The sequence below is a fragment of the Paraburkholderia sp. D15 genome (assembly GCF_029910215.1).
Lineage (GTDB): Bacteria > Pseudomonadota > Gammaproteobacteria > Burkholderiales > Burkholderiaceae > Paraburkholderia.
On the sequence record NZ_CP110397.1, the window covers coordinates 115343 to 501257 of the forward strand.

Here is a 385915-nt window from a genome sequence, read left to right on the forward strand (position 1 = left end):
GCGTTTCTCTCGCTCGCCCGGGAAGGCATCAAAAAACGTGGAGCTTGATCGTCGCGGGAGCTTGCGGTATCCCATTCAACGAAACGGCGGCACCGAGTTCAACCGGATATCCTCAACGGACCGGGACAGGCTTTCGCGACTGCAACCGCGAAGGCGCCGTTTCCTTCAGGTTGATGACGACCACGAAGCCGATGGCAAGGGCGACGAAGCCGAGATACATGATGTACTGGATGCCGAAGTGCTTGGCCACGTAACCGGCAATGGCCGGTGCCAGACCACCGCCGAATACCTCGCCGATACCGACCACCAGCCCCGACGCGGTCGACATAAGCTTCGCCGGTACGGATTCCGCGCTTAAGGGGCCGACCGTGAGCGTGATCATGCTGAACACGAAGAGCAGCGTCAGCATGAGATACGTGAACAACAAGGTCGGACTCGGCCCGGTGCGGCTTAGCAGAACAAGGAATACGGCCGCGCCGATCACCGACAGAATCATGACGGGTTTACGCCCAAGGCGGTCGGACAGTGTCGGCATGAGTACTGTACCCACTGTGCCGCCAAAGCCGATTGCGGAGAGCACATAACCCATCTGCTGCATGCTCAGATGCAGATAGTCGATCAGGTAGCTCGGAAAGAGCGCACTCAGCACGACCAGGCAGGTGAGCCAGCAGAGCATCCCAACGATGTTCAGTCTGATGTTGCGGTAGCGAAACACGTCCGTCCATTTGTGCGCGGCGCTGTCGTGCGTCGCCGTGTGCGCCGCGGCGACGGAAGCCCTGGTGTTGCGCAGCACTTTCCACAGCAGAAATGCGACGACGAGCCCGGGAATCGAGACGACAGCAAAGATCGAATGCCACGGCAGGAACTTCAACAACTGCGTCACCAGAATGGGTGCGAGGCCGAGTCCAAAGAGCGGGAGTGCCATCTGCTGGATTCCGATGTTGCGGCCATGACGGGTGGGCCTGGACGCCTCCAGCGTAGCAACGATGCTGGCAGGGGTATAGGCGCCTTCCGCGAAGCCCATCACGGCACGAATCAGGAGCAGCGTTCCGACACCTGTCGCGAGGCCACTCAGGCCGGCGAGCAGCGAAAATACGACGATCGCCGGGATGATGACCTTGCGATGACCGATGCGGTCGGAGAGGTTACCCATGAACATCGCCGATACCCCCCACGCAACCGACAGGGCGCCGGTAATGTGGCCGAGGTCCTGATAGTCCAGATGCAGGTCCGCCATCATCACCGGGAAAAGCGGCATGATCATGAAGCGGTCTATACCGACAAGACCAAATCCAAGCGCAAGCAACAGCACAGCCTTCCACTCGTATGTCGTGTCCCAACAGGAATTGGCTTGATTTGCCATGTTGTGTCTCCGTAAAGGGTGATTGTTTTTGTTGGTCGGGAGGAGATAAGACATCAGAAGATCGTCTGCAGGCCGAGTCGGGCAATGAACTGATGGTCGGAACGCGACTGGCCCGCGCCATTTATCCACGCGTTGTGGCTGCCCTCGACATCGCCGCCGGTCCATTGAAATACGCCTTCCGTGTAAACGGTCGTGCGTTTGGACAGGGAATACTGAAGGGCGGAAGTGATCTGCTGGGCGCGGTTATGGCTCAGCGCGGCGTTGCCTTTCATGTACTGGTAGTTCGCGCCTAGTCGCCAGAATGGATTAAAGGCATAGAGGCCGCCGGCCTGAACCACCTGAACCATTCCGCCGGTCAGCGTGTTCTTGGTGTTCGTGTACAACGCGCTCAGGTAGAGGTCGCCGATCGCCTGGCTGATACCGCCGCCAAAATTGCGGATACCGTCGTGGCCATTGTCGAGCGCCTGATATTGGGTCTCGTTGTAAGCGGCACCGATGCCGAAGCTGCCGATTGCATAGTCCACGCCGAAGCCGACCGTGTTGTTCGAGGAGAACGATCCCGCCGTATTGCCGAAGCCGTACAGCGCGCCGAGCCGCAGGCCGCTAAACGTGGCCGAGACGAACTTTGCCGAGTTCGATACGCGCGACGTGCCGGCCATCTGGTCAAAGTCGAACGACCCTGTCGGATTCTGCGGAATGCCTAGCGCGCTGAACGGCCCCTGACGCATGTTGTACAGCCCGCCGTACATGAATGAAGCGTCGAGCTTCGCGGGCGGAAAGAAGAGGAAATCAGCCATCAGGTTGTATTGCTGGCCGAACGTAAGGCGCCCCATGCCGTCTTTTTCGATCCCGACAAAAGCCTGCCGGTTGAAGTCGGCGTTCGGCCCCGGGATGCCGGCGCCCGTGTTGATCGCGAATTGCGATTCGAGGTCGAACAGGGTTTTGTAGCCTCCGCCGAGGTCCTCGACGCCGCGGATGCCCCACAAGCTCGGGGTCCAGATGGAGTCGTCTGCTTTGAGGCTGTGTCCGCCCTGCTCGTTCGATACGTAACTGACACCAACGTCTAGCAGTCCGAATAAAGTCACGCTGCTCTGGGCGTGTGCGCCGGACGCGATTGAAAATGGAATTACCCAACCTAACATCGCCTTTTTCATTGGTGTTCCTAAGTTTTAAGGATGCCTTTAGTTATGTCGGCCGACTGTCTCCGCTGCTCCGGCCGCGAGCGGGAAGCGGCATGGCGCCGCCTCCAATGCTCCGGGTACTACGCCGCTTTCACCGGCGCGATATGCCTGTCGTCGGCGGGTGAGTCGATGAGCGAAAGCCCGGCGGCGAGTTCGCCGACGAGGGCCGGCAATTCCGCCAGTTGCGCTACCGCGCCGAACACGTAATAGTCGGGCCTGACGATGATCGCGCGAGCGCCGTGCTCCACGAAGAACTGCGCATACTTGCCGCTCACGTCGAACAGAATGCGACCCGCAACGGTTTTTTCCTTATCCGCGGTAACGCCGATCACGCTGCCACCTAGCCGTGCCAGCGCCGTCTTCGAAGCCGCGTCGAGGAACTGCTCCGGGTCGGCATCGAGGGCGATGACGTGAAAGCCGTTCTGCATGGCGTCGTCGTACCGCAGCGGCTCACCGTCGTTTATCACCTGTCCGTGCACACTCAGCAGGCCGGCTGCCGCGTCGCAGGCCAGTTCCTTTCTTGCGCTGACAAGACCGCCGGTGAGGCCGGGAAAGGGCGGCAGCGGCGGGACCTGGCCGGATAGATAGGCCTGGTCGCGGCGGGCGGCCTGTTCGGGGTCCGAGATACAGACGACCTGACCCATTGCAATGGAAGCGTCGATGACGGCATGCACCTGCGGGCGTCGCTCCGCCGTGTACCCGTCGAGCAGTTCGTCCGACGCGATGCCCTTCAGAATCAAATCGAATCGCCACGCGAGATTCCACGCGTCGCGGATGCCGGAACACATGCCTTGGCCCATGAACGGGGGCATCTGGTGAGCGGCATCGCCCGCGAGAACGGCGCGGCCGCTATGCCAGTTTTCCGCGATCAATGAGCGAAACTTGTAGACGGCATGGCGAATCAACGTCGCGTTCGCGGGTGTGACCCATGGCGCGAGCAATTCCCAGACTTTCTCCGGCTTCTGCAGATCCTCGATGGATTCGTTGGGCAGGCGCATGAATTCCCAGCGGCGGTAACCCGGACCGCCTGGCACCATCGTCGTCGGACGCGCGGGGTTGCACCATTGACCGATATCCGGCACGTCGAGCACGACGCCTTCGTTGGGTTCGAGATCGATGACCAGCCAGTCCTCCTGAAACCCGAGGTCTTCGAACGGAACGCCCAGCGATTTACGGACGAAACTGTTCGCGCCATCGGCGCCGACCACGTAGCGCGCGCGTATCGTCTGTGTCTCGCCGGTGGGTACCCAGGCGCCTCTGTCCATGGTTCCTTTGCGAAGCGTTACTTCGCAGCAGTCCGGTAGTTGCCGGAAGTCGATCGCTTCCCAGCCCTGCTGGACCGACACGCCCGGCAGCGACCTGGCTTTCGCGTCGAGTAGCGCTTCGAGCGCCGGTTGATTGAAGAGATAACCGACCGGACCGTCGCTGATGGATTCCGCCGACCAGTCGATTTCAACCAGCGTCTCCCACGCAGCGTTGAACCATTGATAGGTGGCGGAGGGCTGGGAGATGTTCTCCACCTCTTTACCGATACCCATGGCGTGAAACACGCGGCGGATCTCGTGATCGTGAAATACCGCACGGGGCAGCGGATACAGTGCGGGCCAGCGGTCGAATGCCGCGACGTTGTAACCGCGCTCGCCCAGCAGAATGGATAGAGTCTGCCCAACCGGGCCGTAACCCACGATCGCGACATCAAGAATGTTCTGGTCAGCCATTTGATTTCACCTGCAAAAAAGCGAGTTGCACCCTGGCGCCAGATGAACTGGCTGCCATCGAATCGTTACCGGGTGAAGCGGGGCGTTAGTCTTCGGGAGTGAGGCCGGCGGCGTCGGCGGGCGCTTCGGTGTTGTGAATGAAGTTGCCGGGGACCGCGGGCCCCCAGAGATACAGCGAATCTTCCGGCGGAAAATCGCCGGCTGGCCATTCATGCCCGGCCGATACGAAGTCGATGTCGGCCGAGTACTCGCAGAACGAACCCCATGGGTCCTCCACGTAGTGGAAGTAGTTCGACCCAAGCACATGGCGGCCGGTACCCCAGCCCTTCACGTAGCCCGCATTCGCCATCTGCGACGCGCCCTGGCCAACCTGGTTGACGTTTTCCACATCCCACGCGGCGTGATGCCAGCCTCGCGCGCTGCTCTTCGCGAAGGCGACGAGGTGGTGGTCGCTGCCATGCGGCGCGTGCGTGAACGCGATGATGTCGACCGATTTGTCGGAGAGTCTCAGCCCAAGCGCTGCCTTGTAGAACTCGACGGCGCGCTGCACGTCCGGTGTGAACAGCAGGACATGGGACAGGCGCCGGGGCTTCACGGCCTGCGCTTGCGAACGCGTGTGGGAGCCGCGTTCATCGGCGGCACTCCCCGAGACGACGCAGGGTGTCTTCGCGGAAGGGCTGGTTTTCGGGCCGGCCTTGACCTCAATCAGATTGCCGTCCGGATCGTGGAACCAGAAGGCAACGCCATCGGCGGAAGGCTTGATGGCGCTTCCCGCCATCTCGACCTGCTTGCGGATGGCGTCAAGGTCGCGCTCGAAACAGTTGAAGCTCAGATAGGCCAGCGACTTGCTTGCCGCCGGAACAATGCGCGCCCAGCGATGATCGTCGGCCGCGCGCAGCTCCAGCTCCTGACGCTCGCTTCCGGCCCGCGTGACCCGTAAGCCGAAGGCCGTGAAAAAGCGTTCGGCTTCGTCGACGGACGGCACATTGAGAGTGAAATGGTCTATCGAATGGACGCTTGCGCAAGTGTGGCTGGCTGCTGCGGGAACCATGAGGGTGTCTCCATCTATCGGGTCGTGGCGGCTCTCTGGCCGGCCTTTAGGCAAGGATAGGTCGCATCTATCCGGCCACTTCTTCGTCGGCAATGACGTTGCGAAGCGTGCCGATTTTCTCGACCGTCACTTCGCATACGTCGCCCGCTTTCATCAGTAGCCTGGGCGTGCGCGCCCAGCCGATGCCCGACGGTGTGCCGGACACGATGACATCACCAGCCTCGAGCGTGATGGCTTCACTGATGATGCTGATGAGGCTCGCGACGTCGAAGACCATTTCATCGGTGCTGGCGGACTGGACGACTTTGCCGTTCAGACGCGTTTCGAGCAGCAGGCCTTTCACGCCGGGCGGCAGTTCGTCGGCGGTGACGAGGTCGGGGCCGAAGGCGCCGGTGCCGTCGAAATTCTTGCCGACGGTCCATTGCGGTGTTTTGAACTGGTATTCGCGCACGGAACCGTCGTTGAAGACCGAGTAGCCGGCCACGTGCGACAGCGCGTCGTTTTTCGCGATGTGGCGGCCGCCCTTGCCGAGCACGACCGCAATCTCGCCCTCGAAATCGAGGCCTTCGGAATCGGCGACGGCGGGGCGGATCATGGGTTGCTCGTGCGCGATGAGACTCGTGTGGACGCGGAAGAACAGCGTCGGATAGTCCGGCTGCTCGTACTTGCTCTCCGAGGTGTGGTCCGCAAAGTTCAGGCCGACGCAGATGATCTTGGGAGGACGTTGCAGCGGCGGCAGCAATTTGAGGTCGGCGGCGGAGAGCAACTCATCGCTCGCGTTTGCCTGTGCATGCTGAAGCAGGTCGACGCCGCGCGCGAGCAGTGCCTCGAGCGTTTCGCCGCCGATCACACGGACCTGCTCGCCTTCCCGAATGCCCAACACCGGCTTGCCCTGTCGTTCGAAACTGACCAATCGCATCTCTGTCTCCTGTAAATTTCAAGGACCGCCAGCAGGGGGCCTCAAAGCCTGAACTTATTGAATTGACACATTTGTCAATTTGCATTCTAGTCGATTTGATAAAATCGTCAACTAGATTGCGTCCAGGACAAACCCGCACGCGAACTGTTCGACTAACTAGACGGATCAACGAGAAGAGAATGGGCGACCTCGAGGCATCAGAGAATTACCAGACCCGCGTGGGCGCGCTGCGGCGCGAAAAAACGCGCAATCGCCTCATCGAGAGCGCGCTGATTGTTTTTGCACAAAAGGGGCCCGACGCCCCCATTATCGATGATTTCATCGCTGCGGCCGGCGTTGCGCGCGGCACGTTCTACAACTACTTCCGCACGACCGGCGAGTTGCTGTCGGCCGTTGCGGGCGAGAGTAGCGACGAAGTACTCGGCGTGATCGATCCGTTGGTCCGACAGATAGACGACCCCGCCCAACGGGTCGTAGTCGGTTCGCGGTTGTACATGCAGATGGCAACGCGCTACCCGCTGTGGGGCGCATTCATCACCCGTGTTGGAACAAAGCGCGGCTCGCGCGGACGACTGCTCGATGAATACCTGACCCGCGATCTGCAACTGGCCATCGACGGTGAACGGTTCAGCGACGTCGACGTATTGGTGGCGCGGGATATCGCGTTGGGCGCGATACGGTACGGCATCGAAACGCTGCTTTCCACATCGGCCCCGTTGGACTACATGGAACAGTCGATGTACGCGATGCTCCGCGCTTTCGGCGTCGATCCGGTGGAGGCGAAAACGCTCGCCTATGCGCCGATCGCCGAGTGCCCGAGCCCACACGGTCCGATATTCGACCGGGTCGGGCTACCGTCCGCTCCCGCTGACGAAGTTTGAGGTTCAGCCAGGGCGCTGTGCAGGGAGGTGACGAAGCGGCGCCTCCGCACGGCTTGGCAACAGGGCGGGGCGTCAGTCCTGACGCAGCGTCTGCGCGACCAACGCGCGAAACCAGCGGTGCCCGGAATCGTTGTGATAACGGGCATGCCAGAACTGCTGCACGATCAGATCCGGCAGCCTGATGGGTAGCGGGAACACGTCGACGTCCGACAGGCGCGAGAACAGTTCCGCAAGCTCGTCGGGCACCGCCGCGATAAAGTCCGAATTCGCGACGAGACTCGGCACCGCCAGCAGATAAGGCACCTCGACGCCGACCTTCAAACGCGCGCCATGCACGCGCATTTCCTTCTCGAGCAACTGATTGGTCAGTGCCAGCGTGCCGGCCACCACGTGCTTTTTCGCGAGGAAGGTCTCGAGCGTCAACCTCACTTTCCTGCGCGTGGTGCCGCCCTTGATGATGCCGACCAGCGAACGGCGGAACAGCCGTTGCTGATGAAGGTTGTCGCCCAGTTTGCCCAGGTAGCCGATGGCGAGATCGACCGCGCCATCCTGCAGCGCGCTCGCGAGTTCCAGCGACGGCACCTGAATCGGCTTGAGTGTGGCGAACGGAGCGCGCTCGCGCACCGCGGCCAGCAGGCGCGGCAGAAGGACGATCACACCCATGTCGCTCAGACAGACGGAGAAGGTGCGCGTGGTGGTCGCCGCATCGAATGACTTGGCACTCCAGATTTCCTGCTGAACCAGAGCCAGCACCTTCCCGACACCCTCGATCAGGCGCTCGCCGACCGGCGTGGGCGCCATCAAAGGTCCGGCCCGTACGAACAGATCGTCCTGAAACAGCGTCCGGAGTTTCCCTAATGCGTGGCTGACCGCGGGCTGGGTGAGACCGAGGCGTTCGGCCGCGCGCGACACGCTGCGCTCCTCGCCCAGCGCCTGAAGGACATACAAGAAGTTCAGATCCGGCATGGGCATGTATGCACCAGATTCATTATCGGTATGAAATTCATTGTATAGATTTATACGCCTGTCGCCTTTAACTTCGCATCCACGGTCAATAAGAAGGTTCAGGAGACAGCAGTGGATTGCGACGTCATCATCGTGGGCGGTGGCCCGGTAGGTCTTTTTCTCGCGGCGGAGCTCGGCCAGCGTGGCGTTAGCGTCGAACTGTTCGATGCGAAGGCCAGCACTTGCACGCATCCTGCCTCGAATGCCAATAGCGCACGCACCATGGAGCATTTCCGCCGCATCGGTATTGCCACTTCCGTGCGTGCGTTGGGTCTGCCGCGCGACTACGCGCCGGATGTCGCGTACTTCACGTCGATCGGCGGCCACGAGTTGGCGCGACTCGCGCAACCGGCTTCACAGGACGCCGAGGCTTGGGCCCAAGCCCATTCGTTCACCTGGGCGACGCCCGAGCCGCCGCACCGTTGCTCGCAGTTGTATGTCGAGCCGGTTTTGCTTGCGGCGGCGCGCCGTCATACGCATTGCAACGTTCATTTCAACGCACGGGTGACCGGTTTCACCCAGAGCGGCGAGGGCGTCAGCGCGACCGTCGAAACGGACGCGACCGCCGGGCGCGACGCGCCGATACGGACCGTCACGGCGCGTTACCTGGTTGGTTGCGACGGACCGCGGAGTCTGGTGCGCAAAACACTTGGTATCGGCTACGAAGGGGTCGCCGGTGAAAAACGCGAGTTCATGGGCGGCCAGATGGATGCCGTTTATTTCTATGCGCCCGATCTTTACCGTGTGAGCCCGCATGCTCCCGCGTGGCAATACTGGACCTTCAGCCCAACGCAGCGCGCGCTGCTGATTGCGGTTGACGGTAAGGGGCATTTCATCATGAACGTGCAGGCGCGCAACGGCGAATCCGCCGCCACGGACGATGTCAGGCTGCGCATTGCCGAAGCGATCGGCGCGGACATTCCGTTCGTCGTCAGGAGCCGTTCGCGATGGACGGCGGGCTTCGCGCTGGTGGCGGAAAAGTTCTCGGAACAACGGGTGTTCCTTGCCGGCGATGCCGCGCATCTCTTCACACCGACCGGCGGCCTTGGCTACAACACCGGCATCGACGACGCGGCCAATCTCGCCTGGAAGCTCGAGGCCATGGTCAAGGGCGCGGCGGGCGCGGCGCTCGGCGCGAGTTACGAAGCGGAACGTCGCCCCGCGGCGTTGCGCAACACCGCGTTCGCGCGCGGCTTCGCGGACAGCATCGGTCACGTGCAGGTGCCTGCCGCAGCTTATGAGCCAGGCGGTGCCGGCGACGCCGCGCGTGCCGCGGTCGGCGACTACCTGAAGTTCCACGCGACCGCCGAGTTTGTGATTCCAGGCGTGCATCTCGGCACCCGTTACGAAGCGTCGCCGCTACTTCGCGCGGAGCCCGGTGCCGCGGCGCCGGATACCGCGAATCTCTACGTGCCCTGTGCACGGCCGGGGCATCGCGCGCCGCATGCGTGGCTTGCCGGCGGCGCTTCGCTGTACGACGCGTTCGGCGCCGGATTCACGCTGCTGTGCATCGGCGAAGCCGGCGTCGACGTGGAACGCGACGACGCCTATCGGCGGGCCGCGGCGACGCTGCCGCACCTGAGCGCCGTGCGAACCAACGAAGCGGCGGTGGCGGCGCTTTACAAGGCGGCCTTCGTGCTGATCCGTCCCGACCAGCATGTCGCGTGGCGGGGCAACGTTCTGAACGACGAATTCGATGCCGCCGTGCTGTGCACGCTCGGGCGTCAGCCTCAGGAAGCGGGCCAGTCGACGTGGCGGGCGTGTCCGTCGGTTGCCTGAACGTACCCGGCTCATCGTCACGACGCGCTGTCGGGCAACAGCGTCCCGGGCTTATCCGGCGACCTGCGATCACAACTAGTTTCGCACGCAAGCGAACCATCCTTTGGAGACAGGCAATGCAGGTTCAGACAATGACGCCGGATCGCGTCGAGGGCGGCAAGAACACCTCCGCGCTGCAGGTCCTTACCTTGTTCCTTTGTTTTCTGGTCGTCGGCGCCGATGGCTTCGACGTGGCGTCGGTGGGTTACGTGGCCCCGTTACTGAAGCAGTCGTGGGCGCTGAGTCCGGCGCAACTCGGGCCGATCTTCGGCGCGGGCCTGTTCGGGCTCACGGTCGGCAGCTTTCTGTTCGGGCCGCTCGCCGACCGCATCGGACGCAAGCGCGTCATCACGATTTCGCTGGTGCTGTTCGGCATCGGCAGCCTGGCGTGCGCGTATGCCCCGTCGCCGCTCTGGCTGGTCGCGCTGCGCTTCGCCACCGGCGCGGGTCTGGGCGGCGCCATGCCGAATGCGATCACGTTGGCGTCCGAATTCAGCCCGGCGCGCAGTCGCGCTCTGAGAGTCACACTGATGTTCTGCGGCTTCACCCTCGGCCTCGCGTTCGGCGGCGCCGTGGCCGCGTTGCTGATTCCGCGCTTCGGCTGGAAAGGCGTCTTCTTGTTCGGTGGGCTGTTCCCGCTGGTGCTGACGCCCATCGTCTGGATCTGGATGCCGGAATCGCTGCGTTTCATGGCGCGTAAGCCGCGCTATCAGGCGGAAGTGCGGCGTGTGATGAAGCGCCTGACGGGCGACGCGAATACGCCGGTCGAGCAGATCGCGCCTGAAGACGCGCAGGCGGGCGTGGTCCGCGAGACGGCGATCGGCACGCTGTTCAGCCAACGCTACCGCGCGGGCACGCTGCTGCTGTGGCTCGCGTTCTTCTGCACGCTGTGGGTGTACTACCAGGTCAGCAGCTGGCTGCCGTCGGTGATTGCCGGCGCGGGTATCGACGCGTCTCATGCGGCCCGGGTGGGCGCGATGATGCCGCTCGGCGGCACGCTCGGTTCGCTGCTTAACGCGCGGCTGATGGATCGCGCGAATCCGTTCTTCGTGCTGGCCGGCTCCTATGCGATCGCGGCTGTCTCGACGGCATTGATCGGCTTCTCGATTCACGAGCCGATGTGGGTGTACGTGTCGGTGTTCATGGCCGGATTCGGCCTGTCGGGTGCACAGACCGCCGCGAACGTACTGGTAGCCGGTTTCTACATGACGGCGGCGCGAGCCACGGGCGTGAGCTGGGCGCTCGGCGTGGGTCGCATCGGCTCGATCATCGGTTCGATGACGGGAGGCGTTCTGCTGGTCGCGTTTCACCGCGTCGAGACCACCTTCGCTTTCTTTGCCGCGCCGGTGGTGATTGCCTGCATCGCCATGCTCGTGACCGGCCGGCTGTATCGCAACGGCAGTCCCGCCGACGCATGACGACTCGCGCCTGAGCGGGCAGCCGTGAAACAGGTATCACGAAGATCGCCGGCGCCTCTGCCGCGCCGTCGACCCAAAACACAAAACGACATATGGGTGGAGACATGAAACATAAAACCATTGCGGCGGCCGCCGCGCTTGTCCTGAGCGGTTCAGCATTCGCACAAAGCAGCGTGACGCTGTACGGGATTCTCGATACCGGTATCGAACTTGTCACGCATGCCGATGCGGCCGGCGACAAGCTCGTGCGGATGCCGGGCATCACCGGTTCGATGCCGTCGCGTTGGGGGCTGCGCGGCCAGGAGGATCTGGGCGGGGGCCTCGCCGCGGTGTTCACGCTGGAGGATGGTTTCAATGTGCGCGGCGGCGACACAAACCAGGGCGGCCGGCTGTTCGGACGGCAGGCATGGGTGGGCTTGTCGAGCCCCTACGGCACGTTGACGTTCGGGCGCCAGTACACCATGTCGTTCTGGGCGATTGCCGACGCGGATGCGCTCGGTCCGGACATTTACGGTGGAGTCGGCTCGCTCGATGCCTACATTCCCAACGCACGCAGCGACAACACGATCGCGTACAAGGGCAGCTTGGGTGGCGTGACAGCGGGCGCGACCTATTCGTTCGGACGAGACTCGGCGGGCACGGGCAATTCGCCGGGGCAGGGCACGTGTGCGGGTTCGATTCCGGGTAACGCGCAGGCGTGTCGCCAATGGTCGGCGATGCTGCGCTATGACGCCAGTGTGTTCGGCGTCGCGGCGTCGTACGACGAACAGCACGGCGGCCCCGGCGCGGCCGCCAGTTTTTTCAACGGAGCCGCGCCGATCGCGTTGGCCAGCAGCGGCGACAAGGACGCCCACACGCAACTGAACGGCTACTTCAACGTGGGGCAGTTAAAAGTCGGCGGCGGCTGGCTGGGCCGTTGGGTGGAGACCGCGTCGCCCGCGCTACCGAACGTGCGCAGCAATATCTACTATCTGACCGCCACGTACTTCGTGACGCCGGCGTTGATCGTCGATGGAGGCGTGTATCGCACGATCGATCGACAGCAGGACACGCGCGCCACGCTGGCAGCGTTGCGCGGGACGTATCTGCTGTCGAAGCGTACAGCCGTCTATCTGCAGAGCGGCTATCTGTGCAACAGCGCGAAGGCGCACTACACGCTCAGCCAGGGCGGTCCTGGTTCGACGCCCGCTGCCGGTATCGGCCAGCTAGGCGTGATGGCCGGCATTCGCCATTCATTCTGACGCACGTTTTGATGCGCTCGTGCGCGCTATCGCATCGCCATGAGGCCCATCGCCACCGCAAGACGAATCGTTCTTCGGTTATTGCCTGCCTCTTCTCCGCTCCATATTCCGCCATGCAGCGCAGGAGGAATAAGAGTTGCTCGCTGTATGCAGATGCCTTTTCCTTCGACGACGTTCCCGCTGGAGAAATCAGATGACGCAACTCATTCCGCAGGGTCAACCTGGCGAGCACACGCTACCCGACGACCTGAATCAGTCACATGCCGGCGCGGCAATAGCCGCGAAGCCGGTCGGAGGCGGTGTCGCTCGTCGTGGCTTTCTTCAGCGAACCGGCACCGGCGCCGCAGCACTGCTGCTGGCCGGCGTCACTGGCAAAGTGCTCGCAGCAGCGCCAACGCCTGGCGACCCGAATAGAGTAAAGCTGTCCCTGATTCAGGACCCGCAGACCGAACAGGCCGAGAGCACACCTGATCCGGCCGCTGCCCCGGATCAGCGCGTCGGATACGCCATCGTCGGGTTGGGCCGGCTGTCGCTCAACCAGATCCTCCCGGCTATGTCGCAATGCAAGTATTCGAAGGTCGTCGCGCTGGTAAGCGGCGATTCGGATAAGGCCCGCAAGGTCGGGCGTCAGTACGGGGTGCGGGAGGATGCCATCTATGACTACCACACGTACGAGCGTATGGCTGATAACCGCGAGGTGCAGGTGATGTACGTAGTGTTGCCAAATGGAATGCATGCTGAGTACACGGTGCGCGCTGCAGCGATCGGCAAGCACGTGCTGTGCGAAAAGCCTATGGCTGTGAGCAGCGTCGAATGTCAGCGGATGATTGATGCCTGCAGAAAAGCGCAGCGCTTCTTGATGATTGCCTATCGTAGTCAGTATGAGGCGATGGATCGGATGATTGCCAGACGGGTAAAGGAAAAGCAACTTGGGCCGCTGCGCGAGTTCATTGCCGGCAATTCGCAGAACGTGGGAGACCCGGCGCAGTGGCGGCTGAATCTCGCTCTGGCTGGCGGCGGCCCGCTGCCGGATGTGGGCATCTATTGCCTGAACGCCGCACGCTTTCTGAGCGGGGAAGAACCCCACGAGGTGATCGCCTCAGTCTTCCGTCCTGCCGATGATCCGCGTTTTCGGGAGGTCGAGCAGTCTGTGCATTTCGTTTTACGTTTCCCGAGCGGGTGGTCGGCGACGTGCATGGCCAGCTATGCGAGCCATGAATCGCGGTTTTTCCGGCTGCAGGGTGCGCAGGGATGGGCGGAAATGAATCCGGCGTTTGGCTATAACGGCTTGCAGATGCGCAAGGGGACGCTGGTCGAGGGAAAGAACGCGACGATCGACATAACGATTGATCCTGAAAACCAGTTTGCTCGTGAGATTGACCACATGTCGTTATGCGTGGCACGCAATCAGACACCCCATACTCCGGGAGAGGAAGGATTGCAGGATCAGCGCATCGTAGAGGCCATCTACGAGTCCGCGCGCTCGGGACGCGCCGTGAGGATCGCGCAACCGCCCGGACCGACGCGCGGGCCCGATCCCGACGAGGAGACATTCTGATGCTCCCGCAAAACACGCTTCCTATTGGTCTGCTCACCGCCGCTCGCGGCAGCAAGTACGCATCGATCCCTTGAAGCAAGGGCGGAAAATTGCGGAGAAGCGTTGACTTACTGGATTGGCGCCGTGGCCCCTATCTTCTGCGCCAGGAGCCGTTCGTACGTGCCGAAGCTAAGGTCCACCTCATCTTGGGACACGACCTTCACTGTCAGCGTGAGCTGGTCGGATGTGAGACCGAGAACCGTCGCGAGGGCCGCTTCAACCGGTCCGGCACACGCCCGGTCCTCGTTCATTGTGGTCCCCACGGATATCTCATACGCGCTATCCGGATCGCGGAACACCACCTCGACCAGTCGCGCACGCGCGCTCATGTTGCTCTCGATTGCCACCCGCGCGACCTCCGCAACCACCCGCAGGCGCTCGGCCGGGAAACCACAGGTCGCATGAAAGCGCACACGGTGCTTTCCGAGCGTAACCCAGTCAGTGTCGAACTCCATTTATTCCTCCATCAGTAAAATCACCGCGCGCTTTAAATAGAGGTCAACGCCCGGGTTTCAACATAACTGACTCTTTATAACCGGAGTCGCTCAATATTCGCTTCGGCAATGTTGAAACTTCATCTTCAGAGCCTATTTCTGCCTCGCAATAGCCTGCTAGTGCGCAGTTGTGGTCCCGCAGCAGCGGGCGAGAGCTTCTGATCACTTCGCATCATCGGAGACCTGAATCATGAGTGACTTCTACTTTAGCAACGGCCTGTTTGGAGAACTTGATCGTCTGCAACGGCAGATGTCGACGCTTTTCGGCAACCTTCCGTCCAGCATCCGGTCAAGCCGTACCGACGCATTTCCGCCCCTGAACATCGGCAGCACGGATGATTCCATCGACGTCGTCGCGTTCGCACCGGGCATTGACCCGGCCGCGCTTGAAGTGACCGTGGACAAGGGCACACTGACCATCGCGGGCGAACGGAAGGCGCCTGAACTGGCCTCGGGTAACGAAACCCGGTCCTACGCAAGCGAACGGTTTTTCGGAACGTTTCGACGCGTGATCGAGCTTCCGCAGAATGCCGATCCCGACAAGGTTGAGGCGGCCTACTCGAACGGCTGCCTGACCGTGCGCATCGGCAAGCGCGAAGCGTCAAAGCCGCGTGCTATTACCGTCCAGTAAAACGAGGAGGATGCCATGAACGACACCACCCAGATCGCAAACCCGAACAAGGGCGAAGTGGAACGCCGCACCCCGGAAAGCGCTCGCCGTGTCTCAATCACGCCCGCAGTGGATATTGTTGAGGACAGCCATGGCATTACGCTGTGGGCTGACCTGCCCGGTGTCCCGCGCGACAGGCTCGATGTCAAGGTCCACGATGGACGGTTATATATCGAGGCGGAAGCCGTTGTACCGACGCCGGGGGATCTGCGACTGCATCACGCAGAGATACGCGCGCCGTTCTTCGCGCGGGCCTTTACCCTCAGCGAAGACTTCGACACGTCAAAGGTCGATGCCAATCTGCAGGGCGGTGTGCTGAAACTCAGCATTCCCCGGCGCGAGGAAGCGCGGCCACGTCGCATCGAAGTGCGGGCTGGGTAACACGGCAGGTTCGTCGGCTGGTCTCAACCACGCTCGCTTACCCCAGGTAGCGGTAGCGAGCGTGGTTCAATGCCGTCGTGCGGCTAGGCGCCCTTGCACTGCGCGAGTGTCGATGTCTTTTCGCGATCAGCTGGCGCGCCGGCTTGTTTTCTTCGGCGGAGAGAGTTCGATCCACGTGGGCGCGTGATCGCTCGCAATGGGCAAGTCCCTGACCCACGCGTCGACACCTGCGTCCCGAAGGCGCGGCACAACAACGTCGCTCAGCAGCAGATGGTCAATGCGCAGGCCAAATCCCGTTCCCCGGCGGCGCCGGAGATAGTCCCAATAAGTGTAGATCCGCTGGTCAGGATAGACGTGGCGGATAGCATCCGTCCATCCCTGCCCCAAAAGTTCGCTGAAGCATTCACGGCTTTGTGGTTGCAGCAGCGCGTTGTCGGCCCATGAGCGCGGGTTGTAGATATCCCCATCCGTCGGGACAACGTTATAGTCACCGGCGAGAATGACCGGGTGCCCGCTGTCAGCAAGCAGCTGCGCATATTCAATCAGCCGCGCGAACCACGCCAGCTTGTAATCAAACTTCGGGCCCGGTTGTGGATTGCCATTTGGTAGATAGAGGCAACCGACCAGCAAACCGGAGACGGCCGCCTCGAGGTAGCGGCTTTGCCTGTCGGACTGATCTCCCGGCAGACCGCGGCGACCTTCTATGGGCTCAGCGTCTCTTGCAAGGATGGCCACGCCATTCCATCCGCTTTGGCCGTGCCAGATGGCTCCGTATCCGGCGTCGTTGATCGCCGCGACCGGAAAAGCTGAATCGGTGGCTTTGAGTTCCTGCAGGCAGACGATGTCTGGCGACACTTCCCGTAGCCAGGTGAGCAGTGTGGGCAGCCGGGAACGGATCCCGTTGATGTTAAAAGTCGCTATCTTGAGATTTAGCACATTGGCGTTTCATTATCCGGGCCGGTACTGCAGGCGCCGTCAGTATCCCGACGGTGGCCTTCCAGCATTGCCGGGCCCGAGATGTGGCTCCGATACCTTATCCAGAGTTTCTCCGAACCACGGCACCTGTTGCCTGCGTTCAGCCACATAGGCATCCCAACCGCTCTGGTTGCCGCTGAACAGGTCGTGCTGCACAAGGTTGGCCAGAAGACGCCGGTTAAGGTGCTCGTCCAGAAGCGCCTTTGGCCACAAAAAGAATGCGCTGGCAGCACTCCTTGCGAATTCCAACGGCGTCATTTCAGCGTCGACTGTGCGCAGAATCGGGAACGCCGTCAGGGTATCTTCCTGAGCGACCGCCTCTCCTACCGTGTTGGACCTGTCTGCGCACCTCATCACGCATGCGATCGCCTCGAACACGTCGCCAAGGCGTAGAAGAAGTGCACGTCGTTAGAGGCTATCGTTCATGTGCAATCCTCCGTCCAATCGGGCTTCTCACTCGCGGCAAAGGGCTCGATCAAAGCGATCCAGTCTTGTCACCTACCGATCTGCTCCCCACCGCATCCAGCCTCGCCTGCAACTCTGCCTTGCGTTTCGCGATCTTTTCCCCCAAGGCGCGCAGATCGCAGTTTGACTTGCGCAACTCCGGGAAAAGCTCCTGCTCTTCCTCTTCGACATGGTGTCCAACCATCTCGCTCATCACCTTGAAAGTCGCATCAAATCCCTTGTCGCCTGCCTTGAGCGTCTCAAACTTCGCGATCAGGGTCTTGACTAGAAAGTGCTCGACGTATGCTTCATCGACGTCGACCTTGTCGCTGTCAGGCAGCGCTTTCTCGGCCGCTGGGTATAGCAACTCTTCTTCGAGAATCGTATGGATCGACAGTTCTTCACAGGCCCGCTGTGCGAGCGCCGCCTTCCGTTCGAGGTCGTGGTCCGAGGACTTTCTGAACGCGGCGAACAGCTTCTCTACTGCGCGATGCTCCGCCTCAAGGAATGCTAACGCGTCGCGGGAGGTGGATCCCGACTTTGTCTCGCTCGTTGTGGTTTCCATGAAAATTTGCTCCGGAAGATAGTTGACTTATCTGCGCGATACTCGGTGTCGACAGTTCAGATTCAAAGGAACCGCACCGCTCAGCGCCGCCTTTCTAAAAACGTCGCGCCGGACATCGACTACGGCGGTCGTGCCGCCGACAATGTTGCGCAAACATCGTGCCGCCCGGTACAACGATGGTCCGACGGTTGCCCGGCTTCGATCGTCTCCCTAGCGTCACCCCGCGAGCGGTGAATCATCGAAGCAGGCCAAGAGCGCACCCGAGCCCGGATACACAGCAGCGCATCCTCCGGCCGACCAACATCCCAATTCCCGCGATTTCAAAATAGTTATCAAGCTCGTCCCTTCTGGCGGACGATGCCACCGCCACCCTGAGGCCGGCATCGGGCACCCGCTGTAGCAATTCTGGCACTGCGGCAAACGGACGCGCCATAGGCAGGTATCTCGATTTGAACCGCTCGCCGCGCCATTGCTCCAGCGCACCGCCGTAATCGCGCTGCTGATGAGCGCTGAGAAACATTGGCACTAGCTTGTCTCCACCTTTTCCTATCAGGCTTCTCGCCTCCTGGAACGTGACGTCGTGACCAAACCTCGCGAACTTCCTGCTTAGCGGTCGTATGCAGGTCGACAGGATCGACCAGAGTTCCGTCGATATCAAAAATGGCGGCCCTGATCATGGCAAGTCTCCTTTGAAATAAGCAGGCGCGCGCAGCCCGTCGGTGACGGTCTCTCATGGACTTACGCTCTCTGTGGCGGCGGTGTCACGACGACTTCCTGCGTCGTAGGCGCGGCCGCGAGTCGCTGACCTGCAGCGCGCAATGCCGCGCCGAAACCCGCCGGCGCCCGTGAGTCCAGACGTGCGCTCGTGACGACCCGCACCTTGGCGCTCCATGCAATGGTCGCGTCGGCGGCCATGAGCGCGTCGACCAGTGCGACGTCCTCGTCCGATGCAAGCGCTCCGAAACCGCCCACCGCCCGGTAAGCCGAGGCGGACACGCCCAGGTTCGCCCCGTGAATATGTCGGTGACCATCTCGATCCCGATAGGTCGCGATGAAGTCCGTTTGGACCGCAGTGCTATGGCCGGTCCAGTTTTCAACGCTGACGACCCCGCACACCGCGTCTGCGCTACAGTGAAGCTGCTGCACGAGCCAGTCGGCCGGGACGGTTGTATCGGCGTCTGTGAACGCGAGCCACCGGGCGCCTTGATCGAGAGCCCGCTGTGCCCCGGCCGCGCGGGCCGATCCGACGTTCCGCAGCTCGACGGTCAGCACCGCCGCACCTAGCGAGGCTGCGATCTGCGCGGTTCCGTCGGCGCAGGTATCCGCGACCACGAAAATCGCGACCTCCTCCGCCCCGAGCGCTGGATGTCTGCTCGCTGCAACAACCGAGCGCACGCAGCGGCCGATCAGGTGAGCCTCGTTGTGAGCGGGAATGATGACGGCAAGCATGGTGTCTCCTGTTCTCCAGACCCGATCGGTCCAATCAGTTGAGGGTTTATCCACCACGGCTGGCAGATCGCCGTGCCGTGGTTGTACTGGACGCGCGGCGTGCATAGCGGCGGCCATCCTTCGAAAAAGAACCTCGAAACTTTTGACGAACTCCACGACGCTGCTTGGCATCCACGACGGTGTATCGGTGGTTTTCGAGCGATTCGTCGTAGCTCTTTCGGGCAGGCGCTGCTCGCTCGTGTTCATCAGGCGGACCATCGGACAGTGGCCTTGCCGTCGCTGATCGGGAGCCACTCATGGACTGTCTTGCGGCACACGAACACCCGCGATAAGCGCGCCAGCCTGCTGTCGCGAAGCGCTGTGGGGAATGCCCTGCGGCCTTCAGTGCCGGCGATATTCTTCCCGGTACGACGCGACTTGGACACAACCACCGTCGACAGCAGTTTAGGTTTCTCGGGTTTGTTTGCGGCTACGCATGAAGTGGGCCTGCGGCCGTCGCTCGCGGGACCGGCCGAACTACGAGGGTAAATAGGTAATCCGGGCGGAGGAACGGAAAATGCTGTCGTTTGATGCGGTTTTGCCCGCCCCGGCACCTGTCTAGCCGGGTCGATACATTGAGGCAGTAGCATCGACAAAGGTAATGGAGACTGACAATGAGCCACATCAAGGAGCACGCGGGCTATCCGCTGGAAGCGGATAGCCCCATATTGTTTACCCATCAGCACGATGGTGCGGTTTCATGGGGAGCAGTCTTCGCAGGGGGTGTCAGTGCCGCCGCATTCGCCCTCATTTTGCTCACGCTTGGAACAGGCTTGGGCCTCACCGCGCTCTCGCCCTGGTCCTCGAGTAGTTCCAACGCGAAAGCTTTCGGCTTTGCCGCAGTATTGTGGGTCTGCGTCACCTCGATCCTCACGTCTGGACTAGGCGGATATCTAGCCGGACGTTTGCGTCGACGGTGGGTAGCGATCAGCGCCGACGAGTTGCATTTCCGTGACACCGCGCATGGTTTTCTGAGCTGGGCCGTAGCGACGCTACTGACCGCCGCCATCCTTACTTCAGCCGTTTCTGATGCGCTGCGTGCGGGTACTCAGGCCGTGGCATCTGGAGGTGAGAGCAATTACGGCGCGATGACGACGATGATGCGTGGCAATGCGGACGCGGCGCTTAAGACCTGGCCCCTCGGTTACCTTATCGATTCTCTGTTCCGCTCGCCAGCGGGCTCACCGCCTGCGGCGAACGCGCCGGTCGATAATACTGGGTCGGCACGCCAGGAAGCGGCACGCATCTTTCTGAATAGCGCGGCAACCGGCGCTCAACTATCGCCAGAGGATTCCGCCTATCTGGGCCGCATGGTAGCGCAACGCACAGGACTTTCGCCGGAGGCCGCACAGGCTCGGGTAAAGGCCGCATACTCAAATCTTTTGCAGAAGCTCGCCGCGCTCGAGGACGCCACGAAGGCCGCCGCTGACAAGGCACGCAAAGTGACAATCGGCGCGTCGCTGTGGCTATTTGTGTCTCTTCTGATGGGCGCATTTTCCGCGAGCCTGTTTGCGACTCATGGCGGTCGGGTACGCCAAATATAAGTGGAACCCCAGTCCAATAACCACGGAGGTAATCATGCGTTCGATTCTTCTTTACATGCTCGGAGTACCCATCCCTATCATCATCCTGATCGCGCTTTTCTGGCACTAGGACATCGCGACCGCCGGATAACGGGGAAACACCGGCGGCGGCCGCTTCGGCAAAAGACTTATAGCGGCCGGGTCCCTTTTACTGCAAATCCAGAGCGAGGCTCAGTCCTCGCCGCGCGCGATTCCCGGGATCGGTGAAAGCCCCGCGTATTGGCACGAAAAGCCCGATAAACGTCTCTACGGTAATCTCCTCTACGCGACGCCAGTACACATGGACTTTCTGGCTTGTCGTCTGGAGATGGAGGGACTGAATTCCGATGGCGTCAGCCACAGAAGGGGCAGTAATCATCGCGCCCAACAGAGAATGCTGTTCGCGCAGCGCGGTTATTATGGCCTGCAAGTTCAACGCAGTCATTTTCTCGAATGCAGAAAAAATTTCAACGGCACACGCGAGCGTGGCATCGGTGGGAACGTCGGTCTCAGGAAGGGTATTTCGGAACATTGGTTTTAGGTGGATGGTTGGGGGTTAAGCTCAGTTCGCACTGCGCGGGGGCCGCCAAGGCAGGCCGCCGGTCTTGCGATCGGCGACCTGCTGGCCCCTTACTTCTGCGATGCGGCTTCCTGCCCAGCGCCAAGGTCGGCCCCAGTGACCGGATCCGACTCGGCCGCGGATGCAGTTCTCGATGCCATGGCGCTGAGCAGTTCGACATCCTGTTCAGATACCTGAACCGTAGCGAGACCATCGCCGCCGTCAACCGCCGGTTCCGGATTCTCCACGTACTCCCAATTTGGCCCGTCGTTCCAGGGGCCGCGCGGAGCGTCGTCTCCGCTCGACATGTTGTAATAAACGTTGGTGTACTGCGGGACCCCTGGCAATTTTCCCTGCGGGAAGTTCGGCTGGATCGAATGCAACGCTTTCTCGAACGATTTCTGATGTGCGATTTCGCGGGTCATCAGGAATCCAAGCGCCTCCGAGATGCCGGGATCGTCGGTTACGTTCATCAGTCGCTCGTAGACGATCTTCGCTCGAGCCTCAGCCGCGATATTCGAGCGAAGATCCGCAGTTGGCTCACCGATGGTGTCGATGTACGCGGCTGTCCATGGCACCCCGGCAGAATTGGTCAAGGAAGGACCGCCACCGTACAGGAGTGACGTGATATGCGAATCGTTGCCGCCTGCCGTGAGCGAACGGTAAAGCTCCGCTTCGGACTCTACTCCCTCAGCGAGTTGACCCTTTGCGCCCTTGTTAAGCATCGCGACGATCGAGCCGATGATTTCAAGGTGGCTGAGTTCTTCGGTCGCAATGTCAAACAGCATATCGCGTCGTCCCGGGTCATCCTCGCTTACCGCCTGAGTGAAATACCTGCACGCTGCCGCCAGTTCACCTTGCGGTCCTCCAAACTGCTCAAGTAGCAGATTGGCCAGTCCGGGGTTGGGCGCCGCTACGCGGACGGTGTATTGCAGTCGCTTGTTGTGCACAAACATCGCATTTCTCCAAAAAAATGTAGTCGGGTCCGTAGCGGCATGCTCTCGTGAATGAAGCATTACGCAACGGACGACGGTTTGTCAGAAAAGCCGGCTGGTGGGCGATGACGATCGCATGTGCGGGATGACGCCGACCCGGTCTCAGGGCGAACGCCCTGGCGTGGTGTGCGCGCAGTGACGCAACGGAGGACCTGCGACAGCGTCATCGCATGCGCTGTGCCCGGAGCTTCTACCCGGAGCGGGTCGTGTCTTCAGAGATAAATCCAACATCTGGCATGCGTGTTGCGCAGCGCCAAGCGAAGCTCGAAAATAAGCCATCGATGAGTAAAGTTATGAAATACGCTCTGAACAGATCCACTATGATTACTGTCGTCCTTGCAAGCGCCTGCGTGATTTCTATCGATGCAATTGCACAAACACAGGCGGCATCGACGACCGCTGCCAATGCGTTACCCCATGTGGACAGCGAGTTTGTGCAGTCCGCCTCCATGGCGTCGTCGACGGAGATCGACGCGTCCAAGCTCGCAACCTCGAACTCGACAGACAAAGACGTGAAGTCCTTCGCGCATCACATGATTCTCGACCATACGAAGCTGACGTTGCAGCTAAAGATGGCGGCCCCGCGTGGCGTTGCGGTACCAAAAGACAATTCAGATACGACATTGCTGGACTCGCTGAAGCCGCTGAAAGGACCCGCCTTCGACAAAGCGTATATCTCAAAGGTCGGGCTGGAGGGCCACAAGGAGGCAATCGCGGCGTTCGAGAAAGAAATCTCCGACGGTCAGAATGCCGACCTGAAGAAGGCCGCGCAAAAAGCGCTGCCGACCATCAAGGAGCATTATCAGATGGCACAGCAATTGGCCAACAAGAAGGGCATTACGGAGTAGCCAGCGCAAGATAAATTTCGACTGAGACAGCGCCTACTACGGTCGGCAATCGACGCGCTGCTGCGTTCCCATGGCCCGGCGCTGCTCGAGGTGGGAGTGCACCCTGCGGAGACTGTGACGAGGCAGAACCAGGTCGGTCGACGACGGTCGTCGCGGGCCGTCGGAGACCGCGGGTATGTCGGTTGCGACGCATCCCGAAGGGACATATGCCGGTGATTTGCCGTGAAGAGTAATGCGATAAAATGCGTACGGAGCGAAGGTAAAAATTTAATTTTTCCATTGGCTTGTACAGACACATTGCCGCTTTTTGGAAAGGATAACGAACCCAGCGGCAGTCAGTCCGCCGGGATGCCGACGCGCGAAAAAAACCCATTTGATGCGGGATGAGGGCGATATGATCGTCACAGAGGGAATATTCGATCATGGTCACTATCACTGACATTCAATCACACGCGCGGATGCTGGGCATTCTTCCAGTGCTGCTCGCGCTGGGCGGTTGGTATCTGGTCCGCGGAGGCCGGCGACAGCCCGGGTTGCGTAGCGGCCCGGGCGGTAGGCGCGAACTCATCATGCCTTCTGCCGCCGTCATCGACTTTAACGAAGAGCGGGCGCGGCGCCGGTCGTTTCAGGGCCCCCGATGGGGAGTGTCATGAAACCGATGACACTGTGCGTGTGCCGCGCGAGGCCGCACCTGGCCCTGGGATTTAACGACATGCGCGAATTCCACCGGCATCGCTCCAGATCTGACAATGGTCGACGGACTGGATTCAACGAACCGGGGTCAACGATATACGTCCACTGGCAGATTCCTTACCTGATTTACGTGAGCGACAGCTTTTTCCGGCAGTTCCGGAAATGGCGGCCATACCTTAAATCGTGAAGTCCGGCTTTTCCTCGGCGACATTTTTCCGACCGGCTGGCAGGCTGCGGTGCAATGCGATATCGAGCCTACCGATACGGTCGCGATCTGGGGCGCCGGCCCGGTCGGGCAAATGGCGATTCGCAGCGCCGTACTGCTCGGCGCAAAGCAGGTGATTGCGATCGACCGCGTACCCGAGCGCCTTTCGATGGCGCGCGCGGGCGGCGCCGTCACGATCGATTTCAAGGAAGAGAGCGTCCTCGAACGGTTGAAGGAACTGACGGGCGGCAAGGGGCCGGAAAAATGTATCGACGCCGTTGGCATGGAATCGCACGCAACACGTTCGGTCGACTCCATGTACGACCGCGCAAAGCAGGCCGTGATGCTCGAAACCGACCGGCCGCACGTGCTGCGCGAGATGATCTACGTTTGCCGTCCTGCGGGAACGTTGTCGGTGCCGGGCGTCTACGGCGGTCTGGTAGACAAGATTCCGTTCGGTGCGTCGATGAACAAGGGCCTGACATGGCGCATGGGACAGACGCACGTCAACCGCTGGACCGACGATCTGTTGCGGCGAATCCAGGAAGGGCAGATCGACCCGTCGTTCGTTATCACGCACACGGTTTCGCTCGATGAAGGCCCGCGCATGTACAAGACGTTCCGCGACAAGGAAGACGGCTGCATCAAGGTCGTGCTCAAACCTTGACGCGTCGGGCAGTAATCGTCGCGGCACAGGCGCTGTTTGTTATTTCATGTGAGCTGCGCTGACGTGGCTCCCCAGAATGAAGGTGATGTAAATGGATTCCCGTACTGAACCGAAGCAAGAGAGCGCTCGCGCTCTGAAGGAACGACTGCCGCAACCGGATTCGATCGCGCGCGGCCTTGGGTGGTACAGCATTGCGCTCGGCCTTGCAGAACTGGTCGCGCCGCGCATGATGGCTCGCGTGGCAGGCGTCGAGACAGGACCCGGCACCATGCGCTTTTACGGTTTGCGCGAACTTGCGTGCGGCGTCGGCATACTGGCGTCGCGCGATCCGCGGCCGTTCCTGTGGGCACGCGTAGGCGGCGATGCACTCGACCTTGGCACGCTCGCGGTGTCGTCGAACAAGTGGAACGCACGCGACCGGCAACGGGCGGCAGCCGCGGCCGTGAACGTGGTCTGCGTCACGGCGCTCGACGTGTATGCCGCCAGTTGTGCGGAGAGTGCGCCGCGTTTGCCGTCGGCGGACTATAGCGACCGCACCGGTTTTTCCAGCTCGCCCGAGCAGATGCGCGGTGCCGCGCTCGCGGACTTTGAAACGCCACGCGACATGCGCACGCCGGATGCGCTTGCGCCCTATACGCGCGGCGATCAGTCGTCGACGACGGGTCAGCGCCTGCGTGCGGGGAGCGCGACGAGCGCCGCATAAGCCTTCGCATCGGTGCAGAAAGCGTACCCTCCGGACGGCGGGTACGCTTCATTTAGCGTTGAGTTTGCGCGCTATATCGGCTTGTCTTGCACGGTGTCTTTGCAAACCGTCTCGTAAGGCGAGCAACGCGCGCACAACGTCACGCCGACAAATCACCCTTGCTGGTTGGATGGCCTTCGGCGCCACCCGGTTCGAGATCGGGGTCCACGTGATCGTGCTCAGGGGTGTACGGCCCTTCAGACGGGTGTTCTTTTCCCTTCGGAACCAGAGTCGGGTCGATGCTTCCATGCTCCCGCTCTTCCACTGTGCCGTCGGATTTGATCTTGACGTCTCCATCACCCAGCTTCTCGCGCCGCTGGTCCGCGCGTTCCACGGGATCGGACGGTTCCTGGTTCATGCTTTTCTCCTCTCTGGTTGATTGTCGCTTCGTCACGCACATCGAAATCGAGCAAAAGCGATACCCGCTTCGCTGCCGACGCTTCACACGAAGCGTTGCACGCGGATTGCTGTGCCGTAACAAGGCCCGCGGAATCGACGCGGGCTGTCGATGCAGGCAGCCATAAGCCGCGACGCTGCCAGACCTGAGAGAAGGAGAGTGCAGATGAAAGCAGTGGTATTTCACGGCATAGGGGACATCCGTCTCGACAATGTTCCCGATCCCAAACTCGAGCAACCGACCGGCGCGCTCGTACGTCTCACGTCCAGCGCGATTTGCGGCACCGATCTGCATATGGTGCGTGGCACGTTGGGCGGCATGGTGCCGGGCACGATTCTCGGTCATGAGGGAATCGGCATCGTCGAGGAAGTGGGCCGCAGTGTGCGCAATTTGCGCCAAGGCGATCGCGTGCTGATTCCGTCGACTATCTCGTGCGGATATTGCTCGTATTGCCGCTCGGGCTACACGGCCCAATGCGACAACGCAAATCCGAATGGCGCAAGCGCCGGCACTGCATTCTTCGGCGGCCCGAAAACGACCGGCCCGTTCCAGGGTCTGCAGGCGCAATACGCGCGCACGCCGCTGGCGTACGCGAGCCTGATCCGCTTGCCCGACGAAATCGACGACGATCGCGCGATCCTGCTCTCCGATATCTTTCCCACCGGCTATTTTGGCGCCCAGCTGGCGGGCGTTCGCACCGGCGATACGGTCGCGGTGTTCGGAGCGGGTCCGGTGGGCCAATTTGCCATTGCGAGCGCGAAGCTGATGGGCGCGGGCCGTGTGATTGCGGTGGATCGCATAGCGTCGCGGCTGGACATGGCTCGCACGCAAGGCGCAGAAGTGATCAATTTCGACGAGGAAGATCCGGTCGACATGATCTTGCAACTGACCGGCGGCATCGGGGTGGATCGCGTGATCGATGCAGTGGGCGTGGACGCGGTGCGTGCCGAGCACGGCCCGGCTGCGCAGAAAGAGCGCGACCAGCAACAGGCTTTCGACAAGGAAGTGAAGGAGGTTGCGCCCGATACGAACCCCGATGGCGATAACTGGCGTCCGGGCAGCGGACCGTCGCAAGTATTGACGTGGTCTGTGAGAGCGGTGGCCAAAGCGGGCACCGTGTCGATCATCGGCGTGTATCCGCCGAACGACCGCGTTTTCCCGATCGGCGAAGCAATGAATCGCAATCTCGTCGTGCGCATGGGCAACTGCAATCACCGCGCGATTACGCCGCATCTCGTTGAGATCGTGCGTAACGGCTCGTTCGATCCGCTTGCCGTGCTGACGCAGCGCGAGCCGATTACCGACGCGATCGAGGCCTATCGCGCGTTCGACAATCGCGAGCCGGGCTGGATCAAGGTCAAGCTGCAGCTGTGAGCGGCGGGTCACGCCGCTACGCGCGGGAATTCGTCTTTCACATCGTCTTTCACACTCATCTCACTACAACCGCGGGCGAAAACGCCCGCAAGGACGCTTGTTTCCAACTATGACAGTCGACCAACGGCTTCGCAGCATGCGCAAGACCATGCGTGACATGTTCGGTATCGTGCGCTTGCGCGCCGGTCAGGAGGACATTATCCGCAGCGTATTGCAACACAAGGACACGCTTGCCACGATGCCAACGGGCGCGGGCAAGTCGCTTTGCTATCAGTTGCCGGCGCTGCATCTCGAGGGCACCACGCTCGTCGTGTCGCCGCTGATCGCGCTCATGAAAGACCAGGCCGACAAACTGCTGGCCGCTAAAATCGACTGCACGCTCGTGAACAGCACGCTGCGTAGTCGCGCCGAGCGCGAAGCACTGGAGCGGATTGCGACAGGCGAGAGCGGCATTGTGTTCGTGACGCCGGAGCGCCTGGCGCAACCGGCCTTCGTCGAAACGTTGCGCGCGCGCCCCGAAAACCGCGTTGGACTAGTGGTGGTCGACGAGGCGCATTGCGTATCGCAATGGGGACACGACTTTCGCCCCGCGTTCCTGCAGATCGCGGCTGCGGTGAAGTCGCTCGGGCAGCCGCCGGTGCTTGCGTTGACTGCTACGGCCACGCCGCGCGTGCTCGACGACATCGTGCACTCGCTGGCATTGCGCGAACCGCGTGTGGTTCGCACTGGCACGTATCGCGAGAATCTGCGCTACCGCGTCGTGCAGGTCAGCACGGCGGGAGGCAAAGACGGCGCAGCGCGCGCCGTGACCGCCAAGCGCGAGCAATTGTCGAAGCTGATTGCATCGCTCAGCGGGACCGGCATCGTCTACGCGGCGACTGTGCGCGACGTCGATCGCATTTACCGCTGGCTCACGGAGGCAGGCGAGTCGGTCTCGCGCTATCACGGTCGAATGGCGGCTGACGCTCGCGAAGAGGCGCAGGAGCAGTTCATGTCTGGCGCCACCCGTTTGATGATCGCAACCAACGCGTTCGGCATGGGCATCGACAAGGCGGACATACGCTTCGTGATCCATTACCAGATTCCCGGCAGCCTCGACGCTTACTATCAGGAAACGGGACGCGCGGGTCGCGACGGTGAGCCCGCCGATTGCGTGCTGCTATTCGATCTGAACGACCGGCGCATCCAGCAATTCTTCCTTGCGGGACGCTATCCGAGTGTCGAACTCGCGCAGCGTGTCTATGACACGCTTGTCGCGCGTATTGCCGACGAACCTAAGGGCGTCACGCTGGCCGCGCTCAAGCAGGCATTGCCGGATGTCGGTGCGGGCAAGCTGGAAACCGCGTTGAACATGCTGGTCGACGCCCGCGTGGCCGGCCGCGACCGGCAGCGTCGCTATCGTCTGCGAAGCCGCGAGGGCGCGAAGGAATCCGCGCGCGACGCGGTTGCCAATGCCGCGGCGCAATTCGAGCAGATGAGCGCGCACGACAGGGAAACGCTGCAGCAGATGATCGACTACGCGCAAACGGGTCAATGCCGGTGGCGCGCGATTCTCGACTATTACGGCGACTCGCCTGCCGCGGAGCGCTGCGGCGTCTGCGATAACTGCGTGAATCCGCCGCAGATCGACATGGCGTCCGACGCTATCGTTGCACCGGAGACGCACGCGAATGAAGTTGCACAACGCAAGCGTGAGGAGTCGCGCAAACCGCGCGTCTGGACTCCGGGCGATGCCGTGCGCGTGCCGCGCTATGGCGCCGGTGAGGTCGCGCTGGCGAGCGGCGAGCAGGTGGCCGTGCAGTTCCCCGACGGCAGCACCCGCACGTTTCTGGCGAGTTACGTGAGGGCGGGGCGCTGATCCGCATGCGCTCCAATCGAGGCAACGTCGGCAGTCGCTTCCGACGATGCCTCGATCCGCGCGCGGAAGTAGCGCGCGGTCTGTTTAAGTCCGTCGTCGAGTGAGGTTTTTGGCTGCCAGCCGAGCAGCTCGCGCGCGCGTGAAATGTCCGGCTGACGATGCCACGGATCGTCGGTCGGCAGCGGATGCAATTCAAGCGGCGAACTGGAGCCCGTAATCGCCACAATCCGTTGCGCGATTTCGCGCATGCTCACTTCGTGCGGATTGCCGAGATTGACCGGGCCGCCGGGATCTTCGGCGGTGTTCATCAAACGGATGAACGCGTCGATCATGTCCTCCACGTAGCAGAACGAACGCGTCTGGGAGCCGTCGCCATAGAGCGTGATCGGCTCGCCGCGCAGCGCCTGCATCATGAAGTTCGACACCACGCGGCCATCGGCGGGATGCATGCGCGGTCCATACGTGTTGAAGATCCGCGCAATGCGAATAGAAAGCCCATGTTGACGGCGGTAGTCCATGAAGAGCGTTTCCGCGCACCGCTTGCCTTCGTCGTAGCAGGAGCGCGGTCCGATCGGATTCACGTGGCCCCAGTAGTCTTCTTTCTGCGGATGCACGAGCGCATCGCCATACACTTCGCTCGTCGATGCCTGGAAGATTCTTGCTTTCACGCGCTTGGCGAGTCCGAGCATGTTGATCGCACCGTGCACGCTCGTCTTGGTGGTTTGTACCGGATCATGCTGATAGTGAATCGGCGACGCAGGGCAGGCGAGGTTATAAATTTCGTCGACTTCCACATAGAGCGGAAATGTCACGTCGTGACGCATCAGCTCGAAGTTCGGGCAATCGAGAAGATGCGCGATGTTGTCCTTCGTGCCCGTATAGAAGTTGTCGACGCACAGCACGTCGTGGCCTTGCGTCACGAGCCGCTCGCACAGGTGTGAGCCGAGAAAGCCGGCGCCGCCTGTGACCAGAATCCGCTTGCGAGTAAGTTCTTTCATGTTGCGTGGTCCTAGTCGTCTTACGTTTGTTCGGCGCAAGCCGCGCCGACCTGTGGCCTAAGCGGTCACTTGCAGCAGCGCGTCGTGCCAGTCCTGCGCGAAACGGTCGATGTGGAACCGCTCCTGCGCCGTGCGTCGCGCGCCCTCGCCGAGGCGCCTGGCTTCCGCAGGATCGCGCAGCAGTTCGTGCATTGCGTCGACAAGCGCATTCACGTCTGTATGCACGAAACCGTTTTCGCCATTGCGGATCACCGTCGCCAGTTCGGTAGTCGCGAGGCCCACGATCGGCATGCCGATCGTCATCGCCTCTACGATGGCGAGGCCGAGACTGGTCCAGCGAATCGGATTGAAGAAGAAGCGATAGCGCGCGGTGAACGCGGCGAGATCCAGATTGCCGACTTCACCAATGCCGTCGAGCCGCTCGGCGTCCATGCCGACCAGGTCGAGCGGCACGCGCGTGCGCACGTCGGCGAATACGTCGGCACCGAGGCGCCGGCCGCGCTGAGCGAGATGATTCACAACGACAATGCCGCGCTCCAGTTCACCGGTATAGTGCACGCCTTCCGGCACCACCACGCCATGTTCGATTACGCGCGTCGGCGTCACGCCGCAATCCCACATCAACTGATTGAAGTGCGCGACGTGAACCAGCAGCGTGTCCGGGTCGTCGACCCAATGCCATTGCTGGAACGGGTTTTCCTGCGGCGGATCGTGTTCGATATACACGCGCGGCAAGCGGCGCTGCGCGTCGCTCAACACATGCTCGCGGTCGTATTCCCAATGCGTCTTGTGCTGATACAGGATCACGTCGAACTCCTGATCCGGCACGTCGTCCGCATTGATTTCGTGGACGTTGTCGCCCCACGGCAACACGCCGACTTTGCCCGCATAGCCAGGCGGATGACCCGGCTTCGTCACCAGATAAAAATCGTGCGGCGCCTGTGTGAGGTAGTACAGGTAGTTGCCGTGCACGTGCCATGTCAGCACACGGAGACGGCGGCAGTTACGCAGCATGGTGCAACTCCTCGAAGGATCCGGTTTCGGCATGCGTATGCAATGCGCAGGCACTGGCCGGATGCGCGCCGCGAACTTCGGCCAGTTGCGCGCGCGCCGTCTCGACGACGCGGTCCACGCCGATGTTCAGAGCACAAGGGTGGCCGTAAGGACACTCGCGGAACATGCACGGGCGGCACGGCGGATAGTCGGCAAGCACGCGGTGCCGCTCGTGATCGAGCGGCGCCCATCGGCGCGTGTCGCTGCCCGACGCGACGACGACGGACGCGGTCGCCATGGCCGCGGCGATATGCGAAATGCCCGTGTCGTTGCAGACGACGAGTCGCGCGTGCGCGACGAGCGCAGCCAGTCCGCCAAGCGATGTCGAACCGGCGAGGTGCAACGCGGGCGCGGTCATCGCGCCGAGCACTGCGCCGGTCAGCGACGCTTCCGCCGCCGTGCCGGTGATGGCGATCTGCCAGCCGTCGGCGGCGAGGCGGTCGGCGACTTCCGCGAAACGCTCGACCGGCCAGCGGCGCGAGGGCAATTGCGCACCTGGATGAACCAGCACGAGGCGCTCTGCTTCGATGCCATGCGCGGCCACTAACGACGCGTACTCGTCGCCATCCCGCTCGCAAAGAGGGAACGACAATTGCCGCTCGGTGGTTTCGGCGCCGAGCGCGCTCATCAATGCAAGGTAGCGCTCGGGTTCGGGCAGGTCGTCTGGCCAGTCGATAAACACGCCTTCACGCGGCCGCTCGTCAGGTTGTACGAAGCCCGCGTAAGCGTTGGCACCGAACTCAAGCAGCAGATCGTTCGCAATGCCGCCGCTGCCATGCAGCTGGATTGCGAGATCGAAGCGTTGGGCGCGCATCCATTCACGGAATGCGGGCAGCCCTTCGTCCGTCTCGGGTTGCTCGGGAAAGCCTGCGGCTCCAGGAAAGACGATCAGTTCGTCGACGAGATCGGCGTAGCGCTCGACAAACGACTGCGCCCACGGCAAGCCGATCAGCGCGATATGCGCTTGCGGCGCGGCCGCGCGCAGCGCTCGCAGCGCGGGCACCGAGCAGAGCATGTCGCCCAGTTGCAACGCACGGAAGATCGCTATGCGGCGCGGCGCGGCGGAGGCGATGAACGAGTCTGCATTCATAAGAAGAACACCTTGTAACGTACAGCGCCGTAGAGCCGCCAGAAGATCGACAGGAAGGGAATCGGGATGGACGTCCACGCCATTTCGGCAACGTGGCGCAAGCTGCGGTCTTTCCCGCGCAAACGCATTGCGCAGAAATAAGCCGTCAATGCGAACCACGCGAACAGCGCGAGCATCACGCTATTGCCATCGCCCACGAAAACGCCGATCAGCGCGGCCAATGCGGCGCAGAGAATGAGGTAGTACAGCAACGGAGGCGACGAGCGAATCCGCGTTTTGAACAGTTCGGGATGCTTCTTGTAGAGCAGCGCGTCGAACTGACTCTTTTTCTGCTGCGAGATGCTGACGCCCCAGCGCGCGGGGCGCACCGGGTGCACGACCACCGCATCGCTTGCGCGCACGATCTTGCCGCCCGCTTGCAGCAGCGTGAACTGCAAATCGGAGTCTTCGCGCCACGCCGAGGTGAAACGCTCGTCGAAGCCCCCTGTCATCGTCAGAAAGCTGCGCGCTACGAATACGTTTGCGGTCGCGAATTCCGCACGCTCGAGGCCGCTCGCATCCGCCTCGTAGTCGGTCGGCGACGAGGGCAGCGGCACGACGATCCGGCCCGCGGCGGCGGCCGCCCCCTGGCGAATCGCCGCAAGCCCTTCTTGCAGCCATTGCGGATCGGGCAGCGTGTCGTCGTCGGTAAAGGCGATCACCGGCGAGCGCGCGTGTTGCCAACCGGCATTGCGCGCGCCCGCGGGGCCCTGCGTGCGAGTCACCGGCACGTAGCGCACGGCGAGGCCGCGCTCTGCCTGCTCGCCGGCAATGCGCGCGACGCATGCGCGGGTCGCTTCGTCGGGACCGTCGTCGCAGACCACGATCTCGTAGCGATCTGCTGGAAAGTCCTGTTCCGTCAATGCGCGAAGACACGACGCGAGCATGTCGGGCCGCCGATAAGTCGGCACGACCACCGACACGTCGAGGTGCGCCAGCAGCACGCCCGGATACCCGGCCGCAATCGGCTCGGCTTCGCTATGCGGATTGCCGAAGCTGCCTCCTACGTCGATCGGTCGCGTAGCGGATGGGCTCATGCGCCGCCCCCCGCTTTCTCGACGACGAAGGGGCCGATCACGAGCGCATCGAGCGGCGAAGTCCAGAACGACTCCACCGCATCGCGGGGCGAATTGACCATCGGCTCGCCGCGCGTATTGAATGACGTGTTGACGAGAATCGGCACCCCGGTGCGCTCGTTGAACGCGGACAGGAGATCGTAGTAGAGCGGATGCTGCGAACGGTTCACAGTCTGCACGCGTGCGGTGCCGTCCACGTGACGCACTGCCGGAATGCGCTCGGCCTTGTCGGCGCGCACGTCGAACACGAACAGCATGAACGGCGCGACCTGGCCGTTCACGAACCATTCGCTCGCATGTTCTTCCATGACGACCGGCGCGACCGGGCGGAAGTCCTCGCGATCCTTGATCTCGTTGAGCTTCGCCTGCATGTGCGGATCGACCGGCGAAGCGAGGATCGAACGCGCCCCGAGTGCCCGCGGACCGAACTCGGTGCGGCCCTGATACCAGCCGATCACCTTGCCGCTCGCGAGCAGGTCGGCGGTCTCGCCGGCAATGTCGCTGAGCCGCCGGTACGGCACCTTCGACCATTGCAGGAACTGTTCGATTTCCTGTTCCGGATATTCGGGACCGAGGTACGCGTGGTCCATTACCCAATGACGCTTGCGATCGCCGCGCTCGCCGCGTTCGCGCGAATCGATCCACAACGCTGCGCCAAGCGCGGTGCCCGCGTCGCCCGCTGCGGGCTGAACCCACACTTCGTCGAATGGACCTGCGTCGCGCAGCTTCGAATTCATCACGCAGTTCAATGCGACGCCGCCTGCCATGCTGAGCTTGCTCAAGCGGGTTTTCTCATGCAGCCAGCCCGCAAGTTGCAGTACCGTTTCTTCGAGCACGCGCTGCAACGAATGAGCGATATCGAAGTGGCGCTGTTCGAGCGGGCCGCCGCGTTCGCGTGCCGGGCCGAAGCGTTGGACGAGGCGCGGGGCGTCGACCGTATAGCTGCCGTCGCCGCGATAACGCACGATATCGCGGAACACGTCGAGGTATTCCGGCTTGCCGTACGACGCCAGCGCCATCACCTTGTACTCGTCGGACGAATGCAGGAAGCCGAGCCAGTCCGTTACCGCTTCATAAAGCAGTCCGAGCGAGTGCGGCAGTTCGACCTGCTTGAGCCGCGTGTATTTCCCGTCGACGAACTGGCCCATGCTGGTCGTCACGCCTTCGCCGCGGCCGTCCATGGTGAGCACCGCCGTATTCTCGAAAGGAGCGGCGAGAAACGCGCTGGCCTCGTGCGCGAGGTGATGGTCGACGAAATGCCACTTGAAGCCGTTGTCGCGGTCCACACCCTGAAAGCGCTTGCGCAAATGATGCGGCGCGCCGTCGAGCAACTGGCCCTTGGCGTTCGCGATATAGCTGAGAAAGAGCGGGTCCCACGGCGATGCAGACGGGTCGGACAGACGCGTGTTCGCGGGATCGAAGGGCAACTCGATAGTCGCGCCGGGACGCTTCGGCATGCCGCTAAAGCGGCTCGGATCGTATGAATAGGCCACATGATCGACGTCGGCGAGCGTGATGCCGGCGGCTTTCAGGCAGTAGTCGATCGCGTCGAACGGCAGTTGCCAGGTCGAGAAGGGCACGGGGCGCTTCGCATGCTTGACGTGCGTGAAGCGTTCGTCTTCGGCGGCGGCGAGCACCACACCGTCGCGCAGCAGGGCTGCGGCGCTGTCGTGATAGACGGCATTGATTCCGAGTGTGTACATGGGCGTTCGCAGTAGGAGTGCGTTTCAGGGAGCCACGGGTTCATCGGCGAGCGGCGGCGCCGCGTCGCTGTGGTGGGCGTTGAATTCGATAGCGTTCGAGCGGTGAGCGTCGGAGTCGACGGAGGCTGCGCGAGTTCGTGCTTCGGCACGCAACTCGAGCGCCGCTTTCACGACCTCGCCGGGCGTGACGCCCAGCAGGCACGCATGATGGTGCTGAGGACACACGCTGCGGTAGCACCAGCGGCATTCGACATCGCGAAACAGCACGCGATTCGGCGTCTGCCACGGCGTGTGCTGCGGATTGGTTAACGCATACAGATCGACGACCGGCGTGCCGAGCGCGGACGCGAGATGCACGGGCCCGCTGTTGTTCGACACCAGCACGCTCGCTTGTTCGATCAGCGCTGCCAGTTCGCCGAGCGTGAGCGCGCCGCTCATATCGTGCAGTTGTGAGCGAACTCGGGGCGCGGCGGCGGCGATCACCGCGTCGACGAGAGGACGCTCGCTCGCACTGCCGGTGATCAGAAGCGGGGCTCCGGTTTCGGTGGCAAGGCGCGTCGCGATCTGACCGAAGCGCTCGGGCGGATAGCGTCGCGATGCGGCGGTTGCACCGGGGTGCAACACGATGCACGGCGTGCCGGTTGTTGCGCCGCCGTGCACGCCTCTCGCGGTCAACTGCTTTGCAAGCGTTCGCCGGTCCGACTCATGAACCGTGAAGCGCATACGCGTGTCGGGGGCTTCTGCGCCGACCTGGCGCACGAGGTCCAGTTGCCGTTCCACCTCATGACGGGTGCGCTGCTGCGGCTCTGGTTCACGCAGCCAGTCTGTCAGCAACTCATACGGGTTCTCACGGCAATGCGCGAGCCGCCGCGGAATGCCCGCCAGATGGCACAGCATCGCCGCGGGCAACGGGCTCTGGCTATAGACCGTGAAGATCACGGCGGCATCGAAGCCGCCGCGCCGCAATCGTTCCTGCATGCGCTGATCGTCGGCGAGCGAACGCGCGCTCGTCGGCGGATTCGCAACCCACGGCGCTTCGTATTCGATCACGTCATCCACATCGTCGAGAAACGGCGCGAGTGCAGCGCCGCTGCGCGACGCAAGCAGCGTGATGTGGCGGCCGGGTGAGGACTCGCGCAGTGCGTGCAGCGCGGGCGTGGTCATCAGCACGTCGCCGAGATTGTCGAGCCGCACGCACAGAATGCGCTTGATCTCCTCGCCCCAATGCTCAAGCTGCGGGCTGTCGGGCACGCGAGCGTGAGCGAGTGTCGGCTGGGTGATCAGCAGCGGCGCATTCATTGAGCGGTTTCCTCGCCGGCGGGCGCGGGCGGCGCCGCTGCTTCCAGAGCGTTTGCGATGATCCGGGCAGCCTCGTGCAGATCCGCGGCGCGCGCGGTAGGAACGCGCTGAGGTCCTTCTATCCACTCGGTCTCATGGCCGTTGTCGAGCAGAATCGTGCGGCATCCGGCGCGATTGCCCGCTTCGACATCGTCGAGAATGTCGCCGATGAACCAGCTGCGCGCGAGGTCCAGCCGATGCTCGCGGGCTGCGCGCAGCAATAGGCCTGGCGCCGGCTTGCGGCAATCGCAGGCGGTCGAATAAGGCGCAACGGTGCCGTCCGGATGATGCGGGCACCAGTACGCGCCGGAGAACATCGCGCCGGATTCGGCGAACATGTGCGTGAGTTCGGCTTCCACGTTCTTTAACGCCGCTCGCGGGAATTTCCCGAGTGCGACGCCTGACTGATTGCTGATCACGAACAGCTCGAACGGCTGGGTCGCGAGCAGCGTCAACGCTTCGCGCGCGCCCGGTGCGAGGCGCATCAGCGAAGGGTCTACGTTGTAGGGCACGTCCTCGAGCAACGTGCCGTCTTTGTCGAGAAATACAGCGGGTCGCAGCATGACGAAGGCGGTGTAGAAAAATGTGGGCGGAATCGCCGCAAGCGGACCATGCGTCCGCACCGGCTCGGCACAACTGGCTGCGCTAGCAGCGCTGCAATGCTGCGCGGCGCCTAACGGAACGATGCGCCGGCCGCTGCTCGCAGCGGAACTTCCACGCGGTCTTCCGTGGCTTTGGCGGGCACGAGCCGCGCGGTGCGCATATAGATCTGCGCGAGCGATTCGCCCACACCGCGCCATGTGAACTCCTTGCGCGCGCGTTCGACGCCTGCTTCGCCCATCCTCCGAGCGAGCGCGGGGTCGCGCCGCAACTGGTTCAGGCGCGCGGCGAGCGCGGCCGGATCGCGCGGCGGCACGAGAAAGCCGGTGATGCCGTCTGCAACCGAATAGCGGATGCCGCCGACATCGGCGCCGATCACCGGCGTGCCGCAAGCCATGGCCTCGACCGGTGTGATACCGAACGGCTCGTACCAGGGCGTCGTCACGAACACGTCTGCCGCGCTGTAGTAGTAGCGCAATTGCGCGCGCCCGCGCCGTCCCACGAAAATGGTTTGTTCAGCTACGCCGCATTCGCGCGCGATGCCGCGAAGGCGCGCGATTTCCGGCGTGGCCTTTTCATTCGGCGCGTCGGAATTGCCGCCCACCACGTAGAGTTGCGCAGAGGTCCGGAAGGCTTTCTTCAGTACACCCACGCCGCGAACCACGTTGTCGATACCCTTACGCTGCACGAGCCGCCCGAGCTGAAGCACGGTGAACTGGTTTTGCTGCCAGCCGAGTGCGTCGCGAGCGGCTGCACGGTCCATCGGGTGAAACTCGTCGGCGTCGAAACCGCACGGCACGATCTCGATGCGCGCGGGGTCGGCGTGGTAAAGCTCAATCAGGTCTGCTTCATCCTGCGGGCATTCCGCGACCACCACGTCGGACTGCGCGACAAGGTCGTCTTCGATTGCGAAGCGCTCGTCAGGAAAGCCGTCGCTCGCGCCCTGGTGTATCCGCCGAACGCGGCCGAGCGCATGAAACGTCGTGACGAGCGGCACGCCGAGCGCCGCCTTGACCTTCAATGCCGCGAGCCCCGACATGAAGAAGTTCGCGTGCATCACGTCGTACGGCGTTTTCTCGCGGCGGAAGAACTCAATCAGGAACGCGGCGAACTCATCCATGAAGGGCAGCAGCAGTTCTTTCGGCAACTGCATAGGCGGCCCTGCGGGGACGTGGATCACGCGGACGCCCTCCATGTCGGATATGAGCGGTAGCAACGCGCGGTCGCGCCGCGTGAACACGTCCACCTGATGGCCCATCTCTGTCAGTTCACGCGCAACATTCGCGACATAGATGTTTTGTCCTCCGCTGTCGACGCCTCCGGCGACGGCAAGGGGCGAGGCGTGTTCACTGATGAGGGCGATCTTCATTGAGATTCCTTCGCGGAGATTGGCATTAGCGGGGGCGTCCATGGCGCGTTTTGCTGAGCACTCTTATGCAATTTCACGCAATACAACGCTGTTATCCGGCATCAGCATGCGCTGTGCCTAGCGCTGCGAGTGACGCGCGAAGCGCAATGCGGCGTTGGGTGCGGAGAAGCGCTGTAGCGTTCCCTTTTTTCGCGCAAGGAAACGGTGTGGCGTTCCCTTTTTCTACAAGCGGCCATGTAAGTTCGATCACCGTCATCAACGTAGACGAAAATATTTTCTTCAACGTGCTGCTTTCATCGCGTGCCGCTAATGTGTCGTCTATGCTAAGTTTTGTCCGGCGGCGGGCGCAGGGTTTGCTGCGAGGTGTGCTCCGCTGTGTGGGCATTACTGCCTCAGGCGCACGTGCCCGACATGCACGCTACTCGTCGCGCCGCCGCTTTGCGAATCCGCTTCGTGGAATCTAATGCCGGGCTGCAGTTCACGCGCTGCCGCGGCCTTCTCAGGACACCATGCCGAACTCCGCAACGCTGCCCCGTTCCCAGTTGACCCGCCGCATTGCCGCCGACCTGATGCGCGCAGTCTGGCGTTATCGCAACCAGACCGTCGCTGCCTTGCTGCTGATGGTTGCCGCGAAGCTCTCCACTGTTCTGATCCCGCTCGTGCTCAAGCATGTGGTGGACGAACTGGGGCACCCGGTCGCGCAGGCGCTGTTCCCGGTGTTCCTCGTGTTGGCTTATGCATTACTGCGTTTTCTCGGCGATGCATTGAACGAAGCGCGCGACGTGGTGTTCAGCATCGTCACGCAGCGCACCGTCGCAGCATTTACCGAGCGGACTTTCGCGCATCTGCATCGCATGAGTGCGCGCTTTCACACGAAACGCGAGACCGGCGCAATAGTTCGCGATGTGCAAAAGGGCGCCGACGGCATCGGCTTTCTGCTCGGCGTCGCGCTATTTACGATCGTGCCGACCGCGTTCGAGATTGCGACCATCGTCGCGATCATGGTCCACAATTACGCGCGCGAATTCATGATCGCGATTGCGGCAACCTTCGTTTGCTATGCGGCGTATACATTCGTGTTCACCCGGCGGCGCGTTGCGTTCCAGCGCGCGGTGAATGCTCTGGAGGCGCAATCGGATGGCCGGCTCGTCGACAGTCTGCTTAACTACGACACGGTCAAATACTTCGCCACCGAAGACACGGAAACGAAGCGGTTGTCGGTCGTGCTCGACAAGTGGGTGCACGCCAGAACGGCGAATCAGCGCGCGCTGACGGCGCTGCACGTAGGGCAGAGCGCGGTGATCGCGTTCGGCATTGGCGCAATCATGCTGCTCGCGGCGCAGCACGTGGTGGCCGGAAGCATGACTGTCGGCGATCTGATTCTGGTGAATGCGTACATCATCCAGATCTGCATGCCGTTGAATACGCTCGGCTTCGTATTTCGTGAGACGAACGACGCAATGGTCAATGTCGAGCGCATGTTCGAAATCTTGGCCGCGCGTGGGCGCGTTGGCGAGGATATCGACGAACCGGCCGCGAAACCGCTAGTGGTGAGCGCAGGGCACATCTCATTCGAGCACGTGGACTTCGGCTACGACCCGGCTCGGCAGATTCTGCGCGACGTGGACTTTCATGCGTATCCTGGCAAGACTCTGGCGATTGTCGGCGGCAGCGGGTCGGGCAAGTCGACACTCGTGAAGCTGCTCTTTCGTCTTTATCAGCCAAACAGCGGCAGGATTCTTATAGACGGACAGGACATCGGTCACGTTACGCAAAAGAGCCTGCGCGAAGCAATCGGCATCGTGCCGCAAGACACGGTGCTGTTTAACGAAACCATTGCCTATAACATCGCGTACGGCAGGCCTTCGGCAACGCGCGCGGACGTGGTGCGGGCGGCGCGCGCGGCGCAACTCGACGAATTTATTGAACGTCTGCCCGATCATTACGACACCCGCGTCGGCGAGCGCGGTGTGCGGCTCTCGGGCGGCGAGCGCCAGCGCATTGCCATTGCACGCGCCATTCTGAAGGACCCGCGCATCATCGTATTTGACGAGGCAACCTCCGCGCTCGACACGCGTTCGGAACGCGCGATCCAGACCGAGTTGACGCGGCTCGCGCAAGGCCGCACGTCGATCGTGATCGCGCACCGGTTATCGACCGTGGTCGACGCCAACTGGATTCTGGTGATGGAGCATGGCCGCGTGGTCGAGCAGGGCACGCACCGCGAGTTGCTCACGCGTGAAGGCGTGTACGCGAAGATGTGGTCCCTGCAATGGCAGCAGGGCGAACTCGAGCACGCGCAACGCAAGCTCACCGCGCAGTCTGTCAGCCTCGCGGCGCTGATGGCCGGCGTGATCGACGCGTTGCACGACGAAATTGCCGCGCAACGGGTGACGCTGTATCCGCAAATCAGCGACAACGATCTGCGTGTGACCGGCGACCCGAGCGTGCTGCAACCGCTGATCGCCGAGCTGTGCCGCAACGAGATCGTGCACGCGAGGCCGGGGCAGCGCATCGAGCTTCGCGTCGAGCGGCATAACAATCAGGTGTGGGTCACGGTACTCGGCATGGGCGAAAAGCCCGCTGAACTGTCGCAAGCGGCTGCTCGTTATATGGAGGAAGCGCTGGCTGCGGCGGGCGGCAGCTTCACGCTAATGACGCTCAACGGGCGGCTCGCCTATGTCGCCATGCTGCCTTTGCGTCCGGTGGCCGACGCTGATTCACGTGCCGGTTCGGCGGCAATGCCGTTGACCTCGGAAGTGGACGGCGCGGCGCCGCTAGAAGGTCTCTTTGTCATGGCTATCGACGACCAGGAAGACGCGCTCGACGCATTAGAAGCGGTGCTTGTGTCGAGTGGCGCGCGCGTGCGAACTGCGTCGTCGGGCAAGGAGGCCCTGGAGTGGTTCGCTGCCACACCGACCACACAATGGCCGCACGCGTTGCTATGCGACATCGTGCTCGCGGACGAAGACGGTTATGACGTACTGCGCCGTTTGCGACGTCTGGAAGCCGATCGGCAACTGACGTTGCAGGACCGCGTGCCGGCGATCGCGATCACCGGCTACGCGGAGGGGGAAGACCGTATGAAAGCGGAGATGGCCGGTTTCCAGGCGCATCTTTCGAAGCCGGTTGCACCGGAGAAGCTGATAGGCGAAATTCGCAATCTAGCGATGGCGTCCGCACGCACGGGCGTATAAAGCGGGAGGCGGTGCGCGTTCGCCGCGCGCATGTGCGCCTCTCCACGTCCTGCGGCTCAGGTACGCGCGTCGACTTTGCTTACCGTTGGTTTTGCGCGAGCAGTGGCTGGCACCGGCGCCGCCATTTGACGCTCGCCCGTGCGCACTCGTTCGAGCATGCTTAGCACCTGAGCCGGCACTGGCTTGCGGTGTCTCAATGCCCATGCGAGCCCGCGCAACAGCGGAACCGCGTCGCGCGCGAGGGTGCCTTCACGTGAGAACGTCGCAAGCGCATGCATGGTCGCGCGGCTCGCTTCGGGCCAGGGCAGGCGCAGGCACGCGATCCACGCGGCATTACGCGCAAGTGTGCGGCGCCGCATGCCGCTATCGCGTGACGGCGACGGATGATGGTGCACGGTCAATTGATCGCAATAGACAATCGCGTGTCCGGCTGCCAGCACGTCCAGCGCGACGAGTTCTTCTTCGCCGCCGATAAAAAGGCGCGGGTCGTAGCCGCCCAGTTGGCGAAACAGCGACGTGCGAAAAACGCATGCGCCTGCCATATAGCCGATCAACGCGGGGCCCGGCAGCCCTTCGCTGCCAAGCGGACTTGCACGCATGACCGAGCAGGTCGGGTCCGTGAGGTTGTCCTCGCCGACCACCACGCGCGCGCTCAGTACGCCCGCATTCGGCCACGCATCGAGCAATTGCACCGCACGATCGAGGGAGCCTGGCTCCCACCACGTGTCGTCGTCGCAGAAGGCCACGTAGTCTGTACCGACGTACGCGGCGGCGCGATTACGTCCGGCCGCGCCGAGATTCGCCCCGCATTCGACGATGCATACAGTGGGAAACAGCGCCTTCACGAGCGCGACGGTGTTATCGCTGGAGCCGTTGTCCGCGACAAAAATGGGTGGGTTTTCGGGAAGGGCGAGTAGGCGCTCGAGGGTGGCCACAAGCTCGTCGGCGCGGTTGTACGTCAGAACGACGACCGAAATGCGCCGGGAAAGCGATTTTTTTTCCATGCGGTTCGTTATTCTTGACGAGGCGATGCCCCGTTCAAGCAAACGCTGTGCCGTCCGCTTTCAATTAGCTTGAGGCTCTTTGCAGCCGCCAATACTTTTCGGTCGAATAAAGCGAGCTTTGCCCCTGTGGGCCGAACGCGCGCAACTGGCTCGCGTATGCGGCAATAGCTTCTCGTTTGGTCTGCTCATGCGCGCTGAATGCATTGACCGGTGCCCTCACGTCGGTAGTGGGGGACAGCGCGTAGCCGCGTTTGGTCAGTTCTTCAATGCGCTCCGATACCGCTTCTTGCCTCTGCCTATATGGCACGTCTTCGTAGGCGTGAAATGCGGTGTCAGGCATAACGTCGATCAGCGCGAGACATGCGTCCGACACTAAAGTGTGGTCGGAATGGAAGATGCCCAGCGGGAAGAACACGTTCTCTGGACTGTGCTCGTTGAGCGTGCGGCGAAGCGTTCCGGTCAGATCATCGGGGCTCGGTGTCAACAGGTATTGCGCATCGCAGAAGGACAGATGTACCGGTTGTGCGCCCAGCTTTTGCAACGCCCGAATGTCCTCCTGCTTGCGCGTCTGCATTGCCTCAAACGCATCCGTGAAACCGGATTGTCGGTCCCAGTCAGTGGACATGTTCTCCGGCGGCGGCGCGGTGAACACCGTGCAAACAATGGCCGATGGATTAGCTGCGAGCAACAACCCGCAACTCAGAACGGCGTCGTCGAGATGTGGAGAAACGACGAGGAGACGGGCGCGCGATTGCATCATTTTGTGATGGACTTGCTTAAAGACGACAGGAACAGCTGGCTTGCAAATAGCGGGCCTGGTTCTGAAACATGATCTGAAAGCTAACAGGAATGACCTTTGCAAACCGGTGGGAGTATTGTTTCCGATGAGCCGAAAGGATCAGCATGACAGACAACGACAAAACCGCCACCGAGCGGCGCAGGCTCGGCGGCTGGCTGCCATCGAACGAAGAGCATCTCGCGCGATATCGCACCGACCTCGCGGAAAAAGCCCGCGCTCGCGCGCATGCGCCGCGAACGTCGGCGGTAGAAGATCTGGCCGCGCTTCTGAACGGCGACCCAGTTCTTCGCATGGATATGACGCGTGCAATCGATCAGGCCCGCGACGCGGGTTATGTGCTCGGCTATTCGTCAATAGACGAGTTGATGGTGATCATCGATTACGTAATGACTTATGCGCCGCCGTTCAGCGAGACCAGTCTGATTCACTGCCCATTGAATGCGGTGCTGGACTGGCCGATGTGCATGCCGTCCGGCTACGCATTGTTCCGCGACCCGGCATTGAACCAGCGGCTTAAACGCGTGCTCAATTGCTGGTGCGGGTTCCTGAGTGGGCCGCATTCGCGGGAACACCTGAATACGTCGGCGCCGAATGGATGGTTTTCGCCCGAGGCCGATGAGCGGATCGGCATGTCGCAGTTCGTCTGCGATACCGACAAGCCGTATTGGGGCTTTTCGTCATGGAACGACTTCTTCACGCGCCGGTTCCGCGAGGGCGTACGGCCAGTCGATCAGCCGGATAACGACAAGATCATTGTCAGTGCCTGCGAGGCGGCTCCGTATAACATCCAGACAGGCGTCAAGCTGACCGATACTTTCTGGATCAAGGCACAGCCTTATTCGCTACTGGATATGTTTTCTGCTAGCCAGCGCGAAATTGCACAGCGCTTTGTCGGCGGCTCGATCTATCAGTCCTTTCTCAGTGCATTCAATTACCACCGGTGGCATGCGCCGATAAGTGGCGTCATCAAGAAAGCGTACGCGCTGGACGGCACCTATTATTCCGACGCCGATTCGGAAGGCCGCGACGCCGGCGGTCTGAACGATTCGCAGGGCTACATTACCGCGGTGGCGGCGCGCGCCGTGATCGTTATCGAAAGCGACGATCCTGCGATCGGTCAGGTCGGCTGTCTTTTCGTCGGCATGGCCGATGTGTCATCGTGCATGATAGAGGCGTTGCCTGGCCAGCGCGTCGCCAAGGGCGATGAAATAGGTTTTTTCCAGTACGGCGGCTCGACCTGCTGTCTCGTCTTCGAGCCGGGTGTCATCAGCAGTTTCGTGCCGCAACCACCTTTCGACCACCCGCCGCCAGTCAAGGTGAATACGCACATCGCGACCGCGAGGTAATCCTCGCTGCGGTCAACTCTGATCTTCAACTAGCGTGGAACTGATGTTCGAATGCCGCGAAGCGCAATGCGCTTCGCGGCATTTTTTCTTCTTGATCGCGGGGCAGCCCGCCGTGGATAAACGCTTAGCCCGGCTGCTTACCCGAGCCAAGATCGGCGCCCGTCATCGGATCCGATTCCGTATCAGATGCGGTCCTCTCGGCCAGCGCGCCTAGCACTTCGACATCAGCTTGCGTCACGTTGACCGATGGCAGACCGTCGCCACCATCCACTGCCGGCTGCGGCGCCTCGACGAATTCCCACTCCGGGCCCTCGTTCCACGGACCGCGTGCGTCGCCTTCGCCAGCCGACATGTTGTAGTACACGTTTGTAAATTCCGGAACACCCGGCAGCTTGCCTTGCGGGAAGTTCGGCTGAATCGAGTGCAGCGCTTTCTCGAACGACTTCTGGTGAGCGATCTCGCGCGTCATCAGGAAACCAAGCGCTTCCTTGATGCCCGGGTCGTCCGTGACATTCAGCAGGCGCTCATAGACGATCTTCGCGCGCGCTTCGGCAGCGATATTCGAGCGCAGGTCGGCGGTCGGTTCGCCGATCGTGTCGATGTACGCAGCCGTCCACGGTACGCCCGCGGAGTTCGTGAGCGCAGGCCCGCCGCCATACAGCAGCGCGGTGGTATGCGAGTCGTTGCCGCCGCCTGTCAGTGAGCGATACAGCTCTGCTTCCTGCTCGACCCCTTCGGCCAGTTGGCCTTTCGCGCCCTTGTTCAACATAGCGACGATGGAGCCGATTACTTCAAGGTGACTCAGTTCTTCAGTAGCGATGTCGAACAGCAAATCCTTGCGGCCCGGGTCGTCTTCTGCGACCGCCTGAGTAAAGTACCGGCACGCGGCCGCTAACTCGCCTTGAGGTCCGCCGAATTGCTCAAGCATCAGATTGGCGAGGCCCGGATTTGGGGCGGCGACACGCACGGTATATTGAAGTCGTTTGTTGTGGACGAACATTGGTTTCTCCGCTAAGTATGGTTGGGAAACTTTCGACTGCACGCTTCCTTGCGCATCCCGCATACCTGAGCCATTAAATCGTCACAACGCGCCTGCCGATGTTCTGGCACACGCGTTGCGGATTGCAGGGCTCCTAACCACTACCTTGGGAGTTGCACATGACACAGCGAAAGGCCATCGACGATCTGTTCGTTCACATGCTGTCGGATATCTATAGCGCCGAGAAGCAGTTGACCAAGGCATTGGCGAAACTCTCGCGTGCTGCGTCCGATCCGCAATTGAGCGAGGCGCTCAAAATGCACCTGGAGGAAACGCAAGGACAGGTGGAAAGAATCGATAAGGTTGTAGAAACGAGTGGCGTGAAGTTGAAAAGAATGAAGTGCGTCGCGATGGAAGGCTTGATCGAGGAAGGGCAGGAGCTGATCGACGAAATGGAGAAAGGCGCAGTGCTCGATGCCGGCCTGGTCGCTGCCGCGCAAAAGGTGGAACACTACGAAATCGCCGCATACGGCAGCCTGTGCGCGATCGGAAAGCAGTTGGGTTTCACCGATGCCGTCAATCTGCTGAAGGAAACGCTGGAAGAAGAGAAGGCGACGGATTTGAAGCTGACCGAATTCGCGGAGCGAGCCGGCAACGAAAAGGCGAAGCAGCAGAAGTAAGTGGGGAAGTCCCGCCGGCTGAAAAGCGACGCGGGACTGAGAGAGCGGTTTTGATCGTGTGCTCCGGCCCATTCAAGGGCCGGTTTTTTTGCGAGCCACGCGCGCCGCATGACCCGCGACAACTTCGCGCGTCAGGTCTTGTCGCCGACCGCACGGCTGCCGACTGCGTCGAGCTTGCCCTGCAGTTCCATCTTGCGCTGCGCGATTTTCTGACCCAGTCCCTTCACATTGAGATTGGCCTTTCGCAATTCCGGAAACAGTTCGTTCTCTTCTTCCTCCACGTGATGTTGCACCATTTCGCTCATCACTTTGAACGTCGCGTCGAAGCCTTTATCGCCCGCCTTGAGCGTTTCGAATTTGCTGATCAGTGTTTTCACGAGAAAGTGCTCGACGTACGCTTCCTCCACGTCGACCACATCGCCTGACGGCAGCGCTTGAGCCGCAGCGGGGTAGAGCAGTTCTTCTTCGATGATGGTGTGAATGGTGAGCTCTTCGCACGCGCGCTGCGCCAGCGTGGCTTTCGCTTCCAGATCGTCTTCTTTAGCTTCTTTGAACGCAGTGAATAGTCGCTCGACGGCGCGATGATCCGCGATCAGCAGTTCGAGTGCATCGTCTGTATTGGGGTTCGGTTGTTTTTCGGGCATGTCGCTCTCCGTGTTGAAACGCCGCCTGGCGGCAGGTTTGAACGGGGTAACGCAAGCACTGTGCCCATGCGCCGCAGTTTAGTTTTTGCTCTTGCGCGGTGCTGCAGCGTTCAGCAGCGGATTGAACGCTGCTGTTCTCTTCGGCTGCCGCGTGGGCGAGTCGGAGTTTCTCTCTTTGTTTTTGGCGGTGTCTTTCGCTTTGTCTTTCACGTTCGCGGCACGGCCGCGCCGCGGAGCGCGAGCACTCCCGGACAATTGCTGCGCCAGTTCTGCGCTGTCGTCGTCCTGATCCGCGGATTCTTCTTCGTGCTCGTCTACGTCCTCCGCCGCGCTCGCAGGATTTTTAGTTCGCGATACGCCGGCTATGTGCTCGATTACCGACAGGAAGGATTTGCTCGCCGAACGTAACGATTCGCCTGGCAACATGGTGAGAACGACCACTTCGTGAAGCGAGCGTCCGTCGACGGTGCGTTGAGACGGTCTCGTGTCCCAGTCCGTGTTCTCTTGTGCGAAAACGGCCAATAGCCGTTCGAGGACAGCGGGCGATAGCACGCCGCCGTCGTACAGGCTGATGATTGCGCGCTCGGCAAGAGCGAACGGCGAAGCGGAAGTTTTAGGCATCGTTTTGTGCTCTTCGCCGGGCGCGCTGTTTCGACGATTGTCGCCGGTCAGACGGTTTGCCTTGCTTCACTGTCCTTCAGCTCACCGTGCCGATGCGCATGCGTGGCCGCATATTTGAGCTCGAAGTGTGCGCCTTTGCCGCTGCGCGTAGGCGGAAAATGTTCTCCCTTTACGCACGTTACTTCGAAGGTGTCTTTGCCGTCGTCGTGAACGACTGAATAGATGCCGGCGGTCTTGACGATTTCGCCGGGCTTGAACGAGTTATCTCCTGCCATTGTGAAACTCCGTGGGTAAGTAAGCGACAACCTTCGTCATGCAACGCTCGTGCCACGCTTCCCGGTGCGCTCAGAACGCCCGCAATGGACTCGACCTCCGAGCGGGCCCCATGGGACTGCTCTCTTCCAGAAGTATCTGAACGATGCCGCGAGTCGACACGCTGACCCATGCCGAACGAACGTCTTTCACGCTGACCCAGCGGCATCGGCTGATTTCATTGCTCGGTATCGGCTCGACGTTGTCGGGAATACGCGCGGCAAATACATAGTGTCGAGTGCGGGCGCCCCAGAACTCGAAAATGTACTGGAGCGGGATGCCGCTCATTTGAGTCTCTTCAAGAAGCTCGCGAGCGGCTGCGTCGAACGCGGGCTCACCGATCTTGCATCGACCGCCGGGCAGCGCCCATCGTCCGTTGGATCTTGCGACCAGCAGGATGTGAATAGCGCGCAGGCAAAGGATGGTGGCTCGATGCTTCATGACATTTCGGGGTAATCAGTGCGACTTTGGCGCACGTTGCATGTTGCATGCCTTGCCGATGAGTCCACCGGGAACTGTAAATGCTACTTGCACAAACGGCGCTTTCGGCCAAACGGTCGGTTTTTCTCGTGTAATCCAATTCGAATCATTGTCCGTAGAGGTGGTGAATATGTCGAAGCCACATCGGTTTCCTCCCGCACTTGCCGTCCCCGCTGTCGTCTTTATCATCATTGGCCTGGCGCTAGCTGGGGGCGGAGTCCCGCTCGTCGCGCTGGGTGGTTCGTGGTATTACGTGGTGACTGGGATCGCGATTGCGCTGACCGGCGTGCTGCTCAGCATTCGCCGACGTTCGGCGCTATGGTTATTCGCGCTGATTCTGTTCGGTTCGACGATCTGGGCCGTGGTGGAAGCGCGCTTCGACTTCTGGCAATTGTTGCCGCGTTTGTGGGTGTGGCTTGTACTCGCTCTGTGGCTTTTGCTGCCGCCCGTCACACGCAAACTGGTGTTCGGGCCACCGGCCGCGCATCGCGAGGGCGTCGTGCCGTTGACTGCCGCCGTGATCCTGACCGTACTCCTCGGCCTCGTCACAGCGTTCAATCATCCGTATGATCGCGCGGGCACCCTGGCTTCCACTGCCGCTCCGCCCACTACACCGATTGCCGGTGACGCGAACCGGCAGGCGGCCGACTGGACCGACTACGGCGGCTCGCCGCTCGGTCAGCGCTATTCGCCGCTTACGCAAATCACACCGGAAAATGCGGGGCAACTGAAAGTGGCCTGGCAGTTCGAAACAGGCGACAAGCCGGGCCCGGGCGACCCCACCGAAACTACCGATGAGAACACGCCGATCAAGGTCGGCAACAAGCTCTTCCTTTGCACGCCGCACAGTATCGTGATCGCGCTCGATCCGGCGTCGGGCAAGGAACTCTGGCGATATGATCCGCATATTCAGAGTCCCGTCGGCTTCAAGCACTGGGAGCATATGACTTGCCGCGGCGTGTCATATCACGACGACGCGATGTATCCGGCAAACGCCGCGGTAGCAGCGGCCGATAATGCGGCGGCATCAGCGCCTACTGAAGGCGCGGCTGCAGGCGCGCCTGCAAGCACTGATGCGAGCGCTGCCGCTTCGAATCCCCAAGCATCGGCTTCGGCGCCTGCGGCGGATGGCGCATCAGCGACCACTGACGCGGCCAACGGTGCTTCCACAGCGGCGGGAGCAGAGCAATCGGCATCCGCAGCCACGGCCGCCAGCGATACGTCGGCTGCGACCCAACAGACGGCCGCCGCTGCCGTGAGCGCCGAATGTCCGCGCCGCATTTTCCTGCCGACCGCCGATGCACGATTGATTGCGCTCAATGCCGACACGGGCCAGCCATGCACGCATTTTGGTAATAACGGTCAAATCGACCTGCGCACGAATATCGGTCCCTTTACGCCGGGCGGTTATTACTCGACGTCGCCGCCCGCGGTAACTCGCGATCTGGTCATCATCAGCGGCCACGTCACGGATAACGAGTCGACCAACGAGCCCTCGGGGGTCACCCGCGCGTTCGACGTGCACGACGGTCATCTCGTGTGGAACTGGGATGCGGGTAATCCAGACGAGACCCAGCCGATTACAGGCAATCAGACGTACGTTCGCAATTCGCCGAACATGTGGTCGGTCTTCAGCGTGGATGAAAAACTCGGCATGGTGTATTTGCCGCTCGGCAATCAGACACCCGACCAGTGGGGCGGCCTGCGCACGCCGGCCTCGGAGAAGGTGGCGGCGGGCGTCGTTGCACTGGATCTCGCAACCGGCAAGATGCGCTGGAATTACCAGTTCACTCACCACGATCTATGGGACATGGACGTAGGCGGCCAACCTTCGCTGATCGACCTGCAGACACCCAGTGGCGTGCAACCTGCGCTGATTGCATCGACGAAACAAGGCAGTTTGTACGTGCTGAACCGCGAGACCGGCAAGCCGATCGTGCCGATCACGGAAGAACCCGTACCGCAGGGCGCAGGAACCGGCGATCACACTTCGCCTACTCAACCGTTCTCCGCACTGAACTTCAAACCGCCGAAAGTACGCGAGCGCGACATGTGGGGCACCAATCCTTTCGATCAGCTGTGGTGCCGCGTCAAGTTCAAATCGCTGCGATATGACGGCATGTTCACGCCGCCGTCCGAGCAGGGATCGCTCGTATTTCCAGGCAATTTCGGAGTGTTCGATTGGGGCGGCATTGCGGTGGACCCGGTTCGCCAGATACTGATCGCGAACCCGAGTTACATGGCTTTCACTTCAAAGCTGGTGCCGCGCTCGCAGATTCCGTCCGATAACGGAGAGAAGAAGGGCAGTGAAACAAGCGGCATCAAGCTCGCTCGCGGCACGCCTTACGGTTTCGAGCTCAATGCGTTCCTTTCGCCGCTCGGCATTCCATGCCAGGCGCCGCCGTGGGGATATGTCGCGGGCGTCGATCTGCGCACGAAGCACATTGTGTGGGAACACAAGAACGGTACGATCCGCGATAGCGCGCCGCTGCCCATTCCCATGCCGCTCGGCGTGCCGAGTCTGGGTGGCATGATCACGACTGCTGGCGGTGTGGCATTCCTCTCCGGTACGCTTGATTACTATCTGCGCGCTTACGATGTACGTACTGGCGACCGGCTGTGGCAAGCCCGCTTGCCCGCAGGCGGGCAGGCAACGCCAATGACCTACGCCGACAGCAACGGCAAGCAGTATGTGCTGGTCACCGCGGGCGGGCACGGCTCGCTCGGCACGAAGCAAGGTGATTACGTGATCGCGTACACGCTGCCCTGAAAGAGCGTTTGAGGATCGCGCGCGAGCGGGCGCCGCAGGAGCGTCGCGGTTAAGGCCCGCCGCGCGCTTGTGATAGGCGCGCGAGTTTCTGCGTCAAGTAAGCGAATGCACTCCAATGTGCATCCGGTTGAAAACGTTACGCGTCGGCGCGCAAACATTCCAGCCGCCGTGACGCATGCAGAACGTTCGAAGATCGCTTAATGCGTAGCGACGTGTAATACAGCTTTCAATATGCCTGCCACAAGCGCGACGGTTGCAACGCCCAGCAACCACAGGCCGACAAACCATGCGAATCGTCGCCACATGTTAGTGATATCCCTCACCGGGACGCATTTTGCCTTTGAAAACCGAATAGGCATACACCGTATAGCCGAGAATCATCGGAACGGTAATCGCTGCGCCCACCAGCAGAAATAAGAGGCTTGCGTGGGGCGCGGCGGCATCGCGGAAGGAAATGGCAGGTGGCACGAGATACGGATACAGACTGATCAGAAGACCTGCATAGCAAAGAATGAAAATGCCATAGGCGAAGAGTAGAGGCAGCGCCTGGCGCCGCGCCGAAAGGCTGCGCCAGAAGCCGGCCGCGAGAAGAATCAGCAGTACCGGCACGGCGGCGGTGAATGCAATGTCCGGCCAGCGGAACCAGCGTGCAGCGAGCGAGCCTTGCAACATTGGCGTCCACAGCGTAACCACGACGATCAGCGCAAGCACCGCCACTGCCATGGTGCGCGCATAACGCCGGCAGCGCTCGTGCAGCGGTCCTTCGGTGCGCCAGATCAGCCAGCACGATCCAAGCAATGTATAGCCGACGACCACGGCGAGGCCGCACAGCACGGTGAAGCCGGTAAGCCAGTCCCACCAGCCGCCGGAATACGACACTCCCTTCACGTGGATGCCCTGAAGCAGTCCGCCCAGCACGAGTCCCTGGCACAAAGCGGCCATGGTGGAACCCGAAAAGAAAGCGACGTCCCACCACGCGCGGCCAGAACCCGTTGCGCGAAAACGGAATTCAAAGGCCACGCCGCGAAACACGAGTGCGAGCAGCATGGCGATGATCGGCGGATAGAGCGCTGGAAGGATGATCGAATAGGCGAGGGGAAACACGGCGAAAAGTCCGCCGCCGCCGAGCACGAGCCATGTTTCATTGCCGTCCCATACGGGCGCGATGGTGTTCACCATCAGGTCGCGATCGTCCCGGCTGCGTTCGACGGCGAACAGGATGCCCACGCCGAGATCGAATCCGTCGAGCAGCACGTAGGCAAGCACGGCAAACGCTAGGATGGCCGCCCAGACGAGCGGCAGATCAATCGTGGCGGTCATGGCGATCGTCCCGTGCAGAAGTGTTGCCAGTGGTGGTCGATGCGGGCTGCCGTTGCGCCGGTCCGGGCGTGATGCCCGCGCTGCGATGCGGCTTATCCTTGGCGGGCCCTTCTGTCGCGAGCGATGGCGGCCTCGCCATGAGACGCAGTACAAATACCATCGCCGCGCCGAAGACGACCAGATAGACGACGCCGAAAGCCGCAAGCGATGTCGCGACGCCGGGCGCGGCGATGGGCGACACGCTGTCGGCGGTGCGCAAATGGCCATATACGGTGTAAGGCTGACGGCCCACTTCGGTCACGGTCCAGCCGCATAACAGGGCAATGAGGCCGGACGGTCCCATTGCGACCATCAGCCGGTGCAGCCAGCGCGCGCGATAAAGCGAATGACGCGCCCGAAGTGCCAGACTCGCGAAACCGGTCAGCGCCATCAGCACGCCAAGGCCGACCATGACGCGAAAAGCCCAAAAAATAAGCGGCGAAAAGGGGCGGTCTTCTCGCGCGAATTCCTTGAGTCCTCTAATAGAGCCGTTCCATGTATGTGTGAGGATCAGCGCGCCCAGATGCGGGATCTCGACGGCGTAGTCGGTAGTCTCGGTCTTCATGTTTGGCATGCCGAACAAAATCAGCGGTTGGCCCGGTTTGGACTCCCAGTCGCCTTCGAGTGCGGCGATCTTTGCGGGCTGATGCTTGAGCGTGTTCACACCGTGCGCGTCGCCGGCGAGAATCTGGATGGGCGCGACGATGCACGCCATCCATAGCGCCATGGAAGCCATGAGCCGCGCAGGCTCGTTACCGGGATCGCGCAGCAAGTGCCACGCACCCACCGCGCCGACGATGAACGCCACGCTCAGATAGGCCGCGAGCACCATATGCACGAGCCGGTAAGGGAACGAAGGGTTGAAGATGATGCTGAGCCAGTCGGTGGGCACAAAGCGGCCGTCGACCATCTCGAATCCTTGCGGCGTTTGCATCCATGAATTTGCAGCGAGAATCCAGAAGGCGCTTAGCAAAGTGCCGATAGCGACGAGCACTGTGGCAAGAAAATGCAGCTTGGGGCCGACACGGGTCATGCCAAACAGCATCACACCAAGAAAGCCCGATTCGAGGGAAGAACGCGGTTAGTACTTCGTAACCCATAAGCGGGCCGACAACAGGTCCCGCCCGATAGGCAAAGCCCGCCCAATTGGTGCCGAACTCATACGACATGACAAGGCCAGACACCACGCCGACGCCGAATACCACTGCGAAAATCGTCAGCCAGTAGCGGAATACGGCCAGGTACACCGGCTTGCCGGTGAAAAGCCATGCGCCCTCGAGCACTGCAAGGTAGCTGGCGAGCCCGATGGACATTGCCGGGAAAATAATGTGAAAGGCGATGGTGAAACCGAACTGCGTTCGGGCAAGAAACAGTGCGTCGACCGAGGGTGGCATTACGGTACCTCGAATAAGGACGTGGCTGACCTGATGGACGGATTCGCAATTTGCGCCGCAGCGCATGCTTCTGAATATAAGCAATGTAAATGCAAATGCGTGGCCTGACGGTGTCTGCCGGCATAGCGCGGGCACCCGTGCAAGACCATGCGAAAGGCGTGTAAACCTATTGTCAGGAGCATGCGCTCTTTTCGCCAACAGGTACACACTTTGCTCTCGTTCTGTACTGACGTTCGCGCGGAGACCGTGATGAAAGAAAAGGACACGACACGAGATTACCCCTACGCATCGGGCGGATGGGGATCGCTGAAGGCAGTCACCACAATCCTCGCGCAGGAGCATGTCGGCCTGAAAGACAGTGCCGTGCTCGCGAAGCAGAACAAGCCGGACGGCTTTATGTGCGTGAGCTGTTCGTGGGCCAAGCCGGCCGACCCGCACGTATTCGAGTTCTGTGAGAGCGGCGCGAAGGCTACTGCCTGGGACCTGACGTCCAAGCGAATGACGCCAGAGTTCTTTCAGCTGCATACCGTGACCGAACTGCTGTCATGGCACGACCATGACCTGGAAGAAGCGGGGCGGCTCACCGATACGACGATCTACTCGCTGGACGATCGCTTTCGCGGCGTGAAGGGTAACCGCATGATTGTGCTGATGAATGAAGACGATATGGCGGCGAGCGGTCTGACCGAAGGCGACAAGATCGGCTTGCAGACCATTTCCGACGACGGCTTCGACCGGCGCGTAAGCGGACTCACCGTCAAGGCTTACGACATTCCGCGTGGCTGCATTGCCGGCTACTACCCGGAATGCAATCCGCTGCTGCCGCTCTGGCATTACGCCGAAGAAAGTAAAGTGCCTGGCGCCAAGTCCATTCCGGTGCGGATTGTCGAAAAGCCGGTTGCTACATCTGGTGCATGACAGACCCGCCGGGCTACGATTGCCCGGCGGCGGATTCCGGAGCCGCTTTCTGCGCGGTCAATCGGCGTAGCGCGATCTGCGCGACTTCGGCAAGCATTGCGTCGCGCCAATCACGAGCAGAGATCCGAGCAGGAAAGTCGCAATCGGGAATGTACCTGCGGTATTCACTGCAATTTCCCGTGGACGCTCACCAAGAAGCTGCATTCTACGGCGCGTCATTTTCGAGCCGAGCGAACGCAGCTCGCCTTTCAGTGCCCGCTCGGCCGCAGGCAGCAGTACGGTTTCTTCGTCGGCCACGTGATGCATGACCTCGCGCATCAGTTGCTGAAAAAGACCGTCGTATGCGGCATCCTCGGGTCCGCTTGCACGTAGCTTTGCGATGGTGGCGCGCATTTCGTCGTGTTCGGGCTGGCTCTTTTCGAGCGTTTTATCCTCGCTCATTACACCGGCCAATGCCGGATAAAAGATTTCTTCTTCCAGTTGTGCGTGAATTTCGAGTGCGGCACAAACGGAATTAACGATTGCGCGCTTGCGCCACCACGGCGTGTCTGTGTGATAACGATGAAACGCGGCAAGTACATGCATATGATCGAGCCGGATCATCGCGGTAATGGTGGGAGACATCGACGAATTGTTATCGGGCATGGCAGTTCTCCAGAATGACGCGGCGCCGCGCGTCGGTTTGTGGGGATTGTCTGCACGCGAAGTCGACATGCACATGAGCACGCGAATCCGGCATGCGGGCGCTCGCGGATGCGCCACACACCGCATTCGCCATACCTGCAACGTCCCGCTAAGCGGGAATCCTTTCGATGTCTCGCAGCCAGACCGTTGCCTCGCTGTCGCTCGGTGCACGCCAGTCGCCGCGCGGCGACAAGGAGCCGCCCGATCCAACCTTGGGTGCATTCGGAATGCAGGAGCGCTTGAACTGGCTGGTGTGAAAAAAGCGCTCGGCGAAGATCGCCAGATTGTGCTTGATGTCGCCAAGCGTGTATTCGTTGCGCGCCACATGTGGACCTGCAGGCCAGACGCCGCGCTCGCGGTCGGCCCATGCGCAATGCGCGAGGAACGCGACCTTCGACGGTGAAAAGCCGAAGCGCAACAGGTAATAGGGATTGAAGTCCTGCAACTCATACGGACCGATAATGCTTTCGGTCTTCTGGTCGATGACTTTGTCGACCTTGCCGGGCACCAGTTCCGGGCTGATCTCGGTCGCCAGGATCTGCTCCAGCACATGCGAGCCCGCGTCGCCGACTTGGCCCGACTCGGCGACCCAGCGCACCAGATGCGTGATCAGCGTCTTCGGCACGCTCGCATTGACGCTGTAATGCGACATGTGATCGCCCACGCCATAGGTGCACCACCCGAGCGCCAGTTCGCTCAGGTCGCCTGTGCCGATCACAATTGCCTGATGGAAATTGGCGAGCCTGAAAAGGTGGCTGGTGCGCTCGCCCGCCTGAACGTTTTCGAACGTGACATCGTATTGTTTTTCGCCCGACGCAAACGGATGGTGCAAGTCGTGAAGCATTTGCATGCAGCTCGGGCGTATGTCGATTTCCTCCATCGAACAGCCCACGGCTTGCATCAGATCTTTCGCCTGTTGGAGTGTGCGGCTGCTGGTCGCAAAGCCCGGCATCGTGTAACCGAGAATATTCGAGCGCGGCAGCTTCAACCGGTCCATGGCTTTTGCGCATACGAGCAGCGCCTGCGTGGAATCGAGGCCGCCCGAGACACCGATAACCACTTTCGAGATTCCGGCCGCGCCGAGTCTTTGCAGCAGCCCCTGCACCTGAATGTTGTAGACCTCGGCGCAGCGTTCATCGCGTGTCGCGGGATTTGACGGCACATACGGGAAACGGTTGATTGAACGCATGAGCGGCAAATGCTCCGCATCGGGAAGCGAAGCCGGCACGCTGATCACCTGGAATTTGCAGACCTCGTTTGCATGGCGGCGCGTGGACTGGCCGAAAGTGGTTTGCCTCATCCGTTCGCGCGACAGCCGTTCGAGGTCGATGTCGCCGTAAATCACATGGGACGTGTCGACGAAACGCTCCGATTCGGCGAGCAGTTCGCCGTTTTCGTAGATCAGCGCCTGGCCGTCCCATGCGAGGTCGGTTGTAGATTCGCCGCGGCCCGCAGACGAATATAGATACGCGGACAGGCATCGCGCGGATTGCTGCCCGACCAGTTGGTGCCGATAACCGGACTTGCCGATCACGATGTTGGATGCCGAAAGATTGACGAGCACCGTTGCACCCGCGAGCGCCGCAAACGACGACGGCGGCACGGGAACCCATACGTCCTCGCATATTTCTACGTGGAAGCGAAAGAGCGGCGCGTGCGGGACGTCGAACAGCAATGACGCGCCGAAGGGCGCATGCTGTCCGCATAACGTCACTTCGGAGCTAGACGCGTTCTCCGCCGCACTGAACTGGCGGGCTTCGTAAAACTCGCCGTAGTTGGGCAGGTAGCTTTTGGGCACCACACCGCACAGCTTGCCGTTCGAAATCACCAATGCGCAATTGAATAGCTTATGCTCGATCTTCAGTGGCGCGCCGATGACCAGTACCGCGGGAATACTCGTAGAGGCCGCAACGATCTCGCCGATAGCCGATTCGCACGCGTCGAGCAGTGCTCGCTGATGGAAGAGGTCGTCGCACGTATAGGCCGATATGCCGAGTTCGGGAAACACTACAAGCAGTGCGCCCTTCTGTGCGGCCTCGCGGGCCAGTTGCAGCGTCTGCTGCGCGTTGAATTGCGGATCGGCCACGTGGCACACCGGCACCGCAACCGCGACACGTGCAAACTCGTGACTGTACAAATTGAAGAATGATTGCGTCATGATGTGCGGCGCCTATGAATAGCCGGTCGGAAGCGGAAGCTTATCCGCTCCAACCAGTGTTGAACACAGCCCGATGCGGCGTTCGCGACGCGTTCAGGCGGAGTGCGGCGAACCGGGTCGAGCGTATCGTACGTTCGGCAACTGATTGAAGTAATACTCGACTCGCGAAAGCGCGTAAAGCGCTGCGTTTCGCCGGATGGTGGTGCGATCTCCGTCGAACGCTCGCGTTTCGGCAAACATGAATTCACCGTCCCGGCGCTTGTAACGCCACGCAAAGCATTGTGTGCCTGCCGGCAGATCCGTGCCTTTCGGCGGCGGACCCGCGATTCCCGTATTCGAGACTGCGATATTGGCCGAGCACCCTTCGAGGGCGAGTACACCTGTGGCCATCTCCCGGGCGACTGCCTCGCTCGTCAGGCCATGTTCTTCGATCGTCTGCGACCGCACGTTCAGTACACCGCATTTACCCGTCGGCGAGTAAACGACAAGGCCCACGTCGAGACATGCGCCGCTGTCCGGCACGTCTGCCAGCAGAGATGCAATGAGACCGCCGGTACACGATTCGGCGGTGGCGATCACAAGACCGCGCGACGAGAGAAACCCGACCACGCTGCGGGGAATGTTCATTTTGCGTCCTCGTTTATCCGGGCTTGTTTGTTCACGATAAGCCAGTCAGTTGTCAGCGAGCAAGTGCAATACCCGTTGCGCATTCGTCTTCATCGAGCGGCACGGCGATTGCTCGATAAACGTGTCCCTTCACCGGGACGCCATGGTTGTTTGTTCGGTTAGGCTCGCCACACGGAGAGCCTCTTTTTTTTCGCCCCATGTTCAGCGTTTGCGCGCTGCTTTACCGTCGGTACAGCGCTTGCTCTTTTTGCTTCGCATGCGACGGCAAAGGAGGCGACGTACATGATGTTTCCAACAATCGTTATCAATCGCGAGGATCCGTCCTCGACCGACGCGCAGACGCTACTCGACGAACTGAGCGCGACGCTGGCCGTGTTTACCGGCGACGGCGGACAGAGCCGCTTTTCGATTCACGACGTCGCGCTTGAGCGCTCGCGCTTTCTCGTTGCGAGGACCGGTTTTTCGACGCCGCTTGGCTGTGGCGCGTTTCGTCCGTTAGGCGAGCACATCGCCGAGATCAAGCGCCTCTATGCGCGGCCCGGCGCGGAGGGTGCAGGCAGTGCGATTCTCGCGCGACTCGAGAAAGAAGCAGCAGAACTAGGCTATCAGGCGTTATGGCTCGGCATGCACGTGAACAATCGTCGCGCGATCAAGTTCTACGAGCGACACGGTTTCCATCGCATCGAACCGTATGGACCGTATGTGGGCAAAGACGATTCGTGCTGCTTCGAAAAGCGCCTCGACGGACAGGCGCCTGACAACCAGCGCAAAGCCACCACGCGCGGGGCGTAATGCAATCGGATCGCGCGGGCTGCGAGCCGCGCTACTTGTGGATTTTCTCGCGCAACGACTGAATGTCGTTGGCCGTTACAGGTCGCGCGTCATTGCCCCATGAGGTGCGGATCCATGAAAGCACATTCGCCATTTGCGCATTGGTGAGCGTTTGAGCGAAGCCCGGCATTGCTTGACGCGGCGGTCCACTGATAGTCGCGGGACTGTTGCCGCCTTCCACCATTAAGCGAATCAGCGAAGTCGTATCTTCGGTGATCACTGACGGGTTGCCTGCTAGCCGCGGAAATACATTGGGCACGCCCGCCCCTTGCACACCGTGGCAGCGCGCGCAGAACGAGATATAGACCCGCGCGCCGACCGATTGAGGCGCATCGACCCGATTGCCGTTGCGCGTCGGCAAGTCGGGCTGCGCATGCGGCTCATAGCTCCCGGACGGCTTTTGCGCCGGCAGTGACTTGAGATAGTGCGCCATGGCGAGCGCATCTTCGTCGGTCAGATATTGAGTGCTGTCTTCCACTTGCTCGACCATAGAACCGAATGCGACGAGACCCGCACCGTGTCCCGTCTTCAGAAATGCGGCAAGATCTTTTTCGCCGATACGTCCGAGTCCCGAGCCCGGATCGCCGGTCAGATTCGGCCCGAACCAGTTGTCATTGACTCCACCCGTCAAATACATGGGCGACGACTCGTCGTAGCCGCGTTCCTGAAAGCCTGGCCCGCGAGGTGTGTGACATGCGCCGCAATGCCCCGGACCTTGCACGAGAAATGCCCCGCGATTCCACTGCGCGTCACGTCCGGCCTTCGGCCGATAGGGTTCTGTTGGTGCGAACGCGAGTTGCCAGAAATAGAGCACCCAGCGCTGATTGAAGGGGAACGCCAGCTTGGTGGGCGGAGCCGGTTCGGGCGCCGGTTTTACTCCGTGCATGAAATACGCGTAAAGCGCGCGCATGTCGTCGTCGGACATTTTTGAAAAGGACGCATACGGCATCGCCGGATAAAGCCGCTTGTTATCCGGCGACACGCCCTCCCGCACAGAGCGTGCAAAATCTTCGTAACTGTAGGCGCCAATGCCGTATCGGCGGTCCGGCGTGATGTTGCTGCTCATGATCGTGCCGAATGGCGATGTGAGTCCCAAGCCGCCGCCATAAGCCTGTCCGCCGACGGCCGTGTGGCAACCCGCGCAGTCCGACGCTTTGGCGAGATATTCTCCACGCGCTACGAGGGCCGCGAGCGCCGGGTCCGATGCGCCGGCAGCCTCGGCTGTGACGCGCGGAGCCGTGAACACGCCGAGCATCGCCGTGCCGGCCAGCACGATCAGTTTGAAGCGCCGCATCATGAGGTGGTATCCCGACGCGCGGCCAGCGTGTTGGGTATGAGCGTGACTGGCGCGCGATGCATCAGCCAGCGCGCGCCAGTCAGAAGCGCTGCGATCAGATACGCCAGGCCGCCAGGCACCCACATCACGAGGCCGCCGAGTTGTTGATCCTGCAACGGATCGAAGCCGAGCGCCGAGGTTGACTCGATGTACGCCGGGTACCAGAGCCCCGGCGCAAGCGTCAGCAATGCGCCCAGCGCGCCGGTGTGGACCATCGTCGTGAAGAGCGACAACATCGCATAGCCGCTTTGATCGCGCCGCGCGCCTTCGCCGAAAACGACCCACCAGAACAGGAGCGCGCTTAGCAGGAAGCTCGCGTGCTGAAGCGTATGAATAGCGGGCGACGCGAGCGCCGCTTCGAAAAAACGCGGCATATGCCAGGCCCACAACGCAGCGGCGTGCAGCAGCCATGCGACGGTCGGCGCACACAGCGCGCGCCACAGTCCGTACAGCATCGGCGTGCGGACGGCGGCGGCTATCGCGTGCCGTGCCGCCGGAGGAAAGGCCCACAGCCATACCGCGAGCGGTCGGCCGAGCACGAGCAGCGGAGCGGCCACGATCATCATCAGTTCATGTTGAACCATATGCGCGGAGAAGAGCGCCGCGCTCAATGCGTCGAGTGGCGAGTTGAGCGCGGCGACGAGCGCGAGCCATCCGGCTACGAATGCGCATAGCTGACGCGTGCGAATGCCGCGCCCGCGTCGGCTGCGCGCGCGCAGGCGCCGGTAGCCGGCTGCATAGAGGCCGAGGCTCACGACCAGCAGTGCGACGACCCATGGTTCGAAAGTCCAGCGCAGCACGGGCGGCGCGCTTCTCTCCGCGGCAGTCAACACATGTGCGTGTACGCCTGGCGGAATACACAACGCGGCGAGCGCGAGTGCGCGGCGCATTGAGTTGTTCATTGCACGCAGGGGGAAATAAGCCATTGCGGTATCCACATTGCGACGAGTGCGAGCGTCGAAAGCATGCCGACCCACGTGGCCGCGCACGCAAGCATTGCGGGGCGCGCGGGAAGCGCGGTCGCAGTCGCGGGGGCGATCATGCCGGCCTCGCGCCAGCGGCGCCACGCCAGCAGCGTCGCGATCATTGAAAACAGCAGCGCAGTGCCGGTCACACTGCCCAGAGGCAGGACCGTTCGCCACGCACAGGAGGGCGTAACGAGCGCATAGTCAGCGCTCAACGCGGCCAGTACCGCGGAAGGCGCGCCGAGGAGCGCGAGCCAGGTTCGCATGGCAAACCTCCATCACAAGCGGGGAGCGAGGTAGATCACCGCATAGATCGGCAACCAGCTGAGTACGACGAAGTACCAGTACAGCGCGTTCTCGCTTACGTCGACGAAACGTTTCCCTTCGAACGGACCGGTGAACAGCAGCACGGCGAGCACCGCGGTGTCCAGTGTGTCCGTAATGAGGTGCGTCGTGTGCAGGCCGAGAAGCAGCCACACGACCGAGCCGTAGGCGTTCGTGTACCAGCTCACGTTCAGTGCGGCGAACTCTACGGCGCGCACCACCAGAAAGCCCACAGAGAAAACCAGGCATACGCAGAGCCACAGACGCGCGCGGGCCCGCTGCTGGCGGTCCGCAGCGCGCTTTGCAAGCTGGTTTGGCCACATGCTCACGAGCAGAATCGCGGTGTTTGCGGTGCCCCACAGAAGGTCGGGCGGCGCCGCGTTGAGCGGCCACTTTGCAGTGAGCCCGCGCAGATAGAAGTACGTCATTGCCGCGATGGCGAAAACGGTCCCCTCGATCAGCATCAGGCAGATGGTGCTCCACCACATCAGGCTGCGATGCCCGAAGCCGAAGCTCGGCAGATGGCGCACGTCCAGCATCAGCACGGGAGTGGCGCTCGCATCGTTTTGCATCGCGTCTACCGGCGCTTTGCGCAGTTCCGTCATGGCCGCTGCTCCAGTTGGACCGCTTGCTGGTTCTGGCCGCGATTTGGCCAGAACCAGCCGATCAACGCGATCGTGACAGGCACCGAGCCCCACACGACAGCCCACGGCGAAAAGATCGAGCCGATAAACAGCACGGTGGTCGTCACCGCACTGATAAACGGCCAGATGGAAGGCGCCGGAAACAGCAGACGCAAATCGGGCAACGCGTCGAGCGCAGTAGTAGACAACACTTCACGCGCTTCGGCAGCAAGGCCGCTGACATAGGCAGGCTGCGCGGACGGCTCCCACAACGGGTCGCGTCCGTGAACCACGGGCAGCGCGTCGAAGTTGTGCGGCGGCGGCGGACTCGTGGTGCTCCACTCGAGCGTGCCCGCGCCCCACGGATCGGCGCCTGCCACTTCGCCATGCCGGTAGCTGTGCATCGCGTTGGTAATGAACAGCAACACGCTGACGCCTATCGTTAGCGCGCCTACCGTGGCAGCCAGGTTCATGCCGTGCCAGCCCATGCCGTGCGGATAGGTCCACACGCGGCGCGGCATGCCGTGCAGACCGAGCACGTGCATCGGAAAGAACGCGACGTTAAAGCCGATAAAGAACAGCCAGAATTGCAGGCGCCCCAGCGTCTCGTTCATTAGCCGGCCAGTTGCTTTTGGATACCAGTAGTAGAACGCGCCGAATAGCGGAAATACCGCGCCGCCGAGCAAGACGTAATGCAAATGCGCGACCACGAAATAGGTGTCGTGTACCTGCAAGTCGAGCGCCACCGATCCGAGCATCACACCGGTCATGCCGCCCAGCACGAGAATGAAGAAGAAGCCGAGGGCAAACCATAGCGGCGTCTTCAGATTGAGGCGTCCGGTCCACAGCGTCGCGATCCAGCAGAAGATCTGTACGCCTGACGGGATGGCGATCATCAGGCTGGCAGCTGTAAAAAAGCTCTTGCCGAGCGCCGGAATGCTCGTTGCGAACATGTGATGCACCCAGAGACCGAACGCGAGAAAGGCCGTCATGATCAGCGCGAGCACCATGACCGGGTAGCCGAAAATCGGGCGGCGCGCGAAGGTTGGAATGATCGAAGAAAGAAAGCCGAGCGGAGGAATGAAGATCAAGTACACCTCGGGATGCCCGAAGAACCAGAATAGGTGCTGCCACAACAATACGTCGCCGCCGCGCGCCGCGTTGTAAAAATGCGTACCGACCAGACGGTCGAGAATCAGCGCGGTGCTGCCGAGCATCACCGCCGGCATCGCGAACAGCACCATGAATTGCGTGATCAGCGTGGCCCACACGAACAAGGGCATGCGGTTGAGCGACATGCCGGGCGCGCGCATCTTGAAGATCGTCGTAATGAGCACGACCGCTTCGAGCAGCGAGGCGAGTTCGGTGAAGGTGATCATCTGCGCCCATATGTCGACGCCCTTGCCCGTCGAGTAATCAGGCCCGGCGAGCGGCACGTAACTGAACCAGCCTGCATCCGGACCGGCGCCGAGCACGAACGCCACGTAGAGCGTCACGCCGCCAAACAGGAAGACCCAGTAGGCGTAGGCATTCATCCGCGGGAAGGCGACGCTGCGCGCGCCGATCATCAGCGGCACGAGCCAGGTGGCGACGGCCTGCATGACCGGCACGGCGAACAGGAACATCATCGTCGTGCCGTGAATCGTGAAAAGCTGGTTGTATAGCTCGGGACCGACGAGACGATTGCCGGGCCGCGCGAGCTGCAGTCGCATGGCTAGCGCGAGGAGGCCGCCCAACAGGAAGAAAACGAACGTGGTGATCACGAAGCGCCGCGCCACGGTCTTGTGGTTGACAGCGGAGAGCCGGCCCAGCCAGCCCGGGGAATCGCTCCATGTGCGCGCAAGCGCTTCGGCGACCTGCTGGCCGGCAGCGGGGCCGTCCACCAGATGTGCGGCCGGCCGCGCGGGCGAAGATTGACGTTCGCTCATTGGAGAGTTCTGATCCATGCGATAAGGGCATTCAGATCCTGCGCCGACAGCTGGCTTGCCGGCATCGTGGTGCCGGGCTTCATGCTGCCGGGCGCCTTGATCCAGGACTCTAGGTTGGCGGGCGTGTTTTCGAATGTTTCGGCGGCCAGCATCGGACGGCTCATCACGTGGGTGAGGTCCGGGCCGATCACCCCGTTTGCGGAGGTGCCCCGCACGGTATGGCAGCCGGCGCAGTTGCCGGTCGTGAAGAGCCGCTCGCCTTGCGCCTGTAGCGCGTCGATCGGCTGCGGCGCAGGCGTCCGCTGGCGCGCGACCCACGCGTCGTACTGGGCGGGCGGCTCGGCAACCACCGTGAATGCCATTAGCGCGTGTTCGAGACCGCAGAATTCGGCACATTGCCCGCGATACGTGCCGGCGCGGTCGGCACGGAATTCGATCGTGGATTCGCGGCCCGGAATCATGTCCTTCTTGCCGTGCAGATTCGGCACCCAGAACGTATGAATCACATCGTCGGCTTTGAGCGAAATGACGACGGGCCGCCCGACTGGCACGTGCAGTTCGTTCGCGACGGCGAATCCGCTGCCGGGCGTGTCGTCCGTGTAGCGCGCTTCCCACCACCATTGATGCCCGGTCACCTCCAGATGAACCGCGTCGGCGACGGGCAGTCGGGAGAGCGCGCGATCGGTCATGATATCGGCGAGCAGCAGCCCGAACAGCAACACTACGGACGCAATCGACGCCCCGCTCACCACGCGGCCCACGCGTCTCTCCGGGCGCTCGAGCGAGCCCAGATCCGGGCTCGCATCGCGGCTGACACGCGGCGCCCGCGCCACGGCGAAGAGCAGCGCAATCAGCACCGCCGCGAACACGAGCGAGCAAACGGTCAGCGTAACGGTCCAGAGTGAGAAGATGTGTGCGGCCTGCACGCCTGCTGGGCGCAGCGCATCATGAGCCGGAGCGGCCTGTGCTTCGAACGCAAGGCCGCCGGATAGAGCAGCTGCCGGAGCGACTGCGAAAGCGGCTGCGGCCCTGAGCGCAATCGCGCCGCGCGGCGGCCTGCCTGCAACGCTCTGCAGATCGGTTCGGGGTGCTTGGCCGGTTTTCATGCTTGGGCGCATTGGCTCGTGGGGCGTTTGTGAGTGGCTTAGCAATCCCTGTACCGGGCCGGATCAGGCGTTGGGGCGTACCATGAGCGGCTCAGGCCGCTTACACTCGCTTACGCCCGTCGTGGCGGTCTTACGGAAACACTCTTCATATCGCAGGCGTTCGCTAATAAAATGTCAGATGCGCATAAAGCCGCAAAAGGACCGGCTTGCCTGGGGCTTTACGTGCAAAACAACAGAGAACAGTAGAAAACAACATGCGGTGCGCCGTCAGCGGCGCGCCAGAAGCAGATTAGGTCCACAGCCTATTCTCGATGGAGCAGGTTAATGGCGCATGCATACGAGCCCGATGACATCGTTCAGAACTGGGCCAACATCTGGGTTCAATCCCTGCGCGACTACGCGGTGATCGGTTTGTCCGAAGACGGCCGGATCCGCTCGTGGAATGCGGGCGGTGAAGCCATTCACGGTTTCCGCGAGGACGAGGTCGTCGGCAAGCCGCTAGATATCTTCTACACGGCTGAAGAGCGCGCGAAGGGCTCGCCGCAAAGGGCGCTCGACACGGCGCGTAGCGAAGGGCGCTTCGAGAGCGAAGGGTGGCGCCTGCGCAAGGACGGTAAAGCATTCTGGGCGAGCGTCGTGCTCACGGCGCTGCGCTCGCAGGACGGCACGCTTCTCGGCTATGGCGAGATCGTGCGCGACATGACCGACAAAAAGACGGTGCACGACGCGGTGCTCGAAAGCGAGCGCCGTTTCCGCCTGCTGGTGGACGGCGTGACCGATTACGCGATTTTCATGCTGTCGCCGGAAGGCATGGTGACCAACTGGAATTCGGGCGCGCGCCGTATCAAGGGCTATACGGCCAGTGAAATCATCGGCTCGCATTTTTCGCGCTTCTATACGCCTGAAGACGCCGGCAGCGGACTGCCGCAGCGCGGGCTCGCCGCCGCTGCACGCGACGGCCGTTTCGAAGCAGAAGGCTGGCGCGTGCGCAAGGACGGCTCGCGTTTCTGGGCACACGTCGTGATCGACGCGATCCGCGACGGCGGCGCGCTGGTCGGCTTTGCGAAGATCACGCGCGATATCACCGAGCGCATGGAAGCGAATCGTCTGCTGGAAGAGACGCGCATCGCGCTCGTGCAGTCGCAGAAAATGGAAGCCATCGGCAAGCTGACGGGCGGCGTCGCGCACGATTTCAACAACGTCATGCAGATTTTGCGCGGCAACCTCGAATTGCTGGAAAGCCGGCACAAACGCGACGGCTGGACACGCGAACGCCTCGACAAGGCGATCGACGCGGTGGAGCGCGGCGCGAAGCTCGCGTCGCAATTGCTCGCGTTCGGGCGCCAGCAGCCGTTGCGGCCTATCGTCATCAATCTTGCGGCCGCGATTCGGGGTATGGACGACCTGCTGCGCCGTGCGCTCGGCGAAACGGTCGAGATCGAGACCGTCGTGTCGGGTGGATTGTGGAATACCCTCGTCGACGTACACCAGATGGAGAACGTGATCCTCAATCTCGCGATCAATGCACGCGACGCGATGAAGGAGGGCGGCAAGCTCACGATGGAAGTGTCGAACGCCATGCTCGACGATCAGTACGTCGCGGGCTTCCCGGACGTGCCCTCCGGCCAGTACGTGATGCTCGCCGTAACCGACACCGGCACGGGCATGGCGCCGGATATCGTGCAGCGGGCGTTCGATCCGTTTTTCACGACCAAGCCCGAAGGCGAGGGCACCGGCCTCGGCCTGAGCACGGCGTATGGCTTCGTCAAACAGAGCGGCGGCCACATCAGGATCTACAGCGAAGTCGGACACGGCACGACCGTGAAGATCTATCTGCCGCGCTCGATGGAAGAAGCGGTCGAGGCGCCGACCTCGCCGCCGGTCACGCTGACGCTGCTCGGCGGGACGGAAACGATCCTGGTGGTGGAAGACGACCAGGAGGTGCAATCGACGGTGGTCGACACGCTGTCGGGTCTCGGCTATAGCGTGCTGAAGGCCAACGACGCCGAGCAGGCGCTCGCGGTGGTGCGCAGCGGCGTGCACATCGACCTTCTCTTTACAGACGTGGTGATGCCCGGCCCGCTGCGCAGCCCCGCGATGGTCGCCCAGGCGGTGCAGTTGTTGCCGCGCATGAAGGTGCTGTTCACGTCCGGCTATACGCAGAACGCGATCGTGCATGGCGGTCGGCTCGATCCCGGCGTTGAATTGCTGAGCAAACCATACAGCCGCGAACAATTGGCGTACAAGATCCGGCAGATACTCGGCGTCGCTCCGCTCGCGCGTAACGATGACACCGGCGAAAATCAGGGGGGAGCGGCTGACAAGGGCATGCGCTTGCTGCTGGTCGACGACGATCTCGATACGTCCGAGGCCATCGGCGAGCTGCTGAAGCTGCTGGGCCTCGACCCCGCTGTCACCGGCTCGCCGCAAGAAGCGCTGCAGCTCCTCGCAGAACACCGTTCGACGTGTTGATCACCGATCTGTCCATGCCGGTCATGTCCGGTCTCGAACTCGCGCAGCGGGCTACGCAGATTCGGCCCACGTTACGTGTGATTTTTGCTTCGGGTCACGAGATGCCGTCGGTGGACAAGCTGCCGTTTCGCTGGGGAGCGCTGCGCAAGCCCTATAGCATGGACGAATTGGGTGCGATGCTGCGTGGTTTCGACAAGTAGTCGGGGTAGGCTCCCCGCGCGTCAGCGCCCGGCGCAATTGCAGACGAACTTGAATTGAGCGACCGCAAGCGCGGCTTCCCTCTTGCCGCGTTGTCGCAATTCTTCTGCGAGGAGCTTCTGGAACAGGGGCAGCTTCGCTTCGCCGTACAGGTCGCAAAACTCGCCGACCGTCTCGACGGTTGCGCGCCTTTCGGTTTCCGGACTTAATGTACTGCTGATGTGCGAGGCACCCCGCGCGAGTTCAACCGCGTAAGTAACACGGGCAGTCGCGGTGGCGGCGGCTGAAGGTCCCTTCGGCATAGGGGTTCTCTCGTATTTTTATTTGATGTCCGGAGAGCGTTGCTCGCCAGTGTCGCGTGGCAAAAGGCTTTCATTAAATTTATCGCGCAATTCTGAAGGAAATCTTAAGGCAGGGCTTTTGCGGTCAACATGCTCAGCTTTTGCTGCGCAGAGCGTCAACGGTGTCGGAAAACTCCAACGTGCCCAAGGTGTCTTGCGCCGCTGTCTGTGCGCAAAGGCGCGCGCTGTCCTGCTCAATCCGCCCGATAGGCGCCAGTCCACTGATCTTCTCGGCCAGCATCCGTTCGTATACGCCGAAGTGCAAGTCCACCTCTTCCTGCGTGACGACTGTCACGAAGATCCGCACTTGCGAGGGCATCAAACCGAGAACCGTGGCAATTGCCGCTTCGAGTTGCGGGGCGCAAAGCCGGTCTTCGGCGAAGGTCGTTCCGACCGATACGTCGTACGATTTTTCCTCTCGCACCGTGACATCCACGAGCCTAGCGCGCGCACTCATATTGTTTTCTATCGCAATGCGTATGACGTCCACGGCGGTTCGCATTGTTTCCGTTGGAAAGCCTCCTGGCGAGCGCAGGTAGACCCGATGCCGTCCAAGAGTTAGCCAGTCCGAATCGAATTCCATGCCTGTTTCTCCGACACTTTGATCTCGCACGACTATGTGGTTTCCGTTGTATTTTTCAAGGCCAAAAATTTGCGCAAAAGGGTCTTGAAATCGTCGTAGCCGAATCTATTTTAGATTCCGCTCAGGCAGACGCGCCGTCCCGGCGGCGCGCTGCGTGTTTCGATTTGTCTGTCAGCGGGTGCGGGCAGGCGGACTGGAGCGCGTAGGCCCGTCCGTCTCCTTGCCCCGGTACTACCGAGGAGGAAACGATCATGAGTGACCTTTACTTCGCGACCGACCTGTTCAGCCAGCTCGACCGTTTGCAGCAGCAGATGTCGGCGGTGTTCGGCGGTTTCCCTTCGAGCATCCGCTCTGGCCGTCTGTCGGCCTTTCCGCAAATCAATATCGGCACCACCGACGACTCGATCGAGATCGTCGCGTTTGCGCCCGGTATCGATGCGTCGCAACTCGACGTATCCATCGACAAAGGCTTGCTGACGGTGGCCGGCGAGCGCAAGCGCGTCGCGCCGGAGGCGGACGAGTCCACGCGCCAATATGCTCAGGAGCGTTTTACAGGCTCTTTCCGCCGCGTGATCGAACTGCCGCAGCAGGCCGACCCCGACAAGGTCGAGGCGCGCTACACGAACGGCTGTCTGTCGATTAGCGTCGGCAAGCGCGAGTCGTCCAAACCGCGTGCAATCACCATTCAATGACCTCACGATGATGGAGCGAATCATGAGCGATACGACCGAAGTTGTTCAAAAGGAGCAGCAACCCGTGGCGCGCGGCGAGCGCGAGCCGGCTGAGCAGCGCGCGACGCTGACGCCGCCCGTCGATGTGATCGAAAACGCGCACGGCGTCACGCTGTGGGCCGACCTGCCGGGTGTGTCGAAAGAGAAGCTGGAGGTGCGCGTGCACGACGGCAATCTGCACATCGAGGCCGAAGCGAGCGTGCCGACGCGCGCCGGCTTGCGTCTGCAAAACGCGGAAATCCGCGCGCCGCATTTCTCGCGTTCGTTCACGCTGGGTGCGGAATTCGACACGTCGAAAATCGAGGCGAACCTTCAGGATGGCGTGCTGAAGCTCGTCATTCCGCGACGCGAAGAAGCGCGGCCACGCCGCATTGAAGTCAACGTCGGCTAATGCTGTTTGCCACGGCCCGCCGCGGGCCGTGGCTGATTGATTCGGCCCGGCGGATTGCTAGCCGAAAAGTCGTGCGCCCGCGCCGGTGTCGGATGCCGGCACCGGTGCGGGTGTTCCCGCGAGAAGATTTTCATACACGCGCAGATAGTCGCCCGCCATGCGTGCAGCCGTGAAGCGCTGCTCGAACGAACGGCGGCATTTTGCGCGATCTATTTCGCCGATGCGCGCGACCGCGCTGACAGCCTGTTCGACGTTATCGACGATGAACCCGTTCACGCCATGCGTCAGCACTTCGGGCACCGCGCCGCGTCCAAATGCAACGACCGGCGTGCCGCATGCCATTGCCTCGATCATCACCATCCAGAACGGCTCCGCCCATTCCACTGGAAACAGCAGCGCTCGCGCATTCGCGATGAGTTGCCTGCGTAGGTCACCGCCGACTTCGCCGAGATAGTCGGTGAAGTCGCGCGAATCTTCCAGCAGCGGTTCGATTTGCTGTGCGAAGTACTCCCGCTCGCCGGGATGGATTTTGCCGGCCATTTTCAACGGCAGTCCGGCGCGCCTTGCGATTTCAACGGCGAGGTCGGGCCGCTTGCCGGGCATCAAGCGGCCGAGAAAGAGCAGATACGACGCAGGCTCCGGCTGAAACTCGAATTCGTCGAGCGGCAGACCGTGATAGATCGTTGCTTGCCAGTTGGCGGAGGGCACCGGCTTGCGCTGATCGTTGGAAATCGACACGAGCGGCGCTGACGCGAATTCGCGAAAAAGCGGCCCGTGATCCACAGGCAGCAATTGCCCATGAAGCGTGGTGAGCGACTTGCACGGTAACGCTCTTGCTAACGGGAAGTGCAGCGGATCGCCATGAAAATGCACGACGTCGAACTCGTTCGCGAGATCCGCAACACGGGCCAGCTGCCTCACGTGGTGCGTGAGCGTGTCCCACACGGTCGTATCGCGCCATAGTCCGCGTTCGCAGATCGGCACAAGACGTGCAGCCGTGGTGGAGTCGGCGGTAGCGAACAGCGTGACATCGTGGCCACGCCGAACGAGTTCTTCGGTGAGGTAGGACACGACGCGCTCGGTGGCGCCGTAAGCGAAGGGGGGGACGCATTCGTAGAGAGGGGCGACTTGAGCGATTCTCACGGGGCAGTCGTGTCTTGAGGTTGGGTTGCAGCCGCGTCCGCGCGACGTGCGAACGCGTCCATCGTTGCAGGCTTCAGGAGTTGTCTTTCTTCACTTCCGACAGATCGTCCTCTTTTACTTCCGCTTGCCGGACTGTGGTGCCCTCGTCGTCGGTTTCGGAGACATCGGTTTCAAATGTTCCTTCTCCAGATTGATCGTTACCCGTGCTTTGCTCGGTGTCGTCCTGGTCATTCGGTTTCGTCGCCATTTCATTCTCCCGTGGGTTGGTTGGAAGGCAACGGGAGTCGAGCAAGGGGCGCTCCCGGCTAGCATCCCAGGACGTCTTCAAACGGCGCCGATTCTCGTCAAGCATGCTTGTAATCGTTGCGATAAAACCGCGCAATTTCTGCTTGGGGCATGCTGCGATCACGAACACGGGTCGGGCCAAAATCAACGTAATGCGCATCACGGCCGCAGGGGCGGCATGGCGGTTGCTGCGTCTCTCGTGTCGCAACGAACATTGCGCCGCTTTGAGCTACCCGTTAGAAAATCAGTGAGGAAACGCATGAAAAAGATGACAGTAATTGCAGTAGCGTGCGGTTGTTTCAGCCTGCTTCCGGTCGCCGCGAATGCACAGACACAAGCCGCTTCCACTACCGCCGCCAATCCGCTCGCACAGGTGGACAAAGACTTTGTTCAGGCAGCTTCAATGTCTTCGTCGACGGAGATCGACGCGGCAAAACTCGCGACTAGCAATTCCAGTGATAAAGACGTGAAATCGTTTGCCCATCACATGATGCTCGATCACACGAAGCTGACCGTCCAGCTGAAAATGGCCGCGCCGCATGGCGTGGAAGTACCGAAGGACAATTCGGACCCGAGTGTGCTCGACGCATTGAAGCCGCTGAAGGGCAAGGAATTCGATCATGCGTATATCCAGAAGGTCGGTCTTGAAGGCCACAAGCAAGCGATTGCCGCCTTCGAAAAGGAAATTGCAGAAGGACAGAACGCCGACCTGAAGAAGGCCGCGCAAAAGGCGTTGCCGACAATCAAGGAGCATTACCAGCGGGCTCAACAACTTGCGGCGAAGAAGGGCGTGACCCAGTAGAACTGTTGTTATCTGCGATTCGGGCTCGACGTCAATGCTCGAATCGCACACGAAATGGCATGCGCGTGGCGGGTGGCGCGCCTCGTGGCACGCGGCCTGCTGCGCTCTTCGGCGGGTGGCGGGCATTGCGTTGATTCGGGCTCGCGAGTCTGTACCGCAACATCGTATTGGAGAGCGATATGCACACTGAGGACGCCCCGCGCTCGGCAGCCGGCAAGACGGCGCAGACCGGTGGGTGCGCATGCGGAGCCGTGCGGTTCGAGGTGAGTGCAGCGCCGAGGCGCGTCTCTCTGTGCCATTGCATGACCTGCCGTCGCGTGCATGGCAGTGCATTCGGCGCATATGCGATGTTCGCGCGCGACGCCGTCCAGTTGTCCGGGCCGGTCCAGATGTGGCAAAGCTCGGCGGAAGGAAGGCGATATTTCTGCCAGACCTGCGGATCGGTTGCGTTCATGGAGTACGTGGACAGCGATGAACTCGACTTACCGCTAGGCGCGTTCGATAGCGCCGGGCTTTACGAGCCGACTTACGAATTATGGTGCTGCCATAAAGAGCCCTGGCTGCCGCAGGGCGTTCGTACCGAATACGAGGAAGAAAGTCCCCATTAGTCTTGCGAGCAGTGCGCAGTACTTCGACGAACTACTTCGTAAATGAAGGAGCTGAAAATGAGCGAATCCGAAGCAATCCAATACGCAACCGGGTAATCCGAAGAATGCGGGCAAGCAGAGCGGGCAGCAACAGCAGAATCAGCAGAAGACGCCGCAGCACCAGGGCGGTCAACGTCAGCCCTGATCGGCCGCTGAACGTTTCACCGGCGCCGTAAATCCGGCGCTGATGTCCCGTTCCGCGGGAGAGGGCGCGGCGCGCATTCGATGTGCGCCGCGCCTGCGTTTGGCGCATCGATGCGCGTATTTCCTGACCCCTGAAACAGTCGACTCGCAATTGCAGGAATCGAGATGGTGAGAAGGAAGTTGCACTTTCATAATAGTTCGCTGCGGCATCCGGCATCGCCCGACGGTATAACCATTACCGCCAGCGATTACAGAATCTACCCGACGTATCGGCGTACTGTGACCGGCACGTTTACCGGCGACCTGAAGGTCGTACGCACAACAGACGACCGGCTGATATTTCCGTACGACGGCGCGCCGATGATAGGTCCGTTCGAAACCGCGCTTGAAGCACGTGAGGCCGCAGCGCGCAAAGGCGCCGAAGTTGTCGCGGCGGACCTGCTGAACCCGGAGTACTGATCCGCCCGATCGGCGGGGAGCCATCGCATTGCGCTAATAACAATGGAGACGTCAATGAAGTCACTGGACATCGATCGTTTGCGCCCCACGCAAGTCACGCACGGATTGCGCGAGGTAGAGGAAAAAACGCGCTTCTATCAGTCGCTGTCCGGTCATGACCTTGACATGGCCATTGCGGAGAAACCCGTCCCGATCGTCCTTGGACCCCAGGAAGAACCGTACGTGATCGACCATCACCACGTGGCCGCGGCTCTTTGGCAGGCCGATATAACGTCGGTACCTGTCGTGCTGATCCGGGATCTGTCCACGTCTTCGCCGGCCGAATTCTGGCTCACGCTCGAAAACAATCGTTGGACATTTCCATACGATCAGCGTGGCCAGCGGGTGTCCTTTGCCGATATGCCGCTCCACGTCTGGGAAATGATAGACGACGAATTCCGCAGCCTCGCCGCTTCGGTGCGCGATGCCGGTGGTTATCAGAGAACGAGTGTGCCTTTGGCGGAATTCCGCTGGGCGGATTTCTTTCGCCACAGGCTCCCGCTTCCCGCAGACTCATCGGAATACGCTGCACTGGTGCAACGAGCGGTTGAACTGGCGAAAAGCCAGGCTGCGCTTGGCCTGCCTGGCTATGTCGAGTCCGACGCTGGCGTACAAGGCGCCTCGGCCGATTCGGGCGATGCACAGAATTAAGCGCGTTCGTGCTCCTTGCCCTTTCCGGCGCCGGTTTTTTCCACGCAAGCATCCACGTCGACAGTGTGCTTGCCTTGCGTGCCTACCTTGCTCGCCAACCGCAAATACGCTTCTGCCAGACGGCGAAGATCGTCTTCGGATGCGTCTTCAATACCGATTAACTGATTGTTCGCCGCGCGATGCGAAGCCAGCAATTCATTGAGCTTCAGATGCATCGCAACACTGTCCTTGTTCTGACTTTGCTGGATCATGAAGACCATCAGAAAAGTGATGATCGTCGTGCCGGTATTAATGACGAGTTGCCACGCGTCGGAATAGTGGAAGAATGGTCCCGTGACGGCCCAAACGATAACCGTGATGACGGCGATACCAAACGCGATCGGTGATCCGGCAAGCCGCGTTACCGAACTCGCGAAGTTGTCGAACGCGCGCGTGACGGGGTTGCGCGCTGCGTAGGCAGGGCTGGACGTCTGCGGAACGGTGTCGATGCTATCCGCGCTTGAGCGGGATTCTCCTGGTCGCATTTCTTTCTCCGGGATGTTGGCTCATGACCGGGAGATAGCACATTGCGTGCCGACATCTCAGCAGCAGGAGCATCCACCAAAATGCCGCATCCCATAGCCTCCGGTTTTCTTCGCGCGCGTCGGGCGAGCCGCCACCGAGCGAAGGCGCGCCGATTACCACCCGTGCAGCGGTGGCCCCACACTGAGGGCACGCCACTGGCTCGTCACGCTCCGCAATGCGGCGCGCCGTTTCGAAAGCGCCGCATTCGGCGCACTCATAGTCATAAACTGGCATGGCGTGTGACTCTGTTAGATCAGTAGCCACTCGAGTCTACTGACCGCGGGTTAAGTAAACAGTCTAGTCTGCATCGGTACGCAATTGTTCGAGCTTTGCGCGCACGCGGTCGGCGAGTACTTCGGGAGCAAAGGGTTTGCGGATGACTTCCATGTCGGAGAGCGCATCGCCTGGCGCATAGCCGGTGACCAGAATGACCGGCATCGCCGGATACCGTTGTCTCACGGGCTCGGCGACCTGCCGGCCGTTGATCGTGCCGGGCAAAGCGACGTCGCTGATCAGCAGATCGAAACGCGCGCCTGCATGCAGCAGCCGCAATGCCGCCGCGCCGCTGTCCGCTTCCAGTACGCGGTAGCCCTGTTCCCTCAATTGCTCCGCGGTGACTTCCCGCACGATTTCTTCGTCCTCGACAAGGACGATCGTTTTTGCCGGATCCTTGTGCTCGTCCTGCATATCTTCCTTTTGCACGGAGGCGGGCAAGCATAGGCGTACGGTCGTTCCTTTGCCGAGGGCGGTTTCCATCTGCACAATTCCGCCGGATTGCCTGACAAAGCCATAGATCTGGCTGAGGCCAAGACCGACGCCCTGGCCCGACGGCTTTGTCGTGAAGAACGGCTCGAACGCGTGTTCCATGATTTTCGGCGACATGCCTGTGCCCGTGTCCGACACAGCAATGCAGCAGTAACGTCCAGGTTGGGCGTCGTCGAATCCGGCGACTTCTGCGTCGGTCAATATCACTTCGCTCGTGCTGATGGTGAGCCACCCGCCGTCCGGCATCGCGTCGCGAGCATTCACGCACAGATTGACGAGTGCGCTTTCCATCTGATTCGGGTCGCACAAAACCAGCCACGTCCCGTCACCGAGTTTGAGTTCCAGGTTGATGCCCGAACCGACGACGCGGCGAATCATGTCTTCCATGTCGTGCGCAATCGCATCCAGGCTCACGAGACGCGGCTCGAGCGTTTGTTGGCGTCCGAACGCGAGCAGCCGGTGTGTCAATGTCGCCGCACGGCTTGCGCCTTTTTCCGCCCGCTCGACCAGCGTGACGACGTCGGTTGGCCGGCCCTGCTGCATGCGCACCCGGATCAGACTCAGGCAACTCATGATGGCCTGCAGCATGTTGTTGAAGTCGTGGGCGATGCGCCGGTGAGCTGGCCAATGGCCTTGAGTTTCTCGCTGTGGCGCAAACGTTCTTCGGCGCGCGAGCGTTCGCGGCTTTCACAATGAAGCGTATCCACCGCCCGCTGCAATTCCGCGGTGCGCTCGGATACACGTCTTTCGAGTTCCTCGCTGCCGCGTTCGAGCGCTTCGCGTGCGCGAACCTGATCTTCGATATCGGTCGATGTGCCGAGCCACGCCGCGACGCCGCCTTCTGCACGCAACGGCTTCGCGCGGGTCTGGAACCAGCGGTACGTGCCGTCGGACGCGCGGCGAATGCGGTGCTCGACCGCATATTCTCCTTTCACACCGCACACGCTCCACGCCGCCATGGTTGCCTCGCGATCGCCGGGATGCACTGCATCCAGCCATCCGATGCCGAGACTATCCTGCTCCGAAATGCCGCTGTATTCGATCCACTGAGGACTGCCCCACGTGCGCTCGCCGCTAATGAGGCAGGTGAACACCAGTTGCGGTATCTGCGTCGCAAGCATGCGGTAGCGCTCTTCGCTCTCGTGCAGCGAGACGGCATGTTTGCGCGTCTCGGCCGCAATCCGAAGCCGTTCGACCGCGGCGGCGAGCAGGTTCGCATACGAGCGCAAGAATTCAGTGTCGAGGTCGTTGAAGTCGCGCGGCGTGCGACTGTCGACTTGCAACACGCCGTATGCAGGCCGTTCTTTTCCGCCGAGAATCACGACGTTGATCAGCGCCTTCACGCCCGCATCGACGATGAACTGCGAATAGCGAAAGCGCTTTTCAGCAGCGATGTCGGGCGAAATTGCGGGCTTGCCCGTTTGCAGCGCATAACCTCGTCGGAGCGAAGCTCAAGCTCGCCGAATTCCGCCAGAATCGCTTGCTGGTTGAAGAGAATGGCTTCGCGGTCCGCTGTGCTCACGGCAAGATCCCCTGCTTGCAATAGTGAAGAAAGTGAGCCATCCCAACTAAAGGAGGCTCTTTGAATGAAACTGTCGAGCCAGATTCATTCCTGCTATGCCGAGACACAAGCTACGTTGTGCATTGCGGCGGCAGAACACGCGTAAAGGACCGGGCGCCCGCGAGGAACGCGCGATGCTGAATTAGCGGGACCGCATGCAAACCAAGGAGAGGCACATGGCGACGTCTAATTCAAGTTCGAACGGCGGTCCCATCCGCAAATTCATCGATGTCCAGAAGGCGCTGAAGGGCGCTTCGTATCCCGCCGACAAAGCAAGCCTGCTGGACACCGCAAAGGGCAATGGCGCCGACGACGAGGTGCTCGATGCACTGGAACGCTTGCCGGATCAGGAGTACGGCAGCCCCGCCGAGGTATCGAAAGGAGTGGGGGACGAATAGCACCCGGTAGACCAACCCGGGCGCGCGACGCGCGGAGGCCGCTGTCTCCGCTGTCAAATGTGCAAGCGTCCGGGAAGTAAATACACGTGGCTCGCGCGTCCTTGTTAAGGCATTGCCATGGAATCTCGGCGGGCGTTCCAGGCGTGTGGTGATCACCGTTGCTCTGGCTCGTCGAGCATCACCGACAGCGTGCCCGAATCGTTCTGGATCCCTGCATCCAGATTGATCGCGCCTGGCGTTTCTTTTTCGATTGCGCGCAGCAGGCGCGGGGTAAACGATGCGCCGAAGCGTCCAATCATCGCCTCGCGCGCCATATCGTCTGCGTAGGCGAGGTTGCGTAGTTCATCGAGCGGCAATCCGACGAAGAGGTTCAACGGATACGGCGGCGCTTCTGGGTCCTCCGATGCCGCGTCCGACGCTGGGGCACGGATGCGCAGTCCCGGTTGCAGATGCGTCTCGAATTCGGCGGTGACTTCATAATTCGGTGCGAAGTTGAGCGACGTCTTCGCCTCGCTCTCGAGAAACGGCGCGACGCCGTCAAGGCGTGCAAGTTCTTCGTCGTTAAGCAGCATGATCCGGTTCTCCTTAGGTTTGACGGAGTGCAGTGTGCGATATGTGGTCCACGTAACGGGAGTTGCAGCAAACCGCTTGCCGCCTTGCGCGGAATGATTTATTAGTTTCACCAGGCACAGTCGATGCTGCGCCGTTCTCCTATCGAGGAGTCATGCCGCGCTTCGCGCAACGACGAATCGAAACCGAACGGGTGCCACCATGCATTGCAATCCGAAGAGCGCGTTACTCGCCATATTCATTGCGGCGCTGGCCGTAGGTGCGTCTGGCTGCAAAAAAGAGGACAACACCAGCAAGGACACGATGAGTTCCGCAAGCAGCGGCGTGATGAGCAATTCGGCGGGCGCCAACGGAACCAGTGGCCAAAGCGACGCCGCGAAGCGTGCGAGCGAGAGCGCGGCCGCGGGCGGCACGAGTCAACCCAGCAGCGCGGCGCCTGCTTCGTCCGCCAGCCAATAGTATGCGCGCGGCTGAGTGGATGCGCGGTTCGATCCGCGGTCATTCAAGTTGCGTTTGCTGAGCCTGCAAGGGGATGTCATGAGCGAATCTTTGCATCGACCGTCATTCGGCGCGGCGCTCTATTACAAAGATCCGTTGGCCGCTCTTGAGTGGCTCGAACGGGCTTTTGGCTTCACCCGTCAACTCGTGATTACCGACGACGCCGGGCAACTCGCACGCTCCGAAATGCGTTACGGCGACAGCTACGTGATGATCAGCCGTGAATGGTCGGCAGACTCCGTGAGCCCGGTTACTGTGAGCGGGAAAAATACACAGTCAGTGCATGTGCAACTGAGCGACGGTATCGACCAACATTGCGCTCGCGCGCGTGCGGCGGGCGCGGTCATTACCCGCGAGCCCGCGGATCAGTTTTACGGCGACCGTGTTTATGCGGCGCGGGACCCGGAGGGACATATCTGGAGCTTCGGGCAAACCGTCCGCGCTGTATCGCGGGAAGAGGCTGAACGCGCGAGCGGGCTGAATATCGAAGGCTGGATCTAGCGTTAAATGCGGGGGAGCAAACGCGGGGCGGCAGCCCCGCGCGATTCGCGCAAAGGAGCGCACAGAAAGTAAGCTGAAAGCACTTACTCAATGAATGCGCGAGCGGCTGTTGACGAGTCGCCACAATGCGCTTGCGATCAGCGATCCGACGCCGAGCGCGACGCCTAGCAGCACGATGGAACTCATGTGATCGCGTACGAGCGGCACATTGCCGAACAGATAGCCGGCCGCGACGAGAGAGCCGATCCACAGTGCCGCGCCCGCGGTCACGAACGACACGAATCGCGCAAACGTCATGCGCGAAACGCCGGCCGCGAACGGCGCGAAAGTACGCACTACGGCAATGAATGGCGATAACAGAAAGGTTAATCCGCCGCGAGCTTCGTAAAAGGCATGCGCGCGGCGCAGCGCATTCTTGTCGAGCCAGCGGTAATCGGCCGTATAAACCTTTTCACCGATCGCGCGCCCAATTGCATAGTCGACGATGCTTCCCGCCACAGTGGCCGCGAATAGCACTGACATCACGAGCCAGACGTTCAACGCGCCGGTGGCTGACAGCCCGCCGCAAATGAAAATGAGCGGATCGCCCGGCAGGAAAAATAACGGCAGAAAGCCGATTTCAACGAACACGATAATAAACAGCATCGCGTACACGGCTGTACCGTATTGGACGATCAGGCTGCTCAGGTGCTGATCGAAGTGCAGAGCGATCTGCAGCATTTGCATGAGTTGCATGCTGGCCCCAAGTTGTCGGATGTTCAGCATTGCGCTTCCGCGTGCGTGCGAGTGCGGCCATCATTCCATAGACCTGGCCAAGATAGGTGACCTGCGTGCCGCGTTCCACTTCCTCGGCCGTTAGCGCCGACACTGGAGAGAATACGGTCGCCATCGCGACGTTGACCCAGACCCGGATGGGGCCGAGCCGTCGTTCCACGGCGTCCGCGGCAGCATTGACCTGATCTGCGCTCGCGACGTCGGTAACGAACGCGACCGTGCGTACGCCGTAGCGTCCGGTGATGGCCTGCGCCGCCCGTTCCAGCCGATCGGCATCGCGAGCGAGCAACGCGACGTCATAACCGTGGCGCGCGAATTCTTCGGCGGCTGCACGGCCAACGCCCGCGCTCGCTCCGGAGATAACAGCGATATTCGGCATGATGGATTCCTGGCGGCCCAATCTTTGCCAAATCTCCTTCGCAAGGTGCATGCCACACCCGCATTTTTCAGCGAGGTAAGCGTTTTTAGTCCCTTCTGCCGAGACTTGTAGCCGTCCAGAGCGCTTGATCGAAGTTTTGACGAGGATTGGCTGGTGGGGTGCTGCATACGCAGGCGCAAGGGGGTGGCAACAACGTTCTGCGCACTCGCCAGATGGCGGCGCAATTCCAAAACTTTCGCGGCACGAAGTCGGCACGGCATGTCGGAGATGACTGTGTGGACGCTTACGTGGCGTCCCGCTTTGTAAAGTCCACGGGAAGCCAATTTGGCGTCCCCGGCTGTCGCAACATTACGGATTGAAAAACACCGGAACGCGGGTTGCTACGGATGAAATCACGGATAACCATTAGCGACTTTCGGAGGCTCCATGGCACAAACCGTCGGCGACTTTATCATCGAGCGGCTGCATGCGTGGGGCGTACGTCGCATTTACGGCTATCCCGGCGACGGCATCAATGGCGTGTTCGGCGCGCTGAACCGCGCGCAGAACGCAGCCGTGAAGGCGAAGGGCGAAAAGGCGAGAAACCGCGCAGGCGAGCCGATCGAATTCATTCAGGTGCGTCACGAAGAAATGGCTGCGTTCATGGCTTCCGCCCATGCAAAGTTCACCGGCGAACTGGGCGTGTGTATAGCCACCTCAGGACCCGGGGCGTCGCATCTGGTCACGGGACTATACGACGCTCGCCTTGATCACATGCCCGTGCTCGCAATCACGGGTCAGCAGGCCCGTGCCGCACTCGGCGGCCACTATCAGCAGGAAGTCGACCTTGTCTCGCTGTTCAAGGATGTGGCGGGCGCCTTTGTCGAACAGGCCGTAGTGCCACAGCAGATCCGACATCTGATTGACCGTGCGATCCGCACGTCGCTCGCGGAACGGAAGGTTGCCGCGCTGGTGTTACCGAACGATCTGCAGGACCTGCCGTATGAGCCGCCCGCGCGCAAGCACGGCACGATCCACTCAGGTGTTGGCTACCAGGCGCCGCGGCTGGTGCCGCACGATGACCAGTTGCGCCAGGCCGCCGATGTGCTGAACGCGGGCAGGAAAGTTGCGATCCTTGTTGGCGCTGGTGCGCTTCACGCGACTGACGAAGTGATCGCGGTCGCTGAAAAGCTCGGCGCGGGGGTGGCCAAAGCGCTGCTCGGCAAAGCCGTGCTGCCCGACGATCTGCCGTACGTGACCGGGTCTATTGGCCTACTCGGCACCAAACCGAGCTACGACTTGATGACCCGTTGCGATACGCTGTTGATGATCGGCTCTGGCTTCCCGTACGCGGAGTTCTTGCCAAAGGAAGGCGACGCGCGCGGCGTGCAGATCGACCTGAAAGCCGACATGCTGAGTCTACGCTATCCGATGGAAGTGAATCTCGTCGGCGACAGCGCGGAAACGCTGCGCGCGCTGCTACCGCTGCTCGAAGAGAAGACGGACCGCGCGTGGCGCGAGCAGATCACCGACTGGACCTCCGAGTGGTGGAAAACGCTCGACGAGCGCGCGCACCAGGCCGGTCAGGATGCGGTGAATCCCCAGCGCACGGTGTGGGAACTGTCGAAGCGGATTCCGGCAAACGCAATCGTCACAAGCGATTCTGGCTCGATCGCGAACTGGTACGCGCGTGATCTGCGAGTGCAGCGCGGGATGATGTGCTCGCTTTCGGGCGGCCTGGCATCGATGGGCGCGGCGGTGCCCTATGCAATCGCGGGCAAGTTTGCCTATCCCGAACGGCCAGTGATCGCGCTGGTTGGCGACGGCGCGATGCAGATGAATAACTTGGCTGAGCTGATCACCGTGTCCAAATATTGGAAACGATGGGCCGACCCGCGCTGGATCTGCATGGTGCTGAATAATCAGGATCTCAATCAGGTCACGTGGGAACAGCGCGTCATGGAGGGCGATCCAAAGTTCGAAGCGTCGCAGGACATTCCCTCAGTACCTTATCACAGGTTTGCGGAGCTGATCGGGCTGAGAGGCATCTACGTTGACGACGCCGAGAAAATGGGAGCGGCCTGGGATGAAGCACTGACCGCGGACCGACCAGTCGTGATCGAAGTGAAGGCTGACCCGAACATCGCGCCGCTACCGCCGCATATCACGCTCGCGCAGGCGAAGGCGTTCGCGTCGACGCTGATGCAGGGTGATCCCGACGAAGGCAACGTGATCATCGATACTGCTAAACAGGTGCTCAGCGCGGTGATGCCGGGTCATCGCGACAAATAAGTCAAGGCCTCGCGCGACCATGGCTAACCATTCGACACTGCGCCCGCAGACGCCCGTCACGGCATTGTGCGCGAGCGCCTACCGTATCCCCACCGACGCGCCGGAAGCCGACGGTACCCTTGCATGGGACGCGACTACGCTGGTTCTCGTCGAGGTGATTGCTGGCGGGGCGACAGGCATCGGCTACACGTATAGCGATGCGAGCAACGTCGCGCTGATCCAGCACACGCTCGCTGCATGCGTCCTCGGCCACGATGTCTTCGAGATTCGGGCGCACTGGCAGCGCATGCAACGTCAAGTGCGTAATCTGGGGCGCAGCGGCCTCGCCGCAACGGCAGTTTCGGCCATCGACTGCGCCCTTTGGGATCTCAAGGCCAGGCTGCTCGACATGCCGCTGGTTGCGCTACTTGGCGCCGCGCGCGAATGTGTACCGCTCTATGGCAGTGGGGGCTTCACCTCCTACACGGACGCGCGCCTGCAGGAGCAGTTAGCGAGCTGGATTGAGCGTGATGGTTGCCGCTGGGTCAAGATGAAAGTCGGTAGCGAACCGCTGCGCGATCCGCAACGGGTAGAAGCGGCCCGCAAAGCGATCGGCGAGGACGCTGGTCTGTTTGTCGACGCTAATGGCGCCTTGTCGGCGCGTGAGGCCATCAAGTGTGCGCACCGCTTCGCCGAGCAGAATGTACAGTGGTTTGAAGAGCCTGTCTCTTCCGACGACACCAACGGCCTCGCCTTTGTGCGCGAACACGCGCCTCCCTGCATGGACGTCGCCGCTGGCGAATACGGCTACACGCTCGACGATTTCCTCTATCTGCTTGCAGCGCCGTCGGTCGATGTGCTGCAGGCGGACGCGAGTCGCTGCGGGGGCATTACCGGCTTCCTGCAGGCAGCCGCGCTATGTGACGCTCGACATGTGCCGCTGTCCGCGCATTGCGCGCCAGCATTGCATCTGCATGCGGCCTGCGCGGCGCCGCGCCTGCGTCATCAGGAATGGTTTCACGATCACGTCCGTATCGAAGCGATGTTGTTTGACGGGGCGCCGCAAGCGCGGGATGGCGCGATCTCGCCAGATCTGTCGCGCCCCGGTTGCGGCCTCGAATTCAAGCACTCTGACGCAGCCCGATATCTCGTCGCGCAAACCGCCGAGCCAGGGAAATCGAACCAATGAACGTGCGACCCGTACTCGGCATCCTGGCAGCGGCGGCCGGCGCGGCCGCCTTGACTGCGATGAGCACTAGTGGCAGTGCAAAGGCCGCACGCTATTCCACGCGCGGCGTCGTCGCATCCGCTACCCAGGCTCACGTGGAAGCCGCCCGCAGCTTCAACCGGAGTTCGGCGCTGCTGGCGCTCTCGGTGCTGACCGACAGTGCGTTGGAGCATTACCGCGGCTCGTTCGACAATCCGGCGATGTGGGCGCCGCTCGCGGTCGCGAGTCTGTCGCTCGCTGCCGGGCTGCACGGCGGCAGCGACCGCGAGAAACGCGCACATCGCGTGCGTCACGCGGTCTATTACGGCGCGGCGGCCACTGGCCTCGCGGGCACCGGATTTCACCTGTACAACGTGACGAAGCGGCCGGGTAGCTTGAGCTGGAACAACCTTTTTCATGCGGCACCGGTCGGCGCACCTATGGCCCTGCTGCTCTCGGGCGCGCTTGGGGCGGTCGCAGAACGCCTTCGCGACGAGCCAGCGCATGAGCCGCGACTGTTCGGTATGCCGGCTGGACGGGCATTGGGGCTGCTGGTTGCGGCCGGTCTGATCGGCACCGTTGGGGAGGCCGCGCTACTGCACTTTCGCGGCTCGTTCCAGCATCGCGCGATGTATGCGCCAGTATCCGTACCCCCGGTCGCTGCCGCGCTACTCACGCTAGCGGCATTGGCGCAGCCGCGCGAGCGCTGGTACATACGGCTGTGGCTGCGCGCGACCGCGCTGCTTGGTGTTGCCGGCACGGGCTTTCACGCGCGCGGCATCGCGCGGCGTCAGGGCGGCTGGCGCAACTGGAGCCAGAACCTGTTCGCCGGGCCGCCATTGCCCGCCCCGCCAAGCTTCTCGGCGCTCGCGCTCGCGGGGCTTGCCGCGCTGAAACTGCGGGAGACAGAAACATGATACGACGAGAAACCCGCTATCCTGGCTATGACGTGCTCGACAAACGCGATACGCCGTCGTGGGACGAGCCAACCCGCGCAGTCATTGCAGCGCGCCTTGCGCCGCCGCAGGAGCCGCGGTTCTTCAATGCGGTCGAATGGCTCGCAGTGGATGCCTTGTGCGCGTGCATTGTGCCGCAGGCGAATGCGCAACCGGCCGTGCCACTTGCCGCGCTGCTCGATGCACGTCTGCATGGGGGCCGGGGCGACGGCTATCGCGACGCACGTCTGCCGCCTCTGCGCGATGCCTGGCGCGTCGGTCTCGCCGCGCTCGATGCCGAAAGCCGCGCGCGTCATGAACTGCCCTTCGCAAGCCTTACACGCGACCAGAAAAACGAGCTTCTCGAACAGATGCAGCGCGGTGAAGTGAAAGGCGATGCGTGGCATGGGATGCCCGCCCGGCTCTTCTTCGAGGAACGGGTGCTGCATGACATCTGCGGGCAGTATTACGCGCATCCGCACGCATGGAGCGAGATCGGTTTCGGCGGTCCTGCCAACCCGCGGGGTTACGTGCGCATGTATTTTGGTCGACGTGATCCATGGGAGCCGGTCGAAGCGCATGCCGACGATCGCGCGCAGGTGCAAAAGAAGAATCGCCATGTTCGATGACGCGCTGCACGAGATTCGCGGCACCGCCGGCCGGGCGCCAGACGTATTCACGCGCGGCGGCTGGGTGCCGATGCGTGAATATCCGAACGACGAGGAAGTGGACTTCGCGATCGTTGGCACCGGCGCGGGCGGAGGCACGCTCGCTTGCCGCCTCGCAGAAATGGGCTTCAGGGTAATTGCCTTTGACGCAGGAGCATGGTGGCGTCCACTCGAAGAATTCGCGTCGGACGAGGCGCATCAGGAAAAACTTTACTGGACTGACGAGCGAATCTGCGACGGGGATAACCCGTTGAGGCTCGGCAACAACAATAGCGGCAAGGCGGTCGGCGGCAGCACCGTTCATTTCGCGATGGTGTCGTTGCGTTTTCGCCCCGAGTGGTTCAAATCGCGCAGCCTGCTGGGCTACGGCGCGGACTGGCCGCTCGACTGGCGGGAAATGTGGCGTTACTACGCGGAGGTCGAAGACGCGTTGAAGATCTCCGGACCGGTCAACTATCCGTGGGGACCGAAACGGCCGCGCTATCCGTATCGCGCGCACGAACTGAATGCGGCCGCAATGGTCCTCGCGCGCGGCGCCGAGGCGCTTGGCGTCTGCTGGAGTGCGACGCCGCTCGCGACGCTCTCTGCGCCGCGCGGCCAGGCGCATCCATGCGTGTATCGCGGCTTCTGCGTGTCCGGCTGTGCGACCAACGCGAAGCAGAGCGCGCTCGTCACGTGGATTCCGCGCGCGCTTCTAGCGGGCGCCGAAGTGCGCGACCTCGCGATGGTCGGCCGGGTCGTGACCAACGAAGCCGGGCTCGCGACCGGCGTCGAATATCTGCGCGAAGGGCGCTGGCAGTTCCAGCGCGCGAAGAACGTGGTGGTCGCCGGCTACGCGATCGAAACGCCGCGCCTGCTGCTGATGTCGGCCAACAGCCGCTTTCCGGACGGGCTTGCGAATAGCTCCGGTCTGGTCGGCAAGAACCTGATGGCGCAATCGAATCAGGCCGTCTACGGCACCTTCGACGAAGAGATCCGCTGGTATAAGGGGCCGCCGTCGCTCGCCATCACCGAACACTGGAACTACACAGACAAGGACAAGGACTTCTTCGGCGGCTATGCGTACATGAGCCAGGGGCCGCTGCCCAACGCCTGGGCTGCGTCGCAGAACGGTCGCGGCCTGTGGGGTGACTCGCTCGCCAGGGAGATGCAGGCCTACAACCATCAGGCGGGGCTGAAGATAGTGGGCGAGATGTTGCCGCAGGAGAGGAACCGCGTGACGCTTGCCGACGAGAAAGACCAGTATGGCCTGCCGGTCGCCCGTGTCACCTACTCGTGGTGCGACAACGACCGGCGCCTGATCGATCACTCGCTCGACTTCATGGAACGCGCGCTCGCCGCCGCAGGCGGCAAGGACATCTGGCGCGAAACCGACGACACGTGCCATCTGAACGGCACCGCTCGCATGGGTGACGATCCGGCCACAAGCGTCGTCAACGCCGACTGCCGCAGCTGGGACGTCCGCAACCTGTGGATCTGCGACGGTTCGGTGTTTCCGACCGTCGGCGGCGTGAATCCTTCGCTGACGATCCAGGCGATCGCGCTGCGCACCGCCGACCGGATCAAGGCGCTCGCGGCTCGCGGCGAGCTGTGAACCCGGCGAGTGCCATGTGAGCCTACAGTCCACTCCTCTCGCATACATCCTGTACAGCGCAGGTCCCGCGTCCCGGCCCGTGCTCATCCTCGGCTGGGCGCTGACCGCGTTGTGCGTCGGCGTGTGCCTGGCGATCGCGGCGCTGCTGCTGATCGCAGTGTTCCGCCGCCGCGCGTCGACAGTAGAGATCGCTGCGGAACGCGAAGCGATCACCGAGCATGGCGGCGGTCGCGCGGTGCTGATCGGCACATTAACTTCTACTGCGCTTCTGCTCGCCGCGCTGGTCTACATGCTGTGGGTGCTTGCGGCGGTCGCTTCGCCTTCGCGCCAACCGGCGCTAACGATCACCGTGACCGCATACGACTGGTGGTGGAAGGTCGAATACGACGAGAACGGTCCGCAGCACTTCAAGACCGCGAACGAGATTCACATCCCGGTCGGCGAGCCAGTGCAGGTCAATCTGAAAAGCGCGGACGTGATTCACGCGTTCTGGGTGCCGGCACTCGCCGGCAAGACGCAGACCATCCCCGGCCAGGTCAACCGGCAATGGATTCAGGCGGATCGGCCCGGCGTCTATCGCGGCCAGTGCACGCAGTACTGTGGCGCGCAACACGCACATATGGCATTTGAAGTGATCGCGGAAAGCCAGCAGGACTACCAGAAATGGTTCGACGCGCAAGCCCGCGTGGCGGCTGCGCCCACGAGCGCCGATGCGGTGCTCGGCCAGCGCGTGTTCATGGACCGCTGCGCTGGGTGTCACACGGTGCGCGGCAGCGACGCGGCCGGCGTGCAGGCGCCTGTCCTCACGCATCTGCTGAGCCGCCGTCTGATCGCCGCTGGCGCGCTGCCGAACACCCCGCGCAACGTGATGGACTGGATCACGCATCCACAGGAAATCAAACCGCAGGCGCTGATGCCCGACATCGCGCTGAGTCCGGCCGACGGTCGCGATCTGGCCGCTTACCTTGCGACACTCAACTGATGGAACCCACCATGTCCACCACAGGAAGCGAGGACCTCACCGCACTCAGACAGGTAGCTTTTCGCCGCGAGCCGGAAATCGGCGAAGTGACCCCGGGCTCAGAGGAAGAACGCCGTCTGCACGATCTATGGGAGACCGAACCCGGATGGCACGGCTGGCTTTCGACAGTCGATCACAAGCAGATTGGCTTGCGCTACATCGTCACCGCGTTCGTGTTCCTGCTGCTTGGCGGCATCGAGGCGCTGGTCATGCGCCTGCAGCTCGCGCGGCCCAACGAGACCCTACTCACGCCGGACCAGTACAACCAGCTGTTCACGATGCACGGTGTGACGATGATTTTCCTGTATGCGCTGCCGGTGCTGAGCGGATTTTCGAACTATCTGTGGCCACTGATGCTCGGCTCGCGTGACATGGCGTTTCCTCGTCTTAACGCGCTGTCGTACTGGGTCTTCCTGTTCGCCGGTCTGTTCCTGTACGCGAGCTTCCCGCTCGGGGAGGCGCCGAACGCCGGGTGGTTCAACTACGTACCGCTGGCGTCGCTCGATTACAACCGCGGACCGAACATCGATGTCTACGCGCTCGGCATGGTACTGCTTGGCATCTCGACGACCGTCGGCGCGGCGAACTTCGTCGTCACGCTGTTCAGGATGCGGGCGGACGGCATGTCGATCAACCGTTTGCCGATCATCGTGTGGGGCACACTAACCGCATCATTCGCGAACCTCTTTGCCGTGCCGGCTGTGAGCCTCGCATTTTTCCTGCTGTGGATGGACCGCAACATCGGCACCCATTTCTTTGACGTCGCCAGCGACGGCAGGCCGCTCCTTTGGCAACATCTGTTCTGGATGTTCGCCCATCCGTGGGTCTACGTGGTGGTGCTGCCGGCGATGGGCATTGTGTCGGACGCGCTGCCCACCTTCTGCCGCAGACCGCTGGTCGCGTACGCGGCGGTCGCCGTGTCGACCGTTGCGACGATGCTGATCGGCTTTGAGGTGTGGATTCATCACATGTTCGCGACAGGGTTGCCGCCGCTCGCGCTGGCGATCTTTGGCGCGGCAAGTATGCTGATTTCCGTGCCGAGCGCTGTCGCCGTGTTCGCGTGGATCGCGACGATCTGGCTCGGGCGACCCGTGTTCAAAACGCCGTTCCTCTACTTCGCGGGCTTCGTGCTGATGTTCGTGATAGGAGGTGTGTCGGGGGTCATGACCGCCGCGGTGCCGCTCGACTGGCAGCTCAACGATACCTACTTCGTAGTCGCGCACCTGCATTACGTATTGCTCGGCATCAACGTGTTTCCAGTATTGGGCGGCATCACTTACTGGTTTCCGAAGTTCACCGGCCGGCTAATGAATGAACGTTTTGGCAAGTTGACTTTCTGGATCGTGCTGGTCGGCTTCAATCTCGGCTTCTTTCCGATGCACATCTCCGGACTGCTCGGCATGCCCCGGCGCGTCTACACCTATCCAGACGGGATGGGCTGGGACCTCAGCAATATGCTGACCACCATCGGCTCGTTCGTGTTCGGGATCGGCGTGCTGATGTTCATCACCAACGCGCTGGTCTCTGCCAAACGCGGCGTGTGCGCCGGCGCGAACCCGTGGGACGCTTCCAGTCTCGAATGGTCTGTCCCGTCCCCGCCGCCGCCGTACAACTTTGCGGTGTTGCCGATGATCGCCTCACGCCATCCGTTGTGGGAAGACCGCATGGCACTCGACGAGAGCGCCGTGCGCTCGAGCCTCAAGCGCGGCTATCTGCTGCATTGCGGCCGCGAAACACTCGGCATCTCGCCACTAGGCGGCAACGCGGACGTTATCCTGAAGATGCCGGGGGACAGCTACGCACCGTTCCTGCTCGGTGTGTTCGGCGCCCTGTTCTTCGTCGCGCTTCTGCTGCACAGCCCGGGTTTCGCCGTGGTCACGAGCATCGCTTGCGCGGCGGCGATGCTCGCGTGGTTGTGGCCACGACGTGCGCTCGCCCAGCGCGAACCGCCGCCACCGGGAGCGCGGGTCGAACTCGCCACGCAGGACCTTGACGCGACGTTGCCGGTCGGTAGCGCGGGGGAGCACTCGGGCGGCTGGTGGGGTGTACTGACTTTGGTCGCGACCGAAGCCTGTCTGTTCGGCTACCTGATCTTCACGTACCTGTATTCCGAGTCACAGACGAAGCTCGTATGGCCACCCGAAGGCATGCCCAAGGTCGGCATCGGCGCGCTCAATACAGGGTTCCTGCTGTCTAGTAGCGTGTTCGTGTGGCTCGCGGAGCGCGTGCTAAGGAAAGGCCGGAAGCGCGGTTCGATCGCCTTGATGCTAACGGCGATCGCGCTCGGCGTCGTGTTCCTGCTGATCCAGACGAAGGAATGGAAAGACCATGCGTACGGGATGACCGCACACCTGTACGGCTCGCTGTACTTCACGATCACCGGTTTTCATATGGCGCACGTGGTGGTGGGACTGATCGTGCTCGCAGTAATGACGCTGTGGATTGTGCTCGGCTATCTTGCCCCCGAACGCACCGCGCCGATCACGATCGGCGGCCTGTACTGGCATTTCGTCGACGTTGTGTGGCTATTCATTTTTTCGACTTTATATCTGTCTCCGTTCATCCTGAGGGGGCGCTAGCCATGCCCGCAGCGGGTCTCTCCACTACGCATCCAGTTTCGCCACGCCGCAAACGGCTGGTGGCCTGTGCAATCGCCGGACTCTTCGGGACCCCGGGGGTGTGGCTGTTGCAGGTAATCGTCTCCGAAGTACTGTCAGCAACCGCCTGTTACGGCGTCACCGCGCCGCGCGCGGCGCCGCTGTGGAGCGGCTTCGACACGTGGATCTTCGTGATCTCAATCGTCGCTCTGGTACTGGCCGCACCGTGCGCGGGTTTAGCTTGGTATGGTCTGATGTTGACGGGGCGCCTCGCGCGCGAACCCGACGCACACACGCATGCGCACCGCCATGAGGCACTGCGCACGCCGAAGCAGTTGCGGGGCGACGACTTGAGCCGGCTGCGCTTCATCGCGCTGTGCAGTGCGCTGGTCGGCACGGGCTTCCTGGTCGGCGTGATCTTCGTGTGGGTCGCACCCTGGCTGGTCGGGCCGTGCGGCAAATGGTACTGACGCGATGAAAAGAATTGGGCTGCCGTTCGCGCTTCCGTTGCTTCTCATGCTGTGCACGCTCGCACTGCTGTCCGCTTGCCAGAAAAAGACCAGTACGGAAGATCTGGCCGGCGTCCACGCCGATTCGGCGCTCGCGAGCGACCCCGCGCAAATCGCACGCGGCGAGTATCTGGCCAAAGCGGGCGATTGCGCCGCGTGCCACGATGCTGCGGACCACACGCCTTATGCGGGCGGCATGCCGGTCAATTCGCCGTTCGGTCCAATTTACGCGAGCAATATCACGCCTGATTCGACCTTCGGCATAGGCCGTTATTCGCTGCGCCAGTTCGCCTATGTTCTGCGCTCGGGCGAGAGGCCGGACGGCAAGCGGCTCTATCCGGCGATGCCGTATCCGTCATTTGCGAAACTGAATGACGAGGACGTGACCGCCCTCTACGCGTACTTCATGCATGGCGTGAAACCGTCGACGAACCGCGCGCCCGAGACCAGGTTGCCGTTTCCGTTCAACCAGCGCTGGGCGATGTTTTTCTGGAGTCGTCTTTTTGGCAATCACGAACAGTACGTGCCCGATGCACGCCGCAGCGCCGAATGGAATCGCGGCGCGTACCTTGTCGAAGGGCTTGGACATTGCGGTGCCTGCCATACACCGCGCGGGCCCGCATACAACGAGTTAGGTTACGACTTTAAAAGCGATCGCTATCTGACCGGTGCTGATAATGACAACTGGTTTGCTCCGAACCTGACCGGCGATGGCGGCAGCGGCTTGGGCCGTTGGTCGCGTGAACAGATCGCAGCGTTCCTGCGCAATGGACACGGTGCTGGCGCAACGGCCTTCGGTGCGATGGCGCCCGTCGTCGCCGACAGCACCGAGCATTTAAGTTCTACCGACCTGCGCGCGATCGCTGTGTTCCTGAAATCGCTGCCCGCGCAAAATAGGAGTGGCACGTTCGACAACAATCTGCATTCACGCGTCCTGACCGCGCGCGCGATGGAGAGTGGCGAGCTGGAGCGTCCCGGCGCCGGAATTTATTTATCGTATTGCGCGCGCTGTCATCGGGCCGATGGGCTGGGTCAGTCTGAAAAAGCACCGGCGCTGGCAGGCAATCCGCTCGTAATGGCGAGCGATGCGACTTCGGCAATACGCATTGTGATCGAAGGCAGCGAGAGTCCGAAGATAGACGGTGAGCCGAAACCACAGCAGATGCCGGGGTTCAATGATCAGTTGACTACGACGGAGATGGCCGAAGTCGTAAGCTTCATTCGAAACACTTGGGGCAATCATGCGGCGCCGGTGTCGGATCGGGATGTCCGGACGCTGAGGCTGGCGATACACAAGTGAGGAATCGGGAGAAGGGGGCCGCTATCGAGGCTAGTTGCTTGTGGCAGCGAAGGCGGCTGGATCAGGTTTCGAGGTCAGCCAGGACGCGATGACGTGTTGACGTTGGCGATACGAAATCATCGGGTGAAATTGAAGTGGTCTTGGTGCGCCCCTCGCTGCGAGGACCAAATTTGCGAGCCATGCGTGATTCGCGATACCGATTCAATAAAAATTTCAATGGTTTGATCGGCCGTCGAAGCGTTTGAGTAGTCGCAGCCCAAACTTTATGCGTGGGAGGATTCTGAACGGAAAAAATCAGCGCCCATGATGATGCGCAGAGGTGGTTCACCCGGGCCATCTGGTAGTCTCTGCTGCGTTACAGTTTTTGATGCTGACCGCCCGTCATGTTCCACGGTGCGCAATCTGATTGAGCGGAAGTTTGGCAAGCAGCTTCTACATCAGGCAATTCGCGAACGATCCCGGCGTGCATGAGCGGATGCGACGGTTTGCACATCCGATGCGCCGGCAGTCTACAGTCCTGGACGACGAATCGCTCCTCCGCAAACGAAAGATCCTGTGATTTGCCTGGCCCGGTGCTGGATCTGGCGTCCGCGCTGAGCCGCTCGCCTATCTCGTCGTGTCGTAACTGGTTGTCCGTGGTTGGACAGGTGAATCGCTGCGCACCGGTCATCTTGCTGATACGCGCGGACCGCTTGGACGCCAGCGGTGCATCGGGGGCATGGCTGGCACGCGCCGAAACAGGTAGGAAGTCGGTCTCAGTCGCGCGAGGCTTCCGCGAGCGCCAGTGCTCTGCGGTTTGGCCTCACTTGCGGGACTGTTCATCGACAATTTGCGCCTCGATTATCGGCGCGCGACCGTTCGTTGGCTCCATGACCTGTGCGAGGGCTCGCCCGCCAGCGGCGGGAGCATTGCCGGGTTCCTGCGGTTGCGGGAAAATATTCGACTCGCTCCGGTGCAGACGGCCTTGCTGCGTCGCTATCAGTGTCCGGGCTCAGGCTATGCGATTAATCCGTCGAGCAGCTGCAGGAGCCGGTCTAAAGGCTGCGCTTTCTGGCAGTAGCCATCGAATCCCGCCGCAATGGCATTGTCAAGTATTGCGATTTCATCAAACGCGGTGAAAGCGATAACGACAACGTCTTTTGTGAGCGGACCTCGCCGTAAATTCCGCGCGACTTCGAATCCGTCCATGCCAGGCATATCAATGTCGACGAGTGCGATCTCGGGGATGTCCGTCTCGACCGCTACCTCAACCTCGCTCCCGTTTAGTATGTAACTAGCGCTATAACCGGACATCGAAAGGAAGGTGGCGATAGCGGCGGCCAGCGATCGACACCACGTCACACGCACTATCCAGAGGAGCTTGGGGCGCATCGGCAAAGCTCGATGGTGTCCAGCGAAGCGCCTCCTGAACGAATGCCTGGGCGTTCAATGCTGCAGACTCCGAAGGAACCTCTTTTATCTGATCGGCGGGTAGATGGGCCGATCCAAAACGGACTAGCACCCGAAATGTTGTGCCCCTGCCGGTTTCACTGACTACGGAAATTTCGCCGCGGTGAAGGTCGACCAGCTCACGCACCAGCGACAGCCCTATGCCGGTTCCTTCCTGGGTGCGACTCACAGCATTTTCAATACGATGAAAACGCTCGAAGATGCGCGGCAACTCATGGTCAGGTATGCCCGCTCCCGTGTCCGCCACCTCGAGCAGGACGTGCCCGGCCTGTCCCCGCAGCCTGACCGTGATGTTCCCCCGCAAGGTATATTTGAAGGCGTTGGACAAAAGGTTGAGGACGATCTTCTCCCACATTTGCCGGTTTACATAGACCGGCTCGGCAAGCGTTGCGCATTCAACACTGTAGGTCAGCCCCCCGGTTTCGATGGCCGACTGGAAAGCGCTCGCAAGATCGCGCGTCAATTCGGCAAGATCGGTCGGCTCGTAAGCAGCCCGTGCACGGCCAGCTTCTATCTGCGAAAAATCAAGGAGCGTGTTGACAAGCCTGAGCAGCCGAAGTGCATTGCGATGAGCAAGGTCTAACTGGACGTGGATGGCGTCCGGCGTAGCGGGCTCCGCGAGAACCGCCTCCAAGGGCCCTAGCATGAGGGTCAAAGGAGTGCGGAACTCGTGGCTGACATTGGAGAAAAACGCCGTCTTTGCGTGGTCGATCGCCGCAAGTGACTCCGCCCGCTTGCGCTCTTCCTCAAGCGCCCGCGCGTCGCGGATCGCGGTGACAATCTGAGAAGTCACCAATTCGAAGAAGCTGCGATAGCCTGCGTCCATGAAGCGATTCGGGCTGAGACCACAGATGAGCGCGCCAAATGCGCGGGTTTGATCAGCATAGGCAAGCGGTAGAACGATGGCGGACCGTATGCCGTCGCCCCAAGGGCTTTGAGGGCACATCCCCCCAGACGGGCAAAACTCGTCCACACGCCGGATATGGCGATTGAGAATCACGTCCCTCCGACACCATTGATCCTCCGTATGGTCAGCCGCCAGCGCGATGGCGGCCGGACCGGTAACTTCAAGTAATTGCGCGCTCACGCCCGTGCTGGCTACGCGTCGGGCCTGGGTGCCGTCTTCGTCAATCAAATAAAAGAGTGCAAACGGCGCATCGCACAGGTTTTCACCCAGGACGGCAGCAGCATTGACGCATACCTGCCGGGCGGTTTTCATATCTGCCGAACTAAGTGCTCCCAGCTTGCGTAGCGTTCCCATTTGTCGCTCGCTGAAAATCTGCTCTGAAATCTCGGTGACGGTAGCCAGCACTCCACCAATCCCTGCCTCTACCGACTCGTCCGGCACCGGGCTGTAAGCCAGGCGGAAATGCGTTTCCTCGCGCGGGACCTTGCGTTCAATCAGTACCGTGACATCGTCGCTGACCGAGGCCGGGCCGCCGCGAAATGGCTGTTCAGCCATCGGCCCCAGAATGTGAAAGACTTCGCGCCAGCAGTCGCTAAATTTCTGCCCCATAGCTCGTGGATGTTTGTCGCCGAGTACGGGTCGATACGCGTCGTTGTAGATCTGAACGAACTCAGCGCCCCACCAGAGCAACATGGGCGAGTGATTGTGCAGGACAAGCGAAGCGGTCGAGCGCAATGCCTGCGACCAGCCCTCGACTGGCCCCAGCGAAGTTCGTTTCCAGTCGAGTGATCGGGCGAGTGCGCAAGCTTCACCGGGGCCCGAAAGACATCCCAGCGCGGACTCAGATTTGGGTTCTATTTGATACGCGCCGACGGAGCGATTTTCGGTTGAACTCATTTGCGCCACCAGAACCAAAATATGCTTGATTTGTTGCCTGCTTACCTACGACAGGCAGCAGGCTAGCGGATTCTTATCATAACAATTGGCAAATGCTCAGGTGATAGCGCGTAACGGCTGGCCAAATGGCGCAGTCAATGCCGCAAATAGGATTCGGCATCTTCCTGAGCGGCTCGGCAGCGGTGAACAGCATGCAGACGAAGCTACTCGCGAGGATTCACCAAAAACTAAACACCTTCACCCTTCGCTCGTCGGAGCCGATCGAATGCGCGCAGAGAGACCCCTACCGCTCGCTGCAGGATCTTGTGCATCTGCAGCACATGCGAAAGTCCACGAGGCTAACGTCCGGGTACACCCGTTTTTAAACCCAGTTCCAAGCGTGACGTAACCGCATCCAACCATCGCCCTTGACATCTTTAATGCGCGATTTGTAAGGGTTTGATTTGACGCACGTTTGTGCGTCATCGAACCGGGAGTTTCGCAAGTTGACAACCTTATAGTCGCAACGTTGACATGTTTAATGCGTTCTACGACGAGCGCAGGCTGACGCCATCACTGGGCTATATCTTCAACGACCGATGGCTCGATCCCTGTGAATCGCTCGTCTCGATTCTATGGAAATTCGAGAGGGTGAACGCGCTGCCGGGCCATGTCATTGCCCGACTGATGGGGCCCAACATTGACCCGTACGAAGGTGTCGTGCCGCAGCCCGATACGATCGATATCGGCAGGCTGCACGCCACGCTCGGGGTACGGACCGCGGTGCTTCACATGGCCCTCCAGCAGCCGAGTCAGCGTCGGCGCTATAGCCCGATATTCCGGCACTGCCGACGTTGCATGACGCGCGGCTATCACTCCGTTCTTCATCAGATGGAGTGCGTCCGGACCTGTCCCGCCCATCATCGCCAGTTGGAAATCGCCTGTCTACGCTGCGGCTATGAGGCCCCGTGTGTCGTCAACGTGCGACTGCTTGAATCGCCTTATCGCTGTGCGGAATGTGGCAAGAGTTATGGCGGCGGCGGATGGTCGCCCGACGCGCCGCGCCCGATGAAAGCCGAGTTCCGCAAGGCATTCACGCGACGATATTTCGAGCGCCATCTTGGTTGATCAGTTTTTTCTGTCGTCGTGGCAACTTGCTGGACGACTCTCGCTGCGTCTGGAGGCAACCGCACGTTGCGAGACCGAAAACGGGGTTATCGATGTTTCGCTTGCAGTGCAAATAATTCGACTAACGCTTGCACTGCCTGTCAACTCCACCACGGGGAACTTTTAGCGCGTCGGGTGACAACACCTCCTGTTTCGCTTTCGAGGACCGATGATGATTGTCTATCATGCAGGCGTGCCGATTCAGCCGTCTGTTACACAGTACGGGTTTGCGTACGTCGCGCGCGCAAGCGTTATCGAGGAAGACGGTGAAGCGACGTCGTTTGGCATGCTCGGGGTTTTCGCCAGCGAGGACGCCGCGCTGACGTTTGCGATCCGAAGTGCAAGCGCGTTCGTCGATGGAGAGTCCCTGCCCAAACCGCCCTATGAGCCGTTACCGCCGAAATCGGTATCTGAAGTGGACAACACGGCGGCCGGCCAGAGGAGAGGGTAACGCAATTTTTTCTTCTCGTAGGCTTTGCAGCTATGAACTGGACGCGGCCTATATATGGATCGCCATAAGCGTTTGGCTGCCTGAACGGCTCGACACCGTCGCAATCCAGAAGCGGGCTCGTAAAGGGTCCGGATCAACGCGGGTGTTGGCGTCGATTGACCGGGCGTCCATTGACCGCCTTGTACGGTAAAGTGAGCCGCCGCATCAACAATCAATCCTGTTCTTCATCAGGGCGGCTCATCCGCGCCAATCCGCGATCGGCACGCTCGTACTCTAGACCTTACGCGCCTCGAATGCCCGATTGAACTGCCGCGCTCGCTGCGCCTCGTCACCATGCAGATAGGTCGACGTCGTCGAAATCGACGAATGACGGAGATTGTCCCGCACCATTATCAGTTCGGCGCCGCGCGCGAGCGCATGTGACGCGTGCGTGTGGCGCATCCAATGCGGGCTTGCGCGCCTCAGCTTCGTGGCGGTCGCCGGTCGTTCGTCCTGAATCGCATCGGCCGCTAGCACGAAGAAGCGGCGCAGCACACGCCAGAGCCGTGTGCTTTCGATGCGCGCTTCGTCTTCCTCGAGACTCGCGACAAGCGGCGTCGCCGGATTCCAGCGTTCCGGCGTGACCGGCAGGCCGCGCTGCATGAGGTACTGATCCAGCGAGGTTCGGGCCAGTGACGGCAGCGCGACCTTGCCGAGCTTGCCGCCTTTTCCGAGTACATGCAACCAGTGATCGCCGTATTCGTCGCGACGGATATCGCCGAGCTTCGCGCCAACCAGCTCGCTCGCGCGCAGGCCGGTCGCGTAGCCAAAGTCCAGCAAAAATTGCAGGCGCTGCGCGGCAGCTTCGCTCCAGCCGTACGACCATTCGAGGCCATCAGCGAGCGTGCGGATCAGCGGCCATTCGCCCTCGGAGAAGCCGCGGGATACGTCCAGTCCCGCACGCTGTGCGTGGCTCTTGATCTTGACGCCAGCGAACGGATTCGCGAGCACGTAGCGTTGCTCGACCAGCCAGCGAAACATCCCCGAGAGAACGTTCAGCGCGTACGCCGCTGAGCGGGGTGACAGCGCGCCGTTGAAGGGCCGCCATTCGACACTGTGCCGCGGCCGCGATGGCCCGATCCAGCGTTCACGCGGGGTCGGCCGCCGCAGGAAACTCCGGTACGCGATCGCGTCGTCGGTGGTGAGAGACGACAGTGCGCAGTCGCGCTCGACGATCGCCCACAGGATCAGGCGTTCGGCTTCTTTCCGGTAAGCGCGCTGCGTGGCCGCCGATTCGTGCAGCGACAGCCAGGACTGAACCGCCTGATAGTCATTCGAAGCCTTGAGCAGGCAGGCGTCCACCGGGGCGCGGTACTGTCCGCGCGAGCCGTCGATCTCGCGTGGCACACGCAACTGCTCCCATGGCACGATGTTGCCGACCGGTGTGACGACGATCAATGCTCGCGCCCGTTCGGTCAGCGCCGGATTCGCGGCGAAGAACGCCTCAATGCGACGCGCACCCGTAACACCGAGTCCGGCGATGGCCAGCCACCAGCGGCGGCGCCGTGAATCCGCACGGTCAGGTCGGCCAGCGTCCGGATGCCGTGGGCATGTAGAGCCCCTGCGATGCGTGCGGGAAGCCACAGGTCCGCCTGATCGGCGATCATCGGCACGGACTCCGGCAGATTGCGCAGCGTCTCGATTGTGCTGGCTATCCGATCCGCCGATGCTTTCGTTGGGCGATTGACGAAGACGGCCGCCAGATCTCCGCGATGGCGTGCCTGCGCGAAGGCGACGAGCCGCCGACGAATCCGGCCAAGCACGCCGCGCGAGGACGTTCCGGCTGCTCTTCGGTCGCCCAGATAGCGGGCCACGGCGGCCCGCGCGTCAAGGCCCGCATACCAGCTGCGCACTGCGGCGAGCTCCGCATCGTCGGGGAAACCGGAATCGGTCTTATCGACGGGCAAGGTGTCACGCGTTTTCATGACCGCCAGTTTAGATCAATTTTAATGACGGACTGATAATATTATTTATCAGTCTAGCCTCAACTGCGCGTGTTGATTTCTTTGCCGTCACGCTTGCTGCGCAGTTCCCTCGTCAAGGCGGACGGTACGCACAGTTCCAGATAACGCCGGTTTGCCGCCGCACCCTCCTCGGGCGGGCGGATAACCGACTTACGCCAGCGCTCGGAAGGAAAAGGCTGAGATCGACCTCGACGCTGTGCCATTCGCGATGAAGCGATTCGTTCCTGAAAACGACCCCATTGCCTCGGACTGGTGGTCGAGCTCCACGCCAGTGCATGCGCTAGACGATCGATATGCCTTTAGATGCCTTCAGTAAGTCATTTCTTTGTCGGTACCGGAATCACGTCTTGCAAAGGCATCATCACCCGCGCATCGGCACTTGTTTTATATCGCTGAGCAAACTTCGTTTTCTCAGGTGCGCCGCTCGCAGGACTTATATGTAAAAGTGTACGAACACAATCGCTGACTAGGCTTCCATTCGGGACCGTAAGAGTTCACTTTGCGGGACACATACAACTGCCTCCAAGAACCAACCTTTGCCTTGCTGCGTTCTGAATTGCCTGATCTTTTTCGCTGCCAATTGATATTGCTTTTGTCTGGGACGGACATGATGATTGCACGCAAGAGACGCATTCCGATTTATTCCGGACTTAGCGGTGCATTTAGCAAAATTTAACAGTCTTCAACCTACAGATCTCGATTCGCAATCCGTTGTACGGGTTATGCGGCCAATCCGCGCGTTTTCTGGTCGCGAACACTTCTCAATGAACATTCAACGGATTCCTATGAAGATTTCAATTGCCACTGTCCGCGGGAAGCTTACCTTGGCGTTTGGCGGGCTGACCCTGCTTGTTCTGTTGGTTTCCGCATTTGCGCTCGGCTCGATCAAGTCAGCGAATGCCAGATTCGGGAGTTTTGTCGGTGGCGTCAACGTCCGCGCTCAGTTCGCCGAACAGATTCGAACGGCCGTCGACAGGCGCGCGATCGCTGCGCGGGATATCCTGTTCGTGCATTCCACCGCGGAGACCGCCGATGAGCGAGCCGAGGCTTTGAATGCGGATGCAGAGGTCCGCGCAAAGATCAAGCAGCTTCTGGATATGCTCGCGAGTACGACTGACACGAGCGAAGAAGAAAAGGAGCTCGCTTCAAGGATCGCGAGCGTAGAGCGGAGGTACGCGCCGGTGGCAGCAGCCATTGTTCAGGCGGGAGTCGGCAACCGCCACGACGATGCCGTCGAAATGATCGACGAGCAATGTCGGCCGCTGCTCGCTGAGCTGATCAACGCGACCAATGCATACAGGGACTACACTCAGAACCGGGCCGCGGCAATGATCCAGCAGTCCGCCAGCGACTATTCTTTCCAGCGCATGCTGCTCATCAGCATCTCTGTTGCTTCGATGCTCACGGCGATCGTCGCCGGCACGTTCATTACGCGGGGGCTGACCCGGGCGCTAGGGGCAGAACCGGCAAGACTGCGCGAAATAACCGAGCGCGTCGCAAGCGGCGACCTGCGCAGCGTCGACAGCGCCGCGAACGCGCCAGCGGGCAGCATACTTTCATCGATTGGGGAAATGCAAGGCAGCCTCGTCAGGCTTATCGCCCAAGTGCGTGGAGCGGTGGAAGCCATTGCTAACGGCTCAAGCGAGATGGCGACTGGAAATGCCGAGTTGTCCTCGCGCACCGAGCAACAGACGAGTGCCCTCCAGGAGACGGCATCCAGCATGGAGGAATTAACCTCGACCGTAAAACTGAATGCGGAGAACGCCCAGCAGGCGAGTGTGCTCGCTACGACCGCGTCCGAGATGGCCAACCGCGGTAACGCTGTGGTCACAAAGGTCGTCGATACCATGTCGCGAATCAACGCGGACTCAACCAAGGTGGCAGAAATCATCGCTATCATCGAATCCATCGCATTTCAGACCAATATCCTCGCCTTGAACGCCGCGGTGGAAGCAGCTCGTGCTGGCGAGCAAGGCAGAGGGTTTGCGGTTGTAGCAAGCGAAGTGCGTGGCTTGGCGCAACGCTCGTCCGGCGCCGCCAAGGAAATAAAAGGTCTGATCAGCGCATCAGTTGCACAGATTCGGAATGGTGCAAACCTCGTTACGCAGGCGGGCAGCACAATGTCAGAAGTCACCCTGGCAGTGGCTCAAGTGACCGATCTCATGGGCGCGATTGCGGCGGCTTCGCAGGAACAAAGCCGCCGCATCGCACAGGTTGGCAGTGCGATAACACAAATGGATTCGGTAACGCAGCAGAACGCGACGTTGGTAGAAGAAGCGGCTGCTGCATCGAAAGCGCTTGAGGAACAGGGCGATCAGCTTTTCTCGGCCATCGGTTCGTTTCTTCTGGACGATTCGTCCACGCCACATGGCTGCGGGGCCCCGGCCTCCTACCGCATGGCGTGACATCTCGAATGGTTTCCCCGTTATCCATATGTTTAGGGCATGCAAGGCACTGCTTTCCATTGCGGGGCAAAATGGGTTAACTAGTCGCTGACGTAGCGGCATCTGCTATCGAGCAAAATGGGGGCATGATTTCACAATGGGACTAAGCACGATCATCTGTGGATTTTTCTTCACGAGAACTATCTGCGGGGATATAGCGGACGTCTTGCAGACGCCAGAGCGTTGGGGCGCTTCTCGGCGATCACGATATGTCGACTGCGCAAACGCGCAATCAGGCTCCGTACCGTCGTCCAACAAATCATTGGGATGATCTTAACTTTGTCGCGCGATGTGCTTTGCGGGGATACGGGTGACGTACTCACCCGCGAGATTACGTATCGTAATGTCCGCACTCACGGCGCACGCTCAATACGGTCTGCTTCAGACCTTTGAACCGGCTTAAGGCCTCGCAATTTTTAGCTACGGTGACCATGCCAAACGACCTCCATTTTAGGCCCCACACGTCAAAGCCAAGCGAGGCCACATATCGGCTGATGCTTGAGAGCATTACTGAATGCGCCATATATATGATGGATATGGACGGAACAGTGCTCAGTTGGAACGCCGGAAGCGAACGGATCAAAGGCTACAGCGCTAGGGAAGTGTTGGGACAGAGTTTCGCTCGCTTCTACACCGGGCACGATCGACGGATCGATACGCCCAATGACAATCTCAAGACCGCGAAATGCACCGGCAGATGCAAGTGCGAAGGTTGGAGAATCCGACGCGACGGTACCAAGTTCTGGGCGCATGTTGTCATCGACGCGCTAAGCGATGAAAGCGGGAACGCCTTCGCATTTATCGCAACAACGAGGGACTGTACTGCTCAGCGCAAAGCGGGGCATTCGTCCCATGAGGAGGAACACCGATTCCGTTTTCTTGTACAAAGCGTTACCGACTATGCAATCTATATGCTCGATCGAACGGGAAACGTGTCGAATTGGAACGAGGGGGCGCGGCGGTTTAAAGGTTACCAGACGGAGGAGATCGTTGGCAGGCATTTCAGCTGTTTTTACGGATCGGAGGAGCGTATGCGTCGGGTTCCGGAAACAGCCCTCGCTACGGCACTTTCTGAAGGAAAGTTCGAAACCGAGGGCTGGCGGCTCCGCAAAGACGGCTCACGGTTTTGGGCCCACGTTGTGATCCATCCGGTGTTTGACGATGACGGGGTACATGTCGGCTTTGCAAAGGTAACACAAGACTGCACGGAAAAACGGAGAGCAGCGCTGGCGCTTCAGGCCACCACCCAGAATCTCGATCTGGCATTGAGTAATATGCAGCAGGGACTATGTCTTTTTGATCGCTTCGCGCGGCTTGTGTTGTTCAACGATCAGCTTGCGAGCAAGTTGGATATTGACACTGCATTCTTCATGAAAGGCCAGCGGATTCCTGATCTGCTGCGAAAGCTGTGTACTGCTTTATTTCCGCATATAGCGAATCCGGCAGAGGCGGCGAAGAAATTCCGGCGATCGCTGAACGTCGGTAAGATGCAGGACGACTGCTACTCCACGGAGTTTAATCTCGGCTCGCGCCGGATGGCATTGATAAGCCGCCGACTGTCTCAAGGGGGGTGGGTTTCCACCTTGGACGACGTAACGGACCGCTTTGCGCTGCAGCAGCGCACCGAGTTTCTTGCACATAACGATATTCTGACCGGATTGCCAAACCGTGTGGTATTCCACAGGGAGCTAAGGAATGTTCTGGCTGACTCTTCAAGAGCCGGATCGAGCGCACTTCTTTACCTGGACCTGGACGGTTTCAAGACGGTCAATGACACACACGGTCATCGGATCGGTGACCAGTTGCTAGCAGCTGCCGGGGCGCGGCTAAGAACTAATCTGCGCGGAGAAAATCTGGTGGCCCGGCTCGGGGGAGACGAATTTGCAATTATCGCGAGTAATTGCCGTAACCTTTCAGACGCTGAAAACCTCGCCGCACGCTGTATCAAATTATTGACGCAGCCGTTTCACCTGCATGGGATGGACATGTGCATCGGAGCAAGCATTGGCGTTGCGTTCCAGCTCTCGGCCGGGGCGGATACGGACGAGGTGCTGCAACGCGCCGATTTTGCCATGTATCAAGCCAAGCGCGAAGGCAGAAACCGTTACGTCGTCTATCGTCACGGCATGCGTGACCCGTTAAATGCTACCGCGCAACTGGAACTTGACCTACGCCGCGCCTTGAATGAAGGACAGTTTGAGCTTCACTATCAGCCGGTTGTCGGGGCAGACACGGGCTTTGTGAAAGCCAAGGAGGCATTGCTTCGGTGGGCTCACCCAGACCGTGGAAGCATCGCTCCCGACTCGTTTATCGCAATCGCCGAACGGGCAGGGCTGATGAAAGAAATCGGCGCATGGGTTTTACACAGAGCGTGCATGGATGCCCGAAACTGGCCAGAGCACATCCGGGTGTGTGTGAATGTTTCGCCCGCACAACTTAATTCAGTCGAGTTTATAGAAGTCATCGACCATGCGCTTTGGGATTCAGGTATTCCGCCCCGGCGGCTTGAGATAGAAATTACGGAAACCGCACTCTTCGAATCACAAGAACACGCGCACAAGTTACTTGAGGCAGTCCGTAATCGAGGTATCGGGATCGCACTCGATGACTTCGGAACGGGATTTTCGTCGTTAAGGCTGCTTCAAGACTTTCCGTTCACCCGCATCAAGATCGATCGAAGTTTCGTGAGCAGGCTGGGCAGCCATGCGAAGTCTCTCGCCATTGTAAGATCGATAATCGGCCTGTGCAACAGCCTTGAAATACCGGTTACCGCTGAGGGAGTCGAGTCGGCCGATCAGCGCGACTATCTCCACACGCTTGGCTGCGAGGAATTGCAGGGGTTTTTCTTTGGAGCTGCGGTGCCGGCTAGGCCGGTCGATGGTGGCGATCCCGCGCCCGACGAGTCTATCTGGCGGATATAGCTATAAATAGGCACAGCCACGCATCCATCATGTTTCGGTGGAACCTCTTACGTGACGGAACAACATTGCAACGGGACATCTCTTGAATTTCAATTTGTTTGGGCTTCCGAAGTTTCTCGCCTACAGTATTTTTCTGGGAATCTCTTCGTGCTGATCAGACAAAAGCCAGAAATCCGGCTGCGATACTGGCTCGTCGGTTGGCTCTTGGTGCTAGTGCACGCCGGCATCTTTATGCTTCAGTCACTGATTCTCGTACTGCTGGAAGAGCGGGTGAGCCAGGCTAACCATCTTGCTGCCCATGATGAGCTGACAGGTCTTCCCAACCGCCGCCTGTATGCAGAACGCTTTGAAGAGGTGCTGTCCCGGGCTTCCCGTGACGGCTGCGGATTCGGCTTTCTGGTGATTGACCTCGATCGCTTCAAGCTGGTAAACGACACGTTCGGTCATTAGGCCGGCGTTGTTGTGCTAAAAGGAGGTCAGCGAGCGGTTTCGTAGCACTTTGCGCGGCATGACATGCTCGCACGCACTGGTGGCTATGAGTTCTCTTTAATTCTTAACGGTGTCAGGAACCTGCGCGACTCCCAGGGGGTCGGTGAAGCGCTGCGCAAGTCACATGAAAAACCGATCATCCTTATAGCGGGACCTTACTATGCCAGCCCAAGCATTGGTGCGGCCCTCTATCCAGGTGACGGTCTGACTCAGTTTCAATTACATTCCGTTGCAGACGAACGCATGTACATGGATAGGGAGCAACGTCGCATCGCCGCGACGCACTGCGGGCGAGCGACTGACCAATTGCGCGCAGCGTGAGCTGGGTGGATAGCAAGTCGGCCCTGATAACCCGGAAGGCTTTATGCGACGAAGTTTCGCGGGCTAATGGATGTGTAATACAATTATGAGCGTTGGAACCGGCAATGCCGGGTGCACGTGCCCGACTCGACGGGGCATGGACTATTCGATCACTTTAGTGATAGTAAATGCGATTTTGTTTTCTTACGTGTTGCTGTAGGTGTCTCGCCAAAACAAATGCGGTAGCTCCGGCTAAAATGCGCGTCACTGCTAAACCCCCAGCGTAAGGCAATTTCCCCGATTGCGATGTGGTTCATTGCAGGATCGGAGAGGTCCGCACGGCATTGCTCCAATCGTTGTGTCCAGATGTAACGAGTAACCGTAATGCCTTCCTTTTCGAAAACACGAGCTAGATGTCTGGGCGAGATACCGATGGCGTGGCTAACTGAATGCCAACTGAGGCTTTCCTCGGCAAGATGCCCTTCGATATAGGTTTTAGCGCGGCAGAGCGCCTTTATCGTTGATTTCGCCGCCACAAGATCGTTGCTGCTGACGTTCATGATTGATCGAAGCAGATCTAGTACGCGCACCGAAATTTGTGCTTTCATGCGTGCGTCACGTGAAACCGCTGGCGTCGTGAGCACCTCATGTATTTGTTGAAAAACCCAGTTGGTTATGCCGCCGAGGCGATCGGCCTTGATAAAACCGCGCCACGGAACCACGCTGGCCTCAAATATCTCGCGCGGTATGCTCAGTGCGGTCATTGCCATGTCACCATGAAAACCGTGGCCAAAAGGCCTTCCGACGTCATAAATCACTATATCGCCTGGCGCATGTGCAACGCAGTCAGTTCCTTGGAATGTATAGCCGGTTCCCTTTGTGATTAAGCACGCCACTATAGAATCACGATTATCCTGACGAATAGCGTGAGGCGTGCGCAGTGTCCAATGGGCGTTCGTTTCAATGTGGGAGGCACTGAATAACGAATAATCCACCTGACGCAGATTCGCATCAAAGTCCGGGACCGGCTTACCACTCCCCCCCTCGAGACTTACAAGACGCCGGGCGATCGTTTCGAGCCAAAAGTCGATCCGGTCTTGAGAGTCCACCAGGCGTGCAGAAACGGTACGCTCGTCGTCATTTTGGGACATTGAATCTCTCCGTAATCCATGTCAATCCAGATGCTGTATTGTGTAAGTGATTAATCCGCGCCGGCTCGTGAACGCGGTTCGGCTTACCTACTCATTTATTGTAGGTAAAGAAGGTGAGTGTGGTGCAAATTCGGCGCGTCGTCTGTTATCTTTCATCTTTTGATAATCACGAGCTGGTCAGCAAGCTGAAAAATCTCGCGTGGTTGTTCAACGGGCGTCATTTCGACCGCGAAGTCATCGTCCCTTGCGTGGTTTTGAATCTTGCTATGAGCTCAGTCTGCACGATCCTGTTGGGATGGTGGCTGAACGCGGTCTGTTCCTCGCCCACAATACGATCTTGCGTTGGTTGTAGCGCTAAACGCCGAAGTTCGTCAAACGCTGGATCGGTTGGCTATGACAGCCGGTCAGTCGTGGTGGGTCGACGAGACCGACGTGAAGATTCGCGGCACTGGGCCTGTCTCTACCGCGCGGTTGGCCGGGCGGGAAAGACGATCATTTTCCCTCGGCGGCAGACGCGACGTGGCTTCAGCAAGCCCTTATGCGCGAAGCCAATCAGGACCCAAAGATGCACTCCTGAATCGATCACGCAGGACGGCTACGCGGCATGTCGTCGGGAGATCTACAAGATTAAGAGCGACGGGTCGCTACCTAGGCGAACGAATTTGCAACTCTCTAAGTACCTGAGTAATCTGATGAGGGTCACCGCGACATCATATCACGCGTGAATGTGATGCTCAGGTTCAAGCGGTTCCGCCGCGCAGACGTTATCCTCTGCGGCATCGAACTGATCCATATTCGAAATGACCAGTTCGATCTCACCATGATGCACTTCAAAGACATCACTTTACCTCCGGTTTGGATGGCGGTTCTCTCAGCTCGCTGAGGTATCCGGATCAGGAGAGATCTCTCGCCAGCCTAACGATTTTGCACGACAACCCTCAACGTGGCCTCATCGCCAATAAAGCATCTATCTCTGTCTGGAGCTCGGGCTTGGCTTTCGCGGCTGCGACGAGCTCATCAACCAGTGCACACGCCTCGTTCTCTCCTGAGGCCAGTAGTTCTCGAAAGTTTTTCATCCGCGACATGGCCCATAGTATAAGGGAGGCGATCGTTACGGGCATGCGCGCAAGAGACTTGGCTGAACTGTGCATTTCGTAGCCGAGGCTACTGATAATCTGGAAACCGGCGCGCATACCGAGCGCCATGGTTCGCGCTTCGCGCCAGGTCGCACCACCGCCACGACGCTCACCGGCAACACAGACGCTCTCGATGGCGATGGTCATGGGCGCGTGCCAGCGCAGCCAACCCGTCATGTCATCTTCAAATGCCGATGGCAGCCCGGCGCCGTTGAACAGATCCACCCAGCGATGGTCGCTGTGCAGCGTCTTTTGACGCGAAGTAATTCTCGTCGTCATACGGCCGTGGTCGTCAAGCCACGCTTGGATAAAAGGCATGCCAAATGAACATTTCCGGTTCTTCAGTGCACTGCGAATGCGATCGGGATTGAAGTTGGCGAACAGGAAATGGAGTTCAGCGGCCCGGCTGCGCGCCAATGTCGGTAAGAGAGCATCGACCTGAAATGCTTTTGTGGTCACAATCACCAGGTCATAAGCGAATTCTTCGTCAAGCGAGTCTGCAATGCCGACGCTTACATGCCTACCATCTTGAAATGCAATCCCACCTGCAGCCTGAAGTTGGTGAAATCGTCGAGATTCAGGTCTCGCAACAACCGTCACATAATGCCCTGCCTGTGCGAGCTGGCTGGCAAATGCGCTGCCGATCTGGCCGGCACCGATGACGGCAATTGACATGGGTAAAAGAAGGCTTGCCGTGTTTGGCATGGCGGGCGCACCAGAGTAAGGGATTGAATGAGTTTCTAGGCACCCCACGCTCATGGGGACGAGCTGTGATGGAGTGCGTCGAATTCTTGAGAAAAGTAAGCACTACGGTGCAGGTCTAAAAGCAGCCCTATCTACTTCGGCTGCCCTTTCGTGAAATTACACGTAAGGACGCTTGATTGCGGCATGTCGATGCCCGCAAACCCTGCAAACCAATCGGAATGACTCCCCTTCCGCGCCTCCGCCGGAAGGCCAGGACCACGACGGATTTCCTCGGCGATGATGCGGAATGGAATCCCTCCTTCCGGAGAGCGTGGTAGACAAGCTGGGTCGTTCCTTCCTCCGGGATCGCATCAAGAGTCGGGCTTCGTCATCGTGGTGTACACCTGACCAACGGTTTTGCCCATCGCCCAGATATACCGATACCTCGGTGTTTCGCGCAAGATCGACCAGAAAACATAAATCCGTAAGCGCCAGGACCGTGGGCGAGCCCAATCTGGAAGGTGGCCGCGCGCACCGCGCGGGCAGCTCATTCCCGCTCTGCAAGCTCCGAGCGACGCGGCAGGGGGAATTCGGGACCGGGAACATCCGCAATCGGGCCACCCCCGCAGTTACGAGGATAGGCTTAGAGGCGCCCAGGAGAACGATGCCCAACGCCGCAAGGGCGTCGTAGTATTTATGGCATTTATTAACCGATCGACTGAAATCGTAATCGAAGGCGGTGTAGAAAACTCTAACGCTTCCGCCCGCCGCAGATTGGAGAACGGCAACGTCGTCGAAGCCGCCGACCAGTACTTTCACCCCCGTTTGTTCGACCCGCCCCATCTTTTCCAGAGACCGTATCAGCGCAGTGATCGTGTGATCTGCATTGAGAAAATCGGTAATAATTTTCAAACTGAGGAAGCCGGCCGCACCTGTAAGAAATATTTGCGTGTGCACCCTGTTTTTGAGAACTTGATGCTACATGATGACGACTTTAATATAGAACTAAAGTATGGACGTTATCGTACTATAAGTACTGACAGGAAAATGATCGTGACGGATAGCAAAGCACTGGGCCTATATTTGAGAAGCCGTCGATTGCGGTTGGACGCCGCGGCATTGGGCTTCATTGACAAGCGACGGCGCACTGCCGGTCTTCGACGAGAAGAGGTAGCGCAGCGGGCAAACATTAGCAACACATGGTACATCTGCCTCGAACAGGGTCGGGGTGGTCCACCGTCTGGAAAGGTGCTGGATCGCATTTGCCGGGCGCTCGTGCTTAGTGCGGCCGAACGTGAGCACGCGTTTATGCTTGGGCTTGGCCGGCTGCCGGAGGCGAGCTACAAGGCACCCGAAGGCATCGCGCATCGCCTGCAACAAATCCTGGATGCGCTTGATGTGTGTCCGGCACTGATTCGCACCGCTACTTGGGACATCGTCGCCTGGAATCGCGCGGCAGCGCTCGTCCTCGCAGACTACGGCTCTTTGGAGCCGAGAGAACGCAATGCCTTGCGTCTAATGTTTCTCAGTCGCGAAGCGCGGGACAATCAGGTGGACTGGGAGACTCTCGCGCGCTTTGTCGTAGCAGCGTTCCGGGCAGATGCGGCGCGGAGCGGTGCTGCAACTGTCATCGAACCCCTGGTCGCGGAACTATCGCAAGCCAGTCCCGAGTTTGCGGCAATGTGGCAGGAGAACGATGTGCGTGGTTTCAGCGAAGGAGTGAAAACCCTTCGCCATCCAACGCTGGGTGAACTGAGGTTGGAATATTCGTCGTTCGCTATCGACGGCCGAACAGATTTGACCATGTTAGTTTACACAACCTCTAGCGAAGATGCGTTTCGGATTCGCGAAGCCTTAATCCATAACGCAAAAGAGCAACGAAAGCGCGGCGTAGCTGGTTGACCGACTGTCACGGCACATTTAATTTTTCGACTCAAAGCACTGTTTTAAATGAATAATAAATCGCACTTATTCCACCTGATATTCCACCGCGCTGACCCACGAAGGCTGGACAAATGTCTTCGCGCTCAAGTGACACCTGCTATGCGCCTCAAACAGGTTGCCGCAAGCTTTGACGCCTCGCACCGCTTCACTGAAACCGGCTAAGATTCGGCCGGTTTCTGAGCAAGCTTATGTCCCCACCGTGATTATGTCGTGAACAACATAGCGTGACCGCGCCTTGATAACCGGGAAATGCGTTTAGTGAAAGCATTTCCAGATGTAAAAAATGGCAAAGGCTGATTGTCTTAATAGACGGGCTAGTCGCTGGGAATGCAGCGTTTGGCAAGATGCGCGATGGGATCCGAAGCGACCATGATTAACTCGTCTGCCGAGTACAGGTCGGTTATTTTCGCCTGGACCTTCGCACCCAGCGCGGACTGATACAGGAGCCATGCTTTATTATCGGAGCGAGTCGTAACCAGAACAGCTTTGACGCGCGCATGGCGAGCTCGAAGTGCTTCGTTGACGTCAAGGAGGGAACGCACCAAAGCGCGTCCGATGCTTTGCCCACGGAATTCAGGCAATACCGCGATTTGCTCAAGCTCCAGCACGACCTCAGTTCGGAATCCGCTTTTCTCTGCCCATACGACATATCCGACAATGTCGTTGCCGCATTCGGCAACGAAGTAACGCGTGCGTGGATAACCATTAGCTGTGGCCGTTATCCATTCGAGTGAATGGCTTTGGCGAACGAAGCTTTCCTGATGTACGGCCGCTATTTTCTTTAGATCTGCCGCAATAGCCGGGCGGACGGCAATGACGGATTCCTTGTCGATGATTGCCATCTGGGCCGCTCCTTCAAAGATGTGCATGACTCGTTAACGTGAACTTCAATATGGCCCGAGTCAAGGTTGCGTCGGAAGGGCCGACCGCAGAACTTAATCAAAGCCGTTTAATTTCACGTCGACGTCAGTCTGCTGATAATCTCGGCCATCCTCCGGCTACCTTGGGAGTGTCGGGAGCAATGCCGCACCTGCCGCGCCTGCCGTGTCTCCAAGTAGCGATTGGACGATCTTCGAATTGATTGTAAATCCTGCGGATCGTTTGAGCGATTCCTCTACACCTGCCTGATAAAGCGGGTAAAGACTAGCTGCACTACCGCTAAGTATAGTTACGTCTGGCCCGTACAGCGTGAGCAAGGTATTCAATCCACGTCCAACATATCGTCCATATCTGTCGAACACACCCTGAACTCTTGGATCCTGTTTACACTGTTTGCGGAAGAAGGGCAGGTCCCGGTGTTCGTACGCCACATTTGGCAGGAGCGTTTGCAACTCGCGCTGCAGGCAGGTGCGCGATGCGAGACATTCCCAGCAGCCCCGCAGACCGCAATAGCACTGAATGGAATCGCCTGACACGGGGATATGTCCCGCTTCAGGATGTGAGCCGTCGGCGGCTCTGAGTGGGCGCCCGGCCATCAGCAATGCAACTCCGATGCCCGTCCCCAATGTAACCATAAGCAAGCGCTCACTTCCGACGCCAGCGCCCAGATAGTATTCTCCAAGCGCTGCCGTAACCGCATCGTTGTCGATGGAGGCCTTCAGATTCAGCGCGTTAGACAATTCATCCACAAGTGGAAAGTAAGAGAACGCCGGTAGTGTGTCGTCGTTTTCGATGACGCCTGTGCGCACGTTCACGGGACCGCTTGCACCTATGCCAAGCGAGAGAAGTCTTTTTCCGCTCGGGATCAGATCCCGAAGGCTTCCGACAAGGTGGGCCACACGTTCGGATTTGCTTAACGGACCGAACGATGCGGTCGGTACAGTAAGACTGGCCAGCTCACGACCTTCACTCAAAATGACAATGCGAACACCCGTGCCTCCAAGGTCGATTCCTGCACGTACGCCTTCGTCGCGATCACTACTCATATCGTCACCGTAACCTTCCTGCCGTAAATAAACTCGCCAGGCACCAGTCCTTTCGCACGCGCAATCAAAATGGTGAAGTGCTGGACGTAAAGCATTCCGGCGATCAATCGGACGATCTCTGGCGAATCGGAAGTCTGCAATTGCTTGCTGCCCACATATGCCTTGGGTCCAATCGTCACAACTTCCGTCCCGTTTGCCGTTAGCTCTTCAGAAAGCGCCTGGAGCGTGGCATCGGTTCCGTCGCCAATGAGTAACGTGATCATCCCCGGGCCTGAAGTCTCCATCGGGCCATGGCGGAACTCCCCGCTCAGATAACCCTCGGCCATCACTTTGCAGGCCTCTTTAAGAATAAGAGCGCCGGTCATCGTGGTTGCACCATCCGCACCCATACCAACCAGCGCGACACGGGGCTCTACGTCTCCCAAGAAGGCTTCATTGACAATCGACTGGACGGCACTTCTGTCATCAATCAGGCGAGCGAACTCAGCCGTTGCTGCCCGAACCGCGGCGATAAGAGGCGCCTCATCCTCGCGACGGAGTGCCAGCGCCGTCCGGTATGCTGCGATCAAAGTGTTCACGTAGCTTTTTGAACTCACAGTTGCTTCCGAACCGCTCTTAAGCGCCACCAAAATATCAGATCGACGTGCGAGCGTGCTCTGCTCATCGTTGGTCACACCGATGATAGTCGCGGGTCGCGTGGCGCCTTCGAGCTTGTTCAGTAGAGCAACGATTTCTCCACTCATTCCTGACTGTGACGTCGCCCAAAGTAAGGTCTTGCCCGTGATGAGCTCAGGAAAGTCGAGTAGGCTGCCTGTGTCGATACGCCAAACCGGGAGGCCGCGCGCAGCAAGTCCCCGTTCAATCGGAATTGTTGCGTAATGCGAAGAGCCCATGCCGGTTAAGACGATACGGTCAAAACGGGACACGTCCAGCCGGCGCAGCGATGGCGGCAGTTCGTAGGCGAGCTGATCGGCGATTGCTGTCAGTTGATCGCTAATGTCCCGCTCGTAGGGGCTGATGTGGTTTTGCATGCGCACGCTTGGACTCCCCGGAATTGATGAGTCGATATTATATGCACGATAGCGTGCAGTCAATGCACAGTTTGTCGCCCGCGCGCACGTCGCTCGCTGTGTCATGGTGCATCCGCCTTGCAAACGGTTGCGGTAGCCAAGCGATCTTGCGGAAACGAGGCGATGACGCGTACTTTGGACGCTGAGTGATGTCATCGCGGAAAAATTTTACTGCTGGCATGCGAACAAGGTAGCGCGCTCATACCACTACAAAGTCGGTTCCCATCCCGGTAAGATGCACGAAGACGAGCAGCCATTGCACGTAACGTCCGACGGCGCGGCACGGGAGCGCGGTGAACATTGCGTCAGGATTGCTCAAATCCGCCTTCCAACCAGACTTTGACAACCCATTCGATCATTAATGACCGCTACCGAGCGACGTGACCAGATAGTTGAACTCCTAAGGGCGCGCGGCTATGTTAACGCTGGCGAACTGTCCGAACTGTTTTGTGTCGACGGCTCGACAATCCGCCGGGACTTGTCGTTTCTGGAAAAGACGGGACGAGTGATGAGAACCCACGGTGGGTTGCTCCCGGCGCAAGATGCGTCTGAAGGGGACACGCCGTACAGCGTCCGCCGCAACCTGAATATACAGGAGAAGGCGGCTATAGCGCTTGCCGCGCTTAGTGAGGTCAAAGACGGGCAGTCGATGATTCTAGACAATGGTTCGACTGTGTTCCAGCTCGCCCTCGCCCTGAAATCGAGGAAAAACATCACGGTCGTTACGAACGACCTGATGACGGCGATGCAACTCTCGCAGCACCCCAGCATCACATTGCACGTGGCAGGTGGAGTGATGCTTCACAACGTGTACACCCTGGTGGGCTCGGACACAACGCGGAAGTTCGAGCACATACATGTCGACTGGGCTTTCTTAGGTGCGGAGGGCGTGCATTTCGAAAGCGGGATCACAAACATAAACACCATCGAAATTCCGGTAAAACAAGCGATGATTGCGGCGGCAGAACGGACAGTGGTTTTGGCCGACAGCTCAAAGATAGGATACCGGGCGCTGTCGCATGTCTGCTTGCTCGATACCATCGATCATGTGATCACCGATGACCGGCGTCCTGTAAAAAACCTGAATAAATACGGCGAAAAGCTTCGGGTGGTTCAAGCATAAGACCGTCAGCGAAGCTGCCCGGGCATCCGGAGGTCCCCGGTCGGGCGGCTTACAAATGTTTTCCGCAACAGCGAAAACGGTCTTGTAACCGGCACTAGGGAAAGTCCTAGGCGCCGTCCGCCTGAGCATTATCGGCGGACTTTCTTAAATATATCCTTCATAGGTGCGACTCCCCGCGCGCCCCGCCACTAGTGGCATGCAGACCACCCTAGGACGCAAACATGCGCCCCCCGAACGCTCGAGACACGAGCGCTTCGAGGCCGTCTTTAGTGTTTTGAGATCAACGCATCGCGGCCTGCACGTTATCGTGACTTGACTGCACGTTTTCGTGCGCTAATAATAAATTTACACCGGGGACGTGGCGGATGCATCGCAGCCTCGCCTAACCACTGATTAAGGAGATTTCCGATGATCAATAACGACGATTCGATTGCGGGGCGCGGCCTTTCGCGCAACTCAGTCGGGCTGCCAACCGTACTGATGCAGAGCATTGCGCAGATTGCGCCGGCAGTCGGCGTCCTTACGACGATCGCTTTTAATACTCAGCAGGCCGGTCTGGGTGCTCCCTCGACGTACATCGCGGCATTTATTGTCGGCCTGGTCGTCGCAATCTCTCTTGCGCAGCTCGGGAAGCACCTGCCTTCGGCTGGCGGCTTTTACACTTACGTCAGCGCGACAGTTGGTCCGCGTTCCGGATTTATGGTTGGATGGCTTTACTCATGGGTCGTGGCGCTGATTCCGGGTGGGCTTGCTTCTTATACGGGATTTGTTTTACAGACCGAGTTGCAGCAGAACTACGGTGTAGACATCCCGTGGCAACTGATCACCTGTGCCATTCTCCTGGTGGTGGGATACACGGGATATAAAGGCATTCTTGCTTCCGGCAAGATGCTCACCGTGCTCTCTATCGTTGAGATGTTGATCGTAGCTGGACTGAGTATCTCGGGATTGGTGTCGCCCGGGCCTGGGGGAATAACGTTCTCCGGTTTCAACCCGGCTAGCAGCACTTCGCCGCACGGCTTTTTCCTCGCAGTCGTGCTTTCAATTTTCGCGTTCACCGGATGGGAGGGCGCTGCCGCTGTGGCAGAAGAGGCCCGCAATCCTCGCAAGGTCATTCCGCAGGCGATCATTGGTTCAATGATCCTGCTCGGCATTTACTATGTCTTCTGTGCTTGGGGAATTCAGATCGGATGGGGCACGGCACATCTGGATGGTCTCGCGAACTCGAAGGAAAACCCAGCGTTCGTCGTTGCGCATCGGCTCTGGGGGCATGGCTGGTTGCTCGTGCTGCTTGCGTTGCTGAATTCGGGTATCGCAGTCTGTATCGCCTGCACGGTTGACTCGACTCGCAACTGGTATGCAATGGCGCGTGCCGAAGCGATGCCGCAATGGCTGAACCGCATTCATCCGGTTCATCGGACACCATACACGGCCGTAATCGCACAAACAGTTCTGGCACTTATCGTCGGCGTAGTGGGCGGAGGATTCCTCGCGCCAGACCAGTCGTTCTTCATGCTTGGCACGCTTGCGACCATCATCTACGTTTTTGTTTATCTGATGGGTAACATCGGTGTTGCGCGGTTCTTCCTGACGACAGCGCGCGGCGAGTTAAATGTGCTGATTCATATCATCTTTCCGATTGTTTCCACTGTTGCGCTGTGCTTCGTGCTGTACTACTCCTTGGTACCGTTGCCCGATCCACCGGTGAGCTACGCACCGGTTGCGTTCGGCATTTTGTTGGTTGCAGGGCTGCTCATGCTGTGGCGTCTCCAGAGAAGCGGCCGGACAAACTGGATGACGCTCTCCAGGTATGTCGTTGACAGTGAAGTTAGCGCGCCGCCGCAAGATCCTGATGTTGACGTACAGGTGGGCAAGTTTGGAGTGTGAGCCGGGCACGGAGGCGACGCGGTCGCAAAGCCTAATGAAAACCTTTTGAAAAATCCGATTGTTCCGCCGTGGCAGGGTCGCTGGCGGGCGTCGGCATAGCAGCAATCTTGCATTGGATCAAGTCATGAGCAGCAACGTTCGAGAATTTGACTACGTCATAGTTGGCGCGGGCTCGGCAGGATGTGTTCTTGCCAATCGACTGACGGAAGATCCGGCGGTCGAGGTCTGCCTTATCGAAGCTGGTCCGAGCGATAAGAGCATATTCATTCAGATGCCGGCGGCGCTTACTTTTCCCATCGAGAGTGATGTTTTCAACTGGAAATTCGAAAGCGAACCGGAGCCCGAACTGCACGGTCGAGTCATCGGTCAGGCACGTGGGCGCTGTCTGGGTGGGAGCTCTTCGATCAACGGCATGGTCTACGTGCGAGGCGGCAAGGAAGACTATGACAGCTGGCGCGATCTTGGCGTTAAGGGTTGGGATTTCGAGGACTGCCTGCCTTATTTTCGGCGAATGGAAACGTTTGAAGAAGGACGCGATCCTAAACGCGGTGGATCGGGCCCAATCACGGTCGTGCGCAGCAAGGCGGATCATCCGCTCTATCGGTCGTTCTTGCAGGCAGGTCAGGAGTTCGGTCTGCGCGATGCAGGGGACTACAATAGTGGTGATCAGGAAGGAGTGCATATAACCCAAGCCAACATCCGCAACGGTGTGCGATGCAGCACGAGCCTGGCTTATCTTGAGCCCGCGTTGAAGCGCAAAAACTTGACGGTGATGACCGGCTGCCTTGTGGAGCGAATCAACTTTGACGGCAATATCGCGACAGGCGTGACACTGAAACAAAAGGGCGAGGAACTGCAAGTGCGTGCGACAAGAGAAGTGATTCTGTCCGCAGGCACCATCGGTTCACCGCATCTGTTGATGCTGTCGGGCGTCGGCGACCGAGCCAAGCTTCAACAGCATGGGATTGAAACGCGTGCTCATCTGCCTGGAGTCGGTGCCGACCTGCAGGACCACGTTGTGGCGCCACTGCGATTCCGTACCTCTGACGGCGTCTCAATCTGCCGACAACTCAATACGTTCGGCCGGTTGAAACTCGGCATTGAATGGTCGCTGTTCAAAACGGGGCTTGGCTCCACAAATTTCTTCGAGGTAGGTGCATTTTTCAAGAGCAGCGACGACATCAGCTACTTCAACATGCAGCATGAGTTTTTGCCGTTCCTCGCAGACTTTCAGTCCGGGAAGGTCAACATCTCGGATGGATTTCAGTATTTCGTTAGTCAGATGCGGCCGTTTAGTCGCGGCTGCGTGACCCTGAGGTCCGCTGATCCGACGCAAAAACCTGCTATCCGGTTCAACTATCTGACTGACGATCGCGACATCGCAGAAATGGTCAACGGCATCCGGCGCACTGTCGAGATGGCGAACCAGAACGCATGGTCGAGGTATCGCGGCAAGGCTATTGATACTCCGAGCCTGAGCGACTCCGATGCCGATATCGCGGCGTGGTTGCGGACGGTCGCCAATACCGAACACCACCCGACAAGCACTTGTCGTATGGGGACCGACGAAAACGCTGTGACCGATGAGGTTGGCCACGTACACCAGTTGAACAGGCTTCGTGTTGTTGATGGATCGATCCTACCGAAGGTTCCGTCCGCCAACATCAATGCGCCCATCATCATGGTGGCAGAGAAAATCGCGGCATCAATGACACTGTAGCGGCTTAGAGGCCAGTTCAAAAACCCCTGAGGGGGCTGTTTACTTTCTCGGCAAGCTGTTAACGTTGGATGTCTGGACAACGGAACCCAAGGGATGGAAGCGCCGACCATTGATGACGAATTGTGGGCACTGATCGAACCGTTACTGCCGCCGCCCAAGCCGCGGCGCAAAAAGCATGCTGGCTGCCCACGCGTATCGGATCGGGCCGCGTCGAATGGCATCCTGTTCGTGCTGAGGACGGGGCTACGATGGAACCACCTGCCGACCATATTGGGCCTTGGCTCGGGCGCCACCTGCTGGCGACGAGTGCACGCCTGGCAGAAGGCTGGTGTGTGAGACCGGCTGCACGAACTGCTGCTCGACAAGCTGCGCGAGGCTGGCCAGATCGACCTCTCACACGCTGCGGTCGATTCCTCGTCGGTACGAGCCGTTGGGGCGGGCGAAAAACTGGCCCGAACCCTACGGCTCGCGCGCGACCCGGTTCCAAACACCACATCCTCGTCGTCGCAAACGGCGTTCCCATCAGCGCGATCCTGACCGGGGCGAACCGCAACGACGTTACCCAACTGCTGGCGCTTGTTGACGCGATCCCGCCGATTCGTGGCGTGCGCGGCCGGCCGCTTCAGAAGCCCAAGGTCGTCTATGCCGATCGTGGCTACGATTCCGACCCGCATCGTCAGCGACTTCGCGAGCGCGACATCAAGCCGGTGATCGCGAAGCGTCGCACGGAACATGGCGGCGGTCAGGGGAAATTCCGCTGGGTAATTGAACGCACTCACTTGTGGCTCCACAACTTCCGTGGTCTTCGTATTCGCTTCGATCGTCGAGCGGACATTCACGAACCATTCTTCAAACTCGGTTGCGCCCTTGTCTGCTGAAACATCTTCAGGCGTACGGAGCAACCTTTTTGAACTGTCCTCTTAGGAGAGAGTCCCTGCGAAAACATCATTCGCTTGGCCGTCAACATCCAGGCAGTTGATATACAGCGGCGCGCAGGTCGAATGTGAACCGCCCCGGATTCCCGGGGAGGTTCACAAATGTTTCTTGTCATTCATGGCTGCCTGCAACAGTGATAGACGTAGTTGTCATGTTGCGCGATCCTTATCCAGACAGGCCAAATGGTCCGCCAGGTAGACTCCCCGCGGTTCGTCTCATCTGTTGCGGTCATCAGGGCCTCCGCAATCACTCAGCATGAGGGGCGTTGTAACACCGCCATTTCATCGTCCGCATGCGGCTTTCATTGGCTGTTCGTCAGTTACTATTTGAATTCGTTCTAAAGCCTGGCGGGTTACATCGCCCTGCGAAATCTTTTATATTTCTGCGATGAACGCGCTGGCGTTCCTTCTTTTACGGACATCCATGAGTACGACGCCCCCCTCCAAAACCACCGGCGCATTCGGCGCCATGCATCTGCTGGCCGAATATGGCGAGGCGGAGAGCCTACTGCGCAGCGTGCGCCTTGAGGCGGCCACCGATACCCGCGGCGTCGTGCTGATCGATCGCGATCTACGCAAGCCCGGTGTCCAACGCGAAACCCGGCACGAGATCACGCCGGCTGAGCTGATTGCACTGATCCGCTCCCACTGCACCGAGCTTCCGGGAGAAAATCATGTTCGTTCTGGTGACGTGCGCTGATCAAAAGCAGCGAAGGGAAGAAGCCGGCGCCAGGTGACGATCAGGCGTGTTTACGCCGACCGGAAATTGAGCCACTTGTAGGGCTCAAAATTCCGTCGGCGCGGACAAGTCTGTGCGTCCGGGAATGGCACCTGATAGTCCAGCACGATCGCGAATTCGGCCGATCTAACGTTGCGCCGCCTATGCAATGGTATGCGCCACGCGCCTCTGGGCCTGCCTTTTCAACGAGACGATCAGGCGAATCAAGCGTCACACTATCCGAAGCGCTGGACATCACGCGTTGGGCGAACTTAACTTTCGAGCGGACCCGAGCGTCTGAGCTTCCTGAACGAGTCGGGCTCCCATGAGCGGGCGGCAAGCAGAACTGCAATCCCTCGCTTCTCTTGCGGCGACGCCGATGACGACGCTTCGTGCAGCGCAGCCAATCTGCTTCTCAACTTGCGCAATTCGGCATGCAACTGGGTGGACGCTGCTTCCGTGAGAACGCCGTACGCGAAGTCCAACGATTCGTCGTGGCCATCGAACTGACTGTTCAAAAACTCCGGCAGGCCCACTTTCAGAAAAGACCGGCGGATTGGTCCGTTAGGGATCCAGTCGAAATCTCTTGCGGCCAGCAACCGAATTCTGTTATTCGCGTGGACCTGAATAATGCCCATGCTGTCGAGTACCAGCAGTTGCTTGATGCATTCCGATTCCGATAGACGATACGCCGCGACTATGTCCTTCATCGTCCAATGGTTCAGTACGCACACGCTGACCAGCATCAGTTTCTGATCCGCGACGAGGCGCGCTTCCTGTTCCGGTGAGAGCAGACGCAGTCGCGGCCGCGACGATTCCGACTCCTGAAGTAACTCAACCATTGTCAGGCCAAGCAGTTCGCTGATCTGTTCAAGCCGATCAATTGTGAAGCGCTCGCTTGCAAACAGCCGTTTGACACTCGCTTCGGAAAGTTCGAGCGCTTGCGCCACAGTTTTGTATGTCATTTGGCGGCTCTTGAGCAGCCGTTTGATCGTTGCCATAAGTTGTGCGGCGCCGGCCATAGGTATTGGAATTCGTTACCAGAGGTAGCATTTTACGCATGTTTTTATAAACAGGATGCGAATTTTGTTACTACGCGGCATTCTCTATCACACGCGCCTCGCCGGGGCTAAACGGCGCCGGGCGATGCGCAAAAAAGAATTCAACGAGACAGTATTGCTGGAGCGGCAGATGATAAAGATTTTCACCACGGGCAATCCGTTTGCGCCCGGAATTCCAGACCTGTCGGCGCTTAAGCGCCAGGGTGCCGAATGGGACGCGTCAGAAGCGATCGACGAGGTACTGATCGGGTATTCGGCGCTCTGGCCGCAGAACTTCGCGACTTCAACAGCCCTCGCAAGCGTCACAAACAAGCTGAAACTGATCGTTGCACATCGACCCGGCGTGATGCATCCCACGGCGGCCGCTCGGACCTTTGGAACGATGGATTTTTTGTCCGGCGGCGGCCGTCTCGCGATCAATCTCGTTAGTGGATCGTCCGACAAGGATCTTCATCGTGAAGGCGATTATCTCGCCAAGGTCGAGCGCTATGATCGCGCGACTGAGTATGTTGAATGCATGAAGCGTTGCTGGAGCGAGCCGAAGTCATTCGACCACCAGGGTAAATACTACCAGGCAGAAGCGGTACGGCAATTGATGCGCCCGATGAGTGGCCACATTCCGATTTACATGGGTGGCGAAAGCGACGAGGCGGTCGAGTTCGGCGCACGTCATGCGGACGTCTACATGCTATGGGGCGAGCCGCTGAGCGGCACGAGGGAGCGCATTGAAAGAGTGAAGGCCAGTGCTGCGAGGCATGGACGGGAACCACAATTTTCGTTGAGTCTGCGCATCTTTCTCGGCGCTACGGACGAAGCAGCGTGGGAGAAAGCGCGCGCAGTCGAGAGAACGATCCTGGATGCGGAAGGAACAAACCGTTTTCTGCGCTCAGCCGTTACGGACAAGTCCGTAGGACGCGACCGGCAGCTTTCTTTCGCGAATGAAGCGGTTCACGACGACTGTTTCTGGGCGGGTCTCGTCAAGCTGCTGGGCGGATTCGCCAATTCAGCCGGTCTTGTCGGAACACCGGATCGTGTCATGGCTGCACTTCGGAGGTATCGCGAGCTTGGCGTCGACGCGTTCCTGATTACGACGGGTCTGGATGGCTTCTGGGACCCGTCGCTCGAAGACTTCGTGGTTCAGATGAAGAAAGAGCTTTGACCTGAAAAGAATCACGACGGATTGCTTTCAGGCAGGGTGGATGCCAATTGATACGGCTTTGCATTGAACAATGGAGACAAGGATGACCGCTGTTCGACTTCGGGATGTTTCGCCGAGACTTGCATTCCAGGCACACTCCGTTACAACGCAACAAAAGGTTGAACTGGTTGAACGCCTGATCGCAGCGGGGCTTCGCGCAATCGAGGTGTCCTCGTTCGTCCATCCGAAACTTGTCCCGGGTCTTGCTGACGCCGGGCAGGTATTCGCGCAGGTGAGCCGGCCCGCGGGGGTCTCACTTGAGTGTTGCGTGGGCAACATGACCGGACTGAAGCGGGCGATTGACGCCGGCGCACATGCTGCGTGGTTCCTGCTTGCAGCCGACGAGGAGTTTTCGAAGGCAAACATTGGGCGCACGATAGCCGAATCGATTGATGAGTTGGCGCGCATGCGGGAAGTCGCTGAAGGCAGTGGTACGCATCTGGGTACATATCTGATTGCCGCTTTTGGCGGACCCGTCGGTCTGGGTCGCGGTCCTGATGACGTGCGGGCTGTCGCGAACAGACTGATCGAGCTCGACGTACACGACTGGATTCTCGCAGACTCATGCGGCTACGCTGCACCCCCGCAGATTCGGGACATGGTCCGCTTTGCGGCTGGCCTGACCGATATCAAGCGGCTCACCGTGCAGATTCACGACAGCCGTGGGATGGGTCTGGCAAACGTGGCGGAGCTAGTTGCGCAAGGTGTGACAAACATTGACACATCGCTCGCCGGCTCAGGGGGGCATCCTGCGGCGCCGGGCGCCAATGTCGGCGGGACATGCTCGGAAGACGTAGTACAGATGCTCAATCTTATGGACATCGATACCGGCATCGACCTCACGGCGCTGATCGATGCCGCTAACTGGCTCAATGAAGTGCTGGGTGGCAGCGAAAAGGGCTACACACGGCTTGTTGGCGGCATTCCGTCCACTGCGGAAGAGCTGGCAGCATTTCGCAAGTCGCGCGGCCCGTTTCAGTGGCAGAAGGCGTAGGCAGAGAGCGGGTGCGGCATGAGGGATACTGTCTGATCAAGGCGTCACGGAGGTTGCCGGCAGCCGCTAAAATTGCGCGTTCGTCCGGGGCCCGAAACTCGACGGATCCAGGCAGCGTGCGCCAGCACAACGAAAAGACAGAAAACAGGAGACAGGAGCATGCCAGTGCATGACTTGCAGGATATCGGAGGCGGGACCGCCAGTGCCATGCTGGCATCGCGAGCAAAGGCGGCGCCGGATAACGTCGCGCTCGTATTCGAAGGGCAGAACTTCAGCTACCGTGAACTTGACGAGCAGGCGAGTGCCGCCGGCTCGGGCCTGATGGCGCTCGGCCTCAAAAAGGGAGATGCGGTCGGCTTCTTCATGACCAATCGGCCCGAGTACCTGTTCGGATGCTATGGAAGCGGTCGTGCGGGTCTGGTTCAGGTTTCCATCAATACCGCTTACAAGGCCACGTTTCTTCACTACACGCTTGAACATTCCGAAGCAAAAGTTCTCGTCACCGAAGCGCGACTTGCCGAGGCATTAATGACGCTGGGAACCCTGCCGACGGGGTTGCGCACGATCGTCTATCTTGACGGGATGCCAAAGAACATTCCGGCAGGAGATGTCGACGTCATCTCCTGGGAGGAGATGCTCGCCAAGCGAAGCCATAATCCGGAATTTCCCACCGTCCACCCGCATGACGCATCGGCTATCAGTTTCACATCAGGCACAACTGGGCGGAGTAAAGGGGTAGTCTCGCCCGCGCTGCAAGGCGTCGTAATGGCTCGGGAAGCGGCACACGCATTCGGCATTACGCCGCGGGACCGGATGTACACGTGTATGCCGCTTTTTCATGGCATGGCGCAAGTCACGACATGTCTTGCAGCTATTTATGCCGGAGCGACGATCGTTCTTTCCCGGCGCTTCAGTGTCACGCAGTTCTGGGAGGAGATCCGGGAGTCGGGCGCAACCCAGGCAAGCGCGCTCGGCTCGATGCTGCATATGCTTCTTTCTCCACCGCCATCCCCGCGCGATCTGGACCACAAAGTTGTCCGCATGTTTTCGGCGCCGGCCCCAGCCGATGTTCTCTACCGATTTGAAAGACGGTACGGAGTCCACGTGATCGAGGGCTATGGCTCCACGGAAATCAAGAATGTTCTCTACAACCCCATCCACGGGCGCAAGGTAGGCTCAATGGGTCTGCCGACGGCGACTTCGATCATGGAAATCCATGACGAAGACGGCAACACGTTGCCGCCTGGTGAGGTGGGCGAAATCGTGTACCGGCCGCGAATCGCCAACATCATGCTGAAGCACTATCACAAGGAGCCGGAGAAGACCCTCGAGAACATGCGGGACATGTGGTGGCATACCGGCGACATGGGATCGATGGACAGCGACGGCTTCTTTTATTTTTTCGACCGGAAATCGGACGCCTTGCGCAGGCGCGGTGAAAATATCTCGTCGCAGGAGGTAGAGATGGTGCTGACAGCGTACCCCGGTATTCGCGATGCGGCAGCTGTCGCCGCCCATTCCGAGGTCGGCGAAGATGACGTGCTGGTTGTGCTCGAAGTCGCAAATGCTGGTGGATTCGATTTCAACAATCTGTTCAGGCACTGCGTCGAAGCGCTGCCCAGGTTCATGGTGCCGCGATACTACCGGTTGATCGAGACACTGCCGCGTACACCCACGGGAAAGATTCAGAAAGCAGTACTGCGGCAGGAAGGATTGACGGTCGACACATGGGACCATGTTTCCGCTGGCCTTGAGGTTCCCCGTTAAATCGGTTCGCGAGCCGAGAGAGTCCGTTGCGCAGAGACGTCCGGGCTCTCTTCGTGAGGCTTGCGGATGAGTTCAGACTTACGCTCTGGGATTTCTCGTCTTTCAAGCACGACTTAAAGGACTACTTATGTATTATTACCATGCAAACTTGTCTTATCAGCTTGCCATGGACGGCGGATTGGCAACATGACCACTTCGACTTCAACTTTTGAGCAACGTCAGCTTCGCGATGTGCTTGGCACGTTCGTAACGGGTGTAACCGTCGTGACGACTCTCGATGAGCACGGTGTTGCACACGGTGTTACCGCGAACTCGTTCAGTTCCGTCTCGCTCGATCCGCCACTCGTGCTGTGGAGCCAGGCATTGACGTCGAAGAGCTATCCGGCTTTCCGCGACAGTAACCATTTCGCGGTCAACATTCTTGCCCACGATCAGATCGCGATCTCGAACCACTTCGCTCGCTCGAGCGAAGACAAATTCAACGGCATCGTTCACGACAGCGGTATAGGTGGGGTCCCGGTGCTCGACGGCGCTGCGGGTCATCTCGAATGTGTCAAGGTTGCCGCGTATCCAAGCGGCGATCATGTCGTGTACATTGGACGGGTCGAGCGGATCGGTCATTCGGGCCGCCGGGGACTTGCGTTCGGTAGCGGCAAGTACATGCTGGCCTATTCTCACGACCTCGAAGCTTCCAGCTTCCAGCGGGGGGGGGCGCGTCCTGTTCCGCTCGACAGTCTTGGTGCAGTTCGAGAGCTGATGCCGGCAATCGCGGCGCGGCTCGGTGACCACACGTTGTGTCTTGCTGTCTGGGGCAATCACGGTCCGACGGCGATTCACTGGGAACCGTCGCGTCATCCTGTTAGCGACCAGTTGCTTACCGGACTCGTAATGCCCGTGACGCAGTCTGCGAGCGGGAAAGCATTTGCGGCCTTCCTTAGCGCTGATATCACCGGTCCATTTATCGACGAAGACTTGCGGCTTTTCCCGGTTTCGGGTGAAAGCCTCGCCGCGCGCCGCGTTCAGTTCGACGAGGAGCTTGCGGGCATTCGGCAAAAAGGCGTGGCGAGCACGATCGGTACCGATCCGTCGCCTCTGCATGGCGTGCCCGTAAATTCATTCAGCGTGCCGGTTCGCGATACAGACTCAGAAATGGTCATGGCACTGACGCTGACGTCCGTTGCAGAGCGACTGCGGGCGGACCCGGATGGCGAGGTGCCGCAGGGGCTCATCAGCGCGGCGAAGGAGATATCGGAGCGCCTAAAGGCGCACTCCATATCGGAGCAGTCATGTTGACGAACCAGACTCAGGCTGCGCTGGCTGCAGTCAAGGCGGCCTTACCTGTCGTGGTGGTTGCCGATCTCACGATCCATGATCAGATCGCCCATCTGAGACGGACCGACGTGTCGGCCAGCGACGATGGGAAGGTGATGGGAAGGTAGCGCTCGTGCGAAACAGAGGGGCAAAAAGCCGCGTTGCCATTCAGTAAAGATTCCATCGTGCGTAGCGTCGGGAGGCTCATCGCGGGAATTTCTCGCGGTCGTCAGAAGCGTTATCAGAGGTCGCACTAAAAAAGATTCTAATTAGCGCCGTCTGGGATAGCAGTAGATCGCGGTACTGAATAAAGTTTAAAAAACTGGAGACGACGTGAAGCGTATATATCTTGCTGGGGCATGTCTTGCGTTTGGAACGGGTTGCGTTTTCGCGCAGTCAAGCGTCACTCTTTACGGCGTGACCGACTTAAGCGTTCAATACTTGACACACGCAAACCGTACTGGCGATTCGCTGGTGCGAATGACGACCGGCGGTCTATCGCAAAGTCTACTCGGGCTACGTGGCTTCGAAGACCTTGGAGGCGGATACAAGGCAGTCTTCCGGATGGAGAGCCTGTTCGACGCTAACACGGGCCAGCAGGATTCTCCGAACAACTTCTGGACCGTCTCCTATCTGGGCGTCACGTCGCCGACATATGGCACCGTCACGTTGGGGCGCCAGGTCAGCGCGATCGCCGACATCGTCACGCGAACCTATGCGTCGAATTCGTGGGCACCGTACGTGTACGTGTTCAGGCCGGAAGTCACATTCTTTGCGGGGACCTGGTCCAGCAACATGGCGAAATACCAGCTCAGGGCAGGCAACATACTTGGTGAAGCAACGTACGCGTTTGGTAATTCCGTTGGCAGTACATCGTATGGTTCACAGCTCACTGCGGGAATCGCGTACCTCGGGGGAGCGTTTGGCGCAGGCGCCGCCTACTCGGACGCGCGGGATTCGACTAATGGCTCCCATTCCAAAGCATGGACCGCCGGCGCTTCATACACCTGGCAGAGCACTCAGGTGCATCTGGGTTACTTTGAAAACCGGCTTGATCCCAACTTCCATACTTTTCTTAACGGCTACTTCACCCCGCAGATTCTCGCCGCCCTGAAGTTCACTGATATGAGTTCGCGCACAATGTTCAGCGCCGGGATCACGCAGTACGTCGGTGCGTCAACTCATCTGGCCTTTAACTACTGGCGAACGCTGCAGACAGGTAAGACCAGGGCACTGAATGGCACTGCGTCGCAGTTCCAGCTAGTGGCAGACTACAATTTGTCCAAGCGTACGGACGTGTACGTCGAGACCAATTATGCTTTATATAGGGGAGATCTGATAGGCGCGCAACTTCAAGGGGTCAACGCGTTGAGCAGCGCGCAGAAAGGTACGCAACTTGGCTTAATGGCGGGCATCCGGCATCAGTTTTAATTGCACGCCGCGGCATGGCGACTTCGTGTGGGAAACCCCGGGCTGCAAAGAACTTTGGATGGAAATGATGGGAATCGATATGAGAACGGCCAACCTATTCAAGGCGTTGTGCGCTGCATTTTGCATGGCCATGCTATCGGCGAGCTACGCTCAACCGGGCGATGCAACAGAACCCGCAAGCGCAACCGCAAGCGCGGCTGCGCCGTCCCTGGTTGACCGAAAACTCGCCCGCAAGCAGGACCGGAAACTCAGCGTTGACGTACGTCGCGCGCTGGCGGTGTCAAAAGACATCGACGTGACAAATATTTTTGTGCGTGCTCGCGGCGGAGCGATCACGCTGACGGGCTCGGTGAGGGAGGCGGGACAGATTCAAAAAGCCGAGGACATCGCAAGCCACGTGAAGGGAGTTACATCTTTAACTAACAAGCTCACGCTACAACCGCAGTACGGGCATTAAATGAACAAGTCGGAGGGCAGCGATGTTCCTATAAACCTGGTTAAAGCGAAGTAAGTCGCTGCCCAGGTTCAAGGGAGTCTGGCCTTGAATGCATTACGAAAGACACTTGTGGGAGTCGTCAAGTGGAGACAAACTGCAGTACGGAGGAAGGGCGCATGATCGAGGCACGGATCAATCGGCTTCCGATGACGCGACACCTATGGTCTCTCGTATTTCTTCTGGGCCTGGGCGCCTTTTTTGAGGCCTACGATCTGTCTTTGACCTCTGTGATCACGCCTGGTCTGGTGCGGTCCGGTATCTTCCAGGCACGCGGTGGTCTGATTGGGTTGCCTGATCAGGCGGCCTTCGGCATGGCGACCTTTCTCGGCCTGTTTGCGGGTGCGCTGCTTTTTGGGCGCTACGTCGACAGGTTCGGGCGCAAGTCGGCATTCAACGGTGCGCTGTTACTTTATACCGGCGCGACGGTTGCAATGGCCTTGCAGCACAGCGCGGTGTGGATTGACGTATGGCGCTTCATGTCGGCGGTCGGCCTCGGCGTTGAACTGGTTGCTATTGACGTCTATATCGCGGAGATCGTACCGATCCGGTATCGCGGGCGGGCATTCGCCTTCGCGTTCTTCGTACAGTTCCTCGCCGTTCCGGTTGCAGGTGCGCTGGGCGTCGCGCTGGTCCCGCGTAGTCCCCTCGGCTTCGACGGCTGGCGATGGGTCGCCGTGCTCGGTAGCGTAGGTGCTGCTCTGGTGTGGATCGTGCGGACACGCTTGCCGGAGTCGCCCGCGTGGCTGGCGCAGCACGGTAGGTATGCGGATGCGGTCCAGATCGTTGCCGGGTTGGAGAAGCGATGCTTCGGTGAAGTTGCCGCGTCGCGCTTGCCGCCTCTGGAACTCGCACTGCGCAGCAGCGGCGAGGCAGCGCCGCCATCCAGAGTCGGCCTCGGCGCGGTACTGCGCGCGCCCTGGCTGCGTCTGGTGACGATGCTGACGGTGATCAACGTCTTCATGCTCGTAGGTTTTTACGGCTTTGGTAACTGGGTCCCGACTTTGCTTGCGGCGCAAGGGCATTCCGTTGTAACGAGCCTCACGTACGCCGCGTACATCAGTCTCATCTATCCTCTGAGTCCGCTTCTGTTTCTCTTCTTCGCGGACCGCTTCGAGCGCAAGTATCAGATCGCAGCAGCGGCGCTTGGCGCAGGTATCTGCGGACTGCTGTTCGGTCACCAAAGCAGTCCGGTCTTACTGATCGCATTCGGTGCCGGGACGACCGTCTTCAACGTGCTCAACGGCTATGCAACCTTCACCTACCAGGCGGAACTTTTTCCGCCGGCCATCCGAGCCCAGGCGATCGGCTTTGCCTACTCGTGGGGCCGGCTTGCAACCGCATTTTCTAGTCTTATCATCGGCTTTTTATTGCAGCGCGGGGGTTCGGGGGGCGTGTTCGTCTTTCTCGCGATGTGCCAGATCATCGTCGCCGCCGTGGTGTTGACGATGGGACCGCGCACACTCGATCTTCGGAGAAAGCGAAAGGACGGTCACCTGTCGCTGCAAAGGCAAGACTTCACTGACATCACATCCTGACATCTGGAGACAGCAATGATTCTTTCCGTTCCCGAAGCTCGCCGGCTGGCCGAAGCCAGCATGATTACGGCCGGACACACTCGGGCCGAAGCTGCCATCATCGCCGATCATCTGGTCGACTGCGAGTTGCGTGGTCTGTCGTTCGGCGGTTTGCCGCGCGCATTGTCCATTGCTGAGCGCATCCGCGAAGCCAGGACGCCTCGCCGGCCGATCAACGTCATACGCGATACCCCTGTATCGGCCACGCTTGATGGCGGCGATCAGGTCGGCTATCTCGTGGCGCGCCGCGCCACTGAGATTGCGATCAAGAAGGCGCGCACAAGCGGAGTCGCCGTCGTCGGGGCTTACGAGACGTGGTACACGGGCATGTTCTCGTATTATCTCGAGATTTTGGTCAAAGAGGGTTTCGTGGGCATGATCGCGGGCAGCGGCGGTCATATCGTAGCGCCGGAGGGGGGCACGGAGCGGCGCTTCGGAACCAATCCGATCGCGTTCGGTTTTCCGTCCGATGACGTGCCGGTTATCTGGGACATTGGAACTGCCAGTGTGATGCTTGGTGAAGTGCTGATGAAGATGCGGCTGGGAGAACCGCTATCCGAAGGCATCGCATACGACAACGCGGGCAACCCGACGCAGGATCCGATCGCCGCGTTGCAAGGAGCGTTCAAAGTGTGGGGCGGCCACAAGGGTTCTGGTCTGGCGATGGTAGTTCAACTGCTCGGCATGATGTGCGGTGCTTCCGCTGCACCCGACGGTCTGCGCGATTGCGGTTTTTTCCTGCTGGCGATCGATCCGTCGATACTCACTTCAGCAGACGAATTCCGGCAACGTGTCAGCGCATACGTCGATAGCATTCGCGCAACCCGGCCCGTCGACGAGAGTCGTCCCGTGAGGGTGCCATTCGAGCGCTCGGTGGCGGAGCGCGCCAGGCGATTTTCCGAGAACCGGATCGAAGTGGCCGACGCCGTGTACGACGCGTTGGTCAAGATGTCTGGCTATGTGCCGGCACACTGAACTAATCTTCTGTCCGACAGTGCGATATAGACTAGCGGGAACGGACAGTTTTTATGAAGCACTACTGGAGCTAAGGTATGAAGATCGGAATTATTGGCGCAGGGTTTATCGGGCGTGCAGTGGCGCGTCTCGCGGTTCAGCACGGTCACGAGGTGATGATCAGCAACTCGCGTCATCCGCGCACACTTGCAAGTACGATGGTAGCAGTTCGCTGCCAGGTCGGCACAGCGCAAATGGCCGCTGAATTCGGCGATGTCGTGCTGGTTGCTGTGCCGTTTTTTGCAGCCCGAGATCTCGCGCCCCAGCCGCTCGCGGGCAAGATCGTGATGGACGCCAACAACTATTACCCGCAGCGAGATGGTAATGAGGAAGCGCTCGATAATCACACGACGACGACCAGCGAAATACTCGCAAACCACCTGAGGGGCGCCAGAATCGTCAAGGCCTTTAATGCGATTCTCGAGCGTGACATCGAAAAAGATTCACGTCCCCACGGGGCTGCCGATCGTCGGGCTCTGCCGATCGCGGGCGACGACAAAGAGGCGAAGCGGGTAGTCAGCGAGTTGCTGGACGATCTAGGTTACGACGTTGTGGATGCCGGTGCGCTGGCCGAGGGCTGGCGCTTTGAGCGCGCTCGCCCGGCGTATTGCGTGCCTCTGGATGTCGCAGGGCTCAAGCAGGCGCTGGAGAACGCAGGATCGAGCGTTGCAGAGGGCTCTTGGCGCGAATAGAGGTTCAGCCGCGCGATCGCTCTGATGCGCACCGCGAGCCTTTTTATGTCAGCGCCGGCGGTTCCGGTGTTGTCTTCTCACGCTTCGCAAGGCTCTGCCTGCCGCTTGACGCGCCGTTGACGCCGACTCCTGAGCGGGTCGAAGCGGCTAGTTGGACTTAAACCGAAAGGTGGCTTAAACGAGGAGGCAGTGAGCGATCGGCTTGCTCACCTGCACTTTTATTCCATGTTATTCAGCTGCATTCGCATAGGAGTTTATGGACTGCACCGAATCCGTTGATGACATAGGACTTCCCGGCGCTTGTTTTTTCCTTTTTTCGCCCGTTCGGGCAACGCGCTGCCGAGAGCTCACTACGACCACAGTGCACGTTATTTTCAAGTGTTGAAGTGGACTTTGAAAATCGCGACTGCAGCTCGCAGACTCTGCGCTTGATTTGCCATGGCCTGAGCTGCCGCCGTTGCTTGCTCGACCAGCGCTGCGTTTTGCTGCGTCATTTCGTCCATTTGACTGACAGCTAGGTTGACCTGCTCGATTCCGGTGCTCTGCTCGGCCGAGGCCGACGCAATATCGCCTATGATGTCTGTCACACGCTTAACTGAGCGCACGATCTCGCCCATCGTCTGGCCGGCGTCTTGCACGAGCGTCGAACCTTCGGTGACCTGCTGTACCGACGTGGTGATCAGCTCCTTGATTTCCCTCGCGGCGGTGGCGCTGCGTTGAGCAAGCGTTCTTACTTCGGCTGCAACCACGGCGAACCCTCTACCTTGCTCGCCTGCGCGTGCTGCTTCAACGGCCGCGTTTAGTGCGAGGATGTTGGTCTGAAACGAAATACCCTCAATAACGTTGATGATTTCTGCAACTTTCGACGAACTCCTGGAGATGCCTTCCATCGTGTTTACGACGCGCACGACGACCGCGCCACCCGCTGCAGCCGTTTCCGATGCCGAGTCCGCGAGGGCGCTGCCGTGCCGTGCGTTTTCCGTGTTTTGACGCACCGTCGAGGTGAGCTCCTCCATGCTTGCCGCTGTTTCTTCGAGGGACGCGGCTTGCTCTTCTGTGCGCTGAGACAGATCGACGTTCCCTTGAGCGATCTCGTCCGCGGCCGCTGAAACCGATTCGGCCGAAGCCTTGATATCCGCGACAACAATGCTTAGTTTATTTCGCATCGCGTCGAGAAAGGCCATGAGGCTGCTGCTGTCTCCGGGGCGAAGCGTTATCCGGCTCGTCAGGTCACCGGCCGAGATTCTGCGCGCCAAGTCTTGAGCTAGTGCCGGTTCGCCTCCGAGTTGGGTGAGAATGCCGCGTGTGATCAAGCTCGCCGACCCAATGCCGAGGAGAAGGGCAAACGCAGCTACGGTAAGCATCGTCCACCGGACGGTTCTGTAAGTCATTTCCGCATCGCGGGCAGTCTGGTCGTTACGCTCGTTCTCGACAGCGACGAGCTCATTTAGTCGAGAACGCAAGGCGAATGCCTTTTCTGTTACCTCCTCGGTCAGAACCCTGGTTGCGCCGGCCCTGTCGTTCGAGACCCTAAGCTTAATGGCTTTGTCCCAAAAAGGGCGGGTCGCTGCTTCATCAGCTTGAAGTTGTGCGTAGAGCTCCCGCCGTTTGTTAGAGCCACCGCCTTCGGCAGAAAACAAATGACCGAGTTGCCGATATGTTTCGTCGATCGCAGCGTCTAGGGTCCTGACCCGATCTATCTGGGCGTTCACCGCTTTAGCGTCGTCCAGTAGAACGATGGTTCGCAAAAGAAAAGAACGGTCCACTACCTGTTCTCGTATTTCGTAGGACAACCGGGTCTCTGCATTTGCGACATGAGCAATGTTGTCGAGGCGGCCATAAATTGCAGAAAGGGCGTAATTACCAAGCACCGCGATCAGGAAAAGCAAAAAGAGCAGACCACCAAAGCCAACTCTGAGTCGCGTAGAGATCTTGAGATTCTTCACCATTGGAAACCAATCCGTGGTCCGTGTAGCTTTCTTATCGTCCGCATCACTAATGCTTAACGTCTCTTTTCGGCTCATTTCAATTCTGGATAAATATGTTTTGTCAAGGGCGGGCACGAGTACGACGCAGGACTCGTGATCCGCCTTGAATCATGAGCTGTGGCATGGCTTGTTGAGCAGGACGTCGCAATACGCGGACGCGCGACGACATAATGACGAATCAACTCTTTCGGCCGGGGGAGCCGCGGCTCCCCTTCAGTGCTTCACACCTGCGATACTTTGGCGCTAGCTGTCAGTTCACGAGTGCGTTGCTGGCGCGGAACACAGAGGAGCACACACGTCGCGGCGACAAACATCAGCGCCGAGATTGCAAAGAGTCCGTTGGCGAGGCTGCCGGTTGCCGACTTAACCAGACCAAGAAGGAAAGGACTTAACATGCCCGAGAGATTGGACAGACTCGAAATGACTGCGATGCCAGCAACGCTCGATCGTGTGGAAAGCAGACCGGTCGTCATTGCCCAGAAAACCGGAAGCGACGAGACGATTGCGGCGCGCGCGACAGCGAACAATGAGATCGAAAGTCCAAGACTGTGCGCGGTGAGAGAGGTGGCACTAAGTGCGACTGCGGCGATCACGGCGGCAGTGATAAAGTGCCAGCGGCGCTCGAAGTGCTTGTCCGAATGACGGCTGTAGAGAATGGTCGACATCGCCGCTACCGCCTCGGGAATCATCGCATACAGACCAACATGCTGAAGGTTCCGTACGCCCAGTTCCCGGATCACGGTTGGCAGCCAGAAGCTCAGCGCATACGAGCCGCAAAGCATGCAGAACAGGACGAAACTCAACAGGTAGACCTTCGGATCCGCGAAGGGAGAGCGGGCGCTGGTCGCGGAGGGAGATGTCGCCGCGGCCGCGGCCAGGTCTTCAATCACGAGTGCCTTTTGCGCATCGGTGAGCCAGGCAGCTTTGCCGGGACTATCCACGAGATACAGATAAGAGACGATGCCTAGCAGACTGGCCGGCAGTCCCTCGATCATAAACATCCACTGCCACCCCTGCATGCCATGCACGCCATTCATGTTCTGCAGGATCCAGCCTGAGGTCGGTCCGCCAACGAGCCCGGCCGCCGCAGTGGCGAGCATGAATAACGCAACCACGCGCGCACGGCGTGCCGGCGGATACCAATAAGTCAGATAGAGCACGATGCCTGGAAAAAGCCCGGCCTCGAACACACCAAGGAAGAAACGCACGACGTAGAACTGCGTCGGTGTGGAAACGAACATTGTCCCCGCCGATAGCAGGCCCCAACCAACCATGATGCGCAGGAGCGTTTTGCGCGCCCCGATTCTGTGCAGAAGGAGATTGCTCGGAACCTCGAAGATGAAGTAACCGGCGAAAAAAATGCTGGCGCCGAGGCCGTAGATGGCGTCCGAGAAATCGAGCGCATGCTTCATCTGCAACTGTGCATAGCCGATATTGACGCGGTCCATGTAGTTCAGCATGTAGCAGATGAACAACAGCGGCACGATGCGCAGCGTGATTTTCCGGTAAGCACTGTCGCTCGCGGATCGCGAGGAAATGCCTGAAGCGGGAGTTGACATCGTGTCTCCTTGAGTATTTGTTTTACTGCCCGAACGATGCTACGCAGACCGCATATACTTAGACTCCTGCAGCGACCGCCTTCAGCGCCTCATAAATCTGGTCCGCGACTTCGATCGCGTCGCCCGCCCGGCGCTTTTCCCGCTCGACAGCCGACCGCTCGAACGGCACACGAACCGGTTTCGCCGGATCGAGTGGGCGGGTATCGCGCAGGCTGTTGGCGAATGCGCTTACGCGCCGCGCGTAGTCCTCGCGGTCCGTGAGCAGGTCAGGATCAACGACGAGCATGAAGAAGCCGCAGTCGCGCAGTTTGGGCGGCGCCGCCGATGCACCGCTCATCATCCCGAGCAACTGCACGACGAGCGCGAGTCCCGATCCTTTGTGGCCTCCCCAGACCGCGAATGCGCCAGCTAGGGCCGCAGTGGGATCGCGCGTGGGTTCGCCGTCTGGCGCGAAAGCCAAGCCTTCCGGCAGGAGCTCGCCCATGCGCTCGGCGAGTACGACTTCACCGAGCATGATTGCGGCTGTGCCGATGTCCCAGATGACAGGTGTGCCGGCGCTGGGGAAGCCAAACGCGATCGGGTTCGTCGAAAAACGCCCCTCGGTACCGCCGTGCGGCGCGACTCTGCGCCCGCCGCTGCCGGCCACAAAACCCATAAAGCCAGCGGCCGTAATCTTCTCAAGATAGTACGAGAACATCCCGGTGTACCACGTCTGGTTGGCAGTGACGACCGCGATGCCGGTCGTGCGAGCCTTCTCGAGGGCGATTTCGGTGGCCCGATGGGCAACGAGGTATCCGACCTGGTCGCCGCCGTCAAGCGCGGCCGACACGGGCGACTCCTTGATGATCTCAATGGGCTTGCGAGGCGTGGGCGCCGCATGAATGCGTTCGATGACGGACAGCGCGCGCGGTAATCCGCCAAACGACAGGCCGCGCAGCTCGCAGTCAATCAGATGATCACTGATGATGTCAGCCTCGGTCGGGGTGTGGCCAGAGGCGGTCATGCACGCCCGAATCAGCTCGCGTGCGTCGTGGATGCTCAGAAGCATGATTGTCTCCGATAACGGTTGTTGGGGGGGGGCGCCTATCCGGCGCTAATGACCGATGGCGCGGACGCGGTCTTATGCGCGCTGTCCCAGGCTCCTGGCGCCGGGACCGTTTGCTGCAGCGTGTGGCGCTCGATCTTCGCCGAGCCGGTCTTGGGCAATGATTCGCGAAACTCGATGTAACGCGGCACCATGAATTTCGGCAGGCGGCTCATAAGCCATTCATGCAGCTGGGTCGCCGTGAGCGACCCGGTATCGCTCGGCACGCCCACGAGGTACACCTCGTCCTCGTTGTCACCTGCGGGAACGCCCAACACCGCACATTCGACCAGATCAGGATGCTGGATAGCGATGGCCTCGACTTCGTACGCGGAAATGTTTTCACCGCGCCGGCGAATGCGTTCCTTCTTTCGGCCGGAAAAGTACAGATAACCTTGCTCGTCGGCGCGCATCATGTCACCTGTGTGGAACCACAGATTGCGCCATGCACCGACTGTTGCGTCGGGCTTGTTCAGGTAGCCTTCCATCACGATACCGGGCTGTTTAGGACGCAGCACGAGTTCGCCGACTGCTCCTGCAGTAACAGGGCGGTCGTTCTCGTCAACGATCGCGGCTTGCCAGTCGTCGCCCGCCCGGCCCGAAGCGCCGAATTTTCGTTCAGGATAGGGAGTGAATACGGTCATGCCTGTTTCGGTCATCGCGTGAGCCTCGACAAGACGCACATTGAAACGTTCCTCGAACTCGAGATCGTGATGTGCGTTGAACATGACACGTACATTGTGCGCGCGGTCGTCGGTTGAAGGGGGTTTGTGCTTGAGAATCGGTGGGATGGTGAAAATGGTCGTGCTGATCGTCGCTTGCGCGCGGCGCACGTCCTGCCAGAAAGTAGTCGCACTGAAGCGCGGCGCGATATGGACGTGGGCGCCGAGCAGCAGCGCCGGCATAGTCGCCATCGTCCGCGACATACCGTGAAAGAGCGGCAGTGGCGTGAACACCGTATCGTCAGCTGTCATGCCCACCGCACTGATGAAGCTCAGCGCGGTCTGGAACGTCAGCGACTGAGGCAGAAGAACTCCCTTCGACGGACCCGTCGTGCCGGAGGTGTAGCAGATGAACGCAGTGTCGGCGGGTGTCGAGGGAACGCACACCGGATCGCCCGCATCAATGATCAAATCGGTCCACTCAAGCGTTTGCATGCCGCTCACGCTGTCATGGGCGCCGCAGATCACCATCGTCTCAAGCGCACCCCGCTGGGACGGCGCAAGGTTCGCGAAGGCGGTCGCATGGTTTGCGCTGGTAATAACAATGCGCGATGTTACATCGCACGTGACGTAGGCGAGCATGTCGCCCGCATAGGCTGTATTGATCGGCACACACACGGCGTTAAGCAGGCTGAGCGCAAACCATGAAAAAACAAATTCAGCCGAGTTGTCGAGCATCACCATCACTGGCTCGTGTGGCTTTACGCCGATCAAGCGCAATCCGCGTGCGACCGCCTGGCTGATCGCGTGAGTTTCGCTGAACGAATACGTTCTTCCGTCGACGCTCAGAAAAGGCTTGTCGCGGTGACGCGCGGCGGACTGTGCGAGCAGCTTGCCGAGGACGCGTTCTTCGTAGGGGATCTCGAGGATCATAGTTCCTGACTCGGTTTCATGGCCCGAGGCCATGTGGTGGCGACGGCGCTCATGCGTGGGTAATCGCTAGTTTCGTTAGAACTGTAAGAGCCGTTCAACGTGCCGGCTAGGAGCGCACTCTTATCGCCGCCATGCACGCGCGGCATGGCGGAGGAGTGCAGGCGCTGGCAGCAGGAAAACTTCGGGTAAGTCCCGATTCCATGGGAATTTCAGGCGATGCGATGCGCCTTGCGCAACGTGGTATTCCCGTTAACCGCAGCAGCAGGTATGTCATGGTGACATTTCCGCCATGACAGGTCCCTGCTACTGCGGGTTGGTCGTTCTGCCTATAGTGACCGCAAGACGTCCACTGGCGCCGCATGCGCCTGCTCATCGAGGAGACACCCCATGCCCTATTTACCCGACGCGATGCCAGCACCACAACCATCGCGCGACGACGCGCCGTTCTGGAACGCCTGCAATGAAGGCCGGCTGGTCATTCGCCATTGCACGGATTGCGAGCGTTTTTCCCATCCGCCGATGCCGAGCTGCCCGCATTGCGCTTCCACGCGTATGGGCTGGAAGGAAGTCAGCGGCAACGGGACCGTGTACACCTACACGATCAGCCATCACGCGACGCACCCGGCCCTAAAGGGTCAAGCTCCTTACAACGTCGCGGTGGTACTGCTTGACGATGCGGGTGACGCGCGGCTCGTGAGCAACGTCGTCGACGTAGCGCCCGAGGAGATGAAGATCGGATTGCCGGTCAGCGTGTATTGGGAAGCTGTCGGAGGCGGTTTCCAGTTGCCGCGCTTCAGGAAGCGCATCGAATCAGATCAAAGCAAGGGAGAAGAACAATGAGCTTTCCGACCGCAGACGCGCCCAAGCGCCTTCAGCCGTGCATCGTCGGTGTGGGCGAAACCGCCTACGCCAAACGCGGCGGCCACAATGACCAGTCCGAGTTCGAGCTTTGTCTGCAAGCGATCCGAAATGCAGCCGCTGATGCCGGCATCGCCGCGAGCAGCATCGACGGCTATGCGTCGTTCGGGTTCGAACGGCACGAGCCGGTCATGGTGCAGGCCGCGCTAGCCGCGCCGCTCCTGCGCTTTTCGTCGCTCGTGTGGGGCGGCGGCGGCGGTGGCTGTTCGGCCTCCGTGATGCTGGCAGCCACGGCGGTGGCGACTGGGCAATGCCAGTATGCGGTCGCGTATCGTTCAATTTGCCAGGGGCAGTATGAACGCTATGGCGAATACCGCGCGCGGCCAATGTGGGGCTCCTACGTCGCGCCGTTCGGTCTGATGTCACCGGCCATGATGATGGCGCTCGTTTATCGACGCTATCTGGAAGAGTCGGGCATGAACGCCGACCATCTCGCGGAACTCGCCGTCACGATTCGCAGCAACGCGCAGAAAAATCCGCGAGCGGTGATGCATGACCGGCCAATGACACACGACGACTACGTCGCCGCGCGGATGGTCGCCGACCCGTTCCGTTTGTACGACTGTTGCCTAGAAACCGACGGCGCGTGCGCCGTGCTCATTACGTCGGCCGAGCTGGCAGAGAAGCTGCAGCGGCCTGCCGTACCGATTCTCGCAGCAGCACAGGCGAGCGGCCCGCGCTGGACGCTCGGGCCGATGGGTTCGCACAATATGCCGCTCGACACTTACGCCACCATCAATTCCAGGGATGTCGCCGCAGCGCTGTACCAGCAAAGCGGCTTGACACCGGCAGATATCGATGTCGCCCAGTTCTACGACGCGTTCACCGGTTTGATTCCGATGGCACTGGAGGACTATGGCTTCTGCGAGCGCGGCAACACCGGTGCGTTCATCGAGGCGGGGGGAATTCGTGCGGGCGGGCGGCTACCGATCAATACATCGGGCGGTCTGTTATCGGAAGCGTACCTTCACGGTCTGAATCTCGTGATCGAAGGCGTGCGGCAGATGCGCGGCGAATCGACGGCGCAGGTCGATGGTGCCCGCCACTGCCTCATCACGAGCGGCGGCGGAGGAGGCCACAAGAGCGGACTGATTCTCGGCCGTCGATAACCCCCCACACTCCCACGAAATGGCAATGACTGACATGACGAATGGAATTCACGCGGAGCTTGCGTTTCGCTGCGACACGAAGCTTGGGGAGGGCCCCTTATGGAGTCCCCACGATGGCGTGCTCTACTGGATCGACCTGATCGGTAAGCGCCTGTACCGGGGTAATGTGCAAACCGGCGACGTCGCCTCAAAGTCGCTGCCCTATCGGTGCGCGCGCGTGACGCTTTGTATCGATGGCCGTTTGCTCTTTTCGTTCACGCGTGGGCTGGCGCTTGGAAGCTACGAGAGCGACGACTACACACCGTTCGCGGCGAGTGACCTGATCTCGCCACAGGAGAGGTATAACGACGCTGCCTGCGATTCGCGCGGTCGCTTCTGGACTGGCACCTATGACGTGGATCTTGAATCGCCGATCGGCGGGATCTATCGTTTCGACGGAGATCGCGCGTCGCGTGAAGCGGGCGGCGTCCGTTTGGCCAATGGACTGCGGTGGAGTCCCGATGAGCGCTTGATGTACTTTGCGGATTCACGTCCGGGGCAACTATGGGTGTACGACTTCGACTTGAACGATGGGCATGTCGGCGAGCGCAGACTGCTCGTCGACTACACGGACACAGGCGTCAAGCCCGATGGTCTCGCCACCGACACCGACGGCTGCGTGTGGATTGCCGAGGTACACCGTTCACGCGTGGCGCGTTACACGCCGGAGGGTGCGCTCGATTGCATTGTCCATGTACCCACCCGCCGGCCGACGTCAGTTTCGTTCGGCGGCGCCGACCGTAAGACACTCTACATCACGACGCGAAACGACGGCATGTCCGAAGCCGATTTCGCCACCGAGCCGTACGCGGGATGTGTGTTCGCGGCACCCTCTCCAGTCCCGGGCCTGAGCGAGCACCCGTTCCGGATCTAACCGGGACCGAAGGACACTGCCCATGGCTATTCTCGAATAGCCATGGGCGTGCCCTGCCACATGCCGCCCTGGACGAGCCGTCGGATCTCGCGCTGAATCAGTTCGCCGACAAAGCGGACTGTCTTCAGACGACGGTGCTCGCGCGTGGTGGCAAGTGTCAGGCAGATCGACATGCCCGGCTGGTCGATCGCGCGGGCCGCCAGTTGTCCGGCAGACACTTCGGGGGCGATCGTGCCGTAGGTCAGCAGCGTATAGCCAAGCCCTTGCGCAGCGAGCGACTTCAGAAGAGCAGTGCTGTTGGTTTCGTAGATTGGATCGAGCGATGCGCCCATCTCGGCGAACGCCTCGTCGACGAGCAGTCGTAGCGCCTGGCCACGTGTAGGAAGGATCAATGGCGCGCCGACGAGATCGGCCATGGTGGGGCGTTCGATATCGAGCAGTTTGGAGTTGGGTTTGCCGGCGAGATAGAGCCGTTCCATCAACAAGGGCACCGCGACCACACGGGAATCCGTCGGCGGATCGAACACGACGGCGATTGACAGTTCGTCGTTCAACAACTGTGCGCACAGCGCGCGACTGACGTCCTGAACGAGGCTCACGTGCAGCTTCGGCCAGTGCGATGCGATCGTGGAGACCACGTGCGCCGCGAGATACGAGCTTGCTGTGTGCGTCATGCCGATCGCAATCGACCCCGAGACATCTTCCGCCGAATGCATCACCTCTTCGCGCAATTGCGCGAGTTGCGCCAGGATGCCGCCTGCCTTTGCGGAAAGGAGCTTGCCAGAACGGGTGAGCTGACAGCCCCGATTGGTGCGTACGAACAGTTCCACGCCGAGTTCCTCTTCGAGCCGCTTCATCTTGCGAGTGACGACCGGTTGTGCGAGGTCAAGCTGCACCGCCGCGCGCGAAAAGTTCTCCAGTTCGGCAACCTTGCAGAAGATCTTCAGCAGATCACAGTCCATGGACTGTTCGCCAATCGGTGCGGTGCTGGTGGTCATGTCGCAAATGTATTTCGGAATAAGCTGCCATCATAACGATTCATCGTCAGGACGTACATCACGACCGGTCCCGCCAGCGCGTTCTGATGCGCATCGACGCTAGTGAATACCCTGAATCAGGTCTTTTTAAACTTGGCACGACACCATGTTAAGGAGGCGTGACCGTCTTCCCGCTCTTCTGACTCGTGCCTGGCGCAATGCATTTGATATGCATGATTGTTATGGCCGGCATGTCATCTTGCTCCTACTGCCGACGAGGCCCACTCCTTATAGTCCTCCTTACCGCGGGCGGGTTTGCACTGCGGGACAACGGGTCAACCCGATAAAAGAACACGGTTCAGGAGACAGCGACAATGAAAAAAGCGGTTTGGGTCCTGGCGGCCCTCGGCGCGGTATCGGGCATCGCCAATGCGCAGAGCAGTGTCACGCTCTACGGCATCATCGACGAAGGATTGATCTTCAACAGCAACGCCAGTGGCTCGCGGCAGTACTATCTCGCCTCGGGCGTGCTGAGCGGCAGCCGCTTCGGCTTTCGAGGCGCGGAGGATCTGGGCGGCGGCCTGCGCGCCATCTTCACGCTTGAGAACGGCTTCGACGTGAACAGCGGCAAGCTGGGCCAAGGCGGCCTGATGTTCGGCCGGCAGGCCTATGTCGGTCTTTCGAGCGACCGCCTCGGCACGGTCACCCTCGGCCGCCAGTTCGACTCGACAGTCGACTATGTCGGTCCGTTCGGCTTTGCTGGGACCAATGGCGGCTATATCACGGCGAGTCCGGGCGACATGGACAATTTCGCGATCGGCAATCGCGTGAATAACGTCGTCAAGTATGCGAGCCCGAGCATTGGGGGGCTGACGTTCGGCGGCATGTATTCGCTGGGCGGCGTGGCCGGCGACTTCTCGCGTAACCAGGTCTGGGGCGCCGGCGCGGGCTATGCGTATGGCCCGTTCAAGCTCGGCGCATCGTACATGAACATCCGCAACCCGAACGTGTCGTTCTACGGTACCAGTGTGTCGGGGGCGACCGCCGAGACAAACAACATGTCGTCCGTCGCAACGCGCGGCTTCGCTTCCGCGCAGACGCAACAGGTTGCGGCGGCCGGTACGTCTTACACGATCGGCCAGTTTACGTTGTCGGGCACGTATTCGAACGTTCAGTTCAAGGACTTGAGCGGCGCCGTCGGCGTACTCAATCCGGGCGGCGTTCGCGGGACCGTGACGTTCAACAACTACGCGGCCGCGCTCAAATATCAGTGGACCCCGGCGTTTTTCACCGCGGCACAATTCGAGCGCACGACCGGCAGTTCAATCAACGGCAAGAGTGGAGCGGCCTACAACCAGCTCGACTTTTCGGCGGACTACTTCCTGTCGGCGCGCACCGACATCTATTTCACAGCGGCCTATCAGCGCGCATCGGGAACACAGTCTACCGGCGCGTCGGCAGTCGCGGCGATTAATGTGATCACGCCATCGTCGACCAACCATCAGGCCGCCGTCCGCATCGCGATCCGTCACAAGTTCTGAGAACGTCATAACAGGGCCGCGGCCATGAATCATCGAGAACCAGAGCTCGGGAGCCAGTAGGGTGGCCGTGGCGCAAGTCCCAAACTCTATCTTTCAGAAATCAGCGAAGGGCGAACATCGATGAAAGACTTGTTGCACGATCACCCGCTCCTGCGTCACGACGCATTCATCGACGGCGAATGGCAGGGCGCCGACGGTGCAACCTTCGAAGTCGTCGATCCGTCGAACGGCGCGTCGCTCGGCACCGTGCCGCACATGGGCGCGACGGAGACGCACCGCGCGATCGATGCCGTCAACGCCGCATGGCCGGCGTGGCGCAAGATGACGGCGAAGCAACGCGCCGCGATCATGCGCCGCTTCGGGTGCACCTCCGTGGATCTGAGCTTCGGAAGCCATGCCCCTGCTCGAACGTCGCAGCATATCCGGTTATCCGCCACCTTCCAGGGGACGCGGTCGATGGCAACAGGAAATCTAATTCGCGTGACAAAACAGCTTAATTCTTGTTATGAGCAGTAGGTCCCGGCGAGTCGATGAAATACGACGTCGTGATCATCGGTGCCGGCCCCGCTGGGCTGTCGGCGGCCATCCCGCTCAAGCAGCTCACACAGGAGACAGGCGTTGAATTCGACGTGTGCGTGCTTGAGAAAAGCTCCGACGTCGGTGCGCATATTCTCTCGGGCGCCGTGATGGACCCGCGTGCGTTGAACGAACTGCTGCCCGACTGCAAGCAAAATGGCGCGCCGCTGGACGTCGAAGTGACCGAAGACCGTTTCCTCTTTTTGACGCAGGACAGCGCGAGACAGGTCCCCAACTGGCTTTTGCCCGACAAGTTCAAAAAATCACGGCAATTGTGTCGTGAGCCTCGCCAACGTCACCCGTTGGATCGGGACAACGGCCGAAACGCTGGGCGTCGGAATTTTTCCGGGTTTTCCCTCGCCCGAAGTGCTTTATAACGACAACGGCTCGGTGCGCGGGGTCGTCGCGGGCAACGCGGGCGTCGGCCCTGACGGCCCACCTCAGTCTCGCTACCGGCGAAAGCATGCATACCTCAACTACCTGATCCGACGCGGTGAGGCGTTTACGACTCTTACAGACGACCGCGTCGCGTGGTGCCCGGCCGCGTGAGGCCAGCCGCCTTCGGTTGAGGAAGAACCACGTTATCGGCCAGATACGGTATTCGTCACTTCGCTTGATGAAACGGTGCGAAAACGCCGTGAGGCAATGCCGTTTCAGCATGGCAACGATACCTGAGAGCCGCTACCGAACTAACTCGAGAAGCGGCAATAATGGGTCGTAGATCCTGACCGGCAGTCGGCAAGGCCGGTCCGACAATTATAGGAAGACACACCCGCATAGGACTCACCTTATGTCCGACTCAAATGTTCCACTGGCTGATTGGGTCTCAACGCAGGAAGTGACTAGGGAGGTGGTGACGGCTTTTCCGCTGTCCGCCCTCGCCGCAACGCTCGATCGTACGGAGGCACGCGACTGCGTGCCGCCTTTGTGGCATTGGCTCTACTTTCTGCCGGTCGCCCCACAGGCGGAAGTCGACTCTGACGGCCATCCCAAACGCGGTGGCTTCTTGCCACCTGTGCGGCTTCCGCGGCGCATGTGGGCCGGCGGACGGCTCACGTTCCATACTGCCCTGCAAGTCGGCGAGCAAATGACTCGCACGTCTACGATCTTGCGCGTGGAGGACAAGATCGGGCGATCTGGGCGGCTTGTGTTCGTTACCGTTCGACACGCCATCGAAGCAGAAGGCAAGCTGAAAATTGAGGAAGAACAGGACATCGTCTATCGAGATGCGCCCGGCACCGACGCTGTTGCACCACCGCCTGAGCGCGCCCCGGTTGATGAAGTCTGGCGACGCGTAGTGGATACCGGACCGGTCATGCTGTTTCGCTATTCGGCACTGACCTTCAACGGACATCGAATTCACTATGATCGGCCGTACGCGACGGGGGTCGAAGGATATCCCGATCTGGTGGTGCACGGCCCTCTTGTCGCGACACTGTTGATCGACTTGGTCGCTCGCGAATCGCCCGAAGCGACGATACGCCGTTTCACGTTTAAGGCCGTGCGTCCTGCTTTCGCGAATCGGCCATTGACGCTTTGCGGAAGGCTTTCCAACGACGGTAACACAGTTGAGTTGTGGGCGATGGACCACGAAGGCTACTTGACAATGCGCGCGAGCGCTGAGCTCGCCTGAGCGTCCATACGAGCGATGTTGAGGTGAAGTTTTTCTTATCTTTGCGCGCCACCCATTTTTGATCAGGCTGACATGACCACAGATAGCGCAGTTCAATTGGACGAAACGGATATCCCGGCCTCGCGCTCGTATCTGTTCGTGCCGGGAAACCGTCCAGAACGATTCGAGAAGGCCCGTGCGGCCGGTGCCGACCAGGCGATCTTTGATCTCGAAGACGCCGTGCAAGCAGACGCGAAAGCTGAAGCCCGCGCTGCGGTGCTAGCTGGCGTAGACACTCTTCGGCCAGCCCTTGTGCGCATTAATGGCTTCGAAACACCATGGTTCGAAGATGATTTGGCGGCGCTTGCGTCGTGTCGCGGTGTTGCCGGTATTCTGCTGCCAAAAGCGGAAAGACGAGAACAGTTAAGCGCGGTACTGAAAAGGGCGCATCGCGATCTCGTGCTTTTCCCGATGATCGAAACCGCTAGAGGTATCGCGAATCTTTCGGCACTTTGCGCGGCCCCGCGGGTCGAACGGCTGGTTTTCGGAACGCTCGATTTTCAGATTGACTTGGGCATTGAAGGCGATGCAGACGAACTGAATTTATTTCGCTCGCAAATCGTGCTGGCCTCGCGGCTTGCGGAAATAGGCACGCCGGTGGACGGCATATCCACGGTGATCGCGGATTCTTCCGTCATCGAAGCTGAGGCGCGGCGTGGTAGGCGCTTCGGCTTCGGCGGCAAGCTATGCATTCATCCGGCTCAGATCGATGCCGTTCATCGTGCCTTCGCATGGAGTGATGCGCAGACGGATTGGGCGCGTCGGGTACTCCTCGCCATCGAAGCGAGTAACGGCGCAGCCGTGGCGGTCGACGGAAAAATGGTCGATCTCCCGGTGATTCTGAAAGCGCGCCGGATTGCCGCTCAGGTCACAACAAATCGCGTGGCTCGATGATTTGAGGTTGCGGCGCTTACGCTTGCCAGGCAGCGCCGATTGCGCGTCACGCGTCGAAGGAAAACCGGGGACGCGCACACTATGGTTGCGGCCAGCGGTTCCACATCAGGGGAGGGCGCTTACCAGTTCCGGCACGAGATCGAAAAGGTCGCCGACGAGGCCGTAATCGGCGACACTGAAGATTGGAGCTTCCGCGTCCTTGTTGATCGCGACGATGACTTTGCTGTCCTTCATCCCTGCCAAGTGCTGGATTGCGCCCGAGATGCCGACGGCCACATACAACTGCGGCGCGACGATCTTGCCGGTTTGGCCGACCTGGTAGTCGTTGGGAACGAAGCCCGCATCGACCGCCGCACGCGATGCGCCGAGCGCCGCACCAAGCGTGTCCGCCAACGGGTCCAGCACCTTCGTGTAGTTCTCGCCGCTACCGAGACCACGGCCACCCGACACGATAATCGACGCCGACGTCAGTTCTGGCCGATTCAGCTCAGTTATTTCGCGGCTTACGAACTGCGAAATGCCTGCGTCGTTTGCCGCATCGATCCTCTCGACCGATGCGCTGCCGCCCGTGCGCGCGACCGGATCGAAGCCGGTCGCGCGCACGGTGATGACCTTGATCGGATCGCTCGATTGCACAGTCGCGATGGCGTTGCCGGCATAGATTGGACGCTCGAAAGTGTCCGGTGCGTCGACCGCGGTGATATCGCTGATCTGTGCTACATCCAGAAGCGCCGCAATGCGCGGTGCGATGTTCTTGCCGTGGGCCGTTGCGGGCGCAAGGATGTGCGAATAATCCTTTGCCGGATTTCGCACGATCGTCAGTACTGTGCCTTCGACGTTCTCAGCCAGTCCTTCGGCGAGTTGCGGCGCATCGGCAAGCAGCACCTTGGAAACGCCTGCTATCTTTGACGCAGCATCCGCTGCGCGTTGCGCGTTCGAACCCGCCACAAGCACGTGAACATCGCCGCCGATCTTCGAAGCCGCCGCCACAGTATTTAGCGTCGCTGCCTTGATTGATGCGTTGTCGTGTTCTGCAATTACCAAAATCGTCATTTCTGTCCGGCTCCGCGTTGTAATTAAAGCACTTTCGCTTCGGTCTTGAGCTTCTCGACCAGCGTCTTAACGTCCGGCACCAACACTCCGGCGCAGCGCTTGTGCGGCTCGGCGACTTTGAGCGTCTTCAGGCGCGGTGCGACATCGACGACAAGGTCCGCTGGCGTCAGCGTTTCCAACGGCTTCTTCTTGGCCTTCATGATGTTGGGCAACGTCACATAGCGCGGCTCGTTCAGGCGCAGGTCGGTGGTGACGACGGCGGGCAGTTTCAATGACAGCGTTTCCGCACCGCCATCGACTTCGCGCCAGACCGTGGCGCTGCCGTCGGCCACGAGGACTTTCGATGCAAATGTCGCTTGCGGCAGGCCAGCCAGCGCGGCGAGCATCTGACCGGTTTGGTTGGAATCGTCGTCGATGGCTTGCTTGCCGAGGAGCACCAGTTGAGGCCGTTCCTTATCAACCAGCGCCTTGAGAATCTTCGCGACGGCGAGCGGCTGCAATTCATTAGCCGATTCGACCAGAATTCCGCGATCAGCGCCGATCGCCATCGCCGCGCGCAGCGTCTCCTGACATTTCGTCACGCCGCAGGAGACCGCAATGACCTCTGTCGCCAACCCCGCCTCGCGCAAGCGCACCGCTTCCTCCACGGCAATCTCGTCAAACGGATTCATCGACATCTTCACGTTCGCGATATCGACTCCCGTACCGTCCGATTTCACGCGTACCTTCACGTTGTAGTCAACGACGCGTTTCACTGAGACGAGTATCTTCACTATCCTGCTCCCTTGCGTTGAAAGGCCGCATGCGCGCCGTGAGGCACTCACGCCGCGGCGACCGGATCAACGATAAGGCATCGCGCGTATTCGCGGCAGTTCTCCCGTCACATGACCGTCATGACGAACCGATATGTCAGCAACGCCGTTAGCGACGCAATCGGCGAGCCATCGCACGCGCTTGATTAGCGCCGCCACGACCCGTGCGGCAGTTCGATGTCGCGTTCTGCCATTGCGAGCTTCGTCTTCAGGGTTTCCCTATCGAGCGGAATGCAGTAAGCGGGTTTTGCGCGTTCGAAGCGCCAGCTATCGGCAAGCGCGCCCGTATCGAGCGGGTCGTAGCCGCACTCGTGGAGCCATGCGGCGACCACGCTCTTCGAGTCGGTATCATCGCCCGCGATCGGCAATGCGCGTCGATTCGGAGTACCGGCCGCCTTGCCTGCCGTCTCGATATCCTTGGCCAGAATTGCATTGAAGGCCTTGACGACACGCGCTGCCGGGAAGTGCGCCGCGACGATTTGCGACGTCGTCGTCTCGTGGCGGTCGAGCGCGTCGATCCTGCCGTCGCGTGCGGGATAATAGTTGCAGGTGTCAATGAGTACTTTGCCGGCGAATGGCCCTGGAGACATATCGCCAATCTTACCGAATGGAACGGCCAACACGACGATGTCGCCGAAGGCCGCCGCCTGTTCAGCTGTGCCGGCTTTACAGCCGATAGCAGACATGGTGCTGCCAAGCGTCGCCGGTCCGCGCGAGTTGCTTACCATCACGTCGTGCCCCTGGCGCATGCCAAGGGTAGCCAGGGACCGGCCAATATACCCCGCTCCGATAATGCCGATCTTCATTGCAGTGACTCCTTCCGTCAGTGGGTTGGATGCAACGCGTCGAATGGCGCTGTCCTGTTAACACTATGATCTGAACCTCGTGTGTGATAAAGCCGGGTTCAGTGAAGGCTGACGAAACGGAGAGTTTGCAATGATGGATCGCTTGACCAGCATGGCGGTGTTCGTGAAGACCGCCGACACCGGCTCGTTCGCTGCGGCCGCGCAAGCATTCGACATCTCCGCGCGGATGGCAGGGCGGCATGTGGCCGAGCTCGAAGCGCGTGTCGGCGGCCAGCTACTCAACCGAACCACGCGTCGTCAGAACCTGACCGAGATCGGGTCCGAATTCTATAGGCGCTGCAAGCAGCTACTCGCGGACGCCGAAGAGGCGGAGGCCGTCGCGAGCAATCTTTCGACTACGCCGCGCGGGCGGCTGCGGCTCACTGCGCCGGTCACTTTCGGGCTTTTCGCTCTCGCGCCGCTCGTCGCGCCATACCTGCTGCATCGTCCGGAAGTCGAGATCGATCTCACACTGACGGACCGCTATGTCGATCTGATCGGCGAAGGTTTCGATGCCGCGATCCGGCTGGGGCCGCTCGTCGATTCGTCGCTGGTAGCTCGGCCACTCGTGCCGTATCGGCTGGTTGCGTGCGCCGCGCCCGCTTACCTCAGCCGAATGGCACGCCATCCGATCCTTCCGACCTTGCGCGTCACGAGTGTCTCAGCTTCGCTTACAGCGCATCCCCACCGGCGTCGGAATGGCACTTTGTGCACGGCACTCGATCCTGCGCAGCACCGATTCGATCCCGGTTTCGAACCAACGACACCCGGGCCCTCATTACCGCGGCGAAAGACGGACTTGGTATCGTGATGGCCCCGGAAATCGCGGTCCTGGACGATCTGGCAAGCGGCGCCCTCGTGCGCGTGCTAAAAGCATTTGCCGTGCAGGCCCGTCCGATGCACATCGTGTTTCCATCGGGGCGTATGACACTCAAGCTGCGCCAGTTTGTCGATCAGGTGTTGGCGGACTACGGCGCCTAAGCACCGCCAACTCTCGGGCGCACCGTCGCTACGCACGACAGTGCACGAGGCACGCTCGTCCCACGTTCCTAGGCCATTTTCCCAGCCATACCGTCATCACATGCCGGCCATGCGCGGCTGCCGCTACCGGCGCCCACGCTGCTTGCCTATCCTGCATGTAACAAGTCGGGCACGACACCAGCCATGGTTTAAGGCGCAGCCGCCCGATCCAGCCAGTCCGGCCTACCTTCCGACACCCAAAAATGCTCTATCAATCTGTTCCAGAAAGTTTTTCTGCCGCTATTACTGTGCTGAGTCGTGTTCGCTGGTTGCTCGACGAGGCGGTGCTGGCAGTCGTCCGTTCATGCGTGATCGATGGCAGGCTCGATGCAGCACGGCTAGACGAATTTCAGTTCGCCAGTTATGAAATCGCACTGGCGAGTGCTGAACTGCTTGCTGCCGAAACGGCCTGCGACCGCACCGACCCGGAGGACTGCGCCACCGACCTCGACATGGGCCTCTCGCTCGCCTTTGCCACTGATGCCATGACGAGCGTCCTGCAACGTCTCGACGCGTTATATGTCGACCTTGCCATTCCTGCCGCGGGGCTGCATGAGGTCATGCAAAGCGCGGAGTTTGCGCGCTTGCGCCAAGCGACATGCAGCAGCGAAGTGCTCGCGCACCTTGGTGAGGCGCTCGCCTCGGCCGGGTCGATTGCCGACACGAAGCATCCGGATGACGTCGCGATGGCGCAAGACGCGTTCCGGCGCTTCGCAAAGGAGGTCGTCGCGCCGCTTGCCGAACGCATACATCGTCACGATCTGACGGTACCTTCCGAAATCCTCGATGGCATGCGCGAGATGGGGGCCTTCGGACTCTCGATACCGGAGTCGCTCGGCGGCAGCGCATCGGAGACCGGTAACGACGCGCTGATGATGGTGGCCGTCACCGAAGCGCTGTCCGAGGCGTCACTTGCCGCGGCGGGCAGTCTCATCACGCGTCCAGAGATTCTCTCTCGCGCGCTGCTCACGGGCGGTACGGATGCTCAAAAGCAGCACTGGCTGCCGGCGATCGCATCGGGCGAAGCGCTCTGCGGCATTGCAATCACTGAGCCAGACTTTGGTTCCGATGTTGCGAGCCTGAGCCTTAAAGGCACACGTGCGGACGGCGGTTGGCTGCTTGACGGTGCGAAGACATGGTGCACCTTTGCCGGCATGGCGAACTTGTTGATGGTGGTTACCCGTACGGACCCCGACCGCTCGGCCGGACACCTCGGGTTGTCGATCATGCTTGTCGAGAAGCCGTCGAGCGACGCGCACGAATTTGATTTCGCGCAACCTGGCGGCGGGCGTCTTACCGGGCGGGCGATTCCGACCATCGGCTATCGCGGCATGCACTCGTTCGACCTGCATTTCGAGCGCTTCTTCGTTCCGGACACCCACGTCCTCGGCGGCGAAGCAGGTCTCGGCAAGGGCTTCTATTACACGATGCAAGGCATGACGGGTGGACGCATGCAGACCGCCGCGCGGGCCTCCGGCGTCATGCGCGCCGCGCTCGATGCGGCGATTCGCTATGCCGGCGACCGAAAGGTGTTCGGCAGAGCGCTGTCAAGCTACCCCCTCACGCGGGTGAAGATCGCGCGCATGGCCGCGCGCTACGCTGCATGCCGCAAGCTGACCTATGCAATTGCGCGTCAGCTCGAAAACGACGGCGCGCAAATGGAAGCAAGCCTCGTCAAGCTGCTGGCGTGCCGTTCGGCCGAGATCGTCACGCGTGAAGCGTTGCAGATCCACGGCGGCATGGGCTACGCGGAAGAGAGCGCCGTGAGCCGATATTTCGTCGATGCCCGCGTACTGTCGATCTTCGAAGGCGCTGAGGAGACACTTGCGCTCAAGGTCGTCGCGCGCGCGCTCTACGACCGCGCGTTGACGCGCCTTGCAGCAAGAAAAAGCGAGGCGCCCCATGCTGCCTGATGCGATTCTGAAAGGCATGCGGATTGTTGAGGCGTCGGCGTTCGTCGCGGCGCCGCTCGGCGGCATGACGCTCGCGCAATTGGGCGCCGAAGTGATCCGCATCGACCCGCTCGCGGGCGGCCTCGATTATCGGCGCTGGCCGGTCACGGCGGACAACACAAGCCTCTTCTGGTGCGGGCTCAACAAGTCGAAGAAGTCCGTCACGCTCGACCTCGCGAGTGAGGAGGGGCGCGAACTTGCTGCCGCGCTCGTTACTGCGCCCGGTCCGGATGCGGGCATCCTGCTCACCAACTTTCCGCCGCGCGCCTTTCTCGACTATGACGCCTTGAAGGCACGTCGTGCCGACCTGATCCAGTTGACCATCACCGGTGACCGGCATGGCCGTTCGGCCGTCGATTACACGGTCAATCCGAGGATCGGCATTCCTTACCTCACCGGCAGTGGCACCCCCGACGAAGTGTGCAATCACGTGCTGCCGGCCTGGGACCTCGTTACAGGCAACCTCGCCGCACTTGGCATTCTCGCGGCCGAGCGCAGCCGCCGGCAAACCGGTGCGGGCCAGCACGTGAAACTTGCGCTTGAGGACGCGGCGCTTGCCGTGATGGGCCATCTCGGCTTTCTCGCCGAAGCGCAACTCGGCAACCAACGCGAGCGTGCGGGCAACGATCTGTTCGGCGCGTTCGGCCGTGACTTTCTCACCGCCGACGGCCAGCGCGTCATGATCGTCGGGCTTACCGCGAAGCAATGGAGATCACTCTGCGCGGCCACAGGCCTCGCCGACAATATCGATGGGCTCGGCAAGTCACTCAATCTCGATCTGCAGCAAGAGGGTGACCGTTTTATCGCACGTGCTCATCTTGCCGCGCTTTTTGCGCCGTGGTTCGAAGCACGAACGCTGGCTGATGTCGCCTCGGCGTTTGATGCCCATGCAGTCTGCTGGAGCCGATATCAGACCGTGCGCGAACTGGTGGCGACCGATCCGGAATGTTCGCTGGCGAATCCCCTGTTCTCAGCGGTCGTTCAGCCGGGAGTGGGCGAGCTGCTTGCGCCAGGGAGTCCGCTTGCATTCTCCGCATTCCCACGCGCGGCGGTCCAGCCCGCGCCGCGTCTTGGTGAACACACAGAACAGGTGCTCACAGACGTGCTGGGCCTGTCGAGCGCGCAACTGGGCGGATTGATCGATCGCAAAATCGCGGGCCACTCGCCGGCTTAAAGCGAACCCTACCTCCATTTTCGTACACGCGCCTCGCGGATGCAAACCGCGGCGCAAGGAGTCTTCTTGCTTACCGATTCATTGCCCGACCTCACGCCCTACCTGCGCGGAGGCGATACCGTCATGTGGGGACAGGCGACTGCCGAACCGCTGACCCTCACGCGCGCGCTAGTCGCACAGCGGGCGCATTTCGGGTGCCTTGACCTCTTTCTTGGAATTGACCTGAGCGGCACAATCCGAACGGAACACACCGACCATTTCCGCTTCATGAGCTATTGTGGCGCGGGGGGCAATCGGGCGCTCGCCAAGGCGGGGCTGCTCGACATCATCCCGGCGCCTTATTCGCTGCTGCTGCGCGAGCTTGCACGCGCGGGCATGGGTATCGACGTCGTTCTTGTGCAGGTCGCCGAGGCCGATGAAGACGGCATGCACAGCCTCGGTCTGGCAAACGATTTGCTGATCGCGGCCATCGAGCAGGCGCGAGTGGTAATCGCCGAGGTGAACCCGAATGTGCCGCGCACCTACGGCGAGCGTCGGTTACGCCCGGACGAGATTGACGCGTTCGTTCCTGCCGCCTTTGCGCCGCTCGAAACAGCGTCTAGCGTTCCGTCGCCTCAAGAAGAACGCATAGCGGAGCACGTTGCTTCACTTGTCGAAGATGGCGCAACGCTGCAGGTCGGGCTTGGGGGCGTCGCAGAAGCGACCCTCAGGCGATTGACCGACCGTAAGGATTTGGGCATTCACTCGGGCATTGTTGGCGATGCGCTGGTCGATCTGGCGGAGTCCGGTGCGCTCACGAACGCGCGCAAAGGGCGCAATACCGGCAGAAGCGTCGCGGGTATCCTGATGGGGACGAAGCGGCTCTATGCCTACGCCAACCGCAACCCCGATATCCAGCTGCGTGGCACCGACGAAACGCACGGTGCAGAAGCGTTGAGTTCGATCGAGCGCTTTGTCGCGATCAATTCCGCGATCGAAGTCGACCTGACGGGCCAGGCGAACTCTGAAGTCGCAAACGGCGACTATATTGGGGCGGTGGGGGGCGCGCCCGATTTTCTGCGCGCGGCGCATCGGAGCCGCGGGGGCATCCCGGTGATCGCGCTGCGTTCGACGGCGGGCGAACGATCACGTATTGTCGCATCGTTGTCCGGGCCCGCAAGCACGGCGCGCTGCGACGCCGGTGTGATCGTGACCGAGAACGGTATTGCGGACCTGCGTGGCTGCTCACTGACGGAACGCATGCGGCGCATGATCGCGATAGCGGCACCGCAACATCGCGAGCAGCTTGAATGCCGGTCGCAGTTAATGGGCAACAGCCCATGAGCGGATAGCGCCTATTTCTTGACGCAGAGCGCGATGGGCTGCGTGCCTAGGGCCGGTGCGCCTTCACTCGCGATTCAATTTGGCAACACCACGGCAGAAATTCTGTTACGCCCTTCAACAGTTGACAACTTTATTTCGCTGTCCACAAGCGATTGTTTCCACTGTGCTTTTCGTTAAGGAGCCGCACTGGCTGCTGCGGTTGACAGTTTTATTGGCGAAGTTGTGACATCTTTATTGCGGTCTACGCTATCCGCCACACTACGACCGCGCCGCAAACGCACGTCGCGTGGAAGCTTTGCGAAACGCGCTCGCTGCTCGTCGCAAGCCGTAACTATCTGGAACAGCGCGGCACGCCCGAGCATCCTGACGCGCTCGTCGATCACGACTGCCTGTGCTATCTGCGCGGCAGCGAGCCGACCGCATGGAGCTTCGAATCGTATGACCGGCGTCGCGCACGCGTGAGCGTGCCGGTGCGCGGCTGTTTCGCGGCGAACAATAGTGAAGCAATGCGGGAGGCGGCACTAGGCGGGCTCGGCATCGCGCTGCTGCCCGACTTCAGTGCCCAACGCGACATCGACGCGGGCCGCCTCGTTCCACTGCTCAGTGGATGGCGACCGTCGGGCGCATTCGGTCACTCGATCTTCGCGATTCGGCCCTACAGCCCGATCGTGCCGAGCGCGGTACGCGCGCTCGTGCAGTTTCTGAGGCAGGCGCTGAGCTGCGGATTTTCGTCAGCATCACCGGCCATCCGTTAGACCAAGTGTCGTTTCTACGACGTCAAAATATAGCGGGGATGCTTACTGCAGAGCTTAGCAAGCATTGCAGGGCCAGTCAGTGCGTGAGAGCCTCAGCCGGTGCTCGCCCGCGCCGGTAGAACAACAACGCCAGACCAGCTGAGCCACTTACGGCGCGTACGGCCGGCGCATCGCAGCGGCGGATATATTCCAGCCATGGCGGTGCGTGGGGTCTGGTCTTCGGCCAACATCGGTTCATCTATCCGGACTTCCAGTTCAATCGCTTGGGCGCCCTCCAAAAAAATGTCGCTGAACTTCTCGCCGCCCTACCGACGGCCGACGACGATCTCGGAGGATGGCGACGTGCTTTCCGGCTCTACTCTCCCCATGCATTGCTCGACGGGCAGACGCCGGCAGACGTATTTGCGAATGACCCCGTTCGCGTGATCCGCATCGCAAGGGCGGAATTTCTGAGCGATCCAGGGACGGCCTGGGGAACCTGCAACCAGAGGAGAGCGACGCTGGCCCCGGTTCGAACGGGGCATCCCCTATGACCCGGGACGACCGGCAGGCTCTGCAGCGAGGCCTGCGTGTGGTGCAAGACGCTGGCGAGCCATACGCTGTGCGGATCGCCGACGTGCCCCGGCGCTTGCAGGGCGTACTTGGGGAGTGGTGGCGCATGTTGCGCCCGCCATCGTTGGGCCCGGATGGGGCCACGACTGAATTTACGTCTGGGACCGGTCCGACTGGCTCTACGGGCGGGTGCCGGATCTCTCCTATAACGCGACCGCGGCAGGACATTACATTGGCAGCACCTGTCCCGAAGGCAAGCCATGAGCATGCATAGCATCGAAAGCGACAAGCGGTACTGCCACGCGCTCGAAGCCGTATCGATGCAGAGTGAGCTTTGTCGGGCGCGCGGCTGTTCAACTGATCAAGCGGTTCGGGCCAAGATTCATGCAGAACCTCGTCCCCTCAAAATGACTCGTTGACGCGGGACGACGAAATCAGGAAGGCAGAGAATGAGCACCTTAGTCGCTAGGAAGTGGTCAAGACGATCGAGAACGCACTCGAATCCCGGTCGACGCCTGCTGCGTTCACTATCCCGAGCCTCGGTTGCCATCTGCAGGATAGTTTTGCTTCGCAGCGGTAGCCCCAACGTGCATCTACCGCATGGGATCCATTCCGCTTGATCGTGCCGACGCGAATCTCGCCAGTTACCGCTCGAACACTGGCTGTGTTTGTTAGGCGCCAATTGTTGCGAGTTCGGCACCGTGCCTGCTTGCGGCCACTGACAGAATCGAGGGTTTGAGCGCACTGGGTTGCTGGAAGGGTGACGCGCACATTTCCGCAAAATGGAATTATGATGGCGTTCAATCGAGAATGAAGAACAGCACGGAGAGACCGCGTGGATCGATGGAGAGAGGTTGAGGTATTCGTTCAGACTGCGGAGCTTGGGAGCCTTTCAAAAGCGGCCGAAGCGTTGGGTATGTCGAACGCGGCGGCCAGTCGGCATCTTTCGGCTCTTGAGGAACGGCTTGGCGCCCGCTTGATCCATCGAAGTACCCGACGGCTGACGCTTTCCGAAGTAGGCGAGAGTTATTACCGTAACTGTAAGACCGTCCTGGTTGACATGCGTGACGCCGACACCGCGGTTAGCGCCACGAGCCTGAATCCTACCGGGGTCCTTCGAATATCGGCATCGCTGTTTTTCTCAGTTCATATCGCGCCGCTTCTCGATCAATACACGGCGCGGTATCCGAACGTCACTGTTCATGTCGAGGTGGCGAACCGCTACTACGATCTGGTGGACAACAATATCGACGTGGCGATCCGAGCGCGGGAGTACGAGAACGATTCCGCCATTACAATCCGCCGGCTGGCCCAAACCCGCCGAGTCCTTACCGTTTCACCCGATTATCGGAACAAGCACGGGGTGCCGGATTCGGTCGAAGCGCTCTCAAGCCGACCGATGCTCATCTACACCTATGACAACACTCCAAATGATCTCGTCTTTCGCCGCGGCGAAGAAACGGCGCAGGTGCGAGTGAAAGGTTTGCTTGAGTCCAATGACGGCCATGTGCTGCGAGCCGCCGCCCTCAAAGGCATGGGTATCCTAGTGCAGCCGAAATGCTTAGTCTACGACGATTTGACTGCAGGACGCTTGATTTCTGTTCTCGACGAATGGGACCTACCACGTTTGCAGATCAACTTAGCCTTCCAAAGTCGCCGGCACATGTCAGCGAAGGTCCGAACCTTCATTGATTTCCTGGTAGAGCACTTCCGCCAGATGGACTACGAAGGAAAATGGACGAGCTTCGATCAAAAGCCGTCTAGGGCCTCGAAATAGGTCAGCCAACACGTTGGTCGGTGGAAACGTCTGACGCACATATCCTCAACCCTGTCTTTTGACTAGTTCGGGTTGCACCGCGCTCCAAGTCACCGCTGCTTTTTCCGCGTAGCGCAAATGACATTTTACACTATCGGCTTTATCCGGACGCAATGTCCAAAGTAAAGTACGGACATGCCAATTGACATCTAGGCTCATCCCCAATTGGTATGTAGTGCACTACTGCGTTTAGCGGCTGGTAAAAAGGCCCACCGTGGTCATTGAAATTGGAGAAAACCATGACGGAAAGGGATATCGAGGACCTGAAGGTTCGCCTCCAGGCTCTCGAGGATCGCAACGCGATAGTCGATACGCTAAACCAGTATGGCCAGGCGCTCGACTACGGCGACTTCGATCGTTTGGTCGACGTCTTCACTAAGGACGCGATCCGCGAGACGAAGCGGCTCGATGGTTCCGTCAATCGCTGGGAGGGCGAAGCCGGGACGATCGATTTTGCGAGGCGCCATTCGCATGCACCGGATCTATACCACAAGCATTTGGCCTTTAATCCGCAGGTCGCGATTGACGGTAATACCGCTAAAGTGGTGAGCTATATGTTCCGCTTCGACCCCCGAGAAGGCGAGCCATCGTTTATCTGGGGGATGGGCCGGTATCTCGACAAGATGCGCCGTGAGCCGGACGGCAAGTGGCGCATCTCGCATCGCGTGTCGGAAATTGAAGATCAATGGCCGGGTCGCTTCGCCTTGATCGGCGGTCCGGGTTCCAAACCGGCGGACTAGTGGAGCTTAGAGAATGCGACACGTGGCGCTTCATTCCGGCTTTGAGCAACTGATCGATCTAGACAGCGCTCCTCGGCAAATCGGAACTGGCTACATCTGGGTCGAGGGGCCGGTGTGGCATCCAACCGATCATTATCTTCTTTTCTCGGATATTCCTGGCGACGTGCGTCGCCGCTGGGATAAGAACGGGGTCGTTGAAGTGAAGCGGCCAAGCCGAAATGGCAACGGTATGACCTACGATCGCGCTTTGAATCTTTTGGTGTGCGAGCAAGCCGACTTCGCTGTCACGCGCTATTCGCCGGATGGAACGCGCGTCAAGCTGGCGACTCATTTCGAGGGGCGCGCACTGAACAGCCCGAATGACATTGTAGTTCACCTCGATGGATCGATTTACTTCACCGACCCGCTCTACGGCCGTATGCCTGAATTCGGTGGCCTGCCCATTCCGGCCGAGCTTGATTTCCAAGGTGTTTACCGAATTGAACCGGGCGGCGGTGAGCCGCAGCTTCTCGTAGATCGAGAAACCTTTGATCAGCCCAACGGACTCTGTTTCTCGCCCGACGAAAAGCTACTCTATGTCAACGACACTGAGCAGACGAATATCCGTGTCTACGATGTCCGGCCAGACGGTTCTCTGGCCAATGGTCGCATTTTCGCGGAGAGCATCGTGCAAGAAGATGTCCCCGGCTTACCGGACGGTATGAAATGCGATGAGGCGGGCAATGTCTGGGTGACCGCACCTGGCGGCCTTTGGGTTTATTCAGCAATGGGCCGATTGATTGGAAAGATCCAAATACCTGAGCGCGTTGGCAACATCCATTGGGGCGGACCGGACTGGCGGACGCTGTTCGTCGCCGCGTCTTCGTCTATCTACATGCTCGAGACAAAGATCCGACCGCGGAGAGAGCCTTTCATGCTTGAGTCCGTGACTTGAAGAAGACGCACAGGTGACGCCAATCGTGGCCACAAGTGGTCTACAAGATCGAAGCGAAGTCTGCTTCCTTCTTGACCAGTCGTGGCGCAGTCATCCAGAAGGGTAATTGGAGTTGCGCTGTCTGAGTTGTCTGCCGGGTCTGCTGCGGCGTCCGGTAACCCGAAGGTGAGACACAGTATCAGTTAGGACAACGGATGACAAATGCGAAGTTTTCGATTTATGTCGGCTTAGCCCAGCCGAAAAATAGTGCCACCAAGGTGATTCGTGGCCTGCAAAAAGATGCAACGAGCTTATTACGGCAATGGAGCGGCGCATCAATAAAGCTTCGCCTGTACATAATGCATATATACATACCAGGAGACACATGAGAAACGTGAGAAAAATCAGCGCTGCCGCAGATGCGGCTATGGTGCCGGAGCACGCGCGCTACTCGAATCCGGATTATCGAGAGGTCAGGCGTGTCATCATCTCCGGTTATCTTGGATGTGCGATCGAGTTCTACGACTTCCTCCTGTACACCACCGCTGCAGCGCTGGTATTCGGGCCCGTTTTTTTCGGCAACCTCCCGCCGCTAATGGGCACGATTGCCGCATACACGACCTTTGCTGCCGGGTATGTAGCGCGCCCCTTGGGCGGAGTGGTTTTCGGCCACTTCGGGGATCGACTAGGGCGCAAGCACATGCTGGTCATCACAATGACGGTGATGGGTGTCGCTTCGACGTTGATCGGACTGCTGCCGACGCCCCAGACTGTTGGCTGGATGGCTCCGGCGCTATTGCTGTTCCTGCGTGTGGTGCAAGGCATCGCAGCGGGCGGTGAGTACGGCGGAGCATTGATGATGGCCATCGAACACTGTGACCAGAAGCGCCGGGGGCTCTTCGCATCGCTCATCGCGATCGGCGCGCCGTCGGGGACTGTGCTCGCCTCGCTTGCGTTCGGTCTTTTCAGACTGTTGCCGGACAGTCAGTTTCTGCAATGGGGATGGCGTGTCCCCTTCCTGTTCAGCGCTCTCCTGCTTGTCATCGGCCTCTATATTCTTAGTAGGGTCAGCGAGTCACCGCTCTTTCTCCAGGCGTTGAAGCGGGAAGGAGAGATGAGTCGGTTTCCTCTTGCCGATCTGCTACGCCATGAATGGAAGGCGGTCATTCTCGCCGTAGTCACGTCAGCAGGGCCGCTTGCCGTCTATATTGTCGGCGTTACTTTCACCCAGACCTATATCCGGCATCTTGGCTTCGACTCGAGCATTGCGCTTTTCGCACTCGCGATCGCAAACGGCGTCAATCTCGTCTGGTTCCCCGTCTGCGCCCATCTTAGCGACAAGTACGGACGTAGGCCGATGCTACTGATCGGCTTTCTGCTGTCCATTCTGCTGATTGGCCCCAACTTCCTGCTCGTTTCGAAGGGCAGTCCGTTGTTGACGACGCTCGCCTTCTGGCTCCTCGGTTCGTTCGCCGCAGGGCCGATCTACGGGCCACTGGGTGCGTTCCTGAGCGAGAAATTCAGTACGAGGACCCGCTACACGGGCGCTTCCATTGGTTATCAGTTGGGCTCTACGCTGGGCGCGGGCCTCACGCCGCTGATCGTGACATCAATTTTTGCTTCTACGGGCGGAACCAGCGTCATCGGAGTCTGTGTGTTTCTAGCCATCTTCTGCAGCGTCTCGATGCTCTGCGTCGTGCTGTCGCGAGAGACACGCCGGGCCGACATAGCGTATTGACACTTGGGGAGTCTAGCGCCGCGATCACGGCTCACATCAAACGCTCGACTTCAAATAACGCGATCGCATTGCGAGCCCGACGCACATCCCGAAGATATCGCGCGAAACGGATCAAACGGTTTTGTAGATTCCGGTGAGCAATTGAACGAAGCAGGGCTTCGGCGCATTACGTCAGCGTCGACTTCAAATTGCTATAACTGGCAACCACGTGGTAAATAGGCCCCGAAGTAAATACGGATTGTTCGTATGCTTGAGATTACAAAAAAACGAATTAAAGGAGACAGGTGATGGATGGACGTTTTGCATTAAAAGGCGTTGTGATAGGAGTGGGTGGTGTGGTTGCAATGTCTGCGGTTGCTCAATCCAATGTGACGCTATACGGAAGCGTAGATACAGGGCTCGCGTATTCGAGTAGTCAGACGTCTTTAGGTTCGACGAGTGGAGGGAAGTCCGCGGTCCGGATGTCTCAGGGCGTTTGGAATGCAAGCAAGTTTGGTCTTCTCGGCACAGAGGATCTAGGTCACGGCATCAAGACAATTTTTCGCCTTGAAAGCGGATTTAACAGCGCTAACGGAGGGCAACAATACGCCAATGCCATGTTCGGACGCGCAGCATACGTGGGTTTGATTCATCCCGTGTACGGTACGCTCACGGCCGGCCGCACATATGCTGCCTACTATCAGGCACTATCTCGTTATAGTCCCACAAACGTTCTGTCCGGATATTTCGGAGCTCACCCCGGAGATCTAGATGGCCTCGATACGGGATATCGTGCGGACAACACGATTGCGTATCAGTCGCTGACCTTTCGAGGGGTAACGGTCTATGGTTCATATTCGCTTGGGGGCGTGCCAGGAAGCCTCAATACTGGTTCGACCTTGGCTGGCGCGCTCCAATACGAATTGGGACCGATTGGCGCAGCTGCGGCATTCCAGAGAACCAACAACTCGACCCCGAACGGCGGCCCATGGGGGTCAAACTCGACCATGTCGAATAATGGGGCGCAGCAGGGCGTATCTGCGGTGACCAATGGTTATCAGACAGCACAAGCGCAGCAACGCTTTGCTGTCGACGGTATGTACAAGTTCAACAACAACCTAGATGTATCGCTGGTCTATTCGAACGTCCAGTATATTCCCGGCATACGGTCGGCTTTTACCGATACCGCTATATTCAACACGGGTGGCATCGTGCTCCACTGGAAGCCGGCTGTAGCGTTCGATCTAGGGTTTGGATATAGCTACACGCGTGCGACGCGAGCTAACGGCATCGCAAGCTCGGCCCGTTACCAGCAGTTCAACTTGGCTCAATACTATGGTCTTTCAAAGCGCACCGGACTTTACGCGCTGGAGGCGTATCAGCGCGCAGGCGGACAGACTTTAGGCACAGGCGGAAAAGCACAAATTATCAATGCTACGGCGACTATCGGGGACGGGTTCAACGGCACACCATCGTCGTCGAAAAGCCAGTTTGCGGCGGGCTTGGGGATTGTTCATCGATTTTGAAAGACCTTTGGTCCGGATCGACATCGCGGCCGGTTTCGGGGCGGTACGTTCCGAGAGAGTTTTTAGGAATGAGCGAGGTGGTACTGATGCATAGAAATAAGAGTTAGAACTCAACTAGTACGTTTCTAGGTTTGGAGAAGCTGAGAAAGTGGCATTCCTCGTTTTCACAGAATCTCTACTCAATTGTCCGCTGATGTACACCGTATCCCACCGAGAGAAATTGTGGACCCGGTTGCAAGGCTTGTTCGTTAGCCGCTGGTGGCCTTTTACTTGTACCACAGCTTCCCGCATTGGAGACGTTATGCAGAATGTTGACGAGGACACGATTACGCAAATCGTGCTGGCCCGCCACGCGGACGCCGAAAATCCCCGCCTTAAGCAGATAATTACGAGCGTAGTGGAACACCTGCACGGGTTCGCACGCGACATCCAGCTATCTGAAGAGGAATGGTTCGACGGTATTCAGTTCCTGACTGAAGTGGGACACATTACTGACGACAAGCGACAGGAATTCATCCTTCTTTCGGACACGCTCGGGCTGTCCATGCTTGTCACTGCGCTGAACAACCGGAAGCCACGTGGTTGTACTGAGTCCACGGTATTCGGCCCGTTTTTCGTCGAAGGCGCACCGGTTTATGAAAACGGTGCTGATGTGGGTAACGGCGCCAAAGGCGAGCCGTGCTTCGTGACTGGAAGGGTGATGGGGCTCGGTGGCGAGCCAGTGCCCGATGCTCGCGTCGACGTATGGCAAGCCGATTCTGACGGCTTCTACGATGTTCAGTATAAGGACACTGAACAGGCTCACGGCCGCGGTACTTTGAGAACGCTCCCCGATGGCACTTTCCATTTCCGTTCGATTACCGCAGAGTCGTATCCGATACCGCACGATGGACCGGTTGGTCGCATGCTGACCGCGTTAGGCCGTCATCCATGGCGGCCTGCACATCTGCATTTCATGATTGATGCGCCTCGCTACGAACGGCTCATTACACACGTCTTCAGGTCTGGCGATGAATACCTTGATTCTGATTCCGTTTTCGGGGTGCGCTCATCACTTATCGCAAATTGGGAGCGGCACAACGCGGGGAGTGCTCCCGATGGCACTATTCTGGACGGCCCTTTCGGCACGCTCGATTTCACGTTCGTCCTGAACCGCATTGACTCTGTCAGCGGACGAACCAAATAAACCAGTCGGGCGGGGCGCATTCGACCTTCATCACGCGTGTTCGCTGCTTACATATGTACAAGGTGTGAGGAGTCCGATGATTAAGCAGCAGATCGTATTGTGGAATCTCAAAGGCGAATCCCAAGAGGATAGTGCGAGTGCCGTCGTTGGCCTCAGAGCAGCTTTCGAGCGCATGGTTGCGAAGGTCCCGGGCCTGTTGAATATGGAGATCGGTAATAACGTCAGTGGGATCGATTACGCATGCGACGTCGTCATAAATTAAAAAATCGGCTTACACCAATCGCTCGCGGCGTATGCGCAGCACGGAAAACATCGCAGGGTGGAATAGGAACTGGGCGACTTAGGAATCGAGATGCATCACGTTAACTACACCGTTACACCCGCGTAGCAATTCGAGCAGTAGCATGAAATAGATGTGCGCAATATTAGAGGAGACGCTGGATGCAGCGAAAACTAATCAAGGGCGGTCATGTAATCTCCATGGACCCTCGTATCGGAACCGGTGGACTTGATGTGCTCGTCAACGGAACCCGGATTGAAGAGATTGGAGCAGGGTTGAGCGCAGACGATGCGGAGATTGTCGATGCATCGGACTGCATAGTCATTCCCGGGCTGGTTAACGCTCACATGCATACCTGGCTAACCGCGCTGCGTGGGCTTGCATCAAACTGGACGTTGCCGCAGTACTTCCGCAGCGTGCACGCCGGTTTGGCGACCCTTTTCACCCCGGACGATATCTATATCGGTACGTTGGTCGGTGCCTTGAATCAACTCAATAGCGGGACCACCACTCTGGGAGACTGGTGCCACAACAATCCCACGCCGGCTCACACTGACCGCGCCGTTGACGGTCTTCTTGAATCCGGTATTCGCAGCGTCTTCTTCCATGGTTCTCCGAAGCCGGACCCGAAGCCCGGTCAAAAAAATTTCAGCGAAATACCGCATTCACACTCGGAAGTGGAGCGACTTCTGAAGGAGCGGTTCGGTAGGCGCGACGGGCTCGTAACCCTGGGTATGGCGATCCTCGGGCCTCACTACTCGACCTATGAGGTGTCGGCTCACGATTTCAAGCTTGCTCGGGAACTGGGCCTCGTCGCCAGTATGCATTGCGCTGGGCTGGATGCGAAAACGCCTGATGGATGGGAGCGTCTTGCGCAGGCCGGATTGTTGGACTCGCGAACGAATGTTGTCCACGGAAACAACCTGAGCGACACGCAATTGCAGATGATGCTCGGATGCGGCGTGACGTTCTCGCTGGCTCCCGAAACGGAAATGCAGCAAGGTCATGGTCACCCTATCACGGGGCGGCTGCGCGATGCTGGCTATGGACCTTCGCTCGGCGCTGACCTTGAATCCTGCATTGCGGGCGATATGTTCACTGTCGCCCGCGTGGCACTCGCATCGCAAAGGGCGCTTGACAACGCGGATTCGAAGGCGTGGCAGGGGAGCTTGCCCGCAACTTCGACCTTATCGTGCGACGACGCCCTTGCTTGGGTCACCCTGCGCGGCGCTGAGGCTCTCGGTCTGGCCGAAGAGATTGGTTCGCTGACTCCGGGAAAACAGGCCGACATAGTTTTGGTTCGCGCTGACGCCATGAACATGCGCCCATTACACGACCCTGCGGCTGCACTCATCATGCAGGCAAACACGTCGAACATCGACACGGTGCTAGTTGCGGGCGAGTACCGCAAGCGTGCCGGCGAGTTGAATTACGGTGTGCTCGCGAGGCGCCTTCACGAACTCGAAGCGTCCGGTGCGCGTATCGGGAGTGGTCTGAATCGATTGCTGGCTCCTCAATGAAAGACTTCCAATACCCACTGCCTGTCCATGAGCACGTCATGAGTCAAACAAGCTGACGCCCCGCATCGCATTCATCGGCATTGGCAGCATGGGATTGCCCACGTGTACGAACCTGCTGAAGCGGGATCTCGTGTCCTTCCTCGCAGCGTATTCCAGTGAGGATGAACTGCGGGATTCGCAGTGTGAAGTCGACTGTCACGTGCGCGATGATTGGCGCTCGGCTCGAGGAAGCCCCTGTCCCGCAGTAGCTCGGAAGGCGTGGTGCTGACCTTGACCGGGCTCACGCATCAGATATTTGCGGGCGCTTTGCGCGTGGCGTTGATGCATGCGGCGTGACATTTGTTATTCCATGGTGGGGAGCGACAGCACGATGCGTCCCGAAGTTAGCTCGAAAAATTACTGCGGAAAGTCATTTCATTTTCACAACAAAAAGTCTCGAAAACCGATCGTCACATGGGAAAACTATGGAAAAGGCTTTGAAGGCAATCGCACTCGACGTGGTCTTTCGCTCAGCCAGAACTCAGAACGGCTGGCTTGACAAGGCCGTCAGCGATGCGCAACTGAAGGAACTGTACGAACTGTTGAAACACGGTCCGACGAGTATGAATACGTGCCCGGCACGGTTCGTCTTTTTGCGTACTGCGGAGGCTAAAGCTCGCTTGTTGCCTGCGTTGTTGCCGGGCAATGTCGACAAGACGGCGGCGGCACCGGTTTGCGTCATCGTCGGCTATGACCGGCGCTTCCATGACAAATTGCCGATACTTTTCCCGCACCGGCCGGAGGCTCGCGCCATCTTTGAAGGCAAGCAGGAACTCATCGAGAGTACTGCTTTTCGCAATGGCAGCTTGCAGGGCGCCTACCTGATTATTGCCGCTCGGGCCTTGGGCCTCGACTGTGGGCCGATGTCCGGATTCGATACCGCGAAGGTCAACGCCGAGTTTTTTCCAGAGGGTGACGTTGCTGTCAATTTTCTTTGCAACCTCGGTTACGGAGATCCGAGCAAGGTTCTCGACCGCCTGCCGCGGCCGTCGTTTGAAGAGGCGTGCACGCTTCTTTAACCGAATCAACCTGAAGTTTTTACTCGCGGTGGTATGCCGATGCTCGACCCATTCATTTACCAGGGACTACCTGCCCGTGTCCTTTTTGGACGCGGAACCATCACCAAACTCTCCGATGAGGTAGATCGCCTCGGCCTAACGCGCATTTTAGTGCTCTCGACGCCTGAGCAGGTTGCGCTCGCTGAGCGCGCGTGCGAACTGCTCGGGGCGCGGGCGGTGGGCACGTTTCCCGGAGCAACCATGCATACCCCCATTGAGGTCACCGTGCGTGCCTTGGCGGCTGCAAAGGCGTGCATGGCTGACGGCGTGGTCGCCCTTGGTGGTGGTTCCACAATCGGGCTCGGGAAGGCGATAGCATTGCGGACCGATTTGCCGCAAATTGTCATCCCGACAACGTACGCCGGGTCGGAGATGACGCCAATTCTTGGCGAAACGCAGGATGACCGGAAGACGACCCAGCGCGGACCCAAAATTCAGCCCGAGGTAGTCATCTACGACGTGGACCTCACTATGACGCTGCCACCGGTTATGTCAGCACTGTCGGGATTCAATGCTATGGCTCACGCAGCTGAAGCACTGTACGCATCCGACCGGAATCCGGTAGTTTCGCTAATGGCGGAGGAAGGGGTGCGCGCCATCTACGAAGCGCTTCCTGAAGTGCTGTTGAATCCGGCCGACCCCAATGCGCGGACAACGTTGCTCTATGGCGCCTGGCTGAGCGCATGCTGTCTCGGCTCAACTTCGATGGGATTGCATCACAAGCTCTGTCATACGCTTGGAGGCCTCTTTGACCTTCCTCATGCGCAGACTCACGCGATTTTGCTCCCGTACGCGCTGACCTACAATGCGCCCGCGATTCCAGAAGCCTTGACAAGGCTGGGCCGCGCGATGGATGCGCAGTGCGCAATAGGAGCTCTCATACATCTGGAGGGGGCTTGCGGAATCCCGCTAGCGTTACGCGATATCGGAATGCCTGAAGAAGGGGTCGAGCGTGCGGTCGAGGAAGCCCTTGCAAACCCGTATAACAACCCGAGACCCATTGAGCCCGCGCCTCTTCGCGAGATTCTGGCTCGCGCGTGGGCCGGGTCTGGAGTGTGATAAATGATATCTTCAATCAAGGCGGCGACATCTGCGCCGATACGAACCGCTGAAGGCGATGGTCAAGCCGACTTTGTTGTTGTCGGCGCAGGCACCGCGGGAGCTGTGTTGGCCGCGCGTCTCTCGGAAGACGCCCGGCATCGCGTGGTGCTCATCGAGGCGGGCATTGATACACCTCCCGGAGCGGTCCCTGCCGATATCCGGGACACATTCCCCAGTTCCACGCTCAACCCCGCCTATTTTTGGCCAGGGCTTGAGGCTACGATTGTCAAGGGCGGAGCCTCAAGGCCTTTCCCGCAGGCAAAGGTGATGGGCGGCGGTTCCAGCATCATGGGCATGTTCGCGCTTCGCGGTGTACCCTCGGATTTCTCACGGTGGGCAGCTTGCGGCGCGGAGGGATGGTCTTGGGAGGAGGCGGTACGGTTATATCGCAAAGTTGAAAGTGACCCCGCACGCCCAGGAAGCGTTTCTGGCAGCAGTCCGATACGCCGCATGGATTCCACCGAATGGCCACCATTCGTTTCCGCGATGAAAACCGCCGCGGAAGGGTTGGGATTGGCTCATATTGACGACATAAACGAAGGTCCGCAGGACGGTTTCTTTGCGATGCCGGTTAGCCGTGACGCAAACACGCGGTCGACGAGCGCCGGATGCTATCTCACTACCGCTGTGAGAAGTCGAAAGAATTTGACCATTCTGACAGGAGCGCGTGCGACCCGGTTACTGTTCAATGGGCGCAAAGCGGTAGGGGTTGAGGTGGAGCAGGGCGGGGCGGTCAGAAACCTCTCTGCCCGTCGCGTTATTGTATCGGCCGGCGCCATACATTCACCCACTCTACTGATGCGCTCGGGCGTTGGCGCAGCTAAAGAACTGGGCGCACTTGGAATAAAGCCGGTCGTTGACTTGCCGGGTGTCGGCAAGAATCTTCAGAATCACTCTTATCTCTTCTTCGCGCTGACCTTGCCGCGCGGTAAGCGTCTCGCCCAGCATTTACGCAGATTTGTCATCACCGGCGTGCGGGCGTCATCGGGAATGCCCGACTGTCCACAAAGTGACCTCCTTCTTTTCACCTTAGGCCGGGTAAGCCCTCGAAGCTTTGGCACGACGGTAGCGATGGCAGGGTCCGCGCTGTATTCGCCGTTCTCAAAGGGCTCGATATCGCTTAACTCCACCAATCTTGACGCAAATCCGAAAATTGACTTCAGGATGCTTGACGACCCCCGCGATGCTCCTCGTGTAGTGAAGGGCGCCCGGTTGCTTGAGACATTATTGCGCGAACCCAGCGTAATGGATTGCTACTGCGAAGCGTTCTTGCTACCTGCAGCGATGGCCGTCAATCAGTTTAACAAAGGAGGGCTTGCGGGGGCGGCCATGGCGATCGGTGCGCAGTTTGTGCTGAACTCGCCCGGCCCCGTTCGGCGAATGGCAGTCAGAAAAGCCTTGAACGTGCGGGAACCTCTGTCGAAACGAAGCGGCGCAACGCGAATCAGTGACGAAGAAATCCTGGCTTCAATTGCGCCGATGGGCCACCCGGTCGGTACCTGTGCAATGGGCGCGCAGGAAGACCCGCGAACAGTCGTGGACAGCGGTTATCGCGTTGTGGGGCTAGAGAATGTGTATGTGGTAGATGCATCCGTTATGCCGGTCATCCCAAGCGCGAACACTAATCTCCCGACCTTGATGGTCGCGGAGCATGCTGCGGAAAAGCTACTGTTAACGACGCTGGACGGTACAGCTCGATAAGCCATCGTTTGAGCGTGTCGCTCAGCTAATTCGAGCGTCAGCGCAGACGCGAGGAAGGCCAAAACCGGCGCCGCTGCCGGTGACGGCCGGTCCGCCGATTGACGAGAAACGGTGACTGTAACGGTCAGAGCTCGCGGGGCGTGAGCGTGGCGCCGAGCACGAAGCTATCGGCTGGCGGACCTGCCGCGCCAACGCAGCCGGAATCAACATGATTCCCCCATCCATAAGGGCAGCGGCGGCCACGCGGTCGGCGTCGGCCGTCAACGGCCTCGGAACGACATTGACCATAACCGGACGGGCATTCCCATGAAATCGCCAGACCGGTGCTATCGAACTGGTGGTCAGCGTTGTATGCGACTGCGCATCACGGGGATACGTCGGGCGCCCATTCATCTTGAGGTAGCGCGGCGTTGCGCATAGCACCGTAAGCGCTGCACGAGCGCCGTCTTGACAGGCGCGCGGGATCGTCATGCGTTTGCGCGAAGCTGGTCCGCAACGACCCACGGCATGAGTTCGTCAAGGCGGTTGATCGCGTGGTCTGTGCGACGACTAAAGCGGCTGAACCATGGCCGACCAGCTACGATCGTGCGGTATTCCATCGTGACGCCCGTTGCTGCAGTGCGGGGCGTATCGCCCACGGCCTGAGCGGCGAAATGACGGCAAGGTTGCTGTATCGAACTGGATCCAGCATTGGTGCCCCGACGGATTCGAGTTTCGTTGCGACAACAACGAGCCGCTGCGCTGGAATGCTGCGACCGGGGGGGGGCGCCTATGTGATTCGTCAAGCATTAGGGGCGGATTTAGGTTGATATAGGGTGCCGTCCCGCAGCATGGCGAACAGCACGTCACAGCGTCGTCGGGCCAGAGCGATGAGCGCCTGATTGTGGCGCTTACCCTGCTGGACCTTGCGCGAGTAATAGTCTCTTGAGATTGGATCGCGCAGGGCTGCGAAGGCGGAGAGGAAGAGCGCTCTCTTGAGCACCTTGTTGCCCCGCCGGGATGGATGTTCGCCCCGGATCGACGAGCCCGAGCGCCGGGTGACCGGGGCGAGGCCGGCGTACGCGGCCAGATGCGCGGCTGAGGCAAACGCCTTGTGAGCGACTTCAGTGAGGAATCTGGCGGCAGTCCTGACGCCGACTCCCGGCATGCTGGTCAGCACCGGCCAAAGAGGGTGTGCTTGTACCAGACGCTCGACTTCGCTGGCAACCTCATCGCGCTGCTTGCGCAAGGACGCGAGTTGCTGGGCAAGACGCGGCATGACGATGGTTGCTGCCTGAGTACCGGGCACGATCACAGCCTGTTCGCGGAGCGCCTGAACGATTTCGGCCGCGAGGCTCTTGCCCATGCGAGGCGCGAGTTTGGTGAGGCGGTTGGCAAGCGTTTTCTCGCTAGCCGAGGCAAGCTCGGCAGGTGACGGGTATCGCTCAAGCAGATCAAGCACGGCCGGATGGTCGAGGCGCGGCCCCAGAACGCGTTCCAGCGCTGGATGGATCTGGGTAAGCAAACCTCGAATGCGGTTGCTGGTCTGGGTGATCTGGGCCGCGAGATCGTCGTCGAAGCCGCACAGCATGGTGAGTTCGGCGAGCGGTTCGTCAACCAGTCGAAGTGAGCGCAGCGCATGTGGCATCGAGCGCGCGGCTTCAGCAATGATGGCGGCATCGCGAGCATCGGCCTTGGCTTCCCCTGCGTCCAGTTCAGCGATGCGGCGCATAGCCAGACCCGGTAGATACGCGACCAGGACTCCTTCGTCACGGGCGACTGCCAAGGGCAACGCGCCGACGGTGGCGGGCTGATCGACGACGAACAGGAGCTGGCCGTGCGTCTTGAGTTCGGTGATGAGGGCGCGCAGCTTGGCCTCATCGTTGGGCAGCGCCTTGTTGTAAAGGCGCTTTCCGGTCCGATCGAGGGCGACGGCGTGATGGTGGCCTTTGCCGACATCGACGCCGACGAATACATCGACAGAGCTATGTTGTTGGTTTTCTTGCATCGAAGGCTTTGCAGGTTGAACGGTTTGGCCTGCAACATCGGTGGCAAGTCTCGGCATCCACGTTACGGACGGCCTCAAGATATCCTGGCCGAGCCCCTATTAGCGATCACCAGCCACCCACCAGGCCCGGTGACAACACCCCCCGGATCATGACTGCGACTGGGGGCGAGAATCATGCCGGGCCTATCTGGCCAAATCCTCAATTATCGAGGAGTGAAGATAGTAACGGGGCGACGAGCTGGGTGGCTACGACAGGCGGCCGTAGCGGCGGCGTGGTGCGTGATGTCATGCTTTCAGCCGTCGAGAATCGCTTTGGAAATGCCTTGGAGCCGCCGGCTAACATCGATTCTCGGACAGCCAACGGCTTGGGTCGGGAGATCGAGAATACTCGAAGGTCTGCTTGATGCTCCTCGCGGCGTCGATACCCATGTATCTGGCTCAACGACGTGCGGAAGTGTCAGCGGCTGCCATTGAGTGTGTGTGGGCTGCGGGAAGATCATGTAGTCGCTTTCCATATGCGGGACCAGCGCGAAGCGTTCCATTGCTTACGGTCACTATCTATAAATTAAGGCGACATCGTGAGCGGCAACAAGCAACTTCCGAAGTTGAAGCGAGGCGAGGCCTAAGAACCGTAATCGCACCACGAACGACATTGCATGATGCAAGCGCTCTCACCACGACGCACATGGCGTGACGCTTAGCCCCAGTGTCATCGTGGGCGAGCCGACGTAATCGCTGTGCGGGTGCCAAGGGCGCGTCCTCCCGTATCCCATGAGCGCCGGGTTTTTGCTACGCTCCGGCGTTTTTTACAACGCCGCGCTGATGCGCGCGCCACACGAGTAAAACAACGCTAAGCGCCACCGCGGTCGCCGCTATACTGGCCACCAGCGACAGAAGATACGCAGAAATATCGCCCACGGTAGTGCCCCACCAGCGAACCGACACTAAGGCCGTCCAATAGCTTGCGACACCGGTAGCGCCGACGCGCGAGTGGACTGCCAACACTGCGAGCACGACGAGCGTCGCCATCGCCGCGGAAACTGGCACGCCGGTCTGAACCGGCCCAAATGCGTGGCCTAGGCCGTCCGCTATGACCGTACCAAGCGTGCCTGCTGCGAGCATTGTAAACCAGTAGAGGGCGCCGGTAGATGGTAGCGAGCCGCTCTGCGATCGTGGTTCCGAGTCGCGATCGAGTGCCACCGCCGCGACCAGGATCAGCGCCAATATCACTGTCGTGCAGGTATAGGTGAGATGTGCAACACCCACCGCGATATCGGCCATGTTAGTTGCAGTGGCGCGGACGATCAGTACCGCTGCCCAGTAGAACAGTTCGAGGCCCGCGGACATCGCGCGTTCCGCGACGAGCAGCAAGACAAACAGCACCGCCAGTATTGCCAAGCTCGCACCTGCCTCCAGCCTCAGAACATCCATGAAGATGTCGCCAAGATTTGCACCGCACATGCTTGCTATGGCCATGGCCAGCCAATATCGCGGCCCGACAAAAGGAATTGCTTTGAACAGCACTGGAGCCTCCAATCAATGAGAAAATCAAGCGGCCCGAGAAAAAAGCGCTTTAATCTACGCAGCGCATTCCCCGCAGTTCGAGATGTAGCTGGACCAGCCACGCCAGTCGGCAGTCGCCGGCAATTTGGACGGCATGTTCAGGCGAACGTCGGCGCTCGAGCTTGCCGGCGCGGAACGCGCGGCGGAACGCCGTATGCGCGAGCGCTCTTATCAGCATCATCACGACCATAGCGGTGGCACACGTTACTGCCTGCCACGGCCACTGCGATCCGGTGTCCGCAAGCGCGCCGGATGCTTCGGAAATTGCCAAGCAGGGAACCGACACGATGCAAATCGAGACGGAAAGAAGCACAACATGCGCGCGGACGGCAATCAGGGTGGAGGCATTCATGTTTTTGTCGCTGCGGAAGCAATTGGCGGGTGCCGGCAGTGCCGCCTCCCCGCCCGGCTCGGGAAGGCAGACGTCGAACAGAGAAAATGATGAGACGGGAGGGCTTGCCCGGCACTTACCGCGACGCCATAATGGCGCTGGTCAAAAACGCAACATGAACGAGGTGCCGGAGGCCAGCGAACTGACTGTAAGGTGCCACTCGTGCGCGACCGCGATTTCCTTGCAGATGGCGAGTCCGAGACCGGCGCCGTCATGCTTCGCATCCGGCGCGCGCCAGAAGCGTTTGAATAGGAACGGAAGGTATTCTTTCTTGATTCCGGGCCCCTCGTCGCGCACGTCGATAGATACGCTGTCGACCAGCACGGACACGGTGCTGTGTGCAGGCGTGACGTTGATCGCGTTTTCCATGATGTTCTTTAACAGCACGAAAAGCGCGCTGCGGTCTGCCCAGATCGGCGGGACGGCGTTCCCCGAGTAGAGTCGCAACCTGACCTGCCGCGCATCCGCTTTGCGTGAAAGATAATCGATCACATCCTGCGCAACATCCACTGTGTTCACCTCGCCGAAGGTGAAGTTCTGCGATTCGCTCACTTCGGCGAGGTGCAGAAGCTGTCGAACCTGACGCGCCATCTGGTCAATGTCACGCAACAGCCGGTCTTTTGCCAGGATGTCGGGCTGCATTTCGATTTCGCCGCGAATCAGCGTCAGGGGTGTCTGCAATTCATGCGCTGCCGAAGCGAGGAATTGCTGCTGGACGGCGAAGCCGTTTTCGAGCCGCTCCAATGCCGCGTTGAAGGCGTCAATCAGAGGTGCAATTTCGCTTGGAATGCCATCGATCGACAAGCGGGTTTTCAGATTGCGCGGCGAAATCAACGCGGCCGCACGCGAAGCTTCTCGCAGTGGCCTCATCACGCGGTACACGGTGACCGTTAGGGTCAGCGCGAAGGTCACCATCGCGATGAAGATTGTGATCTTGACGATAGCTGGTATTGGTTTGATTTTGTCGCCGATGATGGCGGCAATAAAACGCGCGCTCGTCGCGGTCTGCACGTAATAGTTCTGCGAGCCGTGGGAAACCTGCAGCGTCATCACGTCGAACGGCTCCCCGCCAAGCACGACTCGTTGAGCCCTGCCGGAACACTTCGGCATATCGAGGTCGCCCCACGCAACGTCTTGCTGGCCGTTCTGCGACCAGAGCAGCGGCGTGCCGGCGCTGTCCAGAACGCGATAGCGTAATTCGGAAGTTACGACGTGGAAAAGCCACGCGGTCTCGCCCGTCAGGCGTACGGATTCGGGTCTTCCTGCCGCGTCGAAGATCAGACCGTTCGCGACTTCCGAAATGTGCTCCATCTGCTCATGGCGTCCGAGCAGCGCTTCGGGATAGTCATTGAATGCAACCATCGCGACCGTTGCCACCAGGCTCAGCGTGACGGCCAGCGCGGCGACGGCGGTAATCCATAAACGAGCGGACATACTACGAACAATGTGATTGAACATAGGTCAAACGCCTAGTCGAAGCACGGGGGACATGGACCGGACAGCTGATTGTGACGGCAACGTGCGTTGGGCCATCACGTCCCTGTCCGAATTAAGCAGTGCCGTTTCCCGAAGGGAAGAAGGCGTAACCTTCCGAACGGATGGTTCGAATCATTTTTGGCTGCGCGGCGTCGACCTCCATGCGGCGGCGGAGCCGATGCACCCAGAGGTCCCCACGGAGGTAGGGGAGAGCGGCCTGTCGGGACGTATGCGTTGTGCAATGAATTCGCGCGACATAACGCGCTCCGAAGCGCTCGCGAACAGGTTCAGCATCGCGTATTCGGCTTCAAGAAGTGAAACCTGCTGGCCCGAAAAGGTAAGGCTGCGGGATACAAAACACAGTTCGAACCTGCCGAAGTGAAACGGCGGGCGGTTCCCGGGATTCTGCAGCGGATCAGGATAGGCCCGCGCAATCACCCGGCGTATCTTCACTAGCAGCTCCAACGGGTTGTGGGGAAATGAAACGATGTCGTCGGCACCTGATGCGAGCGCGCGCACACGTTGGGGCCCGTCGTCTTGACCGCCGAGCATGACCACCGGGACGTCATAGTTCGCCTCGCGCAGTGCTCTGAGCGCGGCGAGTTCACCGCCGACGAAATCCCCCGCCTTCATTACGATTGTTGCGGGAAGCTCAACGCCAAGCCGCTCCAGAAGCTTCGACGGTCCGTAAAGAACCGCGACATCGAAACCGTTCGGTTGCAGGCAGGCTCGCAATGCGTCACGGCAATCTGGGTCATCATGCACAACCAAGATATGAGGTTTCATCGCTCGCCTTCGTTTATCGCTGTCGTGTCGTTCTGAAGGTTGAAACCCATGCCGCGGATATTAACGATTCGCGTTCGTGCGCCGGCGGCGGCGAGTTTCTTGCGCAGACGATGCACGGTGACCTCTAGCGCATTGGGTGTGACCGCTTCCCCGAGTCCCCATGCCGCATGTTCGAGCGCCGCGTGGCGGACGGTGTTGCCGTTGGACCGAACCAGCGTCAGGACGATCTGGAACTCTGCAGGCGCCAGCTGCAACGATCGCTCGCCGCACCGAAGCATGCGATGCTGTGGATCAACGGTGATGTCGCCGAAGGATGCGCTCAGGTCGGTCAGCGCGCGAGGGCGCCGCATAAGTGTTCGCACGCGTGCAACCAGCTCGCTCATCGCGAACGGCTTGGTCACGTAGTCGTCGGCGCCGCTCTCGAGACCGTCTACCCGGTCGTGCAGCGCGTCGCGCGCTGTCAACATAAGACAAGGCGTGGTTTGCCCGGCCGCGCGCAGATTGCGCAGAAAGGTCAGTCCGTCGCCGTCGGGCAAGCCGCGATCGACGACCAGCACCGAATACTCGGCCCGACCGACACCGTACCATGCTCCAGAAATGTTGTTGAATACGTCGGTTGCGATTCCTGACGACGACAACGCCTGCCGGATCATCTCCGCCAGACGTCCGTTATCTTCTATAAGTGCGACCCGCGACATAACGTGATTACCGGAATTGGTACAAGTAGCCGACCTTTACTTGCGGAACATAGCGTTTCCCGACTAGCGGACTGTCGGTCGTGCCGGTGCCCAGATGGGAAACACCAATGTCAAATAGCAAGCCTTGATGAGCGGTCAAACGGTAGTCGACGCGCGCGCCCATCGATTCGTTCCAGGTAGACTTTCCATTGTAAGCGGGACGCCCAGCGCGTACCTCGGAGGGTCGCACGCCATAATAGTAATCGACGTACTTGCTGCTGAGCCATTGGATCCCGGCATGAGGCGCGAACGTGAATTCGCCGTATTCGAATTCCTTGAAGAAGCCAATTTCGGCCTGCTGCCCTTTATTCCCGCCTGCAAGGAAGTCGCTCGATAAGGTGCCGTACGCCGTGTGCCACGACAGCGACGGGCCATACCAGAACGCTCCGTTGCGGTCCTGCATCCCGTTCAAAATCGGGGCATCGGAGCCCTTATAGCCGTCGCCCACCGCGTAGCTCGCGCGCAGCGCTACATTAACGCCAGCCCATTTGCCGACTTTTAGATCCAGCGCGGTGCCGAAGGCGTGCACCCATTTGTTGTCAAAGTAGAAGAGGGGAATCGGGGTGAATTTGGTTCCATAGTTCTTGTAAGGCGCGGCTTCAAATCCGGCTCCGGCGCCGAGCCCCCAGTGCGTGACGTTAGTCGCGTTATTGAGGATTGTCACTCCCGAATCGTCCGCATCAGGCAGCTCCGGACGATCTACACCGGCCCACACCGTTCCCGAGTACAGAACGGCCGACGCGACGGTCAGGAGGAACGGATGCTTGCACAGGGTTCTCGTGTTCACTTTTGGTCCCAAAAATAGAGAGTTGAAGCGGACTCGACTTTAGGGCTGACAGACTTACCGCGTACTTACCGCAAACAGTCATGCAGACTGCGCGGCGCAGTTTCTCCTGCTACATGATGCGCGCCAGTTAAACCAGATGCCTTGATGCGGAACGCTCGACATGGGGGTACACGACGGAAACGACAAAGAGACCTCACGAGGCACAGGTTAGCGATTGTTGGTTCACGGCAAAAGCGGTGGGTCGGCGTAAGCTTGCGTCGGCGGCGAAGCAGGGCGGCACCGGCCGCAGGCGCAGTAGTGGCCACGGTCGTCATCACGATTCCACATGGATCGCACAGCGCCTGCAGAAAAGCGCCATTCCCGAATTCCGCCGGAGTGGGATCGACCAGATCAACTTTGCCAATCTTCGCGTATTCGTGTCATTCCTCAACGAAGCCGCCATTCCGATCACGCGATGCCGTGTCGCGATCAGTCCGGCAACGAGCGCCGGCCCGATCAAACCGGTTGCGCACGTCGCAAAGACAAATATCGTGATTGCGGCCGTCCTTCTGACGGTGCTCGCGGGCATCTTTCGTAATGTTCACGGCGCTCACGCGCGTGCCGGCACCTTCCTTGAAAGGCGTCGAAGCGGTCGACCTCATTGCGTTGCTGAGGCACGCGCACCGCGCCCGGTCTGCCGTAATTATCGATGTGGGAAGCGGGTGGGGCGGTGGTCGTTGCGGTCGCACGCGCATTTCGCCAAGCGACGGTAAAATCGATCGAGATATCGCTCTCTCGGAATCCGTTTTACCATCTGCGGAAGTCTGGACTGCGGAACATGTTGATCCTATGGGACAACTCCCATTGCGGTAAACTTCGCAGCGCCTATGCGATCGTTTGCTATCCGATGCCGTCGGGCTCGGCGGGGTTTGCGATGGCTCGACTGGGACTTGAAGCCGAGCGCTGCCGTCGTCTCCCGATACATCGCTGTTTCAGGAACGGGACGCGCGGCGGTGTTTGTCGGAAGCAGGTCCCGTTTGTTTCGCGCCGTACTTCTAGCCCGCCTACCATTGGGTGGTCGGCAAGTATGAGTGTCTGGCGGCGCATCACCGCGGCACCGACGCCTTTATCCGCTTAGGCGGGCCATCCGCTTTTCTGTGCATGACGAAGCGAGCGTCGCACGACCATGCGGTGGAACGGCCCGATCAACGCGATAGAAGCGCGACCGAGCAGGCGATTGTAGAAAACGAGCGTTTACGATCACCAGGTGAGGGCGTCCATCTGATGGTGGCTGTACGAGCACTGACACGCGGAAATTCAGATGCGTATCGTCCTCCCCTAGCACAATTTCATTCGGATATCGCCCAAATACCCGGAAAATGTTTATCCTGTCGTCGCCTTCGGCCCTGAGATCCGCGGCGCGCTTCAGACCAAACGGCCGTACCAGGAAATCACGTAATACCAGTAGTGCCGCAATCCATTCGGGCTGATGGTCGAAGATGTGTCGCGCGATAAACTCCGCGTCGTGGGACGCGGCCTCTTGCAGATCGACCGAAAATGCGTCGGCAAATTCGGCTCGGCCGTAAGACGGCATCAGTTGTGAGGCCGGAGGCAAGCCAGCCTGTTCGATCTTCGCGTCTGTGTGCATATTCAATCACCGAGATGACATTCCGCCAACTCACTGCGGTTTGGTCAGGGAGATTTCGCCATGGCCTGTTCGCCAAGCAACCAATATCTCCCCTGACGCTCTTTTACACCCAATGATGCACGAGTGTAGACTCTGCCGGAAGCCCGTTGGGCGGGCGAACGACACTTGCGTCACCGGGCATCCTCAGCCGAATCGTCATTGCGGTAGACGCACACTGTTAGATGACCTATCTCTGCTGTGTTGGCCTTTAGGCGTGGCGCAGTGGCGGCAGCACCGTGCCGATAAAAAGCACCGCCGTGATTGCCATGATCACCGAGATGACCGTGTCGACGGCGGTTTGAAAGTTGAAGCGGGACTGTCGGCCACGGGCTGCCTGAATGAAAATGCAAAGCAACTCGACGGCGGCTCCGATCAGCGATAAGCAAGTTGTGCCGCCCACGAGCGGCGACGACGGTCGATCCGGACGCGCATAGCCGAGCATCCACGATGCAGTCTACAGGTAGATGCCGATCGAGACTGCGAACCTGGTCGGTTTCAATGCGACTGATTCTCCCTGTAGCAGTCGATGGTCTTGCAGGCTCCAAGCAACGCCCAACTGCACTAGGGCAAGTAAAAAGAGCCCGGCCGTCATCCAAGGTCGGTTGGTTAAGCGGCCCAACTGTCAGGATCCACAGTGTCACCACGATCTTGCGCACAGACACGGCTATCGCCTGTGCGGTGAAGGCGTCGCCTATCGCGTCGAGCCCGTGGCCGGTTAAGCGTGCTGGTCGTGCTACGGTGTATCGCCCTTCGGCAAGCGCGCAAGGCAAGCAGTCAGCTTGGTGACCTGACGATGCCATTGAGATTGGCGAGAATATCGGTTTTGGGAGGAAATATGCTGTATGAACTGGCAACCCTATCCTGCTCACTTTTGGAGCAGGACGTCGTTTCCGCTGCTGCACATCGCTGGTCGTCTGATCCTGACGCGGAGGGCCAAATCCTCGGGGCGTGGCGCACTGAGATCGGTGAACTTGCAAAAATTGTGGTGTTGCGCGGCTTGAGGGGCGGCCGGGATTCGTAAAAAATCCGCCACATCTCGATCTAAGCTGCTGATTTAAATGCGAAATCAATGGTTGGATCGAGTGGCGGAACGGATCGCTGGAGATCCAGCAGATAGTCGCCGAGCCGATTGATGTGCTCCCGCCGGTACGGCGACAGCACTTTGAGCACCTCGGCGTCGATCGGATGCCCCTTCTGCTGCAACTCCTTCAGTTTGCGCGACATCCACTGCACGTTGTACAGGATCACCATGTTCGCGACGAGGTGGTTGTACTTGATCACTTTGCGCTGCTCGTGCCGGACGTTTTCGGCGATGACGCCTTCGCCGCCGAACATCAACCACTGCGCGAAGTCATTGAACTGCTCGCTCTTGTTGGTCGCCGCGTGAATCGTGCGGCGCAACTCCGGGTCATTGAGATATTTCAGCAGGAACAGTGTCCGGATCACACGCCCGAGTTCCCGAAACGCAAAGTACAGCTTGTTCTTCGTGCTCTCCGAGCCGAGGCGACGCAGTATTGTCGACGGCGTCATCTTGCCCGCCTTGATCGATACCGCGACGCGCATCATGTCAGGATAGTGTCGCTCGATCAGCGTCCAGTCGATGGTCTGGCGACAAAGGCTGTCGATGTGCTCATACTTGCGACGCTTGTCGGCCTTGTACAGCACGAGGTCCTTGATGTTGCGCATGCGCGGCATCAGGTTGATGCCCGTCACGTAGGACAGGCCGAACACCGGACCGCTCTGCGCCTGCGTATCGCCGTGGATCGTGTCGGGCTTGATGTCGGCACCGTTCTGGATCAGTCCGTCAAGGATATAGACGGCTTCGTGAACGCCACACGGGATGAAGTGGCTGAACAGCGCGATGTACATGTCGGACACGTGGTAGTAGCCGATCCCGCCGTATCCGCCATAGCGGACGTGATACTCGGACAGCAGGTTCTGCTCGTACAGGCTCCATTTGGTGCCGTCCGCCGGCGCACGCTTGCCACTGCCCCAGTATTTCGGCAACGCGAACTGGTTGTACGCGTTGATCACTTTCACGTTCGCCTTGTCGAGCCGCTCCTCGGTGACATGTTTCAGGTTCAGCCAGGCGACCTGCTTGCGGCTGAGCCCTTTCACCGAGCGCGCCGTCTGGCTTGGGCCGAGATTGCAGCCGTAGCAGAACAGCGTGGTGATGAAGCGCTTGCGCGGATCGTCGACCTTCGCGTCGAACCCGGACAGCGGGCCGAACAGTTTATGCAGGTCCAGCCACTGCTCGGTTTCGGTGAGGAGATCCAGGATGCTGATCTGCGGCATCGATGCCGTGATCGCCTGATCGATCAGCGTCCGGTTCGGTGGTTCGGGCTCCTTGTCCGGTTTGTGAATGACGAGTTCCTGATCGACGAACTCGATGCTGTCGTTCGCCGGGAAGTTCGCATCGGTCTCGTCGAGCGCCGCGTTCAGACGGTCCCGCAGATCCTTCGTGAAGCTCTTGCCGTTCGTGGGCAGCCCCACGATCTCGCAATAGCGCGGCAGCTCACGCCTGAATTCCTCGTCGGAGACCTGGTGCATGCGGTAGTCGTCGAAGCGATCGCTGCCCTCGACGTAGAGATCGCCGGAATTCAGCTCGCGCATGATCTGGCTGAAGACGCCCAGTTCAAAGAACCGACGATGCAGCATACGGCTGTCCCGACCGTGCGGGAATACCGCACGCATCCACTTATCCGGTAGCCAGTCCAGCGGCAGGTTTGCGAGGTCGTTCTCCGTGAGCAGCAGGTATTCGCGGTGGGCGTTCCGGGAGCCCTGCAGCCAGGCGAGTGCGACCAGTACCGCGCGGTCCTGCGAACTCGATCGCAACGGCAGCACGTCCAGGCACTGGAACAGCAGTGAGCGCTGGTTCCGGTACGGCACGAGCATGAACGGCAGGTCGAACTGGCCGGCATAGGCGATGTGCTCGTTGCATTGTGCAAGCGCTGCGGATGGGTCGCCGAGCGCCTCGCGGATTTTCGGCAACCGTTGGCGTTCTGATACCCCTTCATCCTGAAGGATCTGCAGGACGTCCCGGAACTGTCCGACCAGTCCCTCCAGCACGCCGGTGTGTTCGAGTTGATATTTTTGAAGCCGGACCTTCGCGTAGGTCTCGAACTTGCGCATGACCTTGATGAAGATCTCGGCGACATCGTCAAGTGCCTTCTGCAACTGCGCCTGGATGAAGAGTACCGCGAGCGCATGACGCTTCGCTACCTTGAGCGAACGCAGTTCCGCGACATTGAGCGCCCGTGCTTCAGTGACTAGCTGTGCCCGCTTGCTGACGGACAGGATCGCGGGCGGTGCCGGCAAGCCTTCCGCCAGTTTCCTGATCCCGTTGATATGTTTGAGGAAGCTCGCGATCGCCCGCGCAGCTGGCCTCTTCGGCTCCTGCTTCAGATCGTCCCAGCACGACTTGCCGGCCTTGATGACGAGGACCCCATCGATCCTTTCGATCATGGCCGCGTCCAGTGCACCGGAGATCGTCGTCCAGATCGTTTCATTGAGGTCGTTGCGCGCCTGCGTGGCGATGCGCTGAAGCGTCGACAGTGGCGGTAGTTCGTAACGGCGGCGGACCAGTTCCTCGACCAGCACGTTGATGATGTCGGGCAGCTCGACTTTGGTCCTTGCCTCCCCCGACGCGAGATCGGCGAGCCACACCGTCTCGTCCGCGTCGAACGGCTGGATGTCGAGCCAGGCGCGCAGCAGCTTCTGGTGCCGGATGCGAGTTCCGGATATGTCGTACCGCGCGATCGCCGTCCGGGGCAACGCCCGGGCTCGCATCGCGGTCCGGATGTGATCGATGATGACCGGCGGCACGTCCGAGAGCATCGGGAAGTAGCCGAGACGCTGCAGCAGTTTCAACTGGACCATGATCAGCATGGCGGTAGCTTCCTGCCGGGATTGCCGGCGCACAAAGCGGATTTCCGCGGTGCTCGGCGTGAACGCAGCTTTCAGCTCCGCCGCGCCCGGCTCGGCAGGCAGCACCGGATAGATGGTCTCGTGGACGGTGCTCATGCCGGCGGCCGTCGCGCAAAAATCCGCTCGATCTGCCGGGTCCGCTGGACTTCGTCGTCGTCCAGGTAGATCGAGGTGGTCGTGATTGACGCGTGACGCAGGTTATCGCGCACGGTGGTAAGCGTCGCGCCGTTGGCAAGTGCGTGTGTCGCGTGCGTATGGCGCATCCAGTGCGGGGTCGCGCGCCGCAGCTTGCCGGCGAGCGCCGGGTGGTCCGCCTCGATGGCGTCGGCGGCGGCATGGAAGAACCGGCGCAGCACCTCCCTCAGGCGCGGCGTGGTGATGCCGCCGGGCGCATCGAGATGGCCAAGCAGCGACGTGTCCGGCTGCCAGCGGGCTGAGGTTACCGGTAGTCCACGCTGAACGAGATATTGGTCCAGCGCGTGCGTTGCCAGCGGCGGCAACACCACCTTGCCGGCCTTCGCGCCCTTGCCGGTGAGATGCAGCCAACGCTCGCCGCGCGCGCCGGTTTCGATGCCGCCGAGCGTGACGCCGACCAGCTCGCCCGCGCGCAGGCCGGTCGCGTATCCAAAGTCGAGCACGAAGCGCAGACGCTGCGCGGCCGGTACCGTCCAGCCGTGCGACCATTCGAGCCCGTCGGCAATGGTCCGGATCAGTTCCCACTCGCCCGCCGTAAAGGCCCGCGAGATGTCCAGTTCACCGTTGCGCTGCGCCCCGCGCACCTTGAGACCCGCGAACGAATTCGCCAGGACGTAGCGCTGCTCGATCAGCCAGCGGAACATCGCACCGAGCACAGACAGTGCGTAGGCGATTGAATCTGGCGACAGCGCGCCCGTGAACGGACGCCACTCGGGCGATGATCGCGGCCGCGCCGGCGCGACCCAGCGGGCACGCGGCGTTGGATGGCGTAGGAAGGCGCGATAGGCGGTCGCATCCTCGCTCGTGAGCGAGGACAACGCCTTGCCGCGCTCGACGATGGCCCAGAGCATCAGGCGCTCGGCCTCCCTGCGATAGGCGCGTCGTGTTTCAGCGGCTTCGTGCCGTTCGAGCCAGGCGCTGATCGCCTGATAGTCATTATCGGCCTCGAGCGCGCACATTCGCTTCGGCGCGCGGAAAGTGCCGCGCGACCCATCGACTTCATGTGGTACGTGAATGCTTTCCCACGGCACCACGGGGTCTGGCGTCGCCACCACGACCAGTGCGCGAGCCCGCTCGGTGAGCGCCGGATGAGCGGCAAAGAAGCCTTCGATCCGGCGAGCGCTTCGTTCACCGAGTCCGGGAATCGCAAGCCACCACTGCCGGCGACGGGGAATGCGCATGGTCAGATCGGCCAGCGTCCGGATGCCGTGCCGATGCAGCACCGGGACAACGCGAGGCGGCAGCCAGGCATCGACTGGATCGCTCACCTGCGGGTGCGGGACCGGCAGCGACGGCAGCATGTCCAACGCCCGGGTCGCCGCCTTGCGGTTACGGCTCCGTTCGCCGGCCGCACACTGGAACGGCCGGGCCAGATCGGCGCGGTGACGGTTGAGGGCGAAATCGGCGATCTGCCGGCGAATGCAGCCAATCACGCCACGCGCCGAATGGCCCCCTTCGAGCGCCTGCGGGCAATAGCGCTCGACTGCCTCGCGCGAGTCGACGCCCGCGTACCACGCGCGCAGCGCGGACAGGGACGGGGTGTCGGGAAGGGAGGGTGGTGGCGGAACGTTCGGCATCGAAAGATTATAGGCAGCGGGATGAAGGTAGCGTGACGACTGGGTGAGACGCGTTTCGTAAAACACCAGTTTTGTCGAAAAATACAACCCTATCGATAATAGGGGTTAGCGATAGGGCCACATCTTTCTCACGTACCACCCCCTAGTACTTCGCGGATTGGCTTATGATCGCGCCGTCAATCTCCGTATGCGTGAGGCCGTACCTTTCCATGCGGGCACGGTGGTCGGCTGAACCGAGATACTCGATAAGTCGCTTGTTCACAGCCTTAATAAGGTCGTGATTGGACTTATTGAACGAGAATGCGCCGATAGGAACACGTCCGTCTCCGCCGTTGTTGTGCGCGACCGCTTCCAAGGCTGCGTTATCCGCACTTTCTGCAAGGACACGATTGCCGACAGCGGTGCTGGCGTATGCATCGATCATTCCAGCGCGAAGGGCGCTTATTGCATCCGGCTGGTCTTTGAACAGGACGATCTGGCGATCGAGCACGCCCGCCGACTTCGCGGATTCAAACTGCACTTGCCCCGCAATGATTCCAAGCCGCGCATCGCTCCGCGCCGCTACTGCCTCGTAACTCGTAAGCACTTTCGGATTACCGCAATGCAGCAGGAATCCATCGCCTATCGACCAGACCGGTACACTGAACGCAACACGTTGTGCACGTTCAGGGGTCACGAACAAGGGCACGTTCATGTCCCAGCGGCCTTCCTGTATACCGGGCAAAAGTTCGTCGAACGAGGTCAGGTGATGATGTATGGTGGATACACCGATAGCCCGAAGCACTACGTCAGCTAATTCGATGTCCGCACCCATCGCAGCTTGATCTCGGCCGGTCCAGCCGAAAGGTGGTTCCTCGATGTATGCGATTGTGATTTTCATCGTTGCGCCCAAGGTTTTGGGGCGGCCATCTCGGCCACCCGCTTGAAAGTTAACTAGATGCATCTTCCAGCGATCGCCCTTTCGTCGACGGCCCGACGATCGCGACGACCATTGCTGCGATCAGCAGGACCACATCGCTGATCACGAACACGAACAGCTTGCCTTTCAGTACAGCGAACACGCCAAAGACGAGCAGCAGGATAATGGCGCCCGCTCGCCCCCATGCCGAGGCGAGCCCCATTCCGGTTGCGCGGATCTCGGTCGGATAGAGCTCTGGCGTATAGCTGTAGATCGCGGTGGAACCTAACGCCAGACAGAAAGCCATTAGCCCGCCAAAGGTCATCAACGCGGTCGAGGTTGTTGAGAGTCCGAACAGCGTTCCAAAGATCGCGGTGCCGATGAACGCGATTACCGCCGTCGGCTTGCGGTCGAGCCAATCGACGATATAGCCGCCCAGCACGTAGCCGGGAATGACTGACGCGTAAATCGCGATCGAAAACTGGAAAGATTTGACGATAGTGAAGCCTTCCATCGCAAGCAGCGTCGGCACAAACGTCATGAACGTATAGAGCACGCCATATTCCGCGAACCACGCGAGCCACATTATCAAGGTCAGCTTCAGGTAACGCGGGCCCAGCAGATCGCGAGCCGTGTAGGTGCGGGCTGGCGTAGCCTGCGCGGCCGGCTTCGCGGCCGCAACGTTCGTCGTGCCGGCGTTCAGCTTTCGCCCGACGCGCTGCTCGATCGACGCAAGCGCCGCTTCGGCTTCGGGCGCACGTCCGTTGCGAAGCAGCCAGCGCGGCGATTCCGGCAAGCCGGAACGCATCAAACCGACGACAATCGCAAAAGGCAGCGTCAAAAACAATGCGGCGCGCCATCCCAAGCTCGGAATGATGTTAAGCGCCCAAATGGGGGAGAACGCGATGCCGAGCGCAAAAAAGCCCATCATCAAGCCGCCAAGCTTGCCGCGCACGCGCGTCGGCCACAGTTCCGCCAGATAAGGCGGAACGATCGAGCTTTCCGCGCCGACGAACAGCCAGGTGAAGAAGTTCAGCGCAGCGAAATTCCATATGTTGTCGACCAAACCGCGCGATGCGGAGAACAGCGAATACAGCACGAGTGTCAGTATGATCATGCGCTTGCGGCCGTATCGGTCCGCCGCGAATCCAGCCACTGCCGAGCCGACCAGGTACCCGGCCAGCCCGATTGCGGAGACGACACCGATCGTCGCGGCGCTGAAGCCCCACAACGGACGCAAAGTTGCGAGCACGAAGCCCGTGATCACCGTGTCGAGCGTATCGAAGAACAGCGACAACGCCGCGACGATCAGCACGGTGAAGTGGAATCGCGATACAGGCAACTGGTCAAGACGGGCCGCGATCTGCTGCTGCGTGAGCAGCGACGGATGCTTCACCGCCGTATCGGTGGCAAACGTTGCGGCGGGTGACGGCTGCGTCGGCTGGGCCGACGAAGAAGGTGTGGTCATCATGCTGGCCTCTCGAGCGCCGGCTTCGCGCCTGCGCATAGGACTGTTTATCGGTTCACTGCGCTCAGGCGGCACCAATGCCAGGATGGAATTGCCCATATCCAGGCTTGCCGACGATCTCGCCGTGGTCCATCACCGTGCTGCCGCGCACGATGGTGTAGACCGGCATGCCTTTGGTTGTCACGCCTTCCCACGCGGTATAGCCCGCTCGGGTGTGCATATCGGCGGCCCGGAAGGTGTTTTCCGCTTTCATATCGACGATGGTGAAGTCGGCGTCCGCCCCCACCTGAATGCGTCCTTTCTTCGGGTACTGCCCGAAGCGTTTCGCAGGCGCTTCGGCACAGAGCTTCGCCACGTCCCGCAGATCCAGCTTTCCTTGATTGACGGCGTTGAGCACGAGCGGAATGAATTCCTGCGCGCCCGTCACGCCGAGCGGAACGGAAAAGGCGTCTTGCCATCCCGGTGTGATTTCTTCGAGCGTATGAGGCGCGTGCTCGCCGACCAGCATGTCCGCCGTGCCGTCGCGCACGGCCTGCCAGTTTTCTTCGGGCGCATAGGCCCATGCATAGGTGCCGGGCCCGACTTTCTCGGCCTGCTCGCGTGTCATGAACAGCGTCGCGGATTCCATCTCGCCCGAGATATCGACGCCCTGGCTTTTCGCAAAGCGCACGAGATCGTTCGCGGCCGGCGGCATCACTCCCATGTGCAGTACATGCAGGCGCACGCCTGTCAGGCGTGCGTAGTACGTCGAGGCCGCGAGTCCGGCCGCCATGCCGTGGCCATACATGTAGCCGCGCTCGTAGGCTTCCATGTAGTCGCGATTGCTCGTTTTGCCTGCGTTGATGTAGTCGCGAAACGTCAGGCGTTTGCACCATTCGCTGTCGTCGTGATGCACCGCGCAAAGCAGGCCGGTATCGGCAACGGCTTCATAAAGCTCGTGCAGGATGCCGTGATCGACCACGCCCAGCTCCGAGATGTACGGGTACACCTCCTTCACGTGGCGCGTATTGAACACCTTGATTCCGATCGCGCCGGCCTTCGCGAGCGCGTCTATCGTCTTCGGATACAGGCCCCCGCCGTACAACGCGTAGTCCACCAGCGCTTTCGGCGCGATCGTCGAGCGCTTCAGCTCGAATGATTCGAGCGTCGTCGGATGCGGATCGTTATTCGTCATGTCGATGCAGAACGTGATTCCACCGGCCGCCGCCGCTGTGGTGCCTGATCTGAAGTCTTCCTTGTATGTGTGTCCGGGCTCGCGGAAATGGCAGTGGACATGCCAGAGCCCCGGCAGCACATCGAGCCCCTTCGCATCGATCACCTTCGCGGTATCGGGCGGGCTGCCCGCAACGGTTAGCCCCACTATCTTTCCGTTCGCCACGCACACGTTCTGCTGTGTGCTGCCTTCCGGCGTATGCACCGTCCCATTTGCGATCACCAGATCGACCTGTTGACTCATTCCGCTCTCCGCATTAAAAATACACAATAAATACACATAGGATTTTTGGTGTATAAAATGTTTGTGTCAAGCGGGGGCTTTCGCTAAACTCATGGGCAGACAGTCATGGTCTTTCACTGATGAACAGAAAGAAGTCGCCTGCCGTCGAGCAGGCCAAAGCAGTCAAGGGATCGGGCGCGAGCAAGGCGTATCACCTGCTGCGCAGTCGTATCGTGTCTCTGGAGATGCCGCCTGGTGAGGACATCGACGAGCAGGCGCTGGTGGAGGAATTCGGGATTTCCCGCACCCCGCTCAGGGAGGCAATGATCCGGCTCGCGGCCGAGGGGCTGATCTCGCTGCTGCCCAATCGCGGCGCACGGGTCGCGTCTATGGACATCCCGCAGTTGCGGGAACACCTGGAGGCGTTCGAACTGGCGCAGCGCGCCACGACGCGTCTCGCCGCGCTAAGGCGTTCCACGGCTGATCTAAAGCGTATCGAGGATCTAGTCGCGGCGTTCGAGGAGGCCCACGCGAACAACGATGTGAACGGCATGATCGACGGAAACTGGGAGCTGCATCTCGCAATCGGCAATGCGTGCGGCAATCGCGTCCTCGCCAAGATCTACGCGAATTTGCTGACAGAAAATCTTCGCGTCGCCCGTCTCGCGATGAGCTACGAGACTTTCCCGACCGCCGAAGCCAGGCGTTCGCATCTGGACAACATACTGAGAGAACACCGGGACATTCTCGACGCGATCAGAAATCAGGATGCGGATCGTGCCGAAGACCTTGCGTGCTCGCATACCGGCCTTGCACGCAAACGGGTGACCGAATACATCTCGCAGAGCGCGGTGGGCGGCCTCTCAATCAGTCCTCGTTCAACGCACGCTCTCAACGGAACGCTCAACGATGTGTGAAGTGTGTGCAGTTTTTGGAGTCGGCCAGCACTGGGCCGACTCGGCTGACCCGATGGGTTTGCACAACGTAGCGGCTGGCATTCTTGAAAACCGCGCTGAACGCGCGAAGCGATTGCAACTGATCAACCGCATCCTGCGGCCGGCCGGCCTCGCCGCGAGCGACTGGGATGGCGAGTCTTTCAGCGTTGAAGACACACAAGGGCGCCGCCAGATCGCACCCGATCTCTCTGCGCTCTGGCGCGTCGCTGAAAAGCTCGGCAAGGTTCACATCGACCCTCTTGACGCGGGCTTCTTGCCTGCCACTTCACCATGGTCAGACTCGTACCGCGCCTAGAACTGAATGTCGTGACCGGCTTCCTCGGCAGCGGCAAGACGACACTGCTGAAGCGCTATCTGCAGCAGCAGGCTGTCGGTTCAACGCTCGTCATCATCAACGAATTCGGCCGCGAATCCATTGACGACCGCATCACGCTTCATCTGAAGTCCGAGATCGAAACAATCGCCGACGGGTGTCTATGCTGCACGGTGCTCGGTCAGTTGCAGCAGACGCTGCTGCACATCCTGACGCGGCGCGCGCGCGGGGAGCTGCCTGAACTGCAGCGGATCATCGTCGAGACCAGCGGACTGGCCGATCCTACGCCTATCCTGGGCACGGTTCTGTCGGACGAGAATCTCCACGAGTACATCAAGGTCGGCCCGTGCGTGACAGCATTCGACGCGCTCGAAGGCCTCCAGACGCTCAAAGAGTTCGCCGAAGCCGCTCCGCAACTCGCTGCCGCAGATCGAGTGATCGTGACCAAGACCGACCTTGCAGATAGCGCGGACATCGAAACAGTGATAACGGCGATCCGCGACGTCAATCCAGCATGCGATGTCACGCTGAACGACGTGCCGGACACAATCTTCGCACCCATCGAAAGTGTCGAAATCGTCAACAGCCCGCTTCGTGCGGCGAACACATCCGTGCATTTGCACACTGGCTCGGTGCGCAGCTTTTCCACCGTGCTCGACCGATCAGTCGATTGGGCGACGTTTTCCGTGTGGCTCACCGCGCTGCTCAATCGACACGGTGACCATATCCTGCGATTCAAGTCTGTACTGGCCGTGCGTTCCGCAGGTAAGCTGGTGGTTCAGGGCGTGCGGCATCGTGTGTATCCGCCGTCCCACTTGCCTGCCGAAGACAATGAAGACAACGTTTCGCGGCTCGTCTTCATTTCCAACGGCATCAACGACCAAATAATTCTCGACTCCCTCAAGCGCTTTACTGCAGCAACGTCCACGTTCAACGGGCTTTCCTGGCCAGCTTTGTAGCCGTATCAACGGCCACATCTTAGTAAGCTAATCATTCGGACCAAAAGGTCCAATTTGATAATTAAATCATTAGGTTAGGTCGAGATGTGGCGGATTTTTTGCGAATCCCGGCCGCCCCTCCAGACGGCTCTGGCGCGTGCTGCGACGGTTCTTCGTGCTGGTGGCCGATGCAATCCAGGATGATCGGCCGGCGATCGCCGAAAAGCTGCGCCGCGCGAGCCCGCACTGGATGCGCCACACGCATGCGTCGCACGCGCTGGCCCGAGGCGCCGAATTGATCATGGTGCGCGATAATCTGCGCCATTCGTCGATCTCGACAACGTCGACCTATCTGCATAGCGACGAAGTACAGCGAGCACGGCAGTTCGATCAGGCATTCGGGGTGCGTAAGACCTGAAGCATAAGCGCACCGACCGTGAACCGGCCAAATGAGACAGGCTTGGGAACGAACGAAAAATGGGCTACGCGATTCGAACGTTTCTGATCACGCCGGACGACGGCATCCGAAAGATCGGAGTGACGCGTTACTGGAACATGCTCGGTGCTCCGGACAGTCATCGCCTGCCGGAGTTTGCAGATCAGCGTGTACACCTCGCAAACCTGACCATTGAACTGGTGGACCGCAAGCCTGTGCAAGTAATCAATCGAGATTTTGTGATTGTCACTTTTGATGCGCAGGGCCGTCTCAATGTCGATCAGATCAAGCAGCGCGGTAGCTCGCTGTTTGAAGTCTTCATGGCCTCCAACCTGGGCCGTAACGACAAGGAGGGCACTGCGAAGGTTGTCGATGCGACGGCCCGCTGTACCGTACAAGGCAGTCGATGGACGCCAACACCCGCCTTGATCCAGGCCCTTGACGAGGCAGCACTGGGATTGCGACGGTGTCCTGGCATTTAGGCGGCCAGGCAATTATGGCGATCTAAATATAAGCCGAGCGCATTTCATAACTTCAAGGCTTATGATAGAAAATTGCGCTTACCTTGTTCATCCCCCGATACGACCGGTTTGTCCGTGCTGCCTGCGTTGTCGGTGGAAGCTGCGGAGTCCGCTGGGTGGCAACCGGCCGTCAGCGCCATGCAGGCGGCGACCAGCGCGAGGCCGGCGAGGCTTTTGGGTCGTATAGGGGAAGCGTTAATTTGCATGGGTATCGTTCGGGGTCCGGGCGGCGATGAAGGCATCGTGGATCACGCTGCCGAGCAACGCCTGCATGGCGACATGTTGCTCGGCAAGCGACTCGCGTAGCGTGGCAATGTCGATCTGTCTGGATAGCGCGGCAGTCTGCGCGTCCGTGTAGGCGGTAAGTGTGATGTCGTGTTCAGCGTAGGCTTGGGCGGCGTGCGTGGCGGCGGCATCCGTATCGGGCAAAGTCGCCTCGGTTTGTTTCAGTTGACGCGCGAGGATTGCGCTGTCGGCGCGCAGGCGCGCTACGTCCGCATAGGCCTGATTGAGCCGCATCTGATATTCGTCGCGTAAGCGCTGCCGCGTCGCTTTTTCGATTGCGACGTTGCCCTGGTTACGGTTGAAAATCGGCAAACTCAGATTGATCTGGAAGCCGCTGGTGTAGATATTGGATGTGTCGCGCGCGCGCACGAAACCGACCGAAAGACTGGGAAACTGGCTCAGAATCGCCGCGCGATATTTCTGCTCCTGTGCCTCATAGCCAGCCTGCAAGGCGATCAGGTCGGGACGCCGGTGCGCAAGCCCGCTCAAGGCCGCATCGATCGCCGCATCGGTTGCCTCGGGAAGAGCATCGCTGTCGCCGGGTTGCATCTGAAGCTGGACTTCTACCTCCTGCGCCAGACCGAGAAGTGCGTTCAGGTCATGATGGGTCTGCCCGGCCGCGCGCTGAGCATCGAACAACTGCCTGCGCGCGTCGATGTAAGCAAGCTGCGCGGCGCCAAGCGTATCGTCACCCAGATTGCCGTCGCGGCGAGCCTCGGTCATTCGCTCGTAGCGCGTTCGCGTGAGTTCGAGTTGCTGCTGTAACAGCGGCAATGTGTGCTGCTGAAAGCGTGTCTTGATGAATAGTTGCCGAGCCTGCGCGACAGTTTGCCACTCCTGCCACAACAGACCTAAATCGGTTTTGGCGGCCGTTGCGTCGGCGGATTGCTTGTTCGCGCTGCGCAGGACGATCGCCATTACATCGATGCTCAAACCGTAATTGAACGCGCGTGTAGTACCGGCGGCGCCGGGATAGTCGCTCGATATGCTCACCTGCGGGTCGGGCAACAGACCCGCGGAATAGGCCTGCGCGCGCGCAATGCCGAGGTCGTCGCGAATCAGTTTGAGATCGGGATTGTTGGCGACGGCAAGCATCGCGACTTCGTCGATGTCGAGTCCATCACGTGGATCGAAACGGTGCGAGGCCAGCTCGGGTAGCGGCATCGCCGATGAATCTATACAGATGCGCCCAAGCGAGCGGGTAGAGGTCGACGTATCGGCCGGTGTGAGTGGATCACGGTGATACCAGCTGCAGCCGGTCATCAGCATCGCGACTACTATTGCCAGGACACGCAGGCGAAAAACCGTCGCGGTCAGTGAAACAGGAAAAGAAACTAACAAAGTCCGGCTCCCCAGCGGAAAGGCGCGATAGCCATCGGTAACTGCAAAAATAGCGACCGATTCTGCTGCGGGGATGCTTAGCTAACGCTTAACCTGCGCCGGGTGCCGTATTGAACGTTTGCAGGAGTCTTCTCGGAGTCGCATAAGGAATCGTTAAGCTAACGAACAGGAGAATGCGCGTCTAAAGGGTTGCCGCGCAACAGGAAGGAGGAGCCGTGCGTCTGCTAGTTGTCGAAGACGAACCGAAAACAGCGGCTTATTTGAAAAAAGGGCTGGAGGAATCCGGCTATTCGGTCGACGTCGCCAACGATGGGCTACAAGGCCTGGTCCTCGCTCAGGAAAAAGAGTATGACGTCATCGTACTCGACGTCATGTTGCCGGGACTGGACGGCTGGTCCGTCGTCAAGGCGCTTCGCCGTACGCGCGCAACGCCGGTCCTGTTCCTGACTGCGCGCGACGACGTAGACGACCGTGTTCGAGGGCTGGAATCAGGCGCGGACGATTATCTGGTCAAACCGTTTGCATTCGTCGAGATGCTGGCGCGAGTGAGAACGCTCGCACGGCGCGGGCCGCCTCGCGAAAGTGAACTGATCAAAATCGGCGATCTGGAAATGGACGTCAATCGCCGGCGAGTCAAGCGCGGAGGAGCCCGCGTCGACCTCACACCGCGCGAGTTTTCTCTGCTTCAGCTATTGGCGCGCCGTCACGGCGAAGTGCTAAGCCGCACGCAGATCGCTTCCTACGTCTGGGACATGAATTTCGATAGCGACACGAATGTTGTCGAGGTCGCGATTCGCCGGCTGCGCACCAAGATAGACGACGAATACTCCAGCAAGCTGATTCATACGGTACGGGGTGTCGGCTACGTGCTTGAATTGAAGGAAACGGTTTGATGCAACGCCGTTCGCTCGCTGTAACCCTCGCCATCGCGTTCGGTTTTACGACATTGACAGTTTTCGTCCTCGTCGGCACTTATCTTTATCTGGCGCTCGACCGGCAGATAAAACTGCAGGATAACCTCGATATCGTACTTGCCGCACGGCATGCGCGGCGGCTCGGCGAAGAGCTGGACGCGGCGAGAAATATTCCTGAACATCGCGACCGGCTCGACAGCACCGTGCTTGGCAACGATGTGATGTCGTTGCAGGTGTTTGGCCCCGACGGAATGCGGTTATTCGAGCACAACGCAACGGGAACATTGTCTGCACAGACGGGTAATTCCGTTGCGACGCTTCCGCCGCTGCCTCACGTAGCGGCCGCGGCGCGTATCGACGAATCTGATATCGGAGAGTGGAAGGGGCGCGGTGGCGCCCCAGTCCGCGGGGTACTGACGGATTTCCGGTTGCGGAATGGGGAGGTCGCCACCGTGCTGGTCGCGCGAAACATGAACGACCGCGAGGTGTTGTTCGATAGCTATCGTGACAAGCTGCAAGTGGCCGGCATGGCCGGGGTTTTACTCGCGATTCTTTTGAGTTACCTGCTGATTCGGGCGGCGTTGCGGCCACTGCGCGACATCGCGGCGAGCGCGAGCCTCGTAACGGTTAACCGGCTGAATACGCGGATTGTGACCAATCGCGTACCGAGCGAGCTGGAGGCGCTGGTGTTGGCATTGAATGCCATGTTCGACCGCGTCGAACTGGGTTTCCAACGACTGTCACGCTTTAGCGCCGACCTTGCGCACGATATGCGCACACCACTGAGCAACATGCGTGGTGCAGCCGAAGTTGCGCTCGCTAGGGCGCGCTCGGTCGAGGAATATGAAACTGTGCTCGCCTCGAATCTGGAAGAATGCGACCGGTTGTCGAACATGATCGAAAACGTGTTGTTCCTCGCGCGTGCCGAGCATCCTCAGTTCATTAAACATATGCGCGAGTTCGACGCTGGGCAGGAATTGAGCCGCATCGCCGACTATTTCGAAGGCGTCGCCGGAGAGGCTGATGTTGCAATACGTGTGAACGGCAACGCGTGCCTCATGGCCGATCGCGAATTATTCCAGCGAGCCGTCAGCAATCTACTGGTCAATGCAATCCGCTACACCCCTCGAGGTGGAGAGATTGCGCTGGAAGTCGTGGAAACCGGCGCCGAAGTGCAGGTCATCGTGTCGAATGAGGGAACGCCTATCAGCAGTGAACATCTCGAACGGATTTTCGACCGGTTTTATCGTGTCGATCCGTCACGAAGCGCGCTCCCATCAATGGGATTGATGGCCGGATCGACGGGGGCGACTGGGCTAGGTCTCGCCATTGTGAAGACGATCATGGAATTGCATGGCGGGTCCGTGTGCGCCGAAAGCGACGCACACGCCACGCGTTTTACGTTGGCGTTCCAGCCGGTTTGCCGTTCGGTCCGGTAGTGGTTCGCGATCCGCGCTGTTCGCAATCAATTTGACGCGGAATCCGGATGCGAGGCCGGCGAGCCTTTCACCTGTGCGAATCGCACATCGTCCGTACCGTGCTGGATCGCATAGATCTCGCGATTGCGGGCGATAGCCGATGCGGTTGGCGGATAGTCGCCCTTTGGCGTCGGTAAATAGCCTGAAGCTTCGGCCTGAACAAGTTGCGCGCGAACTTCGGCGCGTGTTGTTCCGGCATATCTGGACTGCGCAAATGCATTTGCGCCAAACGACAGACTCAGTACAGCGATGGAAAAGGCTGTGAGCAGTTTCATGACTTCTCTCCGATTGATTGACAACAGGTGGTTCGAACAATTCGAACTACAGCGTCTATTGTCGACATCCGAACTGTCGAGTCACTGACCTGCTGATTACCGTTTTGTTATCTGGTCCAATAGGAAAAAATAATCTGGATCAGCAACATTCTTCTTCAGCTTCTCCTAAGCCGGCTGCGTTCAATATCACCTGCTGCACGGCAACGTGCTCAAGACAAGCGCCATAGGCTGACGCACGAGGGTGGTCGACTTCGCTGACCTTTCGGCGTACAGCATTATTCGATCCGGAACGAGTCACTAAAAATGAATCAATGCAATCCACAAGCGCAATCCGATATCTGGTCGGATTGGCTGCTGCATACCCGGCATGCCGACGATCCGCTGCAGGAGCAGAATCTGCGGGCAAGACTCCAGCAATACGCTGACCGTGTGCTGGACGGCGCGGAGCTTTTCACGGGTATGACGCTCGCCGACATCGGCACAGGAGATGGATTGATCGGCTTCAGAGCCATCGAGCGTTTCGGTCCGTTTCTGCGCGTACTGATGACCGACATTTCCGCGCCTTTGCTTGGACACACCGAAGCAGTTGCCAGGCTTAACGGGATTGTGGAGCAGTGCACATTTCTTCAACGTTCCGCCGAATCGCTGGACGGTGTCGAAGGTGCCTCTGTCGACGCAGTCGCAACGCGCGCGGTACTCGCCTACGTCGCCGACAAGGCGGCTGCACTGCGGGAATTTCATCGCATTCTCAAGCCGGGGGGACGGTTGTCGATCGCTGAACCGATAATGCGCGACGATGCAATCGAAGCGTGTTCGCTGAGGAAAATGGTGGAAGGAATGCCCGACAAGGCTGGCGACAATTTCTTCCATCTTCTGCATCGCTGGAAGGCCGCACAGTTTCCCGACACGGAGGAGAAGATGTCGACAAACCCGATTGCCAACTACGGAGAACGCGATCTGGTTCGTTTCGCTCTGGAGGCGGGTTTCACCGATGTCCATATGGAATTTCACATCGACGTGCGGCCGACGGAGTTCAATTCATGGCCGGTACTGCTCGACACGTCACCTCATCCGCTGGCCCCGACCCTTGGCGAGATACTCGCGGAAAAATTCACTGAAGACGAACGACGTTTCTTCGAGAGTGTCTATCGCCCGCAAGTCGAGAGTCGTCTGTTGCTGACTGCCGAGCGTACTGCCTATCTCACGGCAGTGAAGGCGCGCCGCTGAAGGAACGCCGCGGCCGGCCGCGTCGGCGTTCAATGGTGCGTGGATACCTCCGCGAAGAGAAAGTCAGTATTGCACGGAAGCATGGCAATCCCTTGGCCAAAGCATGATCCAATCAGTGACGAGGACGAGGACGAGGACGAGGACGAGGGAGAGTGATGATGAACCGAAAACTGATGTTGGCATCAATCGCCGTAGCGGCATTATGGGCCACGAGCGGGGAGGCTGCGCAGCCCGCCTACGCCTACACGACAACGGTGCGACTCGCCGACGGCAAGACACTGAGTTGTGCCGTCAACGAGTCGCACGAGGGTACGCACACCGTGGGTGCGCGGCTCACCCGCCGGCAGGAGGTCGAGGCCGACGTGCTGGCGACGCAGCGGCTACGGCTTCTGAGTGGGCCGACATCAGACTATCCGTCACCGTACACCGCACCTGAGATAACGTGTTCGGACGTAGGTTGACGCACGGCGAAAGGCATCGGATTGCACGCGTTCCTGCTCGCGGCACCGCTACTATCAAACAGGGATGACTAGAAGCGGGTGCGGATACCTGTGGTGAGCTCAAGCTGGGTATTCGCGCCGAAGGTCGTTGCTTCCGTGTACCCGCCATGCAGTTTCATGAAGTCACCGGCCAGATAGACTTCGGTTCGTTTCGACAGATGATAGAACGTCGACCAGTACAGCGTCTCCTTATAGCCGTTTCCGACACCGTTTGTCATGCTGAAATCGCCTATGTTCGCGTTCGGCGTAAAACCATCGCTATTGTTGGCAGCATTGTGAATCCGCATCTGCTGATAGCCGATCTCGTAGTCGAGCGCTCCCTTGGGCGCCAGCTTTAGCGACACCGTCCAGGCATTGTCCTGACGCTGGCCTAGCGCTCCCTGATTGCCCAGGTAGCGGAAATAGCCGGCATTGGCGCGCACGATGCCGAACGTGTAGTTGCCGCCCACGGAAAAAGACTGATTCGTAAAACCGTCGCGGTTGGCGTGGCTATAGAATCCCGAGACATTGAACGGACCGCCGTTGTACCCGAGTGCCGCCTGGTAGTTTGAATCGGTACCAAAACTGGTGGTGTTGCCGAACGCGTAGCCTGCACTGGCAAAGATGCCATTGTTAAACAGTTTTTTCCACGCGACGCTGTTGTTGTAACGTGTGCCGGTTGCACTGCCGGCATAAAAGATCAGTTGTTTAAAGTTGTTGGCGTTGGTCCAGCCGCCTTCCTCTGTCGTGAGCTGCGCGCTGCCATACGGATCGCCGTAAATGGTGGACGCATCGCGCGCGATCGTGTTCTGGAAACCGACCGTGAGTTTGCCGAACGTGTCGTTGACGATTCCCACCCAGGCATCGCGGTCGAAAATCTGGCCCGGATCTTCCATTTGCCCATCGCTCATCCGATATTCGCTTTCGAGGCGGAAGATGATCTTCGAACCTGCTCCGATATCTTCCGCGCCTTTCAGGCCCCACCGGCTACCGCTGAACCACGGTTCGCCACCCACGCCCATGCCCACCACGTGGGCGCCGTTCGGACCGGCGTGCGAGACATAAGTCGGGGCGCTGAGGTCGATAAGACCATATAACTGCACGCTCGATTGCGAATGCGCGTTGGCCGCGGCGAGCGCGCTGGCTGCAACAGCCAGGGCCTGATATTTCTTCTTCAAGGTCGTCTCCTGAACTTGCTACGTTGAGTTTCCGTTTTTATGCGCCCGGTACCTCTGCTTCGGCACTTCATTCGCTGCGGTACCGGGCGTCTGGATGTCATCGTAGTAGCCTCAATCCTTCAAGCATCTTTCCTCGTCATTTGGTATTGCTAAGGAATATCCCTTATTTAATAGCCGGTTGAGGCATGCCGAAGTGTTTGGATTGAGCGGCTACTGCGTGTTGCTCCGCAGGATGTAGCCCAGTCCTCGTAAAGTCATGATCCTCGCGCTGGAGTTTGCAAGATGCTTACGCAGACGGTGTATGTAGATATCGATGGCGTCCGCGCTTGGCTCTTCGTCGAGACTGAACATGCTTGCCATCAACGAATTTTTGGAAACAGTCTTGCCCTGATGAAGTATCAACATTTCAAGAATCATGTGTTCGCGGCGACGCAGCGCCAATGGCGCATCCTGGTGGCGGAACTCGCGCGTATCGGTCAGATATTGCAGATCGCCGCAGGTCAATTGGGTCGATTTTTCTCCCACCTGACGCCGGATCAATGCCTTGATGCGAGCAACCAGTTCACGTGCGTCAAACGGCTTGACGACGTAGTCGTCCGCGCCCGCGCTAAAACAGTCCACCTTATCCTCGATCGAACCATGCGCTGTCAGCATGAGCACCGGTACGTTGCCGCCCCGGCGGCGTAGCCGGGACAGCACATCCTTACCGCTCATGCGCGGCAGGCGCATATCCAGCAGGACCACGTCGTAATGTTGCGTGGTCAGTACCGTGTCCGCGCCTTCGCCGTCTGCGACGCAATCGACAACGAAGTTCTGCGCGCGCAGCAGGTTGGCTACCCAGGTAGTCAATTCGACGTTGTCTTCCACAAGCAGCAGCTTCATGCGTTTCCCTCAGGTCTGGTTGGCCACTTGCATGCGGACTGTGACGACCAGTCCAACCCGGTTCTCGCCTGGGCTAATGGTGACGGTTCCACCATGGAGATGAGCGATTTCGCGCACAATGGACAGACCGAGTCCCGTGCCTTCGACTTCAGTGGAGCCGCGATAGAAGCGCTCGAATACATGCGCACGTAGCTCCGCCGGAATGCCCGGTCCATTGTCCGCGATCCGGAGTTCCATGCCGTCGCCGTCCCTGCGGCAGATTGCGGTGACGCGGCCACCGTCGTGGGAGTAGCGCACCGCGTTGTCGAGCAGATTCATGACCATTGCGCTCAGCAGGTTCGCGCTGCCCATCACCGGCACGCTATCGTCCAGTTCAGCGCCGAGGTCGATGCCGCGCTGTTCCGCCGCCACGATCAGTTCCTCCAACGCCGACAGCACGACTGCGGTCATGTCGATCCTGGCCTGCGTACACGGCGGCGATGCGGATTCGGCTTGAGCCAGCAGCAGCAACTGGTTTGTCATCTCCGTCATTTTTCTGCTGCTACGGCGAATCGCCACGAGCGCTTCTTCCAGTGAGGCGTCGCCATGGTCTCGCCCGCACGCATACTGAATCTGCGTATCGAGCAGCGTGAGCGGTGTGCGCAACTGATGGGCGGCGTCGGCAATGAATTGGCGCTGGGTGGTCGCGTGCAGCTTGAGTCGTGCAATGCACTGATTGATCGCGTCGACGATAGGGCGCAGTTCGAACGGCAAGTGGTCGGCGCCGATCGGTTCGAGCTGCATCGGCTCGCGGTCGGCCACGTCGTCCTTGAGTTTCATCAGCGGCCGTAGCTCAATGGTGAGACCCAACGGCACCAAAGCCGCAACGAGCGCCAGCATCAGGCACTGCCGAATCAGTTGCGGGTGCCACAGTTGACTGATCATAGCCTCACGCGAGCCCTGGGTCTTCGCGACCACGACGATCACTCGGTCGACCTTGCCGGCGTCGTACAGCAGCCGCGGGAACGCCACCGCGCGAACGGTTTGACCGTCGAGCCCGGTGTCGTAGAACACCGGTGATGAATCGAGGCGAGAGGGCACCGGTAGTTGAGGATTGCCCACCAGCAGACGGGTGTCGTTCGCGATGACCTTGTAGAACACCTGGTCCCGATACGGCGACTCGAAGATTTCCAGCGCGGCCGGAGGAATGACGGCGCTCAGACCGCTATTGTCCCAGTCGACATCTTCGACTATGGTTCGGGCTGACGAAAGCAGCGCGCTGTCCTGCACGAGATTGGCTGTCTGGCGCGCCGCGTCGTATGAGATCGCGCCCGTGATCACCACAAACGCAGCGAGCGGCAATAACAGCCACCCAAGTAATCGAGCGCGCAAGCTTGGGGCCATACGGTCTCCGTGACCGGGTTGCAGTTCCGTGCACGAACGGTACCCGTACATGCCTCTCATGCCGCGCATGCCGGTGGATAAATGTCGCGTCCTGGCGCCATGGCGCAACGTCACACATTCAGAATGCGGCGGGTCTCCACTTCAGAAGACGCTTTTCCAGCGCGCTCAACAGGTAGTCCGCGCTGAGCGCCACCACAGCGAGCACGATCATGGCCGCGAATACGCCGCTGGCATTGAATGCGCCTTGTGCCGTGGAAATCAACAGACCGATGCCTTGCTTCGAACCGAGAAATTCACCCACGACGGCACCGACAAGTGCAAATCCGAAGCTCACGTGCAAGCTCGCCAGAATCCAGCTGAGCGCCGAGGGAATGACCACCGAGGTCGTTAGCTGACGCCGCGAGGCCCCGAGGATCTGCGCGTTGGCAATCATGTAGCGGTCGGCTTCCCGCACACCCTGGAACGCATTGCCGAACACGACGAAGAACACCATCACGACCGCCAGCGCGACCTTGGATGCCATCCCGAGCCCGAGTGCGATGACGAAGATTGAGCCGAGCACGACACGCGGAATTGAATTTGCGATCTGGATATAGAGACTGAAAACGTCCGACAGTAATTTGTTGCGCCCTAAAATGACCCCGCAGACGACGCCGGCCACCGAGCCGATCAGGAAGCCCAGAAACGTTTCTTCCAGCGTGACCCATACCTGAAGCAGCAACGGACCTTGCGAGGTGCCGTTCGCGAGCCAGTCGACGATCTGTGCGTAGATCAGCGAGGGCATGGAGAAAAAGAATGGATCGATCCAATTGAGACGGCCTGCGAGTTCCCACCCGCCAAGAATGACGACCAGCACGAGCACACGCATGCCGATGATCGTTGCACGCCGCCGGTGTAGCCGGCGCCGCGCGGCGGCTTCGACCTGTGCAAGCGACGTCCCGGTGTCGCCTGCCGGCGGCAAGTATTTGGAGGGAAGGGTAGCCATGTCCGTCTTTGCTCCGTCGTTTTTTTTCATACGATCTGCACTTCCTCGCGCAGGTCGTGCCAGATGTCACGCGAGATTTCGATAAAGCGCGGATCGTAGCGAATCTCCGAGGTGATGCGCGGCCGCGGCAGATCGATCTCGTAGACTTTCTTGAGGGTGGCGGGTCGTGCGGTGAGGACGAACACACGATCGGCCAGTGCAATCGCTTCTTCGAGATCGTGGGTGACGAACACGACCGAGCCGGCGTTGGCGGACCATAGCTGCAGCAGTTCGTCCTGCATCAGCGTGCGGGTCTGCATGTCGAGCGCTGAGAATGGTTCGTCCATCAGCAGGATTTCGGGTTTGTTGATGAATGTCTGCGCCAGCGCGACTCGCTTTCTCATGCCGCCGGACAGCTGGTGCGGATAGTGACGGGCGAATTTTTCGAGGCCGACCCGGCGCAACCAATCGTGCGCTTCATCGTGTGCGACAGCTTTCGAGCGACCGCGATACAAGGGGCCGGCAGCGACATTGTCCAGCACGGAACGCCATGGGAACACGGCATCCGCCTGAAACACGAAGCCGATTCGCGGATCGATGCCTGTCACCGGTTTTCCCATGATCCGCACTTCGCCGGAGGTCGGCCGGAGCAATCCGGTGATCATGCTGAGCGTCGTCGACTTGCCGCAGCCTGTCGGCCCGACAAGAGCAACGAATTCACCCCTGGCGACGGCCATGCTGAAGTCGCGCAATGCGGGCGTAGCCTTGCCGTCGGGACTGATGAAACGGCACGACACCGAGCGAAACTCGATAACCGGAACATCGAGGGTAGCCGTTTGATTCATGAGGTCGATCCGGGGAAGAGGCGGCAGTCGGCTCATTTGGACGAAACGAATTCGTTGGTGAACGTCCGGGCGAGGTCGATGTGCCTGCCCTTGACCGATGGGTTGAACGCGGACAGCACTTTGAGCACGGTCTGCGGACCATCTGCCGGCATCCTGCCGTCGGCGGTGTACATCGGTAGGGATGCCTTGAGCGCGCTCACATACATCCCCTTGTCTTTCTGATAGTCGTCGGGCATTTTCGCGGCGATTTCTTCCGCGCTGTGGGTATGAATGAATTGCAGGGTTCGTGCAAAGGCATGCGCGAGTTTTGCGGCGTCTGCCTTGTGAGAGGCGACCCATGTGGCTTGCGCATAAAGACTCGAGGCGGGGTAGGTGCCGCCCAGAGCCGCCCGGGTACCCTCAACCGTACGCATGTCGACCAGCACTCTTGCGTCGCCGGACTTTTCCAGCGCCGACACAGTCGGTTCGGTCGTCATGCCCGCGTCGATCCGGTTCTGCCGGATCGCGGCAATGAAGCTTGCGTCCGCACCGACAGGCAGCATGGTGTAGTTGCTCGACTGAACGCCGTGCTGGCCGGCAAGATACTGCGTCAGGAAGCTGGTGGATGAGCCGAGTCCAGTCACGCCGAGCGTCTTGCCTTTCACGTCGGCCATCGACTTGATGGTGCCGGCTGCCTTGCTCGACACCATTTCGACCTCGCCCGGTACCTGACCGAATACGACGATCGCCTTGACGTCCTTGCCCTTGGTTTGCAGATCGATCGTGTGGTCGTAGAAACCCACGACGCCCTGTACCGCGCCGGCCAGCAACTCATTTTCCGCGTCCACGCCGGCAGGCTGGGACAGCAGTTCGACGTCGAGGCCTTCGTCCTTGAAGTAACCGAGCTGCTCGGTCAGTCGCGCCGGCAGATAGATCAGCTTCGTAATACCGCCCACCATGATGGTGATCTTGCCGTCATCGGCGACCGCATGCTGCGAAGCAAGACTGAACAACAGGCTGGACGCAATGGCAATCTGGCGGGTCGCGCGATAGGTCGGTTGCATCGATTGTCTCCGTTATTTTTGCTGTCGGCTGAACGCAGCGTGTATGGATCTAATGCCGCAATTCTAGAAGAGGAATTCCTTCTCTCAGCTTTCACGGCGAGCCATTCTCTGTACGGGATTTCCATGACTTTCATGATCTATCTGGCTGGCTCAAGCGCATGCATAAAAACCTTATGGAAAGCTTAAGGATTGCACTCTGTTACGAAAACTTTTACTGATGATCGGCAGTGGTATCGACTTGCTGATGAGAAATAGGGAGGTCATCCGAACGACTTAATTTCAATGCACATTAAGACTCCGTTACCCAGTCTTTCTTGGCCTAACCAAAGGAGCAGATATGAAGATCGTCAGGAAATGGATGCGGATGTCGAATAACATCGGCGCGGGTGCACTCCTGCTCGCGGCATTGCATGCACAGGGTGCCGTGGCTGAGGACAACCACGACGACCACCGCCGGCACGAGACAGTGAAACACGTGTTGCTGATCAGCTTCGACGGGTTGCACGAGCAGGACGTCGCACGGTGTATCGGCGCGAATACCTGTCCGAATCTCGCACTGCTGGCGAAGTCGGGGATGACATATACGAATGCTCACACACCGGGCTTGTCGGATTCGTTTCCTGGGCTGGCGGCTCTGGTGACGGGAGGATCACCCAGATCCGCGGGCCTCTTTTACGACGTATCCTACGATCGCACGCTTTACGCGCCTTCCGATCCGACCTGCTCGGGCAAGCAGGGATGGAACGTCGTATTCGATGAAACCACCGGCATCGACGCGGAGAATGGCGGCCCATTGATCCATCTCAACGGCGGCGGTGCATTCAATCCGCAGGCGATACCGCATGCGTTGATCGACGGTCGCTGCCAGTCTGTCTATCCGCACAATTATCTGAAAACCAATACGGTCTTCGAAGTGATCAAGCAGAACGTAAAAGGCAGCCGCACGGCATGGGCAGACAAACATGCGTGGGGATACGACTGGTTGAATGGACCCTCCGGTGCCGGCGTCGACGATCTGTCGCGCACGGAGATCAATTCGATCGATCCGGCAACCGGCACGAACTACCTTGATACTTACACCCATACCGAGCAGTTCGACGATCTGCACGTACAGTCGATGATCAACGAGATCGACGGCAGAGATTCGACGGGGCAATCCGGCGCGGATGTACCGACCGTCTTCGGCGGAAACTTTCAGACATTGAGCGTGGCGCAAAAAGCAACTGTCGCGTCCGGCGGCGGCTATCTCGACGCGAGTTTTACGCCCGGACCGCAAGTGGCCGGCGCGATCGCCTATCTGGATGGCGCGTTAGGCCGCCTCGTCGCCGAACTCAAGCAGCGCAATCTCTATCGCTCCACCGCGATCATCGTGACGGCGAAACACGGACAGTCGCCGACGGATCACTCGAAGCTGGTCAAGAACGGCGATACCCTCACCAAACTGCTCGAGGCTAACAACTATCTCGATCCCAACGGTAATTTCGGTCAGGCCAATACGAAGAGCGGCAACCTTAACGACGGGACGGGCCTTGTCGACACCGGCTTTGTACAAACCGACGATGTCGGCCTGATCTGGCTGCGCGACCCGCATCAGGTCTCCGCGGTGGTGAAGACACTGAAAGACAATCTGAGTTGTAACGCGCCCGGCATCTGCGCGGACGGCGCGCAAGCCTACATTCTCCACGGACCGCAACTGATCGGGAAGTTCGGTGATCCCGCCGACGGACGCACGCCTGATATCGTCGTGCAACCCAATCCCGGCGTGATCTATACATCGAGCACGGCCAAGGACGAAGAACACGGCGGCAATGCGCCGGACGACAGCCACCTCGGACTCGTCGTCTATGTACCGCATTCGCATCGGGCCGGCGCGAGCATCGACGATCCTGTGATCACCACGCAGGTCGCACCGACGATTCTGCACATGCTCGACGTCAACCCAGAACTGCTGCGTTCGGTCGCGATCGAAAGAACGCGTGTGTTGCCGGGCTTCGACCGCGAAGATAGATAGGCGACCGTGCGCGCATACCGCCATCGCATTTTTTGATCATCGGGGCCGTTTGCCTGCTTTTCCCGGTGAACGATAAGAAGGACCGTCGCCGATTCGCGCGACGGTCCTTTCGCGGGTTGTCCCGTTGCTCCGGAAGAGGCCTTCGACGCTTTCCCGTGTCGCGCGGCATGCGCCTGCGCATGACGTTGACGCGGCGGACGGCCGGGCCTGCCGCGCGCAGCCGGATGTGATGCAGCGCGCGGGGATATGCCGATACGCTTTCCTGCGGATTTCCTCGCGGCCATCGTGATACCTCCTCCAGAAAGAACTTATAGAAACCGAAAACAAACGGGCCGGCTGCACAAAGTGATACTTGCGACCGGCCGTCGCAACGACGCGGCTCCGGAACTACAGCTTCAGTCCGCCCGCTTCAGGCGCGTTCGACGAGCCCGCCGGAACGTCGTCGACTCCTAGATCGTCGCGCGTGTCATATTCCCCGCGTCCCCAGTACGGCTCGCTGCCGTAATACTGGTGCACGGAGGTCGCCCAAATCTGATCGGCCATGGATGGCCAGTGATCCTTGTCGAAGCCCGGCGCGTTCTTCACGCGTTCCGCGGTCATGTTCAGCAGGAAGCATTTCTGCTGCGTGTCGAGCGTGAGCGCGTGCCACGGAATCGCGAGCAGCTTCTCTCCGATGCCGAGAAAACCGTCGCTCGACAACACAGAAACCGAGAAGAACCAGCGCGCGGTTGCGGAGGTGTCCGAGCCGGCTACGGTTATTACCCGTCTGCATCGCTTCGTTGATCTGCGCATCAAACCACGATGCCAGACTTTCTAATTGCACGATCTGCAGCGGCTTTGCGCGTTTCTCGGTCGCGGGATGTAACGCCGCGATGCCCTTGAGCACCTTGCGGACATGCGGTGTTTTCGTCGGGTATGCGAAGCCTTGCGTCTGGTGCCACTGCGCGAGCGCGGCGAGTCGCGCTCGCAGTGTGTTAAGCGACAGCGATTCCGCATGGTCGGCAAGGTATCGCGCGACCTCGTCGACGCTCGCCGGCAGGAAGCCGCCCCATTCGACCTCGAAATGGCGAATCGCGGACTGATAGCTGCGTCGCGTGTTCTCGCGTGTCGCAGCTTCAACGTATCGGTCGATGGCACGGGAAGACATGAACTAGCGAGGACGATTAGGTCAGGCACATGATAGCGGATGAGACGTGAGCCTTCCCGGGACCGCCCTCCAGGCTCATCCGGGGGTATCGTCCTTTTCACGCCTGACGCCATGCTCCAGTTCCCCTCAATTAATCAGAGACTTGGCGGATATGGCGTGGTGTAACCGAGGTGTGGACAGGAAACCTTGCTGGACAAAGCTCAGCGAAACGCGACTGCCAGGCACAAAAAGGACGATCCTCCATCGAGGGCGCATCAGTCCAGCAGTAACCGGGGGCGGCCGGGTGCCCACGCTTGGACTCGTGTCTATAACTGTACGCGCAGTGGCCCAGCGCCGGTGATCGATCTGGCCGCGCAACTTGATCGGGGCAGCGAAGTCAGCGTCTGCGGGAAGAGGGAGGGCGCGCAATGGGATCAATGGAGCCAGTAGAGCGAGGAATGTGCGTGAAAAACATGAAAATTGACTGTCCGTCCTGTGACGGCGAGATCGACGCGCGTCACACCGAAGGGCTGTCGCCGACGCTGCGTCGGATGTACTTCGTTTGCGAAGACTGCGGCTATCGCACGCCGGCGGGATTTGAAATCCTGTTCTCACTGTCGGCATCGTCACGGCCGCGCGAAGATATTGCGCTCGAAGTGCGTCCGGCGCCGATGCTGCGCGGCGCGGTGAACGCACGCACGACATTGAACCGGGAGAGCCGATCGTGAGATTCACTATTGCGTGTCCGCATTGTGGCGCGCGCGGGATCGCGCGGGCGATGGAGAAGAGATCGGAAACGGATTGGGAGATCGACTTCCAGTGCGATGACGTGACGTGCGGCCATACCTATCGCACGAGGCTGGAGATGCGGCCGCCCGTCCTGCCAATACCGCGGCGTCCGCGACGGATTACCGCCGAACTGCTTTTCGACCTTTGACACGCTCCGGGGGGAGTCATGTATATCAGGAAATCCGGGCCACTCGGCATTGCCTCGCCGTGCCTGGCGTTCGCAGCTACTGCGACCGCCGCATCGCTGTCGGTCCTTGCCGGCTGGCAGCGCGGCGGGTTGCTCGCAGAGCGCGTGCTTCTGACGTGCATCGGCGTCGTGCTGGTTGTCGCAGCGCACCTGCTTCCTGCCTTGTGCCGTCCGCACGCCTGGCGAATTCGGGCACTCGGCGTAGCGCTGTGGATCGGCTGTATGGGGGCAACCTGCTACGGCCACGCGGTGTTTTTCGTTATGGCCCAGCAGCATGCAGGCGAAGCCCGCGCAGCGGTTGTCCCGAGTGTCGCAGCGTCCGGTCGCAACCGGGCAGAGATCGCCGCTGATCGCGCCCTCGTCATAGCGCGACTGGCTCGCGTGGCCGAGCGTAAATGTGGTTACCATTGTGCAGAGGTTCGAATTCAACGCGCGACGTTGACGGCCCGGCTCGATGCGCTCGACGCCGAATCAGCCGAGGCCATGCGTCGCCAGTTAGGACTGGACCGGGAAGAAGCCAAGCGCATGGCGGCGAAAGCTGGTCCCCTTGCCGGGTTGTTGACGACGTTCGGCATAGCCAGTGGCCGCGTCGATCTGGTCATCGGCGTGGCGTTCGCTATGGTGCTTGAAGGTGTCGCCTGTTTCTGCTGGCTACTCGCGATGCGGCCCGCAGAGGCGTCCACCAGGGCAGTCGCGGCCGGGCAGGAAGTCAGTCATGTACGACCAGTCACGGCAGTAATGTCCTCCAGTAAGGTAACGGCGCCCGTTGGTACTTGATGTTACCGAAAGGCAGGAAACGGTTCAGTTACAGTCTCGTGTGCGGGCGGATGACCTGACCCGCGTGCTGACGGCGATCCGTGAAGGAACATTACGCGGGACGGTCACCGAGATACGGAAGCACCTTCGATGCTCGCAGGCCAAGGCGGCAGCCCTGCGCAAGCAGTTCGCGGAACACGTGCAATCCAGTCCCGCGACGAATGAGCAAATACTTTGATCGGTAGCCCTTGTTGGTGATGCGTTGGCACGAACCGCTGGAACTTCTTGACTGATAAGTGGCCCAGCTTGGCCCGGTTCTGCCGCGCTGTCTCACGAGCCGCAGTACCAGCGTGCCAATCCCGCATTTCAGCCGTGGCGTCGGGTGGTTCCTAATCTAAACGTTTTTTTGGGAGCAGTTAGGACCCGTGAAACGCTGCTATGGCGCAGAAAAAAATAATTGTAAGCATCCACACCAACATCGACGTGAATATACCGGTGGCGATTCCGGCCGTCGTTCCCGCCGTTTGAAGCATTTTTATCGAAGCCTGCCGAACGGAAAGAGAAAATTTTGCAAGTAAATGGGCGACAATGATAAAAATAAACGAAAGTTGACTTGTTACTGCCGTATAAAACAATATTGGCTCGGGTATAAAATAAGTCGCAATCCATCCTTTTGAGGTCACGTGAATAACCGTCGGAGCATTGAAAAGATTTAAGAGCACATTGAAGCCCTCAAATGGTTTGTATGGCATCACCGGGATAGGATCTTGCGGCACTAGCTCGGTGTACATCCGAACCATATCTAATACGCGGAGAAAAAATAATCCAAAGGTGAAGGCAAAAAATGACGCGCTGATTGTCAGGAAAAACAAAAATAAAAATCTAAACGACAGATACCCCTTGACCTTCCCCGCACGAATTGCTATCCGCGTTAGTGAGATAGAGAAGATATCAACAGCCAGCGCAACGAAGATCGCCTCGTGAAAATAGTCGTGCAGGGACTGTTTCATAAGCGGTGAAAACGGTTTAAAATTAGCGTTTATATCTCCATGAATGTTGTGCAAGATCCAGACGGCTATATAGACGCACGACACCGTTAGGGTATAGATAGGGATTGTAATAATTTGCTTGATGGATAGGAGGCGATCACCAAAATAGCGTTCAAAGATCATAACCCATGTTTTTGCCATCTGTTCAAGCGTGGCGGCGCCAAACGTGCGACCTTTCATCTCCTTTATTATGGATTCCCTAAGTTTCTTTGTGGTCATTGCAACGCTAACAAAAACACCACACCCGAAAGATAAAATTGTAAAAATGCTTCCTAATGTTCCTAATATATCGGTGGTAGACATGTGTTTTTCTCGTTCAATATTTTAAATTAATCGGTGCCGCGTGATCCGAACAAACCATGCAGCCTCGTGTGGTTAACGGTATAGGAAAGCAGAAGTTGATATCGTCTCGCATCGGACGCGTTGTTGTCACGAGCTGACGTCCGTGCATCGCCGCATCGCAGACGCTCATCTGATAGGGGGAGCGTCTTGGATCAAAATGCGGGCACAACTCCGCGCGCAGCGTCCCTGATTCTGCCCGGGCGTCGCCAGTCAAATGAAAGCTGGCTGGCGAAGTGCGTGTTACGTCGAGTGACCGAATGCGCGGGCGCCGCCGCGCAGCCAATCGCGCGAATAACTAGTCGCTCGCATCAAAGTGCATCACTCGGCCAGTGCTGAAATCGTCACGAACCCCGCGCAAACCGGCAACGCGCCGGTCGGCGGCCTACTGCATCAAAACCCGCCCTGTAGTGGTCCAATACTCCTGGACACCTCTAAAGGGGATAATTCTCCAACTGAGGTGAGAGATGAGCAGACGGAACCTGACGGAAGAATTCAAGGCTGAGGCGGTGCAACTGGTGGTTGCACAGGGCTATTCGATCACGAAGGCCTGCGAGGCAATGGGTGTGGGCGATACGGCGTTGCGACGCTGGGTGGCGCAGTGGCGTGCGCAGCAGGCCGAGCCGCCGCGCACCGAGATACAGGTCATGGCCGACCAGCGCCGCATCCGGGAGCTGGAAGCCCGCGTGATGGAGCTCGAACGGGAGCGCGAGATACTAAAAAAGTCTACGGCCTTCTTCGTCAAGGAAATGGATCGCTCCTCGAAGTGATCCGTTCGCTGAAGAAGGCCTGGCCGGTGAGTCTGATGTGCCGTCTGCTGGACGTGCCGCGAAGCAGCTATTACGCGTTTGCCAGCCGACCCGCCAAAGCGGGCGTATCGCCCGCGCTGCTCAAGGACATGCGCCAGATCCATATCGAAAGCCGGCGCAGTTACGGCAGTCGCAGGATGTCGCGGGCCCTGCAGTTGCAAGGTCATGCGATCGGACGGCATCGGGCCCGCTCGCTGATGCGTGAGGCGCAACTGGCGGTCGCGCGTCGCCGCACGCATCGATACCGCAAGGCTGAAGGTGATGCGCTGATTGCGCCGAACCTGCTCGAGCGCCGGTTCGAACCCGGCGCCGTCAACCGGGTGTGGGCCGGTGACATCACGTACGTCAGGACGCGGCAGGGCTGGTCGTATCTGGCCATCGTGATGGATCTGCACTCGCGCCGGATCGTCGGCTGGGCGTTTGCCATGCAGGCAGACACCGAGCTGGTCATCCAGGCGCTGGAGCAGGCCCGACGCAGCCGCCGCCCCGGCAAAGGACTGATGTTCCATTCGGATCAGGGATGTCAGTACACCAGCGAGCGATTCGTGAACGATCTGAAGGCCAACGGGATCGTTCAGAGCATGAGCAGAAAGGGAAATTGCTGGGACAACGCGGTGGTCGAGCGCTTCTTCAGGAGCCTGAAAAGTGAATGGATCGGTGAGCAGGAGTGCGGCAGCCACGATAGCGCCAGACGCGACATCACGGACTACATCCCTGACTTTTACAACTACAGGCGCATACATTCGGCGGCAGATGGCTTGCCGCCAGTGAGGTATGAAACTTCGATTTATTGAAAAGCCCCTTTGGGGGTGTCCAAAGAGGCTTGACCACTACAATAGCGGCTCCTTTTGATAGCGAAAGCCGCCCATGCTACATTCCGCCCACAATTCTGAGGGAATGTATGCATCATGGGTTTTGCATTTATTCGTGAGGGCGACACGACGACTCATGGCGGTCACGTGCTGGCCTGTAATGCAGCTAACCTTCTGCATGGCAAGCCAATCGCGCTTGTTGGCGACATGGTGTCCTGTCCGAAATGCGGCGGGGTCTATCCGATCGTCGATGTTAAAAACAGTCTGGGGGTTCGGTTCGACGATCGTGCAGTGGCGTCCGAAGGCGACAAAACCGCATGCGGCGCGACCCTTCTGGCTTCACAACACTTCGCCACGGCCTCGCCGACCTCCGGCGCCGGCGCGCCAGTCGGCGGAGGCAAAAGCGTAGTCGCGGAACAGCAGGGCGGGGACGACGCGAAATACCGTGGCCGCTTCCAGCTCGTTGACGACGCGACGCGCACGCCAATCCCGAATCATCGCTATACGGTTAAGTCTCCGGACGGCCAGATAATCCGTGGCACCACCGATGCAACCGGGCATACCGACTGGTTGAACACCCGTCATGCGGCGTCCCTGTCATTCAATCAGGCGGGCACGGCAGACCCGAGCGATGTATGAGCGGCGGCTACTCCGGGGGCTCGTCGGTCGGCGCGTCGGCGGCTGGCGAAGGTCAAACGACCGTTGTAGGGTCCAGGCAAGGTCTGTCGCCTGAGGAGAAGCAGAAGCTCTGCGATCTTATGTGTAAATGCGGGCGCATCGGCGTGATTTATCCCACGAAAACCGGAAGTCGGGTTTTAAGGCAAAAGTGTGTCGCGCAACGGTTGGACGCTGACAACAGTGTTTCAAAAGCAATGACAGGCAAGCCGACTGAATACATGCCGGAGGTCGCCTATGATATGAGTCCGAAACCTCCGGAACCCCCTGTGCCGATCATGTCCGACCATGACCCTCTCACGCGGCATAGTTCGATGATCGACTGGATTCGCAGTCAATGGCCCGGCGGAATGGGTGGGTACGTCAAGGGAAAAAAAGCTGGGCTCGATCAGATTCGACGTCCCGATGTGGTGATCGTCAACGATCCAAACCAGCCGCCGGTCCAGTCCAACATCAAGGCGGTCGTTGAAATGAAATTCGACGACGAATTTGGCTACGGCCAGGAAATGTCGTATCGCCGGATTGCCGGCGATAAGAGCAAATACGTCGCGTTGAAACGGGCGGATTGTGGATGCGGCGACGACGACCCGCAGAAAACGACGGCCCGTTCTGCAAAAACGCAAACAGATATGGATGAACTTTTCGGTAACAAGGCAGGTGGGCTTAACGCGAGCGGCCCATTCGGCCTGCCATCGATACCGCCGGTTAGCCCCGGCGCTGCTTTCCCCTGAAGATCATGACAAAAGACGAACTCACGGCATGGGCGCACGACCCTCGACGGCAAGACACGCTGCCATTTGGCTTGTATGAAGAACCCTACCAAAAGGCGATTGTCGGTGCAGCTCTCGTTATACGCGGCGTAATTTATTTCGCGGGTGGGCACACAAAACCCGTTCGCGAAACTCTCGTTCAGTGCTACGAGCGATATATGAAGGCAATTGAACAGTATGCCGAAGTATTTGCCGAGGCAGCAGAAGCCCCCGCCTTGAAGACAAGCCCTATGCGCTGGTTTTACGAGGAAGGAAAAAAACCGGTTGAATTTTCCAAAGCGCGAAAATTTCCCGTCCTCGCGCGTAGCCAGCCGGGCAGCGCGCTACTCGTATCTAAAACGACCAGCGCCCAACACAAGTTCGCATCCGGCTTCTTTGCATTCGGCGTGTTCTGTTTCGAAGACTGGCAGGCGGACTATGGCCTCGACACGATCGAATTCAGTGTGCCGCGCAGGTTCCTGCAATTATGCCCAGGTGTGTTCGAAGAGCTATTCGCTGCATTCGTTGAGTCTCTTCCGACCAGATGGGGGCACGCCGGTCTTGGCGTCAATCTACCTCCTACGGAGCGGGAACCCAACGAAGCGAGTGAATATTTCTGGGCAAGACTGTACGGGCCAGGCATCGACGTGGGTGATCCGATGGGCCAGGAAACAGTGACAATGCACGGTCGGATCAAGTCCGTTGACTGGCTCACCGCAATTGACGCAGATTTTGTTCGTCGCGTCGGTGGTGCTGACAGGCTCATGCTGCCGCCGGACTGGTTTCGGAAAACAACGTTGCGTAGTGGTGGCCTGATTATCCAGGCTGGCCCTGAGCCGGCTGCGGGCGTACTGAAGGGTAACGGCGTTCCTCCCGGCCCTCCCGCCGCGTACGTTCTGTTGAATCAGGCGTTACGGCCAATCGTGGCGGACACTGCGGACATTCTGCAAAGCGGTACAGTGAACAGTACGGCTCCCGTACTCAACACGCGTGTGGCGACTGAAGCGTGGCTGAGGCGATTCGACGTTCCCGCTGACAGCATCAACCGCTATTGGATCGAATTGCACAGAACACCAAAATTGTCATCAAACTGATAGAAAATTATCGCTCAGGCTGCGTCGTGCCTGCACGCACAGGACGACGTAACGCAATGGACGCTGCCATCGGAACGGCTTGCGCACGCTCGATGTGGAAACGCCGCTGCTTCAGAGACGGTTTAATTGCTTACTTCGCGCAGAAGAAGCAGAAGCCTGTCCAGGGACTGAGCTTTCTGGCAGTAAGCATCGAAGCCTGCCGATATTGCGGGTTTGACGATCGTTCCCTCGTCCTGAGCGGTGAACGCGATGATGACCGCGTCCCTTGTTTGTGGTGTCTGACGCAGCAGCCGGGCAACGGCAAAACCGTCCATTCCCGGCATATTGATGTCCAGGAGCGCAATCTGTGGCGCTTCGAGTGCAACCGCAGTAGCTACTTCCGCACCGCTGACGACGAACTGCGTGCCGTAGCCCGAAAGCGAGAGGAACGTGGCAATCGCCTCCGCGCCGTCGCGATAGTCATCGACGACCAGTATGTGAACCGGCAAAAGGACCGGTGGCCTCACCGAGCGTCCAGTCCAGCGTGTGATACGGGAAAATAGAGGCATGTGTGGTTAGAATATTTAGCGGTCTCACAGCGGGACTATAGCGCGCAACGCCCGTACCAGGCGCCATTCTGACGACAGACTGCGCACGAACGCTCGCGCCGCACCCTGTCTGCCTTCGCAACGAGGATTCGATGACCCTGTCAGACTTTATCGACTCGCATCTTGAGGCACTAATTGATGACTGGACCGCTTACGCGCGGGCACTCAGTCCCGCAGAAAGCCAGCTTACAGACGAACAGCTCCGCAATTCGGCGCGCAACCTGTTGACGGGCATCGCGGCAGATATGCGCGAACTTCAGACCGCCCGGCAGGCGGTTGAAAAGTCGCATGGCGACCGGCCGTCCCCCAATTCAGCGTTTAATTACGTTGGACGCCAGCACGCAGACGACCGTCTGGCCCACGGCTTTGATGTCAATGACGTTGTGGCTGAGTTTCGGGCGCTACGGGCCAGCGTCCTACGGAGATGGCAGGCGGAATGCCTCATCGACGCCGCAAGCTTTCACGAGATGATCCGTTTCAACGAAGCGGTCGATCAGATGGTTGCGGAGTCGGTGCGACGGCACTCGCAGCGCTCCGAACGCATCCGGGATCTGTTTGCCGGCGTGCTTGCTCATGATCTGCGCTCTCCGGTCGGCGCGATACTGAACTCGATACAGGCGGTTCAGCTCGACAAGAAACTCTCGTCTACGAGTCTTCGGGCGATCACCATTGCGCTAGCCAGCGCCATCAGGGCGAAACGGCTGGTTGATGACCTCTTTATCTTTGCGCGCGCGCGCCTCGGCTCCGCGCTTCCCGTGGAGCTGACGCAGCAGGATATGGGACGCATCTGTGAAGGGGCGCTCGAAGAGGTGCGCGCCTCGCATCCAGACGCAAGTATCCGGCTGCAACTCAAAGGCGAACTCAGCGGCGTGTGGGATGGTGCAAGGATAGGGCAGCTATTCGTCAACCTGCTGACCAATGCCGTCCAGCACGGTTCGGCGGACGTGATTCTGCATGCAGATGGCAGCGTCACCGATAAGGTGACTGTTGCCGTTTGGAATGGCGGCGACCCGATACCGGAGCAGGCGCTTCCGACCATTTTCAATCCCTTAACCCGTGTGAGTCTGGAGCGCGAGCAAGGGAGCAAACCGTCTGGCCTTGGGCTCGGTCTTTTCATTTGTCGCTGCATTGCCGAGGCTCATGCAGGAACAATCACTGCGGAATCGAACACGGACGGAACCGTCTTCAAGGTCCAGATCCCCTGTTTTCCAGCCGATCGCGCTGACTGACTATCTGGGTCAGCGCGTCGGTCAAGGGCGGTGGTGGTAGGCCGGTGGTCCGGCGGACGCGACCAGCGCGCCCGCGCGCCACATTCGGGGCAGCTCGACGACAAGCGCACGCCAGCGCGCCAGAACGTCCGGGAATTTACCTTCGCGTTTTGACCGGCGTATCTTGTCGACGACGTTCCAGCCGCGCACGTACAGCGCGAAACTCCGCTGGCTGGAAAGATAGTGCGAGGCGTGCACACCGACCCAGGCGAGCAGTTCAGCGGGCAAGACATCAGGCGCTGCGGGGTCGGGCTCGATGTTGGCGATGACGGATCAATCGTCTGCTGCGGCCGGATGCGCGGGAGTAGCCTGAGATTGAGCTTGGGGTGACGTGGCCTCGCGTGCCAGCAGCCGAAGCAGTTCAATGCGGTGCCAGGGGATCGGCGAGCGGCCGGCGATGTAGTTGCGGATGGTTCGCGAGCAGCAGCGCAGTTTTCGGGCGACTTCGGCGATGGAAAGACCGCCAGTCAACGCCAGAAACTCATGCAGGCCGCCATGTCGTTGCTTTGCGAACACCTGGGAACCCCGTGAAGTCTGAAGGGCGCGCAATCTAACGTAAACATTACAAATCTGCAAAATGCGATACGAATTGTAAGAAACGTAGAACCGAGGGTAGCGAGATCATTTGACATAATGGTTTTTATCGTATTTTTAATTGTTAGTCCAAAGTTCAGATGTCGTGTTTCCGCTAAATTGAAATGTCGTGTTTGCGGGTTCAGGCTGGTGGCCAGCTTTGCTTGAGGGGCGCTGGCCATGAACGCAACTGGGACGATCACCATGTCGATGACCGAGCTGGACCGGTTGAAGGTGGTACAGGCCGTTTGCGAGCGGCGTCTGAAGCCCGGCCAGGCGGCGGACCGGCTGGCGTTGAGCGTGCGTCAGGTCGAGCGGCTGGTGCAGCGCTACCAGGCCGCAGGTGTGGCCGGACTGGTGTCTGGCAGACGTGGGCGCCCGGGCAACCATCAGTTATCCGATGGCGTGGCGCGACGCGCGCTGGCCATCATTCGCGAGCGCTACGCGGATTTCGGGCCGACACTTGCGTGTGAGAAGCTGCGGGAATGTCACGGCATCGGTCTGTCGGTCGAGACGGTGCGCGCGCTGATGATTGCTGCTGGTCTGTGGATTCCCCGCAGGGACCGGCCGCCCAAGGTGTACCAGCCGCGCAACCGCCGCGCGTGCCAGGGTGAACTGATCCAGATCGATGGCAGCGACCACCGCTGGTTCGAGGACCGGGCGCCGGCCTGCACGCTGCTGGTGTTCATCGACGATGCAACGGGTCGGCTGATGACCCTGCACTTCACGGCGACCGAGTCGACCTTCAGCTATTTCGAGGCATTGCATAAGTATCTGGGTACACACGGCAAGCCGGTCGCGTTCTACAGCGACAAGGCCAGCGTCTTTTATGTGAAGGGTCGCTCGGAGACCGCGGGCAAAGGCGTCACGCAGTTCGGCCGCGCACTGTACGAGCTCAACATCGAGACTTTCTGTGCGAACACGAGCCAGGCCAAGGGGCGTGTCGAGCGGGCCAACCTGACGCTGCAGGACCGTCTGGTAAAAGAGTTGAGGCTGCGCGGCATCAGTTCGCGGGAGCTGGCCAATGCGTATGTGCCCTCCTTCATCGCGGACTTCAACCGGCGATTCGGCAAGCCCCCGAAGAGCGACCATAACGCGCATCGGCCGGTGCGTGATGACGAGGACCTGAGGCAGATCCTCGCCTATCGCGTGGCGCGCAAGGTCACGCATTCGCTCACCGTGCAGTACGACCGCGTGATGTACCTGCTGGAGGACACGCTGGCCAATCGTCGCCTGATCCATGAATACGTGGAAGTCGTCGAGTATCCGGATGGCAGCATCGAGGTGCAGGCCGATGGGCGTGTCCTGCCGTATCGCGAGTATGACCGGATCACAAACATTGACCAGGGGGCGGAAGTCGATAACAAGCGGCTCGCGAGTGTGCTGGAGGTAGCCCGTTGCGTGCAGGCGATGCGTGACGATCGGCGTGCAGCCGGTTCACCCTCACGCACGCACATTGGTGAAGCGGTGCGGGCGAAGAAAGCGCTCATCGGGCTGAAGAAGCAGCGGGCCATTGAGCTTGCCGACATCAATGAAGCTGTCTGTCAGGTCGGTACAAAAACAAGGCGGCAACGGGGGGCGGCTGCGCCGCCCCACCCCAAAAACACAAGAATAGGTACAGCAAAACACGACATTTCAATTTAGCGCAGACCACGACATTTGAACTTGGCGGAGACATTAATGAGGGTGCGATGCTATAATCAAGACGACTCTGGCCTAGGCCGCGCTTGTCGACTGCCGGCTCTCCCGGGATAATTTCCTTTCGGGCGCGACAGCCGGTGCCTGCCAACGAAACGCACGACCATAGATCTGGGCACGCCCGCGTGGGCTGAAGACTATCGTCAATGGTTCGCCGGGCTCAAGCAGCGGGTCGAGCGCGCGCGGCAGCGCGCCATGGCCAGCGCAAACCGTGAGCCGGTCGCGCTGTACTGGCAGATTGGTTGCGACATTCTCGACCGGCAACAGAAACAAGGGTGGGGTGCGGGCGTCGTCGACCAGCTCGCGCGCGATCTCAATGCAGCATTTCCCGACATGCGCGGGTTTTCGCCGCGCAACCTCAAGTACATGCGCGCCCTCGCGCAAGCGTTTCCGCAGCCGGAATTTGTGCAACAACCCGTTGCACAATTACCGTGGTCGCATATTGTGACGCTGCTCGACAAGCTTGACGACACCTCGCAGCGGCTCTGGTACGCGGAAAAGTCGCTCGAGCACGGCTGGTCGCGCAGCGTGCTGACCATGCAGATCGAGACAGCCGCCCATGCGCGTGGCGGCAACGCTGTGACGAATTTCGCCGACCGGTTGCCGCCACCGCAGTCCGATCTCGCTCGCGACGCCCTCAAGGACCCTTATATCTTCGATTTCCTCGGCCTGACCGAGAATGCCCAGGAGCGCGACGTCGAGCGCGCGCTCACCCAGCACATCACCCGCTTCCTGCTCGAACTGGGCGCCGGCTTTGCGTTCGTGGGGCGTCAGTACCGGCTGGACGTCGGCGGCGAGGAGTTTTTCGTCAACCTGCTCTTTTACCATCTGAAGCTACGCTGCTATGTCGTCGTCGAACTGAAAACGACGCCGTTCAAGCCCGAATACGCGGGGCAACTGAACTTCTACCTGTCCGCAATCGATGCCCAGGTCAAGTCGGCCGAAGACCAGCCGACCATCGGCCTGCTGCTGTGCAAGGAAAAGAACCGGCTCGTGGCGGAATATGCGCTGCGCGGCGTGACCAACCCGATGGGCGTAGCCGAATATCAGCTTTTGCGCGATGTGCCTGAATCGCTGGAAAGCGGTCTGCCATCAATCGATCAGATCGAGGCGGAACTCCGGCCCGATCTGCCCGATGCACAGGAGTAGTGATCAGCCCGGATGACTCAGGACGTGCATCCATCGTTCTGATCCGTGCCTATGTACCTGCGCTGCCTGTCCCGCCAGACTGCTGCTTCGCTTCAGCCACCAATTCCTTGCGCGCCTCAATGCCAGCAGCCGTGAACGCGGTTACGGAAACCAACTGCTCAGCGGGGACGTCCAGATGGGGATTCCGTGCAAATCAACAGAGCAACCCTACAACGAGGTCTATCAGTTCCTAACTGCGTTGCTGTATAAATTTACAACTGCGCGCGACATACCTTGACGCTCCCCCTGCCCCATGCTGGCATAAAATCAGCGCAGCCCGCAGAAACGCCGGCGCATTTGCGCAATGTTTGGATATCAACAATCGTGCCGTCGATCACGGGTGCGGAGTCACCGTTTGGCACAATACCTTCCAACGCACTTCCAACGCCCAGAAACGGAGGACCGGCAGATGAGCGATAGACAAGCCAACGATAAAACACCATGGTTCCCACCTTCATCGAAGCCTGTGCGCAAGGGGCTCTACGAGAGCCACTGGTTGATTGGATCGCAGACCAGATTGCGGTTTTGGGATGGGGTTTTCTGGCAAGTGGACGGGCAGGTATGTAGCGAACAGGACCTCACATGGCGAGGCCGCGCTTGTCCCGATAGAGACTATGTTGTAGACGACGTTTCAGTCCATTTCACAGAGAGCCCGTCAATTCCGCAGAATATAAGGAACGCGGTTGCGGGTGGCATAACGCCGGCGAAAGCATGGCGCCAGCATCTTGGACTGAAGCAGGCTGAAGTTGCCGCCCGCATAGGCATCAGTAGGCCAGGCTACGCATTTCTCGAGCGAAAAAAGCGGCTAAGTGAGCGCACGCGAGCAAGCGTCGCTGCCGCGTTCGGTATTGCAGCGGAACAATTAGATTTGTGAATGGAATTACTTTTGATCGCAAGTGATTCCTGCCGCGTGAGGATCCGAGCAAATGGCGGCGATCGTATAGTTGGTTCTTGATGTTGAGGGGCGGCCAAGGGCGCGTAATCCGGATTGTGCGCCAATCCCCAACGTGAGCGGCACCGCCTTGCGGTTAATGGTCACCGCATCAATCAAAGGCCTTGCGATTTGCAAAGATCATATATCAAAGCAACTTTGCATCGCCCTTAAGCCGACACCTTCGGTATATCGATACGATATCCTACCTTGGGCACCGTCTCTATGAGGCAGGAACGTCGAGCTTCGCGCAATACCTCCCGTATTTTGTAGACGTGAACATCTACTAAGCGCGGTGAAACCGTGCCATCTTCCCCCCAGACGCTCTTCAGGATAGTCTCGCGCGACAATACCTGACCGGCATGTTTTATCAGCAGCCGAAATAATTTGAATCCGGTCGGGCACATATATAGGTCCACGCGCTCGCCAGCATCCATCACAAAAAGAGTGCGCGTATTGGGGTCCAGCGTAAGCCCATCGAATACAACAATCGTCTCGGGCGGCGAGACGAGACGCGGACGCAAAATTGCTTTGACGCGTGCGTAGAGTTCGATGGGAGAAAATGGAGTTGTGACATAGTCGTCGGCACCAGCCGCGAGTGTGTCGATACAGTGATCTTCGTCGGCCGCTGGAGCAATGACGATCACCGGAAGATGCCGCGTACGCACCGATGATCGAAGCGCTTTCAGAAACGACTTATGTCCGAGGGCCGTCTTGCTGCTTGCCATTATCAACGCAGCGGGCAAGGGGTCATACGCCAACATTGTGACTACAGCATCCAGGCTGACCGCAAGCTCCGGATGAAATCCGTAGCGAACCGCATTGGTCCAAAGAACTTCCGCAGATTCAAGGTGCTTTTCAAAAAGCACAATACGCCCACTCATTCTGTTTTTTCCTGCTGAGGTGACGTTCGCTTCGTCGCATCGTGCTCACCGGGCAACGTGCGTCGTTGTCGCGAACACACATATCTTACAAGCCTGGACGTACACGTCGAGCCGCCCCTCGGCTATCTTGCATACAAACTGACCTTGCGTGTCAGCAAGATGCGCTCTGTGAGGGAAGAATTCGAAGCATTGGCCTGCAACCGTCACAATAGCAGCACACAATACCGCACTCATTCCTTTTGAATTTTCATCAGATGAACAAACCAATGGCTGCCGCAGTACTTGTCGCACTTTGTTCCGTCGCACACGCGAGTTGGGCATCCGATGCGAACAATGGCTTTCTCACCGGCAAGTTCTTCAAAGGAGGAAGTCCATCGCTGCGTACCGCATACGTAATCGGCGTGCTCGATGGCTTCTCCTATGCGCCAGCCTTTGGCGCACCGGATGCAAAAATCAGCAAACTGCAGCGCTGCATCGGAGCTATGCATGCGGATGCAAGTCAAGTCGGCACCATCGTCGATAGATATCTGGACGCTCACCCGGAATCATTGAACGATAAGATGCAGCCGATAGTCCTGCGCGCCATGCGACAGGCTTGCGCTGGCAATGGAACTTCGATTGAGTAAACGATCGAGGGGGCGTACTCCCCCTCTTTGTTGTACCGATGCTCGTTAATTACTTTGGCGCGGTCTCGTAGCCGTCATTCAGTGTCTTCACGAAGGCAATGATGTCATCAATGTCCTGATCCGTCATGGCGGGTTTATCGCCAAATTTTCGATCAAACGGAGCGTCCGCGACATCGATATTTGCATGATACTTTTCAGGCAAGTCGTCATATACAAGAACCTTGCCCGATGCGTCGTGCGGATAAATTTTTCCCGGGCTAGTGTTGCGCAGATTGTAGAAGTCCATAACCTGCTTAAGATTGTGATAGACGCCGTTGTGGAAGAATGTCCCGCGCGTTGCCGAGTTACGCAACGTCGGCGTCAAAAACATGCCGCAATATTGCGTGTCCTTCGGCATGTCGGTCCGGAAGGGGCCACATACGCCCATATCGTAGAACTTCGGATCTTTGTTTTGCGCGAGTTCATGATTGCGTGGAACGCCGAGAGCTTCGTACTGCGTATCCGTAAACACTGGGGGTAGCCCGTCCGAGCTAGGCCGGCTCAGATGACAACCCGCGCAATTCGCTTTGTCCTTGTCGTTGAATAAACGCAAGCCATGCAGTTCAGCCTGCGTAAGACGCGCATGCCCTTCAAGCCAAGCGTCGTACTTACTCGTGAACGGATGAAACGCCGGATCTTCGAACTGGTATCGACCAATTGCAAACATAGCTTCTGATACGAGCAGGTTCGGGTCGCTGATCACGCGCGGCCCGAAGAGTTGCTTCATCGTGCCAATATACTTCGAGTGCAGTAGTTTTTCTGCAACGGCCTGCACATTCGGATTTGCCATTTCAACCGGATTCGTCAACGGTCCGATGGCCTGGTCCTGAAGAGTGCTCGCGCGGCCATCCCAGAAAAAGCCACCTTGCGGCACCATCGCAGGCGCGGCAGGCGCAACGCCAGCAGTCTTCTGCGCACGTTGCACGCCCTGTGCGGCGGAAGCCAGTACGTCGAGACTGACCGGTGCAGCATCGGTATCACCTTGATCCGGGCCGATACTGAACGGCGCTTGGCGGTAAAGATATGCGAGCGACGGCGACGGCCGATAGCCGGCGTCTTTCATTTGCGGGCCACCTAACTGCACTGAGAGGTCGTTCGGCGGTCCGAACGAATGCTCAGCGCTATGGCACGACGCACACGACTGCTTACCCGACGCCGACAACGACGGGTCGTTGAACATGTCTCTGCCTAGTATTGCAGCTGCACTCAGCGGCGCAACCGGGGGGCGCAAGAGTGTGATCGGGTGCGCATTAGCGCCTGTCAGGTCCTCGATCTTGTCACCGATCACCGCGGGCATACGCTCGGGGTAGATCAGCGCATAGCCAACGACGACGATGCATGCCAACGCAATAGCCACTAATACCCACAAAATCCGGCTTCGCAGCGAATGCGAGGTAGCGTCAGGCGACGGACCGCTTCCACTCGGAAATTGAGAGGGCAAAGTGGCATTCGAAGGAGTGTTCATGGCAATAGCTTTAGTGAATCTGAACTACATATAAGGAAGTCGAGCCACCGCACCGGCTGGCTCGACGCCTTTACTAACTATCGTTCTTCGACACCCTTTTCACTAGATGGCGCGCCGCACGAATAACTAACACCCCTGCGGTACGGCATTAGCCAAACTGGATGTCGGCTGCGAACTCAGTTCGTAGCTGGAGCGGACGACAGCTTGGTGCCCGCATTCGTATCCAGGAAGACTACCGGCGTGCTGCCGCCATTCGTAAAATCAAACAGCGCATTGAGGCTACCCGTCGTCGCGTCATGCGAGCCGCCACCCAAGCGGGTACCACCGAGCCAGTTGTCCTCGATGAACTTGACTACGGATGCTTGGGTGATCAGCGTATGGTCGACATAATTGCTACGTGCGTACGGCGAGATCACGATAAGCGGAACGCGCGTGCCCGGACCGCAACGGCCGTTCACAGCGGCCGCCGTCACGCCGACACCCTGCGTAGCGCCGGTTGCGTTACACGTACCTGCGCCGTTCAGTTGGTCGGCGGTTGCGTCGAACGACGAAGTCGTCGGCGTCGCATACGCATGGTCGTACCAACCATCCGAATCGTCGTACGTGATGATAACGGCAGTGTTCTTCCAGTCAGGCTGTTGCTGAAGGAAGTTGACGACCTTGGTGTAAAACGCCTGTTCGTCAATCGGATCCGAATTGCCCGGATGACCGTCACCAACTGCGGGCGCCTTCAGATAGCTAACCGACGGGAAGTTGCCCGAGGAAACAGCAGCGAAGAAATCGTTCACGTCGTACTGATGGTGAACCGGCGTAGCAGTCGAATCGAGCGGATCGGTTTGGCCGATAAGCGCGGTAGAAGTCGGGCGCGTGTGCGCGAGATTAGCGGTCGTCGGGTAGTACTGGAACCAGTTGTGATGCGGCACATAGTCCGTTTTCGTTGCGCCGAGGACCGGTGAATACGTGCTTCGCTTACAACCTGTGGTGCCGTTCGGATTCGTGGCAACGAGGCTAAAGCCGCCCATGAAGCCGCCCCACGTAATGTTCTTCGCGTTGAGCAGGTCACCGATGTTCTTGTTGGCCGCCGACATTTGCACGTTGTCGTTAGTGGCTGTCGAAGAGCACAGATCGCCCGTAGGGTCCGAGTCGCCATTAACCGTGAAGCCACCGGCACCGTCGGCAATAACGTTGTCGCCCTGCGCTGCACCGTTCGCGGGAACACCACCGTTCGTTTGACCCGAAATCACTTCAAGTGCGCCTGGCGTCGACGGACCATACGTGTCCGTGTACATGTTGTCGCTCATTGCAAAATTCTGAGCGTAGTTCCAGAGCGCTGTAACCGTATTGCCGTCGAAGTAACCCATCACGAGGCCCGGCGTGCCGAACGTCGAACCGCTACTCGCACCGTTGTTACCGGTGTACTTGGGAAACAGGTCAGCCGCGCCATTGTCATAGGCAAGCTGTTCGTTGCGATAATCGTGCGACTGTCCGTTCGTGTTTGCCTGACTGCGATCGAGGCGGAACGGGTTGATACCGCTACCTGCAGCAAACGCATTGTTCGCCGTGTTCAGGAAGTTCGGGTTGCTCGTCAGAAGCGACTTCTGATTCAGATTGTTAATCTGAGTCGGCGTATTTGCAGACGCCGTAAATGCCGGCTCACCAACCGGATTCTGCGCGTTCGGATAGGTACCAAAGTAGTGGTCGAACGAACGATTCTCACCGAAGATCACCACCAAGTGCTTGATCGGGGTCGCCGTCGCCAGCGAGTCCTGTGCGGATACTGCCGCTGCCGGCGCAGAGGCAGCAGGGGCCGCAGAGGCCGGACTGTCATTGTTATTTCCGCATGCGCTCAGCACGAACAGCGCCGCTGCAAACGGAATGGGTAAGAGGGTTCTACGAAACATTAGGGGGCTCCACATTCGCTAACCAGGCCGTCCATCGATGTGCGGAAGGTGCTGGCGATTGTTGTTAGAAACGCGACTGCCAAACTATTGATGAAGCTGGCGAATTGGACCACTAAAGAATGAAAGTTTTCGGGCAACATTCTGACCAAAGCCTTTCAATTGCGCAGACGTCTGTCTTTTTGTGCTGTATTTCGAGTGAAAAGCGCTACATCTCCAAACGCAAAGTCGAATCCTTGTTCGCGGAGCTTCTAGTCCAGCAGCGCTTACTATTCCGCACCCCGAGTTGCTTGCGGGAAGGGCTCATGGATAGATAAACCCGATGTTCGTCAGGCTTACGTTTCGTCTGATAAGAGGAAATTCATTGGCTTCTGCGTCAGGTGAGATCGCGGCCCATGCCGGCCCAGTCCAAGTTAAAAAAGACCTGCCGGCTGCGCGGCCTCGTCCCAGCTGAAAATTATCACTTCCTTACGAATTGCTTCCTTGCCACCGCCACCGACGGTGTATTTGATATCGACAGTCGCGATGTGAAAACCTACAAACGCACTACGGATCGCAGGATGGTCGTTCAGGCTGACAATCGCCTTCCCTTAATCGTCCGCAACCGGCGCGCCATTTGTTCATATTCACTAACGCAGATGGCACTGAACCGCCCCGGATTTTGTGGAGGCTTCAACTCCTGAGAGAAATGGTATGGACGCCTCCCTCCCGCATCGCGAGGCACTGGCCTTCGACGTGAGCGCGCTCATAGCGCAAGATCACATGAATCTTCACGGCGAAGCGGAGGCTAGCGATGAATCTGACACCGGTTGGGATCGACATTGCAAAGACTGTTTTCCAGGTGCATTACATAAATCAGGACACGGGCGAGGTCGTGAACAAGCCAATCAGACGCGCTGCGTTTCTCGAGCATTTCGCGAACCGGGCTCCTTGCCTTATCGGAATGGAAGCGTGCGGCGGAGCGCATTACTGGGCACGCAAGCTGATGGAGATGGGGCATCAGGTAAAGCTGATGCCAGGGGAATTCGTGAAGGCGTTCAACGTTGGAAACAAGAACGACGCAGCGGATGGCCAACAAGATGGCCCGCACGATCTGGGCTGTGCTAGCGCATGAGCGCAAGTTCGACAAAGGGTACGTCAGCGCCAAGGCGGCATGACCGTAGGTGTAGCGTATAAGATCAACTTTTATAGGATAGATCGTCGAAGGTTGCGCGGGCGTTTTGCGTGTGATGACAGATCAGGTAGGACCGTGACTTGCCAAACCTGCGTAGTTTGCGGAGCTCAAGGCTCGTTGAGGCAAGTAGGCGCAAGTCAGCGGATTTCATCGGGGCCTGCAGCAGAAAACCAGCTGCAACAAGGCCGGATATACAGCTGCAACCCATCCTGTCCGTCTACGCACAAGAGAGCTTGCTCAGACGGGAGACGTTCATATACAAACTACTATCGGCAACTTGAAACAGCTGCCGCTGAACCCGCATTAACTTAAACCAACCAGCCGCCACGATTCCCGGGGCGGTTCACTGGTTCGAATCACATACGGCTTACTCAAAAGATTTATGGGCCTACATGCGAATGCACGTAAGCCCGAGTAGCAGCGAACAGCCGGTCTGTGCCTTCAATTGCCAACTCATAATTCTCGGTGTACTGGCTTTCGCGCACGTTGCGCCGACGACATAACACGGAGTGCACGCCCGAACTTAATTGTCAGGCGGCCGTTTCGACGCTGCGTTCGAGGGGCTACTTCTGGCTGAGTTGAAAGCGGAAATACCAGCGAACCGAACAAGCAATCACGGCAGCGGCGTAACGATGCCGGTGGTACGGGGATCTGGACTGGCGCATCCCGACAATCTAACCGTTGCCCTCAGATCGCACTATCGAACCAGCTCGGCCAATGTGACAATGTCCAACGTATTTATCGTCGCGTTGAAGCGCGCGATGCTCAACGTCCCCACCGCAACACGAGCGGATCGAGCCTGCGCGCAACCTTGAACAAACCCTCACGCGTTGCCGGGTGCAACGGCGCAAGCGGATGGCGCACGGCATCCGAACGGATCACGCCGCCCTCTTTCATCAACGCCTTGCACGCGCTCAGGCCGCACTGCCGGTTCTCGTAGATGATGAGCGGCATCCACTGCTGATACAGCGCGGCAGCATGTTCATGGTCGCCCGCAAAATACGCATCGACGATCTTGCGGATACCGTCGGGATAGCCCCCGCCCGTCATCGCACCCGTTGCGCCTGCATCCAGATCGGGAATGAGCGTGATGGCCTCTTCACCGTCCCACGGACCCAGCACCGCGTCGCCGCCCAGTTCAATCAGCTCGCGCAGTTTCGACGCCGCTTGCGCGGTCTCGATCTTGAAGTACGACACATTGGCGATTTCTCTCGCCATCGTCGCCAGAAACGATGCGGATAATGGTGTGCCTGCTACCGGCGCGTCCTGAATCAGGATCGGAATGTCGATCGCGTCCGACACGGCGCTGAAAAACGCGTGAATGCCGCGCTCGCCGACGCGAATGGTCGCGCCGTGATACGGCGGCATCACCATCACCATCGCGGCGCCTGTATCCTGCGCGGCGCGGCTCCGTTCAGCGCAGACCTGCGTGCTGAAATGCGTGGTCGTGACGATCACTGGCACGCGGCCCGCTACGTGATCGAGCACCGCGGACTGCACGGCGCTACGTTCGTCGTCGGTCAAGGCAAATTGCTCCGAAAAATTCGCGAGTATGCACAGACCGTTCGAGCCCGCATCGATCATGAAATCGACCGCGCGTTTCTGGCCGTCCAGATCAAGGCGGCCCGCGTCATCGAAAATGGTGGGGACAACCGGAAAAACGCCGCGATAAGGGGTGTGGGTCATGAGGATCGCTTCCTGCTTGTCGTGTGAGTCGGGTGTGAATGTGCGAAGCGGCGTGTTTCCCCACCGTTTCAATGCGAGTGGCGCGGAACGTCGGCGCCGCGGCAGCCGACCAGAAAATCGAAATCGCAGCCTTGGTCCGCTTGCAGAACGTGATCGACATACAGCTTGCGGTAGCCGCTCGTAAAGCCATCAACGTCCATGCTTTCCCGCGACCAGCGTGCCAGCCGCGCGCTCAGCTCCGCGTCGCTGATGTCGAGATGCAGGCGCCCTGCAAAGCTGTCCAGTTCGATCCAGTCCCCTTCCTCCACGACAGCAAGCGGTCCACCTGCGCGCGCTTCCGGTGCGACGTGCAGCACCACCGTGCCATAAGCGGTGCCGCTCATGCGTGCGTCGGAAATGCGGACCATGTCCGTCACGCCCTGTTCCAGCAGTTTTGGCGGCAGACCCATGTTGCCGACTTCGGCCATGCCCGGATAACCTTTCGGGCCGCAGTTTTTCATCACGAGCACAGAGTTGGCCGTGACATCCAGTTCAGGGTTCCCGATGCGCGCCTTGTAGTCGTCGAAATTCTCGAACACCACCGCGCGGCCGCGATGCTTGAGCAGATTGGGACTCGCCGCCGACGGCTTCAAGACCGCGCCATTCGGCGCGAGATTGCCGCGCAGAATGCACAAAGCACCGTCAGCTACGAGCGGATTCTCGATTGGGCGTATCACCTCGTCGTCATAAATCGGCGCGTCTTTCGTGTTGTCCCACAGTGACTGGCCGTTCGCCGTCAGCGCGTCGGGATGGGGCAGCAGGCCCGCTTCGCCCAGACGCCGTATTACGCCAGGCAGGCCCCCCGCGTAATAGAACTCCTCCATGAGAAAGCGCCCGGACGGCTGCAGATCGACAAGCGTGGGCGTGCCTCGTCCAATGCGCGTCCAGTCGTCCAGTTCGAGATCGACGCCAATGCGGCCCGCAATCGCCTTCAGGTGAATCGTCGCATTGGTCGAGCCGCCTATCGCCGCGTTCACGCGAATCGCGTTTCCGAACGCTTCGGGCGTGAGCAGTTTCGACAAACGCAGGTCCTGCAACGCCATCTCGACAATGCGCATGCCGGACATATGCGCGAGCACATAACGCCGCGCGTCGACTGCGGGAATCGCTGCGTTGTGCGGCAGCGTGACGCCGAGCGCTTCGGCCATGCACGCCATGGTCGAAGCCGTGCCCATCGTGTTGCATGTTCCCGCCGAGCGCGACATGCCCGCTTCCGCCGACATGAAATCATGCAGCGTAATCTTGCCCGCCTTCACCTGCTCGCTCAGTTGCCAGACCACGGTGCCCGAACCGATGTCGCGTCCCTGATGCTTGCCATTGAGCATCGGTCCGCCGCTCACGACAATCGCGGGTACGTCGCAACTCGCCGCGCCCATCAGCAGCGCGGGCGTGGTCTTGTCGCAACCCACCAGCAGCACGACAGCGTCCACGGGATTACCGCGAATCGACTCCTCCACGTCCATGCTTGCGAGATTGCGTGTGAGCATCGCCGTGGGTCGCAAGTTGGATTCGCCGTTAGAAAACACCGGAAACTCCACGGGAAACCCACCCGCTTCGAATACACCGCGTTTGACGTGCTCCGCGAGCTTTCTGAAGTGCGCATTGCATGGCGTCAATTCCGACCACGTATTGCAGATGCCGATAATCGGTTTGCCCTGGAACTCGTGATCGGGAATGCCCTGATTTTTCATCCAGCTTCGATACATGAAGCCGTTCTTATCCTGCGTTCCGAACCATTGTGCGGATCGGAGCGGGCGCTTTTCGTTGGGCATAACGTATTCCCGTTGATAGTCGTTGAATTCAGGTTCTCGGAACCATGGAAAGCGGTTCGGGCTCGCCGTTCGATTCAGGCGACAAAGGCGCGTGCGGCGTAGCCGTTTTTAGTCCTTTACCCAGCGTCGTCCCATTCGATTTGCGCCGCGCAGCGTGCCGTTCGATCACGCGTTGCAGCAGACAGAACGCGCACAGCAGCGCGCCGATCACGATGCGCGTCCACCATGAACTGAGCGTGCCGTCGAAAGTAATCAGCGTCTGGATGGTGCCAAGAATGCCGACGCCGAACACCGAGCCGATCACATAACCCACGCCGCCCGTCAGCAACGTGCCGCCGATCACCGTTGCGGCAATCGCGTCGAGTTCCATGCCCTGCCCCTGCAACCCATATCCCGACAGCACGTACAACGTGAACACCACGCCCCCGAGTGCGGAGCACAAGCCGCTCAATGCATAGACGCCGACCTTCGTGCGTGAAACGGGCAGCCCCATCAGCAGCGCCGAGCGCTCATTGCCGCCGACCGCATACACGTTGCGGCCAAAGCGCGTAAAGTGCGCGACGAAGATCGCGATGAGCAGCGTCGCAACGGCGATCAGCGCGCCCGTGGTGAGCGGCGCGCCGCCCACGTCGATATGAAACGCCGACAGCGCATGAAATGTAGGATCGTCGATCGTGATGGATTGCGTGGTAATCAGAAAGCACGCGCCACGCGCGAGAAACATGCCCGCCAGTGTGACGATGAACGGCTGCAAACGGAAAAAGTGGATCAAGGCACCCATCGCCGCGCCATACGCCGCACCGAAAGCGAGCACGAGCGGCAGAATCACCCAGGCGGGCCAGTGCAAACGCTCGGTGAATACGGCGCACAGGATGGTGGTCAACGCAACGACTGAGCCGACAGAAAGATCAATACCGCCCGACACGATCACAAACGTCATGCCGATAGCGACGATCAGCAGAAACGCGTTGTCGGTGAGCAGACCCATCAACACTTGCAGCGAGAAGAAACCCGTGTACATCACCGAGCCGAAGCCGAACAGCACGGCAAACAGAACGACGGTAACAACGATCGGCAGGATGCGCGGATCGGTCACGCGATCAAAAAGATGACTCATCGTGACGTCTCCGCGAAGCGTTGCTTCGACATGAATGGCAGAACGCGCCTGCATTGCCGCATTAAAACCGCGCGCGCCGTCGACGATTGGATCACGCTGACCGCCAGCACCACCGCCGCCTTGACCACGAGCGTCGCTTCGGGCGGCACGCCTATCGAATACGTCGTATATGTCAGCGTCTGGATGATGAGCGCGCCCAACACCGTGCCCGCAAGACTGAAACGTCCGCCGAGCAGCGACGTGCCGCCTAACGTCACCGCGAGAATCGCGTCGAGTTCAAGCAGCAGGCCGGCGTTGTTGCCGTCCGCGCTGCGCACGTTCGAACTCGCCAGAATGCCTGCCAACGCCGCCGTCAAACCCGAAAACGCATAGACGCCGAACACGATCATGCTCGCGCGCAAACCCACGAGCCGGGTCGCCACCGGATTCACGCCGATCGCACGAATGAAAAGCCCGAGTGCCGTACGATTGACGAGCAATGCGGTCATGACGAGCGCACTCGCCGCTACCCACACCGAACACGGCACACTCGCCAGATATCCGCCGCCCACGCGCAAATAGCCGGGCGCGCCGATTGGAATAATCTGGCCACCTGTCAGCAGTTGCGCGACGCCGCGTCCCGCGACCATCAGAATGAGTGTCGCGATGATTGGCTGCATGCCGATAAAGGCGACGAGGAGCCCGTTCCACGCGCCCGCAAGCAAACCGACTGCCAAGGCCGCGAGCAAAGCGAGCGGCACGTTCGCGGGATTGTCGGCAAGTATCGTGGCCGCCGTGGCGCCCGCGATGGCGACGATCGCGCCGACCGAAATGTCGATGCCACGCGTGGCAATCACGAGCGTCATGCCAAGCGAGACCAGCACGAGCGGCTCCGCGCGATTGAGAATGTCGATAGGCGCGCCGAACAGATGACCGTCCATCAGCGTGATGGAAAGGAAATGCGCATTGTGCGTGAGATCGAGTAGACACAACGCGACAAGCGTGACGAACGGCCACAGCAACGGATGCTGAACGAGCGTTTCAATCCGGCTCCATGGCTTCATTCCGATCCTCCGGCAATCAGGCGATACACGTCATCTTCGGAAGCGGTGTGGCCCGCGACTTCGGCAACTTTGCGGCGATCGCGCAAGACCGCGATGCGATGACTCACGCGCACCACTTCACTTACTTCGGACGATATGAACAGAATGCCCAATCCGTTCGCACACAGCGCCAGCACGCGGTCCATGATCTCGAACTTCGCGGCAACGTCGATCCCGCGCGTCGGTTCGTCGAGAATCAGCATTTTCGGTTCTGTCGCGAGCCAGCGAGCGAGCAAGACCTTTTGCTGATTGCCGCCGGAGAGCAGACCGACAGGCTGCTCCGCATCGCGCGCGCGAATCCCGAGTTGTTCGATATAACGGTCGGCAAGCTCGCGTTGTTTCGACTTGCCGATGCAACGCCACACACCGCGACGCGCCTGCACCGCGAGAATGATGTTCTCCCGTATAGAAAGATCGGCGACGATGCCTTCCTTCTTGCGATCTTCCGGGGAATAGCCAATACCCTGGCGCACGGCGTCGCGCGGTGAATGCAGTTTCACCGGCTTGCCATTCACGATGGTTGCGCCCGTATCCGAATGCTCCGCGCCGAATAGCAGACGCGCGGTCTCCGTTCGCCCCGAGCCGAGCAGCCCCGCGAGACCGAGTATCTGGCCACGCTGCATTTCAATGTCGACCGGATTCATCAGGCCACGCCTGCCGACGCCGCGCATTTCCACAAACGGTTCCGTAGCACTTGCTTGTGCCGGCAGATCGGTGGCGGCACGCTCGAGGCGCTCCGTCACGCGTTCATGCCCAACCATCTTCGACACCAGTTGCGACACAGCCAGATCTTTCGCGAGATACTCGCCTTCGCGCTCGCCGTTGCGCATCACCGTAATGCGGTCGGATATCGCATACATCTGCTCAAGAAAATGCGTGACGAACAGAATCGCAAGACCTGCGTCGCGCAAGTTGCGCAAGACGTCGAAGAGCCGCGTGACTTCGCCGTCGTCGAGGCTGGAAGTAGGTTCGTCGAGAATCAGCACCTGCGCGTCGACCGACAGCGCGCGCGCAATTGCCACCATCTGTTGCACCGCAATGGGGTACGTGTCGAGCGATTTGCTCACATCGACCCAAACATTCAGTTCCGCAAGTGAGCGCTCAGCTTTACGGTGGATGCTTTTCCAGTCGATCATGCCGTACCGTTTGGTTTGACGGCCCGCGAACACATTTTCGGCTACCGAGAGATTCGGGCACAGATTGACTTCCTGATACAGCGTGCGAATGCCGGCCGCTTCCGCTTCAAGCGGCGAAGCCAAATTCACGGCAGTACCGCCGAGTCGGATATCGCCCGCGTCGGGTTCGTGCACGCCGGTCAGTACATTGATGAGCGTAGACTTACCCGCGCCGTTCTGCCCCATCAACGCATGAATTTCTCCTCTATACAGACGGAAATCGACTTCATGCAGCGCGCGCACGCCGGGAAAGCTTTTGCACAACCCTATCGTTTCAAGCACGGGAGTGTCGGTCATGGATCTCGCCGTAAGAAGAGGACGGTGATCCATCGCGTGAGCGCGATGAACTCCATACGTAACTGCATGCAAACGCATGCAGTTACACGCCATGTCCGACGCGTCAGTACTTACGTTGCGGCAGTGTCTGCGCGGCCACGCTCATCGGGAAGATGGTCTCCTCCGTCACGATCCGCTTCGGCAACTGCTTGCCCGCCACCACGTCCTGCACGGCGGTCATCAATTGCGGTCCGAGTAGCGGACTGCATTCCACGTCCACGTTGATCTTGCCCGCAACCATCGCTTCGAATCCGCCTTTGGTCGCATCGAACGAAACGACCGTCACGTCCTTGCCCGGTTTGATGCCCGCCTCTTCCATCGCCTGGATTGCGCCGAGCGCCATGTCGTCGTTATGCGCGTAGACCACGTTGATCTGCTTACCGTAGGTCTTCACGAATGCTTCCATCACCTGCTTGCCGCCCGCGAGCGTGAAGTCGCCGCTTTGCGATGCGATCACCTTGAACTTCGGGTCGTTCTTGATGACTTCCAGCAGACCCGCGCGACGATCGTTCGCCGGCGCGGAACCTACCGTACCTTGCAATTCGACAATATTGACCGGCCCTTTATCGTTCCTGTAATGCTCTTCGAGCCACTTGCCGCCGCGTCTTCCTTCTTCTAGGAAGTCCGAGCCGATCATCGTCACGTAAAGCGACTTGTCTTTCACATCGATATTGCGATCCGTCAGAATGACGGGAATCTTCGCGGCTTTCGCTTCAGTCAGAATCGGTTCCCAACCGGTTTCGACCACGGGCGAAAACGCGATCACGTCCACCTTTTGCGCAATATATGAGCGAATTGCCTTGATCTGGTTCTCCTGCTTCTGTTGGGCGTCGGAGAACTTCAGGTTGATACCCGCCTCTTTCGCGGCCGACTTCACCGACACCGTATTCGCCGTACGCCAGGCGCTTTCAGCGCCGACCTGCGCGAAGCCGAGCGTGATCTTTTTGTCTTCGGCGTGTGCGTTGACACTCGCAACGAGTACCAGCGCCGAACCAAGCATTGCACCGAGCACCGTGCGTCGGATGTGTTTCATGGCTGTCTCCTGATGGATCGCGTCTGCCGCGGCTCGAAGTCCGAGGTCACGAGCTCGTTCGAGCCCTGCGCAAGAGTAGTCTCACGATCTCATGTTGGTCCAATCAGTAATTCGGCGATGTCGATATCAATGTTGGTATATCGTGCTCGGCGTCACGCGTCGATCGTGTCTGTCAACGTCCCGTAGACTTCCGCGGCCGCGCTCTCCAATGCGCGCAGCACCACGTTCGCCGCCGGCGACAACGCCTGATCCTGGCGCGTGATGATGCCGAACGTGTCCATCCGGCAAGACAATTCGATTGCAAGCCGCTTTAACGTGCCGAAGCTCTCGTACTGACGCGCTACTTCGTCGGGCACCACGGCGAGCATGTCGCTTTGCAGCAGCAAGCTCGAAATGGCGAGGAAGTTGTTGGTATTTACCACGTTCTGCGGCGGATTCAGCCCGAGCTCTGCAAACGCAAGATCTATCCGATGACGCAGCACGCTACCGGGCGCGTGCAGCACCCATTGTGCGTTCACAATATCGCGCAGCGTCAGACCGGCAGCCTGTTCGTACGGGTGGCCAGGCCGCGCGACGACGCACAGCGGTTCGTCGGCAATCGGCGTGAACTGCACAGCGTCTTTCAATTGACCATGCTGCGGCAGCACGCGCCCGATCATCACGTCGATCTGGCCTTGCATCAGAAGCGGCAGCATCACGTCGGAGGTCTCGACGTTCAGCCAAATCTGCAATTGCGGGTACTGCTCTTTCACGCGCCCAACGGCAAGCGGCACCATGCGCGCGGCCGCGGCAGCAATCACGCCGACCCGCACTTCGCCCATCAGGCCGACCCGCAACGCGGCAATCTCGTCCTGTGCCTTATTGAGGTTCGATAACACCATGCGCGCATGACGGATCATCACTTCGCCATACAGCGTCGCCTGCATGCCGTGCTGAGTGCGATCGAAAAGCCGCACGTCGAGCGCATCTTCGAGTTCTTTCAGCAATCGCGACGCGGCGGGCTGCGTCATGCCGAGCACGTCCGCCGCGCGACGCACGTTGCCCTCTTCCTCCATGGCTGCGAGCAATAACAGTTGACGCGTCTTCAGGCGCGCGCGCACGAACCAGTTCGAGTATCCCTGTGCCAATGCCGGCTCCCACGTTTTGGGTACAACCCAGTTTCAATGAATAGCGACCAGAACGCCATACCTGCTTTGGTATCGATGCTGGCGAAAAAGTGATTGGAAAGGAATCAGGGGCTTCCTTGGAATCCGACCGTCGAACTATGAGTCGCCTCGCCCCGAGATGAAACGCGAATCGCATCTTCCTCTGGTATTCAAGCACTACCTGAACGGCAGTTGGACGACGAGCGCGACCACGGGCATGTCACTGAATCCGTCCGATCTCGATGAACCCATAGGTGAATACGCTCGCTCCGACGCACGGATGGTGGACGCGGCGATCGATTCGGCGAGCGCCGCGCGCCGCGAGTGGGCGCGCGTCGGCTCGGCACGGCGCGCGGAATCGCTCGATGCAATAGGCACTGAAATACTCGCACGCCGCATCGAACTGGCACGCCTGCTGGCACGCGAACAAGGCAAGACGCTGCCGGAAGCCATGGAAGAAACGATCCGGGCGGGACAGGTATTTCGCTTCTTCGCAGTCGAAGCCGTGCACCGGACCAGCGACTGTCTTCGCGCTCATCGCGGCGCTGCAGCAATGGACGTTGACGTCAGCTCCGAACCGCTCGGCGTGGTGGCGGTCATCACGCCGTGGAGTTTTCCGCTCGCCATTCCCGCCGCGAAAATCGCCGCCGCGCTCAGCGCAGGCAATTGCGTCGTGTTCAAGCCCGCCGAACTGGTTGCGGGTTGCGCGTGGGCACTCGCCGATATCATCAGCCGTTCGGGTTTGCCCGCAGGCGTATTCAATCTTTTGCTCGGCAGCGGCCGGGTCGCTGGTGCGCGGCTCGTCGCGAACGCCGGCGTTCAAGGCGTGAGTTTCACCGGATCGACGCTGACCGCGCGAAGCGTGCTGCAGGCGGGCGCCGCGCGCCGGATCGGCGTGCAATTGGAAACGGGCGGCAACAGCGCACTGATCGTGCTGAACGACGCGAATCTGGACAAGGCGGTCGATGTCGCCGTTGCGAGTGCATATGGGATGAACGGTCAACGTTATGCCGCGGCGTCAAAACTGATTGTCGAGCACGGTGTGCGCGCCGCTTTCACCCACGCGCTGCATTCCCGGCTCGAACGGCTCACCGTCGATCACGCGTTAAAGCGTGGCGCGGACGTGGGTCCCCTATTTGACGAAGGGCGCGTGCAATGCAATCTGGACACCGTGGCAAGAGCCGAAGAACGCGGCGCGCAGCGGATTCACGGCGGCCGCGTGCTGGAGCGTGGGACGCGCGGTTATTTCTTTGAACCCGCGTTGCTGCTTGGAAAAGCAGGCGTGCCGGTGGCGCGCGACGAAGTGTTCGGGCCGATCGCCGTCGTGCTGGACGCCGACGACTACGCGCACGCATTGCACCTCGCGAACGAAACGCCTGACGGCACGTCATCGCCGTGTAGCGGACTGTGCACCGCGTCGCTCGACATTGCGCAGCATTTTCGCCGTCACAGTCACAGCCGTGCAGTCACGGTCAATTTGCCGACCACAGTCGCGGCCGATCCGCCATCCGTCGATTTCGCCCGCGACAACTTTTTTACTCAGCCCCGAATCGTCTATCTTGCAGCCTGAATTGGCGCGCTGTTTACCGTGCCGTCCGCGGTATGCGTGGAATGGCGCCGCAGTCCCACGTCGTGCCCCAACTACAACTCGATCTACCAGGAGACAACATGAAATCGCTCAAACTAGTCGCGGCCGCGCTCGCGCTCAGCTTCTGCGCAGCGGCGCCCTACGCTCATGCCGACGACAACGGCATGGTGGGCATTTCCATGCCCACCAAGTCGTCGTCGCGCTGGATTTCCGACGGCCAGAGCATGGTCGACGCATTCAAGGCCAAAGGGTATCAGCCCGATTTGCAGTACGCGGAAGACGAAGTGCCGAACCAGATTGCGCAGATTGAGAACATGATTACGAAGGGCGTAAAAATTCTGGTGATCGCGCCGATCGACGGCACCACCCTATCCAATACGCTCAGCAAGGCGCAAGCGCGCGGTATCAAGGTGATTGCTTATGACCGCCTGATTCGCGGCACCAGGGACGTGGACTACTACGCGACATTCGACAATTTCGGTGTAGGCGCGATGATGGCCGACTCCGTCGTCAAATCGCTCGATCTGAACAATCGCAAGACCCCCGCCAACATCGAGATCTTTGCCGGCTCGGCGGACGACAACAACGCACACGTCGTCTACGACGGCATGCTCTCCGTCATGAAGCCGTATATGGACAGCGGCAAGGCCGTGGTGCGCAGCAAGCAGGTTGCATTCGACAAGGTCGCCACATTCCGCTGGGACGGCGCGACGGCTCAGGCACGCATGGACAACCTGTTGAGCGCGTATTATGGCAATTCACATGTGGACGCAGTACTTTCGCCGTATGACGGCATCAGCATCGGCATCATTTCCGCGTTGAAGGGCGTGGGTTACGGCACCGCGCAACAGCCGATGCCCGTGATTACCGGCCAGGACGCGGAGATTCCGAGCATCAAGGCGATCATTCGCGGCGATCAGAAAACCACTGTTTTCAAGGACACGCGTGAACTGGCGAAGGCCGCCGTCGACATGGCGGACGCCGCGCTGAACAACAAACCGGTTCCCGTCAACGATACGAAAACCTATAACAACGGCGTGAAAGTCGTGCCGACATCTCTGCTGAAACCGGTTCTGGTGGACAGCGGCAACTGGAAGACCGTGCTCGTTTCGAATGGCTATTACAAGGAATCGCAACTCAAGTAAGTCCGCGTTTGCACCTTGCGAGAATCCACGGCAACAGGCACGAGTTCATGAATACGATTCTTGAAATGCGCGGTATCCAGAAGAGCTTTGGCGGCGTCAAGGCGCTGAACAATGTGAATCTGACTGTCCGCGAAGGCGAAATTCACGCGATATGCGGCGAGAACGGCGCCGGCAAATCGACGTTGATGAAAATCTTGAGCGGCGTATATCCGCACGGCAGTTATGCCGGAGAAGTGGTGTATCGCGGAGAAGAACGCAGGTTTTCGGGAATCCGCGACAGCGAACACGCGGGCATCATCATCATTCATCAGGAACTGGCGCTCGTGCCCATGCTGTCCATTACCGAGAACATTTTTCTCGGTAACGAACAGGCGACGAGCGGCGTGATCGACTGGGATGCGTCGTATGCGAAGACGCGGCAACTTCTGACGAAGGTCGGCCTCAGCGAGTCGCCGGATGTGCCCGTGGTCACGCTCGGTATCGGCAAACAGCAACTGGTTGAGATTGCGAAAGCGTTGTCGAAAGAAGTCAAACTTCTGATCCTTGACGAACCCACCGCCAGTCTGAATGAAAAAGACAGTGACACGCTACTCAAGCTGCTGATCGAATTGCGCGAGCGCGGCGTCACTGCCATTCTCATTTCTCACAAGCTGAATGAAATCTCGCGCGTGGCGGATGTCATTACCGTGGTTCGTGACGGCTCGACCGTCGACATGCTCGACTGCAAGGCCGAAGCCATCAGCGAGGATCGCATCATCAAGGCGATGGTGGGACGCGAGATGAACGACCGCTATCCGCCGCGCACGCCACATACGCCTGAAAAGCCGCGTATCGGCGAAACGATGTTCGAGGTGAACGACTGGAAAGTGCACCATCCCGGTCAGACGGAGCGGCTGGTCATCAAGGGTGTGAGTTTTCAGGCGAAGCGCGGCGAAGTGGTCGGCATTGCCGGACTGATGGGCTCAGGTCGCACGGAACTCGCGATGAGCGTGTTCGGCCGTTCTTACGGCAAGAACATTTCCGGCACGGTGAAGATCAAAGGCAAGGAAGTGGACGTATCCACGGTGCCGAAAGCCATCCGCCACGGCCTCGCCTACGTGACGGAAGATCGAAAAGGCGCGGGCCTGCTGCTCGACGACACCATCAAGCGCAACATCTCGCTCGCCAATCTCGACTCGGTATCGCGTTTCTCTGTGGTGGACGAATACGCGGAAAGCGTTATTGCGCTGGATTACCGCGCGAAGCTGCGGATTCGCTGTCACGACATAAGCCAGAAAGTGGGCAATCTGTCGGGCGGCAATCAGCAGAAGGTGGTGCTGAGCAAATGGCTGCACTCGGCACCCGAAGTACTCATTCTCGACGAACCCACGCGCGGTATCGATGTGGGTGCAAAGTACGAGATCTACACCATCATCAACCAGGCAGCGAGTGACGGGAGATGCGTCGTCATGATCTCTTCCGAAATGTCGGAACTGCTGGGCATGTGCGATCGCATCTATGTAATGAACGAAGGACGCATTGTCGACGAAATCTCCGGCGCGAACGCCAGCCAGGAAGACATCATGCGTGCCATCATGAGAAATGGAGCTCACTGAAATGCGCGAGTCTGTTCAGACGCCGGTCGCGTCCACGTCGTCCGACGTGCAAGCCTCTCACGCCGACATCCGCCGCTCGGTCAAGCGCGGCCTGCGCGAATACGGCCTGGTTGTGTCGCTCGTGATCATCATGGGCTTCTTTCAGTTGTCGACCAACGGCACCTTGATGCAACCGCTGAATCTGACGAATCTGATTCTTCAGAACAGCTATATCGTCATCATGGCGCTCGGCATGCTCATGGTGATCGTGGCCGGTCAGATCTATCTCTCTGTCGGATCGATTTCCGGATTCATCGGTGCGCTAGCCGCGTTGCTGATGGTGCAAGGGAACGTGAACCCGGTGCTCGGCACACTGGCTTGCGTGGTGGCAGGTGCGGTGATCGGCGCCGCGCAGGGGTATTTCGTCGCGTTCTGGCGCATGCCGTCATTTATCGTGACGCTCGCCGGCATGCTCGTCTTTCGTGGATTAACCATCACCCTGCTGCAAGGCCAGTCTATCGGACCTTTTCCCGATGTATTCGCGATTGTCAGTTCCGGCTTCATTCCAGATTTCTTCCACGGGCAGGAGATTCGCATTACGTCGCTGTTGCTCGGTCTTCTGGTCGGTCTCGCTTTTTTCTATATCGAGTTCCGTCAGCGAAACCAATCCGCGAAGCACGGCGTGGGCAATCGCTCTTTCAGCATGTTCATTGTCAGAAACGTGGTGCTCACGGCGTTCATTGTCGGATTCAGCTATATGCTTGCATCGTATCGCGGCATGCCGACCGTGCTCATCATCATGGCAGCACTCATTAGCGCCTATACGTTTCTGATGAATCGCACCACGATAGGACGGCGCATTTACGCGGTGGGCGGCAATGTAAAAGCCGCGAAGCTCTCGGGCGTCAACACCGAACGCGTCACGTTCTATGCATTCGTCAATATGGGTGTCCTCGCGGCGCTCGCAGGGCTTATTTTCGCGGCCCGGTTGAATAGCGCCACGCCGAAAGCCGGCGCTGGCTTCGAACTGGACGTGATCGCCGCATGTTTCATCGGTGGCGCGTCGGCATCAGGCGGTGTCGGTAAGGTGATGGGTGCCGTAATCGGCGCATTCATCATGGGTGTGATGAACAATGGCATGTCGATCATGGGAATCGGCATCGACTATCAGCAGGTCATCAAGGGACTCGTCCTACTCGCCGCCGTGTTTATCGACGTGTACAACAAGAACAAGATTGCTTAATTTTCGCTGCTACGGGTCTGATTGTTGCCCTGATGCGTTTGCCCAACTTCCGACACAGCTGGACCGCTCGACTGCGGTCTCTGCACGAGTACACGGACCTTCGCATTTTGAACCGGCCGAGGAACCCTTCGCAGGCCGCGTTATCAAAGGCGCATGCTTTGCGTGACAACGGTCGAAAAAGCCCGGCTGATCACGTTGGCCGTCTCTACCTGCGGGTGCGGGACCGGCAGCGATGGTGGCATGTCTAGCCGCGCAACTCGCCGCCTTGCGGTGACGGCGGAGCGTTAAATCGGCGATCTGCCGGCGAATCCGGCCAACCACGCCACGCGCCGACGGGCCCCGTGGAGCGACTGCGGCAATAGCAATAGCGCTCGACCGCGTCGCGGACGCGCACAGCGAGGACAGGGGCGTGGTGTCGTCCGGACTACGCATACTCCTCCGTTTGCATCGCAAGATAACGAATTGGCGTGCCAATATTACGATCCATCAATGGACAGAAAATCAGGGATAGACGCCGTAACGTAATTATGGCCGAAGCTTTGCCGACGCTAATTCGAACGCGCCGCCCTTCCTTAATCGAGGCCGGATCGGGTCATTATTTTTCGCCTCCCGGCACACCGCGTGCTCGGCACACCGCCGCCTCTTAATCCCTATCAGCGCGAACGGACGCGAGGTGTGGAAAATATCTGTGGCGGACAGCATCACCGATTCGTTGACGAGTAGCTCAAACAGTCATCGAAGGTGAGCAGGGAAACGGCCATAGATCTACGACCGTAACAGTGCAAAAACAACAGCGAAAACGACAACGTAACCAAAAGCGGCTGGAAACGGAGGCCGCCGGAGCTACCGGTCAGCGCCAGCGCGTATTGTGCGGCAGCCGCTCCTCCACGCCTATCCCGTCACTGCCCCTTCGTATCGCTGCTTGCATCCGCGCCGGGGGTGTTGGTGGTGTCGGTCATCGGCTTCTTCGTTTTCGTTTTCGACTTGGTGGTGTGATGCATTTTCATCGAGCCGGAACTGGAACTCATCGCCGCGCCCGACGAAGGTTGATTGCCGTCGGTCGGCGCCGCCGTCGCCGCGCCATGCGCGTTGCCCGAGCCGCCGCCGCCGCCGCCGCCGTTTCCGCCGTTGCCGTTACCGCCGCCCGACGACTGCGCGAATGCCGCGCCCGACACCACGATCAGCGCCGATGCCAGCAATGCCTTCGCCATGCTTCCCTTTGCGCTTCCCTTGAAGTGGTTCATCGAAATCTCCCTGGTGAATGTGGATAGAGAACGCGCGCCGCCTCGCCGGCAAGCCGGCAAGGAGCGGCGTGCGCTGTCGTGCAACAGCGCCGCAAGGGCCATGCCTCGCACGCATCCGCACCCCGCACCGGAAACAGAACCGTGGGAACGCCCGTTGCTGACTCCCCGTTACATCAACCTGTAGGGAGGCACATCATGATCAACCAGTTTCCAGCCAGCGGAGTTTCGCGCCGTACGTGCGCGGCTGGAACGCCGTCGACAAGATACGGCGGGCAAAAAGCGAAGGTACATTCCCGGACGTTCTGGTGCGCTGGTCGCATCCGCCGGACCACCGGCCTACCACCACCGCCCTTGACCGACGCGCTGACCCAGATAGTCAGTCAGCGCGATCGGCTGGAAAACGGGGGACCTGGACCTTGAAGACGGTTCCGTCCGTATTCGATTCCACAGTGATTGTTCCTGCATGAGCCTCGGCAATGCAGCGACAAATGAAAAGACCGAGCCCAAGGCCAGACGGTTTGCTCCCTTGCTCGCGCTCCAGACTCACACGGGTTAAGGGATTGAAAATGGTCGGAAGCGCCTGCTCCGGTATCGGGTCGCCGCCATTCCAAACGGCAACAGTCACCTTATCGGTGACGCTGCCATCTGCATGCAGAATCACGTCCGCCGAACCGTGCTGGACGGCATTGGTCAGCAGGTTGACGAATAGCTGCCCTATCCTTGCACCATCCCACACGCCGCTGAGTTCGCCTTTGAGTTGCAGCCGGATACTTGCGTCTGGATGCGAGGCGCGCACCTCTTCGAGCGCCCCTTCACAGATGCGTCCCATATCCTGCTGCGTCAGCTCCACGGGAAGCGCGGAGCCGAGGCGCGCGCGCGCAAAGATAAAGAGGTCATCAACCAGCCGTTTCGCCCTGATGGCGCTGGCTAGCGCAATGGTGATCGCCCGAAGACTCGTGGACGAGAGTTTCTTGTCGAGCTGAACCGCCTGTATCGAGTTCAGTATCGCGCCGACCGGAGAGCGCAGATCATGAGCAAGCACGCCGGCAAACAGATCCCGGATGCGTTCGGAGCGCTGCGAGTGCCGTCGCACCGACTCCGCAACCATCTGATCGACCGCTTCGTTGAAACGGATCATCTCGTGAAAGCTTGCGGCGTCGATGAGGCATTCCGCTTGCCATCGTCGCAGGACACTGGCTCTTAAAGCACGGAATTCGGCCACAACGTCATTGACATCAAAGCCGTGGGCCAGACGGTCGTCTGCGTGCTGGCGTCCAACGTAATTAACCGCTGAATTGGGGGACGGCCGGTCGCCATGCGACTTTTCAACCGCCTGCCGGGCGGTCTGAAGTTCGCGCATATCTGCCGCGATGCCCGTCAACAGGTTGCGCGCCGAATTGCGGAGCTGTTCGTCTGTAAGCTGGCTTTCTGCGGGACTGAGTGCCCGCGCGTAAGCGGTCCAGTCATCAATTAGTGCCTCAAGATGCGAGTCGATAAAGTCTGACAGGGTCATCGAATCCTCGTTGCGAAGGCAGACAGGGTGCGGCGCGAGCGTTCGTGCGCAGTCTGTCGTCAGAATGGCGCCTGGTACGGGCGTTGCGCGCTATAGTCCCGCTGTGAGACCGCTAAATATTCTAACCACACATGCCTCTATTTTCCCGTATCACACGCTGGACTGGACGCTCGGTGAGGCCACCGGTCCTTTTGCCGGTTCACATACTGGTCGTCGATGACTATCGCGACGGCGCGGAGGCGATTGCCACGTTCCTCTCGCTTTCGGGCTACGGCACGCAGTTCGTCGTCAGCGGTGCGGAAGTAGCTACTGCGGTTGCACTCGAAACGCCGCAGATTGCGCTCCTGGACATCAATATGCCGGGAATGGACGGTTTTGCCGTTGCCCGGCTGCTGCGTCAGACACCACAAACAAGGGACGCGGTCATCATCGCGTTCACCGCGCAGGACGAGGGGACGATCGTCAAACCCGCGATCTCGGCAGGCTTCGATGCTTACTGCCAGAAAGCTCAGTCCCTGCACAGGCTCCTGCTTCTTTTGAACGAAGTAAGCAACTAAACCGTCTCTGAAGCAGTGGCGTTTACACATCGATCGTGCGCAAGCCGTTCCGATGGCAGCGTCCATTGCGTTACGTCGTCCTGTGCGTCCAGACACAACGCAGCCCGAATGTCAATTTTCTATCAGTTTGCTGGCGATTTTGGTGCGCTGTGCAATTCCATCCGATAGCCGTTGACGCTATCGGCGGGACGTAAAGTTGCCTTCGCCGCGCTTCGGCCGCCACCTGCGTTTTGAGGAAGGGCGCTGGACTGTTCATTGTGCCGCTTCGCAAATGGTCCGCAGCTTCCTCCGCGATGACCGCAGAGCCCGATTCAGCATCACATATGCGGAGGGAAGGACGGGCGACACGCCGCTGACCTTCGGCACGCCCGCAGCTGCCTCGGGGCCGGCCTGAATAATGAGGTCGCCATTACGCACATCCGCGAACGTCGTTTCGCGGGCGTTTCCGCTCAGTCCGGACTTTGACGCGTCGAAAATGGACGCCAGCGCGAACGACGGCGTGCTGCAACTGTCGATACTGCGGCGCGACGAAGCCCGGCCGCGGCGCGGACTGAGCAGATGACAGGTGTCGGTAGGATTCGTTTGGTGAGCGTCTGGTCCACCTTTCAGTAAGGAGACTTCTGCGTAACCGTCCGGCCCTGCGCGGCGACAATCATTTTGGCCGGTATAGCGACAGAGGTTTTGGCCGTTGGGAAGAGGTCGGAGGCGGCGTAGCCTTGGATGCGCAATCGGCTATAAGAAAGCCAGAACGAAAGAGAATTTTGACTCGGCACGGAACAGCTCCCGCATGGGACAACCGTCGTAACCGATTCCGGTCGTGCGTCCAAACAGGTGTGCACAATGTAATGGCGATTAGTCCGAAAGCCGCGCGGCCTACGTCTGGAATTGAAGGATTAATTGCGATGCGAACGACAAGTGTGGGCTCATCCGACCATCATGCCGCGCCACCATGACTCACTGCAAGTTTGCGCAGCAGTGACACCAGCACCGCGGCGCTAACAGGCTTTGCAAGGTGGCCCGTGAAGCCTGCTGCAAGCGCGCGGTCGATGTCGCTGGAACGCGCCAGCGCCGTCACTGCAAAGGCGGGTTTGCTGAATCCCGATGTCCGCAATTTTGAAATAAACGAATAGCCATCTTCATCGGGCATGCAGATATCGGAAAAAAGGCAGTCGACGCTGTGGTTGCAAAGTATTTCATCGGCTTTGGCGGCGGAAGTCGCGGAATGAACGACGACGCCGGAAGAAAGAAGAATCTCCGACAGAGCTTCGAGGGAATCAGCATCATCTTCGACCAGTAGCACCCGAATTCCGTCTAGACGCGGTTGCGGCGCGTCGACGACGGCGGGCCCAGGGACGATCGAGCCATGAGCCAAGCCCAATTGTTCCGCACGGTGCGGCAATGTGATCACGAACGTAGCGCCCTTCCCGGGTCCGTCACTCAGCGCGAATATTTTGCCTCCGTGCAGCTCGACCAGTTTGCGGGAGATTGCAAGTCCAAGACCGAGGCCCCCGTGCTTGCGCGTCGTGGACCCATCGACCTGGGCGAACGAAGCAAAGATCGTTTCAAGAAACTCCCTTGGTATTCCCTCTCCGTTGTCCTTGACCATAATACGGGCACTAGCACCGTCGTCAGCCAGCGTCACCCGGATTCTCCCTCCTGAGGCCGTGTGCTTCAGCGCGTTAGTCAGGATATTTGAAAAAACCTGCCGTAAGCGTGCCGCGTCTCCAGCGACCGGAGCAACCGATGCAAACGAGCGTTCCAATGCCACCCGCTTGCGCAGAGCGAGCGGTTCGATAGCGAGTATTTCAGCCTCTAATGCTTCCGCCAAATCAATGGCGCCAGACTCCATGTGCAACTTACCGGCGGCGACCCTCGACGAGTCAAGCAGATCATCAACAAGGCGGATCTGGGCCATTGCGTTACGCCTGATAACCTCGGCGCCGCGACGGACAAACCCTTCGTCCTCCGGTTTTCGCTGGAGGAGTTCCACCCAACCCAGAATCGCCGTGAGGGGCGTGCGCAGCTCGTGAGACGCAGTTGCTATGAAGGTATCCTTCATCTGACTGTCCTGCTCGGCCTCAATACGCTGAAGGCGTTCGTTTTGCAGCAGGTGCGCGCGATCATGCTCTAGCCGCTTCTGCTTGGAAACGTCGATGGTTATACCGTCGAAACGCACAGGCGTTCCGCAATCGTCGCGACGCACGCCGCCTTTCGCCCGTATCCACCTCACTTCGCCGGCCTCTGAGAGGGACCGGTATTCAATGTCGTAGTTCTGCCCGCTCCCGACTGCGGCTTCGACTGCAGCACGCGTCCTTGCGCGATCGTCCGGATGTAGCCGGGAATAGAAAAGATCAAAGTCGATCACGAGGTCGGACGGTTTCATCCAGAAATGTTCGGCACATTTTGCGTTCCAGTAAATCAACCCCATAGGCAATGGAACGTAAAAAGTGCCAATCTCAGCTGCCTCGACCGCTGACTTCAATCGACTCAAGGTTTCAAGCAGAAAACGATGCGCCGTAGCCCCGGCTTTCCGACCGTACCAAGGCGAATTTAGTGTCCGGTTTAGCGCGGCCGCACCTTGGGGAATATCCACTGCCTCGATCAAGGGTTCCGCTTGGCACACCAGGATTCGGGAGCCGTTGCCATCCCGCCGAGGAAGAACCGTCAGATAAGGCGAATCGGCGGAAGCTTCCCGGCAGGCAAAAAGTCTCGGAATTCCGCTGGAAAGCACATGCTGAAGCATCTCCTGAAAGGCCAGCGATCCAGGCAGCCAGTCCGGGAATCCGAGCATTTGAGGAACGTCGAGGACATGCGTATTGGGCGGCAAGTCAACCCCGCAGGCCACAGTGGGCGCCGCAACCCGCAAATTTTCGTCAAAGACAATTACCGGCGCAGTTCGAGACAAGCCGGATACCTCTCCGCCTTCTGTTGGAATTTTACCCATGGGTTTCAGTGTATTAGTCTTTCGAAGACCGTTCCGGGCTGCATGCCATAGCTGACGTTTTTGGAAGATGTCCACCGATCGTCCTCCGTGTCAGGCTGCGAGCCGACATTGACTGGCGATCACGATTCGATGCCTAGCGCGAGGCGCCTCCATTCCGTAAGGCGCACGCCTCTTGAAAATGTTTTCGATTGGGCTCGTGGACCCCAAAGTAGATAAATATCGGGTACACGGCCGGCACGAATACTATTGCTACGGAAAATGAGACTTGCGGCTGCGCACCTGCTCAGAGACGGTTGGCCGAGCGTTCTCACTTTAAGCCACCCTGCTTCTGTAACGCAATGTCATTCATGACGCTCCGTTCGCCCCGCTGCAGCGCGCAGCGCTATCAAGGATCTGACGGATTTGCGCGAGGGAGTGCTCAGCGAGCGCCGTCATCGGCGCGAACACGGGCGTGCGCTGCCAGTTGGGTGTCACGGTCAAACAGGTAAGGTCGGTGGGAATCAGTGGAGGCCAACGCGTTAAGCAGATGCCACCGCCACGGTAATCTTCGCCTCTGAACTTTCCTATTAAGAAGAGTCACAGATACAAGTCCAAGATGAAGCAAACTTATTCTATCAGTTCAAAGAGCAGGCGCTGTAGAAGGATCTGCAAGGCGGCAGTCGAACAGCCGGAGCCGTGGCTGCCGGGCTGATCGCGATCGTACTGACATTAAGGAATTGGATGGGAGGAACCACCGCCGCGAACCGGTGTTCGAGTTCTGAACCTGCAAGAGTGGTCGCTGGAAGAAAATTTGACTACCTTGCAGCAGATCCACGGCTTGGTGGACGAAGCTTTGAAAGGCTGATGTTGGGAGCACGGCCTTTTTGCGCAACATCTAGTGCAATCGTGTGCGGATTTTTGCGCTGGCGGCACAGCGTCTTGCCGACGTGAGAACGCGCGGGAACTACGGCACCTCAGGCAGGCAAGGGCTTATTAACGGCCGGCGCGAGGCCAGCAGTTATTTCGGTAGTTTCCCACGCAAGATAACATTCGCCTCGTTGACATACCCCGATGGGCTGTTTCTGCAACCGGCGGATGGGTCGCACGTTCAGACCACCGTATCAAAGCCGATTATAACGCGACCCGAGTTCGTTTCCGACCATACGCTAAACAGCGATATGGACGAGGGTTTCTGGGCCTCTGAGCCAGACGCTTGATCCGACGCGGAGAAAAGTCTGGCCGGCGAGAACTCAACAATGAACCGGCGCCCCCGCTCACTATCGCCATCGGGGCGCGCCCGGCTGGTCTCTGCCGCAAGCGATGCCGAGCTCGGGAGTGACTCGACAGCGGCGATTCTCGACAATCGCCTCAGTCTGCGGCCCTTTGGCTGTAGGCGGTCGGCGACAATCCTGTGACGCGGCTGAATGCGGTACTGAAGGCGCTGACCGATCCGTAACCCGCAATCTCGGCTATTTCGATCATAGGCCGCTTGCCCGACACCAAGGCGGCTTTGGCCAGCGACATGCGCCAATCCGACAGATAGCCGATGGGCGGCATGCCGACAATCTCGGCAAAGCGGGCCGCGAACCCCGCACGCGACATGCCAGCTTCGCGCGCGAGATGGGCAACCGTCCAGGCGCGCGACGGCTCCATGTGTAGCACCCGCAGTGCCCTGCTAGTGCGCGGATCGGCCAGGCCCGCCAGAAGTCCAGGCCGCATCCCTTCGACTTGGGTAGCTCGGTGGCGCAACGACTCCACAAGGATCACCTCCAGGAGGCGATCCAGCGCCAACGAACGACCCGGCCGGTCCGCCGTTGCTTCATCGTCCAACAGATTCAGTAGTCGGCCCAATCGCTGTGCGGCCACGTCGACCGCGCGCACATGCACGATCGGCGAAAGCAGGCTCCTAATATGATTGGCGTTCGGCTCGGCGAACAGGAAATGGCCCGCCAGGAATCGGGCGGCGGGCGCTGCGGGATCGCACCTCTGAAGCGCCGTCGGATCGGCAAACAGCGTCTTCATGCCGATCGGCTCGATCTCCGGGCCCGATTGCATGATCCACTGCGGCGGGCAAGCCATCATCATGAAATCGCCGGGCCCTAACGGCAGCCGAACCTCGCCTCGTTCGAGCGTACATGTCCCCTCAATCATCTGCCCGAACACCACCGCATCCACGGCGGGAAACTGAATGGCCCAAGGCTCGTGCACCACAATCATGCGCCAGCTCAACTCGCGTGGCCGCAACAGGCCGATAACTTGCGACAAAGGATCCAACTGGACGCTCGATAATCAGAATTGGATTTCGGATCATATCGCGTCTCGACCATCGTCGTTACCATAGCCGCTGTTCATTGGGAGATCGCAATGCGGGTATTTGTCACCGGAGCGAGCGGCTTCATCGGGCAGGCCGTTGTAAAAGAGTTGATTGGCGCTGGCCACCAGGTCACCGGCCTCGCGCGTTCGGATAACGCCGCCCGGAAGCTGGCCAAACTTGGCGCGAAAGCTCATGCAGGCTCCCTGCATGAGCCAGACGCTCTGCGTGCCGGCGCGGTGTCGGCCGACGGCGTCATTCACCTAGCCTTCATCCACGGTCCTGCCGACATTCCGCTCGGGCGACGACTTGGCCTCATCCTCGGCGGCTCGCCGCTCAGCATTATCGGGCGATTCGGCGCGGAGATCACCGCCGCCGACCGTCGCGCGATCGATGCCCTGGCCGGCTCGTTGGAAGGATCGGGCCGGCCCCTCGTGACGGTGTTCGGCACCATGGGCATGGCTCCAGGGCAGACGGCGACGGAAGACGAGGAGCCTGACCCGCGCTCACCCGGTTGGATGCGCTCACAGACCGAAGGGGCCGTGAAGGCTTGGGCCAAGCGTGGCGTGCGAGCGACCATGGTCCGCCTCGCACCCTCCGTGCACGGCGATGACGATCGTGGTCTCGTCCCAAGATTCATCGCCGCTGCTCGCAGGCACAAGAGCTCGGGCTATGTCGGCGACGGGGAGAACCGGTGGAGTGCCGTCCATTGCCTCGATGCGGCCGTGCTGCTCCGACTGGCGCTAGAAGAAGGTCGCGCCGGCGCGCGATATCACGGGGTGGCCGAAGAGGGCATTCCTTTCCGTCAAATCTCCGAGGTCATCGGTCGGCGGTTGAACCTGCCCGCCGTAAGGATCACGCCTGGAGAGGCGGCCCGGCGTTTGAGCTGGCTTGCCCCCTTCGCCGCATACGATAACCCGGCCTCCAGCCAGCGAACCCGGGAACAGCTAGGATGGCGTCCGACCCATAGTGACCTGCTTACCGATTTGGACCGCGAGGCCTACTTCCCCGCGTAATTGCTGCCAAATATCAAGAGGCGTACACGATTGACACCTGATCGAATCACACTGAAGCATTGCCGCTTAAGGTCAACGCAAGGTGCGCGATCATGCACGCGCGTTAGACCTACAAACCCGTTACTCCGGTCGATCTCAGCGCATTGGCGACCACGATTCAGACAGGCATATCGTTGAGGTTGCCTTCACGATCTGCTGGGGACCGCCCGTAGGCGGCCAAAGACCCTCGGCGTAGTGATGTGCTCGCAGCGCCATACGCTCCTCCAGACTCGAAAATCCCCAGACGTGGGTGATGCGCGGGGGACCGTCAAGTGCGTACATGTTTGCGATCAAGTGTGAGGTGTAGGATTTTGCCGGCCCCATTGCCTGTTTCCAGGCTGCAATGGTTGGCGCGATTCCACCCGGTTTCAACACGTAGCGGCGAAACTCAAAGAATTTGTGCGATGCCACTGGTTCGACTTCAGGCAGAAAAGGGAACAACGTATAGCTTTCAAAATCCAGCTGAATCTGCGCGTTTTCGATGTGAAACGGCTTGATGTTCATATAGGCGCGTTCACGTTCATGCTGCAGTTCCTGCATAGTCTCGAACTTCCGTAAAACCTTGATCTGCGCAAGTTCGCCAATTTCCGTTCGCCATGATCCGAGGAGGACGCCGGTGGAATCGGAATCCGACACCCAGCGGCGTGCGCCGTCGGAGGTAGCATCCTGCTCGAGCAGAGAGCACGAAAGGGTTGTCAGTTCGTAGAACATATCAATGGTCCATCCTCGGTTCTGGTAGGGGAGCCGGTCGCTTCCATGACTTTAAGGTTCGGCTTCGACGCCGGTTACACTTAGATGACAGTCCGGCCTTCGTTAGCCGCCTACATCCTATGGATTATCACGCGGCTCAGCCCTATGCCAACTGCCGCGCGTCATGCGCCGGTCTGATGGAGAGCGGCATTTGTTTGTATGTTGCTCATCATTATCGGCAAAGCCGCGGCGATGAGCTTGTGGAGTGTCACCGTAGGCCGGCCGATCAGTCGGGCCAACGCTCTGCTATCGTCGAACAATGCGCCACGAGCGGCGGCAGCATCGGCGTCGGCCAGAATTGCGGCAAGGTCGGCGGGCAGGCCGATGTCTTTCAGCACGGCTGCGTACGCATCTTGTGCAAGATCGTTATACACGATGGTTTTGCCCGATTGCCGTGAGACCTCGGCAGCGAGTTCTTTGAGCGTGAACGCATGGTCTGCGGCCAGCTCGTATGTTTTGCCCGCGTGGCCTTCAGTTGAGAGCACCACGGCCGCTGCTGCCGCATAGTCGCTCCTCGCCGCAGACGAAAAGCGGCCGTCCTTCGCAGCGCCGATAAAAGCGCCGTGCTCAATTGCCGCAGGGAGCGCCGTTAGATGGTTTTCGGCGTACCAGCCATTACGGAGGATGACGGCAGGAACGCCGGCGGCCTTGATGACCTCCTCCGTCTGCCGATGCTCGATCGCTAGCCCGGCAGGCGAGGTGTCGGCGCGCAACATGCTGGTATAAGCGAGCAGCGAAACGCCAGCGCGTTGCGCCGCTTCGACCGCCGCGCGATGCAACGGCAGCCGTCCTGCCACTTCGGTAGATGAGATGAGAAGCACTTTGTCGACGCCGGCAAATGCGGTCGCGAGCGTTTCAGGCCGCGAGTAATTGGCCTCTCGCACCACCACGCCACGCTCTGCAAGGTCATGCGCTCTGACAGGGCTGCGCACCGCCGCGACGATTTGATCGGGGGGAACAGTTTCCAGCAACGCGTCGATTACCAAACGGCCAAGCTGTCCCGTTGCACCCGTTATCGCATACATGTTGTGTCCTCCTTTTGCGTCGATTGAAGAGATTCAAGTCTACGGATGAACGTTTCTCTTGGAAACCATATACCCATCGGGTACCATTATTTTCAGGTTACTAGCCGGAATGTAGGTAACCAACTGGAAACGTCCATGGAGATACGACGTGAGCCTGAAGACGCGTAAGAAAGTGGCCCCGCCGCCTGGCGGCTGCCCCATGTCGAAATGCATGGCCTTGCTCAGCGGCCTCTGGACGCCTGAACTCGTCTGGTGTCTGAGTAATGGTCCGCGCCGGTTTTCGGAATTACGGCGCGACAACCCGACGATCACTGCGAAGGTATTAACCGGCTGACTGCGTGATCTGGAAGCGCGAGGCGTGCTCGAGCGCGATGTGCTGGCTACTTCGCCGCCTTCCGTGGAGTACGAGTTGACGTCCCTGGGGCGAGAATTGCTACCTGCGATTTCCTCCATCGTGGAAGTCGGCTCCCGCCTGCTGCTTCGCGAGACGTCTGGTAAGACGTCGGAGGGTGTTCAAGCTGAGCAGGCCAACATGCGGGCCGCACGGAAGCGCGCGTCTCAGCAGAGCAGCGATCTTGACCTCCAGATGGAATAGTCGAGCGTTTCCGCGAAGCCTCGCTTTTTGCGTGACGCGAGCGCATGATCGCCGCGCATTACGACGACGAGGGAATCGTGCCGGTAGTGCGTGATCTGCAGGTCTTGCTTGTCGGCGTCGGCGGAACAGATGCCCAGATCGGCGAGGCTGTCGTCCACGCCCTCCGCCACGCCGCCCCTTGGCCGCTCTTTGAGGTCGAGCTTCACGCGCTCGTTCCACAGCTGCAAGCCGTGCAGATCTCCGGGCAGAAACTCCACGATCGCGGACAGATTCGCCATCATCCGCAGATAGCCGTGTACACCGCTCGCGTGGTCCGCGAGTTCAATGCCGACGTTCGCTATGTCGCGCATCACGCGCCGCGCATGATGCAGAAGCGTTTCGCCTGCGGGGGTGAGCGTCATGCCACGCGCGTTGCGCTGAAAGAGCGTATCGTTCACCACCTGTTCGCGCTCGAGCAGACGTTTGCTCGCGCCGAACATCGCGATCGCTTCGCGCTCGGCGGCACGCGTGGGCGTGTATTTCGCGTAGATGTACTGGATAACTTTTTCGCGTCGCTGGTGCTCGAATTCGACGTCGATATCCGGGGGCTCGCCGCGCTCGCTGCTAATGAACCGCTCGAAAAGCATGCTGCTTCGTGCGGGATCGACCTCGGTCACGCCAAGTCAGTAGCAGACCACTGAGTTGGCTGCCGAACCTCGCCCCTGGCACAGCATTCCGGTATTGCGGGCGAATCGGTCGATGTCATAGACGGTCAGGAAATAGGGCTCATATTTCAGGTCCGCGATCAGCTTGAGTTCATGCTCGACCTGTTCCCGCACGCTGTGCCGAATGCCGGCAGGAGAGCGCCCGCTGCGCGCCGATGTATGTCTCCTGCCGCAGATACGCAGTGGGCGTCGTGCCGTGCGGCACCAAGCGTGTCGAGCACCGGTCCTAGCCGATGCGGATAAACCTCGATGCCGACGATCATGGGAAAGTGCTGCGTGACCGGGTCATAATCCAGTTTCATGGAGACCACGCGCCCGAAGTTGATTCCCGAGAACACCGCCGGAGCGCCCATAGTGAGGCCGCGCAGCGACTGGGCGAAGCGCAGTCCGATGTATGGGGCTCGACCGTCTGGCGGTGCCGTCGCAGTCGCTTCGTCTTTCGCCAGAATGAACCGGCTAGCGCCCGTGCCAGCGGCCGCATTACCGACGGGCGTGGCGAGCGCGATTCCGCCCTCGACGATTCCCGAAGCGCTCACTGGTCAACCGAAAGATCGGCGAGCAGCGCGCTGCCGTCTATTCGTTATCCAAAAACGTCTATGAGCTAATGCTACCGCACGAATTTTCATGTGCACGTTGATCGACATGTGCATCTTACGCCACGGGGTTTTCGTCGCCGTTTTACCGTATTTCTGGTCGTGCCGCTCACTGGTCCGGCTTCCCGCGCTACGTTGCGAAGATTGGCAGGATGCACGTCCGCGCAAGAATTCACCAACAACGTCCTCTTCTAGAGGCGGGCGTCACGCTAATGTGTCTCAGCCGGCATAGCGTGTTCGTCTTGTCAACATGGAAGCCTCCTTGTTTGTGGAAGGGAAGATCGATTGCCGACTATGTAGGCTGTACGATCGAGTATCTCTTGTTGGTCTCACCGCGCCGTTCACGAACCAAAGGCCATGAACGGCTCGGCGCGAGTGACGCGAGTAAACAGCAATTCTCAGATATGCGCGAGCGGCGCGGACAAAGTTGCGTCTCAAGCCAGTCTCCCGGTTCAGTCAAGCCTTAAGCCTATTGCAACGTTCTCATTCGTCCGGTTAAGGCTGAAGACTTCCTGAGCCCCTGTGCGATGATCTCTGACAGGCGATACGAACCTAAGACGAAGGACAACTACAAACAACTCTCACTCTCGATAACAGTCGAATCCAGGGTTATCGGCGGCGTGGCGCGAAACGGACGCTATCCTTCTGGATCTGATAACGGAAGGCTCCCCATGGCATCAAAGCAAGAATTGAAGCGCTACCGGTCGAATCTCGCGGACGAGTTGCATGGCGCAGCAATCTACGAAACACTCGCGCGCGTTGAAACGGATCCCGCAAGAAAGCAAACATTTGGCGAATTAGCGGCGTCAGAGCAGGAACATGCGAAGGTTTGGTCCGACAAACTTCGGGCCAATCATCAGCGTTTCAACTCAAGACCAGCTTTGAAAACCATGCTGATGATAGGTCTTGTTCATACGTTCGGTCCGCGATTTGTCCTCCCGTCGCTTGCTGCAGCCGAATTTGCGGATCGAAACAAATACGCTCGCAGTCCGGAGACTGCACAGATGTCAGAGGACGAACGTCACCATGCGAGTGTGGTCCAGCGCCTGGTGAACGATGGCAAGTCGGAAGCGACAAAAGGAGCCGAAATCGCAGACGCCGAGTCGTGGCATAACGGCGTTTCGTCCGGCAACGACCTGCGAGCGGCGGTGCTCGGCGCTAACGACGGTCTGGTCTCGAATTTTTGCCTGATCATGGGGGTTGCTGGTGCCGGGACTCCGAACAAGGCAATCCTGCTGACAGCGCTTGCGGGAATCGTTGCGGGTTCCTGCTCGATGGCGCTTGGCGAGTGGTTGTCAGTAACGAACGCCCGGGAACTCGCGAGGACACAGATCGCGAAGGAGGCAGACGAGCTGGAACATACACCCGAGGCGGAAGAGCACGAACTTCGTCTGATATATCGGGCGAAAGGCCTGGACAATGAGGAAGCCCGTCGAGTCGCCGCCCAGATCATGAAAGACAAGGACAAGGCTCTTGACGCGCTTACGCGCGAAGAACTTGGGCTCGATCCGGCAGAGCTCGGGGGGAATCCGTGGTCGGCCGCAGCGGTTTCATTCTGCCTGTTTTCGGCCGGCGCAATATTTCCCGCGATGCCGTTCCTATGGCCGTCGGGCCAGTCGGCAATTGCTCAGTGCATTGCTTTCAGCGTGTTCGCGCTTGCGGCTATCGGAATCTTCACCTCGCTATTTAACGGTAGAAGCGCACTGTTTTCTGCGGGTCGTCAGGTCGTCATCGGCCTAGTCGCAGCTGCGTTCACTTTTGGAATCGGGCACCTCTTGGGCGTCTCCGTTTCATGACGAAGAGGATTAGGTCAGGTCTTCGTTATCTGTTCTTTTTTTGGCTAGCTGCCAAAGTGCAGCGGTTGCCCTCGCTTTGCGGGATGGCGGCTCGCTGCTTGTCACCGGATGTTCGCCGACAGGCTGCGGAGGGCCGATCTCCGCCGGATCGGGGAAGTGTCGCCGGTTATGGGCTCGCCCCAAAGCGGTCGTCGATCATGGGCCTATGAGAGCACGGTCATAGGAAATGGACGGCGACCTTGAGCCGCCGTTCTTGGCCGGACAGGGACCAATGGTTGGCCGCTGTCCGGAAAGACTCTCCGTTCAAACCTCAGTTTGCTCCGCCATCTCAAGCGCATCGTCGACCTCGATGACGAGGTGACCGCACTGTGCTCTCAAGTTTGGTATGTCCGAGTAGCAGGTGCAAGGCGCGAAGGTTCTTTGCGCGGCGATATATCAGCGATGCCTTCGTCCGGCGCATCGTGTAGGCGTTTAGGTCGCCGTCGACGCACGGCACCATCTCATTGTTACCCACGAAGTCACGAATGTCGGCAACGATCGGACGCAGTTGGGCCCCATGGCTAAAGCGGCGCGTGACGCGATGGGCAAGGAAAATTAAGGCACTGGCAGACCGTGGATATTCCAGCGCACCAGAAATCAAGGCATGCGACGACGCAGGCATTGCGGCACTGGTCCCCAAATCACAAACCTCCGGTGCAAAGGCCGACGGCCGGTTCGATCGGGCCGACTTCATTTACATCGCCAAAGACGATCAGTACCTGTATCCGGCAGCGCAACGCGCGGTCTTCCGGTACACGTCGTTTTAGAGCACCAATCTACTGAAACTGCGGATCTACTGGAGCAGTGCGTGCCCACGTTACCCGCTCAGAAAGCAGTGCACGCCGGCGCCGTATCGACGCATTCGTCGATGGGTACACGAAGCGGTACTCGACAGGATGCAACGCAGACTGGATCGTCAGCTTGATGCCATGACGATACGACGTCGAACGGTTGAACACGTGTTCGGCACCCTGAAGCACCTGGATGGGCTCTACCCACTTCCAGATGCGCAGGCTTGGGAACGTCTCGACTGAAATGAGCTTGCATGTGCTGGCGTACAACTTCAAACGCGTTATGAAGATCCTTGGATTTGCAAAGACACTGCAAGCAATGAAGCAGGCGGGCGTGTAATCTCACGCCTGCCTCCGCTCGCTCGCGCGGCGCAATCAGTTCAGTCGTAGACAACGGGGAGCTGCGAACGCGTGGTATCACAAATCGCTCGACAGAGTTCCGGCTCGCGCGTTTTTACACGGCCTCGGCCGATCGCTGTCTCATCCATGCAGCATGGAATCGCGCGAATCTGAAACTGCTGCGATCGACAGCACGCGACCCACAGGGGACGCTCAGAAAGAAACGGCGCCAGTGACCTCTCTGCAAAACGAAGCGACCTTTCAGAAGGGCCTCGCCTTCACAAAGTAAATACTAGGACGCGCGCAGATGGTGAAGATTGCCAGCACAATCGTCACTGTGAGCATTCTCCTTTCTGTCGACTTTGCGCGATCTGAGCGAAGCAGCAGCAACTCGGTTTCCGTCTGACGCATCTGCGCGATCAGCAAGCGAATCCGGTCCATGCGTTCCTGTCCGACATTGCTGAGAACCATACGCCGAGCGGCTCCGGTTTCCTCCTGATCCTGAACCACGATCGTATTCCCCAGTTCGTCCCGCTTGTCTTTCAACGCTCGATCCAGCGTATCCACCCGCGCAAGATGCACTGGGCTGTCACGGACCAATTGGCGCAATTGAAGCGATAACGAACCCAACTGCTCAACTGCTCTGGCATACGGCGCGAGATATCGCTTGTCGCTCGTGAAAAGGTAGCCTCTTTGGCCGGTCTCGGCATCGGTCATTCGCTGAAGGATCGACCCCAGCGTCGACATCACTCGACAGGTATGCTCCATCCAATCGCGCTGAGCGAGCAGCATGCGGTGATAGCCGAAGGAGGTCGCCGAGGCGAAGAAGACCCACGCCATGAGCAGCACGACGCGCCAATCGAGCGAGAGTGAGCGTTGGCATCATCCGGTGCGGCTGTTCACGATTCAAATCTCAGAAGCGCATGACAAGCGCGACGCCCGCCACCATCAGCACAGTGCCGAGCACGCGCATCCAGCCCAGCGGATGCTCGGCCACACCGATTAAACCGAAATGGTCGATTGCAACCGATGCGACTAGGTTGGCGCAAACGGTCAATCCATTGAGCGTACCGACACCTACTTTCTGCACGAGCGTCAGACCGGCAAACACCGCGACGGCCCCGACGATTCCGCCAAGCGGAGCCCACCGTTTCATGCTGCGCAGGTCATCGAGTGTCGGCAACGGTGTGGGCTGAATCCAGAACATGGCGATGGCAAGGAACGTGACGAGCAGAAACGACACGCTGGACGCAAGCCACGGATTGACGAGCGTGCCTTTGAGTTCGCCGTTAATCGGAGCGCCCGCTGCCTGAAGAATGCCGCCCAGGATGATGAAGGGATAAATCCACGCGCTGCTCATTGTTCCTGTCTCCGTATGTGAACCTTCAATGTCCGGTCAGGAGTCGGCTGCCGAGCGACAGGACGAGCGCGGGAAGCATGACGACGACGCCGACCTTCAGGAACTGCATGAAGCTCACATCCTCGCCTTCCCGTCGAGTCGACGAGAGCCAGAGGATCGTCGCGAGCGAGCCGGTGATCGAAAGATTCGGGCCGAGGTCCACGCCGATCAGCAGTGCGTCGACGACGCGCTCAGGACTGTGCGACTGCAAAGCGGTTGCGCTTGCGATCAGTCCGGCAGGCAGGTTGTTGATCGCATTGCTTCCGAACGCGATGGCGAGACCGGATACGGCTGCTGTCATCGGCTGATTCTGTTGGCTTGCTTGCCACAGAAACGCCGAGAGCTCTCGGATGACGCCGGTATGATCGAGCACTTCGACCAGCACGAAAAGGCCCGCGACGAGCGGCAACACGCCCCAGGATATTTCGCTGACCAACTCCACGGGTGACTGGCGCTCCTTGATCAGTACGACCAGCGCCGTGAGAATGCCGAGAATCGCAGTGGGCAGACCGAGTTGCAGATCGAACGCCGAGACGACCAGCAGTGCGATCGCCGTCACGCCCATGCTTGCCAGCGTCAGTTTGCCGTTTGTGCTGAGTGGTTCGACCAGCAGGTCGCGCGCGCAGGTATCGCCGAGATTGGTACGCTGGGTCCAGCGCAACATCACGAAAGTGGCGACGATCGACAGCACCGAAGGCAACGCGAAGCGCGCGACCCAACGACCGAGCGCCGGCGTGTGGTTGGCATAGAGCACGAGGTTCGCAGGGTTCGATATCGGCAGGACGAAGCTCGCCGCGTTCGCAATGAACGCGCAGACGTAGAGCAAGGGAAGCGGCTTCGTTTGCGCTTTTTTGGCGGCAGCAAACACTGCGGGCGTGAGGACCACCGCAGCTGCATCGTTCGACAGAAAGGTCGTCACGACGACGCCCACGATATAGATCAGCAGAAAGAGCCTGCGAGGCGATCCCTTCGCAAAATTGACGGCATGCACCGCCACCCAGTCGAACAGGCCTTCACGACGTCCCAGTTCCGAAAGCAGCATCATGCCGATAAGGAACAGATAAACGTCCGTGCCCTTGCCGACCGCCTGCCACGCAAGATGGGCTGGAAGGAGCCCGAGCGCGACGAGCATCAGCGCGCCGGTCACGGCCCAGATCGCTTCGGGCCAGCGAAACGGCCGCAAGATGACGCCGGCAGTCGCGGCGAGCGCAATGCCCCATGAGAGAAAAATTGGATTCATGTCGCCAGAGGGGAATCGTTGTTAATGCCGTGGTTGATGCCGCAAGCTTTTTTTAGCGTGGTGCCGAAGAGCAGCCACAGCGCCAGTGATCCGGTCGTTACAGCGCCCAGCACGAGAAAAGCAGTCGCGTAACCAAAGTGCTGGGCGAGCACGCCGCCGAGCGCAGGACTCAATGCGGCGCCGATTCCCTGCACGGTCATGACCACGCCCTGCCCAACATTCACCCGTCCCGTGCCTTGCAACAGACGCACCACCAGCGCAGGCACCGCGACGCTCTGCAAGCCCGCGCCGATGCCGTCGAGCGCCTGCACCGGCCACACGCCCCACGCGGTGATGAACATCGCGGCGGTCATGCCACGCAGCGGTAGCGCGAGGAAGGTGATCAGAATCACACCCCAGTAACCGATGCGCTGAATCAGGCGGTTCGCAAAGCAGGCCACGACGACCATCACGAGTTGCGCGACCACGATGGTCTGCGCGGTAAAGGCGCTCGGATCGCCCTGATGCGCGGCGACGGCCGCAAGGCCATAGAGCGGCAGCATCGCCGCATTGCCCAGATGGAACATCGCGAGCGATGCGGCGAGCAGCAGCAAGGGCCGGCAGGTCAGCAATATGCGAAAGCCGCTCGCATGCTCATGCTCGGGGTTCGACGCGCCCGGCGCCGATTCTTCGAGACCGCGTGCGCTGTCGTGATCGATCGCGTCTCGCCGGATCAGCAGCGTCGAGATGACCGTGAGGATGCCGAACACGCCGGCTAGCACGAACACCGCGCCGAATCCGTAGCGCCATCCGAGCCAGCCCGACAGCGCCGCGCCGACCACATTGCCCGCGTGATTGGCCACCTGATTGCGGCCGAACTGCCGGTCGAACCCCTTCGCACGCACGATTCCAAGCGTCACGCCGGCCACGGCGGGACCCAGCGCGGCCCCCGTCACGGCGGTGAGGATCTGCGACGCTGCCACCATCCAGTAACTATGCGATACCCACAGCACGAGCGATGCAAGCGTCGTCACCCCCCCCGCGATGACAATAATGCCGCGCTTGTGATGCGTGGCATCGACAAGAGCGCCTGCCGGAGATGTCGCGAGCATGCCGGCGATACCGCCCAAGGTCATCACCGTGCCGATCGCCTCGGGATGCCAGCCATGTGCCTGAAGAAAGACGCCAAGGAACGGCCCGATGCCCGCCTGCACATCGGCCATGAAGAAGTTTAGTCCTTCGAGTGCGTACTGAGGGTTCATGGTTCACCCCTCTCACCAATGGCGTCCGTTCTTGTTAGGCCCGAGCTGCGAGCCGACGATGCCGTGCTCCGGCCACGCTTCGACCGCATGCGCATCGGTGCCGAGCGCCGCGCGATGCTTGAGGTGCCTGTCCGCGTGGCCCGCTGCCGAGAGTGCGGTGGAATCTTCGCCGCTTCGCCCGTCAGCGGTGCGGGCAGTCACCGTCAACGGCAGCCGAGAATTCGCGGTGGTAACAGGCAAAGGCGCTTGCCATATTCCGGCTTCGTCCGCGCTCCGGGCAAACGTGATCGGAATGCCGTCGAGACTGCCGGTAACCGATACAACCTCGTCATCGGACACCAGCACGCGCACACATTTCTCGTCCGACGGCCTCGGCACCGATCGACTGCGATGCAGCCGCCAGTCGGCCGGACGCGTGATCATGACGAACGGCCACGCGGCGTCGAACGGATGAAATTTCCAGCTCACGGCCCCGCCGTCCACCGCTACCACGGAGAAGCCGGGCCGACCGTTGTCTTCTTCGATCTGTCCGGTCGAACGGGTCGCTGCGTAGACCACCCAGCCGTCGTTGAGCAACTCGTTGTAGTGCGTGTGGCCGGTGTCGACCATAGCGACGTGGGCGCGGGCAAATGCGTACGCCAGCGCGTGCCCATCGGCAATGTCGCCCGGATAGGTGTGCATGAACACGACGGGCGGCTCACGATCCCGCAAGGACGACGTGAGTTCCGATTCGAGCCACTGATGGTCCGCGTCCGACAGCCTGAAGTCCGGACCGCCGCGCCCCGCCGATACGACATCCAGAAAGAAGCATCGGTGGCCGTTGATGAGGCGCGACATCGGCAACTGAGCTTTCGCAAAGGCGTAGAACGCGTCGAGGTTGTGCGACTCGTAGTCGTGGTCACCGGGAATCGTATGGAGCGGCAGCTTCAACGCCGACACTGCATCGACGATCCGACGAAACTGCTCGGGCGTTCCGTTGTTCGCGTTGTCGCCCGGCAGGAAAGCGAAATCGACACGATCCGACAGATGGCGATTGACCAGCCCGATCATCGACTTCAGATGGTCAAGGCTTTCATAGCCGTCGTCGTTCGACGCATGCAGGTCGCCGAAGTGTACCCATCTCAACATGACACTTGCTCCATAGTGAGATGCAGGCTCGTCAGGCCGCCTGCGATGCATCGACGAGTTCGGCTATTTCGTCGACCTCAATTGTGCGACCGTGGCGGTTCCTGACGCCGTGACCCCAGGCGTGAACGTGTGCGCCGGGCGCCAGGTAGTCGGCCAGTTCGGCGGCAGCGTGAGGCGGCATGCGCAACGATGTGCCATCGTCCAGCAGCGCCCCGCGCAGTTCGCCTTTCGGGCCGAACAGCGAAAGCACCACTTCCCCGGATGCATCCATTGGCTTGCGTTCGACATCCGGCTTGTGGTGCTTTTCGCCGTTGAGATGCGGACCTTCGTCGAGCACCACGACACCGCTCCGGGTTGTCAGCGACACGGCGGCAATCATGTCGGCATCGCGAGGCTTGACGCCGCGCACGCGAACGATATCGCCGGGTGCGACGTGACGCGCGAGTTGCTTCGACAGATGCGGAGGAAAGTGAACCTGACGCGTGCCGATGACGAGGCCGTCGATTTCACCGTGTGGGTTCAGTAGAAAGCATGTGACTTTGCCGCGTGTTTCCGGCAGGCTTGTTGGGTCGATCCAATGCATGTTCTTTGTCCTTTATGAAGGTGCCGACTTAAGGCATCGGCGTGTTTCGCTCGTAGAGCGGAGTGAGGTTGCCCGGCGAGCCGAAAGCCGTCGCCTGGAGCGCGGTGCCGTATTGATTTCGTGCGCCATAGCCTTGCGCCGATACAGTCGCGCCCTTGCGCACGAGCGTCGCAAACTGTTGAGCCACGGGCGGCGTGAGTTTGATGACCGTGCCGTCGGAGAGGATCACGCCATCGGGTTCGCCGCGCGGCGCGGTCGTGACGTGCGCCACCTGTCCTTGCGCGCTCAGAAGCGAGAGTCCTGCTCCGCCCGCGCCGCGCGGCATCGGTGGTGTGCCGGGCATCGACGGTTCGTCGATCACTTGCCGGCCAGTTTGCGTATCGGTGATGCGCTGCGCCGCGAAGCTGCCGCCTTCATCACGCCTGCCGCTCACTTGAACGAGATCGCCGCGACGAACTGCCGACGTCAGTTGCGCGCTCATATGCGGCGGAAAATGCACGAGGGTGCCGTCGTCGGTCATGAATCCATCGACGTCGCCATCCGGATTGGTGAGAAAGCGCGCGACCTTGCCTTGTGCGGTCGCGACCGGAGCCGCGTCGACAGGCGGGGGCGGAGCGACGCCCGGAGACGGAGGCACTCCGGCGACGGGAGGCGGCGGTACCGGTGTTGCAGCGGGCTGAGGTTGAGTTTGTGCCGCACAGCCGGCGCTCGCGGTGAGCACCGCAGCGAGCACGGCGATTCGCAAGCTGGGGTATCGGGTCGATTGCATGATTCACTCCTTTTGCGTAGCGAGGAATCATTTGCAAGAGCTATGCCATTCGAGAAACGCCGGTGGCTCAACGCGTTATCAGATCAAGCCGTGTGGAAGTGTCAAGGAACCCGACAGCATATGTCCGGTTCCTTGACGGTATCCGCTTTACGTCGGAGCCTCGGACATACCCAGTGCCGACATGCGCGTGTAAAGGGATTGGCGGCTGATGCCAAGCCGCCGCGCCGCCTCGGCACGATTGCCACCCGATGCTGACAGCGCATGAACGATCAGCGCGCGCTCCAGTTGTGCCACCGCTTGTGGCAGGGGAAGGTCGAGCAGCGCCGGAGGAATCGCATCATCCGCGCTATCTCGGGTCGTGGTCAGAAACGCGAAGTCATCGCGCGTCAGTACCTGAGCGGGAGCGAGCGCGCTTGCCCGCTCGATCGCATTGGCCAGCTCGCGAACATTGCCCGGCCAGGTGAAGGTCGCTAGCAGGCGCTGTGCATCGGCTGAAAGATATTTGCGCGCGATCCCGGCCGGTGCACCCGCAAGGAAGTGCTCGGCGAGCGGCAGGATATCGGTCACGCGCTCGCGCAACGGCGGCAGATGCAGCGGAATCACATTCAGGCGAAACAGCAGGTCCTGCCGGAACGTGCCCGCCTCGACCATCGCAGCGAGATCGCGATGCGTGGCGGCCGCCACGCGCACATCGACCGTAACGATCCGGTTCGTGCCCAGCGGCGTGATTTGCCGCTCCTGGAGCACGCGCAGGAGCTTGGCTTGCATGGGAAGCGGCATGTCGCCTACTTCATCGAGAAAGAGCGTGCCACCATGCGCTTCTTCGATGCGCCCTCGCCTGTCGCCCTGTGCGCCTGTGAATGCGCCTTTGCCGTGCCCAAAGAGTTCGCTTTCGAATAGATCGTCGGGAATGGCCGCGCAGTTCACCGCGACAAACGGACCGCTCGCGCGCGCCGACGCACGGTGTAGTACGCGCGCCGCGATTTCCTTGCCGGTTCCCGTTTCGCCGGTAATCAGCACCGTCGAATTTCCGACAGCGGCGCGGCCGAGGCGCTTCTGCACCTCACGCATGGCCTCGCTCACCCCGAACAGTTGCGGCTCATCGGATCGAGCCTCGTCGACGAACACGCGCGTAGCGGGCATGTCGACCCGAGCCGACAGAATGCGCTTGAGCAGCGCAGCAATCTCGTCTCGTCCGACCGGCTTGGTGAGGTGCTCGAAAGCGCCGAGCCGCATCGCGCCGATGGTATTGTCACTCGTCGCGTGCGCGGTGAGCATCACGACCGGCACGGTCTGTAGCCCCGGCGTTTTGCGCAGCGTTTCCAACACGACGAGGCCATCCGCGCCTGGCAAGCGGAAGTCGAGAAAGATGCAGTCGGGTGCAGGACGCTCCCGTAACTGCTCAAACGCATCATCGCCTGAGCGGGCTTCGGACGGCGAATAGCCGAGGTCCTGCACAGTTTCCGCGAGGCCTTCGCGGAACGCGTCGTCATCGTCGATGATCAGGATGGTCGCCATGGCAAGTCGATCACAAAGCGTGTCAAGTTCGAATCTTCCGCAAGGTAAGCACGGCCTGCGTGCGCCGACGCAATTTCACGCACGACGGCAAGACCGAGACCCGATCCGTCGGGGCGGCCCGTCACGAACGGCTCGAAGATCCGCTCGCGTTCGACGGGGCTCACGCCGGGCCCGTTATCGATGACTTCCAGTCTGAGGCGCTCACCCTCTTTAGCGGCCGTGCCATACGCGCGAACCGTCACTTTTCCGCCTGACGGCGTGTGCCTGAGCGCGTTCACGAGCAGGTTGTCGAGCGCCCGCGCCATCTGCGCGGGATCGAAAGCCGGCTGCGTCGGGCTCGGTGCGACTTCCGCGCCGAGCGTGACACGCCTGCTTTCGGCGCGCGATTCATGCGTATGAACTATCTTGTCCAGCCACGCGCGCAGATCGACCTCGCGCGCCTGGACCGTCACGGATTGCGTCAGTGCAAGCAGGCTCGTCACCTGCAACTCGATGCGTCCAACCTGCTCGATGATTGCCCTCAAGGCGGCCTCGCGGCGTGCGCCGTCACCTGCCAGCGCATTCTCCGCCTTGAGTCGCATCGCGCCCACCGGATTGCGAATCTCATGCGCGATTTGCGCCGCCATCTTCCCCAATGTGCTGAACCGCTCGGCCTGCGCGAGTTGACGGTTCAGCGCGTCGGTATCGTGCTTGAGTCGCTCGGTCCGGTCGCCATAGCGGTTGAGCGCGTCGACGATCAGGTCGAGATCGCGCTCGCCGAAGCGCTCGAGCCGCTTGCCCTGCTCGAATCCGCCGTCCGGAGCGAGCGCATGTTCCAGCCGTGTGAGGTTCTGACGCCATCGCTTGAGCGTCAGCGCCAGAAATAGCGCAAGCACGACGATGACGGCGAGCACGCCCGCCAGAATCGCCGTGGCGCGCTCGCCGTAGGGTCCAAGCGGCGGGCGGGCGCGCGTGAGGGTCCATGCGAGCAGGTCAGCGTGACGCGGCACCGGACAGGCGACCGCGAGCACGGCGTCCGTTCCGCTTGACACGATCTCGGCCCGCAACTGTCGGGCGCTCACTGCGCTCTTCAGCGCGCGAAGAATGAGTGGTGTCTCGGCTTCCGGAATATCGCGTTTGACGCCGCTGCCTCCGTAGGTAGGAAATGCGTAAGCAATGAAGCCATTGGGCGCCTTCGAAGGCGGGTCGCTGGTCCAGAAGCCGCCTTCGACGCCATCGGTTTGAATCAGAACGAGATCGAGCACCGCGTGCATCAGATCGATGTTGGTTTCGCCCGAGCGCTGCATCGACAGATCATAGCGCGATGCTACCGCGGTGCAAGCGGCCGCCGCCTGCTGCTTTGCGGTCATGACGCGCTCGCTCAGCGCCGACGACAACATGAGCCATACCGCGACGCTCAACAGACCGCACAGCACGGCGATGAGCATCCAGAGCGTGAGAAGCTGAGTGGAAAACGACGGTCTCGGCATAACTGAACCATGTGCGAGCGCAGGTGGCGAATTGTGTAGCAAGTCCTTTGCCAAGCGCACGGGGCATCGAAGTAGAGGAGTATGTTATGGCCGCTTGCCGGGATGAAGCCGACGTCCTGACGCCGGACAATGAAGCGCACGAAAGGCTGCATATGGCTGGCTACCGTTTGATGCGTTTCCCACTTGCCAAGGTCGCATCGAATTGTAGCGACCGGCTGAGGGCGACCCTTTCCGGTACTGAACCCTGCCCCACCTCTATGGCTCATTTGATGTATTTAACGGCCATCAATACTTCGGAGTCGACTGGCAAATCGTTACCGTGACTGACTTTCGAGGTTTCGGGAAGTACTGTCTCGAACGGACTTCTGCCGGCTGGCGGCCAACCGAACTCAAAGTGCTAATCTCGATGTGCTGAATCCCAAAGCCGTTAGCGCGAAACTACCAGCCCCGAATGCGTTTCCTTGTATCCTGAATTCTGGGCTGGCGCAGATTAGCGACTCATCAGCGGGCTCACCCGCTGTCACCTCATGGCGCTGTGCATACAGCAATCCCGGATCACCCGGCGCCCCGCTTTTGAGCGAGGTAGCGGTTACCGCGCGCCGTGACACCGCCCTCACATCCGGGGTGGCCGAGCTGTCGCTGCTGAGCCGTGCTGGTTCATCCGCCATCAGGTCCGGCGCCGCCAACGCTGCGCCGCTGCTAACGGTCATAATGACCAACACTGATCTAAACAAGCTCTTCCAGTTGGATTTCGCGCCGGTCGTATAGGCCATGTCCTAACTGCTCCGTGAGTAGCACAATGCCTGCGGGTACCGATGCCAGGCCACCACGAGCATAACTGATTCTGGTGCGCGACAAAGGCCGATTTCTGCGCTATTCAGGCTTTCCAAAGATTTCATGAAATGGACGCCGTTTCGCTACCGCCAGCACGCTCTAGAATCGCTCTGAAAAGCGAGGCATCCCGAAGGTATCCGCGTGTCGCCGTCGCGATTGCCATGCCCTGCGGCGACCTGCAACGCCTGGTCGTAAGGCATGCGATTCAGCCCTTCATTCAAGGACAAGGAAATCGAATGAGTTCACGCAAAGGTAAAGCACATAAAGCACCGAGCAAGGAGGATCTGGAAGAGATGTCCGAGTTCCGGTACAGGCTACGGCGCTTCCTTCGGTTTTCCGAAGACGTAACTCATGCTGCCGGGGTCACGCCATTGCAGTATCAACTTATGCTGCAGATTAGAGGTTTCCCAGGCCGGTCGTGGGCCACGGTCGGCGAACTAGCCGAGCGACTGCAGGCGGCGCCGAACGGCACCGCCGCACTGGTGTCGCGCTGTGAATCGGTCGGACTGGTGATGCGCAAGCCCGGCGAAGCAGACCGCCGCCAGGTGCAGGTCCACCTCACGGCAAAAGGCGAACATTGCTTGCTGAAACTGGCGGCACTGCACAAACCTGAGATCGAGTCATTTGGCTGGGTATTCGGCAAGGTGAGTTAGCGACCCTGAATTACATGTTTGCGCTGCCACGCCTGTTGCCGTGGTTTTCCGCCGCACGTCCAAATATGGCACACTGTGCCATATTGACCATACTTAAGTGTTTTCAGCGGGCGCGGCATGCATATTCGGAACCTTATCGACAGACGTGCGTTACTGCGCGGCCGACGGCTATGGCTACACTATGGGGTGTTCTGGCTGGGTGCCATCGCGACCGGGCTCGTTGCCGTCGCCTATGCGAAGCTGATCGACCTCGGCTACGCCTCCTTCCTGCACTACGCGACGCGGTACTGGTGGCTCCCGCTTCCCCTGACATCGGCAATCGGCGCTCTGGGTGTATGGCTGACCCGCCGCTACTTTCCCGGCTCCGAAGGCAGCGGCATTCCTCAGGTTATTGCCACGCTCCATGAGAATGGCAATCTTGCTCTACGCCTGCTTAGCATCAGGATACTGATCGGCAAGATAGCCCTGTCGTTCCTCTCGATACTCGGCGGATTCACGATCGGCCGCGAAGGTCCGACGATCCACGTCGGCGCCGCGCTCATGTTCAACCTGCGGCGCTTCTACCCTAAGCGGTTCCGCGCTATCCGCGGCGCTGAACTCGAACGGCGGCTGGCGCTCGCTGGGGCGGCGGCAGGCCTGTCGGCAGCGTTCAATGCACCGCTCGCAGGGGTCGTGTTCGCAATCGAGGAGTTGACCCGCAGCTTCGAGCAACGCACGAGCGGCGTGCTGATTACAGCGATCATTTTTGCCGGTATCGTTTCGCTTGGGCTGCAGGGCAACTATACGTATTTCGGAACGATCGACGTCGGGCCCCGCTTTCCGGATCTGCTGGTCGTAGCGGTGGTGTTGATTGGCGCCATATCAGGCGTTGCCGGCGGCATCTTCTGCTGGATACTTCTTAACACGCACCGCTGGATGCCCTCATCGGTGCTAGCCTTGCGCAGTGACCGGCCCGTGGCGTTCGGTGCTGCCTGTGGGCTCATCATCGCCGTGATTGGGATGGCGTCGGGCGGCCACACGTTCGGTAGCGGTTATGCCGAAGCGCGCGCGATGCTGGAAGGACGCGCGCAACTGGGTGCGGCGTACCCGGTGCTCAAGATGGCCTCGATGGTCGGATCGTACCTGCCCGGCGCGCCGGGCGGACTGTTTGCACCGTCCCTCGCGATCGGCGCCGGCATCGGCAACGCGTTGCACCTGCTCTTTGGCCAGATGCAGTTGCCCATGCTCATCGCCCTTGGAATGGTGGGCTATCTTGCGGCGGTGACGCAAAGCCCTATCACCGCCTTTGTGATCGTGATCGAGATGATCAACGGCCACGCGCTTGTTATTTCGCTGATGGCCACCGCATTGATAGCCAGCCAGGTATCGAAACTGTTCGCGCCTGCCCTGTACGAGGCACTGTCAGAGCGTTACGGCAGACCCGTCGTGACATCCGATGTCGTGCCGCCCACCCCGACTGCCGAGAGTCCCCCCGTCAGGCCGCCCGGACAGTATTGACAGGCCCGTTTGAAGCTCTTGTCTTTTTGAGGCTGCCCCTACTCTGCGCTTTAGTGCTGTTTGCACGGGCAACCCGGGAGGCTTGATATGAGCGACCGGACTATCCATGATCTCCTGAAACAGGTTCAAGCGGCGGAGATCGAAATCAGGCGATGTAATGTGACGATCCGCGAGTTATAGACCGAGCTTTTACGACTTGCGCGCCTCGGGACCGCCGCTTCGACGGCGTATTAAAACCTGAAGCGGGTGGAGAGCGAGCGGGAGCGCTGGAGATCGTTGCGGGAACGGCTTGGCGCGACACCCGCCGGCACAGGCAGATAACGTACGCATCCGCCAACCAGATCGATCAGGCGGCCGCGCCCGCACGTGATACAGCTCAACTAGCAGATGGGTGCATCTCGGTTAAAGGGCCTCAAGTAACCCTTGCGCGATCGGCCGGTACCCGTATTAGAGGAGACTGATATGTCTGAAGGACAAGAACAGCTTGACGAGTACCAAGGCTACACCATTCGTGTCCTTGTTGTTCCTGAGTACTCGCCGCACCCGCCAAATATTCCGTTTGGCTATGTCGGCTACGTTGTGCATCCCGGGGGCGACATTCGCGATGCGTCATCGCAGTTGGTGAACTTTGCCCATCCGATTGCCGATCTGCGCACTGCAGAAGCCGCAGAACAGGCCGGATTCGCTGAGGGACGATCGATCGTGGAGCACAGCACTCTGCTCATGCCGGTCTTTATCGGTCTCCGCGCCCATCGCGACAGACCCGAATCTGGGGAAAAATGGAAAAGGATCTGTCGGTCGGCAACCTACCCCCGGCTTCCGCGCCGATCCGGTCCGTGAGATTCACTGCGTGCCGTTTCCCATTTCGCGTGCGAGAAACGGCGCCGTGCGGCTATTTGACGCCTGCGCGACCCGATGCGGAGGACCGGCGGCCACCACGCCCCCACCGGCGTCGCCGGCGCCGGGTCCCACATCAATAACCCAGTCCGCCTGTGCCACCGCACGCATGTCGTGCTCGATCATCACGACGGTATTTCCCGCATCGACCAGACGCTGCAACTGGACCATCAGCCGATCGACATCCGACGCATGTAGTCCGGTCGTCGGCTCGTCGAGCACGTACAGATTGCGGCCGCGCTGGCTGCGTTGCAGCTCGGTCGCCAGCTTGATGCGCTGCGCCTCGCCGCCGGAGAGTTCGGTGGCGGGTTGCCCCAGGCGCAGATAACCCAGTCCGATCTCACGCAACAATTGAAGCGGGCGTGCCACCGCATCCTCTCCGGTAAAGAAGTCGCAAGCCTCGTTCACGGTCATTTGCAGTACCTCGGCAATGTGCCGTCCGTTCCATCGCACCGTCAGCGTCGCTTCGTTGTAGCGCGCGCCATGGCACGTCGGACAGGGCGCGTACACGCTGGGCATGAACAGCAGCTCGACGCTGACGAAGCCCTCGCCTTCACACGTTTCACAGCGCCCCTTGGGCACGTTGAAGGAAAATCGTCCGGCGTCGAAACGTCGGCGTCGCGCATCGGGTGTTGCGGCGAATAACTTGCGCACATGATCGAACAGGCCGGTATAGGTGGCCAGGTTGGATCGCGGCGTGCGGCCGATCGGCTTCTGATCGACCTGCACGAGGCGCTGCACGGCATCGACATCGCCACACAGGTGGCCCCCGGTTACTTCGATAACTGCCGGCCCTTCGCTGGTAGCTTCGATGGAATCGTCCTCAGGTTCGTGGCCCAGATGCAGCAGCAACAGTTCGGGCAGCGCCTGCGCCATCAGGCTGGATTTGCCGGAGCCGGAAATGCCGGTCACGGCGGTCAGCACGCCCAGAGGAACACGCGCATCGACCCCACGCAGATTGTGCCGATGAATTTTCTGCAACTCGAGCCAGCCGGAAGGCTCACGCCGGCGACTGGCCGGCGCGGGCGTCTCGTCGAACAGGTAGCGTGCGGTGCGGGATTCGGCGATTTCGCGAAGTCCCGCGGGTTCGCCGCTATAGAGCACGCGGCCGCCCTGCTCTCCGGCATCGGGCCCCACGTCCACCAGCCATTGTGCGCGGCGCATCAGCTCGAGATCGTGCTCAACCACAAAGACGGAATTGCCCGCGTCGCGCAGCGCGTCGAGCGCATCGTAAAGTGCCTGGCTGTCCGACGGATGCAGACCAGCGGAAGGTTCGTCCAGCACATACACCACGCCGAAGAGCATGGAACTCAGTTGCGTGGCCAGCCGTAGCCGTTGCAGCTCGCCGGCTGAAAGCGTCGGCGTGGCGCGGTCGAGCGTCAGGTAGCCGAGGCCCAGCCTGCGCAACTGATGCAACCGCCCTAGCACGCCGTTTGCCAGGCGTTGCGCGGCAAGGCGCTTTTCCCCCGACAGCGCGGACGTGCGACGCACGTCCGGTGCGATCGAATGGGTGGCGCGGCCCGACGCGGCGCGCTCGGACCGGTCACGTCGCGTCGCGGCCCCGCCGATGCCCGATCCGGCGGTATGCGCGCAGAAATCGCAGCGGACGATGGGCTCGAGCAGGTGCGCCAGGTGGTCAAGCGACATCTGCATGAATTCGCCGATGTCCACGCCGCAGAAAGTCACGGCAAGCGCCTCCGGCTTCAGTCGCTTGCCGTGGCAGGCGGGGCAAAGCTTGCCTTCCATGAAACGGGACACGCGCTTTCTCATCAGCGCGCTCTGTGTATTCGCGAAAGTATGGAGCACGTAACGTCGCGCGCCGGTGAATGTCCCCATGTAGCTCGGGTCCTGCCTGCGTTTCAATGCGGCGCGGGTTTCAGCGGGCGTGAAGCCCGCATAGACCGGCACCGTCGGGGTTTCTTCAGTGAACAGAATCCAGTCCCGGTCTTTCTTCGGCAGGTTCTTCCACGGCCGGTCAACGTCGTAGCCGAGCGTGACCAGAATGTCGCGCAGGTTCTGTCCATGCCAGGCCGGCGGCCAGGCAGCGACCGCCCGTTCGCGGATGCTCAGCGACGGGTCCGGCACCATGGTGGCTTCGGTGACCTCGTACACGCGGCCGAGACCATGACATGTAGCGCACGCCCCTTGCGGGGTGTTAGGCGAAAAGTCCTCCGCATACAGCATCGGCTGTTTAGCCGGATAAGCGCCGGCGCGCGAATACATCATTCGCACAAGGCTGGAGAAGGTCGTCACGCTCCCTACGGAAGAACGTGCATTGGTCGCACCGCGTTGCTGCTGTAACGCCACGGCCGGCGGCAGGCCGGAGATTGCGTCCACATCCGGCACGCCCACCTGGTCGATCAGCCGTCGCGCGTACGGCGCCACCGACTCGAAGTAGCGCCGCTGCGCCTCGGCGAAGATGGTGCCGAAGGCGAGCGACGACTTGCCGGAACCGGAGACCCCCGAGAACACGACCAGCGAATTGCGCGGGATAGCGACATCCACGTCCTTGAGGTTATGCTCGCGCGCGCCCTGCACTTCCACGAAGCCACCGATTGCCGCCGCGCGGGACGATCTGTCGAAAGAATGATCTGGCATGGTGTCCTTTGAAATTCCGCAACTCATCCCGTCCGGGATTCACGTCTGCCGTCGTTGGGTGCGAGGCACGCCTGGAAGTTCGAATGATGTCCGGGAGCGGCCCTTGCTCGTTCCTGAATACCTCGCATCTGACAAAGGAGACGTCATGGCCACCACACCCAACGAAGGCGAAAATCCGATTCACCCGGATCAATCCGATGTCGCGCAAACCGACCTTCCGGACCTTGGTCCGGCGTCCGATCCGGACGCGTCGCCGCCCGATCCGGACGAAGATCCTGACGTGGAGGACAAAGAGCCTTGATTCTTAGCCTACGCCCTGCCCTGTGCTGTCCGGCAGGGCCGCGGCCGGCTTCCCACCACTCGCGCCGGCCGCAAGTTATCAAACAGATAATTGCTTCGGCATCGTCACCGGCTCAGTCGGGTCCACACGTACTTCCAGCAGCGCCGGACCTGGCGAACGCAGCAGCGCGTCGATGGCCGGCCGCAATTCGGCCGGGTTAGCGCATCTGAAGCCCCGCGTGCCGCAGGCCATCGCGATCTGCGCGTAATCGATCGCGCCAAGTTCGCATCCATAAGGCGGGTTCCCGAGCTCTTTCTGTTCGAACACGACCTCCGCAAGCAGATCATTGCACAGCACGACGATCTTGACTGGCAAGTCGTTCTTGACGGCCGTCGACATTTCAGCCATCAGCATCGCGAATCCGCCGTCGCCGACGATCGCGACCACCTGGCGCTCTGGCCTCGCCAACTGAGCGGCAATCGCAAACGGCAGACCGGGTGCCATGGTCGCCAGCATGCCGGTCGCGATGAGTTGTTGGCCGCTTCGCAGTTGAAGAAACCGCGCTGAAAAATGTGTATTCGCGCCGCAATCGAGGCATACGATCGCGTCTGGCGCCAACGCATCGCTAACGGCCCGCACGACGCTTTGCGGACGCAACGGCGTGCGCTCGGTGGCGGCCACCCGAACCAACAGGTCATTCCATTGGACAACGCGCGCCTGAATCTCGCGCAGGAATGCATCGTCTTTCTGGCGCAGCATCGGCAGTAAGGCTCGCAACGTTTCCTTCGTATCGCCCACCAGCCCAACCTCTACCGGAAAACGCAAGCCGACCCGCCCTGCATCGATATCGATCTGTACGCCGCGCGCGGCCCCCGGTTTCGGATACGAATCGATCCAAGGCATCGTCGTGCCAATGATCAGCACGGTGTCGCAGCGTTGCATCGCTTCCTCAGACGGCACTGTGCCCAGATGACCGATGCCGCCCGTCGAGAATGGCGAATCGTCGGGCAGGACGGTTCGTCCGAGCAAGGCCTTGGCGACCGGTGCGCTCAGTCGGCGAGCGACTTGCTCCAGTTCCGTGCCCGCGCCGAGCGCACCTTGTCCCACCATGATGGCGACACGGGGGCCAGCGTTGATGAGATCGGCGGCGGCTTGCAGATCCATCAGCGAGGGCGTCGGTGCCGGCCGGCTCCACGCACTGGACGTGCGGCCACCGTGATTTTCCGCGGACGCCTTGTCGTCGGACAGGCGCATGCCCTGTACGTCCTTGGACACGGTCAGATGGGCGACGCCGCGCAAGCCGAGCGCTCGACGGCAGGCGAGGTCCGTCACGGTCAGCGCGTGACGCGGACCGGTGACGACCGTGTTGTACAGGGCGACGTCCTGCATCAGCGCCGTGGTGTCCACGCTTTGCTGGAAGCGCGTGCCGCCCAGGTCGTGAAACGTCAGTCCTGTGATCGCGAGAACCGGTGCGCCGTCGAAATGCGCATCGTATAGACCGTTCATCAGATGTACGGCGCCCGGGCCGGTGGTCGCGACGCATACGCCGAGACGGCCGGTCGTTTTCGCCCAGCCGCTCGCCATGAATGCGGCCGCTTCCTCGTGACGCACCCCGATAAAGCGAATCCTGTCCCGGTGGCGACGAAGCGATTCGATGATCGGATTGATGCCGTCTCCGACCATCCCGAAGACGTGGTCGACGTCCCACGCAAGCAGCGTCTCGACGATTACGTCGGCGGTGGTCGCATCGGCGGGCGGGGTAAACGGCGGCTGGGGGGCGGCAGTTACAGATTGACCGTGAGGCGGTGGCACGTTCGACTGCAGGTGCGACTGTGCGGCAACGGTACGCATGGCAACCAGGCCCGCGCTGCCGGCCGCAGCCGCGCGCAGTACCCTGCGACGCGAGGCGGACTGGGGCATGTCGCTCGACTGCGCCGCCACATCCGGTGAATTGGCGTGATCTAGGTGCTGAGCCATGTGGATCTCCGAATAGCCGTCCAGCCCTGCGCGCAGAACGGGACGCCTCTCTCTCTGTCCCGGGTCGTGCACGGGATATGTGCGGAAGGTCAAGCATCGCTCGTACCCGAACCTTCGGGCGTAGCCGGATGCGCGCGATCCGAACGCGAGCTGCGTCGGCGGGATAATTTAGCCAGATTCAAATCTTCATTCGTTGCGTGGAAGCTGATCGGCAACCGGGGGCGCGGCGCTGGAAGTTGCGATGTCCATGACGGAGCGGATCACGATGACGATGCATGAAATGGACAGCTTCAGGGGCGTTCAGGATGTCGCCGACGGCACTCAAGCTGGCGTGCCGACGAGCGTGACGGACAGCATGCGCTTACCGGTTCTCGCTCATCTCCGGCGCGATCGCCGCATGATTGAGAAGCGCAACGAGCGAGGTGCCGCCTATCACATTGCCGGCAAAAGTTGGCAACAGGAATCTGAAGAAGTAGTCATCGGGCGACGCGATGCCCGCAAGCCATGCATAAGCTGCTTCCGTCGAACCGGCAATGATGTGCGACAGATGCGATACCCCCACCATGTACGTGATCAGAAGTACGGTTAGCAGGCGGCCGGAGCGCGCGCTGGGTAGCAGCCAGACCATCAATGCTATCAGCCAGCCGGCCAGGATCGCATGGACGACCGTGGGTATCGGCTTAAGCGACGTTATTGCGTCCACTGAAATACTGCACAGCGCGTTATCTACGTCGGTGGTGAAGATGCCAGGAATGCGCAGCATGGCCGCGAAAATCCATGTGCCGACCAGATTGAACAGCAGCACGACGGCCCACAGCCGAGACGCTCTCAGCGCTGTGGTCGCGTCGCGGCGTGTGAGTACCGGCAGCACGACGGTCAACGTGCTTTCAGTGAATAATTGCTGACGTCCCATGATAACCAGCACGAATCCCACGGTGTATCCGAAACTGGAGACGAGAGGGCGCCATAGGGCTTCCGGAAGGCGGGCGTCGAGCACGGCGGGGATGAGAAACGAGAATCCCATCGACATCCCCGCCGCGAGCGACGACCACGCGAGCGCGCCGATGGTTCGGCTCAGCGCGGCCTCGCCTTCCTCCCGAACAATCTCGTGAAGCACCAACGCGTGAGGCGCCGAGTGTCCGGCGGCCTGATCCTGTTGCCCCTCATCGAGGTGCGGCGATCCCGCGCCGGCCTCCTGCGGATCGGACGACCATGAACTCTCATCCGCGGCGCCACGATTGTCGCGCTCGGGCCGTTCAGCGTGGTGTTCTGGATGATCGGATTTCTGCATTGCCGTGATCTCCTTTCGGGCCGTGCATCGCTTTCCTTCGGTGCGGCAGACTCCGCGGACTGATTCCGCTCCTTCAAAGTGCTAAGTGGGAGCCGGATCAGGCGCAAGCGTTATGCCAGGCGACGAGGCGAGCAGAAAACCGGATGAACCCTCGATCGTGGCGTTTTCGCCAGCGATGAGGTAGACCTACTATTGGCACGGTTTAGCCTTCGGGGCAAAACATCGAGAGGGAGGGCAAAGGCAATGTCACAGGAAACACTCGAAAACCGGATTCGACGGAGGGCTTACGAATTGTGGCTGGCCGACGGCAGTATGGAGGGGTGTGCGGACGAATACTGGCGAAGGGCAAGGCTGGAGGTCGAGGCCGAAGTCGCGGAGGAAGCGCGGCAGGCACCACCACGCGCGGCGGGCTCCGGTCCAGCGATTCAGAATTTCCCCCACGACACACCGGATAATCTGTCCGAATCTGATCAATTAAAATGATAAAGCCGTCCGTAAGGGACGGCCAGAAAGGTTCCGACCATTTCGATAGCCGTGACTGTGTGGGAACCTATCGCCTGAATGCGCAGATTTTTCCAATTGAGTCAAAATGCCCGCTCAATCGGTTCCGACCAGGTAGCCGCATTCGGAATATTGCCTGTTGCGGAAGGTCACCACACCAGGCGACACGTTCACCACGCCCTCTCCCGTGACCAGCCAGCATCGTGCGTCATGGTCCGAGTATGCCACCCAAATGCCTAGCTTCCCCGCAGCGCGCTGCGACACGCGGCATATAGGTCGCGGATAACTGGCGATCGATTGTCAAGACGCCAGCTATGAGTGAATAGCTGAGTGAGCCAATCCGGATCACCGAAGCGTGGCTCATAGACGAATCCAAGTGCCACGGTTTCCGACAGCGTGCCAATTCGCACGCGCTCCTGCCAGTTCGCGTCGACGTCGTTGTTTAACAACCAGATCCGCGCGGACTCCACGAGATGATCGGTTCGAAGCCAACCGCCCGTGCGGGCGCGTCCGACGAGCTGCGCGACGACGAGATAAGTCAAAAGCTCGGCGCGCGCCTCGTCATCAATGCATTCCGGCCGGGACAAGTCGCCATTTACCATTTGGCTTCCCTAACCGCTTCGAGGCGGAAATTTGATTGCGGGCTGCAACCGACGTACCAGCTGCTGCGTATAAGTGTGATCAACGCCAGCCGGCCAACGGCACACGTTCGACGTCCGGCGTGTTCGGGAATAATCTCTATGTCATACGTCTCAAACAGCCATGCCCGCGTGGACTGCCTTTGCTTTCTCGTCATCGGCCAGCTCGTGGCCAGGGTGAAATTGGGAGCGTGGCTCCAGCCGGATCGGATAGCTGAATTGCTTGTCATCTGGAATGCCGGACGGCGGGAAAGCGAGTACATCGATTCCTCTGCATTGTCGGGGCTTTCGGAGGCTATAGCTGCGGACCTCTTTCAGATTCCGGATTTGCGAGATCTGGGTGCACTAGCCAAGCTTATCTCCGGCAAAGGAACGCTCGACTATCACGCTCCCGGCGTCCAGGCGATTTTCCGGATTTGTATGGCGCGGCTGGCGTCGTCGTAAGTTCCAATGTCGGCAGAATTGATTCACTTATGCTTACGATGGCGCAATCATGCGAAGCCGCCGTCGGTTAGCGTGCTGCCCCGACCAACAAATGAAGGTAGACTGCGGTCGCCCGAATTTGCTCGCCTCGCTAACGCGAAGCGAGTGGCGAATTATCAAAGCAGGCCAGCATGGCGCCCGGTCCCGGATAGATCGCGCTGCAGCCGCTTGCCCGGAGACTTGCTTCGCTGAAACCGCCACAGAGCACCCCGATGGTTCGCATACCCATCTTTCCGGCCGCCTGTGCGTCGTAAGGGCTATCGCCTATCGCTATCGCGTAGTTTGCGGGGATTCCAAGTTTCTCAAGCGCAGCCCCGAAAATGTCGGGCGCGGGTTTCGACAGTTTTGCATCCGACGAAGACGTACGCTGGTCGACCAGCTGTGCTATTCCCGCGATTTCGAGATAGATCTCAAGTTCGTCTTCTTTCGCTGATGACGCCACCGCCACCTGAAGACCGGCGTCGCGTACCCGTTGCAAGAGTTGCGGCACAGCGGAGAAAGGGCGAACCATTTGCAGGTACTTCGACTTGAAGCGCTCACCGCGCCATTTTTCCAATGCGGCCCCGTGTTCACTCTGCTGCCCGGCACTAAGAAAAACGGGTAATAGCTGGTCACCACCTTTGCCAATCTGACTACGTACCTTCTCGAAGGTAACGTCATACCCGAACTCCGCGAACGCCTCCTGCCAGGCGAGTGCATGCAGATCAACAGAGTCGATCAACGTTCCGTCGATATCGAAAACAGCGGCTTGGGGCATGGAAAGCCTTCCTTCAAGTTTGACATGCGCATGTTGCGCGCGACAGACCGGGCTGATTACACTGCGCGCGGCGGGGGCGCCAAAAGGGCGTCTGGTGATACGTACGCAATCGCGGGTCGCTCGCCTGCAGCACGCAAAGTCGCCCCAAATCCCGCAGGCGCCCATGCTTTCAGACGTGCGCCGGTGATCACTGTGACACTGCCACTCCCAGCCAATGGTCGCCCCAGCGGCAACGGGCGCGTCGACCAGCGCCACCTCCCCATTTGGAGGACAACGGTCTGAAACCTCTGAAACCTCCCACTTTTTCGGCGACCGCGGCGGAGCCCCCCCCGTTCGCGCCGTGAATGCCGTTGGCCGTCACGATCCCGGTAGGTCGCGATGATCTCCTGTCGGACCGCCGCAGCGCGGCAGTCCGGTGCTCGGGGAAGACCGGGGGACAGGACTTACAACTTCGCATGAAACGGGCCTGCGTCAGCGGCTGGTGTAAAGAAGGCGACGGCCACCCGTAAAAATGCCTCTCTCTATAGGAACGGAAAATGCTTCTGCGGGGTGCGGATTGTTTAGACACAGCACTAGTCGGTACATCGCAGTAACAATTTCGACAAAAGCAATGGAGATTGACGATGATCCACATCAAGGACCCTGCGGGATATCCGATGCAAACGGACGACCCGACGCTTTTCGCCCATCAGCACGACGGCGTGGTTTCATGGGGCGCGGTATTTGCGGGCGGCGTCGGGGCGGCTGCGTTTGCCCTCATCCTTCTCACCCTCGGAACGGGGCTGGGTCTGACGGCGCTTTCCCCGTGGTCATCAGGCGCCTCCAATGCGAAAGCCTTCGGCTTTTCCGCCGTGGTGTGGGTATGCGTCACAGCGATCCTTGCGTCGGGTCTTGGCGGCTATCTAGCCGGACGGCTTCGCCGGCGCTGGCTGACCATCACCGCCGACGAGCTCCATTTCCGGGATACGGCGCACGGCTTTTTGAGCTGGGCTGTGGCGACGCTTCTGACGGCGGTAATTCTCACGTCGGCGGCTTCTGGGGCTATACATGCAGGCACTCAGGCGGCCGCCACAACCGCGGGTGAGCGAGGTTTCAGCACGATGCGAGGCGACGCAGACGCAGCGCTTAATACCTGGCCACTCGGCTACCTCGTCGATTCCCTGTTCCGGCGCCCTCCTTCCTCCCAGCCGGCGCCAGCGGCGACCAACGAGTCGCCCCGTCGGGAGGCGACTCGCATCTTTCTGAACAGTGCTGCGACAGGCGCCCAGCTATCTCCGGATGACGCGAGTTACCTGGGGCAATTGGTGGCGCAACGCACCGGCCTTCCGCCGGCTGCTGCGCAGGCTCGCGTAACCACCACCTATACGAATTTTGTACAGAAACTCGCTGCGCTGGATGACGCAGCAAAGGCTGCCGCCGACAGAGCACGCAAGATAACGATTGGCGCTTCGCTGTGGCTGTTTGTTTCGCTTCTCATGGGCGCGTTCTCAGCGAGCCTTCTCGCTATTTATGGCGGTCGGGTAAGACAGCTCTAATCTGAATCAAAATCCCTAACCACGGAGGTAGTGATGCGCTCAATTCTTCTTTATATGCTCGGTGTGCCGATCCCCATCATCATTCTGATCGCGCTTTTCTGGCATTGACGTAGCGCGGTCATCCTGTCCGGATGACCGCGGGACCGACTCGTCAATCGATGGCGATGCATCTCGGCTTTTAGTTGTCGTCTTCATCGTTCGTGGACGGCGATGGCTGCGCGATCGCTAGTCTTTTGGCGCACCGGGGAAGAAATCTCAGATCTACGCCGCCGCCTCGCGGCGGCGTTGGCAATGAAAGATGTTGAGTGATGTTTTCGATACAACACAAGGATTTGCCGACCCGAAGGCCGGCTTACAGACTGGCGGCTTCCTTATTTCTCCACTACCGCCTCCTGCCCTGCGCCTAAATCCGCACCCGTGACCGGGTCCGTCGTTGTCGCAGATGCGGTTCGCGACGCCATCGCATTGAGCGCTTCAACATCCTGCTCGGAAACCTGCACGGTGGCCAGACCATCGCCACCGTCGACCGCCGGCTCCGGATTTTCAACGACATCCCAGTTTGGCCCTTCGTTCCACGGGCCTCGAGGGGCATCGTCCCCGGACGACATCTTGTAATAGACGCTGGCGTATTCCGCAACACCCGGCAGCTTCCCTTGCGGAAAATTCGGCTGGATCGAATGCAAGGCCTTTTCGAAAGACTTCTGATGCGCGATTTCGCGAGTCATGAGGAATCCGAGCGTTTCAGCGATGCCGACATCCTCGGTCACGTTCATCAAGCGCTCATAGACAATCTTGGCGCGCGCCTCTGCAGCGATGTTAGATCGGAGATCCGCCGTAGGCTCACCAATGGTGTCAACATATGCCGCGGTCCAGGGGACGCCTGCCGAGTTGGTCAAGGCGGGGCCACCGCCGTACAGAAGGGACGTGACATGTGAATCGTTGCCGCCGCCGGTGAGCGAACGGTAGAGTTCCGCTTCGGACTCCACAGCTTCGGCCAATCGGCCTTTCGCACCTTTGTTAAGCATCGCGACTATCGAACCAATAATTTCCAGATGACTGAGTTCTTCTGTCGCAATGTCAAACAACATGTCGCGTCGCCCGGGGTCGTCCTCGCTTATCGCCTGAGTGAAATACCGGCAAGCTGCCCCCAGCTCACCCTGAGGCCCTCCAAACTGCTCGAGAAGGAGATTGGCCAGACCGGGGTTCGGTGCCGCCACGCGAACCGTGTATTGCAGTCGCTTGTTGTGCACAAACATCGCATTTCTCCAAGAAAAAGTCGGATTCACAGCGGCCTTTGCAGATAGAAAGGTCCGCACATGAAGACGTTTGTAGAAAAAGCCGATTGGTGGGCGATGCCGAACGCATTTGCGGGATGACGCCGACCCGGTCTCAGGGCGAGTGCCCTGGCGTGATGTGCGCGCAGTAACGCAACGGGTAACACTGCAGACTTTGATGCCGCATGCGCTGTGCCCGGGGCCGGTTATTCCTGCGGTCTACCGGCAGAGCACCGCAGATGCGAGTAGCGATCGCGATGGAACAAACCGAAATAGCTGAATCCCTCCGCCGACCATGGCGAGCGGTTAGCGCTATCGCCTCGGAGGAGCGCTCTGCGCGTTAAATGGCGCACGATCTTCGCGGCTGGGTGCCGGCGGCATGTCGCCCGGGCACTTGCGAAGCGGCCGACGCCAGCCGGACAAACGTGGCCGCGCCATCAGCCCAATTTTTTCTTGGCGTCATTTCTGGGCGTCAATTAGCGGCAGCAGGGATCTGGGATGTCATGAAACGGGCCTCCAGTGCTTCGGAGGCCGGTACGGTGCACGCGTACGGTAGCGGCAATCAGTGAATCGGCGGAACTACACCGAGCTTTTCGGCCAGCATCCGCTCATAAACGCCGAAGTGCAGATCTACCTCTTCCTGCGTAACCGCCGTCACGAGAATATTGATCTGTGTCGACTGTAAGCCGAGGACGGTTGCAATCGCCGCCTCCAACTGTGGCACGCACAGACGGTCTTCGGCAAAGGTGGTGCCGACAGCAATCTCATAGGCAGACTCCTGCCGGAGAACCACTTCCACAACTCTCGCACGCGCGCTCATGTTGTTGTCGATTGCAAGCCGGATAACGTCAACGGTCTGGCGCATGGTCTCGGTGGGAAACCCCTTGCTGGAGCGCAACCGGATTCGGTGTCGGCCAAGAGTCAGCCAGTCATATTCGAATTCCATATGTCCTCGGATGATCTGTCAAAGGTGTCGCCTAGATAGGATTTGCACAGCAGGATTCAAGCGCAAATGATCCAGCGCCCCCTTGAAATTTTCGTTCTATTTCCTATCTTGAATTCCGCTCAGGCAGTGGCGCCCTTAGCACGGCGCGCTGCGTGTTTCGATTTGTGTGCCTGTGCTGGCGGACGGACTGGAGCGCGTAAGCCGGTTCGTCTTCCTGCTCGTTTATATGAGGAAAATGATCATGAGCGATCCCTACTTTGGAGCCGATCTTCTAAGCGAGTTTGAAAGCCTGCAACGTCAGATGTCCAGCCTGTTTGGCGGTTTCCCGTCCAGCATACGTTCCGAGCGTCTTGCCGCGTTCCCGCAGATCAATATCGGGTCGACGGACAACTCGATCGAGATCGTCGCTTTCGCACCGGGTGTCAATCCGGGAAGCCTCGAAGTTTCGATTGATAAGGGCCTGCTGAGCATCAGCGGCGAGCGGGCTGCCGCGCAGCCGGAAACCGGCGACGCTTCCCGAAGGTATGCACAGGAGCGTTTTACCGGTGCTTTCCGGCGCGTTATCGAACTGCCTCAGTACGCGGACCCGGATAACGTCACGGCCAGATACGTCAACGGCTGCTTAAGCGTAAGCATTGGAAAGCGGGAAGCGTCACAGCCGCGTGCTATCACCGTTCAGTGAGACCTTTTTCGGATAGAGGATGACATCATGAAAAACACAACGGAACTTGCCAGGAAAGACGAAACGGCGGCGGACCGGTGCGAAGAAAATGTGTCACAACGGCGCGTCACGATAACCCCGCCCGTGGACATTTTCGAGGATAGCCACGGCATCACTCTATGGGCGGATCTGCCCGGGGTGACAAAAGACCGGCTCGAGGTCAAGGTGCACGATGGCAATCTTTTCGTTGATGGTGAAGCAGTGGTATCCACGCCGGCTGGACTGCGCGTGCGCCATGCTGAAGTCCGTCAGCCCCGCTTCGCGCGAGCATTCTCTCTTGGACCTGACTTCGACGCGTCGAAAATCGATGCGAATTTGAAGGATGGGGTGCTGAAGCTGACGATACCACGGCGCGACGAAGCACGACCGCGTCGGATCGACGTACGTACGGACTGAGCGGCATCAAGGCAATCGTTCGCTCGAAGTAGGTAGGCAAAGCGGGGTGGCAGGCACTTGGCTGCCACCCCTTGTCAGGAGGTGCGTGGTCAGCCTGTAGTGGGTTGCGCTGCGATGGACACGGACGAAATGGCGATCGGATGGATTAGAGGAGGTCACGATGAGCGCCAATCTGAAGAAGCGGAATCCCTTCAAATTCCTGCGTGGAGCAGCTGACAAGCCGGGTGCAGATGGCGCGGACGATCCGCCGTACTGCGGACCCGGGCGTGCTTCCCGACCCGACGTTTCGCGGTTGTTCTCTGCCGAGGCGTGGCGCGCAGTAGAGGAGTTTTTGCATGACCCGTTTGCGAGCCGAAGTGCACTCGAACGATGGTTTGGCGATTTCAGCGCATCGCGCTTTCACCGCGCATCGACGTCGTGGACGAGGGACCGGTGCTGCGGATAACGGTGGAACGACCGGGGATAGAGCGCGAGGACGTGAAGCTGAGGGTCGAGGACGGCGCCATAGTTTTGCGCGGTGAAAAAAGCAGGACTTCCGCAGCGAAGAGAATGGCTGCTACCGCGTGGAGCGCGCCCACGGACGTTTCATGCGTACGATACCGATGCCTGAGTACGCCGACCCCGCTCGCGCGCTAGCCAAGTTCGACAATGGAGTGCTCACGCTGACAGTGCCCAAAATGGAGCCTGAGCCATCCGCCAGTCGTTACATCGATATCGGTTAAGCTACGAACGTGGAGATGCTCGACGATTGTCGAAATATAAACTGAGCCGTCAGCTTAGCTGGTGGAGGCGCGGATTTTTATCCGTTGGGCGCTGATTCGAAATTTAGTACAGCGCAACATGCCAGCGTTCGTAGCAAGAACATGGAGACTTACCGGAAGTCCTGGCGCTTTTTTCTGGCCCGTCGTATTCGATAACGAATGAAGACGGATATTTGCTAGAGATGTACCTGAACGGAGCCGATATGCAGCCGAAAGAACTCGTCATTGTTCCGTATGGCGACGACTTGTGCTTCACGCATTTCTATCAAGGCAAGCCACATCTCGTCAAGGTCACAGCAGAGGCGCTTGCCGGCATTCGCGTCGCCAAAGCGCAATCAACTTCACGCGTCGAGACCCTGCGAAAAAACCTGAAAAGCATAATCATTATTGCGGAGAGAAAGGTCGACAATGGCGAAATTCCCGTCGTTTATTTACGGGATGTTACCGCCGAGGGCTGATGTGCAAATGATGAGGAGCGGCTGACACTCATGGGTCAGCGATTACCGCATCGCGCTAGGGTGCGCCGCGCCCACGTTGGGACCAATCTGCCCGACGCGGACTGCGACTTCATAGCATCAGGAGACGCTGCCGGTTACCAGCCGCGGGTATGTCGTTTGCTCCCGCTAGGCGCGGTTAGACCGGGATTTCCCCGGCGAGCCCGAACGTAAGGAATACCCCATGGCCGGTAAATCCAGTGCAGACACGAGTACACGCAAGCCCGCGAGCAAAGCCGCTTCCGCGAGCAACGCCAAATCGAAAGACCTCGAACAGTTTCGCGCGCATGCGCAAGGCGAGGCGCTGCGTACCAATCAGGGCGTCAAGATCGCCGACAACCAAAACACGTTGCGTGCGGGTCCGCGCGGTCCGTCGTTGCTGGAAGATTTCATCATGCGTGAAAAGATCACGCACTTCGATCACGAGCGTATTCCCGAGCGCATCGTGCATGCGCGCGGCTCGGCGGCGCACGGCGTGTTTCAGGTGTACGAGTCGCAGGGCGAATACACGAAAGCGGCGTTCCTTCAGGACCCGTCCGTGCAAACGCCGGTTTATGTGCGTTTCTCGACGGTGCAGGGGCCGCGTGGTTCGGCCGACACCGTGCGCGACGTGCGCGGCTTCGCGGTCAAGTTCTATACGCAGGAAGGCAATTACGATCTGGTCGGCAACAACATGCCGGTGTTCTTCATTCAGGACGCGGTCAAGTTTCCCGATTTCGTGCATGCGGTGAAGCCCGAGGCGCCGAACGAAATGCCGACCGGCGGTTCCGCGCACGACACCTTCTGGGATTTCGTGTCGCTCGTGCCGGAGTCCGCGCACATGGTGCTGTGGACCATGTCGGACCGCGCGATTCCGCGCAGCCTGCGCACCATGGAAGGCTTCGGCGTACACACGTTCCGCTTCGTCAATGCGCAGGGCAAGGCGCGCTTTGTGAAGTTTCACTGGCGGCCGGTGCTGGGTTCATATTCGCTGTTGTGGGACGAAGCGCAGAAACTCGCGGGCAAGGATCCGGATTTTCATCGGCGCGATTTGTGGGAAGCGATCGAGCGCGGCGATTATCCCGAGTTCGAACTGGGCGTGCAGATCGTCGAGGAAAAAGACGAGCACAAGTTCGATTTCGATCTGCTCGATCCGACCAAGCTGATTCCCGAGGAACTGGTGCCGGTGAAGATCGTCGGCAAGATGACGCTCAACCGCAATCCGGACAACTTCTTCGCCGAGACGGAGCAGGTCGCGTTTCATCCGGGCCATCTCGTGCCGGGAATCGATTTCTCGAACGATCCGCTTCTGCAAGGGCGTCTGTTCTCGTACACCGATACGCAGATCAGCCGGCTCGGCGGCCCCAACTTCCACGAGATTCCGATCAATCGTCCTGTTTGCCCGTTCCACAACAATCAGCGCGACGCGATGCACCGGCAGACGATCAACGTCGGGCAGGCGTCGTATGAGCCGAATTCCGTGAGCGGCGGCTGGCCGAAGGAAACCGATCCGGCGCCGTCGGACGGCGGCTTCGAGAGCTATCAGGAGCGCGTGGAGGGCACGAAGATCCGCGTGCGCAGCGAATCGTTCGCCGATCATTTCTCGCAGGCGGCACTGTTCTACAACAGCATGTCCGAACCGGAGAAGGACCATATCGCCGCGGCGTATCAGTTCGAACTCGGCAAGGTGACGAAGCCGGAGATTCGCGCGCGCGTGGTCAACGAAATTCTCGCCAGTTTCGATGCGCGTCTCGCGGCGAAGGTCGCCGAAGGGCTCGGTCTGCCCGCGCCGAAAAAAGGCACGGCGAAGCTGTCGGGTCCGAAGGCGTCGCCCGCGCTGAGTCTGCTCAATCGCGTGCAACCGGGCATCAAGACCTGCAAGATCGCGCTGCTTGCCGCGCCGGGCTCGGACGGCGCGGCGATCCGCAAGCTGCAGCAGGCGTTGCTCGATGAAGGCGCGACGCCGATGCTGATCGCGCCGACGCTCGCGCCCATCGACGGTATCGCGCCGGACGCGACGATCGCCGGCTTGCCGTCGATCATGTTCGACGCGGTGATCGTGACCGGTGGCGCGGCCGGCGCGAAGCTGCTCGCGCAATCGGGCGATGCCCGGCACTTCGTGCTCGAGGCGTTCAAGCATCTGAAGGCGATCGCGGCGCTGGGCGCGGGGCGCGACGTGCTGGCCGCCGCGCATCTACCGGATAACGCGGACGGCGTGGCGACCGGCGACGACAAGCATCTCGCGGGCGTGCTGAAGGCATTTGTAGAAGCGGCGGGGCAGCATCGCGTGTGGTCGCGGGCGGCGCAGGCGGAGACGGTGCCGGCTTAAGCGAGCGGGAGGTGCATGCTGTCGATGCCGGCGATTGACCGTCGGCATCGATCACAGGCGTCAATCCAAATTCATCAAGTGCTATTTGCCGACCGTCGTCAGGAAGCTGAAGAACTCACGAATCACTAAGGGCTTGGCAAAATACTGGTTGAAACCGGCCGCCGATGCATTGTTCTGGTAATCTGCGCCCGAGTATCCGCTCAGCGCGACCAATGTCAATGACGCATTTGCACAACCCTTCCGCAGCGCTATGGCCACATCGAAACCCGGCATATCTGGCAGACCGAGATCGATAATGCCGACGGTCGGCACAAAGGAGGCGGCAGCTTGTAACGCAGCCGTACCGTCGTAGGCCACTGCGCACAAATACCCGTGCATTTCGAGCAACGCCGCTAGTGCGTCGGCGGAGTCCCTGTTGTCGTCGACGACAAGCACTCTGTGCGCACCTGCGCGATTAACCGGACAGATCACGGTCGTAGTTTCCGTTGCAGGTGGGTCCACCACTGGCAAAGTGATGACGATCCGTGTGCCAGTGCCCACGCCATCGCTGAAGGCCTCGACCGAGCCGCCATGGTCGCGTACGAGTCGCTGCACCACGGTCAAGCCGATACCGAGGCCGGCATCCTGACGGCCGATCGCCGTCGGTGCCTGCGTGAATAAATCGAAGATCCGCGGCAGCATGTCCGGCTCTATGCCCACGCCACGGTCAATTACCTCTACCCTCACCTCTCTGTCGGCACGTACTACCCGAATCTGAATCGTGTCAGGCTGCAACGTGTACCGTGCGGCATTGTGGATGATGTTGTTAAAAACCTGCTTGAGCCGAGCGGTGTCCACGCGCACGAAGACTGGCTCATCCGGGCACTCAACGACGACTTCGTGCCCGCGCCGGTTTAACTCCGGCATTGACATTTCGACGCCGCCGTCAACCAACTCGGCGATGCCGACAACTTCGGTTTGCAAATCGACCTTGCCTCGCGTGATACGTGACACGTCGAGGAGATCGTTGACCATGCGTGACAACAATGCCGTCTGTCGGCCAATGACTGCAATGGAGCGTTCAAGGTGGCCTCGGTCGCCATGTTCTGCCAGTTCAAGAGATAGAGAAATAGCAGCGAGCGGATTGCGTAATTCGTGCGCCAGCATCGCGAGGAACTCGTTTTTGCGCCTGTCCGCGTCCTCGAGGTCAGCTTTTTTCTGCCGCAACTCCTCGAGCGTTAGCATCATTTCACGATTCTGCTGCTCCAGCTCCTCGACCGGCGTCTGCGGCTTGCGCCGGGTCAATTGATCGACCCGCTCGCTCAGTTGACGACCGGATAAACGCGCCGTGCCGCGCGGAAGAAACATCTCCAGCGTTACCGTCGTTCCCTTGCCCGGTTCGGAATGGATGAAGAAACCGTCGGCCATGCGCCGGCTGCCAGGAATGCCAACGCCGCCTGCGCTGGCCTCCTGACGCCTGCCGGACTCGCGCAGCAATTCCTCGACATTGGAGATGCCCGGTCCCCTGTCGCTGATCTCGGCGACGACGCATTGTGAGTCGTCGGCAACTGTCGCGTCGCCGACCAGAAAGGTCAAGGTGCCGCCGCCCGCGAACTGGATCGCATTGCGCGCGATTTCCGATACCGCAGTAACAAAACGGGTGCGCTGCACGTTGTCAAGCCCGAACAGCTCACCTATCTGGCGCGAGCGGTCGCGAATCGCGACAAGGCTCAGGTTCGAACTGATGGCGGTCGAGAGGATTCGATGGCGCATATCAGGCTGCCTTGACAACGATGATCGTGGCATCGTCGGCGTCGCGAGCGAAATCCCGGTGCAAAACGCTGGCGATCAGGCTCGGATGCCGTTGCACGAGACCCGGATGACGGGACAGATTCCAGCGCGTGGACAGGCCGTCGGTCGTTGCGATGAACACGCCGCCCTTGGTCCAGGGCGCCTCGCGCTGGCGCACAGTGCGCATGTTGTAACCGACGGTGCCGTCGGTAGAGATCAGATGTTGAGCGTCGTCACCCGCCGTCACAATGGCGACGATATTGCCGACCCCGGCAAACGACAACGTGCGGTTCACCGCATCAAACATCGCGATGGCCATTACTGCGCCGCGCGTGGCCCTGATGCCCTGATGCGCGCGGCGCAATACGTCGGCCGGCTGATCGCGCGGGTCGGCCTCGTGAAACACGTCGACCGCGCGATTCGATGCCTCGGCCGCCATCGGCCCATGCCCGAGACCGTCGAGCAGCGTCACCCACAGACTGTCACCCACTCGGCGCACGCTCCACGTGTCGCCACATACGTCCTGGCCAAATTTCGGGGTCGACCTGGCGCCGATCTGGAAGCGCTCGATGCTTACATTCGCCACTCCCGGTGCATTGGCAATATGTGCGAGCAAGGCGGTGCCGCTACCCGCAATCGAATAGATGTCAAACAGAGTGGAATGCCGCTTGATGGTGCCGAGCCCCGCGCCGAGACTGCCCCCGGTCGAAAAGCCGTCGATCATCGCGGACGTCAGATTGGCGATACCGGGCCCGCGATCCAGCGCGATCATTTCGAGCGCCTGGGTGCCGCCTTCGTCGTAACTTCTGAGCGTGATCTCGCCCTGCCCCGCGTATTTGAGAATATTGGTCGCCGCTTCCGTGACGATCAGGGCCGCATCGGCCTGGCGTTTCTCCGACAGGCCGGCCACGTGCGCCATATGAATTGCCCGCCGACGTACTTCCGCCACGCCACTCTTGTCCGTCAGGCTTAGCGTCGCTTCCATTGAATAATACTCACTCGGGTGCCCTGTCCAACCGTGGACGTAATTTCAAACTCGCTAACAAGCCGACGCGCTCCGCCCAGTCCGAGACCCATGCTTTTGGCGGTACTGAAGCCGTCCTCCAGCGCGCGCTCGATGTCCGGTATGCCCGGGCCCGCATCCTCGAAAACCAGTTTTATCCCGGTCCGGCCAGCCTGGCTGACCTCCGAAATTGTCAACGTCCCCCCCTTGCCGTGAACCAGCGTGTTTCGGGCGAGTTCGCTCGCGGCCGTTACGAATTTCGTCCGTTCGAGCGTGCCAAACGTGAGGCGAGCGGCCCAATCCTGTACGGTCTTGCGAGCGAGGTTGACCTGGTCGCCCGAACGGATTTCCATTACGACTTCGGCTAAGTTAGCGATGGCGGCTCCCCTGCGTCGTCCAGCGATGCGCGGAGTAGAGCCATGCCCTTGTCGATGTCGAGCGCGGTGCGGATGCCGTGAAGCGACATGCCCAATTCCACTAGCGTAATCGCCACAGCAGGCCGCATGCCTACCAGGACGGTGGCGGCGTCCATCACGCGCGCCATGGCCGCGATATGGCCCAACGTGCGTCCAATGAAGGAATCGACGATTTCCAGTGCGGAAATATCGATCAGAACGCCCTTCGCACGCGTGCGCTCGATACGCGACGTAAGATCGTCCTGCAGACTCAGGACCAATTCGTCATGGAGCTCGACCTGAATCGACACCAGCAGAAAATCGCCAAGCTTCAGGACTGGAATCTGTTCCATGTCAAATGTCCCGGCTCACCGGCGCAACCTTACCGACCGCCAATCCGACGCGTCGCAGTGCGACCTTCAGCGCTTCGGCCAAGGTAGCCTTTGTGACCACGTCGCCGAGGTCGACGCCGAGATGGACGATGGTTTGGGCAATCTGCGGGCGGATGCCGCTGATGATGCACTCGGCGCCCATTAACCGTGCAGCTGCAACAGTCTTCAGCAGATGCTGCGCGACCAGCGTATCGACGGTCGGCACGCCGGTAATGTCGATGATTGCGATTGCGGCCTCGCTCTCGACGATCGCGCCGAGCAGGCTTTCCATCACGACCTGGGTGCGCTCGCTGTCGAGCGTTCCGATCAGGGGCAATGCGACGATCGATTCCCACAGACGGACAACCGGCGTGGTCAGATCGAGCAATTCCTGCTGCTGGCGCTCGATGATTTCCTGACGCGTCCGTTGATAGGCCTCGACCGTCAGCAGGCCGAGCTTGTCGAGCGTTAAGGTCAGCTTCCAGACTTCGTCGGCAAGACGGGCGGTGTCTTTTGGAATTTCCTTGCGCAGCGCATCAAACAGCGGTTTTTTCAGCGAGAAGATGAAGGTGGCTGTTTCGGCCGGCGAGAAACCCTGAATGACGCGTTCCCGCGACAGCGCGATCAGATGGACCTTGATAGGTTGCCATGCATCGCCGGAGAGATCCTCGTCGTAGTCGCTTCTGATCGCGCGCGCGAAGAGAGCGACAGGAACACGCGCGACGCCTCGGTCAGCTCACCTTCCGAGATGACACCCTGGCGGGCATTGCTGGTCAGTTGCTCCTGGACCCAAGCCGTCAGGATGGCGACTTCGTTCTTTTCCAGAATCGCAGCCAGATTTGTCTGATCACTCAATGTTCGCTCCCAATTAGATAGGCCTGTGGGTATCTCCGCGGATACTTCTACCCACACTACAGGTGCCACATCATACAGTGCGGTGAGTTGACGTTATGACTTTCTTGTGTATCGGAGGCGTCGTTACGCACTTTGGAGCCTCGATGGCGCGTACAGATGCTGCAGGGTCGCTCAAACAAGGGCGCGAGGCTGAACATCAGCGCGGCACGCACATGAACAGGTCGGACCTTCATGCCGATCGCGAAGCCGCCGAGGATCGCGAGGAACGACAACGCTGTCTTGCCGATCAGGATGCGCAGCGTGAGGAGCCGCAGGCCGAATTTTCGCTTCTCGTAGCGTCGCGATGACCTGAGGAATGCCACTGCCTTCCGATCCAGCAAACCAGCTGGCGCGTGACCCACACGCTGAACGCAGCGATCGCCCGCGTGATCAGTAGCAGCGACCACCACCTTTGTGGCGGTCATCCGCAAGAAGATCCCATAGCGGAAATCGATGAGCCGCGCGTACATGACCGCGACGAGCCCGGTCGCGACTGCGCCGAGCTAGAACACGCCGAAATAGAGCCAACGCCGCCGTCCGCGCTGATGAGAAATATTGGAAACTGACATCGGGTGTGCATCTGCTCGTGGCCGGAGCGCTCGCCACGTGGGTCCCGGCGAGCGGATGGCATCATCTTTCCTCGTCGGTCATCCCGCGCTCGCGATGGGATGGGGGGCGCTCCTCGGACCGCTCGTCGCAGTAGCGTCACTCACCTGCTCGTTCGGCAAAATACCTCTAGCAGGCATGCTGTGAAACGGCGATATCAGGTTTGGTGGCGTCGCGTCATTCATTAACTACACTCGGTGCTGAATATTGTCTTTGGCGCACTCTTTGTGACTTTCGCCATCGTGTTTTTCAGGACTGGCGGCCCCGACATGCTGTGGATGATGAACGGCAAGACTACCGCACGCGACCATAAACTTACGAGCTGCCAGAGTCGAACTCGCGCTGACATCTGAATGGAATGATTTGTGAACCACAATTGGCATCCGGCGCAGGCGCAAGTAAGATAGCTATGCCCTATTGACTGGTTGTGGATATTGCTCAACTAGGAGACGCGATGGCATCCCCTTTACCAGCCAAAGACGTGACGTCGGTACTGATTGCCGCGATTGGCATCCTATTCCACCCCCGTCCCGATCGCGAGGTATTGAAGGCGACCTGGGAACTCATCCTTGGTGCCATAGCTATCGACAGCGTACAGAACGACGACACGAAAGTCGTCGGACGCGAAGCTGGCGCTCGCGCAAATGCTACTGGATATACTGAACAGTGATTCGCCTGCATCAAAGCCGTCCTCGCCCTAAACACGTGCGCAACCGCTGAGGAAGGGTTATGAGCCGATCTCCTGGCACCTCATCATCTGCCATAAGAAGACGCCATGCCGCTCGACTACTCGCCAACGGACACAGCGTCCAAAGTGTGGCCGACGCAGTAGGCATTTCCGTCGATACGGCCCGACGATTCAAAGCGATTGTTGATTCCGGGGGTATCAAGGCGATCGATGAGATCAGCGTGGGCGGCAAGGGAGCATCCCTGGATGACGCGGCGCGCACATGGATTGTCCAAACTGTTCGGGGATCGCCGCGCCTTCACGGCTTCGAGGTCGATCAATGGACATGCCCAAAGCTTGTGACAGTCATCGAGCGTCAGTTAGGGATGCGCTACTCGACCGTCTACGTTCGGCAACTGACGATTGATCTTGGCGTCCATGATCGGATGCGAACAAGCAAGCAGCCCTACAATCGCCCGCCTCGCGTCCTTGACGACAAGGCGCTCTCCTGGATAGCCGCAACGGTGCGGCATTCGCCGCGAGTGCACGATTTCGATTTTGGCTTCTGGACCACCCCTCGGCTGATCGCGCTCATCGAGCGGAAGTTTGGCGTACGATATTCCCGCCGGTACGTGTGGCAGATCGTCGTCGAATTAGGTCTTGGTCACCTGCTCACCCGGCTGCGCAAATAGGCGCCGGGAGCGTTGCCCGAGTGTTGCGAGGTCTGGCGCGCTTTAGCGTCCTATGAGTCTTGATGCCATGTTTTCGTCCGCGTACGCTAATGCCGCACCGCGCCCACACGGAACTCGCACTCTGGCGATCCGGAACTTGCAACGCGCGACGGGGAGGATGGGATGAAACTGTCTCACAGGCTGGCAGATCCGGACAATGCCGGACCGGCGTGGGGTCTTGCCCTCGACGTCTTCATGGCTGTCGTCGGAGCGGGACTATGGTTTTACGCGACGGCTTCAGAGCCCCTCGATCATCGCGATGAATCCGTCGCCGCAACGGCGCTTCTCGTCGGATTATTTCTCGCCGACTACTCAGCTCGCGAACTTCATCATCAACGCCGTCGACGGTAAGTTAACTCGACCTCCGCATACTCTCAATGCCCTACGAAGACAGAAGCCTTGATGACGTAGCCCGCGCCGAGTTGCTGTGTTACCTCGTAGTCACGCAGCTCGTCGCTCGGGCTCGAGTCGGAGAATGGCTGCGAACGGATCATCTCGTCGAATCGACACGCATCTGGTTGACGGATAAAAAACGGCATTCCGACTGGAATGAGCGGGTCGATCTCGCCCAGCAATCAGGGGACGTTGCGAAACTGATCGTAACGCTCCCAAGCCTGCAAAACGAACGCGTCCTTGCCAGGCTATTTCTGGACGGTTGGCGACTCAACTATGGATCACCCGTCGTCCAGGGCATCCTCGATGTGTGTAACGGTCGGCTTATGCGAAACCGGCATGAAATTGCCCGAAGGAATGCAACCGGATGGCCCCCACAAAATCGTTCTGGCAACCGTGAGGCGATGGCTTTGGAACTGGCCGTGCGCGCTACACGACGTGCCCAGGGAAAGCGAAACCCGGAGGACGTTCCGGTCGACTCCCCGGAGTGGAATGAAATCCTTGACGATTTTCTGCTGGACCTTTATCGGGCCAAAGGTGGGTGACGTACCACGTCATCCTTCATCCCCCTTGAATGTTCAGACCGTTGAGTTAATACTGGTCCTGTCGCCGGTTTTCCGGCCGGCGATGCCTCTTAAGCCCGAGGGCCGTTTCAACGCGGCCCTCTTTTTTTGTGCTTGGAGATTCGAGCTTGCTGCATCAAATTCTGGAGAGCATACTTTGCACGTCGCACCTCCCTGCGACACTTTCTCGTAGTGAGCTCAGCCCGCGTCCAGCGGGCTTTTTTTATCTATGCGTCATTGCTGATCGCAACCGTGAGAAACGCAATACAGTGCCCAAAGCCGAACCGTTTGATGGACCGTCTACTGGCTTGCCTCGCTTGCCGGCGTGCTCACGACGGGCGCTTCGCTGGCCGCCACGTCGGGCATACTGGCTGCCGCGCCAGCGGCGTCGTTCGCGCGCTTGGCTGCGTCGCTGATGCCGGCCGTTCCACTCAGACCGGCGGATTTGCTCATCACACCACTGCTGCCAGCATTCAAGGCGGCCGGATTGCCGTTGTCGGCCCGTTTGCAGCCACCGGTCATTGCCGCGACGACAATCGCGAAGACCGCGAGGTCGCCGACACTTTGCTTTCTCATCGCCTGATTCATGAGGGGGATCCTCAATGCGTGCCTGCCGCCGGCGAACGGGGATCGCCTGCCTGGGTGCCTTGCCACGGTTGTGGTTTTAGCATCGACCGTACCCGATCTGCGGTGCCCGCGTACGGGTCCTGATATATGGTTTCCAAGTGCGCAAGGTATGGCAGTTGCTGGGTAGTGGTCCAATACTCCTGGACACCTCTAAAGGGGATAATCCTCCAACTGCGGTGAGAGATGAGCAGACGGAACCTGACGGAAGAATTCAAGGCTGAGGCGGTGCAACTGGTCGTTGCACAGGGCTATTCGATCACGAAGGCCTGCGAGGCCATGGGTGTAGGCGATACGGCGTTGCGACGCTGGGTGGCGCAGTGGCGTGCGCAGCAGGCTGAGCCGCCGCGTACCGAGATACAGGTCATGGCCGACCAGCGCCGCATTCGGGAGCTGGAAGCCCGCGTGATGGAGCTCGAACGGGAGCGCGAGATACTAAAAAAGTCTACGGCCTTCTTCGTCAAGGAAATGGATCGCTCCTCGAAGTGATCCGTTCGCTGAAGAAGGCCTGGCCGGTGAGTCTGATGTGCCGCCTGCTGAACGTGCCGCGAAGCAGCTATTACGCGTTTGCCAGCCGGCCCGCCAAAGCGGGCGTATCGCCCGCGCTGCTCAAGGACATGCGCCAGATCCATATCGAAAGCCGGCGCAGTTACGGCAGTCGCAGGATGTCGCGGGCCCAGCAGTTGCAAGGTCATGCGATCGGACGGCATCGGGCCCGCTCGCTGATGCGTGAGGCGCAACTGGCGGTCGCGCGTCGCCGCACGCATCAATACCGCAAGGCTGAAGGTGATGCGCTGATTGCGCCGAACCTGCTCGAGCGCCGGTTCGAACCCGGCGCCGTCAACCGGGTGTGGGCCGGTGACATCACGTACATCAGGACGCGCCAGGGCTGGTCATATCTGGCCATCGTGATGGATCTGCACTCACGACGGATCGTCGGCTGGGCGTTTGCCATGCAGGCAGACACCGAGCTGGTCATCCAGGCGCTGGAGCAGGCCCGACGCAGCCGTCGTCCTGGCAAAGGGCTGATGTTCCATTCGGATCAGGGATGTCAGTACACCAGCGAGCGATTCGTGAACGATCTGAAGGCCAACGGGATCGTTCAGAGCATGAGCAGAAAGGGAAATTGCTGGGACAACGCGGTGGTCGAGCGCTTCTTCAGGAGCCTGAAGAGCGAATGGATCGGCGAGCAGGAGTACGGCAGCCACGATAGCGCCCGACGCGACATCACGGACTTCATCGCTGACTTTTACAACTACAGGCGCATACATTCGGCGGCAGATGGCTTGCCGCCAGTGAGGTACGAAACTTCGATTTATTGAAAAGCCCCTTTGGGGGTGTCCAAAGAGGCTTGACCACTACACTGCCGACGGTGTGGATGCGCAACGGGGATAAATCGCCGCCGGAGGCACAAATGAACGAAGCAGAGCTGAGCCAGCGCCTTGAGGAAATCGAACTGGCGCTGGCTGCCATTGTCGATTCGCCGAAAGCGCCCTTCGTCAGCAGCTCTGACGGAGGTGACCGCGTGTTCCTGCAATTGTCGTGGGTGGTCGACTCGCATCGCGACACGTCGCTCGACGCCCGGTGCGTTGTCACGCTCGCGTTGCGGCGCGATCAGCTTGACCGCTATGCGTCGCTAGATACCGCGAAGCGGCGTGCGTTTCAGGAAAAGCTGGGCGCGTGGGTCCGGGAACGCTTCGACGAACGGCAGAATCCGCCAGCGCTTCAGGGCGATTGCGCGGTGGAACTGGATGTGCCGGACGGCTTCGTGTGATTAGATAGCCGCTGGTGTTCAACTGCGGCCGATAGCAATTCGCGGCGATCGGCGGCCTCTACTTTCTGCAAACGACGGTCCAAAACTACAAAGGCCGGTACGCGAGGCGTAACGGCCTTCTGGCGTACCTTCACTTACTTTTGCCGCCGCCGTCGATTCCCGCGCCAGTGCGCCAGACCTTGCGTCCCTCTTCGGAAAGGGTGCCGCTGCTGTGCGTACTGTCGGACTCCGTACCTTTTTCGGCCATGCGTCCGCCCGGTTGCTCCTGCGCTTTCTGCCTCGTATGTTTTTCGGCCGCGACCTTCTCGTCGTGGGACTTTCCCGCATGATCGTTTGGTTGGTTGCCCGCGTTATCGTTCATAACACGCTCCGCTGGTGAAATTGACTATTTCTCGTCGCATTCGCCATGCCCAGGCGATAGCGCGCCGGTGATGCGCCACGCTCCGCCAGTTGTTGAGAAACGACCCGAAGAAGTCGCCGATCAGGCGCGGTTTCGCGAAACAAAGGCATTGCATCACCGTTGCTGAAACGCAAGCCGACGATGGCAGCGTTATGGTCGAGAAGGCAAAGGAGGAAACTGGCGGCAGGCTACCGGGTCACCGCGCAAAATGGCTAGGTCGCGCTACGGGAATAGCTGTTGCGGGTGCAACAGGAACAGGCAAACCCTACCGTGCAAATAGCCAGCCAAGGAGCAACCCATGCCTAGCCCCCACGACCAGTTCTCGATGCAGGATCCAACAAAGCAGTACCCGCGGCCGCCGTTCGAACGCCAACCACAGCCCGCGCCGGGCCTCGCGCAACAAATGATTCCGAAGCCTGATCATGGCGAGGACAGTTACAAGGGCTTCGGCAGACTGGCCGGCCGGCGCGCGCTGATCACCGGAGCGGACAGCGGTATCGGCCGCGCGGTCGCTATCGCATTTGCTCGCGAAGGCGCGGACATCGCGCTGAACTATCTGCCTAGCGAGGAAGCGGATGGGCGCGAGGTCGCGAAGCTCGTCGAAGCGGTAGGCCGCAAGGCGATCGTGTTTCCGGGTGACGTCGCCGACGAAGCATTCTGCAAGCAACTCGTAGAGCGCTCGGTTGCACAGCTCGGCGGCCTCGACATTCTTGTGAATGTCGCGGGCAAGCAGGTCTACGTCGAGGATATTGCGGATTTGCCAACGGAACAATTCGAGGCCACGTTCCGCACTAACGTGTTCGCAATGTTCTGGCTGTGCAAGGCGGCGCTGCCGCATCTGCCGCCCGGCGCGACCATCATCAATACGACTTCGATACAGAGTTATCAACCGAGCCCGGGGCTGCTGGATTACGCGTCGACCAAGGCGGCCATCACGGCGTTCACGCATGCCCTGGCGAAGCAGGTGATCGGCAAGGGCGTCCGCGTGAACGCCGTCGCGCCGGGTCCGGTCTGGACACCGTTGCAACCAAGCGGTGGACAGCCGCAGGATAAGGTCGAGCAGTTCGGCTCTGAAGTCCCGATGAAGCGTCCGGGACAACCGGCGGAACTCGCGCCCGTGTATGTACTGCTGGCGTCGCAGGAGTCGAGCTTTGTGACGGGGGAGATATACGGCGTGACCGGTGGCAATCATCTGCCGTAGCCGACGAGAAATGTTCAATGGGAAGAACGACGCGCACGGCATCGCTCTATTACCGGCGAACTGGTGCGCGCATTCACCTTGGCTGGTAGCGCCTTCGTCGAATTGGACGGATGCGCGACGAACTCGCGAGTCACGTCCCGCTCAAAAATCACACTGTATGGATGAAGTCGGCATCCAGGCCTATCTCAATTTTTCTGTTTGAGCAAGCACGTAAGTGATGCATAAAGAGATCTGATTCTGAGGCCGCTATCGCGGCTGTGCTTGCTATCGACTGTTAGAATATCGTGCGGTTAGTGCTCCGGAGGCAATCGCGATTTCCAGCAGGCGTGGCTGCGAGGCGATGTGTCGCGTTCCCCACCATCGGACTTCAAGCGTTTCCTCATAACCCGCAGGCTCTGTTCGGACTGACGCGGAGACCGCTACGGCGCTGCAGCCAGCGAGTCTTAACGCTTCGAGGAGTCGGTCGCGCAAAAGGTCACTGTCGTACTCGACCGTCAGAAAGGTCGTTTGATGCCGGGGGATGCGCTCTTCGACGCTTTTCAGAAACCATAATGTCACCACGCCCAGAACAGAAGTCGTCATCCCTAGAGCAAGCTGCCCACCGCCAAAACAAAGGCCAACTACTGTCACGATCCACAACGTAGCCGCAGTGGTAACGCCTCTGACAAAACCGTCTTTTCGCAGGATTACGCCTCCGCCGATAAATCCAACGCCGGAAAGAATCCCCAAAGGCAGACGCATCAGATCCAGTACGGCGAATGAGTCGGAATGCTTGCCCGCCTGTGCGAGCAGGGCATTGACCTGAAGCATTGCGGTACATGCGGCAATACAAACCAGAAGCGTCGTCCGAAGACCAGCGACCTTTCCTGATTCACCTCGATTAATTCCGAACAACGCGCCCGCTATAGTAGCGAGTGCCAGTCTAACGGCAATGTCGAGCCACGATAATGTCAAAGGCATTAAAGCCACAACAACCTCCGCTCATTTTAGCTACGTGACTGAATATGTGCAGATTGTTCACTCGGATATTCAATCGCGAGCAAGTTTCAATCCGCTAACTGCTCCTGCAGGCGTGCGTCCGTGTAGGAGGTGAAGCCCCCGCTGCCGTAGAGCGGTACACATTCGCGCGCGGCGCCAAGTAGCGCAACCAGTGGCATGTCGAGCTTGCTTGGCTTTGAGATCAACGGCCTTCGGTGCGATGGCGCCCGTCGTCGGCGACAGCACCGAGCATTTACGTTCTACCGACCTGCGCGCGATCGCTGTGTCCACCCTGAAACTGTGCCGCCGGGCTTGACTGCGCCGTGATCTTTGTTTTAACGCGACCGACGCAGCGTCGCATCGCTTGCGTAGGGTAGAATCGGCACGGGGTGAGGGGAAGACAACAATGAAAATGATCGGACACAAACCTCAATTGCGCCACCTGTCACAGATTACTTCTAACTGTGAAACTTGGGTTTGCCATCGTTGTTCGCAATACTCTTCTTTCCAGATAGGTCTGCCCTGCTTTTTGCCATAGTTGGCTGCTCAATCGACGGATCGAATTAGACGCTCTCGCTGTGGTCACCGATTCAAACTTCTCAGCCGCACAGGTATCGATTTCGAGGCCGGCACGAGACTGTCTTTCGCATGATGCCATAGCGGGATCAACCGGTTACATTCGGGGTAGTAGCCCATAACGCAACCAGCCGGAATGTCGAAAGCGTGCACATGCATGCCGTGCACCTCGCGCGTCACGTCATCGGTAGAGGCGGTCGCGACGCTTACTTCGTCACCCTCGGCAAGATTGAGCCTCGCCATGTCGTCGCGGTGCATCAGCAGGACGTCACGCGTGCCCACAACCCCGCGAAAGCGGTCGTCCAGCGCATACACAGTGGTGTTGAACTGACTGTCGCCACGCGTCGTCATCAGCTGTAGCACATCCGGACTGCTGGACGTCATGTCGGCGTCTTCGTCAAGCGTGTCCGGCACAACAAAATTCGCCCTGCCGTTCGGTGTCTTCCATTCGCGAGAAGCGGCCGGTATCGGTCGATGAAATCCGCCTAGCTCGCGAAAACGCTTATTGAAATCGGCAAACTGATCGGGATAAGTGTGTTCGATCGCGTCGCGGATCGTCGCATAGTCGGCGACCCATGCGTCCCAGTCCACATTCGGGTTGGACGGAAGCAACGCCTTGGCGATGCCGGCGACGATAGCCGGTTCCGAGAGCAGCATGTCGCCGGCCGGCGCCGCGTAGCCGTGCGAACCGTGCACGCAGGCAGTGCTGTCCTCGACACTCACCCACTGCTCGCCGCTTGCTTGCCGGTCGATTTCGATACGTCCCAGGCAGGGCAGCAGATAGGCGACTTCGCCGTGCAGCAGATGGCTGCGATTAAGCTTCGTCGCAATCTGTACCGTTAGTCTGAGCGAGCGCCATGCGGCGTCCATCACCTGGTGATCTGGAATCGCGACCTGGAAATTTCCGCCAAGCCCGATAAAAGCTTTCACCTTGCCATCGAGTACCCCTTGGCAAGCCTCCACGGTGCTCGTACCTTTCTTGCGCGGGGGCTCGAATCCATAGAGTTGCTTCAGCTTGTCGAGCGGCGCGAGTTCGGGCTTCTCGGTGATGCCGACCGTGCGTTGTCCCTGTACGTTGGAATGGCCGCGAATCGGACAGATGCCGGCGCCGGGCCGGCCGATATTGCCCCTCAGCAGGAGCAGATTGGACAGCATCTGCACGTTCTGCACGCCGCTCCGATGCTGGGTAATGCCCATGCCATACAGCACCATCACGGCCTTCGCCCGCGCGTATTCGGCGGCTGCAGCCGTGAGCGCATCGCGCGTCAGTTGCGAGCGTGCCTCGATCTCTTTCCAGGTCGTCGCACGCATCGCGGCGGCAAACTCTTCAAAACCTTCCGTGTGTTCGGCGATGAACGGCGCGTCGAGCACGCGCGGCTTGCCCTCGAGTTGCGCCGCGTCGTCCCACTCGATGAGCAGCTTGCACAGACCGGCGATCGCCGACGCGTCACCGGCGATGCGTACCTGGTGATACTGGGTGCTGATCTGTGTCTCGGCCGGCGTCAGCATCTCCAGCGGCGACTGCGGATTGGCGAAAGTGACCAGCCCACGCTCCCGTATCGGATTGAACGTAATGATCTGTGCGCCGCGTTTGCGCGCGTCCTGCAACTGATGCAGCATGCGGGGCGCGTTCGTGCCGGTGTTATGGCCGAAAAAAAACATGCAGTCCGTATGCTCGAAGTCGTCGAGCGTAACAGTGCCGACCGGCGAACCTATTGTCTTCGGCAGTGCCACCGAGGTACTTTCGTGACACATGTTTGAACTGTCGGGCAGGTTGTTCGTGCCGTACATGCGCGCGAGCAACTGATAAAGATAGGAAGTCTCCAGTGATGCTCTCCCGGATGCATAGAAGACGGCTTCGTCGGGATCGAGCGCCCGCAACTCCTTTGCTATATCCACGAACGCGTACTCCCACGTCGTCGCCACGTAGCGGTCGGTGGCAGCATCCCAACGCATCGGCATGGTGAGACGCCCGGACGATTCAAGTTCCAGGCCACTCCACGACTCGAGTTCGGACAGCGTGTGGTGGGCAAAAAAATCAGGCGCAATGTGCTTGCTGGTGATCTCCCATGCGGTCGCTTTCGCGCCGTTCTCACAAAATTCGAACAGGTGCGGATCAGCGGGCTTCGCCCATGAACAACTCACACATGCAAATCCGTCCGGCTTGTTCTGATGAGACAGAATCGCACTGCCGTGGAGGGCGACATGTTCCTGAATCAGGATCGTTGCGACCGCCTTGACGGAGCCCCACCCACCTGCCGCATGCTTGTACGGTTTAATCGCGGTATCAGTGCTCATGCCGTTCGCTCCTTGTGTCTTCGGTCGTTTGAACAGTTCGCTGCCTGCTTGCACGGCTGTGCGTCCGCCGACCTGCAGCATGCCGACCTTGCTACTCCTTCACCGGGCAGCCATTGAAATGTCCCCTGAACGTGGAGGACATTTCGTAGGCCGACCTGCGCGAGCGCATGATGCCGCCAAGCGGTCGATGTGCGGCCAGGCCGTGCCACGGGCTGAATGACATGCCGTCGTCAATGGCCGCCGAGCGCGCGTCTGTCCAAGCAGCTTGAGGCGCCACGCGGATGCGCGCGACCGCAAGGTAAGGACTTTCCTCTTCTGGCCATTGCATAGATGCGTCTTCCACCGGCATTTTTTTGATGTCGGTGGCAAGCTGAACGCGTACCTCCCACTCCCCGCCCTGCGTGACGAAAAATTCGTTTACCGCGTCGCGTAACGCATCAGGGTGACCATCCACATCAAGTGGCGCATCGGTCAATGCAGTCAGGTCTGCAGAAACGGGCACCACGCTGAGCTTGGCGAAATATGGCCCATAGAGAACCGGCACGACTGTGTAAAACGTCTCGCCGAGAATGTGCGTTTCCGGGTGCCCGCCCAGACTCTTGAGCGTGCCGCTCTCGCCGCCCACTGCCTCAACCACCTTTTCCGCGCCACGTAGCACGGCCGACAGGATTTTCTTGCCGGTCGGCGCGCGGTCGGTTGTTTTGGCAAGGAGCCTCAGGTTCGTGAGAAACGCCTTGGGCGTTGCTGCCGTAAAGGCGGGCGCGTTGACTATGACGAAATCCTGACTTGTCCCGGTTTCGCTGCCCGGCAAACGCGCACCGTCGACGTCGAGAATCTTCAGTGCGAGACCGCGCGGTGTCGAGACGCTGTCGTCGAGCAGGTCCCCGGGATTGGTTGACAACCGCATCACGACCTTGTGGGTCCCGGGTTTCGCAAACACTCCTTGAGCAAGTTCGGGCGGCAGCCCGGCAAGCACCGTCATTTCACCGTCGAGCAGGCCGTGACTTTTGGCATGTACGCTGCGAACGCCGTGTTGGTAGTGCTGGGAAGTCGGTTCCAGAATCCCGTGCATGACTTCAACCAGTTGTCTGGTGGTTTCGGCTTCATCTTCGGGAATCTGTTCGATCGTCGTATTGAACAGCAGCGGGTGGACGGTGAGAGGGGTGGTCATAGAAACTCCGCGTCGATATTCGGCTCCCCATATTTCGCGCAACAGCCGTGCCTGTTCTTCGAATCCCGTTTTGCCCTCGCCTCGCGAAAAAATAGGCGTCGCTCCTGCCCGACTGAAGAGTAACTGACGCGTAACTAACACGCGTAATCCGACAGCGTTGCGGGCACACTGTCAAGCGTCTGCAAGGAACGGCCCTTGCGCGCACGGCAGGCAATCGCCGATCGAGACAATGCGTCGGAGCGCCGCTCTCACGCGGGCGGCGATTCTGCCTCGGAGCATCCCGATGACGAACTCCTATCCTCCCGTCAAAAATCCCACCGACGTTCGCCCCACCGACGACGATTCCACGCATCCCACGCCCTCCCCCGACGGCTCTCCATCCCATCCGCGCCGCGGCTTTCTGCAGCGCACCGGCACCGGCGTCGCCGCGTTGCTGATGGCCGGCGCGAGTGGCAAGACGTTGGCCGCCGCTGCGACGCCGGGCTCGCCGAATACCGTCAAGCTGTCGCTGATCCAGGACCCGCACACCGAGCAGGCGGAGAACACCCCCGACCCGAACGCCGAACCGGACCGTCGCGTCGGCTATGCAATCGTCGGACTGGGACGACTGTCGCTGAATCAGATCCTGCCCGCGCTGTCCGCATCGAAGTACTCGAAAGTCGTGGCGCTTGTCAGCGGCGACCCCGACAAGGCCAGAAAAATCGCCCGTCAGTACGGCGTTCGCGAAAGCGCTCTTTATGACTACACGACCTACGAAAGGCTGGCGGACAACCCCGAGGTCCAGGTGGTCTACGTCGTCTTGCCGAACGGCATGCATGCGGAGTACACGGTACGCGCGGCGGCGATCGGCAAACATGTGCTCTGCGAAAAACCGATGGCCAACAGCAGCGCCGAATGCCGTCAGATGATCGAAGCATGCAGGAAAGCGAATCGTCTGCTGATGATCGCGTATCGCAGCCAGTACGAACCGATGGACCGCATGGTCGCGCGTTGGGTCAGGGAAAAGCGGCTTGGGCCGTTGAGCGAATTCATCGCCGGCAACTCGCAGAATGTCGGCGATCCAGCGCAATGGCGACTGAAGCGCGCGCTCGCGGGCGGCGGCCCGCTGCCGGACGTTGGCATCTACTGCGTGAATGCCGCGCGTTTTCTGAGTAATGAAGAGCCGTATGAAGTGATCGCCACGACGTATCAGCCGGCCGACGACCCGCGCTTCAGGGAAGTCGAGCAGTCTGTGCATTTCGTGCTGCGTTTTCCCAGCGGACTCACGGCCACCTGCATGGCGAGCTACGCGAATCACGATTCGCGGTTCTTCCGCCTGCAGGGCGCGCAGGCGTGGGCCGAACTGAATCCCGCGTTCGGCTACAACGGGCTACAACTGCGACGTGGAGAACTGGTAGAGGGCAAGAACGCGGCAACGCAGATCGTTGTCGACCCGGTCGATCAATTCGCTCGCGAAATCGACCACATGTCGCTTTGCGTGGTGCGCGGGCAAACGCCGCACACGCCGGGCGAGGAAGGCTTACAGGATCAACGCATCGTCGAGGCGATTTACGAATCGGCGCGCAGCGGACGGGCAATCAAGATCGCCGCGCCGGACGGGCCCACTCGGGGACCGGCCCCTGACGAAGAAAACTTCTGAGCGCAGCACTCTGCCCACGCCGTTCTTAATCGGTCGCAGCGTCCATCGCTACAGACCCGAATCTGGGGAAAAACGGATGCGGAACCTGTCGGTTTAGCAACTATCCATGTCGCTGGGCGCGGAGCCGGTCACGTTCGCCCTCTCGCCGGCGGCGCTGTGGCTCGGCGGGTTCGGACTGGTTTTATCTTCGACAACGATCTGGTCCGCGAGATTCAATGCGTGCCGTTTCCTATATCGCGCGCGAGAAAGGCCGCTGTTCGGCTACTTGACGTCTACGCGACCCGATTTGGGGAACCGGCGGCCAGCACGCGCCCACCCGGATCGCCAGCGCGTGGCCCCACGTCAAGGGCCCAGTCCGTCTGTCCCCCGCATGCATGTTCCGCTCGATGATCACCTCGGTGCTTCCCGCATTGGCGAAACGCTGCAACCAGACCATCGATGAGCTGCGTCCGACGCGTTCGGCCTGTAGAGATTTCGGGAGGTCGCTTGATCCTGGCCTATCGCTCGGGGCAACTGGGGCATGGGCTCCGCTGTCCACTCAACGCAGCGAGTTTAACGTCTCGCCCAGTCGTTTCGAACGCGTGAGCCTGCGGCCATAACGGTTTATCGCACGACACACGTTTTTCCGATGCCTTCATCAGACCGCGGCCATGGCGACAAGCGTATCGCCAAACCCCCCGCGAGCCCGCGCAGCAGTACGGGCGCTCGTGATGACACGAGGCGCAGCGCTCCAGGCGATATGTGCACCGATCGCAATCAGGCGGTCGACCAGCGCAACGTCCTCGCTACACGTCAGGGGCGGAAATCCCCCGGCGCGCAGATATGCGTGCGCCGATACACCGAGGTTGGCGCCGTGAATGTGCCGGTGACCGTCGGCATCCGTATACGTCTTCTGAAAATGCTCGCGTACGCTTTCCGGATGCTCGCTCCAGTCGTCAACCGCAATTGAACCGCACACGGCATCCGCATTGAGCGCGAGCTGCGAAGTCAGCCAGCGGGCCGAGACACGGCTGTCTGCGTCGGTAAATGCGAGCCAGCGCGCGCCGTGGGCGAGCAGCCAGTCGGCACCCGTCGCGCGTGCGATGCCGACATTGCGTGCGTCCAGACTCAATGTTTCAACACCGTATGCGCGGGCGATCGCCCCGCTGAAATCATCACACGCATCCAGAACGACCATAATGCGTACGGGTTCTGCTGCCAGATCCTCATGCCGGGACGCAGTGATCAGGGCCGCGAGGCACGGCGCAAGCAACGCCTCTTCATTGTGCGCTGGGACAATTACGCCGAGCATACAAGCCCCTCTCGTTGGGCCACGGAGCGCGCATCGCGCGACCAGACGTCGATCCGTATGTCGTCGTCGACATGACGTGTCAGCCGGGCCAATCCGCAGCATGCATCGAAAAGCGCGTGCGCCGTGTCCGCAGACGCGCGCGCCTCCATAAACGGCCTGCGCCAGTGGCAGGCAAGTAGTGTCCCGTCGGGCGTAAGCGATGTGCTGATGCACGCGGCCAGCGCGCGTAGCTCCGTTGCGTCGAGATAGTAGGCGAATTCGCTGATGACGATCAGATTGAACAGCCCCGCCTCTTGCGGCCAGTCACGCGGCACTGTACGTTGTTCGACGCGTACGTGCGCCACGCCAGCTACTCGCTCACGCGTCAGCTGAACGGCGCGTTCGTGCAAGTCGACAGACAGCAGCGCGCCGCAACGCGACGCAAGCTCGACGGTAAGTTCGCCATTCGCGCAGCCAGGCTCGAAGGCGTTGCGATAATGCTGATGAGGCAGCAACGCGAGAGTCAGGGCGCGCTTGCGCTTCTCGTACCAGCCCTTGCGTAAGTTCCACGGGTCGTCGCTTTCGCGATAAAGGTCGTCAAAGTAATTGGCTGCTCCGCCCGGTCCACCAAATTCCGTGGTGACGTGTCTCGACTTCGCAGGACGCCCGAAGGGGTCGAGGTGACTTCTGGTCAACGGCCGCGCGGATCTTCTGATCATTGTTTCTCCTATCCTCGCCGAAAGGCTTCCTCTTTCAAGTGCTCGGGAATGAAACGTCACGCACCGTCCGCAAATGGTGTACCAGGTACATCCGATGGACCATTAGGTGACAGGAATTGAACGCGCCGTGCTTGACGAGGCCTGCGACGCGAAGCTTGTCTAAAATCGCGCCGGTAGTGCAAAAGACAGCAGGGCCGCTCGTGAATCGGCTATGACGAATCTCGCAACACGGTGGCGGCTATTTCGACGCGGAAGATTTGAAGCTGCTCTTCAGTCTCGCGGATTTTCATGGGCACAGCAAAGCACGCTGCACGGATGAAGGAGTGGCCAAGAGTCGGACCAGCCGGGTGGCGGCCGCTGGGGCGGCAGCCGCGCCCACCCATACGACGATGCTCTGGCGAAACTTTACGCGGGGCGCGAGGCGTGCGAGCCTGATGAGACGGACGTCCGCACTTCTATCTTGGTACGGCAGTTGCGCTACTGATTTGGTCAGCCATCTTGCCGTGTCCCCTCGATGTCAACCATATTGCTTGTCGACGATGATGAGGAAAATCTGCGGGCACTGCAGTTGGCTCTGGAAAGTAACGGCTATCACGTAGCGCTTGCTGGCAATGGCCGTGAAGCGCTGCAAATGGCAGTGAGATATCTACCGCAACTGATTATCACTGATCAGCAGATGCCCGAGATGGGGGCGCAGAGCTGGCGCAACAACTGAAATATTATCCGGCTCTTTCCGGCATTCCTGTCATCTTGATTTCGGATGACCCGGAGCCGGTCGCCACTCCTCGATTCTGGGCTGCCTTTTTGCGCAAGCCGGCTCCGCTCGACCTCCTGACGCGCTTGGCCGGCACCTTCCCGGCGGCGCGGCGAATAGAAACCCGGCCTGCCTAAACCCTGAATTAGCAATGCCCTCGCGTTGGCGTCCTCTGAATACGCGTTGTTGACCCTAAAGTGTACCGTCCGCCCCCTATTCAAGCGTGACCACATTGTAGTTCGTTCAGCAACGCCTGGCGCATTCAGCCCGGTCTTTGAAAACCATACCGTGATCTGGCGTTGACGCTCTTCCGTGTCTGGGCGCGTGTCAGACTTCGCTCGTGCTGCAGAAGCACGCTGGTGGACAAGCGCAAAAAATCTGGTGGGCGGCCCGCACGACGGCCGGCGTGGGAACACCGGTTGCGGGTGAGTCGCCGGTCCGTCCGTTGCGACGGTTTTTTGGCGGCGGCAATCTACCGATGACGACCGCCGCCTGTTTCATACACCGGAGTTTCATATGATTTCCAGCAGTTTCCAAGAGTCCGCTATCCCCGGCCACGCGGCATGGGTAGCCAGCGCCCAGTGCAATGCCGAACTGATGTTGAGCGCGAGACGTTTCGTTGAGCTCAACGCACAGACCGCAGAGACTTCATTCGCGGAACACTATGCAATCGCGGAAACGACGCTTGGCTCCCGATCCTTTGCAGAGATCGTGGATCTTCATTCGCGTTACTTCCCTACCCTGATTACAAAGACATTTGCTTATCTCCGGCACGCCGACGAGATCGTCGTGCAGGCGCAGGTAGGCGTTCTGGGCGCGATGCGGCAGTATTTTGAGACGATGACGTCGCTGCCCTCCGGCTCGGCACGCCTTGAAACGGTCGACGCGACCCCTGATCGGTCACAAGCCGACTCCCTACTGACCTCTCCCGGGCGCGACCTATCTCATCAAGTCCAAGCTCGGATCGTGGACGCTGCCGGTCAAATCATTCCGTCGCCTCACGAGTCGGACTCAGCGATAGACGACAGCCCTAACGCCAACAATAAACATTGACGAAGGGAGCTACAGGTGGACGCTCAGCTACTCGTCCCGCTGTTGGCGCTAACCGCGCTTGAGCTCGCGGGCACATCGCCGCGACATTGAAAACGCGGCCTTCGACGCAGCATGTCGTAAGCCTGCGAATCAATGCAAGCTGCCCCGCTGATACGAAAATTAACGGCTGCCGGATGTTCGGCGACCTTGGCGCTAGCGGCATACCAGCGTGCATTGCAATTAAGGGTCGGCTGATGAACCCGGCGCTGGGCTTCCTGACCGAGAAATGCGCTCCGCTTATCTGGTCCGAATGGTGGCTGTTTGCCGCTGAAGGCGGAGCGTGCTCCACTCCACTATAGCAACGGACATGTCGCGTCGGTCCGGGAACAGGCGTTGCGGTACTGGCGGGCACGACTCGCTCGGCGGAACGCTGCCGGCCGCCGCCCGTCAAATTTGTGCACAGCGGAGCCAACATGAAAAACCCGTGGATGAAAAAGAACCCGTTCCTCAGCATGTGGTTGAGCAGGGCAAACGCGATAGCGGGCTCTGCCAGATGCGATGCAACGGCCGCGGCGAAACGAGGCGCGGCCGCAGCCGTGACCGCGGCGCTCACCCCGTCTAAACCCGCCAAAAGGAAAACCCGTAAATCGCGGCGCTGATCTGCGAAACGGCGAGCCCGGGACGGTAACGATTGACAAAAGCGGAGCCAACCTGGCGGCGCTTGAGGACATCAATGCCGCGCGGGAGCAACCCATCAAGGTTCGTCAGGTGAAGTACCTGAACAACATCGTGGAGCAGGATCATCGTGCGATCAAACGCCGAACGCGACCGATGATGGGCTTCAAGAGTTTTCGTTGCGCCCGCATCCTCCTTGGTGGAATCGAACTGGCGCACATGATTGCCAAAGGGCAGATGAAAGGCAACGGCACCCGGCAAACTCCAGCCGATTAGTTTTACTCGTTGGCTACATAAGTAGTCCTATCATATCTAACCTTGATTGTCCTGCAATCGTTACTGCGACAAAACCACTGCGACCGCTGCGACGAAAGCGCTGGCGACGCCCGCCAGGATTAGCGGTCTCGTGTTGTCGAAGAGCGTCGACAGTAGCGACGCGCGAATGGAAGGACTGACGCCGTTGTGCTGACGCGCGGGCGTATCGAGTATCCGGTTAATCATGAGCTACTCCCGTACCGTGCCGCGCACCAGCATGACTGTCATCGGTCGCTGCGGCTGCGCCAAGCTGTTCGTGCTGCGCGGCGATAAGCGCCAGGATCCCGGCTGTCGTCGTGGGTTGCCCCGTCAGGTAGCCCTGCACGACATCGCAATCGGCAGCAACGAGCCATTCCAGCTGCGATGGGTTTTCTACGCCCTCGGCCACCACGGTCAGTCCGAAGCTGTGCGCCATCGAGATGATCGCCGTCACGATCGGCTGGCCCGACGCTGGCAGCGCGCACACAAAACTTCGATCGATCTTCAGTTCATTGATCGGAAAATGTTGAAGGTAAGACAGCGAGGAATAGCCGGTGCCGAAATCGTCGATCGACAGCCGCACGCCCGCAGCGCGGAATTTGCGCATCACCTCGGTCGCGAGATCGACGTTGGCCATCAGCAGGCTCTCGGTCAATTCGAGCACGAGCAGCTTTGGATGCAGACCCGTCTCGCCTAGGGTCTGAAAGACGCTCTCTCCGAAGTCCAGCTGACGCAATTGCCGCGCCGATACATTCACTGACAGACTGACGGACGCGCCCGCAGCCCGGTTCCATTCGAGTGCGTCGCGACACGCGCGTCGCATCACCCACATGCCCAGCGTCACGATCAGATCGCTGCTTTCCGCGATCGGGACGAACTCCGCCGGCGAGATAGGTCCTTCGACGGGATGCAACCAGCGAACCAGTGCTTCGGCGCCGATCAGATTGCCCGTGATACAGTCAAACTGCGGCTGATAGGCGATGCCGAGTTCGTCGTTTTCGATCGCGACGCGCAGATCGCGTTCGAGGTTCGCCCGACGCTGTGTCTCTGCGATCATCGCTGGCCGGAACGCGACAGCTGTATTTTTTCCACTGCTTTTTGCTGCGTACAACGCGACGTCTGCGCTACTGACCAGGCCTGCGGCATCGCCAGCATCGCCGGGGTAGCGGCTAAAGCCAACGCTCACCGTCACCCGGACGCTGCGTCCGTGGAGTTCGAGCGGGCGCGCAAGTGCCCGGATAATGTTCTCGGCCGTCGAATGATACTGATGCTTTTGTGCAGGGTCGTAGACGAGCACAGCAAACTCGTCGCCGCCGATACGGCTCACGATATCTGTGCTGCGCACCGCGCCGCGCAAGGTCGCGGCCACCGATTGCAGCAGTTCGTCGCCGGCTACGTGTCCAAGCGTATCGTTGACGGTCTTGAAGTCGTCCACGTCGATGAGAACCAACGTCAGGCCCGATCTCGTGCGAGGCGATAGCCGGACGCGACAGTCCAGTTCCTCGAAAAAGGCGCGCCGGTTCGACAAGCCGGTGAGTGGATCGGTGAGCGCCAGATATTCGAGTCTTCTCTCTGCATCGTTCAGTCGCAGTTTCATGCGGGTCATGATGAATCGGGAGATCAGCAGCGCAGAAGCGGAAGCGCCGAGCAGGAACACCGCGTAACGCGCGAAGTCCGTCTTGAGCTGGGCGGTCGTCGCGACGAGCACGACGGTGCCGAGACGTTGGCGGTTCAGTTCGATGGGCGCCGAAACAAAAACATCGCTGAACGAAAGACGCTTCGAGTGCTGCGCGGCTTCAGGGGTTCCTTCATTCTGCTCTAACTCCGAGATGCCTTCATGCGCGTAGAGTACGAAGCGTGCGCCCTTTTTGTCGAAGACGGCTGCGCTCTCGACATAAGGCAGGCTGCGTAGATGACGGAGCACATCGGCCGCAGCCTGCCTGTCGCCGAACATGAGCGCCGCCGACAGGTTCTCGGACACCATCGCCGCCTGCAGCCGCGCAACGTCGGTCAGCGACGCGCGCAGCGATATGGCTTCATAGATCAGAAGGACCGCACTTGATACGATCAACGCAATGGCCACGCCGACGATATTGACTCTGCTCAACGAGCGCGTCAGTTTTGGAGTCACTGTTTCATAGCGCTTCATAAGACGTTCCTCGCGAGGCTCAGTAGCCTCGAGCTCAGGGAAAGGTGCCGCCGGGCTGCCGCGGTCCTGTCGATATCGAACCGGATATGACTGTCCTCTGTGAAGAGGCGTACGACCCAAGGGCGACTGCCCATGTCGAAAGTGCTGATTACGAGCGCCGGCCGATCAGAAGCAAGATTGTCAGCGAGTGCTTTCGAAAAGGACGTGTCTTTCTCGAGCACGATGACATTGCACTTCCCGGGATTGTCGGTCGCCTCCAACGGCGCGACCGCCCACGGATGCCCGCCCGCGCTCTTGCCTGCGAGCTTTCCGAGTTCGATGCCGAGGCTGCTTTGCCCGTTGACGCAGGCCAGCAGTTGCGAATTGGCAAGCGCACCGGTCGGCCAGGTGGTGAACTGAGTGATGTTGTAGATATAGGCTGCCGCCAGCACAGATTCGTCGACCTGCGCGTGCGAAAGCGATGTGCACAGCCCCAGCGAAATCAAGGCCGTAATTGTCCAGTAGCGAACGGCGCGACTGACCCGCATGCTAGAACCCGTACACGAGCTTAAGCAGAAAAGACCTGCTCTGCTGGGCAATGACGTCCTGCGTATAGCCGGGACCCGCTGGATCGAAATAGCGGGTATTGGTGACGTTGTAGATCGAGAACGAAATGTCCGAATGGGAGATCAGGCGCGAAGAGCCGATCGACAGATTGCCGACACAATAACCGGCGGCGTGCCCCTGTTGAGCGAGCCGGCTCGATACACAGCGGATCTCTGTACCGATGCGTGCGCGATTCGACAACAAGGGCACCACCGCGTTGACTTTTGCCATATGGCGCGGCGAGTTCTGCATGATCGTGCCCGTCGCGCCGTCGCGTGCGAGTTGCCAGGAGTAGCTGGTCCTCAACCTCGCGCCTTTGGCGAAATGCTGCTCGTAGCTGAGTTCCGCGCCGTTCGCCCTCGAGCGATCGACGTTTTCAAAGATGTAGAGACCAGACGGATCGACGGTCTCCGAAATCAGGTTGCGAATGTCGTAATGAAACAATGAAAGCGTTGCGCGTCCCGCAGACCCGATCGCCCGCTCGTAGATGAATTCAGTCGTTGTGATGTGCTCGGCCTTGAGCGCCGGATTGGGCAACTGGCCGCCCGTGCCGGGCACGGAATAGTAGAGCTCGTATGCATTCGGCGCGCGATATGCCGTGCCATAGACAAGTTTCAGCGTGTCGGCCGGCGTCGCCTTGTACGAGAGCGCTAGCCGAGGACTGATGTTGCTGCCTGAAACCGTCTCGTCGTCGTAGCGCAATCCGAGATTCAGCATGAAATTCGCCGGCAGCGTGATTTCGTCTTCGACGTAGACGCCTGCGTGATCGCTGCTGCGTCGGTCATCGAGCAGCAGCGCATAGGGATCGACGTTGAAGTTATACTGGTCGCGATGTGCGTCGCGCGTGTAATCGGCGCCCACGACGAACTTGTTGTCGCGGATCGACGTATTCGTCGCGTTGATGTCCGCGCCATACCACAGCGCATGATCGCCATCGACATTGACTACCGGTCCCGGCGTGACGCTCGGGCTGCGATAGTCGTAGCGTCCCCAGTACATCTGCGACGCTATCGCGAGCTCCGGTGTGATGGTGTGGTGAAACGTGGCGTTGATGAACGCGTGCGTATCGGTTGTGCTGTAGGGCGTGTCGAAGATGGCGCCATACGGCGCGCCCGGTACACCCTTGGTCCGGTTCGAATATCCCGCACTCAGACCGAAATCGCCGTACGCAACTTTGCCAAGAAAGCTCTGGTTACGGTCGTAATCCAGCCCTTTCGCGACGCCGTTGTTCTGGTCCGGCGTATCGAATTCAGGGTAGTAGAGATCCTGCCCGTTGCGAACATATGAACTCGCGGAAAGCAGGATATCAGCGCCGTTCTCGCCATGCCAGCCATAGCTCGCGCGTGCTTTCTTTTCGCCGAAGCTGCCGGCATCGACAGCCACTTGCGCGCCCCGGATGTTTTTCCCGCTTTTGGTCACGACGTTGACGATGCCGAATAGCGCATTCGATCCGTACACGGCCGAGCCTGGACCCGGCACATATTCGATGCGCTCCACGAGATCCATGTCGACGGGAAAGTCGGTTCCGATCGGCGCCTGATCGTACACGGCGTCGTTGAGCCGCACGCCATCGACGAGCAGCAGGAAGCGGCTGTTGTAGTCGCCCGGGCGCTGGAATCCGCGTGCGCCGAGGTACGCGTAATTTCTGTCGTAGGTCGTATAGAGACCGGGCAACGAGGCCAACGCATCGGCGAGTGTTTTCCAGCCATAGTCGCGGATGTCGGCAGCCGTCAGCACGACGACAGCGGCGGGTGCATCGGAAATGGGTTGTGCCAGCCGCGTCACGCTGGTGACTGTCACCTGCATCAACTGTTCGAGTGGGAACGCCGAAAAGTCAGTGGTGTTTCCGTCAGGCACGGCATTGACGTGAGTCTCCCGAACCGGCTCACCAGCGACCGCAGCCGACAATCCACATAAGGCGATAACGGGAGTAAAGCGCAGGACGCGCTGGACTCGTCGCGCGAAACTACGCGAATTACTCATCGGCAATATTTACTCGCTTCAATTCACAAATACAGTCCCTTGCTCAATAACGGCGGATATTGTGTAAGCTTTAGGCATCTTTATTTAGGGCCGGTGCCATGCAGCGTTGCGCAGCGGAATTGCTTAGGAAAATTCTTTTAGAATAACAATCACTGTTATTTGGATGGCAACTTGGCGACAATGAATTCGGCTCGGATTGATCTAATGATCATCAGGTGGCAAAAAATCGCGGTTTATTTTTGCGTCGTCCGTCACGCCTCATTCCATCTTCGCGTTCACGCCGATCTTGGCGAGCTTGATTCATTACAACGCGCCGCCGTGCCGCGGTCCACGATGTTCCTGGTGAGGTCGCATTTGAGATCAGTTGCGCGTTGCGAACGCACATTTTCCAGGTACAAAGGAGTTCTTATAACAACCGTATCCACGCCAGAGGACGGATCACTCGTGCCGATCGTCGCTGACTGGTCGATGGGCAGCACCAAGCCGCACGCCTACTTTCCCCTCGGCCGCGCGACGGGAGCAGCGACACGCGTCTTCATCAATTTCTTGTGTAGCAGCGCCTAGCGCAACTTGAACTTTGTCGAACGCTGATACAGAGTGACGGTTTGTCAGCGTTGTTCGGACATTCCGAAGAACCAGCTGAAAGGCAGTAGTGGGTCGGCAGGAGGCATTGAAACGGCTCGTTGAAAGGCAACAGCTCGGGAATTTTAAAGCAACAGCCCCTTGGCACAGCCTTGCTGGATGAGCCTTTGAACGGCAACACACCGCGAGGTGCCTACTTGAACTTGATTTCGTACGACCAGTCGCCCCCAGCAGGCGGTCGCGCAGCCAGCGTGGCGAGCTGCGGCGCGATGAGGACCGGGATTTCTCCCGGTCGCGCCGGTAACGACGATACTGCCTGTCGACGCGACGACTTTGCACCTGCCAAGCGCCCCGCCATCGCGTTACCGCCCGCCGTTGCCGACTGGAGCCGACCATGTCCGCCGGGACAATTCGGGCCGAACGCTGAACGCCGGTTCCGCAATCCAGCTCGCGAAATCGTCCTGCCAGCGCTTCCACTCGTAATCGCCGAGAACGAACGTTTCACCGACACGGCCAGAACCGTCGTCGAAAAGGAACGCGTAGACCACCTCTGATCCGTTCCAGAAGGCCACGGCGTAGTCGGTCAGGTCTGCTGTCGTACCAGCCGGCAGGTCACGCAACATGGCTGCGAGTTGCGTCCCGAACTGTTCGAGAGCAAGACGGCTCACACGGGCTCTCCTGACCGTCGTGTCGCATCGGCTTGCTGGACTGTGCCTTGACCCGGTTCGGCGAAAGGATCGGGAAGGCAGGACTCAAGCCCTTCACCGAACCACGGGACCGTCTGCCGCATTTCATCGTAAGCGATCAATAAACGGCGCCCGTCAGACAGATACCCGCAGGATTGGAAAGAGTCGTCCGGGAATAACGGATGATTCTTTCTCGCCGATTTTTTCCGCGCCGAGCGCCAGATAGAACGGCGCGGCATTGGGATCAGCTTCGATCACGAAGCTCTTGATTCCCCTTGCCGCCGCCTCATTTCGGAGTTCGGACCATAGTGCACGTGCGACGCCTCGACCCATATGATCAGGGTGAACGAATAACCACCCGCGAGTAGGCTCATCGGAATCAACCGAGGCCCTGACCCAGAACCCGATTATCTGTTCTTCGGTTTCGGCGACGTAGGCAATTGAGCCTTCGATCATCCCGGGTGTGACTGTAAGATCGGCTTGCCACAGATCCAGCCATTCTTTAGGGTAGCCCCAGTGCGCCTTCGAAAGAAACGCGAGCTTCGTGAGTTGATCCGCATCCGAAGGGCGGCAGGCGCGTATCACAAACTGAGGGTACATCTCGCCTCCTGTTCAGCGCTTTCTGGCGGGCAACACCAGGGCAAGAGCGCCTCGTAGTCGCTCACGGTGTTCGCGAGCGGAAGTTTCTGGAACAACCATACGAGATAGCGGTATGGCTCGACGCCGCTAGCCTTGCACGTCTCGACGAGGGAGTACAGGTTGGCGCTGGCCTGCGCGCCGGCAACCGTATCCGAGAACAGCCAGCCCTTGCGGCCGACGACGAACGGCCGGATCGCGTTCTCGCACAGGTTGTTCGAGATCGGCCAGTTGCCGTTGCCGACGTAGCGGACCAGCTTGGGCCACTGTCCACTCATGTACTGCAATGCCTTGCCGAGCAGACTCGACGGCAGGATGCCCGGTAGATGCTCGACCAGCATACGCTCGATGATGGAGAGCACGCGGGCACTGTATCGGGCACGCAGTCGCTGCCGGCGTTCGGGCGCCCACTTCGCACTGCGTGCCTCGGCTGCGAACAGCTTGCCGATCAGCACGACGAAGCGCGTCGCCAGCAGGTCCGGCGAGCGTGCCGCGTTCGGCACCGACTCCTCGGCCTTGATGAAGCCGCGGCGCACGTGTGCCCAGCATCCGAGATGCACGAGCTGGTGATTGTGGGCGATGCCGTTGTAGGGCTCGTACCCGTCAGTCATCAGCACGGTGCCAGACTGCACGCCGGCATAGAGCTTCTGCGCATGCTGGGCGCCGCGCCCCGGCGAGTACGAGAACATCCGCACAGGCGGCCCCGAGCCGTTGATCTGTGCCCACAGGTAACTCTTCGCCTGCGGCCTTCGTCCCGGCTCCTTCAGCACCTGGAACGTGGTTTCGTCGCCGTAGATCAGGTCTGATTCGAGCAGCGCGTCGCGCATCAGGTTGATCACCGGTTGCGTGGCCAGTCCCACCCGCACCACGCTGGCGGCCAGCGTGTTCGACGAGATGTCGCCGCCGAAGCGACGCAACAGCGTGGCCTGCCGATATAGCGGGATACCGTACTGGTACTTGCCAGTGATGATCCACGCCAGCGCGGATTCCGTGAGCAGCCCGCGTGGAATGATGCGCGCCGGTGCCGGTGTGACCTTGATACCGAGATCGCAGCACAGGCAAGCGTACTTGACCCGCTGGTGCTGAACGACGCGCACCTGCTCGGGAATCACATCGAGCTGCTCGCTTGTCTCGACGCCGACCTCGACGAGGGCGTGGCCATCGTGCGCGCAGAACCGTTCAGACTCGGGTAGTTCGTGTCGCACGACCTCGCGTGGCAGGTTCGAATCGAGCGGTTTGCGCCCACGCTTGCCGCGCGTGTGAGCTGCGACCGATGTGCCGGGCACGTCCTCGCACGCAGGCGCGCCGGCAGTCGTCGCAAGTGCCTCGGCTTCGTTGAACAGGCCGAGCTGGTCGGCATGGCGCGCCTCGCTCGAAGCGCCGAACAACTCGTGCTTGTAGGCCCGCAGTTTCTCTTCGGCCAGATCGCGCTGGGCCCTCACGAGCCGAAGCTCGCCGCGCAGCGCGTCACGTTCGGCGCTCGCGGCAATCAACGCCTCGTACTTCTCGGCGCTCAGCATAACGGGGCTATTCGGCATGATCAGTTAGACCAGGCCAGGTGTTTGGTGTTCAGCTCATCCGCGCGTAATATCGCTGGGGATGCTTCTGGATCACGGCCAGATCGATTCCGTCGAGCAGCCAGTGCAACTGTTCGGCGCTGAGCGTGATTGTGTCGCCTCCGTGCGGCCAGATGAAGCGATCAGCTTCGAGTCGTTTGAGCAGTAACCAGAAGCCATTGCCACCCCAGCCGAGGATCTTGATTCGATCGCGTCGGCGATTGCCGAACACGAACAGCGCCGAGGTCATCGGGTTCAGGCGCATCGCCTGTTCGACCAGAATCGACAGTCCGTTGATGCCCATGCGGAAGTCGACCGGGTCTCGATGCAGATAGACCTTCAGCCCTTCGTCGAACCGGAACAAGGCAGCCTCCCCAGCATCTGGATCACCGTGGCCAGTTCATCGACGCTCGCCTCACCAAGATCGAATTCGACACCATTGGACAGGCGCACATGCAACGAGAGCGCCATCAACGACGGGGCTGGTGGCAATACTGCCGAAACGACAGGCACGGTCGACGCAGTCGTGACGACAGGAACGAATGTCTGCGCTTCACTCATCGGAACCCGACGTGCAGTGCCCGGAATGTCGATCGATACGCCGTCGATCACCAGCGGATCCGGCCTTGTTGGGGTTTGCAGCGTATGCTGCTGATGGCGCGAAATCCAGCGGCGCAACTGATTCGGATTGACGTCATGGTCCATGGCCGCCCGGGCGATCGATACTCCCGGCTTCAGACAAAACTCGACCAGCTCCCGCACGGCATCTTCATCAAATTCCCGCCGGCCATCGCGTCTGTGGCCAACCACCAGTCTGCTTCGAAGCTCCTGTTTCTCTGTCATCATGGTCTGAGTGCATGTGTCCACGCGGACACTTAGCATCTGACCTTCTGCCTACCATTGGTAGGGCGTCGTTTATTGACGGCTTACCATTGAACTACATCGTTCCGTTGATCGACGACTCAGATTGCGAGAACCTTACGTATCGCGCGCGCGAAGCCAACATCGAACACCGTGCGACCCCGTTCGTTCACGATCTCGCCATGGCTGCCTTCGCGTAAGCCATGTCTTTCGAGGTAGGCGGCAGAGACTGCTTTCTCCAGAGCTTCGCGTTCTGAGGGAGTGAGCTGCGGGCTGCAGACGAGCGTCGGCGGTCACGGCTGCAGCACGCGGGCATGCATGGGGCAAAGGTCGGCCGGGTGCGGTCAGTCGACGGCGCCACCTAGATCGCTGACAATCAGAGCAACTGAATCTCCGTCAATGGTGAATGATGAGTGGCAGGCCAGAAGGACAAACCCCCAACGACGTTCGCGAGGCGTTGAATCGAGTTGTCGATGAGCGGTCCTTTATTGAATTTCTGCATGGGCTCGCATCCGATTGGTCCAGTCCGTCAGGCGGGGAAAATAGGTCGATTGGTGCGTTCCTCGAAGCGGCTTCAGCGTGGGCCGAAGTATCCAGAAATGGTCTTCGGTTTTACGATGTGCCATCGAACCCGTGGCGCCGTGTTGCCGACATGCTTATCGCTGGCAAGGAATACGAGTAGGTAAGCCGAGGCAGTTCCATTCGCGCGTGTCGGTCGCCGTGCGGCCACTTTGGGACGTTCGAGCGCCTCGGATAGATAGTCAACAATCGGCCACGTGCCGTCGTTGGTCCAAGCCGTTAGACGGACAGTCAAAAGTCACTTGTGCATGCAACAGCGGACGCTCTTCGTCGCGCATTGCGCACCCGGAGTAGCAATATCGTGTGACACAGCGGCGCGTCAGTCCGTCGTCAGAGATCGTCGGTCGAAAGCGTTATCCGTTCACCAGTGCCAGGCAACGCTTTCTGCTCCACGACCTGCAAAAGCCGACGCTTACCAAGCTCGAAGGCCAGCATCAATTGTTTCGGAGTCTCATTCGCAGCGCCTAGTTTTTCACAAACCATTCCAGCAGGGATCGCAAAGGCACCGTATCCCCACCCAAAGCCGTAGGCCGAAAACCAAAGTGTCGAGTCGGCGGAGAGGAGGGGTTGCGTGAGGTTAGCGCGGGGCTCGTCCATGGTTGTCACTTTGACCGATTGAGATTTTATTTTTGCACACCGAACTTACAAAAGTCATCTCCGGGGGGCCTTGGTAACGAATTACTCGCGGGTGCCGCTATCCGCCATGTTGACCAACGCCTGACGCCCAGCCCTGCGGGCGGCGTCCTCAACCGGAAAGGTTCTTTCACTGAAAGCAACAAGCTTGAATCCGCTCCCCTTTGCACGCGGGACCGTGATGCCCCAATGCCAGCCACCAGCTTGTTCGAAGACATGCAATACCGGGGCGGTAGGCGTGTAAGCCTGAGAATTCATCATGGCGCATACTCCCGTCATATTCCGACCGCAGGCGCACGATTGCGGACGCTCGTTTTTAGTCTACAGATTTTTTGCTGCGCCGCAATATCTCAATCATCGGATAAATGTCAAATCATGAGGCGTCACAATTTTGAAATGATGTGCCTCGCGTGGCGCTGTCCAAAGATGACTTGCTGAGCGTTTGATCTGACGTGATTCACAGAGGCTCCATGGCTACCCGAACGATGACCGCCTCGGCCGGTGCCCGATCCGACCTTCAACGAATCCATGAAAATGAAGATTGCCAATCGCGCTCGCCCAAGCATCGACCCCTTCAACAGCCGAATCTGCGCGCATAAGACGGGCTGTCGCGACACGCAGGCGAGCGTACGTGTATTCCCTGCGCGCGCATTCCCGACGCAGATCGAATGTCTCTTCACGCATCGCTGACAAGTGAGAGGAGCCGAAGGAAGCGTAGCGAAGTAGTACACGGTTAGCGCACCCGTGGCAAGGATAGTCGAGCGGCGGAGCACGCGTCTAGGTGGGGCGATGACGGCCTGACTTCGGTCGTTCGGTCTCGAACGCGCCGAAAGTCCGCTCGGGGTCGACGAGGGAAGTTCAGCGCCGGTCTGCCGCCGTGCCTTGTACGGCTGACTCGTCCTTCCGGGTTCGGCCAGAGGCAGTCATTGGCGCCGCGAGTGTGCGGACCTTCGAACGTCAGGTCGCCCCCAAGCAACGGACCTTCGGTTCCCGATAGCATCTGAATTGCGAATTTGTAATGCAGACGACGTCCTTTTAGTCACATCGGATCGATACGCTTGCACCGTTGCCTGGAATGATCAGCGTCCTGCACATATCCATCCCCACGGTTTAATCGCACCGCTCGTCTCAATCACCGAAATTCACAAGCCAATGGAAACAGGTATGACGTCATCACGCCCCGCCCGGGCGGGCGCCGCGCCTGAAGTTCTTGCGGTATTCCTCAGGCTGGGGCTGACCTGTTTCGGTGGTCCCATCGCTCACATTGGCTACTTTCGGCGCGAATTCGTCGAGCGGCGTCACTGGCTGGATGACGAGACGTTTACCGATCTTGTCGGGCTATGCCAGTTCCTTCCAGGCCCTGCAAGCAGTCAGGTGGGATTCTCGATTGGCCTCCTAAGGGCCGGGTGGTTGGGTGGGCTCGCCGCCTGGTGCGGGTTCACATTGCCCTCCGTCCTGCTCCTGCTCGTTTTCGCAGCCGTCGCTCCAAGCCTCACTGGACCGGTCGGCGGCGGATTGATTCATGGTCTCAAACTCGTCGCCGTCGCTGTCGTTTCCCAAGCAGTATGGGATATGGCCCGGCGATTGTGCCCGGATCATCGCCGGGCCGCCATCGCACTCGTTGCCATCGCGGTGCTCAGCATCCTGACGACTGTCTATGCACAACTCATCGTGATCGCGCTCGACGCGGCGCTTGGATTCATCTTTTGCCGGGTAACGTCCTCAGCTGGCGCCGTCGGCATGCAACAGCACGTTCACGAATTCCGGGTGTCCCGCACCGCGGGGGCGCTTGCACTGACCCTCTTCTGCGTCCTGCTCTTTGGGCTTCCGGCATTTGCACAACTTCACGGTATCCAGGCCGTCAAGGTTTTCGACGGCTTCTACCGCTCCGGCGCGCTCGTTTTCGGCGGCGGTCACGTGGTGCTCCCACTCTTGCAGCAGGAGACAGTCGCAACAGGGTGGGTATCGTCGAATGTTTCTCTCACCGGTTATGGTGCCGCACAGGCCGTCCCCGGGCCGCTCTTCACGTTCGCCGCCTTTCTTGGTTGGATGATGACCCAGGCGCCGAATCATTGGGTCGGTGCGCTGCTGGCCACAGCGGGCATCTTTCTGCCCGGACTGCTGCTCGTCCTGGCGGCGTTGCCCTACTGGCAAGCGCTGCGCGCCCGCCCTTCAATGGCCGCTGTCCTCTCCGGCGTGAATGCCGCTGTTGTCGGACTGCTGGCGACCGCGCTTTATTCGCCGGTTTGGACCAGCGCGATACGCTCCGGCGTCGATTTTGCCATGGCGACGATTGGCTTTTTCCTGTTGACGCGCTGGAAAATTCCGCCACTTGCGGTCGTCGTGATCTGTGCGCTGGCGGGTATTGCCGAAGCCGTTCTGAAGTGAGCCGCCCGAATGTCCACGCTCGTCGATCACCCGTAGGGTTCTGACGACGGGACGAACGGCTGTTGTGCACTTAAAGCTGCCCTTTCCACTATCTCGGGCCGAGCGGCCGAAGTGGGTCGCGTGCTGTCGGTCGCGGCAGTTTCAGATTCGCGCAATTCTATGCTTCATGCATGAGGCAGCGATCGACCACAAAAGGACCTTCGCCTTTTCGCTACGAATGGCCGAACTGCACTCGAAAGCAGGCGACAGCAATCTGACTGCTCCCACTCTTGTAGGGCGTCGGTGTCAGTCCAGACGCCTGTCCAATGTGGTGGTGGCTGAAGCGCCGTCAGTTGCAGCCGTGGCTGTTCGCGGTCCGATAACAGCTAGTCCCGCCGGGGCCGTGAACCACACCTTTGCCGTTCATGGTCTTCGCCTCGCCGCCGTGGTTGGTCTGAGTGGTCCGCACCCCATTCTGGTTCGTCCGAGACGTCCACGCCGTCCCGGTGTTCCGGTTGTAGCCGCCCGCGGTCTGCCCATTGCCGCATACGGTTTCACCGCGGGAGTTCGTCGCTCATTCGGCAAATGCGTTTGAGGTCACCACTAAGCACGCGAGTATCAACAGAGCCTTCATAATTGTCTCCTGAGGGGCGCGCCAGAAGACGATCTGCGCGTGCCGACTAAATCCTCATCACGGTGACGGCCCATCCGGTGCTAGCCGCCGTCTATCAGTTTAGGTCTTTTAGCGTTGGTGCCGGCACAGCCACAGGTCAAGAATTCACAAGATGTGCGCCCGATCGTGTGCGGACGTATTAGTGCGTTGACCTATGTCGCGCTGTTTCTGGGCGCGCTAAGCCGCCGCTGAAACTGAAGGAGATCTGGGCGATCCGGATTCGCCTGCAACTGGCCGCAAGAACGCGCGATCTGGCGATGTTCAACCTCGCCATCGACAGCAAGTTGAGAGCGTGCGACCTGGCCAAACTGCGAGCGCGCGATATCTGCCTTGGTCAGCGCGTTGCGTCACGAGCAACGGTGATGCAGCAGAAGACGCTACGGCCGGTTCAGTTCGAAATCACTGAGCTAACCAGAGATATGCGCCATGAAAGCTGACGCCGCTACCGGGTTCTAGCTGCGCGTTTGTCGAAGAAAATGCGCACGCTGCATCCGTTCTCCCTCAGCCCACGTATAGAACGTTTGCCGTCCCGCCAAGGTGCTTATCGTCGCACTTGAGAAAACGGCGTCGCGATGGCTTCCTGAGGAGACAATTCATGAAACGGTTCGTTGGCATCGTGTTGGCCGCGGCAGCGCTGGTGGCGCTCACTGCCTGTGGCGGCGGCAATGATCTGAGTCCACCGGTGGTTCAGCACCCCGAGAATCAAGCAATCTGGTCGGCACTCGGCGGTGACTCGGCCGCCCCGGCAGCCGTGGCCGGCGTCGTGAACGCGGCTGTCGCCGGTCTATTGGCAGATCCGGTCGAGGCGCCGTATTTTGCGGCGGTAACAGGCAACACCAGCAAAAACAGTGCGGCCCATGACACCGCCGCGCGGTTGGAAGCATGTCTTACGCTGCAGTTCGAATCTCTCCTCGGGGGGCCGTATACGTATCCAGGACCGGTCAAGGTTGCCGGTGATGTCGACGCCCAACCGGAAATGTGTCAGGACATGACGACCGCCCATAACGACGTCGGCGTGCCTGGCTGCGTGTTCGATCAGTTCATGGTGGACCTGGTCGCGACGTTGCAAAGCAAGCTACCCGCCGCGGACTTTGCCGCCTTGACCTCGACGACCAATGGAACCTACCCGCTCACCGCGACCAATTCCGCCGGTATCCCGGTTGGCACAAAGTTCCAATATAGTGCGGTGCCGACTCTGTTCAACCTGCGCAGCACTATCACGAACGCTACGCCCGGAGGCCCGCTTTATCTGCCTCCTACGGTTGCGACATCATGCTCCGGCTAACGGCGGCGCGAAGCACGCGCAATATGGCTGGCCTCATTGCAGCGACGTGCGTGAGCGTCGCTGCAATTGGCTGGATGCATACGTCGCAGGGGCGGCAGCTTCTGGCTAAACTCGGCGTCCCGTGCCCAGTCGATACGGTCGATTCAAAAGTCGTCGTATCCATGCGGGACAACGCCATTTTGAGGAAAAGAGGCTCGATTGCGGCACCGGACCGTCCGGCCCTCGGACTGCAGCTCGATCGCAGTACGGAGACGGAAGTGGCCGAACAGATGGCCCGCGACAACGTGCATTGCGACGAGATTTCACGTGGCTTTCGCTATCTGCGCTGTCGCGGCGTACCGGCGCAACTGCTTCGCACAAACGGCCCGCCTGTGAGCGAAATATGGTTCAGCTTTAAACCGGACCGCACACTCATGGCGATCAATCTGTACCGCCGGGACATGACTGAATCCGAGACTAGGCAGAGCTGGCGGATCGCCTTGCAAAAACTGCGCGAAGCCCTTGGAGTTCCGACGGCGACGACCGGCGATACCACATTGACCTCTCTAATGGAAAAACCCGTGGCGGTGGCAAGGGTGGAATATGCGTATTCAGATTATGTTGCGACGGTCACAGCATCTCACTTGCCCTATGGAGGCTTGGCAGTGCGAGAACAGTATATGTCGGCAATGGCGACGCAATAAAGATGGATGCTGAAAGGGAGCACCCGACATCACTTCGGGTCTTCCTCGAGCGTGCCAGCGTCGTGTCGTTCGGGAGCGCTGACAAGGTAGCGACGGCCAAGTCTTCCCAGTCATGCTCCCTTGACTTACTACTGTAGTTTGCATAAGCGCGTCGACTCCAACGCGCTTATGTAGCCCACGTGGCTGTAGTAAGTCTTAGAGCGGCTGCTCAGGATTGCCGGGAGAATGGCTCCTGCGGGTCGTCAAGCGCCTCTCACCCTCCTTCAGCGAAGCGGTGTCGGCAAGTTGCTGGGACGTAACTGCGCCGCCCGGTGGTCCCTTGAATATCCGCTTATCCCGGCAGTCCCGTCAATTCCGTACTTTTGCGTCTGGCTAATTGCATGCTAGTCCAACGAATGCGGTTTCCTGGCAGCCCGGCGTCGCCTATCTAAAAGTTGGGATCTTGGGCTAAGATACCTGTATATTTATACAGTATTATTGGAGCCTGATCGTGACTCGGACTGCCACAGCCGGACAGCAGTTACGCACCCCCGAAGAACGGGCGCGTTCCATCGATGGTGCCCTCGACACAACTATGTATTCGGAGGCGGGGGGAATAACCCTTTGGCGGGGCTCCCAGCTGGGCGGTCGGCACACGCGCGTCGTGGTGTCTGGCAGCCCGCAGCTCGACGCTGGAATGCCGGGCGGTGGCTGGCCTCGTGGCGCGCTGACTGAGCTGCTCGTCTCAGGTCACGGCGTGGGCGAAATGCGGCTTCTTCGTCCTGCCCTTGCAGCAATCGCCGACCGGCCCGTCATGCTGTTGCAGCCACCGCACCGCCTTCAGCCGGCGGCACTGGCAGCTTGGGGCCTATCGGCAGAGCACGTGCGCGTGCTGCACGCCGGGAAAACGGCCGACGCGCTGTGGGCCGCCGAGCAGATCCTGCGCGCGGGCACCACCGGTGCGCTGATCTTCTGGCAAAACCACGTGCGGCCGGAGTCGCTGCGCCGCCTTCATCTCGCGGCGCAGACGTCCGACACGTTGTTCTTCCTGATCAGACCACTGGCGGCCGCGAGCGACGCTTCCACCGCGCCGCTGCGACTTGCGCTGCGCCCGGTGCGCGACGGCGTGAATGTGGAGTTTGTGAAGCGGCGTGGGCCGCGGCGCGACGACACGCTTTCTGTACTGCTCTCCCCTTCGCCCATCCTGAATGTGAATCGAAATGCAAGTGTGGATCGGCGTTCACCTCCCGCTACTGTGCCTCGAAGTGTTCCGGCCGAAGTGGTCGCGTGATGCGGGGGCGGCCCTCGTCGTGCTCGATCGCGAACGGGTGCTCGTGCTCGACGATGTCGCACGCGCTGCGGGCGTACGGCCAGGCATGCGGCGCGGCGGCGTTCTGACCATGGCTCCGGACGCGCAGTTGCGCGAACGTGATCCGGCGCGCGAACACGCCACCACCGTTGCACTGGCGACGGGCCTCATGCAGTTCTCACCGCAGGTCGCACTTGCCGCCGAAAACACGGTGCTGGTTGACGTCTCCGCGAGTCTGCGGCTCTTCGGTGGCGTGCGCGCGCTTCTGCGCGCCATGAAGCGCGTGGCGGAGACGATCGGCGTGACTGGATCGTTTGGCGTCGCGCCGACTGGCGACGGCGCGTGGCTGCTCGCGCGGCACGGCGGCGGCCGGGCACTCTCACAGCGATCGCTATTGCGCGCGCTGTCGGCACTACCTGTTACCCTCCTGCCGCCAGCCCGTAAATTCGCCGAATGGTTTACCGGCATCGGATGCGAGACGATCGGCGAACTGATGCGACTGCCGCGCGCGGGTCTGAAAAAACGCTGCGGCGTCGCGTTGATCGAACAGCTTGATCGCGCGACCGGAGGTGCGCCCGAGGCACATGAGTGGCTTGAGTTGCCGCCGACTTTTTCTGCGCGCGTGGAAATGCCGGATCGCATCGAACACGCCGAAGCCTGTCTGTTCGCCGCGCGCAGGTTGATCGCGCAGATGACGGGATGGCTCGTGAACCAGCAGCTGGCGATCGTCCGGCTCGGCGTCGTGCTCGAACACGAACGCGGCCGCGCGGCTATCGAGCCAACGACGATCGATATTGCGCTCGCCGAGCCGACATGGCGTGAGGAGCATGTCGTCAGGCTGTTACGCGAGCGGCTCGCGCGCGTTGATCTGGCTGCTGCGGTGATTGCGATCGGGATCGAGGCACGCGACGTTCAGGCGGCAGCGCCCGAATCGGATTCGCTCTTTCCGGAGCCTGGCGGCTCGCCGGCAGATCACGCGCGCCTGATGGAGCTGCTCGTCGCACGCCTCGGTCCGGAGAACGTCCTGCGGCCGGCGCCGGTTGCTGACCACCGGCCCGAAGAGGCCGCGCGCTGGGTGCCGCTCACCGACGCCGCGAAGTGGGTGGCACCGCCGAGCGACACGCCCCGACCGGTCTGGTTAATGGAAAAACCCGTGAAGCTTCTCATGCGTGCACACCGGCCGTTTTACGGCACGCCGCTGCGCATGGTGTCGCCGGGCGAGCGCGTCGAGGCCGGCTGGTTCGCGGGCGAACTCGTCACACGCGACTACTTCGTCGCCGAATCCGACGACGCGATCTGCTACTGGATCTACCGGGAGCGCGTCGGCAGTCGCGACGATGAGGAAGCGCGCTGGTATCTGCATGGGCTCTTTGGCTGAACGATCATGGATACCGCGTCATTCGCCCTGCCCGGCTATGCCGAGCTGCAGTGCTCTTCCAACTTCTCGTTCCTGCATGGTGCTTCGCACGCGGAGGAACTGTCGACGCGCGCCGCGCAACTTGGATACGAAGCGATCGCGATCACTGACGAATGCTCGCTCGCAGGCATTGTGCGTGCGCACGTCGCGGCAAAGGAAGCGGGCATCAAACTGCTGGTTGGCGCGCGCTTTCGCCTGACCAACGCCGACGGCTCGCCGGCGATCAATCTGCTCGCCATCGCGCAGAACCGCGATGGGTACGGAAACCTGTCCGAACTGATCACGCTCGCTCGTACTCGCACGGCAAAGGGTGCCTATCTGCTCACGCCGCGCGATCTGGATCACGGCGAAGCGCCCTGGTCCCATCTGCGCGGCTTGCCTGACTGCCTCGTCGTCGTGTTGCCGGATTTCCCTGCATCGGCCGCGCGACTGGACGCGCAGGTCGAATGGGCCTCCGAAACGTTTCCCGGTCGCGTCTGGGTTGCATTGACGTTGCTCGCGCGTGCAATGGATGACATCCACCGCGACGTGGTGGAGACCGTGGCGATGCGTCATGACGTGCCGGTAACTGCGACGGGCGACGTGGTCATGCACGTGCGTTCGCGCAAGCCCCTGCAGGACACGCTGACCGCGATCCGCGTCGGGCGGCCGGTCGCCGAATGCGGATTTGACCTTGCGCCGAATGCTGAACAGCACCTTCGCTCCAGGTTGCGGCTCGCGAATCTCTACCCCCGCGCTGCGCTGTCGGAAACCTTGAACGTTGCGAGCCGGTGCTCGTTTTCGCTGGATGAACTGCGGTACGAATACCCCGACGAACTGGTGCCGCACGGCACGACGCCGACTGCGTATCTGCGGCAGGAGACTTACATCGGCGCGCAGCGGCGCTATCCTGCCGGTATTCCACACAGCGTGCAGGAACAGATCGAGCACGAGCTCGCGCTGATCGCGGACCTGAAATATGAGCCCTATTTCCTGACCGTCTATGACATCGTGCGCTTCGCCCGTAATGCCGGAATACTGTGCCAGGGCCGCGGATCGGCGGCCAACTCGGCGGTCTGTCATTGCCTTGGCGTGACCGAGGTCGATCCCGCACGAAGCAGCATGCTCTTCGAGCGGTTCATCAGCAGGGAGCGCGGGGAACCGCCGGATATCGACGTCGACTTCGAACACCAGCGCCGCGAAGAAGTTATCCAGTACATCTATGCAAAGTACACGCGCACGCGTGCCGCCATTGCGGCTGCCGTCACGACCTACCGGCCACGCAGCGCGATCCGCGAGTCGGGCAAGGCGCTCGGGATCGATCTGTCCATCGTCGATCGCGTGGCGAAGGCGCACCATTGGTTCGATTCGAGTCAGGATCTGCTCAGGCGTTTCGCCGAGAGCGGGCTTGACGCGGAAACACCGCTGATCCAGCAATGGGCGACGCTCGCGATGCAGCTACTCGGTTTCCCGCGACATCTCTCACAGCACAGCGGCGGGTTTGTGATCGCGCGCGGGAAACTTTCCCGGCTCGTCCCAATCGAGAACGCGTCGATGCCGGACCGGAGCGTCATCCAGTGGGACAAGGACGATCTCGAAGCGCTGGGGCTGCTCAAGATCGACGTTCTTGCTCTCGGCATGCTGTCGGCGATCCGACGCGCGCTCGATCTCGTTGCGCAGCAGCGCGGCGAGCCGTTCGAACTGCAGGACATACCTCCTGAAGACCCGGCCACCTACGAGATGATCTGCTGCGCCGACACCGTCGGGGTTTTCCAGATCGAATCGCGCGCGCAGATGAGCATGCTGCCGCGGCTGCGCCCGCGCGTTTTCTACGATCTCGTGATCGAGGTCGCGATCGTGCGTCCGGGCCCCGTACAGGGCGGCATGGTGCACCCGTATCTGCGCCGGCGTCAGGGCCTTGAACCCGTGTCATTCCCAAGTCCTGATGTCGAGAAAGCTCTCGCGCGCACGCTCGGCGTGCCGATCTTCCAGGAACAGGTGATGCAGGTGGCGATGCTCGCGGCGGGCTTTTCCGCCGGCGAGGCTGATCAGCTTCGCCGGGCGATGGCCGCGTGGAAGCGCAAGGGCGGCCTGCAACACTATTACGACCGCATCGTGAATGGCATGCTGGAGCGCGGCTATGACCGCGAATTCGCCGAATCGATCTTTGCGCAGATCCAGGGCTTCGGTGAATACGGCTTCCCTGAAAGTCACGCGGCCAGCTTTGCGCTGCTCGTGTATGCGAGTGCCTGGCTCAAGTGCCACGAGCCGGCTGCGTTCCTTTGTGCGCTGCTTAACAGCTATCCCATGGGTTTTTACTCGCCGTCGCAGCTTGTCCAGGATGCGAGGCGGCACGGCGTGATCGTGCTGCCCGTCGATGTCACCGTGAGCAACTGGGATTCGACGCTCGAAGGAGACGGCTCAAACACGCCGGTGCGTCTGGGGCTGTCCCTCGTGCGCGGCATGAGAGCGGAGGCGGCAGCACGTATCGAAGCGGCGCGAGCGGTACGCGTGTTTGCTTCGACTGCTGATCTGGCGAACCGCGCGCAGCTCGACCGGCACGACCTGCAGGTGCTGGCTGACGCCGACGCGCTCGTGCGCCTTGCCGGCAACCGGCGGCAGGCACTATGGAGCGCGGTCGCGGCGGTACCGGACCGGGATCTGTTGCGCGGCGCTGCGCGCGATGATGCCACACCCTCGCTCTCACCACCGAGCGAAGGCGAAGGCATCATCGGCGATTACCGGTCCACGGGGCTGACACTGAACCGGCACCCCGTCGCGCTGCTGCGCCCGCTGCTGCTGAAAAAGCGGCTGATGCCCACGCACGTGCTGATGCGCTATCGTAATGGCCAGCTGGCGCGTGCGTGCGGCATCGTCACCGTGCGGCAGCGGCCCGGCACGGCAAACGGCGTGATGTTCATGACCCTCGAGGACGAAACCGGATCGGTGAATATCATCGTCTGGAAGTCAGTACTTGAAAAATTCCGGCGCGAGGCGCTCGGCGCATCCCTGCTGGCGGTCTATGGCGTGTGGCAGCGCGAGGGTGAGGTACGGCATCTGGTTGCCCAGCGGCTGGTCGACGTTTCTGACCTGCTCGGAACGCTCCGTACCGTGAGTCGCAACTTCTGCTGAATCGCTTGAGGAACTTAAAATGGATGTGCGCGTGGGTACCGCCAGCTGGACTGATCCGACGCTGATCAAAAGCAAGAAATTCTATCCGCCGGGTTGTACGAGCGCCGAGGCGCGACTGCGTTTCTACACGAGTCAATTCCCGACCGTTGAGGTCGATTCAAGTTATTACGCGATGCCGAGTGCTTCCAATTCGGCTTTGTGGGTCGAGCGCTCGCCGGCGGACTTCGTCTTCAATATTAAGGCATTCAGGTTATTCACCGGCCATCAGACGGCACGCGACATGTTCCCGAAGGACATGCAAGCCGCCCTGCCCCAGAACGGCAAGAAAAACCTGTACTACAAAGACGTGCCGGACGACGTCCGGAGCGAATTGTGGCGCAGGTATCTGAAAGCGATCGAGCCATTGCGCGCGGCCGGAAAGCTCGGTGCGGTGCACTTCCAGTTTGCGCCGTGGGTGACGAGCGCGCCAAGGGACGTTGCGCACGTCGCCCATTGTGCTGAGTTCATGGCCGGCTATACCGTTGCCGTCGAGTTTCACAACAGATCGTGGTTCGACGAAAAGCACGCTGCCTCGACGCTTGCATTCGAACGCGAGCGTGGTCTCGTCAACGTGATCGTCGACGAGCCACAAGGTTCGGGTAACAGTATTCCATCGGTGTGGGAGGTGACGAACGATCAGCTTGCCCTGGTCCGCCTTCATGGCCGTAATCACGAGACCTGGAACATCAAGGACGCAGCCGCGGCCAGCGACCGGTTTAACTACGACTATAGCGATGAAGAGCTTGCCGGGCTCGCCGACGAGATCAGACGGATAGCCGCGCTCGTTGCGCGCACACAGGTGATTTTCAATAACAACTACGAAGATCAGGGGCAACGCAACGCAAGAACGCTCACGCGACTTTTAGAACGGAGCGCGGCTGTTCCGTTTGCCTGATGCCAATACGTTCGCCGGCGGTTATCTGCCATGAACTGCCGTCGAGGTCGTCGTCCGGTTCCATGCGCTAGATCTCCAAGGCCCTTGCCCAACGACCGCTTTGCGGCGAGCAAAGTTCCGGGTGACACTGCTTCGATCCGGCCACAAACCGTCCCCCTCAAGCCTTCGGTGAACGACCGGCAACGAATGACAAACAGTCACTCGTGGGCGCCGGGTTCGATGGTCTGTCGCCCAAAACCGGACCGAGCTACGGCGTTGCTGAACAGCTCACTTTGGCGATTCGATCGCCCGCCACCATTGGGGACTTTGCATGCTCGCCCTAACCGATATCGATTGTGCGACTGGTGCACGGTGCCGGCTCCATTTTCGGCACGGTCAACGTGAGTACGCCGTTGTCGAACTTTGCCAGGGCGCGACCGGGATCAGCGTACTCAGGCATCGGAATTGTGCGCACGAAGCGTCCATGCGCCCGCTCCAGCCGATAGCAGCCGTTTTCCTCACTGCGTACATCCTGCTTTTTCTCTCCACGCAGCACGATCGCCCCGCCCTCGACGCTCACCTTCACGTCTTCGCGATCCATCCCCGGCAGTTCTGCAGTCACGCGCAGCACCGGCCCCTCATCGACGACGTCGATGCGAGGCTGGAAGCGTGGTGAACTGAAGTCGCCGAACCATCGTTCGAGCGCGCTACGGCCGGCAAACGGGTCGTGGAAAATCTCTTCCAGGGCGCGCCAAGGTTCTCGAGGAAACAAACGCAAACCCGGCCCATGAAGATTCTGACGGTTCGCTCGACGGCGGACGTTCCGGCCCGTCCGCATCGGACTTGCGGGCAACCCCGCGAAGAAACTTGAAGGGGTTCCATTTTTTCGGATCAGAGTTCATCACTTTGCTTTCCACCAACGCAGAGAAACTACGGCCGCCGCGCCAGATCGAAGTTCTGCGTTGGCGGTCGCCGCCAACGCAGAGCTCTCCTTACTGAACGGTGGACCAGACGGTCGCCAATCAAATCCTACCGACACCTGTCATCTGCTCAGTCCGTTCGCACTTCGATGCGCCGCGGCCGGGCTTCGTCGCGCCTCGGTATCGTCAGTTGCAGCACGCCGTCTTTCAGGCTGGCGTCGATTTTTGATGCGTCGAAGTCCGGACTGAGCGAAAACGCCCGCGCGAAATGAGGCTCGCGGATTTCGGCGTGCTGCAGTCGCAGACCGGCAGGCGTGGGTACCGACGCTTCGGCCTCGATATACAGATTGCCGTCATGCACTTTCACTTCAAGCGTCTCCTTCGTGACGCCGGGCATGTCTGCCCACAGCGTGATGCCATGGCTGTCCTCAAACACGTCCACGGCTGGAGCGATGGTTGCCCGCGGTGCCGGCCGTTCGCTCCCGTTGCGGGAGATCGCGTTCTGTTCACGGCCTGTGAGTTGGGTCTTTTCGTTCATGACTATTCTCCTTGACTGGCTGGACAGAAACTTACTGGACCGTAATGGCTTTCGGTTTCGACGACTCGCGCTTGCCGACGCTGATGGTCAGGCAGCCGTTGGCGTAGCGTGCCTGCACCTTGTCGGGGTCCGCATGTTGTGGCAGTTCGATCGCGCGACGGAATGAGCCGGAGAACCGCTCCTGCGCGTAGGTACGGATATCGCCACTCCCCTGCGGCGCAATGCGTTTGCGCTCGCCGCTGATGGTCAACAGCCCCTTCTCAATGGAGACGTCCAGTTCGGACGTCGTGAGACCTGGTACGAACGCGACAATTTCCATAGAGTCGTCCGTGGTCCCGATATTGATCTGCGGGAAAGCGCCGACGCGGCTGGAGCGCAGGCTGGAGGGGAAACCGCCGAAAAGGGTATCCATCTGTCGCTGCAACCGGGCGAATTCACCGAAGAGATCGGCGCCGGAATAGAGATCACTCATGGTCGTATCCTCCTTTGAAGTTACGGAGGCGAACGGGCACACGCGCTCCAGTTCGCCTGCCAGTTGAGGGCAAACAAATCGAAACACGCAGCGCGCCCGATTGCGGGCGCGACTGCCTGAGCGGAAATCAAGATAGAAATCGCGGGCTGAAATTTCAAGGGCAGCCACGACGAAATTTCTGACCGGTCGCCCCTACCGCAAAGCACCCGCTTTCCGACCGGAGCGGTCCGGACGTCTCTGCCTCAGGGCCAGCACCTGGAGGGAACAGGTCGCCATCGGGACCGTGCGGGGTCTCCGAGAAAAGGTCGGGCGGACATCCTCGGCAACCGTCCGGCAACCAGCCGCGCTGCTGCAAGTGTCAGTGTTTCCACGTCGACCGGTTTGCGTAGGAAAAATGTCCACGGTGCCTGCTTTTCGACCGGCGGATTGCCGGCCGAGATCACCGCGACTGGCATGGAGGCGAGCACCGCATGCCGGCGCAAGTGCCCGCACAGTTCCCCGCCGTCTGCAACCGAAGGATGAGCGATTTTTCGGAAAGCGGCAGTCCGCAACGGCTCCGACAGTTGACATGTCTGACCAATCGACGATTGACCGATGCTGGCCAACTGGGTGAAGTCCCCAATGGCCGCCTTACGGAAATCCAGTTCGGAGAGCTCGATTCGATGGACTGACCGCTTCGGAGACGACCGTCTGAGCTGAGCGGGTCGGTTTGGGACAGTGGCGGGTGATGACTTTGGCGCCCATCTTCGTCAGGTTTGTCGACGCTAGTGTGCGATGCGCCGTGCCAGCGTCCGTTGGAATAGTTTGACGTTCGCTCCGGCGTCGCGGATCAGGAGGCCCAGAATATAGCTTGGAATTGCCGAGTTGATTCCAAACGCTCCCACGATTTACCCGCACAGCGCGAAGCACGAAGCGGGAACAATGAACGCCACTTTGCTCTGAACTCCGTTCGCGCCGATTATCGATTTACATGGCCCACAGCAGATCGACCGCGCCTTGGATCACGGGTAGCGTCACGCATCTGCGGACCTACACGCCAATTTGTTACCACGCCCAGGGACGGTCGCGCGAAGCATTCAATTTCAATGCTCAAATTCAATCTTTCTTCTTCACGTACTCGTTTATTGGCACCGGTTGCTTGAGCGGATCGAAATCAGCCCAGCGTCCGTGCTGCCAGCGTCCGGTTGCGCGTTCGATCGACGCCCCGCCAGCCTCGCGCAAGACCCGCGCGGCATCGAGCTGATTATCCGGCGACACGTGCACCGCGACGAGCACGCCCGAATCGCGTGACTCCTCGTGGAAAGGCGCGCGGCGCCCCGAACTGCCATCCCGAGTGCGTGTCATCGCGCCGATCAATGAACCGATGTAGGCACCGACGCCAGCCGCGATTAGCGACACAATGACCGGCGCGGAAAACGCCGCGAAGATCGCTACACCGACCACCGCGCCCGCGACCGCCCCGAGCGTCACGCCTATGCCGGCACCCTTCGGGGCGTCTTTCGCACCGGAATCGGTCGATGTGTCGCCGCCGATCGGATAGCGCGCGTACTGCCCCCGCGGATTTACGAAGAACAGCGTCACATCTTCTTCAACGTAACCCGTATTGAAAAGTTTTTGCGCCGCGTCTTCTGCAGCCGGAAACGTGGTGAAGCGGGCTGCGACAATGAGTGACATGCGTTCTCCTCGCACTAAAAATCAAGACGCCGTTCGGCAGTCGGGCTCCATGCCTTCGACGCGGAATATTGAGCTAACCACGCCTTCCCCCGCATGCATCGACCAACTCGCCATCGACGGTTCGCCAGGAAGCGCGGCCCCTCCGATTCCCGCCGTCAAGTCGCCTTGCGTTTCGACAGCTGCGCAATCAGCGAGCGGTTGAATGCGGGCAGATCGTCGGGCTTGCGGCTTGTGATCAGATTGCCGTCCTCGACCACTTCGTTGTCCACCCACGTGCCACCGGCATTCCGGATGTCGTCCTGAAGACTCGGCCAGCTCGTCAGCGTACGGCCCTTGATGATCCCAGCCGACACCGGCAGCCACGCGCCGTGACAGATCACCGCAATCGGTTTTTTCGCGCTATCGGCGTCCTTAACAAACGCTTGCGCTTGCGGCAGCAGACGGATTGCGTCACCGTTCACCACCCCGCCCGGCAGGACGACCGCGTCGTAGTCAGCGGCGACCACCGTGTCGAAGGTAGCATCGACATCGACCGCGTCACCCTTGTCGACATGTTTGAAGCCCTGAATCTTGCCGGGCTTCGCCGAAATGACGTGCACAGTCGCGCCAGCTTCGATCAGGGCACGCTTCGGTTCGACCAGTTCGGCCTGCTCGAAGCCATCCACGGCAAGAACCGCGACCTTGGAATCCCTCAGTGTGTTGCTCATACAGACTCTCCTTGCTCTAGCAGCATGCGGCGCCAGACGGCCGCTCCGTCGTCAATTTGACAGGTTTGAGGGCAGCAAAAGATGTGCCTCGGCCGCACAATTTGAAGTGGTGTCAGACCGGTACCGCAAAATTTCCGACATCTTTGGTTCGGCGCAACTGCAACCCCTGCAGGTCATCGCCGGGACCGCGATCAGCGGCGCGCGGTTCGACGGTCGGGTTCAATCCGATGTCCCAATAGGATCAAGCGTTGAATGGGCGTCGTCCGTACCGTGGTCGCAAGCGTCGACACGCTTCGTACCGCCGCCGCTGTTTTGACGAACCGATTGCACCGGGGCGCCGGTGATACCGACTGTTTGCGTCGCAACCTGCTGCGGCCCGTCGCCAGATTTAAGGAAGCCGCTCGTTCTGCGCTACTCGATGTTGAAACGGCGCGACGCGCCACATTTCAGCGCGCCTACCGACGTTCACTGGTGCCTTCGAGTGAAACAAGCAAGGAGGGGCCGCAGCGCTGTCGACTTCCTTCGCAAGGCGCCGCGCCGATGCCGTCGGACCTGCGCATGCGACAGCCAACCCGGCTACCCCGCAAACGCGAGGAGGACCGCTTAGCTTTTTCCGAGCTTTCCCCGTCTCGCCTTGCATCCAGCCCGATCGACGGCTATCCTGACGGCATCAACCTCTGAATAAGATGCTTTTTGGTCCGAAAAAGAATGGCTAAAACCCCCTACATTGAGGATGCCCGCCTAAAGCACTTGCTGAAAGTCTCGGCAATTTCGGGCGAGAGCCGTGAGCGCAACGTCGCGTTGCTGATGGTCATATACGGCACAGGCATGATGCTCACTGAAGTTGCACGCCTGCCGGTTTCGGCATACCTCAAGGGCGATGGCTCTTTGCTTGAGAAGTCCAGTATCCCCGCAGAAATCGCTTACAACGGCAAGGAGCGTCCGCTGTGGTGGTCCAATACCAAGGTGGTCAATGCAATCGACAAGTACCTCACGTACCGCATCGAGAGCGGGCACGGCCTCACGACGCGCAAGGCTGCGTATCGCGGACTTGATCCAGAGTCCCCGCTGTTTCTCACGGGCGACGGCCAACCGTACCGCTTGATGGCGAGAACGACCGCTACCGGGGCCGTCAGTTACTCGTGTGACTCCTTGAGTCAACTGTTCCGCAAGCTGCACTCTCAAGCTGGCATAGAGGGAGCAAGCGCAATGTCAGGACGCCGAACTTTTGCTGTGCGTTTGCATCGACTCGGATTCGATCTTCGCCACATAAACGAGCTACTTGGACACGAAACACTGACGGCAACGAAGCGATTGATCGACGCCGATCCGGTTCGACTAGGAGCGATTGTCGCGGGGGTAATTTGAAGGACGCAGGCAATGTGCGATTGCAGCAAATATGCGCTGCCGCGGCGACCGCTCAGCTGCCGGTCGATCAGCCGTAATACCTCGTCAATCCTTGGATCTCAGTCGTAGTGTTGAAAATGCTACGACGCAGCAAACGTGGCCGTGCCATGAAGCCCGCGCGACGTAGCATTGCGCTACAATAGTAGTTATTGAAACGTAATAGCGAGGTGTGCGATGGCGGAAGCGTTGAAGACGGTGACGGCTCAACTGCCGGTGAATCTTGTGGCCCGCATGGACGACTTGGCGACGAAGCTGGACCGCTCGAAGCAATGGATCGTGCGCAAGGCGGTGGTGGCTTATCTCGCCCGAGCGGAGCGTGAGCGCCAGATGATTCAAGAAGGCCTGGACGACGTGACTGCGGGCAGGCTGCTCTCGATGGACGCGATGGAGCGCTGGGCCGACAGCCTGGGCACCGATCATGAGCTTCCCTTGCCGAAGGTTGGTGAGTGATGGCCGTCCCGGTCGTGTTCACCAGCAAGGCCGCGTCGGACCTGCTGACCATCTACGAGTTTGAAAAGATGCTCAACGGAGCGACCAAGGCTCGCGAGACTGTGAAGGCGCTGAATGGCGAGGCCAAATCCCTGGGTGTCCAACTGCGCCACCGCATCGGGGAGGAACTGGACGGTTGGGAGGGGCCACCGGCCCGAGAGGTTCACAAGGACGTGTGCCTCCACGGGGACTATGAGATCCACTACGAGATCATCCCGGCCTACGAGCCGAGTCCGTCGAGCATCGCAATCCTTCGGGTGTGGGATACGCGGCAGGACCGCTGAACAAAGGGCCGACAACCGTGAATCTCACAGGCCGCGCAAGCGGCCTTTCCACAGGCGAAACAATGACTGAACAGAAGCGTGGCCGAGGACGGCCAGCGACATTAACACCGGAGCGACGCCAGGAGCAGCTTAGGAGCGGCACAGAGGCGCACCGTGAGCGTATGGCGAGTGCCGGCAAGGTTCGGCTCGACGCAACCGTTGACGCCCGCTCAAAAGCCTTTCTGGAGTCATACCGCGAGACGCACGGCTTGCGCAATCTAGGCGCAGCGCTCGATGCAGTGCTTTCTGAATTAATGTTGACCGGTAAGCATAAATAACCTATACTGCCTTCATGGTCGGCGCACGTGTGCCGATAACCCAAGGGGAGTCACGATGCAAACGCGATATTTCGGAGAGACGAAGGCGCTTGGCTTCGACGGGAAGTGGTATCCCGACGACGAAGAACTGCACAACGCCATCGTGCAAGCGGAATGGGCCAAAGGGATTCTCGCCGGTCCTGACACGGTTTGGCCCAATGGTCGCCACTCGCACGACGCGGCCAGCGCCGTACTCGATGAATCGCTGGACACGCTCTGCGCCCGCGAATTCTTCTTCGCTCACTGACGACACAACGCCCGCCACGGCGGGCACCGGAAAACAGGCAAGGGGCAGAACGTGGGGACTTTTTTCATCGGTGCATTCGTTGGCTTGCTGGCCGGGATACTCCTGATTGGATTTGTGTTCGTTCGCCGAATGCTGCAACTCGAACAGGGCGATCCCTTTCGTTCGAATGACCCTGTTCGCGACCGGGAACTGAGTCGTCTGCAAGGCTGTGTTCACCGACACATCTACCTGCACATCAAGCATCGAACCCCTGACGCTGACCCTCCTGCAACCCGTGGCGTGGACGCCCTTCGATGGCTCTACCTTCGGGATGGCGTTATCTTTTTCGAAGATGGTGTAGCCACCGTACCGTCTGGTGAGCAGGTTAACTTTGGGGCGGTCGTCGCGCGACTGATTCCTACGCGTGACGACCGCCGGCGCATTGGTGAGCATGGAGTGCAGGAATCGGCCCAGGCCGTTGTCGCCGCCGAACTCGCGGCATCTATTGTGGATCGGGCGCGTCGCGCCCAATAAGTCGGAAAACAGACATGCAGACCAACGCATCTATGGACTTGATTGATTTTGTGGAGCAGACAGAGCGCGAATGTGCCGCTTCGATCGCCAGAATTGAGCGTGTCTCTCAGCGCACTAGCAGGCGGATCGCTTACGGCTACCGCAAGTTGTTTCCGCTGTCCATGCTCACGCTGGCCTTTGTCGGTATAGATGAGTACAAGCGTCGGACTGATCGCTATGGGCGGTTCACGCGGCTGGCACTCGCCGCGCAACGGCGCATCGGGTCGGAACAAAACACGTAGGAAAACGCCCGTGGGCCGAGTTCGGAGGGATGTTGTCGATTGGAGCGCATTGCCCTGTCTCGATCCGCTCTACTACAACGAGCGCAGGGAAATGATTAGTCATAAACTCGCGCCGATGGATCAATCGTCTGACGGCGTGTTCTGGTGTGGAGTTTGTGGCGGTCATCCGACCGATCCGATTCACCAGCCGGGATACCAACCAGATCAGGAAAACGCTCGCGCTCGATGCGCCGGCTACACAGGAAAATCACGGGAGCGAGAGATGTTTGGTTGTTGCGGGTGTGAACAAGAGAAGTTCAGGAACGAGGATGGAGCCGTTGATCCGAGGCGGCTCGATGTCGTCACAGCCGGTCTGCGAGTAGCCGGATGGACAGAAGCGCAGGTAGCCAAAGTAGTTGCATGCAATTGCCCCTGCCATAGTGACGGCAGTGTGTGCCTTTGTTGATAGGAAAACGGGCGGCACGGGAGCGACATGGCGAGCTACAAGGACATACAGACGTTCGTGAAGCAACGGCATGGGATCGTCGCGCAAACTTGCTGGATTGCGCACGTCAAGGAACTGAACGGACTGCCGTTGCGCGGCACGCGAACGATTGAGCGTGTGAAACCTTGCCCACCTCAGTGGCGCGCAGCAATCGAGGAAGCCATGCGTCACTACGGCTGGCTTCACTGACAACGGAAAACGTAGAAAGCACACCATGAACCACATTCGCCATCAACACGCGAGCCTCCTAGACCTCATCGCTGACTCAATCGGGCTGCCCGAGAGAGGGCTGATCCGCCTCGCGCTTTCCACGTTGGCGTTCGGCGTGGCTTTTTATGCGATCCGTCACCTCGTCGGCTGACGAACACCGCGATGACGAGATTCTGATGACGAACAACAGCACTGATAGCTCGGCTGAACCAACGATCGATCGCAGCACTTTTACCGAGGCGCAGTGGGAGGCGTTGTCGCTCTACGTCGAGGCACGTAAGCGTCAACGCGGCTTCTACCGTACAGCGCTTCCAGCGCTCGGGTTGGTAGTCCTCGCATGGGGCGTCACGCATGTGCTTCAGTCTGGACCGAGCAGGTCTGCATTTGTGCCGGAGTGGCTACAGACGACGGTCACGGCAGCCGCCGTCACCGCGGGGCTATTTGGTGTCGGGTTATTTCGCTGGGCTGTTCGGCAGTCTCGTGCACACCTCAAAGCCAGTGGTGTGTCGACCGAGTGGATAGCGGGCTTGGACCGATGGCCGTTGAAATAGACAAGGCGCTCCTGCGCCTCTGCGGCGGCATGCAGCCACTTCCGAGCCGGAAAAATCAATCAGAGCACTAACAGATCGGAAAACACTCGCGCTCGATGCGAGGGCTACACGGAGAAAATATGGCAACAATTCTCAAGCAGGCGAAGCGCGCATCACAGGCCAGCAATCGTCGCTGCGCTGCACGCACGCGACTTCGCATCCCGCTGTCGATGCAGCGGGACGCTTTACCGGGCGACGAGGCGCTGAAGGAGTTCGCCGCGCACGCACGGCGCTATCGCCCCCATTGTCGTGGAAGTGACGCAGGACTTGAGCGCGCTACAAGCGCACTCCGGCAGGTAAGCGAGGAAAACGTACATGAAGAACAGTCTCATTAAATTCCTGGATCAAGTGCATGAGGTCCGTGTACGCCTGCTTGTGAGCTTGGTGGGTGCTGGCCTGCTCTGCGGCGTGCCAGTGGGGCCAGTGGTGCATTGGCTGCTTGCTGTCTTCATTGCTTTGACCGCCTTGGCCCTCAGCGTAAGCCAGACGTACCGTCTGCATGCCGGTATGTATTCGCACTCGGACCGGTAGGAAAACGACCATGCTTCTGGTGCACGAATCCGACGATGCTGCGCGCGAATCCGCGAGAGCGTTGCGTGCGCTAGGCGCGCCAGCCCGGCGCCTGCTCGCCCAATGTGTTGAGTATCAGCAGGTCTCGCGAGCGCAGCTGTCGCGCGCAGCATGGGCTTTGGAACACGCGGGCTTTGTGCGGATTGAGGGGCCAGTGTACGAGGGTACAGAGCCGTATCTTCTCTGTCCGACACTAGCTGGCGAAGAGGCGTTAGACATGTTGGAAGTTGACGACGAACCGTCACTTCAAGCTAGCTAATAAATCAACGGAAAACCGAAATGCAATACCTACCGGAACAAACCATCGACGCCGAGCGCGAGCGTTGGGCATCGAACTTTACGGTCGCCATGCGAAGCCTGCGGAAGCGCGGATTCACTGTCGTTCAAGACCCTCTCGCGTCCCAACAGAGCAACGACCTTCAATTGCGTCAGTCGCATGACGCGGCATGCGTGCTGCTTGGCTTGCCGGCGACGCCTGAGAACGTTGGGCATCAGGTCGTGCAAGCCCTTGGCCGTGAACTGCTGGAGAACGGTGCGATGGCTCTTCAGCAACTGAATGCGCGCGGTCATATCTAACGGGTCGGAAAACAATGACAAATTGGACTAAAGTGGACCGCCCTCCCTGCCGTTATTAGCCAGTGTTTCCCCATGCTATTCTTGGTGCACATGTACACCATTTTCCAAAGGCTATGAACGAGGTTACTGACAACGGCGTTGCTTTGCGTTCTCTCATCGAACAGGCAGGCGTTACACAGGCTGATGCGCTCGCCGCGCTGAACAAAGGGCAAGCCTTCCCAATCGCGATGTCGACGTGGAAGGCGTACCTCGCTGCCCCTGGCAGCGTGCGCCGTCGGGCGTGCCCCGATAACGTTCTGGCTCACGCCAGAAAGACTATCGGCAAGGCCTTCAGAGCGAATTGACGTGGTGCACATGTGCACTTACAATTTAGGCAGACTGCTTCGCTCGACTCGCTTTCGGGGTCAGAGAAGCGCGTATATCGGGACAGAGCGGCGACACTCATCCGTTTGCGGTGATGACTTGCCGAGGCAAGAAGAGGCGCTTGGCTCCTGCGGCCGCTAAATGATGATGAAAATGAGATTGAAAATGAACGACGAAGATCTTCAGCGTGAAAAAAAGCGACTCGGCCAGAGTCGTGAGTCTTGGAGCGTGAGCTCGCCCTCGCCGGAGCTCCAAAAACCAATGGCTTTTGAGGCTTACGCCGCTGGGGAGCAAAAACGTCCGGCGTCGCAAGGAAACCGCGAATCGAACGATGTCGTCGTGTTGCGGCAGCGCGGGATTTTAAGCGTTTGGCTCTGGTGTATCCTGGCTGGCGTATTTGCGGGCGCCGCGGTTATCGGCGCCGATTTTGGGCGAGGTGTCTCTCCGTGGAGCAATCTGCAGGCAGTTAAGGAGTACGCGATTGCGCCCGTTCTCCTTTTGCTTCTGATTTACCTGGAGCGAGAAACTGGCGGCAATCCCCTGCGCCTCGTCGGCAAGATCATTTTTCCGATCGTGGTCGCGATGGCATTTGGCTGGTGCGCAGTCGCTTTGGGGATCGCGCAGCGGTTAGCGCACTTGGTCAGTGCATGAACGGTAGCAAGCCTGCGTAGCGCGATCAGAGGGCTACGCAAGCATAGACTTGCCCAGGAACGTAGCGAACCGATGTGACGCATCCGGATCAACGACGCTGGGCGTCTTGGCAGAGCGCGACGGGTTGATGTAGCAGGATAGGTTGAAGCGTTTCTAGCGCTCGTGCGATCGGCATCGAGAAAGTGCGTGACGAAGAAAGCAATCTATCAGTAAAGGCGACTCCTCGAGTTAATCGACGCCACTGGCCGCGAGGACCGCGTCTACCTGGTCGCTCCAGCGAATCAACGCGATGCTGAAACATGTAGAGGGCTCGGACCGTTGACTGTTAGGAATCACGTCGCCATTCTCACTGCCGTCGGTCAGCGGTACATCATTCAGTTGAATACCTAACGCGGCGGAAAATGAAATGGAAGGCACTAAATCTGCACATTCGCTCAAATACGGTTGGGCCAGTCTTTGGCGTGCTCACGTGGCATTACCTCGTGATATAGCGCCTGACGAGTTCACCATCTTCGTTCGGGCGACAAATAGCGCTCGCGCCGGCGCCGCGATGGAAGACGTTCTCAAAGCAATGTATCCGGATGCGCATCGAGTGGATTTGGCGGACGCATGCTACAACATGAAGTCCGCTCGTGAGTTGGTCGAACAGGGTGTATCGCGCAGCGAAAACGACCGCCTTTTTGAAGTAGCCTGGCAGGGCAACCGCGTGGTGGGCTGGGTAACCAAACCCGTCTTTGTAGTGGTCGACTCGCCTGAATTGTTTGAGGCCTGGGCGACCGCCCGGAACGGCAACCACGCAGCGTAGGAAAAAGGCAGATGGGCTTTTCAGTAAATACGTGTGAGCGAAGGGATAGTGCGATTTTCGCGGTAGCAGCCCTCGTATGTGTCGCACTTCTCGTTGGACAAGTCCGTGTCACCCGGTTTGAAATCCTGTGGCTGGCGTCGTCCGGCATACCGGCCGAACTGATTCTGTCGATCGTGACCATAGGACCGGTGATCGTCATTTTTGCAATCCTTTACGGGCTTGTCAGATGGCCCACGATCAGTTGGTATCTGTATAAAAAGAACCAGTTTCGCAGGACTGTGGCGGAATGCTCACGGCGCGAATGCGAGTTGCGGCGAGCGGGGGTGACGGAGTCTGCGGCGTTGGTGACTATTCTTCCGACCTTGACTGACGGGATCTATCGTGCAGATCTGGGGTTGTTTTCGATTCGATCGTCACCTGAACCAAAGGCTTATCGCAATCTCGCTGACGACTATATCCGTCGACTCAAGACAATCGCCACCGATAAGGACGAGCCTTCCGGCTCTCGACGGGTGGCGATCCACGCGTCGATCAAGCACCTTCAGGCCGGTCTTGACGATTTGAATGGTTAAGAAAACGCACGTACCCGCGGCGTTACTGGAGCGATGATGACTGGTACAGAAAAGAAAATTCTCGACCGCCAAGTTCGAGAGTGGACCGCTGAAATCAAGCGGCTTGCAGGGCTTATCGCCGCAGCTCAGGGAACGCCGAGCGCGGTGCTGCTAATCACTCCGCGCGACGAGGGTTATACCGATGTCGCGCCGGAACTGATCGCCGAAGATGCCATGCATGTTCATAGAGACGGCTGGCCAAATGGATTTGACGTTGAAATCCTCAATCGCTCAAAATAAGTGCCGCAACAAAAATTTTCGCACGAGCAAAGTTACGCTCGACGGAGCGGGTCGTGATAACTCGGCGGGTGTTGAACAGTTGAGCGAAGCCGAAGCGGTGCCGCTCGCTCAACTCTGCAAGCGCATGACATTCAGCGACATCCGTTCGTGCTCGTTTGACGTCGACGAGGCGTAATCATCGTGACGCTGTAGACGGCTCCGAGGGTCACGTATAGGCCGGCGTATTCGCCTCGATAACCTTTCGAGCGAGCCGCTGTGATCGCGCGTAAGCGCATTGCGCAACTTCTGCATTCCGGTGTCCGCGAGGCATTGGCCGCGAATGAGCGAGAGCCGCTGTTTTCGCGCAGCCTGAGCGGCCAGGCGACTCTACGCATTGGCCCAGATCTACCCTGGTCGCATGCCAATCTGGTAGCTGTGATGGCCCGTGAGGATATCGTGGCATTCGCGAGCGATCGTTTCTGCGCCGATGCCTGCATCGGTGCTCATGGGGTCGGGGGTTCGGAAGTCTAGATATCTGACACAAATATCGGGATCGATTCGATTGACCGCGCGACGCTGCCCCAGCGCTTACTCGGCGAAGCGCGCGGCGCATTGAGTTATGATCATTCGTCTTTCCGTAAGCGGGCGCACGACGCGCCAGGTCATAGATATTGGGGGTAACGATGACGAAGGTGCGCGTACAACAATTCTCGGAGACCGAGGACGAGTTCATCCCGCTCGGTGAGGAGCAGCTCCTTAACCTCACCGACGACGACATTAGAGAGCTTGAGGCAAGCGGGCGCGAGGTCATCTACCTTGCCAGTCATGACGGCTACTTCGCGTTGCTCGACTTCGTATAGGCACGCCGAGAAAAAGGGGAAAATGCGGGCATCGGAGAGACTCGTACCGTACCAGCTAATTGCTCCTGGCGACCTGATGGGGGGCTGGGGTGTCGCACCGAGGTGAATGGTAGCGAGGAGGTCTTCGACGTTATCAAAGCACGGCCAAAAAAGCCAACTCGCGCAGGACGACGCGGCGGGCGTCGAAATCGCGGTCGGTACGAATCTGGTCGCGCACTAAACCACCGAACGCAACCAAAATCCATATCAACGCACGAGGGCTCCGATTCAGCATTTTCTAAAGACGTCACTCCTTAGATGGGCGCTCAACTGGTCGCCGCCGGGTCCATAGTGAGGCGAATCGCAATCCTTTGCGTTTGCGGACCGCCTAGGCCGGTGAAGCGCCCTCTCCCCGCCTGCCGTCCGCGCGGCTGAACGATGACCACTACTGGCGCCGGTGCTGCCTGTCGTGGACGGAGCCTAATTGCCCTCGGCTGCGAGATTGCGTGTGGTTGGGCTCGAATACCAAACCTCAAAAGCCCCATTTTTTAATACAGCTTTTGCCCTAACGACGGTTCGTGATTCGTGAGAGAGTATGTGCCACAGTGAAACGGGTAAGCAACGTGAATTCGCAGGGTTTGGCTTTGCAAGTTGCAAAAGTCTTAGGCTCGTTCGATTGACGGCTTCTATACGGGGGCATGCTCCGTGCACTGGGAGCGCACCGAAGCTCTATCGAGGGCCGTTGTCGCGCGTACCGTCGGCTCAAAAAGCGCTGACTTTGTGGTGAGATAGGGACGATGATTACGCGTAAGCGACTGTTGAGCGGCATAGCCTCCTTGAGCGGCCTCGGATTCTTTATGGGCTTGATCACCAACGTGTTTGGAACCGCCCCTCTCGATTGGGAAGAGCTGATCATTTCCGTGGTCGGCATAAGCCTTGCGATGGCAGTCGCCGTCCATAGTTCGCGCATGAAATAGCAAAGGCGTCGAGCTGGTCTTCTTCTTGATGATGCATTTCCGTTGACGGCCAAGCAATGATCGCGTCGACCATGCGGATATGTCGCAGGCCGAGTTCGACGCGCTGCCGGGGTACCGGTAACGAGAGTGTTCGATTGGCGACATGGAAGGCTCTCGATGGCCGCGTTTGTCATCAGCGCGTGAAGCGAATCGACACCATCCCGGCGCGGACCGGCATGCAAACAGATATCGTGACCGAGACGGAATGTGACCACGAAGACTGACCGGATCTTGCGTTGACCAGCACCTTGCGATTGGTAGAAATTCTTCCGATTTGCAATCGCGTTCGGCCACCGTTCAGATGGTAGAACGTTGCGATTATCGCGGTCAGCCTGCGGATCGTCTCGGGGACATCGATGTCCGCCAGGCTTCGTTCACAAGCGCGTTGAATTTAAATCGGAGAAGGAAACAGATGAAAAGATTTGTGTTTTACGTCTGGATGGCGGTCTGGATATCCATTTGTTGCTACGGCTTTCGGATCATGCCGCACGCTCTCGCCGAAATGTTCGACGCATCGTGGAAAATGCTGACGTCGGACCCGTCGGTTCCGGTGTTCATGGATATGCGACCTGGTTCTTTTGGGATGGGCGTGATCGCGCTGATTGGCGGTGGATTCGTGACGATCGGAGTTTACTGCTGGGCTTTTGCGAAGTCGGACGATCACGACTGACAGGGCAAAATGGGGTGCATGGCTAGTGCTCGCTCTGTGTAGTGCGCAGAATGTGGCAGGTGTGGCGAAAAACACCTCGACGGTGATTCGCACGATGGTGAGACTTCTGCCTGTGCTGTGAGTCGCCTATGAAGCTGAAGTGGGATGGTGGCGTCGTACTGGAGACACAGCAGAGTGTCGCGGCGCCGATTCGTGCTGATCTTCTTCAGGCTCGACCTTCCGGTGGTCGACGACGCGAGCTACGGCGCGGCGTCTTTGGTGAGCATCGCGCTAATCGCTAGAATGCTGTTCGGGCTTGCGCCGATGGCCATCGAGGTCGAGAAAGCGCTTCTGCGCTTCTGCGGCTCTGTGTGGCGACATGCAACCTCGTCCCAGTCGGGACGATCAATAAAGCGACAGGAAAACCCCGGCCGCGCCGGCATAGAGGAATAGATGAAAAAGCTTCTTGTTGCTGCCGTCGGGATTCTCTCTCTCGCAGCACACGCAGGAGAGTCCCTGAGCACACGTACTGAACTACCTGCAGGCCAGAGTTTCGAATGTGCAGCTCTCGAGAGGCCTGACGTAGTTCAGGCAATGACGGACGACACCGTCGTTCATTGTGAAGCGGTAAAAGACGTTCTAAGTCGCGTGTCAAACGCGATCTTGATCCCTCGAGGGAGTCGTCTGGCCGGCCGGAAGAAAGGCGACCGCATCGAGTGGGACTCGTTGAGCATGCCGAACGGGGCAACGGTCAGGGGCTCAGCTATCTTCGCGTCACTGATCGACAGAACAGGCGCTGCGTATATTGTGACCGCCCAGCGGGACGTTAACGTTCGTCTCGTTGAATCGAAATAATGGGATAGTGGACAACCTTTATGGATACGACAACGGTCCTCTTTGAAGTCGCGCTTGCGCTTGCGGTCGTAGCGGTCCTTGCGCTCGTGGTGGCCGTTATGCGTCGCGTGCCGAGGGAGCGCATCCAGATCGAGATGAGTCGAACCGCCTATCTCGACGAAGGAGGAAAAGAGAGGGTCTCCTATTCATTCGGGCACGACCATCCCAGGACAACGTGGGACCACCTTCGCGTCGCGCTGGCCCGCAGGCGCTTCCACCGGCTGTCCAATGACGACCGTGACGTTGTCTGATGGGTCCGATACCACGCAAATAGAAGTCAACACCTGAGATTCCCGCTCGCCCCGTCCGTTGGGGTGGCAAGAGCGCATGTCTAACGTGACAGCGTACCGCGCGAAGTTGAATGCGCAAGGAAAGTTCAATCGGCGTTGACGCGAAACGCATCGCGTTTGACGCCGCCATATTTGCGGCTAGAATCGGCCCGCTGTGCGCTTCCCAATTTATGCGGAGCGAATGCATTAGCGGCAGGTTGCGCGAGCGCGTAATCGCGTGAGCGCATTGAATTCCGATCGCAAATCACAGGGAGGGCTGTGCGATGCCGTGGATTTATAGCCAACAGACTGGCCGGATCTATCACGATGGGAGCTTCGTCGGGCTAGGTTACGCAGGTCGAGGCGCGGGAAAGAACAATCCCGCAGCGCAAACGCAGGAAGGAGTCGGGCCACTGCCGCGCGGCACCTACACGATCGGACCACCGTTCACGCATCAGCATGCTGGCGTCTACACGATGCGGCTTACCCCGCAACCAGGGACGGTGACCTTCGGCCGATCCGGGTTCATGTTGCACGGGGACAGTCTCGACCATCCAGGTCAGGCATCGGACGGGTGCATCGTCCAGAATCTCAGCGTCCGCCGGCGTGTCTGGGAAAGTGGCGATCGTAGGCTTGAGGTGACGCAATGAAGGCCGTCGTCCTCTCTGCCGCCCTACTCCTGATCGCACCCGCCCTTTCGCTCGCGACGTCGCCCGGGCAATGCGTCAGCTGGCCACGAAATATCGCCGAGGTGAAGCTGAAAAACGCTGGAATTACCGATCCCCAAAAGCTCGACGAATCCAAAACGCGAGCCACCCGCATTGCATCACAGGCGATCGGCAAAGACCTGTACCGCGACGTCTATTCCATCACCTTCTACGAGAAGTCCGGAAGGGAGATCCAGGTGATCACCGCAAGCGAAGCGTCCTCGTCGGAGTGTTCGATGGGCAGCGTGGACGTCTACGTGGTCTCGCAAAAGCTCGCGGACGAGTGATTGTTTCCGGCTGGGCGCCCTACCCCCGCGCGGCACCAGATTGCGCCCGCTCGCGGGTGCCCCCATTAACCCCTTTGAAGAACGGAAAAACTTTTGATGGCACGTTACAAAGAGCTACTCGATCAAAAACGTGATCTGGAACAGCGCATCGAGGCGGCTCGACGCGCCGAAGCGGCAGCAGAACTCGAAAGGGTTCGCCAGACGATCGCCGAATTTGGTTTTACGCCCGAGCAGGTGTTCAGGAAGTACCGTAAAGGCGCCGGCGTGCCCGCCGAACCGAAATACCGTAATGCGGCAACGGGTGAGACGTGGAGCGGCCGCGGTCGCACGCCGCGTTGGCTCGCCGGCCAGGATCCAGAGTCTTTCCGGATCAAGGAATGACCGACGGCACGCGAGCTGCGGGTCGCAGACGAATCTATCTCGCTGGTTTTGACGTTTTCCGGATCGATGCGGTGGACTATGGTCGCTCGTTGCAGCGACTCTGCGCGCGGTTTGGATTCGAAGGGGTCTTCCCGCTCGACGCGAGCGCGCCTCCGGGTTTAGAGCAAGCGGACCTCGCCGCCTGGATCTGTCGTGCGAATCTCGCGGCAATAAGAGCCGCCGACATGGTGATGGCCAATGTGGCGGACTTCCGGGGCGTTGGAGAGCCTGACTGTGGCACGGCGTTTGAGATGGGCTTCGCTGCAGCGCTCGGAAAAGAAATCTGGGGCTATCGAGATCACGATAGACCCCTGCTGCGGCATGTACCGTCTACGATAACGCCGGCGGGCCGGGTGTGTGAAAAGGGGTATCTGGTCGAAGATTTCGGGCTGCCGGTGAACCTGATGCTTGCGTGTAGTGCGCGCATCATCGCCGGCGGACCACAGGCGTGTCTGAGCGCGATCGCGCAAGCGTGGGGGAGCGATAGCACCCCTTCCCCTTATAGACCGACTGGCGAATCGCAGATTCGCGTCGCGTAGGGGGCAACGCAAATTCAGTATATAAGGTGGCTCAAATGGAAGCTCCCTCACCGTGGCTGACCCAGCCGCGAGAGGCTTATCACGACTGGCAGGTTAATGAAGCAGCGGGGGCTGACCGGCGCGCCTTCTCGCAGCGCTCTATCGTCCAGCACGTCGCCATGTTTGATCGGCTACTACGCTTTCTGACCCAGCATCACACGACGTTGGCTACCTTCGGCCCGGACCATCTCGGCGCGTTTTTTGAGGACGTGGAGAAGCGCTGTGAGCCCGGAACGACCACCCGTCTGCGCTACTTCAAACTGGTCGACCGGCTTTGCCGGCATTTGGTAGAAATAGGTTTGCGCGAAGCAAATCCGGCGGCATCGTTCGCGGAACAGGCGTGGCCCGAGGCCGAGCCAATTCCGCTCTTTCTTGACGCGGCCGCCGACGCCGCGCTGCAGGCATACGTCCAGGACCTGGCCAGTGACGACACGCGCGCAGCGCGGAGCCGGGCGGTGGTTGCGCTCCTGCTTGGCACCGGTATCACCGCCGTCGAATGTCGGCTGGCTTGCGCTGGCGACGTCACGCTGATCGGTGAGCGGCCGGAGATTCGCGTGCCAAAACGTGGACCACGGCTCGAGCGTGTCGTGGCCCTCCCACCATTCAGTCTGCCGGCGTTACTCGCATGGCAGAACCATCGTCCGGTATCAGCCCGCGAACTCCTCTTCGTTGGGCCGCAAACGCCTGACCGTCCCGTCAACGATGCTTTGTTGGGGACGATCGTCCGCGACGCACTTGACGCGATCGGCTTTGTGGCGCCCGACATGAGCCCGCGCGTCCTGCGCAACACGTTCGCGCGGCGTGCGCTACTCGCTGGAAAGAGTAATGCGGACGTGACCCGATTGCTGGGCCTGGCGAGCCAGCGCACAGCAATCCGCATGCGCGCGACGCTGCCACGAACCTGATCACTGCGGCGGTGAAGACGCTGCCGCTCTTGACTTTACTTCGTACTCCATAGGCTGGTTTCACCTGCCCGTCCGGGCGGGACAACCTATGGAGTCTGATATGAGTTATCAAGGTGATTTCCACGACATCGTCTACCCCGATGAACACGGAAAGCCGTGTGTGCTGCAATACCGGATCGCGTTTTCAAACACGCCCGAATTGCTCGCTGTGCTGCATCTGCGGCAGCTCGATCCCGCCTTCGCGAGTCCGGTTGCATCGCCCACGATCCGCGATCAGGTTCTGAATCGCGTCATCGGCGACCAGTTCGCTGGCATCCCCGTCAACGCGATCCGCGTCGCGATCGAGGACGTGACCGGAGTGTACGAGTTCGAGCTGGAGTTCGACCTGCACGACTATCTGCTACAAGGGCGTCCCTATGACGCCACGCCGGTACTCGCCGGCGGCGGTCGTGTTCGGGAGGAGATCTCGATCAGTTCCGACCGGATAATCGCAGGCAGCGTTCGGGTCCACACGACGCACGCATCTCCCACGGCGCCTTCACCGGAGGTCGCCGGCGCAATCGCCTGACGTTGCGCGTGCAGCACGCCTCTAGGTAAATCGATGACGGCGCGACTGGAGACCGCGCCGTTTTATTGAAGCTTTACCCGGTAAGCCGAGCAAAGCATTGAGTGACACTGTCGTTCTCGGCGGCTTGACACCATGCGCTTTCCGGTAGGGTGAAGTCGTCCCGATACACACCGCACATCATGAATACCACAGTCCTGAACCCGACCGATGAGCAGCTCTTCGCGATTGACGCTGCGGCCGCCGGCGACCATTTGAAACTGAAAGCATACGCGGGTGCGACAAAGACTTCGACGTTGACGATGATAGCCAACCGGCTGTCGGCGAAGCGCGGCAAGTATCTGGCGTTCAACCGGGATATCGTCGCGGACGCCAAGCGAAAATTCCCGTCCAACGTGTCGACGCAGACATGGCACTCGCTGGCCTATTCAGCGAGCGATCCCGGGATTACCGCGCGCCTGAATCTGGCCAAGGAGCCACCGCACCATCTGGCGGCTCGCTACGGGTTGGGCCCGATCAAGGTCCCGACAGTCATCGGCAGATCTGTCGAGCTTTCGGCGTTCCAGGTAGGACGGATGGTCGGCGACGGCAGCGCGAGATTCTGTCGGTCCGCGCAGAGCGCCCCGGAGGCATGGCATATTCCAGTCGACGAAAAGATCGAGGAGGCGGCAGCGGAGGATCTGCGCGCCTTGCTCCTGCCTCACGTCACACGGCACTGGGAGGAGAGTGCCGATCCGCGGGGTCGCACAGCCATCACGCCTGACGTCTATCTGAAATTGTGGGAACGCTCCCGGCCGAATATCGGTGCGGATTTCATTTTGATCGACGAGGCGCAGGACAGCGACGGGCTGATGCTGTCCGTGCTGCGCCGACAGCAACACGCGCAGGTCATCTATGCGGGCGATCCGTATCAGCAGATCTATGAATGGCGCGGTGCCGTCAACGCGATGGAGCACATCCAGGCGCGACAGTGCGCTCTGACAATGTCGTTTCGCTTCGGCCGCACGTTCGCAGCGCTGGCGTCACGAATCCTCCAGCTGTTCGGTGAGACGGTGCCGGTGCGTGGGCGCCCGGGCGTGGAATCGGTGCTGATCGAAGATCCCGCAGCGCGGCCAGAAGTCGACGCGGTGCTGTGCCGGAAGAACGTCACCGTGATGGGCGTGCTGGCAAACGGTCTGGCAGCTGGTCATCGCGTCGCGGTGCGTGCGAATACCGAGGAAATCCTTGCGTTTGCCGACGGCGCCGACCGGCTGATGCACGGGCAGCGGGCCTATCGGCCGACCTCACTGGCCCTGTTTGAATCGTGGCGGGACGTCCAGGAATATGCGCGTGGGCAGGCTGGTCGCGATCTCCTACCGATTGTTCAACTGATCGACAATCACGGTACCGATTTCCTTCGCGAGCTTCTCGCGCGCGTGTCATCCGAGAAGGAGGCGGATTACGTCGTCTCCACCGTCCATCGTGCGAAGGGTCTCGAGTGGGACCGCGTGCGCGTCGCCGGCGACTTCCGTTTTCGCAATGAGGACGATGGCCGGACGACACTGGCTGACGACGAGGCACGCCTCGCCTACGTTGCACTCACGCGCGCCCGCGTCCTGCTTGACGTTTCGGAACTCAAACACGACCTGCTCAAAGTGTTTGAAGACGCCCGCCCAGTATTTAGGTGACGCGCTTCAACACGGCCAACAGCGCATTGATCCACTTCGCCGGTATGGTCAGTGCTTGGGTACGCTCCTTGCGACAAGTGAGTTTCCATCTACCCAAGGAGACTTACCATGGACCCACTCGCGCCGCGTGACCCGATTGATCCGCTCGATCCTTCCGCTTCCGCCGGTGCCGCCCCGGCAGGGGCTGGTGCCCGCGTCATTGGTAGCGGCGCCGGCGACGGGCCAGGCCCGGACGTGATGGCGGCCGCGACGCTTGATGGCAACAAGGTCTACTCCTCCGACGGTGAGGATATTGGGAAGATCTCGGACATCATGCTCGACGTGCGTAGCGGCCGCGTCGCCTATGCTGTGCTCACCGCCGGCGGCTTTCTCGGGATGGGCGGGACGCTACACGCTATTCCATGGAGCGCGTTGACGCTCGACACGGACGAGAAGTGCTTCCATCTCTCCGTTGCGGCCGAGCGCGTGAAGACCGCGCCGGGTTTCGACAGGGATCATTGGCCAGCGATGGCTGATCCCCAGTGGGGTGCGTCGGTCCACCAGTTCTACGAGCGTGAGCCATACTGGGCGGCTACGCGCGACGTGGTCGAGCGCGATCCCGCTGTTCCGGTCGATCCGTCTACACGCCTCTAACGTTGCCACGGACGCCCGCTCTTCGACGGTTCTTCACCGGAGACGCTGTCGAGACTGTGACGTCCCCCCTTCTTGATCCGTTCGGCCCGGAGACCATGGACGAAAAAAAACCCGCGGTTCCGAGGAACGCGCGGGCGGGCTAAATAAGTTAAGGCAAGGACCCCGTCGGGCAGGCCATTGGCTCGCTGACTATCGATCCGTCGCCGCAGCCTCTCTATCAGCGAAAGTACCCGGCATCCACGGGACGAACTCCACCAATGCGCTACCGCATAGGGGCTCGGCCCGCCCCCTGCCGAAAAGGTGGCTCCAGTCGCCATCTGCCGCCCGCGAATCCGGCAGCGTGCTGGCATGCTGGCCAATCATGCGACGTAGCGCGTTGGCTGGCGTTACACCAAGCAGCTGGCAGGCAGCATAAAAGGCTTCCGTTTCCGAGTCGTAAGAGGTCTGGCCGCACCCGGAAAAATGCCATTTCAGACCCGGCTGCGGGCCGGCGCGATCGGAATCGCGCTGAAACGTGCTGACACCAACGTCCATCAGCTTGTCCCGCATGGCGAATTCCTGTGCCTCGGTCAATAAATATGCTGCGTTGACAGGCCCGTGGGCGGCCATACTTCCCCAGATGTGCCCACCGATGTCGACAGCGAACACTGCCCGCAGCGCGCTGCTGCCGCGCTCGAATCTCAGCACAAGCATCAACGACGTCGTCAGGGCAGTTACCCGGTCAGCGGCCACGCTCCGGTCGCGAACCTCAACGCGCACTGGCGTGGTCCACTCATCACCCCAGGAAGAGCGCTTCCATGTCGAATCCGTTCCAGTCAGTGAAACACCCTGACCGAAATCATAGGTGGCGAGAGCGTTAAACGCATGGTTGAGTCGTTCCCGCAGAATTGTTGCCTGTTTCAATTTACTCTCCAGAATGGGGGGCGCCGAGGCGCCCGATGAAACTGACGGTTCAAATGCGCAAGCCCGGATAAATACAGACGTGCGTCATCCATTCGCTACCGGACGGCAACGCGTTCACGAATTTTGCGAGGTCCATGTCGCGGTAGTTCAGCTCGATGTGACTGCCCCGGAGAATCGCCGCCTGTAGGTAGAACAGCGTCGCTAGTCCCTCTTTACCGAACTGCTCCGTGATTCCGCTCAGCGTTTCCTCCGAGTCGATAAGCTCGCGCGAAAATCGGGCGCTCGCCGCAGCGCAATTCAACGACACAACCGCAGCAATGCATGCGTCAGCCTGATCACCGATATCTCCCGCGCTCAAGGCTTTCGCGGGGAGCGCACCGCACGCGACCAGACAGTTCTGCACGTCGCTGGCAAAATCCGAACACGAATAGGTCACATGAAACTCCACAAGTCTTGTGTGAGCGATGACACGGTCCCTTGCGGGACAGCGTGCCCCGCAAGGTTGTTAAATTGGAACGGCTGATCAGGGTTCCACTACTGCGCGCGGTACGGCTCACCGAGCGCGGTAACCTGCTCCCAGTTCGCCACGAACTTCCGGATCACTTCGTCATCGCCTGAGATGACGACGGCGTTTTCCGAGTTGGCGCGTGCGGCCTGCTGCGTGTAGTTATAGCTGCCAGTCTCCAGCCAGGTGCCATCGACCAGGAGGTACTTGCTGTGCTGGATTGGAAAGGTGCGGATTGTGCGGACAGGGACGCCGGCGTACGTCAGCGCGCCGAGCGCTGCGCGCGCGCGGCCGCTGCGATCCTCGTCGGCGTTGCTGCGATAGTCGACACTCACCTGGACGTCTACACCGCGGCGCTTCGCCTGAATCAGCGCGCGGACCACCGCCGGCGACGTGAAGGTGTAAGCCATCACGCGCACCGACTGTCGCGCGCGGTCGATCGTCCGCAGGACAAGCGTTTCCGCTCCACCGTCGGGCGAGAACGATACGTCGACGGTTGCGCGCCCCGCTGCATTCGCGGGTGCAGCCGTCATCAGGCAGACGGCCGCCACGAGGGAAGCGGCAACAGCCGCGACAAGAATCTGTTTCTTCATCGAACTTCTCCTATGCGTATACGGGAAAAGGCCCCGTTTCTTTCGAAGACGGGGCCAGACAGGTCGACGCGCTGCGCGCGTCAGGAGCAGGTCTGCGGGTGGCTGGTGAGAAACACCAGGACGCGGCCGTCCTTGCAGAGCACGAAGTCGCTGGGCTCGCCCTGCGGCTCGTAAATGCTGATCACTGAGCGATGAGCGGCGTCCGTGATCGGTGCAGTGGTTGAGCAGGCGCACAGGGGCACCAGGCTCGCCGCAGCGAGCGCCAGGGTCAGGTATCGGGACATGGTGGAAAGTCTGAAAAATGGAAGTGCGTGCCCGAAGGCACGCGATGGAAAGGCCGCTTACGCAGCGTGTTGCTGTGTGTTGGCAACCGCAACCACGGTAGTGATCCACTTTCCGTCGATGAGAACGTCGCGCATCGTGGTGCCGTTCAAATCGTAGGTGTGAATCGTCCCGATGCGCGGAGCTGCCGGGCGTACTGCTAAGGTCAGCGCCGATGTGCGGGCGTGGAGGTCTAGTTTCGATTTCATGGCATTCCTCGTAAGAAAAATGAGCGAGGAATGCCCCTGTGGGGAGCATTCCCCACAGGGTTAAAAGTTTCGTGACGTCTAGGCGGCGAGCGCTTCAACATCGATCACAGCATCAGCTTCTGCAACGAGTTCAGGTGTTTGCGAGATGAAAAACTCCCGCTCATACCCTCCCTGCTTCAGTACTTCCCGCTTCATTCGCATGAACTGCACCTTGCGTTTCGGATCGAGTGGACCGTCCGATTCGTCACTGAACAGCGTCTGAAACGGCTGGCCAGCGTTCTGTGCGAGGTACAGGGCAACACCGCGAGTCAAGCACTCGTTGATCCAGACCTTCTGACCACCCGACATCACCCCTACGGCTTTGCTGGAGTCGTTCTCGGCGTCGTACACGAGGATTTCAAATCCCTCGCGCAATTCACCGGTCGCCAGCGAACGCTGGGTCTGAACCTCGACGGTAAAGCGCATGCCGTAGCACGCCAGCAGGAGGTCATTGACCTTCTGCGTGAGTGCCGGGCCTGCGTCGTCAATCGTCAGCGCGATAACGCCCTCGTTGCCGAGACCTTTCGCGGTGAGCTTCCATCGAGCGATAGCGTCGGAAATTCGGTCGGCGCGCAGCTGCGTCGCGTCGAAACCCGCCAGCTCCTTCACAATCGCATCGCGTTCTGCCTCGCGGGTTGCATGAAAGCGGACCAGCGCTTCGATCCGCGCATCAAATGCCGCGAGCGCTTCGCGGTTAGCAGTCAGTTGGCGATCAAGCTTTCCAATCTCGGCCGAAGCGTCTACGGCTGCGAGACGTGTGCTCTCTGCTTCGGCTTCACGCAACAAAGCGGTCAATCGGGTCGTCTCCGCCTCCCGGCGTGTTCGCCCCTCAAGTTCCTCGGCGTCAACGGTCGCCAGTTCCTGCCGGGCGGCGTCGAGACCAGTCGTGGCCGCGTCGAGCAGCGGTTTGCGCGCTGCCAGTTCGGTCGCTTTCTGGAAATCAGCGCGTGCGGCTGAAGCCGCGGCGCCCGCCGTTCGCAAGTCCAGTTGCCGTGCCCCCAGTTGTTCAACCTCGGGGGCAAGTCGCTCAGACTGCTCGCGGGCAGCCCGAAAGTTTTCCCGGAGCTTCTGTAACGAGATCGCCTGTGTCGAAGCCTGTGTGGCCGCACCGTGGGCCTGTGCAAGAAGAGGACAGGTAGCGTGCATGGCATGACCCGCGCACGGCACCTGGCTCACGACAGCGGCCTGTTGCTGCAGCGACCTGAGCAACTCCGCCTGCGATGTGCCCTGAGAATGAAGGCCTTGCAGACTGGTCGTCACGGCGGTGAGTGACACGCGCTTCGTCTCAAGTTCGGCGATCACAGCCTGCAGCGATACGACGCGTGCTTCCTCCCGGCCGATCCTTAGCTGTGCTTCGTCACGCGCGGCGGCCGCACCGACAATTGCATCGCGATCCTTCAACGTGGCTTCGTGCCCGGCGATGGTTTGCCGGATCACGACACGACGCTGATTTACCCGCTGCGTGGCGGTCGCCTGATCCGCTGCGATTGTCTGCAGGGAACCGGACAACTCGGTCCGCCGCGTCGCCAGTTCGCGAAGTCTGACCTCCACCGTTGCGTTCTCCCCCTGTCTTACGACGAGGGAGGCGCGCTGGGTGGTCAGATTCTCCGTGCTCAGCAGCAGCGCATCGCGTTCCTTCCGGGCTGCGACGAGCGCATCTTCGTCAACCGCGATGGCGCGCTCGACCAGCACCTTCCGGTCACGCTTTCCCGATAGCGCAACGATTTCCTGTTGCACGGCCGTAAGCGATCGCGTGAGCACCTTCGCGACATCAGCCGCTTTTGCAGACATCGCGCGAAGGTGATCGATCTTCAGCATTTCAGCGAGCAGCGCCTTGATCTCGCTCGCGTTGTATGACGCGAGCGGACGCCGGTTCTGGGCAGAAAAGACACTGGTGAAGAATGATTCGAGCGATCCGCAGATGGCTTCAACGCACCGGTCATAGGTTTCGCCCTTCCCGTCGGAAACAGTCCCGTCGGGTAGCGCGAACGGTTGCCACGTACCATCGGCACTGCGCCATGCAAGGAAGTACTCGGCCTTGCCAGTCTTGCCGGGCTTACGAAACGCAAATGACGAGCGATAGCGGATCCCGTCGTGCTCCCATTCGAGTTCCTTGCGAGCCTGCGCTCCCGAGATGTTGTCCCAGTACGAGAACGCGTCGACAGACAGCTTCGTCGCGCGCGATGGCATGATCCGGTAGGGATGCAGGTTGTCCATGATCGTGGATTTACCTGCTCCGTTCGGGCCAGTCAGCGCGATAAGGCCAGTCGGCAGCGATTCGAGATCGAGCGTCACACTTTCACGCTTCATCCCGTCCCGAACGCCATAAAACCCTTCCAACGTCAGTATCAGAGGTCTCATCAGGGCACCTCCGGCAGCGGTGAGTCGAACAGGTAGTCCGACGGCAGCACGGGCGCATTGTCGTCGTTGTAGAAGGACACCGGAACGGAAGGATCGGGATTCGCAGCCACCAGCGTCGATGCCTTGACGAACTCGCCAGCAATGCATTTTTCGACGTCGTCGCAAACCTTCGCAAACTGCGCGCTGGCCTGCTTGAGGACTTGATCCCAGCTACCACAACCCGTCAATGCCTTGAGCTCGCGCCCACTCCACTGATTGGCATAGCCTGAGTTAAACGACCACAGAAGGTTCTGCATTTCCACGTCGGGGACGACGACGATTTCCGGCTCGTCTGCGTTGATCGCATCGGCGAGCACGAGACAACAATCGCGTTGCGCGATCACGGCGCCGCGTTCGACGCCGAACGGTTCAAAAAAGATGCCAGCTGTGAATCGCGCGTAGGTCGCGAGATCATGCTGAAGCATGCGGGCAGACGCGGCTGCGTTGAAGTGCCGGACCCAGTTTGAGCCAGCGGGATACAGTCCAAACATGACACACTCCACAGAAAACGGCGGAGTGCTCCCGTTGGGGATCGCTCCCCGCCAGGGTCAGAAAAAAAATGGATACAGCTAACTGCTATCGATGCGTCGATGACGCGGGGTAAACCTTGTTCCGATAGGCCGCACGCGCACGGCCTATCGGAACACGGCTGTGTCCGCGTGGGAGCGCCGGACTGGCCGCTCCCACGAAATCGCGGCACTACGCCGCAAACAGATCCTCGTTCAGCCAGGATAGCGATGAGGGTTCCATAGCCGGTTCCGGCGAATGCGTAAGCATCGTCGGTACTCCGAGCAACGCACCCGGTTCAGCGCGAGCGTCGACGAGACCCGGAACTAGTGCGTCTGGTTCAGCATCGATATCCGCGAGGACACGGACCGCGATAGCGTCCGCGTCACCCAGATCAAGCAACTGCAGACAATCGATGACAGGGGCCGCGTCGACGTTCGAGAGCGCACACCAGCGCGCAACTTTCCCCTCGACCGTCGTCTCGAGACTGATCCCCGCGGCACGGCTTCGGACGACGGGCAGGATGCGGTTTTCCATCTTCAGGCCAGCGGCGCCGGTGAACATGGCTTCGATTGCCTTTCGATCGACCAGTTGACGATGCTCCTCGTCGATCTGCCAGCGAACGCGGACGAACGTGTCGCCTGCGCTATCCGCGATCTCCTGAAGCCTCTTCATATCCGGCGGCCCGTCAAACTCGACGCTAAGCATCTGCCGCGACGGCGTCGCGACCAGTTCCGCAGTTGCGCGGCCCGGCTCAACGTCCCATAGCAGGTAGCCCTTGTCGCCTTCTTCACCGTAGTGAAAACGCCCGATCGATCCCGGGTACGCGACCAGTCTGCTGTCGCGCTCCCATTGCTGCGCCTTATGGATGTGTCCGAGCATGAAACCATCGCATCCGGCATCGAACAGCGCCGTCAGCGAAAATTCATGATCGAAGCCCGCCATCGTGACACCGTGCTCGGTCGTACAACCGTTCACGGTGCCGTGCGAAATGCCGATGGTTCGAATGCCCGCCTCACGCAATTCACGGTTCACCCGGCCAGCCGCTGCCAGATATGCGGCGAGCACATCGCCCAGTTCCGTCGCCGCCGCGAGCGCGCCAACGCCCGCCGCAAGCTGACCCTTGTTGACGGTCGGAAGACAGGTGAACACCGCCTGCGGAGGTACAGCCAGAAGATCGTGCAGTTCGCTGGCCGAAAACACCGGACCGTGCGATGACAGAAAATCACCATCGGCCAATGCAACCTGGCAAACGCGGTCGGCGATGAACACCGGATGCGTGCTACCCATCAGCGCGAAGTTATCCAGCGTGCCCGGAGGCTCGTGCGAGAACGTGCCCTGCAGCATGATCACCGGCATCGCTTCGGCGAGACGGTGGATCTGGCTGGCCAGCGCATGCAGAGCCGGCGCGTGAGCGTCCAGCCGGTGATCCGTCGAGTCGCCCGAGATCACCGCAACGTCGGCGCGCCGGCCTATCGCGTTACCAGCCGCAAAGCTGAAACAGCGGTCAGACTCGACCAGGTTGTCCGGCGCGTAATGCAAGTCAGAAAAATGAGCGATTTTCAATTTCGCCTCCAAAAACGTTGGCCGCACAAAGGCAGCCTAGATATGGATCGACACGTCCTACTGGATAACCGAATCTTCGTCCGGACGAATCTCAGACGCCCTTGCGAACGATTCGCGTTGCTCTCGGCAGTAAAATTCGGTGTCGTAGTTTTCCGAATCCTCGATACACTGCTCAAGGTTACTAATAAGGAGATGAAGACTCTTCTCCTCCACGAAGAAACCAACCTCTTCGCAGCCCCGCCTTATGGACACCAGAAATGCGTGCACAACCGGCAAAAGATCGGGCGAAAGAAAACCGTCGGCCTGCAATACCGTCTCAAGCAATCCGCGCGCTACCGGCCTCCGATAATCGGTCGCATATAGCAGATCGGTAACCTCGGATAGTGTGTGTTTCACCGCGCAATGGGGAATCAAAATCATGTCGCACTCCATATGTTTAAAAGTGTTTTTCACTCATCCAATTCATGAACGAGTCGGCAGGAAACAGATAACGCAATGACAAAATTGGCCGCGAAACACGGCTCCAAACTCGATGCGCCAGCGCGCTCTCGAAAGCACTTGAGCAAGTCCGCTTGCTGAAATGTTCTCGCGATACAGAAAAGGAAACCAGCCCCGAAGGGCTGGTCAAGGTTTGTAGAAGTGGTCAGATCAGCAACGACTGCTGTCGCGCGTCGACGATTTCCCTGTCGAGCGCAGCACGGTCCTTAAGCGCGTCCTCGAGCCGTCCGTTCATCGCATCGACATCCTGCGGGCGGTCCGTCCAGCCGCGGCCGAATCGCGCGTGCGCGTAGACACGGAAATCGTGCTTACGGTCATCCACGCTCAGACCAAGACGTTGGAGCAGATCCGACAGACGATGGAGCTTGTCTTCGAGAGACTCATCCACCGCACCGGCTGTTGATACGCGCATAAAACTGACCCACTTCCGCTAGAAATTTGCATCGAAAATTGACCCACATGTTCAACTGCCTGCTTGGACGCCAAGCAGGAGAACGGAGTGATAACCGTGAGCATGTTGGCCAAAATTCGGCGGATGCATTTCCGCGATGGCGTCCCGCTCCGGGACATTGCAAGACAGACAGGGCTTTCGAGAAACACTATTCGACGATGGTTGCGCGAACCGTCGGAAAGCGAGCCGAAATTCGCTAAGCGCATCAGCAACAGCGTCGTCGACCCGTGGTCAGAGCAACTGCGACTATGGCTGGTCGCCGATACGAGGCGTACAAGACGGGAACGGCGCTCGGCAACGCAGATGTATGAGGATTTACGGGCGGCTGGCTACGACGGGAGCTACGACCGCGTGTCTGCCTTTGTGCGCAACTGGAAGAAGGAGCGCGATTCCGGAGCGCAGCGTGGCGCCTTTGTGCCGCTCGCCTTTGAGTATGGTGAAGCATTCCAGTTCGACTGGAGTTGCGAGTATGTCTTCATCGGTGGACTCAGACGACGCGTAGAGGTCGCACACATGAAGCTCGCCGCGAGTCGTGCCTTCTGGCTTGTGGCCTATCCGACCCAAAGCCATGAGATGCTGTTCGACGCCCACGCACGAGCATTCGTCGCGTTAGGCGGCATTCCCCGGCGCGGCATCTACGACAATATGAAGACTGCCGTCGACAAGGTTGGCCCGGGTAAGGAGCGAGCTATCAATGCGCGCTTCCACGCGATGTGCGGCCACTACCTGTTCGAGCCTGAGTTCTGCAACCGGGCCGCTGGCTGGGAGAAAGGCATCGTTGAAAAGAATGTCCAGGACCGCCGCCGGCAGATTTGGCACGATGCAATCGGTATCCGGTGGGAATCGCTTGAGGTCCTGAACATATGGCTGGCAGAACGCTGCCAACAGGCCTGGAAGCAACTGAGACATCCGCAATGGCCTGAGCTCAGTGTGGAAGACGCCCTCGCGGATGAACGCCCTCGGCTGATGCAGGTTCCAAAGCCGTTTGATGGCTACATTGAGAAACCCGTGCGCGTCTCGCCGACGAGTCTGGTACATCTCGACCGGAACCGTTATAGCGTGCCGACGGAGTTTGCACATCATATTGTTAGCCTGCGTAGCTATCCGACCTACATCAGCCTGGTGGCTGACGGCATCGAAATTGCCCGCCACCCCCGCAGCTTCGACCGCTACCAAACCTTTTATGACTGGCGGCACTACATCGCTTTGGTGGAACGAAAGCCCGGCTCTTTGAGAAACGGCGCGCCGTTCCTGACGATGCCAGAACCGATGCTTCGCCTGCAGAGACACCTACTAAGGCAGACCGGTGGCGACCGCGTAATGGTCCAGGTCCTGGCGGCCACCCCCGTTCATGGCCTGGAGGCCGTGCTGGTTGCCGTCGAGCTTGCGCTCGAGTCCGGACGTCCCAGCGGAGACCATGTCCTGAACATCCTTGCCCGACTGAAAAGCCAGTCGGCTCAATCGGGCGACGGGGTGAGGACAGCAATAACGCTCAAGGTCGAACCGCTTGCAGACGTCTACCGTTATGAACGACTGCGCGTAATGCGCGACGAGGAGGATGGTCGTGTCGAATGAAACTGCCGCACTTCTCAAGGCGCTAAAGCTTCACGGAATGGCGCAGGCGTGGCCCGAACTGGTAGCACAGGCACGACACAGTGACTTTGAACCGGAGAAATTCATGCAGATGCTGCTGAAAGCAGAAACGGCTGAACGGCAGGTTCGGTCAATCAACTACCAGATGGCCGCCGCACGCTTCCCCGCGCACCGTGACCTTGCCGGCTTCGACTTCGAGCAGGCTAGCGTCGATGAAACTCTTGTGCGAGAGCTCCACACTGTCCGCTTCTGCGAGTCCGCGCAGAACGTAGTGTTCATCGGTGGACCTGGCACAGGAAAGACGCACCTGGCGACGTCCATCGGTATCGACGCGATACAGAATCATGCAAAGCGGGTCCGGTTCTTCACTACGGTTGAACTCGTCAACCAGCTTGAAGCCGAGAAGGCAGCCGGCAAACCAGGGCAACTGGCAAATCGTCTCATGTATGTCGACGCCATTGTTCTGGACGAGTTGGGCTATCTCCCGTTCACTCAAACGGGCGGTGCACTGCTGTTCCATCTGCTCTCGAAACTTTACGAGCGTACGAGCGTTCTCGTTACAACCAATCTGAGCTTCACTGAATGGTCGAACGTCTTCGGCGACGCGAAGATGACAACTGCGCTGCTTGACCGGCTCACCCACCACTGCCATATAGTGGAAACAGGCAACGATTCCTGGCGCTTCAAAAACAGTACGGCGGGGCAGCCCGCTTCGCGGGCTGCAACCCGTAAAAGCTCACCCAAACGACAAAAAGAGGAGGAAATCGACGCACCAGATTGATGTTTATCAGCATCAGGGGTGGGTCAATTTTAGATGCAAAAAGTGGGTCAGTTTCCAGTGCAAATCAACACGATATTGATCTCCTGCCGCATCAGGGCGTCCAGAACCGCAGTGGAGCAGTTCAGGAGCGCGAGGCGGTTATCCAGCGTTGATCGTGACCAGCCGAGCGTTTTTGCCGTCACGTCCCGATCTCCGCCATGCAGCCCTAGCAGCTCGGCTGCGTCGCGAGCCTCTTCGGCCGGCGAAAGACCAGCGCGCTGGATATTTTCCGTGAGCGCCATACGTCGCGCCTGGACCGGACTGACGTCCTTCACGGTGATAGGCATCGGATAGTCTTCACCGTGGGCAGCCATCGCAGCGCGATAACGCCGACCTCCGGCAATGACTTCATAGAGGAAGCCGTCTTCATCGATCGGCCGCACCAGGATCGGAGTATCGACGCCATGTTCGCGGATCGAGTCCGTGAGTTCCGCCATTGCCTTCGGTTCGAAGTACTGGCGGGGATTTAGACCAATCCGGATGTGCTTCAGGGGAGCAGTCAGTTGCTGTTGCATTGCAGGTTCTCCAGGGAGGGAACCTGCCCCCTGTTCGGGAGTGGTTCCCGAGGGGGTTAATAGGTAGTCGTTCGATGCGTCGGTGACGCGGTAGGTAGCGCAACGATACATTCGTCAATCGCGCGCGCCGGCCCGTAAAGCAGCGAAAAATGATCCGGCTTTCAATTCCAGTGGACGAAAAAAAACCCCGGTTAGAAACCGGGCTTCGTGCAGAAAGTGCTATCCCCGCGAAACCCTGCGAGGGACTCAAAAAAAGCGACTGCCGGAGTCAGAACAACACCAGCTGCGCAATGCGATCGAAGATGGTCTCCTGCGCCGGGACAAGGTCGCGTGTGCTGATCACCTGCTCGAAAAGAGTCGCGACAGAATCGCCTGGAACGCTCGGTGAGACCGCAGGGTCGTGGCACTCAGCCACCGCCAGCTCGCTCTCCGCACCGGCGGATACCGCTTCCCGCTGCAGGTCGCGAGTCGTGGCGATAGGCACGTCGGCGGTGCCGGGTGCTTCACTGGGGTCTTCGACGCAGCCCGGTTCCGTCGCCGGGTCCTCGCCTCGCATGAGGCCCAACATCGCCTTGGCTGCTAGCCGTCTAACGAGTCGTCCTTGCCAGCCTACGATGGCATGGGCGGGCGTGTACCAGACCTCCTTCACCTCAAGCGATAAAGCGTTGCCATGTACCACAACAGCCGGGATGCCGAGAAGCGATAGCTGGACGTACGCCATGTGCACGCACCGCCGATCGATATCGACACACGTAGCATGCAGGGTCTCGGGATAGCTCAAGCCTGCGTGATGCATCGCCTGAGCTGTCGCCACGACCATGCCGCCAGATCCACACGCCGGTTCCTGCAGGGTAGCGAAGCCTTGCTCTCTCACAGAGGCGCCATCTCCCACAGCGATCATCGCCATCAGCATTGACACGCTGTACGGAGTAAAAAACTGCCCGTTGCGCGCGTTGCCGAGTTCGAGCGCCATGAAGATCTCGCCGAGTACATCACCCAGACCGTGCCCAGGAATGTCGGCTGTTCCCGGCTCTCCGAGTTCGTCGACACGCGACTGATAGCAAAGGTGAAGCTGCCCAAACATGCCGGCGAACCGGTCAAGATCCTCGCGCGTGTATCTCGCCACAATCTCAAGATAGCGCTTCTCTCGCACGTCGAACTGGGCCATGTCGACGCGACTGCTGATAGCGATCGCGCTGACTTCTACAAAATCGGAAAACACTGTGTGCGGGTCATGCGACACGAACAGTTGCCGCATAAGCTTGATAATCGCGGTCTTGTAGGGGTCCGAGCCCATCGCGGCGCGTTCGATGCGTTGCTGGCGGGCCATCAGATGTCTCCCGCCGGCGTATCAGCGCCGCGCACCTGCGACGCCAGTGCCGCCCCGAGGCCGTCGAGATTGGACAATGTGTCGCGTGCGGCCGTCTGTGCGTCGATGAAGGTGTTGACGAATTCGTTGTACATGCCTGACTCCAGGAACGGACGAGGCATGCCCCTTTGGGGACATGCCCCAAAGGGTAGAAAGGATTGGACCTGCGGACGTTCAGATGCCGTAGTGCCGCCGCACCCGTCGGCGCGCGGCGGCGAATGGCTGACCCAAGGTCACGGAAAGCGGCGCGTTACGCACGATGTGGCGCAGCGCTGCAGCGCGGAAAAGGACTGGGTAGCGGCTCTTCGCGGTTGCGAGGTACGCCAACGTGTCGTGCGGCAACCCGTAGGTGGCGCTAACCAACGTGCAAAGGCGGCGGATTCGGGATCGATTCATGATGCTCCTGACAGAATGGAACAGGAGCGACCCGGAGCGGGCGAGCGCCCGTTCGGTTGATTGGTCGGCCTGCGCGAGGCAGACCAGTTCGATGCGCCGATGGCGCGATAGGTCCGCCTATCCTAACGCTTCGGCCCGCAACGCCGGCATCCTATGCGCGGGCAATCCGCGCCCCTTTGACCTCGGTCGCCGCGCGACTTATCCACAGTTTTGCAGGGATAAACCTGTGGATAGCGAAGCGCACGGCATGAGCTGTGGCCCTTGGTTGGCCTTGCCGGAAAATGAGGCAACCCCGAGTAGCGCCCAACACGTTGAGCGCCCTTAGCCGAAATGACCCGGAAAAATGTATAGCTTTTGACGGTAACGACCCGCCGCTCAACTCGAAAGCAAAACTATTTGATGCGCCTTTCGCGCCCTTGACCTCGCGCCGGCAAACCCATAATCGGCGAACCTGCACACTTCGTTGCAGGGCCATCACGAGGAGCCATCATGAAGAGGTCTTTTCTCGCGGTTCTGACCGCCGTCCCCACTCTCCTCTCCGTGACCGTGGCCATCGGAGCGGAGTCCGCCCCGCAGTCCGTCACGACCGACCTACGGCTCGCCGAGACACGCGCGACACACAGTCGGGAGGCCACAACGTCAGTTGCGCTCGAGTACCGGCTCGCGGACGAGACAGGACATATCGTCGCGAGCGGCACGACGATCCTGTCGAAACGACGTCCGCTCGAAATGGGCACCAGTTTCGTTCGTGTGAGCTACATCGCGTCCTGTAGCCCGGATTCCGGCATCGTTACCAACGACCCGAAATGCACAGTCGAAACATCGGACATCGGTAACACGCTCAAGATCGCTCTCGCCGATGTTCAGCCGGGCGTGATCACGCTCGCGGCATGGGTCGATTGGCAGACGCTCGATGGCATGCAGACCATCCAGAACGACGGCTTTGCCACCCAGCGACCGCTGTCGCACGGCTGGAGCGACAGCAAGGCAACGACGATCGTTCCCGGACACTCCACGATCATCCAGCTCCGCAATCACTTCAGCCTGACGCTCAAGGCATCGATGTTGAACGACTGAGCCCGCGAAAGCCCGCGAAAGTCGGCATCCTTTTGCTGCGTGGCTGTTTCGCATCCTGTCGAGAATCGCTATACGCGCAGGTGCGCGCAAAGCTTCTTTTCGGGGACCACCATGGCAGAACAGCTTGGCCAGCAGGATCCAGATTCGTTGAGACTTCGACGGGTTACATACCAGACCGCCATCGATACCTGGAGCGAGGGCGTGGTCACCGATCACGACCTTGAAAACGGCATCGTTACGGTGATGGACGACGAGGACCAGTCTTTCTGGTGCGGTCAGGAGGATCTTGTCGAAGTCATCGTCTGACCGGACGGCGGACACCGGCTCCCCCTTCCGTCGCCGTCGGATCCGACGTCACTGGAGAACAGGCAAATGAAGATCAGTTTAACCAGCGCCGGCACAGCACTCATCATAGTAAGCGGCGTGGTTGCGGTCAGTGCATCGACGCTGGTTAGCTCGCTCACCGCAAGCTCAGCCCTCACCGTCGGCAACTTTTCCAGCGCCGTCGGCCTTGCCCGCGATGTGACTCTGGCATCCGATCTCTGGCGAATGGCCGCTCCTGACCGGGCACTGGCGCTCTCAGAGCGCGGCCTTTCGTCGGAGACAGCGCTAGCGACGAGGATGGCGGATACGCGCGAACGTATCCGTGGCGATGTGGAGCGTCAGGGTCGTCTCTGGAACCTGGTTCGCTACGCGTCTGGATTCCTGTGCGCGTCGTTACTCATCGTAGCGTTCCTCTCGATAAGGATCGCCTGCTTCGCCGGTGGGAAAAAACAGGCCAGGAATGATGCTGCGCGGTAAGGTCAACCAGAAAGGGGCTGCAATGATTGATTTTGAAAAGCGCGCCTACGACGCAATGCACGCGGCGTTCTGCCGCGTGCGGCTCTTGTCGAGGCGGCCTGTCAGCGAGAAAGAACGCGAGCATCTCTTTCTGCTTGCAGACGCTGCACACAACATCCCAGATGCGCTAGCGGGAGACACCTATCACCGGACCGAGCTTGAGCGTGATGTTCTAGCGCTTGAGACATTGCTCGCCGAGCCGCACGACATGACCTCCGGCGGGCGCCTTACGCAGCGCGTCGCGCGAGTGTCCTCGCTTGAGCAAGCCTTCCAACTCCTCAAACGGATTGTCACCAAATGAGCCGACTCCACACCCGCTCACAGCTCTGGGGTTCCGTCGCCCTCACTTCAACGCTCTTCCTGACGTTCTTCCTGACGATGACGGCGGCGACTGCCGGACAATCGCCGGCGCAGGCCACAGGCCTCGCCGCGCTCACGACCTTCGCTATCGAATACGCACGACGCCAGAAGCTGGCAAGGCTTCAGGCAGATCTCGCCCGGTCCGCGCGATCGACCGAGTGCGTCGTGCGGATCAACGGTGTCACCGCAGGTTCGCTGCCCGAGCCCGAGTACATCGAGCTAAGGATCAGAGCAATGCTCTCGCTGCGCAATTACGTGGGCCAGTTCATCGAAGTACTGCGCTTTGTGCTTACGTGCGCGGCGACGGTGTTGGTCGCGGGGCCATTACTGATTCTCTGGGTGCTCGTCATCGCCTCGGCCGTCGCACCGGAAACCGTTCGTCACGACCTTCTGGCGATATGCACCGCGCTGAGCTCGGCGCCGGCGACCGCATCGGCAGCGGCCATGATCAGTCAGTTGGCCAGAACGGTGATCACGATGACCGCGACACTGGGCATGCTCACTTTCGGCGTGGTGATGTTTTTCTCCAATCGCTTCCCCATCGCGAGCGCATTCCAGCGCGACGTCGATGAAGAGTTGCGCCGACGTACCGGCTCGCCGGTCCGCGGAGACGTTTCCGTCTCGCGCTCAGTCGCACATGGCGCCGGCAGCGCCACCGCGATCGCAGGCTGAGAGGACGTCCGCATGTCTCCCCTCGAGTTCGCCCCCATCCTGGCAGCCCTCTTCCTCGGTGGGGCGGCAGTCCACCGGCTTTTGGTCTCTCTCGGCGTACCGGTGTGGCTGGAATGCGGCGGTTCGCTTGCCACACTCGCACTGGCGGCATTCTGCAGCAGGCGGGCGCGTAGATCAGCACGTCAGGCTGCGCTCTCGCGCGAAGAGGAGCGGCAACGGCTACAAGTCCAATTTCCCCATTGCCACGCCACGTACCTCAGCAACGGGCAGTGGTTTCACACCGACAAGGCGACCGGACGCGAGTACCAGCCGGGGAGCCAGTAAAACGGCGGCGCCGTTCAAGGAGTCAGCATGTCCAGCGTCTCATTCGACAACGCCACCTATCCTCTTAGCGACGTTCAGGAAAACCCGGCTCGCTATCTGGCGAGGCTGGAGCGCGCCAAGGTGACGCCCGGCCATGCTGTCTGCCTGTGCGTCCCACGCCGCGAACCGCTACGTCTCGTGATTCGCCGCTACGGCAAGTTCTGCCACCTCGCCGGCTGGCCGGAAGACGGCCACCGACATTTCCCGGGTGGCACCAACGCCCCGGCCTGCCCGTTCTACAAGGATCGCGACGCCCAGTCCTCCAATGGTGACGTCGACACCACCGCGGCGATTGTCGCGACGCCGGGCGGGATCAACGCGAAGCTCGACATTGCACTCGTTCAGCGCGAGTCCGCTTCGGGCGCGCGCCGCACCGCTGGAACTGGTTCTTCAGGCACCTCGCGGCGGGCGGCGTCATTGCTCGCGTTCCTTCAGACGTTGTGGATGACCGCCCGGCTAAACAGGTGGAGCGGGCTCGCCACGAGCCGTCACTGGGGCATCTGCAACGCGATGCTGCTCGCCGAGCTTGGGGACGCGGTTGTCAACGGCGAACCCGCACAGACTGCGCTTCACGTGATGCGCCGTTATGAAGAGGCCGATCGCGCGGCGATCAACGCGGAGTTCGACGCGTTCCTCGACGGTGTCGCGATCACCGGCGTAACCAGTTGCCGCGGGCTGATCATCGGCGAAGTGAACGAGCTTGCACGAACGCAATTCGGCTATTCGCTTTCGCTTCGCCAGAGCGCGCGCAAGTATTACTGCAGTACCGAGCTTGTCGCTCACGCGGAAAAAACCTTCGCGCACGCGTGGCGCGCGCTGGGCGATCGCAGTGCGCGCGTCGTCGCCATCCTTCTCGTTGAACGCACGTCGAAAGGGCACCTGCGGCTGGTCGATCTCGCAGCCATGCTTTGCTCGGCGGCCTTTCTGCCCTGTGACTCCATTCACGAGGTCGCGCTTGCAAACCGCCTCGTGACGGAGCACCGCGCTTTCGAGAAGCCAATGCGTATGACGAGGGGCGAAGACATGCTGCCTGACTTCGAACTCACGGACACCGCGCCGCGCTACCACGTCGAGGTGTACGGCATGAACGGCCTGCCCGCCTACGAGGCACGCAAAGAGGCGAAGCGGGAGTTACGGCGTCAGCGTGGGATACCAGCGCTCGAATGGGACGTCGACAAGACCCCGCTTCCGCAACTCACGCTGCCGCCAGCAGCGGTAGCAGCGGCTTCACGGCAGCGATCCACAACTTGACTTCGGCGGGTCGCGGTCATGCTTGTTTCCAGGCCGCCGCGATCGCGCGGCACCCATCTTCCATCCTGGAACCAACAATGAAAATCCTCCTCATCGATATCGTCCGCGACCTGGCCGACATCGCAACCTACACGCCTCCGTACTCCGGCGACGGCTCATTGCTGAACCCATCGGACGAACTGGCGACCGTGCTTGGCCTCGCCGGCAGACTGCGCACACGCGTCAACGCGCTGCTGGACCTTGTGCATGCGGCACCGGGCGAGACACTCACGGGTTGGACCGATGCACACCGCCAGTTCTTCCGCGAATGGCTCAGGAAGACCTTTCCCAACGAAGCGGGCGCCGCCACGATCGCGCTGGGTGATGCGTGGATGGATGGGCTGCGCGTCGGTGCGAGCGTCGGGGTGGTCCGTGCCGGGCCGGACGCGTCTGTGCAACCGCATGCCGCAGCGTCGCCGCGCGCGATTGAGCTCGCCGGCGTTGCCGACGTACGCGATGCCCGCTCCGGTGAGTGGCAAACGTGCGCCGACTGCCACGAATCGGTTGACGGTTATCCGGTCGGTAAATACCCATACAGCGAAACGCTGCGATGCGAGCTTGGCGCGGGCTGCGTCAACTGCGGAGGCATCGGCGCCGTCTGGGACCGCAACGTCGATGCTGGAAAGGCCAGCACGGCCTCGGGCCCCATCGCAACGCGAAGAACACCGAGCGTCGGCGTGCGTCTCCGTCGCTGTCGCCACTGCAATCCTCGACGTCGTGGAAGCGCTTGGCCGGCAGCTCGATCCGCTGCTCGACAGGCAAGGCACCGACTACGTCCGCGCGTTCACGAAAGCCCGGCAGGCCGTAGAAGCGTGTCGGATAGCGCCCCCCGGACCTGTGACCGCGTCGGCCGACACACCGGCCGGCGGTGTCCAGCAAGCACGCAGTCATCGCAAGGGCGGCTTTCCGGTCCTCGCCGAATTCGATCCCACCCACCCGTTGCTACCCATATCGCGCGCCGCGATCGACGCTCCGAACGATCACGAAACACTGCCGCGCGGAGCATGCATCGATGACCGGTGACAAGGAACAATCAGGCGCGCGGACCGTCGCGACGCGTGACCGCGGCGGCCCATACGTGTTGACCCTGCGCCTCAAACGGGTCTACTTCGAAGATATCTCGTGCGGTAACAAGCCGTGGGAATACCGGCTCGCCACCGGGTACTGGCGAAAACGCATCGAAGGCCGGCACTTCGACTACGTGCTCCTCACGCTCGGGTATCCCGCGCGGTCGGAACAGGACCTGCACATGCTCAAGCCATGGCGCGGCTATATCGAACAGCAGCTGCTCCACCCTCACTTCGGCGACGACGAAGTCCACGTGTTCGCCGTGAACGTGACAGCGCCCACTCTTCCGCTCCACGTGCTCTACAACGACCTGACGCGCGCTTGACTTCGCGCCCGCACCGGCAATCTGTACATATGCCGGCTACCACCGGCGCCACCGGAGACCATCATGCACGGCAAGCACTTTTTCCTGAACCGCGTAGTTGCACGCTCGCGCGAGTGGCAATGCCGCTATCCGGCGCTGAGCGCTGCCTACCAGAACCCCGAATCGCTGTCGGGAGGCCGTCAGCTCGTCGCCGCCGTGGCAGATCCTGAGGGCATTCGGTGCGTGTTCTTCAGCAACCTCGGCTCGGTACTCGATTTCGCCGCCAGCTGGGCAGAACTGGATAGCGCCAGAACCTGGTGGCATTTCACCGTCCGCTGGAACTTCTGGTATTTCGATGACGCCCGGAGTCTCTTCGCCATGCGTGCGGCCGGGCACGATCCGGATCATCGGACGATCGCTACCGGCCCACAGGTGGACCGTCGTTACAACGACAGCCTTACCGCGTTTCTCGACCGGGCCGAGGCGCGCTTCCGGCGGGACATCGGCAATATCGCGATCCTTCAACCTGTGAGTCGGGCCTGCACCGACGACGCAAGCGCCACGTCATGAGCGAGAACTCGACGATCGAGTGGACGGACCATACGTTCAACACGCACTGGGGTTGCAGCAAGGTCAGTCCTGGCTGCGACCATTGCTATGCCGAAACCCTCGCCGGACGATTCGGAACCGGATGGGGCGACGAAGCCGCCAAACGGGAGTTCGACGAGACACACTGGAACGACCTGTTGCGGTGGGACAGAAAGGCGGCCCGGGAAGGCGTCCGGCGCCGGGTATTTACGAACAGCATGTCCGATCTCTTCGACCGCTTTGCGCCGGACGGCGTTCGCGCCCGTCACTGGGAATTCGTTGCGCGCACACCCAATCTCGACCACCTGCTGCTGACCAAGCGCATCGGCAATGTCGCGCGCATGGTTCCGGCCGAATGGCTCGTGGAAGGCGGCTGGCCAGCGAATGTGTGGATCGGCGCGAGCGTCGTGAATCAGAAGGAAGCCGATCGCGATATCCCGAAGATACTCACCTTGCCGGCCCGGGTGCGATTTTTGAGCATGGAACCGCTGCTCGGACCGGTCGTGCTTCGCGATTCATGGTTACACGAGCTGGGCTGGGTGATCGTCGGTGGCGAAAGCGGGCGCTACGCGCGCCCGATGCATCCGGCGTGGGCACGGGCGCTCAGAGACCAGTGTGAGGCCGCGGGCGTTCCGTTCTTCTTCAAACAATGGGGAGAATGGGCCCCGATCCATGCGGTGTCGAGCGAGAGCGTGCGCGCCGGTCTGAGCGCCAGCGCTGTCCAGATCGTCGGATCCGGAGGCGACGGTGAAGCCAACGCGAACGTTGCTGTCATGCGCCGGGTAGGCAAAAAAACAGCCGGCCGACTTCTGGACGAACAGCTCTACGACGGACTTCCGCGCGCGGCCTGATCGTGACCAGTCCGTCCGCCGAACCCCAAGCCGCGCTGCGGATCAGCCACCGCGGCCTCGCCGCTTGCGTCTGTAATCCGCTCTATTCCGGCTTTTAGATTTATCAGTATGGGGCAATAATGCAGCCACCTTTCAAAACATACATCCTTCGCGCATGTACGAACAGCTCATACCCTGTGACCATTGCGGCGGTCGTCCGACCGTTGGGCGCTCCCAGCGGGTCGTAGCACAGCTCGGCGACGACGGGTTCGATTACAGCGGGTTCGGACGGGATGCGGGGCCGCCCGAGATCGGTGACACGATGCCACGGCCGCCGGGTGCTCCGCAGACAGAGCCCATCGTCTGCATCTACTGCGACGGCTGTGGCATGACCACTCCCTGGGAGCCCGTCGGCACGAATATGACCGCGGCGCTCGATCGCGTTGGGCTCATCTGGAACAGGCGACTGAACCGCCCGCCCACCGAGGCGCATGACCTTCAGGCGCTCGTCGAAAAAGAGCTTGGCGCGCCGGACATACATTTCGTGCTCGACCTGCTCGCGCGCAACAAGGACGAGTGGGCAAGCCGGGGCCCCATCTTCGCCATGCTCGCTCAGCGGCTCGTGGACGCCACTGTCGTCACCGCCGATAGCTGGCCCATCGAACCCGTCCTGAACGACGCTGCGCGCTACCGCAAGCTGGTACACCATGCCCACTCCGTGAGCATCGACGGCGAGCGGTACATCCAGTTTCCCAGAGTCTCCAACCCGAACCGCGATCCCTACGTCCTGTATGAGGTGGAGGTCGCCGCAGTCGTCGACGGTCTACCCGATCGCGGTCGCTGGTAACACAGACGATAGCCTCTGATCGCTGCGTCCCCTCAAGGCACCGATCAGCTTTCCTGCGCACGGACGACGAATACTGGCGCTCGCCCACCAGACGAAAAAAAAGCCGACGCAAGGTCGGCTTGAAGAGGTTCCAGATTTCTTTGAGGGCTGACTGGAACCTGAGAGAGATTCCATTCTGCCCGGCGCGCGAACCGGCGCCCGGCCATATCCCGTGTGATTTTCCACGCCATTCGCGGCGAAAAACCCCATTCAGGCGACGCTTCGGTCGCGACCGTCGTGGAGCGGCGGAATTTGATCGCAGGAAGCCACGCCGCGCGCGAGCTCGATCATGCTGGCGAGTCGCAGTACGTGCGTACCGGTCCAGCCTTGCGCCGGCAGCAGTTCCCGAACACGCGCCTCCGGCCCGTTGTAAATCACCGCAGCGGTGTTCTTCTCGAAGTCGATAGCGAAAAATAGCAGATAGTCCGCCCGCCCCCTGCCCGGCGTGAATGCCGGTCCGGTCTTCAGCTTCCCGGTTGCTTTGACCTGAACCGTTTTTTCCTGTTTGGTGAGCAAATCGACGCCACCCGTACGCTTCTCAGGCCAGACAAGATCAAAGTGATCAAGCGCCAGCGCTTCGGCGATGTCCCCAACCAGACGTCCGTCGAGCGTAAATTTAAGACCCGTGTGGGCGTAGTGCCTGGCGAGTGCCTGCTGCGAATCCCACAGGGCTTTCACGGCCGCCGGAAGCTGAAACGTGAGCGGTGCAGCTCGCATAAGGATTTTCCGCGTTGAGTGGCCGCCGACATGGCAGCGGGAACAGGACAAGCGCCGTGGCGTCCGGCGGCACGAGGGGGCGCCTGCGAGTCGCGGAGTGTAGCAGGCCGCCGGTTCGTCGCTCGCTCGCCTGAGGCTCGCCTCCGGAAAGCCGCGATCCCGATTGTGGAAATGTCCCCGCCGTCCACCGACGTGAAGCCCGAAGGTTATGAGGCGGCCAGCAACCGATACAACGCCTGCCTGGAAATGCCAAGCGCCTCGGCGGCCCGGCTTTTGTTGCCTGCTGCGTCGAGCAGTGCCTTTTCCACCTCGGCACGAGTTGGCGGCTGCCGGCGTTGCCGCTCAAGCCGCTCCTTCAATCCGAAAACCGACAGGTAAGCATTCGCCTTGGTCTTGCGCGTGTGCCCGGCGGCCGCCACAACCCGTCGCATCGCTTCGTCGTGTGAATCCCGTTCGGCGCGCGCATCGCTCCCCTTGATCGGCGCGGGCACGCCGCTTACCTTCTCGTAAAGCAGTTGCAGATACTCATGGCGCAGACCGTGGCTCGTGACTCCGAGCCCGGCCTTGGTGACCCCGTGCTTGTCCAGCACGTAGTAGTACCAGTCGCGCCACTGCTTCAGGGACCGATCGGCCGGCACCGTTGAACCAGTCGTGCCGTTCGACAGTCGCGCGGCCTCCTCAAGCACGCCCACCTTCGCCTCCAGTGGCACCTCGCGCGCGAGGCCACCCTTCGTCCCATGACGGACCCCGAGCGTCTGCGGGCTGCGCACAGCTTCCAGTGGCCTGAGAAGAAAGCTCTCCTCGACACGAAGACCGAACGCAACCTGTAGCTTCAGTTGCACGGCGACGTAAGGGCACGTCTGCGCAATCTCCGCTATTTTCGCGGCGGCGTCGATGTCGTTCGCCGACCACGACTTGTCCGCCGTCGCGACATAACTGCGTTTGAGACCATGCTCCACCCGGTCGACATAGTTGCCGAGCGTGAGCACGAGTGCCGGCTTGCCGATCCACTGCGACAGCGCGCGCAGATACGTGAGCTTGTTCTCGATCGTGCCCCCGCTCTGCTCCTGTTTGACCCACAGCGCGACAAGCCATTTGACGTGCTTCTCGCGCAGCGACCACGGGCTCTCCAGTGCGAAGCCACCTTTACGCAGTTCTACAAACGCGCTGCACAACGCAGTTGTACGGCGTTCTTGAGTTTTCACGGAGAGCACGCTCCGGCTCACCCGTGTCCTGCTGTGGATCTCGTTGACGTGGTCATCCAGCAGCCGGACCAACTCGGCTGCAAATGCCTGCGGCAATGCATAACGGCGCACCGTTGCCCGAACGTTGAGGATAGCTGCCATCGTTTTTACGTTTCTCCGCGCTGTTGCGCCTTCGGTTGTCCCTGCCTCCCGATCAGCCGCGCGCACATCCCTACCGATGTGTTCATCGCGCGATGCCGATCGGCACCACCTCCAGCACCGCCTGCCATGCGGCTGCGCCGTATTACCCCGGCGAGGGTCCCTGCCTTCCGTACCTTTAGCGATTCCATCCGATCAGCCCGACGCAGGGAAGAACTGCGTTCCGACTGTCCATCTGCTGCTGTGAGAGCCGATCCGCGCTGCGCGCAAATCCGCCCCGCATGTACCGGTGTGCCAGGAGCCGATACCACGCCCCAACACTTCCGTCACTGCAACTTCCGGCCACCCTGCCAGCCCGTAACGCGCTCCGCGCAAAACGCGCCGCTGCGTTCTGGACGCCTCTCATCGCTTGCCGCGGTGAGACGTCCGGCTAACTGCCTGGTGATTCCCGTTTGCGCATTTCTGGCTACGGCTGCGCCTACCGTCTGTCTTCCGTCAAGGGGATCGCGATCAACCGGTGTTCCCGGTGTCGCAGGACTCCCCCCGCCCCAAAGCACGTTCACCTTGGCCGCAGTGTGTCGGGCCTCCTGAACGCACCCCGCGTCGTGTGCTGAAAGGGCGTGTGCGAATCACGATGAGTCGCATGTAGGACTGTCCGGTGTCCGGGTCCACATGTCCTCATCGCGTCTCATTGCGACGAACCGTCGCCAATCGTATGGATATCGCGGTGTCCATGACCCTCATGTTGGATCGGTATGGACTTGAACTGATTCAGAAAAAGGCCGCATCAGTGTGCGGCCCGTACAGAAAGGGCGTTGCGCGTCGCGCGCAAGCCGGTATTGCCTGTTATTGCAGATCGATGCGTCAAGGACGCGGTAGGTAAGCAGCAGCATAAATCCGCGCGCCCGGGGTGCAGCTATCAAAAGCTGACCGGATCAGGCGCGCTTTGCTGACTTGACTTGCGAATACCCTCGATAGACTCGATTCAGGATCAAAGCCGGACATGAAGTCCGACCTTGACCGTTCGTACTGCAAAAGTCCCAGATGATGTGCGACTTTGGCGACAGCATGAACTGAAACTCCTACTTGAAGTACGAGTTCGTCTTTATCAACCTTCACCTCCCGGAGTCTGATTTGAAAACCCCCGTCTTCGCTATCGATGTTGGCTATGGCAACACGAAATCCGCGTACCGAGCCGCCAGTGGCACGGTCGCCACAGCGATGTATCCGTCTCTGGCGCCGCTCGCCGCGAGCCGGACCATCTCGAACTACGGCGAGTCGGTTCTGACCGGCCGGAAGGTGGCCATCATCCGCATCGACGATATCGAGTACGAGGTCGGGCCCGACGTGGCGCTGACCGCTGCATACGGCAACACCGGCCGCACACTCGCCGACGACTACGTGCTGTCCGACAACTACGCTGCACTTCTCGCCGGCGCTCTCCATTTCGCAGACGTCACGCAGATCGAGCGGCTGGTGCTGGGCCTGCCGGTGCACAACATGCAGAAATACGCGTCCGAACTGAAAGAGCGTTTCGCTGGCGAGTTGGACTTTGGTCAGGCCGGCGTGCACGTCGACAAAGCCATCGTCGTCCCGCAGCCGCTCGGCTCCCTCGTGTTCGCGTCCAGCAACCGTCAGAGCGAGTTTGGCCGCGACAGCGCCCATCTGGTAATCGACGTCGGGTACTTCACCACCGACTGGGTGTACGCCAACGGCTTCACGATGGACGACAAACGCAGCGGCGGCCTGCCGGGCGGCGCATCCCAGATCTACCAGCGCATCGCGAGCCTGATCGCCAGGGATCAGGGCGAACCGGTCGACGACATCGAACGGATCGACAAGGCGCTGCGCGAGCAAACGCCGTTCTTCTTCTACGGCCAGAACATCGTGCTCGACCCGTACGTCGAGCAATCCCAGCCGCTAATCAATGCGGTGGTCAAGGAGATGCAGAACTCGGTTGGCCGGTTGCCCAACGTTCGATCGATCATCCTGTCGGGTGGCGGCGCCGCACTCTACGCTTCGGCGATCCGCAAGGCGTTCCCTCGCGTCGTGATTCAAATCATCGAAGCGCCCTGCTTCGCGAACGTGCGCGGATTTCTCACCGTCGGCGAGACCGCCCTTGCCCGCGAACGGAAGTGACGGTGAAGAGATGGACGGTACGGACGAAAAGATAGAGATGACCATCACGATCAACCGGCTGGTCGCGCCGTTGCTTTACGACGCGCTCGCTGCCTGTCGAAGCCCGCGGCAGCGGGCCATGCGCCTGCGCGCGCTCGCTGAATCGGCTCTGCGTGAGCCAGTTCAACGAGGCAGTCATGATGTGAGCCCGCCTCAAGCAGTTCGGACCGCGATCGCAGCGCCGCGCGCAGAACTGGACGTTTCTCCGGAAGCCGATATCCAGATCCTGCGCATCGCGGAGGTCGAAGCGGGTGCGCACGACCCGGCGACCGACTCGCTCGCGGATGAGCTCTCTGGGTACTTCTAGGAATCGCGGACGCGGCCGCCGCCTTGACTTCGCGGCTAATCGGGCATCATGTACTTAAAGCACCGGGCGACGGACGGCGTCCACCCCGGTGCGTCAACCGGGGAGAGTTTTCATGGACACACTTCAGCTGTTTCATGCGGGTATGCTCGGCGAACCGCGCACGTGGGTGGGTTTTCTTCTGCTCGCCGCAGTCGCGGCCGCAGGCTGGTACGCGGGTGTTGCACTGTTCGACCGCTTCCACAAACCATCGACGGATGAGTAATGGACCAACTTCTTCGCTGCTACCGCGCGTTCGACGCTCTTCCGTTTATCGTCAAACGCGCCATCTACTGTTTCCTCTTCGTACTGCTCGGCCTGTACGGCGTACACGTCGGTCGGACCGACCTGGATACGGCAGGCAAGATCGAGTACATCGGCGCAATCGGATTTATCTGGGCGAGCGGCCTCTGGTATCCGTTGTGGATTCTTCTGCGGTGCATCATCTTCTTCAAGGTACGCCCGTGGTAAGCGTACAGACGAAAAAAAAGCGGCTCCCCTTGGGGAGCCGCTTTCGCTTCGATAGTTAGTGCGACCTTTCGGCAGCAACAACTGCAAGGCGAAGTGCACAGAAATCCCACGCGGCGTCGAATGACGGGTCGCGAAACAGGTAACACGTATTGCCTTGACCGCGACGGTCGATCACATCAAAACTTGCCGCATCCGACTTCATCGCCGGCCGATTGCCACCGGCTGCGCCTGACGAGCCGACGATCGCAAAATCACCCAACAGCACCTGAAAAGAGCTCATTTCCATCCTCACAGAAAAAAGCCCGATGCGATATTCCCGGTGGGGAAATATCCCCACCGGGCTGGCTAAAAAAAGTTGGGTTAGCTAGGCAGTCGCAAGCACCCTGCGTTCGATTCCGACGGTCCTTCCGACGGGCACGATAAGACCATGCGGCGTCGAGAATTTTGCAGACCACTGATCGGCAAAATCAGTCCCGCGTCGCTTCGGCCGATGAACAATCACCGTGAAGCCCTCGGCACGAAGCCGCTTTGCCAGCTCGACACCCGCTGCTACGCCAGGCGACTTGCCCGTGCGCGGATCGACCTCGTCAAAGTCAACGAAGATGTGAACGACGCGGATGCCAAGTCCCTGCGGGACGACAAACTGGCTCAACAGAATGCGGTTCAGGCAGTACCAGACCGGCACACCGGTTTCCATATGCGCAGCGTAGGCGGTTTCGAGCCCCTCGCCGACACCGATCTCGCCGTTCTCTGGCTCCATCAGTCGAACCGCACCACCGCGCAACGGATTAAGAGTCTTGTCGTTCAGCTTGTTGTCGAGGATCTCGCCATCCGGCGCGACGATCCTGGCCTTTGCCGCAACAGACCGTTCGAGGAAGGTGCGATGCAACGTCCCAAGCCGGCCATCCGGCAGCTCAAAACGCGCGAGAATGCCGGGCCAGGAACCAAGAACTTTCTTCTCATGCCAGTACTCGAGCATCCCGAGCCGTAAAGCGCCTGAGGGCGGCGCCGTGAGACCGGGTACTCGCGACATGAGATAGCGACGCGAAAGATCACCCTCTCGCTGCGCGTGCGCCCTGTTCCACATGTCGCTCAGCCGCTTTTCGACGAACGCAGGATCGGCCTTGCGTTTTGGAGAAGGCGCCGTGCGTCCATCGAGGGCATCGGTCGTCGTCCACCGGCCCGGCGGATTGCCGTCGATTTCGGTCATCAGGCGATACAGACCGATCCTGTTCAGCTTGCAGATGAGGCGAAGGCCGTCTCCGGCCATAGGTCTGCCGGCGTCACACTGCCGGCAGAACCAGTCACCGCGGCCTCGCTTGTTGTCGTAGGTGAATCGGTCGTTTCCCCCGCATACGGGGCACGCGCAGGCAACACCCATCAGGCTCGTGGCTGGAACGCCGTGCGCGACGAGAAGGGAAATCCATTGCTCGGCCGACAGGGTGAAGGTCGCGAGCTTGCGCTGCAACCACTCATACTGCTCCGGCGGTAGTTCCCGGCCATGTGCATTCATTGGTCACTCTCCTTTTGGGAAGTGGGTTGTGGTCGATGCCTGAGACAGGCGTGAAAACGCGTGCTCAAAAAGCGGTCCGCGCATCGGGCGCAGGCGGCTTTTTCAGCAGCTGACGTTGGGGTAATAGGGAAAAGTGGCGAGCGGCGACGACGGGCAGTCGCTCGGCGCTGCTGGAAACACGATGGGCATCGCCACGCACCCGAAGGTGCGTCGCGATTCATAAGAACCTGTCTAACTGCTCGCGCCGGCCCCGCCGACGACGCGCACAAACAGGCGGAAAGTGACACGGTGCGCAAAAGCACGGCCGTGAAGGTAGGCCCAGCGATCGTCCGGCCAGTCGAACGTATGGCTCGTCGTACTGCGGAAAGCCAGCAGCCCCCGCAAAAACGCTTTCACCATGGACTTTCGCCACAAGCGCGCGGCAAACCGCTTCGTCCGCTGCATGAACGTCATCTTCCGCTCCTCGTTGTGAAGCGGTTTCAGATCATTCGCCCTCAGCGCCTGCAACACCTCAATCGGGACTTTGTGGCCAGCACGTCTGAGCCAGGCCGCAGCGGCGCGGCCGTCCGGAAAATAGCGGTCGCGAATCGCGAGGAGCGGAAAGTCTTCGTCGTCCTCCTCAGTTTCAACAACGACGCTCCCCGTATCAAGGAACTGTTCAACGTGAAAATTCGGATCGACTCCATAGCGTCCCGGTACCGCGACGCACTTCACCGACCAGGTGTCGCGCCAGCTACCACAGGCAACGAAATCGACTTTGTCATTCATGATGAGTTCCTCGATAAAAAGTAAAAACCAAGGCGTGAGTGATCCGCTCCCGGCGGCGCACATCGCCGACGGGACTGGCACATGTCAAGTAAAAGGTGAGGTTTTACGGGATCAGCAGATTGACCACGCGGCCCGCGGGTAGGCTTGACGGAACGGTTCTGTTGCGGAATTCCGCAAACATTTCCGCACTGGGCACGCTGAGCGGTGCCAGATGCCGCGTGCAGAGCCGGTTTTGTAAAGATAGGAACCGAGCGAGCGAAGGCTCAGGCCTCGTGCTTCGATCGATGCGCTGAGCGCGCGGGGAACAACTCCAGCGTAGCGACTCCGAACGCGGCTGTGCGGTTAAACGCTCACGATTTCGATACGTGTTTCGCGCGCACTCGCACAGCAGACGATCCCCAACCTTCATTTCAATATTACTTGAATCATTGAATCAATACGCCTATGATGCCACCATGGACTCGAACCTCGTCGTACGCGCACTCGGTGCGCTCGCTCATGAATCGCGGCTGGCCATCTTCCGCGTGCTCGTCGTAGCTGGCCCAGCAGGCTTGCCTGCGGGCGAGATCGCGCAGCAGGTTGGCCTTTCGCCTTCCAGTCTTTCGTTTCACCTTAAGGACCTGTCGCACGCCGGCCTCGTTACTGGCAACCAGCAGGGCCGTTTCATTTTCTATTCGGCCAACTTCGACGCGATGAACGGACTCGTCGGGTTCCTCACCGAGAACTGCTGTGCGGGCACCGCCTGCGCAGTGGTCGATGCGCCGCAATGCTGTGGAGATCAGACATGAAGCGTATGCACATCCACGTCGCCGTAGCAGACCTCGAATCAAGCACGCGCTTCTACACGGCGATGTTCGGCGGTGTTGAACCAACGGTAGCGAAGTCCGACTACCGCAAATGGGAACTCGCGGATCCGAAGGTCAACTTCGCCATTTCGCAGCGCGGGGTACAGCCCGGCATTGACCACCTCGGCATTCAGGTCGAGAGCGATGAGGAGCTTGCCGAGATGCGCGAGCGCTTCGCTAGCGCCGAGCTGCCGGTGACGAACCAGACGGCCACCAGTTGCTGCTACGCGAAGTCAGACAAGACGTGGACCGTAGACCCGCAGGGTGTGGCGTGGGAGACGTTTCGCACGCTCGAACAGGCACCGGTTTATGGCCAGTCACACGACCGGTCACGCACTGCCAGTATCCCCCCAGTTGCCTGCTGCGCAGGTGCAGATAGCAAACGGAGCAGCACATGAGCGATAAGACCTACAACATTCTCGTCCTCTGCACAGGCAACAGTGCCCGAAGCATCATGGCCGAGGCGCTTTTCAACACGATGGGGCGAGGCAGGTTTCACGCCTTCAGCGCAGGCAGTCACCCGTCCGGTGCCGTCAACCCGTTCGCAGTTGAACGCTGTGAGGCACTTGGCTACGACACCACGGGGCTTCGCAGCAAGAGCTGGGACGAATTCGCTACGCCGGATGCGCCGCAGATGGACTTCGTCATTACCGTGTGCGACCAGGCAGCAGGCGAAGTGTGTCCGATCTGGCCCGGCAAGCCGATCACGGCGCACTGGGGATTCGAGGATCCCGCTGCGTTTGCTGGTAGCGACGAGGCGAAGCGGGAAGTCTTCACAAAGGTCTATCGTCAGATCATGACCCGTGTGAGCCAGTTCGTGAATCTGCCGCTGCACGTGCTCGACCGCAATGCGATCCAGAAGGAAGTCCGGGCAATTGGTGACCGTCCCGCAGAGGAATCGAATGAGCAGCGCTGATTCCGTATCCAGCACTACGCGTCCCGCCATTGGTTTCTTCGAACGGTACCTGACGGTGTGGGTTGCGCTGTGCATCGTCGCAGGCATTGTGCTGGGCCAGTGGCTGCCGTCAGTCTTCCAGGCCATTGGTCGCATGGAAGTAGCGCAGGTCAATCTGCCCGTCGGCGTGCTGATCTGGATCATGATCATCCCCATGCTGATCAAGATAGACTTCGCTGCCATGGCGCAGGTCAAGGGTCACTGGCGCGGCATCGGCGTCACGCTGTTCGTGAACTGGCTCGTCAAGCCATTTTCGATGGCATTGCTTGGCTGGATTTTCGTGCGTCATGTGTTCGCCGGCTGGCTGCCGGCTGCACAACTGGACAGCTACATCGCAGGCCTGATCCTGCTCGCAGCCGCGCCGTGCACGGCGATGGTATTCGTCTGGTCACAACTGTGCAAAGGCGATCCGTACTTCACACTGTCGCAGGTTGCGCTTAACGACGCGATCATGATCGTCGCATTCGCGCCGATCGTGGCACTGCTGCTCGGCCTGTCGGCCATCACCGTGCCGTGGGATACGCTCATCGCGTCGGTAGGGCTCTACATCATCATCCCGGTCGTGATCGCGCAGATTCTGCGTCGCATGCTGCTCGCGAAGGGCGACGCGTATTTCAGGCGTGCGGTCTCAGGCCTCGGCCCGTATTCCATCTGCGCGTTGCTCGCGACTCTCGTGCTGCTGTTCGCGTTTCAGGGTCAGGCCATCATTCGCGAGCCGCTGGTGATCGCGATGCTCGCCGTGCCGATCCTGATACAGGTGTTCCTGAACTCGGGCCTCGCCTATCTGCTCAACCGCAAGCTCGGCGTCGCGCATTGCGTGGCTGGCCCGTCGAGCCTGATCGGCGCAAGCAATTTCTTCGAACTGGCCGTGGCGACAGCCATCAGCCTGTTTGGTTTCCAGTCGGGCGCTGCCCTCGCAACCGTCGTCGGCGTGCTGATCGAGGTGCCGGTCATGCTGCTGGTCGTAGCGGTCGTGAACCGCTCGCAGCGCTGGTACGAAGCGCATTGAGGATCGACC

The 385915-nt window shown here is 60.1% G+C and carries 349 protein-coding genes and 33 pseudogenes (1 of these 382 only partly in view); 196 read left to right on the forward strand and 186 right to left on the reverse strand.

Annotated elements, in window-relative coordinates; translation table 11 throughout:
* Positions 1 to 48, forward strand: the end of a protein-coding gene (locus LFL96_RS35100) for a LysR substrate-binding domain-containing protein (protein ID WP_281004250.1). It extends 849 nt beyond the left edge of the window; 48 of the gene's 897 nt are visible here — the last part of the coding sequence; the start codon falls outside the window, past its left edge; its stop codon occupies positions 46 to 48.
* Positions 49 to 112: 64 nt separating this feature from the next.
* Here the strand turns inward: LFL96_RS35100 and LFL96_RS35105 are convergent, their stop codons facing one another.
* The 5 genes from LFL96_RS35105 to LFL96_RS35125 all read right to left on the reverse strand — a co-directional run bounded on the left by LFL96_RS35105 (position 113) and on the right by LFL96_RS35125 (position 6232).
* The gene (locus LFL96_RS35105; protein WP_281004251.1) at positions 113 to 1363 is read right to left on the reverse strand and encodes an MFS transporter; all 1251 of its coding nucleotides are present in this window, start codon (positions 1361 to 1363) and stop codon (positions 113 to 115) included.
* 53 nt (positions 1364 to 1416) lie between these two features.
* Entirely contained in the window at positions 1417 to 2517 is a 1101-nt protein-coding gene (locus tag LFL96_RS35110; RefSeq protein ID WP_281004252.1) for a porin, read from the reverse strand.
* A 107-nt stretch (positions 2518 to 2624) separates the two neighbouring features.
* Positions 2625 to 4262, reverse strand: coding sequence for a bifunctional 3-(3-hydroxy-phenyl)propionate/3-hydroxycinnamic acid hydroxylase (locus LFL96_RS35115; protein ID WP_281004253.1), 1638 nt, complete (start codon positions 4260 to 4262; stop codon positions 2625 to 2627).
* Positions 4263 to 4347: 85 nt separating this feature from the next.
* On the reverse strand, positions 4348 to 5313 hold the full coding sequence (locus LFL96_RS35120; RefSeq protein ID WP_281004254.1) for a VOC family protein: 966 nt from the start codon (positions 5311 to 5313) through the stop codon (positions 4348 to 4350).
* 67 nt (positions 5314 to 5380) lie between these two features.
* Positions 5381 to 6232 carry a fumarylacetoacetate hydrolase family protein gene (locus tag LFL96_RS35125; RefSeq protein ID WP_281004255.1) on the reverse strand — a complete coding sequence of 284 codons (852 nt, stop codon included), beginning with the start codon at positions 6230 to 6232 and terminating at the stop codon, positions 5381 to 5383.
* A gap of 179 nt (positions 6233 to 6411) precedes the next feature.
* Here LFL96_RS35125 and LFL96_RS35130 point away from each other — a divergent pair, with 179 nt between their 5' ends.
* Complete coding sequence (locus LFL96_RS35130) at positions 6412 to 7113, forward strand: TetR/AcrR family transcriptional regulator (protein WP_281004256.1); 702 nt, start codon at positions 6412 to 6414, stop codon at positions 7111 to 7113.
* Positions 7114 to 7185: 72 nt separating this feature from the next.
* Here LFL96_RS35130 and LFL96_RS35135 read toward each other — a convergent pair whose 3' ends face one another.
* On the reverse strand, positions 7186 to 8085 hold the full coding sequence (locus LFL96_RS35135) for a LysR family transcriptional regulator (RefSeq protein ID WP_281004257.1): 900 nt from the start codon (positions 8083 to 8085) through the stop codon (positions 7186 to 7188).
* 105 nt (positions 8086 to 8190) lie between these two features.
* Here LFL96_RS35135 and LFL96_RS35140 point away from each other — a divergent pair, with 105 nt between their 5' ends.
* From LFL96_RS35140 to LFL96_RS35155, 4 genes are all read left to right on the forward strand, one after another.
* Positions 8191 to 9897 (forward strand): FAD-dependent oxidoreductase, encoded by a 1707-nt coding sequence (locus LFL96_RS35140; RefSeq protein ID WP_281004258.1) that lies wholly within the window; start codon positions 8191 to 8193, stop codon positions 9895 to 9897.
* 116 nt (positions 9898 to 10013) lie between these two features.
* Positions 10014 to 11354, forward strand: coding sequence for an MFS transporter (locus LFL96_RS35145; protein ID WP_281004259.1), 1341 nt, complete (start codon positions 10014 to 10016; stop codon positions 11352 to 11354).
* Between the two features lie 104 nt (positions 11355 to 11458).
* Positions 11459 to 12595: a porin gene (locus LFL96_RS35150; RefSeq protein ID WP_281004260.1), complete on the forward strand. Its 1137-nt coding sequence runs from the start codon at positions 11459 to 11461 to the stop codon at positions 12593 to 12595.
* Between the two features lie 193 nt (positions 12596 to 12788).
* Positions 12789 to 14153 carry a Gfo/Idh/MocA family oxidoreductase gene (locus LFL96_RS35155; protein ID WP_281004261.1) on the forward strand — a complete coding sequence of 455 codons (1365 nt, stop codon included), beginning with the start codon at positions 12789 to 12791 and terminating at the stop codon, positions 14151 to 14153.
* 107 nt (positions 14154 to 14260) lie between these two features.
* Here the strand turns inward: LFL96_RS35155 and LFL96_RS35160 are convergent, their stop codons facing one another.
* Positions 14261 to 14647, reverse strand: coding sequence for a hypothetical protein (locus LFL96_RS35160; protein WP_281004262.1), 387 nt, complete (start codon positions 14645 to 14647; stop codon positions 14261 to 14263).
* 229 nt (positions 14648 to 14876) lie between these two features.
* On the opposite strand from LFL96_RS35160, the gene LFL96_RS35165 reads away from it, so the two are divergent.
* The gene (locus LFL96_RS35165; RefSeq protein ID WP_281004263.1) at positions 14877 to 15317 is read left to right on the forward strand and encodes an Hsp20/alpha crystallin family protein; all 441 of its coding nucleotides are present in this window, start codon (positions 14877 to 14879) and stop codon (positions 15315 to 15317) included.
* A 15-nt stretch (positions 15318 to 15332) separates the two neighbouring features.
* The gene (locus LFL96_RS35170; protein WP_281004264.1) at positions 15333 to 15737 is read left to right on the forward strand and encodes an Hsp20/alpha crystallin family protein; all 405 of its coding nucleotides are present in this window, start codon (positions 15333 to 15335) and stop codon (positions 15735 to 15737) included.
* A gap of 126 nt (positions 15738 to 15863) precedes the next feature.
* Here the strand turns inward: LFL96_RS35170 and LFL96_RS35175 are convergent, their stop codons facing one another.
* The 4 genes from LFL96_RS35175 to LFL96_RS35190 all read right to left on the reverse strand — a co-directional run bounded on the left by LFL96_RS35175 (position 15864) and on the right by LFL96_RS35190 (position 19170).
* The gene (locus LFL96_RS35175) at positions 15864 to 16673 is read right to left on the reverse strand and encodes an exodeoxyribonuclease III (protein ID WP_281004265.1); all 810 of its coding nucleotides are present in this window, start codon (positions 16671 to 16673) and stop codon (positions 15864 to 15866) included.
* Positions 16674 to 16712: 39 nt separating this feature from the next.
* Positions 16713 to 17090, reverse strand: coding sequence for a hypothetical protein (locus LFL96_RS35180; protein ID WP_281004266.1), 378 nt, complete (start codon positions 17088 to 17090; stop codon positions 16713 to 16715).
* Positions 17091 to 17187: 97 nt separating this feature from the next.
* Complete coding sequence (locus LFL96_RS35185) at positions 17188 to 17721, reverse strand: hemerythrin domain-containing protein (RefSeq protein ID WP_281004267.1); 534 nt, start codon at positions 17719 to 17721, stop codon at positions 17188 to 17190.
* 738 nt (positions 17722 to 18459) lie between these two features.
* Positions 18460 to 19170 carry a glycosyltransferase family 2 protein gene (locus LFL96_RS35190; RefSeq protein WP_281004354.1) on the reverse strand — a complete coding sequence of 237 codons (711 nt, stop codon included), beginning with the start codon at positions 19168 to 19170 and terminating at the stop codon, positions 18460 to 18462.
* Between the two features lie 653 nt (positions 19171 to 19823).
* On the opposite strand from LFL96_RS35190, the gene LFL96_RS35195 reads away from it, so the two are divergent.
* A complete protein-coding gene (locus tag LFL96_RS35195; RefSeq protein ID WP_281004268.1) occupies positions 19824 to 20753 on the forward strand; it encodes a hypothetical protein in 930 nt (309 codons plus the stop codon).
* A gap of 187 nt (positions 20754 to 20940) precedes the next feature.
* Here the strand turns inward: LFL96_RS35195 and LFL96_RS35200 are convergent, their stop codons facing one another.
* Together LFL96_RS35200 and LFL96_RS35205 are read right to left on the reverse strand one after the other, a co-directional pair.
* Positions 20941 to 21303 carry a phasin family protein gene (locus tag LFL96_RS35200; RefSeq protein WP_281004269.1) on the reverse strand — a complete coding sequence of 121 codons (363 nt, stop codon included), beginning with the start codon at positions 21301 to 21303 and terminating at the stop codon, positions 20941 to 20943.
* A 98-nt stretch (positions 21304 to 21401) separates the two neighbouring features.
* Entirely contained in the window at positions 21402 to 22286 is an 885-nt protein-coding gene (locus tag LFL96_RS35205) for a manganese catalase family protein (protein WP_281004270.1), read from the reverse strand.
* Between the two features lie 359 nt (positions 22287 to 22645).
* Here LFL96_RS35205 and LFL96_RS35210 point away from each other — a divergent pair, with 359 nt between their 5' ends.
* The 3 genes and pseudogenes from LFL96_RS35210 to LFL96_RS35220 all read left to right on the forward strand — a co-directional run bounded on the left by LFL96_RS35210 (position 22646) and on the right by LFL96_RS35220 (position 25441).
* Entirely contained in the window at positions 22646 to 23173 is a 528-nt protein-coding gene (locus LFL96_RS35210; protein WP_281004355.1) for a DUF4142 domain-containing protein, read from the forward strand.
* An 887-nt stretch (positions 23174 to 24060) separates the two neighbouring features.
* Positions 24061 to 24738: pseudogene (locus tag LFL96_RS35215) on the forward strand (zinc-binding dehydrogenase); the annotation flags it as partial.
* A 91-nt stretch (positions 24739 to 24829) separates the two neighbouring features.
* Positions 24830 to 25441: a hypothetical protein gene (locus LFL96_RS35220; RefSeq protein ID WP_281004271.1), complete on the forward strand. Its 612-nt coding sequence runs from the start codon at positions 24830 to 24832 to the stop codon at positions 25439 to 25441.
* Between the two features lie 139 nt (positions 25442 to 25580).
* On the opposite strand, the gene LFL96_RS35225 is transcribed toward LFL96_RS35220, so the two are convergent.
* Positions 25581 to 25838, reverse strand: a complete 258-nt coding sequence (locus LFL96_RS35225; RefSeq protein ID WP_084166866.1) for a hypothetical protein — start codon at positions 25836 to 25838, stop codon at positions 25581 to 25583.
* 204 nt (positions 25839 to 26042) lie between these two features.
* On the opposite strand from LFL96_RS35225, the gene LFL96_RS35230 reads away from it, so the two are divergent.
* Both LFL96_RS35230 and LFL96_RS35235 read left to right on the forward strand, forming a co-directional pair.
* Positions 26043 to 27251: a zinc-dependent alcohol dehydrogenase gene (locus tag LFL96_RS35230; protein ID WP_281004272.1), complete on the forward strand. Its 1209-nt coding sequence runs from the start codon at positions 26043 to 26045 to the stop codon at positions 27249 to 27251.
* A 109-nt stretch (positions 27252 to 27360) separates the two neighbouring features.
* A complete protein-coding gene (locus LFL96_RS35235; RefSeq protein ID WP_281004273.1) occupies positions 27361 to 29109 on the forward strand; it encodes an ATP-dependent DNA helicase RecQ in 1749 nt (582 codons plus the stop codon).
* On the opposite strand, the gene LFL96_RS35240 is transcribed toward LFL96_RS35235, so the two are convergent.
* The 8 genes from LFL96_RS35240 to LFL96_RS35275 all read right to left on the reverse strand — a co-directional run bounded on the left by LFL96_RS35240 (position 29088) and on the right by LFL96_RS35275 (position 38375).
* Positions 29088 to 30107 carry a UDP-glucuronic acid decarboxylase family protein gene (locus LFL96_RS35240; RefSeq protein ID WP_281004274.1) on the reverse strand — a complete coding sequence of 340 codons (1020 nt, stop codon included), beginning with the start codon at positions 30105 to 30107 and terminating at the stop codon, positions 29088 to 29090. The genes LFL96_RS35235 and LFL96_RS35240 overlap by 22 nt on opposite strands.
* A gap of 57 nt (positions 30108 to 30164) precedes the next feature.
* The gene (locus LFL96_RS35245; RefSeq protein WP_281004276.1) at positions 30165 to 31121 is read right to left on the reverse strand and encodes a glycosyltransferase family 4 protein; all 957 of its coding nucleotides are present in this window, start codon (positions 31119 to 31121) and stop codon (positions 30165 to 30167) included.
* Positions 31111 to 32250, reverse strand: a complete 1140-nt coding sequence (locus tag LFL96_RS35250) for a glycosyltransferase family 9 protein (protein ID WP_204522939.1) — start codon at positions 32248 to 32250, stop codon at positions 31111 to 31113. Before LFL96_RS35250 ends, LFL96_RS35245 begins: the two co-directional genes overlap by 11 nt.
* Entirely contained in the window at positions 32247 to 33326 is a 1080-nt protein-coding gene (locus LFL96_RS35255; RefSeq protein WP_281004277.1) for a glycosyltransferase, read from the reverse strand. The genes LFL96_RS35250 and LFL96_RS35255 overlap by 4 nt, the downstream gene beginning before the upstream one ends.
* Positions 33323 to 35068: a carbamoyltransferase C-terminal domain-containing protein gene (locus tag LFL96_RS35260; RefSeq protein WP_281004278.1), complete on the reverse strand. Its 1746-nt coding sequence runs from the start codon at positions 35066 to 35068 to the stop codon at positions 33323 to 33325. Before LFL96_RS35260 ends, LFL96_RS35255 begins: the two co-directional genes overlap by 4 nt.
* 24 nt (positions 35069 to 35092) lie before the next feature.
* Positions 35093 to 36367 (reverse strand): lipopolysaccharide heptosyltransferase II, encoded by a 1275-nt coding sequence (waaF, locus tag LFL96_RS35265; RefSeq protein WP_281004279.1) that lies wholly within the window; start codon positions 36365 to 36367, stop codon positions 35093 to 35095.
* A complete protein-coding gene (locus LFL96_RS35270; RefSeq protein ID WP_281004280.1) occupies positions 36364 to 36969 on the reverse strand; it encodes an HAD family hydrolase in 606 nt (201 codons plus the stop codon). The genes waaF and LFL96_RS35270 overlap by 4 nt, the downstream gene beginning before the upstream one ends.
* Before the next feature lie 110 nt (positions 36970 to 37079).
* A complete protein-coding gene (locus LFL96_RS35275) occupies positions 37080 to 38375 on the reverse strand; it encodes a glycosyltransferase family 1 protein (protein ID WP_281004356.1) in 1296 nt (431 codons plus the stop codon).
* 509 nt (positions 38376 to 38884) lie between these two features.
* On the opposite strand from LFL96_RS35275, the gene LFL96_RS35280 reads away from it, so the two are divergent.
* Positions 38885 to 41572: an ATP-binding cassette domain-containing protein gene (locus LFL96_RS35280; RefSeq protein ID WP_281004281.1), complete on the forward strand. Its 2688-nt coding sequence runs from the start codon at positions 38885 to 38887 to the stop codon at positions 41570 to 41572.
* Positions 41573 to 41628: 56 nt separating this feature from the next.
* Here the strand turns inward: LFL96_RS35280 and LFL96_RS35285 are convergent, their stop codons facing one another.
* Positions 41629 to 42576: a glycosyltransferase gene (locus tag LFL96_RS35285; protein WP_281004282.1), complete on the reverse strand. Its 948-nt coding sequence runs from the start codon at positions 42574 to 42576 to the stop codon at positions 41629 to 41631.
* A 64-nt stretch (positions 42577 to 42640) separates the two neighbouring features.
* A complete protein-coding gene (locus LFL96_RS35290; protein ID WP_281004283.1) occupies positions 42641 to 43336 on the reverse strand; it encodes a PIG-L family deacetylase in 696 nt (231 codons plus the stop codon).
* A 143-nt stretch (positions 43337 to 43479) separates the two neighbouring features.
* Between LFL96_RS35290 and LFL96_RS35295 the strand changes: the two genes are divergently transcribed.
* Complete coding sequence (locus LFL96_RS35295; protein WP_281004284.1) at positions 43480 to 44721, forward strand: phosphatidylserine decarboxylase family protein; 1242 nt, start codon at positions 43480 to 43482, stop codon at positions 44719 to 44721.
* Between the two features lie 124 nt (positions 44722 to 44845).
* On the opposite strand, the gene LFL96_RS35300 is transcribed toward LFL96_RS35295, so the two are convergent.
* A complete protein-coding gene (locus LFL96_RS35300; RefSeq protein ID WP_020068334.1) occupies positions 44846 to 45721 on the reverse strand; it encodes a manganese catalase family protein in 876 nt (291 codons plus the stop codon).
* Positions 45722 to 45879: 158 nt separating this feature from the next.
* Here LFL96_RS35300 and LFL96_RS35305 point away from each other — a divergent pair, with 158 nt between their 5' ends.
* Positions 45880 to 46380 (forward strand): ferritin-like domain-containing protein, encoded by a 501-nt coding sequence (locus LFL96_RS35305; protein ID WP_281004285.1) that lies wholly within the window; start codon positions 45880 to 45882, stop codon positions 46378 to 46380.
* Positions 46381 to 46511: 131 nt separating this feature from the next.
* Here LFL96_RS35305 and LFL96_RS35310 read toward each other — a convergent pair whose 3' ends face one another.
* From LFL96_RS35310 to LFL96_RS35325, 4 genes are all read right to left on the reverse strand, one after another.
* Positions 46512 to 47024 (reverse strand): hemerythrin domain-containing protein, encoded by a 513-nt coding sequence (locus LFL96_RS35310; RefSeq protein ID WP_131316894.1) that lies wholly within the window; start codon positions 47022 to 47024, stop codon positions 46512 to 46514.
* A gap of 78 nt (positions 47025 to 47102) precedes the next feature.
* Positions 47103 to 47645 carry a hypothetical protein gene (locus LFL96_RS35315; RefSeq protein WP_281004286.1) on the reverse strand — a complete coding sequence of 181 codons (543 nt, stop codon included), beginning with the start codon at positions 47643 to 47645 and terminating at the stop codon, positions 47103 to 47105.
* Between the two features lie 47 nt (positions 47646 to 47692).
* Complete coding sequence (locus tag LFL96_RS35320; RefSeq protein WP_281004287.1) at positions 47693 to 47920, reverse strand: hypothetical protein; 228 nt, start codon at positions 47918 to 47920, stop codon at positions 47693 to 47695.
* Between the two features lie 70 nt (positions 47921 to 47990).
* Entirely contained in the window at positions 47991 to 48398 is a 408-nt protein-coding gene (locus tag LFL96_RS35325) for an NUDIX domain-containing protein (protein ID WP_281004288.1), read from the reverse strand.
* A 169-nt stretch (positions 48399 to 48567) separates the two neighbouring features.
* Between LFL96_RS35325 and LFL96_RS35330 the strand changes: the two genes are divergently transcribed.
* On the forward strand, positions 48568 to 51207 hold the full coding sequence (locus LFL96_RS35330; protein ID WP_281004357.1) for a glucose/quinate/shikimate family membrane-bound PQQ-dependent dehydrogenase: 2640 nt from the start codon (positions 48568 to 48570) through the stop codon (positions 51205 to 51207).
* 306 nt (positions 51208 to 51513) lie between these two features.
* On the opposite strand, the gene cydB is transcribed toward LFL96_RS35330, so the two are convergent.
* Together cydB and LFL96_RS35345 are read right to left on the reverse strand one after the other, a co-directional pair.
* Positions 51514 to 52527, reverse strand: a complete 1014-nt coding sequence (cydB, locus tag LFL96_RS35340; protein ID WP_281004290.1) for a cytochrome d ubiquinol oxidase subunit II — start codon at positions 52525 to 52527, stop codon at positions 51514 to 51516.
* Positions 52511 to 53960 (reverse strand): annotated as a pseudogene (locus tag LFL96_RS35345) (cytochrome ubiquinol oxidase subunit I). Before LFL96_RS35345 ends, cydB begins: the two are co-directional and overlap by 17 nt.
* A gap of 249 nt (positions 53961 to 54209) precedes the next feature.
* Between LFL96_RS35345 and LFL96_RS35350 the strand changes: the two are divergent.
* Positions 54210 to 54545 (forward strand): annotated as a pseudogene (locus LFL96_RS35350) (formate dehydrogenase); the annotation flags it as partial.
* 390 nt (positions 54546 to 54935) lie between these two features.
* Here LFL96_RS35350 and LFL96_RS35355 read toward each other — a convergent pair.
* From LFL96_RS35355 to LFL96_RS35365, 3 genes are all read right to left on the reverse strand, one after another.
* On the reverse strand, positions 54936 to 55523 hold the full coding sequence (locus LFL96_RS35355; protein WP_281004291.1) for a hemerythrin domain-containing protein: 588 nt from the start codon (positions 55521 to 55523) through the stop codon (positions 54936 to 54938).
* 148 nt (positions 55524 to 55671) lie between these two features.
* Positions 55672 to 57720, reverse strand: coding sequence for an NAD(+) synthase (locus LFL96_RS35360; RefSeq protein WP_281004292.1), 2049 nt, complete (start codon positions 57718 to 57720; stop codon positions 55672 to 55674).
* Positions 57721 to 57813: 93 nt separating this feature from the next.
* The gene (locus LFL96_RS35365; RefSeq protein WP_281004293.1) at positions 57814 to 58347 is read right to left on the reverse strand and encodes a CinA family protein; all 534 of its coding nucleotides are present in this window, start codon (positions 58345 to 58347) and stop codon (positions 57814 to 57816) included.
* Between the two features lie 282 nt (positions 58348 to 58629).
* Here LFL96_RS35365 and LFL96_RS35370 point away from each other — a divergent pair, with 282 nt between their 5' ends.
* Positions 58630 to 59139 carry a GNAT family N-acetyltransferase gene (locus LFL96_RS35370; protein WP_281004294.1) on the forward strand — a complete coding sequence of 170 codons (510 nt, stop codon included), beginning with the start codon at positions 58630 to 58632 and terminating at the stop codon, positions 59137 to 59139.
* A 31-nt stretch (positions 59140 to 59170) separates the two neighbouring features.
* Here the strand turns inward: LFL96_RS35370 and LFL96_RS35375 are convergent, their stop codons facing one another.
* The 6 genes from LFL96_RS35375 to coxB (LFL96_RS35400) are packed head-to-tail and all read right to left on the reverse strand — an operon-like array spanning position 59171 to position 65460.
* Positions 59171 to 60475 carry a cytochrome c gene (locus LFL96_RS35375; RefSeq protein ID WP_281004295.1) on the reverse strand — a complete coding sequence of 435 codons (1305 nt, stop codon included), beginning with the start codon at positions 60473 to 60475 and terminating at the stop codon, positions 59171 to 59173.
* Positions 60472 to 61404, reverse strand: coding sequence for a cytochrome c oxidase assembly protein (locus LFL96_RS35380; protein WP_281004296.1), 933 nt, complete (start codon positions 61402 to 61404; stop codon positions 60472 to 60474). The genes LFL96_RS35375 and LFL96_RS35380 overlap by 4 nt, the downstream gene beginning before the upstream one ends.
* Positions 61405 to 61412: 8 nt before the next feature.
* Positions 61413 to 61745, reverse strand: a complete 333-nt coding sequence (locus tag LFL96_RS35385) for a hypothetical protein (protein ID WP_281004297.1) — start codon at positions 61743 to 61745, stop codon at positions 61413 to 61415.
* 12 nt (positions 61746 to 61757) lie between these two features.
* Positions 61758 to 62408, reverse strand: a complete 651-nt coding sequence (locus LFL96_RS35390; protein WP_281004298.1) for a cytochrome c oxidase subunit 3 — start codon at positions 62406 to 62408, stop codon at positions 61758 to 61760.
* Positions 62405 to 64354: a cytochrome c oxidase subunit I gene (gene ctaD, locus LFL96_RS35395; protein ID WP_281004299.1), complete on the reverse strand. Its 1950-nt coding sequence runs from the start codon at positions 64352 to 64354 to the stop codon at positions 62405 to 62407. The genes LFL96_RS35390 and ctaD (LFL96_RS35395) overlap by 4 nt, the downstream gene beginning before the upstream one ends.
* Positions 64351 to 65460: a cytochrome c oxidase subunit II gene (coxB, locus tag LFL96_RS35400; RefSeq protein WP_281004300.1), complete on the reverse strand. Its 1110-nt coding sequence runs from the start codon at positions 65458 to 65460 to the stop codon at positions 64351 to 64353. The genes ctaD (LFL96_RS35395) and coxB (LFL96_RS35400) overlap by 4 nt, the downstream gene beginning before the upstream one ends.
* 324 nt (positions 65461 to 65784) lie before the next feature.
* Between coxB (LFL96_RS35400) and LFL96_RS35405 the strand changes: the two are divergent.
* Positions 65785 to 68132: pseudogene (locus tag LFL96_RS35405) on the forward strand (PAS domain S-box protein).
* A gap of 21 nt (positions 68133 to 68153) precedes the next feature.
* Here the strand turns inward: LFL96_RS35405 and LFL96_RS35410 are convergent.
* Positions 68154 to 68432 carry a hypothetical protein gene (locus LFL96_RS35410; protein WP_281004301.1) on the reverse strand — a complete coding sequence of 93 codons (279 nt, stop codon included), beginning with the start codon at positions 68430 to 68432 and terminating at the stop codon, positions 68154 to 68156.
* Positions 68433 to 68565: 133 nt separating this feature from the next.
* Positions 68566 to 69054 (reverse strand): hypothetical protein, encoded by a 489-nt coding sequence (locus LFL96_RS35415; protein ID WP_281004302.1) that lies wholly within the window; start codon positions 69052 to 69054, stop codon positions 68566 to 68568.
* A 251-nt stretch (positions 69055 to 69305) separates the two neighbouring features.
* On the opposite strand from LFL96_RS35415, the gene LFL96_RS35420 reads away from it, so the two are divergent.
* Both LFL96_RS35420 and LFL96_RS35425 read left to right on the forward strand, forming a co-directional pair.
* Positions 69306 to 69746: an Hsp20/alpha crystallin family protein gene (locus tag LFL96_RS35420; RefSeq protein WP_281004303.1), complete on the forward strand. Its 441-nt coding sequence runs from the start codon at positions 69306 to 69308 to the stop codon at positions 69744 to 69746.
* A 22-nt stretch (positions 69747 to 69768) separates the two neighbouring features.
* A complete protein-coding gene (locus LFL96_RS35425; protein ID WP_281004304.1) occupies positions 69769 to 70176 on the forward strand; it encodes an Hsp20/alpha crystallin family protein in 408 nt (135 codons plus the stop codon).
* A gap of 57 nt (positions 70177 to 70233) precedes the next feature.
* Here the strand turns inward: LFL96_RS35425 and LFL96_RS35430 are convergent, their stop codons facing one another.
* Together LFL96_RS35430 and LFL96_RS35435 are read right to left on the reverse strand one after the other, a co-directional pair.
* Positions 70234 to 71319, reverse strand: a complete 1086-nt coding sequence (locus LFL96_RS35430) for a glycosyltransferase family 4 protein (RefSeq protein ID WP_281004305.1) — start codon at positions 71317 to 71319, stop codon at positions 70234 to 70236.
* A 73-nt stretch (positions 71320 to 71392) separates the two neighbouring features.
* Entirely contained in the window at positions 71393 to 71671 is a 279-nt protein-coding gene (locus LFL96_RS35435) for a hypothetical protein (RefSeq protein WP_281004373.1), read from the reverse strand.
* A gap of 192 nt (positions 71672 to 71863) precedes the next feature.
* Here LFL96_RS35435 and LFL96_RS35440 point away from each other — a divergent pair, with 192 nt between their 5' ends.
* Positions 71864 to 72406 carry a DUF4142 domain-containing protein gene (locus LFL96_RS35440; protein ID WP_281004306.1) on the forward strand — a complete coding sequence of 181 codons (543 nt, stop codon included), beginning with the start codon at positions 71864 to 71866 and terminating at the stop codon, positions 72404 to 72406.
* A 179-nt stretch (positions 72407 to 72585) separates the two neighbouring features.
* Positions 72586 to 73014 carry a GFA family protein gene (locus LFL96_RS35445; RefSeq protein ID WP_281004307.1) on the forward strand — a complete coding sequence of 143 codons (429 nt, stop codon included), beginning with the start codon at positions 72586 to 72588 and terminating at the stop codon, positions 73012 to 73014.
* A gap of 31 nt (positions 73015 to 73045) precedes the next feature.
* Here LFL96_RS35445 and LFL96_RS35450 read toward each other — a convergent pair whose 3' ends face one another.
* On the reverse strand, positions 73046 to 73306 hold the full coding sequence (locus tag LFL96_RS35450) for a hypothetical protein (protein ID WP_281004308.1): 261 nt from the start codon (positions 73304 to 73306) through the stop codon (positions 73046 to 73048).
* A 56-nt stretch (positions 73307 to 73362) separates the two neighbouring features.
* On the opposite strand from LFL96_RS35450, the gene LFL96_RS35455 reads away from it, so the two are divergent.
* Both LFL96_RS35455 and LFL96_RS35460 read left to right on the forward strand, forming a co-directional pair.
* Positions 73363 to 73656: a DUF6723 family protein gene (locus LFL96_RS35455; protein ID WP_087753779.1), complete on the forward strand. Its 294-nt coding sequence runs from the start codon at positions 73363 to 73365 to the stop codon at positions 73654 to 73656.
* A 54-nt stretch (positions 73657 to 73710) separates the two neighbouring features.
* Positions 73711 to 74346, forward strand: coding sequence for a ParB/Srx family N-terminal domain-containing protein (locus LFL96_RS35460; RefSeq protein WP_281004309.1), 636 nt, complete (start codon positions 73711 to 73713; stop codon positions 74344 to 74346).
* On the opposite strand, the gene LFL96_RS35465 is transcribed toward LFL96_RS35460, so the two are convergent.
* From LFL96_RS35465 to LFL96_RS35485, 5 genes and pseudogenes are all read right to left on the reverse strand, one after another.
* Complete coding sequence (locus LFL96_RS35465; RefSeq protein WP_087753777.1) at positions 74343 to 74870, reverse strand: low affinity iron permease family protein; 528 nt, start codon at positions 74868 to 74870, stop codon at positions 74343 to 74345. The two genes, LFL96_RS35460 and LFL96_RS35465, sit on opposite strands and share 4 nt — an antisense overlap.
* A gap of 57 nt (positions 74871 to 74927) precedes the next feature.
* Positions 74928 to 75144 (reverse strand): annotated as a pseudogene (locus LFL96_RS35470) (zinc ribbon domain-containing protein).
* A 63-nt stretch (positions 75145 to 75207) separates the two neighbouring features.
* Positions 75208 to 76263: an ATP-binding protein gene (locus LFL96_RS35475; RefSeq protein ID WP_281004310.1), complete on the reverse strand. Its 1056-nt coding sequence runs from the start codon at positions 76261 to 76263 to the stop codon at positions 75208 to 75210.
* Complete coding sequence (locus tag LFL96_RS35480; protein ID WP_348638462.1) at positions 76245 to 77102, reverse strand: PAS domain-containing protein; 858 nt, start codon at positions 77100 to 77102, stop codon at positions 76245 to 76247. The genes LFL96_RS35475 and LFL96_RS35480 overlap by 19 nt, the downstream gene beginning before the upstream one ends.
* Complete coding sequence (locus LFL96_RS35485; RefSeq protein WP_281004311.1) at positions 77015 to 77197, reverse strand: hypothetical protein; 183 nt, start codon at positions 77195 to 77197, stop codon at positions 77015 to 77017. The genes LFL96_RS35480 and LFL96_RS35485 overlap by 88 nt, the downstream gene beginning before the upstream one ends.
* 215 nt (positions 77198 to 77412) lie before the next feature.
* Here LFL96_RS35485 and LFL96_RS35490 point away from each other — a divergent pair, with 215 nt between their 5' ends.
* Positions 77413 to 77634, forward strand: coding sequence for a DUF2795 domain-containing protein (locus LFL96_RS35490; protein ID WP_020068372.1), 222 nt, complete (start codon positions 77413 to 77415; stop codon positions 77632 to 77634).
* 152 nt (positions 77635 to 77786) lie between these two features.
* On the opposite strand, the gene LFL96_RS35495 is transcribed toward LFL96_RS35490, so the two are convergent.
* Positions 77787 to 78206: a hypothetical protein gene (locus LFL96_RS35495; RefSeq protein ID WP_281004312.1), complete on the reverse strand. Its 420-nt coding sequence runs from the start codon at positions 78204 to 78206 to the stop codon at positions 77787 to 77789.
* Positions 78207 to 78507: 301 nt separating this feature from the next.
* Here LFL96_RS35495 and LFL96_RS35500 point away from each other — a divergent pair, with 301 nt between their 5' ends.
* Together LFL96_RS35500 and LFL96_RS35505 are read left to right on the forward strand one after the other, a co-directional pair.
* Entirely contained in the window at positions 78508 to 78663 is a 156-nt protein-coding gene (locus tag LFL96_RS35500; RefSeq protein ID WP_281004313.1) for a hypothetical protein, read from the forward strand.
* A 78-nt stretch (positions 78664 to 78741) separates the two neighbouring features.
* The gene (locus tag LFL96_RS35505; RefSeq protein ID WP_281004314.1) at positions 78742 to 79203 is read left to right on the forward strand and encodes a VOC family protein; all 462 of its coding nucleotides are present in this window, start codon (positions 78742 to 78744) and stop codon (positions 79201 to 79203) included.
* A gap of 87 nt (positions 79204 to 79290) precedes the next feature.
* On the opposite strand, the gene LFL96_RS35510 is transcribed toward LFL96_RS35505, so the two are convergent.
* Together LFL96_RS35510 and LFL96_RS35515 are read right to left on the reverse strand one after the other, a co-directional pair.
* The gene (locus LFL96_RS35510; protein ID WP_281004315.1) at positions 79291 to 79848 is read right to left on the reverse strand and encodes a VTT domain-containing protein; all 558 of its coding nucleotides are present in this window, start codon (positions 79846 to 79848) and stop codon (positions 79291 to 79293) included.
* 118 nt (positions 79849 to 79966) lie between these two features.
* A pseudogene (locus LFL96_RS35515) lies at positions 79967 to 80356 on the reverse strand (SDR family NAD(P)-dependent oxidoreductase); the annotation flags it as partial.
* A gap of 426 nt (positions 80357 to 80782) precedes the next feature.
* Between LFL96_RS35515 and LFL96_RS35520 the strand changes: the two are divergent.
* From LFL96_RS35520 to LFL96_RS35560, 9 genes and pseudogenes are all read left to right on the forward strand, one after another.
* Positions 80783 to 82627, forward strand: coding sequence for a thiamine pyrophosphate-requiring protein (locus LFL96_RS35520; protein WP_281004316.1), 1845 nt, complete (start codon positions 80783 to 80785; stop codon positions 82625 to 82627).
* Between the two features lie 19 nt (positions 82628 to 82646).
* The gene (locus LFL96_RS35525) at positions 82647 to 83795 is read left to right on the forward strand and encodes an enolase C-terminal domain-like protein (RefSeq protein WP_281004317.1); all 1149 of its coding nucleotides are present in this window, start codon (positions 82647 to 82649) and stop codon (positions 83793 to 83795) included.
* A complete protein-coding gene (locus LFL96_RS35530; RefSeq protein WP_281004318.1) occupies positions 83792 to 84730 on the forward strand; it encodes a hypothetical protein in 939 nt (312 codons plus the stop codon). The genes LFL96_RS35525 and LFL96_RS35530 overlap by 4 nt, the downstream gene beginning before the upstream one ends.
* On the forward strand, positions 84727 to 85377 hold the full coding sequence (locus LFL96_RS35535; RefSeq protein ID WP_281004319.1) for a gluconate 2-dehydrogenase subunit 3 family protein: 651 nt from the start codon (positions 84727 to 84729) through the stop codon (positions 85375 to 85377). The genes LFL96_RS35530 and LFL96_RS35535 overlap by 4 nt, the downstream gene beginning before the upstream one ends.
* Positions 85367 to 87010: a GMC family oxidoreductase gene (locus LFL96_RS35540; RefSeq protein WP_281004320.1), complete on the forward strand. Its 1644-nt coding sequence runs from the start codon at positions 85367 to 85369 to the stop codon at positions 87008 to 87010. Before LFL96_RS35535 ends, LFL96_RS35540 begins: the two co-directional genes overlap by 11 nt.
* A gap of 16 nt (positions 87011 to 87026) precedes the next feature.
* Positions 87027 to 87992 carry a cytochrome c oxidase subunit II gene (gene coxB, locus LFL96_RS35545; protein WP_281004321.1) on the forward strand — a complete coding sequence of 322 codons (966 nt, stop codon included), beginning with the start codon at positions 87027 to 87029 and terminating at the stop codon, positions 87990 to 87992.
* Positions 87993 to 88003: 11 nt separating this feature from the next.
* The gene (gene ctaD, locus LFL96_RS35550; protein WP_281004322.1) at positions 88004 to 90610 is read left to right on the forward strand and encodes a cytochrome c oxidase subunit I; all 2607 of its coding nucleotides are present in this window, start codon (positions 88004 to 88006) and stop codon (positions 90608 to 90610) included.
* 2 nt (positions 90611 to 90612) lie between these two features.
* Positions 90613 to 91098, forward strand: coding sequence for a hypothetical protein (locus tag LFL96_RS35555; protein ID WP_281004323.1), 486 nt, complete (start codon positions 90613 to 90615; stop codon positions 91096 to 91098).
* Between the two features lie 51 nt (positions 91099 to 91149).
* A pseudogene (locus tag LFL96_RS35560) lies at positions 91150 to 92437 on the forward strand (cytochrome c).
* Positions 92438 to 93716: 1279 nt separating this feature from the next.
* Here LFL96_RS35560 and LFL96_RS35565 read toward each other — a convergent pair.
* Positions 93717 to 95690 carry a HAMP domain-containing sensor histidine kinase gene (locus tag LFL96_RS35565; protein ID WP_281004325.1) on the reverse strand — a complete coding sequence of 658 codons (1974 nt, stop codon included), beginning with the start codon at positions 95688 to 95690 and terminating at the stop codon, positions 93717 to 93719.
* Positions 95691 to 96203: 513 nt separating this feature from the next.
* Here LFL96_RS35565 and LFL96_RS35570 point away from each other — a divergent pair.
* Together LFL96_RS35570 and LFL96_RS35575 are read left to right on the forward strand one after the other, a co-directional pair.
* The gene (locus LFL96_RS35570; RefSeq protein ID WP_281004326.1) at positions 96204 to 96797 is read left to right on the forward strand and encodes a hypothetical protein; all 594 of its coding nucleotides are present in this window, start codon (positions 96204 to 96206) and stop codon (positions 96795 to 96797) included.
* A gap of 208 nt (positions 96798 to 97005) precedes the next feature.
* On the forward strand, positions 97006 to 97287 hold the full coding sequence (locus LFL96_RS35575; protein ID WP_348638460.1) for a hypothetical protein: 282 nt from the start codon (positions 97006 to 97008) through the stop codon (positions 97285 to 97287).
* 273 nt (positions 97288 to 97560) lie between these two features.
* Here the strand turns inward: LFL96_RS35575 and LFL96_RS35580 are convergent.
* Both LFL96_RS35580 and LFL96_RS37100 read right to left on the reverse strand, forming a co-directional pair.
* Positions 97561 to 99251: pseudogene (locus tag LFL96_RS35580) on the reverse strand (phage integrase family protein).
* 95 nt (positions 99252 to 99346) lie between these two features.
* A pseudogene (locus tag LFL96_RS37100) lies at positions 99347 to 99599 on the reverse strand (hypothetical protein); the annotation flags it as partial.
* Between the two features lie 476 nt (positions 99600 to 100075).
* Here LFL96_RS37100 and LFL96_RS35585 point away from each other — a divergent pair.
* From LFL96_RS35585 to LFL96_RS35595, 3 genes and pseudogenes are all read left to right on the forward strand, one after another.
* Positions 100076 to 101695: a methyl-accepting chemotaxis protein gene (locus LFL96_RS35585; protein WP_281004327.1), complete on the forward strand. Its 1620-nt coding sequence runs from the start codon at positions 100076 to 100078 to the stop codon at positions 101693 to 101695.
* Positions 101696 to 102165: 470 nt separating this feature from the next.
* Positions 102166 to 104655, forward strand: a complete 2490-nt coding sequence (locus tag LFL96_RS35590; RefSeq protein ID WP_281004328.1) for an EAL domain-containing protein — start codon at positions 102166 to 102168, stop codon at positions 104653 to 104655.
* A gap of 231 nt (positions 104656 to 104886) precedes the next feature.
* Positions 104887 to 105465, forward strand: a pseudogene (locus LFL96_RS35595) (GGDEF domain-containing protein).
* Positions 105466 to 105614: 149 nt separating this feature from the next.
* On the opposite strand, the gene LFL96_RS35600 reads toward LFL96_RS35595, so the two are convergent.
* Together LFL96_RS35600 and LFL96_RS35605 are read right to left on the reverse strand one after the other, a co-directional pair.
* On the reverse strand, positions 105615 to 106595 hold the full coding sequence (locus LFL96_RS35600) for a helix-turn-helix domain-containing protein (RefSeq protein WP_281004329.1): 981 nt from the start codon (positions 106593 to 106595) through the stop codon (positions 105615 to 105617).
* 938 nt (positions 106596 to 107533) lie between these two features.
* Complete coding sequence (locus LFL96_RS35605) at positions 107534 to 108436, reverse strand: 2-dehydropantoate 2-reductase N-terminal domain-containing protein (protein ID WP_281004330.1); 903 nt, start codon at positions 108434 to 108436, stop codon at positions 107534 to 107536.
* Between the two features lie 1026 nt (positions 108437 to 109462).
* Here LFL96_RS35605 and LFL96_RS35610 point away from each other — a divergent pair.
* Positions 109463 to 110317 (forward strand): helix-turn-helix transcriptional regulator, encoded by an 855-nt coding sequence (locus LFL96_RS35610; RefSeq protein ID WP_281004360.1) that lies wholly within the window; start codon positions 109463 to 109465, stop codon positions 110315 to 110317.
* A gap of 356 nt (positions 110318 to 110673) precedes the next feature.
* Here the strand turns inward: LFL96_RS35610 and LFL96_RS35615 are convergent, their stop codons facing one another.
* From LFL96_RS35615 to LFL96_RS35625, 3 genes are all read right to left on the reverse strand, one after another.
* A complete protein-coding gene (locus LFL96_RS35615) occupies positions 110674 to 111201 on the reverse strand; it encodes an N-acetyltransferase (protein ID WP_281004331.1) in 528 nt (175 codons plus the stop codon).
* Positions 111202 to 111357: 156 nt separating this feature from the next.
* The gene (locus tag LFL96_RS35620) at positions 111358 to 112284 is read right to left on the reverse strand and encodes an ROK family protein (protein WP_281004332.1); all 927 of its coding nucleotides are present in this window, start codon (positions 112282 to 112284) and stop codon (positions 111358 to 111360) included.
* Complete coding sequence (locus tag LFL96_RS35625) at positions 112281 to 113315, reverse strand: SIS domain-containing protein (protein WP_281004333.1); 1035 nt, start codon at positions 113313 to 113315, stop codon at positions 112281 to 112283. Before LFL96_RS35625 ends, LFL96_RS35620 begins: the two co-directional genes overlap by 4 nt.
* Before the next feature lie 400 nt (positions 113316 to 113715).
* Between LFL96_RS35625 and LFL96_RS35630 the strand changes: the two genes are divergently transcribed.
* From LFL96_RS35630 to LFL96_RS35650, 5 genes and pseudogenes are all read left to right on the forward strand, one after another.
* Positions 113716 to 114477, forward strand: a complete 762-nt coding sequence (locus LFL96_RS35630) for a DeoR/GlpR family DNA-binding transcription regulator (RefSeq protein ID WP_281004334.1) — start codon at positions 113716 to 113718, stop codon at positions 114475 to 114477.
* Between the two features lie 408 nt (positions 114478 to 114885).
* Positions 114886 to 116364 carry an APC family permease gene (locus LFL96_RS35635; RefSeq protein ID WP_281004335.1) on the forward strand — a complete coding sequence of 493 codons (1479 nt, stop codon included), beginning with the start codon at positions 114886 to 114888 and terminating at the stop codon, positions 116362 to 116364.
* 124 nt (positions 116365 to 116488) lie between these two features.
* Positions 116489 to 118084: a choline dehydrogenase gene (locus LFL96_RS35640; RefSeq protein WP_281004336.1), complete on the forward strand. Its 1596-nt coding sequence runs from the start codon at positions 116489 to 116491 to the stop codon at positions 118082 to 118084.
* Between the two features lie 93 nt (positions 118085 to 118177).
* Positions 118178 to 118962 (forward strand): annotated as a pseudogene (locus tag LFL96_RS35645) (IS5 family transposase).
* Positions 118963 to 119443: 481 nt separating this feature from the next.
* Positions 119444 to 119719: a hypothetical protein gene (locus tag LFL96_RS35650; protein WP_281004337.1), complete on the forward strand. Its 276-nt coding sequence runs from the start codon at positions 119444 to 119446 to the stop codon at positions 119717 to 119719.
* A gap of 290 nt (positions 119720 to 120009) precedes the next feature.
* Here LFL96_RS35650 and LFL96_RS35655 read toward each other — a convergent pair whose 3' ends face one another.
* Entirely contained in the window at positions 120010 to 120759 is a 750-nt protein-coding gene (locus LFL96_RS35655) for a helix-turn-helix transcriptional regulator (protein ID WP_281004338.1), read from the reverse strand.
* A 124-nt stretch (positions 120760 to 120883) separates the two neighbouring features.
* Here LFL96_RS35655 and LFL96_RS35660 point away from each other — a divergent pair, with 124 nt between their 5' ends.
* From LFL96_RS35660 to LFL96_RS35705, 10 genes are all read left to right on the forward strand, one after another.
* On the forward strand, positions 120884 to 121957 hold the full coding sequence (locus LFL96_RS35660) for an LLM class flavin-dependent oxidoreductase (protein ID WP_281004339.1): 1074 nt from the start codon (positions 120884 to 120886) through the stop codon (positions 121955 to 121957).
* Between the two features lie 82 nt (positions 121958 to 122039).
* A complete protein-coding gene (locus tag LFL96_RS35665) occupies positions 122040 to 122990 on the forward strand; it encodes a hypothetical protein (protein ID WP_281004340.1) in 951 nt (316 codons plus the stop codon).
* Between the two features lie 159 nt (positions 122991 to 123149).
* Positions 123150 to 124757 carry an AMP-binding protein gene (locus LFL96_RS35670; protein WP_281004341.1) on the forward strand — a complete coding sequence of 536 codons (1608 nt, stop codon included), beginning with the start codon at positions 123150 to 123152 and terminating at the stop codon, positions 124755 to 124757.
* Between the two features lie 186 nt (positions 124758 to 124943).
* The gene (locus tag LFL96_RS35675) at positions 124944 to 126050 is read left to right on the forward strand and encodes a flavin reductase (protein ID WP_281004342.1); all 1107 of its coding nucleotides are present in this window, start codon (positions 124944 to 124946) and stop codon (positions 126048 to 126050) included.
* A complete protein-coding gene (locus LFL96_RS35680) occupies positions 126044 to 126196 on the forward strand; it encodes a hypothetical protein (protein WP_281004343.1) in 153 nt (50 codons plus the stop codon). Before LFL96_RS35675 ends, LFL96_RS35680 begins: the two co-directional genes overlap by 7 nt.
* 205 nt (positions 126197 to 126401) lie before the next feature.
* The gene (locus LFL96_RS35685; RefSeq protein WP_281004344.1) at positions 126402 to 127499 is read left to right on the forward strand and encodes a porin; all 1098 of its coding nucleotides are present in this window, start codon (positions 126402 to 126404) and stop codon (positions 127497 to 127499) included.
* Positions 127500 to 127557: 58 nt separating this feature from the next.
* Positions 127558 to 127956 (forward strand): BON domain-containing protein, encoded by a 399-nt coding sequence (locus tag LFL96_RS35690; RefSeq protein WP_281004345.1) that lies wholly within the window; start codon positions 127558 to 127560, stop codon positions 127954 to 127956.
* A 155-nt stretch (positions 127957 to 128111) separates the two neighbouring features.
* Entirely contained in the window at positions 128112 to 129530 is a 1419-nt protein-coding gene (locus LFL96_RS35695; RefSeq protein WP_281004346.1) for an MFS transporter, read from the forward strand.
* 15 nt (positions 129531 to 129545) lie between these two features.
* Positions 129546 to 130544: an Ldh family oxidoreductase gene (locus tag LFL96_RS35700; RefSeq protein ID WP_281004347.1), complete on the forward strand. Its 999-nt coding sequence runs from the start codon at positions 129546 to 129548 to the stop codon at positions 130542 to 130544.
* 77 nt (positions 130545 to 130621) lie between these two features.
* A complete protein-coding gene (locus LFL96_RS35705; RefSeq protein ID WP_281004348.1) occupies positions 130622 to 131275 on the forward strand; it encodes an NAD(P)-binding domain-containing protein in 654 nt (217 codons plus the stop codon).
* 374 nt (positions 131276 to 131649) lie between these two features.
* Here LFL96_RS35705 and LFL96_RS35710 read toward each other — a convergent pair whose 3' ends face one another.
* The 4 genes from LFL96_RS35710 to LFL96_RS35725 all read right to left on the reverse strand — a co-directional run bounded on the left by LFL96_RS35710 (position 131650) and on the right by LFL96_RS35725 (position 137501).
* The gene (locus LFL96_RS35710; RefSeq protein ID WP_281004349.1) at positions 131650 to 133224 is read right to left on the reverse strand and encodes a methyl-accepting chemotaxis protein; all 1575 of its coding nucleotides are present in this window, start codon (positions 133222 to 133224) and stop codon (positions 131650 to 131652) included.
* A 260-nt stretch (positions 133225 to 133484) separates the two neighbouring features.
* The gene (locus tag LFL96_RS35715) at positions 133485 to 134822 is read right to left on the reverse strand and encodes an MFS transporter (RefSeq protein ID WP_281004350.1); all 1338 of its coding nucleotides are present in this window, start codon (positions 134820 to 134822) and stop codon (positions 133485 to 133487) included.
* Between the two features lie 58 nt (positions 134823 to 134880).
* Entirely contained in the window at positions 134881 to 135870 is a 990-nt protein-coding gene (locus LFL96_RS35720; protein WP_348638461.1) for an Ldh family oxidoreductase, read from the reverse strand.
* 35 nt (positions 135871 to 135905) lie between these two features.
* The gene (locus LFL96_RS35725) at positions 135906 to 137501 is read right to left on the reverse strand and encodes an AMP-binding protein (RefSeq protein WP_281003946.1); all 1596 of its coding nucleotides are present in this window, start codon (positions 137499 to 137501) and stop codon (positions 135906 to 135908) included.
* A 387-nt stretch (positions 137502 to 137888) separates the two neighbouring features.
* Here LFL96_RS35725 and LFL96_RS35730 point away from each other — a divergent pair, with 387 nt between their 5' ends.
* The 3 genes from LFL96_RS35730 to LFL96_RS35740 are packed head-to-tail and all read left to right on the forward strand — an operon-like array spanning position 137889 to position 140441.
* Positions 137889 to 138341 carry a Zn-ribbon domain-containing OB-fold protein gene (locus tag LFL96_RS35730; RefSeq protein WP_281003947.1) on the forward strand — a complete coding sequence of 151 codons (453 nt, stop codon included), beginning with the start codon at positions 137889 to 137891 and terminating at the stop codon, positions 138339 to 138341.
* On the forward strand, positions 138338 to 139528 hold the full coding sequence (locus LFL96_RS35735; RefSeq protein WP_281003948.1) for an acetyl-CoA acetyltransferase: 1191 nt from the start codon (positions 138338 to 138340) through the stop codon (positions 139526 to 139528). Before LFL96_RS35730 ends, LFL96_RS35735 begins: the two co-directional genes overlap by 4 nt.
* A gap of 25 nt (positions 139529 to 139553) precedes the next feature.
* Complete coding sequence (locus LFL96_RS35740; protein ID WP_281003949.1) at positions 139554 to 140441, forward strand: SMP-30/gluconolactonase/LRE family protein; 888 nt, start codon at positions 139554 to 139556, stop codon at positions 140439 to 140441.
* Positions 140442 to 140467: 26 nt separating this feature from the next.
* On the opposite strand, the gene LFL96_RS35745 is transcribed toward LFL96_RS35740, so the two are convergent.
* Positions 140468 to 141439 carry a LysR substrate-binding domain-containing protein gene (locus LFL96_RS35745; protein WP_281003950.1) on the reverse strand — a complete coding sequence of 324 codons (972 nt, stop codon included), beginning with the start codon at positions 141437 to 141439 and terminating at the stop codon, positions 140468 to 140470.
* 353 nt (positions 141440 to 141792) lie between these two features.
* Between LFL96_RS35745 and LFL96_RS35750 the strand changes: the two genes are divergently transcribed.
* The 5 genes and pseudogenes from LFL96_RS35750 to LFL96_RS35770 all read left to right on the forward strand — a co-directional run bounded on the left by LFL96_RS35750 (position 141793) and on the right by LFL96_RS35770 (position 146101).
* The gene (locus tag LFL96_RS35750; RefSeq protein WP_281003951.1) at positions 141793 to 142959 is read left to right on the forward strand and encodes a porin; all 1167 of its coding nucleotides are present in this window, start codon (positions 141793 to 141795) and stop codon (positions 142957 to 142959) included.
* Positions 142960 to 143079: 120 nt separating this feature from the next.
* A pseudogene (locus LFL96_RS35755) lies at positions 143080 to 143319 on the forward strand (aldehyde dehydrogenase family protein); the annotation flags it as partial.
* 170 nt (positions 143320 to 143489) lie between these two features.
* A pseudogene (locus LFL96_RS35760) lies at positions 143490 to 143976 on the forward strand (NAD(P)/FAD-dependent oxidoreductase); the annotation flags it as partial.
* A 349-nt stretch (positions 143977 to 144325) separates the two neighbouring features.
* Entirely contained in the window at positions 144326 to 145168 is an 843-nt protein-coding gene (locus LFL96_RS35765) for a MaoC family dehydratase N-terminal domain-containing protein (RefSeq protein WP_281003952.1), read from the forward strand.
* Positions 145169 to 145240: 72 nt separating this feature from the next.
* Complete coding sequence (locus tag LFL96_RS35770) at positions 145241 to 146101, forward strand: CoA ester lyase (RefSeq protein ID WP_281003953.1); 861 nt, start codon at positions 145241 to 145243, stop codon at positions 146099 to 146101.
* A 105-nt stretch (positions 146102 to 146206) separates the two neighbouring features.
* On the opposite strand, the gene LFL96_RS35775 is transcribed toward LFL96_RS35770, so the two are convergent.
* The 3 genes from LFL96_RS35775 to LFL96_RS35785 all read right to left on the reverse strand — a co-directional run bounded on the left by LFL96_RS35775 (position 146207) and on the right by LFL96_RS35785 (position 148772).
* Positions 146207 to 147154, reverse strand: coding sequence for an FAD-binding protein (locus LFL96_RS35775; protein ID WP_281003954.1), 948 nt, complete (start codon positions 147152 to 147154; stop codon positions 146207 to 146209).
* A gap of 23 nt (positions 147155 to 147177) precedes the next feature.
* On the reverse strand, positions 147178 to 147927 hold the full coding sequence (locus LFL96_RS35780) for an electron transfer flavoprotein subunit beta/FixA family protein (protein WP_281003955.1): 750 nt from the start codon (positions 147925 to 147927) through the stop codon (positions 147178 to 147180).
* Between the two features lie 185 nt (positions 147928 to 148112).
* Entirely contained in the window at positions 148113 to 148772 is a 660-nt protein-coding gene (locus LFL96_RS35785; RefSeq protein WP_281003956.1) for an NAD(P)-binding domain-containing protein, read from the reverse strand.
* Positions 148773 to 148905: 133 nt separating this feature from the next.
* Between LFL96_RS35785 and LFL96_RS35790 the strand changes: the two are divergent.
* The 15 genes and pseudogenes from LFL96_RS35790 (at position 148906) to LFL96_RS35860 (ending at position 169184) form a co-directional block, all read left to right on the forward strand.
* A pseudogene (locus tag LFL96_RS35790) lies at positions 148906 to 149792 on the forward strand (LysR family transcriptional regulator).
* Between the two features lie 242 nt (positions 149793 to 150034).
* The gene (locus LFL96_RS35795) at positions 150035 to 151744 is read left to right on the forward strand and encodes an acyl-CoA dehydrogenase (RefSeq protein WP_281003957.1); all 1710 of its coding nucleotides are present in this window, start codon (positions 150035 to 150037) and stop codon (positions 151742 to 151744) included.
* Positions 151734 to 152957: a CoA transferase gene (locus tag LFL96_RS35800; RefSeq protein WP_281003958.1), complete on the forward strand. Its 1224-nt coding sequence runs from the start codon at positions 151734 to 151736 to the stop codon at positions 152955 to 152957. The genes LFL96_RS35795 and LFL96_RS35800 overlap by 11 nt, the downstream gene beginning before the upstream one ends.
* Before the next feature lie 66 nt (positions 152958 to 153023).
* The gene (locus LFL96_RS35805; protein WP_281003959.1) at positions 153024 to 154280 is read left to right on the forward strand and encodes an acetyl-CoA hydrolase/transferase C-terminal domain-containing protein; all 1257 of its coding nucleotides are present in this window, start codon (positions 153024 to 153026) and stop codon (positions 154278 to 154280) included.
* A gap of 245 nt (positions 154281 to 154525) precedes the next feature.
* A pseudogene (locus LFL96_RS35810) lies at positions 154526 to 155035 on the forward strand (substrate binding domain-containing protein); the annotation flags it as partial.
* 1387 nt (positions 155036 to 156422) lie between these two features.
* Positions 156423 to 157364 (forward strand): LysR family transcriptional regulator, encoded by a 942-nt coding sequence (locus LFL96_RS35815; RefSeq protein WP_281003960.1) that lies wholly within the window; start codon positions 156423 to 156425, stop codon positions 157362 to 157364.
* Between the two features lie 278 nt (positions 157365 to 157642).
* Positions 157643 to 158143 (forward strand): nuclear transport factor 2 family protein, encoded by a 501-nt coding sequence (locus LFL96_RS35820; protein WP_281003961.1) that lies wholly within the window; start codon positions 157643 to 157645, stop codon positions 158141 to 158143.
* Between the two features lie 13 nt (positions 158144 to 158156).
* Positions 158157 to 159059 (forward strand): annotated as a pseudogene (locus tag LFL96_RS35825) (SMP-30/gluconolactonase/LRE family protein); the annotation flags it as partial.
* A 382-nt stretch (positions 159060 to 159441) separates the two neighbouring features.
* Complete coding sequence (locus LFL96_RS35830; protein ID WP_281003962.1) at positions 159442 to 160794, forward strand: MFS transporter; 1353 nt, start codon at positions 159442 to 159444, stop codon at positions 160792 to 160794.
* 287 nt (positions 160795 to 161081) lie between these two features.
* Positions 161082 to 162299 carry a porin gene (locus LFL96_RS35835; protein WP_281003963.1) on the forward strand — a complete coding sequence of 406 codons (1218 nt, stop codon included), beginning with the start codon at positions 161082 to 161084 and terminating at the stop codon, positions 162297 to 162299.
* A gap of 301 nt (positions 162300 to 162600) precedes the next feature.
* Positions 162601 to 163485, forward strand: a complete 885-nt coding sequence (locus LFL96_RS35840) for an intradiol ring-cleavage dioxygenase (protein ID WP_281003964.1) — start codon at positions 162601 to 162603, stop codon at positions 163483 to 163485.
* A 441-nt stretch (positions 163486 to 163926) separates the two neighbouring features.
* A complete protein-coding gene (locus LFL96_RS35845) occupies positions 163927 to 165285 on the forward strand; it encodes an amidohydrolase family protein (RefSeq protein ID WP_281003965.1) in 1359 nt (452 codons plus the stop codon).
* A gap of 464 nt (positions 165286 to 165749) precedes the next feature.
* Positions 165750 to 166343: a malonic semialdehyde reductase gene (locus LFL96_RS35850; RefSeq protein ID WP_281003966.1), complete on the forward strand. Its 594-nt coding sequence runs from the start codon at positions 165750 to 165752 to the stop codon at positions 166341 to 166343.
* Positions 166344 to 166382: 39 nt separating this feature from the next.
* Complete coding sequence (locus tag LFL96_RS35855) at positions 166383 to 167441, forward strand: maleylacetate reductase (RefSeq protein WP_281004362.1); 1059 nt, start codon at positions 166383 to 166385, stop codon at positions 167439 to 167441.
* A gap of 3 nt (positions 167442 to 167444) precedes the next feature.
* Entirely contained in the window at positions 167445 to 169184 is a 1740-nt protein-coding gene (locus LFL96_RS35860; protein WP_281003967.1) for a GMC family oxidoreductase N-terminal domain-containing protein, read from the forward strand.
* Between the two features lie 781 nt (positions 169185 to 169965).
* On the opposite strand, the gene LFL96_RS35865 is transcribed toward LFL96_RS35860, so the two are convergent.
* From LFL96_RS35865 to LFL96_RS35895, 7 genes are all read right to left on the reverse strand, one after another.
* On the reverse strand, positions 169966 to 171171 hold the full coding sequence (locus LFL96_RS35865) for an IS110 family transposase (RefSeq protein WP_281003968.1): 1206 nt from the start codon (positions 171169 to 171171) through the stop codon (positions 169966 to 169968).
* Positions 171172 to 171960: 789 nt separating this feature from the next.
* Positions 171961 to 172695 carry a hypothetical protein gene (locus tag LFL96_RS35870; protein WP_281003969.1) on the reverse strand — a complete coding sequence of 245 codons (735 nt, stop codon included), beginning with the start codon at positions 172693 to 172695 and terminating at the stop codon, positions 171961 to 171963.
* A 49-nt stretch (positions 172696 to 172744) separates the two neighbouring features.
* On the reverse strand, positions 172745 to 173086 hold the full coding sequence (locus LFL96_RS35875; RefSeq protein WP_281003970.1) for a hypothetical protein: 342 nt from the start codon (positions 173084 to 173086) through the stop codon (positions 172745 to 172747).
* Between the two features lie 141 nt (positions 173087 to 173227).
* Entirely contained in the window at positions 173228 to 174583 is a 1356-nt protein-coding gene (locus LFL96_RS35880) for an ATP-binding protein (RefSeq protein WP_281003971.1), read from the reverse strand.
* A gap of 150 nt (positions 174584 to 174733) precedes the next feature.
* Complete coding sequence (locus tag LFL96_RS35885; protein WP_281003972.1) at positions 174734 to 175387, reverse strand: response regulator transcription factor; 654 nt, start codon at positions 175385 to 175387, stop codon at positions 174734 to 174736.
* Positions 175384 to 176085 (reverse strand): response regulator transcription factor, encoded by a 702-nt coding sequence (locus tag LFL96_RS35890; RefSeq protein WP_281003973.1) that lies wholly within the window; start codon positions 176083 to 176085, stop codon positions 175384 to 175386. The genes LFL96_RS35885 and LFL96_RS35890 overlap by 4 nt, the downstream gene beginning before the upstream one ends.
* Before the next feature lie 7 nt (positions 176086 to 176092).
* Positions 176093 to 176911, reverse strand: a complete 819-nt coding sequence (locus tag LFL96_RS35895) for a MipA/OmpV family protein (protein WP_281003974.1) — start codon at positions 176909 to 176911, stop codon at positions 176093 to 176095.
* A 236-nt stretch (positions 176912 to 177147) separates the two neighbouring features.
* Here LFL96_RS35895 and LFL96_RS35900 point away from each other — a divergent pair, with 236 nt between their 5' ends.
* Complete coding sequence (locus LFL96_RS35900; protein WP_281003975.1) at positions 177148 to 177663, forward strand: hypothetical protein; 516 nt, start codon at positions 177148 to 177150, stop codon at positions 177661 to 177663.
* Between the two features lie 353 nt (positions 177664 to 178016).
* Here the strand turns inward: LFL96_RS35900 and LFL96_RS37105 are convergent, their stop codons facing one another.
* The 7 genes from LFL96_RS37105 to LFL96_RS35940 all read right to left on the reverse strand — a co-directional run bounded on the left by LFL96_RS37105 (position 178017) and on the right by LFL96_RS35940 (position 188098).
* A complete protein-coding gene (locus LFL96_RS37105; RefSeq protein ID WP_348638452.1) occupies positions 178017 to 178538 on the reverse strand; it encodes a DUF2867 domain-containing protein in 522 nt (173 codons plus the stop codon).
* Positions 178539 to 178785: 247 nt separating this feature from the next.
* Positions 178786 to 179019, reverse strand: coding sequence for a hypothetical protein (locus LFL96_RS35915; RefSeq protein WP_281003976.1), 234 nt, complete (start codon positions 179017 to 179019; stop codon positions 178786 to 178788).
* A gap of 599 nt (positions 179020 to 179618) precedes the next feature.
* Complete coding sequence (locus tag LFL96_RS35920; protein ID WP_281003977.1) at positions 179619 to 182600, reverse strand: Tn3 family transposase; 2982 nt, start codon at positions 182598 to 182600, stop codon at positions 179619 to 179621.
* Positions 182597 to 184276 (reverse strand): site-specific integrase, encoded by a 1680-nt coding sequence (locus LFL96_RS35925; RefSeq protein WP_281004364.1) that lies wholly within the window; start codon positions 184274 to 184276, stop codon positions 182597 to 182599. The genes LFL96_RS35920 and LFL96_RS35925 overlap by 4 nt, the downstream gene beginning before the upstream one ends.
* 142 nt (positions 184277 to 184418) lie before the next feature.
* On the reverse strand, positions 184419 to 185156 hold the full coding sequence (locus LFL96_RS35930) for a transporter substrate-binding domain-containing protein (RefSeq protein ID WP_281003978.1): 738 nt from the start codon (positions 185154 to 185156) through the stop codon (positions 184419 to 184421).
* A 49-nt stretch (positions 185157 to 185205) separates the two neighbouring features.
* On the reverse strand, positions 185206 to 186741 hold the full coding sequence (locus LFL96_RS35935; protein ID WP_281003979.1) for an MFS transporter: 1536 nt from the start codon (positions 186739 to 186741) through the stop codon (positions 185206 to 185208).
* Complete coding sequence (locus tag LFL96_RS35940) at positions 186707 to 188098, reverse strand: dihydroorotase family protein (RefSeq protein ID WP_281003980.1); 1392 nt, start codon at positions 188096 to 188098, stop codon at positions 186707 to 186709. Before LFL96_RS35940 ends, LFL96_RS35935 begins: the two co-directional genes overlap by 35 nt.
* A 119-nt stretch (positions 188099 to 188217) precedes the next feature.
* Between LFL96_RS35940 and LFL96_RS35945 the strand changes: the two genes are divergently transcribed.
* From LFL96_RS35945 to LFL96_RS35965, 5 genes and pseudogenes are all read left to right on the forward strand, one after another.
* Positions 188218 to 188994: a GntR family transcriptional regulator gene (locus LFL96_RS35945; protein WP_281003981.1), complete on the forward strand. Its 777-nt coding sequence runs from the start codon at positions 188218 to 188220 to the stop codon at positions 188992 to 188994.
* A gap of 52 nt (positions 188995 to 189046) precedes the next feature.
* Positions 189047 to 189328: a hypothetical protein gene (locus tag LFL96_RS35950; protein WP_281003982.1), complete on the forward strand. Its 282-nt coding sequence runs from the start codon at positions 189047 to 189049 to the stop codon at positions 189326 to 189328.
* A gap of 11 nt (positions 189329 to 189339) precedes the next feature.
* Positions 189340 to 190305 carry a GTP-binding protein gene (locus LFL96_RS35955; RefSeq protein WP_281003983.1) on the forward strand — a complete coding sequence of 322 codons (966 nt, stop codon included), beginning with the start codon at positions 189340 to 189342 and terminating at the stop codon, positions 190303 to 190305.
* A 127-nt stretch (positions 190306 to 190432) separates the two neighbouring features.
* Positions 190433 to 190702, forward strand: a pseudogene (locus LFL96_RS35960) (site-specific integrase); the annotation flags it as partial.
* Between the two features lie 59 nt (positions 190703 to 190761).
* The gene (locus LFL96_RS35965; protein WP_281003984.1) at positions 190762 to 191202 is read left to right on the forward strand and encodes a hypothetical protein; all 441 of its coding nucleotides are present in this window, start codon (positions 190762 to 190764) and stop codon (positions 191200 to 191202) included.
* Between the two features lie 234 nt (positions 191203 to 191436).
* Here the strand turns inward: LFL96_RS35965 and LFL96_RS35970 are convergent, their stop codons facing one another.
* Complete coding sequence (locus LFL96_RS35970; RefSeq protein ID WP_348638453.1) at positions 191437 to 192795, reverse strand: TolC family protein; 1359 nt, start codon at positions 192793 to 192795, stop codon at positions 191437 to 191439.
* Positions 192796 to 193082: 287 nt separating this feature from the next.
* Here LFL96_RS35970 and LFL96_RS35975 point away from each other — a divergent pair, with 287 nt between their 5' ends.
* Together LFL96_RS35975 and LFL96_RS35980 are read left to right on the forward strand one after the other, a co-directional pair.
* Complete coding sequence (locus LFL96_RS35975) at positions 193083 to 193760, forward strand: heavy metal response regulator transcription factor (RefSeq protein ID WP_281003985.1); 678 nt, start codon at positions 193083 to 193085, stop codon at positions 193758 to 193760.
* Positions 193760 to 195220 carry a heavy metal sensor histidine kinase gene (locus LFL96_RS35980; RefSeq protein ID WP_281003986.1) on the forward strand — a complete coding sequence of 487 codons (1461 nt, stop codon included), beginning with the start codon at positions 193760 to 193762 and terminating at the stop codon, positions 195218 to 195220. The genes LFL96_RS35975 and LFL96_RS35980 overlap by 1 nt, the downstream gene beginning before the upstream one ends.
* Before the next feature lie 26 nt (positions 195221 to 195246).
* Here the strand turns inward: LFL96_RS35980 and LFL96_RS35985 are convergent, their stop codons facing one another.
* The gene (locus tag LFL96_RS35985; RefSeq protein WP_281003987.1) at positions 195247 to 195534 is read right to left on the reverse strand and encodes a DUF4148 domain-containing protein; all 288 of its coding nucleotides are present in this window, start codon (positions 195532 to 195534) and stop codon (positions 195247 to 195249) included.
* Positions 195535 to 195837: 303 nt separating this feature from the next.
* Between LFL96_RS35985 and LFL96_RS35990 the strand changes: the two genes are divergently transcribed.
* The gene (locus LFL96_RS35990) at positions 195838 to 196761 is read left to right on the forward strand and encodes a methyltransferase domain-containing protein (RefSeq protein ID WP_281003988.1); all 924 of its coding nucleotides are present in this window, start codon (positions 195838 to 195840) and stop codon (positions 196759 to 196761) included.
* Positions 196762 to 197290: 529 nt separating this feature from the next.
* Here LFL96_RS35990 and LFL96_RS35995 read toward each other — a convergent pair.
* The 6 genes from LFL96_RS35995 to LFL96_RS36020 all read right to left on the reverse strand — a co-directional run bounded on the left by LFL96_RS35995 (position 197291) and on the right by LFL96_RS36020 (position 203535).
* Positions 197291 to 198418, reverse strand: a complete 1128-nt coding sequence (locus LFL96_RS35995; RefSeq protein WP_281003989.1) for a porin — start codon at positions 198416 to 198418, stop codon at positions 197291 to 197293.
* Between the two features lie 210 nt (positions 198419 to 198628).
* Complete coding sequence (locus LFL96_RS36000; RefSeq protein ID WP_281003990.1) at positions 198629 to 199300, reverse strand: response regulator; 672 nt, start codon at positions 199298 to 199300, stop codon at positions 198629 to 198631.
* 9 nt (positions 199301 to 199309) lie between these two features.
* Positions 199310 to 200683, reverse strand: a complete 1374-nt coding sequence (locus LFL96_RS36005; protein WP_281003991.1) for a sensor histidine kinase — start codon at positions 200681 to 200683, stop codon at positions 199310 to 199312.
* A 118-nt stretch (positions 200684 to 200801) separates the two neighbouring features.
* Positions 200802 to 201668 carry an ABC transporter permease gene (locus LFL96_RS36010; RefSeq protein ID WP_281003992.1) on the reverse strand — a complete coding sequence of 289 codons (867 nt, stop codon included), beginning with the start codon at positions 201666 to 201668 and terminating at the stop codon, positions 200802 to 200804.
* Positions 201669 to 201694: 26 nt separating this feature from the next.
* The gene (locus LFL96_RS36015; RefSeq protein ID WP_281004366.1) at positions 201695 to 202492 is read right to left on the reverse strand and encodes an ABC transporter ATP-binding protein; all 798 of its coding nucleotides are present in this window, start codon (positions 202490 to 202492) and stop codon (positions 201695 to 201697) included.
* 32 nt (positions 202493 to 202524) lie between these two features.
* Positions 202525 to 203535 carry an ABC transporter substrate-binding protein gene (locus tag LFL96_RS36020; protein WP_281003993.1) on the reverse strand — a complete coding sequence of 337 codons (1011 nt, stop codon included), beginning with the start codon at positions 203533 to 203535 and terminating at the stop codon, positions 202525 to 202527.
* Positions 203536 to 203872: 337 nt separating this feature from the next.
* Here LFL96_RS36020 and LFL96_RS36025 point away from each other — a divergent pair, with 337 nt between their 5' ends.
* Positions 203873 to 205546, forward strand: coding sequence for an alkaline phosphatase family protein (locus LFL96_RS36025; RefSeq protein ID WP_281003994.1), 1674 nt, complete (start codon positions 203873 to 203875; stop codon positions 205544 to 205546).
* Positions 205547 to 205933: 387 nt separating this feature from the next.
* Here the strand turns inward: LFL96_RS36025 and LFL96_RS36030 are convergent.
* A pseudogene (locus LFL96_RS36030) lies at positions 205934 to 206251 on the reverse strand (PRC-barrel domain containing protein); the annotation flags it as partial.
* An 849-nt stretch (positions 206252 to 207100) separates the two neighbouring features.
* Here LFL96_RS36030 and LFL96_RS36040 point away from each other — a divergent pair.
* The 3 genes from LFL96_RS36040 to LFL96_RS36050 are packed head-to-tail and all read left to right on the forward strand — an operon-like array spanning position 207101 to position 208425.
* Entirely contained in the window at positions 207101 to 207400 is a 300-nt protein-coding gene (locus tag LFL96_RS36040; RefSeq protein WP_281003995.1) for an ogr/Delta-like zinc finger family protein, read from the forward strand.
* Positions 207397 to 207609, forward strand: coding sequence for an ogr/Delta-like zinc finger family protein (locus LFL96_RS36045; protein ID WP_281003996.1), 213 nt, complete (start codon positions 207397 to 207399; stop codon positions 207607 to 207609). Before LFL96_RS36040 ends, LFL96_RS36045 begins: the two co-directional genes overlap by 4 nt.
* A gap of 18 nt (positions 207610 to 207627) precedes the next feature.
* Positions 207628 to 208425 (forward strand): hypothetical protein, encoded by a 798-nt coding sequence (locus LFL96_RS36050; protein WP_281003997.1) that lies wholly within the window; start codon positions 207628 to 207630, stop codon positions 208423 to 208425.
* A 395-nt stretch (positions 208426 to 208820) separates the two neighbouring features.
* Here the strand turns inward: LFL96_RS36050 and LFL96_RS36055 are convergent, their stop codons facing one another.
* On the reverse strand, positions 208821 to 209756 hold the full coding sequence (locus LFL96_RS36055) for a hypothetical protein (protein WP_281003998.1): 936 nt from the start codon (positions 209754 to 209756) through the stop codon (positions 208821 to 208823).
* A 503-nt stretch (positions 209757 to 210259) separates the two neighbouring features.
* On the opposite strand from LFL96_RS36055, the gene LFL96_RS36060 reads away from it, so the two are divergent.
* From LFL96_RS36060 to LFL96_RS36075, 4 genes are all read left to right on the forward strand, one after another.
* A protein-coding gene (locus tag LFL96_RS36060; RefSeq protein ID WP_281003999.1) for an IS3 family transposase occupies positions 210260 to 211395 on the forward strand; the annotation gives its coding sequence in 2 pieces (ribosomal slippage) (positions 210260 to 210518 and positions 210518 to 211395; 1137 coding nt in all).
* A 114-nt stretch (positions 211396 to 211509) separates the two neighbouring features.
* Positions 211510 to 212052, forward strand: coding sequence for a PAAR domain-containing protein (locus LFL96_RS36065; RefSeq protein ID WP_281004000.1), 543 nt, complete (start codon positions 211510 to 211512; stop codon positions 212050 to 212052).
* The gene (locus tag LFL96_RS36070; RefSeq protein WP_281004001.1) at positions 212049 to 212819 is read left to right on the forward strand and encodes a nuclease; all 771 of its coding nucleotides are present in this window, start codon (positions 212049 to 212051) and stop codon (positions 212817 to 212819) included. Before LFL96_RS36065 ends, LFL96_RS36070 begins: the two co-directional genes overlap by 4 nt.
* Positions 212820 to 212824: 5 nt before the next feature.
* The gene (locus LFL96_RS36075; protein WP_281004002.1) at positions 212825 to 213931 is read left to right on the forward strand and encodes a type VI immunity family protein; all 1107 of its coding nucleotides are present in this window, start codon (positions 212825 to 212827) and stop codon (positions 213929 to 213931) included.
* A 122-nt stretch (positions 213932 to 214053) separates the two neighbouring features.
* Here the strand turns inward: LFL96_RS36075 and LFL96_RS36080 are convergent, their stop codons facing one another.
* Entirely contained in the window at positions 214054 to 214437 is a 384-nt protein-coding gene (locus tag LFL96_RS36080; protein WP_281004003.1) for a response regulator, read from the reverse strand.
* A gap of 173 nt (positions 214438 to 214610) precedes the next feature.
* Here LFL96_RS36080 and LFL96_RS36085 point away from each other — a divergent pair, with 173 nt between their 5' ends.
* Positions 214611 to 215747, forward strand: coding sequence for a sensor histidine kinase (locus LFL96_RS36085; RefSeq protein ID WP_281004004.1), 1137 nt, complete (start codon positions 214611 to 214613; stop codon positions 215745 to 215747).
* A 21-nt stretch (positions 215748 to 215768) separates the two neighbouring features.
* On the opposite strand, the gene LFL96_RS36090 is transcribed toward LFL96_RS36085, so the two are convergent.
* Both LFL96_RS36090 and LFL96_RS36095 read right to left on the reverse strand, forming a co-directional pair.
* A complete protein-coding gene (locus LFL96_RS36090) occupies positions 215769 to 216014 on the reverse strand; it encodes a hypothetical protein (protein ID WP_281004005.1) in 246 nt (81 codons plus the stop codon).
* Positions 216015 to 216059: 45 nt separating this feature from the next.
* The gene (locus tag LFL96_RS36095) at positions 216060 to 216302 is read right to left on the reverse strand and encodes a helix-turn-helix transcriptional regulator (protein ID WP_281004006.1); all 243 of its coding nucleotides are present in this window, start codon (positions 216300 to 216302) and stop codon (positions 216060 to 216062) included.
* A gap of 237 nt (positions 216303 to 216539) precedes the next feature.
* Between LFL96_RS36095 and LFL96_RS36100 the strand changes: the two genes are divergently transcribed.
* The 3 genes from LFL96_RS36100 to LFL96_RS36110 all read left to right on the forward strand — a co-directional run bounded on the left by LFL96_RS36100 (position 216540) and on the right by LFL96_RS36110 (position 220119).
* Positions 216540 to 218003 (forward strand): ISNCY family transposase, encoded by a 1464-nt coding sequence (locus tag LFL96_RS36100; protein ID WP_281000477.1) that lies wholly within the window; start codon positions 216540 to 216542, stop codon positions 218001 to 218003.
* 165 nt (positions 218004 to 218168) lie between these two features.
* Positions 218169 to 219206 carry a PDDEXK nuclease domain-containing protein gene (locus LFL96_RS36105; RefSeq protein ID WP_281004367.1) on the forward strand — a complete coding sequence of 346 codons (1038 nt, stop codon included), beginning with the start codon at positions 218169 to 218171 and terminating at the stop codon, positions 219204 to 219206.
* 448 nt (positions 219207 to 219654) lie between these two features.
* The gene (locus tag LFL96_RS36110; RefSeq protein ID WP_281004007.1) at positions 219655 to 220119 is read left to right on the forward strand and encodes a helix-turn-helix transcriptional regulator; all 465 of its coding nucleotides are present in this window, start codon (positions 219655 to 219657) and stop codon (positions 220117 to 220119) included.
* A gap of 227 nt (positions 220120 to 220346) precedes the next feature.
* On the opposite strand, the gene LFL96_RS36115 is transcribed toward LFL96_RS36110, so the two are convergent.
* On the reverse strand, positions 220347 to 221060 hold the full coding sequence (locus LFL96_RS36115) for a winged helix-turn-helix domain-containing protein (protein ID WP_281004008.1): 714 nt from the start codon (positions 221058 to 221060) through the stop codon (positions 220347 to 220349).
* A gap of 254 nt (positions 221061 to 221314) precedes the next feature.
* On the opposite strand from LFL96_RS36115, the gene LFL96_RS36120 reads away from it, so the two are divergent.
* Positions 221315 to 221686 (forward strand): hypothetical protein, encoded by a 372-nt coding sequence (locus LFL96_RS36120; RefSeq protein ID WP_281004009.1) that lies wholly within the window; start codon positions 221315 to 221317, stop codon positions 221684 to 221686.
* Between the two features lie 49 nt (positions 221687 to 221735).
* On the opposite strand, the gene LFL96_RS36125 is transcribed toward LFL96_RS36120, so the two are convergent.
* The 3 genes and pseudogenes from LFL96_RS36125 to LFL96_RS37110 all read right to left on the reverse strand — a co-directional run.
* Positions 221736 to 223190: a cytochrome c peroxidase gene (locus tag LFL96_RS36125; RefSeq protein WP_281004010.1), complete on the reverse strand. Its 1455-nt coding sequence runs from the start codon at positions 223188 to 223190 to the stop codon at positions 221736 to 221738.
* Between the two features lie 176 nt (positions 223191 to 223366).
* The gene (locus LFL96_RS36130; RefSeq protein ID WP_281004011.1) at positions 223367 to 225091 is read right to left on the reverse strand and encodes an alkaline phosphatase family protein; all 1725 of its coding nucleotides are present in this window, start codon (positions 225089 to 225091) and stop codon (positions 223367 to 223369) included.
* A gap of 410 nt (positions 225092 to 225501) precedes the next feature.
* A pseudogene (locus LFL96_RS37110) lies at positions 225502 to 225716 on the reverse strand (DNA adenine methylase); the annotation flags it as partial.
* A gap of 165 nt (positions 225717 to 225881) precedes the next feature.
* On the opposite strand from LFL96_RS37110, the pseudogene LFL96_RS36140 reads away from it, so the two are divergent.
* Positions 225882 to 226157, forward strand: a pseudogene (locus LFL96_RS36140) (IS110 family transposase); the annotation flags it as partial.
* A 677-nt stretch (positions 226158 to 226834) separates the two neighbouring features.
* Here the strand turns inward: LFL96_RS36140 and LFL96_RS36145 are convergent.
* From LFL96_RS36145 to LFL96_RS36180, 8 genes and pseudogenes are all read right to left on the reverse strand, one after another.
* A pseudogene (locus tag LFL96_RS36145) lies at positions 226835 to 226927 on the reverse strand (IS6 family transposase); the annotation flags it as partial.
* A gap of 100 nt (positions 226928 to 227027) precedes the next feature.
* A complete protein-coding gene (locus LFL96_RS36150) occupies positions 227028 to 227948 on the reverse strand; it encodes a dihydrodipicolinate synthase family protein (protein WP_281004013.1) in 921 nt (306 codons plus the stop codon).
* 68 nt (positions 227949 to 228016) lie between these two features.
* Positions 228017 to 229759, reverse strand: coding sequence for an IlvD/Edd family dehydratase (locus LFL96_RS36155; RefSeq protein WP_281004014.1), 1743 nt, complete (start codon positions 229757 to 229759; stop codon positions 228017 to 228019).
* A 28-nt stretch (positions 229760 to 229787) separates the two neighbouring features.
* Complete coding sequence (gene yjfF / locus LFL96_RS36160; protein ID WP_281004015.1) at positions 229788 to 230876, reverse strand: galactofuranose ABC transporter, permease protein YjfF; 1089 nt, start codon at positions 230874 to 230876, stop codon at positions 229788 to 229790.
* Positions 230873 to 231919: an ABC transporter permease gene (locus LFL96_RS36165; protein ID WP_281004016.1), complete on the reverse strand. Its 1047-nt coding sequence runs from the start codon at positions 231917 to 231919 to the stop codon at positions 230873 to 230875. Before LFL96_RS36165 ends, yjfF begins: the two co-directional genes overlap by 4 nt.
* Positions 231916 to 233430, reverse strand: a complete 1515-nt coding sequence (locus tag LFL96_RS36170; RefSeq protein WP_281004017.1) for a sugar ABC transporter ATP-binding protein — start codon at positions 233428 to 233430, stop codon at positions 231916 to 231918. The genes LFL96_RS36165 and LFL96_RS36170 overlap by 4 nt, the downstream gene beginning before the upstream one ends.
* Positions 233431 to 233533: 103 nt before the next feature.
* Positions 233534 to 234502: an ABC transporter substrate-binding protein gene (locus LFL96_RS36175; RefSeq protein WP_281004018.1), complete on the reverse strand. Its 969-nt coding sequence runs from the start codon at positions 234500 to 234502 to the stop codon at positions 233534 to 233536.
* Between the two features lie 152 nt (positions 234503 to 234654).
* Complete coding sequence (locus LFL96_RS36180) at positions 234655 to 235629, reverse strand: LysR family transcriptional regulator (RefSeq protein WP_281004019.1); 975 nt, start codon at positions 235627 to 235629, stop codon at positions 234655 to 234657.
* A gap of 157 nt (positions 235630 to 235786) precedes the next feature.
* Between LFL96_RS36180 and LFL96_RS36185 the strand changes: the two genes are divergently transcribed.
* From LFL96_RS36185 to mmsB, 4 genes are all read left to right on the forward strand, one after another.
* Positions 235787 to 237217: an aldehyde dehydrogenase family protein gene (locus LFL96_RS36185; protein WP_281004020.1), complete on the forward strand. Its 1431-nt coding sequence runs from the start codon at positions 235787 to 235789 to the stop codon at positions 237215 to 237217.
* Between the two features lie 98 nt (positions 237218 to 237315).
* On the forward strand, positions 237316 to 238380 hold the full coding sequence (gene chvE, locus LFL96_RS36190; protein WP_281004021.1) for a multiple monosaccharide ABC transporter substrate-binding protein: 1065 nt from the start codon (positions 237316 to 237318) through the stop codon (positions 238378 to 238380).
* 47 nt (positions 238381 to 238427) lie between these two features.
* Positions 238428 to 239975, forward strand: a complete 1548-nt coding sequence (mmsA, locus tag LFL96_RS36195; protein WP_281004022.1) for a multiple monosaccharide ABC transporter ATP-binding protein — start codon at positions 238428 to 238430, stop codon at positions 239973 to 239975.
* A gap of 1 nt (position 239976) precedes the next feature.
* On the forward strand, positions 239977 to 241197 hold the full coding sequence (gene mmsB / locus LFL96_RS36200; RefSeq protein ID WP_281004023.1) for a multiple monosaccharide ABC transporter permease: 1221 nt from the start codon (positions 239977 to 239979) through the stop codon (positions 241195 to 241197).
* A gap of 899 nt (positions 241198 to 242096) precedes the next feature.
* Here the strand turns inward: mmsB and LFL96_RS36205 are convergent.
* Positions 242097 to 242441 (reverse strand): hypothetical protein, encoded by a 345-nt coding sequence (locus tag LFL96_RS36205; protein WP_281004024.1) that lies wholly within the window; start codon positions 242439 to 242441, stop codon positions 242097 to 242099.
* 376 nt (positions 242442 to 242817) lie between these two features.
* Positions 242818 to 243954 carry a sensor histidine kinase gene (locus LFL96_RS36210; protein WP_281004025.1) on the reverse strand — a complete coding sequence of 379 codons (1137 nt, stop codon included), beginning with the start codon at positions 243952 to 243954 and terminating at the stop codon, positions 242818 to 242820.
* A 173-nt stretch (positions 243955 to 244127) separates the two neighbouring features.
* Here LFL96_RS36210 and LFL96_RS36215 point away from each other — a divergent pair, with 173 nt between their 5' ends.
* On the forward strand, positions 244128 to 244511 hold the full coding sequence (locus tag LFL96_RS36215) for a response regulator (RefSeq protein ID WP_281004026.1): 384 nt from the start codon (positions 244128 to 244130) through the stop codon (positions 244509 to 244511).
* A 433-nt stretch (positions 244512 to 244944) separates the two neighbouring features.
* Positions 244945 to 245073: pseudogene (locus LFL96_RS36220) on the forward strand (Hsp20/alpha crystallin family protein); the annotation flags it as partial.
* Positions 245074 to 245445: 372 nt separating this feature from the next.
* Here the strand turns inward: LFL96_RS36220 and LFL96_RS36225 are convergent.
* On the reverse strand, positions 245446 to 247530 hold the full coding sequence (locus tag LFL96_RS36225) for a hybrid sensor histidine kinase/response regulator (RefSeq protein ID WP_281004027.1): 2085 nt from the start codon (positions 247528 to 247530) through the stop codon (positions 245446 to 245448).
* A gap of 1272 nt (positions 247531 to 248802) precedes the next feature.
* On the reverse strand, positions 248803 to 249708 hold the full coding sequence (locus LFL96_RS36230) for an AraC family transcriptional regulator (RefSeq protein WP_281004028.1): 906 nt from the start codon (positions 249706 to 249708) through the stop codon (positions 248803 to 248805).
* Between the two features lie 21 nt (positions 249709 to 249729).
* On the opposite strand from LFL96_RS36230, the gene LFL96_RS36235 reads away from it, so the two are divergent.
* Complete coding sequence (locus LFL96_RS36235; protein WP_348638454.1) at positions 249730 to 250761, forward strand: SDR family oxidoreductase; 1032 nt, start codon at positions 249730 to 249732, stop codon at positions 250759 to 250761.
* A gap of 135 nt (positions 250762 to 250896) precedes the next feature.
* Here the strand turns inward: LFL96_RS36235 and LFL96_RS36240 are convergent, their stop codons facing one another.
* Complete coding sequence (locus LFL96_RS36240) at positions 250897 to 251511, reverse strand: NIPSNAP family protein (RefSeq protein WP_281004029.1); 615 nt, start codon at positions 251509 to 251511, stop codon at positions 250897 to 250899.
* Between the two features lie 161 nt (positions 251512 to 251672).
* A complete protein-coding gene (locus tag LFL96_RS36245; protein WP_281004030.1) occupies positions 251673 to 252575 on the reverse strand; it encodes an NAD(P)H-binding protein in 903 nt (300 codons plus the stop codon).
* A 148-nt stretch (positions 252576 to 252723) separates the two neighbouring features.
* Here LFL96_RS36245 and LFL96_RS36250 point away from each other — a divergent pair.
* Positions 252724 to 253170 (forward strand): annotated as a pseudogene (locus LFL96_RS36250) (helix-turn-helix domain-containing protein).
* On the opposite strand, the pseudogene LFL96_RS36255 reads toward LFL96_RS36250, so the two are convergent.
* Positions 253170 to 253709: pseudogene (locus tag LFL96_RS36255) on the reverse strand (LysR family transcriptional regulator); the annotation flags it as partial. The pseudogenes LFL96_RS36250 and LFL96_RS36255 sit on opposite strands and share 1 nt — an antisense overlap.
* Positions 253686 to 254082, reverse strand: a pseudogene (locus LFL96_RS36260) (error-prone DNA polymerase); the annotation flags it as partial. The pseudogenes LFL96_RS36255 and LFL96_RS36260, both read right to left, overlap by 24 nt.
* Before the next feature lie 1056 nt (positions 254083 to 255138).
* Here LFL96_RS36260 and LFL96_RS36270 point away from each other — a divergent pair.
* Complete coding sequence (locus LFL96_RS36270; protein WP_281004031.1) at positions 255139 to 256263, forward strand: VIT1/CCC1 transporter family protein; 1125 nt, start codon at positions 255139 to 255141, stop codon at positions 256261 to 256263.
* 303 nt (positions 256264 to 256566) lie between these two features.
* Here LFL96_RS36270 and LFL96_RS36275 read toward each other — a convergent pair.
* Positions 256567 to 256729 (reverse strand): annotated as a pseudogene (locus tag LFL96_RS36275) (integrase); the annotation flags it as partial.
* A 12-nt stretch (positions 256730 to 256741) separates the two neighbouring features.
* Between LFL96_RS36275 and LFL96_RS36280 the strand changes: the two are divergent.
* A pseudogene (locus tag LFL96_RS36280) lies at positions 256742 to 257433 on the forward strand (transposase); the annotation flags it as partial.
* Between the two features lie 260 nt (positions 257434 to 257693).
* Here LFL96_RS36280 and LFL96_RS36285 read toward each other — a convergent pair.
* The 10 genes from LFL96_RS36285 to LFL96_RS36330 all read right to left on the reverse strand — a co-directional run bounded on the left by LFL96_RS36285 (position 257694) and on the right by LFL96_RS36330 (position 267552).
* Entirely contained in the window at positions 257694 to 258272 is a 579-nt protein-coding gene (locus LFL96_RS36285) for a CHASE3 domain-containing protein (protein WP_281004369.1), read from the reverse strand.
* Positions 258273 to 258345: 73 nt separating this feature from the next.
* Positions 258346 to 258792, reverse strand: coding sequence for a DMT family transporter (locus LFL96_RS36290; RefSeq protein ID WP_281004032.1), 447 nt, complete (start codon positions 258790 to 258792; stop codon positions 258346 to 258348).
* Positions 258793 to 258817: 25 nt separating this feature from the next.
* Positions 258818 to 260071, reverse strand: a complete 1254-nt coding sequence (locus LFL96_RS36295) for an arsenic transporter (RefSeq protein ID WP_281004033.1) — start codon at positions 260069 to 260071, stop codon at positions 258818 to 258820.
* Positions 260068 to 261312 (reverse strand): MFS transporter, encoded by a 1245-nt coding sequence (locus LFL96_RS36300; protein ID WP_281004034.1) that lies wholly within the window; start codon positions 261310 to 261312, stop codon positions 260068 to 260070. The genes LFL96_RS36295 and LFL96_RS36300 overlap by 4 nt, the downstream gene beginning before the upstream one ends.
* Before the next feature lie 12 nt (positions 261313 to 261324).
* Positions 261325 to 262440, reverse strand: coding sequence for a metallophosphoesterase (locus tag LFL96_RS36305; RefSeq protein WP_281004035.1), 1116 nt, complete (start codon positions 262438 to 262440; stop codon positions 261325 to 261327).
* Between the two features lie 31 nt (positions 262441 to 262471).
* Entirely contained in the window at positions 262472 to 263023 is a 552-nt protein-coding gene (locus LFL96_RS36310) for a hypothetical protein (RefSeq protein ID WP_281004036.1), read from the reverse strand.
* Positions 263024 to 263051: 28 nt separating this feature from the next.
* The gene (locus LFL96_RS36315) at positions 263052 to 263792 is read right to left on the reverse strand and encodes a hypothetical protein (protein WP_281004037.1); all 741 of its coding nucleotides are present in this window, start codon (positions 263790 to 263792) and stop codon (positions 263052 to 263054) included.
* A gap of 147 nt (positions 263793 to 263939) precedes the next feature.
* Positions 263940 to 265310 carry a sigma-54 dependent transcriptional regulator gene (locus tag LFL96_RS36320; RefSeq protein ID WP_281004038.1) on the reverse strand — a complete coding sequence of 457 codons (1371 nt, stop codon included), beginning with the start codon at positions 265308 to 265310 and terminating at the stop codon, positions 263940 to 263942.
* The gene (locus LFL96_RS36325) at positions 265295 to 266779 is read right to left on the reverse strand and encodes a HAMP domain-containing sensor histidine kinase (protein ID WP_281004039.1); all 1485 of its coding nucleotides are present in this window, start codon (positions 266777 to 266779) and stop codon (positions 265295 to 265297) included. The genes LFL96_RS36320 and LFL96_RS36325 overlap by 16 nt, the downstream gene beginning before the upstream one ends.
* Positions 266780 to 267168: 389 nt before the next feature.
* Positions 267169 to 267552, reverse strand: coding sequence for a hypothetical protein (locus LFL96_RS36330; RefSeq protein ID WP_281004040.1), 384 nt, complete (start codon positions 267550 to 267552; stop codon positions 267169 to 267171).
* Between the two features lie 297 nt (positions 267553 to 267849).
* On the opposite strand from LFL96_RS36330, the gene LFL96_RS36335 reads away from it, so the two are divergent.
* From LFL96_RS36335 to LFL96_RS36345, 3 genes are all read left to right on the forward strand, one after another.
* Positions 267850 to 268266, forward strand: a complete 417-nt coding sequence (locus LFL96_RS36335) for a MarR family winged helix-turn-helix transcriptional regulator (RefSeq protein WP_281004041.1) — start codon at positions 267850 to 267852, stop codon at positions 268264 to 268266.
* A 117-nt stretch (positions 268267 to 268383) separates the two neighbouring features.
* Positions 268384 to 269763, forward strand: a complete 1380-nt coding sequence (locus LFL96_RS36340; protein ID WP_281004042.1) for a chloride channel protein — start codon at positions 268384 to 268386, stop codon at positions 269761 to 269763.
* A 462-nt stretch (positions 269764 to 270225) separates the two neighbouring features.
* Positions 270226 to 270603 (forward strand): hypothetical protein, encoded by a 378-nt coding sequence (locus LFL96_RS36345; RefSeq protein WP_281004043.1) that lies wholly within the window; start codon positions 270226 to 270228, stop codon positions 270601 to 270603.
* Between the two features lie 3 nt (positions 270604 to 270606).
* Here the strand turns inward: LFL96_RS36345 and LFL96_RS36350 are convergent, their stop codons facing one another.
* Positions 270607 to 273258, reverse strand: coding sequence for an excinuclease ABC subunit UvrA (locus LFL96_RS36350; RefSeq protein WP_281004044.1), 2652 nt, complete (start codon positions 273256 to 273258; stop codon positions 270607 to 270609).
* A 145-nt stretch (positions 273259 to 273403) separates the two neighbouring features.
* On the opposite strand from LFL96_RS36350, the gene LFL96_RS36355 reads away from it, so the two are divergent.
* On the forward strand, positions 273404 to 273559 hold the full coding sequence (locus LFL96_RS36355; protein ID WP_281004045.1) for a hypothetical protein: 156 nt from the start codon (positions 273404 to 273406) through the stop codon (positions 273557 to 273559).
* A 78-nt stretch (positions 273560 to 273637) separates the two neighbouring features.
* On the opposite strand, the gene LFL96_RS36360 is transcribed toward LFL96_RS36355, so the two are convergent.
* A complete protein-coding gene (locus LFL96_RS36360; protein ID WP_281004046.1) occupies positions 273638 to 275608 on the reverse strand; it encodes a thiamine pyrophosphate-dependent enzyme in 1971 nt (656 codons plus the stop codon).
* Positions 275609 to 275876: 268 nt separating this feature from the next.
* A complete protein-coding gene (locus LFL96_RS36365) occupies positions 275877 to 276806 on the reverse strand; it encodes a formate/nitrite transporter family protein (RefSeq protein WP_281004047.1) in 930 nt (309 codons plus the stop codon).
* Positions 276807 to 277049: 243 nt separating this feature from the next.
* On the opposite strand from LFL96_RS36365, the gene LFL96_RS36370 reads away from it, so the two are divergent.
* Complete coding sequence (locus tag LFL96_RS36370; RefSeq protein WP_281004048.1) at positions 277050 to 277289, forward strand: DUF2934 domain-containing protein; 240 nt, start codon at positions 277050 to 277052, stop codon at positions 277287 to 277289.
* A gap of 254 nt (positions 277290 to 277543) precedes the next feature.
* Here the strand turns inward: LFL96_RS36370 and LFL96_RS36375 are convergent, their stop codons facing one another.
* On the reverse strand, positions 277544 to 277909 hold the full coding sequence (locus LFL96_RS36375) for a hypothetical protein (RefSeq protein ID WP_281004049.1): 366 nt from the start codon (positions 277907 to 277909) through the stop codon (positions 277544 to 277546).
* 138 nt (positions 277910 to 278047) lie between these two features.
* Here LFL96_RS36375 and LFL96_RS36380 point away from each other — a divergent pair, with 138 nt between their 5' ends.
* Positions 278048 to 278389 (forward strand): hypothetical protein, encoded by a 342-nt coding sequence (locus LFL96_RS36380; RefSeq protein WP_281004050.1) that lies wholly within the window; start codon positions 278048 to 278050, stop codon positions 278387 to 278389.
* 130 nt (positions 278390 to 278519) lie between these two features.
* On the opposite strand, the gene LFL96_RS36385 is transcribed toward LFL96_RS36380, so the two are convergent.
* Positions 278520 to 279185: an HAD family hydrolase gene (locus LFL96_RS36385; RefSeq protein WP_281004051.1), complete on the reverse strand. Its 666-nt coding sequence runs from the start codon at positions 279183 to 279185 to the stop codon at positions 278520 to 278522.
* A gap of 623 nt (positions 279186 to 279808) precedes the next feature.
* Between LFL96_RS36385 and LFL96_RS36390 the strand changes: the two genes are divergently transcribed.
* Positions 279809 to 280720: a hypothetical protein gene (locus LFL96_RS36390; RefSeq protein ID WP_281004052.1), complete on the forward strand. Its 912-nt coding sequence runs from the start codon at positions 279809 to 279811 to the stop codon at positions 280718 to 280720.
* Positions 280721 to 281091: 371 nt separating this feature from the next.
* Here the strand turns inward: LFL96_RS36390 and LFL96_RS36395 are convergent, their stop codons facing one another.
* Together LFL96_RS36395 and LFL96_RS36400 are read right to left on the reverse strand one after the other, a co-directional pair.
* Positions 281092 to 281976 (reverse strand): manganese catalase family protein, encoded by an 885-nt coding sequence (locus tag LFL96_RS36395; RefSeq protein WP_281004053.1) that lies wholly within the window; start codon positions 281974 to 281976, stop codon positions 281092 to 281094.
* Positions 281977 to 282556: 580 nt separating this feature from the next.
* Positions 282557 to 282940 carry a hypothetical protein gene (locus LFL96_RS36400; RefSeq protein WP_281004054.1) on the reverse strand — a complete coding sequence of 128 codons (384 nt, stop codon included), beginning with the start codon at positions 282938 to 282940 and terminating at the stop codon, positions 282557 to 282559.
* A 241-nt stretch (positions 282941 to 283181) separates the two neighbouring features.
* Between LFL96_RS36400 and LFL96_RS36405 the strand changes: the two genes are divergently transcribed.
* The 5 genes and pseudogenes from LFL96_RS36405 (at position 283182) to katE (ending at position 287620) form a co-directional block, all read left to right on the forward strand.
* Positions 283182 to 283622, forward strand: a complete 441-nt coding sequence (locus LFL96_RS36405; RefSeq protein WP_281004055.1) for an Hsp20/alpha crystallin family protein — start codon at positions 283182 to 283184, stop codon at positions 283620 to 283622.
* A 27-nt stretch (positions 283623 to 283649) separates the two neighbouring features.
* On the forward strand, positions 283650 to 284057 hold the full coding sequence (locus tag LFL96_RS36410) for an Hsp20/alpha crystallin family protein (RefSeq protein WP_281004056.1): 408 nt from the start codon (positions 283650 to 283652) through the stop codon (positions 284055 to 284057).
* Between the two features lie 160 nt (positions 284058 to 284217).
* Positions 284218 to 284779, forward strand: a pseudogene (locus LFL96_RS36415) (Hsp20/alpha crystallin family protein).
* Positions 284780 to 285021: 242 nt separating this feature from the next.
* Positions 285022 to 285276, forward strand: a complete 255-nt coding sequence (locus LFL96_RS36420; protein ID WP_281004057.1) for a hypothetical protein — start codon at positions 285022 to 285024, stop codon at positions 285274 to 285276.
* A gap of 220 nt (positions 285277 to 285496) precedes the next feature.
* Positions 285497 to 287620, forward strand: a complete 2124-nt coding sequence (gene katE / locus LFL96_RS36425) for a catalase HPII (RefSeq protein WP_281004058.1) — start codon at positions 285497 to 285499, stop codon at positions 287618 to 287620.
* Between the two features lie 81 nt (positions 287621 to 287701).
* On the opposite strand, the gene LFL96_RS36430 is transcribed toward katE, so the two are convergent.
* From LFL96_RS36430 to LFL96_RS36455, 7 genes are read right to left on the reverse strand one after another with little or no spacing between them, the layout of a single operon-like run.
* Positions 287702 to 289372 (reverse strand): ATP-binding protein, encoded by a 1671-nt coding sequence (locus LFL96_RS36430; RefSeq protein WP_281004059.1) that lies wholly within the window; start codon positions 289370 to 289372, stop codon positions 287702 to 287704.
* Position 289373: 1 nt separating this feature from the next.
* Positions 289374 to 290375, reverse strand: coding sequence for an ATP-binding SpoIIE family protein phosphatase (locus LFL96_RS36435; RefSeq protein ID WP_348638455.1), 1002 nt, complete (start codon positions 290373 to 290375; stop codon positions 289374 to 289376).
* Entirely contained in the window at positions 290360 to 290746 is a 387-nt protein-coding gene (locus LFL96_RS36440) for an anti-sigma regulatory factor (protein WP_281004060.1), read from the reverse strand. Before LFL96_RS36440 ends, LFL96_RS36435 begins: the two co-directional genes overlap by 16 nt.
* An 11-nt stretch (positions 290747 to 290757) precedes the next feature.
* Positions 290758 to 291141: an STAS domain-containing protein gene (locus tag LFL96_RS36445; RefSeq protein ID WP_281004061.1), complete on the reverse strand. Its 384-nt coding sequence runs from the start codon at positions 291139 to 291141 to the stop codon at positions 290758 to 290760.
* Position 291142: 1 nt separating this feature from the next.
* Positions 291143 to 291847: an STAS domain-containing protein gene (locus LFL96_RS36450; RefSeq protein ID WP_348638463.1), complete on the reverse strand. Its 705-nt coding sequence runs from the start codon at positions 291845 to 291847 to the stop codon at positions 291143 to 291145.
* The gene (locus LFL96_RS37115) at positions 291784 to 292014 is read right to left on the reverse strand and encodes an RsbRD N-terminal domain-containing protein (RefSeq protein ID WP_348638456.1); all 231 of its coding nucleotides are present in this window, start codon (positions 292012 to 292014) and stop codon (positions 291784 to 291786) included. The genes LFL96_RS36450 and LFL96_RS37115 overlap by 64 nt, the downstream gene beginning before the upstream one ends.
* A gap of 56 nt (positions 292015 to 292070) precedes the next feature.
* A complete protein-coding gene (locus LFL96_RS36455; RefSeq protein ID WP_348638457.1) occupies positions 292071 to 292523 on the reverse strand; it encodes a hypothetical protein in 453 nt (150 codons plus the stop codon).
* Positions 292524 to 293113: 590 nt separating this feature from the next.
* Between LFL96_RS36455 and LFL96_RS36460 the strand changes: the two genes are divergently transcribed.
* From LFL96_RS36460 to LFL96_RS36475, 4 genes are all read left to right on the forward strand, one after another.
* Positions 293114 to 293329 carry a hypothetical protein gene (locus LFL96_RS36460; RefSeq protein ID WP_281004062.1) on the forward strand — a complete coding sequence of 72 codons (216 nt, stop codon included), beginning with the start codon at positions 293114 to 293116 and terminating at the stop codon, positions 293327 to 293329.
* Between the two features lie 59 nt (positions 293330 to 293388).
* Positions 293389 to 294018, forward strand: a complete 630-nt coding sequence (locus tag LFL96_RS36465) for a winged helix-turn-helix domain-containing protein (protein WP_281004063.1) — start codon at positions 293389 to 293391, stop codon at positions 294016 to 294018.
* Between the two features lie 162 nt (positions 294019 to 294180).
* A complete protein-coding gene (locus LFL96_RS36470; protein ID WP_281004064.1) occupies positions 294181 to 294408 on the forward strand; it encodes a hypothetical protein in 228 nt (75 codons plus the stop codon).
* Positions 294409 to 294434: 26 nt separating this feature from the next.
* Positions 294435 to 294995, forward strand: a complete 561-nt coding sequence (locus tag LFL96_RS36475) for a hypothetical protein (protein ID WP_281004065.1) — start codon at positions 294435 to 294437, stop codon at positions 294993 to 294995.
* A 318-nt stretch (positions 294996 to 295313) separates the two neighbouring features.
* Here the strand turns inward: LFL96_RS36475 and LFL96_RS36480 are convergent, their stop codons facing one another.
* Positions 295314 to 295601 carry a hypothetical protein gene (locus LFL96_RS36480; RefSeq protein WP_281004066.1) on the reverse strand — a complete coding sequence of 96 codons (288 nt, stop codon included), beginning with the start codon at positions 295599 to 295601 and terminating at the stop codon, positions 295314 to 295316.
* 222 nt (positions 295602 to 295823) lie between these two features.
* On the opposite strand from LFL96_RS36480, the gene LFL96_RS36485 reads away from it, so the two are divergent.
* A protein-coding gene (locus LFL96_RS36485) for an IS3 family transposase (protein WP_281004067.1) occupies positions 295824 to 296959 on the forward strand; the annotation gives its coding sequence in 2 pieces (ribosomal slippage) (positions 295824 to 296082 and positions 296082 to 296959; 1137 coding nt in all).
* A 92-nt stretch (positions 296960 to 297051) separates the two neighbouring features.
* On the forward strand, positions 297052 to 297411 hold the full coding sequence (locus LFL96_RS36490; RefSeq protein WP_281004068.1) for a DUF3022 domain-containing protein: 360 nt from the start codon (positions 297052 to 297054) through the stop codon (positions 297409 to 297411).
* A 130-nt stretch (positions 297412 to 297541) separates the two neighbouring features.
* On the opposite strand, the gene LFL96_RS36495 is transcribed toward LFL96_RS36490, so the two are convergent.
* A complete protein-coding gene (locus tag LFL96_RS36495; RefSeq protein ID WP_281004069.1) occupies positions 297542 to 297772 on the reverse strand; it encodes a hypothetical protein in 231 nt (76 codons plus the stop codon).
* Between the two features lie 337 nt (positions 297773 to 298109).
* On the opposite strand from LFL96_RS36495, the gene LFL96_RS36500 reads away from it, so the two are divergent.
* A complete protein-coding gene (locus LFL96_RS36500) occupies positions 298110 to 299012 on the forward strand; it encodes an SDR family oxidoreductase (protein ID WP_281004070.1) in 903 nt (300 codons plus the stop codon).
* A 264-nt stretch (positions 299013 to 299276) separates the two neighbouring features.
* Here LFL96_RS36500 and LFL96_RS36505 read toward each other — a convergent pair whose 3' ends face one another.
* The 4 genes and pseudogenes from LFL96_RS36505 to LFL96_RS36520 all read right to left on the reverse strand — a co-directional run bounded on the left by LFL96_RS36505 (position 299277) and on the right by LFL96_RS36520 (position 304035).
* On the reverse strand, positions 299277 to 299981 hold the full coding sequence (locus tag LFL96_RS36505; RefSeq protein WP_281004071.1) for an MgtC/SapB family protein: 705 nt from the start codon (positions 299979 to 299981) through the stop codon (positions 299277 to 299279).
* A gap of 83 nt (positions 299982 to 300064) precedes the next feature.
* Positions 300065 to 300175, reverse strand: a pseudogene (locus LFL96_RS36510) (mandelate racemase); the annotation flags it as partial.
* 397 nt (positions 300176 to 300572) lie between these two features.
* Complete coding sequence (locus LFL96_RS36515) at positions 300573 to 302864, reverse strand: FdhF/YdeP family oxidoreductase (protein WP_281004072.1); 2292 nt, start codon at positions 302862 to 302864, stop codon at positions 300573 to 300575.
* A 91-nt stretch (positions 302865 to 302955) separates the two neighbouring features.
* Positions 302956 to 304035, reverse strand: coding sequence for a catalase family protein (locus LFL96_RS36520; RefSeq protein ID WP_281004073.1), 1080 nt, complete (start codon positions 304033 to 304035; stop codon positions 302956 to 302958).
* Between the two features lie 283 nt (positions 304036 to 304318).
* Between LFL96_RS36520 and LFL96_RS36525 the strand changes: the two genes are divergently transcribed.
* Positions 304319 to 305674, forward strand: coding sequence for a Gfo/Idh/MocA family oxidoreductase (locus LFL96_RS36525; RefSeq protein ID WP_281004074.1), 1356 nt, complete (start codon positions 304319 to 304321; stop codon positions 305672 to 305674).
* Between the two features lie 637 nt (positions 305675 to 306311).
* Here the strand turns inward: LFL96_RS36525 and LFL96_RS36530 are convergent.
* Together LFL96_RS36530 and LFL96_RS36535 are read right to left on the reverse strand one after the other, a co-directional pair.
* The gene (locus LFL96_RS36530; RefSeq protein ID WP_281004075.1) at positions 306312 to 306965 is read right to left on the reverse strand and encodes a glycosyltransferase; all 654 of its coding nucleotides are present in this window, start codon (positions 306963 to 306965) and stop codon (positions 306312 to 306314) included.
* Positions 306953 to 307663, reverse strand: a complete 711-nt coding sequence (locus LFL96_RS36535; RefSeq protein ID WP_281004076.1) for an SAM-dependent methyltransferase — start codon at positions 307661 to 307663, stop codon at positions 306953 to 306955. The genes LFL96_RS36530 and LFL96_RS36535 overlap by 13 nt, the downstream gene beginning before the upstream one ends.
* Positions 307664 to 308177: 514 nt before the next feature.
* On the opposite strand from LFL96_RS36535, the gene LFL96_RS36540 reads away from it, so the two are divergent.
* The 3 genes and pseudogenes from LFL96_RS36540 to LFL96_RS36550 form a co-directional block, all read left to right on the forward strand.
* Entirely contained in the window at positions 308178 to 308378 is a 201-nt protein-coding gene (locus LFL96_RS36540) for a response regulator (RefSeq protein ID WP_281004077.1), read from the forward strand.
* A gap of 555 nt (positions 308379 to 308933) precedes the next feature.
* Positions 308934 to 309470 (forward strand): phasin family protein, encoded by a 537-nt coding sequence (locus tag LFL96_RS36545; RefSeq protein ID WP_281004078.1) that lies wholly within the window; start codon positions 308934 to 308936, stop codon positions 309468 to 309470.
* Positions 309471 to 310106: 636 nt separating this feature from the next.
* Positions 310107 to 310400 (forward strand): annotated as a pseudogene (locus tag LFL96_RS36550) (DDE-type integrase/transposase/recombinase); the annotation flags it as partial.
* 217 nt (positions 310401 to 310617) lie between these two features.
* On the opposite strand, the gene LFL96_RS36555 reads toward LFL96_RS36550, so the two are convergent.
* From LFL96_RS36555 to LFL96_RS36605, 11 genes and pseudogenes are all read right to left on the reverse strand, one after another.
* Entirely contained in the window at positions 310618 to 312567 is a 1950-nt protein-coding gene (locus LFL96_RS36555; protein ID WP_281004079.1) for an EAL domain-containing protein, read from the reverse strand.
* Positions 312564 to 313094: a YfiR family protein gene (locus LFL96_RS36560; protein WP_281004080.1), complete on the reverse strand. Its 531-nt coding sequence runs from the start codon at positions 313092 to 313094 to the stop codon at positions 312564 to 312566. The genes LFL96_RS36555 and LFL96_RS36560 overlap by 4 nt, the downstream gene beginning before the upstream one ends.
* 1 nt (position 313095) lies before the next feature.
* The gene (locus LFL96_RS36565; protein WP_281004081.1) at positions 313096 to 314958 is read right to left on the reverse strand and encodes a TonB-dependent receptor; all 1863 of its coding nucleotides are present in this window, start codon (positions 314956 to 314958) and stop codon (positions 313096 to 313098) included.
* Between the two features lie 1121 nt (positions 314959 to 316079).
* Positions 316080 to 316385 (reverse strand): hypothetical protein, encoded by a 306-nt coding sequence (locus LFL96_RS36570; RefSeq protein ID WP_281004082.1) that lies wholly within the window; start codon positions 316383 to 316385, stop codon positions 316080 to 316082.
* Positions 316386 to 316538: 153 nt separating this feature from the next.
* On the reverse strand, positions 316539 to 317003 hold the full coding sequence (locus LFL96_RS36575) for a GNAT family N-acetyltransferase (RefSeq protein ID WP_281004083.1): 465 nt from the start codon (positions 317001 to 317003) through the stop codon (positions 316539 to 316541).
* Positions 316985 to 318577 (reverse strand): IS66 family transposase, encoded by a 1593-nt coding sequence (locus tag LFL96_RS36580; protein WP_281004084.1) that lies wholly within the window; start codon positions 318575 to 318577, stop codon positions 316985 to 316987. Before LFL96_RS36580 ends, LFL96_RS36575 begins: the two co-directional genes overlap by 19 nt.
* 31 nt (positions 318578 to 318608) lie before the next feature.
* Positions 318609 to 318959, reverse strand: coding sequence for an IS66 family insertion sequence element accessory protein TnpB (tnpB, locus tag LFL96_RS36585; RefSeq protein ID WP_281004085.1), 351 nt, complete (start codon positions 318957 to 318959; stop codon positions 318609 to 318611).
* Positions 318935 to 319477 (reverse strand): transposase, encoded by a 543-nt coding sequence (locus LFL96_RS36590; RefSeq protein ID WP_281004086.1) that lies wholly within the window; start codon positions 319475 to 319477, stop codon positions 318935 to 318937. Before LFL96_RS36590 ends, tnpB begins: the two co-directional genes overlap by 25 nt.
* A gap of 80 nt (positions 319478 to 319557) precedes the next feature.
* Positions 319558 to 319731, reverse strand: a pseudogene (gene gmtX / locus LFL96_RS36595) (gamma-mobile-trio protein GmtX); the annotation flags it as partial.
* A 634-nt stretch (positions 319732 to 320365) separates the two neighbouring features.
* On the reverse strand, positions 320366 to 320632 hold the full coding sequence (locus LFL96_RS36600; RefSeq protein WP_281004087.1) for a hypothetical protein: 267 nt from the start codon (positions 320630 to 320632) through the stop codon (positions 320366 to 320368).
* A gap of 81 nt (positions 320633 to 320713) precedes the next feature.
* A complete protein-coding gene (locus LFL96_RS36605; RefSeq protein ID WP_281004088.1) occupies positions 320714 to 320929 on the reverse strand; it encodes a hypothetical protein in 216 nt (71 codons plus the stop codon).
* Positions 320930 to 321820: 891 nt separating this feature from the next.
* On the opposite strand from LFL96_RS36605, the gene chrA reads away from it, so the two are divergent.
* From chrA to LFL96_RS36645, 8 genes and pseudogenes are all read left to right on the forward strand, one after another.
* Positions 321821 to 323056, forward strand: coding sequence for a chromate efflux transporter (gene chrA, locus LFL96_RS36610; RefSeq protein ID WP_281004089.1), 1236 nt, complete (start codon positions 321821 to 321823; stop codon positions 323054 to 323056).
* A gap of 831 nt (positions 323057 to 323887) precedes the next feature.
* Positions 323888 to 324124, forward strand: a pseudogene (locus tag LFL96_RS36615) (integrase); the annotation flags it as partial.
* A 179-nt stretch (positions 324125 to 324303) separates the two neighbouring features.
* Positions 324304 to 324993 carry a hypothetical protein gene (locus LFL96_RS36620; RefSeq protein ID WP_281004090.1) on the forward strand — a complete coding sequence of 230 codons (690 nt, stop codon included), beginning with the start codon at positions 324304 to 324306 and terminating at the stop codon, positions 324991 to 324993.
* Between the two features lie 23 nt (positions 324994 to 325016).
* Positions 325017 to 325676 (forward strand): hypothetical protein, encoded by a 660-nt coding sequence (locus LFL96_RS36625; RefSeq protein WP_281004091.1) that lies wholly within the window; start codon positions 325017 to 325019, stop codon positions 325674 to 325676.
* Positions 325677 to 326250: 574 nt separating this feature from the next.
* Positions 326251 to 326946, forward strand: coding sequence for a translesion DNA synthesis-associated protein ImuA (gene imuA / locus LFL96_RS36630; RefSeq protein ID WP_281004092.1), 696 nt, complete (start codon positions 326251 to 326253; stop codon positions 326944 to 326946).
* Positions 326876 to 328342: a DNA polymerase Y family protein gene (locus LFL96_RS36635; RefSeq protein ID WP_281004093.1), complete on the forward strand. Its 1467-nt coding sequence runs from the start codon at positions 326876 to 326878 to the stop codon at positions 328340 to 328342. The genes imuA and LFL96_RS36635 overlap by 71 nt, the downstream gene beginning before the upstream one ends.
* A 6-nt stretch (positions 328343 to 328348) precedes the next feature.
* Positions 328349 to 331492, forward strand: a complete 3144-nt coding sequence (locus LFL96_RS36640; RefSeq protein WP_281004094.1) for an error-prone DNA polymerase — start codon at positions 328349 to 328351, stop codon at positions 331490 to 331492.
* A 19-nt stretch (positions 331493 to 331511) separates the two neighbouring features.
* Complete coding sequence (locus tag LFL96_RS36645) at positions 331512 to 332426, forward strand: DUF72 domain-containing protein (RefSeq protein WP_281004095.1); 915 nt, start codon at positions 331512 to 331514, stop codon at positions 332424 to 332426.
* A gap of 319 nt (positions 332427 to 332745) precedes the next feature.
* On the opposite strand, the pseudogene LFL96_RS36650 reads toward LFL96_RS36645, so the two are convergent.
* The 5 genes and pseudogenes from LFL96_RS36650 to LFL96_RS36670 form a co-directional block, all read right to left on the reverse strand.
* Positions 332746 to 333307: pseudogene (locus LFL96_RS36650) on the reverse strand (Hsp20/alpha crystallin family protein).
* A 148-nt stretch (positions 333308 to 333455) separates the two neighbouring features.
* On the reverse strand, positions 333456 to 333863 hold the full coding sequence (locus LFL96_RS36655) for an Hsp20/alpha crystallin family protein (RefSeq protein ID WP_281004096.1): 408 nt from the start codon (positions 333861 to 333863) through the stop codon (positions 333456 to 333458).
* Positions 333864 to 333894: 31 nt separating this feature from the next.
* Positions 333895 to 334335 carry an Hsp20/alpha crystallin family protein gene (locus LFL96_RS36660; RefSeq protein ID WP_281004097.1) on the reverse strand — a complete coding sequence of 147 codons (441 nt, stop codon included), beginning with the start codon at positions 334333 to 334335 and terminating at the stop codon, positions 333895 to 333897.
* Between the two features lie 1095 nt (positions 334336 to 335430).
* Positions 335431 to 336009, reverse strand: a complete 579-nt coding sequence (locus tag LFL96_RS36665; RefSeq protein ID WP_281004371.1) for a hypothetical protein — start codon at positions 336007 to 336009, stop codon at positions 335431 to 335433.
* Between the two features lie 155 nt (positions 336010 to 336164).
* On the reverse strand, positions 336165 to 336716 hold the full coding sequence (locus tag LFL96_RS36670) for a type 1 glutamine amidotransferase domain-containing protein (RefSeq protein ID WP_281004098.1): 552 nt from the start codon (positions 336714 to 336716) through the stop codon (positions 336165 to 336167).
* A 252-nt stretch (positions 336717 to 336968) separates the two neighbouring features.
* On the opposite strand from LFL96_RS36670, the gene LFL96_RS36675 reads away from it, so the two are divergent.
* The 4 genes from LFL96_RS36675 (at position 336969) to LFL96_RS36690 (ending at position 338896) form a co-directional block, all read left to right on the forward strand.
* Positions 336969 to 337397, forward strand: a complete 429-nt coding sequence (locus tag LFL96_RS36675) for a hypothetical protein (protein WP_281004099.1) — start codon at positions 336969 to 336971, stop codon at positions 337395 to 337397.
* Positions 337398 to 337424: 27 nt separating this feature from the next.
* On the forward strand, positions 337425 to 338084 hold the full coding sequence (locus LFL96_RS36680; RefSeq protein WP_281004100.1) for a site-specific integrase: 660 nt from the start codon (positions 337425 to 337427) through the stop codon (positions 338082 to 338084).
* Between the two features lie 213 nt (positions 338085 to 338297).
* The gene (locus tag LFL96_RS36685) at positions 338298 to 338573 is read left to right on the forward strand and encodes a ribbon-helix-helix protein, CopG family (RefSeq protein WP_094783063.1); all 276 of its coding nucleotides are present in this window, start codon (positions 338298 to 338300) and stop codon (positions 338571 to 338573) included.
* Positions 338573 to 338896 carry a type II toxin-antitoxin system RelE/ParE family toxin gene (locus LFL96_RS36690; protein ID WP_281004101.1) on the forward strand — a complete coding sequence of 108 codons (324 nt, stop codon included), beginning with the start codon at positions 338573 to 338575 and terminating at the stop codon, positions 338894 to 338896. Before LFL96_RS36685 ends, LFL96_RS36690 begins: the two co-directional genes overlap by 1 nt.
* A 318-nt stretch (positions 338897 to 339214) precedes the next feature.
* On the opposite strand, the gene LFL96_RS36695 is transcribed toward LFL96_RS36690, so the two are convergent.
* Positions 339215 to 340042, reverse strand: coding sequence for a hypothetical protein (locus tag LFL96_RS36695; protein ID WP_281004102.1), 828 nt, complete (start codon positions 340040 to 340042; stop codon positions 339215 to 339217).
* Here LFL96_RS36695 and LFL96_RS36700 point away from each other — a divergent pair.
* The 24 genes from LFL96_RS36700 to LFL96_RS36815 all read left to right on the forward strand — a co-directional run bounded on the left by LFL96_RS36700 (position 340027) and on the right by LFL96_RS36815 (position 354801).
* Complete coding sequence (locus LFL96_RS36700) at positions 340027 to 340293, forward strand: hypothetical protein (protein ID WP_281004103.1); 267 nt, start codon at positions 340027 to 340029, stop codon at positions 340291 to 340293. The genes LFL96_RS36695 and LFL96_RS36700 overlap by 16 nt on opposite strands.
* A gap of 472 nt (positions 340294 to 340765) precedes the next feature.
* The gene (locus LFL96_RS36705; protein WP_281004104.1) at positions 340766 to 340966 is read left to right on the forward strand and encodes a hypothetical protein; all 201 of its coding nucleotides are present in this window, start codon (positions 340766 to 340768) and stop codon (positions 340964 to 340966) included.
* A 25-nt stretch (positions 340967 to 340991) separates the two neighbouring features.
* On the forward strand, positions 340992 to 341138 hold the full coding sequence (locus LFL96_RS36710) for a hypothetical protein (protein ID WP_281004105.1): 147 nt from the start codon (positions 340992 to 340994) through the stop codon (positions 341136 to 341138).
* 25 nt (positions 341139 to 341163) lie between these two features.
* The gene (locus LFL96_RS36715; protein ID WP_281004106.1) at positions 341164 to 341538 is read left to right on the forward strand and encodes a hypothetical protein; all 375 of its coding nucleotides are present in this window, start codon (positions 341164 to 341166) and stop codon (positions 341536 to 341538) included.
* Between the two features lie 354 nt (positions 341539 to 341892).
* Entirely contained in the window at positions 341893 to 342108 is a 216-nt protein-coding gene (locus LFL96_RS36720) for a hypothetical protein (RefSeq protein WP_281004107.1), read from the forward strand.
* A gap of 318 nt (positions 342109 to 342426) precedes the next feature.
* Positions 342427 to 342723, forward strand: a complete 297-nt coding sequence (locus tag LFL96_RS36725; RefSeq protein ID WP_281004108.1) for a hypothetical protein — start codon at positions 342427 to 342429, stop codon at positions 342721 to 342723.
* Positions 342724 to 342836: 113 nt separating this feature from the next.
* A complete protein-coding gene (locus LFL96_RS36730) occupies positions 342837 to 343067 on the forward strand; it encodes a hypothetical protein (protein WP_281004109.1) in 231 nt (76 codons plus the stop codon).
* A gap of 184 nt (positions 343068 to 343251) precedes the next feature.
* Positions 343252 to 343737 (forward strand): hypothetical protein, encoded by a 486-nt coding sequence (locus LFL96_RS36735; protein WP_281004110.1) that lies wholly within the window; start codon positions 343252 to 343254, stop codon positions 343735 to 343737.
* A 406-nt stretch (positions 343738 to 344143) separates the two neighbouring features.
* On the forward strand, positions 344144 to 344542 hold the full coding sequence (locus LFL96_RS36740; protein ID WP_281004111.1) for a hypothetical protein: 399 nt from the start codon (positions 344144 to 344146) through the stop codon (positions 344540 to 344542).
* 11 nt (positions 344543 to 344553) lie between these two features.
* Positions 344554 to 345114, forward strand: a complete 561-nt coding sequence (locus LFL96_RS36745) for a hypothetical protein (RefSeq protein WP_281004112.1) — start codon at positions 344554 to 344556, stop codon at positions 345112 to 345114.
* Positions 345115 to 345150: 36 nt separating this feature from the next.
* On the forward strand, positions 345151 to 345393 hold the full coding sequence (locus LFL96_RS36750) for a hypothetical protein (RefSeq protein ID WP_281004113.1): 243 nt from the start codon (positions 345151 to 345153) through the stop codon (positions 345391 to 345393).
* On the forward strand, positions 345368 to 345568 hold the full coding sequence (locus tag LFL96_RS36755) for a hypothetical protein (protein WP_281004114.1): 201 nt from the start codon (positions 345368 to 345370) through the stop codon (positions 345566 to 345568). Before LFL96_RS36750 ends, LFL96_RS36755 begins: the two co-directional genes overlap by 26 nt.
* Positions 345569 to 346055: 487 nt before the next feature.
* The gene (locus tag LFL96_RS36760; protein ID WP_281004115.1) at positions 346056 to 346232 is read left to right on the forward strand and encodes a hypothetical protein; all 177 of its coding nucleotides are present in this window, start codon (positions 346056 to 346058) and stop codon (positions 346230 to 346232) included.
* 1407 nt (positions 346233 to 347639) lie between these two features.
* Positions 347640 to 347897: a hypothetical protein gene (locus LFL96_RS36765; protein ID WP_281004116.1), complete on the forward strand. Its 258-nt coding sequence runs from the start codon at positions 347640 to 347642 to the stop codon at positions 347895 to 347897.
* Between the two features lie 192 nt (positions 347898 to 348089).
* Positions 348090 to 348329: a hypothetical protein gene (locus LFL96_RS36770; RefSeq protein ID WP_281004117.1), complete on the forward strand. Its 240-nt coding sequence runs from the start codon at positions 348090 to 348092 to the stop codon at positions 348327 to 348329.
* Positions 348330 to 348751: 422 nt separating this feature from the next.
* Positions 348752 to 349021 carry a hypothetical protein gene (locus LFL96_RS36775; protein ID WP_281004118.1) on the forward strand — a complete coding sequence of 90 codons (270 nt, stop codon included), beginning with the start codon at positions 348752 to 348754 and terminating at the stop codon, positions 349019 to 349021.
* A 302-nt stretch (positions 349022 to 349323) separates the two neighbouring features.
* Positions 349324 to 349689 carry a tlde1 domain-containing protein gene (locus tag LFL96_RS36780; protein WP_281004119.1) on the forward strand — a complete coding sequence of 122 codons (366 nt, stop codon included), beginning with the start codon at positions 349324 to 349326 and terminating at the stop codon, positions 349687 to 349689.
* Positions 349686 to 350033, forward strand: a complete 348-nt coding sequence (locus LFL96_RS36785) for a hypothetical protein (protein WP_281004120.1) — start codon at positions 349686 to 349688, stop codon at positions 350031 to 350033. The genes LFL96_RS36780 and LFL96_RS36785 overlap by 4 nt, the downstream gene beginning before the upstream one ends.
* Positions 350034 to 350129: 96 nt before the next feature.
* Positions 350130 to 350414, forward strand: a complete 285-nt coding sequence (locus LFL96_RS36790; protein ID WP_281004121.1) for an H-NS histone family protein — start codon at positions 350130 to 350132, stop codon at positions 350412 to 350414.
* Positions 350411 to 350992, forward strand: a complete 582-nt coding sequence (locus LFL96_RS36795; protein ID WP_281004122.1) for a nucleoside 2-deoxyribosyltransferase — start codon at positions 350411 to 350413, stop codon at positions 350990 to 350992. The genes LFL96_RS36790 and LFL96_RS36795 overlap by 4 nt, the downstream gene beginning before the upstream one ends.
* 35 nt (positions 350993 to 351027) lie before the next feature.
* Positions 351028 to 351936: a tyrosine-type recombinase/integrase gene (locus tag LFL96_RS36800; protein WP_281004123.1), complete on the forward strand. Its 909-nt coding sequence runs from the start codon at positions 351028 to 351030 to the stop codon at positions 351934 to 351936.
* 88 nt (positions 351937 to 352024) lie between these two features.
* Positions 352025 to 352504 (forward strand): hypothetical protein, encoded by a 480-nt coding sequence (locus LFL96_RS36805; protein ID WP_281004124.1) that lies wholly within the window; start codon positions 352025 to 352027, stop codon positions 352502 to 352504.
* Positions 352505 to 352683: 179 nt separating this feature from the next.
* Complete coding sequence (locus LFL96_RS36810; RefSeq protein ID WP_281004125.1) at positions 352684 to 354168, forward strand: 3'-5' exonuclease; 1485 nt, start codon at positions 352684 to 352686, stop codon at positions 354166 to 354168.
* Positions 354169 to 354276: 108 nt separating this feature from the next.
* Positions 354277 to 354801 (forward strand): PRC-barrel domain-containing protein, encoded by a 525-nt coding sequence (locus LFL96_RS36815; protein WP_281004126.1) that lies wholly within the window; start codon positions 354277 to 354279, stop codon positions 354799 to 354801.
* A gap of 189 nt (positions 354802 to 354990) precedes the next feature.
* Here the strand turns inward: LFL96_RS36815 and LFL96_RS36820 are convergent, their stop codons facing one another.
* From LFL96_RS36820 to LFL96_RS36865, 10 genes are all read right to left on the reverse strand, one after another.
* Positions 354991 to 355704, reverse strand: coding sequence for a hypothetical protein (locus LFL96_RS36820; RefSeq protein WP_281004127.1), 714 nt, complete (start codon positions 355702 to 355704; stop codon positions 354991 to 354993).
* Positions 355705 to 355753: 49 nt separating this feature from the next.
* Positions 355754 to 356140, reverse strand: coding sequence for a hypothetical protein (locus tag LFL96_RS36825; protein ID WP_281004128.1), 387 nt, complete (start codon positions 356138 to 356140; stop codon positions 355754 to 355756).
* Between the two features lie 98 nt (positions 356141 to 356238).
* Positions 356239 to 356802, reverse strand: a complete 564-nt coding sequence (locus LFL96_RS36830; RefSeq protein WP_281004129.1) for a phospholipase D family protein — start codon at positions 356800 to 356802, stop codon at positions 356239 to 356241.
* An 80-nt stretch (positions 356803 to 356882) separates the two neighbouring features.
* Positions 356883 to 357086, reverse strand: a complete 204-nt coding sequence (locus LFL96_RS36835) for a hypothetical protein (protein WP_281004130.1) — start codon at positions 357084 to 357086, stop codon at positions 356883 to 356885.
* Positions 357087 to 357143: 57 nt separating this feature from the next.
* The gene (locus LFL96_RS36840) at positions 357144 to 357332 is read right to left on the reverse strand and encodes a hypothetical protein (protein WP_281004131.1); all 189 of its coding nucleotides are present in this window, start codon (positions 357330 to 357332) and stop codon (positions 357144 to 357146) included.
* 78 nt (positions 357333 to 357410) lie between these two features.
* Positions 357411 to 359732, reverse strand: coding sequence for an SMC family ATPase (locus tag LFL96_RS36845; protein WP_281004132.1), 2322 nt, complete (start codon positions 359730 to 359732; stop codon positions 357411 to 357413).
* Entirely contained in the window at positions 359732 to 360262 is a 531-nt protein-coding gene (locus tag LFL96_RS36850; protein WP_281004133.1) for a hypothetical protein, read from the reverse strand. Before LFL96_RS36850 ends, LFL96_RS36845 begins: the two co-directional genes overlap by 1 nt.
* Before the next feature lie 208 nt (positions 360263 to 360470).
* Positions 360471 to 361844: a metallophosphatase family protein gene (locus LFL96_RS36855; RefSeq protein ID WP_281004134.1), complete on the reverse strand. Its 1374-nt coding sequence runs from the start codon at positions 361842 to 361844 to the stop codon at positions 360471 to 360473.
* A 57-nt stretch (positions 361845 to 361901) separates the two neighbouring features.
* Positions 361902 to 362264 carry a hypothetical protein gene (locus LFL96_RS36860; protein ID WP_281004135.1) on the reverse strand — a complete coding sequence of 121 codons (363 nt, stop codon included), beginning with the start codon at positions 362262 to 362264 and terminating at the stop codon, positions 361902 to 361904.
* A gap of 223 nt (positions 362265 to 362487) precedes the next feature.
* Positions 362488 to 362730 (reverse strand): hypothetical protein, encoded by a 243-nt coding sequence (locus tag LFL96_RS36865; protein WP_281004136.1) that lies wholly within the window; start codon positions 362728 to 362730, stop codon positions 362488 to 362490.
* Positions 362731 to 362850: 120 nt separating this feature from the next.
* Here LFL96_RS36865 and istA point away from each other — a divergent pair, with 120 nt between their 5' ends.
* Both istA and istB read left to right on the forward strand, forming a co-directional pair.
* A complete protein-coding gene (gene istA / locus LFL96_RS36870) occupies positions 362851 to 364368 on the forward strand; it encodes an IS21 family transposase (RefSeq protein WP_280996892.1) in 1518 nt (505 codons plus the stop codon).
* The gene (gene istB / locus LFL96_RS36875; protein ID WP_280995363.1) at positions 364352 to 365167 is read left to right on the forward strand and encodes an IS21-like element helper ATPase IstB; all 816 of its coding nucleotides are present in this window, start codon (positions 364352 to 364354) and stop codon (positions 365165 to 365167) included. Before istA ends, istB begins: the two co-directional genes overlap by 17 nt.
* A gap of 47 nt (positions 365168 to 365214) precedes the next feature.
* On the opposite strand, the gene LFL96_RS36880 is transcribed toward istB, so the two are convergent.
* The 4 genes from LFL96_RS36880 to LFL96_RS36895 form a co-directional block, all read right to left on the reverse strand.
* Positions 365215 to 365721, reverse strand: a complete 507-nt coding sequence (locus LFL96_RS36880; protein WP_281004137.1) for a ParB/RepB/Spo0J family partition protein — start codon at positions 365719 to 365721, stop codon at positions 365215 to 365217.
* 268 nt (positions 365722 to 365989) lie between these two features.
* On the reverse strand, positions 365990 to 367051 hold the full coding sequence (locus LFL96_RS36885; protein WP_281004138.1) for an N-6 DNA methylase: 1062 nt from the start codon (positions 367049 to 367051) through the stop codon (positions 365990 to 365992).
* Complete coding sequence (locus LFL96_RS36890) at positions 367051 to 367185, reverse strand: hypothetical protein (RefSeq protein ID WP_281004139.1); 135 nt, start codon at positions 367183 to 367185, stop codon at positions 367051 to 367053. The genes LFL96_RS36885 and LFL96_RS36890 overlap by 1 nt, the downstream gene beginning before the upstream one ends.
* A 79-nt stretch (positions 367186 to 367264) precedes the next feature.
* Positions 367265 to 367486, reverse strand: coding sequence for a hypothetical protein (locus LFL96_RS36895; protein WP_281004140.1), 222 nt, complete (start codon positions 367484 to 367486; stop codon positions 367265 to 367267).
* 489 nt (positions 367487 to 367975) lie between these two features.
* Here LFL96_RS36895 and LFL96_RS36900 point away from each other — a divergent pair, with 489 nt between their 5' ends.
* The 11 genes from LFL96_RS36900 (at position 367976) to LFL96_RS36950 (ending at position 375725) form a co-directional block, all read left to right on the forward strand.
* Positions 367976 to 368563: a hypothetical protein gene (locus LFL96_RS36900; RefSeq protein ID WP_281004141.1), complete on the forward strand. Its 588-nt coding sequence runs from the start codon at positions 367976 to 367978 to the stop codon at positions 368561 to 368563.
* Between the two features lie 111 nt (positions 368564 to 368674).
* Positions 368675 to 368869 (forward strand): hypothetical protein, encoded by a 195-nt coding sequence (locus tag LFL96_RS36905; protein ID WP_281004142.1) that lies wholly within the window; start codon positions 368675 to 368677, stop codon positions 368867 to 368869.
* A 66-nt stretch (positions 368870 to 368935) separates the two neighbouring features.
* Entirely contained in the window at positions 368936 to 369364 is a 429-nt protein-coding gene (locus LFL96_RS36910; protein WP_281004143.1) for a hypothetical protein, read from the forward strand.
* Complete coding sequence (locus LFL96_RS36915) at positions 369348 to 369704, forward strand: hypothetical protein (RefSeq protein WP_281004144.1); 357 nt, start codon at positions 369348 to 369350, stop codon at positions 369702 to 369704. Before LFL96_RS36910 ends, LFL96_RS36915 begins: the two co-directional genes overlap by 17 nt.
* Positions 369701 to 370435: a hypothetical protein gene (locus LFL96_RS36920; protein WP_281004145.1), complete on the forward strand. Its 735-nt coding sequence runs from the start codon at positions 369701 to 369703 to the stop codon at positions 370433 to 370435. Before LFL96_RS36915 ends, LFL96_RS36920 begins: the two co-directional genes overlap by 4 nt.
* A gap of 351 nt (positions 370436 to 370786) precedes the next feature.
* Positions 370787 to 372049, forward strand: a complete 1263-nt coding sequence (locus tag LFL96_RS36925) for a DUF1173 family protein (RefSeq protein ID WP_281004146.1) — start codon at positions 370787 to 370789, stop codon at positions 372047 to 372049.
* Between the two features lie 77 nt (positions 372050 to 372126).
* Positions 372127 to 373104: a hypothetical protein gene (locus tag LFL96_RS36930; RefSeq protein WP_281004147.1), complete on the forward strand. Its 978-nt coding sequence runs from the start codon at positions 372127 to 372129 to the stop codon at positions 373102 to 373104.
* Positions 373101 to 373481, forward strand: coding sequence for an ASCH domain-containing protein (locus LFL96_RS36935; protein WP_281004148.1), 381 nt, complete (start codon positions 373101 to 373103; stop codon positions 373479 to 373481). Before LFL96_RS36930 ends, LFL96_RS36935 begins: the two co-directional genes overlap by 4 nt.
* A gap of 63 nt (positions 373482 to 373544) precedes the next feature.
* Complete coding sequence (locus tag LFL96_RS36940) at positions 373545 to 374030, forward strand: hypothetical protein (RefSeq protein ID WP_281004149.1); 486 nt, start codon at positions 373545 to 373547, stop codon at positions 374028 to 374030.
* On the forward strand, positions 374027 to 374899 hold the full coding sequence (locus tag LFL96_RS36945; RefSeq protein ID WP_281004150.1) for a phage Gp37/Gp68 family protein: 873 nt from the start codon (positions 374027 to 374029) through the stop codon (positions 374897 to 374899). Before LFL96_RS36940 ends, LFL96_RS36945 begins: the two co-directional genes overlap by 4 nt.
* 154 nt (positions 374900 to 375053) lie before the next feature.
* Complete coding sequence (locus LFL96_RS36950; protein WP_281004151.1) at positions 375054 to 375725, forward strand: Lar family restriction alleviation protein; 672 nt, start codon at positions 375054 to 375056, stop codon at positions 375723 to 375725.
* Positions 375726 to 375974: 249 nt separating this feature from the next.
* Here LFL96_RS36950 and LFL96_RS36955 read toward each other — a convergent pair whose 3' ends face one another.
* Together LFL96_RS36955 and LFL96_RS36960 are read right to left on the reverse strand one after the other, a co-directional pair.
* Positions 375975 to 376481, reverse strand: coding sequence for a hypothetical protein (locus tag LFL96_RS36955; RefSeq protein WP_281004152.1), 507 nt, complete (start codon positions 376479 to 376481; stop codon positions 375975 to 375977).
* 206 nt (positions 376482 to 376687) lie between these two features.
* On the reverse strand, positions 376688 to 377827 hold the full coding sequence (locus LFL96_RS36960; protein WP_281004153.1) for a helix-turn-helix domain-containing protein: 1140 nt from the start codon (positions 377825 to 377827) through the stop codon (positions 376688 to 376690).
* A gap of 1131 nt (positions 377828 to 378958) precedes the next feature.
* Between LFL96_RS36960 and LFL96_RS36965 the strand changes: the two genes are divergently transcribed.
* From LFL96_RS36965 to LFL96_RS36980, 4 genes are all read left to right on the forward strand, one after another.
* Positions 378959 to 379963 carry a PRTRC system protein D gene (locus tag LFL96_RS36965; protein WP_281004154.1) on the forward strand — a complete coding sequence of 335 codons (1005 nt, stop codon included), beginning with the start codon at positions 378959 to 378961 and terminating at the stop codon, positions 379961 to 379963.
* A 10-nt stretch (positions 379964 to 379973) separates the two neighbouring features.
* The gene (locus LFL96_RS36970; RefSeq protein ID WP_281004155.1) at positions 379974 to 380309 is read left to right on the forward strand and encodes a hypothetical protein; all 336 of its coding nucleotides are present in this window, start codon (positions 379974 to 379976) and stop codon (positions 380307 to 380309) included.
* A gap of 112 nt (positions 380310 to 380421) precedes the next feature.
* Positions 380422 to 380571 (forward strand): hypothetical protein, encoded by a 150-nt coding sequence (locus LFL96_RS36975; RefSeq protein ID WP_281004156.1) that lies wholly within the window; start codon positions 380422 to 380424, stop codon positions 380569 to 380571.
* Positions 380571 to 380816: a hypothetical protein gene (locus LFL96_RS36980; RefSeq protein WP_281004157.1), complete on the forward strand. Its 246-nt coding sequence runs from the start codon at positions 380571 to 380573 to the stop codon at positions 380814 to 380816. Before LFL96_RS36975 ends, LFL96_RS36980 begins: the two co-directional genes overlap by 1 nt.
* 55 nt (positions 380817 to 380871) lie before the next feature.
* On the opposite strand, the gene LFL96_RS36985 is transcribed toward LFL96_RS36980, so the two are convergent.
* The 3 genes from LFL96_RS36985 to LFL96_RS36995 all read right to left on the reverse strand — a co-directional run bounded on the left by LFL96_RS36985 (position 380872) and on the right by LFL96_RS36995 (position 383097).
* Complete coding sequence (locus LFL96_RS36985) at positions 380872 to 381096, reverse strand: hypothetical protein (protein WP_281004158.1); 225 nt, start codon at positions 381094 to 381096, stop codon at positions 380872 to 380874.
* 84 nt (positions 381097 to 381180) lie between these two features.
* Positions 381181 to 382329 carry a primase-helicase zinc-binding domain-containing protein gene (locus LFL96_RS36990; protein WP_281004159.1) on the reverse strand — a complete coding sequence of 383 codons (1149 nt, stop codon included), beginning with the start codon at positions 382327 to 382329 and terminating at the stop codon, positions 381181 to 381183.
* Positions 382330 to 382560: 231 nt separating this feature from the next.
* On the reverse strand, positions 382561 to 383097 hold the full coding sequence (locus LFL96_RS36995; protein WP_281004160.1) for a hypothetical protein: 537 nt from the start codon (positions 383095 to 383097) through the stop codon (positions 382561 to 382563).
* A 455-nt stretch (positions 383098 to 383552) separates the two neighbouring features.
* On the opposite strand from LFL96_RS36995, the gene LFL96_RS37000 reads away from it, so the two are divergent.
* From LFL96_RS37000 to arsB, 4 genes are read left to right on the forward strand one after another with little or no spacing between them, the layout of a single operon-like run.
* Positions 383553 to 383885 carry a metalloregulator ArsR/SmtB family transcription factor gene (locus LFL96_RS37000; protein WP_281004161.1) on the forward strand — a complete coding sequence of 111 codons (333 nt, stop codon included), beginning with the start codon at positions 383553 to 383555 and terminating at the stop codon, positions 383883 to 383885.
* The gene (locus tag LFL96_RS37005) at positions 383882 to 384340 is read left to right on the forward strand and encodes an ArsI/CadI family heavy metal resistance metalloenzyme (protein ID WP_281004162.1); all 459 of its coding nucleotides are present in this window, start codon (positions 383882 to 383884) and stop codon (positions 384338 to 384340) included. Before LFL96_RS37000 ends, LFL96_RS37005 begins: the two co-directional genes overlap by 4 nt.
* Positions 384337 to 384858 carry an arsenate reductase ArsC gene (locus LFL96_RS37010; RefSeq protein ID WP_281004163.1) on the forward strand — a complete coding sequence of 174 codons (522 nt, stop codon included), beginning with the start codon at positions 384337 to 384339 and terminating at the stop codon, positions 384856 to 384858. Before LFL96_RS37005 ends, LFL96_RS37010 begins: the two co-directional genes overlap by 4 nt.
* The gene (arsB, locus tag LFL96_RS37015; protein WP_281004164.1) at positions 384845 to 385906 is read left to right on the forward strand and encodes an ACR3 family arsenite efflux transporter; all 1062 of its coding nucleotides are present in this window, start codon (positions 384845 to 384847) and stop codon (positions 385904 to 385906) included. Before LFL96_RS37010 ends, arsB begins: the two co-directional genes overlap by 14 nt.
* Positions 385907 to 385915 lie beyond the last annotated feature (9 nt).

What these genes read in the sequence shown, in the direction of transcription:
- LFL96_RS35105 (WP_281004251.1), bottom strand. Translation starts at nt 1,363, where the DNA reads ATGGCAAATCAAGCCAATTCCTGTTGGGACACGACATACGAGTGGAAG.
- LFL96_RS35110 (WP_281004252.1), bottom strand. Translation starts at nt 2,517, where the DNA reads ATGAAAAAGGCGATGTTAGGTTGGGTAATTCCATTTTCAATCGCGTCC.
- LFL96_RS35115 (WP_281004253.1), bottom strand. Translation starts at nt 4,262, where the DNA reads ATGGCTGACCAGAACATTCTTGATGTCGCGATCGTGGGTTACGGCCCG.
- LFL96_RS35120 (WP_281004254.1), bottom strand. Translation starts at nt 5,313, where the DNA reads ATGGTTCCCGCAGCAGCCAGCCACACTTGCGCAAGCGTCCATTCGATA.
- LFL96_RS35125 (WP_281004255.1), bottom strand. Translation starts at nt 6,232, where the DNA reads ATGCGATTGGTCAGTTTCGAACGACAGGGCAAGCCGGTGTTGGGCATT.
- LFL96_RS35130 (WP_281004256.1), top strand. Translation starts at nt 6,412, where the DNA reads ATGGGCGACCTCGAGGCATCAGAGAATTACCAGACCCGCGTGGGCGCG.
- LFL96_RS35135 (WP_281004257.1), bottom strand. Translation starts at nt 8,085, where the DNA reads ATGCCCATGCCGGATCTGAACTTCTTGTATGTCCTTCAGGCGCTGGGC.
- LFL96_RS35145 (WP_281004259.1), top strand. Translation starts at nt 10,014, where the DNA reads ATGCAGGTTCAGACAATGACGCCGGATCGCGTCGAGGGCGGCAAGAAC.
- LFL96_RS35150 (WP_281004260.1), top strand. Translation starts at nt 11,459, where the DNA reads ATGAAACATAAAACCATTGCGGCGGCCGCCGCGCTTGTCCTGAGCGGT.
- LFL96_RS35155 (WP_281004261.1), top strand. Translation starts at nt 12,789, where the DNA reads ATGACGCAACTCATTCCGCAGGGTCAACCTGGCGAGCACACGCTACCC.
- LFL96_RS35160 (WP_281004262.1), bottom strand. Translation starts at nt 14,647, where the DNA reads ATGGAGTTCGACACTGACTGGGTTACGCTCGGAAAGCACCGTGTGCGC.
- LFL96_RS35165 (WP_281004263.1), top strand. Translation starts at nt 14,877, where the DNA reads ATGAGTGACTTCTACTTTAGCAACGGCCTGTTTGGAGAACTTGATCGT.
- LFL96_RS35170 (WP_281004264.1), top strand. Translation starts at nt 15,333, where the DNA reads ATGAACGACACCACCCAGATCGCAAACCCGAACAAGGGCGAAGTGGAA.
- LFL96_RS35185 (WP_281004267.1), bottom strand. Translation starts at nt 17,721, where the DNA reads ATGGAAACCACAACGAGCGAGACAAAGTCGGGATCCACCTCCCGCGAC.
- LFL96_RS35190 (WP_281004354.1), bottom strand. Translation starts at nt 19,170, where the DNA reads ATGCTTGCCGTCATCATTCCCGCTCACAACGAGGCTCACCTGATCGGC.
- LFL96_RS35195 (WP_281004268.1), top strand. Translation starts at nt 19,824, where the DNA reads ATGAGCCACATCAAGGAGCACGCGGGCTATCCGCTGGAAGCGGATAGC.
- LFL96_RS35200 (WP_281004269.1), bottom strand. Translation starts at nt 21,303, where the DNA reads ATGTTCCGAAATACCCTTCCTGAGACCGACGTTCCCACCGATGCCACG.
- LFL96_RS35205 (WP_281004270.1), bottom strand. Translation starts at nt 22,286, where the DNA reads ATGTTTGTGCACAACAAGCGACTGCAATACACCGTCCGCGTAGCGGCG.
- LFL96_RS35210 (WP_281004355.1), top strand. Translation starts at nt 22,646, where the DNA reads ATGATTACTGTCGTCCTTGCAAGCGCCTGCGTGATTTCTATCGATGCA.
- LFL96_RS35220 (WP_281004271.1), top strand. Translation starts at nt 24,830, where the DNA reads ATGGATTCCCGTACTGAACCGAAGCAAGAGAGCGCTCGCGCTCTGAAG.
- LFL96_RS35225 (WP_084166866.1), bottom strand. Translation starts at nt 25,838, where the DNA reads ATGAACCAGGAACCGTCCGATCCCGTGGAACGCGCGGACCAGCGGCGC.
- LFL96_RS35230 (WP_281004272.1), top strand. Translation starts at nt 26,043, where the DNA reads ATGAAAGCAGTGGTATTTCACGGCATAGGGGACATCCGTCTCGACAAT.
- LFL96_RS35235 (WP_281004273.1), top strand. Translation starts at nt 27,361, where the DNA reads ATGACAGTCGACCAACGGCTTCGCAGCATGCGCAAGACCATGCGTGAC.
- LFL96_RS35240 (WP_281004274.1), bottom strand. Translation starts at nt 30,107, where the DNA reads ATGAAAGAACTTACTCGCAAGCGGATTCTGGTCACAGGCGGCGCCGGC.
- LFL96_RS35245 (WP_281004276.1), bottom strand. Translation starts at nt 31,121, where the DNA reads ATGCTGCGTAACTGCCGCCGTCTCCGTGTGCTGACATGGCACGTGCAC.
- LFL96_RS35250 (WP_204522939.1), bottom strand. Translation starts at nt 32,250, where the DNA reads ATGAATGCAGACTCGTTCATCGCCTCCGCCGCGCCGCGCCGCATAGCG.
- LFL96_RS35255 (WP_281004277.1), bottom strand. Translation starts at nt 33,326, where the DNA reads ATGAGCCCATCCGCTACGCGACCGATCGACGTAGGAGGCAGCTTCGGC.
- LFL96_RS35260 (WP_281004278.1), bottom strand. Translation starts at nt 35,068, where the DNA reads ATGTACACACTCGGAATCAATGCCGTCTATCACGACAGCGCCGCAGCC.
- waaF (WP_281004279.1), bottom strand. Translation starts at nt 36,367, where the DNA reads ATGAATGCGCCGCTGCTGATCACCCAGCCGACACTCGCTCACGCTCGC.
- LFL96_RS35270 (WP_281004280.1), bottom strand. Translation starts at nt 36,969, where the DNA reads ATGCTGCGACCCGCTGTATTTCTCGACAAAGACGGCACGTTGCTCGAG.
- LFL96_RS35275 (WP_281004356.1), bottom strand. Translation starts at nt 38,375, where the DNA reads ATGAAGATCGCCCTCATCAGTGAACACGCCTCGCCCCTTGCCGTCGCC.
- LFL96_RS35280 (WP_281004281.1), top strand. Translation starts at nt 38,885, where the DNA reads ATGCCGAACTCCGCAACGCTGCCCCGTTCCCAGTTGACCCGCCGCATT.
- LFL96_RS35285 (WP_281004282.1), bottom strand. Translation starts at nt 42,576, where the DNA reads ATGGAAAAAAAATCGCTTTCCCGGCGCATTTCGGTCGTCGTTCTGACG.
- LFL96_RS35290 (WP_281004283.1), bottom strand. Translation starts at nt 43,336, where the DNA reads ATGATGCAATCGCGCGCCCGTCTCCTCGTCGTTTCTCCACATCTCGAC.
- LFL96_RS35295 (WP_281004284.1), top strand. Translation starts at nt 43,480, where the DNA reads ATGACAGACAACGACAAAACCGCCACCGAGCGGCGCAGGCTCGGCGGC.
- LFL96_RS35300 (WP_020068334.1), bottom strand. Translation starts at nt 45,721, where the DNA reads ATGTTCGTCCACAACAAACGACTTCAATATACCGTGCGTGTCGCCGCC.
- LFL96_RS35305 (WP_281004285.1), top strand. Translation starts at nt 45,880, where the DNA reads ATGACACAGCGAAAGGCCATCGACGATCTGTTCGTTCACATGCTGTCG.
- LFL96_RS35310 (WP_131316894.1), bottom strand. Translation starts at nt 47,024, where the DNA reads ATGCCCGAAAAACAACCGAACCCCAATACAGACGATGCACTCGAACTG.
- LFL96_RS35315 (WP_281004286.1), bottom strand. Translation starts at nt 47,645, where the DNA reads ATGCCTAAAACTTCCGCTTCGCCGTTCGCTCTTGCCGAGCGCGCAATC.
- LFL96_RS35320 (WP_281004287.1), bottom strand. Translation starts at nt 47,920, where the DNA reads ATGGCAGGAGATAACTCGTTCAAGCCCGGCGAAATCGTCAAGACCGCC.
- LFL96_RS35325 (WP_281004288.1), bottom strand. Translation starts at nt 48,398, where the DNA reads ATGAAGCATCGAGCCACCATCCTTTGCCTGCGCGCTATTCACATCCTG.
- LFL96_RS35330 (WP_281004357.1), top strand. Translation starts at nt 48,568, where the DNA reads ATGTCGAAGCCACATCGGTTTCCTCCCGCACTTGCCGTCCCCGCTGTC.
- cydB (WP_281004290.1), bottom strand. Translation starts at nt 52,527, where the DNA reads ATGACCGCCACGATTGATCTGCCGCTCGTCTGGGCGGCCATCCTAGCG.
- LFL96_RS35355 (WP_281004291.1), bottom strand. Translation starts at nt 55,523, where the DNA reads ATGCCCGATAACAATTCGTCGATGTCTCCCACCATTACCGCGATGATC.
- LFL96_RS35360 (WP_281004292.1), bottom strand. Translation starts at nt 57,720, where the DNA reads ATGACGCAATCATTCTTCAATTTGTACAGTCACGAGTTTGCACGTGTC.
- LFL96_RS35365 (WP_281004293.1), bottom strand. Translation starts at nt 58,347, where the DNA reads ATGAACATTCCCCGCAGCGTGGTCGGGTTTCTCTCGTCGCGCGGTCTT.
- LFL96_RS35370 (WP_281004294.1), top strand. Translation starts at nt 58,630, where the DNA reads ATGATGTTTCCAACAATCGTTATCAATCGCGAGGATCCGTCCTCGACC.
- LFL96_RS35375 (WP_281004295.1), bottom strand. Translation starts at nt 60,475, where the DNA reads ATGATGCGGCGCTTCAAACTGATCGTGCTGGCCGGCACGGCGATGCTC.
- LFL96_RS35380 (WP_281004296.1), bottom strand. Translation starts at nt 61,404, where the DNA reads ATGCGCCGCGCACTCGCGCTCGCCGCGTTGTGTATTCCGCCAGGCGTA.
- LFL96_RS35385 (WP_281004297.1), bottom strand. Translation starts at nt 61,745, where the DNA reads ATGCGAACCTGGCTCGCGCTCCTCGGCGCGCCTTCCGCGGTACTGGCC.
- LFL96_RS35390 (WP_281004298.1), bottom strand. Translation starts at nt 62,408, where the DNA reads ATGACGGAACTGCGCAAAGCGCCGGTAGACGCGATGCAAAACGATGCG.
- ctaD (WP_281004299.1), bottom strand. Translation starts at nt 64,354, where the DNA reads ATGAGCGAACGTCAATCTTCGCCCGCGCGGCCGGCCGCACATCTGGTG.
- coxB (WP_281004300.1), bottom strand. Translation starts at nt 65,460, where the DNA reads ATGAAAACCGGCCAAGCACCCCGAACCGATCTGCAGAGCGTTGCAGGC.
- LFL96_RS35410 (WP_281004301.1), bottom strand. Translation starts at nt 68,432, where the DNA reads ATGCCGAAGGGACCTTCAGCCGCCGCCACCGCGACTGCCCGTGTTACT.
- LFL96_RS35415 (WP_281004302.1), bottom strand. Translation starts at nt 69,054, where the DNA reads ATGGAATTCGATTCGGACTGGCTAACTCTTGGACGGCATCGGGTCTAC.
- LFL96_RS35420 (WP_281004303.1), top strand. Translation starts at nt 69,306, where the DNA reads ATGAGTGACCTTTACTTCGCGACCGACCTGTTCAGCCAGCTCGACCGT.
- LFL96_RS35425 (WP_281004304.1), top strand. Translation starts at nt 69,769, where the DNA reads ATGAGCGATACGACCGAAGTTGTTCAAAAGGAGCAGCAACCCGTGGCG.
- LFL96_RS35435 (WP_281004373.1), bottom strand. Translation starts at nt 71,671, where the DNA reads ATGCTTGACGAGAATCGGCGCCGTTTGAAGACGTCCTGGGATGCTAGC.
- LFL96_RS35440 (WP_281004306.1), top strand. Translation starts at nt 71,864, where the DNA reads ATGAAAAAGATGACAGTAATTGCAGTAGCGTGCGGTTGTTTCAGCCTG.
- LFL96_RS35445 (WP_281004307.1), top strand. Translation starts at nt 72,586, where the DNA reads ATGCACACTGAGGACGCCCCGCGCTCGGCAGCCGGCAAGACGGCGCAG.
- LFL96_RS35450 (WP_281004308.1), bottom strand. Translation starts at nt 73,306, where the DNA reads ATGCGCCAAACGCAGGCGCGGCGCACATCGAATGCGCGCCGCGCCCTC.
- LFL96_RS35455 (WP_087753779.1), top strand. Translation starts at nt 73,363, where the DNA reads ATGGTGAGAAGGAAGTTGCACTTTCATAATAGTTCGCTGCGGCATCCG.
- LFL96_RS35460 (WP_281004309.1), top strand. Translation starts at nt 73,711, where the DNA reads ATGAAGTCACTGGACATCGATCGTTTGCGCCCCACGCAAGTCACGCAC.
- LFL96_RS35465 (WP_087753777.1), bottom strand. Translation starts at nt 74,870, where the DNA reads ATGCGACCAGGAGAATCCCGCTCAAGCGCGGATAGCATCGACACCGTT.
- LFL96_RS35475 (WP_281004310.1), bottom strand. Translation starts at nt 76,263, where the DNA reads ATGCTGCAGGCCATCATGAGTTGCCTGAGTCTGATCCGGGTGCGCATG.
- LFL96_RS35490 (WP_020068372.1), top strand. Translation starts at nt 77,413, where the DNA reads ATGGCGACGTCTAATTCAAGTTCGAACGGCGGTCCCATCCGCAAATTC.
- LFL96_RS35495 (WP_281004312.1), bottom strand. Translation starts at nt 78,206, where the DNA reads ATGCTGCTTAACGACGAAGAACTTGCACGCCTTGACGGCGTCGCGCCG.
- LFL96_RS35500 (WP_281004313.1), top strand. Translation starts at nt 78,508, where the DNA reads ATGAGTTCCGCAAGCAGCGGCGTGATGAGCAATTCGGCGGGCGCCAAC.
- LFL96_RS35505 (WP_281004314.1), top strand. Translation starts at nt 78,742, where the DNA reads ATGAGCGAATCTTTGCATCGACCGTCATTCGGCGCGGCGCTCTATTAC.
- LFL96_RS35510 (WP_281004315.1), bottom strand. Translation starts at nt 79,848, where the DNA reads ATGCTGTTTATTATCGTGTTCGTTGAAATCGGCTTTCTGCCGTTATTT.
- LFL96_RS35520 (WP_281004316.1), top strand. Translation starts at nt 80,783, where the DNA reads ATGGCACAAACCGTCGGCGACTTTATCATCGAGCGGCTGCATGCGTGG.
- LFL96_RS35525 (WP_281004317.1), top strand. Translation starts at nt 82,647, where the DNA reads ATGGCTAACCATTCGACACTGCGCCCGCAGACGCCCGTCACGGCATTG.
- LFL96_RS35530 (WP_281004318.1), top strand. Translation starts at nt 83,792, where the DNA reads ATGAACGTGCGACCCGTACTCGGCATCCTGGCAGCGGCGGCCGGCGCG.
- LFL96_RS35535 (WP_281004319.1), top strand. Translation starts at nt 84,727, where the DNA reads ATGATACGACGAGAAACCCGCTATCCTGGCTATGACGTGCTCGACAAA.
- LFL96_RS35540 (WP_281004320.1), top strand. Translation starts at nt 85,367, where the DNA reads ATGTTCGATGACGCGCTGCACGAGATTCGCGGCACCGCCGGCCGGGCG.
- ctaD (WP_281004322.1), top strand. Translation starts at nt 88,004, where the DNA reads ATGTCCACCACAGGAAGCGAGGACCTCACCGCACTCAGACAGGTAGCT.
- LFL96_RS35555 (WP_281004323.1), top strand. Translation starts at nt 90,613, where the DNA reads ATGCCCGCAGCGGGTCTCTCCACTACGCATCCAGTTTCGCCACGCCGC.
- LFL96_RS35565 (WP_281004325.1), bottom strand. Translation starts at nt 95,690, where the DNA reads ATGAGTTCAACCGAAAATCGCTCCGTCGGCGCGTATCAAATAGAACCC.
- LFL96_RS35570 (WP_281004326.1), top strand. Translation starts at nt 96,204, where the DNA reads ATGTTTAATGCGTTCTACGACGAGCGCAGGCTGACGCCATCACTGGGC.
- LFL96_RS35575 (WP_348638460.1), top strand. Translation starts at nt 97,006, where the DNA reads ATGATGATTGTCTATCATGCAGGCGTGCCGATTCAGCCGTCTGTTACA.
- LFL96_RS35585 (WP_281004327.1), top strand. Translation starts at nt 100,076, where the DNA reads ATGAAGATTTCAATTGCCACTGTCCGCGGGAAGCTTACCTTGGCGTTT.
- LFL96_RS35590 (WP_281004328.1), top strand. Translation starts at nt 102,166, where the DNA reads ATGCCAAACGACCTCCATTTTAGGCCCCACACGTCAAAGCCAAGCGAG.
- LFL96_RS35600 (WP_281004329.1), bottom strand. Translation starts at nt 106,595, where the DNA reads ATGTCCCAAAATGACGACGAGCGTACCGTTTCTGCACGCCTGGTGGAC.
- LFL96_RS35605 (WP_281004330.1), bottom strand. Translation starts at nt 108,436, where the DNA reads ATGCCAAACACGGCAAGCCTTCTTTTACCCATGTCAATTGCCGTCATC.
- LFL96_RS35610 (WP_281004360.1), top strand. Translation starts at nt 109,463, where the DNA reads ATGATCGTGACGGATAGCAAAGCACTGGGCCTATATTTGAGAAGCCGT.
- LFL96_RS35615 (WP_281004331.1), bottom strand. Translation starts at nt 111,201, where the DNA reads ATGGCAATCATCGACAAGGAATCCGTCATTGCCGTCCGCCCGGCTATT.
- LFL96_RS35620 (WP_281004332.1), bottom strand. Translation starts at nt 112,284, where the DNA reads ATGAGTAGTGATCGCGACGAAGGCGTACGTGCAGGAATCGACCTTGGA.
- LFL96_RS35625 (WP_281004333.1), bottom strand. Translation starts at nt 113,315, where the DNA reads ATGCAAAACCACATCAGCCCCTACGAGCGGGACATTAGCGATCAACTG.
- LFL96_RS35630 (WP_281004334.1), top strand. Translation starts at nt 113,716, where the DNA reads ATGACCGCTACCGAGCGACGTGACCAGATAGTTGAACTCCTAAGGGCG.
- LFL96_RS35635 (WP_281004335.1), top strand. Translation starts at nt 114,886, where the DNA reads ATGATCAATAACGACGATTCGATTGCGGGGCGCGGCCTTTCGCGCAAC.
- LFL96_RS35640 (WP_281004336.1), top strand. Translation starts at nt 116,489, where the DNA reads ATGAGCAGCAACGTTCGAGAATTTGACTACGTCATAGTTGGCGCGGGC.
- LFL96_RS35650 (WP_281004337.1), top strand. Translation starts at nt 119,444, where the DNA reads ATGAGTACGACGCCCCCCTCCAAAACCACCGGCGCATTCGGCGCCATG.
- LFL96_RS35655 (WP_281004338.1), bottom strand. Translation starts at nt 120,759, where the DNA reads ATGGCCGGCGCCGCACAACTTATGGCAACGATCAAACGGCTGCTCAAG.
- LFL96_RS35660 (WP_281004339.1), top strand. Translation starts at nt 120,884, where the DNA reads ATGCGCAAAAAAGAATTCAACGAGACAGTATTGCTGGAGCGGCAGATG.
- LFL96_RS35665 (WP_281004340.1), top strand. Translation starts at nt 122,040, where the DNA reads ATGACCGCTGTTCGACTTCGGGATGTTTCGCCGAGACTTGCATTCCAG.
- LFL96_RS35670 (WP_281004341.1), top strand. Translation starts at nt 123,150, where the DNA reads ATGCCAGTGCATGACTTGCAGGATATCGGAGGCGGGACCGCCAGTGCC.
- LFL96_RS35675 (WP_281004342.1), top strand. Translation starts at nt 124,944, where the DNA reads ATGACCACTTCGACTTCAACTTTTGAGCAACGTCAGCTTCGCGATGTG.
- LFL96_RS35680 (WP_281004343.1), top strand. Translation starts at nt 126,044, where the DNA reads ATGTTGACGAACCAGACTCAGGCTGCGCTGGCTGCAGTCAAGGCGGCC.
- LFL96_RS35690 (WP_281004345.1), top strand. Translation starts at nt 127,558, where the DNA reads ATGGAAATGATGGGAATCGATATGAGAACGGCCAACCTATTCAAGGCG.
- LFL96_RS35695 (WP_281004346.1), top strand. Translation starts at nt 128,112, where the DNA reads ATGATCGAGGCACGGATCAATCGGCTTCCGATGACGCGACACCTATGG.
- LFL96_RS35700 (WP_281004347.1), top strand. Translation starts at nt 129,546, where the DNA reads ATGATTCTTTCCGTTCCCGAAGCTCGCCGGCTGGCCGAAGCCAGCATG.
- LFL96_RS35705 (WP_281004348.1), top strand. Translation starts at nt 130,622, where the DNA reads ATGAAGATCGGAATTATTGGCGCAGGGTTTATCGGGCGTGCAGTGGCG.
- LFL96_RS35710 (WP_281004349.1), bottom strand. Translation starts at nt 133,224, where the DNA reads ATGGTGAAGAATCTCAAGATCTCTACGCGACTCAGAGTTGGCTTTGGT.
- LFL96_RS35715 (WP_281004350.1), bottom strand. Translation starts at nt 134,822, where the DNA reads ATGTCAACTCCCGCTTCAGGCATTTCCTCGCGATCCGCGAGCGACAGT.
- LFL96_RS35720 (WP_348638461.1), bottom strand. Translation starts at nt 135,870, where the DNA reads ATGCTTCTGAGCATCCACGACGCACGCGAGCTGATTCGGGCGTGCATG.
- LFL96_RS35725 (WP_281003946.1), bottom strand. Translation starts at nt 137,501, where the DNA reads ATGATCCTCGAGATCCCCTACGAAGAACGCGTCCTCGGCAAGCTGCTC.
- LFL96_RS35730 (WP_281003947.1), top strand. Translation starts at nt 137,889, where the DNA reads ATGCCCTATTTACCCGACGCGATGCCAGCACCACAACCATCGCGCGAC.
- LFL96_RS35735 (WP_281003948.1), top strand. Translation starts at nt 138,338, where the DNA reads ATGAGCTTTCCGACCGCAGACGCGCCCAAGCGCCTTCAGCCGTGCATC.
- LFL96_RS35740 (WP_281003949.1), top strand. Translation starts at nt 139,554, where the DNA reads ATGACTGACATGACGAATGGAATTCACGCGGAGCTTGCGTTTCGCTGC.
- LFL96_RS35745 (WP_281003950.1), bottom strand. Translation starts at nt 141,439, where the DNA reads ATGACCACCAGCACCGCACCGATTGGCGAACAGTCCATGGACTGTGAT.
- LFL96_RS35750 (WP_281003951.1), top strand. Translation starts at nt 141,793, where the DNA reads ATGAAAAAAGCGGTTTGGGTCCTGGCGGCCCTCGGCGCGGTATCGGGC.
- LFL96_RS35765 (WP_281003952.1), top strand. Translation starts at nt 144,326, where the DNA reads ATGTCCGACTCAAATGTTCCACTGGCTGATTGGGTCTCAACGCAGGAA.
- LFL96_RS35770 (WP_281003953.1), top strand. Translation starts at nt 145,241, where the DNA reads ATGACCACAGATAGCGCAGTTCAATTGGACGAAACGGATATCCCGGCC.
- LFL96_RS35775 (WP_281003954.1), bottom strand. Translation starts at nt 147,154, where the DNA reads ATGACGATTTTGGTAATTGCAGAACACGACAACGCATCAATCAAGGCA.
- LFL96_RS35785 (WP_281003956.1), bottom strand. Translation starts at nt 148,772, where the DNA reads ATGAAGATCGGCATTATCGGAGCGGGGTATATTGGCCGGTCCCTGGCT.
- LFL96_RS35795 (WP_281003957.1), top strand. Translation starts at nt 150,035, where the DNA reads ATGCTCTATCAATCTGTTCCAGAAAGTTTTTCTGCCGCTATTACTGTG.
- LFL96_RS35800 (WP_281003958.1), top strand. Translation starts at nt 151,734, where the DNA reads ATGCTGCCTGATGCGATTCTGAAAGGCATGCGGATTGTTGAGGCGTCG.
- LFL96_RS35820 (WP_281003961.1), top strand. Translation starts at nt 157,643, where the DNA reads ATGACGGAAAGGGATATCGAGGACCTGAAGGTTCGCCTCCAGGCTCTC.
- LFL96_RS35830 (WP_281003962.1), top strand. Translation starts at nt 159,442, where the DNA reads ATGAGAAACGTGAGAAAAATCAGCGCTGCCGCAGATGCGGCTATGGTG.
- LFL96_RS35835 (WP_281003963.1), top strand. Translation starts at nt 161,082, where the DNA reads ATGGATGGACGTTTTGCATTAAAAGGCGTTGTGATAGGAGTGGGTGGT.
- LFL96_RS35840 (WP_281003964.1), top strand. Translation starts at nt 162,601, where the DNA reads ATGCAGAATGTTGACGAGGACACGATTACGCAAATCGTGCTGGCCCGC.
- LFL96_RS35845 (WP_281003965.1), top strand. Translation starts at nt 163,927, where the DNA reads ATGCAGCGAAAACTAATCAAGGGCGGTCATGTAATCTCCATGGACCCT.
- LFL96_RS35850 (WP_281003966.1), top strand. Translation starts at nt 165,750, where the DNA reads ATGGAAAAGGCTTTGAAGGCAATCGCACTCGACGTGGTCTTTCGCTCA.
- LFL96_RS35855 (WP_281004362.1), top strand. Translation starts at nt 166,383, where the DNA reads ATGCTCGACCCATTCATTTACCAGGGACTACCTGCCCGTGTCCTTTTT.
- LFL96_RS35860 (WP_281003967.1), top strand. Translation starts at nt 167,445, where the DNA reads ATGATATCTTCAATCAAGGCGGCGACATCTGCGCCGATACGAACCGCT.
- LFL96_RS35865 (WP_281003968.1), bottom strand. Translation starts at nt 171,171, where the DNA reads ATGCAAGAAAACCAACAACATAGCTCTGTCGATGTATTCGTCGGCGTC.
- LFL96_RS35875 (WP_281003970.1), bottom strand. Translation starts at nt 173,086, where the DNA reads ATGAATGCCTCCACCCTGATTGCCGTCCGCGCGCATGTTGTGCTTCTT.
- LFL96_RS35880 (WP_281003971.1), bottom strand. Translation starts at nt 174,583, where the DNA reads ATGTTCAATCACATTGTTCGTAGTATGTCCGCTCGTTTATGGATTACC.
- LFL96_RS35885 (WP_281003972.1), bottom strand. Translation starts at nt 175,387, where the DNA reads ATGAAACCTCATATCTTGGTTGTGCATGATGACCCAGATTGCCGTGAC.
- LFL96_RS35890 (WP_281003973.1), bottom strand. Translation starts at nt 176,085, where the DNA reads ATGTCGCGGGTCGCACTTATAGAAGATAACGGACGTCTGGCGGAGATG.
- LFL96_RS37105 (WP_348638452.1), bottom strand. Translation starts at nt 178,538, where the DNA reads ATGCACACAGACGCGAAGATCGAACAGGCTGGCTTGCCTCCGGCCTCA.
- LFL96_RS35915 (WP_281003976.1), bottom strand. Translation starts at nt 179,019, where the DNA reads ATGCTCGGCTATGCGCGTCCGGATCGACCGTCGTCGCCGCTCGTGGGC.
- LFL96_RS35920 (WP_281003977.1), bottom strand. Translation starts at nt 182,600, where the DNA reads ATGAGCACCGTCCACGAGACCATCTATCCGGTGCTGCCTGCCGAGCCG.
- LFL96_RS35925 (WP_281004364.1), bottom strand. Translation starts at nt 184,276, where the DNA reads ATGCCGAACGTTCCGCCACCACCCTCCCTTCCCGACACCCCGTCCCTG.
- LFL96_RS35930 (WP_281003978.1), bottom strand. Translation starts at nt 185,156, where the DNA reads ATGAAAATCACAATCGCATACATCGAGGAACCACCTTTCGGCTGGACC.
- LFL96_RS35935 (WP_281003979.1), bottom strand. Translation starts at nt 186,741, where the DNA reads ATGGGCAATTCCATCCTGGCATTGGTGCCGCCTGAGCGCAGTGAACCG.
- LFL96_RS35940 (WP_281003980.1), bottom strand. Translation starts at nt 188,098, where the DNA reads ATGAGTCAACAGGTCGATCTGGTGATCGCAAATGGGACGGTGCATACG.
- LFL96_RS35945 (WP_281003981.1), top strand. Translation starts at nt 188,218, where the DNA reads ATGAACAGAAAGAAGTCGCCTGCCGTCGAGCAGGCCAAAGCAGTCAAG.
- LFL96_RS35950 (WP_281003982.1), top strand. Translation starts at nt 189,047, where the DNA reads ATGGGTTTGCACAACGTAGCGGCTGGCATTCTTGAAAACCGCGCTGAA.
- LFL96_RS35965 (WP_281003984.1), top strand. Translation starts at nt 190,762, where the DNA reads ATGGGCTACGCGATTCGAACGTTTCTGATCACGCCGGACGACGGCATC.
- LFL96_RS35970 (WP_348638453.1), bottom strand. Translation starts at nt 192,795, where the DNA reads ATGCTGATGACCGGCTGCAGCTGGTATCACCGTGATCCACTCACACCG.
- LFL96_RS35980 (WP_281003986.1), top strand. Translation starts at nt 193,760, where the DNA reads ATGCAACGCCGTTCGCTCGCTGTAACCCTCGCCATCGCGTTCGGTTTT.
- LFL96_RS35985 (WP_281003987.1), bottom strand. Translation starts at nt 195,534, where the DNA reads ATGAAACTGCTCACAGCCTTTTCCATCGCTGTACTGAGTCTGTCGTTT.
- LFL96_RS35990 (WP_281003988.1), top strand. Translation starts at nt 195,838, where the DNA reads ATGAATCAATGCAATCCACAAGCGCAATCCGATATCTGGTCGGATTGG.
- LFL96_RS36000 (WP_281003990.1), bottom strand. Translation starts at nt 199,300, where the DNA reads ATGAAGCTGCTGCTTGTGGAAGACAACGTCGAATTGACTACCTGGGTA.
- LFL96_RS36005 (WP_281003991.1), bottom strand. Translation starts at nt 200,683, where the DNA reads ATGGCCCCAAGCTTGCGCGCTCGATTACTTGGGTGGCTGTTATTGCCG.
- LFL96_RS36010 (WP_281003992.1), bottom strand. Translation starts at nt 201,668, where the DNA reads ATGGCTACCCTTCCCTCCAAATACTTGCCGCCGGCAGGCGACACCGGG.
- LFL96_RS36015 (WP_281004366.1), bottom strand. Translation starts at nt 202,492, where the DNA reads ATGAATCAAACGGCTACCCTCGATGTTCCGGTTATCGAGTTTCGCTCG.
- LFL96_RS36020 (WP_281003993.1), bottom strand. Translation starts at nt 203,535, where the DNA reads ATGCAACCGACCTATCGCGCGACCCGCCAGATTGCCATTGCGTCCAGC.
- LFL96_RS36025 (WP_281003994.1), top strand. Translation starts at nt 203,873, where the DNA reads ATGAAGATCGTCAGGAAATGGATGCGGATGTCGAATAACATCGGCGCG.
- LFL96_RS36040 (WP_281003995.1), top strand. Translation starts at nt 207,101, where the DNA reads ATGGGATCAATGGAGCCAGTAGAGCGAGGAATGTGCGTGAAAAACATG.
- LFL96_RS36050 (WP_281003997.1), top strand. Translation starts at nt 207,628, where the DNA reads ATGTATATCAGGAAATCCGGGCCACTCGGCATTGCCTCGCCGTGCCTG.
- LFL96_RS36055 (WP_281003998.1), bottom strand. Translation starts at nt 209,756, where the DNA reads ATGTCTACCACCGATATATTAGGAACATTAGGAAGCATTTTTACAATT.
- LFL96_RS36065 (WP_281004000.1), top strand. Translation starts at nt 211,510, where the DNA reads ATGGGTTTTGCATTTATTCGTGAGGGCGACACGACGACTCATGGCGGT.
- LFL96_RS36070 (WP_281004001.1), top strand. Translation starts at nt 212,049, where the DNA reads ATGAGCGGCGGCTACTCCGGGGGCTCGTCGGTCGGCGCGTCGGCGGCT.
- LFL96_RS36075 (WP_281004002.1), top strand. Translation starts at nt 212,825, where the DNA reads ATGACAAAAGACGAACTCACGGCATGGGCGCACGACCCTCGACGGCAA.
- LFL96_RS36085 (WP_281004004.1), top strand. Translation starts at nt 214,611, where the DNA reads ATGACCCTGTCAGACTTTATCGACTCGCATCTTGAGGCACTAATTGAT.
- LFL96_RS36100 (WP_281000477.1), top strand. Translation starts at nt 216,540, where the DNA reads ATGAACGCAACTGGGACGATCACCATGTCGATGACCGAGCTGGACCGG.
- LFL96_RS36110 (WP_281004007.1), top strand. Translation starts at nt 219,655, where the DNA reads ATGAGCGATAGACAAGCCAACGATAAAACACCATGGTTCCCACCTTCA.
- LFL96_RS36115 (WP_281004008.1), bottom strand. Translation starts at nt 221,060, where the DNA reads ATGAGTGGGCGTATTGTGCTTTTTGAAAAGCACCTTGAATCTGCGGAA.
- LFL96_RS36120 (WP_281004009.1), top strand. Translation starts at nt 221,315, where the DNA reads ATGAACAAACCAATGGCTGCCGCAGTACTTGTCGCACTTTGTTCCGTC.
- LFL96_RS36125 (WP_281004010.1), bottom strand. Translation starts at nt 223,190, where the DNA reads ATGAACACTCCTTCGAATGCCACTTTGCCCTCTCAATTTCCGAGTGGA.
- LFL96_RS36130 (WP_281004011.1), bottom strand. Translation starts at nt 225,091, where the DNA reads ATGTTTCGTAGAACCCTCTTACCCATTCCGTTTGCAGCGGCGCTGTTC.
- LFL96_RS36150 (WP_281004013.1), bottom strand. Translation starts at nt 227,948, where the DNA reads ATGACCCACACCCCTTATCGCGGCGTTTTTCCGGTTGTCCCCACCATT.
- LFL96_RS36155 (WP_281004014.1), bottom strand. Translation starts at nt 229,759, where the DNA reads ATGCCCAACGAAAAGCGCCCGCTCCGATCCGCACAATGGTTCGGAACG.
- yjfF (WP_281004015.1), bottom strand. Translation starts at nt 230,876, where the DNA reads ATGAGTCATCTTTTTGATCGCGTGACCGATCCGCGCATCCTGCCGATC.
- LFL96_RS36165 (WP_281004016.1), bottom strand. Translation starts at nt 231,919, where the DNA reads ATGAAGCCATGGAGCCGGATTGAAACGCTCGTTCAGCATCCGTTGCTG.
- LFL96_RS36170 (WP_281004017.1), bottom strand. Translation starts at nt 233,430, where the DNA reads ATGACCGACACTCCCGTGCTTGAAACGATAGGGTTGTGCAAAAGCTTT.
- LFL96_RS36175 (WP_281004018.1), bottom strand. Translation starts at nt 234,502, where the DNA reads ATGAAACACATCCGACGCACGGTGCTCGGTGCAATGCTTGGTTCGGCG.
- LFL96_RS36185 (WP_281004020.1), top strand. Translation starts at nt 235,787, where the DNA reads ATGAAACGCGAATCGCATCTTCCTCTGGTATTCAAGCACTACCTGAAC.
- chvE (WP_281004021.1), top strand. Translation starts at nt 237,316, where the DNA reads ATGAAATCGCTCAAACTAGTCGCGGCCGCGCTCGCGCTCAGCTTCTGC.
- mmsA (WP_281004022.1), top strand. Translation starts at nt 238,428, where the DNA reads ATGAATACGATTCTTGAAATGCGCGGTATCCAGAAGAGCTTTGGCGGC.
- mmsB (WP_281004023.1), top strand. Translation starts at nt 239,977, where the DNA reads ATGCGCGAGTCTGTTCAGACGCCGGTCGCGTCCACGTCGTCCGACGTG.
- LFL96_RS36205 (WP_281004024.1), bottom strand. Translation starts at nt 242,441, where the DNA reads ATGAACCACTTCAAGGGAAGCGCAAAGGGAAGCATGGCGAAGGCATTG.
- LFL96_RS36210 (WP_281004025.1), bottom strand. Translation starts at nt 243,954, where the DNA reads ATGACCCTGTCAGACTTTATCGACTCGCATCTTGAGGCACTAATTGAT.
- LFL96_RS36240 (WP_281004029.1), bottom strand. Translation starts at nt 251,511, where the DNA reads ATGTTCTACGAACTGACAACCCTTTCGTGCTCTCTGCTCGAGCAGGAT.
- LFL96_RS36245 (WP_281004030.1), bottom strand. Translation starts at nt 252,575, where the DNA reads ATGTATGCGATAACGGGTGCAACGGGACAGCTTGGCCGTTTGGTAATC.
- LFL96_RS36270 (WP_281004031.1), top strand. Translation starts at nt 255,139, where the DNA reads ATGGCATCAAAGCAAGAATTGAAGCGCTACCGGTCGAATCTCGCGGAC.
- LFL96_RS36285 (WP_281004369.1), bottom strand. Translation starts at nt 258,272, where the DNA reads ATGGCGTGGGTCTTCTTCGCCTCGGCGACCTCCTTCGGCTATCACCGC.
- LFL96_RS36290 (WP_281004032.1), bottom strand. Translation starts at nt 258,792, where the DNA reads ATGAGCAGCGCGTGGATTTATCCCTTCATCATCCTGGGCGGCATTCTT.
- LFL96_RS36295 (WP_281004033.1), bottom strand. Translation starts at nt 260,071, where the DNA reads ATGAATCCAATTTTTCTCTCATGGGGCATTGCGCTCGCCGCGACTGCC.
- LFL96_RS36300 (WP_281004034.1), bottom strand. Translation starts at nt 261,312, where the DNA reads ATGAACCCTCAGTACGCACTCGAAGGACTAAACTTCTTCATGGCCGAT.
- LFL96_RS36305 (WP_281004035.1), bottom strand. Translation starts at nt 262,440, where the DNA reads ATGTTGAGATGGGTACACTTCGGCGACCTGCATGCGTCGAACGACGAC.
- LFL96_RS36310 (WP_281004036.1), bottom strand. Translation starts at nt 263,023, where the DNA reads ATGCATTGGATCGACCCAACAAGCCTGCCGGAAACACGCGGCAAAGTC.
- LFL96_RS36315 (WP_281004037.1), bottom strand. Translation starts at nt 263,792, where the DNA reads ATGCAATCGACCCGATACCCCAGCTTGCGAATCGCCGTGCTCGCTGCG.
- LFL96_RS36320 (WP_281004038.1), bottom strand. Translation starts at nt 265,310, where the DNA reads ATGGCGACCATCCTGATCATCGACGATGACGACGCGTTCCGCGAAGGC.
- LFL96_RS36325 (WP_281004039.1), bottom strand. Translation starts at nt 266,779, where the DNA reads ATGCCGAGACCGTCGTTTTCCACTCAGCTTCTCACGCTCTGGATGCTC.
- LFL96_RS36330 (WP_281004040.1), bottom strand. Translation starts at nt 267,552, where the DNA reads ATGGCCTATACGACCGGCGCGAAATCCAACTGGAAGAGCTTGTTTAGA.
- LFL96_RS36335 (WP_281004041.1), top strand. Translation starts at nt 267,850, where the DNA reads ATGAGTTCACGCAAAGGTAAAGCACATAAAGCACCGAGCAAGGAGGAT.
- LFL96_RS36340 (WP_281004042.1), top strand. Translation starts at nt 268,384, where the DNA reads ATGCATATTCGGAACCTTATCGACAGACGTGCGTTACTGCGCGGCCGA.
- LFL96_RS36345 (WP_281004043.1), top strand. Translation starts at nt 270,226, where the DNA reads ATGTCTGAAGGACAAGAACAGCTTGACGAGTACCAAGGCTACACCATT.
- LFL96_RS36350 (WP_281004044.1), bottom strand. Translation starts at nt 273,258, where the DNA reads ATGCCAGATCATTCTTTCGACAGATCGTCCCGCGCGGCGGCAATCGGT.
- LFL96_RS36355 (WP_281004045.1), top strand. Translation starts at nt 273,404, where the DNA reads ATGGCCACCACACCCAACGAAGGCGAAAATCCGATTCACCCGGATCAA.
- LFL96_RS36365 (WP_281004047.1), bottom strand. Translation starts at nt 276,806, where the DNA reads ATGCAGAAATCCGATCATCCAGAACACCACGCTGAACGGCCCGAGCGC.
- LFL96_RS36370 (WP_281004048.1), top strand. Translation starts at nt 277,050, where the DNA reads ATGTCACAGGAAACACTCGAAAACCGGATTCGACGGAGGGCTTACGAA.
- LFL96_RS36375 (WP_281004049.1), bottom strand. Translation starts at nt 277,909, where the DNA reads ATGGTAAATGGCGACTTGTCCCGGCCGGAATGCATTGATGACGAGGCG.
- LFL96_RS36380 (WP_281004050.1), top strand. Translation starts at nt 278,048, where the DNA reads ATGTCATACGTCTCAAACAGCCATGCCCGCGTGGACTGCCTTTGCTTT.
- LFL96_RS36385 (WP_281004051.1), bottom strand. Translation starts at nt 279,185, where the DNA reads ATGCCCCAAGCCGCTGTTTTCGATATCGACGGAACGTTGATCGACTCT.
- LFL96_RS36390 (WP_281004052.1), top strand. Translation starts at nt 279,809, where the DNA reads ATGATCCACATCAAGGACCCTGCGGGATATCCGATGCAAACGGACGAC.
- LFL96_RS36395 (WP_281004053.1), bottom strand. Translation starts at nt 281,976, where the DNA reads ATGTTTGTGCACAACAAGCGACTGCAATACACGGTTCGCGTGGCGGCA.
- LFL96_RS36400 (WP_281004054.1), bottom strand. Translation starts at nt 282,940, where the DNA reads ATGGAATTCGAATATGACTGGCTGACTCTTGGCCGACACCGAATCCGG.
- LFL96_RS36405 (WP_281004055.1), top strand. Translation starts at nt 283,182, where the DNA reads ATGAGCGATCCCTACTTTGGAGCCGATCTTCTAAGCGAGTTTGAAAGC.
- LFL96_RS36410 (WP_281004056.1), top strand. Translation starts at nt 283,650, where the DNA reads ATGAAAAACACAACGGAACTTGCCAGGAAAGACGAAACGGCGGCGGAC.
- LFL96_RS36420 (WP_281004057.1), top strand. Translation starts at nt 285,022, where the DNA reads ATGCAGCCGAAAGAACTCGTCATTGTTCCGTATGGCGACGACTTGTGC.
- katE (WP_281004058.1), top strand. Translation starts at nt 285,497, where the DNA reads ATGGCCGGTAAATCCAGTGCAGACACGAGTACACGCAAGCCCGCGAGC.
- LFL96_RS36430 (WP_281004059.1), bottom strand. Translation starts at nt 289,372, where the DNA reads ATGCGCCATCGAATCCTCTCGACCGCCATCAGTTCGAACCTGAGCCTT.
- LFL96_RS36435 (WP_348638455.1), bottom strand. Translation starts at nt 290,375, where the DNA reads ATGGAAGCGACGCTAAGCCTGACGGACAAGAGTGGCGTGGCGGAAGTA.
- LFL96_RS36440 (WP_281004060.1), bottom strand. Translation starts at nt 290,746, where the DNA reads ATGGAAATCCGTTCGGGCGACCAGGTCAACCTCGCTCGCAAGACCGTA.
- LFL96_RS36445 (WP_281004061.1), bottom strand. Translation starts at nt 291,141, where the DNA reads ATGGAACAGATTCCAGTCCTGAAGCTTGGCGATTTTCTGCTGGTGTCG.
- LFL96_RS36455 (WP_348638457.1), bottom strand. Translation starts at nt 292,523, where the DNA reads ATGTACGCGCGGCTCATCGATTTCCGCTATGGGATCTTCTTGCGGATG.
- LFL96_RS36460 (WP_281004062.1), top strand. Translation starts at nt 293,114, where the DNA reads ATGGCATCCCCTTTACCAGCCAAAGACGTGACGTCGGTACTGATTGCC.
- LFL96_RS36465 (WP_281004063.1), top strand. Translation starts at nt 293,389, where the DNA reads ATGAGCCGATCTCCTGGCACCTCATCATCTGCCATAAGAAGACGCCAT.
- LFL96_RS36470 (WP_281004064.1), top strand. Translation starts at nt 294,181, where the DNA reads ATGAAACTGTCTCACAGGCTGGCAGATCCGGACAATGCCGGACCGGCG.
- LFL96_RS36475 (WP_281004065.1), top strand. Translation starts at nt 294,435, where the DNA reads ATGCCCTACGAAGACAGAAGCCTTGATGACGTAGCCCGCGCCGAGTTG.
- LFL96_RS36480 (WP_281004066.1), bottom strand. Translation starts at nt 295,601, where the DNA reads ATGAATCAGGCGATGAGAAAGCAAAGTGTCGGCGACCTCGCGGTCTTC.
- LFL96_RS36490 (WP_281004068.1), top strand. Translation starts at nt 297,052, where the DNA reads ATGAACGAAGCAGAGCTGAGCCAGCGCCTTGAGGAAATCGAACTGGCG.
- LFL96_RS36495 (WP_281004069.1), bottom strand. Translation starts at nt 297,772, where the DNA reads ATGAACGATAACGCGGGCAACCAACCAAACGATCATGCGGGAAAGTCC.
- LFL96_RS36500 (WP_281004070.1), top strand. Translation starts at nt 298,110, where the DNA reads ATGCCTAGCCCCCACGACCAGTTCTCGATGCAGGATCCAACAAAGCAG.
- LFL96_RS36515 (WP_281004072.1), bottom strand. Translation starts at nt 302,864, where the DNA reads ATGAGCACTGATACCGCGATTAAACCGTACAAGCATGCGGCAGGTGGG.
- LFL96_RS36520 (WP_281004073.1), bottom strand. Translation starts at nt 304,035, where the DNA reads ATGACCACCCCTCTCACCGTCCACCCGCTGCTGTTCAATACGACGATC.
- LFL96_RS36525 (WP_281004074.1), top strand. Translation starts at nt 304,319, where the DNA reads ATGACGAACTCCTATCCTCCCGTCAAAAATCCCACCGACGTTCGCCCC.
- LFL96_RS36530 (WP_281004075.1), bottom strand. Translation starts at nt 306,965, where the DNA reads ATGCTCGGCGTAATTGTCCCAGCGCACAATGAAGAGGCGTTGCTTGCG.
- LFL96_RS36535 (WP_281004076.1), bottom strand. Translation starts at nt 307,663, where the DNA reads ATGATCAGAAGATCCGCGCGGCCGTTGACCAGAAGTCACCTCGACCCC.
- LFL96_RS36540 (WP_281004077.1), top strand. Translation starts at nt 308,178, where the DNA reads ATGTCAACCATATTGCTTGTCGACGATGATGAGGAAAATCTGCGGGCA.
- LFL96_RS36545 (WP_281004078.1), top strand. Translation starts at nt 308,934, where the DNA reads ATGATTTCCAGCAGTTTCCAAGAGTCCGCTATCCCCGGCCACGCGGCA.
- LFL96_RS36555 (WP_281004079.1), bottom strand. Translation starts at nt 312,567, where the DNA reads ATGAAGCGCTATGAAACAGTGACTCCAAAACTGACGCGCTCGTTGAGC.
- LFL96_RS36560 (WP_281004080.1), bottom strand. Translation starts at nt 313,094, where the DNA reads ATGCGGGTCAGTCGCGCCGTTCGCTACTGGACAATTACGGCCTTGATT.
- LFL96_RS36565 (WP_281004081.1), bottom strand. Translation starts at nt 314,958, where the DNA reads ATGCAGGTGACAGTCACCAGCGTGACGCGGCTGGCACAACCCATTTCC.
- LFL96_RS36575 (WP_281004083.1), bottom strand. Translation starts at nt 317,003, where the DNA reads ATGTACCCTCAGTTTGTGATACGCGCCTGCCGCCCTTCGGATGCGGAT.
- LFL96_RS36580 (WP_281004084.1), bottom strand. Translation starts at nt 318,577, where the DNA reads ATGCCGAATAGCCCCGTTATGCTGAGCGCCGAGAAGTACGAGGCGTTG.
- LFL96_RS36590 (WP_281004086.1), bottom strand. Translation starts at nt 319,477, where the DNA reads ATGCTAAGTGTCCGCGTGGACACATGCACTCAGACCATGATGACAGAG.
- LFL96_RS36600 (WP_281004087.1), bottom strand. Translation starts at nt 320,632, where the DNA reads ATGGACGAGCCCCGCGCTAACCTCACGCAACCCCTCCTCTCCGCCGAC.
- LFL96_RS36605 (WP_281004088.1), bottom strand. Translation starts at nt 320,929, where the DNA reads ATGATGAATTCTCAGGCTTACACGCCTACCGCCCCGGTATTGCATGTC.
- chrA (WP_281004089.1), top strand. Translation starts at nt 321,821, where the DNA reads ATGGAAACAGGTATGACGTCATCACGCCCCGCCCGGGCGGGCGCCGCG.
- LFL96_RS36620 (WP_281004090.1), top strand. Translation starts at nt 324,304, where the DNA reads ATGAAACGGTTCGTTGGCATCGTGTTGGCCGCGGCAGCGCTGGTGGCG.
- LFL96_RS36625 (WP_281004091.1), top strand. Translation starts at nt 325,017, where the DNA reads ATGGCTGGCCTCATTGCAGCGACGTGCGTGAGCGTCGCTGCAATTGGC.
- imuA (WP_281004092.1), top strand. Translation starts at nt 326,251, where the DNA reads ATGTATTCGGAGGCGGGGGGAATAACCCTTTGGCGGGGCTCCCAGCTG.
- LFL96_RS36635 (WP_281004093.1), top strand. Translation starts at nt 326,876, where the DNA reads ATGCAAGTGTGGATCGGCGTTCACCTCCCGCTACTGTGCCTCGAAGTG.
- LFL96_RS36640 (WP_281004094.1), top strand. Translation starts at nt 328,349, where the DNA reads ATGGATACCGCGTCATTCGCCCTGCCCGGCTATGCCGAGCTGCAGTGC.
- LFL96_RS36645 (WP_281004095.1), top strand. Translation starts at nt 331,512, where the DNA reads ATGGATGTGCGCGTGGGTACCGCCAGCTGGACTGATCCGACGCTGATC.
- LFL96_RS36655 (WP_281004096.1), bottom strand. Translation starts at nt 333,863, where the DNA reads ATGAACGAAAAGACCCAACTCACAGGCCGTGAACAGAACGCGATCTCC.
- LFL96_RS36660 (WP_281004097.1), bottom strand. Translation starts at nt 334,335, where the DNA reads ATGAGTGATCTCTATTCCGGCGCCGATCTCTTCGGTGAATTCGCCCGG.
- LFL96_RS36665 (WP_281004371.1), bottom strand. Translation starts at nt 336,009, where the DNA reads ATGTCACTCATTGTCGCAGCCCGCTTCACCACGTTTCCGGCTGCAGAA.
- LFL96_RS36670 (WP_281004098.1), bottom strand. Translation starts at nt 336,716, where the DNA reads ATGAGCAACACACTGAGGGATTCCAAGGTCGCGGTTCTTGCCGTGGAT.
- LFL96_RS36675 (WP_281004099.1), top strand. Translation starts at nt 336,969, where the DNA reads ATGGGCGTCGTCCGTACCGTGGTCGCAAGCGTCGACACGCTTCGTACC.
- LFL96_RS36680 (WP_281004100.1), top strand. Translation starts at nt 337,425, where the DNA reads ATGGCTAAAACCCCCTACATTGAGGATGCCCGCCTAAAGCACTTGCTG.
- LFL96_RS36685 (WP_094783063.1), top strand. Translation starts at nt 338,298, where the DNA reads ATGGCGGAAGCGTTGAAGACGGTGACGGCTCAACTGCCGGTGAATCTT.
- LFL96_RS36690 (WP_281004101.1), top strand. Translation starts at nt 338,573, where the DNA reads ATGGCCGTCCCGGTCGTGTTCACCAGCAAGGCCGCGTCGGACCTGCTG.
- LFL96_RS36700 (WP_281004103.1), top strand. Translation starts at nt 340,027, where the DNA reads ATGCAGACCAACGCATCTATGGACTTGATTGATTTTGTGGAGCAGACA.
- LFL96_RS36695 (WP_281004102.1), bottom strand. Translation starts at nt 340,042, where the DNA reads ATGCGTTGGTCTGCATGTCTGTTTTCCGACTTATTGGGCGCGACGCGC.
- LFL96_RS36705 (WP_281004104.1), top strand. Translation starts at nt 340,766, where the DNA reads ATGGCGAGCTACAAGGACATACAGACGTTCGTGAAGCAACGGCATGGG.
- LFL96_RS36710 (WP_281004105.1), top strand. Translation starts at nt 340,992, where the DNA reads ATGAACCACATTCGCCATCAACACGCGAGCCTCCTAGACCTCATCGCT.
- LFL96_RS36715 (WP_281004106.1), top strand. Translation starts at nt 341,164, where the DNA reads ATGACGAACAACAGCACTGATAGCTCGGCTGAACCAACGATCGATCGC.
- LFL96_RS36720 (WP_281004107.1), top strand. Translation starts at nt 341,893, where the DNA reads ATGAAGAACAGTCTCATTAAATTCCTGGATCAAGTGCATGAGGTCCGT.
- LFL96_RS36725 (WP_281004108.1), top strand. Translation starts at nt 342,427, where the DNA reads ATGCAATACCTACCGGAACAAACCATCGACGCCGAGCGCGAGCGTTGG.
- LFL96_RS36730 (WP_281004109.1), top strand. Translation starts at nt 342,837, where the DNA reads ATGAACGAGGTTACTGACAACGGCGTTGCTTTGCGTTCTCTCATCGAA.
- LFL96_RS36735 (WP_281004110.1), top strand. Translation starts at nt 343,252, where the DNA reads ATGAACGACGAAGATCTTCAGCGTGAAAAAAAGCGACTCGGCCAGAGT.
- LFL96_RS36740 (WP_281004111.1), top strand. Translation starts at nt 344,144, where the DNA reads ATGGAAGGCACTAAATCTGCACATTCGCTCAAATACGGTTGGGCCAGT.
- LFL96_RS36745 (WP_281004112.1), top strand. Translation starts at nt 344,554, where the DNA reads ATGGGCTTTTCAGTAAATACGTGTGAGCGAAGGGATAGTGCGATTTTC.
- LFL96_RS36750 (WP_281004113.1), top strand. Translation starts at nt 345,151, where the DNA reads ATGACTGGTACAGAAAAGAAAATTCTCGACCGCCAAGTTCGAGAGTGG.
- LFL96_RS36760 (WP_281004115.1), top strand. Translation starts at nt 346,056, where the DNA reads ATGACGAAGGTGCGCGTACAACAATTCTCGGAGACCGAGGACGAGTTC.
- LFL96_RS36765 (WP_281004116.1), top strand. Translation starts at nt 347,640, where the DNA reads ATGAAAAGATTTGTGTTTTACGTCTGGATGGCGGTCTGGATATCCATT.
- LFL96_RS36775 (WP_281004118.1), top strand. Translation starts at nt 348,752, where the DNA reads ATGGATACGACAACGGTCCTCTTTGAAGTCGCGCTTGCGCTTGCGGTC.
- LFL96_RS36780 (WP_281004119.1), top strand. Translation starts at nt 349,324, where the DNA reads ATGCCGTGGATTTATAGCCAACAGACTGGCCGGATCTATCACGATGGG.
- LFL96_RS36785 (WP_281004120.1), top strand. Translation starts at nt 349,686, where the DNA reads ATGAAGGCCGTCGTCCTCTCTGCCGCCCTACTCCTGATCGCACCCGCC.
- LFL96_RS36790 (WP_281004121.1), top strand. Translation starts at nt 350,130, where the DNA reads ATGGCACGTTACAAAGAGCTACTCGATCAAAAACGTGATCTGGAACAG.
- LFL96_RS36795 (WP_281004122.1), top strand. Translation starts at nt 350,411, where the DNA reads ATGACCGACGGCACGCGAGCTGCGGGTCGCAGACGAATCTATCTCGCT.
- LFL96_RS36800 (WP_281004123.1), top strand. Translation starts at nt 351,028, where the DNA reads ATGGAAGCTCCCTCACCGTGGCTGACCCAGCCGCGAGAGGCTTATCAC.
- LFL96_RS36805 (WP_281004124.1), top strand. Translation starts at nt 352,025, where the DNA reads ATGGAGTCTGATATGAGTTATCAAGGTGATTTCCACGACATCGTCTAC.
- LFL96_RS36810 (WP_281004125.1), top strand. Translation starts at nt 352,684, where the DNA reads ATGAATACCACAGTCCTGAACCCGACCGATGAGCAGCTCTTCGCGATT.
- LFL96_RS36815 (WP_281004126.1), top strand. Translation starts at nt 354,277, where the DNA reads ATGGACCCACTCGCGCCGCGTGACCCGATTGATCCGCTCGATCCTTCC.
- LFL96_RS36830 (WP_281004129.1), bottom strand. Translation starts at nt 356,802, where the DNA reads ATGAAGAAACAGATTCTTGTCGCGGCTGTTGCCGCTTCCCTCGTGGCG.
- LFL96_RS36835 (WP_281004130.1), bottom strand. Translation starts at nt 357,086, where the DNA reads ATGTCCCGATACCTGACCCTGGCGCTCGCTGCGGCGAGCCTGGTGCCC.
- LFL96_RS36840 (WP_281004131.1), bottom strand. Translation starts at nt 357,332, where the DNA reads ATGAAATCGAAACTAGACCTCCACGCCCGCACATCGGCGCTGACCTTA.
- LFL96_RS36845 (WP_281004132.1), bottom strand. Translation starts at nt 359,732, where the DNA reads ATGAGACCTCTGATACTGACGTTGGAAGGGTTTTATGGCGTTCGGGAC.
- LFL96_RS36850 (WP_281004133.1), bottom strand. Translation starts at nt 360,262, where the DNA reads ATGTTTGGACTGTATCCCGCTGGCTCAAACTGGGTCCGGCACTTCAAC.
- LFL96_RS36860 (WP_281004135.1), bottom strand. Translation starts at nt 362,264, where the DNA reads ATGATTTTGATTCCCCATTGCGCGGTGAAACACACACTATCCGAGGTT.
- istB (WP_280995363.1), top strand. Translation starts at nt 364,352, where the DNA reads ATGGTCGTGTCGAATGAAACTGCCGCACTTCTCAAGGCGCTAAAGCTT.
- LFL96_RS36880 (WP_281004137.1), bottom strand. Translation starts at nt 365,721, where the DNA reads ATGCAACAGCAACTGACTGCTCCCCTGAAGCACATCCGGATTGGTCTA.
- LFL96_RS36885 (WP_281004138.1), bottom strand. Translation starts at nt 367,051, where the DNA reads ATGGCCCGCCAGCAACGCATCGAACGCGCCGCGATGGGCTCGGACCCC.
- LFL96_RS36890 (WP_281004139.1), bottom strand. Translation starts at nt 367,185, where the DNA reads ATGTACAACGAATTCGTCAACACCTTCATCGACGCACAGACGGCCGCA.
- LFL96_RS36895 (WP_281004140.1), bottom strand. Translation starts at nt 367,486, where the DNA reads ATGAATCGATCCCGAATCCGCCGCCTTTGCACGTTGGTTAGCGCCACC.
- LFL96_RS36900 (WP_281004141.1), top strand. Translation starts at nt 367,976, where the DNA reads ATGAAGAGGTCTTTTCTCGCGGTTCTGACCGCCGTCCCCACTCTCCTC.
- LFL96_RS36905 (WP_281004142.1), top strand. Translation starts at nt 368,675, where the DNA reads ATGGCAGAACAGCTTGGCCAGCAGGATCCAGATTCGTTGAGACTTCGA.
- LFL96_RS36910 (WP_281004143.1), top strand. Translation starts at nt 368,936, where the DNA reads ATGAAGATCAGTTTAACCAGCGCCGGCACAGCACTCATCATAGTAAGC.
- LFL96_RS36915 (WP_281004144.1), top strand. Translation starts at nt 369,348, where the DNA reads ATGATGCTGCGCGGTAAGGTCAACCAGAAAGGGGCTGCAATGATTGAT.
- LFL96_RS36920 (WP_281004145.1), top strand. Translation starts at nt 369,701, where the DNA reads ATGAGCCGACTCCACACCCGCTCACAGCTCTGGGGTTCCGTCGCCCTC.
- LFL96_RS36925 (WP_281004146.1), top strand. Translation starts at nt 370,787, where the DNA reads ATGTCCAGCGTCTCATTCGACAACGCCACCTATCCTCTTAGCGACGTT.
- LFL96_RS36930 (WP_281004147.1), top strand. Translation starts at nt 372,127, where the DNA reads ATGAAAATCCTCCTCATCGATATCGTCCGCGACCTGGCCGACATCGCA.
- LFL96_RS36935 (WP_281004148.1), top strand. Translation starts at nt 373,101, where the DNA reads ATGACCGGTGACAAGGAACAATCAGGCGCGCGGACCGTCGCGACGCGT.
- LFL96_RS36940 (WP_281004149.1), top strand. Translation starts at nt 373,545, where the DNA reads ATGCACGGCAAGCACTTTTTCCTGAACCGCGTAGTTGCACGCTCGCGC.
- LFL96_RS36945 (WP_281004150.1), top strand. Translation starts at nt 374,027, where the DNA reads ATGAGCGAGAACTCGACGATCGAGTGGACGGACCATACGTTCAACACG.
- LFL96_RS36950 (WP_281004151.1), top strand. Translation starts at nt 375,054, where the DNA reads ATGTACGAACAGCTCATACCCTGTGACCATTGCGGCGGTCGTCCGACC.
- LFL96_RS36955 (WP_281004152.1), bottom strand. Translation starts at nt 376,481, where the DNA reads ATGCGAGCTGCACCGCTCACGTTTCAGCTTCCGGCGGCCGTGAAAGCC.
- LFL96_RS36960 (WP_281004153.1), bottom strand. Translation starts at nt 377,827, where the DNA reads ATGGCAGCTATCCTCAACGTTCGGGCAACGGTGCGCCGTTATGCATTG.
- LFL96_RS36970 (WP_281004155.1), top strand. Translation starts at nt 379,974, where the DNA reads ATGGACGGTACGGACGAAAAGATAGAGATGACCATCACGATCAACCGG.
- LFL96_RS36975 (WP_281004156.1), top strand. Translation starts at nt 380,422, where the DNA reads ATGGACACACTTCAGCTGTTTCATGCGGGTATGCTCGGCGAACCGCGC.
- LFL96_RS36980 (WP_281004157.1), top strand. Translation starts at nt 380,571, where the DNA reads ATGGACCAACTTCTTCGCTGCTACCGCGCGTTCGACGCTCTTCCGTTT.
- LFL96_RS36985 (WP_281004158.1), bottom strand. Translation starts at nt 381,096, where the DNA reads ATGAGCTCTTTTCAGGTGCTGTTGGGTGATTTTGCGATCGTCGGCTCG.
- LFL96_RS36990 (WP_281004159.1), bottom strand. Translation starts at nt 382,329, where the DNA reads ATGAATGCACATGGCCGGGAACTACCGCCGGAGCAGTATGAGTGGTTG.
- LFL96_RS36995 (WP_281004160.1), bottom strand. Translation starts at nt 383,097, where the DNA reads ATGAATGACAAAGTCGATTTCGTTGCCTGTGGTAGCTGGCGCGACACC.
- LFL96_RS37000 (WP_281004161.1), top strand. Translation starts at nt 383,553, where the DNA reads ATGGACTCGAACCTCGTCGTACGCGCACTCGGTGCGCTCGCTCATGAA.
- LFL96_RS37005 (WP_281004162.1), top strand. Translation starts at nt 383,882, where the DNA reads ATGAAGCGTATGCACATCCACGTCGCCGTAGCAGACCTCGAATCAAGC.
- LFL96_RS37010 (WP_281004163.1), top strand. Translation starts at nt 384,337, where the DNA reads ATGAGCGATAAGACCTACAACATTCTCGTCCTCTGCACAGGCAACAGT.
- arsB (WP_281004164.1), top strand. Translation starts at nt 384,845, where the DNA reads ATGAGCAGCGCTGATTCCGTATCCAGCACTACGCGTCCCGCCATTGGT.